This window comes from Pseudomonas sp. NPDC087185, from assembly GCF_044744955.1.
GTDB lineage: Bacteria > Pseudomonadota > Gammaproteobacteria > Pseudomonadales > Pseudomonadaceae > Aquipseudomonas.
In genome coordinates this window covers 115,344-565,060 of sequence record NZ_JBIUZK010000003.1, presented here as the reverse complement: position 1 = coordinate 565,060, position 449,717 = coordinate 115,344, and the positions used below count along the sequence as shown (strand labels likewise).

At 62.8% G+C, this 449,717-nt stretch carries 418 protein-coding genes, 8 pseudogenes and 2 riboswitches (2 of these 428 cut by a window edge); of the genes and pseudogenes, 214 read left to right on the top strand and 212 right to left on the bottom strand.

Annotated features, from left to right (window positions below; translation table 11 throughout):
* The 4 genes from ACIPIJ_RS12865 to mexE form a co-directional block, all read right to left on the bottom strand.
* On the bottom strand, positions 1-768 hold the 5' portion of the coding sequence (locus ACIPIJ_RS12865; protein WP_401077030.1) for a tetratricopeptide repeat protein. It extends 288 nt beyond the left edge of the window; 768 of the gene's 1,056 nt are visible here — the first part of the coding sequence; its start codon is at positions 766-768; its stop codon lies off the left edge, out of view.
* 145 nt (positions 769-913) lie between these two features.
* Positions 914-2,329, bottom strand: a complete 1,416-nt coding sequence (locus ACIPIJ_RS12860; protein WP_401077029.1) for an efflux transporter outer membrane subunit — start codon at positions 2,327-2,329, stop codon at positions 914-916.
* A complete protein-coding gene (locus ACIPIJ_RS12855; RefSeq protein WP_401077028.1) occupies positions 2,326-5,505 on the bottom strand; it encodes an efflux RND transporter permease subunit in 3,180 nt (1,059 codons plus the stop codon). Before ACIPIJ_RS12855 ends, ACIPIJ_RS12860 begins: the two co-directional genes overlap by 4 nt.
* A 12-nt stretch (positions 5,506-5,517) precedes the next feature.
* Positions 5,518-6,759 carry a multidrug efflux RND transporter periplasmic adaptor subunit MexE gene (gene mexE / locus ACIPIJ_RS12850; protein ID WP_401077027.1) on the bottom strand — a complete coding sequence of 414 codons (1,242 nt, stop codon included), beginning with the start codon at positions 6,757-6,759 and terminating at the stop codon, positions 5,518-5,520.
* Positions 6,760-7,024: 265 nt separating this feature from the next.
* Here mexE and ACIPIJ_RS12845 point away from each other — a divergent pair, with 265 nt between their 5' ends.
* On the top strand, positions 7,025-8,197 hold the full coding sequence (locus ACIPIJ_RS12845) for an MFS transporter (protein WP_401077026.1): 1,173 nt from the start codon (positions 7,025-7,027) through the stop codon (positions 8,195-8,197).
* Positions 8,198-8,249: 52 nt separating this feature from the next.
* On the opposite strand, the gene ACIPIJ_RS12840 is transcribed toward ACIPIJ_RS12845, so the two are convergent.
* The gene (locus ACIPIJ_RS12840) at positions 8,250-9,836 is read right to left on the bottom strand and encodes a rhodanese-related sulfurtransferase (protein ID WP_401077024.1); all 1,587 of its coding nucleotides are present in this window, start codon (positions 9,834-9,836) and stop codon (positions 8,250-8,252) included.
* Entirely contained in the window at positions 9,833-10,441 is a 609-nt protein-coding gene (locus tag ACIPIJ_RS12835) for a cysteine dioxygenase (protein ID WP_401077022.1), read from the bottom strand. The genes ACIPIJ_RS12840 and ACIPIJ_RS12835 overlap by 4 nt, the downstream gene beginning before the upstream one ends.
* Before the next feature lie 292 nt (positions 10,442-10,733).
* On the opposite strand from ACIPIJ_RS12835, the gene ACIPIJ_RS12830 reads away from it, so the two are divergent.
* Entirely contained in the window at positions 10,734-11,675 is a 942-nt protein-coding gene (locus tag ACIPIJ_RS12830; protein WP_401077566.1) for an ABC transporter substrate-binding protein, read from the top strand.
* A gap of 39 nt (positions 11,676-11,714) precedes the next feature.
* Positions 11,715-13,022, top strand: a complete 1,308-nt coding sequence (locus ACIPIJ_RS12825) for an LLM class flavin-dependent oxidoreductase (RefSeq protein ID WP_401077020.1) — start codon at positions 11,715-11,717, stop codon at positions 13,020-13,022.
* Between the two features lie 39 nt (positions 13,023-13,061).
* Here the strand turns inward: ACIPIJ_RS12825 and ACIPIJ_RS12820 are convergent, their stop codons facing one another.
* Positions 13,062-13,514 (bottom strand): MarR family winged helix-turn-helix transcriptional regulator, encoded by a 453-nt coding sequence (locus ACIPIJ_RS12820; protein WP_401077018.1) that lies wholly within the window; start codon positions 13,512-13,514, stop codon positions 13,062-13,064.
* An 81-nt stretch (positions 13,515-13,595) separates the two neighbouring features.
* Between ACIPIJ_RS12820 and ACIPIJ_RS12815 the strand changes: the two genes are divergently transcribed.
* The 3 genes from ACIPIJ_RS12815 (at position 13,596) to ACIPIJ_RS12805 (ending at position 15,728) form a co-directional block, all read left to right on the top strand.
* Positions 13,596-14,768 (top strand): PLP-dependent aminotransferase family protein, encoded by a 1,173-nt coding sequence (locus ACIPIJ_RS12815; protein WP_401077016.1) that lies wholly within the window; start codon positions 13,596-13,598, stop codon positions 14,766-14,768.
* Positions 14,769-14,987: 219 nt separating this feature from the next.
* The gene (locus tag ACIPIJ_RS12810) at positions 14,988-15,374 is read left to right on the top strand and encodes a TauD/TfdA family dioxygenase (RefSeq protein WP_401077014.1); all 387 of its coding nucleotides are present in this window, start codon (positions 14,988-14,990) and stop codon (positions 15,372-15,374) included.
* A 9-nt stretch (positions 15,375-15,383) separates the two neighbouring features.
* Complete coding sequence (locus ACIPIJ_RS12805; RefSeq protein WP_401077013.1) at positions 15,384-15,728, top strand: hypothetical protein; 345 nt, start codon at positions 15,384-15,386, stop codon at positions 15,726-15,728.
* 266 nt (positions 15,729-15,994) lie between these two features.
* Here the strand turns inward: ACIPIJ_RS12805 and ACIPIJ_RS12800 are convergent, their stop codons facing one another.
* The 7 genes from ACIPIJ_RS12800 to ACIPIJ_RS12770 all read right to left on the bottom strand — a co-directional run bounded on the left by ACIPIJ_RS12800 (position 15,995) and on the right by ACIPIJ_RS12770 (position 24,779).
* Positions 15,995-18,406, bottom strand: coding sequence for a TonB-dependent receptor plug domain-containing protein (locus ACIPIJ_RS12800; protein ID WP_401077012.1), 2,412 nt, complete (start codon positions 18,404-18,406; stop codon positions 15,995-15,997).
* Between the two features lie 33 nt (positions 18,407-18,439).
* Positions 18,440-18,934, bottom strand: coding sequence for a RidA family protein (locus tag ACIPIJ_RS12795; protein ID WP_401077011.1), 495 nt, complete (start codon positions 18,932-18,934; stop codon positions 18,440-18,442).
* An 18-nt stretch (positions 18,935-18,952) separates the two neighbouring features.
* Positions 18,953-20,515 carry a flavin monoamine oxidase family protein gene (locus ACIPIJ_RS12790; protein ID WP_401077010.1) on the bottom strand — a complete coding sequence of 521 codons (1,563 nt, stop codon included), beginning with the start codon at positions 20,513-20,515 and terminating at the stop codon, positions 18,953-18,955.
* 244 nt (positions 20,516-20,759) lie between these two features.
* On the bottom strand, positions 20,760-21,359 hold the full coding sequence (locus tag ACIPIJ_RS12785; protein ID WP_401077008.1) for an START domain-containing protein: 600 nt from the start codon (positions 21,357-21,359) through the stop codon (positions 20,760-20,762).
* A gap of 89 nt (positions 21,360-21,448) precedes the next feature.
* Positions 21,449-22,285 (bottom strand): bifunctional allantoicase/(S)-ureidoglycine aminohydrolase, encoded by an 837-nt coding sequence (locus ACIPIJ_RS12780; protein WP_401077007.1) that lies wholly within the window; start codon positions 22,283-22,285, stop codon positions 21,449-21,451.
* A 132-nt stretch (positions 22,286-22,417) separates the two neighbouring features.
* On the bottom strand, positions 22,418-23,782 hold the full coding sequence (locus ACIPIJ_RS12775) for an LLM class flavin-dependent oxidoreductase (RefSeq protein WP_401077005.1): 1,365 nt from the start codon (positions 23,780-23,782) through the stop codon (positions 22,418-22,420).
* 16 nt (positions 23,783-23,798) lie between these two features.
* Positions 23,799-24,779 carry an aliphatic sulfonate ABC transporter substrate-binding protein gene (locus ACIPIJ_RS12770; protein WP_401077003.1) on the bottom strand — a complete coding sequence of 327 codons (981 nt, stop codon included), beginning with the start codon at positions 24,777-24,779 and terminating at the stop codon, positions 23,799-23,801.
* Positions 24,780-24,994: 215 nt separating this feature from the next.
* On the opposite strand from ACIPIJ_RS12770, the gene ACIPIJ_RS12765 reads away from it, so the two are divergent.
* Complete coding sequence (locus tag ACIPIJ_RS12765) at positions 24,995-25,873, top strand: hypothetical protein (RefSeq protein WP_401077001.1); 879 nt, start codon at positions 24,995-24,997, stop codon at positions 25,871-25,873.
* A 24-nt stretch (positions 25,874-25,897) separates the two neighbouring features.
* Here the strand turns inward: ACIPIJ_RS12765 and ACIPIJ_RS12760 are convergent, their stop codons facing one another.
* The 4 genes from ACIPIJ_RS12760 to ACIPIJ_RS12745 all read right to left on the bottom strand — a co-directional run bounded on the left by ACIPIJ_RS12760 (position 25,898) and on the right by ACIPIJ_RS12745 (position 32,479).
* Complete coding sequence (locus ACIPIJ_RS12760; protein WP_401076999.1) at positions 25,898-26,560, bottom strand: class I SAM-dependent methyltransferase; 663 nt, start codon at positions 26,558-26,560, stop codon at positions 25,898-25,900.
* A 231-nt stretch (positions 26,561-26,791) separates the two neighbouring features.
* Entirely contained in the window at positions 26,792-28,165 is a 1,374-nt protein-coding gene (locus ACIPIJ_RS12755; protein ID WP_401076997.1) for an efflux transporter outer membrane subunit, read from the bottom strand.
* Positions 28,165-31,296 carry an efflux RND transporter permease subunit gene (locus ACIPIJ_RS12750; protein ID WP_401076996.1) on the bottom strand — a complete coding sequence of 1,044 codons (3,132 nt, stop codon included), beginning with the start codon at positions 31,294-31,296 and terminating at the stop codon, positions 28,165-28,167. The genes ACIPIJ_RS12755 and ACIPIJ_RS12750 overlap by 1 nt, the downstream gene beginning before the upstream one ends.
* 10 nt (positions 31,297-31,306) lie before the next feature.
* Positions 31,307-32,479 carry an efflux RND transporter periplasmic adaptor subunit gene (locus ACIPIJ_RS12745; RefSeq protein ID WP_401077564.1) on the bottom strand — a complete coding sequence of 391 codons (1,173 nt, stop codon included), beginning with the start codon at positions 32,477-32,479 and terminating at the stop codon, positions 31,307-31,309.
* A gap of 164 nt (positions 32,480-32,643) precedes the next feature.
* Between ACIPIJ_RS12745 and ACIPIJ_RS12740 the strand changes: the two genes are divergently transcribed.
* Together ACIPIJ_RS12740 and ACIPIJ_RS12735 are read left to right on the top strand one after the other, a co-directional pair.
* Positions 32,644-34,038, top strand: coding sequence for an ATP-binding protein (locus tag ACIPIJ_RS12740; RefSeq protein ID WP_401076994.1), 1,395 nt, complete (start codon positions 32,644-32,646; stop codon positions 34,036-34,038).
* A complete protein-coding gene (locus tag ACIPIJ_RS12735) occupies positions 34,035-34,697 on the top strand; it encodes a response regulator (RefSeq protein WP_401076993.1) in 663 nt (220 codons plus the stop codon). The genes ACIPIJ_RS12740 and ACIPIJ_RS12735 overlap by 4 nt, the downstream gene beginning before the upstream one ends.
* A 43-nt stretch (positions 34,698-34,740) precedes the next feature.
* Here the strand turns inward: ACIPIJ_RS12735 and ACIPIJ_RS12730 are convergent, their stop codons facing one another.
* Positions 34,741-35,844, bottom strand: coding sequence for an NADH:flavin oxidoreductase (locus tag ACIPIJ_RS12730; protein ID WP_401076991.1), 1,104 nt, complete (start codon positions 35,842-35,844; stop codon positions 34,741-34,743).
* Between the two features lie 114 nt (positions 35,845-35,958).
* Here ACIPIJ_RS12730 and ACIPIJ_RS12725 point away from each other — a divergent pair, with 114 nt between their 5' ends.
* The 6 genes from ACIPIJ_RS12725 to ACIPIJ_RS12700 all read left to right on the top strand — a co-directional run bounded on the left by ACIPIJ_RS12725 (position 35,959) and on the right by ACIPIJ_RS12700 (position 41,438).
* Complete coding sequence (locus ACIPIJ_RS12725; RefSeq protein WP_401076989.1) at positions 35,959-36,843, top strand: LysR family transcriptional regulator; 885 nt, start codon at positions 35,959-35,961, stop codon at positions 36,841-36,843.
* 152 nt (positions 36,844-36,995) lie between these two features.
* A complete protein-coding gene (locus ACIPIJ_RS12720) occupies positions 36,996-37,163 on the top strand; it encodes a hypothetical protein (protein WP_401076988.1) in 168 nt (55 codons plus the stop codon).
* Positions 37,164-37,327: 164 nt separating this feature from the next.
* On the top strand, positions 37,328-39,493 hold the full coding sequence (locus ACIPIJ_RS12715; RefSeq protein ID WP_401076986.1) for a methyl-accepting chemotaxis protein: 2,166 nt from the start codon (positions 37,328-37,330) through the stop codon (positions 39,491-39,493).
* 76 nt (positions 39,494-39,569) lie between these two features.
* Positions 39,570-39,770 (top strand): DUF1289 domain-containing protein, encoded by a 201-nt coding sequence (locus ACIPIJ_RS12710; protein ID WP_401076985.1) that lies wholly within the window; start codon positions 39,570-39,572, stop codon positions 39,768-39,770.
* A gap of 81 nt (positions 39,771-39,851) precedes the next feature.
* Complete coding sequence (locus ACIPIJ_RS12705; protein ID WP_401076984.1) at positions 39,852-40,487, top strand: LysE family translocator; 636 nt, start codon at positions 39,852-39,854, stop codon at positions 40,485-40,487.
* 57 nt (positions 40,488-40,544) lie between these two features.
* The gene (locus ACIPIJ_RS12700; RefSeq protein ID WP_401076981.1) at positions 40,545-41,438 is read left to right on the top strand and encodes a LysR family transcriptional regulator; all 894 of its coding nucleotides are present in this window, start codon (positions 40,545-40,547) and stop codon (positions 41,436-41,438) included.
* Here the strand turns inward: ACIPIJ_RS12700 and ACIPIJ_RS12695 are convergent.
* From ACIPIJ_RS12695 to ACIPIJ_RS12665, 7 genes and pseudogenes are all read right to left on the bottom strand, one after another.
* Positions 41,426-42,568, bottom strand: a complete 1,143-nt coding sequence (locus ACIPIJ_RS12695; protein WP_401076978.1) for a carboxymuconolactone decarboxylase family protein — start codon at positions 42,566-42,568, stop codon at positions 41,426-41,428. The genes ACIPIJ_RS12700 and ACIPIJ_RS12695 overlap by 13 nt on opposite strands.
* Before the next feature lie 19 nt (positions 42,569-42,587).
* A pseudogene (locus ACIPIJ_RS12690) lies at positions 42,588-42,701 on the bottom strand (alpha/beta hydrolase); the annotation flags it as partial.
* 150 nt (positions 42,702-42,851) lie between these two features.
* Positions 42,852-43,553: an arsenical resistance protein ArsH gene (arsH, locus tag ACIPIJ_RS12685; RefSeq protein WP_401076975.1), complete on the bottom strand. Its 702-nt coding sequence runs from the start codon at positions 43,551-43,553 to the stop codon at positions 42,852-42,854.
* Between the two features lie 14 nt (positions 43,554-43,567).
* On the bottom strand, positions 43,568-44,038 hold the full coding sequence (locus ACIPIJ_RS12680) for an arsenate reductase ArsC (protein ID WP_401076972.1): 471 nt from the start codon (positions 44,036-44,038) through the stop codon (positions 43,568-43,570).
* A 42-nt stretch (positions 44,039-44,080) separates the two neighbouring features.
* Complete coding sequence (locus ACIPIJ_RS12675; protein ID WP_401076969.1) at positions 44,081-44,428, bottom strand: metalloregulator ArsR/SmtB family transcription factor; 348 nt, start codon at positions 44,426-44,428, stop codon at positions 44,081-44,083.
* A gap of 79 nt (positions 44,429-44,507) precedes the next feature.
* Complete coding sequence (locus tag ACIPIJ_RS12670) at positions 44,508-45,005, bottom strand: HIT family protein (protein WP_401076966.1); 498 nt, start codon at positions 45,003-45,005, stop codon at positions 44,508-44,510.
* Positions 45,006-45,108: 103 nt separating this feature from the next.
* The gene (locus ACIPIJ_RS12665; RefSeq protein ID WP_401076963.1) at positions 45,109-46,353 is read right to left on the bottom strand and encodes a DUF1835 domain-containing protein; all 1,245 of its coding nucleotides are present in this window, start codon (positions 46,351-46,353) and stop codon (positions 45,109-45,111) included.
* 217 nt (positions 46,354-46,570) lie between these two features.
* Here ACIPIJ_RS12665 and ACIPIJ_RS12660 point away from each other — a divergent pair, with 217 nt between their 5' ends.
* A complete protein-coding gene (locus ACIPIJ_RS12660) occupies positions 46,571-46,732 on the top strand; it encodes a DUF2986 domain-containing protein (RefSeq protein ID WP_401076960.1) in 162 nt (53 codons plus the stop codon).
* A gap of 50 nt (positions 46,733-46,782) precedes the next feature.
* Here ACIPIJ_RS12660 and ACIPIJ_RS12655 read toward each other — a convergent pair whose 3' ends face one another.
* The gene (locus ACIPIJ_RS12655) at positions 46,783-47,217 is read right to left on the bottom strand and encodes a GFA family protein (RefSeq protein WP_401076958.1); all 435 of its coding nucleotides are present in this window, start codon (positions 47,215-47,217) and stop codon (positions 46,783-46,785) included.
* 106 nt (positions 47,218-47,323) lie between these two features.
* On the opposite strand from ACIPIJ_RS12655, the gene ACIPIJ_RS12650 reads away from it, so the two are divergent.
* The 3 genes from ACIPIJ_RS12650 to ACIPIJ_RS12640 all read left to right on the top strand — a co-directional run bounded on the left by ACIPIJ_RS12650 (position 47,324) and on the right by ACIPIJ_RS12640 (position 49,956).
* Complete coding sequence (locus ACIPIJ_RS12650; RefSeq protein WP_401076955.1) at positions 47,324-48,208, top strand: LysR family transcriptional regulator; 885 nt, start codon at positions 47,324-47,326, stop codon at positions 48,206-48,208.
* Positions 48,209-48,289: 81 nt separating this feature from the next.
* Positions 48,290-48,934: a tetratricopeptide repeat protein gene (locus ACIPIJ_RS12645; RefSeq protein ID WP_401076953.1), complete on the top strand. Its 645-nt coding sequence runs from the start codon at positions 48,290-48,292 to the stop codon at positions 48,932-48,934.
* Positions 48,935-49,191: 257 nt separating this feature from the next.
* Entirely contained in the window at positions 49,192-49,956 is a 765-nt protein-coding gene (locus ACIPIJ_RS12640) for a hypothetical protein (RefSeq protein ID WP_401076951.1), read from the top strand.
* Positions 49,957-49,963: 7 nt separating this feature from the next.
* On the opposite strand, the gene ACIPIJ_RS12635 is transcribed toward ACIPIJ_RS12640, so the two are convergent.
* The 3 genes from ACIPIJ_RS12635 to ACIPIJ_RS12625 all read right to left on the bottom strand — a co-directional run bounded on the left by ACIPIJ_RS12635 (position 49,964) and on the right by ACIPIJ_RS12625 (position 54,575).
* Positions 49,964-52,300, bottom strand: coding sequence for a TonB-dependent receptor (locus ACIPIJ_RS12635; RefSeq protein WP_401076948.1), 2,337 nt, complete (start codon positions 52,298-52,300; stop codon positions 49,964-49,966).
* Positions 52,301-52,377: 77 nt separating this feature from the next.
* Complete coding sequence (locus tag ACIPIJ_RS12630; RefSeq protein WP_401076945.1) at positions 52,378-53,496, bottom strand: aryl-sulfate sulfotransferase; 1,119 nt, start codon at positions 53,494-53,496, stop codon at positions 52,378-52,380.
* 59 nt (positions 53,497-53,555) lie between these two features.
* A complete protein-coding gene (locus ACIPIJ_RS12625) occupies positions 53,556-54,575 on the bottom strand; it encodes an ABC transporter substrate-binding protein (protein ID WP_401076943.1) in 1,020 nt (339 codons plus the stop codon).
* A gap of 31 nt (positions 54,576-54,606) precedes the next feature.
* Here ACIPIJ_RS12625 and ACIPIJ_RS12620 point away from each other — a divergent pair, with 31 nt between their 5' ends.
* The 5 genes from ACIPIJ_RS12620 (at position 54,607) to ACIPIJ_RS12600 (ending at position 58,183) form a co-directional block, all read left to right on the top strand.
* The gene (locus tag ACIPIJ_RS12620; protein WP_401076940.1) at positions 54,607-55,743 is read left to right on the top strand and encodes a GlxA family transcriptional regulator; all 1,137 of its coding nucleotides are present in this window, start codon (positions 54,607-54,609) and stop codon (positions 55,741-55,743) included.
* Positions 55,744-55,852: 109 nt separating this feature from the next.
* Positions 55,853-56,125 carry a PepSY domain-containing protein gene (locus ACIPIJ_RS12615; protein ID WP_401076938.1) on the top strand — a complete coding sequence of 91 codons (273 nt, stop codon included), beginning with the start codon at positions 55,853-55,855 and terminating at the stop codon, positions 56,123-56,125.
* A 227-nt stretch (positions 56,126-56,352) separates the two neighbouring features.
* Positions 56,353-56,952 carry a hypothetical protein gene (locus ACIPIJ_RS12610; RefSeq protein ID WP_401076936.1) on the top strand — a complete coding sequence of 200 codons (600 nt, stop codon included), beginning with the start codon at positions 56,353-56,355 and terminating at the stop codon, positions 56,950-56,952.
* Positions 56,952-57,380 (top strand): phage holin family protein, encoded by a 429-nt coding sequence (locus ACIPIJ_RS12605; RefSeq protein WP_401076933.1) that lies wholly within the window; start codon positions 56,952-56,954, stop codon positions 57,378-57,380. Before ACIPIJ_RS12610 ends, ACIPIJ_RS12605 begins: the two co-directional genes overlap by 1 nt.
* Positions 57,377-58,183: a DUF3618 domain-containing protein gene (locus ACIPIJ_RS12600; RefSeq protein WP_401076931.1), complete on the top strand. Its 807-nt coding sequence runs from the start codon at positions 57,377-57,379 to the stop codon at positions 58,181-58,183. Before ACIPIJ_RS12605 ends, ACIPIJ_RS12600 begins: the two co-directional genes overlap by 4 nt.
* Before the next feature lie 24 nt (positions 58,184-58,207).
* Here ACIPIJ_RS12600 and ACIPIJ_RS12595 read toward each other — a convergent pair whose 3' ends face one another.
* The 4 genes from ACIPIJ_RS12595 to galB form a co-directional block, all read right to left on the bottom strand.
* Positions 58,208-59,557 (bottom strand): cation:proton antiporter, encoded by a 1,350-nt coding sequence (locus tag ACIPIJ_RS12595; RefSeq protein ID WP_401076928.1) that lies wholly within the window; start codon positions 59,555-59,557, stop codon positions 58,208-58,210.
* A 157-nt stretch (positions 59,558-59,714) separates the two neighbouring features.
* Positions 59,715-60,803 (bottom strand): 4-oxalomesaconate tautomerase, encoded by a 1,089-nt coding sequence (locus ACIPIJ_RS12590; protein ID WP_401076926.1) that lies wholly within the window; start codon positions 60,801-60,803, stop codon positions 59,715-59,717.
* Between the two features lie 2 nt (positions 60,804-60,805).
* Entirely contained in the window at positions 60,806-61,522 is a 717-nt protein-coding gene (locus tag ACIPIJ_RS12585; RefSeq protein ID WP_401076923.1) for a 4-carboxy-4-hydroxy-2-oxoadipate aldolase/oxaloacetate decarboxylase, read from the bottom strand.
* Positions 61,519-62,253: a 4-oxalmesaconate hydratase gene (gene galB, locus ACIPIJ_RS12580; RefSeq protein ID WP_401076920.1), complete on the bottom strand. Its 735-nt coding sequence runs from the start codon at positions 62,251-62,253 to the stop codon at positions 61,519-61,521. Before galB ends, ACIPIJ_RS12585 begins: the two co-directional genes overlap by 4 nt.
* Positions 62,254-62,405: 152 nt before the next feature.
* On the opposite strand from galB, the gene ACIPIJ_RS12575 reads away from it, so the two are divergent.
* The gene (locus ACIPIJ_RS12575; protein ID WP_401076917.1) at positions 62,406-63,641 is read left to right on the top strand and encodes a LysR family transcriptional regulator; all 1,236 of its coding nucleotides are present in this window, start codon (positions 62,406-62,408) and stop codon (positions 63,639-63,641) included.
* Here the strand turns inward: ACIPIJ_RS12575 and ACIPIJ_RS12570 are convergent.
* From ACIPIJ_RS12570 to ACIPIJ_RS12560, 3 genes are all read right to left on the bottom strand, one after another.
* Positions 63,583-64,845, bottom strand: coding sequence for a gallate dioxygenase (locus ACIPIJ_RS12570; RefSeq protein ID WP_401076914.1), 1,263 nt, complete (start codon positions 64,843-64,845; stop codon positions 63,583-63,585). The two genes, ACIPIJ_RS12575 and ACIPIJ_RS12570, sit on opposite strands and share 59 nt — an antisense overlap.
* Positions 64,846-64,865: 20 nt before the next feature.
* A complete protein-coding gene (locus ACIPIJ_RS12565; RefSeq protein WP_401076911.1) occupies positions 64,866-66,203 on the bottom strand; it encodes an MFS transporter in 1,338 nt (445 codons plus the stop codon).
* Positions 66,204-66,411: 208 nt separating this feature from the next.
* Positions 66,412-67,200: a formate/nitrite transporter family protein gene (locus ACIPIJ_RS12560; RefSeq protein ID WP_401076908.1), complete on the bottom strand. Its 789-nt coding sequence runs from the start codon at positions 67,198-67,200 to the stop codon at positions 66,412-66,414.
* Between the two features lie 459 nt (positions 67,201-67,659).
* Here ACIPIJ_RS12560 and ACIPIJ_RS12555 point away from each other — a divergent pair, with 459 nt between their 5' ends.
* From ACIPIJ_RS12555 to ACIPIJ_RS12545, 3 genes are all read left to right on the top strand, one after another.
* Positions 67,660-68,181: a hypothetical protein gene (locus tag ACIPIJ_RS12555; protein ID WP_401076905.1), complete on the top strand. Its 522-nt coding sequence runs from the start codon at positions 67,660-67,662 to the stop codon at positions 68,179-68,181.
* Positions 68,182-68,244: 63 nt separating this feature from the next.
* Positions 68,245-69,090 (top strand): DUF692 domain-containing protein, encoded by an 846-nt coding sequence (locus ACIPIJ_RS12550; protein WP_401076902.1) that lies wholly within the window; start codon positions 68,245-68,247, stop codon positions 69,088-69,090.
* A complete protein-coding gene (locus tag ACIPIJ_RS12545) occupies positions 69,083-69,838 on the top strand; it encodes a DUF2063 domain-containing protein (RefSeq protein WP_401076900.1) in 756 nt (251 codons plus the stop codon). Before ACIPIJ_RS12550 ends, ACIPIJ_RS12545 begins: the two co-directional genes overlap by 8 nt.
* Before the next feature lie 44 nt (positions 69,839-69,882).
* Here the strand turns inward: ACIPIJ_RS12545 and ACIPIJ_RS12540 are convergent, their stop codons facing one another.
* On the bottom strand, positions 69,883-70,023 hold the full coding sequence (locus ACIPIJ_RS12540) for a hypothetical protein (protein WP_401076898.1): 141 nt from the start codon (positions 70,021-70,023) through the stop codon (positions 69,883-69,885).
* Between the two features lie 220 nt (positions 70,024-70,243).
* The gene (locus ACIPIJ_RS12535) at positions 70,244-71,128 is read right to left on the bottom strand and encodes a LysR family transcriptional regulator (RefSeq protein ID WP_401076895.1); all 885 of its coding nucleotides are present in this window, start codon (positions 71,126-71,128) and stop codon (positions 70,244-70,246) included.
* Between the two features lie 181 nt (positions 71,129-71,309).
* On the opposite strand from ACIPIJ_RS12535, the gene ACIPIJ_RS12530 reads away from it, so the two are divergent.
* From ACIPIJ_RS12530 to ACIPIJ_RS12515, 4 genes are all read left to right on the top strand, one after another.
* Positions 71,310-72,350, top strand: coding sequence for an Ldh family oxidoreductase (locus ACIPIJ_RS12530; RefSeq protein WP_401076892.1), 1,041 nt, complete (start codon positions 71,310-71,312; stop codon positions 72,348-72,350).
* Positions 72,351-72,440: 90 nt separating this feature from the next.
* Positions 72,441-73,742: a CitMHS family transporter gene (locus ACIPIJ_RS12525; protein WP_401076889.1), complete on the top strand. Its 1,302-nt coding sequence runs from the start codon at positions 72,441-72,443 to the stop codon at positions 73,740-73,742.
* 28 nt (positions 73,743-73,770) lie between these two features.
* Positions 73,771-74,745, top strand: a complete 975-nt coding sequence (locus tag ACIPIJ_RS12520) for a hydroxyacid dehydrogenase (RefSeq protein WP_401076886.1) — start codon at positions 73,771-73,773, stop codon at positions 74,743-74,745.
* 13 nt (positions 74,746-74,758) lie between these two features.
* Complete coding sequence (locus tag ACIPIJ_RS12515) at positions 74,759-75,457, top strand: RraA family protein (RefSeq protein WP_401076883.1); 699 nt, start codon at positions 74,759-74,761, stop codon at positions 75,455-75,457.
* 244 nt (positions 75,458-75,701) lie between these two features.
* Here the strand turns inward: ACIPIJ_RS12515 and ACIPIJ_RS12510 are convergent, their stop codons facing one another.
* Positions 75,702-76,100, bottom strand: coding sequence for a hypothetical protein (locus ACIPIJ_RS12510; protein WP_401076880.1), 399 nt, complete (start codon positions 76,098-76,100; stop codon positions 75,702-75,704).
* Between the two features lie 234 nt (positions 76,101-76,334).
* Between ACIPIJ_RS12510 and ACIPIJ_RS12505 the strand changes: the two genes are divergently transcribed.
* On the top strand, positions 76,335-76,814 hold the full coding sequence (locus tag ACIPIJ_RS12505) for an isochorismatase family protein (protein ID WP_401076878.1): 480 nt from the start codon (positions 76,335-76,337) through the stop codon (positions 76,812-76,814).
* Here ACIPIJ_RS12505 and ACIPIJ_RS12500 read toward each other — a convergent pair.
* Both ACIPIJ_RS12500 and bamA read right to left on the bottom strand, forming a co-directional pair.
* The gene (locus ACIPIJ_RS12500) at positions 76,774-77,124 is read right to left on the bottom strand and encodes a hypothetical protein (RefSeq protein WP_401076875.1); all 351 of its coding nucleotides are present in this window, start codon (positions 77,122-77,124) and stop codon (positions 76,774-76,776) included. The two genes, ACIPIJ_RS12505 and ACIPIJ_RS12500, sit on opposite strands and share 41 nt — an antisense overlap.
* A gap of 98 nt (positions 77,125-77,222) precedes the next feature.
* A complete protein-coding gene (gene bamA, locus ACIPIJ_RS12495; RefSeq protein WP_401076872.1) occupies positions 77,223-79,586 on the bottom strand; it encodes an outer membrane protein assembly factor BamA in 2,364 nt (787 codons plus the stop codon).
* 191 nt (positions 79,587-79,777) lie between these two features.
* On the opposite strand from bamA, the gene ACIPIJ_RS12490 reads away from it, so the two are divergent.
* Positions 79,778-80,470, top strand: a complete 693-nt coding sequence (locus tag ACIPIJ_RS12490; RefSeq protein WP_401076870.1) for a response regulator — start codon at positions 79,778-79,780, stop codon at positions 80,468-80,470.
* Entirely contained in the window at positions 80,467-81,726 is a 1,260-nt protein-coding gene (locus tag ACIPIJ_RS12485; protein WP_401076868.1) for an ATP-binding protein, read from the top strand. The genes ACIPIJ_RS12490 and ACIPIJ_RS12485 overlap by 4 nt, the downstream gene beginning before the upstream one ends.
* Before the next feature lie 67 nt (positions 81,727-81,793).
* On the opposite strand, the gene ACIPIJ_RS12480 is transcribed toward ACIPIJ_RS12485, so the two are convergent.
* A complete protein-coding gene (locus ACIPIJ_RS12480) occupies positions 81,794-82,747 on the bottom strand; it encodes a LysR family transcriptional regulator (RefSeq protein WP_401076865.1) in 954 nt (317 codons plus the stop codon).
* Positions 82,748-82,893: 146 nt separating this feature from the next.
* Between ACIPIJ_RS12480 and ACIPIJ_RS12475 the strand changes: the two genes are divergently transcribed.
* From ACIPIJ_RS12475 to ACIPIJ_RS12460, 4 genes are read left to right on the top strand one after another with little or no spacing between them, the layout of a single operon-like run.
* Positions 82,894-83,721 carry an amidohydrolase family protein gene (locus tag ACIPIJ_RS12475; RefSeq protein WP_401076862.1) on the top strand — a complete coding sequence of 276 codons (828 nt, stop codon included), beginning with the start codon at positions 82,894-82,896 and terminating at the stop codon, positions 83,719-83,721.
* 42 nt (positions 83,722-83,763) lie between these two features.
* A complete protein-coding gene (locus ACIPIJ_RS12470) occupies positions 83,764-85,113 on the top strand; it encodes an MFS transporter (RefSeq protein WP_401076859.1) in 1,350 nt (449 codons plus the stop codon).
* A complete protein-coding gene (locus ACIPIJ_RS12465) occupies positions 85,110-85,850 on the top strand; it encodes an SDR family NAD(P)-dependent oxidoreductase (RefSeq protein ID WP_401076857.1) in 741 nt (246 codons plus the stop codon). Before ACIPIJ_RS12470 ends, ACIPIJ_RS12465 begins: the two co-directional genes overlap by 4 nt.
* Positions 85,847-86,638, top strand: coding sequence for a sugar phosphate isomerase/epimerase family protein (locus ACIPIJ_RS12460; RefSeq protein ID WP_401076854.1), 792 nt, complete (start codon positions 85,847-85,849; stop codon positions 86,636-86,638). The genes ACIPIJ_RS12465 and ACIPIJ_RS12460 overlap by 4 nt, the downstream gene beginning before the upstream one ends.
* A 34-nt stretch (positions 86,639-86,672) precedes the next feature.
* Here the strand turns inward: ACIPIJ_RS12460 and ACIPIJ_RS12455 are convergent, their stop codons facing one another.
* From ACIPIJ_RS12455 to ACIPIJ_RS12440, 4 genes are all read right to left on the bottom strand, one after another.
* Positions 86,673-87,422 (bottom strand): ABC transporter ATP-binding protein, encoded by a 750-nt coding sequence (locus tag ACIPIJ_RS12455; protein ID WP_401076852.1) that lies wholly within the window; start codon positions 87,420-87,422, stop codon positions 86,673-86,675.
* Between the two features lie 3 nt (positions 87,423-87,425).
* Positions 87,426-88,244, bottom strand: coding sequence for an ABC transporter permease (locus tag ACIPIJ_RS12450; RefSeq protein ID WP_401076849.1), 819 nt, complete (start codon positions 88,242-88,244; stop codon positions 87,426-87,428).
* Positions 88,244-89,236, bottom strand: coding sequence for an aliphatic sulfonate ABC transporter substrate-binding protein (locus ACIPIJ_RS12445; RefSeq protein WP_401076846.1), 993 nt, complete (start codon positions 89,234-89,236; stop codon positions 88,244-88,246). Before ACIPIJ_RS12445 ends, ACIPIJ_RS12450 begins: the two co-directional genes overlap by 1 nt.
* A gap of 266 nt (positions 89,237-89,502) precedes the next feature.
* Positions 89,503-89,976, bottom strand: a complete 474-nt coding sequence (locus ACIPIJ_RS12440) for a YMGG-like glycine zipper-containing protein (RefSeq protein WP_401076844.1) — start codon at positions 89,974-89,976, stop codon at positions 89,503-89,505.
* Positions 89,977-90,237: 261 nt separating this feature from the next.
* On the opposite strand from ACIPIJ_RS12440, the gene ACIPIJ_RS12435 reads away from it, so the two are divergent.
* The 3 genes from ACIPIJ_RS12435 to ttdB are packed head-to-tail and all read left to right on the top strand — an operon-like array spanning position 90,238 to position 93,149.
* Positions 90,238-91,569 (top strand): dicarboxylate/amino acid:cation symporter, encoded by a 1,332-nt coding sequence (locus ACIPIJ_RS12435; protein ID WP_401076841.1) that lies wholly within the window; start codon positions 90,238-90,240, stop codon positions 91,567-91,569.
* 45 nt (positions 91,570-91,614) lie between these two features.
* Positions 91,615-92,514, top strand: a complete 900-nt coding sequence (gene ttdA / locus ACIPIJ_RS12430; RefSeq protein WP_401076838.1) for a L(+)-tartrate dehydratase subunit alpha — start codon at positions 91,615-91,617, stop codon at positions 92,512-92,514.
* A gap of 11 nt (positions 92,515-92,525) precedes the next feature.
* Positions 92,526-93,149, top strand: coding sequence for a L(+)-tartrate dehydratase subunit beta (gene ttdB, locus ACIPIJ_RS12425; RefSeq protein ID WP_401076835.1), 624 nt, complete (start codon positions 92,526-92,528; stop codon positions 93,147-93,149).
* 51 nt (positions 93,150-93,200) lie between these two features.
* Here ttdB and ACIPIJ_RS12420 read toward each other — a convergent pair whose 3' ends face one another.
* The 5 genes from ACIPIJ_RS12420 to ACIPIJ_RS12400 form a co-directional block, all read right to left on the bottom strand.
* Positions 93,201-94,319, bottom strand: a complete 1,119-nt coding sequence (locus tag ACIPIJ_RS12420; protein WP_401076832.1) for a DUF6708 domain-containing protein — start codon at positions 94,317-94,319, stop codon at positions 93,201-93,203.
* Positions 94,319-95,089 carry a DotU family type IV/VI secretion system protein gene (locus ACIPIJ_RS12415; RefSeq protein ID WP_401076830.1) on the bottom strand — a complete coding sequence of 257 codons (771 nt, stop codon included), beginning with the start codon at positions 95,087-95,089 and terminating at the stop codon, positions 94,319-94,321. Before ACIPIJ_RS12415 ends, ACIPIJ_RS12420 begins: the two co-directional genes overlap by 1 nt.
* Positions 95,086-95,391, bottom strand: coding sequence for a hypothetical protein (locus ACIPIJ_RS12410; RefSeq protein WP_401076827.1), 306 nt, complete (start codon positions 95,389-95,391; stop codon positions 95,086-95,088). The genes ACIPIJ_RS12415 and ACIPIJ_RS12410 overlap by 4 nt, the downstream gene beginning before the upstream one ends.
* 494 nt (positions 95,392-95,885) lie before the next feature.
* On the bottom strand, positions 95,886-97,403 hold the full coding sequence (locus ACIPIJ_RS12405; protein WP_401076824.1) for an MDR family MFS transporter: 1,518 nt from the start codon (positions 97,401-97,403) through the stop codon (positions 95,886-95,888).
* Between the two features lie 50 nt (positions 97,404-97,453).
* Positions 97,454-98,116 (bottom strand): TetR/AcrR family transcriptional regulator, encoded by a 663-nt coding sequence (locus tag ACIPIJ_RS12400; protein WP_401076821.1) that lies wholly within the window; start codon positions 98,114-98,116, stop codon positions 97,454-97,456.
* A gap of 274 nt (positions 98,117-98,390) precedes the next feature.
* Here ACIPIJ_RS12400 and ACIPIJ_RS12395 point away from each other — a divergent pair, with 274 nt between their 5' ends.
* Together ACIPIJ_RS12395 and ACIPIJ_RS12390 are read left to right on the top strand one after the other, a co-directional pair.
* Positions 98,391-98,711, top strand: a complete 321-nt coding sequence (locus tag ACIPIJ_RS12395; RefSeq protein WP_401076819.1) for a hypothetical protein — start codon at positions 98,391-98,393, stop codon at positions 98,709-98,711.
* Between the two features lie 150 nt (positions 98,712-98,861).
* Entirely contained in the window at positions 98,862-99,677 is an 816-nt protein-coding gene (locus ACIPIJ_RS12390) for a substrate-binding periplasmic protein (protein WP_401076816.1), read from the top strand.
* 5 nt (positions 99,678-99,682) lie between these two features.
* Here the strand turns inward: ACIPIJ_RS12390 and ACIPIJ_RS12385 are convergent, their stop codons facing one another.
* From ACIPIJ_RS12385 to ACIPIJ_RS12370, 4 genes are read right to left on the bottom strand one after another with little or no spacing between them, the layout of a single operon-like run.
* Positions 99,683-100,747, bottom strand: coding sequence for an XdhC family protein (locus tag ACIPIJ_RS12385; protein ID WP_401076813.1), 1,065 nt, complete (start codon positions 100,745-100,747; stop codon positions 99,683-99,685).
* A 12-nt stretch (positions 100,748-100,759) separates the two neighbouring features.
* Positions 100,760-102,106 carry a c-type cytochrome gene (locus tag ACIPIJ_RS12380; RefSeq protein ID WP_401076811.1) on the bottom strand — a complete coding sequence of 449 codons (1,347 nt, stop codon included), beginning with the start codon at positions 102,104-102,106 and terminating at the stop codon, positions 100,760-100,762.
* Positions 102,107-102,124: 18 nt separating this feature from the next.
* Positions 102,125-104,374 (bottom strand): molybdopterin cofactor-binding domain-containing protein, encoded by a 2,250-nt coding sequence (locus ACIPIJ_RS12375; RefSeq protein WP_401076808.1) that lies wholly within the window; start codon positions 104,372-104,374, stop codon positions 102,125-102,127.
* A complete protein-coding gene (locus tag ACIPIJ_RS12370) occupies positions 104,374-104,829 on the bottom strand; it encodes a (2Fe-2S)-binding protein (protein ID WP_401076805.1) in 456 nt (151 codons plus the stop codon). The genes ACIPIJ_RS12375 and ACIPIJ_RS12370 overlap by 1 nt, the downstream gene beginning before the upstream one ends.
* Before the next feature lie 246 nt (positions 104,830-105,075).
* Here ACIPIJ_RS12370 and ACIPIJ_RS12365 point away from each other — a divergent pair, with 246 nt between their 5' ends.
* From ACIPIJ_RS12365 to ACIPIJ_RS12355, 3 genes are all read left to right on the top strand, one after another.
* The gene (locus ACIPIJ_RS12365) at positions 105,076-107,262 is read left to right on the top strand and encodes an OsmC domain/YcaO domain-containing protein (protein WP_401076803.1); all 2,187 of its coding nucleotides are present in this window, start codon (positions 105,076-105,078) and stop codon (positions 107,260-107,262) included.
* Between the two features lie 261 nt (positions 107,263-107,523).
* The gene (locus tag ACIPIJ_RS12360; RefSeq protein ID WP_401076800.1) at positions 107,524-108,336 is read left to right on the top strand and encodes a class I SAM-dependent methyltransferase; all 813 of its coding nucleotides are present in this window, start codon (positions 107,524-107,526) and stop codon (positions 108,334-108,336) included.
* A gap of 154 nt (positions 108,337-108,490) precedes the next feature.
* Positions 108,491-109,357, top strand: a complete 867-nt coding sequence (locus tag ACIPIJ_RS12355; RefSeq protein WP_401076797.1) for a hypothetical protein — start codon at positions 108,491-108,493, stop codon at positions 109,355-109,357.
* Here the strand turns inward: ACIPIJ_RS12355 and ACIPIJ_RS12350 are convergent.
* Positions 109,354-109,653, bottom strand: coding sequence for a hypothetical protein (locus ACIPIJ_RS12350; RefSeq protein WP_401076795.1), 300 nt, complete (start codon positions 109,651-109,653; stop codon positions 109,354-109,356). The genes ACIPIJ_RS12355 and ACIPIJ_RS12350 overlap by 4 nt on opposite strands.
* A gap of 184 nt (positions 109,654-109,837) precedes the next feature.
* Here ACIPIJ_RS12350 and ACIPIJ_RS12345 point away from each other — a divergent pair, with 184 nt between their 5' ends.
* The 4 genes from ACIPIJ_RS12345 (at position 109,838) to ACIPIJ_RS12330 (ending at position 112,888) form a co-directional block, all read left to right on the top strand.
* Positions 109,838-110,266, top strand: coding sequence for a DUF2231 domain-containing protein (locus ACIPIJ_RS12345; RefSeq protein ID WP_401076792.1), 429 nt, complete (start codon positions 109,838-109,840; stop codon positions 110,264-110,266).
* The gene (locus ACIPIJ_RS12340) at positions 110,263-111,555 is read left to right on the top strand and encodes a PQQ-dependent sugar dehydrogenase (protein WP_401076789.1); all 1,293 of its coding nucleotides are present in this window, start codon (positions 110,263-110,265) and stop codon (positions 111,553-111,555) included. The genes ACIPIJ_RS12345 and ACIPIJ_RS12340 overlap by 4 nt, the downstream gene beginning before the upstream one ends.
* 75 nt (positions 111,556-111,630) lie before the next feature.
* A complete protein-coding gene (locus tag ACIPIJ_RS12335) occupies positions 111,631-112,209 on the top strand; it encodes a hypothetical protein (RefSeq protein WP_401076786.1) in 579 nt (192 codons plus the stop codon).
* Between the two features lie 160 nt (positions 112,210-112,369).
* Positions 112,370-112,888, top strand: coding sequence for a DMT family transporter (locus ACIPIJ_RS12330; RefSeq protein WP_401076783.1), 519 nt, complete (start codon positions 112,370-112,372; stop codon positions 112,886-112,888).
* Here ACIPIJ_RS12330 and ACIPIJ_RS12325 read toward each other — a convergent pair whose 3' ends face one another.
* Positions 112,889-113,797 (bottom strand): LysR family transcriptional regulator, encoded by a 909-nt coding sequence (locus ACIPIJ_RS12325; RefSeq protein WP_401076780.1) that lies wholly within the window; start codon positions 113,795-113,797, stop codon positions 112,889-112,891.
* Between the two features lie 151 nt (positions 113,798-113,948).
* On the opposite strand from ACIPIJ_RS12325, the gene ACIPIJ_RS12320 reads away from it, so the two are divergent.
* Complete coding sequence (locus ACIPIJ_RS12320; RefSeq protein ID WP_401076777.1) at positions 113,949-115,163, top strand: YeeE/YedE family protein; 1,215 nt, start codon at positions 113,949-113,951, stop codon at positions 115,161-115,163.
* 145 nt (positions 115,164-115,308) lie between these two features.
* Here ACIPIJ_RS12320 and ACIPIJ_RS12315 read toward each other — a convergent pair whose 3' ends face one another.
* From ACIPIJ_RS12315 to ACIPIJ_RS12305, 3 genes are all read right to left on the bottom strand, one after another.
* Positions 115,309-115,638 (bottom strand): hypothetical protein, encoded by a 330-nt coding sequence (locus ACIPIJ_RS12315; protein WP_401076774.1) that lies wholly within the window; start codon positions 115,636-115,638, stop codon positions 115,309-115,311.
* Positions 115,639-115,714: 76 nt separating this feature from the next.
* Positions 115,715-116,365: a DUF998 domain-containing protein gene (locus ACIPIJ_RS12310; protein ID WP_401076771.1), complete on the bottom strand. Its 651-nt coding sequence runs from the start codon at positions 116,363-116,365 to the stop codon at positions 115,715-115,717.
* A gap of 119 nt (positions 116,366-116,484) precedes the next feature.
* Positions 116,485-117,222, bottom strand: coding sequence for a GntR family transcriptional regulator (locus ACIPIJ_RS12305; RefSeq protein ID WP_401076768.1), 738 nt, complete (start codon positions 117,220-117,222; stop codon positions 116,485-116,487).
* Positions 117,223-117,339: 117 nt separating this feature from the next.
* Between ACIPIJ_RS12305 and ACIPIJ_RS12300 the strand changes: the two genes are divergently transcribed.
* The 3 genes from ACIPIJ_RS12300 to ACIPIJ_RS12290 all read left to right on the top strand — a co-directional run bounded on the left by ACIPIJ_RS12300 (position 117,340) and on the right by ACIPIJ_RS12290 (position 120,888).
* Positions 117,340-118,695, top strand: a complete 1,356-nt coding sequence (locus ACIPIJ_RS12300; protein WP_401076765.1) for an adenylosuccinate lyase family protein — start codon at positions 117,340-117,342, stop codon at positions 118,693-118,695.
* 61 nt (positions 118,696-118,756) lie between these two features.
* The gene (locus ACIPIJ_RS12295; RefSeq protein WP_401076762.1) at positions 118,757-120,058 is read left to right on the top strand and encodes a cation:dicarboxylate symporter family transporter; all 1,302 of its coding nucleotides are present in this window, start codon (positions 118,757-118,759) and stop codon (positions 120,056-120,058) included.
* Between the two features lie 80 nt (positions 120,059-120,138).
* Complete coding sequence (locus ACIPIJ_RS12290) at positions 120,139-120,888, top strand: FadR/GntR family transcriptional regulator (protein WP_401076759.1); 750 nt, start codon at positions 120,139-120,141, stop codon at positions 120,886-120,888.
* Between the two features lie 174 nt (positions 120,889-121,062).
* Here the strand turns inward: ACIPIJ_RS12290 and ACIPIJ_RS12285 are convergent, their stop codons facing one another.
* The 11 genes from ACIPIJ_RS12285 to ACIPIJ_RS12235 all read right to left on the bottom strand — a co-directional run bounded on the left by ACIPIJ_RS12285 (position 121,063) and on the right by ACIPIJ_RS12235 (position 133,435).
* On the bottom strand, positions 121,063-122,643 hold the full coding sequence (locus tag ACIPIJ_RS12285; protein ID WP_401076756.1) for an aldehyde dehydrogenase (NADP(+)): 1,581 nt from the start codon (positions 122,641-122,643) through the stop codon (positions 121,063-121,065).
* 102 nt (positions 122,644-122,745) lie between these two features.
* Positions 122,746-124,299 carry a galactarate dehydratase gene (gene garD / locus ACIPIJ_RS12280; RefSeq protein ID WP_401076753.1) on the bottom strand — a complete coding sequence of 518 codons (1,554 nt, stop codon included), beginning with the start codon at positions 124,297-124,299 and terminating at the stop codon, positions 122,746-122,748.
* Between the two features lie 75 nt (positions 124,300-124,374).
* Entirely contained in the window at positions 124,375-125,739 is a 1,365-nt protein-coding gene (locus tag ACIPIJ_RS12275; RefSeq protein WP_401076750.1) for an MFS transporter, read from the bottom strand.
* A 103-nt stretch (positions 125,740-125,842) separates the two neighbouring features.
* Positions 125,843-126,754: a 5-dehydro-4-deoxyglucarate dehydratase gene (kdgD, locus tag ACIPIJ_RS12270; protein ID WP_401076747.1), complete on the bottom strand. Its 912-nt coding sequence runs from the start codon at positions 126,752-126,754 to the stop codon at positions 125,843-125,845.
* 363 nt (positions 126,755-127,117) lie between these two features.
* A complete protein-coding gene (locus ACIPIJ_RS12265) occupies positions 127,118-127,927 on the bottom strand; it encodes a gamma-glutamyl-gamma-aminobutyrate hydrolase family protein (RefSeq protein ID WP_401076744.1) in 810 nt (269 codons plus the stop codon).
* A gap of 313 nt (positions 127,928-128,240) precedes the next feature.
* Positions 128,241-129,023, bottom strand: a complete 783-nt coding sequence (locus ACIPIJ_RS12260) for an amino acid ABC transporter ATP-binding protein (protein WP_401076741.1) — start codon at positions 129,021-129,023, stop codon at positions 128,241-128,243.
* A 22-nt stretch (positions 129,024-129,045) separates the two neighbouring features.
* Positions 129,046-130,290, bottom strand: coding sequence for an NAD(P)/FAD-dependent oxidoreductase (locus ACIPIJ_RS12255; RefSeq protein WP_401076739.1), 1,245 nt, complete (start codon positions 130,288-130,290; stop codon positions 129,046-129,048).
* Between the two features lie 15 nt (positions 130,291-130,305).
* Positions 130,306-131,016: an ABC transporter permease gene (locus ACIPIJ_RS12250; protein ID WP_401076737.1), complete on the bottom strand. Its 711-nt coding sequence runs from the start codon at positions 131,014-131,016 to the stop codon at positions 130,306-130,308.
* Complete coding sequence (locus ACIPIJ_RS12245; protein WP_401076735.1) at positions 131,013-131,732, bottom strand: ABC transporter permease; 720 nt, start codon at positions 131,730-131,732, stop codon at positions 131,013-131,015. The genes ACIPIJ_RS12250 and ACIPIJ_RS12245 overlap by 4 nt, the downstream gene beginning before the upstream one ends.
* Before the next feature lie 65 nt (positions 131,733-131,797).
* A complete protein-coding gene (locus tag ACIPIJ_RS12240; RefSeq protein WP_401076732.1) occupies positions 131,798-132,550 on the bottom strand; it encodes a transporter substrate-binding domain-containing protein in 753 nt (250 codons plus the stop codon).
* A gap of 21 nt (positions 132,551-132,571) precedes the next feature.
* Complete coding sequence (locus ACIPIJ_RS12235; RefSeq protein WP_401076730.1) at positions 132,572-133,435, bottom strand: MurR/RpiR family transcriptional regulator; 864 nt, start codon at positions 133,433-133,435, stop codon at positions 132,572-132,574.
* Between the two features lie 149 nt (positions 133,436-133,584).
* Here ACIPIJ_RS12235 and ACIPIJ_RS12230 point away from each other — a divergent pair, with 149 nt between their 5' ends.
* The 9 genes from ACIPIJ_RS12230 to ACIPIJ_RS12190 all read left to right on the top strand — a co-directional run bounded on the left by ACIPIJ_RS12230 (position 133,585) and on the right by ACIPIJ_RS12190 (position 149,685).
* A complete protein-coding gene (locus ACIPIJ_RS12230) occupies positions 133,585-134,610 on the top strand; it encodes an Ldh family oxidoreductase (protein ID WP_401076727.1) in 1,026 nt (341 codons plus the stop codon).
* Positions 134,611-134,727: 117 nt separating this feature from the next.
* On the top strand, positions 134,728-135,924 hold the full coding sequence (locus tag ACIPIJ_RS12225) for an aromatic amino acid transaminase (protein ID WP_401076725.1): 1,197 nt from the start codon (positions 134,728-134,730) through the stop codon (positions 135,922-135,924).
* A 196-nt stretch (positions 135,925-136,120) separates the two neighbouring features.
* Positions 136,121-137,401: a serine/threonine transporter gene (locus ACIPIJ_RS12220; RefSeq protein ID WP_401076722.1), complete on the top strand. Its 1,281-nt coding sequence runs from the start codon at positions 136,121-136,123 to the stop codon at positions 137,399-137,401.
* Positions 137,402-137,569: 168 nt separating this feature from the next.
* Positions 137,570-138,070, top strand: a complete 501-nt coding sequence (gene tpx / locus ACIPIJ_RS12215; RefSeq protein ID WP_401076719.1) for a thiol peroxidase — start codon at positions 137,570-137,572, stop codon at positions 138,068-138,070.
* 284 nt (positions 138,071-138,354) lie between these two features.
* Positions 138,355-139,647, top strand: coding sequence for an MdtA/MuxA family multidrug efflux RND transporter periplasmic adaptor subunit (locus ACIPIJ_RS12210; protein ID WP_401076716.1), 1,293 nt, complete (start codon positions 138,355-138,357; stop codon positions 139,645-139,647).
* The gene (locus tag ACIPIJ_RS12205) at positions 139,644-142,742 is read left to right on the top strand and encodes an MdtB/MuxB family multidrug efflux RND transporter permease subunit (RefSeq protein ID WP_401076714.1); all 3,099 of its coding nucleotides are present in this window, start codon (positions 139,644-139,646) and stop codon (positions 142,740-142,742) included. The genes ACIPIJ_RS12210 and ACIPIJ_RS12205 overlap by 4 nt, the downstream gene beginning before the upstream one ends.
* Entirely contained in the window at positions 142,739-145,846 is a 3,108-nt protein-coding gene (locus ACIPIJ_RS12200) for an efflux RND transporter permease subunit (protein WP_401076711.1), read from the top strand. The genes ACIPIJ_RS12205 and ACIPIJ_RS12200 overlap by 4 nt, the downstream gene beginning before the upstream one ends.
* On the top strand, positions 145,843-147,330 hold the full coding sequence (locus tag ACIPIJ_RS12195; RefSeq protein WP_401076708.1) for an efflux transporter outer membrane subunit: 1,488 nt from the start codon (positions 145,843-145,845) through the stop codon (positions 147,328-147,330). Before ACIPIJ_RS12200 ends, ACIPIJ_RS12195 begins: the two co-directional genes overlap by 4 nt.
* A gap of 267 nt (positions 147,331-147,597) precedes the next feature.
* Positions 147,598-149,685: a putative bifunctional diguanylate cyclase/phosphodiesterase gene (locus ACIPIJ_RS12190; RefSeq protein WP_401076705.1), complete on the top strand. Its 2,088-nt coding sequence runs from the start codon at positions 147,598-147,600 to the stop codon at positions 149,683-149,685.
* On the opposite strand, the gene ACIPIJ_RS12185 is transcribed toward ACIPIJ_RS12190, so the two are convergent.
* Positions 149,682-149,942: a DUF1652 domain-containing protein gene (locus ACIPIJ_RS12185; protein WP_401076703.1), complete on the bottom strand. Its 261-nt coding sequence runs from the start codon at positions 149,940-149,942 to the stop codon at positions 149,682-149,684. The genes ACIPIJ_RS12190 and ACIPIJ_RS12185 overlap by 4 nt on opposite strands.
* 295 nt (positions 149,943-150,237) lie before the next feature.
* Here ACIPIJ_RS12185 and ACIPIJ_RS12180 point away from each other — a divergent pair, with 295 nt between their 5' ends.
* Positions 150,238-151,467: a pyridoxal phosphate-dependent aminotransferase gene (locus ACIPIJ_RS12180; protein ID WP_401076700.1), complete on the top strand. Its 1,230-nt coding sequence runs from the start codon at positions 150,238-150,240 to the stop codon at positions 151,465-151,467.
* Here ACIPIJ_RS12180 and ACIPIJ_RS12175 read toward each other — a convergent pair.
* Positions 151,393-152,040 carry a DUF1345 domain-containing protein gene (locus ACIPIJ_RS12175; protein ID WP_401076698.1) on the bottom strand — a complete coding sequence of 216 codons (648 nt, stop codon included), beginning with the start codon at positions 152,038-152,040 and terminating at the stop codon, positions 151,393-151,395. The genes ACIPIJ_RS12180 and ACIPIJ_RS12175 overlap by 75 nt on opposite strands.
* A 156-nt stretch (positions 152,041-152,196) precedes the next feature.
* On the opposite strand from ACIPIJ_RS12175, the gene xerC reads away from it, so the two are divergent.
* The gene (gene xerC / locus ACIPIJ_RS12170) at positions 152,197-153,111 is read left to right on the top strand and encodes a tyrosine recombinase XerC (protein ID WP_401076695.1); all 915 of its coding nucleotides are present in this window, start codon (positions 152,197-152,199) and stop codon (positions 153,109-153,111) included.
* A 52-nt stretch (positions 153,112-153,163) separates the two neighbouring features.
* Here the strand turns inward: xerC and ACIPIJ_RS12165 are convergent, their stop codons facing one another.
* Positions 153,164-154,354, bottom strand: coding sequence for a type II secretion system F family protein (locus ACIPIJ_RS12165; RefSeq protein ID WP_401076693.1), 1,191 nt, complete (start codon positions 154,352-154,354; stop codon positions 153,164-153,166).
* Between the two features lie 11 nt (positions 154,355-154,365).
* The gene (gene gspG, locus ACIPIJ_RS12160) at positions 154,366-154,791 is read right to left on the bottom strand and encodes a type II secretion system major pseudopilin GspG (RefSeq protein ID WP_401076690.1); all 426 of its coding nucleotides are present in this window, start codon (positions 154,789-154,791) and stop codon (positions 154,366-154,368) included.
* Between the two features lie 191 nt (positions 154,792-154,982).
* Between gspG and ACIPIJ_RS12155 the strand changes: the two genes are divergently transcribed.
* The 4 genes from ACIPIJ_RS12155 (at position 154,983) to ACIPIJ_RS12140 (ending at position 160,316) form a co-directional block, all read left to right on the top strand.
* On the top strand, positions 154,983-155,576 hold the full coding sequence (locus tag ACIPIJ_RS12155; RefSeq protein WP_401076687.1) for a lytic transglycosylase domain-containing protein: 594 nt from the start codon (positions 154,983-154,985) through the stop codon (positions 155,574-155,576).
* A 98-nt stretch (positions 155,577-155,674) separates the two neighbouring features.
* A complete protein-coding gene (locus ACIPIJ_RS12150) occupies positions 155,675-157,132 on the top strand; it encodes a sensor histidine kinase (RefSeq protein ID WP_401076684.1) in 1,458 nt (485 codons plus the stop codon).
* A gap of 294 nt (positions 157,133-157,426) precedes the next feature.
* Complete coding sequence (locus ACIPIJ_RS12145; protein WP_401076681.1) at positions 157,427-158,923, top strand: sensor histidine kinase; 1,497 nt, start codon at positions 157,427-157,429, stop codon at positions 158,921-158,923.
* Positions 158,892-160,316 carry a sigma-54-dependent transcriptional regulator gene (locus tag ACIPIJ_RS12140; RefSeq protein WP_401076678.1) on the top strand — a complete coding sequence of 475 codons (1,425 nt, stop codon included), beginning with the start codon at positions 158,892-158,894 and terminating at the stop codon, positions 160,314-160,316. The genes ACIPIJ_RS12145 and ACIPIJ_RS12140 overlap by 32 nt, the downstream gene beginning before the upstream one ends.
* 69 nt (positions 160,317-160,385) lie before the next feature.
* Here the strand turns inward: ACIPIJ_RS12140 and ACIPIJ_RS12135 are convergent, their stop codons facing one another.
* The 3 genes from ACIPIJ_RS12135 to ACIPIJ_RS12125 form a co-directional block, all read right to left on the bottom strand.
* Positions 160,386-160,682, bottom strand: a complete 297-nt coding sequence (locus tag ACIPIJ_RS12135) for a hypothetical protein (protein WP_401076676.1) — start codon at positions 160,680-160,682, stop codon at positions 160,386-160,388.
* A gap of 84 nt (positions 160,683-160,766) precedes the next feature.
* Positions 160,767-162,119, bottom strand: a complete 1,353-nt coding sequence (locus ACIPIJ_RS12130; protein WP_401076674.1) for a GntP family permease — start codon at positions 162,117-162,119, stop codon at positions 160,767-160,769.
* 112 nt (positions 162,120-162,231) lie between these two features.
* Positions 162,232-162,771, bottom strand: coding sequence for a gluconokinase (locus tag ACIPIJ_RS12125; RefSeq protein WP_401076671.1), 540 nt, complete (start codon positions 162,769-162,771; stop codon positions 162,232-162,234).
* 208 nt (positions 162,772-162,979) lie between these two features.
* On the opposite strand from ACIPIJ_RS12125, the gene ACIPIJ_RS12120 reads away from it, so the two are divergent.
* From ACIPIJ_RS12120 to ACIPIJ_RS12110, 3 genes and pseudogenes are all read left to right on the top strand, one after another.
* Positions 162,980-163,999: a LacI family DNA-binding transcriptional regulator gene (locus tag ACIPIJ_RS12120; RefSeq protein WP_401076668.1), complete on the top strand. Its 1,020-nt coding sequence runs from the start codon at positions 162,980-162,982 to the stop codon at positions 163,997-163,999.
* Between the two features lie 100 nt (positions 164,000-164,099).
* Positions 164,100-164,882, top strand: a pseudogene (locus ACIPIJ_RS12115) (PAS domain-containing protein); the annotation flags it as partial.
* Between the two features lie 42 nt (positions 164,883-164,924).
* A complete protein-coding gene (locus tag ACIPIJ_RS12110; protein ID WP_387530882.1) occupies positions 164,925-165,419 on the top strand; it encodes a methyl-accepting chemotaxis protein in 495 nt (164 codons plus the stop codon).
* Here the strand turns inward: ACIPIJ_RS12110 and ACIPIJ_RS12105 are convergent.
* The 7 genes from ACIPIJ_RS12105 to ACIPIJ_RS12075 all read right to left on the bottom strand — a co-directional run bounded on the left by ACIPIJ_RS12105 (position 165,394) and on the right by ACIPIJ_RS12075 (position 171,929).
* Positions 165,394-168,669 (bottom strand): transporter substrate-binding domain-containing protein, encoded by a 3,276-nt coding sequence (locus ACIPIJ_RS12105; RefSeq protein ID WP_401076666.1) that lies wholly within the window; start codon positions 168,667-168,669, stop codon positions 165,394-165,396. The two genes, ACIPIJ_RS12110 and ACIPIJ_RS12105, sit on opposite strands and share 26 nt — an antisense overlap.
* Positions 168,670-168,680: 11 nt before the next feature.
* The gene (locus ACIPIJ_RS12100; RefSeq protein ID WP_401076664.1) at positions 168,681-169,295 is read right to left on the bottom strand and encodes a response regulator; all 615 of its coding nucleotides are present in this window, start codon (positions 169,293-169,295) and stop codon (positions 168,681-168,683) included.
* Positions 169,296-169,520: 225 nt separating this feature from the next.
* The gene (locus ACIPIJ_RS12095) at positions 169,521-169,763 is read right to left on the bottom strand and encodes a DUF1272 domain-containing protein (RefSeq protein WP_401076662.1); all 243 of its coding nucleotides are present in this window, start codon (positions 169,761-169,763) and stop codon (positions 169,521-169,523) included.
* Positions 169,764-169,829: 66 nt separating this feature from the next.
* Positions 169,830-170,582 (bottom strand): precorrin-4 C(11)-methyltransferase, encoded by a 753-nt coding sequence (gene cobM, locus ACIPIJ_RS12090; RefSeq protein ID WP_401076659.1) that lies wholly within the window; start codon positions 170,580-170,582, stop codon positions 169,830-169,832.
* 31 nt (positions 170,583-170,613) lie between these two features.
* Positions 170,614-171,024, bottom strand: coding sequence for a cobalamin biosynthesis protein (locus ACIPIJ_RS12085; RefSeq protein WP_401076656.1), 411 nt, complete (start codon positions 171,022-171,024; stop codon positions 170,614-170,616).
* Positions 171,024-171,734, bottom strand: a complete 711-nt coding sequence (locus tag ACIPIJ_RS12080; protein WP_401076653.1) for a CbtA family protein — start codon at positions 171,732-171,734, stop codon at positions 171,024-171,026. The genes ACIPIJ_RS12085 and ACIPIJ_RS12080 overlap by 1 nt, the downstream gene beginning before the upstream one ends.
* A 9-nt stretch (positions 171,735-171,743) precedes the next feature.
* Entirely contained in the window at positions 171,744-171,929 is a 186-nt protein-coding gene (locus tag ACIPIJ_RS12075; protein ID WP_401076651.1) for a CbtB-domain containing protein, read from the bottom strand.
* 98 nt (positions 171,930-172,027) lie between these two features.
* Positions 172,028-172,252, bottom strand: a riboswitch (cobalamin riboswitch).
* Positions 172,253-172,652: 400 nt separating this feature from the next.
* A riboswitch (cobalamin riboswitch) is annotated at positions 172,653-172,861 on the top strand.
* Between the two features lie 99 nt (positions 172,862-172,960).
* On the opposite strand from ACIPIJ_RS12075, the gene cobW reads away from it, so the two are divergent.
* Genes cobW through ACIPIJ_RS12055 form a run of 4 tightly spaced genes read left to right on the top strand, consistent with a single transcriptional unit; the run spans position 172,961 to position 179,464 of the window.
* A complete protein-coding gene (cobW, locus tag ACIPIJ_RS12070) occupies positions 172,961-174,028 on the top strand; it encodes a cobalamin biosynthesis protein CobW (protein WP_401076648.1) in 1,068 nt (355 codons plus the stop codon).
* 3 nt (positions 174,029-174,031) lie between these two features.
* On the top strand, positions 174,032-177,793 hold the full coding sequence (cobN, locus tag ACIPIJ_RS12065) for a cobaltochelatase subunit CobN (RefSeq protein ID WP_401076646.1): 3,762 nt from the start codon (positions 174,032-174,034) through the stop codon (positions 177,791-177,793).
* Position 177,794: 1 nt separating this feature from the next.
* The gene (locus ACIPIJ_RS12060) at positions 177,795-178,796 is read left to right on the top strand and encodes an ATP-binding protein (protein WP_401076643.1); all 1,002 of its coding nucleotides are present in this window, start codon (positions 177,795-177,797) and stop codon (positions 178,794-178,796) included.
* Between the two features lie 35 nt (positions 178,797-178,831).
* The gene (locus ACIPIJ_RS12055) at positions 178,832-179,464 is read left to right on the top strand and encodes a VWA domain-containing protein (RefSeq protein WP_401076640.1); all 633 of its coding nucleotides are present in this window, start codon (positions 178,832-178,834) and stop codon (positions 179,462-179,464) included.
* Positions 179,465-179,579: 115 nt separating this feature from the next.
* On the opposite strand, the gene ACIPIJ_RS12050 is transcribed toward ACIPIJ_RS12055, so the two are convergent.
* Both ACIPIJ_RS12050 and ACIPIJ_RS12045 read right to left on the bottom strand, forming a co-directional pair.
* Positions 179,580-179,846, bottom strand: a complete 267-nt coding sequence (locus tag ACIPIJ_RS12050; protein WP_027919312.1) for a hypothetical protein — start codon at positions 179,844-179,846, stop codon at positions 179,580-179,582.
* An 89-nt stretch (positions 179,847-179,935) separates the two neighbouring features.
* Complete coding sequence (locus ACIPIJ_RS12045; RefSeq protein ID WP_401076637.1) at positions 179,936-180,196, bottom strand: hypothetical protein; 261 nt, start codon at positions 180,194-180,196, stop codon at positions 179,936-179,938.
* On the opposite strand from ACIPIJ_RS12045, the gene ACIPIJ_RS12040 reads away from it, so the two are divergent.
* Positions 180,191-181,516, top strand: a complete 1,326-nt coding sequence (locus ACIPIJ_RS12040) for a sigma 54-interacting transcriptional regulator (protein ID WP_401076634.1) — start codon at positions 180,191-180,193, stop codon at positions 181,514-181,516. The genes ACIPIJ_RS12045 and ACIPIJ_RS12040 overlap by 6 nt on opposite strands.
* Before the next feature lie 35 nt (positions 181,517-181,551).
* Here the strand turns inward: ACIPIJ_RS12040 and ACIPIJ_RS12035 are convergent, their stop codons facing one another.
* From ACIPIJ_RS12035 to ACIPIJ_RS11990, 10 genes are all read right to left on the bottom strand, one after another.
* On the bottom strand, positions 181,552-183,753 hold the full coding sequence (locus ACIPIJ_RS12035; protein WP_401076632.1) for an LTA synthase family protein: 2,202 nt from the start codon (positions 183,751-183,753) through the stop codon (positions 181,552-181,554).
* A 133-nt stretch (positions 183,754-183,886) separates the two neighbouring features.
* Entirely contained in the window at positions 183,887-185,167 is a 1,281-nt protein-coding gene (locus ACIPIJ_RS12030) for a hypothetical protein (RefSeq protein WP_401076629.1), read from the bottom strand.
* A gap of 46 nt (positions 185,168-185,213) precedes the next feature.
* The gene (locus tag ACIPIJ_RS12025; protein ID WP_401076627.1) at positions 185,214-185,960 is read right to left on the bottom strand and encodes a hypothetical protein; all 747 of its coding nucleotides are present in this window, start codon (positions 185,958-185,960) and stop codon (positions 185,214-185,216) included.
* A 32-nt stretch (positions 185,961-185,992) separates the two neighbouring features.
* On the bottom strand, positions 185,993-186,673 hold the full coding sequence (locus ACIPIJ_RS12020) for a C39 family peptidase (protein ID WP_401076624.1): 681 nt from the start codon (positions 186,671-186,673) through the stop codon (positions 185,993-185,995).
* A 67-nt stretch (positions 186,674-186,740) separates the two neighbouring features.
* Positions 186,741-188,231: a heme utilization protein gene (locus ACIPIJ_RS12015; RefSeq protein WP_401076622.1), complete on the bottom strand. Its 1,491-nt coding sequence runs from the start codon at positions 188,229-188,231 to the stop codon at positions 186,741-186,743.
* Positions 188,232-188,281: 50 nt separating this feature from the next.
* Entirely contained in the window at positions 188,282-188,860 is a 579-nt protein-coding gene (locus tag ACIPIJ_RS12010) for an adhesin (RefSeq protein WP_401076620.1), read from the bottom strand.
* Between the two features lies 1 nt (position 188,861).
* On the bottom strand, positions 188,862-189,299 hold the full coding sequence (locus ACIPIJ_RS12005; protein WP_401076617.1) for a hypothetical protein: 438 nt from the start codon (positions 189,297-189,299) through the stop codon (positions 188,862-188,864).
* 297 nt (positions 189,300-189,596) lie between these two features.
* Positions 189,597-190,148: an AAA family ATPase gene (locus ACIPIJ_RS12000; protein ID WP_401076615.1), complete on the bottom strand. Its 552-nt coding sequence runs from the start codon at positions 190,146-190,148 to the stop codon at positions 189,597-189,599.
* Positions 190,145-190,723: a nicotinamide riboside transporter PnuC gene (gene pnuC, locus ACIPIJ_RS11995; protein ID WP_401076612.1), complete on the bottom strand. Its 579-nt coding sequence runs from the start codon at positions 190,721-190,723 to the stop codon at positions 190,145-190,147. Before pnuC ends, ACIPIJ_RS12000 begins: the two co-directional genes overlap by 4 nt.
* Positions 190,724-190,829: 106 nt before the next feature.
* Entirely contained in the window at positions 190,830-192,464 is a 1,635-nt protein-coding gene (locus ACIPIJ_RS11990) for a methyl-accepting chemotaxis protein (protein WP_401076610.1), read from the bottom strand.
* A gap of 299 nt (positions 192,465-192,763) precedes the next feature.
* Here ACIPIJ_RS11990 and ACIPIJ_RS11985 point away from each other — a divergent pair, with 299 nt between their 5' ends.
* A complete protein-coding gene (locus ACIPIJ_RS11985; RefSeq protein ID WP_401076607.1) occupies positions 192,764-193,594 on the top strand; it encodes an undecaprenyl-diphosphate phosphatase in 831 nt (276 codons plus the stop codon).
* A 1-nt stretch (position 193,595) separates the two neighbouring features.
* Positions 193,596-194,024: a DUF1294 domain-containing protein gene (locus ACIPIJ_RS11980; protein ID WP_401076604.1), complete on the top strand. Its 429-nt coding sequence runs from the start codon at positions 193,596-193,598 to the stop codon at positions 194,022-194,024.
* 13 nt (positions 194,025-194,037) lie between these two features.
* Here the strand turns inward: ACIPIJ_RS11980 and ACIPIJ_RS11975 are convergent, their stop codons facing one another.
* The 4 genes from ACIPIJ_RS11975 to ACIPIJ_RS11960 all read right to left on the bottom strand — a co-directional run bounded on the left by ACIPIJ_RS11975 (position 194,038) and on the right by ACIPIJ_RS11960 (position 197,006).
* Positions 194,038-194,397, bottom strand: coding sequence for an MmcQ/YjbR family DNA-binding protein (locus ACIPIJ_RS11975; RefSeq protein ID WP_401076602.1), 360 nt, complete (start codon positions 194,395-194,397; stop codon positions 194,038-194,040).
* Positions 194,390-195,316 carry a LysR substrate-binding domain-containing protein gene (locus ACIPIJ_RS11970; RefSeq protein WP_401076599.1) on the bottom strand — a complete coding sequence of 309 codons (927 nt, stop codon included), beginning with the start codon at positions 195,314-195,316 and terminating at the stop codon, positions 194,390-194,392. Before ACIPIJ_RS11970 ends, ACIPIJ_RS11975 begins: the two co-directional genes overlap by 8 nt.
* A gap of 167 nt (positions 195,317-195,483) precedes the next feature.
* Positions 195,484-196,407 carry a LysR substrate-binding domain-containing protein gene (locus ACIPIJ_RS11965; RefSeq protein ID WP_267302956.1) on the bottom strand — a complete coding sequence of 308 codons (924 nt, stop codon included), beginning with the start codon at positions 196,405-196,407 and terminating at the stop codon, positions 195,484-195,486.
* A 146-nt stretch (positions 196,408-196,553) separates the two neighbouring features.
* Positions 196,554-197,006 carry a helix-turn-helix domain-containing protein gene (locus tag ACIPIJ_RS11960; protein WP_191087620.1) on the bottom strand — a complete coding sequence of 151 codons (453 nt, stop codon included), beginning with the start codon at positions 197,004-197,006 and terminating at the stop codon, positions 196,554-196,556.
* Between the two features lie 219 nt (positions 197,007-197,225).
* Between ACIPIJ_RS11960 and ACIPIJ_RS11955 the strand changes: the two genes are divergently transcribed.
* The 4 genes from ACIPIJ_RS11955 (at position 197,226) to ACIPIJ_RS11940 (ending at position 199,638) form a co-directional block, all read left to right on the top strand.
* The gene (locus tag ACIPIJ_RS11955; RefSeq protein ID WP_401076596.1) at positions 197,226-197,957 is read left to right on the top strand and encodes a metallophosphoesterase; all 732 of its coding nucleotides are present in this window, start codon (positions 197,226-197,228) and stop codon (positions 197,955-197,957) included.
* A gap of 12 nt (positions 197,958-197,969) precedes the next feature.
* Positions 197,970-198,263 carry a hypothetical protein gene (locus ACIPIJ_RS11950; RefSeq protein WP_224372493.1) on the top strand — a complete coding sequence of 98 codons (294 nt, stop codon included), beginning with the start codon at positions 197,970-197,972 and terminating at the stop codon, positions 198,261-198,263.
* A gap of 188 nt (positions 198,264-198,451) precedes the next feature.
* Complete coding sequence (locus tag ACIPIJ_RS11945) at positions 198,452-198,949, top strand: hypothetical protein (RefSeq protein WP_191087622.1); 498 nt, start codon at positions 198,452-198,454, stop codon at positions 198,947-198,949.
* A 47-nt stretch (positions 198,950-198,996) separates the two neighbouring features.
* Positions 198,997-199,638, top strand: coding sequence for an HAD family hydrolase (locus tag ACIPIJ_RS11940; protein WP_191087623.1), 642 nt, complete (start codon positions 198,997-198,999; stop codon positions 199,636-199,638).
* Positions 199,639-199,742: 104 nt separating this feature from the next.
* Here the strand turns inward: ACIPIJ_RS11940 and ACIPIJ_RS11935 are convergent, their stop codons facing one another.
* The gene (locus ACIPIJ_RS11935) at positions 199,743-200,540 is read right to left on the bottom strand and encodes a hypothetical protein (protein WP_401076591.1); all 798 of its coding nucleotides are present in this window, start codon (positions 200,538-200,540) and stop codon (positions 199,743-199,745) included.
* Between the two features lie 228 nt (positions 200,541-200,768).
* On the bottom strand, positions 200,769-201,545 hold the full coding sequence (locus ACIPIJ_RS11930; RefSeq protein ID WP_401076589.1) for a hypothetical protein: 777 nt from the start codon (positions 201,543-201,545) through the stop codon (positions 200,769-200,771).
* 197 nt (positions 201,546-201,742) lie between these two features.
* Here ACIPIJ_RS11930 and ACIPIJ_RS11925 point away from each other — a divergent pair, with 197 nt between their 5' ends.
* The 4 genes from ACIPIJ_RS11925 to ACIPIJ_RS11910 all read left to right on the top strand — a co-directional run bounded on the left by ACIPIJ_RS11925 (position 201,743) and on the right by ACIPIJ_RS11910 (position 207,426).
* Positions 201,743-203,689 carry a PIN-like domain-containing protein gene (locus tag ACIPIJ_RS11925; RefSeq protein ID WP_191087624.1) on the top strand — a complete coding sequence of 649 codons (1,947 nt, stop codon included), beginning with the start codon at positions 201,743-201,745 and terminating at the stop codon, positions 203,687-203,689.
* Between the two features lie 248 nt (positions 203,690-203,937).
* On the top strand, positions 203,938-205,596 hold the full coding sequence (locus ACIPIJ_RS11920) for an ATP-dependent nuclease (RefSeq protein WP_401076586.1): 1,659 nt from the start codon (positions 203,938-203,940) through the stop codon (positions 205,594-205,596).
* A complete protein-coding gene (locus ACIPIJ_RS11915; RefSeq protein WP_401076583.1) occupies positions 205,589-206,767 on the top strand; it encodes a UvrD-helicase domain-containing protein in 1,179 nt (392 codons plus the stop codon). Before ACIPIJ_RS11920 ends, ACIPIJ_RS11915 begins: the two co-directional genes overlap by 8 nt.
* A gap of 92 nt (positions 206,768-206,859) precedes the next feature.
* Complete coding sequence (locus ACIPIJ_RS11910; protein WP_197884329.1) at positions 206,860-207,426, top strand: hypothetical protein; 567 nt, start codon at positions 206,860-206,862, stop codon at positions 207,424-207,426.
* 259 nt (positions 207,427-207,685) lie between these two features.
* On the opposite strand, the gene ACIPIJ_RS11905 is transcribed toward ACIPIJ_RS11910, so the two are convergent.
* Complete coding sequence (locus tag ACIPIJ_RS11905) at positions 207,686-208,048, bottom strand: histone-like nucleoid-structuring protein, MvaT/MvaU family (protein ID WP_401076580.1); 363 nt, start codon at positions 208,046-208,048, stop codon at positions 207,686-207,688.
* 469 nt (positions 208,049-208,517) lie between these two features.
* On the opposite strand from ACIPIJ_RS11905, the gene ACIPIJ_RS11900 reads away from it, so the two are divergent.
* Positions 208,518-209,168: a LysR substrate-binding domain-containing protein gene (locus tag ACIPIJ_RS11900; RefSeq protein ID WP_224372553.1), complete on the top strand. Its 651-nt coding sequence runs from the start codon at positions 208,518-208,520 to the stop codon at positions 209,166-209,168.
* Positions 209,169-209,308: 140 nt separating this feature from the next.
* On the opposite strand, the gene ACIPIJ_RS11895 is transcribed toward ACIPIJ_RS11900, so the two are convergent.
* Entirely contained in the window at positions 209,309-210,265 is a 957-nt protein-coding gene (locus tag ACIPIJ_RS11895) for a hypothetical protein (protein ID WP_191087631.1), read from the bottom strand.
* Positions 210,266-210,550: 285 nt separating this feature from the next.
* Between ACIPIJ_RS11895 and ACIPIJ_RS11890 the strand changes: the two genes are divergently transcribed.
* From ACIPIJ_RS11890 to ACIPIJ_RS11880, 3 genes and pseudogenes are all read left to right on the top strand, one after another.
* Positions 210,551-210,697, top strand: a complete 147-nt coding sequence (locus ACIPIJ_RS11890) for a hypothetical protein (protein WP_401076577.1) — start codon at positions 210,551-210,553, stop codon at positions 210,695-210,697.
* Between the two features lie 18 nt (positions 210,698-210,715).
* Positions 210,716-210,943 (top strand): annotated as a pseudogene (locus ACIPIJ_RS11885) (carboxymuconolactone decarboxylase family protein); the annotation flags it as partial.
* 261 nt (positions 210,944-211,204) lie between these two features.
* A complete protein-coding gene (locus ACIPIJ_RS11880) occupies positions 211,205-212,101 on the top strand; it encodes a hypothetical protein (RefSeq protein ID WP_401076575.1) in 897 nt (298 codons plus the stop codon).
* A gap of 174 nt (positions 212,102-212,275) precedes the next feature.
* On the opposite strand, the pseudogene ACIPIJ_RS11875 reads toward ACIPIJ_RS11880, so the two are convergent.
* Positions 212,276-212,533 (bottom strand): annotated as a pseudogene (locus tag ACIPIJ_RS11875) (carbohydrate porin); the annotation flags it as partial.
* Between the two features lie 7 nt (positions 212,534-212,540).
* Positions 212,541-212,637, bottom strand: a pseudogene (locus tag ACIPIJ_RS11870) (hypothetical protein); the annotation flags it as partial.
* Positions 212,638-212,895: 258 nt separating this feature from the next.
* Here ACIPIJ_RS11870 and ACIPIJ_RS11865 point away from each other — a divergent pair.
* Complete coding sequence (locus ACIPIJ_RS11865) at positions 212,896-214,233, top strand: hypothetical protein (RefSeq protein WP_191087634.1); 1,338 nt, start codon at positions 212,896-212,898, stop codon at positions 214,231-214,233.
* A gap of 48 nt (positions 214,234-214,281) precedes the next feature.
* Here ACIPIJ_RS11865 and ACIPIJ_RS11860 read toward each other — a convergent pair whose 3' ends face one another.
* Positions 214,282-214,677: a helix-turn-helix domain-containing protein gene (locus ACIPIJ_RS11860; RefSeq protein ID WP_191087635.1), complete on the bottom strand. Its 396-nt coding sequence runs from the start codon at positions 214,675-214,677 to the stop codon at positions 214,282-214,284.
* A gap of 229 nt (positions 214,678-214,906) precedes the next feature.
* Between ACIPIJ_RS11860 and ACIPIJ_RS11855 the strand changes: the two genes are divergently transcribed.
* On the top strand, positions 214,907-215,152 hold the full coding sequence (locus ACIPIJ_RS11855) for a hypothetical protein (RefSeq protein ID WP_191087636.1): 246 nt from the start codon (positions 214,907-214,909) through the stop codon (positions 215,150-215,152).
* A 360-nt stretch (positions 215,153-215,512) separates the two neighbouring features.
* Here ACIPIJ_RS11855 and ACIPIJ_RS11850 read toward each other — a convergent pair.
* A pseudogene (locus tag ACIPIJ_RS11850) lies at positions 215,513-216,121 on the bottom strand (UvrD-helicase domain-containing protein); the annotation flags it as partial.
* The gene (locus ACIPIJ_RS11845) at positions 216,111-217,841 is read right to left on the bottom strand and encodes an ATP-dependent endonuclease (protein ID WP_191087638.1); all 1,731 of its coding nucleotides are present in this window, start codon (positions 217,839-217,841) and stop codon (positions 216,111-216,113) included. The gene ACIPIJ_RS11845 and the pseudogene ACIPIJ_RS11850, both read right to left, overlap by 11 nt.
* Before the next feature lie 614 nt (positions 217,842-218,455).
* On the opposite strand from ACIPIJ_RS11845, the gene ACIPIJ_RS11840 reads away from it, so the two are divergent.
* The 3 genes from ACIPIJ_RS11840 to ACIPIJ_RS11830 all read left to right on the top strand — a co-directional run bounded on the left by ACIPIJ_RS11840 (position 218,456) and on the right by ACIPIJ_RS11830 (position 222,055).
* On the top strand, positions 218,456-218,722 hold the full coding sequence (locus tag ACIPIJ_RS11840; RefSeq protein WP_401076571.1) for a hypothetical protein: 267 nt from the start codon (positions 218,456-218,458) through the stop codon (positions 218,720-218,722).
* 367 nt (positions 218,723-219,089) lie between these two features.
* Positions 219,090-221,072, top strand: coding sequence for an ATP-binding protein (locus ACIPIJ_RS11835; protein ID WP_191087641.1), 1,983 nt, complete (start codon positions 219,090-219,092; stop codon positions 221,070-221,072).
* A 137-nt stretch (positions 221,073-221,209) separates the two neighbouring features.
* Positions 221,210-222,055, top strand: a complete 846-nt coding sequence (locus ACIPIJ_RS11830; RefSeq protein WP_401076568.1) for a hypothetical protein — start codon at positions 221,210-221,212, stop codon at positions 222,053-222,055.
* A 265-nt stretch (positions 222,056-222,320) separates the two neighbouring features.
* Here the strand turns inward: ACIPIJ_RS11830 and ACIPIJ_RS11825 are convergent, their stop codons facing one another.
* The 4 genes from ACIPIJ_RS11825 to ACIPIJ_RS11810 form a co-directional block, all read right to left on the bottom strand.
* Positions 222,321-222,770, bottom strand: a complete 450-nt coding sequence (locus ACIPIJ_RS11825) for a hypothetical protein (protein WP_401076565.1) — start codon at positions 222,768-222,770, stop codon at positions 222,321-222,323.
* Between the two features lie 240 nt (positions 222,771-223,010).
* Positions 223,011-225,371 (bottom strand): RNaseH domain-containing protein, encoded by a 2,361-nt coding sequence (locus tag ACIPIJ_RS11820; RefSeq protein WP_197884330.1) that lies wholly within the window; start codon positions 225,369-225,371, stop codon positions 223,011-223,013.
* Positions 225,349-228,489, bottom strand: a complete 3,141-nt coding sequence (locus ACIPIJ_RS11815) for a hypothetical protein (protein WP_401076562.1) — start codon at positions 228,487-228,489, stop codon at positions 225,349-225,351. Before ACIPIJ_RS11815 ends, ACIPIJ_RS11820 begins: the two co-directional genes overlap by 23 nt.
* On the bottom strand, positions 228,477-229,511 hold the full coding sequence (locus ACIPIJ_RS11810) for a hypothetical protein (RefSeq protein WP_191087646.1): 1,035 nt from the start codon (positions 229,509-229,511) through the stop codon (positions 228,477-228,479). The genes ACIPIJ_RS11815 and ACIPIJ_RS11810 overlap by 13 nt, the downstream gene beginning before the upstream one ends.
* 192 nt (positions 229,512-229,703) lie before the next feature.
* On the opposite strand from ACIPIJ_RS11810, the gene ACIPIJ_RS11805 reads away from it, so the two are divergent.
* The 7 genes from ACIPIJ_RS11805 (at position 229,704) to ACIPIJ_RS11775 (ending at position 240,762) form a co-directional block, all read left to right on the top strand.
* A complete protein-coding gene (locus tag ACIPIJ_RS11805; protein WP_401077562.1) occupies positions 229,704-229,949 on the top strand; it encodes an antitoxin Xre/MbcA/ParS toxin-binding domain-containing protein in 246 nt (81 codons plus the stop codon).
* 1,435 nt (positions 229,950-231,384) lie between these two features.
* On the top strand, positions 231,385-233,655 hold the full coding sequence (locus ACIPIJ_RS11800) for a hypothetical protein (RefSeq protein ID WP_401076559.1): 2,271 nt from the start codon (positions 231,385-231,387) through the stop codon (positions 233,653-233,655).
* Positions 233,652-235,931: a hypothetical protein gene (locus tag ACIPIJ_RS11795; RefSeq protein WP_401076557.1), complete on the top strand. Its 2,280-nt coding sequence runs from the start codon at positions 233,652-233,654 to the stop codon at positions 235,929-235,931. Before ACIPIJ_RS11800 ends, ACIPIJ_RS11795 begins: the two co-directional genes overlap by 4 nt.
* Entirely contained in the window at positions 235,931-236,431 is a 501-nt protein-coding gene (locus ACIPIJ_RS11790) for a hypothetical protein (protein WP_191087650.1), read from the top strand. Before ACIPIJ_RS11795 ends, ACIPIJ_RS11790 begins: the two co-directional genes overlap by 1 nt.
* Positions 236,432-237,817 carry a tyrosine-type recombinase/integrase gene (locus ACIPIJ_RS11785; RefSeq protein ID WP_191087651.1) on the top strand — a complete coding sequence of 462 codons (1,386 nt, stop codon included), beginning with the start codon at positions 236,432-236,434 and terminating at the stop codon, positions 237,815-237,817.
* 1,156 nt (positions 237,818-238,973) lie between these two features.
* A complete protein-coding gene (locus tag ACIPIJ_RS11780; protein ID WP_401076554.1) occupies positions 238,974-239,585 on the top strand; it encodes an FMN-dependent NADH-azoreductase in 612 nt (203 codons plus the stop codon).
* A 130-nt stretch (positions 239,586-239,715) separates the two neighbouring features.
* On the top strand, positions 239,716-240,762 hold the full coding sequence (locus ACIPIJ_RS11775; RefSeq protein ID WP_401076551.1) for an alpha/beta hydrolase family protein: 1,047 nt from the start codon (positions 239,716-239,718) through the stop codon (positions 240,760-240,762).
* On the opposite strand, the gene ACIPIJ_RS11770 is transcribed toward ACIPIJ_RS11775, so the two are convergent.
* The 3 genes from ACIPIJ_RS11770 to ACIPIJ_RS11760 all read right to left on the bottom strand — a co-directional run bounded on the left by ACIPIJ_RS11770 (position 240,724) and on the right by ACIPIJ_RS11760 (position 244,006).
* The gene (locus ACIPIJ_RS11770; protein ID WP_401077560.1) at positions 240,724-241,986 is read right to left on the bottom strand and encodes an MFS transporter; all 1,263 of its coding nucleotides are present in this window, start codon (positions 241,984-241,986) and stop codon (positions 240,724-240,726) included. The genes ACIPIJ_RS11775 and ACIPIJ_RS11770 overlap by 39 nt on opposite strands.
* Before the next feature lie 86 nt (positions 241,987-242,072).
* Positions 242,073-243,659 carry an ABC-F family ATPase gene (locus ACIPIJ_RS11765; RefSeq protein WP_401076549.1) on the bottom strand — a complete coding sequence of 529 codons (1,587 nt, stop codon included), beginning with the start codon at positions 243,657-243,659 and terminating at the stop codon, positions 242,073-242,075.
* 32 nt (positions 243,660-243,691) lie between these two features.
* Positions 243,692-244,006, bottom strand: a complete 315-nt coding sequence (locus tag ACIPIJ_RS11760; protein ID WP_401076546.1) for an integrase — start codon at positions 244,004-244,006, stop codon at positions 243,692-243,694.
* A gap of 372 nt (positions 244,007-244,378) precedes the next feature.
* Between ACIPIJ_RS11760 and ACIPIJ_RS11755 the strand changes: the two genes are divergently transcribed.
* On the top strand, positions 244,379-244,681 hold the full coding sequence (locus ACIPIJ_RS11755; RefSeq protein WP_401077559.1) for a hypothetical protein: 303 nt from the start codon (positions 244,379-244,381) through the stop codon (positions 244,679-244,681).
* Positions 244,682-244,984: 303 nt separating this feature from the next.
* Here the strand turns inward: ACIPIJ_RS11755 and ACIPIJ_RS11750 are convergent, their stop codons facing one another.
* Both ACIPIJ_RS11750 and ACIPIJ_RS11745 read right to left on the bottom strand, forming a co-directional pair.
* Positions 244,985-245,305, bottom strand: coding sequence for a hypothetical protein (locus ACIPIJ_RS11750; RefSeq protein ID WP_401076543.1), 321 nt, complete (start codon positions 245,303-245,305; stop codon positions 244,985-244,987).
* A 1,291-nt stretch (positions 245,306-246,596) separates the two neighbouring features.
* The gene (locus tag ACIPIJ_RS11745; RefSeq protein ID WP_401076540.1) at positions 246,597-246,878 is read right to left on the bottom strand and encodes a hypothetical protein; all 282 of its coding nucleotides are present in this window, start codon (positions 246,876-246,878) and stop codon (positions 246,597-246,599) included.
* Positions 246,879-246,967: 89 nt separating this feature from the next.
* Here ACIPIJ_RS11745 and ACIPIJ_RS11740 point away from each other — a divergent pair, with 89 nt between their 5' ends.
* Entirely contained in the window at positions 246,968-247,168 is a 201-nt protein-coding gene (locus tag ACIPIJ_RS11740) for a hypothetical protein (protein WP_401076538.1), read from the top strand.
* Positions 247,169-247,277: 109 nt separating this feature from the next.
* Positions 247,278-247,421, top strand: a pseudogene (locus tag ACIPIJ_RS11735) (IS5/IS1182 family transposase); the annotation flags it as partial.
* An 80-nt stretch (positions 247,422-247,501) separates the two neighbouring features.
* On the opposite strand, the pseudogene ACIPIJ_RS11730 reads toward ACIPIJ_RS11735, so the two are convergent.
* Positions 247,502-247,645: pseudogene (locus tag ACIPIJ_RS11730) on the bottom strand (hypothetical protein); the annotation flags it as partial.
* 103 nt (positions 247,646-247,748) lie between these two features.
* Here ACIPIJ_RS11730 and ACIPIJ_RS11725 point away from each other — a divergent pair.
* Positions 247,749-248,045: a hypothetical protein gene (locus ACIPIJ_RS11725; RefSeq protein ID WP_401076536.1), complete on the top strand. Its 297-nt coding sequence runs from the start codon at positions 247,749-247,751 to the stop codon at positions 248,043-248,045.
* Between the two features lie 89 nt (positions 248,046-248,134).
* Here ACIPIJ_RS11725 and ACIPIJ_RS11720 read toward each other — a convergent pair whose 3' ends face one another.
* Positions 248,135-248,284, bottom strand: a complete 150-nt coding sequence (locus ACIPIJ_RS11720; protein WP_401076534.1) for a hypothetical protein — start codon at positions 248,282-248,284, stop codon at positions 248,135-248,137.
* A gap of 351 nt (positions 248,285-248,635) precedes the next feature.
* Between ACIPIJ_RS11720 and ACIPIJ_RS11715 the strand changes: the two genes are divergently transcribed.
* The gene (locus ACIPIJ_RS11715) at positions 248,636-248,968 is read left to right on the top strand and encodes a hypothetical protein (protein WP_401076532.1); all 333 of its coding nucleotides are present in this window, start codon (positions 248,636-248,638) and stop codon (positions 248,966-248,968) included.
* Positions 248,969-249,136: 168 nt separating this feature from the next.
* The gene (locus tag ACIPIJ_RS11710) at positions 249,137-249,496 is read left to right on the top strand and encodes a hypothetical protein (RefSeq protein ID WP_401077557.1); all 360 of its coding nucleotides are present in this window, start codon (positions 249,137-249,139) and stop codon (positions 249,494-249,496) included.
* Positions 249,497-249,686: 190 nt separating this feature from the next.
* Here the strand turns inward: ACIPIJ_RS11710 and ACIPIJ_RS11705 are convergent, their stop codons facing one another.
* Positions 249,687-250,922 carry an NADH:flavin oxidoreductase/NADH oxidase family protein gene (locus tag ACIPIJ_RS11705; RefSeq protein WP_401076529.1) on the bottom strand — a complete coding sequence of 412 codons (1,236 nt, stop codon included), beginning with the start codon at positions 250,920-250,922 and terminating at the stop codon, positions 249,687-249,689.
* 111 nt (positions 250,923-251,033) lie between these two features.
* Here ACIPIJ_RS11705 and ACIPIJ_RS11700 point away from each other — a divergent pair, with 111 nt between their 5' ends.
* Positions 251,034-251,459: a MerR family transcriptional regulator gene (locus ACIPIJ_RS11700; protein ID WP_401076527.1), complete on the top strand. Its 426-nt coding sequence runs from the start codon at positions 251,034-251,036 to the stop codon at positions 251,457-251,459.
* Between the two features lie 57 nt (positions 251,460-251,516).
* Here the strand turns inward: ACIPIJ_RS11700 and ACIPIJ_RS11695 are convergent, their stop codons facing one another.
* The gene (locus ACIPIJ_RS11695; RefSeq protein ID WP_401076524.1) at positions 251,517-251,723 is read right to left on the bottom strand and encodes a hypothetical protein; all 207 of its coding nucleotides are present in this window, start codon (positions 251,721-251,723) and stop codon (positions 251,517-251,519) included.
* Between the two features lie 201 nt (positions 251,724-251,924).
* On the opposite strand from ACIPIJ_RS11695, the gene ACIPIJ_RS11690 reads away from it, so the two are divergent.
* Together ACIPIJ_RS11690 and ACIPIJ_RS11685 are read left to right on the top strand one after the other, a co-directional pair.
* A complete protein-coding gene (locus ACIPIJ_RS11690) occupies positions 251,925-252,713 on the top strand; it encodes a lipopolysaccharide biosynthesis protein (protein WP_401076522.1) in 789 nt (262 codons plus the stop codon).
* Positions 252,714-252,797: 84 nt separating this feature from the next.
* A complete protein-coding gene (locus ACIPIJ_RS11685) occupies positions 252,798-253,298 on the top strand; it encodes a methylated-DNA--[protein]-cysteine S-methyltransferase (RefSeq protein ID WP_401076519.1) in 501 nt (166 codons plus the stop codon).
* Positions 253,299-253,312: 14 nt separating this feature from the next.
* Here ACIPIJ_RS11685 and ACIPIJ_RS11680 read toward each other — a convergent pair whose 3' ends face one another.
* The 3 genes from ACIPIJ_RS11680 to ACIPIJ_RS11670 all read right to left on the bottom strand — a co-directional run bounded on the left by ACIPIJ_RS11680 (position 253,313) and on the right by ACIPIJ_RS11670 (position 254,890).
* Entirely contained in the window at positions 253,313-253,555 is a 243-nt protein-coding gene (locus tag ACIPIJ_RS11680) for a hypothetical protein (RefSeq protein WP_401076516.1), read from the bottom strand.
* Positions 253,552-254,295 (bottom strand): carbon-nitrogen hydrolase family protein, encoded by a 744-nt coding sequence (locus ACIPIJ_RS11675; RefSeq protein ID WP_401076514.1) that lies wholly within the window; start codon positions 254,293-254,295, stop codon positions 253,552-253,554. The genes ACIPIJ_RS11680 and ACIPIJ_RS11675 overlap by 4 nt, the downstream gene beginning before the upstream one ends.
* Positions 254,296-254,374: 79 nt before the next feature.
* Entirely contained in the window at positions 254,375-254,890 is a 516-nt protein-coding gene (locus tag ACIPIJ_RS11670; RefSeq protein ID WP_401076512.1) for a DUF3016 domain-containing protein, read from the bottom strand.
* Between the two features lie 74 nt (positions 254,891-254,964).
* Between ACIPIJ_RS11670 and ACIPIJ_RS11665 the strand changes: the two genes are divergently transcribed.
* A complete protein-coding gene (locus tag ACIPIJ_RS11665; protein ID WP_401076509.1) occupies positions 254,965-255,690 on the top strand; it encodes a metallophosphoesterase in 726 nt (241 codons plus the stop codon).
* Here the strand turns inward: ACIPIJ_RS11665 and ACIPIJ_RS11660 are convergent.
* Together ACIPIJ_RS11660 and ACIPIJ_RS11655 are read right to left on the bottom strand one after the other, a co-directional pair.
* Positions 255,638-256,252 carry a LysE family translocator gene (locus ACIPIJ_RS11660; RefSeq protein WP_401076507.1) on the bottom strand — a complete coding sequence of 205 codons (615 nt, stop codon included), beginning with the start codon at positions 256,250-256,252 and terminating at the stop codon, positions 255,638-255,640. The genes ACIPIJ_RS11665 and ACIPIJ_RS11660 overlap by 53 nt on opposite strands.
* An 83-nt stretch (positions 256,253-256,335) precedes the next feature.
* Positions 256,336-257,145, bottom strand: a complete 810-nt coding sequence (locus ACIPIJ_RS11655; protein WP_401076505.1) for an AraC family transcriptional regulator — start codon at positions 257,143-257,145, stop codon at positions 256,336-256,338.
* A gap of 131 nt (positions 257,146-257,276) precedes the next feature.
* Between ACIPIJ_RS11655 and ACIPIJ_RS11650 the strand changes: the two genes are divergently transcribed.
* Positions 257,277-257,900, top strand: coding sequence for a LysE family translocator (locus ACIPIJ_RS11650; RefSeq protein ID WP_401076502.1), 624 nt, complete (start codon positions 257,277-257,279; stop codon positions 257,898-257,900).
* Between the two features lie 13 nt (positions 257,901-257,913).
* Here the strand turns inward: ACIPIJ_RS11650 and ACIPIJ_RS11645 are convergent, their stop codons facing one another.
* The 9 genes from ACIPIJ_RS11645 to ACIPIJ_RS11605 all read right to left on the bottom strand — a co-directional run bounded on the left by ACIPIJ_RS11645 (position 257,914) and on the right by ACIPIJ_RS11605 (position 267,040).
* Positions 257,914-258,189: a peptidylprolyl isomerase gene (locus tag ACIPIJ_RS11645; RefSeq protein ID WP_009686637.1), complete on the bottom strand. Its 276-nt coding sequence runs from the start codon at positions 258,187-258,189 to the stop codon at positions 257,914-257,916.
* Between the two features lie 37 nt (positions 258,190-258,226).
* The gene (locus ACIPIJ_RS11640; protein ID WP_401076500.1) at positions 258,227-260,185 is read right to left on the bottom strand and encodes an acetoacetate--CoA ligase; all 1,959 of its coding nucleotides are present in this window, start codon (positions 260,183-260,185) and stop codon (positions 258,227-258,229) included.
* A gap of 71 nt (positions 260,186-260,256) precedes the next feature.
* Positions 260,257-260,736 carry a serine protease inhibitor ecotin gene (gene eco / locus ACIPIJ_RS11635; protein ID WP_401076497.1) on the bottom strand — a complete coding sequence of 160 codons (480 nt, stop codon included), beginning with the start codon at positions 260,734-260,736 and terminating at the stop codon, positions 260,257-260,259.
* A gap of 54 nt (positions 260,737-260,790) precedes the next feature.
* A complete protein-coding gene (hbdH, locus tag ACIPIJ_RS11630) occupies positions 260,791-261,561 on the bottom strand; it encodes a 3-hydroxybutyrate dehydrogenase (RefSeq protein WP_401076494.1) in 771 nt (256 codons plus the stop codon).
* 62 nt (positions 261,562-261,623) lie between these two features.
* Complete coding sequence (locus ACIPIJ_RS11625) at positions 261,624-262,640, bottom strand: ABC transporter permease (protein WP_401076491.1); 1,017 nt, start codon at positions 262,638-262,640, stop codon at positions 261,624-261,626.
* Positions 262,640-263,698: a microcin C ABC transporter permease YejB gene (locus tag ACIPIJ_RS11620; RefSeq protein WP_401076488.1), complete on the bottom strand. Its 1,059-nt coding sequence runs from the start codon at positions 263,696-263,698 to the stop codon at positions 262,640-262,642. The genes ACIPIJ_RS11625 and ACIPIJ_RS11620 overlap by 1 nt, the downstream gene beginning before the upstream one ends.
* Positions 263,695-265,494 carry an extracellular solute-binding protein gene (locus tag ACIPIJ_RS11615; RefSeq protein WP_401076485.1) on the bottom strand — a complete coding sequence of 600 codons (1,800 nt, stop codon included), beginning with the start codon at positions 265,492-265,494 and terminating at the stop codon, positions 263,695-263,697. The genes ACIPIJ_RS11620 and ACIPIJ_RS11615 overlap by 4 nt, the downstream gene beginning before the upstream one ends.
* A gap of 124 nt (positions 265,495-265,618) precedes the next feature.
* The gene (locus ACIPIJ_RS11610) at positions 265,619-265,900 is read right to left on the bottom strand and encodes a peptidylprolyl isomerase (protein WP_401076482.1); all 282 of its coding nucleotides are present in this window, start codon (positions 265,898-265,900) and stop codon (positions 265,619-265,621) included.
* Positions 265,901-265,978: 78 nt separating this feature from the next.
* Positions 265,979-267,040, bottom strand: coding sequence for a 3-deoxy-7-phosphoheptulonate synthase (locus tag ACIPIJ_RS11605; protein ID WP_401076480.1), 1,062 nt, complete (start codon positions 267,038-267,040; stop codon positions 265,979-265,981).
* A gap of 636 nt (positions 267,041-267,676) precedes the next feature.
* On the opposite strand from ACIPIJ_RS11605, the gene benA reads away from it, so the two are divergent.
* The 16 genes from benA to ACIPIJ_RS11525 all read left to right on the top strand — a co-directional run bounded on the left by benA (position 267,677) and on the right by ACIPIJ_RS11525 (position 282,653).
* Complete coding sequence (benA, locus tag ACIPIJ_RS11600) at positions 267,677-269,035, top strand: benzoate 1,2-dioxygenase large subunit (RefSeq protein ID WP_401076478.1); 1,359 nt, start codon at positions 267,677-267,679, stop codon at positions 269,033-269,035.
* Positions 269,032-269,517 (top strand): benzoate 1,2-dioxygenase small subunit, encoded by a 486-nt coding sequence (benB, locus tag ACIPIJ_RS11595; RefSeq protein ID WP_401076475.1) that lies wholly within the window; start codon positions 269,032-269,034, stop codon positions 269,515-269,517. The genes benA and benB overlap by 4 nt, the downstream gene beginning before the upstream one ends.
* 70 nt (positions 269,518-269,587) lie before the next feature.
* Positions 269,588-270,598: a benzoate 1,2-dioxygenase electron transfer component BenC gene (benC, locus tag ACIPIJ_RS11590; protein ID WP_401076472.1), complete on the top strand. Its 1,011-nt coding sequence runs from the start codon at positions 269,588-269,590 to the stop codon at positions 270,596-270,598.
* Positions 270,599-270,783: 185 nt separating this feature from the next.
* A complete protein-coding gene (locus ACIPIJ_RS11585) occupies positions 270,784-271,545 on the top strand; it encodes a 1,6-dihydroxycyclohexa-2,4-diene-1-carboxylate dehydrogenase (RefSeq protein WP_401076469.1) in 762 nt (253 codons plus the stop codon).
* Between the two features lie 52 nt (positions 271,546-271,597).
* Positions 271,598-272,920, top strand: coding sequence for an MFS transporter (locus ACIPIJ_RS11580; RefSeq protein WP_401076466.1), 1,323 nt, complete (start codon positions 271,598-271,600; stop codon positions 272,918-272,920).
* 30 nt (positions 272,921-272,950) lie between these two features.
* Positions 272,951-274,072, top strand: coding sequence for a muconate cycloisomerase family protein (locus tag ACIPIJ_RS11575; protein WP_401076463.1), 1,122 nt, complete (start codon positions 272,951-272,953; stop codon positions 274,070-274,072).
* Positions 274,073-274,090: 18 nt separating this feature from the next.
* Positions 274,091-274,381: a muconolactone Delta-isomerase gene (catC, locus tag ACIPIJ_RS11570; RefSeq protein ID WP_401076460.1), complete on the top strand. Its 291-nt coding sequence runs from the start codon at positions 274,091-274,093 to the stop codon at positions 274,379-274,381.
* Between the two features lie 39 nt (positions 274,382-274,420).
* Complete coding sequence (catA, locus tag ACIPIJ_RS11565; protein ID WP_401076457.1) at positions 274,421-275,335, top strand: catechol 1,2-dioxygenase; 915 nt, start codon at positions 274,421-274,423, stop codon at positions 275,333-275,335.
* A gap of 82 nt (positions 275,336-275,417) precedes the next feature.
* Positions 275,418-276,617, top strand: coding sequence for a benzoate/H(+) symporter BenE family transporter (locus tag ACIPIJ_RS11560; protein ID WP_401076454.1), 1,200 nt, complete (start codon positions 275,418-275,420; stop codon positions 276,615-276,617).
* A gap of 54 nt (positions 276,618-276,671) precedes the next feature.
* Positions 276,672-277,922: an OprD family porin gene (locus ACIPIJ_RS11555; RefSeq protein ID WP_401076451.1), complete on the top strand. Its 1,251-nt coding sequence runs from the start codon at positions 276,672-276,674 to the stop codon at positions 277,920-277,922.
* Positions 277,923-278,035: 113 nt separating this feature from the next.
* Positions 278,036-279,121 carry a metal-dependent hydrolase gene (locus tag ACIPIJ_RS11550; protein ID WP_401076448.1) on the top strand — a complete coding sequence of 362 codons (1,086 nt, stop codon included), beginning with the start codon at positions 278,036-278,038 and terminating at the stop codon, positions 279,119-279,121.
* A gap of 3 nt (positions 279,122-279,124) precedes the next feature.
* On the top strand, positions 279,125-279,826 hold the full coding sequence (locus tag ACIPIJ_RS11545; RefSeq protein ID WP_401076446.1) for a TraX family protein: 702 nt from the start codon (positions 279,125-279,127) through the stop codon (positions 279,824-279,826).
* A gap of 67 nt (positions 279,827-279,893) precedes the next feature.
* A complete protein-coding gene (locus tag ACIPIJ_RS11540) occupies positions 279,894-280,805 on the top strand; it encodes a LysR substrate-binding domain-containing protein (protein ID WP_401076443.1) in 912 nt (303 codons plus the stop codon).
* A gap of 99 nt (positions 280,806-280,904) precedes the next feature.
* Entirely contained in the window at positions 280,905-281,885 is a 981-nt protein-coding gene (locus tag ACIPIJ_RS11535; RefSeq protein ID WP_401076440.1) for an LLM class flavin-dependent oxidoreductase, read from the top strand.
* Positions 281,886-282,044: 159 nt separating this feature from the next.
* Positions 282,045-282,257, top strand: coding sequence for a cold-shock protein (locus ACIPIJ_RS11530; RefSeq protein ID WP_401076437.1), 213 nt, complete (start codon positions 282,045-282,047; stop codon positions 282,255-282,257).
* 186 nt (positions 282,258-282,443) lie between these two features.
* On the top strand, positions 282,444-282,653 hold the full coding sequence (locus ACIPIJ_RS11525; RefSeq protein WP_401076434.1) for a cold-shock protein: 210 nt from the start codon (positions 282,444-282,446) through the stop codon (positions 282,651-282,653).
* 76 nt (positions 282,654-282,729) lie between these two features.
* Here the strand turns inward: ACIPIJ_RS11525 and ACIPIJ_RS11520 are convergent, their stop codons facing one another.
* A complete protein-coding gene (locus tag ACIPIJ_RS11520; RefSeq protein WP_401076431.1) occupies positions 282,730-283,827 on the bottom strand; it encodes an alkene reductase in 1,098 nt (365 codons plus the stop codon).
* Positions 283,828-283,935: 108 nt separating this feature from the next.
* Positions 283,936-284,946, bottom strand: a complete 1,011-nt coding sequence (locus ACIPIJ_RS11515) for an aldo/keto reductase (protein WP_401076428.1) — start codon at positions 284,944-284,946, stop codon at positions 283,936-283,938.
* A 273-nt stretch (positions 284,947-285,219) separates the two neighbouring features.
* Between ACIPIJ_RS11515 and ACIPIJ_RS11510 the strand changes: the two genes are divergently transcribed.
* The gene (locus ACIPIJ_RS11510) at positions 285,220-287,400 is read left to right on the top strand and encodes a PQQ-dependent dehydrogenase, methanol/ethanol family (RefSeq protein ID WP_401076425.1); all 2,181 of its coding nucleotides are present in this window, start codon (positions 285,220-285,222) and stop codon (positions 287,398-287,400) included.
* Between the two features lie 7 nt (positions 287,401-287,407).
* Positions 287,408-288,841, top strand: coding sequence for an aldehyde dehydrogenase (aldA, locus tag ACIPIJ_RS11505; RefSeq protein ID WP_401076422.1), 1,434 nt, complete (start codon positions 287,408-287,410; stop codon positions 288,839-288,841).
* Between the two features lie 53 nt (positions 288,842-288,894).
* Here the strand turns inward: aldA and ACIPIJ_RS11500 are convergent, their stop codons facing one another.
* The 3 genes from ACIPIJ_RS11500 to ACIPIJ_RS11490 form a co-directional block, all read right to left on the bottom strand.
* The gene (locus ACIPIJ_RS11500) at positions 288,895-290,808 is read right to left on the bottom strand and encodes a sigma-54-dependent Fis family transcriptional regulator (protein WP_401076419.1); all 1,914 of its coding nucleotides are present in this window, start codon (positions 290,806-290,808) and stop codon (positions 288,895-288,897) included.
* 68 nt (positions 290,809-290,876) lie between these two features.
* The gene (locus tag ACIPIJ_RS11495; RefSeq protein ID WP_401076416.1) at positions 290,877-292,397 is read right to left on the bottom strand and encodes an FAD-dependent oxidoreductase; all 1,521 of its coding nucleotides are present in this window, start codon (positions 292,395-292,397) and stop codon (positions 290,877-290,879) included.
* Positions 292,398-292,495: 98 nt separating this feature from the next.
* Complete coding sequence (locus tag ACIPIJ_RS11490) at positions 292,496-293,470, bottom strand: LysR family transcriptional regulator (RefSeq protein ID WP_401076413.1); 975 nt, start codon at positions 293,468-293,470, stop codon at positions 292,496-292,498.
* Between the two features lie 357 nt (positions 293,471-293,827).
* Between ACIPIJ_RS11490 and ACIPIJ_RS11485 the strand changes: the two genes are divergently transcribed.
* The 5 genes from ACIPIJ_RS11485 to ACIPIJ_RS11465 all read left to right on the top strand — a co-directional run bounded on the left by ACIPIJ_RS11485 (position 293,828) and on the right by ACIPIJ_RS11465 (position 299,454).
* Entirely contained in the window at positions 293,828-294,988 is a 1,161-nt protein-coding gene (locus ACIPIJ_RS11485; RefSeq protein WP_401076410.1) for a glycine betaine/L-proline ABC transporter ATP-binding protein, read from the top strand.
* Between the two features lie 21 nt (positions 294,989-295,009).
* A complete protein-coding gene (gene proW, locus ACIPIJ_RS11480) occupies positions 295,010-295,963 on the top strand; it encodes a glycine betaine/L-proline ABC transporter permease ProW (protein ID WP_401076407.1) in 954 nt (317 codons plus the stop codon).
* A gap of 55 nt (positions 295,964-296,018) precedes the next feature.
* Positions 296,019-297,047, top strand: coding sequence for a glycine betaine/L-proline ABC transporter substrate-binding protein ProX (proX, locus tag ACIPIJ_RS11475; RefSeq protein ID WP_401076404.1), 1,029 nt, complete (start codon positions 296,019-296,021; stop codon positions 297,045-297,047).
* A 78-nt stretch (positions 297,048-297,125) separates the two neighbouring features.
* Complete coding sequence (locus tag ACIPIJ_RS11470) at positions 297,126-298,181, top strand: GlxA family transcriptional regulator (protein ID WP_401076402.1); 1,056 nt, start codon at positions 297,126-297,128, stop codon at positions 298,179-298,181.
* 316 nt (positions 298,182-298,497) lie between these two features.
* The gene (locus ACIPIJ_RS11465; RefSeq protein ID WP_401076400.1) at positions 298,498-299,454 is read left to right on the top strand and encodes an AraC family transcriptional regulator; all 957 of its coding nucleotides are present in this window, start codon (positions 298,498-298,500) and stop codon (positions 299,452-299,454) included.
* 68 nt (positions 299,455-299,522) lie between these two features.
* Here ACIPIJ_RS11465 and ACIPIJ_RS11460 read toward each other — a convergent pair whose 3' ends face one another.
* A complete protein-coding gene (locus ACIPIJ_RS11460; protein ID WP_401076398.1) occupies positions 299,523-300,674 on the bottom strand; it encodes an acyl-CoA dehydrogenase family protein in 1,152 nt (383 codons plus the stop codon).
* A 16-nt stretch (positions 300,675-300,690) separates the two neighbouring features.
* Complete coding sequence (locus tag ACIPIJ_RS11455) at positions 300,691-301,761, bottom strand: enoyl-CoA hydratase/isomerase family protein (RefSeq protein WP_401076395.1); 1,071 nt, start codon at positions 301,759-301,761, stop codon at positions 300,691-300,693.
* A 286-nt stretch (positions 301,762-302,047) separates the two neighbouring features.
* On the opposite strand from ACIPIJ_RS11455, the gene mdcA reads away from it, so the two are divergent.
* The 9 genes from mdcA to madM are packed head-to-tail and all read left to right on the top strand — an operon-like array spanning position 302,048 to position 309,263.
* A complete protein-coding gene (gene mdcA, locus ACIPIJ_RS11450; RefSeq protein WP_401076393.1) occupies positions 302,048-303,709 on the top strand; it encodes a malonate decarboxylase subunit alpha in 1,662 nt (553 codons plus the stop codon).
* Positions 303,709-304,551, top strand: a complete 843-nt coding sequence (locus ACIPIJ_RS11445) for a triphosphoribosyl-dephospho-CoA synthase (protein ID WP_401076390.1) — start codon at positions 303,709-303,711, stop codon at positions 304,549-304,551. Before mdcA ends, ACIPIJ_RS11445 begins: the two co-directional genes overlap by 1 nt.
* 1 nt (position 304,552) lies before the next feature.
* Positions 304,553-304,852 (top strand): malonate decarboxylase subunit delta, encoded by a 300-nt coding sequence (locus ACIPIJ_RS11440; protein ID WP_401076388.1) that lies wholly within the window; start codon positions 304,553-304,555, stop codon positions 304,850-304,852.
* The gene (locus tag ACIPIJ_RS11435) at positions 304,845-305,693 is read left to right on the top strand and encodes a biotin-independent malonate decarboxylase subunit beta (RefSeq protein ID WP_401076385.1); all 849 of its coding nucleotides are present in this window, start codon (positions 304,845-304,847) and stop codon (positions 305,691-305,693) included. The genes ACIPIJ_RS11440 and ACIPIJ_RS11435 overlap by 8 nt, the downstream gene beginning before the upstream one ends.
* Entirely contained in the window at positions 305,690-306,481 is a 792-nt protein-coding gene (mdcE, locus tag ACIPIJ_RS11430) for a biotin-independent malonate decarboxylase subunit gamma (protein WP_401076382.1), read from the top strand. The genes ACIPIJ_RS11435 and mdcE overlap by 4 nt, the downstream gene beginning before the upstream one ends.
* Position 306,482: 1 nt before the next feature.
* The gene (locus tag ACIPIJ_RS11425) at positions 306,483-307,097 is read left to right on the top strand and encodes a malonate decarboxylase holo-ACP synthase (RefSeq protein WP_401076380.1); all 615 of its coding nucleotides are present in this window, start codon (positions 306,483-306,485) and stop codon (positions 307,095-307,097) included.
* On the top strand, positions 307,094-308,014 hold the full coding sequence (gene mdcH, locus ACIPIJ_RS11420; RefSeq protein WP_401076377.1) for a malonate decarboxylase subunit epsilon: 921 nt from the start codon (positions 307,094-307,096) through the stop codon (positions 308,012-308,014). The genes ACIPIJ_RS11425 and mdcH overlap by 4 nt, the downstream gene beginning before the upstream one ends.
* 60 nt (positions 308,015-308,074) lie before the next feature.
* Complete coding sequence (gene madL, locus ACIPIJ_RS11415) at positions 308,075-308,497, top strand: malonate transporter subunit MadL (protein WP_401076375.1); 423 nt, start codon at positions 308,075-308,077, stop codon at positions 308,495-308,497.
* A 1-nt stretch (position 308,498) separates the two neighbouring features.
* Complete coding sequence (madM, locus tag ACIPIJ_RS11410; RefSeq protein ID WP_401076373.1) at positions 308,499-309,263, top strand: malonate transporter subunit MadM; 765 nt, start codon at positions 308,499-308,501, stop codon at positions 309,261-309,263.
* Between the two features lie 114 nt (positions 309,264-309,377).
* Here madM and ACIPIJ_RS11405 read toward each other — a convergent pair whose 3' ends face one another.
* Positions 309,378-310,289 carry a LysR substrate-binding domain-containing protein gene (locus ACIPIJ_RS11405; RefSeq protein WP_401076371.1) on the bottom strand — a complete coding sequence of 304 codons (912 nt, stop codon included), beginning with the start codon at positions 310,287-310,289 and terminating at the stop codon, positions 309,378-309,380.
* A gap of 123 nt (positions 310,290-310,412) precedes the next feature.
* Here ACIPIJ_RS11405 and ACIPIJ_RS11400 point away from each other — a divergent pair, with 123 nt between their 5' ends.
* The 3 genes from ACIPIJ_RS11400 (at position 310,413) to ACIPIJ_RS11390 (ending at position 314,224) form a co-directional block, all read left to right on the top strand.
* Positions 310,413-311,261, top strand: coding sequence for a helix-turn-helix transcriptional regulator (locus ACIPIJ_RS11400; protein ID WP_119687137.1), 849 nt, complete (start codon positions 310,413-310,415; stop codon positions 311,259-311,261).
* Between the two features lie 67 nt (positions 311,262-311,328).
* Positions 311,329-312,819, top strand: a complete 1,491-nt coding sequence (locus tag ACIPIJ_RS11395) for an aldehyde dehydrogenase (RefSeq protein ID WP_401076369.1) — start codon at positions 311,329-311,331, stop codon at positions 312,817-312,819.
* Between the two features lie 22 nt (positions 312,820-312,841).
* Positions 312,842-314,224: an aspartate aminotransferase family protein gene (locus ACIPIJ_RS11390; protein ID WP_401076367.1), complete on the top strand. Its 1,383-nt coding sequence runs from the start codon at positions 312,842-312,844 to the stop codon at positions 314,222-314,224.
* Between the two features lie 66 nt (positions 314,225-314,290).
* On the opposite strand, the gene ACIPIJ_RS11385 is transcribed toward ACIPIJ_RS11390, so the two are convergent.
* From ACIPIJ_RS11385 to ACIPIJ_RS11375, 3 genes are all read right to left on the bottom strand, one after another.
* Positions 314,291-316,291, bottom strand: coding sequence for a U32 family peptidase (locus ACIPIJ_RS11385; protein WP_401076364.1), 2,001 nt, complete (start codon positions 316,289-316,291; stop codon positions 314,291-314,293).
* 205 nt (positions 316,292-316,496) lie between these two features.
* Positions 316,497-318,596, bottom strand: coding sequence for a TonB-dependent receptor family protein (locus ACIPIJ_RS11380; protein WP_401076361.1), 2,100 nt, complete (start codon positions 318,594-318,596; stop codon positions 316,497-316,499).
* Positions 318,597-318,664: 68 nt separating this feature from the next.
* On the bottom strand, positions 318,665-319,024 hold the full coding sequence (locus tag ACIPIJ_RS11375) for a RidA family protein (RefSeq protein WP_401076358.1): 360 nt from the start codon (positions 319,022-319,024) through the stop codon (positions 318,665-318,667).
* A 150-nt stretch (positions 319,025-319,174) separates the two neighbouring features.
* Here ACIPIJ_RS11375 and ACIPIJ_RS11370 point away from each other — a divergent pair, with 150 nt between their 5' ends.
* A complete protein-coding gene (locus tag ACIPIJ_RS11370) occupies positions 319,175-319,870 on the top strand; it encodes a tRNA (adenine(22)-N(1))-methyltransferase (RefSeq protein ID WP_401076355.1) in 696 nt (231 codons plus the stop codon).
* A 1-nt stretch (position 319,871) separates the two neighbouring features.
* On the opposite strand, the gene ACIPIJ_RS11365 is transcribed toward ACIPIJ_RS11370, so the two are convergent.
* Positions 319,872-320,147, bottom strand: coding sequence for a DUF2790 domain-containing protein (locus ACIPIJ_RS11365; protein WP_401076353.1), 276 nt, complete (start codon positions 320,145-320,147; stop codon positions 319,872-319,874).
* Positions 320,148-320,271: 124 nt separating this feature from the next.
* On the opposite strand from ACIPIJ_RS11365, the gene ACIPIJ_RS11360 reads away from it, so the two are divergent.
* Entirely contained in the window at positions 320,272-321,204 is a 933-nt protein-coding gene (locus tag ACIPIJ_RS11360) for a LysR family transcriptional regulator (RefSeq protein WP_401076350.1), read from the top strand.
* A 119-nt stretch (positions 321,205-321,323) separates the two neighbouring features.
* Here the strand turns inward: ACIPIJ_RS11360 and ACIPIJ_RS11355 are convergent, their stop codons facing one another.
* The 3 genes from ACIPIJ_RS11355 to ACIPIJ_RS11345 form a co-directional block, all read right to left on the bottom strand.
* Positions 321,324-321,875, bottom strand: a complete 552-nt coding sequence (locus ACIPIJ_RS11355) for a YbhB/YbcL family Raf kinase inhibitor-like protein (RefSeq protein WP_401076347.1) — start codon at positions 321,873-321,875, stop codon at positions 321,324-321,326.
* A gap of 48 nt (positions 321,876-321,923) precedes the next feature.
* The gene (locus tag ACIPIJ_RS11350; protein ID WP_401076345.1) at positions 321,924-322,235 is read right to left on the bottom strand and encodes a hypothetical protein; all 312 of its coding nucleotides are present in this window, start codon (positions 322,233-322,235) and stop codon (positions 321,924-321,926) included.
* A 183-nt stretch (positions 322,236-322,418) separates the two neighbouring features.
* The gene (locus ACIPIJ_RS11345; protein WP_401076342.1) at positions 322,419-323,723 is read right to left on the bottom strand and encodes an MFS transporter; all 1,305 of its coding nucleotides are present in this window, start codon (positions 323,721-323,723) and stop codon (positions 322,419-322,421) included.
* Positions 323,724-324,156: 433 nt separating this feature from the next.
* Here ACIPIJ_RS11345 and ACIPIJ_RS11340 point away from each other — a divergent pair, with 433 nt between their 5' ends.
* On the top strand, positions 324,157-325,032 hold the full coding sequence (locus ACIPIJ_RS11340; RefSeq protein ID WP_401076339.1) for an AEC family transporter: 876 nt from the start codon (positions 324,157-324,159) through the stop codon (positions 325,030-325,032).
* Positions 325,033-325,085: 53 nt separating this feature from the next.
* Here ACIPIJ_RS11340 and ACIPIJ_RS11335 read toward each other — a convergent pair whose 3' ends face one another.
* The 5 genes from ACIPIJ_RS11335 to uvrA form a co-directional block, all read right to left on the bottom strand.
* Complete coding sequence (locus ACIPIJ_RS11335) at positions 325,086-325,718, bottom strand: hypothetical protein (RefSeq protein WP_401076336.1); 633 nt, start codon at positions 325,716-325,718, stop codon at positions 325,086-325,088.
* A 132-nt stretch (positions 325,719-325,850) separates the two neighbouring features.
* Positions 325,851-326,987: an HlyD family secretion protein gene (locus tag ACIPIJ_RS11330; RefSeq protein WP_401076333.1), complete on the bottom strand. Its 1,137-nt coding sequence runs from the start codon at positions 326,985-326,987 to the stop codon at positions 325,851-325,853.
* Complete coding sequence (locus ACIPIJ_RS11325; RefSeq protein ID WP_401076330.1) at positions 326,984-328,633, bottom strand: MFS transporter; 1,650 nt, start codon at positions 328,631-328,633, stop codon at positions 326,984-326,986. The genes ACIPIJ_RS11330 and ACIPIJ_RS11325 overlap by 4 nt, the downstream gene beginning before the upstream one ends.
* Before the next feature lie 129 nt (positions 328,634-328,762).
* Positions 328,763-330,517: an L-lactate permease gene (locus ACIPIJ_RS11320; protein ID WP_401076327.1), complete on the bottom strand. Its 1,755-nt coding sequence runs from the start codon at positions 330,515-330,517 to the stop codon at positions 328,763-328,765.
* Positions 330,518-330,735: 218 nt separating this feature from the next.
* Complete coding sequence (uvrA, locus tag ACIPIJ_RS11315; RefSeq protein ID WP_401076324.1) at positions 330,736-333,252, bottom strand: excinuclease ABC subunit UvrA; 2,517 nt, start codon at positions 333,250-333,252, stop codon at positions 330,736-330,738.
* A 241-nt stretch (positions 333,253-333,493) separates the two neighbouring features.
* Between uvrA and ACIPIJ_RS11310 the strand changes: the two genes are divergently transcribed.
* From ACIPIJ_RS11310 to ACIPIJ_RS11280, 7 genes are all read left to right on the top strand, one after another.
* Positions 333,494-334,669 (top strand): M20 aminoacylase family protein, encoded by a 1,176-nt coding sequence (locus tag ACIPIJ_RS11310; protein WP_401076321.1) that lies wholly within the window; start codon positions 333,494-333,496, stop codon positions 334,667-334,669.
* Positions 334,670-334,766: 97 nt separating this feature from the next.
* Entirely contained in the window at positions 334,767-336,077 is a 1,311-nt protein-coding gene (locus ACIPIJ_RS11305; RefSeq protein ID WP_401076319.1) for a citrate-proton symporter, read from the top strand.
* Entirely contained in the window at positions 336,074-337,531 is a 1,458-nt protein-coding gene (locus ACIPIJ_RS11300) for an amidase (RefSeq protein ID WP_401076316.1), read from the top strand. The genes ACIPIJ_RS11305 and ACIPIJ_RS11300 overlap by 4 nt, the downstream gene beginning before the upstream one ends.
* Before the next feature lie 69 nt (positions 337,532-337,600).
* Positions 337,601-338,374, top strand: a complete 774-nt coding sequence (locus ACIPIJ_RS11295; RefSeq protein ID WP_401076313.1) for an IclR family transcriptional regulator — start codon at positions 337,601-337,603, stop codon at positions 338,372-338,374.
* 127 nt (positions 338,375-338,501) lie between these two features.
* Positions 338,502-339,158, top strand: a complete 657-nt coding sequence (locus ACIPIJ_RS11290; RefSeq protein ID WP_401076311.1) for an ABC transporter ATP-binding protein — start codon at positions 338,502-338,504, stop codon at positions 339,156-339,158.
* Positions 339,158-341,617: an ABC transporter permease gene (locus tag ACIPIJ_RS11285; RefSeq protein WP_401076308.1), complete on the top strand. Its 2,460-nt coding sequence runs from the start codon at positions 339,158-339,160 to the stop codon at positions 341,615-341,617. The genes ACIPIJ_RS11290 and ACIPIJ_RS11285 overlap by 1 nt, the downstream gene beginning before the upstream one ends.
* Positions 341,607-342,665: a lipocalin-like domain-containing protein gene (locus tag ACIPIJ_RS11280; protein ID WP_401076305.1), complete on the top strand. Its 1,059-nt coding sequence runs from the start codon at positions 341,607-341,609 to the stop codon at positions 342,663-342,665. The genes ACIPIJ_RS11285 and ACIPIJ_RS11280 overlap by 11 nt, the downstream gene beginning before the upstream one ends.
* A 53-nt stretch (positions 342,666-342,718) precedes the next feature.
* Here ACIPIJ_RS11280 and ACIPIJ_RS11275 read toward each other — a convergent pair whose 3' ends face one another.
* Together ACIPIJ_RS11275 and ACIPIJ_RS11270 are read right to left on the bottom strand one after the other, a co-directional pair.
* Entirely contained in the window at positions 342,719-343,714 is a 996-nt protein-coding gene (locus ACIPIJ_RS11275; protein ID WP_401076302.1) for an aldo/keto reductase, read from the bottom strand.
* Between the two features lie 96 nt (positions 343,715-343,810).
* Entirely contained in the window at positions 343,811-344,662 is an 852-nt protein-coding gene (locus ACIPIJ_RS11270; RefSeq protein WP_401076300.1) for a LysR family transcriptional regulator, read from the bottom strand.
* Positions 344,663-344,885: 223 nt separating this feature from the next.
* Between ACIPIJ_RS11270 and ACIPIJ_RS11265 the strand changes: the two genes are divergently transcribed.
* The 14 genes from ACIPIJ_RS11265 to ACIPIJ_RS11200 all read left to right on the top strand — a co-directional run bounded on the left by ACIPIJ_RS11265 (position 344,886) and on the right by ACIPIJ_RS11200 (position 360,623).
* On the top strand, positions 344,886-345,797 hold the full coding sequence (locus ACIPIJ_RS11265) for a LysR family transcriptional regulator (RefSeq protein ID WP_401077555.1): 912 nt from the start codon (positions 344,886-344,888) through the stop codon (positions 345,795-345,797).
* 99 nt (positions 345,798-345,896) lie between these two features.
* A complete protein-coding gene (locus tag ACIPIJ_RS11260; protein ID WP_401076297.1) occupies positions 345,897-346,805 on the top strand; it encodes a hydroxymethylglutaryl-CoA lyase in 909 nt (302 codons plus the stop codon).
* An 11-nt stretch (positions 346,806-346,816) separates the two neighbouring features.
* Entirely contained in the window at positions 346,817-348,010 is a 1,194-nt protein-coding gene (locus ACIPIJ_RS11255) for a CaiB/BaiF CoA transferase family protein (protein ID WP_401076294.1), read from the top strand.
* Between the two features lie 2 nt (positions 348,011-348,012).
* Positions 348,013-348,537, top strand: coding sequence for a gamma carbonic anhydrase family protein (locus ACIPIJ_RS11250; RefSeq protein WP_401076292.1), 525 nt, complete (start codon positions 348,013-348,015; stop codon positions 348,535-348,537).
* A gap of 67 nt (positions 348,538-348,604) precedes the next feature.
* Entirely contained in the window at positions 348,605-349,921 is a 1,317-nt protein-coding gene (locus tag ACIPIJ_RS11245; RefSeq protein ID WP_401076289.1) for an MFS transporter, read from the top strand.
* A gap of 34 nt (positions 349,922-349,955) precedes the next feature.
* A complete protein-coding gene (locus tag ACIPIJ_RS11240; protein ID WP_401076287.1) occupies positions 349,956-351,239 on the top strand; it encodes an OprD family porin in 1,284 nt (427 codons plus the stop codon).
* 270 nt (positions 351,240-351,509) lie between these two features.
* Entirely contained in the window at positions 351,510-352,244 is a 735-nt protein-coding gene (locus tag ACIPIJ_RS11235) for a gluconate 2-dehydrogenase subunit 3 family protein (protein ID WP_401076284.1), read from the top strand.
* Positions 352,245-352,247: 3 nt separating this feature from the next.
* The gene (locus tag ACIPIJ_RS11230; RefSeq protein WP_401076281.1) at positions 352,248-354,032 is read left to right on the top strand and encodes a GMC family oxidoreductase; all 1,785 of its coding nucleotides are present in this window, start codon (positions 352,248-352,250) and stop codon (positions 354,030-354,032) included.
* Between the two features lie 12 nt (positions 354,033-354,044).
* A complete protein-coding gene (locus tag ACIPIJ_RS11225) occupies positions 354,045-355,283 on the top strand; it encodes a c-type cytochrome (protein ID WP_401076279.1) in 1,239 nt (412 codons plus the stop codon).
* A 171-nt stretch (positions 355,284-355,454) separates the two neighbouring features.
* Entirely contained in the window at positions 355,455-356,477 is a 1,023-nt protein-coding gene (locus ACIPIJ_RS11220) for a LacI family DNA-binding transcriptional regulator (protein WP_401076276.1), read from the top strand.
* A gap of 67 nt (positions 356,478-356,544) precedes the next feature.
* Positions 356,545-357,324 carry an AP endonuclease gene (locus ACIPIJ_RS11215; protein WP_401076273.1) on the top strand — a complete coding sequence of 260 codons (780 nt, stop codon included), beginning with the start codon at positions 356,545-356,547 and terminating at the stop codon, positions 357,322-357,324.
* A complete protein-coding gene (locus ACIPIJ_RS11210) occupies positions 357,317-358,267 on the top strand; it encodes a sugar kinase (protein ID WP_401076270.1) in 951 nt (316 codons plus the stop codon). The genes ACIPIJ_RS11215 and ACIPIJ_RS11210 overlap by 8 nt, the downstream gene beginning before the upstream one ends.
* Positions 358,268-358,330: 63 nt before the next feature.
* Positions 358,331-359,623, top strand: coding sequence for an MFS transporter (locus ACIPIJ_RS11205; protein WP_401076267.1), 1,293 nt, complete (start codon positions 358,331-358,333; stop codon positions 359,621-359,623).
* Between the two features lie 10 nt (positions 359,624-359,633).
* Positions 359,634-360,623 (top strand): 2-hydroxyacid dehydrogenase, encoded by a 990-nt coding sequence (locus tag ACIPIJ_RS11200; protein WP_401076264.1) that lies wholly within the window; start codon positions 359,634-359,636, stop codon positions 360,621-360,623.
* 105 nt (positions 360,624-360,728) lie between these two features.
* Here ACIPIJ_RS11200 and ACIPIJ_RS11195 read toward each other — a convergent pair whose 3' ends face one another.
* The 5 genes from ACIPIJ_RS11195 to ACIPIJ_RS11175 form a co-directional block, all read right to left on the bottom strand.
* Positions 360,729-361,916: an MFS transporter gene (locus ACIPIJ_RS11195; RefSeq protein WP_401076262.1), complete on the bottom strand. Its 1,188-nt coding sequence runs from the start codon at positions 361,914-361,916 to the stop codon at positions 360,729-360,731.
* A gap of 105 nt (positions 361,917-362,021) precedes the next feature.
* Positions 362,022-363,395 (bottom strand): APC family permease, encoded by a 1,374-nt coding sequence (locus ACIPIJ_RS11190; RefSeq protein ID WP_401076259.1) that lies wholly within the window; start codon positions 363,393-363,395, stop codon positions 362,022-362,024.
* 295 nt (positions 363,396-363,690) lie between these two features.
* On the bottom strand, positions 363,691-366,228 hold the full coding sequence (locus ACIPIJ_RS11185; protein ID WP_401076256.1) for an HWE histidine kinase domain-containing protein: 2,538 nt from the start codon (positions 366,226-366,228) through the stop codon (positions 363,691-363,693).
* Between the two features lie 178 nt (positions 366,229-366,406).
* Positions 366,407-367,225, bottom strand: coding sequence for an NAD-dependent epimerase/dehydratase family protein (locus ACIPIJ_RS11180; RefSeq protein ID WP_401076253.1), 819 nt, complete (start codon positions 367,223-367,225; stop codon positions 366,407-366,409).
* Between the two features lie 81 nt (positions 367,226-367,306).
* Positions 367,307-368,032 carry an oligogalacturonate-specific porin KdgM family protein gene (locus ACIPIJ_RS11175; protein WP_401076250.1) on the bottom strand — a complete coding sequence of 242 codons (726 nt, stop codon included), beginning with the start codon at positions 368,030-368,032 and terminating at the stop codon, positions 367,307-367,309.
* A gap of 360 nt (positions 368,033-368,392) precedes the next feature.
* Between ACIPIJ_RS11175 and ACIPIJ_RS11170 the strand changes: the two genes are divergently transcribed.
* The 8 genes from ACIPIJ_RS11170 to ACIPIJ_RS11135 all read left to right on the top strand — a co-directional run bounded on the left by ACIPIJ_RS11170 (position 368,393) and on the right by ACIPIJ_RS11135 (position 378,394).
* Positions 368,393-369,547 carry a mandelate racemase family protein gene (locus tag ACIPIJ_RS11170; protein WP_401076248.1) on the top strand — a complete coding sequence of 385 codons (1,155 nt, stop codon included), beginning with the start codon at positions 368,393-368,395 and terminating at the stop codon, positions 369,545-369,547.
* A 69-nt stretch (positions 369,548-369,616) separates the two neighbouring features.
* A complete protein-coding gene (locus tag ACIPIJ_RS11165) occupies positions 369,617-371,227 on the top strand; it encodes an ABC transporter substrate-binding protein (protein ID WP_401076245.1) in 1,611 nt (536 codons plus the stop codon).
* A 64-nt stretch (positions 371,228-371,291) separates the two neighbouring features.
* Positions 371,292-372,329, top strand: coding sequence for an ABC transporter permease (locus ACIPIJ_RS11160; protein ID WP_401076243.1), 1,038 nt, complete (start codon positions 371,292-371,294; stop codon positions 372,327-372,329).
* Between the two features lie 45 nt (positions 372,330-372,374).
* Positions 372,375-373,985: an ABC transporter substrate-binding protein gene (locus ACIPIJ_RS11155; protein ID WP_401076240.1), complete on the top strand. Its 1,611-nt coding sequence runs from the start codon at positions 372,375-372,377 to the stop codon at positions 373,983-373,985.
* A gap of 24 nt (positions 373,986-374,009) precedes the next feature.
* A complete protein-coding gene (locus tag ACIPIJ_RS11150; RefSeq protein ID WP_401076237.1) occupies positions 374,010-374,927 on the top strand; it encodes an ABC transporter permease in 918 nt (305 codons plus the stop codon).
* 11 nt (positions 374,928-374,938) lie between these two features.
* Positions 374,939-375,778 carry an ABC transporter ATP-binding protein gene (locus ACIPIJ_RS11145; protein WP_401076234.1) on the top strand — a complete coding sequence of 280 codons (840 nt, stop codon included), beginning with the start codon at positions 374,939-374,941 and terminating at the stop codon, positions 375,776-375,778.
* Positions 375,779-375,789: 11 nt separating this feature from the next.
* Positions 375,790-376,557 (top strand): ABC transporter ATP-binding protein, encoded by a 768-nt coding sequence (locus tag ACIPIJ_RS11140; RefSeq protein WP_401076231.1) that lies wholly within the window; start codon positions 375,790-375,792, stop codon positions 376,555-376,557.
* A 55-nt stretch (positions 376,558-376,612) separates the two neighbouring features.
* Positions 376,613-378,394: a glycosyl hydrolase family 28 protein gene (locus tag ACIPIJ_RS11135; RefSeq protein ID WP_401076229.1), complete on the top strand. Its 1,782-nt coding sequence runs from the start codon at positions 376,613-376,615 to the stop codon at positions 378,392-378,394.
* Between the two features lie 6 nt (positions 378,395-378,400).
* Here ACIPIJ_RS11135 and ACIPIJ_RS11130 read toward each other — a convergent pair whose 3' ends face one another.
* Positions 378,401-379,144: a FadR/GntR family transcriptional regulator gene (locus tag ACIPIJ_RS11130; protein WP_401076226.1), complete on the bottom strand. Its 744-nt coding sequence runs from the start codon at positions 379,142-379,144 to the stop codon at positions 378,401-378,403.
* Between the two features lie 96 nt (positions 379,145-379,240).
* Between ACIPIJ_RS11130 and ACIPIJ_RS11125 the strand changes: the two genes are divergently transcribed.
* Complete coding sequence (locus tag ACIPIJ_RS11125; RefSeq protein ID WP_401076223.1) at positions 379,241-379,945, top strand: FadR/GntR family transcriptional regulator; 705 nt, start codon at positions 379,241-379,243, stop codon at positions 379,943-379,945.
* 7 nt (positions 379,946-379,952) lie between these two features.
* Here the strand turns inward: ACIPIJ_RS11125 and ACIPIJ_RS11120 are convergent, their stop codons facing one another.
* The 4 genes from ACIPIJ_RS11120 to ACIPIJ_RS11105 are packed head-to-tail and all read right to left on the bottom strand — an operon-like array spanning position 379,953 to position 383,156.
* On the bottom strand, positions 379,953-381,182 hold the full coding sequence (locus tag ACIPIJ_RS11120) for a pyridoxal phosphate-dependent aminotransferase (protein WP_401076220.1): 1,230 nt from the start codon (positions 381,180-381,182) through the stop codon (positions 379,953-379,955).
* Positions 381,179-381,829: an RraA family protein gene (locus tag ACIPIJ_RS11115; protein ID WP_401076218.1), complete on the bottom strand. Its 651-nt coding sequence runs from the start codon at positions 381,827-381,829 to the stop codon at positions 381,179-381,181. Before ACIPIJ_RS11115 ends, ACIPIJ_RS11120 begins: the two co-directional genes overlap by 4 nt.
* Positions 381,829-382,491 (bottom strand): RraA family protein, encoded by a 663-nt coding sequence (locus ACIPIJ_RS11110; protein WP_401076215.1) that lies wholly within the window; start codon positions 382,489-382,491, stop codon positions 381,829-381,831. Before ACIPIJ_RS11110 ends, ACIPIJ_RS11115 begins: the two co-directional genes overlap by 1 nt.
* Positions 382,491-383,156: an RraA family protein gene (locus ACIPIJ_RS11105; RefSeq protein ID WP_401076213.1), complete on the bottom strand. Its 666-nt coding sequence runs from the start codon at positions 383,154-383,156 to the stop codon at positions 382,491-382,493. Before ACIPIJ_RS11105 ends, ACIPIJ_RS11110 begins: the two co-directional genes overlap by 1 nt.
* Before the next feature lie 104 nt (positions 383,157-383,260).
* Here ACIPIJ_RS11105 and ACIPIJ_RS11100 point away from each other — a divergent pair, with 104 nt between their 5' ends.
* From ACIPIJ_RS11100 to ACIPIJ_RS11085, 4 genes are all read left to right on the top strand, one after another.
* Positions 383,261-384,157 carry a LysR substrate-binding domain-containing protein gene (locus tag ACIPIJ_RS11100; RefSeq protein ID WP_401076210.1) on the top strand — a complete coding sequence of 299 codons (897 nt, stop codon included), beginning with the start codon at positions 383,261-383,263 and terminating at the stop codon, positions 384,155-384,157.
* Positions 384,158-384,248: 91 nt separating this feature from the next.
* A complete protein-coding gene (locus ACIPIJ_RS11095) occupies positions 384,249-385,064 on the top strand; it encodes an alpha/beta fold hydrolase (RefSeq protein ID WP_401076207.1) in 816 nt (271 codons plus the stop codon).
* A 147-nt stretch (positions 385,065-385,211) separates the two neighbouring features.
* Entirely contained in the window at positions 385,212-386,567 is a 1,356-nt protein-coding gene (locus ACIPIJ_RS11090) for an MFS family transporter (RefSeq protein WP_401077554.1), read from the top strand.
* A gap of 36 nt (positions 386,568-386,603) precedes the next feature.
* A complete protein-coding gene (locus ACIPIJ_RS11085) occupies positions 386,604-387,626 on the top strand; it encodes a hydroxyacid dehydrogenase (RefSeq protein ID WP_401076205.1) in 1,023 nt (340 codons plus the stop codon).
* Here the strand turns inward: ACIPIJ_RS11085 and ACIPIJ_RS11080 are convergent.
* The 10 genes from ACIPIJ_RS11080 to ACIPIJ_RS11035 all read right to left on the bottom strand — a co-directional run bounded on the left by ACIPIJ_RS11080 (position 387,615) and on the right by ACIPIJ_RS11035 (position 396,480).
* Entirely contained in the window at positions 387,615-388,754 is a 1,140-nt protein-coding gene (locus ACIPIJ_RS11080; RefSeq protein ID WP_401076202.1) for an FUSC family protein, read from the bottom strand. The genes ACIPIJ_RS11085 and ACIPIJ_RS11080 overlap by 12 nt on opposite strands.
* A gap of 86 nt (positions 388,755-388,840) precedes the next feature.
* Positions 388,841-389,401: a TetR/AcrR family transcriptional regulator gene (locus ACIPIJ_RS11075; protein WP_401076200.1), complete on the bottom strand. Its 561-nt coding sequence runs from the start codon at positions 389,399-389,401 to the stop codon at positions 388,841-388,843.
* Between the two features lie 94 nt (positions 389,402-389,495).
* A complete protein-coding gene (locus tag ACIPIJ_RS11070; protein ID WP_401076197.1) occupies positions 389,496-390,311 on the bottom strand; it encodes an HpcH/HpaI aldolase/citrate lyase family protein in 816 nt (271 codons plus the stop codon).
* Complete coding sequence (locus ACIPIJ_RS11065; protein WP_401076194.1) at positions 390,308-391,150, bottom strand: MaoC family dehydratase N-terminal domain-containing protein; 843 nt, start codon at positions 391,148-391,150, stop codon at positions 390,308-390,310. Before ACIPIJ_RS11065 ends, ACIPIJ_RS11070 begins: the two co-directional genes overlap by 4 nt.
* A gap of 13 nt (positions 391,151-391,163) precedes the next feature.
* On the bottom strand, positions 391,164-392,093 hold the full coding sequence (locus ACIPIJ_RS11060) for an electron transfer flavoprotein subunit alpha/FixB family protein (protein WP_401076192.1): 930 nt from the start codon (positions 392,091-392,093) through the stop codon (positions 391,164-391,166).
* On the bottom strand, positions 392,093-392,842 hold the full coding sequence (locus ACIPIJ_RS11055) for an electron transfer flavoprotein subunit beta/FixA family protein (protein WP_401076189.1): 750 nt from the start codon (positions 392,840-392,842) through the stop codon (positions 392,093-392,095). Before ACIPIJ_RS11055 ends, ACIPIJ_RS11060 begins: the two co-directional genes overlap by 1 nt.
* Positions 392,843-392,871: 29 nt before the next feature.
* The gene (locus ACIPIJ_RS11050; protein WP_401076187.1) at positions 392,872-394,074 is read right to left on the bottom strand and encodes a CaiB/BaiF CoA transferase family protein; all 1,203 of its coding nucleotides are present in this window, start codon (positions 394,072-394,074) and stop codon (positions 392,872-392,874) included.
* A 56-nt stretch (positions 394,075-394,130) separates the two neighbouring features.
* Entirely contained in the window at positions 394,131-395,294 is a 1,164-nt protein-coding gene (locus ACIPIJ_RS11045) for an acyl-CoA dehydrogenase family protein (protein ID WP_401076185.1), read from the bottom strand.
* 71 nt (positions 395,295-395,365) lie between these two features.
* Positions 395,366-395,962, bottom strand: coding sequence for a thiamine pyrophosphate-dependent enzyme (locus ACIPIJ_RS11040; protein WP_401076182.1), 597 nt, complete (start codon positions 395,960-395,962; stop codon positions 395,366-395,368).
* A complete protein-coding gene (locus ACIPIJ_RS11035) occupies positions 395,950-396,480 on the bottom strand; it encodes a thiamine pyrophosphate-binding protein (protein WP_401076179.1) in 531 nt (176 codons plus the stop codon). The genes ACIPIJ_RS11040 and ACIPIJ_RS11035 overlap by 13 nt, the downstream gene beginning before the upstream one ends.
* A gap of 264 nt (positions 396,481-396,744) precedes the next feature.
* Between ACIPIJ_RS11035 and ACIPIJ_RS11030 the strand changes: the two genes are divergently transcribed.
* Both ACIPIJ_RS11030 and ACIPIJ_RS11025 read left to right on the top strand, forming a co-directional pair.
* Positions 396,745-397,668, top strand: coding sequence for a LysR family transcriptional regulator (locus tag ACIPIJ_RS11030; RefSeq protein ID WP_401076176.1), 924 nt, complete (start codon positions 396,745-396,747; stop codon positions 397,666-397,668).
* Positions 397,669-397,806: 138 nt separating this feature from the next.
* Positions 397,807-399,177: an MFS family transporter gene (locus ACIPIJ_RS11025; RefSeq protein WP_401076174.1), complete on the top strand. Its 1,371-nt coding sequence runs from the start codon at positions 397,807-397,809 to the stop codon at positions 399,175-399,177.
* 47 nt (positions 399,178-399,224) lie between these two features.
* Here ACIPIJ_RS11025 and ACIPIJ_RS11020 read toward each other — a convergent pair whose 3' ends face one another.
* Entirely contained in the window at positions 399,225-400,232 is a 1,008-nt protein-coding gene (locus ACIPIJ_RS11020; RefSeq protein WP_401076171.1) for a zinc-binding alcohol dehydrogenase family protein, read from the bottom strand.
* A 136-nt stretch (positions 400,233-400,368) separates the two neighbouring features.
* A complete protein-coding gene (locus tag ACIPIJ_RS11015) occupies positions 400,369-401,163 on the bottom strand; it encodes an SDR family NAD(P)-dependent oxidoreductase (RefSeq protein WP_401076169.1) in 795 nt (264 codons plus the stop codon).
* Between the two features lie 110 nt (positions 401,164-401,273).
* Between ACIPIJ_RS11015 and ACIPIJ_RS11010 the strand changes: the two genes are divergently transcribed.
* The 3 genes from ACIPIJ_RS11010 to ACIPIJ_RS11000 all read left to right on the top strand — a co-directional run bounded on the left by ACIPIJ_RS11010 (position 401,274) and on the right by ACIPIJ_RS11000 (position 403,440).
* Positions 401,274-402,218, top strand: coding sequence for a GlxA family transcriptional regulator (locus ACIPIJ_RS11010; RefSeq protein WP_401076166.1), 945 nt, complete (start codon positions 401,274-401,276; stop codon positions 402,216-402,218).
* Between the two features lie 106 nt (positions 402,219-402,324).
* A complete protein-coding gene (locus ACIPIJ_RS11005) occupies positions 402,325-402,831 on the top strand; it encodes a peroxiredoxin (RefSeq protein ID WP_401076163.1) in 507 nt (168 codons plus the stop codon).
* Positions 402,832-402,834: 3 nt separating this feature from the next.
* Entirely contained in the window at positions 402,835-403,440 is a 606-nt protein-coding gene (locus ACIPIJ_RS11000) for a dTMP kinase (protein ID WP_401076160.1), read from the top strand.
* Between the two features lie 44 nt (positions 403,441-403,484).
* On the opposite strand, the gene ACIPIJ_RS10995 is transcribed toward ACIPIJ_RS11000, so the two are convergent.
* The 6 genes from ACIPIJ_RS10995 to ACIPIJ_RS10970 all read right to left on the bottom strand — a co-directional run bounded on the left by ACIPIJ_RS10995 (position 403,485) and on the right by ACIPIJ_RS10970 (position 409,696).
* The gene (locus tag ACIPIJ_RS10995; RefSeq protein WP_401076157.1) at positions 403,485-404,429 is read right to left on the bottom strand and encodes a PDR/VanB family oxidoreductase; all 945 of its coding nucleotides are present in this window, start codon (positions 404,427-404,429) and stop codon (positions 403,485-403,487) included.
* Positions 404,426-405,856: an amidohydrolase family protein gene (locus ACIPIJ_RS10990; RefSeq protein WP_401076155.1), complete on the bottom strand. Its 1,431-nt coding sequence runs from the start codon at positions 405,854-405,856 to the stop codon at positions 404,426-404,428. The genes ACIPIJ_RS10995 and ACIPIJ_RS10990 overlap by 4 nt, the downstream gene beginning before the upstream one ends.
* A 16-nt stretch (positions 405,857-405,872) precedes the next feature.
* Positions 405,873-406,601, bottom strand: coding sequence for an ABC transporter permease (locus tag ACIPIJ_RS10985; RefSeq protein ID WP_401077552.1), 729 nt, complete (start codon positions 406,599-406,601; stop codon positions 405,873-405,875).
* Positions 406,602-406,686: 85 nt separating this feature from the next.
* Entirely contained in the window at positions 406,687-407,541 is an 855-nt protein-coding gene (locus ACIPIJ_RS10980) for an ABC transporter ATP-binding protein (RefSeq protein WP_401076152.1), read from the bottom strand.
* Positions 407,542-407,607: 66 nt separating this feature from the next.
* Positions 407,608-408,633 (bottom strand): Rieske 2Fe-2S domain-containing protein, encoded by a 1,026-nt coding sequence (locus tag ACIPIJ_RS10975; RefSeq protein WP_401076150.1) that lies wholly within the window; start codon positions 408,631-408,633, stop codon positions 407,608-407,610.
* Positions 408,634-408,670: 37 nt separating this feature from the next.
* Positions 408,671-409,696 carry an ABC transporter substrate-binding protein gene (locus tag ACIPIJ_RS10970; protein ID WP_401076148.1) on the bottom strand — a complete coding sequence of 342 codons (1,026 nt, stop codon included), beginning with the start codon at positions 409,694-409,696 and terminating at the stop codon, positions 408,671-408,673.
* 641 nt (positions 409,697-410,337) lie between these two features.
* On the opposite strand from ACIPIJ_RS10970, the gene ACIPIJ_RS10965 reads away from it, so the two are divergent.
* The 3 genes from ACIPIJ_RS10965 (at position 410,338) to ACIPIJ_RS10955 (ending at position 415,040) form a co-directional block, all read left to right on the top strand.
* Positions 410,338-411,150, top strand: coding sequence for an outer membrane protein OmpK (locus ACIPIJ_RS10965; protein WP_401077551.1), 813 nt, complete (start codon positions 410,338-410,340; stop codon positions 411,148-411,150).
* Positions 411,151-411,256: 106 nt separating this feature from the next.
* Positions 411,257-412,879 (top strand): methyl-accepting chemotaxis protein, encoded by a 1,623-nt coding sequence (locus tag ACIPIJ_RS10960; protein WP_401076146.1) that lies wholly within the window; start codon positions 411,257-411,259, stop codon positions 412,877-412,879.
* Between the two features lie 88 nt (positions 412,880-412,967).
* Positions 412,968-415,040: a PAS domain-containing protein gene (locus ACIPIJ_RS10955; protein WP_401076143.1), complete on the top strand. Its 2,073-nt coding sequence runs from the start codon at positions 412,968-412,970 to the stop codon at positions 415,038-415,040.
* Here ACIPIJ_RS10955 and ACIPIJ_RS10950 read toward each other — a convergent pair.
* The gene (locus ACIPIJ_RS10950; RefSeq protein ID WP_401076140.1) at positions 415,037-415,207 is read right to left on the bottom strand and encodes a hypothetical protein; all 171 of its coding nucleotides are present in this window, start codon (positions 415,205-415,207) and stop codon (positions 415,037-415,039) included. The genes ACIPIJ_RS10955 and ACIPIJ_RS10950 overlap by 4 nt on opposite strands.
* 182 nt (positions 415,208-415,389) lie before the next feature.
* On the opposite strand from ACIPIJ_RS10950, the gene ACIPIJ_RS10945 reads away from it, so the two are divergent.
* A complete protein-coding gene (locus tag ACIPIJ_RS10945) occupies positions 415,390-415,809 on the top strand; it encodes a hypothetical protein (protein WP_401076137.1) in 420 nt (139 codons plus the stop codon).
* A gap of 17 nt (positions 415,810-415,826) precedes the next feature.
* Here the strand turns inward: ACIPIJ_RS10945 and ACIPIJ_RS10940 are convergent, their stop codons facing one another.
* Positions 415,827-415,994, bottom strand: coding sequence for a hypothetical protein (locus tag ACIPIJ_RS10940; RefSeq protein ID WP_401076135.1), 168 nt, complete (start codon positions 415,992-415,994; stop codon positions 415,827-415,829).
* Between the two features lie 53 nt (positions 415,995-416,047).
* The gene (locus ACIPIJ_RS10935) at positions 416,048-416,404 is read right to left on the bottom strand and encodes a hypothetical protein (protein ID WP_401076133.1); all 357 of its coding nucleotides are present in this window, start codon (positions 416,402-416,404) and stop codon (positions 416,048-416,050) included.
* Between the two features lie 69 nt (positions 416,405-416,473).
* Between ACIPIJ_RS10935 and ACIPIJ_RS10930 the strand changes: the two genes are divergently transcribed.
* On the top strand, positions 416,474-416,869 hold the full coding sequence (locus ACIPIJ_RS10930) for a DUF4440 domain-containing protein (RefSeq protein ID WP_401076132.1): 396 nt from the start codon (positions 416,474-416,476) through the stop codon (positions 416,867-416,869).
* On the opposite strand, the gene ACIPIJ_RS10925 is transcribed toward ACIPIJ_RS10930, so the two are convergent.
* Positions 416,830-417,747, bottom strand: a complete 918-nt coding sequence (locus ACIPIJ_RS10925; RefSeq protein WP_401076129.1) for a LysR substrate-binding domain-containing protein — start codon at positions 417,745-417,747, stop codon at positions 416,830-416,832. The genes ACIPIJ_RS10930 and ACIPIJ_RS10925 overlap by 40 nt on opposite strands.
* A 118-nt stretch (positions 417,748-417,865) precedes the next feature.
* On the opposite strand from ACIPIJ_RS10925, the gene ACIPIJ_RS10920 reads away from it, so the two are divergent.
* The 3 genes from ACIPIJ_RS10920 (at position 417,866) to rfaD (ending at position 421,169) form a co-directional block, all read left to right on the top strand.
* The gene (locus ACIPIJ_RS10920; RefSeq protein ID WP_401076127.1) at positions 417,866-418,864 is read left to right on the top strand and encodes a zinc-dependent alcohol dehydrogenase family protein; all 999 of its coding nucleotides are present in this window, start codon (positions 417,866-417,868) and stop codon (positions 418,862-418,864) included.
* Between the two features lie 143 nt (positions 418,865-419,007).
* Entirely contained in the window at positions 419,008-419,910 is a 903-nt protein-coding gene (locus ACIPIJ_RS10915) for a class I SAM-dependent methyltransferase (RefSeq protein WP_401076124.1), read from the top strand.
* A gap of 227 nt (positions 419,911-420,137) precedes the next feature.
* Positions 420,138-421,169: an ADP-glyceromanno-heptose 6-epimerase gene (gene rfaD, locus ACIPIJ_RS10910; protein WP_401076121.1), complete on the top strand. Its 1,032-nt coding sequence runs from the start codon at positions 420,138-420,140 to the stop codon at positions 421,167-421,169.
* A 280-nt stretch (positions 421,170-421,449) separates the two neighbouring features.
* Here the strand turns inward: rfaD and ACIPIJ_RS10905 are convergent, their stop codons facing one another.
* A complete protein-coding gene (locus ACIPIJ_RS10905; protein WP_401076118.1) occupies positions 421,450-422,337 on the bottom strand; it encodes a MerR family transcriptional regulator in 888 nt (295 codons plus the stop codon).
* Between the two features lie 153 nt (positions 422,338-422,490).
* Between ACIPIJ_RS10905 and ACIPIJ_RS10900 the strand changes: the two genes are divergently transcribed.
* Positions 422,491-422,937 carry a PAS domain-containing protein gene (locus ACIPIJ_RS10900; RefSeq protein ID WP_401076115.1) on the top strand — a complete coding sequence of 149 codons (447 nt, stop codon included), beginning with the start codon at positions 422,491-422,493 and terminating at the stop codon, positions 422,935-422,937.
* 150 nt (positions 422,938-423,087) lie between these two features.
* Here ACIPIJ_RS10900 and ACIPIJ_RS10895 read toward each other — a convergent pair whose 3' ends face one another.
* The 6 genes from ACIPIJ_RS10895 to ACIPIJ_RS10870 all read right to left on the bottom strand — a co-directional run bounded on the left by ACIPIJ_RS10895 (position 423,088) and on the right by ACIPIJ_RS10870 (position 426,605).
* Positions 423,088-423,270: a DUF2256 domain-containing protein gene (locus tag ACIPIJ_RS10895; RefSeq protein ID WP_401076113.1), complete on the bottom strand. Its 183-nt coding sequence runs from the start codon at positions 423,268-423,270 to the stop codon at positions 423,088-423,090.
* On the bottom strand, positions 423,267-424,793 hold the full coding sequence (locus ACIPIJ_RS10890; RefSeq protein ID WP_401076110.1) for a cryptochrome/photolyase family protein: 1,527 nt from the start codon (positions 424,791-424,793) through the stop codon (positions 423,267-423,269). The genes ACIPIJ_RS10895 and ACIPIJ_RS10890 overlap by 4 nt, the downstream gene beginning before the upstream one ends.
* A gap of 8 nt (positions 424,794-424,801) precedes the next feature.
* Positions 424,802-425,107, bottom strand: coding sequence for a DUF6482 family protein (locus tag ACIPIJ_RS10885; RefSeq protein WP_016486281.1), 306 nt, complete (start codon positions 425,105-425,107; stop codon positions 424,802-424,804).
* A complete protein-coding gene (locus ACIPIJ_RS10880) occupies positions 425,104-425,640 on the bottom strand; it encodes a DUF3833 domain-containing protein (RefSeq protein ID WP_401077550.1) in 537 nt (178 codons plus the stop codon). Before ACIPIJ_RS10880 ends, ACIPIJ_RS10885 begins: the two co-directional genes overlap by 4 nt.
* A gap of 2 nt (positions 425,641-425,642) precedes the next feature.
* On the bottom strand, positions 425,643-426,179 hold the full coding sequence (locus ACIPIJ_RS10875; protein ID WP_401077548.1) for a chalcone isomerase family protein: 537 nt from the start codon (positions 426,177-426,179) through the stop codon (positions 425,643-425,645).
* 99 nt (positions 426,180-426,278) lie between these two features.
* Positions 426,279-426,605 (bottom strand): hypothetical protein, encoded by a 327-nt coding sequence (locus ACIPIJ_RS10870; RefSeq protein ID WP_401076108.1) that lies wholly within the window; start codon positions 426,603-426,605, stop codon positions 426,279-426,281.
* 255 nt (positions 426,606-426,860) lie between these two features.
* Here ACIPIJ_RS10870 and chrA point away from each other — a divergent pair, with 255 nt between their 5' ends.
* Positions 426,861-428,078 (top strand): chromate efflux transporter, encoded by a 1,218-nt coding sequence (chrA, locus tag ACIPIJ_RS10865; protein ID WP_401076105.1) that lies wholly within the window; start codon positions 426,861-426,863, stop codon positions 428,076-428,078.
* Between the two features lie 272 nt (positions 428,079-428,350).
* Here chrA and ACIPIJ_RS10860 read toward each other — a convergent pair whose 3' ends face one another.
* The 7 genes from ACIPIJ_RS10860 to ACIPIJ_RS10830 are packed head-to-tail and all read right to left on the bottom strand — an operon-like array spanning position 428,351 to position 434,627.
* Entirely contained in the window at positions 428,351-429,715 is a 1,365-nt protein-coding gene (locus tag ACIPIJ_RS10860; RefSeq protein WP_401076102.1) for an ATP-binding protein, read from the bottom strand.
* The gene (locus ACIPIJ_RS10855) at positions 429,712-430,374 is read right to left on the bottom strand and encodes a response regulator (protein ID WP_401076099.1); all 663 of its coding nucleotides are present in this window, start codon (positions 430,372-430,374) and stop codon (positions 429,712-429,714) included. The genes ACIPIJ_RS10860 and ACIPIJ_RS10855 overlap by 4 nt, the downstream gene beginning before the upstream one ends.
* 2 nt (positions 430,375-430,376) lie before the next feature.
* A complete protein-coding gene (locus ACIPIJ_RS10850; protein WP_401076097.1) occupies positions 430,377-431,018 on the bottom strand; it encodes a tetratricopeptide repeat protein in 642 nt (213 codons plus the stop codon).
* On the bottom strand, positions 431,015-431,821 hold the full coding sequence (locus ACIPIJ_RS10845) for an SDR family oxidoreductase (RefSeq protein ID WP_401076094.1): 807 nt from the start codon (positions 431,819-431,821) through the stop codon (positions 431,015-431,017). The genes ACIPIJ_RS10850 and ACIPIJ_RS10845 overlap by 4 nt, the downstream gene beginning before the upstream one ends.
* The gene (locus ACIPIJ_RS10840) at positions 431,808-432,488 is read right to left on the bottom strand and encodes a TenA family transcriptional regulator (protein WP_401076091.1); all 681 of its coding nucleotides are present in this window, start codon (positions 432,486-432,488) and stop codon (positions 431,808-431,810) included. Before ACIPIJ_RS10840 ends, ACIPIJ_RS10845 begins: the two co-directional genes overlap by 14 nt.
* An 8-nt stretch (positions 432,489-432,496) precedes the next feature.
* Positions 432,497-433,960, bottom strand: a complete 1,464-nt coding sequence (locus ACIPIJ_RS10835; protein ID WP_401076088.1) for an AMP-binding protein — start codon at positions 433,958-433,960, stop codon at positions 432,497-432,499.
* The gene (locus ACIPIJ_RS10830; protein WP_401076086.1) at positions 433,950-434,627 is read right to left on the bottom strand and encodes a thermostable hemolysin; all 678 of its coding nucleotides are present in this window, start codon (positions 434,625-434,627) and stop codon (positions 433,950-433,952) included. Before ACIPIJ_RS10830 ends, ACIPIJ_RS10835 begins: the two co-directional genes overlap by 11 nt.
* Positions 434,628-434,864: 237 nt before the next feature.
* Here ACIPIJ_RS10830 and ACIPIJ_RS10825 point away from each other — a divergent pair, with 237 nt between their 5' ends.
* Together ACIPIJ_RS10825 and ACIPIJ_RS10820 are read left to right on the top strand one after the other, a co-directional pair.
* Positions 434,865-435,290, top strand: a complete 426-nt coding sequence (locus ACIPIJ_RS10825; RefSeq protein WP_181106317.1) for a potassium channel family protein — start codon at positions 434,865-434,867, stop codon at positions 435,288-435,290.
* A gap of 108 nt (positions 435,291-435,398) precedes the next feature.
* A complete protein-coding gene (locus ACIPIJ_RS10820; protein WP_401076084.1) occupies positions 435,399-435,968 on the top strand; it encodes a GNAT family N-acetyltransferase in 570 nt (189 codons plus the stop codon).
* Here ACIPIJ_RS10820 and ACIPIJ_RS10815 read toward each other — a convergent pair.
* The 3 genes from ACIPIJ_RS10815 to ACIPIJ_RS10805 all read right to left on the bottom strand — a co-directional run bounded on the left by ACIPIJ_RS10815 (position 435,947) and on the right by ACIPIJ_RS10805 (position 438,913).
* Entirely contained in the window at positions 435,947-436,471 is a 525-nt protein-coding gene (locus tag ACIPIJ_RS10815; protein ID WP_401076081.1) for a hypothetical protein, read from the bottom strand. The genes ACIPIJ_RS10820 and ACIPIJ_RS10815 overlap by 22 nt on opposite strands.
* Before the next feature lie 157 nt (positions 436,472-436,628).
* Positions 436,629-437,996, bottom strand: coding sequence for an MBL fold metallo-hydrolase RNA specificity domain-containing protein (locus tag ACIPIJ_RS10810; RefSeq protein WP_401076079.1), 1,368 nt, complete (start codon positions 437,994-437,996; stop codon positions 436,629-436,631).
* Positions 437,987-438,913 (bottom strand): universal stress protein, encoded by a 927-nt coding sequence (locus ACIPIJ_RS10805; RefSeq protein WP_401076076.1) that lies wholly within the window; start codon positions 438,911-438,913, stop codon positions 437,987-437,989. Before ACIPIJ_RS10805 ends, ACIPIJ_RS10810 begins: the two co-directional genes overlap by 10 nt.
* Positions 438,914-439,097: 184 nt before the next feature.
* On the opposite strand from ACIPIJ_RS10805, the gene ACIPIJ_RS10800 reads away from it, so the two are divergent.
* Positions 439,098-439,646 (top strand): GNAT family N-acetyltransferase, encoded by a 549-nt coding sequence (locus ACIPIJ_RS10800; protein WP_401076073.1) that lies wholly within the window; start codon positions 439,098-439,100, stop codon positions 439,644-439,646.
* A gap of 26 nt (positions 439,647-439,672) precedes the next feature.
* Here ACIPIJ_RS10800 and ACIPIJ_RS10795 read toward each other — a convergent pair whose 3' ends face one another.
* Entirely contained in the window at positions 439,673-440,599 is a 927-nt protein-coding gene (locus tag ACIPIJ_RS10795) for a universal stress protein (RefSeq protein ID WP_401076070.1), read from the bottom strand.
* A 200-nt stretch (positions 440,600-440,799) separates the two neighbouring features.
* Between ACIPIJ_RS10795 and ACIPIJ_RS10790 the strand changes: the two genes are divergently transcribed.
* The 4 genes from ACIPIJ_RS10790 (at position 440,800) to ACIPIJ_RS10775 (ending at position 444,189) form a co-directional block, all read left to right on the top strand.
* A complete protein-coding gene (locus ACIPIJ_RS10790) occupies positions 440,800-441,873 on the top strand; it encodes an NAD(P)-dependent alcohol dehydrogenase (RefSeq protein ID WP_401076068.1) in 1,074 nt (357 codons plus the stop codon).
* An 81-nt stretch (positions 441,874-441,954) separates the two neighbouring features.
* Positions 441,955-442,143, top strand: coding sequence for a hypothetical protein (locus ACIPIJ_RS10785; protein ID WP_401076065.1), 189 nt, complete (start codon positions 441,955-441,957; stop codon positions 442,141-442,143).
* A gap of 1 nt (position 442,144) precedes the next feature.
* Entirely contained in the window at positions 442,145-442,951 is an 807-nt protein-coding gene (locus ACIPIJ_RS10780; protein WP_401076063.1) for a helix-turn-helix domain-containing protein, read from the top strand.
* Positions 442,951-444,189, top strand: coding sequence for an MgtC/SapB family protein (locus ACIPIJ_RS10775; protein ID WP_401076061.1), 1,239 nt, complete (start codon positions 442,951-442,953; stop codon positions 444,187-444,189). The genes ACIPIJ_RS10780 and ACIPIJ_RS10775 overlap by 1 nt, the downstream gene beginning before the upstream one ends.
* Before the next feature lie 47 nt (positions 444,190-444,236).
* On the opposite strand, the gene paaX is transcribed toward ACIPIJ_RS10775, so the two are convergent.
* Positions 444,237-445,166 carry a phenylacetic acid degradation operon negative regulatory protein PaaX gene (gene paaX, locus ACIPIJ_RS10770; RefSeq protein ID WP_401077546.1) on the bottom strand — a complete coding sequence of 310 codons (930 nt, stop codon included), beginning with the start codon at positions 445,164-445,166 and terminating at the stop codon, positions 444,237-444,239.
* 77 nt (positions 445,167-445,243) lie between these two features.
* On the bottom strand, positions 445,244-445,843 hold the full coding sequence (paaY, locus tag ACIPIJ_RS10765; protein ID WP_401076058.1) for a phenylacetic acid degradation protein PaaY: 600 nt from the start codon (positions 445,841-445,843) through the stop codon (positions 445,244-445,246).
* A gap of 281 nt (positions 445,844-446,124) precedes the next feature.
* On the opposite strand from paaY, the gene paaF reads away from it, so the two are divergent.
* The 5 genes in view from paaF to pcaF are tightly spaced (at most 36 nt apart) and all read left to right on the top strand, a layout consistent with a single transcriptional unit that may run on beyond the window.
* Complete coding sequence (gene paaF, locus ACIPIJ_RS10760) at positions 446,125-446,898, top strand: 2,3-dehydroadipyl-CoA hydratase PaaF (RefSeq protein ID WP_401076056.1); 774 nt, start codon at positions 446,125-446,127, stop codon at positions 446,896-446,898.
* Positions 446,899-446,934: 36 nt separating this feature from the next.
* The gene (gene paaG / locus ACIPIJ_RS10755) at positions 446,935-447,726 is read left to right on the top strand and encodes a 2-(1,2-epoxy-1,2-dihydrophenyl)acetyl-CoA isomerase PaaG (protein WP_401076054.1); all 792 of its coding nucleotides are present in this window, start codon (positions 446,935-446,937) and stop codon (positions 447,724-447,726) included.
* Between the two features lie 2 nt (positions 447,727-447,728).
* Positions 447,729-449,246 (top strand): 3-hydroxyacyl-CoA dehydrogenase PaaH, encoded by a 1,518-nt coding sequence (paaH, locus tag ACIPIJ_RS10750; protein ID WP_401076051.1) that lies wholly within the window; start codon positions 447,729-447,731, stop codon positions 449,244-449,246.
* Positions 449,239-449,694, top strand: coding sequence for a hydroxyphenylacetyl-CoA thioesterase PaaI (gene paaI / locus ACIPIJ_RS10745; protein WP_401076048.1), 456 nt, complete (start codon positions 449,239-449,241; stop codon positions 449,692-449,694). Before paaH ends, paaI begins: the two co-directional genes overlap by 8 nt.
* Positions 449,687-449,717 carry the beginning of a 3-oxoadipyl-CoA thiolase gene (gene pcaF, locus ACIPIJ_RS10740; RefSeq protein ID WP_401076045.1) on the top strand. Its footprint extends 1,190 nt past the window's final position, so 31 of the gene's 1,221 nt are visible here — the first part of the coding sequence; its start codon is at positions 449,687-449,689; its stop codon lies off the right edge, out of view. The genes paaI and pcaF overlap by 8 nt, the downstream gene beginning before the upstream one ends.

Below are 449,717 nucleotides of genomic sequence, written 5' to 3'. Positions count from 1 at the left end.
GTGGCGGATCAGCCAGAGCCCCAGTTCGTGTTGCAGGAACGCTGAGTCCGGGCGCAGTGCCAGGGCCTTGGCCAATACGTGCCGGGATTGGTCGTGATGGCCCTGGCGTTCCAGCAGGCGCACCTGGGTCGCCAGGGCGTCAGGGCTTTCGGGGGCCAACGCAAGGCTGCGCTGCAGCGCAGCGGCGGCCTGGGTGTAGTCGTTTTCATGCAGGTAAAGGCGCGCCAGGTGAACCTGTGCCTCGGCGTCTTCAGGTTGTTGCTCCAGCGCCTGTTGATACTGCTCCAGTGCGGCCTGCAGCGGGCCGAAGTACAGGCCGATGGCGTCAGGGTCAAGGCCGAGCAAGGCATCGACGGCGGCGAAGCGAACGCTTTGCTCGTCATCGTCAAGCAGCGGCCCCAGCACCAGGCTGCGTTGCGCGGCGGGTAGCAGACGGCGGATGCTGGCGATGGCGGCGCGGCGCACCAGGGGCTCATCGTTTTCCAGGTCGATCTGGGCCAGTTTCAGTGCTTGCGGTGACGGGTAGTTGGGCAGCTCGGCGTACAGCGCGGCGCGGCGTATCGGCGCCAGGTCGTCGCGTTGCAGTTGTTGGTAGAGCACCCGCGCCGCACCCGGCTGGCCGTCGTGAGCCTGGCGCAAGGCCTTGGCGTAGCTGTGCGGGGGCAGTGTTGGCGCTGTTGGTGGGGTGTCCCGACGCAGGTAGACGATACCGACCGACACCAGGATCAGCAGCAAGACAGCGATCAGGTAGCGGTGACGTGCGGGCATCGGGCGGTCCATGGCGGGGGGAAGGGAGAGCTTGGGGCAGAACGCCCTGGGGTGCAAGCCGCATAAAAAAGCCCCGCAGGCCGAGGCCAGCGGGGCAAACGGTTGGGGGAGGGTCCAACCAAAGGAGTCGGTGCTAAAACGTTGCTCAGTGCGCGCTGGCCACCGTTTCCGGCTGCCAGCCGCCGCCAAGGGCCTTGTAGATCGAGACGATGCCGCGGTACAGATCGACTTCGCCCTGTGCCTGGGCGTCTTCGGCACTCAGGCGCTCACGTTCGGCGTCCAGCAGCACCAGGTAGTCCACCGTGCCTTCGCGGTAGCGTACCGAGGCCAGCTCTGCCGCCTTGCGGCTGGCATCGCTCTGGCGCATCAGCGACAACAGGCGCTGCTGGGTCTTGTCGTAGTCACTGAAGGCGTTGGCCGATTCTTCCAGGGCCAGCAACACCTGCTGCTCGTAGTTGGCCAGGGCACCTTCGGCGTCGGCCTTGGCGCCGCGCAGGCGGGCACGCACGCTGCCCAGGTCGAATGCTGCCCAGGTGATGCTTGGGCCCAGTGCCCAGGCGTTGGCCGCCGACGAGCCGATCTGCGAACCGCGTGCGGCAGTAAAGCCGAGGAAGCCGCTGAGGCTCACCCGTGGGAACAGGTCGGCAGTGGCCACGCCGACATTGGCGGTGGCTGCGGCCAGCTGGCGTTCGGCGCTGCGGATGTCCGGGCGGCGGCGCAGCAGTTCACCCGGGTCGCCCACCGGCAGGGCCTTGGCGATGGCCGGCAAGGCTTTGGGCGAAAGGTCCACGCTCAGTGCGTCCGGGCCTTGGCCGAGCAGGGTGGCGATGCGGTGACGCGCCCGCGCCTGCACGGCCTGCAGCTGCGGCACGGTGGCCTCGACCCCAGCCAGGCGGGCATCGGCGCGCACCACGTCGAGCTCGTTGCCGACCCCGGCGTCACGCAGGGTCACCGTGATGGTGCGTGACGCCTGCTGGGTCTTGAGGTTGGCCACGGCGATGTTCTCGCGCAATTGAGCGCCGCGCAGTTGGCCGTAGGCATCGACCAGCTCGGCGATCAGGCTGACCTGCAGTTGCTGCAGGTCGGCCTGGGCGGCGTCGGCCTGGGCGTCGCTGGCTTCGATCTGGCGCTGGATGCGGCCGAACAGGTCGAGCTCCCAGGCCATGTCCAGGCCCAGGTCGTAACGTTCGCTGTTGACCCGTTGCTCGGTCTGGCCAGGCACCTGGCCCTTGCCGACTTCGCTGCTGGCGCGGCTGGTGACCACCGGTAACTGGTCGTTGGCAGCATCGTCGCGAATCGCCCGCGCCGACTTGAGCCGGGCGAAGGCCACGCGCAAGTCGCGGTTGCCGTCCAGCGAGGCCTGCACCAGTTGGTTCAGCACCGGGTCATCGAACTGTTTCCACCACACGCTCTCGAAGCGGCTGCGGTCGAAGGCCTTGGTCTGCACGGCGCTGTCCAGATGCGCAGGTTCAGTGGCCGGCGCCTTGTAGTCCGGGCCTACCGCACAGGCCGCAAGGGCCAGTGCCAGCAGGCTCGGGGTCAGGGGTTTGAGCAGGTTCATGCATGGCTCTCCAGCGATTGAGCACGTTCGGCCTTGCGGGCCTGGCGACGCTCGACGAAACGGCGGATCAGGAAGAAGAACACCGGGGTCAGGAACAGCCCGAACACGGTCACGCCGATCATCCCGGAGAACACCGCGACACCCATGGCATGGCGCATTTCCGAGCCAGCACCGGAGGAGAACACCAGCGGTACCACGCCCATGATGAAGGCGATCGAGGTCATCAGGATCGGCCGCAGACGCAGGCGGCAGGCTTCCAGTACCGCCGCCAGCGGGTCGAGGCCCTTGGCCTGTTCATCCTTGGCGAACTCGACGATCAGGATCGCGTTCTTGCACGCCAGGCCCACCAGTACGATCAAACCGATCTGGGTGAAGATGTTGTTGTCGCCCCCCGAGACGATTACCCCGGTAATCGCCGACAGCAGGGTCATCGGCACGATCAGGATCACCGCCAACGGCAAGCTCCAGCTTTCGTACTGGGCCGCCAGCACCAGAAACGCCAGCAGCACGCACAGCGGGAACACCAGCAGCGCGGTATTGCCGGAGAGGATCTGCTGGTAGGTCAGGTCGGTCCACTCGAAGGTCATGCCGTTGGGCAGTTCCTCTTTCAGCAGCTTCTCGATGGCCGCCTCGGCCTGCCCGGAGCTGTAGCCCGGAGCGGCCGCGCCGTTGATTTCCGCGGTGATGAAGCCGTTGTAGTGCATCACGCGGTCGGGCCCGGAGGTGTCGCTGACCTTGAGGAAGGTCGCCAGCGGGATCATCTCGCCCAGGTTGTTGCGCACCTTCAGCTGGCCGATCTGTTCGGCATCGAGGCGGAACTGCTGCTCGGCCTGGACGTTGACCTGGTAGGTGCGGCCAAAGCGGTTGAAGTCGTTGGTGTACAGCGAGCCCAGGTAGACCTGCAGGGTGTCGAAGATGTCGGTGATCGCCACGCCGTGGGTCTTGGCCTTTTCCCGGTCGATGGCTGCATCGACCTGCGGTACGTTGACTTGGTAGCTGGTGAACAGGCCCGCCAGTTCCGGCACGTTGTGGCTCTTGGCGATGATGTTCTGGGTTTCCTTGTACAGCGCCTCGTAGCCCAGGTTACCGCGGTCCTCGATCTGCAGGCGGAAGCCGCCAATGGTGCCCAGGCCCTGTACCGGTGGCGGTGGGAAGATCGCGATGTAGGCATCTTGGATATCGGCAAATTGGGCATTCAGCGCGGCGGCGATGGCCGCAGCCGACTGGCTCGGGTCCTTGCGCTCATCGAACGGCTTGAGCGGGGTGAACACGATGCCGCTGTTCGGGCTGTTGGTGAAACCGTTGATCGACAGGCCCGGGAAGGCCACCGAGTCGGCAACGCCTGGTTGCTTCAAGGCAATTTCGCTCATGCGCTTGATCACCGCCTCGGTACGGTCAAGGCTCGCGGCGTCCGGCAGCTGGGCGAAGGCCACCAGGTACTGCTTGTCCTGGGCCGGTACGAAACCGGTCGGCGTTGAAGAAAAGCCCAGGTAGGTCAGGCCCATCAGGCCTGCATAGACGAACAGGGCGATGCCGCTGGAGCGGATGACCCGGCGCACGCCACCGACGTAACTGTGGCTGGCACGGTCGAAGAAGCGGTTGAACGGGGCGAACAGCCAGCTGCCCAGCAGTTTGTCGAGGAACCGCGAGAATCGGTCCCTGGGTGCGTGGTGGTCCTTCAGCAGCACCGCAGCCAGTGCTGGCGACAGGGTCAGTGAGTTGAACGCCGAGATCACGGTGGAGATGGCGATGGTCAGCGCGAACTGCTTGTAGAACTGCCCGGTCAAGCCGGAAATGAACGCGGCAGGTACGAACACGGCGCACAGCACCAGCGCTGTGGCGATGATCGGCCCGGTCACTTCGCTCATGGCCTTTTGCGTGGCTTCCAGCGGTTTCAGGCCCAGCCCGATATTACGCTCGACGTTCTCCACCACGACGATGGCGTCGTCCACCACGATACCGATGGCCAGAACCAGCCCGAACAGTGACAGCGCGTTGAGCGAGAAGCCGAACAGGTGCATCACGGCAAAGGTACCGATCAGCGACACCGGCACAGCCAGCAGCGGGATGATCGAAGCGCGCCAGGTCTGCAGGAACAGGATCACCACCAGCACCACCAGCACCAGCGCTTCGAACAGCGTGTGCACGACAGCTTCGATGGAGCCGCGCACGAAGATGGTTGGGTCGTAGACGATGCTGTAGTCCATCCCTTCCGGGAAGTCCTTCTTCAGCTCGGCCATTTTCGCCCGCACTTCGTCGGAGATCTCGATGGCGTTGGAGCCTGGGCGCTGGAAGATCGGGATGGCCACGGCCGGCTGGTTGTTCAGCAGCGAGCGCAGGGCGTACTGGCTAGAGCCCAACTCGACCCGGGCGATGTCTTTCAGGCGCGTGATTTCGCCATCGGCACCGGCACGGATGATGATGTTCTCGAACTCTTCCTCGTTGACCAGGCGACCCTGGGTATTGATCGACAGCTGGAAGCTGGTCGAGCCGGGGGCGGGCGGGGCGCCCAGCTGGCCGGCGGCCACCTGGCGGTTCTGCTCGCGAATGGCCGCGACCACGTCACTGGCGGTGAGGTTGCGCGAAGCGGTTTTGTTCGGGTCCAGCCACACGCGCAGCGAGTAGTCGCCCATGCCGAACAGCTGCACATCGCCCACGCCGCCCAGGCGCGCCAGCTCATCCTTGATGTTGAGGATGGCGTAGTTGGACAGATAGAGCATGTCGTAGCGGTTGTCCGGCGAGGTCAGGTGCACGACCATGGTCAGGTCGGGCGAGGCTTTGTCGACGGTGATACCGATACGCGTCACTTCTTCCGGCAGCTTGGGCTGGGTACGGGTGACGCGGTTCTGCACCTGCACCTGCGCGTTGTCCAGGTCGGTGCCCAGGGCGAAGGTGATGGTCAGGGTCAGCTTGCCATCGGCGGTGGACTGCGAGGACATGTACAGCATGTTCTCGACACCGGTGATGGCCTGCTCCAGCGGTGCGGCAACGGTTTCACCGATCACCTTGGGGTTGGCGCCGGGGAAGTTGGCGCGCACCACCACGGTGGGCGGTACCACTTCCGGGTATTCGCTGATCGGCAGCTGGAACAGCGAGATGGAACCGGCGATCAGCAGCACCAGCGACAGCACCGCGGCGAAGATCGGCCGGGTAATGAAGAATTTCGAAAAGTTCATCGGTGTGGTCCCTTAACCGCGTGGCGCCTGGGCGCTGGCGACTTTCTCAGTGGAGCCCGCTACCTTCTGCGCCGGGTTGCTGGCCTCGAGGGCCTGGCGCTGCTGGGCGAGGGCGGCGAGGGTCTGTTCGCTGGCCATTGCGGTTTCTTCCGGCGTGACGGGCGAGCCAGGGCGTACGCGCTGCAGGCCCTTGACCACGATGCGGTCGTCCTTGGCCAGGCCGCTGCGCACGATGCGCAGGCCTTCAAGCTTCGGCCCCAGTTCCACGGCGCGGTAGGTGGCCTTGTTGTCCTTGTCCATGACCAGCACGAACTTCTTGCCAAGGTCGGTGCCCACGGCTTCGTCGTTGATCAGCATGGCGTCGTACTGGGCGCTGCCGACCAGCTTCAGGCGCGCATACAGGCCAGGGGTGAACTGGCCGTCGCGGTTGTCGAACACGGCGCGGCCACGGATGGTGCCTGTGCGCGGGTTGACCTGGTTGTCGACGAAGTTCATCTGGCCCAGGTGCGGGTTGCCGGTTTCGTTGGTCAGGCCCAGGTACACCGGGGTGGCTTGGCCGCGCTGGCCTTCACGCGCCAGCTGGGTGTACTTGAGGTACACGCGCTCGTCGGCGTCGAAGTAGGCGTAGACCTTGTCAGTGGAAACCACGCTGGTCAGCGGGGTGACATCGGCGCTGACGATGTTGCCGGCGGTGTACTGGGCGCGGCTGACGCGGCCGCTGATGGGCGCGGTGACGCGGGTGAAGCTGAGGTTCAGGCGGGCCAGGTCGAGCTGGGCCTGGATCGCATCGACCCCGGCGCGGGCTTCGGCGGCGGCGCTGCTGCGCGATTCGGCAAGTTCGGCGGAGATGGCGTTGCTGTCACGCAGGCGTTCGCCGCGGCGGGCTTCGTTGGCGCTGCGGATGGCGGTGGCCTTGGCCTGTTGCAGTTGGGCTTCGAGGCGGCGCACTTCGGCCTGGAATGGGCGCGGGTCGATCTGGAACAGCAGGTCGCCTTTCTTGACCTGGGCACCTTCGGTGAAGCCGACCTGGTCGATCTGGCCGGACACCCGTGGGCGCACTTCGACGGTTTCTGGCGCTTCGAGGCGGCCGGTGAACTCGTCCCATTCGTTGATCGGCTGCTCGATCACCTTGGCCACGGTGACTTTGGGCGCGGCGGGAGCCTGCACGGCGTCTGGGGTTCGACCGCAAGCGCTGAGCACCACCACTGCCAGGGCAGCGAGGGGAAAGCGCAAGGGTTTGAGTGAGTGGTCCATGGAGAACTCCGCCAATGTATTAGTAGTGGGCGGAGTGTGAGTGCCTTGCGCGTGACGCACGAATCGAACGCAGCGAAGGTTATTATCACGCGCAATGATATGTCGGGATATTTCATCGATGATGGGCATGGTAGGGTGCCCGCACCGGCCCCTTCGCGGGCAAGCCCGCACACAGGTCCTATGCTGTTCTCAGCAAGATTCCTGTGGCAGCTTGCCCCGCGAAAGGGCGGTACTGACACTGCGCAATATGACCTAAGGCCCTACCGTGAACAGCACCCACCCACTCCCCAGACCCATTGGCATCGTTTGCCTGGGCGTATTGCAAATCCTGGTCTGGGGCGGTTCGTTCTTCCTCATGGCGGTAATGGCCGACCCGATCAGCCGCGACACCGGCTGGCCCAGCCAATGGGTATACGGCGCGCTATCGTTGAGCTTGATGGTCTCGGCCCTGTTTGCCCCATTGTCCAGCCGCCTGGTCGCCCGCTATGGCGGCCGCCCACAGATGGCGGCCAGTGGCGCGGTGGTGGCGGTGGGCCTGCTGTTCATGGCCGCCAGCCACAGCCTGGCGCTGTTCCTGCTGGCCTGGGCGGTGATTGGGGTGGGCATGGCCATGGGGCTGTACGAGGCCTTGTTCGCCACCCTCGGCGGGCTGTATGGCGAGGGCGCAGGCAAAGCCATTACCGGCATCACCCTGATCGCCGGCTTTGCGTCGACCCTGTCCTGGCCGACCGTGGCGCTGGCCATCGAACACCTGGGTTGGCGCGTGACCTGCGTGTGCTATGCGGTTGTGCTGCTGCTGGTGGTGGCGCCTTTGTATTGGCGGGTTTTACCGCCAGGCGGGCGGCTCGAGGTGCGCAAGGCGCAGGAAACCAACACTGCGCCCGGCGTGGACCGCCAGCTCTACTGGCTGCTGACCAGCATGTTCGCCATTGGTGCAATCATCATGACGGCGATTGCCGTGCAGCTGGTGGCCGTGCTCCAGGGCCTTGGGCATTCGCTGCCGGTGGCGATCGGCCTGGCGGCGATGCTTGGCCCCAGCCAGGTGGCGTCGCGGGTGCTGCAGATTCTGGCGGGCAAGCGCCACCCGATCTGGACGGCGCTGGCCTGGGTGAGCCTGGTGCTGGTCGGCCTGCTGCTGGTGACGCTGGTGCCGGCGGCCACGGCGGTGGGGCTGTTGGTGTTCGGTTGCGGCAATGGCTTGCGGGCGATCGTGCGCGGGCTGTTGCCGCTGGCGATGATGCCGCCGGCGCAATATGTGCTGCTGATGGGGCGCATGTCGCGGCCTTCGCTGATCGGTCAGGCGTTGACGCCGCTGGTGGGGGGCTACCTGTTCGAGCACTTTGGCTCGAGGGGGGTGCTGGTGACGCTGTGCCTGTTGGCGTTGGTCAATGTGGTGCTGGTGGGCGTGGTGATGCGGCGGGTGCGAAGCAGCGCTTGATCTGGGCTGACCCTATCGCCGGCAAGCCGCCGGTAGGGCCAGGCCTTCTAGATCAGTTCAATACCTGGAACCCATGCGTCCCATCGCGCTCCAGCTGTGCAATCAATCCAAACTCCCAGTCCAGATACCCCTGCATCGCCTCGCGGGGGTTATCGGTCCCTTCATAAGGGCGGCGATAGCGATCGGTTCGCGCCACAGCCAGGTGCGTCTCGCCACTCTCCAACGGCTCGCCCGCCGCAATCCATCGCGCCGTACCGCCCTCAAGCAGATACACCGGCGTTTGCGTCAGTGCCTGCAAATCAACGGCCGCAAAGCGCGCCAGCAGGCTGCTGCCACAGGTCAGCACATAGCGCTCGGCCACCGGCAGTTGCTCCAGCACTTGCGGCAGCTGCGCACGAATTGCCCAGTGTGCCCCGGGAATATGGCGTTTGACGTAGTTGGCACTGGCGGTGAAGTCCAGCACCACGGTGCCGGGTTCTTGCAGCCAGATGCGCAGTTGCTCGACGCCGATCTCTGTCGCCTGCGCCAAGGCCGGCAGCGGCGCCTGCCAGTCGCCGGGCTCGTTGAAGTCAGCAGCCGACAGCCCATCCACAACCGCCACTTGCCAGCCCATCTGTGCCAGCCATGAAGCGCTCATGTTGGCCCGCACACCGTCGTCGTCCACCAGTGCAATGCGCGCGCCGCGCACGCTGGCGACATGGTCGGTCTCCTGCACCAGTTGCCCACCGGGTACCGAACGGCTGGCCGGCACGTGGCCCTTGGCGTATTCCTCCGGGGTACGCACATCGAACAGGTAGGTGGTGCGGCCCGTGTCGGCCTGCCAGGCCGCCAGTGCTTCGCGGCTTACACGCAACACGCCGGTCCGGTCGGCCACCTTGCGTGCACGTTCGGCGGCGCTGGCGCGGGTGGTGTCGGTCACGGCCTCGAAGTGCTTGGCCTGCCCGTGGGCCAGTTGCTGGCCCGCCAGGGTCCAGCCGATGGTGCCGTTGCGCAAGGCCGCCACCGGGTTGGGGATACCGGCATTGACCAGCGACTGGGTGCCGATGATGCTGCGGGTGCGCCCAGCGCAGTTGACGATCACCTGGGTGGACGGGTCAGGTGCCAGTTCCGCTACCCGCAACACCAGTTCGGCGCCGGGCACGCTGATGCCACCGGGGATGCTCATGGTCTGGTACTCGTCGAAGCGCCGCGCATCGAGCACCACCACATCAGCCTTGGCATCGAGCAGCGCCTGGACCTGCTCGGCCGCCAGGGATGGCGTGTGGCGCACGCTTTCGACCAGTTCGCCAAACGCCTTGCTCGGCACGTTGACGTCGCGAAACAGCTCGCCGCCCGCGCTGCGCCAGCCGGCCAGGCCACCTTCTAGCAGTGCCACATTGCTGTAGCCCAGGCTTAACAAACGCTCAGCCGCCACCGCCGCCAGGCCTTCGCCATCGTCATACACGGTGATGGCCGTATCGCGCCGTGGCACGCGGGCATACACCTCAAGTTCGAGTTTCGACAGCGGGATGTTGGCGGCGAACAGCGGATGCTCCTGGGCGAACGGGTCCTCTTCGCGGACATCGATCAGGGCCAGCTCCTCGCGGGCCAGCAAGGCCCGGCGAATGTCGTGGAAAGTGCGCGTGATGGCAGTGCTCATGGGGCAGGGTTCTCTTTGGACAGGTCCCAGATGTTGGGCAAACGGGTATTGGAATAACCGGAGATGAACGGCTTCTCGCTGCCATCGGGCAGGTACACCGCCCGGTTGACCGCGCCGATGTTGGCGCCGTAGACATGGATGCTGATCGATACCTGGTCGGCGAAGGCATTGCTGACCTGGTGGATGTCGCCAATGCGCGGCGACACCGCCTCCACATGCCCGGGGTCGATGCGCACGGGAGCGCCAGCGGGTACCAGGACGCCGTGCTCGGTGCGGGCGAAGCCTTGCGAATACTCGGCGCCGCGCAGCATGCCGATCAGGCCCCAGACGCGATGGTCGTGGATCGGCGTCTGTTGCCCAGGCCCCCAGACAAAGCTGACCACCGAAAAACGCTGGCGCGAATCGCAGTGCAGCAGGTACTGCTGGTAGCGGCTCGGGTCCGGTTGGGCCAATTCGTCGGGCAACCAGTCGTCATGGGAGACCAGGCTGCGCAGCAGGCCTTGGCCGTGATCGAGCAGGGTGGCTTCGTCGGCATCCCGGTCAATCAACTCGCAAAGGGCGCCGATGAAGTGGCGCAGGCGCTCATGGCGCAGGGGTTGGCTCATGGTTCGGGCTCGGCTGACGGTTTCAGGTAACCCTAGCAAAGCCTTTGAATATTCTCAAAATTCAAATTATGCATAAGCTAATATGCAAAGAATTTATTTACAGACGAGCCATTATGTTTTGAAATCGGCGCATGTCGAAGGCATTAGGTTATGCCTAAAGCGCATTTCACAGCATCGTATCAAGCCTATAAATTATAAGCATTCGGTTATTTAGACCCAAAAAACATAAACGAGCGACGAGACCGTGCGTGCGGATCGGCCTGTCATGCCCCAAGGGCATCTGGAGATGAACGTGCGATACCTCAAGCAACTGGCGGCCGGCGTGCTGGCCACCTCCCTGAGCCTGGCCGCCGCGGCGCAAACCCTGGTGGTCGGTGACCAGAGCTACAACGCCCGCGCGGTGATGGAGGCGGCCGGCGTGCTCGACGGCCTGCCTTATACCCTGGAATGGAAGCAATTCACCGCAGGCTCGCCGGTGGCCGAAGCGCTGAACGTCGGCAGCCTTGACATCGGCCTGCTGGGCGACGCGCCGCCGCTGTTCCTCGGCGCGCTGGGCGCACCGATCAAGGTGATCGCCGTCAGCCGACAGAACCTCGATGGCGTGGCCATCCTGGCGCGCAAAGATTCCAACATCCACAGCCTGGAAGACCTGCGGGGCAAGCGTGCAGCACTCTGGAAGGGCTCCTGGAGCCAGCAGCTGTTGTTCAGCGCCCTGGACAAAGCGGGCGTGCCCCGCGACGCGCTGGAGCTGCGTTACCTGAGTGCGCTGGACGCCTCGCATGCGCTGGACGGCGGCTCGGTGGACGTGATCGCCACCTGGGAACCCTACGTGACCCAGCAGGAACGCCAGGGCGCACGCGTGCTGGCCACGGCCGAAGGGCTGATCCCGGCGCAGAGCTTCGTGGTCGCCAACGCCCAGTCGGTGGAGGCCAAACGCGCGCAGATCAACGACTTCCTGCAGCGCCTGAAGAAGGCCCGCGACTGGACCCTGAATAACCCCGCCAACACTGAGGCCTACGCTGACGCCTGGGCCAAGCGCACCCGCGCTGACCGTGACATCGCCCGCGTGTGGTTCGCCCGCGCGCGCACCGATGTGGCGCCGCTCAACCCGCAGGTGATCGTCGATGCGCAGAAGACCGTGGACTTTTTCGCCGGGCTCGGGCTGATCAAGGCCTACCCGGCAGCGACCCTGTTCGACACCTCGTTTGCCGCCGCGTTGGCCGGCGAGCACTGATCCTGCCGGCACAGGCCAAGCCTATTCAAGGAGTTCCCCATGACCACCCGCAAGATCAAACTCGGTGCCCTGACCATGGGCTGCGGCGGCCCAGGCCGGCACAACCTGTGGCTGGACCCGGAGCTGCCTGCCGACGCCAGTGTCAATATCGACTGGTACATCGACATCGCCCGCCAGGCCGAGGCCGCGCTGTTCGACCTGATGTTCATCGTCGACAGCCAGTACATCACGCCCGGCTCGCCGTCCCATTACCTCAACCGGCTGGAACCGCTGACGCTGTTGTCGGCGCTGGCAGTTTCCACGCGCCACATCGGCCTGGTCGGCACCCTGACCACGTCCTATAACGAGCCTTACAACGTCGCCCGCCGGCTGGCCTCGCTGGACCTGATCAGCAAAGGCCGCGCCGGCTGGAATGTGGTCACCAGCGGCGATGCCGGTACCGCCGGCAACTATGGTCGCGATGAGCATTACGACTACGACACCCGCTACGCCCGCGCCCAGGAGCATGTGCAGGTGGTGCAAGGCCTGTGGCACTCCTACGAGGACGGTGCATTCCCGCGCGACCGGGCCACCGGGCAGTTCCTCGATGCCTCGAAGCTGCACGCCCTGAACCACAAGGGTGAACACTTCTCGGTGGTGGGGCCGCTGAACATCCAGCGCTCGCCCCAGGGCCAGCCGGTGATCTTCCAGGCAGGGGATTCCCAGCAGGGGCGCGAGCTGGGCGCCGCCACGGCGGACGTGATCTTTACCCATGCCGCGAGCATCGAGCAGGGCCAGGCGTTTTACCGTGACGTCAAGGAACGGGCCCGGCGCCTGGGCCGTGACCCGGAGCAGTTGCTGGTACTGCCGGGGGCGGAGATCTACGTCGGTGACACGGACGCGCATGCCCGGGAGATCGAGCGCCATTACCACCAGCAGGACCATAGCTTCGAACTGGCGCTCAAGGAGTTCGGGCGCAACTTCGGCTGGCATGATTTCAGCCAGTACGAGCTGGATGCACCGTTCCCTCAACAGAGCCTGGAGTATGCGCGCAGCAGCTTCTTCACCAATGCCAAGCGCATTGCCGACCAGGCCCGGGAGAAGGGCTTCACTTTGCGTCAGGCAGTGGAATTCGGCCGGCAGTTGCGGCCGGGGGCATTTGTAGGCTCGGCCGAAACCGTGGCAGCGAAAATGGCCGAATGGTTCGAGGCGCGGGCGTTGGACGGGTACAACATCTACATCGGCCACCCAGGGCAGTTCCGGCGCTTTACCGAAGAAGTCGTGCCGTTGCTGCAGGCGCGCGGGGTGTATCGCACCGAGTACGAAGGGCGCACCTTGCGCGACAGCCTGGGGTTGCGGCTGCCATGAAACGTGCCGCACGGCGGCGGTTCTGGATCAGACAAGGGCCTAATCCTTCTCTGCCAGGCATGCGGTTTTTCCCAGGGCGAGATTGACCGCAAGCCAACCCTCCACGGTGGCCTCTCCGGCCTCGGCGAACACACGTTCCAGCAATTTCACTTGCTCGCGCCGCAGGGACTGCTCGAAGCGGGCCCCCGCATCCGTCAGTTCGAGCAACCGTTTACGCTTGTCGCTCTGCGACTCCACGCTGTTGACCAGGCGCATCTCCACGATCTGGCGCAGCGGCATGCTCAGCGCTTGCTTGGTCACGCCAAGCAAGGCGAGCAATTCCTTGACGCTCAGGTTCGGGTAGCGAGAGATAAAAAACAAAATGCGTTGGTGTACTCGACTCAGTCCGCGGCGCTCAAGCATGGCGTCCGTCTTGGCAGTAAAGGCGCGATAGCCGAAAAAAAACGCTTCCATCGCCTGCTGCTGGGACTCGCGATCTTTAAGGTCAATCATGTTGACATATCCGTTCAAGTCGTCGTAGTTTCGGTCAAGCAGTTTGACTAATTCTAATAATCCTTGCTAGCGGTGACCTCCTTGGCCTTTTCCGAACGTGTGTCGCGCCTCAAAGGTTCCTTGATCCGTGAAATCCTTGCCGCTGCCCAGCGTCCGGAAGTGATGTCGTTCGCTGGCGGCCTCCCGGCCGAGGTCATGCTGCCGGAAGTCGAGTGGGCGCAAATGCCGACCTTGATGGGCCAATACGGCGTAAGTGAGGGTGAACCCGCCTTGCGTGAAGCGCTGGCCGCCGAAGCGCGAGCGCTGGGTGTGCCCTGCGAGGCAAGCCAGGTACTGGTGGTCAGTGGGTCCCAGCAAACGCTGGATCTGGCTGCAAAACTCTATATCGACAAGGGCACTGAGGTGCTGCTGGAAGCGCCAACCTACTTGGCGGCCTTGCAGATTTTCCAGCTGTTTGGCGCTGAGTGCATCACCGTTCCACTGGCCGCCGACGGGCCTGACCTGGAGGCATTGCGCTCCCGGCTGGAAAAACATCGCCCGGCATTCATCTACTTGATCCCGACCTTTCAGAACCCGTCGGCCGTTCGCTACAGCGAGGCCAAACGCAACGCCGTGGCGGATTTGCTGGATGAGTTTGGCGTGACGTTGATCGAGGATGAGCCCTACCGCGACCTGACCTTCGACAGCGGCAGCGCCACGCCGATTGTCAGCCGCTTGAAAAAAGCCAGTTGGATCTACACCGGCACTGTATCGAAAACGCTGTTGCCGGGGTTGCGAGTCGGTTACTTGATTGCCAGCCCCGATCTGTTTCCGCATTTGCTGCGGCTCAAGCAGTCGGCCGACCTGCACACCAATCGCGTGGGGCAGTGGCAAGCGTTGCAATGGATCGGTACTGAGCGGCTTCAACAGCACTTGGCCAAGCTGCGGGATTTCTACCAGAGGCGTCGCAACGCATTTCAGATCGCGTTGGAAACGCATTTTTCTGATCTGGCTGAGTGGAACGTGCCGCAGGGTGGGCTGTTTTTCTGGCTGACACTGAAGCAACCCTTGGATACTCGTACGCTGCTCGAGGCAGCGCTTGCAGCGGACGTGGCGTTCATGCCAGGTGAGCCGTTCTTCCCAGACCCTGACAATCATCCAGGTTACATGCGTCTGAACTTCAGCCACATTGACCCCGCCCGGCTCGACGAAGGCCTGAAGCGGCTCGCAGCGGTAGTGCGCAATGCCCAGCACGGGCTAGCAACGCGTTCGTAACTGCATAAGCTACGCCTTATAAAAATAGGTGATGGGTGGCCCACAGGTAGCTACAAAGCCCTGGCGCTGTGGGCGATACCGTTACTGGAAAGAGAAAAGCGGTTCACGGTTATTCGATGCCTGACGCTCAAGGCGCCCTTTGCCGGGTCCAGCAATTGCTGCCAGCTCTATCAATCCGTCTCGTGTTTTGCGTTGCCGTTTAGTACTGCAAGGAGAGCATTGCGTCAGCCGGCGTATTACTTCCGCATGCCTTCATCCTTTGGTGGCGAGGAACTTCAAGGGCCTTTCCCGGTGCTGGCGCAGCGTGACGGCAGGTATTACAACCGCACGGACATGGACACGGTGATCCCGGTCGACTATCCGGCGTTACTCGCCTTGACGGCCTTCATGAAAGCGACACGCCAGGTCCCCAATTACCATCGCCTGCAATTGGCACCCGGCGAGATGTTGATCTTCAAGAACCAGCGCACCTTGCACTCGCGGCAGAAATTCCTGGCGCGGTACAACGGCCTCGACCGTTGGATGGTTCGACTTTACGGGACCAGCGACCTTTCGCGTCATCACCCTGCCAATGCTGCCGTGCCCTATGTTGGCGTGACCTACTGAGAACTGCCCATGACCCAATTGATTATCACCGCACCCGACATGCCGCTGTCTCGCTACGCCGAGCACATCCGTGAACCGGCTTGCGTGGTGACCCACTTCGCCTCGTCGCAGTTGCTGAAACTCGGCGAGGTGCAGTCATACGATGATTTGAACACTGCGGTTGCTCAATGCGACTCCATCCTGGTGTGCGTCCATCCCGAACAGTGGGATAACTTGCTGCTGGGGGACAAAGGGATCCTGGTCAGCATCAGCGAAGGGGTTGAGATCATCAACGCTGGCGAGCTCGACGATGCCCGCCATAACGTCTACAACCACTTCCTGTCATCCAAGAACCTTAGCTACATCGTTGTCTGAGACGTCGAGCGGAGTTTGCTGTCCAGGTGTGTGCGGGGCAGGATTCAGAATGGGCGATTCGCCCAGCTGGAGAATGGCCCGCCGCACATGGCCTAGGCTCTGTATGAAAAGCCTTGAGACGAAGGTCAGGCAAGGCGAAAACAGCCGAAGAAACGGTCGAAGCCGCGCTCGACTTTACGGGTTGTAAATGAGCATTCCGAGGCTGTTTTCAACGCAGCATCACCGAGTACCAAGGCGTTTCGTACAGAGCCTAAGAACCAGCCCCCTCAGAAGTTGTAGGTCACCCGCCCAAAGTAATACCCGCCGGTAAACCCATACGGCGAATACACCCCATACCCCTTGACCATGGTCTTGCTGCTCGGCGCCTGCCGCTCGGGATACACATCGAACAGATTGCGTGCACCGATCGCCAGCTCCAGGTCCTTGGTCAGCTGATAGCCCACGTCCAGGTCGGTAATCCAGCGCGCCTTGTACTCGCGGTCCAGCGAGCGGTCATTGGCCGCGTTCACCTCACGCCACGAGCCGTAGCGGGTCAGCCCCAGGTTCACCCGGTAACGGTCCAGCCGCCAGTTGGCGCCAAGGATCAGCTTGGTGTGCGGCTGCACATCGGTCAGCAGGTTGCGTGCCTGGCGGTTCATCAGCTCATACGAGGTGCCGAGGATGTTCACGCTCTCTTTGTAATCGAGGATTTCGGTGTCGTTCCAGTTGAACGCCGCCGTCCATTTCACCGCCCCGGCGCCACCCAGGTCCTGGTCATAGCTGCTGACCAGGTCCAGGCCTTTGGTGCGGGTATTCGCACCGTTGGTGAAGTACTGGCCACCGGCGGTGGAGTCGATGCCGTTGGCCAGCAGCGTCTGCGTCACCTCTGGCCCCAGCAGCGTGCCGGTCAGGGTGATGCGGTCGCGCACGTTGATCAGGTAGGCATCGGCGGTGAAGGCCAGGCGTTCGCTGGGTTGCCAGGCCAGGCCAACGCTGTAGTTGGCGGACTTTTCCGGCTTCAGCGCTTCGGCGCCCAGCGCCTGGGCCGCCGCCGAATCGACGGGCAGCACGCCGTAATTGATCGACTGGTACACCCCATTGACCACGCCATAGGTGGTGGAGCGTGCGCTGAACAGGCTGTTGGCCAGCGACGGCGCACGGAACCCGTTGCTGACCGTGGCCCGTACGGCCAGCTCTGGCGTGAGCTCGTAGCGGGTGGTCAGCTTGCCGCTGCGGGTGGCGCCGATGCCGCGGTCGTAATGCTCATAACGCAGCGCCGCGCCCCAGTACCACTGCGGCAACGGGTTGAAACCGACATCCAGGTAACCGGCGTAGCTGTTGCGGCTGGCGCTGGTGGCCTCGGCCGGCGAAATGCCGTTGGTAACCTGGGCGCCGGAGGCGGCGCAGTTGTCGGGGGTGATGCAATAGCCACCGTCGGCCCAGCTGGCCCAGTCGCCGGCCTTGACCTGGTAGGTATCGCGGCGCTGCTCAAGGCCCCAGGACACGTCCAGTGGCTTGGCCAGGCCCACCTCGAAACTGCGCCGCAGGTCGAGGTTGCTGGTCAGTTGCGAGGAAATCCAGGTACCGGATTCGAAATGGTTCGGCGTGGCCTCGCCCAGCGACGGGTTCTGGTTGTTCCAGGTACCTTGTTCGGCCTCGTTGCGCCCGTAGGTGCTGGACACGTCCCAGTCCCACTCACCGACCAGCCCGCGCGCGCCGAAGGCAGCCTGGTAGTCGTGCTCCTCGATGTACCAGGTGGGGGTGTAACCCGACGGGTAGCCATTGGGGCCTGTGGTGATGGTGTTGACGATGGTCGGCAGGCGAAAGTTCTGGCCCTGCTCGGCCTTGCGGTAGGACCAGGTGCTGAACGAGTACAGGGTCAGGTCGTCGCTGACCGGCAGTTCGGCGTTGTAGCCCAGGGTCAGCAGGTTGATCTTCGGCGTGCCATAGCCGCCGTAGGTGACCTTGCCGGCGCGGTCGAGCGCTTCGGCCTGGCTGTAGCCGTTGGCGCTGGCCTTGTTGTCGTCGTTCTGGCTGCGCGCATCCAGTGCGAGCTGCAGGATGCCGTCGCGGCCGATCTCGAAGCCCTTGTTCAGGCTTTGCTGCACGGTCTGTTTCTTGCCGTCGTAGCCTTGCCCGGCCTGGGTCACGGCCGTGCCGCTGGCGTCGGCCTTGAGGATCACGTTGATCACCCCGGCGATGGCGTCGGAGCCATACTGGGCGGCGGCGCCGTCACGCAGCACTTCGACGTGGTCGATGGCGCTGAGGGGGATCAGGTCCAGGTCGCTGGGCGCGGCGCCGGCGTTGATGCCGCTGATGTTCAGGGTGGCACTGGTATGGCGCCGTTTACCATTGACCAGCACCAGCACCTGGGCGGCGTTGAGCCCGCGCAGGTTGGGCGCGCGGGCCATGCCGCTGGCGTCCCAGCCGGTCTTTTCCGGCAGGGTCAGCGACGGCACGCTGGCGCTGAGGGCTTCCATCAGGCCGGGTTTGCCGCTTTCTTGCAGTTGCTTGGCGCTGATCACGTCGATCGGCACGGGGCTGGTGGTGACGGTGCGTTTTTCCGAGCTGCGGTTGCCGGTGACGATCACTGTGCCCAACGCCGAGGCAGCGGGTTGGTCCGCCAGGGCGTTGGGCGTATTGAGCCCGGCGCACAGCGCAACGGGGAGCAGCGAGGCAGAGGTCAAAGCGTGCTTCATGCATGAAATTCCTTGTCAGGCGGTGTGGCGCACTCAGGGCGCCTTCGCCGCGATCGCTTCGATTTCCACCAGGGCGCCGGGCAGTGGCAGGGCCACCACCTGAATGGCTGTGCGGGTCGGTTTGCGCGGTTGTTCGGCGGTGGCGAAGAACTCGGTGTAGGCCGCTTGCAGGCCGGCGAAATCGAGGTGGCCGCCGTTGGCCGGGTCACCGACCAGGAACACCCGCAACTGGACGATATCGCCCAGGTCCAGGCCCTGGCTGCGCAGCGCCGTGCGCAATTTGCCGAGCACCGAACGGGTCTGGGTTTCGGTATTGCCGTAGGCCGCGATGCTGCCTTTGGCCGCCTGGGCGTCGGCGACATCGGGCAGCGTGCCGCTGACGAAGGTCAGGTGGCTGCCGGCCGGCACGGTCACCAGTTGCGAGATGGGGAAGTTCGAGCCTGGTGGGTCGATGCGCTTGATGCTGTCGGCCTGGGCAGTGAGGGTCAGCGACATGAGGGCTCCGGCAATCAGGGAGAGGCGTGGCATGGCGGTTTTCCTTGTGGGTCAGGCGGCCACGCCGCGGGTGGCTTGGCTGGCGTGGCGGGCGATCAGGCCGACCACCCGGCGGGCAGACTCGGCGGCGCTGTTCTGCCAGATGCCAACACCGCCATGGGCGAGGGCGTCGCTGGCCAGCCAGGTGCGGCCCTGGGGTTGGTTGAGGATGTCGTAGCCCGGCTGGGCGACTTCGTCGTGGACGATCCACGGGCTCTCGCTGAACGGGACCTTCGACCAGTTCACCGCCAGTGGCCGGCCCAGCTTGTGGCTGTGGCCCGGGTGCAGCGACTCGACCGCCTGGCGCGAGGAGGCGATCTGCGCGTCGATGGCCTTGTTGGCGAACTGCTGGGCGACATCGCCGGTGTTGTAGGTGGCCACCAGCACACCCTGTTCACTGTTGAGCCGATCGCTGGGGTACCACAGCGTGCGGGCTTCGTGGTTGATGTAGGAGAGCCCGCCGTAGATCTGGAAGTCGGTCTCCCAGAAGCGCGGCGACTGCCAGGCCACCTTGTTGGCCTTGTCGCCCTGGGCCAGGCCGATGGCCTTGCGGTATTCGGCACTGAAGTTGGTGTCCAGCCGCGCCAGCAGCGGCAGGGGCAGGGTGACGATGGCGTAGTCGGCGGTTTCCACGTGCTGCTGGCCGCTGCTGCGGTCGCGCCACACCACCTTGCTGGCGCTGTCGCCGGTCTGCACGCTGAGCACTTCCGCACCTAGCTGCACGCTGTCCTTGACCTGGCGATAGAACGCCTTGGGTATCTGGTCCATGCCGCCGACCGGCTGGAACATGGTCGAGGAAAACTCCGGGATCTCATCGAACACCAGCGGCAGCAGCAGGTTGTTGTCCAGCAGCTGCTCCAGCGGCACTGGCTGGCGCTGGATGGGTGTCTGGTCACCGGCACCGGCAAACCGGGAGTAGCCTGCGCGTACCGAACCGCGGTACTGCTGCTGGGTGTCGAGGTCGCCATAGACCTTGAGGAAGTCCAGCAACGCCTTGCGCTGTGGGGCGCTGAGCTCCTGGTCGAGGCTGTTGCGGCTGACGCTGCGCGCCAGCAGTTCACTGAAATGGCCGCGGGTATCGTTGACCGCCTGGCGCAGCAGCAGCGGTGGCCGGCTCAGATCGGGCTGGGCGAGGGCGTTGCGGCTGCTGTTGACCAGCACCTGCAGCTCGACGCCCAGCTCACGGCAGTAGCCGAGGATGGTCAGGTGGTGGCTGGCCAGGCGCGCGGCGCCAGCATTGAAGAACAGGCCCGGGTCGAACTCGACGGTCTGCCGGCTACCATCGTTGTGTTCGATGCGGTCTCCGTTGCGCAAGGTCCACACCCGGCCGCCGACGCGCTCGCGGGCTTCGAGTACCTTGACGGTGAAACCGGCCTTGCGCAGCTCGTAGGCCGATACCAGGCCGGAAATACCGGCGCCGACGATGACCACACGCTTGCCGTTGCCGCCGTTGGCAGCCAGTTTCAGGGGTTCGAAGGTGGCGGCCAGGGCGTTCTGGCCAAAGGCACCCATGGCGGCGGTGTAGCCACCGAGGGCTGCGAGGCGGGTAATCAGGTCTCTGCGGGACAATCCCATGTTGCGGTCTCCGAGCAGTCAGGTTTCGGATGTGCGCAACAGGGCGAGCGGACGCATGGCGGGCCCGACGGCGGTTGGCACAAATCCATTTGCCTCCGCCATGTCGGGGTCGGTTTACAGAACCTAATGGTCTTTTAACCGGTTGTGAAAGGCTTTTTAGTTCTATGTTAATTATGTTTTACATTCATTGTATTTGTTGAATTAAATGCAAGTAAGTAATTTTATGCTGCTTGCCAGATGACGCTCAAGGCTGCCGCTCGGCCACGGCCCGAAGCGTCCTCAACGTCACCACCGGCGCATCGACCACAAAGCGGTTCGCCAGCCACCCCGGCACATCGCCCGCTGGGTCGGCCTGCAGCTGGTAGGTCACTTCGGTCTCACGCTCGCCCAAGGGTTTCATGATCCACTCGCCACTCAAACGCTGCACACGGATCAGCCCCGGCTGCTCTGGCAGCCTTCCCGGGTCGGCGCTCAAATGCCGCACCAGGGTACCGTCGTCCAGGCGCTCGCTGGTGACCTTGAGGATGATGTCCCGTGGCAATGTCGGCCACGGCAGGTTGGTGGTCAGGTAGACCCACGTGCTGTCGCCGTCGACGTCCAGCAGGCGCATCTGCTCGCAGGCGTACAGCCATTTGCAGGCCACGCGCAGGTTCTCCTGCAGGTCGGTGAGCGTTCGCATGCTGGCGTTCATGGTGCTGACGCCACGGAACTGCTGGTACGGCGAGTCGCCAGCTGCGCGCAGGTACACGCGGATGCCTTCGCGGTCGTAGGCAAGGTTCCAGTCGTCGGCAGCCTGTGCGCAGGTGCAGAGCAGCAGGGCGGCAAGCAAAAGGCTGCGGTTCATGGTGAGCACCGCGCGGGGAGTAGGCCCTTGAGTATGTGCGGCAAACACAAAGCCCGCCAGGCGGCGGGCTGTGTTGAAGCGGTCAGGGCTTAGCGCTGTGGGTTCAGCGTCAGGTGCACGTGACGGTTCACATCTTTGTACAGCAGGTAGCTGAAGTTACCTGGGCCGCCGGCATAGCAAGCTTGCGGGCAGAAGGCGCGCAGCCACATGAAGTCGCCGGCTTCCACTTCGACCCAGTCCTGGTTCAGGCGGTAGACCGCTTTGCCTTCCAGCACGTAGAGGCCGTGTTCCATCACGTGGGTTTCAGCGAACGGGATCACGCCGCCCGGCTGGAAGGTGACGATGTTGACGTGCATGTCGTGGCGCATGTCGGCCATGTCGACGAAGCGGGTGGTTTTCCAGCGGCCTTCGGTGCCCGGCATTTCGATGACGGTGGCGTTGTCGCGGTGGGTGACGAACGACTCAGGAATGTCCAGGCCTTCGACCTTCTGGTAGTGCTTGCGCAGCCAGTGGAAGGTGACGTTGGACTTGCTGTTGTTGCGCAGGCTCCACGCGGCGCCCGGGGCCAGGAAGGCATAGCCGCCCGGTACCAAGGTGTGGTGTTTGCCTTCAACGGTAATGTCCAGCTCGCCTTCGACGATGAACACCACGGCTTCTGCGTTAGGGTCCAGCTCCGGGCGCTCGCTGCCGCCTTCCGGGGCCAGCTCGACGATGTACTGGGAGAAGGTTTCGGCAAAACCGGTCAGCGGGCGGGCGATGACCCACATGCGCATCTTGTCCCAGAACGGCAGGTGGCTGGTGACGATGTCACGCATCACGCCTTTGGGGATGACGGCGTAGGCTTCGGTGAACATGGCACGGTCAGTCAGCAGCTCGGTTTGAGCGGGGTGCCCACCGTGGGGGGCGAAGTAGGAGTGATTCGACATGAACGGTCTCGACTTGTTGTTCTCTCCCCGTGCCTTGGACCACACCGGCCGGTGCGTGCAGGGGATGCACGGACAGCATAGGGGCCAGCCCGTGTCATCCACAAATTAAATGTTGAAATACCCGGTATTTGCTTACTGAATGCGAACCTGCCGGCCTGCATGGGCCTCGGGCAAGCGGTCGCCCTGGCCGAACAGCTTGTGGCGCAGGGTGCCGTCGCGGTAGCTCAGCGGGTAGCGGCCGCGCCGTTGCAGCTCCGGCACCAGCAGCTCGACGACGTTGGCCAAATCGTCTGGTTGCACGGCATAGGTCAGGTTGAAACCATCGATGCCGGTCTGGTCGAGCCAACTTTCCAGTTGGTCGGCAATCGCGCTGGCGCTGCCCACCAGTACCGGGCCGCGGCCACCCAGGCCGATGAACTCGGCGGCTTCGCGCACGGTCCAGCGGCGGTCGGGGTCGGCGGCGGTGAAAGCGGCCAGGGCGGCGCGGCCGGCATCGTTCTCGACGTACTCGATGTGGGTGTCCGGGTCGAGGCCGGCGAAATCGATGCCGGTCCAACCCGAAAGCAGGGCGAGCGCCGCGTCCAAGTCGACGTAGCGGCGGTATTCGGCAAAGCGCGCCTGGGCCTGTTCGGTGGTCGGTGCGACGATCAGCAATGCCTGCGCGTAGATCAGCACTTCATCGCGGCCACGGCCGGCCACTTCGCTGGCCTGGCGAATGCCGTCGGCATAGCGGCGCAGTACCGTAGGCGTAGGCCCGCTGATGAACACGCATTCGGCATGCGTGGCGGCGAACTGCTGGCCGCGCGCCGAAGCGCCGGCCTGGAACAGCACCGGGGTGCGCTGTGGCGACGGCTGGCACAGGTGCATGCCGGGCACCTGGAAGTGCTCGCCGGCATGGCCGATGGCGTGCACTTTCGACGGCTCGATGTAGCGGCCGGTTTCCCGCTCCAGCAACACGGCGTCATCATCCCAGCTTTTTTCCCAGAGCTTGTACAGCACCTCCAGGTATTCCTCGGCCAGGTCATAGCGCTGGTCGTGGCCCAGCTGGCGGGCGAGGCCCAGGTTGCGCGCGGCGCTGTCCAGGTAGCCGGTGACGATGTTCCAGCCGACCCGGCCATTGCTAAGGTGGTCGAGCGTGGACATGCGCCGGGCGAAGGGGTAGGGGTGTTCATAGGTGAGCGAGAAGGTGACGCCAAAGCCCAGGTGCTCGGTGACCCCGGCCATGGCCGGAACCAGCAGCAGCGGGTCGTTGACTGGCACCTGCACGCCACCGCGCAGGGCGGCATCGGGGCCGCCCTGGTAGACGTCGTAGATACCGAGCACGTCGGCGATGAACAGCGCATCGAACAGCCCGCGCTCCAGCAGGCGGGCCAGGTCGGTCCAGTAGTCCAGGCGGTTGAAAGCCACGCTGGTGTTGCGCGGGTGGCGCCACAGGCCAGGCGACTGGTGACTGGCGGCGTTCATGCTGAAGGCGTTGAAACGGATGTGACGGGGCATCGCTGAGGCTCTCCGATCAAGGCAGCACGGAAGCCGGGTAGACCGCATCGGCCACCTGCAGCTTGTGCGGGATCAGGCCCAGGCCCTGGAAGGTGTCGGCCAGCTTCTGCTGTTCGGCGACGATCTGCGGGGTGATGGCCACGGCGTTGTAGTTGCGCCGCTCGCTGGCGACTTCCAGCACGCTGGCGTTGATGCCCAGTTGCGGCGCCAGCAGGGCGGCCACTTCAGCCGGCTTGGCATTGGCCCACTGGCTGACCTTGCCCAGTTCGGCGAAGAACGTCTTGAGCAGGTCACGGTGCTGGTCGGCGAAGGCGGCGGTGGACAGGTAGAAGGTGCGGTTGTTGGACAGCCCGCTGCCATCGCGCAGGCTCTTCAGGCCAGGCTGGCTTTGCGCGGCGGCGAGGAACGGGTCCCACAGGGTCGCGGCCTGCACGCTGCCCGACTGCAGGGCGGCCACGGCATCAGCGGCGTTGTTGACGTAGGCCGGGGTGATGTCCTTGTAGCTCAGGCCGGCCTGCTCCAGGGCGACGGCCAGCAGGTACTGGGCGTTCCAGCCACGCCCGGTGGCCACGCGCTTGCCCTTGAGGTCCTGCACGCTGCTGAGGTGGTCCTGTTCGCGCACCACCAGGCCGATGCCCCGCGGGTAGGGTTGTTCGGCGGCGAGGTAGACCACCGGCTTGCCGGCGGCCTGGGCGAATACAGACGGCGCGTCAGCGGCATGGCCGAGGTCGATGGCACCGGTGCTCAGGGCCTCGAGCAGTTGCGGGCCGGCGGCGAATTCATGCCAGCTGACGTTCACGCCCTGCGGCGCCAGGGCCTTTTCCAGTGCGCCACTGCCTTTGAGGATATTGATGCTGTTGAATTTCTGGTAGCCGATGCGCAAGGTCTTGCCGTCATCGGCACATGCAGTGGACCAAGGCAGCAGGGCGCTGGCGACGGTCGCCAGCAGGCCGCCGACGAGCAGGCGGCGCAGGGGGGAGAAGGCACGGGCGGGCATGGGAGTGCTCCTTGAACGGGGTGGGAAACGGCGTACCCAGCCTAAGGAGGTGGCGTTTGGCTTTCAATTTTTTAATTCCATTTGGTTAGATTGTTTTGTTCTTTTTATATCCTTTTGTCTCTTTGTGCCGGGAGTGTTCGTAGGGTGTTTCGCGATGACATATTTTTCACATCCGCTTGCTAGGATCCTTCGCACATCCCAGGAGCCCCCATTTCATGCCCATCCTGCGCCAGCGCGGCCCGCGCATCGCCCTTGCCTCCACCGCCGCACTGCTCACCGCCACCTTGGGTTTTTTTGCCTGGCAAAGCTTCTACCCGGTCCAGGCCAGCAAGGGGTGGGACGTCGCGGTATTGCACCGTGACGTCGCCAAGGCCGCCTCGCTGCTGCCCCAGGCGGATGGCAGCCTGCTGGTCAGCCGCGAGCTGGATGACGGCCACGGCAGCATCCTCAAGATCACCGCCCAGGGCGAGCGCGTGGTGCTGATCGACAACCTGTCCAAGCCCGACGGCATGGTTGCGGCCCAGGGCGGCTGGGTGTTCAGCCAGGAGGGTGGCCATGCACCGGTCAGCCTGTCGCGCGATGGCCAGGTCACCCACCTGTTCGATGGCGAGAGCGTGCAGGGGCTGTGGAATGACGGCGATTACCTGTATGCCATCGAAGACCGCAAGGGCAATGGCCGGCTGATGCGTTACCAGTGGGCCAGCGGCCAGCTCGACGTACTGCGCTCCGGCCTGACCGAAACCGAGGGCCTGACTCGCTGCGCCGATGGCCGCCTGCTGTACACCGAGAAAGGCACCGGCAAGGTCCGTGCGCTGTCCGACGATGGCCAGGACCCGGTGGTGGTACAAGGCCTGCGCCACCCCACCTTCCTGCTGTGCGACCCGCGCGGCCTGTGGATCAGTGAAGACAACACCCACCGCGCGCGGCTGCTGCGCGTCGATGCCGATGGCACGCAGCACACCGTGCTGACCTTCCTCAAGGCGCCGCAGTCGATCGTGCCGGATGGCAAGGGCGGCTATTTGCTGGCCGAAGGCGGCCGCAACCGCGTGCTGCAACTGACCCCACCGGCCGAGCAGAGCACCGCGCAGCGTTAACTCGGCGGGCAATCCAGTCAAAGGCTACTGAGCGATCAACAGCAATGACTGCGGCACCGCACTCTGTGGATGCTGCGGCTCCTGCAAGCTCAGCAAGCGCAACCCCGCCATGTCCAATGCATTCAACCAGCTGGCCAAGGTGCGGAAGTACCAAGGCATCGGCTGCCACTGGCCGGCAAACCCGGTAAACGATTCTTCGCGCCAGCCATCCTGGTAATCCCCGTTTGCCATGCTCCAGGGGTGCAGGGTCTGGATCACCATCGTGCCGCCTGGGGCCAATAGCGTTCTCATCGCCGCCAACAGCGGGATGATGTCCTGATGCAGCAAGGCGAAATTGGCGCAGATCAAGTCGTAGCCCGCACCAATGTCCACCGCACCAGCGGCCAGCTGCGCGTAACTGGCCTGCTGCACCCGCGCCGTGCCGGCCGCCTGTGCGGCGGCGACCAGCGCAGCATCGCCATCCACGCCGCGCGCGTCGATGCCGCGGTCAGCCAGCGCCCGCAACAGCCAGCCCTCACCGCAGCCGAGGTCGAGCACACGCTCAGGCTGGCGGCCGAGAATGGCCAGGAGGATGGCCTGGTCGGTGACTTGGCGTCGGCTTTCGATCGCGCCGCTGCGCACGGCGTCGATCCAGGCCTGGGCGTTGTGTTGCCAGCTGTGCAACAAGGCGGCTTCGGGGCTGGGCATTGCTCCCTCCAGTGCAAAACTCAAGCATAGGCATCCACGGGGCTGTTGTCTGTGGCCTTTTGCGCAGCGCCGCGCAGGGGGGGCGATCACATGTTCAAGCATGCTGCCACTCCAGGGATCTAGGCTCGGCAGGGGAGCCGAAACAGGCGGCACCTTAGCCCTGGGGTTGTGGCGCTGGAGTGAAGCGGATGTGAACATTTTCTGGAGCGCTTGGCGTACGCGTGCGCGGGCTTATCCCTGCCAGCCACCCCCCAAGGTCTTGTACAACGTCACCCGGTTCACCTGCTCCGCCAGCTCCAGGCTGATCAGCCCCTGCTGCGCCGAATACAGCGAACGCTGCGCGTCGAGCACGTCGAGGAAGCTGCTCGAACCCTGCTTGTACAAGGCCAGTGACAGGTCGTAGCGGGTACGGGTGGCGTCGGTCAGGTTGCGCTGGGCATCGAGCCGCTCGTTGACGTGGGCACGCACCGAGAGCGCATCGGCCACTTCGCTGAAGGCGGTCTGCAGGGTTTTCTCGTAGGTGGCCACTTCGATCTCTCGGCTGACCTTGGCCGCATCGAGGCTGGCGCGGTTGCTGCCGGCATTGAAGATCGGCAGGTTGATCGACGGGGCGAAACTCCAGGCCGCGCTGCCCGACTTGAACAGCCCGGACAGCTCGCTGCTGGCGCTACCGCCGGTGGCCGTCAGGGTCACGCTGGGGAAGAACGCCGCGCGTGCCGCACCGATATCGGCGTTGGCCGCCTTGAGCGTGTGCTCGGCGGCGAGCACATCCGGGCGCCGTTGCAGCAAGGTCGAGGGCAGCCCCGCCGGCACGCTGACCAGCAGCGCCGCATCCAGCGGGGTGGTGCCCGGCAGCTGGGCGTCGCCCAGGCGCTGGCCGACCAGCAGCTCCAGGGCATTGCGGTCCTGTTCGACCTGGCTGGCGTAGTTCGCTGCATCGGCACGGGCCGACTCCACGGTGCTGCGCGCCTCGGCCAGGCTGACCCCGGACGCGCCGCCCAGGCCGTGGCGCTGCTGCACCAGGGCGTAGGTCTTCTGCTGGCTGGCGTAGGTGTCGTTGGCCAATGTGAGCAACTGCTGATCAGCGGCCAAGGTCATCCAGGCGTTGGCTACCTCGGCCACCAGGCTGATCTGCGTACTGCGGCGGGTCTGCTCCAGCGCCAGGTAGTCTTCCAGCGCGGCGTCCTTGAGGTTGCCCAGGCGCCCGAACAGGTCCAGCTCGTAGCTGCTGATGCCAAGGCCGACGCTGTACTGGCTGCTGACGGCCGTGCTGCCATTGGCCAGCGCACGCTGGCGGGTGCCGTCCGCGCTGGCCGACACCGCCGGGAACAGGGCGGCGCGCTGGATGCGGTACTGCGCCTGCAGGTACTCGACATTCAACGCAGCGACCCGCAAGTCGCGGTTGTTGGCCAGGGCGAGGGCGACCGTGTCGCGCAGGCGGCTGTCGACGAACAGCGTTTGCCAGCTGATGTCAGCGCGGGTCGTGCTGGCGCTGGCAGTGCTCGGCCATTGTTCGGCGACCGGTGCCGCCGGGCGCTGGTAGTCGGGGGCGAGGTTGACGCAGCCGGTCAGGGCCAGGGCCAACAACAGGGGGGAAAGACGCATCAGGCTTCTCCTGCAACGGTATCGACGGTGGCCGCGCGACCGCTTGCCAGGCGTTGCACCAGCACATAGAAGAGCGGGATGAAGAACAGGCCGAGCACGGTGGCGGCGAGCATGCCGCCAAGCACGCCGGTGCCGATCGCCTGTCGCCCGCCGGCGCCGGCGCCGCTGCTCAGGGCCAGCGGCAGCACGCCGAGGATGAACGCCAGCGAAGTCATCAGCACCGGGCGCAGGCGGATACGCACCGCTTCCAGGGTGGCGCTCAGCAGGTCCTGGCCACGCGCGTAGCCTTCCTTGGCGAACTCGACGATCAGGATCGCGTTTTTCGCTGCCAGGCCCACGGTGGTCAGCAGGCCGACCTGGAAGTACACGTCGTTGGACAGCCCGCGCAGGCCGGTCAGCAGCAGTGCGCCAAGGATGCCCACCGGCACCACCAGCATCACCGCGAACGGCACCGACCAGCTCTCGTACAGCGCCGCCAGGCACAGGAACACGAACAGGATCGAGATGCCATACAGCAGCGGCGCCTGGTTGCCGGCCAGCCGTTCCTGGTACGACTGCCCGGCCCAGGCATAGCCGATGCCCTCGGGCAGTTGCGCCATGATCTGCTCGACGGCGGCCATGGCCTCGCCGGAGCTGACCCCGGCTGCCGGTTCGCCGACCAGCTCGTACGCGCCGAAGCCGTTGAAGCGCTCCAGCAGTGGCGAGGCGGTGCTCCAGTGCGTGCTGGTGAACGCCGACAGCGGCACCATGGCGTCGCTGTCGTTGCGCACGTACCAGGCGCCGATGTCCTCGGCCTGCATGCGCTGGTCGGCCTCGCCTTGCAGGTAGACCTTCTTCACCCGCCCGGCATCGAGGAAGTCGTTGACGTAACTGCCGCCCATCACCGTGCTCAGGGTGTCGTTGATGTCGCTGGCCGCAACACCCATGGCGCCGGCCTTGCGGTCGTCGATGGCGACGTTCAGTTGCGGGGTGTCTTCCAGGCCTTGCGCGCGGACGTTGGCCAGGCGCGGGTCTTGGGCGGCAAGGGCGATGAACTGGTCACGCGCCTTGAGCAGCTCGGCATGGCCGAGGCCGGCGAGGTCCTGCAGCTGCACGTCGAAACCGGAACTCTGGCCCAGGCCCTGGATGGCCGGCGGGGCGATGACGAACACATTGGCGTCGAGGATCTTCGACAAGGCCATGTTGGCCCGCCGCGCCACGGCAGCGGCGCTGTGCGCTTCACCCTGGCGCTGGCTCCAGTCTTTCAGCTTGACGAAGCCACGCCCGGCATTCTGCGCGTTGCCGCCGTTACCGAGGCCGCGCACGGTCAGCAGCGAGGCCACTTCCGGTTGCTGCAGCATGTACGCCTGCACCTGGCGGCTGACGTCCTGCAGGCGCTCGTCGGTACCGCCCACCGGCAGGGTCATCTGCATCATCAGCATGCCCTGGTCTTCCTCGGGCAGGAATGCGCTGGGCAGCTTCTGAAACATCAGCGCGACACCGGCGAGCACCAGGGCGTACACCAGCAGGCCACGCAGCGGGCGCACCAGCACCTTACCGACGGCCTGCTGGTAGCGCAGCGAGGTGCTCTCGAAGGTGCGGTTGAACCAGCCGAAGAAGCCACCCGCGGACTTGCCGTGGCCCGTCACCGGCTTGAGCAGGGTGGCGCACAGCGCCGGGGTCAGGGTCATCGCAACCAGCACCGAAAGCGCCATGGCCGCGACCATGGTCACCGAGAACTGCCGGTAGATCACCCCGGTGGAGCCGCCGAAGAACGCCATGGGCACGAACACCGCCGACAACACCACGGCGATGCCGACCAGCGCACCGCTGATCTCGCCCATCGACTGGCGGGTGGCCTCGCGCGGTGACAGGCCTTTCTCGGCAATGATGCGCTCGACGTTTTCCACCACCACGATGGCATCGTCGACCAGCAAACCAATGGCCAGCACCATGCCGAACATCGTCAGGGTATTGATTGAGTAACCGAGCAACGCCAGCACACCAAACGTACCCAGCAGTACGACCGGTACGGCAATCGCCGGGATCAGCGTGGCGCGCAGGTTCTGCATGAACAGGTACATGATCAGCACCACCAGCGCGATGGCCTCGAATAGGGTCTTGACCACTTCCTCGATGGAAATCTTCACGAACGGCGCGGTGTTGTAGGCCACTTCGCTGTGCAGTTGCAGCTTGCTGGGGAAGAACTGTTCCAGCTCGCCGAGCTTGGCCTGCACGGCATCGGCCACGTCCAGGGCGTTGGCGCCGGTGGCCAGGCTCACGGCCAAGCCGCCGGAGGGCCGGCCATTGTGCTCGGCGACCACATCGTAGCTTTCGCTGCCCAGCTCCACGCGGGCCACGTCGGCCAGGGTCACCACCGCGCCGGAGCTGGCGTGCTTGAGCACCAGCTGGCGAAACTGCGCGGCCGTCTGCAGCTTGCTGCGGGCACTGATGGTGGCGTTGAGCTGCTGGCCGGCGCGGGCGGGCAGGGCGCCCAGCTGGCCGGCCGAGGTGTCGACGTTCTGCGCCTGCAGCGCGCTGCTCACGTCGGAGGGCATCAGCGCGTACTGCTTGAGCTTGTCGGGGTCGAGCCAGATGCGCATGGCGTAACTCGAGCCCAGGGTGGTCACCTGGCCGACGCCACTGACCCGGCTGATCTGGTCATACAGCGTGCTGGAAATGAAATCGCTGATGTCGGTGGCGCTGACGTCGGGGTTGTCCGACACCAGCGAGAGGATGATCAGGAAGTCGCTGGCCGAGTTGCGGATCTTGATGCCTTGCTGCTGCACCGTGTCCGGCAGGCGTGCCTTGGCCTGCTCCAGCTTGGTCTGCACCAGCATCTGCGCGGTATTGATGTCGGTGCCGGCCTCGAAGGTCAGGGTGATGGTCGCGCTGCCGGCCGAGCTGCTGCTCGACGCCATATAGGTGAGGCCGTCGAGGCCGGTCATCTGCTGCTCGATGACCTGGGTCACCGAGTCTTCCATGGTCTTGGCCGAGGCGCCGGTGTAGGTGGCGCTGAGGGTGATCTGCGGCGGCGCGATGTTGGGGTACTGCGCCAACGGCAGCTGGAAGATGGCCAGGCCGCCACCGAGCATCACCAGAATGGCGATGACCCAGGCGAAGATCGGCCGGTCGATAAAGAAACGTGCCATGTAATACGCCTCAGTGGCTGTCGTTGTGGGCGGTCAGGGCGTTGCCCTGCACCTGGACCTGTTGGCCGACGCGGACCTTCTGCAGGCCCTGCACGATCACCTGGTCGCCGTCGGCCAGGCCCTGGCTGACCCACCAGCGGTTGCCCACCGCCCGGGCCAAGGTCAGTTCGCGCTGCTGTACTTTGCCGTCGACCACCACCAGCGCGGTGGCGCTGCCGCGTTCGTCGCGGCTCACGGCCTGTTGCGGTACGAGGATGGCGTCTGCCTGCACGCCTTCCTGCAGCGTCGCCTTGAGGTACATCCCCGGCAGCAACAGGCCTTCGGGATTGGGCACCAGGGCGCGAAGGGTCACGCTGCCGGTGCTTTCATCCACGCTCACGCCATTGAACGTGAGCGTGCCTGCGTGGGCATAGGTGCTGCCGTCTTCCAGCTCCAGGCTGATGCGCGTGGCGTCCTGCTGCTCGCTGGGCGCCAGCTTGCCTTCGGCCAGTTCGCGCTTGAGGCGCAGCAGGGTGCTGCTGGGCTGGGTGAAGTCGACGTAGATCGGGTCCAGCTGCTGCACCGTGGTCAGGGCGGTGGTCTGCTCGGCAGTCACCAGCGCACCGGGGGTAACCGACGAGGTGGCGGTGCGGCCATCGATTGGGGCGTTGATGCGGGTGTAGTCCAGGTTGATACGTGCGCTGCGCTGTGCGGCCTGGGCCGACTGCAGGCTGGCGCGGGCTTCGAGCAGGGCCGCCTGGGCGCTTTCGTTGTCTTCGGCACTGATGGCATCGATCTTCACCAACTGGGCGTCACGCTTGGCTTTCAGCTGCGCAGCCTTGAGGGTGGCGCGCGCGGAGCTGACCGTGGCATCGGCTTGCGCCAGGGCCGCCTGGTAGGGCTGTGGGTCGATCTGGTAGAGCGCCTGGCCGGCCTTGACCGCGTCGCCTTCCTTGAACAGGCGCTTCTGGATAATACCGCCGACCTGTGGGCGGATCTCGGCGATCAGGTGCGCGTTGGCGCGGCCGGGCAGGGTGGTGCTCAGGGCCTGCGGTGCGTGGGTCACCTGATACACCGCCACCTCTTGCAGCGGCGCGGGTACGGCGGTGGTTTCGCCTTCGCGGCAGCCACCGATCATCAGCAGGCCGGCGCTGAGCAGCAGCGCACGCCCCAAGAGCGAGCGAACAAGGATGAGGGATTGCAACAGAGTAGGCATCGCGGGCTCCGAGCCAAGTGATTTCGATGGCGCCAGCGTGCTCGGCAATTGTGCAGGCAATGTGCAGAAATCTGGGAGATTGCCCGGCGTGCCTTGCGGGGGGCACGGGCGTCGCGCTTCAATGGCGGCAATTCCAGCGTGTCGGCGGTCGCATGAAAGTCAGCCTTTCCAGCAAGTTCTTCTGCGCCATGCTCGCGGTCTGCGCGTTCGCTGTGCTGGGCATGGTGTTCGCTGCCTACCTGAGCCTCAAATACGGCTTTCTCGGCTACCTCAACCAGCAGGCCGAAGCGCGTATGGAACGCATCGTGCCGCGCGTCGAGCAGGCCTATGCGCGCCATGGCAACTGGGACTTCATCCGCCGCGACAAGGACCAGTGGTTCGAGCTGCTGCGCCCGGACGACGCGCAGCCAGACAAGACCTTCGACACGCGCTTGCTGACGGTTTCCGACCTCACCGGTGCCTTCGTGCGCTTTGCCTTGCTGGACGCGCAGCGCCAGCCGATCATCGGCTATCAGCCGGTCGCCAGCGAGATGCTGCTGCGGCCCATTCACCACCAAGGCGCAGTGGTTGGCTGGATGGCGCTGGCACCCCTGCAGTCGGTCACCAGCATCGGCGACCGGCGCTTCCAGCTCAGCCAGCTGCGCTCCAGCCTGGCGATCGGCCTTGCCTGCCTGCTGGCCACGGCGGTGATCGCCTGGTGGCTGAGCCGCGCGTTGCTGCGCCCGATCCGCGAAGTGGCCAGCGCCACCCACCGCCTGGCGGCTGGCGACTACGCGATCCAGTTGCCGGTACGCTCGGCCGACGAAGCCGGGCAACTGGCCGGTGACTTCAACCGCATGGCCGCCACCCTGGCCAGCAACGAGCGCCTGCGCCGCGACTTCATGGCCGATATCTCCCACGAACTGCGCACCCCGCTGGCGGTGATGCGCGCCGAGCTGGAAGCCATGGAAGACGGTATTCGCCCGCTCGACGGCAATGCCTTGCGCTCGTTGCAGGGTGAAGTCGGCGCGCTGAGCAAGCTGGTCGACGACCTGTTCGACTTGTCCCTGGCCGAGGTCGGAGGCCCCACTTATCGGCGCGAGCGCATCGACCTGTGTGTGCTATTGCCGGTAGTGGCCGAGGCGTTTGCTGCAGGCTTCGCCGAACGTGGGCTGGCGCTGCGCCTGGAGTTGCCGGCGCAGCCGCTGTGGGTGTTGGGCGACGAGTCGCGTCTGGGCCAGTTGCTGCACAACCTGCTGGAAAACAGCCGGCGTTACACCGATGCTGGCGGCTACACCGTGTTGCGTGCGTTCCAGCAGGACGGCGAGGTGCTGGTGCAGTGCGAAGACACCGCTCCCGGCGTCGACAGCGCCTCGCTGGCCCGCCTGTTCGAGCGCTTCTACCGTGCCGAGCGCTCGCGCAATCGCGCCAGTGGCGGCACCGGCCTTGGCCTGGCGATTTGCCGGGGTATCGCCGAGGTGCACGGTGGCAAGCTCACGGCCAAGGCGTCGGCCATGGGTGGGTTGCTGCTGGCGTTGGCATTGCCGGTTGCCGGAGCGCAGGCATGAGCCAGATTCTGCTGGTTGAAGATGAGCCCAAGCTCGCCGCCTTGGTGGCGGACTACCTGCGGGTGGGCGGCTACACGGTCGACCACCTGGCCGACGGCCTGGGGGTGATCCCGGCCATCCGCCAGGGCAAATACGACCTGGTCCTGCTCGACCTGATGCTGCCGGGGCGTGACGGCCTGGACATCTGCCGCGAGCTGCGCGGCTTCAGCCATATGCCGCTGATCATGATGACCGCCCGGGTCGACGAGATTGACCGCCTGCTCGGGTTGGAGCTGGGCGCCGACGACTATATCTGCAAACCGTTTTCGCCCCGTGAGCTGGTCGCCCGGGTGAAGGCTGTGCTCCGCCGCAGCGGGGGGCAGGCACCGAGCCTGGGGCTGGAGCTGGACGCGCGGGCGTTCCAGGCGCGGTACAAAGGCGTGGCACTGGAACTGACCCCCGTGGAGTTCCGCATGCTGGCAGCCCTGGCCGCGCGGCCAGGGCAGGTGCTGTCGCGTGACCAGTTGATGAACCACATCTACCAGGACCACCGGGTGGTCGCCGACCGCACGGTGGACAGCCATGTGAAGAACCTGCGGCGCAAGCTGACGGCGATCACGCCGGGGCATGATCCGCTCAGGTCGGTGTATGGCGTGGGGTACAGCCTGGAATTCGAGTGATGGCTTGTGTGATCGGGCCTTTTCGCGGGCAAGCCCGCACAGGCTAAAGCATCAGTTCGCTCGCCTTGATGTCGGCGATCGGCCCAAGGACAACGCCATCGAATTCGGCAATCGCTTGCCCAGCAGCCAGCCGTTGAGGGTAGTCCGGGTTGGCCAATGCAGCCTTGCCAAGGGCGATCATGTCCGCACCATCAATCAATGCGCTATCGGCACGGCTGTCGTCATGCAGGCCACCATTGGCGATGATCGTCACCTGCGGCGCAAAGCGACGTGCCAGCGCGACCAGGCTCGCCTGGCCTTTATCGAACGCCGGCTGCCACGCCTCGAATTCGGTGACATGGATAAAATCCAGGGCTGAGTCGCCCAGTGCGCCGAAAATCACCTCGGCATCCGCTTCACCTTGTGCCCACTTGTGCCCGAAGTCATTGACCTTGCCTTGGGAAATGCGCACGCCAAGGGGGACTGCGCCGCCCACTGCAGCCCTGACCGCCTTGACCACTTCGAGCGTGAGCGCGATTCGGTTCTGTGTACTGCCTCCCCAGCGGTCGGTGCGTTGGTTGGCGTAGTCGGTCAGGAACTGGTCGAGCAGGTAGCCGTTGGCGGCATGGATCTCGATGCCATCGAAGGCAGCCAGGCCGATTGCACGCGTGGCCGCCAGGGCAAAGCCTTCGATGGCCTCGGCGATCTCTTCGTCGCTCATGGCTTTTGGCATGTGGTAATGGCCCTCGCCGTAATAGAAGCGCATCTGCTCGCCCTTTGGTCGAACAGCGGAGGGTGCGACCGATTGCTGGCTGAAGCGATTACCTTGGCTCAGCGCCCCGGCGTGCATCAGTTGAGCAAACATCGCGCCGTCGTGGGCATGAACACGCTCGGTAACCTTACGCCATGCCAGTGCTTGCTGGGTATCGGTGATGCCGGGTTGGAATGCATAGCCCTGCGCATATCGCTGGTCGGTGTAGATCCCTTCGCTGATCACCAGGCCGAAACCGCCTTGGGCAAAGCGCGCGTAGTAGCGTGCCATGTCCGCACTCGCATGCCCGGTTTCGCTGGCGCTGACGCGGGTCATGGGGGCCACCGCCAGGCGGTTGCGCAGGTCAAGGCCTTTGATAGCGTGTGGTGTTAAGATCTTGCGGGCCGAGTGGGTCACTGTGAATCCCCTTGAAGTTTGTTGAATACGGTTCGTGGTCACAGGTTAGGGGTGTGAAAGGCTCGGGCCAATCCGCGGGAACGTGCAGCGGGTTTAACCAATAAGGATGTAATCGTGCTGATAGCCGACCTGCGTATCTTCCTCGCCGTAGCGTCCGTGGGCAGCCTGTCGGCGGCGGGGCGCCAGCTTGATCTTGTGCCCATGCAGGTTTCCAGGCGTATCGCTGCGCTGGAAGAAGAGCTGGGTGTGCGGCTGTTTCATCGCACCACCCGCTCGGTGTCGCTTACCGCTGAAGGTGAAGCCTTCTTGCCTTACGCCCAGACCCTGACCGACACCGAGGACAGTGCCTTGGGCGAGCTACGCCCGGCATCAAGCAAGGTATCCGGCGTATTGCGCATGACGGCGCCGAGTGTGTTCGGCCAGTCGATCGTGCTGGCGATGCTGCCGCGATTGCTGGAGCAACACCCTGACTTGCGCGTCGATCTGGATGTCTCTGACCGGGTGGTCGATATCGTCAGGCAAGGCCTCGACCTGGCCCTGCGTGTTGCGCCGTTGGCCGACTCCGAGCTGGTGGCGCGGCGTGTGGCGCCCAACCCCAGGGTGCTGTGTGCCGCCCCCGCCTACCTGCAGCGCAATGGCGTGCCTGCGTGCCTGGCAGCGTTGGATGCTCACCAGTGCATCCAGCTTCAGGCGGTGCCTCGCTGGCCCTTCATCGTCGGCGGCGCGCTGCAGCGGCGGCGGGTAAACGGGCGAGTGAGCACCAGCAGTGTCGATGCGGTCAGGGCGGCGGCGCTGCAGGGGCTGGGGATTGCCATGCTGGCGTACTGGGATGTGTATCAGCAGCTACGCGACGGTTCGTTGGTCGAGATCGAACTGGCGGATGCCGAGGCAGAGCAGCTGTCGGTGTGGGCGGTGATGCCTACGCGGCGGTTTGTACCCGCGCGGGTGCGAGTCTTTCTGGATTTGCTGGAGGCAGAGCTGGCGGGATTGGCAGGGTAGCGAGGGTTAGTTGCGGCCGCTACCGAGCTGCACGCGGCCAGCACCGCCACATTGACCAGCAGCATCTCGCTGGTGTCCCGGCTCATCACCAGCACGCCGACAACTTGCGCACCGTCCAAGGCCACATACACCTCGTTCAGGGCTGGAGCCTCATGCTCACACACGGAAGGGGCGAGGCGCCATGTCTGGCCGGCAAAGTCATCGTGCAGGCCGGCATGCCTGCACTGCTGCAGTTGTTGCTGGTGATTGCCCTGGCGAACTGGGCCATCAACGCTGGGCGCCTGATGTGGCGCCGCAGACAGGTAACCGGCATGGCGTGACGGAGCGTCGCTCCGCTTTGGCGCACGCCGTGATCGAAGCACGGTAATGGTGCGCGGCGCGCGTGCGTTGACGCAGCGCAACCGACGTAATCGTTAGCATGCATACGAGTTGGCGTACTACTTGCTATCACTTTGCCACTTCGATGTCGCATGTGGTGAAGATAATGTCGCTTACAAGCAGTTCCATGCCGTTGTCCTCAAGCGAGAGGCGTTGGCTCCCCTGGTTGGGGAAAACTGGAAGATTCAGCATGGGCTGGGCCTGCTGGCTTAACCGGGCCAGCTACCCAGTGCTCGAGCAAACCTTTGAAGCCATCGCCCACACCCGCACGCAGTTGCTGCACAGCTGGGCCCGCGAACAGTGGGAGCACTTGAGCGAACTGGCCGACCACCTGACGCCAAGCTTGGCCAATCTCGACAGTACGGCACTGCGCAGCAAGCTGGCGCAGGCTGAAGACTTCTCGGAACTGTTCGTCGTCGACTGCACCGGCACGGTCATCGCCTCAACCTGGCCGCAACGCGCAAAGCAGCGGATCGAGCAGGCAAAAGCCCTGGTCGAAGGGCTCAAGGCACCGTTCCTGCACGGCCCCTACAGGGACCCGCTGACCTTGCAGATTGGCCCCTCGTCGTCGCGCTTTCACGATGAAGTCACGTTGATGTTCTATCAGCCGCTCAAGGCCAACGGCAGTGTGTTCGGCTGCCTTTGCGGCCGAGTGCCCAACGATGTGCTGGGGGACCTTATCCAGCGCGAGGCCGGGCACATCTTTGCCGAGTCGGGCGACAACTACTTGTTCATGGCGCACTCGCGCTTCGACCCTGCGGTCCAGCCGGGCACCGCGTTGTCACGCTCGCGTTTTGAAGACGACACGTTCACCCAGGGTGAAAACCTCAAGAGCGGGGTGCATACGCGCTGGGCCACCGTGCAGGTCCAACGCCACACAGAGCTTGAGCTGCGCTTCACCGACCCGGCCACGCAGCAGCTTCACCCCGGCGTGCGGGAAACCATCCGCCACGGTGCCAACCTGTTCGTCACCTACCCCGGTTACTCGGATTACCGCCATGTACCGGTGGTGGGCAAAGGTGTCACGTTCCAGTTGCCCGGTTCACCGGACCGCTGGGGGATGATGTGTGAAGCCGACCTGGAAGAAGTCTACCGCCGGCGCTCGCTCAGCTACGGGCTGATGAAACCCTATATCGCGATCATGGCCGGGCTGTTCGGTTGCAACTTCCTGGTGCAGCACTATGCCGGCCTGGGCCAGGGGCTGAACGATGCATTGGGTGCCTTGAGCATGCTGGGTGCCACGCTGTTGTTCAGCGTGCTCGGGCCCAGAAGGCTGGCTGCCAGGCTGAACGACATGAGCGGGGTGCTGCGGACCATCGCCGAGGGTGAAGGCAACCTGCGCCAGCGCCTGGACACCACGGCCATGGCCAATGACGAGACTGGCGACATGGCGCGCTGGATCAACAGTTTCATCGACCGCCTGGATTCCGTGGTGGGGCAGGTGGTCAAGGCCAGCCGCACGGTGGGCGCCACCAACCAGATGATGCTGGGGCGCAGCCAGGAGGCGAGCGTCACCTCTGCCGAGGTGGCCGATGCGGTGCACCAGATGATGATCATCATGGAGGAGCAACTGGGCGAACTGCAGCAAGCCTCGGTCAGCGCCGAGCAGATGAAACAGGCCATGGATGAGGTGGTCAGCCGTGCCCATGAGCAATACCTGGCGGTGCAGGAAGGCACCCAGTCGATTCGTGATGTGGTGGCACGTTCTGCCTCCAGCGTGCAGTCGCTCGACAGCAGGATGACGCAGATCGGCAACATCACCGGGCTGATCAGCGACATCACCAACCAGACCAACCTGCTGGCCCTCAATGCCGCCATCGAGGCCGCGCGGGCGGGTGAACATGGCCGCGGGTTCGCGGTGGTGGCCGATGAGGTACGCAGCCTGGCCCTGCGCACTGCGCGCGCCGCCGATGACATCCGCGACAAGGTCGAAGGCCTGCAGAACGAAACCCAGCAAGCCGTGAGCTTCATGGAGGAGGGCGTGCAAAACGTCGATGACAGCTTGCGCCTGGCTGAAGGTGCATCGTCGGAAAACGTGCAGTTGCATCAAGCGGTGGAAGGCATGTTCGCGATCATCCAGCAGCTTCACACGCGCAGCCTCGTGTATGGCAAGACCATCGAGCAGGTCAATCAGTCTTCCAGCGAGATGCGCCAGACGGCGGTGGTGTTGCAGAACAGTGCAGAGACGGTCAAGGTCAACGCCAACAAACTGCAAAAACTGGTGGGGCAGTTCGAGGTCAGCAGCGAAGCAGGGCAGGTGGCTGCGGCGTGATGGCCTGGCGCCCACAGTCAGTCACCTAACCCGGCTGCCTTGCGTTATCATCCGCGCCCCGTAACTGGAGCCCACCATGGCCAAGGACATCGACAACCCCTGCGTCTCGCTCTGCCAGCTCAACAGCGAGCTGTGCGTGAGCTGTGGCCGCACGCGCGACGAAATACGCAAATGGCGCGGCATGAAACGCCCGGAGAAGATGGCCACGGTGCAGCGGGCGGCTACGCGGATGAAGGCCATCGTCAAGAAGAATGCCAAGCGCAAGGGCGGCGATTGATTCATTGTCAGGCACTGCCTGCGCTGATGCCGCTGGATCTCGGGTAAGATGCACGCTTCGCACTGTTCACGAGCCTGCAACATGGACCCGCACTCGCTTCTCGCCTTCACCCTGGTCGCCGCAATCGCCATTGCCAGCCCTGGCCCCGCCACGCTGATGGCCATCAACAACAGCCTGGCCCATGGGCAGCGCAGTGCCATCTGGTCGTCGCTGGGCAATGGCAGTGGACTGTTCTGCCTGTCGGCGGCGGCCATGCTTGGCCTGGGCGCGTTGCTTGCCAGCTCCGAAATGCTGTTCAACGCAGTCAAGATCATCGGTGCCGGCTACCTGTTCTACCTCGGCGCCCGGCAACTGCTGAAGAAAGCCCCGGTACAGGCCGACACGGCCAAGGCCACTGCCAACAAACCGACCCCGCTCAAGTTGTACAAGTCGGCGTTTCTGACCGCTGTGACGAACCCCAAGGCGACGATGTTCTTTACCGCCTTGTTCCCGCAGTTCATCGACCAGGGCGCGGCGCTGTTGCCCCAGTTCCTGACTCTTACCGGTATTTTCGTGGCCCTGTCGCTGGCGTCGTTGAGCCTTTACGCCGCGCTTGCCGCTCGGGCCAAAGGGGTGTTGACCCAGCCAGAGTCGTTGCGCTGGGTAAACCGTGTGGTGGGCACCACGTTCATCGGTTTCGGTGCGGCGATCCTGGCGATGCGCCGTCAGGCGAACTGAACGCAACGCCGCACACAGGTGGCATAATCGCGACCTGTTTATAGCGGGGGCGTATGAATGACTGTCGAGAGCTACGATCAACTGGCGATCTTTTCAGCCGTGGCTCAGGAGCGCAGTTTCACCCGTGCCGCCGCCAGGCTGGGCATGTCGCAACCGGCCTTGAGTCGCGCCATGCGCCAGTTGGAGGAACGGCTGGGGGTCAGGTTGCTGGCCCGCACCACCCGCAGCGTGGCGCCCACCGAGGCCGGTGAGCACCTGCTGCGGGTGATCGCGCCCCGCTTTGAAGAAATCGACAGTGAGCTTGCCTTGCTCAGCGAGTTTCGCGACAAGCCGGCGGGTAAACTGCGCATCACCGCCGGCGAGCATTCGGCGATCACCCTCCTGCACCCGGTACTCGGCAAGCTGCTGCCTGACCATCCCGACCTGAACATCGAAGTCATCGTCGACTACGGCCTGACCGATATCGTCGCGGAGGGCTTCGACGCGGGCGTACGGCTGGGTGAGCAGGTGGCCAAGGACATGATCGCGATGCGCATCGGCCCAGACATGAGCATGGCGGTGGTCGGTTCACCGGCCTACTTCAGCCGCTACCCGAAACCGGTCATTCCCAATGATCTGATGGCGCACAACTGCATCACCCTGCGCATGCCAACGTACGGCGGCCTGTTGCTCTGGGAGTTCGAGAAGGGCGGGCAGGTGCTGAACGTGCGGGTCGAGGGCCAGTTGGTGTTCAACAACATCGCCATGCGCCTGGAGGCGACCCTCCAGGGGCTTGGGCTGGCCTACATGCCGGCGGACCTGGTGCAGGAGCATGTCGCACAGGGTCGTCTGGTGCGGGTGCTCGAAGACTGGTGCGAGCCGTTCTCGGGCTACCACCTGTACTACCCAAGCCGGCGCCAGAGCTCGCCGGCCTTCACCTTGCTGCGTGAAGCCCTGCGTTATCCGGGTTGAATGCTGGCCAGTGCCTCAGCGGCGCGTTTTGCTGCAGCCCTATCGAGCAGTTGCACCAGCTGCTGCAGCTGCCCAACCGTCAAGCCCACGCGTAGGCTCGCAGCCATGTGCGAGCGTAGCTGCGACTCGACACCGGGTGTGGCGGCAAGCGCAGCGACCGTGGCCAACTCGCGGCTCTGCCAATCCAGGTTGTCGCGCTCGAAAATGTCGCCGAACAGGTGGGCCTGCAAGTACTGGTTGATGACCGGTGCGAAGTCGAACAACGGGCCCTCGACAGGCTGGCCGGAAATGCGCGTCTGGTTGGTTTTACCCACCGCCAACAATTGCTCGCCAACGGGGGCCGGCCTGCTTGGCTCGCGCCCGGCCGCATCCTGTACACCGTCACGTTTGCGTTGCTCGACCACATTCATCAGTTCATTGAGCGCATTCAGGCTGCGTGGGAAACCACTGTAGGCGTAGAGCTGCACGAGGATTTCCTTCGCCTCGCTGACGGTCAGCCCCGCATCCAAGCCCTGCCTCAATGCGCTATTGAGCCCAGGCATGTTGCTGCTGGCCATGGCGGCGGCGATCAACGGGATGGCCTGTTGCTTCGCCGAGAGTGTCTGTGAGGTCGCAGGCTCGGCTTTCACCGCCTGCGCAGTGTGCGCGTTGTATTGCTCATCGCTCACCTGCTCCAGCCAATGCACATTCTTGCCATCCACTGAGCCGGTGATCGCCAGATGCGTCATGGTGCTTGCTGCAGCAGCGCCGTGCCAGTGCTTGACGCCTGGCGGGCAGACGATCACGTCACCCGGGTGGATTTCCTGTACCGGCTTGCCCCATTCCTGCACCAGCCCTACGCCGGACGTGACGACCAGCCGCTGCCCGGCAGGGTGGGTATGCCAGGCCGAGCGCGCACCTGCCTCGAAGCTTACATACGCGGCGGAGGCATTGATCTCGTCCGTGGCGGGGAACAACGGGTCGACGCGCACGCGCCCGGTGAAGTAGTCGTCAGGGCCCACCATCGGCGCCTGGCTGCCGGCGCGGCTGATGTGCTGTGCGCTGCGCGTTTCGCTGGCATCGCCTGCGCCCGCGGCGTCGGCAAATGGCGCGGCGGCGCACACCGCGATGCCTATCAAGGTGTTTTTCATGGGTCGTTATCCTTTCAGGTCAGAGCGTTCTGGCGTAAAAATCGGCCAACTGCGCCATGGCGGCGTTCACGTAGGCAGGCACCCAGTAGGTGTCGATATGGCTGGCGCCGACGATCAGGAAGAGTTTTTTATCGTTCGCATCATGGACGTGTCCTGGATTTCAAGTGCTTGAAGAGGGCGATAGCGTCGATGAGCAAATTACCGCTCGCTGATTAATCGATAAACCGCCCTAATCACATAGCACTGATACCAGAATCACATAAGTTGATGGTCGACCCCAGGTTCAGATGGAACGTTGATTGACCCGCGCCGATAGTTGTTCGGCGCTTTCCTTGCGTTCGGAGTAGCGATCCACAAGCATGTCTTGGCGATCACGCAGCAGCAGCGTGAATTTCACCAACTCCTCCATCACATCGACAACCCGGTCGTAGTAGGCCGAGGGCTTCATGCGTCCGGCCTCATCGAACTCCATGTATGCCTTCGGCACCGAGGACTGGTTAGGGATGGTGAACATGCGCATCCAGCGGCCCAACACGCGCAATTGGTTGACCACGTTGAAAGATTGCGAGCCACCGCACACCTGCATCACCGCCAACGTCTTGCCCTGTGTCGGGCGCACGGCACCCAGGGCCAGCGGAACCCAGTCGATCTGTGCCTTGAACACCGCAGACATCGCGCCGTGACGCTCTGGCGAGCACCACACCTGGCCCTCCGACCACAGCACCAGGTCGCGCAGCTCTTGCACTTTCGGATGCTCGACAGGCACATCGTCGGGTAACGGTAAGCCCGAAGGGTTGAAGATGCGCGTTTCAGCACCGAAGTGTTCCAGCAGGCGGGCGGCTTCCTCTACCAACAGACGGCTGAACGAACGCTCACGCGTCGAGCCGTACAGCAGCAGGATGCGCGGCTTGTGGGGGCTGGTGCCGGTGATCGGCGGGGCATCGCCGAACAGCGAAAGGTCGAGGTTGGGCAATTGCTCATGCATGGGGTTGTTCCTGTTCAGAGCGAACCGATGCGGTCCAGCGCGTGCTTGAGTTGTTCGCGGTCGAGTTCATCGAAGGCGAGCGCGAAAAATGCTGTGCAGCGGGCCTCGATGCGCTGCAGCGTGGCGACGAACGCGGCGTTGATCTGTGGATCGTCACCTTTGACGTCCGAGGGGTCTTCCAGGCCCCAGTGCGACTTCAATGCGGGGCCGAAGTAGACCGGGCAGGACTCGCTGGCAGCCTTGTCGCAGACGGTGATGACGATATCGGGAGGGCAGCTTTCGAACGCATCGTTGCCCTTGCTACTCAACCCATCGATCGAGATGCCAGCCTGTTGCAAGGTGGTGAGGCTGCGCGGCAGTACCTGGCCTTTGGGAAAGCTGCCGGAGCTGACGGCTTCAAAGCCTGCCGGCGCCAGGTGGTTGAACAGGGCTTCGGACAGAATGCTGCGGCAACTGTTGGCCGTGCACATGAACAGGACTCGCATCAATGGCTCCTGCCGCGCTGTGGCGGCGTCAGGGGTTCGGGCTCAACAGCAGGTGGCTTCACGGACCGGGCGGCCGTCCATGGTGTTCAAGCGCGCGCAGTCGTGCGCGAGCCAATCGGCATTGGCCTGCAGCGTCACGCGCAGCATTTCGCCCACCCAGGCCGGCAGGGCAGGGTTGAGGCGGTAGTACACCCACTGGCCCTGGCGGCGGTCGAGCAACAGGCCGCTGGTGCGCAGCTGGGCCAGGTGCCGGCTGATTTTCGGCTGGCTGTCGTCCAGCGCGCACATCAACTCGCACACGCACAGCTCGCCCTGGCTCGCGATCAGCAGCGTGGCACGCGCGCGGGTCTCGTCGGCGAGGCTCTTGAAGACTTCTGGAGGGGTGATCATGGGGTGGGCCTAAATATTAATATGCGTATATACGCATATTCATATTTATATGGCAAGCCTGCTATCGAAGGTACGCGGCTCAACCGGGCAGCTTGAAGTCGAAAGCCTTGCGCAGGGTCGCAATCACATTATCGACCGACGGCCCCTGAAACGGCGGCGGGTCGGGCCGTTCACAAAACTCTCGCCAGACGAACAGCGTCAGCTCGGCGCCGTCGGTCTGGGGCAGGGCGCTTTCAAGCGACCCGAAGGCTTGCAGCGACCGGTAGCGCTCATCCTCCCAGAACATGGCTTCAACCCAGGGGTATACCGGGATGAAGTGGAAGTGGATCGAGAAGCCTGCCTCATGCCCGAAACGGCTGATATACAGGCGTTTGGGCTGGAGATGATGTTCGATCGCCTTCTGCACGCTGGCCTGTAGCACACCCAGTTCTACCTGTGCTTCGAGTGGCAGGTCCGCCAGGGCATTGGTCATCTGCTTTGCGCTGAGCATCAGGTAACCAGGCAATGCACTGTCCATGCGATGGTTGAGCATCCAGTACCTGGATTCATGGATGATGAGGTGAGGCGGGATATCCATATCGTGCCTTGAAGGGGAGGGTTGGGGCAGGGTAGCAAGATGACGGGCGGATGTCCGCGTCTGACGCCAGGCAAGAACGCGGACAAGGTTTGCCTGGAGCGGCTTATCGACGCTGCGATACGGCGCCTTGCTCACTGACTACCCAAGGCGTTTGATCGGCATCGATCAGCACCCCTCCCACCCAACGCGGCGCAGGCGCCTGGTCCAGCCAGTTGGCCTGGCCGTCGAGGATGCTCTCGCCAAGCGCTGTCAGCCGCAAGTGCCGTTGCGCCCAAGCCTCTCCCGCGCCTTCCAGCAGCAGTGGGCGTGGCGCATGGATCAAGGGCTTCAGCAGCACATGAAACATCAGGTCGCCCAAGTAAGGCAGCGGCTCATCGTGCATCATCAGTTGCGCAAACACGCGGCCGGCCGGCAATTCGCCCTTTTGCGCGAGGATGCGCAGCACCAGGCGTTCTGTGAGGCCGAGGCCGTCGTTTGCTCCCGGCAGCTCCTGCAGCTGGCGCGCCAACGCTGCCCCCAATAGCGGCAACGGTGGGTGCTCTCGGGCTGCAAGGGCGGCCCAGGCGCGTGGGTCTGGGGCTGTGTAGGCAGCCCACGCCTGCTGCGCCAGGGCCAGGGCGTCTTCACCCAAGGGCCGGCGTTGCGGCCACAGCCAGGCAAGCAGGTCGGGGGCCAGTTGACCGATGCCGATAAAGCGCTCGATGCCCGGCACCTGATCGGTTTCGATCAGTTCGAGCCGTCGTGGCAGGCAGGGGAGGCTGGCCAGAACACGGATCAGAAACAGCTGGTCGTAAGCGTCGCCTTCGCACCACAGCACCACCTCACTGTCGGCGTTCAGTTGTGCCAGTGCCGCGCGCTGTTTTGCCTGTCGTTGCTCGACGTCCTGTTCACCCAGGTTGAATGCCTGCTGCGTGTAGGCGGCGCGCACCTGCCAGTATCGGTCTTCAGGCAGTGCCGGCACCGGCCCCATGACCATTGGGTCGTCGAACATGTGAAACGCGCCCTTGAAGCCCGCGATACGCAAGCTGTGGGCGATGTCGTTGCCACAGCGCCAGTGCTGCACGCCGGCCTCGCCATCGGCGGCAAAGCTTGGGTGGCGCGCGGCAAACGCGACGGCATCGGCATGGGCCTTGAGCTTTGGCCAACTGGCAAAGCCAGCTTCACGGGCCAGCAGCCATTGGGCATCGGCGAGTCGATACGTCGGGCCTGCCAGGCCGAGCAGGCGCAGTTGTTCGCGCGCATCATCGGCCTCGCCCTGGTTGACAGCCTTCAGCAAGCGTTTGGCGCGTTTGCGCAGGTCGGCCAGGTCGAGCAGGCCATGGTGACGGGAAGCATTGAGGGCGGGCATGCCAACTCCTTGTGGGGCTCGGTCCGCCGACAAGCCGGGAGCTGGAATGGAAAATGGATGACGCGTGGCTTGGGCAACCCCTTTGCGCGGACCGCAGGCGCAGCGAACGCCCAACGGCAGACTCTAGCGGCAAGCGCGAGGTGAAGCAATGTGATGTTGCCTGCGAGCACGCGTATGATGTGCGCAACCTGATCACACCTGCACACCGAGTGGCACCATGAACCGTCGCAAGAAAATCAAACAGCTGCTGCAAGCCCACCAGAAGAAGGCCGCGGCCAAACTGGCGCCGAAAAGCAAGCCCAAGTACATCTGCAAGGCTGACCGGTTGAAGATGGAGGCTGAAGCTGCGGGCGAGCAGAATACCGCTTCTGAGGGTTGAAACAGCCAGCAAGCGGAGCCGCTTTTCTGGCGGCTGCCACGCTGGCCGTCTCACCCCATCAATGCCCCCGCGAAGGCTTCTGCGGTTGGCGTTTCCTGCCACTGCGCAACGCCGTCCGGCAGGGTTACCCAAGGCTGCTTGCGCCGGGTCCAGATATGCGCCACGGGGGTGAACTGGTCTGCCCCCTCCAGCACGCCAGCGCGCACCACGCGCATACCGGGCGCTGCCGTGGTTTCGTTGAACAGCCGGGTATGGCACACGCCGCAAGCGTACTGCGTCGACGTCTGGCCCTCATGTTCGTGCACATAGGTGCTGGGCTCCCCCTGCACCTGCACCGCCGTGGCCACGCACAGCAGGTGCAGGCCGAATGCACTGCCGCTCCAGCGCTGGCAGTTGAGGCAGTGGCAGGCATACAGGGGCGGGCGCGCGTCGGCTTCGATTTCGAGCGAGAGTTGCCCGCAGCGGCAATGACCGGTGAATCGCATGGTGTTAATCCTTACAATGGCGTCCGAGACGAATCAGGGGCGCATCATCCGCGTTGGCCGCCCCGGGTAGAAGAGCGAAAATGGAGCAGTCGTTGGTCAAGAATGTATGAGCGGGCTTGAATGGGAAAGCCAGCGGGTGTTTCTGGCGGTGCTGCGCACCGGCAGCCTGAGCGGCGCGGCGAAGCTGCTAGGCATTGCCCAGGCCACGGCGCGGCGGCGATTGGACCACCTGGAGCGGTCGCTGGATTTGAGCCTGTTCACCCGTACGCCTGCGGGCCTCACGCCGACCACAGCAGCGCGCGGGTTGATCGAACATGTCGAGCGCATGGACCTCGCTGCGCAGGCGTTTAGCCGCATGGCCAGCGCCGAAACGGCCACCGACAGCGGCACCGTGCGGGTGACGTGCGGCAACCTGCTTGGCGTGGAGGTGCTGCCTGGCTTGTTACGCGACTTTCATCATCGCCACCCCGGGTTGAAGCTTGAGCTGAGCATCGGCGACTCGCTGGAAGACATCGCCAGGCTGCAGTCGGATATTGCCGTACGCCTGATGCGGCCGGTTGAGTCCGACATTACCGTGAGGCGCGTCGGCAGCTTGCGCGTCGGCGTGCATGCCAGCACCCAGTGCCTGGAACGCTACGGTAGACCGGAAACCCTCGACGCACTGCGCCGCGGCCCGCTGATCGGGCCAGACCGGCGCTCGGCCGATCTGCGGCGGCTGGTCGCAACAGGGCTGTGTGAGCCGGATCAGCATTTTGCAATCGCCTCCGATAATCACCTAGCCCAACTCGCCGCGCTCAAGGCAGGTTTGGGCTTTGGTCTGTGCCCGACGTGCATCGGCAATCAGCAGGGGCTGACTCATGTGCTGGCGGACCGTTTCGGTTTTGACGTCGACGTGTGGATCGCCATGCACAGCGACCTGCGCCGGATCAAGCGTATAGCCCAGGTGTTCGAGGTGCTGGGCGAGGCTTTGCATGACTATCTGAGCGGTTGATCGGGAACTTCAATGCCTGGGCCAGGTCGATAGCCTCTTCTTTCGAGCCTGGCCTGCGTGGCCCCGTCGAGTGCTTTCCTGATGACAAGCAAGCGTATGCTGTCGGCCCTGACCCTGTTGTTCAGCGTCGCCGTGTGCCATTTCACCGTTGCCGCCGAGCGCAGTAACAATGCCTCGACCCTGCTGATCGAAACCGCCTCCAGGCAATATGCGCAAGGCCAGCTGGACCAGGCCGCTGCCACGTTGGAGCGGGCACTGCAAATCCAGCCGAACAACCCCGCCACGCTGCACTACCTTGGCGTGTTGCGCCTGCAGCAAGGGCAATACGATCAGGCGCAAGTGCTGGCGGCGCGGTCCAACCTGCGTGTCGGGCGCAACGTGGCGTTGCGCAATCGCAACCAGCAGTTGATTCAGGCGGCGAACGAAGCGCGCACCTCCGGAACGCCCCCCAATGCCGTAAAGGTGTCGGCAAGCCAGGCAATACAAGCACAGACGGCCCCGGAGCCCGCACGCTCCGTCACCCTTGCGGCTGCCGAGCAGATGCAGGGTGCAGCGGGCCCCCTCGTGGCCGATGCCGCTTTCGAGGTGCCGCGTGGCCAACGACCGCCGCCGGGCAAATGCCGGATCTGGTTCCCCGATCGCCCACCGGGGCACCAACCTGCGCCCGGTAAATGCAAGAAGCTGCAAAAGCACGTGCCTGCTGGCGCCTACCTGTTGCATCACTGAGTTTCAGACGATGCCTGGAGCCAGTCATAGAACAGCTGCGCTGCCGGGTTGAGTTCTCGGTGTCTCGGGCGCAGCAAGTAGTCGTTTTTGCCCGTGAGCAGGTTGTCCGGGAAGCGCTGTTCGGTGTCTGGGCGCCGAAGGCGCCGATGGGCATTGCCGCGATAAAAAAACGTGCGTAAAGCCACCCCGGTTCAATTAGCATGGGCTTCGCCAAGTGCATGGCCCATCCCTTTTTCTTGAACCTGACTTTGCTTTCTATGACTGCCTTTTACCTCAAGTTCCTCATCACCCCGACGCTCATGCTGGCCATCTCGCTGGCGGCCAGGCGCTGGGGTGCCCAGATCGGTGGCTTGCTCTCTGGGCTGCCGGTCACTTCGGCCCTGGTCATGCTGTTTCTCAGCCTGGAACAGGGGCCGGGCTTTGCGTTGCAGGCTGTGCCGGGAGCATTGGCCGGGTTGGCGGCGGTGCAGGCCACCTACCTGTTCTACTTCCTGGTGACTCGGCGGGTATCGGCATTTACCGGCTGCATCGCGGCCCTGGCGGTTTACGCGGCAACCGCCTTCGTCATGAGCCGGGTGGGTGTGGTGGCGCTGTCGGTCGGTGTGACCTTGCTGCTGCTCACGCTGATCATCGTCGTCTCCTCGAACAAGGCAGGCGCCCCCGCTGCGAAGGTCGTGCCGTTGCCGCGCTGGGTGATCCCGATGCGCATGCTGACGGCCACCTTGCTGCTGGTAGCGATCACCGCCAGCGCTGAATGGCTCGGGCCGGTGGCCAGCGGCCTGCTGGCACCGATCCCGGTGATCGCCTGGCCGCTGGCAGTGTTCGCCCACGTTCAGGGCGGGCACCACGAGCTGGGGGCGATCGTGCGGGGCAATGCCATCGGTGCAGTGGGCGTGCTGGGCTTCTACCTGGCGGTGAAAAGCTCAATCGTGGCGCTGGGCACTGTGCCGTCCATCGCTGCCGCGGTGGTGCTGGCGGTGGTGGCAACCTTCGTGTTGGCCAAGGTGCTGGAACGGCGTTGACCGGCCCTCAGAAGTCGTAGCGGGCGGTCACCCCCAGCGTGCGCGGCGTGCCCAGCACGCCGGTGTAGGCGCCATTGGGCGAGTTCCACAAGGTGCTGTAGTAGGTCTTGTCGAAGGCGTTCTTCAGCCACAGCGAAACGTCCCACTGGCCGTCCCCAAGGTCGCCGCGCAGCCCTGCCGCCAGATTGATCAGCGCATAGCTTGGCAGTTGTGCGTAACGTGAGTCATCGACCGTGCCCACGGCATGTGAGCGGAACGCGTAGCTGGCATTCACATAGGGCCGCAGCGCTTGCAGTTGCCCCTCGTAGGTGCCGTTGCCATTGAACATCCACTTCGAGGCGCCGACCACCGCGTGCCCGCCCAGGTCGCACGCGGCGGGCGCGCCCGGCTGCAGCGCCACTTCTGCCGGGCAGGGTGCGTCGGGGTAGGAGAGGTAGCGGACATCGTTGAAGGACCCGTTGACGTTCAGCGTCAGCCCTCGTGCAGGCAGCAGGGTGGCCTCGAACTCGACGCCACGGCTGCGCACGGAGCCTGCGTTGGTCAGGTAGCTGGTCAGGTTGGCGTCATCGTAGGCGTTGGTCTGGTAACCGTGCACCCGCGTCCAGAACAGGTTGGCGTTGAGCAGCAGGCGTTGTTCGAACAGCGAACTCTTGATGCCCAGTTCAGCGTCGTTGGCGCGTTCGCTGCCGATCAGCAGCGAGTCGGCGCCGGCCACCGGGGCGCTGGCCACCGACAGGTTGACCCCGCCAGACTTTTCGCCATGGGACAGCGACACATAGCCCATGACCTGTTCATCGAAGCGATAGCTCATGCTCAGCAGCGCCGAGGGGCTGAAACTGTACAGGTTGAGGTCACCCGAGTCGTAAGCGCCGAGCCGTGCGTTGCGCACACTGGCTGCGCGCCCGCTGACGGCCGCACCACCGACCGGCGCATCGCGGGTGACGCGCGCCTGCTTTGCCTCGTAGGTGCCACGCACGCCGGCGGTGAATTCCAGGCGCGGCGAAAGGTGCCAGGTGCCTTGGGCGAACAGGGCAAAGCTGTCGGTATCGACCTGACCGTGGCCGATGCTGGTGACGTTGTTCAGCGCGCCCTGGGGCGTGCCGTTCCAGGTATCGGCGAGCGGCCCATAGTCAGTGAACACTTTATTGCGCATCGCCTGGTGAAAGTAGAAAGCCCCCAGCACGTAGTCGAATGCGCCGCCGGAGGGCGAGGCCAGGCGAAACTCCTGGGAGTATTGCTCGTCGCGCGCCGACTGGCCGACGTTGTACATAACCGGCACGTTCAGCTCGTCATCGTTGCGCGGGGTGAAGTCCCACCCGCGGTAGGCGCTGATGGAGGTCAGGGTGTAGTCGGCGGGCGTGGTCCAGTTGGCTTCCAGGCTGGTGCCACCCTGGAACACCGTTACGCGCTGGTCGGCGTCCAGGTTGACGTGGCGGCCGCGTGCGAGTGTCGCACCGACGGCTTCGGCACGCTGCTGGTAAAGGTTCACGCCGTTGAGGGTCGGGCCGGTGCTGAACAACGAGCGGGTGCCCGCGCTGGAATGCTCTTCGTTGTAATCGGCGATCCAGCGGGCGTTGAACGCTTCGTTGGGCTCGAACAGGAGCTGGCCGCGCAGGCCCTGGCGGGTACCGCCGCCTAGGGTATGCCCGTCGAAATCGTTGTCCACATAGCCGTTCTCGCGGGTGCGGTAAGCCGAGAGGCGGCCAGCCACTGTGGTGCTCAGCGGGCCGGAAAAGCTTGCCTGGTTCTGCACGTAGCCATCCTCGCCCAGCGAGCTCGACACACGCCCCTCCGGGGTGAAGGTCGGCCTGCGAGTGCTGATGTTCAGTACCCCGGCCGTGGTGTTCTTGCCGAACAGGGTGCCTTGCGGCCCCCGCAGCAGTTCCAGCTGGTCGATGTCCAGCAGGTCGAACACGGCCATGCCCGGGCGGCCCAGATAGACGTTGTCCAGGTAGATGCCGGCACTGCCTTCAAGGCCGTCGCTGGCCGGGTTGTTACCCAGACCGCGAATCGACAGGCTCGACTGGCGCGCATGCATGAACGCGACGTTGACGCTGGGCAGTGCCTGCTGAAGGTCCTGCAGGCGGTACAGGCGCTGGTCATCCAGGGTCTGCGCCGAGAGCACGGTCATGGCGGTGGGCACCGATTGCGCATCCTCGCTGCGCCGGCGGCTGGTGACGGTGACGGTGCGCAGCGTGGTGTCATCGGCCGTTGCGGCGGTGTTTGCCGCCGCCGTGACAGCAGGGGCGGCGAACACGGGTGGCGCGCAGGCCAGGGCGAGAAGTGAAGGGGCCAGCATCCGCAAAGCGGACGCGCAGGCGAGGCGTGGAACGGGCGTGGTCATCATGAACTCCAGGCATGAATGGACCTCGCTGCGCGTGGTTTGCGTAAGCGTGATCGACGAGGGGGGAGGCGGTGGTATCAGTCGCGCAGCCAGGGGATGTCCTGGCGCTGGTAGCGATGCGCGCGGAAGATCGCGTTGTTTTCACCGGGCAGATAGGCCCGTGAGGCCGCGTCCGGGTAGGCAGCAAAATGCGGGTTGATGTATTCCCACACCACGTCGCCGGCGCGGGTCACCTCGAACAGGCGGCCAAAATTGGCCTCGGTAACCAGCACGTTGCCGTTGTGCAGGGCCTGGGCGCCACCCATGAACGGGGTGAAGAAGGCGTAGCCGGGGGTATCGGCATATTGCCAGACGATGCGCTGCGCGATGGGGTCGACCTCGATGATGCGCGAGTGCGGCATCGACACGTGCGGCCGAGAAATGCCGTTGTCGAACACCAGCACGTTGCCGTTATCCAGCTCGCTGGGGCAGTGCTGCTGCGCCACCAGGTCGTGGCCCAGGCGCCACAGCACACGGCCGCTGCCACGCTGCACGCAGATCACCGAGGACACGCTGCGCAGGCTGAGCAAAACCTTGCCATCGCTGGCCGGGGTCACGGCGTTGGTCATCGGCCAGTGATAGCGTTCAAAGCTGTCGTGCAGCGGGTAGTCTTCCGGCGCCAGGTGCTCCCAGCTGCGCCACTCCCACACCAGGTTGCCGGCGCGGTCGACCTCCTTGACCACATCGCCGTAGATTACGCCACCCGGGGCTTCGCTGCCCGGGATGCCACCCAGCACCCGCCGCGCGATCTGCGCCGGCAGCGGTTCGGCGGTGGTGTACAGCAAGTTGCCGTTGGCCAGCCACTGGGCATCGTGGTGGTGTGCCAGGTCGGTGAACTGCCAGACGATCTCGCCCTCGGGTGTCACTTCGCTGAACTGGCCGCCATGCCAGACCGACCAGCCCGGGAAACGGTCCGGTGAATCCGGGTGGTTGCCGTTGTAGCCCAGGTTGCCGTTGGCCAGCAGCACGGCATCGCGGCCGGGGCGCTGGGGCAGCGCCCAGCGATGCACTTCGCGGCCCTGCAGGTCGATCAGGAAGACAGTGCCGCCTGCCGTTTGCGGGGCGAACAGGGTGTAGCCACCGGCGGAGCGTTCTTCGTCCACGGCAATCAGGCCGGTGGCGTGGCGCCGCAGAGTGGTGCTATCAAGTCGTGACATGGCGTTCTCCAGGGTGAGCGCCGCCGTGCCGCGAAAGGCGGCTGGCGGGCGAAACGGGTTCAGTGGGCGGCGGGCAGCAGGGCGTTGTAGCGCGGATCGAAGATCTCGCTGACCTGCATGGGCCGAGGGATCAGGCGGGCCTGGACGAACGCATCGGCGAGCCGCTGCTGCAGCGCGCTGACCCGGGCATCCAGGGGGACGAAACGCAGGTGCTGATGGGCAAGCATGTCCTGTACCAATGGCAGCGGCAGCCGCGTGGCCTGGGCCAGGCGCTCGGCCCAGGGCGCGGGGTTGGCGCTGGCCCACGCCTGTGCCCTGGCCAGGCGCTGGATGAAGTCGCCGATGACTGCACTTTGCAACGGGTCGCCCAGCGCGCCCTCGCTGGCCAACGTGAAATTGAGCCCGGTCTCTGGCCAGCGGCTGCCGTCCAGCAGGCGCCGCGCGCCTTGTGCGGTGGCCTGGCCAACGAAGGGGTACCACACCGCCCAGGCGTCCAGTTGGCCACCGGCGAAGGCATTCTGCGCATCCACCGGGCTTGCATACAGCAGCTCGACATCGCTGCTGCGCAGCCCCGCCTGGGTCAGAGCGGCCAGCAGCAGGTAATGGCCGCTGGTGCCCTTGGCCACGGCGATACGCTTGCCCTTCAAATCGGCCACCTGCCGAACCTGCGAAGTGGCGGGGACGAGCAGGGCGTTGTTGTTCTGCGCGCCTTCTGCCGCCGCAACGATACGCACCTGGGCCTGGCCTGCCTGGGCGAAGACCGGTGGTGCGTTGCCCACCACGCCCACATCGATGGCCCCGGCGTTCAGCGCCTCGAGCAGCGGCGGGCCAGCGACGAAGGGGCGCCAGGCCAGGCGATACGGCATCCCATGATCCTCGCCCGCGGCACTCAAAAGCGCCCGCGTCAGGCCGCTCTGGTCGCCGACCTTCAACTGCGCCTGGGCCAGCGCTTCAGGGGGTTGGCCGCCCAGCGCCGAAGGTTCGGCCTGCACCTGGCCGGCAAGCAGCAGGTGGCTGGCCAGCACGGTGGCGAACAGGGCGCCCAGGCGCTTGGTCAGGGTCGGCTTTGTGTGCATCATGGCGGCTCTCGAATCATCGGACGGCTTGAGTATGTCGAGGCAACCGCTGCGCCACTATGCCAAACACCCCTCCTTTTCTGCCATGGAAAGTCCGCGTACGGTACTGGTGCTGGCATTTCCGGGGGCTTTGCTGCTCAACGCAGCCGGCCCGCTGGAGGTCTTCGCCGCTGCTTCGCGGGTGCTGGGTGACGCGTTTGCCAGGCAGCCGCCGTACCGGGTGGTGCTGGCATCCCCGGGCGGCGGGCCGATCGAGAGCATCTCCGGCATTGTCGTGCAGACGCGCGCGCTGCTCGATATCGGCGACGACGAGGCGCTGGACACACTGATCGTGATCGGCGGCCCTGGGGTGACGGTCGTCGAGAAAAATACCGGAGTGATCGACTGGCTGCGCGCACGCGTGCCGACGCTGAGGCGAGTCTGTTCGGTGGGGACGGGTGCCTTTGCCCTGGCGGCGGCGGGACTGCTGGACGGGCGGCGGGTGGTCACCCACTGGAAGTTCGCCGATGACTTGCAGCGCGATTACCCCACCCTGGATGTCGAACGCAGCGCGCTGTTCCTGCGTGACGAAGGGTTGTGGACCTGTGGCGGCGCCGCGGCGGGCATCGACCTCGGGTTGGCGCTGCTGGAAGAGGACCTTGGCCCCCATGCCGCGCTGGCCCTTGCCCGTTACTTCACGGTGTTCCTGCGCCGCTCGGCCGAGCAGTCTCAACTGAGCGCCACCCTCAAGGCCCAGAGCGACGCGCTGCGCAGCGACCGCGATCAGCGTCTGGTGCGCCTGCATGCCTGGATTGCAGAAAACCTGGACGGGGACCTGCGCGTCGAGCGGCTGGCCGAGCGCTTTGGCATGAGCCCGCGGCATTTCGCCCGCGCCTATGTTTCAGCCACCGGCGGCACACCGGCGCAAACGGTCGAAACGTTGCGCCTGGAAGCGGCCTGCCGGTTGCTCGAAAGCAGCGCCGAGCCGATCAAGCGCATCGCCCTGTCGACCGGCTTTGGCAATGAAGAGCGCATGCGCCGCAGCTTCCAGCGTCAGCTGGGCATCAGCCCGCTGGGCTACCGCTCAGGGGCGCGCACCCGGCAGTTGGAAGGGCAGCCGCCGCTGCAGGGGCAGACCGGCTATCGCCACGATGAAACGGTGCAGGTCGGCTTGTCGCGTATTGCCAATTGATCACGGCTGCAACGCGTCATGCAAAATCGTATGCGGGTGATTTGCAAATGAACTGCATCAGTGTCAGCAGAGTCGCATCCTTCAAACCTGGCAAAAAAGGATGTTGGCAATGAAAGCGATGACTCGACTGTTGACTGGCCTGGCACTGGTCGGTGCATTGGGCGCTTCCTCGGCCTGGGCCGATCAGCCCGGCGCCGACTGGAAGGTCACCAAAGATCAGGCCGAAGTGGCATTGAAAGGTGCCGGCTACACCCAGATCACCAAGATCGAAGCCGATGATGGTCACTGGGAAGGCGAGGGCATGAAGGCGGATGGCAAGCGCTACGAGTTCCAGGTTGACCCGCACAGCGGCAACATCATCAAGGACGAACTGGACAACTGAGCGGATCGCCAAGCGTGCTAGGGCCCGCGCTTTTGCGCGGGCTTTTCATTTGCACCATGTGATCGCCAATAACCCAGGGGCCCCGGTAAACCCTGCACAAGCCCTTGGCGCCGCAGGTAGCGGTTGCTGATCACTCCCACTGAACTCCCTGCGCACGCGCCACGTCACCCGACTGAGAGGCACAGATTCCGGCAGCCGCCGGGTCTTCACTTGCGAGGGACATGACCATGGAACGCGAGCCGAATGCGGCGTCGCCGCCGAGCAGTACCCAGGACCACCTGCATGCCATCAGCGGCGAAGCAGGCGCTTTGCTGAACGAGGCAAAGGTCCAGGGCACTGAGCAATTCGAACATTACCGTGATACCGCAGCCGAGCAGCTCGATTCGCTCAAGCAAGGGGCGCAGTCGGCTGCTTCGGCGTTGGAGGGCAACGACACGTTGGGCCTGTCCCAGTATCTGGGCCAGGCGGCCGAGTACTTGGGTAGTTTCGCCGAGCAGATTCGTCACGAAAGCGCCGAAGACCTGTTGCACAGGGGCTCGCGCCTCGCGCGGGACAACCCTGCGGTGTTCCTGGCGGGCAGCGTGGTCATCGGTTTCGCCATGTCGCGTTTCCTGCGTGCCAGTGCCGGCCATGCACCGGCTGCAGCCACCCCGGCTCCAGTCTACGGCGCCAGCGAGCCCCACCACACCGCGCCGCCCATGCCCGACCGGGCCAGTGACGTGTCCACCCACAAGCCCTATACCCCGGTCGACCCTGTTGGTATGGGCGCCGGTACGCCGGTAAGCGGCGGTCCCCTGGAGCGCGACCCGCTCAAAGGAGGTGAATGATGAACAAGGACCCTGTACATGCTGACCCATCGTTGCACGCGCCAGTGGAGGACAGCGTTGGGGTGGGCGGCCTGCTGCGCCAACTGATGCGTGAAGTTCCCGAGCTGTTCACCCAGGAACTGGCGCTGGCCAAGGCCGAACTGCAGCATAACCTCAATACCCTGAAAGCCGGCACCGCAGCCGTGGCGGCAGGCGCGATCGTGCTGTTGGCTGGGTTCATCATCCTGCTGCTGGCCGCGGTCTATGCCCTGGCCCTGTTCGTCGCGCCATGGTTGGCCGCACTGATTGTCGGGGCCGTGACCATGATGATCGGTTTCATCATGCTGCAGTCGGGCAAAAAACAGTTCGAACCGGGCCAGTTGACCCCGGATCGCACGCTGCATGCCATGCAGCAGGACAAGCATGCGCTGAAGAGGAAACTGCCATGAGTACCTCCTTCGAAACTGAAACGCACAAGGACCCCGACCTGCTCGAACAGGAAATCAACGCCAAGCGCGAGCACATCAGCGACTTGGTGGACGCCTTGGAGCAACGCCTGAGCCCAGGCCAGCTGATGGACCAGATGCTGGCCTACACCAAGGGCAATGGCGGCGAGTTCTTCCACAACCTCGGCACGACCCTGAAGAACAACCCGGTGCCGACCACCCTGACGGTGTTGGGCCTGGCCTGGCTGGGCCTTAACCAGAACCGCCCATTCAACCCCGGCCCAGTGCATTCCGGGCCGGGCATGGGGGCGAAGCTTGGCGAGGCAGTCGATGCTGTGAAAGGCGCCTTCGCCCATGCGGGTGAAGCGCTGCACGATGCCGGCCACAGCGTCAGCGGCAAAGCGCATGATCTTCGTGACCGTGCGCACGAGTTGGGGCGGGGTGCACGGGAATCGGTGCACGGCTCGGCGGACAGCCTGCGTGGGGCAGCCGATCAGGTGAGCGGGCAGGCCAGCGCGTTGAAAGGCCAGTTCGATCACTTGCTCAAGGAGCAACCTTTGGTGCTGGCCGCTCTGGGCATTGCCTTGGGCGCTGCACTGGGGGCGGCCTTGCCCGGCACCCGCAAGGAAGATGAATTGATGGGCGCCAGCAGCGACAAGTTGACCGGCACGCTGAAAGCCCAGGGCGAGCAAGCCAGGCAAGCGGTCACGGAAACGGTCAAGGAAGCAACTGCCAAACCGGCACCCAGCGGCACCCACAGGGCAGGGGACACCGACCTGTCCGAGGGCTTGGGCTTCCCGTCCTGAAGCATCGGGCGCGTGCTCGCCGGTCTACTGACGACGCAGGCGAGCACCGGCCCGTTCATACCAGGTCAGGATAGGCTGCACGCTGAGCCCATGCATCAGCACGCTCAAGGCCACTACCGATAACGTCAAGTCGATGCTCGACGCTGCAACGCTGCTTGGCAGCGGGTGATTCAGTGCGTAGAACAGGTAGTACAGGCTGCCAATCCCGCGTATGCCAAACCACCCGAGCATGAGTCGCTGACGCAGGTCCAGCAGGCCCCCCCAAGGTAGCAGAATGATGCTTAATGGCCGGATGACCACGAACAGCACCCCGGCAACCCACAACGCCCGCCAGTCCCAGTGTTCCAGCAACACCACGCCTAGCAGGGTGAGGAGAAACACCTCCATCGCCCGCTCCACCAGCCCGCCGAACGACAGCATGTCGCCCAGCATGATGCCGGCGGCCACCTGGGTGTCCTCCAGCGCCTCGATATCCCCCTTTACCGCATGCTCGGGGGCCACGTGCTGGTGGCCGACCACCGGCTGCACCAGGTGTTCGGCGGGTGCATGCGGCTCGGCGCTGGAATGGACTTCGGCCTGACGCAAGCCTAGCCCTGCAGCGAACACGGCGAGAAAGCCGTAACCCTGGATGAGGTCGGCGAATACATACGCCATCGCGATCAGGGCAAGTGCCAGGTAATCGTTGGGTGAAACGGTGCTGTCATCGTGGCGAGTGCGCAAATACAGGGTGAAATGCCCCAGCCCACGCCCCATCCAGTAGCCACACAGCAGCCCGGCAGGCACCGCCCACAACAGGTCCTGGACAAACCAGTCAGTGAGCCATTGAGCGTCCTTGCCATCCTGCAACAGGAGCAGGCCGAGAATCACGAACGGGAAGGCAACGCCATCGTTGAGCCCCGCTTCGCCCGACAGGCTGAAGCGCACACGGTCATGGTCCTGCGCGTCGTTGACCTGTACCAGCGTTGCCAGTACAGGGTCGGTCGGGGCGAGCATTGCGCCAATAAGCACCGATACGCCCCAGCTCATGTTCAAGCCGTAGTGCAGGCATGCGCTCACCCCGCCAATGCCTATCAGCATCACCGGTCCCGCCAGCAAGGCCGCTACCCGCCAGTTGCGGTTGCGCAACGGCAGGCGCAGCTTGAGGCCACTGACGAATAGCGAGAACAGCACCGCCACTTCGGTGAGGTGCTCCATCCAGCCGCTGGCATTACCCAGGTCGAGTTGCAGCAGCCCCAACCCGCTCGGGCCCAGGGTAATGCCAAGCGCCAGGCACACCACCGATGTGGTGACAGGGATCCAGCGCAGGTAAGAGGACGTCAGCGCCAGCAGCAACAGCACCACGCCAAGCATGGCGACCCAGACAATGAAGCTCATGTGCAGTTGCCTCCGCGCAATCGGGCGCCGGGACTGAAGTTCAGACTCCTCCCGGCCAATACCCGTTCCGCAGGTTCCGCTGCCGCCGGTCAGCGGCAGGCTTGCAACGCGCAGTCGACTGCGTCGATTTCCTGCGCCTGGAGCTTGTTGCCAACGTTCAGGGTTTATCAGCGGCTGAGCCGATCCGTTGGCCAACGCAAACGTGCCCGTCGAACAGCAAACGCGCGGTGCGTACAAGCCCACAACGGCCAATCGCGCCATCCTGATGGCTGATCTGGACAGTGAACTCGCCGCTGGGGTGCTCGACCGAAAGCCGCTGGTCGTCCGCTGCAGCGACCTGCGCCAGCCCTTGCGCCACCGAGCCTTCGACCAGGCAGGCAGTGGCGACGCTGACCGCGCCGAACACGCCGATGGCGGCGTGGCAGCGGTGGGGGATGAACGAACGCGTGTTGATCGCCCCTCCCTGGCGCGGCGCCGACACCAGGCACAGCTTCGGCACGTTGCGCTGGCGCACGTCACCCAGGTTCATGCGCGGGCCCGCCTGCAGGCGTATCGACTCCAGGCGTGATCTCAGCCCGCTGTCGCCTTCCAGCACCTCAGGGCGCTCATGGCCGGTAAGGCCGAGGTCCGCGGCGCGCACTATCACCACCGGCATGCCGTTGTCGATGCAGGTGACCTGCACACCGTCGATCAGGTCACGGCTGTTGCCGGTGGGCAGCAGCGCGCCGCAGCTGCTGCCTGCGACGTCCTCGAAGCTCACCACCAGCGGTGCCGCCGTCCCAGGTACACCGTCGATGCGTGTCTCCCCGGTGTACTGCACCTGGCCTTCGGCAGTGGGTACCTGGGCCAGGGCCAGTTGCCCGGTGTTCTCCATGAAAATGCGCACCGGCGTCAGCGCGCCGGTGGCCGTCACCAGGCCGCGCTCGATGGCGAAGGGGCCGACGCCGGCCAGTATGTTGCCGCAGTTCTGGCCGTAGTCCACCCGCGCTTCACCCACCACCACTTGCGCGAACAGGTAGTCGACGTCGGCATCTTCGCGGCGCGACGGGCGAATGATCGCCACCTTGCTGGTCAGCGGGTCGGCGCCGCCGATGCCATCGATCTGGCGTGCATCGGGCGAGCCCATCGCGGCCAGCAGTACACGGTCGCGCAACGCGCCCTCAGGCGGCAGGTCGTCAGCCAGGAAGTACGCGCCCTTGGAGGTGCCACCGCGCATGAGCAGGCACGGGATGCGGGTCTGGGTCATGTTCAGCCTTCCAGGTCGGTGAGCTGGTCGACGTAACGCAGGCCCTTGGCCGCCAGGCGCAGGCGCATGTCGTAGATGTCCAGGCCAAGCTCACCGGCGGCCAGCCGCAGGCGCTTGCGCTCTTCCAGTTCGGCGCGCTGGCTGGCGGCGTCCAGCACGGCGCCGGCTTCGCCGTGGCGGACCACGACCACGCCGTCGTCGTCGGCGACGATGACGTCGCCAGCATTGACCAATTGGCCCGCGCACAGCACGGGCAGGTTTACCGACCCGAGCACTTCCTTCACCGTGCCTTGCGCGCTGATGGCCCGGGACCAGACGGCAAAGCCCATCTCGCGCAAGGCCTGGCTGTCGCGCACGCCGGCATCGATGACCAGGCCGCGCACGCCGCGGGCCTTGAGCGAGGTGGCCAGCAGGTCGCCGAAGTAGCCGTCGGTGCAGGGCGAGCTGGGCGCCACCACCAGCACGTCACCGGGCCGGCACTGCTCGACGGCGACGTGAAACATCCAGTTGTCGCCTGGGGCAACCAGCACCGTCACTGCGCTACCCGCCACCCCCACACCCTGCTGGAGGGGGCGCAAGCCTGTGTCGAACAGACCTTTGCGGCGCTGTGCCTCGTGCACGGTGGCAACCCCAAGCTTGGCCAACGCGTCGATCACCTCTGTTTGCACGCGCTCGATGTTACGTACCACGATGCCGGTCTTGCCGATCAGCGCGCTCATGCCAGGTGCTCCGTCACCCGCGGGAAGACGCTCTGGAAGCCCTCGGCGTAGACGATGTTGCGCGCACTGGTGATGCCGACATTACGCTTGGCCTGCACGCCACGCTGCAGGGCGACGCGGGTGTAGTACTCCCACAGGTGTTCCTGGCCCGCCATGCACTGGATGGCGGCGTACTTCTTGTCCCACACCGGGGTGATGTCGAGGAAGGTGTCCGGCCGCCATTCGCACTGCTCCGGCTGGTGCGGCTCGAAGGCGTACACCGGGGGGGCGCCAACGATGGTTTCACCCGGCCGGTAGCCTTCGGCCTGGGCGATGATGCGCGCCTCCTGGGCCAGGTTCATGGCCAGCGGGTGGTCGTAGTTGTACGGGTCTTTCAGCGAGTGGCTGAGCACGAACGCTGGTTGAACCCTACGGAACACGTCGGCCAGGCGGAACAGGGTGTCCTTGTCGGCGCGCATCGGGTAGTCGCCGATGTCGAAGAACTCCACGCTGGCACCGAGGATTTCAGCGGCAGCCAGCGCCTCGTCGCGGCGTGCGGCCTTGACTTTCGGCTCGGTCATCTCGCCTTTGCGCCACAGCTTGGCCGACTCGCCGCGCTCACCGAAGGACAGGCAGACGATATGCACGGCATGACCCTGCTCGGCATGCAGGGCGATGGCGCCGCCGGCTCGCCAGACGAAATCGGCGGAATGGGCACTGACCACGAGGGCTGTTTTCGGTAATGCATTCATCTGGATTGGCTCCTGCGAGGGGGTGTGTGCAGGATGTCATCGGCGCCAGGCGCGGACTAATGCGTTCCAGTAGTGGGGGTATGCTTTTTGTTTATTGTTGGGGTTTTGCGGTGCATAGTCGCACACTGTGACCCGTGCTGGCAGGAGACGCGATGATCGACACCGACCTACCCAACCTCATGCAGGTGCGCGCGTTTGTCCGCGTGGCCGATGTGGGCAGCGTATCCCGGGCCTCGCAGCTGCTGTTCCGCGCGCAGTCGGTGATCACCCGCGCCATCGCCGAGCTGGAAAAGCGCCTGGCGGCGCCGTTGTTCGAGCGCCATGCCAATGGCATGCGCTTGTCCGAATTTGGCGCTTGCGTGTTGCCACGTGCCCGGCGCGTGCTGGCCGAGCTCGATGCCGTGCCGCGCCTGCTCGGTGCGGACATCGCCCTGGAGCCGCTCTACCTGTTTCAGGCGCGGCGCCTGGAAATCTTCGTGAAGCTGTGCCAAACCCTGCACATGCAGACGGTGGCCAGCCACTTTGCACTCAGCCAGCCTGCGGTGAGCTCGGCGCTCAAGGTGTTGGAAGGCGGGTGCGGCAAGCCATTGTTCGAGCGCACCCCGCGCGGGCTTCAGCCGACTCGGGTCAGCCAGGACATCCTGTTTCCGATCCGCCGAGCGCTGAACGAGCTGCGCCATATTGAAAGCGACCTGAGCGCCATGCGCGGTACCGTGCAAGGCGTTGTGCAGGTGGGGGCGCTGCCGTTGGGGCGCTCGCGCATCCTGCCCGAAGCGATTGTTCGTCTGGTCGATAGCCATCCGCAGGTGCGCGTGATCACCAACGAAAGCCCGTTCGACCTGCTCGCGACCGAGCTGCGAGCAGGGGATGTGGATTTCGTGCTGGGGGCGTTGCGGCCGCACGGCTATGCCAGTGACCTGACCGGTGAACCGCTGATCACGGAGGCGCTGGTCGTGTTGGCCCGGCGTGAGCACCCGTTGTTCCAGGCGCCGGTGACGCTGGCCGATGTCGGGCAGGCGCGCTGGGTGCTGCCCCGGGCAGGGTCGCCTGCGCGGCACCTGCTCGACGCCTGTTTTGCCGCCGAGCAACTGCCTGCGCCGCGCCCGGTGGTGGAGAGCGCAGACCTGGCCATCATCCGTGGGTTGTTGCTGCACTCGGATATGCTGGCAGCCGTGTCCGCGCATCAACTGGCCCATGAAATCGCCACCGATGAGTTGCGGCGCCTGCCCTTGTCATTGCCCGGAACCCACCGGGACATCGGGCTGACCTACCGCAATGGCTGCCTGCACGCGCCGGCAGCGGCAGCCCTGATGGCCTGCATCCGCGAGGTTATCGGGCAGCCTTGCCCGCTACCGAATAACGCACCTGCTGGTTGCGGGTCTTCATGAAGTCTTCGGTGCTCTGGCCACGCATGGCGGCGTAGATGTCCAGGTTGGACACCCCAAGCACCGCGCCGAGTTTTTCCAGCACGAAAAAGATCACGCCGTAGTGGATCAGGCCACGCCAATCGCGGCGGCGCAGCAGGTCGCGTTCCTCTTCGGTCAGCCCGGATTGATCGTACAGCGCCTCCGGTTCGGTGAGGAAACGGTGGCGCCACTGCGGCTCGATCAGGCGATGCAGAAACTTGTTCAGGGCGTAACCTTTGGCGCTGCGTTCCAGGGTGTAGGGGTAGGTGCCCTCGAGTTTTTCCACGCCCGCCAGTTGATGGCGCATGTGCTGGCGGTGGCGCTCGTTGACTGGCGCGGGCGCTGCCTGGTCGCGGTTCTCCAGTAGCAGGGTGGCAATACCGGTCATCGACGGCAGGTAGTAGCTTTGGTGCAGCCGCCCGACCGATGATGACAACGCCCCGCGCATGATCAGCCAGGTGATCACCTCGGCCCCTTCCATGCCGCCGAGGGTGGCGTACTCGGCCAGGGTCATTTCAGTCAGGCGTTCGGGGGCATCGACCAGCAGGTCGATGAACTGGGCATCCCATTGCGGGTTGTTGAAGCCACAGCGTTCGCCATGGACCTGGTGTGAAACCCCGCCGGTGGCGACGATCGCCACCTTCAGGTCTTCGGGGTAGCTTTCGATGGCGCGGCGCAGCGCCTGGCCCAGTTTGTAGCAGCGCCGCGCCGTTGGGATCGGCAGCTGTAGGACACCCACTTGCAGCGGCACGATCTGCACCGGCCAGCCTTCATCGCAAGGCAGCAGCGCCGACATCGGAGAAAAGAAGCCATGGTCCAGCGGCTTGTCGCGGAAGAAACTCATGTCGAACTCGTCGGCCATCAGGCTTTCGCCGATGTGCCGGGACAGTGCCGCGTGCCCGCCCACGGCGGGCAGGTCACGTGGGTTGCCGCCCTCGTCGGCCACCGCGTACTGCGTGTCGACACCCAGGGTGAAGGCGCTGTAGTGGTCGAAGAAGAACGAGGTGACGTGGTCGTTGAAGATGTAGAACAGCACATCGGGCTGTTGCGCCTGCAACCAGGCACGGATCGGCTCGAAGCTCTCGAAGATCGGCGCCCAGGCGGCTTCCTGCTGTTTGTCGTGATCCACCGCAAAGCCGATGGTGGGGGTGTGGGAGACGGCAAGGCCACCGATGATACGTGCCATGAAAAGTCCTCTGTTTCAGGTTACCGCACGGCCGCAGCCGGCAGCTCACGGCGCCGGGCGTGGCCGTTGGCCAGGATAGCCAAGGCTGCGACGAATGCCGGCAGGCCAAGGGCGATGAACAACAGCGGCAAGCCCAGGCCCAGGCTGAGCACGGCGCCGCCGATGAGTGAACCGAAGATGGCGCCGAAGCGGCCGATGCCGAGCATCCAGCTTACACCGGTGGCGCGGCACGCCGTGGGGTAGTAGCCCGGCGCGAAGGCGTTGAGCCCGGTTTGTGCGCCGCTCATGCAAAAACCGGCGGCGGCTACGCCGACGGCCAGCAGGCTCGACGCAAGGCCGAACGCGCCAAGCGAAACGATGCACAGCCCGCCCAGGGCATAGGCCGTGGCGATGATGCGGTTAGGGTTGCGCCGGTCCATTGCCCAGCCCACCACCAAGGCACCTGCAGTGCCCGCAATCTGGAACAGGCCGGTGATCGTGGCCGCGCGCTCGATGCTCAGGCCACCATCACGCAGCAGGGTCGGCAACCAGCCCATGGTCAGGTAGATCACCAGCAGGCCCATGAAGTAGGTCGCCCACAGGGTCAGCGTGCCGAGGCGGTAGCGCCCGCTGAACAGCAGGCGTACGGGTGCCTTGATATGGCTGGCCGCCTCGCTGACGACAAAACGGGACGCTTCGGTGAATTGGCCGCCCAGGCGATTGAGTGTGGCGGCAATCTGTATGGACGGTGCACCATGCGCCGCCAGGTAGCGTGGCGACTCAGGCAGCAACCACCACAGTAACGGCAGCAGCGCCAGCGGCATCAGGCCGCCCACCAGCAGCACCGAATGCCAGCCCTGATGCGGGATCAACCAGGCGGCAAGAAAGCCCCCCAGGCCAGAGCCCATGTTGAAGCCGGTGAACATCAGGGTGATCAACAGCGAGCGGCTGCGCTCGGGCAGGAACTCCGAAAGCAATGTCGTACAGTTGGGCATTGCTGCGCCCAGCGCCACGCCGGTCAGCAAGCGCAGCGCCGCCAGTTCATACGGGGTGTGGGCAAAGGCGCAGGCCAGGCTGAGCAGGCTGAAACCGGTCACGGCCAGTAATAGCACCCTCTTGCGGCCAAGACGGTCTGCGTAAGGGCCCGCGGCGATGGCCCCAATGGCCAGGCCCACCATGCCAGCGCTCATCACCGGGCCGAATGCCGTCCGTGACAACCCCCAATCCTGCATCAACGAGGGTGCGATAAAACCCATGACGGCGACATCGAAGCCGTCGAACAGCACGATCAGGAAGCAGAGCACCAATATCAACCGTTGGTAATGAGTGATCGGTTGGCTATCGATCCACTCTTTTACATCGACGCTGGGCGTGTGCATGCGTGTTCACCGTTATTGTTGTAGTGGTGACAATTTCTGCGAGCACAAGATAGGACAGGCCGCTAGAAATCACCCCGCCGGGTTACGACGTGGGGAGACTCTAATCGCTGGAGGGGCGGCAGCGCCGCTGGGAAATCTTTAATGAGGGATCGAATTTGGTTATGAGGCTGTCGCACAAGGGCATTTTGCCGTCCGTGGCAGAGGCCGCTTAACGCACGCTGGCCGGGTCTTCAGCCGGCACACCGAAGGACACGTAATACGCCAGCGCCACGAAGATCGCCCCGCCCACCGCATTACCGAGGAACACCGCCACCAGGTTGTGCACCAACTGCCCCCAGCTGAGGTAGCCGGCAAAGATCGCCGCCGGGATCAGGAACATGTTGGCTACCACGTGCTGGAAGCCGATGGCGACGAAGGCCATGATCGGGAACCAGATACCGAGAATCTTGCCGCTCATTTCCTTGCTGGCATACGCCAACCACACCGCCAGGCACACCAGCCAGTTGCAGCCGATACCGGACACGAAGGCATGCAGGAAGTCGGCGTTGGTCTTGCTGTTTGCCGCCGCCAGCGTCTTGCTCAGGTAGGCGCCTTCGGTCAGTCCCAGCAGGTGGCCGAAGCAATAGGCCACGAACAGGGCGCCGAGCAGGTTTGCCACGGTTACCAGCAGCCAGTTGCGCGCCACGTCGATCAGGCGGATGCGGCGGGCGAACATCGCCAGCGGCAGGCTCATCATGTTGCCGGTCAGCAACTCGCCGCCGGCCAGGATGACCAGGATCAGGCCGATCGGGAACACGGCAGCGCCCAGCAAGTTACCGAACGAGGCCCACGGCGCGGGGATCATCGCGCTGACATGGATGGCCAGCAGGAATCCCATGGAAATGAATGCCCCGGCGAGGAACCCCAGGATAAGGGTGGCGCGGGCGGGCAGGTGGGCTTTCTTGGTGCCGGCTTCGATGACTAGCTCGGTAATGCGGGAGGGCGTGTTGACGGACATTTCAGAAACTCGAACGCAAGGACGACGGCCACGCCTTGAGGCGCGCCGCAGGTCGGGTTAACCAATAGCGGAGGGTTGCTGCGAGGTATTCAGGAGGAGGGCAAAACGGTACATCTCGGGGCAACTTCGTAGGGAAGTCACGTTAGCTGAGGCAATTTGCCGCAGTCAAATCGATAGGCTGGATGGGGTGATAGACAGGGTCGATGATGGGGGTTGGCCAAGCCGAACAAGCCGTCGCCCTCGTGTAAAAAACGCTGGGGCGAGTGTATCACTGTGTATCGCAGCACCTTCCTCGACCACTCGCTTACAAATGCCGTCGTCAGCGGATACGTCACGGATACATGCCTCGGGCCAAATGGGCTAACCCGAACGAACAGACCCGACGGCCTGGCGTTCTGGCTCTTTCGCCCTTGAGGCATGACCGCGCGGCCTGGCCGCGCAACTATTCGGAGAAGCACCATGACCCCATTCCCCAACAAGACCCGCCTTGGCTTGCTGAGCATTGCATTGGTGGGCGGTATCAACCTGGCCTCATCGGCGTTTGCCGTCGAAGCGCTGCCCCAGGGTTACCAGCTGGCCGCTGCCGAAAAGGCCGGCGAAGGCAAATGTGGCGAGGGCAAGTGCGGCGCCAGCGGGGCCAAGGCAAAAGCCAGCCAGGGCGAAGGCAAATGCGGCGAGGGCAAGTGTGGTGCCAGCGGTGCCGAGGGCAAAGCCGCCCAGGCTGAAGGCAAGTGCGGTGAAGGCAAGTGCGGCGATGCCTCGTTCGCCCGTACCGATGCCGACCACGATGGTCGCGTCTCCCGGGCCGAACTGCTGGCGGTGGCCCCCAAGGCCAACGGCGAGTTCGACAAGATCGATGCCAACCATGATGGCTACCTGTCCGAAGGCGAGGTCTACCAGTTCCGCAAGCACCAGTTCGACGCCAACGGCAACCCGTTCCCGTCCGACCTGTACAGCAAACTGAGCCAGGCCAAGAACTGACCGGCATCCGCACCTCCCCGGGCCAGTGGCTCGGGGAAGGCATCTCGCTTCAAGGACCCAACCATGAACACTTCCCTGTCCCTGCAAGGTGCCGGCCTAGGCCTGCGTCGTGCGCTATTGCCTGAATTGCTGACCATGGACGCTGGGGCCGTGGACTTTCTCGAATGCGCCCCGGACAACTGGATCGGCGTAGGCGGTACTTATGGCGAAGGCTTGGCGCGCCTGGCCGAGCGCTTTCCGTTGGCCTGCCACGGTCTGTCGTTGTCGCTTGGCGGCCCCGCACCGCTGGACCACGCCTTTCTGCGTCAGATCCGAGGGTTCCTTGACCGCCATCATGCACCGTTGTTCAGCGAACACCTGAGCTACTGCGCCGACGACGGCCACCTCTACGACCTGATCCCCATGCCCTTCACCGACGAAGCCGTGCGCCACACCGCTGCGCGTATCCGTGACGTGCAGGATGCCCTCGGGCGCCGTATCGCGGTGGAGAACATTTCCTACTATGCCGCGCCCTATCAGGCGATGAGCGAAATCGACTTCCTCCGCGCGGTCCTCGACGAGGCCGACTGCGACCTGCTGCTGGACCTCAACAATGTGGTCGTCAATGCCTGCAATCACCGCTATGACGCTGCCGATTTCCTGGCCCAGGTGCCGGCCGAGCGTGTGGTATGCCTGCACGTGGCCGGGCACTACGACGAAGCGCCAGACCTTAAGATCGACACCCACGGCGCACGCGTCAGCGATGATGTCTGGCGCCTCCTGGCCAGCGCCTATCAGCACCTGGGTCACGTACCGACCCTGCTGGAGCGTGACTTCAATGTGCCGCCGCTGCCCGAGTTGCTGGCTGAAGTGGACCACATCCGTACCCTGCAAACTGCAGCACAAACCCCGGAGGTGCGTCATGGGTGAAACCCTGCGCGAGCAGCAGCTGTGCATGGCGCGTTTTATCCGTGACCCCCTGGCCAACGCACCGCCGCCCGGTATCGAGGTACGGCGTCTGGCGGTGTATCGGCAGCTGTTCTTCGGCAATATGCAGTCGCTGCTGGCCGGCAGCTTCCCGGTGCTGCATGCCAGCCTGGCGAGTGAGCAATGGCAGGCGCTGATTGAAGACTTCTACGCCAGCCACCGCTGCCAGACGCCGTTGTTCACCGAGGTGGCTGGCGAACTGGTTGATTACCTGCAAGCCCGGGACGACCTGCCCGGCTGGGTAGCTGAACTGGCCCACTACGAGTGGATCGAGACCGTGCTGTTGCTCGCCGACGATAGCGAGCCTGCGCATGACCCCGAAGGTGATCTGCTCGATGGCGTGCCGTTGCTGTCCAGCGTGGCGGCGCCGCTAGCCTACATTTGGCCAGTCAGCCATATTGGCCCTGGGAGCATTCCCCTGCAGGCACCTGCTGAGCCGACATTGCTGCTGGCTTGCCGTGGTGCCGACCACAAGGTCCACTTTTCGCGCCTGGCGCCGTTGGCTCATGCGCTGTTGGTGTCGTTGCAAACGCAGCCGCTCAGGGGGCGCGAGCACTTTGCGGCGCTTTCAATGCTCGCCGGTATCGAACTGGAAGTCATCGAATCTCAAGGTGTGGCAGTGTTGCAGGCCCTCAAAGCCCAAGGCGTGGTTCTGGGCACTGGGGAGGCAGAAAACGGCATGGGTCATTGATAGTGCAGGGCTCTGTGGGAGCGGGCCGTGTTACGTCGGCTGTATCAGGCGCTTGCCGGCGCCAGGCCATTGAGCAGCAAGCGCACCGAAGAAGCCGTCGCGGCGTGGTAGTCGATGCGCTGCTTCGAGCCCCCGGCGGCATGCCAGCCCATGTTGATGCACGACTGCGCATTGAGCTCTTCCAACAGCACCTTCGACGCGAAGGGTCGGCCTGCGGCACCTTGGGCGCCGTTGGCGTTTCACGTGGCAGATCGAGCAGCCTGCATCAGGCTGCGCAGCCACCGCGACGGCTGTGACCGATGCTGGCGTGCAGGCCCACAACGGGCAAGCGGGTAAACCCGCTGCCACAGGCAGAGCATTGTGCTTCAAATTCGTGTTTCGGCGACCGGGGCCCCGATCACGCCTTCAGGGATAATCCGTGCGAATGATGTTCAGCAGGCACAATGTTGCGGGCGACAGCCAGGCCTCCTCGCGATAGATCACCCCAAACGTACGCCGCATGCAGGCCCCTGGGATCGGCACCTCGCGCAGGCTGCCACCCGGCCGGTCAGGCCCGAGGTTGCGCCGTGACAGCAGGCTCAACAACCGGTTCTCGGCAATCAGTTGCGGCAGCAGCAAAATGAAGTTGGTCTCCACCTGCACCCGTGGCGGCGGCTGGCCGTGGTCCTTGAGCAAGGCTTCCAGCCAGCGCCGGGTCGATACCTGGTTCGACGCCAGCACCCAGCGATGCCGAGCCAGCGCTTCCAGGGTCATCGGCCCGTCGAAGATCGGGTGATCGGGGCTTGCGACGATTACCACGTCGTCGTCGATGACCGGGTGGTTGGTGAAGCCGGGTTGGCGGTTGTCGAGCGGCGCCAGCATCAGGTCGATGTGCCCGGCCAGCAAGCTATCGCGCAGCATGTCGTTCATGCCGATCTTCACATCCATGGTGACGTCGGGCGCACTGCGCAGGAACCGCGACGTGAGCGACGGCAGCAGCAGTTCGGCCATGGTGGTCGATACGCCCAGCCGCACATGGCCGGTGATGCCCATGCTGAAGTCGATGATCTGGCGTTTCGATTCATCCATGCTGCGCCGCAAAATCTTCGCCCGCTCCAGCAGCAGCGCACCGATTGGCGTCAGGACGATGCGCCGGCCGGTGCGTTCGAACAGCTCGGCGCCCAGTTCGTCCTCGAGCCGGCGGATGCACTTGGACAGCGCCGATTGGGTGCGGCACAGCGCTTCGGACGCACGACCGAGGTGGCCGAGCTCGGCGATGGTTTCAAAGTAGCTGAGGTCGCGGTAGTCCATTGGCCAATCCTCTGCGGCTGCGAGCGAGCGGCCAATGTGCCAGAACCTATTCCCCGGATTCAACGATCGCGGAAAATTAGCACTTGGACCGCGGCCGCGTGGCTGACCAACAATGCCGGCGAGCCAGGTATGCAGTGCATGCCTGAGCCTTTCTGCCATTGTGTTCAGCCAGGTGTAACCGATGTCCGAATCGACTTTAGTTTCCTACCAATCATTGCTTGCGCAGGTGAGCGGAATTTTCGCCGGCTACCTGCCCGCCGACGACGCGCATTACGTCGCCACCTGCCTGGTTGACGCCGATGCACGTGGCGTGGCGTCCCACGGCATCGGCCGCATCCCGGTGTACACCCGGCGCCTGCGCGAAGGCCTGGTCAATCCGCGCCCGCAGTTGCGCGTCGAGCGTGGCGAGCAGGCGACCGCGCACCTGCACGGTGACAATGGCATGGGCTACGTGGTGGCGCGCAGGGCCATGGCCGAAGCCATCGCCCGTGCCCAGCGCTTCGGCATCGGCATGGTGCTGGTGTCGCACAGCAACCACTTCGGCATGGCCGCCAGTTACCTGCAACAGGCGCTGGATGCCGACCTGGCCGCGCTGGTGCTGACCAACGCGCCGCCGTTGATGCCGGTATGGGGCGCACGCCAGGCGTTCCTTGGCACCAGCCCGTTTGCCTACGCCGCACCGGGTGCGACGCCGCTGATGCTGGACATGGCCACCTCGGTGGTGGCGTTCGGCAAGATCCGTCGCGCGGCGCGCCGCGGCGAGCCGATCCCTGCCGACTGGGCGCTGGATGCCCACGGCCAGCCCACCACCGACGCGGCCGCCGCGCTCGACGGCGTGGTGCTGCCCATGGCTGGGCCGAAAGGTTCGGGCCTGGGGCTGATGATGGAGTCGGCGGCGGGGGTGATGTCGGGCTCGGCTTTCGGCGGCCAGGTGCGCAACCAGAACAGCGACTTCACCCAGCCGCAGAACGTCGGCCACAGCTTCATCGTGTTCCGCCCCGACTGCGCCATGGCGTTCGATGCCTACCGCCAGCGCGCCGATGCATTGGTCGAACGCGCCAAGGCGCTGCCGCGCGCGGAGGGCTTCGACGCCATCTACATGCCCGGCGAGCGAGAAACCCTGGCTGCCGCCCAGGCCTGCGCCGAAGGGCTGCAGGTCAGCGCGCAGGACCTCGACATGCTGCAACAGGAGGTTGCCCTGGCCCGCCAGCACGCGGCCTGACGCTGCATCGCTGCACACCGCCAGACCGGCGGTGCCCATAACAACAATAACCGGCATCCGTACCGCGGATGTTTTTGGAGGACGCCTCATATGCTGACCCTTCTGGGTGGTTCGATGGTCGCCACATTCATGGCGCTGATCATGACGCGGCGCATGTCTGCGCTGGTGGCGCTGGTCGTGGTGCCGATTGCCTTCGGCCTGATCGCCAACGGCGGGCACATCGGCCCGATGATGCTCGAAGGCCTGCTCAAACTTGGCCCTACCGCAGCGCTGCTGATGTTCAGCATCGTCTACTTCAGCCTGATGACCGACGCCGGGGTGTTCGATCCAGTGGTGCGCGGGGTGGTCCGCGTGGCCCAGGGCGACCCGTTGAAAATCTACCTGGGCACCGCGGTGATGGGCATCACCGTGGCCTTGGATGGCGATGGCACCACCACCTACATGATCTGCGTGTCAGCGTTGCTGCCGATCTACAAACGCCTGGGGCTGTCGCTGCAGTACATGGCGACGTTGCTGGTGATGTCGATCGGCATCATGAACATCCTGCCTTGGGGCGGCCCGACGGCCCGCGCGGCATCGGCCCTACACCTGGAGGTGGGCGATGTGTTCGTACCGCTGATTCCGGTGATGGCCACAGGTTTTGCCTACAACCTGGTGGTGGCGCTGGTGTTCGGCCTGCGCGAACGGCGCCGGGTCGGTGTACTGTCGGTCGAACAGTTCCAGGCCATGAAGCGCGACATCGCCCAACTGCCGGACTACCGACGCCCGCGCATGCTGTGGCCGAACGTGATCCTCACCGTCGCGCTGCTGGTGGCGCTGACTGTCGGCGTGCTGCCGTTGCCCATCTTGTTCATCACCGCAACCGCGCTGGCCCTGATGATCAACTACCCGAGCCTGGCCGAACAGAAGGAACGTTTGAGTGCGCATGCCTACAACGTGATGTCGGTGGTCGGCCTGATCCTCGCAGCCGGGGTATTCACCGGCATCCTGTTCGGCACCGGCATGGTCGACGCCATGGCCAACGACCTGCTCAAGGTCACCCCCGCATGGCTCGGGCCTTACCTGGCGCCGGCCACGGCGCTGTTCAGCGGTGTGGCGACCTATGCGGTAACCAACGACGCGTTCTATTTCGGCATGCTGCCGATCCTCGCCCAGACCGCCCAGGAATACGGCATCAGCGCTGCTGAAATGGCCCGCGCCTCGGTGCTCGGTCAGCCGATGCACCTGCTCAGTCCATTGGTGGCATCGACCTACGTGCTGGTCGCGCTGCTGGACCTCAACTATGGCGACAACCAGCGACGCTGCATGCCCTGGGTGATAGGGCTGATGGTGGTGATGCTGATCAGCGCCATGGTCTTCGGCGTGCTGCCGCTCAAGGCTGGCGTGGCCTGACTCAACCCTTCGTAAAAAGGAAGTTCTCATGACCTATACCGTTCTGGTCACCGCACCGACGCTTGCCGCCGCAGGCCTGGAGCGGCTCGCCGCGCGCAACTGCCGGGTGCTGTTCATCGAGCAGGGGCAGGGCGCCGGTGAAATCGAAGCCTTGATAGCCCGCGAGCCGGTTGATGCGGTGATCTCTCGCACGCTCGACCTGACCTCGGCGGCGCTCCAGGCCAGCCCGCGCCTCAAGGTGGTGTGCAAGCATGGCGTCGGGGTCGGCAACATCGATGTCGATGCCGCCACCCGTTTGGGCATCCCGGTCTTCGTCACGCCGGGCGCCAATGCCCAGTCGGTTGCGGAGATGACCCTGGCGCTGATGTTCGCCGCGGCCCGCCGCGTGCCGTGGATGGACCGGCAACTGCGCCAGGGGCAGTGGGCCCGTGTGCAGGATGGCTTGCAGTTGAGCGGTCGCACGCTGGGTTTGGTCGGCTTCGGCCAGGTAGCGCGGCGTGTGGCTGCCGCCTGCCAGGCCATCGGCATGTCGGTGGTGGTGTACGACCCGTTTCTGCCTGAAGGCGCCGCGTTGGAAGGTGTCGAACGGGTAGAGCGCCTGGACCAACTGTTGCCGTTGAGCAACGTGCTCAGCCTGCACGTCCCGCTGACCGCGCAGACGCGGCAGTTGATCGGTGCTGCCGAGCTGGCGGCGCTGCCCGTCGATGCGCTGTTGATCAACACCGCACGTGGCGAAGTGGTCGACGAGACCGCCTTGATTGCCGCCCTGCGCGAGCGCCGGCTGTTCGCTGCCGGGCTGGACACCATGGCCGTCGAGCCCTTGCCGGCAGACAGCCCGTTGCTGCAACTGGACAACGTCGTGCTCACCCCCCACGTCGGCGGCTCGACGCCGGCCGCGCTGGCGGCCATGGCCCGCGATGCCGTGCAGCACGTTCTGGCTTACCTGGACGGCGAGCCCGGTGTAGCCGCTTGCTGCGTAAACCCCCTTGTTTTCAACCGTTGAAACGGAGATTCCCATGACTGCATCCACTGCAAGCCAATGGCCTGTCGGCTATCGCATCAACCCACGCGTCGCCCGCCTGGCTGAAGACCTGGTCGAGCAATTTCGCCGTATCCCGGTGGCCGTTGCCGGCGACTGCATGGGCCGCTGCATCGGCGCCCGCGGCTTGCGCGCCTACCATGGCGACTTGTCGCTCAAACTGTGCGGCCCGGCCTTTACCCTGCGCGTGCGCCCGGGCGACAACCTGATGGTGCACAAGGCATTGATGATGGTGCAGCCCGGTGACGTGTTGGTGATCGATGGCGGCGGCGATGTCAGCCAGGCGGTGATCGGCGGCCTGGTGCGTACCACTGCGCTGCGGGTGCAACTGGGCGGGATCGTCATCGACGGCGCCGTACGTGACCTCGAAGAGTTGGCCGAGGGCGTGGTACCGGTGTTCGCCGCCGGCCATACCCACCGTGGCCCGAGCAAGGACGGCCCGGGTGAAATCAACGTGCCGATCGCTTGTGCCGGCCTGTGCGTGATGCCCGGGGACCTGGTGCTGGGGGACGGCGATGGCGTGATTGCCATCCCGGCCGAAGAGGCCGCGGCCTTGCTGCCCAGGGCCCTGGCTCACTTGGACCGGGAGGAGGGCATCCGCGCAACCAACCGCCTCGGCACTGCAGACCCTGAACGCTTCGATGCCTTGCTGAGGGCCAAGGGGTTGCCGGTTTGAAGGCGGGAGCGGGCTTGCCCGCGAAGAGTCCACTGCGGTGAGTGGCACAAGTTTCGCCCGTGCTCGCGGGTAAACCCGCTTCTACAAGGCCTGCGCACGCCTCAAGACGTTGAGCAAGACACTGGCCCGCGTAGGGACCGTGTTGCATCCGACATTGGTAAGTGCATTTTCGCACCACGCACGCTGGGTTATCCTGCGGGCCTTCCGTCGTTGCCGGTTGTGGCTGGGCCGGCCGCGGGGTTGTTCAGCGGCGATAGTAGTGGTGGTCGGCCTCGTAGCGGTGGTGCGCGGCCCGGTCATGGTGGCGCTGCCATTCGCGGCGGCGTTCGGCGTCGCGGCGCGCCTGCTCGCGGCGCCATTGCTCACGCCGCCAGTTTTCGCGGCGCCAATCGTCGCGACGGTCATGCCGGTAGCCGTCGCGGTAGTAACGGTCATCGTGGGCCAGCAGTGTGGCGGGCTGCTGTGCAGCCACACTCGCCAGGCTTGGCCAGGGGTTGTTGGCGTCCTCGTCTGGGGCCTGCACGGGCATGGCTTGGGGTGTGTGAACAGGCGCTGAAACCTTCATCGGTGTTGCGGAAGCCGAGCCCATTGCCGCGAACGCGAACAGGCCGAGGAGCACTATCCGTGGGACATGGATTTTCATGAGCGAAGACAACCTCTGCTGGAAATCGGGACGTTGGGCCATGCAGTAGCGGGCCAGCCTGAGGGCTGCCTGGCGAACCGTATGTGCCTGATCACATAGACCAGCAAACAGGAAAAAGTTCGGGAAAACCGCTACTTAAAAGCCAACGTCACACGGGCGGCGACAGCCGGAACGGGCTCAAGGCCTGCCGGGAGCGGTATACTGCGCGCCTTTGCCAGTGCCTCGGAGAACGTCATGCGGCAGGTTTTACTCATCGTCGATGTCCAGTCCACCTTCAGCCCGCCGGAGTGGCTGGTCGATGGCGTGCGTGCGTTGTCGGCGACGATCCCGACCATCGCCTCGGTCGAGCTGCATGACGAGCAGGTGACCCCGTTCCAGCGCCAGCTCGGCTGGCACCCCGCAGCCGAAGACGAAAGCCTGGTCGAAGCGGACAAGGTGTTCATCAAGCACGGTTATGGGCAGACCGCCGAAACCCTCGATCACATCAGGCAGCTGGGCGTCGAGCGGGTGCTGGTGTGCGGGTTGCAGACCGAGACGTGCGTGCTGGCCGCAGGCTTCGCGCTGTTCGATGCGGGGTTGATGCCGACGCTGATCACCGACCTGACGGTGGGGTCTTCCCTGGATCGCTCAGGCAAGATGGGCATCGAACTGTGGAAGCACCATTTCGGCAATGTCACCACCCGGGCCGAGGTGCTGGCCGAACTCGACCCCTGAGCCCGCGGCAGGCTGGATCGCTTATCCAGACCAGCGGGCGCGACGGGTCGTTGCTGGCCATGCGCTTGAAGGTGTCCGATTCGAGCATGGCCTTGAGCTGCCTGCCCAGGGCCAGCAGGCGCTCGGCGAAGCCTGGGCTGAGGCTGCCGCTGTCTTCCAGCGACAGGCCGCTGCCGTCCGGCTGGATCGCCAGGTGGTACTGGCCGTCGCCACTGCCGCAGAGGGCAACCGTGTAGCGTGGGCCGAGCAGGGCGGCCAGGCGTTGCTGTACCAGGGCGAGCAACGCAGTGGGGACTTCTTCTTGCAGCATGGAGGGGTACCTGCCAGGCGAATTCTAAGGGAAGCCAGCTTAGGCAAGTGGACTGTCAACTTGGGTTAAGCCGGGGTAAAAGCGGGTAATACCTGCAGTCAGAAGGTCTGCCCCAACGAGAACTGGAAGATCTGCGTTTCGGCGTTATCCGGTTTTTTCAGCGGGGTGGCCAGGCTGAAGGTCAGCGGCCCCATCGGGCTGTACCAGGTCACCCCAACCCCCAGTGACACCGCCAGCTGGTCCAGGCCCACGCTGCCGCAACCTTGCGTGGTAGACAGGTAGCAGGTGTCGGAATAGACGTTGCCGGCGTCGACGAACACCGAGCTGCGCAGCTGGCGCTGGTCCTTGATGAAGGGCATCGGGAAGATGTATTCGGCGCCGCCGGTGATCAAAATATTGCCCCCCAGCGCATCGGTGTCGCGGTCGGAATAATAGGCCTGGCCGGCGCTGGCATAGGTGCCGGTTGCCGGCGTGTTGCGTGGCCCCAGCGATCCATCCTTGAAGCCGCGTACCGAGCCCTGGCCGCCCGCCGTGTAGTTCTCGTAGAACGGCAGGCCGTCGGTGGCGCCGTAGCCATTGCCGTAACCCAAGCTGGTATGCAGGCGCAGGGTGCTGCGCTCGCTCAGCGGCAGGTAGGTCTGGCCGTTGTAGTCGAGTTTGTAGAACGACAGGTCGCTGCCGGGCGTGGTGGCCATCAGCGTCAAGCTCTGCGAGTGGCCACGGGTCGCCAGCACCCCTTTGTTCAAGGTCGACTCGGACCAGCCGATCGAGGCCTTGAGGTTATTGAAGCTCTCGCCCTCGCGCTGGATGAAGTCGTAGATCTCGTCGGCGCTATAGGTGCCGGGGGAGATGTCGTCGTGCTGCAAGGTCAGGCCATAGGTCAGGCGCGAAGTTTCGCTGATCGGGTAACCGAGGCTGACGCCTGCGCCATAGCTGTTGATGGCGTAGTACGAGACGCCGTCATCGTAGTAATCGCTGTAGTCGGTGCTGCTGTAGAACAGGTTGTAGCCCAGGCTGACGCCATCTTCGGTGAAGTAGGGGTTGGTGAAGCCGAAGTTGTACTTGGTCTGGTATTCCGAACGGGTCAGGCCGATCGACACCTTGTTACCGGTACCGAGGAAGTTGCTCTGGCTGATCGTACCACCCAGGATCAGGCCCGCGCTCTGGGCGAAGCCGACGCTGGCGGTGATCGAGCCGGAGGCTTGCTCTTCGACGCTGTAGTTGACGTCGACCTGGTCGTCGGTGCCCGGCACAGGCGGGGTCTCGACGTTGACTTCCTTGAAGAAGCCCAGGCGCTCCAGGCGTGTCTTGGACTGGTCGATCAGGTAGGTCGACGCCCAGCCGCCTTCCATCTGGCGCATTTCGCGGCGCAGCACTTCGTCTTCGGTCTTGGTGTTGCCGCGGTAGTTGATGCGGTTGACGTAGGCACGCTTGCCCGGGTCGACCACGAACATGATGTCGACGGTGTGGTCTTCATCGTTCGGCTGTGGCACGCCGTTGACGTTGGCGAAGGTGTAGCCTTCGTTACCCAGGCGACGGGTGATCAGCTCGGACGTGGTGGTCATCACCTTGCGCGAGAACACCTGGCCTGGCTGCACCAGCAGCAGCGACTTGACCTGGTCTTCCGGCACCTTGAGGTCACCGGACAGCTTCACGTCGCGAACGGTGTACTTCTCGCCTTCATTGACGTTGACGGTGATGTAGACGTGCTTCTTGTCCGGGGTGATCGACACCTGGGTCGAGGCGATGTCCATGTTGATGTAGCCGCGGTCCAGGTAGTAGGAGCGCAGGCGCTCCAGGTCACCGGAGAGTTTCTCGCGGGCATACTTGTCGTCGTTCTTGAAGAACGACAGCCAGTTGGTGGTCTTCAGCTCGAACAGCTGCGACAGCTCCTCATCGTCGAACACGGTATTGCCGACGATGTTGATGTGCTGGATGGCAGCGACGGTGCCTTCGTTGATCTTGATTTTCAGCGCGACGCGGTTGCGCGGCTGCGGCACTACCTCGGCGTCGACCTCGGCCGAATAGCGGCCCTGGGCCACGTACTGGCGCTGCAGCTCGTTACGCACACCTTCGAGGGTGGCGCGCTGGAAGATCTCGCCTTCGGCCAGGCCCGACTGTTTCAGGCCCTTCATCAGGTCTTCGGTGCTGATCGCCTTGTTGCCTTCGATCTCGATGCTCGACACCGACGGGCGCTCGACCACGTTGATGATCAGGACATTGCCGTCACGGTTCAGCTGGATGTCCTGGAAGAAGCCCGTCTTGAACAGCGAACGGGTCGAATCCACCAGGCGCCGGTCATCGGCCTGATCACCGACGTTCAGTGGCAAGGCGCCGAACACGCTGCCGGCGGATACCCGCTGCAGGCCGTTGACCCGGATGTCGGCGATCCTGAACGGCGCCGCCTGGGCCACGGAGGCTTGCAGCAGCAGGAGGGAGAGCAACAGTCGCGGGTAGTTCATCGGGGGATCCAGGCAGGCATAGAGGAGCAGCGCGGTGGCTGCCGGGCAGCGGGCGATGAGGATAAGGGCGGCCTGTGTTTGGCGCGGTTAACCCAGGGTAAAGATGTGTAAAGTTCGCCCGGCCTGCGGTGACAGGTTGTCGCTGCGCGGCGATCATGGGCGCTTTGAAGCCCTGCCAAAGCGTGCCCACCATGATTCCCGTGCTGCTGGTCGATGACGACCGCGAACTCACCGAAATGCTTGCCCTGTACCTCGCCCGCGAAGGCTTCCAGGCGACCGCCGTGGCCACTGGCGAGGAAGGCGAGGCCCAGGCGCTGAGCGGGATCTACCGCATGGTGGTGCTGGATGTGATGTTGCCGGGCATCACCGGGATCGAAGTGCTGCGGCGCATTCGTGCGCGCAGCCAGGTACCGGTGCTGTTGCTGACTGCCCGCGGTGACAACATCGACCGCATAGCCGGCCTGGAACTGGGGGCCGATGATTACGTGCCCAAGCCCAGCTCGCCCGGTGAACTGGTGGCGCGGCTGCGCGCGATCCTGCGCCGGGTACAGCCACAGGCGTTGGCCGACAGCCTGGCTGCCGAGTCCATCGGCAGAGGCTCGTTGACCCTGTGGCCAGGCAGCCGCAAGGCGCAGTGGGGGGTGGCCCCGCTGGAGCTGACCGGAACCGAGTTCAGCCTCCTCGAAGCGTTGACCCGCCAGGCCGGGCAACTGGTGAGCAAGCAGGACCTGTCGCTCAATGCCTTGGGGCGCCCGCTGACCCGTTACGACCGCCGTATCGATGTGCACATCAGCAGCATTCGCCAGAAACTCGGCCCGCGCGCCGACGGCAGCAGCTGGCTCCAGAGCGTGCGCGGCATGGGCTACATGTTGATCGTCGAATGATGCGCCGGCGTTTGTTCTGGAAGCTGTTCCTGGCGTTCTGGCTGGCCAACTGCCTGACGTTCCTGGTCGGCGCAGGGGCCTTCATGCTCGATGAACTGCGCGGCGACACCCCGGCCCTGCGCTCGCTGCTGGCCACCGAGCTGAACATGCTGCACCGCTATGGCGAACAGGCCGGCCGCCAGCTGTTGCAGGTTTCGCCACAGCCCCAAGGTGTGCAGGTCGGGCTGTACGACGGCGCCGGCCACTTGCTGGCCGGCAGGGCCGTGGTTGAGCCGCGCTTCGAGCGGGCGCTGCTTGACCAAGGCGGCCAGGCCCTGGTGCTTCGGTCCTCGGTGGCGACCACCCTCGATGAGGCACCGCGCCCGCGCGGCATGGGCCCGCTGGTGACCGGCACGCTGATGAGCGCACTGTTTGCCTTGCTTTGCAGCTTGTACCTGACCCGCCCGCTGGCCTGGCTGCGCGAAGCCATGGGCCAGGTCGCCGTGGGCCGTTTCGAGGTGCGCGTCAAGCCCCGCCTTGGCAGGCGCCGCGATGAGATCGTCGACCTCGCCGAAGACTGCGACCGCATGGCCGGCCAGCTCAAGGCGCTGGTCGAGGCGCAGCAGCAGCTGCTGCATGATATTTCCCATGAGTTGCGCTCGCCGCTGACCCGGCTGCACGCGGCCATCGGCCTGATACGCCAACAGCCGGAGCGGGGTGAGATGCTTGAACGCATCGAGCGGGAGTCGCGGCGCATGGATGACCTGATCGAACAGCTGCTGACCCTGGCGCGTGTGCAGTCACAGACGGCGGATGGCGCCAGCGAGCCGCTGGATGTGGTCGAGCTGCTGGCACAGATTGTCGAGGATGCACGGTTCGAGGCGGGCATGAAGCGGTGCCAGGTGTCGTTGAGCGCGGACGCTGCGTTCGTCACCCGTGGCCATGAAGAGCTGTTGTATCGCGCGTTCGAAAACGTGGTGCGCAATGCCGTGCGCTATACCGAAACCGGTACCGAGGTACGCGTCGAAGCGCGGCTGGCGAACGCTGGCGAGCAGTTGCAAGTGAGCATCATCGACCAAGGGCCGGGCGTTGACCCGGCGCGCCTGCAGAGCATCTTCGAGCCGTTTGATCGCGGCGTCGACAGCGGCAACGATGGCTTCGGCCTGGGCCTTGCGATCGCCCGTCGGGCCATCGGTTTGCATCAGGGCAGTATCACCGCCCAGGCGGCCGAGCAGTGCGGCCTGCGGGTGAGTATCCTGCTGCCGTGCCTGAGCTGACCTGGCACATTCCCTGTGGGGGCCACTGTCTTCTTGTGGAAGCTGGCCTTGCCGGCTCAAGGCGTTGTCAGATCAATGGCAGCTCGAACCCCTCGATCCCCCGCCCAAGCTTGAGCGCCTGCGCGTGCAGCACGCGCATCAGGTGCAGCGCCGCCTGCGACGGTGGCTCGAAGCGCGAATAGACGAAGCTGATGTCGAAGTGAATCTCTTCAGCCAGTGGCACCACCTGCAGGCCGCTGTCCTGCGCGACGAATTCGTCGATCAGGGTGATGCCCATGCCTTGCTTGACCAGCGCCACGGCTTCGTTGGCATTGGTGAACGACAGCAATGAGTCCAGTTGCAGCCCACGTCGCGCGATTTCGTCCGCCAGCAGCTTGCCGAACGGCATGTCCGGGCGGAACAGCAGCAAGGCGTGGCCTTCCAGTTGCTGCAGGGTCAGTGCGCGTTGCGGTGCCAGCACATGGTCGGCGGGCATCACGGCCACCATGCGCCCGCGCATGAAGGCCTGCGAATGCAGGTGGTCATGGACCACCGGCAGGGCGGCAATCGACAGGTCGACTTTTTTCGACAGGATCTGGTTGGGCATCTCGCCCATCAGCGACGTCTGCCATTCGATCTGCAGCGCCGGCGCCTCGCGCTTGAGCTGGGCAAGGGCTATCGGGATGACCACCGTCGACAGCGATGCGCTGCAGGAGATGCGCAGCTTGCGGTGCGTGCCTGAGGCCAGCGAGAGCGCGGTTTCATTGACCTGCAGCGCCGCCTGGTACACCCGCTCGACCTCACGGAACAGGATCTGTGCTTCAGCTGTGGGCACCAGGCGATTGTTGATGCGCTCGAACAGGCGATACGCCAGGCGCCCCTCTATGTAGCCGATCAGCTTGCTCACTGCCGGCTGCGAAACGTAGAGCATTTTAGCCGCAGCGCTGATCGAGCCGGTCAGCATGACTGCCCGGAACACTTCCATATGCCGCAGTTTGAACAGCATGGCGCTGGTATCGGCGCCGTCTTGCCCGGGGAGCATGAGCATTACCTTCGGTTATGGTCTTGGCCATCTGTGTATGAGCGTGGTGGCGGCGCCCGCAGTATCGTGAGCCCAGGCCAATCGCCCTGGTGGCGAACAATAACAAGATCTGCAGGCAAGCGCAGTGGCGCTTGAAGGAACCGCCTTTGAACATCTTTGACGAACCGAAGATCGATTGCCATAACCATTTGTTTGATCCCGCACGCTTCGCTTATCACCCCGATGCGCCTTACGCACCGTCCGGCCAGGAGGTCGCGCCGCTGGAACAGTTCAACCAGGTGATGGACGCCTACGGCGTGCGTCATGCCTTGCTGGTCGGGCCGAACAGCGGCTACCACACCGACAACCGCTGCCTGTTGCATGCGCTGGCCAGCGGCCAGGGGCGCTTCAAGGGTGTGGCGGTGGTCGAGCGGCAGATAAGCCTTGAGCAACTGGCTGCGCTGCGTGAGCAGGGCGTGGTTGGCGTGGCGCTCAACCCCGCGCTGTATGGCGTAGCCAGCCTGCATGACGTCGAGCCGCTGTTCGGCAAGCTCGCCGAGCTTGGGTTGTTCGCCCAGATACAGGTGTGTGAAGACCAGTTGCTCGAACTGCTGGGCCTTATCGACCGCAGTTCGGTGCGTGTGCTGATCGACCATTGCGGGCGCCCCGATGCCGCCGCCGGTATCCAGCAGGCTGGCTTTCAGGCGTTGCTCAGGCTGGCCCGGCATGGGCGGGTCTGCGTGAAGCTCTCGGGCATGCAGAAGTTTGCCGCTGCCGATGCCCTGCTCGGGCAGAGCAGCGCCTACGTGCATGAATTGATCAACGCCTTCGGCCCGCAGGCCTGTGTGTGGGGCTCCGATTGGCCGTTCATTCGCCAGCGCACGCGGGTGGATTACGGCCCCTTACTGAAGCTGGCCGAGCGTTTGATGCCCGACCCGCAGCTGCGCCGCACCATCATGTGGGACACCCCTAGGCGCCTGTTCGGCTTTGCCTGACGCCTGCGCATTTGCCATTCCAATAACAAGAGAGCAATTGTCATGAACGCTGATCAGCACATCGGCGCCGGAGTGTTCGACACGCCCGCGCGCCTGCAGCAACGCACCCGCACCCGCTTCATGATCCTGGCGCTGATCTCGGGCGGCACCATGATCAACTACCTTGACCGCAGCGTCATGGGCATTGCAGCGCCGAGTATCAGCGCCGACCTGGGCCTGAATGCCGCGATGATGGGCCTGATTTTCTCGGCCTTCTCGTGGACCTACGCCGCCGCGCAGATCCCCGGCGGCATCCTCATCGACCGGCTCGGCACCAAGCTCACCTACTGGCTGGCGCTGACCCTGTGGTCGCTGTTCACCGGCCTGCAGGGCCTGGCCCAGGGCTTTTTGTCCCTGCTGGGCATGCGCTTTCTGGTCGGTGTGACCGAAGCACCGTGCTTCCCCACCAACAGCCGCGTGGTGGCGACCTGGTTCCCGCAAAGCGAGCGGGCCCGGGCGACCGGCATCTACACCTTTGCCGAGTACACGGGCCTGGCGTTCCTCACGCCGCTGCTGTTCTGGGTGCTGCACGCCTATGGCTGGCGTTTTCTGCTGATGGCGGTCGGCCTGATGGGCGTGCTGTACGGCCTGGTGTGGTGGCGCAAGTACCATGAGCCGCACCAGTCCAAGACGGCCAACCAGGCCGAGCTGGACTATATCGCCGCGGGGGGTGGTGTGGTCGATGGCGGCCAGAAAGCCACGGTGTTCCGCTGGTCGCAGATCCCGGCGCTGCTCAAGCACCGCAACATGCTGGGTATTTGCCTGGGGCAGTTCGCCTGCAACTCGACCAACGTGTTCTTCCTCACCTGGTTCCCGACCTACCTGGTCACCGAACGGCACATGCCTTGGCTGAAGGTCGGCTGGGTCGCGGTGCTGCCGTTCATTGCCGCCTCGCTGGGCACGCTGGTCGGCGGTTGGCTGTCCGATGCACTGCTGCGCCGCGGCTACTCGCTGAACGTGGCGCGCAAGCTGCCGGTGATCGCCGGGCTGCTCACGGCGTCGGTGATCGTGCTGGCCAACTATGTCGAATCCGACGTGCTGGTGATCGCCATCCTCTGCGTTGCCTACTTCGCCCAGGGCATGTCGGCGCTGGCCTGGATGATCGTCTCTGACATCGCGCCAAAAGGCCTGCTGGGCCTGAGTGGCGGGTTGTTCAACCTGTTCGCCAATGCCGCCGGCATCGTCACACCGCTGACCATTGGCCTGATCGTCACGGCCACCGGGTCGTTCGTCTGGGCACTGGTTTTTGTTTCCTCGATCACCGCGCTTGGTGCGCTGTGCTACCTGTTCATGGTGCGCGACCTGCGTCGCCTGCCGGATATTCCCTGTGTCGAAAAAGGAGCTGAACAATGAGCCAATCCCTGCAAGGGCAAACTGCAATCGTCACCGGCGGCATGCGTGGCATCGGCCTGGCCATCGCCCAACGCTTGCATGCCGCAGGTGCCCAGGTGGTGATCTGGGACCTTGCGGTCGAGGGATGGGACAGTGTGGGCAATGGCTTCGAGCCGGTGTTGCGCCAGGCCGTGGATGTCGCCTCGCTGGCCTCGGTCGAGGCAGCGTTCACTGAGGTGCTGACCCGCGTGGGGCCGGTGGAGATCCTGGTCAACAACGCCGGTATCAACGGCCCGGTAGTGCCGTCCTGGGAGTACCCGCCAGAGGCGTGGGACAAGGTCATCGCCATCGACCTGAACGGCGTTTTCTACTGCTGTCGCACGGCCATCCCGCACATGCGTGAACGTGGCCATGGGCGTATCGTCAACATCGCCTCGATGGCGGGCAAGGATGGCGTGCAGTACATCTCGGGGTACTCCGCGGCCAAGGCCGGGGTCATTGCCTTCACCAAGGCTGCGGCCAAGGAGCTGGCGCAGGATGGCGTGCTGCTCAACTGCATCGCGCCGGCCATGGTCGAGACGCCGCTGATGGCCGAGATGACCGCCGAGCATATTGCCGCGAGCAAGGCCAAGATCCCCATGGGGCGCTTTCTCAAGGCCGAGGAGATCGCCAACATGGTGGCCTGGATCGCCGGGCCTGAATGCAGCTTCACCACCGGCTTCGTGTTCGACTTGAGTGGCGGGAGGGCGACCTATTGAGGCCGTTGGGGGTTGCCCACCTAACGGCATTGGACCTCGCCCCTGAGGCGCTGGTGCGCGAGGCCGGCCGGGCCGGCTTTACCTCGGTGGGGCTGCGCTTGCACCCGGTGATGACGGGTGGGCAGGCCTATCCGTTGGCGGCGGGTGGCCAAGAGCTGCGCGAGCTGAAGGCGGTGATGGCGGGTGAGGGGGTTGGCGTTGCCGATATCGAATTCGTCTCGCTGACGCCGCAGCTGCTCGTTGCCGATTGCGAAGCCTTACTGGCGGCCGGTGCCGAGTTGGGGGCGGCGAGCCTTACGGTTTCCGGCGATGACGAGGATGGCGTGCGGCTGGCGCACAACTTCGCGGCGCTGTGTGAACTGGCCAACGTTTACGGCCTACGCGTGGACCTGGAGTTCATGCGCTGGCGGCCGGTGGCGACACTGCAGCAGGCGCTGGCCGTGCTGACGGCGGCCGGGCAGGGCAACAGCGCGGTACTGGTGGATGCCCTGCACCTGTTCCGATCGGGTGGCGACGTGGCGGCGATTGCCCAGGTGCACCCGCACTACCTGCGCGCCGTTCAGCTGTGCGATGCGCCGTTGCAGGCACCCGCTGAAGCGCTGATCATCCAGGAAGCGCGGGAAGGGCGGTTGTTGCCGGGGCAGGGGCAGTTGCCGTTGGTGGCGTTGCTGGATGCATTGCCAGCGGATGTGCAACTGAGTGTGGAGACGCCTTCTTCGGCACTGCAAGGTGAGCGCAGATTGAAAGCGGCACGTGATGTTACCCGCGCCTGGCTTGATCAAGGTTGATTATCGGGGCCGCGCGGTGGCCCCTGCAGCTGGGTCAGATCACCCGAGCACTGTGCAGCGCCTCCAGCGCTTCGCTGCGCAACCGCGCCAGCCGGTCATCACGCCGCTCGCGCGGATACTCCAGGCCAACCTGCAACTCCCGGCACACGGTGCCGGGGCGGTTGCCGATCACCAGCACCCGATCACTCAGGTACAGTGCCTCATCCACATCATGGGTCACCACCAGCAAGGCAATCCCGTGCCGCTTGGCCAGTTCCAGCAACAAGTCCTGCAGCTTGAAGCGGGTGAACGCATCCACCGCGCTGAACGGCTCATCCAGCAACAGCAGCTGCGGCTGACCATACAGCCCGCGCGCGATGGCGACGCGCTGGGCCATGCCGCCTGACAAGGCTTTGGGCAGCGCATCGGCAAAACCGCCAAGGCCCACTTCGTCGATCAGCGCGGCAACCCTTGCACGGTCATAGGCGTTGTCCTCGCTGAAACCAATGTTGTCAGCCACGCTCAGCCAGGGCATCAGCCTGGGCTCCTGGAACACGAAGCCGACTTGCTCAGGGCGGCGCTGCAAGCGGCCGACAAAGCGTTGGTCCAACTGCGCCACCAGACGCAGCAGTGTGCTCTTGCCGCAACCACTCGGGCCGAGCAGGCTGACGATTTCGCCGGGTTGCAGTTGCAGGTCGATCTGGCCGAGGACCTGCGTGTCGCCGAACGCTTTGCTTTTAACCTGCAGCGCCAGCAAGGGTTCTGTTGCCCGCGGGGGCTGATGAATACGTAACGGTTGATTCATGGGTCAGGCCTTTGTGTCGGTGCCATCGAAGGTGTCGCGCCAGGTCAGCCAGCGTTTCTCCAACCCCGCCAGCAACCCGTCGCTGAGCTTGCCAAGCAGCGCCAGGACGATGATCGCTGCCAGCACCAGGTCGGGCCGCGAGGTTTCTCGACCGTCGCTGAGCAGGTAGCCCAGCCCGCGGGTGGCCGCGATCAGCTCGGCCGCGACCAGGAACATCCAGCTCAGGCTCAGCGCACTGCGCAGCCCGGTGAACACCCCGGGGATGGCCGCCGGCAGCAGTACCCGGCGCGCCAGGCGCAGGGGGCCGAAGCCATACATGCGCGCCACCTCCACCAGTTTGCGGTCGATGTTGCGGATTGCCGCCACGCCATTGAGGTACACCGGGAAGAACGCGCCGATGGCAATCAGCGTGACCTTGGACGTTTCGCCGATGCCCAGCCACAGCAGCAACAGCGGTACCCAGGCCAGGCTGGGGATTGCCCGCAGGCTGGCGAAGGTGGGCTCCAGCCAGGCTTCGGCTTCGCGGCTCAGGCCCACCCAGGCAGCGAACAGCAGGCCGAGCAGGGCACCGATGGCAAAACCGGCCAGCACCCGCGACAGGCTGGCGCCGATGTGTTTCCACAGCGCACCGTCGGCAAGCTGCAGCAGGGTTTGCGCGACCTCGCTGGGCGCGGGCATCTGGTAGGAAGCGATCCAGCCCAGGCGCACCACGGCTTCCAGCAGCAGGATGATCGCCACCGGCAGCGCCAGGCCCTTGAGCCGGCGCGGCCATTGCCGTGGGCGGGTGGGGCTTGCGGCCAGAAGGTTGCTGTGGGTGCTCATCACTCGATACTGGCCTTGCCGAAGGAAGGGTCGATCAACTGATCGACAACGGTATTGACGTCGACGCCACGCTTGACCAGCTCTTCAGAAACCAGGATAGGCGCCGCAGCCTTGGAGGCGGTGACGTCCTGGGCGTTCAGTTGCGGGGTGGAAAGGTCGGTGCGCGACAGCTGCAGCTTGGCCACATCCAGTGGCAGCCTGGATTCGTCAGCCAGCAGTTTGGCGAACGCCTCCGGGTGGGCGACTGCCCAGTGGCGGGCCTGCTCGTAGGCCTTGATCACCGTGGCGACGGTCTGCGGGTGCTGTTTGGCGAACGTCTCGGTCACGCTGACCACGCCATAGCTGTTGAAGTCCTTATTGCGGTACAGCAGTCGCGAGCCGGCTTGCAGTTCACTGGCGGCCATGTGCGGGTCGAGGCCGGCCCAGGCGTCGACGTCGCCTTTTTCCAGCGCGGTGCGACCGTCAGGGTGCTGCAGGTGCAGCAGTTCCACGTCGTCTTTTTTCAGCCCGGCCTTTTCCAGCGCGCGCAAGGTGAACAGGTAGGGATCGGTCCCTTTTGTAGCCGCGATCTTCTTGCCCTTGAGATCTTCGATGCTTTTGAGCGGTGAATCCTTGGCCACCACCAACGCGGTCCATTCGGCGCGGCTGTATACATACACCGACTTGATCGGGCTGCCGTTGGCGCGGGCCAGCACGGCCGAGAGGCTGGCGGATGAGCCGAAGTCGGCGCCGCCGCTGTTGAGGTATTCCAGCGAGCGGTTGCTGCCCTGGCTGAACACCCAGCTGACCTTGGAATCAGGCAGGGCTTTTTCCACCCAGCCGAAATGCTTGAGCACCAGGCTGACGGGGGAGTAGTAGGCGTAGTCCAGGCGCACGTCCTTGGGCGAGGTTTCGGCCTGGGCCGTGGGGGTGAGAATGAGCGCGACCAGGCCGGCGGCGGTCAGGGTCTTGAGGCTACGAGGGAGGGCGAAGGCCAGGTCGGTCAGGCGCATTGCAAGGTCCAGTCGAATGGGGGTGTGCCCATTCGATTGCAGAGTGCATGCCATATAGCCACCGTCGTGCTCGGCAAACATCATCGACCGGTTTGCCAAGCACCTGTGGCCACGCCTTTACCTGCGAATACGGACCAAGCGCGAGGCGTACGCCGCCATGGCTCGGTTGCGAAGAGATCGCTGGCAAGGCAGATGCAGCGGGTAGCGGTCTGTACGCAGTGGGACATTCTGCTGATGTGCTGTTGCCAGGCAGACAGCGTGCGGTTTCATGGGGTGACCTGGTAACCGCGCCCCTGCAGGCAACCGCTGTAGGCGTTGGCCTGCGCCGAGCTTTGTGCCTGGCTTTGGCTACGTCGGTCCTGCCGGCGCTCCTGACGTTGTCGCGCTCCGCCGACTACCGCACCGGCGGCGGCAACTTCGCCTGCACGGTTTTGCCGGTATTGCTGCTTGGTGTCGTCGCTGGCCCGGTCGTACAGCTCATCGTGCTGGTTGCCCCGCACCTGCGCACCCACCGCTCCGGCGGTGGCGCCCACGGCTGCACCTTTCACCCGGCCACCCACATGCGGGCTGGACGGGGTGGCGGCGCTGTTGGCCGCGTTGGCGGCCACGCTATTGCAGTCGTTGATGTCCAGTTGCATTTGCTGGCTGCTCTGGCCTTTGAGGGGAACTACCGATTGGGCCTGGAGGGTTGGGGCTGCGCACAGCAGCACTATCAGACAACTCCATGTGAATGGACGCATGGCACACCTCCATGGGATGGGAATTGCACCAGAGAGGATAGCTCGGATTGGCAACGTCACCGCAAAGGTGCCTAGCGCCAGTATTAACTGCAGGTAAATAATGACGTGAATTCAACTGTATTACCGCACTTGTGAAAACGCCTTACCTTAAGCCCACGTGACCAACCACACGTAATCTGGGCTAACGCGCGTCCTGCCTGCACGCACCTGCTAGCCCAGCCGCCACATTCATCCGACCACAACAATAATTCGGAGACGGCAATGGCCAAGCGATTGATAGGCAAGCTGTACGTACAAGTGCTGATAGGTGTGACACTGGGCATCCTGGTCGGCGTATGCTGGCCGCAGGTCGGCACCGATATGAAACCGCTGGGTGACGCCTTCATCAAGCTGATCAAGATGGTCTTCGCACCGATCATCTTCGCCACGGTGGTGCTGGGCATCGCCAAGATGGAGAACATGAAGGAACTCGGCCGTGTCGGCGTGCGGTCGTTAATCTATTTTGAAGTGCTGTCGACCTTCGCCCTGGTACTGGGCCTTGTGGTGGTCAACCTGGTGCAGCCGGGGCAGGGCATGAACGTCGACCCTGCCACCCTCGATGCCCAGGCCATCTCCAGCTACACCGCAGCGGCCGCCAGCGGCTCGGGTGGGTTCATCGATTTCCTTCTGCACGTCATCCCCGGCAGCGTGATCGACGCGTTCGCCAAAAACGAGATCCTGCCCATCCTGCTGTTCTCGACCTTGCTGGGCATTGCCTTGGCCAACCTGGGTGAGCGCGGCAAGCCAGTGGTCGATGTGCTTGAGGCGTTTTCCCACGGCATGTTCTACATCGTCGGCATGGTCATGCGGGTTGCACCCTTGGCGGCCTGTGGCGCCATGGCCTTTACCGTCGGCAAGTATGGCCTGGGCTCGATCGTGTCACTGGGCAAGCTGATGGCGACCATGTACCTGACCTGCTTCCTGTTCGTGGTGATCATCCTCGGTGCCATCGCGCGCCTGTCGGGTTTCAGTCTGTGGAAGTTTCTCAAGTACCTGCGCGAAGAGCTGTTCACCGTGCTGGGCACCAGTTCGTCCGAGTCGGTGGTGCCGCAGCTGATGAACAAGCTGGAGAACGTGGGGGTATCCAAGCCGGTGGTGGGGCTGGTGATCCCGTCGGGCCTGACCTTCAACCCCGATGGCCAGTGCATCTACTACACCATGGCGGCCATTTTCATTGCCCAGGCCACCAACACCCCACTCACCTTGATGGACCAGCTGATCGTGCTTGGTGTGCTGCTGCTCACCTCCAAAGGTTCGGCGGGCGTCACTGGCTCCGGCTTCATCACCTTGGCCGCGACCCTGGCGACCATGGACAACATTCCGGTGGCCGGCATGGTCCTGCTGCTGGGCGTTGACCGCTTCATGTCCGAGGCCCGCGCCATCACCAACACCATCGGCAATGCGGTCGGCACCCTGGCGATCGCCAAGTGGGTCGGTGCGCTGGACAGCACCCGCATGGCCCAGGTGCTCGACGGCCAGGTAGAGCCGGAGCCCGATAAAAGCCAATCACCTACCCCTGTAGTGCAGGCCGCGACAACCCCCACCAGCGCCTGAACCGACAAGCAATACCTGCCTTGTGATGCCCTGAGGAGATAACCCGTGGATAAAGAAACAGCCGTGTCATCACTGACCGACGTGATGGCCAAGTTCACCGCCTACATCGGCAAGCGCCTGCCCAAGGACGTGAAGGAAAAGACCGCCAAGCTGCGCGCCGCCGAAACCAATCCGCTGGCCATCGCGGTGTACGACTCGATGGCCGACAACCAGGAATACGCCGACAAGCTGGACCGCCCCAGCTGCCAGGACACTGGCGTCATTCAGTACTTCATTTCGGCGGGTGCACGCTTCCCGTTGCTGGGCGAACTTGAAGCCATCCTGGAAAACGCCACGCGTGAGGCGACCATCAAGGGCCCGCTGCGCCACAACGCGGTGGAAACCTTCATCGAGAAGAACACCGGCACCAACACTGGCTCGAAGATCCCGTGGCTGGACTGGGAAATCATCCCCGACGCCGACCACGCCATCGTCGATGTGTACATGGCCGGTGGCGGCTGCACCTTGCCCGGTTCGGCCAAGGTGCTGATGCCGGGGCAGGGCTATGAAGGGGTGACTGAATTCGTCTTCGATGTGATCACCTCACGCGGGGTGAATGCCTGCCCGCCGTTGCTGGTTGGGGTCGGCGTATCGACCTCGGTGGAGACGGCGGCGCGCCTGTCCAAGCGCGCCATCCTGCGCCCGGTGGACTCCAGCCACCCCAACGAAAGCGCGGCGATGATGGAAAAGCTGCTGGAGGACGGCCTCAACGAAATCGGCATTGGCCCGCAAGGCCTGACCGGCAACAGCAGCGTCATGGGCGTGAACATCGAGTCCTCGGCACGCCACCCCTCGACCATCGGTGTCGCCGTGTCGACCGGCTGCTGGGCGCACCGCCGCGGCAAGATCCGCATCAACGCCGATTTGTCCTATGACATCCTTTCGCACGAGGGCGTAGTCCTGTGAGCCAGAGCACCGTGAACAAAAACACCGTGAAAAAGATTCTCAGCACACCCATCAGGGACGAAGACCTGGCCGACCTCAACGTTGGTGACGTGGTCTACCTGACCGGCCAGCTGGTCACCTGCCGCGACGTCGCCCATCGCCGCCTGATCGAACTGAAACGCGAACTGCCGGTGGACCTGCGCGGCGGCGCGATCTTCCATGCCGGGCCGATTGTGCGCAAGAAGGACGATGGTAGCTTCGAGATGGTCTCCATCGGGCCGACCACCAGCATGCGCATGGAAAAGTTCGAGAAGCAGTTCATCGAGGAAACCGGCGTGAAACTGATCGTCGGCAAAGGCGGCATGGGCCCGGAGACCACCACCGGCTGCCTGGAGAACAAGGCCGTGCATGCAGTGTTCCCCGGGGGCTGCGCGGTGCTCGCTGCGACCCAGGTCGAAGAGATCGAACGCGCTGAATGGCAGGACCTGGGCATGCCGGAAACCCTGTGGGTCAACCGCGTACGGGAGTTCGGGCCGTTGATCATCTCCATCGACACCAAGGGCAATAACCTGTTCGAGCAGAACAAGGCGCGGTTCAATGAGCGCAAGGGGGCGGTCATCGAGAAGATCAATAGCCAGGTGCGGTTCATCAAGTGACCTTAACGATGCCCGCTTCCTTTTGCAGAAGCGGGTTTATCGAGATGCCGATTACGCCTTGCGCGTACGCGGTTTACGCGGCTTTTTCTCCGGGCGTTTACCCGGCTTGAGTTGCCAACGGTCAGCATTGGCGAGCAGGCGTTCTTGCACCTCTGGTGGATAGTCAGCCAGGGTGGTCAACGGCGGAACAGGCTTGCCAGGCATGCCTGCTTCACGGATGACCTTGGGCCAGCGGGGCCTCCAGCACAGCATGAGGCTGACCCAGTGCGCGGTCCCAAGGATGACGAAAGCAGGCCAGACCAGCAGCAAGATGACTTTGAACTGCCAGCTGCTGTTGCGGAAAAATCGCCCCATCCCTTCGAATTGAGCGCTGAATGCCTGGATCGGAGAAGGGAGTTGCGTGCTCAAGCGGGGGCGGGGGATGGAGTCTGGGCCTTCTTCCATGTAGCGGCGGATGAATTCCCACTGGTCGCGCAGTTCACTACCGCCCTGACCTTGTGTACCTATCATCGCCATCTCTAGATGAGGTAACCCGGTCAGTGCGGGTTGCCAATGAAGAATTTGGCACATGCCAAGGCTTGTATGATCGTCTCTGGGGTTCACTGCACTGCTACCGGTGGTTCGCCATGGCAGGGTGACGATGCCTCCGCAATATTTTGGGCGATGAAGATGCACCTGTTGCGTAATTCGATTGAAACGGATTATTAGGTGGCGGCTGGTGAAGGCTTCCAGTCGAGTGATCTGGAAACCGTATTTGAAATATAGGTAGATAATAGTTGAGCTTAATGCGGTCATGAACAGTGTCAGCAATATTGTCACAATTGAGCTGAGGTGCGGCTCGGTAATATCTAAGTAGGCGAATCCAATAGCCGAAAATGTTGTTACATAGATCGCTGGGAGTATGCCTCCTATTGTCATGAGTGTGATGAGTCCGCGCTTTTCTTCAGAGCCTCCGCAGCGAATATCCATGTATTTTTCATTAAAACTATATAGAGGGGTCGGCTGTTTGGGGGTGTTGCTTGCACTCCGAAAATGGACTTCATCTAAGTCGCTCTCGTAAATATCTTTTTCAATTTTTTTACGGGTGTGTGATTTTGAAAGATCAGTCTCTCTCCGCTTGTCGGCAGATATCTTTTGCAATCCCCACCAGCTCCACTCGATCAGATACATCAGATTACCCCTCGTACAGCCGAGAAGAGCGCCTTGAGCTCAATTTTCTCTGCAAGAACCTTATTGTGAGCTCGATTGCTGCGATATATTGATTGCTTGCACCATTTTTCCAGGGCGTCATCATCAAATATAATAATCAATACCGTGATGGCTAACCCTATCCAAAATGCCCCTAAAACCAAGCGTGCGAGGAGAAGGCGTGCGGTTTGCGAACCAAGGCTTGCCGATAGCTCGCTCATCGTGCTGCCAAGAATGCGAATAAGTTTGTTCTCTGAAGTAAGCGTCAGATAGTCAAAGAAGGGCTTGGCAATCGCGATAGCGGTCCCAAGCTCTGCCAATGATAATGAAATGGTTGCCACGCCCCGTGCAGCGTAAGCGATCGCGATAACACTTGATCTTCTTCTACTCTGCGGAGTGGGCCCATGCCGGTTTTCCGTGTAATGGTCCTTCCAATCGGCAAAGTCCCACCAAGACAATACCAAGCCTCCAATACCCGCAAGGCTGGCTCCCCAAAGCTTCAATCGTCCCAAGGTTGCTGCTGCACCTTTTCCAGTTACGCTGTTCCCGCCATACCGTGCCACCACCTGATCCACATAACTGGCCCCCACGGGGCCGCGAAGTTCGCGGATGATCGCGTACAAGTCCATGATCAGGCATTGCAGGCTTTCTTCACCTCTGGGCTCGATGGCGTATTTGCCCTTCAGGCCAAGGCACACACAGTAATACATGAACTCAAGCACGTCCTTGAAACGCTTCGGTTCCTGCATCATCCCTTGCAGTACGCTGAATACCTTTCCTGCACAATCGCCGTGATCTGGATGTGCACCAGCTTGCGCACCTCGACGATGTTGGGCAAGGCATCGAGCTTGCGCACGCGCATCACCATGCCGAACAAGGGCATCGCGGCGTCGACCATGGGGTTCTTGAAACCGCCGCGCATCTGGAATTGCGGGTCGGCCATGCAGGTGAATGGTATCTGGCCGATCACTGACTCGGGTTCAGAATGTGTGACAACTGCCCCTTTCGCCTCCACTTTCGTTTCAAGCTGCGCCAGCAATTTGTTTTTGCTCATGTGTGGGCATCCTGATGTTCTTGCCGCCTCGCACATTCCTGAATGCTTGGGGAAACATTCAGGTCAGAAAGGCTCTGATCACGGTTGTGTAAAGGATTTAGATGTTTCTGTAGGAAAATTCTTTCTTAATGGTGTTATCTGGATAATATGTAGGAGTGTTCCTACAGGTGGTCGTCTTATATCGGCGCTGAAAGATTTTTGTTTGTGCTGTCGCTTTAGAAAGATGCTCTTATGAAAGGGCATTGGTCGAGCCTGAAAGTGTAAATTTATATTTGTTTGTTGAGATTATGAGCGGGCTCTATGCTGGCTCGCTGTTGTTATTCAACCCATGGAGTTCTGAAAACGATGTGCTCAGTCACGAGTTGACGTGAAAATCAACCCAACTGCAGCGGGGGTTACAACACAGGGTAGGATTCGGCTTATGCTGCAGAGCACGGGTGAACCCTGTGCTCTGCAGCATGCTGTTTTTTTGAGGGCATGCCACTGCGGGCAGATTACTCGGCGTGCGCTGTACGCAACGGCACCTCCTGCAACCACCACGACAACCCGAACGCCACGCAAGTCACCACCGCCGCCAGCAGAAACACCCCGTGCATGGCCTCGGAGAACGCCGCGAGGTAAGCCTGCTGCAGGGGCGCCGCCAAGGCATGTACCGCCGTCGGCGACAGGCTCGCGGCCCCGCCGGCGCTGGCGGCGAAGTCGGCGGGCAGCCCATCGAGCAAGGCATGCGAGAACAGCGCGCCGAACACCGACACGCCAACCGAGCCGCCAATGGAGCGGAACAGCGTGGCCCCTGACGTCGCCACGCCCATGTGGCGGCGTTCGACGCTGTTTTGCACGGCCAGGATCAACACCTGCATCACCATGCCCAGCCCGGCGCCCAGCAGGCCCATGTACAGGTTCATCTGCCACATCGGCGTATCCAGCTCCAGCCGGCTCAACAGCCCAAGGGCGATCACCTGCAGCAGCGTGCCGACGATCGGGAACACGCGGTAGCGCCCCCAGCGGCTGATCAGCCGCCCGGTAATCGCCGACACCACCAGCAGGCCGCCCATCAGCGGCAGCATCTGCAGGCCGGCGCTGGTCGGCGAGGCCTCCTTGACCACCTGCATGTACAGCGGCAGGAAGGTCACCGAGCCAAACAGCGACACGCCGACGATGAGGCCGATCAGCCCGGCCAGCACGAACGTGCGGTGGCGAAACAGGTGCAGGGGCATGATCGGTTCGGCGGCCCGGCGCTGCTCGCAAACGAAGCCGACCAGGCCGATCACGGCGAACAGTGCCAGGCACAGCAGATCGAGCGAGGCCCATGGCAACAGGCTGCCGCCCAGGCTGGTGATCAGCACCAGCGAGCCCAGCATCACCGTCAGGAAGAACGCGCCGATGTAGTCGACCACGTGCTTCACGGGGGCCACATGCGGTCGGAACACACTGCCGATCACCACCACCGCCAGCAGCCCCAGCGGCAGGTTGATGAAGAAGATCCAGTGCCAGGACAGGTGCTCGACCAGAAAACCGCCGATCAGCGGGCCAACTACCGTCGCCAGGCCGAACACGCCGCCGAACAGGCCTTGGTAGCGCCCGCGCTCGGCGGGCGGGATGACGTCGCCGATGGCCGCCATGGCCACCACCATCAGGCCGCCGCCGCCCAGGCCTTGCAAGGCGCGGAACACAACGAGCTGGGTCATGTCCTGCGCCACACCGCACAGCGCCGAGCCCAGCAGGAACAAGGCAATCGCGATCTGCAGCACGCGTTTGCGGCCATACAGGTCGCCGAACTTGCCATACAGCGGCACCACCACGGTGGACGCCAGCAGGTAGGCCGTCACGACCCACGACAGCCAGCGCAGCCCGCCAAGGTCGCTGACGATGGTTGGCAGCGCCGTGGAGACGATGGTCTGGTCGAGCGCGGCGAGGAACATCACTAGCATCAATGCGCCGAGCAGCAAAGGGATGGAGGCCTGCGCCTGCGGCACGGCCAGTGCGGGTAGGTTGTCGGGTGTCGTTTGCATGGGGCCGCCTTGCAATGAAGGGTGCGTTTGAGGGCTGCGTTGGGGGGCGGTCACTGGCCTTTGCCCTGGGCATACTGACGGCTGCTTTCCTGCAGGCCGGCCAGTGCGAAGCTGTAAAGGTGGGCGGCAACCTCGTCGGCGGGCATGCCGAGCATCTCGTGCAGGGCGCCGGATGTACCGCGTGGCCCGATCAGCAGCATCGCCCAGGGGGCAGTGACGCAGAGGATGCAGCGGGTGAGGGCCGGGTGCTCCGGCGGGATCGCGGTTATTTCGCTGAACAGCCCCTTGAGCAGCGCCAGCTTCAACGGCGCGCCGGTTTGCAGGTGCGCCTGGCCGTGCGGGCTGGGGGCAAGGATCTCGGCCGCCAGCACGCGCAGGTGCCAATTGTTGCGCCCCTGCGATGCCTTGCGCACCACCAGCTCGACCAGGGCGCGCAGTTTTTCGCTCGCCGGTTGCTCGCCCAAGGTGATCCGCTGCAGGTCGGTAATGTCCAGAAAGCGCCGCCGGGCTTCGTCCAGCACGGCCAGGTACAGGCCGTTACGGCTGCCGAAGTGGTAGTTGATCGAAGCCAGGTCGACCTCGGCCCTGGCGGCGACCGCCTTGTTGCTGGCTTCGGCGTAACCTACTGCGGCGAACAGCTCGCCGGCGGCCTGGAGGATGCGGGTACGGGTGGCTTCGCCATCCTTGCGTGGTTCGCGCGGCGTTGTCGCCATGGCTTCGGCTCCTCAATAAAAATACGTGAGCTTAGGCTGGGTCACTTTTAACTTAAATTCAATTTAAATTTAAGCTGTGCGACAAAAGGGATGCCGGTAATCGACCGCCAACCCTGCAGGCAACCGGACGGCGCACACCGCTAGGGCGACAGGCCTCACCTATGGTATACAAGCCCCATAACGACACCACCAACGCCTGGCACCCGGATGCGTCCACCCTTGGTCGGTGATTTTCATGCAACTGCTCCTTTTATAGAGAAACGGAGATTCGAAGATGACCGCCACCGACCGTCTGAGCCTGCTTCAGTATGAGCACCTGGGCCTGGACGATGTTGCCGCTGCAGAATTCAAGGTCGCGCTGGGTGAACTGCGCACGTTGGCGCTGGGCGACCGTTATGAACATCATGCCGCGCTCCACCTGGGCGATATCGCTGAAGCCGAAAACCGTCAGCAGCTGGATCAGACCAAGAACTGGGGTATTGGCTTCTTGCAGGGGCTGACGTGCGCCCAAACCCTTACAGAAGCGCAGATCAAGGCGTTGCGCGGTGTGTTCCAGGCGGCCGCAAGGCGGTCTATGGCGCGTATGCCCGCTTGATCTGAGCAGGGTGAAAAGTGCTGGCGGCCGGCTGATTCTGGTCCAGACTGTGTAATACATGCGGACAGCCGTACAGCAGACGTCCACAGGATGTGGCAGCCTTTCGCGACCACGCCTGGCCGCCGAAGGCCGCATGTTCCGAGGGTGGCGATGGTCGAGCGTGGGTCTGGCCGGTCCTTGTTGTTAACGCTGTGCCTGTTGCTGCTGCCTCAGCTGTCGGCGGCGGACGATGCATGTCAGCAATTGACGGCCACCGGCAACCCTGAATACCCCCCTTACTTGTGGCGTGACCCTCACAACCCCCAACAATTGATCGGCGCTAATGCCGACCTGCTCAAGTACCTGGGCGAGGCGCTGGGGCTGAAGATACAGGTGCTTTACGGTGGCCCCTGGTCGCGGGCGCAGGAAGAAGTGCGCACCGGCCGTATCGACCTGCTGGCCGGCTACTTTCTGACCCAGGCGCGTCAGCAGGAGATGCACTTCGTCAAACCGCCGTTCCTGCATACGCCGAGCGTTGTCTGGGTTCGCCAGGACGCGGCTTTTGCCTACCGCAGTTGGCACGACCTGCGGGGGCACACGGGCGGTACCCTGGTCAGCAACAGCCACGGCCAGCAGTTCGACGACTACGCCACGGCCAACCTCACGCTCGAAGCGGTGCCCAGCGCCAGGCAGGCGTTCGAGAAGCTGCTGCACAAACGCAACGACTATGTGATCTACGAACAGTACCCCGGCATGGCGCTGGCGCGCACGCTGCGTATGGAAAAGCAGCTGAAGTTCCTCGAACCGCCGGTGTCCAGTGAAGGCTTGTACCTGGCGCTGTCCCGCGAGTCGCGGTGCAATCAGCCTGCGCTGCGTGAACGGTTGGCGCAAAAGATGAAGGAAATCGTCTCCGGCCCGTTACCGGGGCAATTGCTGGAGAAAAACCTTGAGCGCTGGAGGCAGGAGCAGGCGAACGTGCAGCATTGAACCGGTTAGAGGTGCGCAGCATCCGGACTGGCATGCACGGCTCTGGCAGTTGGCAATTCAGCCCTGGTTTCTTCAGCTCCCTTGGCCACGGTCACACTGACCTCGCCGGGTAGCGCCACGCCATTTTTGATCGCGAGAATCTCGGCCATGACGCTGACCGCGATTTCCGCCGGTGTCTTGCTGCCGATGTAGATGCCGATGGGCCCATGCAGGCGCTTGAGCGAGTGTTCGCTTTCGCCGAAATGCTCGATCAGTCGCGCACGGCGCAGTGCATTGTTGCGCCGTGAACCAATCACGCCGATATAGAACGCCGGGCTGTGCAAGGCTTCGAGCAGGGCCAGGTCGTCCAGTTTGGGGTCGTGGCTGAGGCCGACGATGCAGCTGCGCAGGTCGGGGGTGAAGGCCTTGACCACGTCGTCCGGCATGCCGACGATCTTCTCCACGCCCGCGACGTTCCAGCCGTCCATGTATTCCGGGCGAGGGTCGCAGACGGCCACTTTGAAACCGTTGAACAGTGCCATGGTCGCCAGGTATTCGGCCAGCACCCCGGCACCGATCAGCAGCATGCGGTAGCCGGGGCCCAGGGTGTTGACCATGCGCTGGCCATCGAAGCTGAATTGCTCGGGCGCGCGGGTGGTGGTCAGTTGTACGTCACCGCTGCCAAGGTCCAGCTCGCGACGCACCAGGTTACCGGCGTCCAGGCGTGGCAGAAGCTGCTGCAGGCTCGGCAAGGAGGGGCCGAACTCGAGGATCAGTTCCAGGGTGCCGCCGCAGGGCAGGCCGAAGCGGTGAGCCTCGTCGGCACTGACGCCATAACGGACCACGCGGGGCGGTCCCGCCGGCATGCCATCGCCGTGGTAGGCAGTGGTATAGCGGTGCACGAGATCATCCTCGATACAGCCGCCGGACACGCTGCCAATCACCCGGCCATCACCGCGCAGGGCCATCATCGACCCGACTGGCCTTGGCGATGAGCCCCAGGTGCGGGCCACAGTGGCCAGCAGCACCCGGTCGCCGGCCTGGAGCCAGTCGCGGGCGGTACGTAGCACCAACAGGTCGATACTTTCCATGGGCAGGGCTCCTCAGCGCATGTGCAAGATGATCGGGCTGCTGCTGGCCGGGTCGGTATCCCCGCGCAGCTTGCCGACGGCCTGGGCATCCACCGCACCGCCCTGGTTGCCCCAGGTACTGCGCACGAAACTCAGCACATCGGCGATCTCCTGGTCCGACAGCTGCTCACGGAACGCTGGCATGCGGTAGGCATCCGGCAGGCCGGCGGCGACGATGCGTTGCGAGCCATTGAGGGTGATGTTGATCGCCGAGGCATTCTCCTTCGCCAGAGCCGAGGTGGCCCCCGCCAGTGGCGGCATCCATTCGGCCTGGCCTTTGCCGTCCAGGCCGTGGCACGTTGCACAGCGGGTCACGTAGGTGTGGGCACCTGGGGCATCCAGGCGTGTGGCCGCGGAGACCGCCTGGTACTGCCAGGGTGCGCCGTCGCGTTGCGGGTCGCCCGGCAGTGATTTCAGGTAGTGGGCAATCGCCGCCAGGTCGTCATCACTCATGAACTGGGTGGAGTTGTTGAACGCCTCGGTCATCGAGCCGTAGACCACCGCGTGCTGGTTGCGCCCGGTCTTGAGGAACTGCACGATCTCGGCCTCGCTCCAGCGGCCCAGGCCGGTGTTGTGGTCGTCGCGCAGGCTTGGCGCGTACCAGCCATCGAGCAGTGCGCCCGCCAGGAACGGCTTGCCACTGTCGTCCAGGGCTTTTTCGTTGAACGCCAGCCCCCGTGGGGTGTGGCAGCTGCCGCAGTGGCCGGGGCCCTGGACGATGTAGGCGCCGCGGTTCCACAACGCGTCCTGCCCGTCCTTGGCCGCATAAGGTGTGGTGGCGGCGAATACCCCGTTCCACAGGGCAATCGGCCAGCGCATGTTCAGTGGCCAGGGGATGTCGCTGGGGATATTCGCTTGTTGCGCAGGCTGCACGCCTTTCATGAAGAAGGCATACAGCGCCCGCACATCGTCATCGCTAAGCTTGGCGTATGAAGGGTAGGGCATGGCCGGGTACAGCCGTCGGCCACCTGGCGCGACGCCATGGCGCACGGCACGGTCGAAGTCGGCGAGGCTGTAGGTGCCGATGCCGGTTGCAGCGTCTGGCGTCACGTTGGTGGCGTGGATCGCCCCCAGCGGTGTGGCCATTTCCAGCCCGCCGGCGAAGGGCTTGCCGTCGGGCAGGCTGTGGCAGGCGACACAATCGCTGAGCCTGGCCACGTACTCACCGCGGCTGACCAGCGCCGGGTCGAGGCTGGCGTTCTGTTCGTTGCCGAACGGCGAGGCAGGCTCGCGGGTGACGTACCAGGCCAGCAGGCCTGCCGCGACCAGGCACGGCAGCGCCAGCCAGGTTGCGGTTCTTGCGAAGCGACTCTGGGTCATGGGGCGGTCCTTGTCCGGTCAGCTGAAGGTATGGCGGCTCAATGGCAGGCTGCGCACGCGCTGGCCCGTGAGCTGCGCCACGGCGTTCGCCACGGCAGGTGCCACGGCTGGCAACGGCGGCTCGCCAATGCCCCCCATCTTCGCGCCGCTTTCAACGATGCGCACATGCACCCGGGCCATGCGCGAGGCCGGCAGAATCGGGTACAGGTCGTAGTTGCGCGCGCGTGGCTTGCCATCGATGAACACCGCTTCCTCGACCAGCGTCTGCGACAGGCCAAGCGCCACGGCACCATTGACCTGGGCTTCGATGATCGCCGGGTTGACGATGCTGCCGGGGTCGATCGCCTGCCAGATGTCGTGCACCTTGACCTGGCCGCCTTCCAACGACACTTCGGCAATGACCGCCGCTTCCGAGCCGAACGGCGAGGCCATGGCGATGCCACGTGCCCGTTTGCTGCCGTCTTCGGCAGTAAACGGCCCACGCTTCCAGCCGCCGGACAGCTCACCCACTGCCTGCAGCAGGGTGGTCAGGCGCGGGTTGTCGCGCAGCAGGTGCAGGCGCAGCTCGAACGGGTCCTTGCCACCTTTGTCGGCCAGTTCGTCGAGGAACGATTCATAGAAGAAGTCGTTCAGCGAGTTGCCCACCGAGCGCCAGTAGCCCAGCATGGCTGGGCCTTTGACGTAGATCTGGGCGATGCGCTTGTTGGCGATGGCGTACGATTTGCCTGACAGCCCTTCGAGCGCGGTCGGGTCGATCTTCTCGCCTTGCTTGCCGGCCAAGGCTTCGGTCGGGCCTTCAGTGGCGCTGACCGCTTCGATGGCTACAGGCAAACCGTCGGCATCGAGCCCGGCGCGGAACTTGACCACGGCGACGGGCCGCAGTACATCACGCAGGAATTCTTCTTCGCGGCTCCAGATCAGCTTGACCGGCCGGCCGACGGCCTTGGCCAGCAAGATCGCCTGCGGGTAAGGGTTGGCCGAGTCATACAGGAAGTGGCGGCCGAAGAAGCCGCCCAGCAGCGGCGAATGCAGGGTGATCCGGTCTGCCGCGAGGCCAGTGCGCTTGGCGATGTCATCGCGGAACATGTCCGGCGCCTGGTTGGGTAGCCATACCTCAAGCGAGCCGTCCGGGTTGAAACGCGCGATGGCTGAAGGCGGTTCCAGCTGAGCGTGGTTGAGGTATTGGTTGTGGTAGGTGGCCTCGACCTGGGTCTTGGCGTTGGCCAGGGCACCGGCGATATCGCCTTCGTTCTCATCGTCGCGGGCCGGGCCCTGCTGGGCGGCCAGGTGGTCGCGCCAGGCGTCACTTGAGAAGTCGGCAGGCATTGGCCGCACCTTGCTGTCGGCACCCGGTTCCTGCCAGTCCACCTGGATGGCTTCGACCGCGCGCTTGGCGTGCCACCAGCGTTCGGCCACCACCGCTACGGCGCCGGGCAGCGAGTGCACCGAGTGCACGCCTTTCATGGCTTTGACCTGTGCTTCGTTACGCAGGCCACCTACGGTCATGCCCAGCCGCGGCGCATGCTGCACGGCGGCGTGGAGCATGCCGTCGACCTTGATATCGATGGTGTACAGCGCCTTGCCGGTGGATTTGTCGTAGGCATCGACGCGGCGCACCGGCTTGCCGATCCAGCGGAACTGGCTGGGGTCGCGCAACGGCACGCTGGCCGGGTCCGGCACCGGCAGGTCCATGGCGCGTTCGGCCAGCTCGCCATAGGCCAGCGAACGGCCGGAGGCGGCATGCAGCACCTTGCCAGGTTCGGTGGTCAGTTCGGCCACCGGCACGCCCCACTGGTCGGCCGCCGCCTGCAACAGCATGGCCCGGGCCAGGGCACCGAGGCGGCGCATGGTGGGGTAGCTCATGCGCACCGACATGCTCCCGCCGGTAATGCGCATGCCGTTTTCCATCACCACATAGGCTTCGCCGGGTGGGGCACTGTCGACGACAAAGGTCGCCGGGTCGGCGTCCAGTTCTTCACCGACGATCTGCGCCATGGCGGTGTAGGTGCCCTGGCCGCCTTCCATGAACGGGCACAGCAGGCGCACGGTGCTGTCGGGGCGGATCTCCAGGAATGCAGGCACCTGGGTGCCGCGTTCCTGGGCGGCAGCCGTGGCTGCCTGAACCCGGGCGGAACCCAGCGGCAGGCCGAAACCGAGGACCAGGGCGCCGACTGCCGTCCCGGCCAGGAAGCGCCGACGCGACAGGTTGACCGTTTCGCCCAGGGGCAGGTCGCGCAGTGCTGCAGGGATATCGACAGGCGTGTTCATCAGGCCTTCTCCCCTTGGGCAAGTTCGTGCACGGCGGCATGGATGGCGTTGTAGGTGCCGCAGCGGCACAGGTTGACCATGGCCGCATCGATTTGCGCATCGCTGGGTTTGGGGGTGTGCTTGAGCAGCGCGGTGGCCGCCATCACCTGGCCGGACTGGCAGTAGCCACACTGGGCCACCTGGTGTTCGACCCAGGCGGCGACCACGCGCTTGCCCACATCATCGGCCTCTATGGCTTCGATGGTGGTCACGTCACGCCCGACCACCCCGGCCACCGGCGTGACACAGGCACGCACCACATTGCCGTCCACCAGCACTGAGCAGGCGCCGCACTGGGCCAGGCCGCAGCCGTATTTGGTACCGGTCAGGCCCAGATCGTCGCGGATCACCCACAGCAGCGGCGTGTCGGCGTCGGCCTCGACCTGGTAGGTCTTCTGGTTGATTCGAAGTTCCATGGCTCACCTGCTGATCATCGGTTGTCGTCGTTTGCGGTCCGGTGGGGAATACGTTGTTCCCCAATCCAGAAACGCTAGCACAGGGCTGTGACCGGCGGTCTGGCAGGCACTGCAGGTTCAGAGGATCAGGCAAGCAATCCGGTGGAATGCGCAATTGGGCAAGGGCAGGGCGGCGCCCCAAGACTTCCCGGTAAAAAAACCGGATAATGCCCGCCATTCGTTCCGCACGCTTTCTGGTACCCCCGCATGGAAATCAAGGTCAACTTTCTCGACAACCTTCGTCTTGAAGCCAAATTCGACGACTTCACGGTAATCGCCGACCAGCCGATCCGCTACAAGGGCGATGGCTCGGCCCCGGGGCCGTTCGACTATTTCCTTGCCTCGTCGGCCCTGTGCGCTGCTTATTTCGTCAAGCTGTACTGCCAGACGCGCGATATCCCCACCGAAAACATCCGCCTGTCGCAGAACAACATCGTCGACCCCGAGAACCGCTACAACCAGATCTTCAAGATCCAGGTCGAGCTGCCGGAAGACATCTCCGAGAAAGACCGTCAGGGCATCCTGCGCTCTATCGACCGCTGCACGGTCAAGAAAGTGGTGCAGACCGGCCCGGAGTTCATCATCGAAGAGGTGGACAACCTCGACGCCGATGCCCAGGGCCTGCTGATGCCGGTGGCTGACACCACCACCTACATCGCCGGCAAGGACCTGCCGCTGGAGCAGACCATCGCCAACATGTCCGCCCTGCTGGCCGGGCTGGGCATGAAGATCGAGATCGCCTCGTGGCGCAACATCGTCCCCAACGTGTGGTCGCTGCACGTGCGTGACGCGCAGTCGCCGATGTGCTTCACCAACGGCAAAGGCTCGACCAAGGAGGCCGCGCTGGCCTCGGCGCTGGGCGAGTTCATCGAGCGACTGAACTGCAACTTCTTCTATAACGACCAGTTCTGGGGCGAGGAAATCGCCAACGCGCCGTTCGTGCATTACCCCAACGAGCAGTGGTTCAAGCCAGGGCCGAAGGACGCGCTGCCGGCCGAAATCCTCGACGAACATTGCCTCGAGATCTACAACCCGGACGGCGAGCTGCGAGGTTCGCACCTGTACGACACCAACTCGGGCAATACCGAGCGCGGCATCTGTTCGCTGCCCTTCGTGCGCCAGTCGGACGAGCAGGTGGTGTACTTCCCGTCCAACCTGATCGAAAACCTGTTCCTCAGCAACGGCATGAGCGCCGGCAACACCCTGGCCGAAGCACAGGTGCAGTGCCTGTCGGAGATTTTCGAGCGGGCGGTCAAGCGCGAGATCCTCGAAGGCGAGCTGTGCCTGCCGGACGTACCGCAGGAGGTGCTGGCCAAGTACCCGGGCATCGTCGCCGGTATCCAGGGCCTGGAAGAGCAGGGCTTCCCGGTGCTGGTCAAGGACGCATCGCTGGGCGGCGAATTCCCGGTAATGTGCGTAACCTTGATGAACCCGCGCACCGGCGGTGTGTTCGCCTCGTTCGGCGCACACCCAAGCTTCGAAGTGGCGCTGGAGCGCAGCCTGACCGAACTGCTGCAGGGCCGCAGCTTCGAGGGCCTCAACGACCTGCCACAGCCGACGTTCGAAAGCCATGCGCTGACCGAGCCTAACAACTTCGTCGAACACTTCATCGACTCCAGCGGCGTGGTGTCGTGGCGCTTCTTCAGCGCCAAGGCCGACTTCGAGTTCGTCGAGTGGGACTTCAGTGGCCATGGCGAGGACTCCAACATCCAGGAAGCCGCCACCCTGTTCGGCATCCTCGAAGACCTGGGCAAAGAGGTGTACATGGCCGTGTACGACAACCTCGGCGCCAACGCCTGCCGCATCCTGGTGCCGGGTTACTCGGAGATCTACCCGGTCGAGGACCTGATCTGGGACAACACCAACCGCGCCCTGGGCTTCCGTGCCGATATCCTCAACCTGCACAGCCTCGACAACCGCGCCTTGCGCGCGTTGCGCAAGCGCCTGGACAACTGCGAGGTGGACGATTACACCACCATCACCACGCTCATCGGTGTCGAGTTCGACGACAACACGGTGTGGGGCCAGCTGACCATCCTCGAGCTGAAACTGCTGATCTGCCTGGCGCTGCAGCGTTTCGAGGACGCCAAGGAACTGGTCGAGGCGTTCCTGCAGTTCAACGACAACACGGTTGAGCGTGGCTTGTTCTACCAGGCGTTGAACGTGGTGCTGGAAGTGGTGCTGGACGACGAGCTGGAAATCGAAGACTACGAGGCCAACTTCCGCCGCATGTTCGGTAACCCGCGAATGGATGCGGTGCTGGGCTCGGTGGACGGCAGCGTGCGTTTCTACGGGCTGACCCCGACCAGCATGAAGCTTGAAGGGTTGGACCGACACCTGCGCCTGATCGACAGCTACAAGAAGCTGCATGCCGCACGGGCCAAAGCGGTCTGAATGGCCCCCAGGGGCGCTTTGCGCCCCATTCGCTGCGGTTCGTCGCCACGAATAGACTACAAAGCAGCCCCTCTTATATAGCTCAACGGGATGACGACTATCGCCAATCTGTATGGCTATGCAGTCGCTTTTACTTGCCCAGCTGTCCAACGCGCGCTTAGCTATTGGCCGGCCTGAACAAGCCATCACACTTCCCACATTCCATGGCGCGCAGACCGCCAGAAGGACCTCGGCCGCGCACAGATCAAGAGGGCGCAGACCATGAGCACTCCTTTGGATACCAACGCACTGAAGGCCCGCCAGCAGGCGGCATGGGCCAGCGGTGATTACGCGGTGATTGGCACTACCTTGCAACTGGTGGGTGAGCGGCTTGCCGAAGCCTGCGACCTGCGCTGGGACGAGCAGGTGCTGGATGTGGCGGCGGGCAACGGCAATGCCACCCTCGCCGCTGCCCGGCGGGGTTGCCGGGTCACTTCCACCGATTATGTGCCCGAACTGCTCAAGCGCGGGGAAGAGCGCGCCCGTGCCGAACACCTCAACGTCGACTTCCAGGTGGCCGATGCCGAGGACTTGCCGTTCCGCGACGGGAGTTTCGATGCCGTCGTTTCGACCTTTGGCGTGATGTTCGCCCCCGATCAGGCGCAGGCCGCCCGTGAGCTTGCCCGCGTTTGCCGGGCCGGTGGCAGGGTGGGCCTTGCCAACTGGACCCCACAGGGCTTCGTCGGGCAGATGTTCAAGACCCTAGGCCGCCATGTGCCACCGCCTGCCGGTGCGTTGCCGCCGTCGCGCTGGGGCGATGAAGAGCAACTGCGCGCGATGTTCGAGGGCACCATCGGTGCCATGGACGTCACCCGCCAGCACTTCAACTTCCGCTACCGCTCGGCGGCGCATTTCATTGACGTGTTCCGCACTTGGTATGGGCCAGTGCACAAGGCGTTTGCGGCGTTGCCAGCGGAGGCAGGCGGGGCACTGGAGCGTGACCTGACGGCATTGCTGAATGAGCATAACCAAGGCGGGGCATCGTCGCTCGTGGTGCCCAGTGAATACTTGGAAGTGGTGATCATGAAGCGTTGAAGGCAGTTGATTTCACCGGCCTGTTCGCGGCGTCCGTTGTCCCGTGACAGGCCTAGGGATACCTGCAGGAGCGGGTTAACCGCGAAGAGGCCGGTACAGTCAATTCAGGGTTCAAGGTAACATTCAATGCTCAAACACCTTCAAGGATGGCCTGGTGAACAAGCTCTTCAACCGCCTGAAAGGCTGCCTCATGGCTACGGCAGGCAATCAAAAAGCAGTGGAACCGACTTTTGCGCCCTCCCGCACGGAGCAGAACCTGGCTTGGCTGCCCCATAACGGGGTGTTGGAGCCACTCGACCTGCCGCCCCCTGATTGCCCGCTGCTTGGTCTGGTTGGCGCGCCTTTGCAACAGCGCTATTCGGCATTCATGGCGCAGGTGGCGAAGACCCCAGCGCCAGTAGCTGATGCCACCCTGGGCGAAGCAGGACGACACCTGGCCAGTGATCTGCTGAGCCAGGCAATCACCCTGGGCAGCAACAAGGCTCACGAAACTTCGGACGAGATCTACTGGCTGGTGCAGAGCGCCGCGACCGTCTCCATGTTTACCGATGGCGCGCAGTCCGTCGAGTTCGCGCGGTATCACCCGCATGTCCGGTACTACGAAGCGGCTCCCCGAATGGCGGCTCAGGTGCAGGCATTCGACCGTTACGTGGCCGCCTGTGGCCTGCCCGTGGCAGACAGCGAAATACAGTCCCGCTCAGCGGATGGCGGCTACCGGGTGATGGTCAGGCCATGGGAGGCGGCAAATTCGCATTGGGTCTATTCGCCGAGGATTGTCGATACCCGCCAAGGCACTTGCCTGCTGCGTTTCGAGGATGCGCGATGGTCAGCGCAAATCAGCACCTGGCGTACCCCGTCGACTGTCGAACTGGTGCTGCGCAAGTACCCGGGCAATCAGCCTCGCAGCGAATTGAGGGTCATCATCGATTGTGCGAACCGCTGCGCACGGCTGGAGGAGGGGGGCGAAGTCGAGCTGACGAAACTGGAAGGGGAGCTCGACGCTCGTCTGGATAACGGCTAGTTCTTGCACTTCGCCATGACCACCTGGCACGTATTCGGCGTACCTCCGGAGCGGCCGGCATAACGAATGCAGTTGTTCATTGATTTCTGCCGGGCAATGCTCAGCGTATTACCCCAGGCCAAGCCCCCTTCGCCCAGGCTGGGCACTGCCTTGGCAAAACAGTTGGAGCCAGGCGCCGCCGCAGAGTAGCGCGCCTGCTTGTGCTTGCTCGAACACCCTGCAGCCAACGCCAGGCAGAGGGCAAGCAGGGCATGCCCGGCCCAGCGTGCGTAAGGTGCTGCGGTGTGAAGGTTCATGCCAATGCCTCTGCAGGGGATGTTTCGGGGGGGTTAATGCTTTCAGGATATGTCAATCAAGCCAAACGGTGAACTTATCGGACGACACAGCGATCCTTTGCAGTGCGCACCCCGCGCACGCCTGATGGACCGGGCACCCGCGCCAGGTCATCAGTTCCGGGTCACTGACTGATAAGGAGGCGCCGTGACCGCTACTGAGCAAACCCTCTACCGATGCACGCCCAGCCCGTTGCATGCGATTCTGCTGGCTGGCACGGTGCCGCTGTTCCTCGGCGCCCTGCTGAGCGACATCGCCTACTTCAAGAGCTACCAGATCCAGTGGAGCAACTTCGCCGCCTGGCTGATCGCCGGTGGGCTGCTGTTCTGCGGGCTGGCACTCTTGTTCGCACTGGCCAACCTGGTGCGCGCCGAGCGCAAGGGAGGCCGGCCGAGGCTGTATTTCCTGTTGCTCCTGGTAACCTGGGTGCTGGGCCTGGTGAATGCGTTCGAGCATGCCAAGGACGCTTGGGCGGTGATGCCGGCAGGCCTGGTGCTGTCGCTGGTGGTGACGGTGCTGGCCTGCGTGGCAGCTTGGCTGGGCATGTGCAACCTGCGTTCGGGAGGTGCAGCATGAAGCCTTTGCATGCATTGCCCGTCGTGAGTATGGCGCTGCTGTTGAGCGCCTGTGGCGGTGAGGGCGAGGCCACCCAGGCGCTCGGCCCTGACCCAAAATTGCCAGCCCCCGAGCGAGGCCTGCTGCCAAGCATGAAGATTGCCCAGCCGGCGCAATGGGGCGAGCAGAAGCCGACGGTGCCCGAGGGCTACAGCATCAGCGCTATCGCCACCGACCTGAATATCCCGCGCCAGAGCCTGGTACTGCCCAACGGCGATATCCTGGTGGCCGAGGGCCGTGGCGGCAGCGCGGCCAAGCTCAAGCCCAAGGACGTCATCGCCAGCCAGATCAAGGCCAAAGGCAATACCCAGGTCAAGGGCGGCAACCGCCTGACCTTGCTGCGTGACGCCGACGGCGATGGCACCTACGAGGTGCAGACGGTGTTCGCCGAAAACCTCAACGCCCCGTATGGCCTGGCCTTTGCCGATGGCAAGCTGTACGTGGCCAACCAGGATGCGCTGGTGCGTTTCGACTACCAGGACGGCCAAACCCAGGCGTCCGGCGCGCCAACCAAGCTCACCGACCTGCCAGGCGAAATCAACCATCACTGGACCAAGGCGCTGACCATCAGCCCTGATGGTCGCTATTTGTACGTGGGGATTGGCTCGAACAGCAACATCACCGAGCGCGGCATGGAGGCCGAGGTCGACCGCGCCATGGTCTGGCAGATCGACGCCGCCACCGGCGCGCACAAGCCCTACGCCACCGGCCTGCGCAACCCGACCGCGCTGGCCATCCAGCCCGGCAACGGGCAGCTGTGGACCGTAGTCAACGAGCGCGATGAACTGGGCCCGGACCTGGTGCCGGACTACCTCACCTCGGTGCGTGAAGGGGGGTTCTATGGCTGGCCCTACAGTTATTGGGGGCAGAACGTCGATGAGCGGGTGAAACCGCAGAACCCGGAGAAGGTGGCCGCTGCGATCAAACCCGATTACAGCCTGGGTTCGCACGTTGCCGCGTTGGGTGTGGACTTCTCCATCCCTGCCATGGGCGAGCGGTTTGCCGACGGTGTGTTCGTGGGTGAGCACGGCAGCTGGAACCGGCCAAATCCGGTGGGTTACAAGGTGATCTTCGTGCCGTTCAGCAATGGCAAGCCTGCGGGTGAACCCATCGACTTTGCCACGGGCTTCAGAGGTGACGATGGCAAGACCCGGGGGAGGCCGGTGGGGGTGACGGTCGATCCGAAGGGCGCCCTGATCATTGCCGACGACCTGGCTAACACGGTGTGGCGGGTCACGCGCAATCAGTAAGTCCAGCTATGGTGTAGGAGCGGCGCGTGAACAGATCACGCGCCAATCCGGACTTGATGACAGGGAAGCAAGCCTATGAATGCTCTGTGCGCACGTGCTCGTGCTGTTGCTCTTGCCTCGCTGGTTGGCACTGCCAGCTTTGCGGTGCAAGCGGCTGATATACCGATTGCCAGCGAAGCGCTGGAAAGCCATGTCACCACACAGGTCACGGCCATCGACCAAGCCAACCGCCAGGTCACGGTCAAAGGCCCGCATGACAAGGATGTGACGTTCCAGCTTACGGAAAAGGCCAAGGCGCTGCCCAACCTCAAGGTGGGAGACAAGGTCGACATCTACGTGACCCGCGCGGTGGCCTATGTGCTCAACACCGATGTGGGTGGGGCACCGAAGGCCAGCGAGGAGTCCGGCACCATCCGCGCCACCAAGGACAACCCCAGCCCGGGCGGTGAAGCGTTCCGTCAGGTCAGGGTGACTTCGCAGATCAAGAAGATCGACCTCAAGACCCATGAGGTGAGCTTGTTGCCGCCGGAGGGCAAGCTGCAGGTGGTCAAGGTCGAAGACCCCGAACTGCAGGCGCGAATGAAAAACCTCAAGGTCGACCAGACGGTCGATGCGATTTATACCGAGGTGCTTCGGGTCGAGACATCGCGCTAAGTCAGTAACGGCCTCTTCGCGGGCTTGTTCCGCGAAGAGACCAATACATACAGTCGAAGCATATCCATGAGACGAATGTACGGAGTGCATATTTTCGATTTCCATAAGCCATGTCGATTAAAGCACTGTCGGTTCATCCTCTTTCCCGATGAGTGCATACATGGTTAACAAGGCGCTGATTATTGCTTTTCTTCCTCTGGTATTGGCCCTGTTGGCGGGTGTCGTGCTGCCGTACCAGGCCGCCAGCAACGCGGCGGTCGGCCGTGCGCTCGGGCATTGGCTGTGGGGCGCTTTCACTTCGTTGACGGTCAGCTCGGTGGTGGTCATCGCCGCGCTGCTCATCCTGCGCGTCCCCATGCCTGACCTGGGCAAGGCGTTGCAAGGCCCGTGGTGGCTGTGGATTGGCGGGGTGCTGGGTGCGTTGTATGTGGCGGCAGCAGCGGCTTTGACGCCCAAACTTGGCACGGCGGGCTTTCTGGTGCTGGTGGTGGCGGGGCAGATCCTGACCTCGGTGATCGTCGACCACTTCGGCCTGATGGGGTTTTCCGCCAAACCGGTGAGCCTGCCCAGAATCGCCGGGGTGATACTGATTCTGGCCGGGGTCTTTCTGGTCCAGAGTACTTGGGCGGCGAGCCCGTCGGTTGATCGGGCGGCCAGCGCCAAACAGTCGGAAGGCTGATCAATGCCCAGGTTGGCAGCTGGCCCAGACCGCCTCGCGCAGCCAGCGATGGCCGGGGTCGCTGTCTTTCCTCGCATGCCAGGCTTGTTGGTAGGCCAGGGGAGGGATGGGCAAAGGCGGTGCGAACTGGCGCAGACGCGTGTGCTGCCGCATGGGGCCCACCGCGCGTTTGGCCACGGTGAGGACCAGGTCGGTACCCGCGAGCACCTCAACCGCTGCGCTCCAATGCGGCAATGCCAGGGTGATGCGCCGGCGCAAACCGTGCGCAGCCAATGCCCGTTCGATCTCGTCATGGGCATCTGGGCGCATGGCCATCAGCACATGCGGCCGCGCCAGCCAGTCGTCCAGCGCCAGGCCACCTTTGGCCGGTAGCACTTGGCGGTCGGCGATGCTGACGAAGCTGTCCTCGAACAGGGTCTGGGCAGTGATGCCATGTGGTAGCTCGGGGAAGATGCCCAAGGCCAGGTCGAGTTCGCCATCGAGCAACTGCGCCATCATCGCCTCGCGGCTGGCCTGGCTGATCGCCAAGTCGATGCCGGGAGCGGCCTGGCGCAAGTAGCGGACCAGGGGCGGCAGGATGATCCGCGAGGCGTAATCGGACAACGACAGGCGGAAACGGCGTTGCGCTTGGGCGGGGTCGAAGCGCGGAGCCGCCAGCAGGCCGTTGAGGCTGCCCAGGGCGTCTTGCAGGGGCTTGAGCAGGGACTGGGCGCGTGCGCTCAGGGTCATCTGGCCGTTCTGGCGGATCAACAGCGGGTCGTTGAAATGCGTGCGCAGTTGCGCCAGGGCGTGGCTGACCGCGGGCTGGCTGCGGTGCAGGCGCAAGGCGGCGCGGGTGACGTGCTTTTCGCTCAAGAGTGCGTGCAGGGCCAGCAGCAAGTTGAGGTCGATCTTGCGCAGTTCATCCATGGGGCGAATAGTCTGGTTGTCTTCTGAGGCTTTGTATCAGCCTAACAGATGTATTGGCCCATTCGCGGGCCAGTACCGGCAGTACAAAACTGCAGGGTTCAATGCGCGGCGCTATAATCGCCGCCCGTTTTACTGTAATCCGAGCACTCCAATGGGTCTTTCCACCACCGCCACACCCGAACCGCGCCGCCTGGGCGCCCCCGTGATCGCCTTGGTCCTGCTGCTGGCCGGCGCCTGGTTTCTCAACCTGAACGCAGGCTTCAAGCAGGTGCTGCTGCTGATTGTCGGCGCGGCCCTTGGCCTGACGCTGTACCACGCCGCCTTCGGCTTCACCTCCGCCTGGCGAGTGTTCATCAACGAACGCCGCGGCGCGGGGTTGCGCGCCCAGATGGTCATGCTGACCCTGGCTGTGCTGTTGTTCTTCCCGGCACTCTCGGCCGGCAGCCTGTTCGGCAACCCGGTGTCCGGGCTGGTGGCGCCGGCGGGTGTTTCGGTGGTGTTCGGCGCCTTCATCTTTGGCATCGGCATGCAGCTGGGCGGCGGCTGCGCCTCGGGCACGCTGTTCACGGTAGGTGGCGGCAACGCGAGGATGCTGGTAACCCTGCTGTTCTTCATCATCGGTTCGGTGACAGCCACGCACCATGCCGACTGGTGGTTCGCGTTGCCGTCGTTCCCGGCAACTTCGATCGTCCAGGCCTGGGGCGTGGGGCCGGCGCTGGTGGTGAGCGTGGCAGTGTTCGCGCTGATCGCCTGGGCCACCGTGCTCCTGGAAAAGCGCCGACACGGTGCCCTGCAAGCGCCGGTCAGCAGCGAATATCAGGGCCTGCGCCGCGTCCTGCGTGGCCCGTGGCCGTTGCTGTGGGGCGCCATCGCCTTGGCCTTGCTGAACTACGCCACCCTGGCCCTGGCCGGGCGCCCTTGGGGCATCACTTCGGCCTTTGCGCTGTGGGGCGCCAAGACCCTTTCCAGCTTTGGTGTTGACGTCGGCAGCTGGGTGTTCTGGCAGGCGCCCGCCAATGCCAAGGCACTGGCCGCACCCGTGTGGCAGGACGTCACCACGGTGATGGACCTCGGCATCGTGCTCGGCGCGCTGCTGGCAGCAGGCCTGGCGGGGCGTTTTGCGCCAAGCCTGAAGATCCCGCTGCCGTCGCTGATCGCGGCGGTCATCGGTGGCCTGCTGCTGGGCTACGGTTCGCGCCTGGCCTACGGCTGCAACATCGGCGCCTACTTCAGCGGCATTGCCTCGGGCAGCGTGCACGGCTGGCTGTGGCTGATTGCCGCCTACACCGGCAACCTGATCGGTGTGCGCCTGCGTCCCTTGTTCTTTGCCGGCGAGCGCCGGCCGCTGGCGTTGACCGGCTGCTGAGCACATTGCTTCATCAGGTGCAGAAATCCTCTGCACCTGCCCTGATGGGCGCGTTCAGGGCGGGCTCACCCTGGCGGCGTTCAACGGCTGAAACATCAAATAAATTAAATTAAGAATATTCGATAAAGCACTGATATTTATAGCTTTATCTCTTCGCTACGACATGCTGAACGCATTGTTCGTAATACGTTTGCTTGATCGCTGGCGGCTTGAGCTGCGAGCGGCTGTTGTAGGTCTGTTCGGTGATGCCGAGGGCGGTCATGCGCATCCATGGCTTGGCGAACCGGCGCACCTGCAGCTTTTTGCGCGTGGCATACAGGGTGACGCCGGAGAGCTTGGCCTGCTGGGCCTCAGCGGCAATCTGTGCACCCCAGCCACAGGTATGGCGATCGTTCTGGCTCAGCGCTTTGGCGTGGGCGCCGAAGGCAGTCGTGGCCAACATGCAGCCGGCCACTGTTGCTAGAAATACTCGCATATTGCTGTCCTAAGCATCTGATGGAGAAGGGAAGTTTGCCTTCGCTTCAGAGGCCTGGGGGCCAGTATATAGCGGGTCAGGTAGTGGCGATGCAAAGGCGATTTGCCAGTGCTGGGCGCAAGCTCCACAGCGCAAGGCCCGCCACCCAGGTGACCGACACTGCGTAGTTCAGGCGTTGGTACAGGCCGAACAGTTGGCCGCTTCGTGCCGCTTGCGCCATCAGAACGACGGTCACTGTCGCTGCGACCACGCAGGCAAGGGAAAACAGCCCGAGTGCGCGCGAGCCGGCCACACGTTTGCCGGCCCAGATCCAGAGTGCGCTGGCCAAGGTCAACGAAAGGAACATCAACAAGCCAGACAGGTTATGCAGGTGTTGCGACGGCGAAGGCTGAGCAGGCGCACAACCCTCGTCACAGGGAAACCAGCCGGTGCCCAGGCTGCCCACGCCATGCAGCACTACGAGCGCTGCGCTCAGTAGCGCTAGCCTGGATCCACGCCAGCGCCGCGCCAGGCCCCAGGCAAACAGGGCGAACAACACAGCGAGGGGGAAGTTGTTGAGCAGTGGCGACCACTGCTGGGTCGGGGCACCCACGGCACCGAGCTGGCTCATGGCCTGTTGCAAATGGTCGTAGCCGGGGTAAGCCCGGGCAGTCAACCAGACGCCCAGCAGCAGCCAGAACGGGATGAGCAGGCCGCAGCAGAGCAGCAAGCGGTCGAGTGTTTTCATCAGTGGGTTCCCTCCATGGAATGCCAGTTCAAACGTGACAGTACCGAGATCGTTGCAGTCTGTCTCGGCCTCATAGCGCCGAACCGCCGCGAAGAGGCCTGGACAGACAACCCAGGCGCTCAGCCAGTCGCCTTATCCCGGCGCATCTGCGTCACCAAGGTAAAACGGTCATCCGGGTGCACGGTCTCGGACACGGCCATCAGCTCCCCGTCGTCATCCCGGTAATGCCGCAGGATTTTCAGCCCCGGCGCCCCGGGTTGTGCCTTCAAGGCGTGCGCCAGTTCCGCCGTCAGCAACACCGCACGCACCTGCTGGTCGACCACCGCGATGGCGCGCCCGTAGTGCTGCTCGATCAAGCTGGCGATCAGTTGGTCGGGGTGTTCGCGGGCCAGTTCGATAACGTCGGCATAGTCACGCTGGGCGTAGACATCGGTCCAGCACAGCGGCGCAGCATTGTGCTGGCGGTCGACACGAATGCTCGACACGCAGAAGTAATGCTCGCCCGGCACCAACCCCAGCCGCGCCGCTTCGCCAAGGTCGGCGACGAAGTGGCGCACGTCCTGGATCTCGCGCTGCTGGGTTTCCGCCAGGTGCGCAAGGTCGGCCACGGTGGCCAGCGACTGCGAGTAGCCGCCGCGCGGGCTGCTGGCCTCGACCCGCGTACCGACGCGCTTGCGACGTGATACCAGGCCCTGGTTGAGCAGCTGGTTGATCGCTGCACGCACCGTGTGCCGGCTCACTTCATACAGGTCACACAGCTCGAATTCGGTCGGCAACAGGCTGCCGACCGGGTAGCGGCCGTTGGCGATGCCTTCCATCAAGTCCCTGGCCACCACGGCGTAGCGCGCTTCGTTCATACCTTCGGTCAGTCCCTTCAATTTCTTCGGTTGACAGTGTAACAGTGGCAGGGCAAGAATTATGTACGGACATATTTAATATGTACGCTCAATAACAACATTTCAGGATCCCTGCCCATGTCCACCACCGTTTTCGACTCCACCCTGTTTCGCGACATGTTCGGCACCGCCGAAATGCGCGGGGTGTTTTCCGACCAGGCGCTGATCGAGCGCTACATCGAAGTTGAAGTGGCCTTGGCCAAGGCCGAGGCACGCTGTGGCGTGATTCCGCAGGAGGCCGCCGAGCAGATCGCCGAGCTGTCGCGCTACGCCTCCCTCGACCTTGCGCTGATGCAGCACGAAACCGAAATCGTCGGCTACCCGATCCTGCCGCTGGTGGAGCAGTTGTCGACGCTGTGCGGTGACGCGGGCCGTTATGTGCACTGGGGTGCCACCACTCAGGACATCATGGACACCGCAGTGGTGCTGCAGGTACGCGCCGCGCTGGCCATCGTCGAACGTGACGTGCAGGCCGTGCGTGGCCTGTTGGCGGAGCTGGCGCAGCGCTACCGTACTACGCCGATGGCCGGGCGTACCCACCTGCAGCACGCGCTGCCGATCACCTTCGGCTACAAGTGCGCGGTGTGGCTGAGCATGTTCGACCGCCACGCCGAGCGCCTGGTCGAGCTGCGCCCACGCGTTGAAGTAGGGCAGTTCGCCGGTGCTGCCGGTACCCTGGCCTCGTTGGGCGACAAGGGCCTGGAGGTGCAGGCTGCGCTGATGGACGAACTGGGCCTGGGCGTGCCGCAGGCGACCTGGCACGTGGCCCGAGATGGCCTGGCCGAGACCCTGAACTTCCTCGGCCTGGTCACCGCCTCGCTGGGCAAGGTGGCGCTGGACGTGATGATGATGATGACCAGCGAGCTGGGCGAGGTGTACGAGCCGTTCGTCAAGGGCCGTGGCGCCAGCAGCACCATGCCGCAGAAGCGCAACCCGATTTCCTGCGAGCTGATGTACGCCGCCGCCAAGGGCGTGCGCCAGCAAGCCGGGCTGATGCTCGATGCGATGATCCAGGACTTCGAGCGCTCCACCGGCCCGTGGCAGGCCGAGTGGATCGCCATCCCCGAGGCGTTCGCCCTGACTGCCGCCTCGCTGGGCCAGGCGCGCTTCATGCTGGCCGGCCTGGAAGTGCGCACCGAGCGCATGCGCAAGAACCTCGACATGACCCAGGGCCTGATCGTCGCCGAGGCGGTGATGATGGGCCTGGCGCCGGCGCTGGGCCGCCAGGTGGCGCATGACGTGGTGTATGCCGCCTGCCGCATGGCCAACGACCAGGGCATCAGCCTGCTGGAAGCGTTGCAGGCCCAGGGGGAGGCCACCGCGCGCCTGGACCTGGCGACCCTGGAGCGCCTGTGCGACCCGACCCACTACCTGGGCCTGGCGCCACAGATGGTCGACCTGGCACTGTCGCGCCCCGGTGCCGTCGCCCGCTGATGCTGCACGGGCCTGGCTGCGGCCAGGCCCCTCCGACTACAAGAACAATGAGAACACAATCATGTCTTGCGCCACCCCAAAACCGCTGTACAAGGACCTGACGTTCCAGGTCATCGCGGCGATGCTGCTAGGCATCGCCTTCGGTTTCCTCGCCCCTGAGCTCGCTGCCCAGTTCAAGATCCTCGGGGACATCTTTCTCAAGCTGATCAAGACCGCTGTGGCACCGCTGGTGTTCTTCACCGTGGTTCATGGCATCGCTTCGGCTGGCGACATCAAGCGTGTCGGCAAGGTCGGCTGGCGGGCGCTGGTGTATTTCGAGCTGTTGTCGACCCTGGCGCTGGCCATCGGCCTGCTGTGGGGCAACCTGATCGGCATCGGCTCAGGGATGCACGGCGCTCATGCCAGCAGCGCGGCCTCCGCCGCTGCCAGCGCCGCCGTTGCCAAGGGGCATGCACCGACCTCGACCATGGACTTCATCTACGCCATCTTCCCGGACAACTTCGTGGGTGCCTTCGCCGGCGGCCAATTGTTGCAGGTGCTGGTGATCGCAGTGCTGTTCGGGTTCGCGCTGCTGGCCCTCAAACATGAGCGCCGCGCGGTGATCGAAGACGGCCTGAACCGTGTTTCGGAATGCTTCTTCGAGTTCATCAACCTGATCATGAAGTTCGCCCCGCTGGGCGCGTTCGGTTCGGTGGCCTACGCCGTGGGCAGCAATGGCTCGGCGGTGCTGATGTCGCTGGCCAACCTGGTGCTGATGTTCTACCTGGCCGTGGCGTTCTTCCTGTTCGTGGTGTTGGGCGCGGTGTGCCGGTTGTCCGGTTTCAGCCTGTGGCGCTTCCTGACCTACATCAAGGACGAGATCTTCATCGTGCTGGGTACCGCCTCGTCGGAAAGCGCCTTGCCGCGCCTGCTGCAGAAGCTCGAGCGGTTTGGCTGCTCGAAGCAGAGCGTCGGCCTGGTGCTGCCCACCGGTTATGCCTTCAACCTTGATGGCACCTCGATCTACATGTCGATGTGCGTGCTGTTCATCGCCAACGCCTACGGTGTGCCACTGGGTTGGGAGCAGCAACTGGGCATCTTGGCGATCATGCTGGTGACCTCCAAAGGCGCGGCGGCAGTCTCCGGTGGCAGCTTCGTGGTGTTCGCCGCCACGGTGACCGCCATCGGCGTGTTGCCGGTGGAAGGCCTGGCATTGCTGTTTGGCGTGTACCGCTTCATGTCCATGGCCATTGCCACCTGCAACACCATCGGCAACAGCGTGGCGACCGTGGTGGTGGCCAAGTGGGCGGGCGAGTTCACCGAGCAGGCGGCACGCGAGGAGTACACGCGAGTGCTGGGCCGTGCGCCGGGCGCAGCGCTGTAACAAATACCCTGTCGGGTGTATGTGATCGTACAACTGCATGCGCTATCATGACGGCTGTCTTTCTAGGTGAAATACAGGGCATGACAGAGCAGCAGGTACAGGCAAGGACCCGGCGCAAGCCGCGCAGTCTGGCCCAGGAACTGGTCACGGTGCTGACCGAACGCATCCGCAGCGGCCAGCTCAAGCGCGGCGACAAGCTGCCGACCGAATCGCAGATCATGGCCGAGGAGGGCGTCAGCCGCACCGTGGTGCGTGAGGCGATCTCGCGGCTGCAGGCCGCCGGGCAGGTCGAGACGCGCCATGGCATCGGCACATTCGTGCTGGATACGCCAGCCACGGGCGGTTTTCGCATCGACCCGGCCACCGTGGTCACGCTGCGTGAGGTGCTGGCGGTACTCGAATTGCGCATCGCCCTGGAGATCGAGTCGGCGGGCCTGGCTGCGCAGCGGCGCAGCGACGAGGAACTGGCCGGCATGCGCGCGGCGCTGGATGAACTGAACGAGGGCGCCGCCCATGCCACCGATGCGGTGTCGGCGGACTTCCAGTTCCACCTGCGCATCGCCCAGGCCAGTGGCAACCACTACTTCGCCGACATCATCAACCACCTCGGCACCAGCATCATCCCGCGCACCCGGCTCAATTCCGCGCGCCTGGCGCATGATGACCAGGCGCACTACATGAGCCGGTTGATGCATGAGCACGAGGCAATCTACGAAGCCATTGCCCGCGCTGACAGCGAAGGGGCGAAGATGGCCATGCGCATGCACCTGAGCAACAGCCGCGAACGCTTGCGCCAGGCGCATGCGGAGGCTGAGGCGCAAGGGGTTTGAGAGGCGAGGGCTGTTGGCCCCTTCCTTGAGATTTAGGGCGATGCGCAAATCGAGCGCCGCCGGCGCGGCGCTCGAGCTCAATGGCGCTACAAGGCTCACCTCTGGCAACTCGCGCCCACACCATAACCAATAAAAAGCCCCGCACATGCGGGGCTTTCTATTGCATCAGGGCATTCAGACCGCCCCGTCACTCCACTGCCCATTCACCAAGCGGCGCAGCCCCAGCGGGTTGCTGTCGCGCAGGGCCTCAGGCAGCAGCGCCTGCGGATAGTTCTGGTAGCACACCGGGCGCAGGAAGCGATCGATGGCCAGGGTACCGACCGATGTACCACGGGCATCGGAGGTGGCCGGGTACGGCCCGCCGTGGACCATGGCATCGCACACTTCCACGCCGGTCGGATAGCCGTTGACCAGGATGCGGCCAACCTTTTCTTCAAGCAGCGGCACCAGCCAGGCAAAGGCTTCGAAGTCTTCCGGCTCGCCGATCAATGTGGCCGTCAGCTGGCCACGCAGGCCGAGCAGGGCGGCGCGCAGTTGCGCGGTGTCCTGGGCTTCAACGGCAACGGTGGTTGGGCCGAACACTTCCTCTTGCAGCAGCGGGTCGGCTTCCACCAGCAAGCGGGCATCGGCCTTGAACAGCTGGGCGCGCGCCTGGCTGCCTTCCTGAGGTTGGCCGGCCAGGTGCTCGATACCGGCGTGCGCCTGCAGGTGCTCCAAGCCGCCGACATAGCTGCGCAGGCCGCCGGCGTTGAGCAGGGTCTGGCCGGCTTGCTGGTCCAGGTGCTGGCCGAGGTCGGTGAGCAGCTGGTTGAATTGCGGCGATTGCAGGCCGATCACCAGGCCCGGGTTGGTGCAGAACTGCCCGGCGCCCAGGCACACGGAACCGGCCAGCTCGCGGGCGATGGCTTCGCCACGCTTGGCCAGCGCGCCCGGTAGGATGATCACCGGGTTGATGCTGGACATCTCGGCGAACACCGGGATCGGCTGCGCACGCTCGGCGGCCATGCGGCACAGGGCGTCACCGCCCTTCAGCGAGCCGGTGAAGCCGACGGCCTGGATGGCCGGGTGCTTGACCAGCCATTCACCGACACCACCGCCGAAGACCATGTTGAACACGCCCTTGGGCATGCCGGTGCGCTCGGCGGCGCGCACGATGGCAGCGCCGACCAGGTCGGCAGTGGCCATGTGGCCGCTGTGCGCTTTGAACACCACTGGGCAGCCGGCGGCGAACGCCGCAGCGGTGTCACCGCCGGCGGTGGAGAAGGCCAGCGGGAAGTTACTGGCGCCGAACACGGCGACCGGGCCGACGCCAATACGCATCTGGCGCAGGTCTACGCGCGGCAGCGGCTGGCGATCTGGCAGGGCCAGGTCGATGCGTGCGCCCAGGTAGTCGCCACGGCGCAGCACTTGGGCGAACAGGCGCATCTGGCCGCTGGTGCGGCCACGCTCACCTTGGATGCGCCCGGCGGGCAGGGCGGTTTCACGGCAGACAATGGCGACGAAGGCGTCGTCCAGTTCGTCCAGTTCCGCGGCGATGGCGTCGAGGAACTCGGCACGCCGCGCCGGGGCCAGCTGGCGGAACTCGGCGAAGGCGGCGGCGGCAGCTTGGGCCGCCTGGTCCACTTCGGCCTCGGTGGCCTGGGCGAAGCTGTAGGGCAGGGCCTCGCCGGTGGTGGCGTCCAGGCTCTGCAGGCGTTGCGCGCCAGCGGCGCTGCGCTGGCCGGCGATGAAGTTGTGGCCGAGGATCTCAGGCATGGGGTGCTCCTGTCGATGTAGGTAAAGGAAGAATGCAGGTGCGACGGGCGTGCTCGGACCCTGTGGGAGCGATACACCAGGATATCGTGCAGGGCCGCGCCATCAGGTAATAGGCGCCGGGTTGAACAGGGTGATGTCGTTGTGCAGGCGGTGCTGTTCGGCCCAGGTCTGCTTGCGGCCGCTGGCCACGTCCAGGTAGTAGTGGAACAGCTCCCAGCCCAGCTCTTCGATACTGGAACGGCCACTGGCGATGCGCCCGGCGTCGATGTCGATCAGGTCCGGCCAGCGCTGGGCCAGCTCGGTACGGGTGCAAACCTTGACCACCGGGGCCATGGCCAGGCCATACGGGGTGCCGCGGCCGGTGGTGAACACGTGCAGGTTCATGCCAGCCGCCAGTTGCAGGGTGCCGCAGACAAAGTCGCTGGCGGGCGTTGCGCAGAAGATCAGGCCTTTGCGCGCGACCCGCTCGCCAGGGCCGAGCACGCCCTGGATGGCGCCGCTGCCGGACTTGACGATCGAGCCGAGGGATTTCTCGACGATATTCGACAGGCCGCCTTTCTTGTTGCCCGGCGTGGTGTTGGCGCTGCGGTCGGCCGCCCCTTGCTGCAGGTAGCGGTCGTACCAGTCCATTTCGCGCACCAGGGCCTCGGCGACGTCCTGGTTTTCGGCGCGCGAGGTGAGCATGTAGATGGCGTCGCGCACTTCGGTCACTTCCGAGAACAGCACGGTGGCGCCGGCCCGTACCAGCAGGTCGGCGGCATAGCCCAGTGCTGGGTTGGCGGTGATGCCGGAGAACGCATCGCTGCCGCCGCACTGCATACCGAGGATCAACTCGCTGGCCGGTACGGTTTCGCGGCGGCGCTTGTCGAGCTTTTGCAGGCGGGTTTCGGCCAGGCCCATGATCTGCTCGATCATTTCGGTAAAGCCGAGGCTGGCGTCCTGCAGGCGATACAGCCACGGCTCGCTGAGGTCGACCGACGGGTCGTTGTCGTGCATGACCTGGCCGGCCTGCAGCTTCTCGCAGCCCAGGCTGATGACCAGCGCTTCGCCGCCCAGGTTGGGGTTGCGCGCAAGGTTGCGCACGGTGCGGATCGGGATATAGGCATCGCGGGCGTTGATCGCCACGCCGCAGCCGTAGCTGTGGGTGAGGGCGACCACGTCGTCGACGTTGGGGTATTGCGGCAGCAACTCGGCGCGGATGCGCTTGACCGCGTGTTCCAGCACGCCGGTCACGCACTGCACGGTGGTGGTGATGCCGAGGATGTTGCGGGTACCGACAGTGCCGTCGGCGTTGCGGTAGCCTTCGAAGGTGAAGCCCTCGAGCGGTGGCAGGGGGGCTGGGACAGCATCGCAGCGCGGCAGGCTGTCCAGCTCCGGTGCCGACGGCATGGCCAGTTGGCTTTCCTGTACCCAACTGCCCTGGCGCAGGTCCTCCAGGGCGTAACCGATGATCTGACCGTAGCGGCGCACCGGCTCGCCTTTGGCGATCAGCACGGTGGCCACCTTGTGGCTTTGCGGTACGGCCTCGACCAAAGTCAGGCCGTCGGGGAAGCGGGCACCTTCGCCCAGGCCGCCATCGTTGACCACCACCACGACGTTATCGTCGTCGTGCAGGCGGACGTAGCGGGGCGAGTCGGAGTGTTCGATCAACTGCATGTTCAGGCCCTACTTTTAGGTTCTCAGGCTTTTGTACATCCGCCCGCTCCGGCATGCCGGCGCGGGCGTGTCCACTCAGTGACGCGAGCTGGCCAGTTCGCCATTGGCGCCGGGCTCAGCCTGTGGCTTGGGGGCGTCTTCGCGCAGCTCGATACGCTTGATCGGGCCGACGATCACCAGGTAGCTGAACACCGCCACCAGGGCATTGGCACCCACATACACCAGGGCCCACTTGAACGAGCCGGTGGCGCTGATGATGTAGCCGATGACAATCGGGGTGGTGATCGAGGCAATGTTGCCGAAGGTGTTGAACAGGCCACCGGACAGCCCGGCGATCTGCTTGGGCGAAGTATCGGCGACCACGGCCCAGCCCAGTGCACCAATGCCTTTGCCGAAGAAGGCCAGGGTCATGAAGCCGACCACCATCCATTCGGCGTCTACATAGTTGCAGAAGACCATGGTGGTCGACAGCAACAGGCCGCAGACGATCGGCAGCTTGCGCGAGAAGGTCAGCGAATTGCCACGGCGCAGCAGCCAGTCCGACAGTACGCCGCCCAGCACACCGCCAATGAAACCGCAGATGGCCGGCAGCGAGGCGATGAAGCCTGCCTTGAGGATGGTCATGCCGCGTTCCTGCACCAGGTACACCGGGAACCAGGTCAGGAAGAAGTAGGTGATGGCGTTGATGCAGTACTGGCCCAGGTACACGCCCAGCAGCATGCGGCTGGTCAGCAACTGTTTGATGTAGCCCCATTTCGGGCCGTCATTGCTGCGCTTCTGGTCCATGTCTACCAACCCGCCGTTCTGCTCGATGTACTCAAGCTCCTGCGGGCTGATGCGCGGGTGTTGGCGTGGGTTGTAGATGGTCCTCAGCCACACTGCGGAGAACACGATACCCAGTGCGCCCATCACCACGAACACGTGCTCCCAGCCGAAGCTGAACACGATCCAGCCCATGATCGGGGCGAACAGGGCCGTGGCGAAGTACTGCGCCGAGTTGAAGATCGCCGACGCCGTGCCGCGTTCCGCGGTAGGGAACCAGGCCGCGACGATACGGGCGTTGCCCGGGAACGACGGGGCTTCGGCAAAACCGACCAGAAAGCGCAGGGTGAACAACGTCACCACTGCCCAGGCGACCGGCAGGCCACCGACAAAACCCTGCAACAGGGTGAACAGCGACCAGGTGAAGATGCTGAAGGCATAGACATTCTTGGAGCCGAAGCGGTCCAGCAGCCAGCCACCAGGGATCTGGCCAGCAACGTAAGCCCATCCAAAGGCGGAGAAGATATAACCGAGGGTTACGGCGTCAATGCCGAGGTCTTTCTGCAGGCTGGAGCCTGCGATGGCGATGGTGGCGCGGTCGGCATAGTTGATCGTGGTCACCAGGAACAGCATGAACAGGATCAGGTAGCGCACATGCGTCTTTTTAGTCGCTTGCATGCTGGTAATACTCCCACTAGTTATTTTTGTGCGGGCTCACGAGTTGTAGCCGGAGTGGGGGCTTCCCACTCCGGTTGCGGCAAGGGCAGGCCGCAGGGTGCGCTTATTGCGGACCCATCTTGTCCATCAGGGCTGCGAGCATTTCGTATTCTTCAGCGGTCAGGTCGGTCAGCGGGGTGCGCACCGGGCCTGCGTCGTAACCGGCGATCTTGGCGCCTGCCTTGACGATGCTCACGGCGTAACCGGCCTTGCGGTTGCGGATGTCCAGGTACGGCAGGAAGAAGTCGTCGATCAGCTTGCCAACGGTGGCGTGATCTTCACGGGCGATGGCGTGGTAGAAGTCCATCGCGGTCTTCGGCACGAAGTTGAACACCGCCGACGAATACACCGGCACACCCAGGGCCTTGTAGGCCGCAGCATACACCTCGGCGGTCGGCAGGCCACCCAGGTAGCTGAAACGGTCACCCAGGCGGCGACGGATCGACACCATCAGCTCGATATCACCCAGACCGTCCTTGTAGCCGATGAGGTTCGGGCAGCGTTCGGCGAGTTTTTCCAGCAGGTCGGCGTTCAGGCGGCAGACGTTGCGGTTGTACACCACAACACCGATGTTCACCGATTTGCACACGGCTTCGACGTGGGCAGCAACACCATCCTGGCTGGCTTCGGTCAGGTAGTGCGGCAGCAGCAGCAGGCCCTTGGCACCCAGGCGCTCGGCTTCTTGCGCGTATTCGATGGCCTGGCGGGTGGAGCCGCCGACGCCGGCGAGGATTGGTACCGACTTGGCGCAGGTGTCGACCGCGGTCTTGATCACCTGGCTGTACTCGCTGGCGGCCAGGGAGAAGAACTCACCGGTGCCGCCGGCGGCGAACAGGGCGCTGGCGCCGTACGGGGCCAGCCATTCCAGGCGTTTGATGTAGCCCGCCTGGTTGAAGTCGCCCTGGGCATTGAAGTCGGTGACCGGGAAAGACAGCAGGCCGTGGGAGAGGATGGATTTCAGTTCTTGTGGATTCATTGTTGTTGGCATCCTGTGGCGCTTGGGTGAAGGGTGATGTGCTGCGATGGAGGTAAGTTATCGTACAACTTGTACGATGACTAGTCCCTCTGCGCAGATTTTTTCAGCGTCGCCAAGAAATAGGCAGGATGTCGCCCGATAAAAGGCCATCACCGATGACCAGACGGTTGAAACCGTATCCGCAGCGCTGGCTACGGCAATCAGTCATCATATCTCTTGAGGGGGAGGGAAAAAACGATCGCGGAGACAGGCACAAGCCCGCCGCCCGCTTCCACGGGAAGTGTTCTGGGACCAGCAGAGGGTGACCGGGGAAGCGGGGGCGACCTTGCGCCGCCCCGCGATCAAAACTAACGAAGCTGAGTGTCAGGCGGCCTGTTGGCGCTTGATCTGGGACTTGCGCACCTGGGCGCGGCAGGCATCGCCGAAGGCCTGGAAGATCTTGATCGAGTCAGGGTTCTTCGCCGCTTGCCACTCCGGGTGCCACTGAACGGCGAACAGGAACGGCGAGATGCTTGGGCCGTGGATCGCTTCGACCAGGCCGTCTTCGGCGTGGGCTATCGGCTCGATGCCGGCACCCAGGTTGCGCAGGCCCTGGCCATGCAGCGAGTTGACGCGGATCTCGTCGGTGCCGAGGGTGTCGCGCAGCCAACTGCCCGGTTTGATCTTCACGCCATGCACCTGGGCGTACTGCACCTCGACCGGGTCTTCCGGGTTTTCCCGGTGGTCGTTGAAGCCTGGCTCTGCGTAGACCTTCTGGTAGATATCGCCGCCCAGGGCCACGTTGATTTCCTGCATGCCACGGCAGATACCAAAGATCGGCAGGCCGCGCTTGAGCGCAGCTTTTACCAGCGGGATATCGAACAGGTCGCGGTTGACGTCCTGGCCTTTACCTGGGGTCTGGTTTTCCTGGCCATACAGGCTTGGCTCGATGTTGCTGCCGGCGCCGGTCAGGTACACGCCGTCGGCCATGTCCAGATAGGTCTCGAGGTCGTCGATGCCACAGCAGGTGGGCACCAGGACCGGGACGCAATCGGCGAAATCGACCAGCGGAGTGATGTATTTGTGGGTCATGACCTGGTAGTCATGGCCTTTGCGCTCTTGGCTGCCCATGGTCATCAGGACGACGGGTTTGCGCAGGGAAGGTTGCTTGTTGCCAATGTTGCTGTTGGACATATGTCACCTTATGACAGGTTCGACCTGTCGTTGTTGTGCAGGTGCACGGCCCGGGGCCTGATGTGCTACCTGAAGCCCCGAGCACTGCCGGCTCGTCAGAGGCGACGATTCCGGTCGGGGCTTGTAGATAGCTTGCCAGAGCCGTTCGATATGTCAAACGACTGACAGGGGTGTGGGAGGGCGTAAGGCGCCGAAATTCGGGGGGTGAAACCCTTGCGAGCCTCAGGCGGCAAGGGTTTGGCAGCGGCGGAGGTCAATAATATTTAACGATGCAGTTGGGTCATTGCAGCGGTGCAATGAAGTGGGGCTTTCTTCAATGCAGGATCTGCGACAGGAAGGCCGTGGCCCGCACCGTGCGTGGCTGGTTGAAGAACACCTGCGGCGGGCTGTCTTCGATAATCTGCCCGCCCTCAAGAAACAGCACCCGCTCTGCCACCTGCCGGGCAAAACCCATCTCATGGGTGACGCAAAGCATGGTCATGCCGGTGCCGGCCAGTTGGACCAGCACATCCAGTACTTCGGCGACCATTTCCGGGTCGAGTGCCGAGGTCGGCTCGTCGAACAGCATGATGCGCGGCTTCATGCACAGTGCGCGGGCGATTGCCACGCGTTGCTGCTGGCCACCGGACAACTGGCTGGGGTATTTGTGCGCCTGGCTTTCTATGCCCACCTTGCTCAGGTACATCCGCGCACGCTCCTCGGCGTCCTTGCGCGACAGCCCGCGCACGGTGGTGGGGGCCAGCAGGCAGTTGTCGAGCACGCTCATGTGCGCAAACAGGTTGAAGTGCTGGAACACCATGCCGATCTCGCTGCGCACCTGGGCCGCTTGCCGGGTGGTGGCTGCCAGGTCGGTGCCCGCTACGTGGACGCTGCCTTGTTCGGCGACTTCCAGGCGGTTGATGCAGCGGATCAGGGTGGATTTGCCCGAGCCGGACGGGCCGCACAGCACGATGCGTTCACCTTCGCGCACCTGCAGGTCGATGTCGCGCAGCACATGGAAGGCGCCATAGTGCTTGTTCAGGCCCTCGATGCGGATCAGCACCGGGCGCGTGTCGGTTTCAAGGGCAAGGCTGGCAACGCTCAAAGGGGCGGTCATGTTCTTGTTCTCCCGCGTGGTTTCAGTCGAAACGTGCCGCGCTGTAAGGCGCAGGGTCGGTGAAGGGGGGCTCGCCGGTGAGCAGTTCGGCCACCAGCCGGCCGCTGACCGGGCCAAGGGTCAGGCCGTGGTGCGCGTGGCCGAAGTTGAACCACAGGCCTTTGTGCCGCGGCGCCGGGCCGATCACCGGGCGCATGTCCGGCAGGCACGGGCGGCGGCCCAGCCACGGTTTGTCGTCCAGGCGCTCGCCCAGCGCCGGGAACAGCTTGCGCGCCAGCGCTTCGCAGCGTTTGAGCTGGATGTCATTGCCCGGCGCGCCGCTGGCGGCGAACTCGATGCCGGTGGTCAAGCGCACGCCGCGCGCCATCGGCGCCAGCACGTAGCCGCCCTGGGTATCGCAGATCGAATGCTGTAATTGGGCGCCGTTGCGGGTGCCGTAATGCATGTGGTAACCGCGCTTGATACCCAGCGGGATCTGATAGCCCAGGCGCTCATACAGCTCGGCCGACTGCGGGCCCAGGCAGGCCACCACCTCGTCGGCGGTGACCGGCCCACGTTGGCTGTCGACCCGCCATTGGCTGCCGACCTGGCGCAGGCTGCGCGCATCGCCATGCAGGAACTGCCCGCCACGCTGGACGAACAGCGCGGCATAGCCACGGGTGAGGGCGCCGGGGTCATTCACGGTTTTCGGGTCCAGCCAGTGGATGCCGCCGACCACGGCGCTGTCGAGCTGGTGTTCGCGGGCCTGCAGCTGCCCGCGCTCAAGAATTTCGTACTGCAGGCCATAACGCGCCAGGCCTTTGAGCTCGGCCTTGGCCTGCTGGAACAGCGCAGGGTCGCGGTACACCTCGATCCAGCCCTTGGCCTGCACCAGCCCTTCAAGGCCGGCGGCGGCGATCAGCAGGTCATGCTCCTCAACGCAGCGTTGCACCAACGGCAGCATGTCGGCGGCAGCACCGGCCAACCGCCCGGGCGCCGATTGCCGCCAGTAGCGCAGCAGCCAGGGCGCGGCCTTGGGCAGGTGCAGCAGGCTGTAGCGCACGTCGGGTTGGCGGTTCAGGCCATAGCGCAGCAGCGCGCCGAATTGCCGGGGGAAGGCATAGGGGATAACGCTGGAGCGCTCGATCAGCCCGGCATTGCCATGGCTGGTGCCGCTGCCGGGGGCGTCGCGGTCGATCAGGGTCACCTGGCGCCCGCGAGCCTGCAGGTGCAGCGCGGTACTGACGCCGACGATACCGGCGCCAAGGACAAGGGTCTGGCAATGCATGAATGTATCCTTCGGTCAGTTCAAGTGGCGGCCCAGGCGGGCTTCCAGGTGTTTCAGCAGGCGCCGTACCAGCTCGACGATCACCAGGTACAGCACGGCGGCCCACAAGTAGATCTGGAAGTCGAAGCTGCGCGAAAAGGCCAGTTTGGTCACCCCCATCAGATCGTAGATCGTCACCAGCGAGGCGATGGCGCTGGCCTTGATCATCAGGATCAGTTCGTTGCCCAGGGGGCCGATGGCCACCAGCAAGGATTGCGGCAAGATCACTTTGAAGAAGGTGGTCGAGCGTTTCAGGTTCAGCGCCCGTGCGGCTTCGTGCTGCCCCGGCGCAACCGCCATCAGGCTGCCGCGGAAGATTTCGGCTTGGTAGGCAGCGGTGTTCAGGGTGAAGGCCAGCAAAGTGCACAACCAGGCTTCGCGGAAGAACCACCAGAGGCCGACGTCTTGCCAGAAGCCTTTGAGCGAACCCAGGCCGTAATACAGCAGAAACAACTGCGCCAGCAGGGGCGAGCCGCGGAAGAAGTAGACGTAGCCGGCGGCCAGGCGTTGCAGCACCCGGTGGCGTGACATCCGCGCCAGCGCCAGCGCCAGCCCAAGTACAGCGCCAAGGCTGAAGGAAATCGCCACCAGCTTGGCAGTTACCAGCAGACCGTCGACAAAACGCGGCCCGTAACGCTCCAGCAGGTCGGGGTCGAGCACCAGGGCCAGCAGTTGTTCGGCACTCATGCGCGTGCTCCTTGCAGATGGCGGTTGCTACGCCGTTCTATGTAGGCAAACACCTGCCCCGACAGCGCCGAGAACAGCAGGTAGCCCAGGCAGGCCACGCCATAGAAGAACATCGGCTCTTTGGTCACGCTGACGGCGAGGTTGGTCTGGCGCATCAGGTCGACCAACGAGATGGTCGATACCAACGAGGTGTCCTTGAGCAGTGATAGCCAGTTGTTGGAAAGCCCTGGCAGTGCAATGCGCGTCAGCTGTGGCAGCACCACCTTGAAGAATGCTTTGCGCTTGCCCAGGCCCAGTGCCGAGCAGGCTTCCAGCTGGCCTTTGGGCAAGGTCTTGAAGGCGGCGAGCCAGATCTCGCTTGAAAACGCGGCGAATACCAGGCTGAAGGCGATCATCGCGGCGAGGAAAGTGTTGATCAGGAACTCGCCCTGATAGCCCATTGCGGCCAGCAGCTTCTGGGCGGCGATCTGGCAGCCGTAATAAATGATCAGCAGGGTCAGCAGCTCGGGCAAGCCACGGAACACGGTGGAAAAGCAGGTCGCCCAGGCGCGCGGCAGGCGTTTGCGTGAGCGCGCCGCCAGGGCTACCGCCAAGCCCAGCGGCAGGCCGATGGGCAGGCAGGCGAGGGCCAGCGACACGGTGACCAGCGCGCCGGCCACGAGCGCCTGGCCCCAGCCGCCACTGGCGAAGGACAGCAAGGACAATTGATCGAGCATGACATATCCCTTGTATTGGCTGGCCCGGCCTCAATCGCCGGCAAGCCGGCGATAGGGGCCGAAAGTCAGTTATAAATGTCGAAGTCGAAGTACTTGCTGGCGATTTTCTGGTAGGTGCCGTTGGCGACGATTGCCCTCAACGCGGCATTCAAGCGCTGGCGCAGCGCCTCATCGTCCTTGCGCACGGCAATGGCGGCATCGGCTTTGGTCCCGGCCACGTCGCCGAGCACCTTGCAGCAGTCCTGGCCGTTCTTGTTCATCCACTCGTGCAGCGGGAATTTATCGGCGATCACCCCGTCCAGGCGGCCAGCGGCGAGGTCGGCGTTGGCCTCGTCCATGGTCGGGTACAGCTTCACGTCGGCGCCGGCCTTGGCATACACGTCCTCGGCATAGATGGCCTGGGTGGAGGACGACTGGGCGCCCACGGTGTAGCCGTCGAACGTGTTCTGGGCGTCGCTGATCTTGCTGTCCTTGGCCACGGCGACGGTCAGCGGGGTGCGGTAGTAGTGGTCGGTGAAGGCGATTTTCTTGCGCCGCTCCTCGGTGTCGATCATCGAGGCCACGACGGCATCGTACTTGCGCGCCATCAACGCGGGGATGATGCCTTCCCAATCCTGGGCGACCAGGGTGCACTCGACTTTCATCTGTTCGCACAGGGCGTGGGTGATGTCGATGTCGAAGCCATGCAGTTTGTTATCGGCATCTACATAGTTGAAGGGCGGGTAGGCGCCCTCGGTGGCGAAGCGCAGGGTTTCGGCACTGGCGGCACCCGCCAGCAGCAGGGCACACGCACCCACCATAGCCATGGTCTTGTTCATCTCGCACCTCTTGCACTCTTGCTATTGTTGTTTGCCCGCCGTGTAGCCGACGAACTCGTTATGTAGAGCGGCAGTCGCTTCCAAGCGTTTTTCAACATCAGGCCCGAGCTTCTTGCAGACCTCGTTGACCATCAGGTGCACCCACGACAGCATCGCCGAGGTGGATTCCCAGAACAGATTGAACTCGGTGGGGATGCGGAACACTTCGTCGGCATTGGCATCGCCCCAGTCGCAGAACGTGTCGGTCACCAGCGTGACCGGGATGCCGGCCTGGCGTGCCTTCTGACACAGCAGCAGGGCATGGCGGGAATAACGGCGTGCCTCGAACACCACCAGGGCGCTGTTTTCCGGGCGTCCCAGCAGCACCTCGCCGAAGTGCCCGGCGCTGCCATCGACCCCCTGTACGCCATCGCGCAGGTAATGCAGCAGGTGGGCCATGCATTGGGCGACGCCGCGCTCGGTCTGAAAACCTGCGATGAATACCCGTGGCCTGTCTGCCAGGCGCTGGGCAGCCTGGTGCCAGGCATCGCTGCGGCTGTATTCATGCACCCGCACCAGCGCGGCGATCTCCAGCTCCAGGCTGCCCGCGCGGCGGCTGTCGTCGTGCTGCTGGCGGTATTCTTGCAGGCGGTCGCCCACCAGCCACGGGCCATCGCCCAGGTCGCTCTGCAGGTCTTGCTTGAGCGCCTTGAGATGGGCATAACCGAGGGATCGGCAGAAACGCCCGACGCTGGATTCGCTGACACCCAGCTTGTCGGCAATGCTGGCCGAGGTCTGGAACGGCAGTTCGTGAAGGTTGGCGAGCATGTAGCTGGCGATCTTGTGGCCCGAAGCCGTGGCCCCTTGCAGGCTGTTTTCCAGGCGTTGCTTGATCGGTTGGCTCATGCCACTGCTCCAGGTGAGGCGTGAAATAGAAAATGAATGTTTTCTGTCACTGCGTCAATATTTGACAGATAGCTGTCACATGCAGGACAGTTTTTGTCGCTGCCAATGCTGTTGCCATTCCAATTCCAATTCCAAGAAAGGAGCTTCAGATGTCTGCACCCTCCACCCACCCCATCGTGCGCGTGCCTCTTGCCGAACTGCAGGGCCTGCTGCATGGGATCTTCCAGCGTCATGGCTGCAGCGAGGCGGTGGCCGGCGTGCTTGCCCACAATTGCGCCAGTGCCCAGCGTGATGGTGCCCACAGCCACGGCGTGTTTCGTATTCCCGGGTATGTCTCAACCCTGGCCAGCGGCTGGGTCAATGGCCAGGCCACGCCGCAGGTGACCGATGTGGCGTCGGGTTATGTCAGGGTCGACGCGGGCGGTGGCTTTGCCCAGCCGGCGTTGGCAGCGGCACGTACGCTGCTGGTCGAAAAGGCCCGTAGCGCAGGCATCGCTGTGCTGGCGATCCACAACTCACACCATTTCGCCGCGCTGTGGCCAGATGTCGAGCCGTTCGCCGATGAAGGCCTGGTGGCGTTGAGCGTGGTCAACAGCATGACTTGCGTGGTGCCGCACGGTGCGCGCAAGCCCTTGTTCGGCACCAACCCGATCGCCTTCGCCGCGCCGTGTGCGGGGCATGACCCGATTGTCTTCGACATGGCCACCAGCGCCATGGCCCATGGCGACGTGCAGATCGCCGCGCGTGCCGGCCAGCCATTGCCCAAAGGCATGGGCGTGGATGCCGGCGGCCAGCCGACCACCGACCCCCAGGCGATTCTTGAAGGTGGCGCCCTGCTGCCGTTTGGCGGGCACAAGGGTTCGGCGCTGTCGATGATGGTCGAATTGCTAGCGGCGGCGTTAACCGGTGGGCATTTCTCCTGGGAGTTCGATTGGTCGGGCCATCCGGGGGCGAAGACGCCGTGGACCGGGCAGCTGATCATCGTCATCGACCCGAGCAAGGCCGAAGGCGATCGCTTTGCCCAGCGCAGCCGCGAGCTGGTCGAGCAGATGCAGGGCGTGGGGTTGACGCGGATGCCGGGCGAGCGCCGTTATCGGGAGCGGGAAGTCGCCGAACGCGAAGGGGTGGCCCTGACCGAGCAGGAGCTGCAGGGGCTCAAGGCGCTGCTGGGCTGATCGGCCGTGCATTCATGCATAGACGACCTTGCACATTAGGTGATGTTCCTAGCCGCCGACTCCGGGTATCCTCAGGTCAGCCTTTCCGAACTGTCCTGATCCAAGGAGCTGCACGCTGTGTTCAAACATGTCGATGCCTATGCCGGCGACCCGATTCTCTCGTTGATGGAAACCTTCAAGGCCGACCCGCGCGCCGACAAGGTCAACCTGAGTATCGGCCTGTACTACGATGAGGCTGGCGTGGTGCCGCAGCTGGCGGCCGTGGATGCGGTGGAAAAACGCATTGCCGGCGTTGATCACGAAGCCTCGCTGTACCTGCCGATGGAAGGCCTGGCCAGCTACCGCCAGGCTATCCAGGCGCTGCTGTTCGGTGCCGACCACCCGGCCGTGACCGGCAAGCGCGTGGCCACCGTGCAGACCGTAGGCGGCTCCGGCGCGCTCAAGGTCGGTGCCGACTTCCTCAAGCGCTACTTCCCGCAGTCCGAAGTCTGGGTCAGCAACCCGACCTGGGACAACCACCGTGCGATCTTCGAAGGGGCCGGGTTCAAGGTGAACACCTACCCGTACTTCGACCAGACCACCCGTGGCGTCGACTTCGACGGCATGTTGGCCGCCCTGCAGGCCCTGCCGGCCAACAGCGTGGTGCTGCTGCACCCGTGCTGCCACAACCCGACCGGTGCCGACCTGACCCAGAACCAGTGGCAGCAGGTGGTGGAAGCGGTCAAGGCGCGCCAGTTGATCCCGTTCCTCGACATCGCCTACCAGGGCTTCGCCGAAGGGCTGGTGGAAGACGCCTACGCCATCCGCGAAATGGCCCGTGCCGGCGTACCATGCCTGGTCAGCAACTCGTTCTCGAAAATCTTCTCGCTGTATGGCGAGCGGGTAGGGGGCCTGTCGGTGGTCTGCGACGACGAAGCCACCACCCAAAGCGTGTTGGGCCAGCTCAAGGCCACCGTGCGCCGCAACTACTCCAGCCCGCCCAACTTTGGCGCCCAGCTGGTGGCCGGCGTGCTCGGCGATGCTGCCCTGAATGCCCAGTGGGAAGCTGAAGTGGAAGTGATGCGCAAGCGTATCCTCGACATGCGTCAGGCGTTGGTCGATGCACTGGCCGTGTTGCTGCCAGGCCAGGACTTCCAGTTCTTCCTGCGCCAACGTGGCATGTTCAGCTACACCGGTTTCAGCGTCGAGCAGGTCCGCCGCCTGCGTGACGAGTTCGGTGTCTACCTGATCGACAGCGGCCGCGTGTGCATGTCCGGCCTGCGCCCGGCCAACCTGCAACGGGTTGCCGAAGCGTTCGCCGCCGTTCAGAAGTAATACCGCCTGGGGCCGCCCTGCGGCCCCCTTGGTTACACCTTGTTGTCATGACAAGTGCAACCGTCCCTCGGACGGGGCTTCGCAACCGCCCACTTTCAGTGCACAATCGCGCCCCTCTTTTTGGTTGGGTTGCGCGAAGCGTCTGTTTCGCCATTCCCAGCCCTGTTGCAGTCTTGCGAGTGGAGCTACACCCGGAATGAATGAGCAGGCCCCAAGCGTCGAACGGCGCTATGAAGAATCGACCCCGGCAGCCCTGGGCAGCTGGGCACGTCACGACACCACCTGGATGCTGGGCCTGTTTGGCACCGCCATCGGTGCAGGTACCTTGTTCCTGCCGATCAACGCCGGCCTCGGCGGCTTCTGGCCATTGCTGATCCTCGCCGCACTGGCGTTCCCGATGACCTACTTCGCCCACCGTGGCCTGACCCGCTTCGTCCTGTCCGGCCGCAGCGGCGGCGACATCACCGAAGTGGTCGAAGAGCATTTCGGCATCAAGGCCGGCGCACTCATTACCGTGCTCTACTTCTTCGCCATCTTCCCGATCCTGCTTATCTATAGCGTGGCGCTGACCAACACGGTTACCAGCTTCATGGAGCACCAACTGCACATGGTGCCGCCGCCGCGGGCGCTGCTGTCGTTCGTGCTGATCCTCGGCCTGCTGGCCATCGTCCGTTGCGGTGAGCAGGCCACGGTCAAGGTCATGAGCCTGCTGGTCTACCCGTTCATCGTCGCCCTGGCGATGCTGGGCCTGTACCTGGTCCCGCACTGGACCGGCGGTATCCTCGACAGCGCCACCCAGCTGCCGACGGGCTCGGCATTCCTGCACACCGTGTGGCTGGCGATCCCGGTGATGGTCTTCTCGTTCAACCATTCGCCGATCATCTCGGCCTTTGCCGTTGACCAGAAGCGCCGTTACGGCGAGCACGCCGACGAGCGCAGCGGCCAGATCCTGGCCCGCGCCCACCTGCTGATGGTGGCGATGGTGCTGTTCTTCGTATTCAGCTGCGTGCTCACGCTCGACAGCGCGCAACTGGCCGAAGCCAAGGCGCAGAACCTGTCGATCTTGTCGTACCTGGCCAACCACTTCAGCAACCCGACCATCGCCTTTGCCGCGCCGCTGATCGCCTTCATCGCCATCGCCAAGTCGTTCCTGGGCCACTACATCGGTGCCAGCGAAGGGCTCAAGGGCATCATCGCCAAGACCGGCGCACGCCCGGGTGCCAAGGCGCTGGACCGTATGGTTGCCGCGTTGATGCTGGTGGTGTGCTGGATCGTCGCCACCCTCAACCCGAGCATCCTTGGCATGATCGAATCGCTCGGCGGCCCGATCATCGCGGTGCTGCTGTTCCTGATGCCGATGTACGCCATCCGCCGTGTGCCATCGATGCGCAAGTACAGCGGTGCGCTGTCCAACGTGTTCGTGGTGGTGGTAGGCCTGGTCGCGCTGACTTCCGTGGTGTACGGCCTGCTGGCCTGATTCACGGCTTGCTCTAGGAAGTGTCCGGGTCGCTTGTCGCCACCCGGACATTTTTTTGTCCACAGGAATTGTCCGGCAATAGAACAATTTCATCATCCCCCATAGGCACCCGCCCGCCTTCATGCTTAACTCAGGGTCCTTTTCAAACCCCGCATAAGGATTTCGTCCATGGCTCAAGTGACTCTCAAAGGCAACCCGGTTCAGGTCAAAGGCGAGCTGCCGAAAGCCGGTGCCCAGGCGCCTGCCTTCTCCCTGGTCGCTGGTAACCTGGCTGATACTTCGCTGAAAGACTTCGCCGGCAAGCGCAAGGTGCTGAACATCTTCCCGAGCGTCGACACCCCAACCTGCGCCACCTCCGTGCGTAAGTTCAACGCCCAGGCCAACGAAGTGGCCAACACCGTGGTGCTGTGCATCTCTGCCGACCTGCCATTCGCCCAGGCACGCTTCTGCGGCGCCGAAGGCCTGGAGAACGTGCAGAACCTGTCGACCCTGCGTGGTCGCGAGTTCCTCGAGAGCTACGGCGTTGCCATCGCCGACGGCCCGCTGGCCGGCCTGGCTGCCCGCGCCGTGGTGGTGCTGGACGAGAACGACAAGGTGCTGCACAGCGAGCTGGTTGGCGAAATCGCCGACGAGCCGAACTATGACGCGGCGCTGGCGGTACTGAAGTAAGGATTGCGTGGGGGCAGGGCAGGTTTTTGTTGCCTGTTCCGGCCCTATCGCGGGCAAGCCCGCGATAGGGTGGTGCTGACAGCGGAACTCTCCACCCCTCAACCTCTCCAAGCAACACCCTGTAACGGCCCGGAACGCTTTCCGGGCCGTTTTCATTTAAAGTTCAGCCTCTTGGCTACGTCAGGCAAAGGTAAACCTCTGGTAAAGGGCCTTTGCTAAAACGATGCCAGTGCTTATCGTTCACCCTCCCCAAGCCGTCATTCCGAACAAGGTTCGTTCAACCCATGCAAGCTTCTGTCTCCCGATCCCCCCGTCGCTGGCTCGTTGGCCTGCTGATCCTGCTGCTGGTGGCCCTGCTGGCCTGGTGGCTGTGGCCCGCTGCAACGCCTGCCCACAAAGAGGCTGGCGGGGGGCGCCCAGGCAAAGGCATGGGCATGGGCATGGGGCGCCCAGGCTTCGGCGGTTCGACCGAGGCGGTGCCGGTGCGTGTCGAACCGGTGCGGGTAGGTGACTTCCCGCTCTACTACAAGGCGTTGGGCACGGTCACCGCGACCAACACGGTCAACGTGCGTAGCCGGGTGGCCGGTGAGCTGGTGAAAATCCACTTCAAGGAAGGCCAGCAGGTCAAGGCCGGCGATTTGCTCGCCGAGATCGACCCACGTTCCTATCGCATCGCCCTGCAACAGGCCGAAGGTACGCTGGCGCAGAACCAGGCGCAGCTGAAAAACGCCCAGGTAGACCTGGCACGCTATAAAGGGCTGTACGCCGAAGACAGCATCGCCAAGCAGACCCTCGACACCTCCGAAGCCCAGGTGGCGCAGTTCCAGGGGCTGGTGAAAACCAACCAGGCCCAAGTCGCCGATGCCCGCCTGAACCTCGACTTCACCCAGATCCGCGCACCGATCAATGGCCGCGTGGGCCTGCGCCAGCTGGACCTGGGCAACCTGGTGGCGGCCAACGACACCACCGCACTCGTGGTCATCACCCAGACCGAGCCAATCAGCGTCGCCTTCACCCTGCCGGAAACCGAGCTGAGCACCGTGCTCGAGCGCTACCGCAGCGGCGCCAGCCTGCCGGTCGAGTCCTGGGACCGCAGCGACAGCAAACTCCAGTCCACGGGCGTGCTGGGGAGCATCGACAACCAGATCGACACCACCACCGGCACCCTGAAGTTCAAGGGCCGCTTCGAGAACAAGGACCTGGCCCTGTTCCCCAACCAGTTCGTCAACGTGCGCCTGCTGGCCGATACGCTCAAGCAGGTGGTGATGGCCCCGGCAGCGGCCATCCAGTTCGGTAACGACGGCACCTTCGCCTATGTGGTCAATGCCGAAAACACCGTCAATGTGCGCAAGCTCAAGGTGGGCGCCAGCGACGGTGAGAACAGCGTGATCCTCGAAGGCCTGAAGGCGGGTGACCGGCTGGTCCTTGAAGGCACCGACCGCCTGCGCGAAGGCACCAAGGTGGAAGTGGTCGAAGACAGCTCGCAAGTGCCGACCACCCCCGGGCAGCACCTGCAGGGCCAGGACGCCAAAGGCTCGGCGCAGTCCGGTGAAGCGGCAGGCAAGGCGGGCGCATGAACCTGTCGCGCCTGTTCATCCTCCGCCCGGTCGCCACCACGCTGAGCATGCTGGCCATCGTCCTGGCCGGCCTGATCGCCTACAAGTTGCTTCCGGTGTCGGCCTTGCCGCAGGTCGATTACCCGACCATCCGTGTCATGACCCTGTACCCGGGCGCGAGCCCGCAGGTAATGACCAGCGCCGTGACCGCGCCGCTGGAACGCCAGTTCGGCCAGATGCCGGGCCTGACCCAGATGGCATCGACCAGCTCCGGCGGCGCCTCGGTGCTGACCCTGCGCTTCAGCCTGGACATGAACATGGACGTTGCCGAGCAACAGGTGCAGGCGGCCATCAACGCTGCCAGCAACCTGCTGCCCAGCGACCTGCCGGCGCCGCCGGTGTACAACAAGGTCAACCCGGCCGATACGCCGGTGCTGACCCTGGCCATTTCCAGCAAGACCATGCCGCTGCCCAAGCTCAACGACCTGGTCGACACCCGCGTGGCGCAGAAGCTCGCGCAGATCAGCGGCGTGGGCATGGTCAGCATCGCCGGCGGCCAGCGCCAGGCCGTGCGCATCAAGGTCAATGTCGATGCATTGGCCGCCAACGGCCTCAACCTGGATGACGTGCGCACCCTCATCGGCGCCTCCAACGTCAACCAGCCCAAGGGCAACTTCGACGGCCCGACCCGGGTGTCGATGCTCGATGCGAACGACCAGCTGCGCTCCCCCGAGGAGTACGCCAACCTGATCCTGGCCTATAACAACGGTGCGCCGCTGCGCCTGAAGGACGTCGCCGAAATCGTCGACGGCGCCGAAAACGAACGCCTGGCGGCCTGGGCCAACCAGAATCAGGCGGTATTGCTGAACATCCAGCGCCAGCCAGGCGCCAACGTCATCGAAGTGGTCGACAGCATCAAGCAGCTGCTGCCGTCGATCACCGACAACCTGCCTGCTGGCCTGGACGTGTCGGTGCTGACCGACCGCACCCAGACCATCCGCGCCGCGGTCAAGGACGTGCAGCACGAGCTGCTGATCGCCATCGTCCTGGTGGTGATGGTCACTTTCGTCTTCCTGCGCCGGTTCAGTGCCACCATCATTCCGTCAATTGCCGTGCCGCTGTCGCTGATCGGCACCTTCGGCGTGATGTACCTGGCGGGTTTCTCGATCAACAACCTCACGTTGATGGCCCTGACCATCGCCACCGGTTTTGTGGTCGACGACGCCATCGTCATGCTGGAGAACATTTCGCGGCACATCGAAGAGGGTGAAACCCCGATGCAGGCTGCGCTCAAGGGCGCCCGGCAGATCGGCTTCACCCTGATCTCGCTGACGTTCTCGCTGATCGCCGTACTGATCCCGCTGCTGTTCATGGCCGATGTGGTCGGCCGCCTGTTCCGCGAGTTCGCTATCACCCTGGCGGTGGCGATCCTGATTTCCCTGGTGGTCTCGCTGACCCTGACGCCGATGATGTGCGCGCGGTTGCTCAAGCGTGAACCCAAAGAGGAGGAGCAAGGGCGCTTCTACCGGGCCAGCGGCGCCTGGATCGACTGGCTGATCGAACACTACGGCCGTGGCCTGCAGTGGGTGCTGCGGCACCAGCCGCTGACCTTGCTGGTGGCCGTGGCTAGCCTGGGCTTGACCGTGGTGCTGTACATGGCGGTGCCCAAGGGCTTCTTCCCGGTGCAGGACACGGGGGTGATCCAAGGTATTTCCGAGGCACCGCAATCGACCTCGTTCGCTGCCATGAGCGAACGCCAGCAGGCCCTGAGCAAGGTGATCCTGCAGGACCCGGCGGTGCAGAGCCTATCGTCCTACATTGGTGTGGACGGTGACAACGCCACGCTCAACAGCGGCCGCCTGCTGATCAACCTGAAGTCCCACGGCGAGCGCGACGTGACCGCCGGGGAAGTGATCAGCCGCCTGCAACCACAGCTCGACAAGCTGGTCGGTATCCGCCTGTTCATGCAGCCGGTGCAAGACCTCAGCATCGAGGACCGGGTCAGCCGCACGCAGTACCAGTTCAGCCTGTCGTCGCCCGACGCCGACCTGCTCGCGCAGTGGAGCGGCAAGCTGGTCAACGCCCTGCAGCAGCGCCCGGAGCTGCAGGATGTGGCCAGCGACCTGCAGGACAAGGGCCTGCAGGTGTACCTGGTGATCGACCGCGACATGGCCAGCCGCCTGGGAATCAACGTTTCGCAGATCACCAACGCCCTGTACGACGCTTTCGGCCAGCGGCAGATTTCGACCATCTACACCCAGGCCAGCCAGTACCGCGTGGTGCTGCAGTCGCGCGATGCCGCGACCATCGGCCCGCAGGCGCTGGAGTCGATCCACGTCAAGGCCAGCGATGGTGGGCAGGTACGCCTGTCGGCATTGGCGCGCATCGAGCAGCGCCAGGCGCAGCTGGCCATTTCGCACATCGGCCAGTTCCCGGCGGTGATGATGTCGTTCAACCTGGCCCACGGCGCGTCCCTGGGCGAAGCGGTCAAGGTCATCGAGCAGGTGCAGCAGGAAATCGGCATGCCGATCGGCGTGCAGACCAAGTTCCAGGGCGCTGCCGAGGCCTTCCAGGCGTCGCTGTCGAGCACCTTGCTGCTGATCCTCGCCGCCGTGGTGACCATGTACATCGTGCTCGGCGTGCTGTACGAAAGCTACATCCACCCAGTGACCATCCTCTCGACCCTGCCGTCGGCAGCGGTCGGCGCCTTGCTGGCGTTGCTCATCAGCGGCAACGACCTGGGCATGATCGCTATCATCGGCATCATCCTGCTGATCGGTATCGTCAAGAAGAACGCGATCATGATGATCGACTTCGCCCTCGAGGCCGAGCGCCACCAGGGCATGAGCCCGCACGATGCGATCTACCAGGCCGCGCTGCTGCGCTTCCGGCCGATCCTGATGACCACCCTCGCGGCACTGTTTGGCGCCGTACCGCTGATGCTCGCCACGGGTTCCGGCGCAGAACTGCGCCAGCCGCTGGGCCTGGTGATGGTCGGCGGCCTGCTGGTAAGCCAGGTACTGACGCTGTTCACCACCCCGGTCATCTACCTGTACTTCGACCGCCTGGCACGCCGCTGGCGCCCAGCCACTGACGTGAAGCAGGCCGAGGCATGAACCTGTCCGGCCCATTCATTCGCAGGCCCGTGGCGACCATGCTGCTGAGCCTGGCGATCATGTTGCTCGGTGGTGTGAGCTTCGGCTTGCTGCCGGTGGCGCCTTTGCCGCAGATGGACTTCCCGGTCATCGTGGTGCAGGCCAACCTGGCAGGTGCCAGCCCCGAGGTGATGGCCTCCACGGTGGCCACGCCGCTGGAGCGCAAGCTCGGCAGCATCGCCGGCGTCACGACCCTGACCAGTAGCTCCAACCAGGGCTCGACGCGGGTCATCATCGGTTTCGAGCAAGGCCGCGACATCGACGGCGCCGCGCGTGAGGTGCAGGCGGCCATCAACGCCACCCGCAACCTGTTGCCCAGCGGTATGCGCAGCATGCCCACTTACAAGAAGATCAACCCGGCGCAAGCACCGATCATGGTGCTGTCGCTGACCTCGGACGTGCTGCAGAAGGGCCAACTGTACGACCTGGCCGACACCATCCTGTCGCAGAGCCTGGCCCAGGTCAGCGGCGTAGGGGAGGTGCAGATCGGTGGCAGTTCGCTGCCGGCAGTGCGCATTGCCGTCGAGCCGCAACTGCTCAACCAGTACAACCTGTCGCTGGACGAGGTGCGCACCGCAGTGGCCAATGCCAACCAGCGCCGGCCCATGGGCTTTGTCGAGGACAGCGAGCGCAACTGGCAGGTGCGCGCCAACGACCAGCTGGAAAAAGCCAAGGACTACGCGCCGATCGTGATCCGCCAGCAGAATGGCACGATCCTGCGTTTGTCCGACGTGGCGACCATCACCGACAGCGTCGAGAACCGCTACAACAGCGGCTTCTTCAACGACCAGAGTGCAGTGCTGCTGGTGGTCAACCGCCAGACTGGCGCCAATATCATCGAAACCGTCGACCAGATCCACGCGCAACTCCCGGCGCTGCAGTCGCTGCTGCCTGCCAGCGTCCAGCTGAACGTGGCCATGGACCGCTCGCCGGTGATCAAGGCCACCCTGAAAGAGGCCGAGCACACTCTGCTGATCGCCGTGGTGCTGGTAATCCTGGTGGTCTACCTGTTCCTCGGCAGCTTCCGCGCCTCCTTGATCCCGAGCCTGGCGGTGCCGGTATCGCTGGTTGGCACCTTCGCGGTGATGTACCTGTGCGGCTTCTCGCTGAACAACCTGTCGCTGATGGCGCTGATCCTTGCCACCGGCCTGGTGGTGGACGATGCCATCGTGGTGCTGGAGAACATCTCGCGGCACATCGAGGACGGCCAGCCGCCGATGCGCGCGGCGTTTCTCGGCGCCAAGGAGGTTGGCTTCACCTTGCTGTCGATGAACGTCTCGCTGGTGGCGGTGTTCGTCTCGATCCTGTTCATGGGCGGCATCGTGCGCAACCTGTTCCAGGAGTTCTCGATCACCCTGGCGGCGGCGATCATCGTGTCGCTGGTAGTGTCCCTGACCCTGACGCCGATGCTGTGTGCCCGCTGGCTCAAGCCACACCGAGCCGAACCGTCGCGCCTGCAGCGCTGGAGCGACAAGGTGCACAAACGCATGGTCGATGGCTACGACCGCAGCCTGGGCTGGGCCCTGCGCCACAAGCGCCTGACGCTGCTCAGTCTGCTGGCGACCATCGGTATCAACATCGCCCTGTACGTGGTGGTGCCGAAAACGCTGATCCCGCAGCAGGACACCGGCCAGTTGATGGGCTTCATTCGCGGCGACGACGGCCTGTCGTTCAGCGTGATGCAGCCGAAGATGGAGATCTACCGCCGCGCCTTGCTGGCCGACCCGGCGGTGCAGAGCGTTGCCGGCTTCATCGGCGGCAACAGCGGCACCAACAACGCCATGGTGCTGGTGCGCCTGAAACCGATCAGCGAGCGCAAGATCGACGCGCAGAAGGTCATCGAGCGCTTGCGCAAGGAAATGCCCAAGGTTCCCGGCGGGCGGTTGTTCCTGATGGCCGACCAGGACCTGCAGCTTGGCGGTGGCGGCCGTGACCAGACCTCGTCGCAGTACCTGTACACCCTGCAGAGCGGCGACCTGGCCGCCTTGCGCCAGTGGTTCCCCAAGGTGGTCGCGGCGCTGCGTGCACTGCCCGAGCTGACCGCCATCGACGCCCGCGACGGCTCCGGCACCCAGCAGGTCACCCTGGTGGTCGACCGTGACCAGGCCAAGCGCCTGGGCATCGACATGAGCATGGTCACCACGGTGCTGAACAATGCCTACAGTCAGCGGCAGATCTCGACCATCTACGACAGCCTCAATCAGTACCAGGTGGTGCTGGAGATCAACCCCAAGTACGCCTGGGACCCGAGCACCCTGGAACAGGTGCAGGTGATCACCAGTGACGGTGCACGTGTGCCGCTGTCGACCATCGCCCACTACGAAAACAGCCTGGCCAACGACCGGGTCAGCCACGAGGGCCAGTTCGCCTCCGAAGACATCGCCTTCGACGTCGCCGAAGGCTACAGCCCGGATCAGGCCATGGTGGCGGTGGAGCGGGCGGTGGCCAGGCTCGGCCTGCCCGAGGACGTGATCGCCAAGCTTGGCGGCACTGCCGACGCCTTCGCCAAGACCCAGCAAGGCCAGCCGTTCATGATCCTTGGCGCATTGGTGCTGGTGTACCTGGTGCTGGGCATTCTTTACGAAAGCTACATCCACCCGCTGACCATTCTCTCGACCTTGCCTTCGGCAGGGGTCGGTGCCTTGCTTGCGCTTTACGTGACGGGCGGGGAGTTCAGCCTGATCTCGCTGCTGGGCCTGTTCCTGCTGATCGGGGTGGTGAAGAAGAACGCCATCCTGATGATCGACCTGGCCCTGCAACTGGAACGCCACCAGGGCCTGACGCCGGAGGAATCGATCCGCCGCGCCTGCCTGCTGCGCCTGCGGCCGATCCTGATGACCACGCTGGCGGCCATGCTGGGTGCCTTGCCGCTGTTGCTGAGCCGCGCGGAGGGCGCGGAAATGCGCCAGCCGCTGGGCCTGACCATCATTGGCGGCCTGGTGTTCAGCCAGGTGCTGACCCTATATACGACGCCGGTGGTGTACCTGTACCTGGACCGCCTGCGCCACCGATTCAACCATTGGCGCGGCGTGCGCACCGATGCCGCTCTGGAAACTCCGCTATGAACTTTGCCCAGACTCCACTCCACCACGCCCTGCAGCTGCTGACCCGCGGGCGTGGCTCGCGCCTGGTCGGCGCCGGGCTGTGCGCGGTGCTGCTCAGCGCCTGTACCCTGAGCCCCGACTATCACCGCCCTGAACTGAGCACACCTGCGCAGTTCAAGCAGGCCGAAGGCTGGACCCAGGCCAAGCCGTCCGATGCCATCGCCCGAGGCGCCTGGTGGGAGGTTTACGGCGATGCGGGCCTCAACGCGCTGGTCGAAGAGCTCAACCGTAGCAACCAGACCGTTGCGCAATCGGCAGCCCAGTACCGCCAGGCTCAGGCGCTGGTGCGCAGCAGCCGCGCCTCCCTGTTCCCAAGCTTGGACCTGACCACCGGGAAGAACCGCTCGGCGCAAGGCACCGGCAGTTCCAGCTCAAGTTTGTCCAACAACAGCAGCGGCATCCGCAACACCTACAACGCGCAACTCGGCGTGAGCTGGGAAATCGACCTGTGGGGCAAGCTGCGCGAGACCATGAACGCCAACGAGGCCAGTGCCGAAGCCAGCTTCGCCGACCTCGCCGCGATCCGCCTCAGCCAGCAGTCCGAGCTGGTGCAGAACTACCTGCAACTGCGCGTCATCGACGAGCAGAAACGCCTGCTGGAAGCCACTGTCGCAACGTATGAACGTTCGTTGCGCATGACTGAAAACCAATACCGCGCCGGCGTCTCGGGCCCTGACGCAGTGGCCCAGGCGCGCACCCAGCTCAAGAGCACCCAGGCCGACCTGATCGACCTGATCTGGCAACGCGCGCAGTTCGAGAACGCCATCGCGGTGTTGCTGGGCAAGGCGCCTGCAGCGTTTGCCCTCGCCGACAGCAAGACTATCCCGGCCTTGCCGCAGATTCCGGTCAGCCTGCCGTCGCAGCTGCTTGAGCGGCGCCCGGACATCGCTTCGGCCGAGCGCAACGTGATGGCGGCCAATGCCAACATCGGCGTGGCCCGCGCGGCGTATTTCCCGGACTTGAGCCTGAGTATGAGCGGTGGCTATTCCAGCAGTACGTTCAACAACTGGATACAGCTGCCCAACCGCTACTGGTCGGTGGGCCCGCAACTGGCGTTGACCCTGTTCGATGCCGGCAAGCGCAGCGCGGAAGTGGACCGTACCGTCGCGGTGTATGACCAGACCGTGGCGCAGTACCGCCAGACCGTGCTCGACGGTTTCAAGGAAGTCGAGAACTATCTGGTGCAGCTCAAGGTGTATGCCGACGAAGCGGTCGTGCGCCAGGAAGCGCTGGATGCCGCGCGCGAATCGCTGCGCCTGACCGAGAACCAGTACCGCGCCGGGTTGATCGGCTACCTGGATGTGGTGAACGTGCAGGCCACGGCGCTCAGCAACGAGCGCAGTGCCCTGAACCTGCTGCAGGGGCGCCTGGTGGCCAGCGTGCAGCTGATTGCCGCACTGGGTGGTGGTTGGGATGCCGAGCAGGCGTTTGCCGAACAGGAGTGATTGGACCTGCATCGAACCTGGTGGACTGGGCTTGCCGGTTTTCCAGGGCCACGTAAGTCTTTGATTACCAGGAACGATAGTGCAGATGAACCGACAAGTGGCTATTTGATGTCACTTGTCGCCGGAAGCGCTCTAGCTCGGGCTTTAAGCTGTATTTTGATTATTTTTGGATCCATTCCCATTCGCAAAAACCCCGTGCGTTTCGCCAAAGCTTGAGTACAATCGTCAGTTTTTTCGGGCCCCTCTGTCCCGTTGCTGGAACTCCCCATGCTGACCGGTAGTTACTCCTCTTCGCTGGTGTTGATTTCGCTGTGCGTGGCCATCCTCGCGTCTTACACCGCGCTCGACCTGACCGGTCGCATCGCCACGGCCAAAGGCCAGGCCGTGTACCTGTGGATGGGCGGGGGAGCGTTGGCGATGGGCATCGGCGTCTGGTCGATGCACTTCATTGGCATGCTCGCCTTCAGCCTGCCGATCGACCTCGGCTACGACATTGGCCTGACGGCTTTGTCGCTACTGATCGCCGTGCTGTCGTCGGGTTTCGCCCTGTGGTTGGTGAGCCAGCCGCGCCTGCCCTTGCTGCAGTTGGCGTTTGGCGCGCTGATCATGGGGGCGGGCATCAGTTGCATGCATTACACCGGTATGGCGGCGCTGCGCATGTTGCCCGGGATCGACTACGACCCGACGCTGTTCGGCGCCTCGCTGGCCATAGCGGTGGGGGCTTCGGCGGCGGCGCTGTGGATCGCCTTCCGCCTGCGCAGGCATACCCCGTATGTGCGACAGATCCGTGGCCTGGCGGCTGTGCTGATGGGGGTTGCCATCGTCGGCATGCACTACACCGGGATGGCGGCGGCGAACTTCCCGGCGGGGAGTTTCTGCGGTGCTCTGGCCGGTGGATTGCAGGGCGAAGGGCTGGTCTATCTGGTATTGATCACCACCTTGGCGGTACTCGCGGTGGCCTTGCTGACCTCGGTGCTGGATGCGCGCCTGGAGGCGCGTACCGCCGAGCTTGCCCGTTCGCTGACCCTGGCCAACCAGGAACTGACCCAACTGGCGCTGCACGACACGCTGACCGGCCTGCCCAACCGTACACTGCTGTCTGACCGTATCGAGCAGGCGATTGGCAAGGTGGCGGAGCAGGGCGGGTGTTTCGCGCTGATGTTCATCGACCTGGACGGTTTCAAACCCGTCAACGATGCGTTCGGTCACCATGTGGGCGACCTGCTGCTCAAGGCGGTGGCTGCGCGCCTGCGTGGCCACCTGCACAGCCAGGACACCCTGGCGCGGATCGGTGGCGATGAGTTCGTGCTGCTGGTGGAACTGCAGGAGCCGACAGACGCCATGGACGTGGCGGTCAAGCAGGTCAACCTGGTGTCGCGGCCGTTCCGCGTGGCCGAGCATGACCTGCAATTGACGGCGAGCCTGGGCATTGTCCTGTACCCGGGCAACGGCCAGGACCAGCTTGAGCTGCTGCGCAACGCCGATGCGGCCATGTACCACGCCAAGAGCGCCGGCAAGAACGGCTACAGCTTCTTCGACGTGTCGATGAACAGCAATGCCCGCCAGCAATTGCAACTGTTGCAAGACCTGCGCCTGGCCCTGGAGCAGCGCCAGTTCTGCCTGCACTACCAACCCAAGTTCGATGCCCAGGCGTGCCAGCCGATCGGCGCCGAGGCCCTGCTGCGTTGGCAGCACCCGCAGCACGGGTTGTTGCTGCCGGACCGTTTCATCGGCCTGGCAGAGAAAACAGGCCTGATCATCCCGATCGGCGAGTGGGTGCTGGACGAAGCGTGCCGGCAGATGCGCCAGTGGCTTGACCAGGGGCGCACGGGCTGGCGCATGGCGGTGAATCTGTCAGCCATCCAGTTCTGCCATGCCGGCCTGGTCGACAGCGTCGCCCGCGCCTTGCGCGACAATAGCCTGCCGGCCAACTGCCTGACCCTGGAAATCACCGAAACCACCGCGATGCATGATGCCGATGCCAGCCTGACGGTGCTGCAGCGCTTGTCCGACATGGGCGTGGACTTGTCGATCGACGACTTTGGTACCGGCTATTCGAGCCTGATGTACCTCAAACGCCTGCCCGCCAACGAGCTGAAGATCGACCGCGGCTTCGTGCGCGACCTGGAGCAGGACAGCGATGACGCGGCCATCGTTTCGGCCATTGTCGCGCTGGGCCAGGCGCTTGGCCTGCGCATCGTTGCCGAGGGCGTGGAGACGGGCGGGCAGCAGGATTTCCTGACGCGTCTGGGCTGTGATTCGTTGCAGGGTTATCTGTTGGGCCAGCCGGTGCCGGCCGAGCAGTTCATGGGCAACTTGCAGGCATTGCAGCAGAGCCCGGAAGCGGTCGCCTAGCCCGCGTCTCGCAAGCCGAAGACCGGTACGAAAGCCTCCATCTCGGCCTCCACTGCCTCGATGATGCGTTCGACATCGGCCGCCGCCATGATGGCGGTGCAGGGGATGCCGGCAATTGCCAGCAAGGTTTCGCCCGTGGCTCGGTCGAACAGCCGCGCGATCATGCTGCGTGGCGCATCCATGCTGGCCTCGAAGCCGAGCGGGTGAAAATGCCAGCGCATCACCTGGCAGGCGTTGGGGAACGTCATCTTGTTCATGCCAGCCTCCTTGTCCTTGCCTGGACGCGGTGATCGAGGGGCCGTGAGCACGGCTGCCGGGAACCTAAAGATAGCACCGGCCACGCCGTTGTTCTGCGTAAAGCGCGATAAAAGAATCCATGCATGAACCCGGTCACAAAGAGGCCATGCTCACCGTCTGGCGGCAAATGGCCAGGCAAACGTTTTCGCTCCCTGAGAGCAGCAGAAGCCCGGGTGGGTTCTGCTATTTTTAACCCCAATCGGCGCACGACGTTTTCGGACGAGCGGTGCGAGCTGGGCAGACAGGGAGACAGTCATGCGCTATTCCACGCTCACTCAACGCATCGCCGGCGAAGCCGCTGCTGCCTGGGATATCCATTATCAAGCCCAGACGCTGCGCCGCGAAGGGCGTGAAATTTTCCTGTTGTCGGTCGGTGACCCCGACTTCGATACGCCGCCTGCCGTCGTCGAAGCTGCGGTCAGCAGCCTGCGCCGCGGCGACACGCATTACAGCGATGTGCGTGGCAACCTGGCCCTGCGCCAGGCCATCGCTCGGCGCAGCGGTGCGCAGGTCAGCGTAGAGCAAGTGATGGTGCTCGCCGGCGCCCAGTGCGCGCTGTATGCCGTTTGCCAATGCCTGTTTGAAGCGGGCGACGAGGTGATCGTTGCGCAGCCCATGTACGTCACCTACCACGGCGTGCTCGGCGCCTGTGGGGCGCAGCCGGTGCAGGTGCCGGTCAGCCCCGAGCAGGGCTTTCGCCTCGACCCGCAGGCCGTGGCGCAGGCCATCACCTCACGTACCCGTGGGCTGCTGCTCAACACACCGCACAACCCGACCGGTGCGGCGATCTCCCCACAGGACATGGCGCAACTGGCACAGCTTTGCCTTGAACATGACCTGTGGTTGATCTGTGACCAGGTCTACAGTGGCTTGCTCTACGAGGGTGAACCGGCAAACCCGGCCAGCCTGCCGGGGATGAGCGAGCGTTGCGTGATCATCGACAGCGTGTCCAAGTCGCATGCCATGAGTGGCTGGCGCGTGGGCTGGGTGGTCGGCCCTCCGGCACTGATTGCGCACCTGGCCAACCTGGCCATGGCCATGTTGTTTGGTTTGCCCGAGTTCGTCATGCAGGGCGCCCGGGTGGCGCTGGAGCAGGACCTGGTTGCCGTGCGGACGATGCGCGAGGCCTACCGGCAACGGCGCGATTGTGTGTGCGCTGCCCTGGCCGATTGCCCTGGGGTACGCGCCCATCGCCCGGCTGGCGGCATGTTCGTGATGCTGGATATCCGCGCCACCGGGCTCAGCGCCCAGGCCTTCGCCCAGCGGCTGCTGATGGAGGAGGGCGTAGCGCTGCTGCCAGGGGATGCCTTTGGGCCCAGCGCAGCGGGGCATGTACGCATGGCGTTGGTGCTTGCAGGCGTACAACTGGAAGAGGTGTGCCGGCGCATCGGCGCCTGCGCGCGGCGCGTGCTAGCCGAGCAGGCCGGCGGCAATGTTGATGGTGAAGCCGAGGATTGCCGTGTTGAACACGAAGCCTACCAGTGAGTGGGCCAATACCACCCGGCGCATGCCGCGCCCGCCCACGCCGATGTCAGAGGTTTGCACGGCGACGCTGATGGTGTACGAAAAGTAGTGGAAGTCCCAATAATCCGGGTTGCGCTCCCCATCGGCAAAGCGCAGCGCCGGTTCGTGACGGTCGCCGGTGTAGAACAGCCGGGCATAGTGCAGGCTGAAGATGCAACCGATCAGCAGCCACGAGCCCGCCACGGTCAATCCGGTGTAGAGGTAGTGCAGGGCCAGGGCAGTGCCTTGCAGGCCGCGGCTGGACACCAGTTGCAGGGTAACGGCAGCGAGGCTGGCGATGGCCGCGATGCACACGGTGAACAGCACCAGGCCGGCGTTTTCATCCTCGACACGGGCCACGGTGCGCACTTGCTCGGGGGTAGCCCGGCAGGTCAGCCACAGCACCAGCAGCAAATACAGCCAGACCCCGAGGTTCCAGCCGGCGAGGATACGCTGGACGGTGTCGGCGGCAGGCATGAACCAGGCACTGGCAAAACCGACCAAGGCCGCGAAGCTCAGGCGGGGGTGGCTGCGGGTCAAGCGGTGAAGGGCCATGGGGCCTCAGCGGCAGTGAGTCATGGCTACCACGATAGCCTATGGGATACCATTTCAGCTCATGCTCGTGCCGAAGCCCCTGAAATTCAAGGTAATGGCACGGGCCGCTTTACGCCGGGTGGCCTGCCCGCCAGGCATCGCTACAGGATTCACGTTTTGTCCGACCTCTCGCAAAACCCGTTGTTGCAGTACCTTGCCCGGCTGGCACCGTCCAGCCAGCAGACCATGCGCTATATCCTCCAGGACGCCGCCGACCGGCTGGGTTTCGTCGACTGCAACCTTGCCGAGGTGCCCTGGCACAGGCTCGAGCCTGGCCATGTGATCGGCCTGGTGGCGGCATTGCGCACCGATGGCTACGCGCCCAACAGTTCGTCGTTGTACGTCAACGCCATACGCGGGGTGATGAACGAAGCCTGGCGCCAGGGCCTGATCGACCACGAGCAGTTGCTGCGTATCCGCGAGGTCAAGCCGGCGACCGGCAGCCGCCTGCCACCCGGACGCAACCTTCGTCGCAGCCTGATTCGCGAATTGATGGACGTATGCGCCGCCGACCCCCGCCCGCAGGGTGTGCGTGATGCGGCGATCATTGCGCTGCTGTACGGCACCGGCATGCGCAAGTCGGAGTCGGTGGACATCGACCTTGACCAGGTGGACTTCGAAGCCCGTAGCCTGCAGGTGTTGGGCAAGGGCAACCGGCAACTGATCAAGTATGCCCCGGTGTGGGCGTTCGAAAAGCTTCAGGCGTGGCTTGAATTGCGCCGCCAGGACTTGCCCGAAGGGGCGTCGGACGACCCGTTCCTGTTCAACCGCATCCGCCGCGGCAACCACATTACCCGCGCGCGCATCACCAAGCACGCGATCTACTACATCGCCCGCCAGCGGGGGGCGCAGGTTGGGGTGAAGATCATGCCGCATGATTTTCGCCGGGCATTCATCACCCGGGTGATCGAAGAGCACGACCTGTCGATTGCACAGAAGCTGGCGCACCATGCCAACATCCAGACCACGGCCAGCTATGATCGGCGCGATGACAATGAGCGGCGGCGGGCCGTGGACCGGTTCGACTACTGAGCTGCCTGCGCGGGCCTCTGGGCGGGCATACCCGCGAAGGGGCCCGCGCAGGTTAGTGAATACTCGATGCCAGCTCGAAGATCGGCATGTACATCAAGATCACGATCACCCCGATCAGCAAGCCGATGAAGGTCATCAGCAGCGGCTCGAACAGCTTCACGAACCACTCCACCCAACGGCCGATCTCCTGGTCATGAAAATCCGCGCAGCGTTCGAGCATCTCACCCAGGTTGCCCGATTGCTCCCCCGCCCGCAGCAGCCGCAGTGACACCGGTGTCACCAACTGCCCGGCCTCCAACGCCTCCGACAGCGGCAAGCCTTCACCCACCCGCCGGCTGGCCTGTTCCAGGCCCTGTCCCGCAGCGCTGCCCAAAAGCCCGCGGGCCATGCCCATGGCCGTGAGGATGGGGATGCCGCCTTGCAGCAGAATCCCCAGCGAACGATAGAAACGTGCCAGTTCGTACATCATCAACCGTTGGTGCAAGGCCGGCATGCGCCTTACCTGGCGTGACAGCCAGCGCCGCAGCACAGGGTTGCGGCGCAGCAGCACCAGCGCGCCAATGCTGCCCGCCGTGGCCAGGGCCAAGGGCAGTTGATGGGCATGCAGGAACAGGCCGACTTGCATCAGCACCCGCGACATCAACGGCAGTTCGCTGCCCATGCCCTCGAACACCAGGCTGAAGCGCGGCACCACGTAGCCGAGCAGAAACAGCACCACGCCACCGCCCACCAGCAGCAGCAGCAGCGGGTACACCGAAGCGCCCACCAGCTTTTGCCGGACCAGGTCCAGGCGCTGGCGATAACCGATGTAGCGGTGCAGGGCGTCGCCCAGGGCACCGGTGCGTTCGCTGGACTGCACCAGTGCCACGTACAGCGGCGGGAATATCCGCGGCTGCTGGGCCAGTGCCTGGGACAGCGAGCGGCCCTCGTAGAGCTGGCGTACCAGGGCTGACAAGACTTTGCGCGCCGCCCCGGCAGGGGCTTTTTCCGCCAGGCTTTCCAGGGCATCGATCAACGGCAGGCCGGCATGCAGCAGCGTGGTCAATTCCTGGCTGAACAACACAAGGTCGAACGCGGCCTGGCGGCGCCAGGCCACATTGCGCAAGGTACCGCCCTGGCCGCGTACGCTGACCACCCGCAAACCTTGACCCTCGGCCTGGCGGCGCGCCTGGTCGGCGTCCTCGGCATCGATCTGCAATTGCACCACGCCCTGTCTGCCCAGGGCCTTGAGGCTAAAGCGCATGGTCTTGCTCCTCATTGCCAGCTGGTGACTTCGGCGTTTTCACCGTCACCGCCGGGTTGGCCGTCCTTGCCCATCGACAGCAGGTCGTACTCGCCGCCGTTTTCGCCCGGCTGCCGGTAGATATAGGCGCGGCCCCACGGGTCCTGTGGCACGGCTTTCTGCAGGTAGGGGCCAGACCAGCGGGCCTCGCCGCTGGGCGCGGCCACCAGAGCCTGCAGGCCCTGTTCACTGTTGGGGTAGTGGCCGACCTCCAGGCGGTACAGGTCCAGGGCCTTGCCCAGGCCTTCGATCTGCGCCCGGGCCACCTTCGCTTCCGAACGGCCGAGCTGGCTGAAGTACTTGGGTGCGACGATGCCGGCCAACAAGCCGAGCACCACCAGCACCACCAGGAGTTCGAGCAGAGTGAAGCCTTTTTGGCGATTGGGTTTGCGCTGCATGGTGAAGCCCTCCTGCATGGGGACATGCTTGCTCAGGGTTTTGCTGCTCCATGCAACAGCCGTGCACGTCTGCCTCGGGGCCTTGCGCCATGCGCCATGGCAAGCGGCACAGTGCTTGCGTCATCAGCGTAAAGCCCGGGTTTTCCGGGGCATTTCCCCCACATCGGGGGCACGGCGGGGAGGCGACCGACATGCGTGGGATTATCCTGGGAATGATCTGGCTGGCAGGGGCTACCGCCCAGGCCGACGTGTATATCTCCATCGATGCCAAGGGCGGCTATGTACTGACCAACGTCCATCGGCCCGGGCGCCACTATGAACGGGTGATCAGCGAACCCATTGCCCAGGCTGGCCCGGCCAACGCGCAGCTGATCACCGGGCGGCCGTACGCTGAACTGGTGGCCACTGCAGCGCGCCGGCACAACGTGCCGCAGGCACTGCTGCATGCGCTGATCAAGGCCGAGTCCGGCTACAACCCCAAGGCCCGTTCGGCGGCCGGGGCGGTCGGGCTGATGCAGTTGATGCCGGGCACGGCGAAAGAAATGGGTGTGGAAGATGCCCTGGACCCGGAAGACAACGTGCTGGGCGGTGCGCGCTACCTCAAGCGCATGCTGACCCTGTTCGACAACGACATCACCCTGGCGGTAGCTGCCTACAACGCTGGCCCCGATGCCGTGCTACGCCGCGGGGCGGTGCCGCCGTTCGCCGAAACCCGGCGCTATGTGCCCAATGTGCTGCGCGAATACCGCAAGCTGCAGGGGCTGGCGGCGGATTCGCCGCTGTAACTGCCGCCCACCTTGCATCGGCATGATGAAAATCAGTGCCATGGATTCCCCAACTCTGGGCTATAACCTTTCACAGGTGCTCAGCAGTGGAAGCCGCCATGGACATCGCTCCCCGTTCCGAGACGCCAGAGGCACCTGCCGGCGCTGAAACCGGCACCCCGCGCAAACCGTTCAACCTGTTGCGCTGGTACGCCTGGGTCAGCCTGGCCATCATCCTCTCGGTGGCCGCCGGGCTGGGGTTGATTTCCAGCCGCTTCATCATCAATGAAAGCGTCGAGCGGGACGCGTTGCTGACCGCCCAGTTCATTACCTCCATTGCCGACGCCGAAGTGCGCCATGTGGCAATCCCCAATGTACGCACCATGGGCGAGCTGCTCGACCCGCGCACCGACCCTACCGCCTTGCCAGGCGTGGCGCCCGAGGCCCGGCGCAAGGCCCGTGGGGAGTTTCTCGACCACATCGCCCACCTGCCGGACATGCTCCTGGCCAATATCTACGCCCCTGACCGCACGGTGATCTGGTCGAGCAACCCGGCGCTAATGGGCAAACTGATCGAAGGCGATGAAGACCTGGACCGGGCCTTCGAATACAAGATGCGGGTCTCGGCCAGCTATCACCATTTTGAACAGGCCCGCGCCGAGCGGAAGTTCGTGACCCCACCCGAGCAACTGTTCATCGAGAACTACATCCCGCTGTTTGACGCCGATGGTGAACGGGTCACGGCGATGGTGGAGATCTACAAGGAGCCCCACGACCTGATCGTGCGCATCGAGCATGGCCTGATCCGAATTTGGTTGGCCATGGCCCTGGGCGCCGGGCTGGTCTATATCGGCCTGTACGGCATCATGCGCCGCGCTTCACGGCTGATGGCGGTACAGCAGAAGCGTCTGATCAGCAACGAAACCTATGTCGCGCTGGGCGAGGTGTCCTCAGCCGTGGCGCACAGTCTGCGCAACCCATTGGCGAGCATCCGCTCCAGTGCCGAACTGGCCCAGGTGTTCGACGAGGGCCCGGCGCAGCGCAACATCGATGAAATCATCAACCAGGTCGACCGTATGTCGCACTGGATCCGCCAGTTGCTGCAGTCGCTGCGGCCGTTGAACGACGAAGCGGTCGCCGTGGACCTGCTCCAGACTCTGCAGGAAAGCCTGCAGACCTTTGCCGTGCCGCTGGCCCGCAGCGGCGTGACCCTGGACCTGCAACCGTTACCGGCTGTGCAGGTGCTTGGCCAGCCGGTATTGCTCGGGCAGATTTTCAACAGCCTGATCGACAATGCGCTGGAGTCCATGGAGCAGGGTGGCCGGTTGCGGGTCGAGGTGGTCAAGCAGGATCGGCGCAGCGTTACCTTGCGCATGTCCGACACCGGCAAAGGCATGAATGAGCGGCAGCAGCGCATGGCGTTCAGGCCCTTCTTTTCCACCAAGCAAGGCGGGCTTGGGGTGGGGCTGGTCCTGGTGAAACGCATCATGGAACGCTTTGGCGGGTCGGTGAGGTTGAGCAGCAGCGAGGGACATGGCACCCGAGTCTCACTCAATTTTCGGCTGGCTCAATCTTGATATATCGCTTCAAGAAAGATCTTCAACGTACTGATTTTAAAGTAATTATTTGATATTGGGTAATACCCACCCAAATGTGGGGGTTGCTTCTCGATTCATTATCAATAAAGCAGTGTATGTCTCTAATAAATAAGGTTTTATTGTTTTTTTGGTGGCAATGGCTGGCTTTTTGCAATGTGAAATCTACGACGACTGGCAGCTGCAGTCGCAGTGGCGCAGTGACATCAAGTTGCTACTGACGGTAGCATCCGGTTGGTGGCCTCCTGACTACAAGCCTTGGGCGGGAACGAAGCGATGCAGACGCTGGAAACCGATGCTCCCGGCAAGACTTCCGCACAGCCCGGCAGTGGCTTCGCTGCCCCCCTTCGCGAGTTCAATCTGCTGCGCTGGTTTTCCGTGATCAGCCTGCTCATCATTGCTTCGGTCGCCGGCAGCCTGGGCTATGTGTCGACCCGCTTCGTGGTGCGTGACAGTGTCGAGCGCGACGCCATGCTCACCGCCCAGTTCATTCAGGCGATGGCCCAGGCCGAGGTGCGCCATTCGCAGCTGCCGCCCGGCACCACCATGGGGGAGCTGCTCGACCCGCGCCTGGACCAGCAGCACTTGCAGTTCAGCCCGCAACTGGCCGAGTCGACCCGGGTCGAGTTCCTCGACCATGTCGAGCACCTGCCCGACACGTTGCTGGCCAACGTCTATGCCCGCGACCGTACCATCGTCTGGTCCACCAACCCGGTACTGGTGGGCAAGCGTATCGAGGCCGATGGCGACCTGGACCGCGCGTTCCGCTCGCGCAAGGCGGTTTCGGCCAGCTACCACAAAGCCGAAGAGGACCGCGAAGAACAGAAGTTCGAGCGCGCCCCCCAATACCTGTTCATCGAGAACTACATCCCATTGTTCGACAGCCAGGGCGAGCAGGTGATGGCCATGGTCGAAATCTATAAAGAGCCTCAGGACCTGATCCGGCGTATCCAGCGCGGTTATGTGCTGATCTGGGCCTCGACCCTGCTGGGTGGGGCGCTGATCTATTTCGGCCTGTTCTGGATCGTGCGGCGCGCGGCGTCCATGTTGCAGCACCAGCAGGACCGCCTGGTGGCCAGCGAAACCTATGTGGCACTGGGCGAGATGTCTTCGGCGGTGGCGCACAGCATGCGTAACCCGCTGGCCAACATCCGCTCCAGTGCCGAGCTGGCCCAGGAGATCGCCAACCCGCAGGCGCAGCAGAACATCGTCGACATCATCGGCCAGGTCGACCGCATGTCGCGCTGGGTGCGCGAACTGCTGGTGTCGTTGCGCCCGACCAGCGATATCGCCGAGGCGGTCGACCTGGTGGCCGCCATTGAAGACACCCGCGTGGCGTTCGTGCAGCAGATCGAGCGTAACGGCGTACGGTTTGCTTTCGACGGCCCGCAGGTGCAGTGGGTGGCCAGCCAGCCGCTACAGTTGACGCAGATCCTCAACAGCCTGTTTTCCAATGCCATCGAAGCCATGCCTGCAGGCGGCGAGTTGCGTGCCCAAGTGAGTGTGCAGGGCGGCCAACGGGTCGAGTTGCTGCTCAGCGACACCGGCAAGGGCATGACCAAGCAGCAGGAGCGGATGGTCTTCAAACCGTTTTTCACCACCAAGCAGGGCGGCCTCGGTGTAGGCCTGGCGCTGGCCAAGCGCATCATGGAACGTTTTGGCGGCTCGGTCAGCCTGAGCAGCCGTGAAGAGGAAGGAACCCGCGTCAGCCTCACTTTCAACATTGCAGCGGGAGGGGAACATGGAGCACAACATCCTGGTAGTCGAGGATGATGAAATCCTTGCCAACAACATTCGCACCTACCTGAGCCTGAAGGGTTTCGAGGTGACCCTCTGCAACAGCGCTGAGTTGGCGTTGGAGCAGATCAAGCGCTGTCAGCCCGACGCGGTGCTGACCGACAATTCGCTGCCCGGCATGAACGGGCACGACCTGTTGCGCACCTTGGTCGCGCAGGCACCGGAGCTCAAGGTGATCATGATGACCGGCTACGGCAACGTCGAAGATGCCGTGCAGGCGATGAAGGAGGGTGCTTTCCATTACTTGACCAAACCGGTAGTGCTGGCCGAGCTCAAGCTGACGCTGGAGAAGGCGCTGGCCACCGAGCGCATGGAGCGCACGCTGTCGTTCTACCAGGAGCGCGAGGCGCAGAAGTCCGGGCTGCAGGCGCTGATTGGCGAATCACCGGTCATGCTCACCCTCAAGCACACGCTGCGCCAGGTGCTCGATGCCGAGCGGCGCATGGCCAGTGACGACCTGCCGCCGGTGCTGGTCGAGGGCGAGACCGGCACCGGCAAGGAGCTGGTAGCCCGCGCCTTGCATTTCGATGGCTCACGCAGCAAGGGGCCGTTCATCGAGTTCAACTGCGCATCGATCCCTGCCAACCTTCTCGAGGCGGAGCTGTTCGGCCATGAGAAGGGCGCGTTCACCGACGCCAAGGAGCGCCGCGTTGGGCTGGTCGAGGCCGCCGATGGCGGTACGCTGTTCCTCGATGAGATCGGTGAGATGGACCTGGTGCTGCAGGCCAAGCTGCTGAAGCTGCTGGAAGACCGTAGCATCCGTCGCATCGGCGCGGTCAAGGAACGCAAGGTCGACCTGCGGGTGATCAGCGCCACCAACTGCAACCTCGAGCAGATGGTGCAGCAAGGCAAGTTTCGCCGTGACCTGTTCTTCCGCCTGCGCATCATCGCCCTGAAAGTGCCGCGACTGTTTGCGCGGGGGCAGGACATCCTGCTATTGGCGCGGCATTTCCTGGCCCATCACGGGCGCCGCTATGGCAAGCCCAACTTGCGCTTTAGCGCCGAGGCCGAAGCCCTGATGCTGAGCTACAGCTGGCCGGGCAATGTGCGCGAGTTGCGCAACATGCTGGAACAGACGGTGTTGCTGGCGCCCAACCAAGTGGTTCAGGCGCATCAGCTCAACCTGTGCATGTCCCTGGTTGACGAGCCGCTGACGCAGCCGACCGCCACGGTCTACGAAATGCCGCGGCATGAGCCGGAGCCTGGGACCAGCCTGCCGGACATGGAGCGGGACCTGGTATGCAAGACGCTGGACCGCACTGACTGGAATGTGACCAAGTCGGCACGGATGCTCGGCCTGTCTCGGGACATGTTGCGTTACCGGATCGAGAAGCTGGGGCTGACCCGGCCTGACAAGCGGCAGTGGTAAGGCGGGGCGCATTGCGCCCCAAGCACTGGCTTGCCAGCGATTGGGCTGCAAAGCAGCCCTTGAGCAGGATCAACGCTGGCTACCCTCACTACCGCCTTGGGCTCCATTGCCCTCCGACCCACTACCATCCATCCCCGGCAGGTCGCGGTTGTCATTCTGCTTGGCCGGCGGGCTTTGCGGGTCGTTGCCCTGAATGCGCGGGTCGGTATCGCGCGGCATGGGCTTTTCTATGGGGTTGAGCGTGCTGTCGACACCCGGCTTGGGTGCCGGGTTGTGCGGGTCGTCGGGGTAGGTCGTACCGGTGCCGACCGCCATGGCCAGCGGGGCGGCGAGCAGGGTGGCGAGCAATAAGCTTGAACGGATCATGGGCAGGCTCCTTTGCGAGGGTAGGGCGTGTATGTCCGTTCGGCCCTACCCGCAGCGCCAAGGTGCCATTACCCCGATCAGCGGTCACACCACCGTCGACAACGCCATGATGAAGATGATGCCGACCACCGAAAGGATGGTCTCCATCATGCTCCAGGTCTTGAAGGTCTCGGCCACGGTCATGTTGAAGTACTGCTTGACCAGCCAGAAACCGGCATCGTTGACGTGGGACAGGATCAGCGAGCCTGCGCCGGTGGCCAGCACCAGCAGTTCACGGTTGACTCCAGGCACCAGGTCGATCACCGGGGCGACGATGCCTGCACCGGTAATGGTGGCCACCGTCGCCGAACCGGTGGCGATACGAATTACCGCCGCCACCAGCCAGGCCAGCATGATCGGCGAAATTTCCGCCTGCACGGCCATCTGCCCGATCACGTTGCCGACACCGGTGTCCACCAGCATCTGCTTGAAACCGCCGCCTGCACCGACGATCAGCACGATGGCCGCAGTCGGTGCCAGGCTCTGGTCGAGCATCTTCATGATCTGCTGGCGGCTGAAGCCGCGCGCCGAGCCGAAGGTGTAGAAGGCCAGCAGCAGCGCGGCGAGCAGCGCGGTGATCGGGTGGCCGATCAGGTCCATCCACTGGCGCACGATGTGTTCGGCCGGCAACACCACGTCGGCGAAGGTCTTGAGCAGCATCAGCACCACCGGCAGCAGCACGGTGACCAGGGTGATGGTGAAGCTTGGCAGGTTGCTCTGGTCGGACTCCTTGGCGATCTGGTCCATCAGCTCCTGCGACGGGTTACCCGGGATGTAGCGGGAGATGAAGTTGCCGAACAGGGGGCCGGCGATGATCGCCGTGGGCAGCGCCACCAGCAAGCCATAGAAGATGGTCTTGCCGATGTCGGCCTTGAAGATGCCAATCGCCAGTAGCGGGCCCGGGTGCGGCGGCACCAGGCCGTGCACGACGGAGAGGCCTGCCAGCAGTGGAATGCCGATCTTGATCAGCGACACGCCCGAGCGCCGGGCGACGATGAACACCAGCGGAATCAGCAGCACGAAGCCGATTTCGAAGAACAGCGGGATGCCCACCAGGAACGCGGCGAACATCATGGCCCAGTGCACATTCTTTTTGCCGAACGCGCGAATCAAGGTTTGCGCGATCTGGTCGGCGCCACCGGAATCGGCCATCAGCTTGCCGAGCATGGTGCCCAGGGCAAGGACGATGCCGACGAAGCCGAGCACGCCGCCGAAACCGTCCTGGAACGACTTCATGACCTTGGCCACCGGCATGCCGGAGGTCAGGCCGAGGAAGCCCGCAGCGATGGTGAGGGCGACGAAGGGGTGCACTTTGAAATGGGTGATCAGCAGGATCAGCCCGACGATGGTTACCAGGGCGTCGAGCAGCAGGTAGGTATCTGTAGCCAGTCCGAACATGGTTTTAAGGCCTCGGTCTTATCGTTGTTTTTGGCGTTGCATTGATTGAACTTTCGCCGCCTTGAGGCGTCGAGACAGCGCTGTCTTTGGTGGGCCGGAAGAACCGCCAGGGTCAGGCAGTCCGCGCCAGGTTCCGCTCACCGCAGGGCTTTAGCCAGGCGTCCACCGACTCGGCCAATGCCTCGATCGGCAGCGTGGCATCCAGGGGCAGGGTCAAGGGCTCGCCATGTGGCGGTTCAAGGGCAGCGAACTGGCTATCAATCAGGCTCGCTGGCATGAAATGGCCAGGGCGCGCGAGCACGCGCTTTTCGGCTTCGGCGGGGGTAAGTTCGAGGAATACGAACACCAGTTCCGGCATCGCCTCGCGCAAGGTGTCGCGATAACGGCGCTTGAGGGCCGAACACGTGAGGATCGGGCGTTCACCCGCATTGACCGTGGCTTGCAACTCCTGCCCCAGGCGCACCAGCCAGCCGGCCCGGTCGTCGTCGTTCAGGGGCGTGCCAGCGCTCATCTTCTGGATATTTTCGGCAGGGTGGAACGCGTCGCCTTCGATCAGGCGGCCGCCGCTTCTGGCGGCAATGGCAGCGCCGACGCAGCTTTTGCCGCAACCGGCCACGCCCATCACCACGATGGCGGACAGGGAAGAATTCATCAGTACCTCCTGCGGGGTGAGATAGCGCTGTCTCGTCGCGGACGAAACGCCACCTCCCCGGTGTTATTGATCTTGTCGTTACGCAGTATGGACGCTTGGTAGCGGGCGTGTAGTGGCCACTGCCAAAGATTACATTGCCTGCGTCCTGAGACAGCGCTACCTTAGTGGCCGTTCCCCTCCCTTGGCAAGTAGTAAAATTACAACACCCATGTCCCGTTCAGGCTCCCGAACCACCGGCCGTCCCACTCTGGCAGAAGTCGCCAGGCATTCCGGGGTTTCCCCGATTACCGCCTCCCGCGCGTTGCGCGGTATCAGCACGGTTGCGCCAGAGCTGGTGGAAAAAGTGCTGGCTGCGGCTGCCAGCCTGGGTTATGTCGCCAACCCGGCGGCACGGGCCTTGGCTTCGGCGCGCAGCCAGTCGGTGGTGGTGCTGATTCCGTCGCTGTCCAACCAGTTGTTCATCGACACCCTGGAGGCCATCCACGAGGTGATGCGCCCCCGCGGGCTTGAGGTGCTGATCGGCAACTATCACTACGACATCGATGAAGAAGAAAACCTGATCCGCAATTACCTGGCCTACCAGCCCTGCGGCATGCTGCTCACCGGCTTCGACCGCAGCGATGCTTCGCGGCAGATGCTGGCGGCCAGTGGCGTGCCCTGTGTACACATGATGGAGCTGGGCGGTGAGGCAGGCGCGTTGTCAGTCGGCTTTTCCCAGCATCAGGCTGGGCGCGCTGCGGCGCGGCATCTGATTGAACGGGGCCGGCAGCGCCTGGCGTTCATTGCCGCGCAACTCGACCCACGGGTGATGCAGCGCGCCGAAGGTTTCCGCCAGGCCCTGGCTGAAGCAGGCATGCCTGCGACCGAACTGGAGATCCTGTCGCCGCAGCCGTCCTCCATCGCATTGGGTAGCGAGCTGTTCAGCCAGTTGCTGGCGCAAGCGCCGGACGTCGATGGCATTTTCTTCTGTAACGACGACCTCGCCCAGGGGGCGGTATTGCAGGCATTGCGCCAGGGCATCGAGGTGCCACGCCAGGTGGCCATGGTCGGCTTCAATGACTTGCCGGCTTCGGCGCACATGGTCCCGCGCCTGACCTCCATCCGTACGCCAAGGGCCGCCGTGGGGCGCGGCGCGGCACAAGCCTTGCTGGCCTTGCTCGATGGCAAGCGGGTGCCGACCGGGCAGCAGGACTTGGGGTTCGAATTGATGGTGCGCGAGAGCTCCTGACGTTTCTTTATCATTAATGACTAAGTGATAGCAGTTTGCTTGCACGCTTTCTGCGCCGATCTATGCTCAGGAAACCCCGCGCATAAAGGACCCCGGCGCCATGTTCGATTTTCATCGCAAGTCAGATTTGATCGAAATTCAGCGCACTCGCCAAACCCTTGCCGAAACTCAGGCCAAGCTCGCCGCGATCAGCCGTTCCATGGCGATGATCGAGTTCGCCCCTGACGGCACCATCCTTGATGCCAATGCGCAGTTCTGCCAAGCGATGGGCTATACCGCCGAAGAGCTGCGCGGCAAGCACCACCGGCTATTCTGCGATCCGGGCTTTGCCAAGACCGCCGAATACCAGCAACTGTGGCGTGACCTGGGCCAGGGCAAGGCGATCAGCGGCACCTTCGAGCGTATCGACAAGGCGGGCCGTGAGGTCTGGCTGGAGGCCAGCTACATGCCAGTGCTCGACGAGCGTCAGCAGGTCACCCGGGTGATCAAGGTGGCCTCCGACATCAGCCAGCGGGTAACGGACGAGCACGAAAGCCAGAGCCTGCTCAACGCCATCGGGCGCTCCATGGCGGTGGTCGAGTTCAACCCCCAGGGGCGCGTGATCAAGGCCAACCAGAACTTCCTCGATACCATGGGCTACCGCCTGGAAGAGGTGGTTGGCCGCCATCATGGGCTGTTCTGCCTGGCGCACGAGCGCGAGTCGGCCGGCTACCGCGAGTTCTGGGCTTCGCTGAACCGGGGCGAATACCACTCGCATCGTTTCGAGCGGGTCGACAAGCAAGGCCGGACGGTGTACCTGGAGGCTTCTTACAATCCGATCTTCGACAGCAAGGGCCGGCTGTACAAGGTGGTCAAGTTCGCCAGCGACATCACCGCGCAGGTCAGCACCCAGCAAAGCGCTGCCGACGCGGCCCATGCCAGCTCGGTGCAAACCGATGCCTGTGCCCGCAAAGGGACCGAGGTGGTGCAGCAGACCGTGCAGGTCATCGAACAGATCTCTCAGGAACTCAACGATGCCGCGCGTAGCATCGATGCAGTCAGCAAGCAGTCGGATGTGATCGGGCAGATCGTCCTGACTATCCGCGGCATCGCCGACCAGACCAACCTGCTGGCGCTGAATGCTGCCATCGAGGCTGCACGCGCCGGTGAACATGGCCGCGGCTTTGCCGTGGTTGCCGACGAGGTGCGCAGCCTGGCGGCACGGACCAGCAAGGCCACCTTGGAAATCGTCGATGTGGTGCGGCAGAACCATGACCTGTCGCTGACAGCCGTGGCCAGCATGCAATCGAGCCTGACCCGCACCGGGCGGGGGGTGGCCCTGGCCAACGAGGCCGGCACGGTGATCATGGAAATCCAGCAGGGCTCACGCCACGTGGTCGATGCAATCAGCCAGATCAACTCGACGCTGCAATTGCACTGAGGGCATCAGCCAGCTCGCGCTGCAAGGCCTGCAGGCTGGTCTGCAACTGCAGCTGCAGCGCAGCGGTCGGCAAGCCCTTAGCCTGCGCCTGTTCGATGGCTTCACAATCGCGGACCACGCTGCGCACCTTGAGCATCTTGGCGCCGCCCTTGATGCGATGGGCGACGGCACGCACCGCATCGGCGTCCGGGTCAGTGCCCAGACCCTTCAGCGCGTCAAGGTCCTCACTGGCACTGTGCGACAGTTGCTCCAGCAGGCGGCGCACCAGTTGTTCATCGTCCTGGGTCAGGTGGCGCAGTTCGCTCAAGTTGAAGCCGCTCGCCGTTGGCGCTGGTGCATTCAGCTCGGCACGCGCCTGCGGCACGTGAGCTTTGAGCGTGCGCAGGCCGATCGGCTTGAACAGGCAGTCATCCATGCCACTGGCAAGGCATCGAGCGCGTTCCTCGGCCTGGGCGTTGGCGGTAACACCGAGAATCCTGCACGCGGGCAGCGCGAGCTCCTGCTCCTGTTGGCGAATCCTGCGGCTCAACTCATGGCCATCCATGACGGGCATGCTGCAGTCGGTGATGACCATGTCGAAGGTCTCAGCTTGCCAATGGGACAGGGCCGTCTGGCCATTTTCAGCCAGGGTCACCTTGTGGCCCAAGGTGTTCAGCTGTTTTTCCAGAAGCAGCAGATTGGCCGGGTAATCGTCGACCGCCAGGATGTTCAGCGGTCTGCTTACCGTGGCCTGGGCTGGGGTGTCTTGCTCGATGGGCGCGGCGGCTGCGCTGGCTGGCAGTCGCAGCAGAACCTGCACCCGGGTGCCCACGCCCTCGACGCTTTGCAGGTTCAAGGTGCCGCCCATCAGCTCGGTCAGGGTACGGCTGATCACCAACCCCAGGCCGGCGCCTTGGTGCGCCCGCGGGCCGTCGGCCTGGGCGAAGGCACTGAACAGCCGGGCTTGGTCGGCAAGGCCGATGCCGATGCCCGTGTCGCGTACGCTCAGCTCCACCAGCAGGTGGTCGCCGAGGCTTGCCGGCTTGATGGCGAGGCAGGTGTGCACGTCGCCGCGTTCGGTGAACTTGATGGCGTTGCTCAGCAGGTTGGAGAGGATCTGCTTGAGCCTCAGGGCGTCCGCCAGCACCCAGGCCTGGCCCTCTGGCAACTCGCTCTGCAGGTGCAGGCCTTTGATGCGTGCATTACCCTCGAACACCCGCAAGGTGCTGCGCACCAGTTCGACCAGGTCGGTGGCCACCGGTTGCAGGGTCATGTGCCCGGATTCCACGCGCGAGATATCGAGTATGTCGCCGATCAGCCCCAGCAGCCCGATGGCCGAATCGTGCGCGGTCTGCAGGGCCAGGGTATCGCAGCGGCCGCTGCGGCTATCCTCCAGGGCCAGTTCGAGCAGGCCGATCACCGCATTCATGGGGGTGCGGATTTCGTGGCTCATGGTCGCCAGGAAGGTGCTCTTGGTCTGGCTGGCCTGTTCGGCATCATCTTTTGCCTGGCGCAATTGTTCGAGCAGCCCGCGGCTGAGCGCCAGTTGCGCTTGCAGCGCGCGCTGGGCCTCGGTGCGCTGGTGGATCAGCTTGCGCAGGTAGCTGTTCCAGAACACCACGCCGGCCAGCAGCAGCGCCGACAGCACCAGCACCTGCAGCGCCAGCGTGCGGTAGTTGCGCCAGGGGCTGTCACTGACCAGGGTGCTGGTGCGCCAGCGATTGATCAGCTGGTCCAGTTCTTCGGGTGGCATGCTTAGCAGCGCTTTGTCGAGAATCGCCTGCAGCTGTGGCTGGTCGGGAGCGACGGCGAACGCCGCGACGGCCGGGTCTTCCCCCAGCACGCTGGCGATGCGCAACTGACCTTTGAATACATGGTTGATGTAGTAGGTGGCATTGATGTGGTTGCTGTAGGCGACGTCCGCTTCACCGTTGGCCACGGCTTCCATCAGCGCCAGCGGGTTGTCCACTTCGACGACCTTGGCCTCTGGGTACTGGCGCTGCACGTCAGCGCGCAAGGGCGAGCCACGCAACAGGGCAATGCGCTGCCCGTCCAGGCCTCTGGCCTGCAATGGCCAGGGCGCCTGGCTGCGCGTGACCAGGACCCTGGGGCTGACCAGATAGGGGCGGGTGTAGCGCAGTTGCGTCGCGCGCTCTGCGCCGTAACCCAGGGCGCCGATCATCTGCGCCTCGCTGCGCGCCACTTGCTCGACCATGGTCTGCACGGCGCGGCGTTCGATCAGCTTGAACTGCAGGCCGGTGCGCAAGGTGATCTGCTTGAGCAGGTCGATGGTAATGCCACTGGAGCGCTGCTGGGTATCGTTGAAGGTCAATGGCGCGAGCGCCGTGTCGACCAGTACGCTGACGGTGGGGTTGTGGTCTATCCAGGCCTGTTCTTCAGCGGTCAGCGCGGACAGGTGGCGCTCGAGCAGCAGGCTGGTGTTGCCGCTGGTCCAGCGGCGCAGGATGCTCAGCCGCTCGCTTTCGGTAATCCTCGCCAGGGCCGTGTCGACCAGGCGCCGCAGGCGTGGGTTGTCGCTGGCCAGGGCAAAGGAAAAGGTTGCGGCAGGCACCTGGCAGAAATGGTCGATCTTGATCATGCCCTGGTAACTCTTGCCGATCAGAAAGTCGGTACTGATGGCGTCGCCCAGGTAAGCGTCCGCCTCGCCCAGTTCAACGGCCGCCAGGCCCGCCAGGGTAGAACGATAGAAGCTCAACTGCGCGTTGGGGTAGAGCGTGCGGACCGTCTCGCCCGGCAGGTAGTGGTCGACCATGGCCAGGCGCAGGCCTGCGAGATCCTTGTTGTTTTTCAGCGTGCGCCCTTCGCGTGTAACGATGACCGGCAAGTCGTCGGCATAGGGCAGGCTGAGGCTGAGCTGGGCATCGGCTGCCTCAAAGGCGTTGGAGCTGCCCAGCAAGTCGATTGCGCCATCGCGCAGGGCGGCAATTGCTTCGTGGCGGCTGGAAAAACGTTTGACTTCGATCGGTACCCCCAATTGCTCGGCGATCAGCCCGGCGTAATCGGCGCTGAGGCCTTCGTAATCGGCCGGGCTGATGTTGATCTCGAAGGGCGGATAGTCGGGGCGCGAACTGCCCAGCAGAAGGGCCTTGCGCTGTTGCAGCCACTGGCGGTCCTGAGAGTCCAGTTGCAAGGGGGGGGCGGCACTGACGGCGCGCGCCAGCAACTGCCGTGGCTCGGCATCGGCTAGCGTTACCCGCGGGCAGCATGCAAGGCCGATGACCACGAACAAGCCAGCCAGCGTGCGCTTCATGTCGATTGCGCTCAGTTGACGCTGTTGCGCTTGGCCAGGTCCACCATTTCTACCAACGATTCCGTTTTGAGCTTGTCCATGATACGGCCCCGGTAGGTGCTGATGGTCTTGGCGCTCAGGTTCATCTGAGTGCCGATGTGCTTGTTATTTTCGCCATTGGACAGGCGCCGCAGCACTTCCATCTCGCGGTTGGACAGGCTGCCCAGGCGGGTCGGCTCGCTGTCCAGGGTATTGCTGTTGACCGCCATCTGCGGGAACGTCGAATAACCTTTGACCAAGGCTTTGAGCGCAAACACGACGGCGTCGAGGTCTTCACTTTTGGTCACGAAAGCACCAATGCCGGCATCCAGGCAGCGGCGTACGTACAGGTCGGTGGCCTGGCCGGTCAGCACCATGATCCGGGGGGCATGCTCGAGCTGCTGCAGCCGTTTGATCACTTCCATGCCGTCCAGGCCAGGAAGCCCGATGTCCAGGACCACGACATCGGGTTGCAGCTTGCGTGCTACCTGCGCCACTTCGCTGCCGTTGTCTACTTCACCTATGACGTGAAAGCGCTCGCGCTCAAGCAACATGCGTATCGCGAATCGAACGGTAGAGTGATCGTCGACGATCAGTACAGTTGTCATGAAGAAAACTCCTGTCGGAATGTGGTCCGTTTCCTGAGGATAATCAGGAATACGTCTGCAAGGTGTTTCTGCAGCGCAGCACGATACGTCCATTCCGACCCCTTGGTAATGGCGAGTATAGATGTGTTGACTAAGGAGGCTGACTTTGTTGAAAAGTCCTACAAAATCACATGAAGACAGGCATCGCCGATGCTGATTTCGACGATGCCAGCAAAAGAAAGTTACTTATGCGCAGGCAGCGTGGGGCTTGAGTACGCGTTGGGTCGAAGCGGGGTTGTTGCTCAACGCCTGGCCCACCCGAGTGGGGCGGGCCAGCAGTTGGCCTGAGCAGTTGGGGCAGCGGCCATGGAAACGGGTTTCGGCACAGCTGCGGCAAAAGGTGCATTCGAACGAGCAGATCAACGCATCGGGGCTATCGCCTGGGAGGTCTGCATCACAACATTCGCAATTGGGGCGTAGCGCCAGCATGGGTGTCACTCCGGTCCGCGGGTAGGAGCCTGGAGTCTGCTACGGCCTTTGGCCGGTTGGCAATGCTCAATCGCCAGGGCGGTAGAGGTGCGCGTGCCCGGCGTGATACAGCGCGGATGAGGCGAACGGCGCGTCCCCCAGCACGTGGCCGACGAGGATCAGCGCGGTGCGGCGAAAGCCCTTGGCGGCGACCTGCCCGACGATATCGCCAAGCGTGCCGCAGACCCAGTCCTGGTCCGGCCAGGTGGCGCGGTGCACGACGGCCACGGGGCAATCGGCCCCGTAGTGGGGCTGCAGCTCGTCGACGATGCGAGCCAGATGCTTGACCCCAAGGTGGATGGCCATGGTGCTGCCATGGCGGGCCAAATCGCCCAGTTGCTCCCCGGCAGGCATCGGGGAGCTGTTACCGAAGCGGGTGAGAATGAGCGTCTGTGCCACGTCCGGCAGGGTCAGTTCACAACCCAGCAGTGCGGCGCTGGCAGCAGTGGCGGTAACCCCGGGGATGATCTGGTAGTCGATACCCAGTTCCCGCAGGTGGCGGATCTGTTCGCCGATGGCGCCATACAGGCTGGGGTCGCCGCTGTGAACGCGGGCCACGTCCAGGCCTTTTTCATGCGCCTTGCGCATGGCCTGGATGATTTGTTCCAGGTGCAGCTCAGCACTGTTGATGACCGTCTCGGCCTGGTGGCCTTCGAGTACCGCCGCAGGCACCAGGGAGCCGGCGTATATGATGACCGGGCACTGGCGGATCAGGCGTTGTCCCTTGACCGTTATCAGCTCCGGGTCACCGGGGCCGGCGCCAATGAAGTAGACCGTCATGAAAAATCCTTGCAGGTAAAAGAGGTATCGATTATCCGCCGCAGGCGAGGGCGAGGGTAGCGGGGCCAAGTGATTGCCGTGTCACTCGGAGGGTGGCTTTGCCGACATCGCGGTGCGCCAGGGCCAGCGCCGCGCTCTCTGCAACGCCCCAGCAGCCGCTGTGGGCGAAGGCTTGCGCAGAACGGTGGCTGAGCAGGGGCTCGAAGGCCTGCAGCTGGCTGGCCTCGAACACCACCAGCGACAAGTTGTAACGTTTGGCAAGTTGTTGAAGGCCTGGCTCGTCAGCTTTCAAGGCGATGCTAGCGATGCCCTGCAGCGCAGTCAGTGCTAGGCCATGCCGGTCCAGCGCCTGGCGCAGCAGCGCGTCGAGCACTTCCACCGGGCAGCCCCGGCGGCAACCGAAGCCGGCGTACAGCGCCAGCTGCAGCTTTTTGCTGGTCATCAAGCCTGGCTGGAACGGCGATACAGCCAGGCGCTGAGCAGGCCCAATGCCACCCAGAAGGCGGCGTTGGTTGCCCACGAAGCGACCTTGAACTGGGTTTCCAGGGCTTCGGGGGCCAGGCTTTGATGAACGTCGGGTTGCGGTGCACCGATCACGTGGGGCACCACCAGCAAAACCATGCCGAGTGCCTTGAACAGCCAGTGCCGCGCGAACACCACCAGGGCCAGGCCCACTGCAGTGGCAGCAGCGGTACCGATCCACCAGTTCTGGCGCTGGCCGAGGTCTGCGGCGGCGGTGCCCGGTAGCTCAGGCGGCAAGCCCAGGGTGGGCGCCAGGCAGAACACGGCGAACCCGGCCAGGCCCCACAGCGCACCAGTGGCGACGCGGTTGGGCTCACGCAGGCTGTACAGCGCGGCGAGGATTAGGGCGAAACCGACCGCTACCACCAGGTTGCCCCCGGTGGTCGACAGGATGCGCTGCCAGCCGTCTTCCGGCGACCAGGCCTCGTCGCTGTGCTCATGGCCGGCCGCATGTTCATGGGCAACAGCCGCTTCGCCGTCATGGTTGTGGTGCTCGGCGGCAGGGGCGGCCGACTCATAGGTTTCCGCCTGCAGGATCAGCGGGGCGACCCAGAAGCTCTGCAGCAGGGTCAGCAGCAGGGCTGCGAGCAGGCCGCTGAACCCGGCGGTGCGGGCAATACGCTTGATCATCGGGCGGTCTCAGTGGCAGGGGAAGGCGGCGCTGTGGCGGGTGTCGTGGGCGGCGTTGTGCACGGCCTCGATGTGCGAGAAGCCGGCGAAGTAGATCAGGCACAGGCCCAGCAGGCTGGCACCGGCGGCGATTACCACGCGCTGGCTGAGGGTGACGGGGGTGCTGATGCTGTGTTTGGCGCTGGTGATGGGCATGACGCATTCCTCTGCTTTGCTTTTATAGGGGCATAGGCGAGCGCGACAGCCCCGGGCTTGGATGGCCCAGGGGAATGCGACAGCGCCCGCCCACCGCGGGGTGTTCATGAACGTCAGGCCGGTCTCCGGGCTTGCGAGGAGGAGCAGGGCTCCTGGTAAAGCGTCACCTTCCCATGCCGTACTGCGTGGCACAGTGGTCTCGACGCTTCACTCGCTTACCGTTGCGGGGGCAGCACCGGAGTTGTCGGGCCCTTATCGGGGGCCTGCGACGCACCGGTTTCCCGTTTCACCCCCTTGGGGGCACCTGAACGCAGGGTGTAAGGAGAGCACGGGGCAATGTTTCCGTCAATCGCAGCGCGTGTTGCAGGTTTGCTCTTGCTCTTGCTTCTAAGTGCGCGGTAGTTCAGGCGATGCAGATTGCGACTTCAGGAGGCCGGAGCGCAGCGTAGGGGCCGGATGATGGGAGCGGGCCCACCCAAAAAGGCTGGCTCCTGTCATCCGGCCCCTGCGCTGCGCTTCGGGGTTCCCTCGCTCCGGCCTTGCTCCCGGGAGGACCGCGCTCGCAAGACCTGCGCTCGGCCTCCTGAAGTCGCATTCGGTGGCGCCTGAACTACCGCGCGCTTAAAAGCAAAAGCAAAAGCAAAAGCAAAAGCGAAAAGCAGTTTGCGTTGGGATTTGTGGGGGGTGGCTCGCGGCAACTGTTGACCATCCCCCACCCCCCGCGTAGCCTTGCCGCTTCGAGGTTCTTCGGCCAGGCCGAAGCTAAGACGGGAACGCGGTACAAGCCGCGGCTGCCCCCGCAACTGTAAGCACCGAAACGGATCGACACAGCCACTGCGCCTCGGCGCGGGAAGGCGTCATCCCGCCATCTCCGTTCGATCGGGGCCGGAACGGTGCAAGCCAGGAGACCTGCCTCGCAACGTTTTCGACTTTCAACCGGGCGGGGTGATCCGGTGGCGAACGAGCCCGGCCGGTCTGGCCCGCGGCTTTCGTCCCGCATGCCCGCGCCATCCTGCCAAGGGCAACGCGACATGAAAACACTGGCCAAGCTCCCCGTCACCATCGTCACCGGCTTCCTCGGCTCGGGCAAGACCACCTTGCTCCGGCACATGCTCGACAACGCCCAGGGCCGCCGCATCGCGGTAATCGTCAACGAGTTTGGCGAGCTCGGCATCGACGGCGAAATCCTCAAGCAGTGCAGCATCGGCTGCACCGAGGAAGAGGCCAGCGGCCGCGTCTACGAACTGGCGAACGGCTGCCTGTGCTGCACCGTGCAGGAAGAATTCTTCCCGGTGATGCGTGAGCTGGTGGCGCGCCGCGGCGACCTCGACCACATCCTCATCGAAACCAGCGGCCTGGCCCTGCCCAAGCCCCTGGTGCAAGCCTTCCAGTGGCCGGAAATCCGTAACGCCTGCACCGTCGACGCAGTGATCACCGTGGTCGACAGCCCGGCCGTGGCCGCCGGCACCTTCGCCGCCTACCCGGACCAGGTCGACGCCCAGCGCAAGCTCGACCCCAACTTGGACCACGAATCGCCGCTGCACGAACTGTTCGCCGACCAGTTGGCCAGTGCCGACCTGGTGGTGCTGAACAAAGCTGACCTGATCGACGCCGAAGGCTTGGCCAAGGTCCGCGCCGAAGTCGCCGAAGAATTGCCGCCTGCGGTCAAGGTGATCGAAGCCAGCAGCGGCCGCCTGCCGCTGGACGTGCTGCTGGGTGTGGGCGCGCAATCCGAAGCACACATCGATGGCCGCCGTACGCACCACGATTCGCACCATGACGGCGACGACCATGACGACCACGATCATGACGCCTTCGACTCCATTTCCATCGACCTGCCCGAAGCCGATGAAGCCCTGCTGCTCGACGCGCTGACTCAGCTGGTGGTGGAATTCGGCATCCTGCGCGCCAAGGGCTTCGCGGCGATTCCTGGCAAACCGATGCGCCTGCTGGTACAAGGCGTGGGCACCCGTTTTGACAAGCACTTCGACCGCGCCTGGCGCGCCGACGAGCCGCGCATCACCCGCCTGGTGCTGATTGGCCAGGACCTCGATGCCGCGCAATTGGAAGCGCGCCTGCGCCAAGCCCTGGGCGCCTGACCCATGCACCTGCTGCGGACCCAGCCCGGCGGCTTCGTGCCGGACGACAGCATTGCCGACCTCGGCCAGACGTCCGCCGAACTGGTGATCCTCTGCAGCGGCGACTCGCACCTGGCCTTGCTCGCCGAAACCGCCGAGCAACTGCCGGATGACTTCCCCAGCTTGCGCCTGGCCAACCCCATGCAGGTGCAGAACCACGCTTCGGTCGATTTGTATGTCGATGAGGTGTTGCGCCATGCCAAGGTCATTTTGGTGTCGTTGCACGGCGGCGTCGGCTATTGGCGGTATGGTGTCGAGCAGCTGGTCGAACTGTCCTCGCGCGGTGTCCAGCTGATACTGGTGCCGGGCGACGACCGCCCGGACCCGGAGCTGACCGGCCTTGGCACGGTCACTGGCGAGTCGGCCGAGCGCCTTTGGCACTACCTGCGCCAAGGCGGCAAGGCCAATGCCGTCAACCTGTTCAAGTGCCTGGCCAACCAGTGGCTGGGCTGTGATTACACCTGGGATGCGCCGCAGCCGTTGCCACGCACCTCGGTCTATCACCCGAGCAAACCGGCAGCGGTCCTTGAAGATTGGTACGGCCAGTGGCTCCCGGAGCACCCGGTGGCGCCGCTGCTGTTCTACCGCTCGCACCTGCAGGCCGCCAATACGGCCTTCATCGACGTATTCTGCGAACGCCTGCTGGCAGCCGGCCTCAACCCGCTGCCGATTGCCGTCGCCAGCCTCAAGGAAAGTGCCTGCCTGGAACAGGTGGAAGCCTGGCTGGACGAAGTCGGCGCCGACGTATTGATCAACACCACAGGCTTCGCCTTGTCCAGCCCGGAGCGCCCCAACCTGCGGCCGTTTCGACGTGATATCCCGGTGCTGCAGGCGATCTGCGCGCAGGACAACCAACCCGGCTGGGAAGCCAGCGAGCAGGGCCTTGGCGCCCGCGACCTGGCCATGCACATTGCCTTGCCTGAACTGGACGGGCGCATCATCACCCGCCCGGTGAGTTTCAAGGACATGGCCTGGCGCAGCGAGCGCAGCCAGTCAGACGTAGTCTGCTACCGCGCCCACCCCGAACGCATGGATTTCGTCGCCGAACTGGCAAGGCGCTGGGTGGAGCTGGCGCGACTGCCCAACGGGCAGAAGCGCGTGGCGCTGGTGCTGGCCAACTATCCGACCCGTGATGGGCGTATCGGCAACGGCGTCGGGCTGGACACGCCCGCAGCGGCCTTGAATATTCTCAAGGCCCTGCAAGCCGAAGGCTATCCGTTGGCCGAGCTGCCGGGCAGCGGCACGCAACTGATCCACCAGTTGCTCGGCGGCGTGACCAACGACCTCGACCACCTCGACCAGCGTCCCTGTGCCCAGAGCCTGAGTCTCACGGATTATCAGGCGGCCTTCGAGCGCCTGCCTGAAGCCAACCGCCAGGCCGTACTGGAGCATTGGGGGCCACCCGAGCAAGACCCGATGTACCGCAGCGGCCGCTTGATGGTCGCCGGCCTGCGTTTTGGCCTGACGTTCGTCGGCATCCAGCCGGCGCGTGGTTATCAGGTCGACCCCAGCGCCGTCTACCACGACCCGGATCTGGTGCCGCCACATGGCTATCTGGCGTTCCATTTCTGGCTGCGCCATGCCTTTGCCGCCGACGCGGTCATCCATGTCGGCAAGCACGGCAACCTGGAGTGGCTGCCCGGCAAAGGCGTCGGCCTGTCTGCCCAGTGCTGGCCGGATGCGCTGCTGGGCCCACTGCCGAACATCTACCCATTCATCGTCAACGACCCAGGCGAGGGCGCCCAGGCCAAGCGCCGCACCCAGGCGGTGATCATCGACCACCTGATGCCGCCGCTGACCCGCGCCGAAACCTACGGGCCGTTGCGCCATCTGGAGCAACTGGCCGACGAGTTCTACGAAGCGCAGATGCTCGACCCGCGGCGCGCCCGTGAACTGCAGCGCGATATTCTCGAACTGGTCAAGGCCAACCATATTGATCGCGAACTGCAGCTGGAAGGCCAGTTGGACGATGCTGCCGTGTGGTTGCCGCGCCTGGACACTTACCTGTGCGACCTCAAGGAATCGCAGATTCGCGATGGCCTGCATGTGTTCGGCGAATCCCCGCAGGCCCGCCTGCGGATCGACACCTTGCTGGCCCTGCTGCGGGTCGAGCGCGGTGATGGCCGGGGGGGCAATGCCAGCTTGCTGCGCACGCTCGCCAAAGCACTGGTGCTGGGCTTCGACCCTTTGGATTGCGACCTTGGCCAAGCGTGGTCGGGGCCGCGCCCGATGCTTTTGCAAGCCATCAGCGAAGCGCCGTGGCGCACCTTCGGCGACACCCGCGAACGCCTTGAGCTGTTGGCGTTGCAGGTCATCGAGCAAGCGTTGGACGGTACGCTACAGTTGCCCGCCGAGGTGCAATGGCAGCCGCTGCAGGAGGTGGTGCAGGCCCTGCTGGAGCAGGTAGCACCCAACCTGGACGCCTGCGGGGCAGCGGAAATCAACGGCCTGCTTGCGGCCCTGGCCGGGCGCTTTGTGCCGGCCGGCCCCAGCGGCGCACCCAGCCGTGGGCGCCTGGATGTGCTACCCACCGGCCGCAACTTCTATACCGTGGACGTGCGCAACTTGCCCACCACCACCGCCTGGCGCCTGGGTTTCGCCTCGGCCAGCCTGGTCCTCGAACGCCATCTGCAGGACCACGGTGATCACCTGCGCCAGCTGGGCCTGTCGGTGTGGGGCACGGCGACCATGCGCACCGGCGGCGATGACATCGCCCAGGCCATGGCGCTGATGGGCGTGCGGCCGGTGTGGGCCACCGGTAGCCAACGCGTCGACGATTTCGAGATTCTGCCGCTGAGCCTGCTCGATCGCCCGCGGGTGGATGTGACCTTGCGCGTCTCGGGCTTTTTCCGCGATGCCTTCGGCAACCTGATCCGCCTGTTCGATGCGGCGGTGCAGGCGGTAGCGGCGCTGGACGAGCCGGATGACTACAACCCCCTGGCCGCGCGCGTGCGCAGCGAGCGTGAAGCGCTGCAGGCGCAGGGTGTGGCCGCCGAGCAGGCGGCACGCCAGGCCGGCTGGCGCGTGTTCGGCGCCAAGCCCGGCGCTTATGGTGCCGGTGTGCAGAATGCCATCGATGGCCGCTTGTGGCACAGCCGCGACGACCTTGCCGAGGTGTACCTCAACCATGGTGGCTATGCCTATGGCGCCAGTGACGAAGGCACCCCGGCGCGGGCCCAGTTCGCCCGGCGTCTGGGCCAGGTGCAGGCGGTTCTGCAAAATCAGGACAACCATGAGCACGACCTGCTCGATTCCAATGACTACTATCAGTTCCAAGGGGGCATGCTGGCGGCATCCGAGACCTTGTCCGGCAGCGCGGTGGCCAGTTACCACGGCGATCACAGCCAGGTCGACCGGCCGCGTATCCGCACCCTCAAAGAGGAGCTGAACCGCGTCATCCGCGCCCGCGCGCTCAATCCCAAGTGGATCGACGGCGCCAAGCGGCATGGCTACAAAGGTGCCTTCGAGCTGGCGGCGACAGTCGACAACCTGTTCGCCTTCGATGCCACCACGCACCTGATCGATGACCATCATTATCAGTCGCTGGCCGATGCCTATGTGCTCGACCCGGCGACCCGCGACTTCATGCGCGAGCACAACCCCGAGGCGCTGCGTGACCTCACCGAGCGTTTGCTGGAAGCCCAGCAGCGCGGGCTCTGGGAAGCCCCCGGTGACTATCGCGAAGCGCTGGAGGAGCAACTGCTCGACGGCGAGGAACAGGCTTGAAATGAGTGAACCCGTGCAATTCCCCCTGGCGGCCGTGGTCGGTGCCGACGATCTCAAGCTGGCGCTGTGCCTGACGGCCATCGACCCGAAGATTGGCGGCGTGCTGATCGAGGGGCCGCGCGGGATGGCCAAGAGTACCCTGGCCCGTGGCCTGGCCGACCTGCTCGGTGAGGGGCCGTTCGTAACCTTGCCGCTGGGTGCCAGCGAGGAACGGCTGGTCGGTACGCTGGACCTCGATGCCGCGCTGGGGCAGGGCAAGGCGCAGTTTTCGCCGGGTGTGTTGGCCCAGGCTGATGGCGGCGTGTTGTACGTCGATGAGGTCAACCTGCTGCCCGACACATTGGTCGATCTTTTGCTGGACGTGGCCGCCAGTGGCACTAACCGCATCGAGCGCGACGGGATTTCCCACCGGCACAGTGCCCGTTTCGTCTTGATCGGCACCATGAACCCCGAAGAAGGCGAATTGCGCCCGCAATTGCTCGACCGCTTTGGCCTGAATGTGATGCTCGAAGGGTTGCCGGCGCCCGCAGCGCGCCAGCAGATCATTCGTCGCCGGCTGGCCTTCGACAGCGACCCGCAGGCCTTCTGCGAGCAGTGGGCAGCCGACCAGGCGCAATTGCGCGAGCGCTGTCAGGCGGCGCGTCAGGCCCTGGCAGCCATTGCCCTGGACGACCAGGCCCTGGCCTGGATCACCGAGCGCTGCTTTGCCGCCGGAGTCGATGGCTTGCGTGCCGACCTGGTCTGGTTGCGTGCTGCCCGCGCGCATTGTGCCTGGCGCGGGGGCGAGGCGATCGAGGAGGCCGATGTCGATGCCGTGGCGGAGTTCGCCCTGCGCCATCGGCGTCGGGTGTCGCCTGAAAGCGAGCCGCCATCTGCGCCACCCCCTGCAGGTGGACGTGATGCGCCCAATCCAGGCGGGCAGGGCGATTGGGGGGCATTGCCAGCACAGCCGGTGGCCAGCGGTGCCCGACGCGAGGTGCCGAACTGGGCAAAAAAGCCCTGAGCATCCGCCCACCCGGCAGCCAGGTGGCGGATGCCATGCCCCGTGTCGGCAGACTGGACGGTGCCAGCCGTGGCCGTGTGGTTGCGGCGGCAAAAGGCCGGGTGGCCTGGCTCGCGACCCTGCTCAAAGGGCGCCCACGCCTGCGCCAGGACCTTTGCTGGCAACAGCGCCGGGGCCAAGCCGTTGAGCTCTGGCTGGTCATCGTCGATGCATCGGCCTCTACACGCCGCCACCAGGCGTTAGCGCTGAGTAAAGGGCTGTTGGCGGAGTTGTTCGACCAGGCGTATCGCCAGCGTGCCCGCTTGGCGCTGCTGACCGCCAGTGGCGGTGCGCCGCAGTGGCAACGGCAGGGCCTGAAAGCCTCGGCTGCACTGCAACCGTGGCTGCAAGCCTTGGGGGCAGGCGGCGGTACACCGTTGATCGCAGCGCTGGACCAAGCCCGCCACTGGTTGCAGGCAAGGCAAAAGGCCCACCCTCAGGAACTGCAGCGCTGCTTGGTTTTTACTGACGGGCGCCTGCAACGTTGGAATGCCTTGCAGCCCATGCCGTGTGCCACTTTAGTGGTGGACATGGAATTGGCGCCCGTTCGGCTGGGTCGGGCGCGGCAGTTGGCCATGCATTTACTGGCCGACTATCAGCATCTTGAGCAATTCAAGGTGAAACAATGAATTATTACGGCAGGGCGTGCCGCGACACTATGTCGCAAGGGCAGAAGTTGCCTGAGCGCTAATAGCAAAGTTGCACAAGTGCGTGCCGGGCACGCACTTGCTGGCAGCACGGCTATTACTTTGGCATCGACCAGGGTTGCAGGTCATAGCCTTTCTGGCACAGTTCGGCGCGCACTTCCTCGATCAGGCTGGCCCATTGAGCTGGGTCGGAATAGATACGCGAGGACACTTGCTTGCTGCCGATACGGGTGCTGGTCCGGTCGATCACTGCCAGGCTCAACTCACCGGTACCATTGGGCGCATCCCAGGCGACGCACTGGAAGGGTTCGAAGGCGTGGTCGGCAATCAGCAATGCTTCGTTGACACGGAGCGGGGCATTCATGGTTCGGTCTCTCTATGGTCCCAAACATCGAAATTCAAGTCCGCGTAACTGCAACGTCGCTTCAGGTTATCGCGATCTGCAGTGCGGGGTTATTTGTACTGATGCTCCAAGTTGGGGGTGAAGTCACACCGTGGCTGTAAATTTTTCACGGTGGAACAATTTTTTAATTGTCCTGCGCCGCCTGTGACGCTGATAAATTTGAAAAATTCCCGTTTGCTCTGAAACCGGCCGAGCTCGGCAGACAGACGGTAGTGGGCGCCATCATGTTCGTTGCTACTGTTAAACAGGCGCCGCAACTTACTGTTTTCATGTAAAAAACCACAATTTGGCGCCAAGGAACGGTCATGCACGAAACCGCCTCCCTTCGCCGTCTGCTCATTGTCGACCCCTGCGACGACTGCCACCGCCTGCTTCCGGGCCTTGAACATGCCGGCTGGGATGTTCACAGCTGTAGCCTTGACCTTGCCCTGGAGCATCGCTGCGATATCGGCCTGCTGCGCCTGCAGGAATCGCACCTGCGCCACCCGGATGCGGTCAAGGACATGATCAAGCGCAGCAATACCGAGTGGATCGCCGTGCTCAATGCCGAGCAATTGCGCATGCAGAATGTCGGCGACTTCGTCTGCGAATGGTTCTTCGATTTCCATACCTTGCCGTTTGACGTCTCTCGCGTGCTGGTGACCCTGGGCCGGGCCTTCGGCATGGCGCGCCTGCGGGGCAAGGGGGCGGTGCCAATCGATGGCCTGGAAGACGAACTGCTGGGTGACAGCAGGCCGATTCTCGAGCTGCGCAAACTGCTGGGCAAACTGGCACCTACCGAGTCGCCGGTATTGATCCGCGGCGAAAGCGGTACCGGCAAAGAGCTGGTCGCACGCACCCTGCATCGTCAATCGCAACGGTGCGAGATGCCGTTCATTGCCATCAATTGCGGGGCGATCCCCGAGCACTTGATCCAGTCCGAGTTGTTCGGGCACGAGAAGGGCGCCTTTACCGGTGCCCACCAGCGCAAGGTGGGGCGTATCGAGGCCGCACACGGCGGCACGCTGTTTCTCGATGAAATTGGCGACCTGCCGCTGGAGTTGCAGGCAAACTTGTTGCGCTTTTTGCAGGAAAAGCACATCGAGCGGGTCGGCGGTAGCCAGCCGATACCGGTGGACGTGCGGGTGCTGGCGGCGACGCATGTGGACCTGGAGCGCGCCATCGAGCAAGGGCGTTTTCGCGAGGACCTGTATTACCGGCTCAACGTCCTGCAAGTGGTCACGGCGCCGCTGCGCGACCGGCATGGCGACCTGTCGATGCTGGCCAATCATTTTTCGCACTTCTACAGCTTGGAGACAGGCCGCAGGCCACGCACGTTCAGTGACCATGCCTTGGCGGCGATGGGCCGGCATCACTGGCCCGGTAATGTGCGGGAGCTGGCCAACCGGGTGCGACGCGGGTTAGTGCTGGCCGAAGGGCGGCAGATCGAGGCCCAGGACCTCGGCCTGCACGTGCTGGAGCAGGAGGACCAGCCTTTGGGCACCTTGGAAGACTACAAGCATCGGGCCGAACGCCAGGCGCTGTGCGACGTGCTGGACCGGCACAGCAATAACATGAGCATTGCCGCGAAGGTGCTTGGGGTATCCCGGCCGACCTTCTATCGGCTGCTGCACAAGCACCAGATTCGCTGAAAACGCCCCGGGCAGGGGCGTGAGCGGCCTAGCGGTCAGCTCGATTGGGCAATATGCCCATCCGACAATTCCTCGACCGTCTCTTCCTCATCCGGCAACGCCGTGATCACGCTGAAGTCGCTGACCTCGACCTCACCGCCACCATAGCCCAGCAAGTGGAAGGAAAACGCCTTGCGTACCGTCGGGTTATCGAAGCCGAACTCCATTTCCAGCGGCTCATCGGCCGTCACCCGGATCTCGTCGGGCAGCCCCAGCGGCACATCCTGTTCCAGCTCCTTCGCCTTGAGTTGAATGTAGGCTGCGTGCTGCGGATCAAGTGCGCGCACCTTGACCCGCACCCGTGTCCGCGAGCCTTCGGGCATCTCCAGGTACTGCGCGCCAATCAGGTTGTCGGCCCAGTCATCGCGTATCTGCGCCTGCAGCTGGATGGCCGAGGGGCCACCAAACTGGTAGCGCAGGTTGAGCGGGGTTTGCAGTAGGGACTGGTCGAGCACCCCGGCCAGGGCGCCGAGTTGCGGGCCAACACTGCTGTCACCGGGGCCGAGGTACTTGGCCTGGTCGGCGATGAACCCCTCGCTGGCATAGCGACGGCAGCGCTGCTGGAAGTCGCATTCGGTAAATACCCCCTGGCCGTCGTGGTAGCGCAGCATGCCGTTGGTGTAGGAAATCATCTCCCGGCCAGTGTCGTAATCGCGAAACAGCGAGCGACCGGCCAGCGCCACCGGTATCGGCAGGGCAAAGTAGTCGAGCAGGGAGTTGGCCAGGTCCACATGGCCGTAGGTGCCCAGCTTGATGTGCGGCAGTTGTGCCTGCTCCGGTGCCAGGGTCAGGTTTAAGCCCCAGGAGGACGCCAGGCGCACGCCGTCGATCCCGTGGGACTCGTCCGAAGTCACGACCACCAGGGTGTCCTTGAGCACACCCTGGCGCTCGAGTTTGTCGAGGAACGCGCCTATTGCGTCATCCAGGTAGGCCACCGCTGCCTGCTTGGCGGTGTCATAGCGTTCGAGGTACTCGGCGGGCGCAGAGTACGGCTGGTGAGTACCCACGGTCAGCAGGGTCAGCATCCACGGGCGCTCCTGCTGGCGGAGCTGGCCGACGTAATCCAGGGCGCCTTCGAAGAACGCCCGGTCATCCTTGCCCCAGGGGAACTCCAGGTAGTTCTCGTTGCTGAACCACTCCAGGCCATGCACCGAATCGAAGCCGATGTGCGGCATGATCCGGTCCTTGGCCATGAAGCGCAGACCCGCACCTTGCAGGTAGTGTGTGGTGAAGCCGGCCTGGCGCAGCTGGGCCGGCAGGCAGGCCTCGTTACGTTGATGCTGGGTGAGCAGTTCCATGCCCTTGGGTGTGCCGTTGGCCAGCTTGTCGTAATCGCCGCAGAGCATGGCGTACAGGCCGCGGATGGTCTGGTGGGTATGCAGCACGTAGTCCGGGGTGTTCATGCCGCGCTCGGCCCAGCGGCTGAGGTTGGGCATCAGGTCTTCGTCAAAGCGGCTGTGCATCGCCTGGCGGTTAGGCCGCACATAGGCCCCAGGAATGCCTTCGACGGTGATCACCAGCAGGTTGCGCGCGCTGCCGGGTGCGCTCAGCAGTTTCTGGCCATGCAGGTCGGACTGGGTCAGCCCGGCGCTGGGCAGCGGCGTGACCGGTTGCGTCTGACCGGCCCAGCCCAGTGCCCGCTGCTGGAAGTCGGCGACCCCAGCCGAAAGCAGCTGATGAGGGAGGTTGTACTGCCGCCACTGGTCGGCGTCGGACGGTGCCAGGTGCTGGCTGCCCCAGTGCACGCCGAACAGCGCAAGCGGCAAGGCCAGGGCCTTGAACCCCAGTGGGGTGCCCCGCTGGCCGCGGCTGCGCCAGGCTGACAGTGCCCACACCAGCACGCCAGCACCCATGGCCCAGGGCAACCAGGCGTGAGCCAGGCCACCACCGGTGGAGTTTTCCATGAATTGTGGATCGAAAAGGTAAGCCAGGTCGGCGCTGTTCGGCAGCCGCCCGACGGCACTGACCAGCTCGGCCGAGGCGACCCACAGTACCGCCCAGGCCAGCAGCACGGGCAGGGCCAGCCACCCGGGCCGACGGTGGAGAAGCAGCACGAGCAAGCTGCCAAGCGCAAGGTCCGAGACATAGCCCAGTGGGTTGGACCAGCCCAGCAGGGCGCGCGCAGCCAGAGGAATCACCAGCACCAGGGTTGCCAGGGCAACGAGCCGGGTCTGCGGGTGGCCGAGCAGGTTTTTCACGAAAACTTTCCTTAATTGCCGTTAAAACGTCACATATCTGTGCGCGATGATAACAGGCTGGGGTCAGGAAAGCGGTTGGCTACAAGCTTGGTTACCAAAAGCCGGGCCCGCTGTGGGCCCGGTAATCCTGGCGTCAGAAGTAGTAAGGGAATTTCAGGCTGAAGGAAAAGTCTGGCGCATCGTCGGTCAGGCCGATGGAGAGGTTCGGCACGATGGTCAGGTTGTTGGAGGCCGCGAAGGTCATCCCAATGTTGAAGTTGGCTGCGTTGTAATCACTGTTGGTGATCGACTGCCAGTCGCCGCCATCGGGTTTGATCTTGCTCTTGCGCGAAAACTGGTCGGTGACCGAGAACGACATGCTCATTTTTTCGTTCAGGGCAAAGGCGATACCGCCACCGATCTGCCAGGAGTCCCCCAGTTTCACGTCGCCAGGTACTTTGGTGTTGACCGTGGGGCTGATGTCGCTGAACGAGTCTTGCATGTTGTAGGTGTAGGACAGGCTGCCAAACAGCACGGCCGGGTCGAAGGTCTTGACCAGCGAGATACCGGGCGTGATCGCCCACACACCGTTACCCGTCGGCAGGTCTTCTGGGATGGCCAGGTTGTCGTTGCCGGCCACCGGGATGAGCTTGATGCCATAGGGGTCATCGCCGGTGGGCGCCTTGACCCGCAAGGTGGCGACGGCATCAGGCCAGTTCTCCGATTCGTCGATGAACTTGTACGCCACGCCGACGTTGACGTCGCCGATGGTCGGGTCGCGGGTCACTGTGCCGTCGGAACTTACACCGGCTGCACCGCCTGCGCCGCCGGAGGAGTAGGTCGATTCGCGGTAGACGATGGGTACGTTAATGTCGAATTGCCAGCGCTGGTCGACGTTGTAGCGGGCGGTGAGGTCCAGCGTCCAGTTATCGGCCTTGATGCGGTCGATATTGATGTTGCCGAGGAAAATCGAGTCCAGTGCCAGGAACCCGTTGAGGGTCAGGGCACGGGTATCGTAGTGGGTGTAGGTCAGGCCGGTTTCGACACTGAACTTGCCGCCGCCGAAGAAGCCGCTGGCTTCGTCGTACAGGTTGGACACGCTTTGCGCGGGCTCGGAATTGTCCTGCAGCGACTGGCCGTAGGAGCTGCCAGTGGTGCCCGGCGCGCCCGAGGCCACCGTCTGCGCACCCTTGACACCCTCGGCGGGGGACTTGGTCAGGCGCTTGGGTGCGGGGGCCGGCGGGGCTTCCTCTACCTGCCGCAGGCGCTGTTCCAGCACCATCAGTGCATTTTGCTGGGCTTCGTAGCGCTCCTTCAGCGCGATGAGTTCCTGTTTGAGTGCTTCGACCTGAGGGTCGGTTGCCGCCTGTAGCAGAGTGGCCGGGGCCAGGGTTGTCAAACAAACGATAGCTCTGAACGTCAACAAACGGTGCATGGATTAGCCGTCCCTTCTGACTACATACGATGAGACTGAGCGTAGATCAGTATCCGAGATTGCGAAGGCCTTTGAGCTGGTCCAGGTTTGTGCCCATCGAGCCCGCCGTAGGCGCGTTGTCACGCAGCACCACGTTGAGCGACGTCAGGTTGCTGACGCGGTTGCTGGCCCCGAGCAGGGTGGTGTTCTGCATCAGCCCACCCTGGCCCAGACGCTGCACGGTGCTGCCCTGGTTGTCATTGGCGACGATACTCAGTTGTACCCCCGTGCCGCTGGAGGAAACGCTCAGCGAGCCTGCGCCATTGGCGCCGACCAGCGTGGAACCGGCAGCCAGGGCCTGGCCCTGGGGTTGTGATGCCGGCGCTTCGTTGGCCTTGGTAACGTTGATGTCGACATTGTTGTGGGCGGTGTTGTAATCGCCGGCAGCACGCACGACCTGGGTCACGCCTTCGGTGGTGTTGAGGCCACTGCCGCCGGTGACGCTACCGGTGCCGGCGCTGTTGGCGCGCGAGCTGCCAGTGCCTTTCTCATCGATCATCGACACGTAGAATTGCGGCTTGATGGTCGATTGCTGGACCTGCATGGCGGAGGTTGCGCCAATCACCTCACCATTGGCGTTCTGCCAGGTGCTGGTCATGACGATGCCGAAGCTGACGATCCGCCCAGGCATCACGTAGCGCCCGCGCAGGTTGGCCAGCTCCTGATCCTTGAGTTCGATCGGTTTGAACGTTTCTGCCTGGGTCGGCAGGCTGGCGGCCAGGCAAAGGGCGGCCAGCCAGATTGAAGTCTTCATGGGGAGCTCCCGGAGCGTCTGGCCCATCGTGGTTAGAAGAAGTCGCTTTGGATGAAACCGAAGTCCATCAACTCGGCGTCCTGCACCGGGGTGAAGTTGCTGATGCGGTTTTTGGCGCTCAGCGGCAGTGGCGGGTCGAGCAGGGCATTGGCCTTGTCGTACCCCTGGCCGATGACGGCAAAGATGATGCCGTTCCAGCCTTTTACGAAATCATCGAGCTTGAAGCGTTTGTGGCCGAGCACCGGGTCGCCGATGTACACCCAGCCTTTGTCGACCTTTTGCATGACCACGAAATGCTTGTAGCCGCGGATGTCCATCAGCACCACCACCGGGATTCGGATGCTGTGCAGCGTGTCGGGGGCTACCTTGTAGCCGCGTGCGCGCATGCCCAGGCTTTCCACGTAATGCTTCATGTCGAGCATCGAGAAGCCTTGAGTGCGGACCAAGTCCTGGTTGGCGTGGGCCAGCATGCCTTCGATCACCTGATGTTCGTCCACATCCAGCCAGTAGGCCTGGCGCAGGATGGTTGCCAGAGAGGCTGCGCCACAACTGAAGTCGGTTTTCTGCTGTACCAGATCAGCGAACTTGCGCTCGCGGATGCTTTGGATGGGCTTGTAGATCACCGCGCCACCCGGCAGGACGGACAACGGCATCTGGGCTGCTTCGCTCACACTGGCCATGCACAGCAAAAACGCCAAGGCGATAATGCGCATGTTCGACGCCCCCTGCTTTTTCTTGTTAGTAAGAGGCCCCCCGAGGGGGGCCTCCAGGCCGCAGTTGTTACATGGAGGTGTTGGAGATGGCCAGCGAGTTGCTTTGCTGGTTGCCCACACCGGCTGCCACGTTGACGCCCAGGTTGCCGCTGCCACCATTCACCGAGCCACTCAGGGTAGCGGTGTTGGTCACAGGGTTGGCCCAGCCGGTCGGGGTCAGTACTTGGAACGACACGGTGTTGCTCAGCGCGAACTCACTAGACTCGCTGAAGCTCTTCGAGATGCTGTCCGAAGATTGCGAGGCTTTTTCGCCGGCTTTCTCGTAAGCCGAAGCACTCGCTTTTTCCCACGCCGAGGCGTTTGCCTTCTCGTACGAAGTATCGCGAGACTTGTCATAGGACGAGTCGCGGGTACGGTCATACGAAGAGTCATACGCCTTGTCGAAGGACGAGTTGTAGGACTTGTCGAAGGACGAGTTGCTGGCCGACTCGTGCGACCTGTCGATCGATGCGTCAAGCGAAGCACTGAGCGATGCATCGAAGTCGGAGCTGCGCGAACGGGTGAAGTTGCCGAAGGTTTGCGACGAGGATGCACTGCCGTTGGCACTAGCATCGAGCGACGCGTTCAGCGAAGCGCTGGACGAAGAGCTGTGGTCGCGGCTGGACGAACCACTGGCATCCCAGCTGTTGGAGCCGCTGGCGGTCATGCTGTTGGTGCCACTGGCGCTGCTGCTGTTGGAGCCGCTGGCGGTCATGCTGCTAGACCCGCTGGCGCTGCTGCTCTTCGAACCGCTGGCGCTGCTGCTGTTGGAGCCAGACGCGCTGAAGCTCGAACTGGAGCTCTTGTCCACGCTTGCATCATACGCACCGCTACGCGAGGCCGAGCCACTCGAAGACGTGGTGAAGGTCAGCGTATCGATGGTGTAGGTGCGATCGGCGCGGTTGTTCACTTCCAGGCCAGGACCGTTCTGATCGGCCGAAGCGGTGGCGCTCGAGTTACCGATAGCCGCGGCATTGTTGGCAATCGCCATGGTATTTTTCTGCTGGTTCAGGTCGCCGCCAGCAATGTTGATACCGATGTTGCCGCTGCTGCCATCAGCCGAGCCGCTCATGACCGCAGAACTTTGCGTCGACCAGTTGTTGACGACGTTGTTGTTGCTGCGCTGAACAACATCGGCACTGGCGGTGGCGGTGCCGAAGACGAAGCTGTTGTCGATGTCGGCGTTATCGGACGAAGTGTTGGCGATGGCCGCAGCGTTGTCCTGCTGGTTGCCGTTACCGGCCGCCACGTTGACGCCGACGTTGCCACTGGCACCCGCGCCAGAGCTGCTCATTTCGGCTTCGTTGATGGTGCCTTCGTTGCGGATGCTATTGCCAGTGCTCCGTTGGGAGTCAGTGGCTGTGGCATCGGCGTTGGTATAAACCGCCCTGTCCATCTGCCGGGGGTTGTTATTGTGGCCGTGGCCACCGCGTCTATCGTTCTGATCCGCTTGTGCAGCAACAGCCATGACCGCAGCAATTGCGAAAACCAGAGGCTTGATTGCCATCGAGGGTTTCATGGTGTTTCTCCGTCTTCTTTAGGTTAAGTGTTGTTCTTACCTGTTTTGGGTCAATTGGCGACCCGTACGCTCAGGGTGTTTGCCGTCTGGTTACCCACCCCGGCGCTCTGATTCAACTGGATTACCCCGCGGCTACCGGTGAATGCCTGGTCACCGGTGGTGACCTGGCGATAGCCGGGAGAGGTATCCGCTGGATCGGAGCTATTGATCAGCGCCACGTTCTGCTGCAACAGGACGCTGTCATCGATACTTTGCGGTTGTGTACTGAGGCTGATGCGCAGGGCGTTGGCCTGCTGTGTGCTCGCGCCGGCGCTCTGGTTGACGCCCAGTGCACCGCTGCCATGGCTGAAAGCGTCGCCCTGGATACTGGCGCTGGCGCCCATGTTGGGGTCAACGATGGAAAGCTGGCGTTGGCGGATCTGCGTGGTTGCGGCCGCCTCGCGGCCGGTGGCGATGGCGCGGGCATTGGCCTGCTGTTGCTGGTCGCCCGCCGCCTGGTTGACGCTGAAATTGCCCTGGTATTGCGCGCCAGAACTGTCGATATTGGCGCTGTTGATCACGGGAACGGGTGATTGGGCGAGAGCCGGTGCGCTGCACAAGGCAGCCAGGATGAACAGCGTCTGCCTCATCTCACTTGCCTCCGGTCAGGATCTGCAGAGGGGCAAGGCCGCGTTGGACGCTGGAGTTGACCATGTTGGAAATCCCGTTGCCGGAACTTGTACTTCGGCCCGCGGCCATGTTCGGTAACTGGTTCTGGTTGCTGATGCTACCGCCGAGGTTGTCGGTCTGCTGGGTGATCAGCGAGGAAATCCCGGTACCGCTGGTGATGCTCGCAAAGTCGCCATCGCTCAGTTCGGTGCTCTGCTTGAGCACGTAGGCGGACGGGTTGGCGTTGGCGGTAGTCGGGTAGGGATCGGGCGCCAGTGGCGCGCGGATGGCCATGCGTGGCTGTACATCGCGGGTAATCACGATGATGCCGTTGTCAGCCTGGGCCGGCAGGCTCAAACCGGTGCTCAATACACAACCGGCCAGCAGCAGGTGAGCGATGCCTTTGTCCAGTTTCCTCATGACGGCAATTCCTTCTTCGAGCGCTGGCCGGGTGCAGCGTTGCGAGGAGGAGAGCAGGAGGCGTGCCGCTTTTGGATAATGCTTTGCATTCAGCAGCTTGCAGTGCCTGGCTGAACGCGACATGACGTTGTTGTATCAGCGCTGAGACAGATGCCGCGCGATTTGCCGTTTTGCCCGGTGTAGACGTTGCCCGAAGGGCTTTTCCCGGCGCTGTATCACCGGCTTGACACTGGCCCCGGAATCGGTAGCAGAACGCGCAAATACGGGGTGCGAAGCCCTGCGAGGTGTGTCACCTGCTTAACACTCGGTGGGGCATTCTGGCGTTTTCCCCTGCAGCAGGCGCTGTACCGCGCGCAATGCCGCCGCGCTGCGAAGGGGCCAGTCACCGTCAATGATCTGCAGAGGCTGCTGATGGCGTTTTAGCCATTGCAGGCTGTCATCAAAAAATGCCTGGCGGTCAGCCAGGTCAGGTTGGCAGCGCTGGGGGTCGGCCACCCAGTTCACACCGTGCGGGCTGAGCAGCAGGTGCAGGTCGTAGTGCCGTGTTAGCAAGGCCTGCTCCAGCCACGGGGGGCAACCCTGGAACAGCGCATGGCTCCACAGCATGTTGCTGAGCAGGTGGGTGTCGAGAATCAGCAACTCCGGGGCTTGCGCCCGGGCGTGGTCTTCCCAGGCCAGTTGGCCCTGGGCGATGGGGGTGATGTCGGCGTAGCAGGTGTCGCGGCATTGCTGGTCGATGAAATGGCGCACGTACTCGCTCACTACCACGCCACCGAAATGCGCCTGGATCTCGCCGCTGAGCCAGCTTTTACCGCTGGACTCAGGGCCGCACAGCACCAACACCTTCATGCCTGCACCTTCGCGACCTTCAGGGCCGGGTCGCGGCGCCATTCTAGCCAGCCACGCACGGCAATCAGGGTAAGCACGGCAAAGAAGCCTGCTGTGAAATAGAGTTGCTGGTGCAGGTATTGCCCGACATAGACCACGTCCACCACTACCCAAAGTGGCCAGCATTGCACGCGTTTCTGCGCCATCCACAGTTGCGCGACCAGGCTGAAGCCGGTCAGCGTGGCGTCGAGCCAGGGCAGGGCGGCATCGGTCCAGTGAGCCATGCCAGCGCCGAGTGCGACACTCAGCACCAGGCCCGCCATCAGCCCGCCGAACACTGCCGGGGAGGGCAGCCGGGACACGACGCGCGCATCCTCCGTGCGGTCGGGGCGCTTCCATTGCCACCAGCCGTAGAGTTGCAGCACGGCGTAGGCCACTTGCAGCAGCATCCCCGAATACAGCTTCACCTCGTAGAACAGCCAGCCATAAATAAGCACCATCACCAAGCCGATCGGCCAGCACCAGGCGTTCTGTTTGACGGTGAGCCACACGGCGGTGACGCCAAGTACGGCAGCGATGAGTTCGAGGCCGGACATCGGCGCTCCTTGGCGAGGGGAAGGGGCGCGATTGTAGCGTGTGAGCGCGGGGAGGTGTAGTTGGGGCCTCGGGCTGCCCATACCGGCCGGTACGGGCGGCCGGTGCCTATACGCGGAATTGGCGTAGCAGTTGCTCCAGTTCCTCACTCAAACGGCCCAGCGCCACGCCAGCATCGCTGGATTGACGCGCCGCATCGGCGGTCTGCTGCGACAACCCGGCGGTGTCCAGCACATTGCGGTTGATCTCCTCGACCACATGCGACTGCTGCAGCGTGGCGCTGGCGATGGTGGCATTGAGCACAGTGAGGTTGTGCAGTGCCTGGCTGATGGCATCCAGGCTGGAGCCGGCCTCACGGGCCTGCTCGACGGTCTGGCGCGAGGCTTCACTGCTGGTGTCGATGGCCTTGACCGCCGCGTCCGATTGCCCTTGCAGGTGTTCGATCATGGTGTGGATCTCGGCGGTGGACTGCGCGCTGCGCTGGGCCAGCAGGCGCACCTCATCCGCCACCACTGCGAAGCCGCGGCCTTGCTCCCCAGCGCGGGCGGCTTCGATGGCGGCGTTGAGTGCGAGCAGGTTGGTCTGCTCGGCAATGGAGCGGATTACCTCCAGCACGCCGCCGATTTTCGTGCTGTGCCCGGCCAGGTTGCGGATCACCTGCACGGCCTGGTCGATGGTCGCCGAAAGCCGGTCGATCTGCTGCAGGCTGCCGTGGATGGCCTGCTGGCCATGTTCTACCTGCTGTTGTGCGGCGCGCATTTCGCCGGCGGCCTGTTCGGCCGTCTTGGCCACGTCCTGCACCGCATAGGTCACTTCGTTGACAGCGGTTGCCACCTGGTCCATCTGCATCGACTGCTGCGCGCTGTGTTGCTGCGCGGCACCGGCGTTGTCACCGACACGCCCGGCGGACTGCGCCAGCGAATGCGCGGCACCCTGCAGCTGGCTGACCACATCCTGCAGCTTGCCGTTGAAGCGGTTGAAGTGTTCGCCCAGGTGGGTGATCTCGTCGCGGCCGTGGGTATCCAGGCGCCGCGTCAGGTCGCTTTCGCCGCTGGCGATGTTGCCCATGGCCTGCACGGCCTCCTGCAAGGGCTGGGCGATGCTGCGGGCGATCAGCATGACCACCAGGGCCATCAGCAGGGCAATGCCCAGGCCGAGCAGCGAGGCATCGCGCAGTTGGCGAGCGAACTCGGCCTGGACGTCATCGATGTACACGCCAGAGCCGATGATCCAGCCCCAGGGTTTGAACAGTTGGATGTACGAGGTCTTGGCCACCGGGTCGCTGGCGCCGGGCTTGGGCCAACGATAATTGACCGGGCCTGCGCCCTGGCTGCGGGCGAGGGCGGCCATTTCGTTGAACACGGCAAAGCCGTCGGGGTCGCGAATGGCCGAGAGGTCCTGGCCGTCGAGCTTGGGGTTGGCCGGGTGCATGATCATCTTCGGCCCGAGGTCGTTGATCCAGAAGTAGTCGTTCTGATCGTAACGCAGCGCCCGCACCACCTGCAGGGCCTGTTGCTGGGCGGCCTCGCGGCTGAGGGTGCCGGCGCTTTCCAGGCCCTGATAGTAGGCCAGCACGCCAGCGGCAGTCTGTACCACATGACGGGTTTTCTCGGCCTTGGCCTGGTACAGGTCGCCATGGATCTGGCGCAACATCAGCAGGCCGAGCATCACCAGCATTGCCACAGCCACCAGCAGAATCAGCCACAACCGGCGGCTGATGGACATTGACCTCAAGGTCTTCATGAACGGCACTCCCGCATTGTTCTTTTTATTAGGTGCATCCAAGCATGCATTGGCACTGGCCCCAACACGACTAATAGCTAAGTGCCATTTATCGCCTAGTCTGCAACAGCCCGCGCAAGCGATTGCAACGCCGCTCTGCTAGGATTTCGGCCGCGCAAGATGAAACCTTTAGGCTGGCTGAACTTTTCTGCTGGCATTGGTCCCAGCAGTCACTGTAAAAATGCCGCGCCGCGTGCGGCAATCACAAGCAAATCAAGAACAAGGGGCCTGCAAGCAGCAGCGCTCCATCCGGGGGAATGATGGATTTTTGGACTGCCTTCCAGGCAATCATCTTGGGCGTGGTAGAAGGGCTGACAGAGTTCTTGCCAATCTCCAGTACCGGCCACCAGATCATCGTGGCCGACCTGATCGGTTTTGGCGGTGAACGGGCGATAGCCTTCAACATCATCATCCAACTGGCGGCGATCCTGGCGGTGGTGTGGGAGTTCCGGCGCAAGATCCTCGACGTGGTGTTCGGCCTGACCAGTCAGCCCACGGCGCGGCGTTTCACCGGCAACCTGCTGCTGGCGTTCATGCCCGCCGTGGTGCTGGGCGTGCTGTTCGCCGACCTGATTCACGAGTACCTGTTCAACCCGATCACCGTGGCGACGGCGCTGGTGATCGGAGGCGTGATCATGCTCTGGGCCGAGCGCCGCACACACCGTGTGGAGGTCGATCATGTGGACGACATGCGTTGGTCGCATGCCCTGAAGATCGGTTTCATCCAGTGCCTGGCGATGATCCCGGGCACCTCGCGCTCCGGCTCGACCATCATCGGCGGCCTGCTGTTTGGCCTGTCGCGCAAGGCGGCCACGGAGTTCTCGTTCTTCCTGGCAATGCCAACCATGGTCGGTGCGGCGGTGTACTCGGGGTACAAATACCGTCATCTGTTCGAGCCGAGCGACTTGCCGGTGTTCGCCCTCGGCTTCGTGACGTCGTTCATCTTCGCGATGATCGCCGTGCGCGCGCTGCTCAAGTTCATCGCCAACCACAGTTACGCCGCGTTCGCTTGGTACCGCATCGTCTTCGGCCTATTGATTCTTGCGACCTGGCAGTTCGGCTGGGTCGATTGGTCGACGGCGCACGGCTGACATGGCGCGCACGCAAACGGCTGAGCGACGTGTGGCTCGCAAGGAAGATGGCGTACGCAATGTGGGCCTGAAGCTGCTGGTGCTGGGTGTATTGTGCCAGCTGCCGCTGGCAGGCGCCGCCAAGATGGCTTGGAGCGGGCTGTCGTGGCTGCCACTGGCGGTCTACCCGGTGATGAGCCTCCTGACGGCCCTGTTGTATTGGCACGACAAGCGCCAGGCCCGCGCCCAGGCGTGGCGTACACCCGAAAAACTGCTGCATGCCGGCGAGTTGGTCGGCGGTTGGCCGGGGGCGTTGGTCGCCCAGCAGCTGTTCAGGCACAAGACCCGCAAGCTTTCGTACCAGTTGGTGTTCTGGGGCATTGTGTTGCTGCATCAGCTGTTCTGGTTTGACCGCCTCTTTCTGGGTGGGCGGCTCCTGCCTCTGGGCTGATGGCCCAGGCCACTCACATCAGCAAACCTGCCTGCAAGCGCTTGGCCAGCCGCCTTACCACCAACTGGTGCGAGCGCTGCAGCACATCGCACAGTTCCTCGCGGCCCATGGGATAGGGCGGCGCCATGCTGATCCAGCGCGCTCGCGCCAGGTACGGCGCCGGGCGCACGCCCGGCCGGTCGCAATAGCCGAGGAACAGCTCATCGGCCACCTTGAACGACAACCCCGCCCCGGCCAGATCGAGCACCGCGAACATCTTGTTGCCGGCCACCGAGAACACCCGGATGCCGCCCCATTTGTAGTCTTCCCGCGCCCCTGGCAGGCTCAGGCAGAACGCCGCCACCTGCTCCTCGGTCATTTTCTGCTTAGACATAACGCTCTCCACACGCTTCGAACGATGCAGCCAAATGGTCGATCCACACCCGTACCGCCGGCAACAAACCCCGCCGATGCGGGTAGACCGCTTGCAGGTAGCCGCCCGGCAACGACCAGTCCGGCAGCAGCCGCACCAGATCGCCGCGTTCCAGTTCTTCCTCGCAGAACATGCTCGGCAATGCCGTAAAGCCCAGCCCGACCTTCACCGCGGCGTTGCGCACGACGAAATCATCAATAGCCAGGCGCGGCTCCAGGGCGATTTCCTGCTGCCGGCCGTCGGGCCCGTGCAGGCGGAAATGCACCAGCCGGTCGGCTTCGGCGGCACCCAGCACCGGCAGGGATGCAAGCTCGGACGGCTCGCGAACATGGTCGGCAAAGCCAGGTGCGGCGACCAGCTGCATCTGCGCCTGGCGCAGCCGGCGGGTGACCAGTGCCGGGTCTTCGTCGCCGAGGTCGCGAACGCGCAAGGCAACGTCGATACCTTCGGAAATCAAGTCGACACGGCGGTTGAGCAGCACCATGTCCAGTTGCACCTGCGGGTACTGGGCCAGAAAACGGCTGATCACATCTGGCAGAAACGCATGGGCCAACGCCACCGGGCACGACACCCGTAAACGCCCGCGCGGCTCGCTGCTCATGCTTGCCACGGCTTCGTCGGCGGCCTCGGCTTCCGACAGCATGGCCTGGCAGTGGTGCAGGTAGCGTTCGCCCACTGCGGTCAGCTTGAGCTGGCGCGTGGTGCGCTGGAGCAGCCGTGTACCCAGGCGCTCTTCCAGCTCGGCGATGCGCCGCGACAGGCGCGACTTGGGGATGCCCAATTGGCGCCCAGCGGCGGCGAAACCGCCGGCTTCGACCACCCGGGCAAAGTAGAAGAGGTGACCTGTTTTCCTAGAGAAACCATTGATCAAAACCGACATTTCCTTTATCGATCAACGGGCTAGAAAGGTTTTGCTTTTGACGAATGATCAAAATCAAGGCTTTGATCAGGCTCATTGATTGAAACTAGGATAGCCCACGAGGAGAGCCTGGTGGAGCTCTCCATATGCTGAAATCAACGTATTGGCTACGGACGCAACATCACCTTTTACAGGGGCCGGTCACCACAGCGATCGAACGCATGTGCCAGGTGATCCAACCAAGCCCTGACAGCCGGCAACACTCCACGCCTGTGCGGGTAGACCGCCTGGAGCCACGCAGGGGCGCAATGCCAATCAGGGAGCATGCGAACAAGCTCTCCGCTGGCTAGCTCGCTCTCACAGTGCATTAACGGCAAAACCGTGAAGCCCAGGCCACCCAGCGCTGCTTCCTTACGCATGATGAAGTCTTCGACACCCAAACGGGCAGGCATGGCTATCTCGAAACGCTCGCCGGCCTGATTGAACAAGCGCATTCTGGCCAGGCGATCAGAGTCTAGAGCCCCCAGGAAGGGCAGAGCCATGAGTTCTTTGGGGTGAGAAACAGGGTGGGCGGCCAGGAAGTCTGGAGAAGCCACAACCTCCGTACGAGCCTCACGCAAGCGCTTGGTGACGAGATTTGGCTCCTCATCTTCGGCTTCGCGAACGCGCAGGGCGACATCAATACCTTCATTGATCAAATCGACTCGGCGATTGACCAACAGCAGATCGAGCTGTACTTGTGGGTACCGGGTGAGGAAATCACGAACCAGTGGATTTAAGAATTGATTTGCCAAACCGACCGGGCTGCTCACCCGTAGCGGGCCCCGTGGCTCACTGGTTGCGCTGGCAACCACCTCATCGGCTTGCTCTGCTTCCAAGAGCATTGCCTGGCAGTGGCGCAGGTACCGTTCACCTAAAGCAGTGAGCTGCAATTTACGTGTTGTGCGTTGAAGGAGGCGAGCGTTGAGCCGCTCCTCTAATTCCGCAATACGGCGGGATAACCTTGACTTTGGAATGCCCAGTAGGCGGCCTGCCGCAGCGAAACCACCGGCCTCCACGACCTTCGCGAAATAGAAGAGGTCATTCAAATTTCGGGGTTCACCAATAGCCACTTTCGGACGACCTTAGGACATAGGGAGCGAGGCATGCAGGGCATGCATTATGCCTGAGTCGTCCTAGGCCTGTACCCGTTCACAATCAAGGTATGAAGGTCAGCTACGCCGCTGGGCTGTGAGTCATGACGCTTGTACGCTGAGCTTCACGACTTCTTCAGGCGATTGCTGACGGTTTGCCTTGAAATCCCCAGCCTCCTAGCCACCTCGGCCTGACTATGACCCTGATCGGTCAGCTCCTTGATTCGCACTCTCAGCTCCAATGACGCTGCCACCACCGGATGAGTTTTTTTTGGAAGCAAGGCCGGTATCTCGCTGCTGAGAAAGCCTGTGGACTCAAGGTCTTTTGCAAGGTGATCCAGAACCTGTTTGGGCGTTTGCCCGCGATGTGCAGCGTAAGCGAGCGTCAACAAGGTCAATGGATCCACCCCCAGCGCCTTCGCGATGTCTTGGCTAACGTCTAGCGTCACAGATCGAGCACCCGATTCGAGACGACTGATGTAGCTAGGGTCGACGGCCTCTGCCAAATCCTGCTGCGATGACTCGCGGCGGGTACGAAGCAATTGCAAGGCTGCGGCAAAGGCTGTGCGAAGCGACATGAGCGTTTCCGGCAAACGCAACGATATGCGGAATTTGCCTTGTCATATGCAAATGACTATAGTCATGGCAAGTGACATTGAGGCACTCTTCGCCAGCGGGCCCCTCTGCCAAGCGGGTTTATCAATATACGTTTAAACCGAATTTCAGCTCCGGCGTGCAACGAATCGGGTCTCGACCCAGCGAGCGCATTCCAGCAGCCAGGCCAAAATCACCAGCCCATGAAAGTACTGATCTACTCCGACCTCCACATCGAGTTCAAGCCTTTTGACCCCCCTGATGTCGAGGCAGACCTAGTTGTGCTCGCTGGCGATATCAGCATTCAAAAAAGAGGCGTTTTGTGGGCAAACGAGACCTTCACGACTCCAGTCGTCTACTGCGTTGGGAACCATGAGCGTTACAAAGGTCATCTCGATCGAACCGTCGAAAAGATGAAAGCCGTTGCCGCTCCCCACGTGCACGTGATGGAGAACGAGTCGCTGATCCTGGGCAAGGTGCGGTTCTTGATTGCCACCGGCTGGACAGATTTCGGAAGCACTGGTGATTGGGTTGCCGCGTCAAAGACCTGTGCGCGGGAGATGAATGACTTTCGAATGATCAGAGCTGACTCGAACTACCGTCGACTGCGGCCTCACGATTTGATGGCTAAGAACGAGGCCACCAGGGCGTTTCTCGATCGCGAATTGAGCCATCAATTTAATGGCAAGACGTTTGTCATCACTCATCACTGTCCAATTCCAGAAGTCGCCGGGGATGAACAAGATGGGCATCTCAGCGCGGCTTATTTCAACAGGTGGCACGCTTTAGTGGAGCGGGCAGACTATTGGATGTTCGGCCACACCCATCATTCCGTCGACACTGTATTGAGTGGCTGCCGCTTGCTCTCAAATCAACGCGGATATCCCGGCGAAGATTGCGGGTTCGATCCAAAAAAGTTAATTGAAATTTTATGAGGGATGGAGAGCGTGAGTGCTTGTGAATTGATCGAACTTCCACCGAAGGTTGTACAGGCAGCCGGTGTTGGCTGGGGAGTTACGGTTGACGCCTATCTGCTAAACGCGGCGCGAGTGGGTGATCGCTTCACTGCGCTGGTCTATTGCGATCTGTCAGGTATCAGTAGCAATGGCATGACCGTCGTGACACCGGAGGTTCATGTGGTGGAGCAGAAGGGCGGTTTTACATTGGTACGAAGCCTGTCGGGAATGGATCACTACGTGATTGTGTCTGCGATGCCTGACAACGCAGGTGCTCCTGTATGACCTCTGTTTCCTAGGGCTTTGAACAATTGATTTTCTGAACGGTTGCGACTCATCACTCTGTGAACCGCAGTCAACCTAACAACCTGATTTGAAAAAGCTGGCCTTGACCACCAGAGCATGGATCTGGCGAGTCCACGTGCCTGTTTTTCTGGCAAATATCCTCTTTACACCTCTTACTAAGGAACGGTATGTCCGAGCTCAAGAAGATTGAACTAACAGTCAAGAACTATAATATTAAAAATTCTGCTGACATTGACACGCTCTATGACCAGGTTCGATGTGAAGACAGTGAAGGGAAGACCTTTCATTTTAAAGAAGTTTGCATGCTAGATTACTTGAAGAGGCACGGTGCAATTGTTACGGATAAGCCTAGGACTTGGTATTACAAGCATTTGAATAAGAAAAGCATCGTTCTAGTGGCGTTCCAAAAGTCGGATGGCAAGGTCGAGTATGACCTTGATCACCTGCGTCTGGTTGCCAGATCGAGTATTCTCAAAGGGATCGTCTTCGCCGTAGCGGCAATTCCAGCGGGAGTGATCATCGGGACGGCCACATTTGGCATCGGGCTTCTGTTTACACCTTTCTGTCTCTTCTATGCGTACAGAAGTCTCTTTAAAATCCCCCGCATGCTGCGCCGGGACACGTTGATAAATGAGCTCGCCACCCATGGAGTGATTGTGCGATAGCGGCGAGTTTGGACAGTGAGGCTTGCGTGCCGATAAGGAGAAAATAAATGACCGTAGCAGTGATTTTTGATCTATTTGGTACGCTCCTCGAAATCCGGAACCGCCAGAACCCCTATAGGCAACTGCTGCGTATCGGGGCGAAGCAGGGCCGCGCTGCATCCTCGAAAGACATGCGTGCGATCATGGCTTTCAATGGTGGGATCAGCGAAGCCGCTGAGGCATTTGGAATCTGTCTGTCCTCTGCTGAGCTGGCCAATCTGGAGTGCATGCTTGAGCTGGAGCTCGAATCCATCGCGCCCTTCGATGACGCCATGATCGCGATCGAGTTGCTGCGAGAGCATGGGGTAAAAATCGGAGCGTGTTCAAACCTTGCCGGGCCGTATTGCTCGAAAGCACGGAGCCTGCTCCCTGGCCTTGATGGGTACGCACTGAGTGCTGAGTTAGGCATGCTCAAACCTGACCCTGGTATGTACCGCAGCATCTGCAACATGCTCGGCGTTCTGCCGGAGCAGGTGGAATCTATGCAGGTGCTGATGATCGGGGATTCAAGGCGGTGTGACGAGCACGGGCCGCGTGCCTTTGGGATCCCGGGTTATCACCTGGATCGTAACGGAGCGGGGCCCTACAGGGATTTGATCTCGTTTGTTCAGACCGTCACCGCTGATGAGCATCGAGGATTGCACAAATAAGACACTTGAGATTTTGGTGAACAATTTGTCCTATCTGATACTAAAGTCTCATTTATGATGACTCACCCATTAAAACCTCATGATGCCCTGATGTACCTCTTATGCTACTCTGCCTCAAATAGCTTCAATAGAAAATCTACAGTCATCATTTGCCCCGTCCCACCGCCGGCGGTGACGAACATCCCTACTAGGGCGTATGAAGGCTCGTTGTTTTTTTTAAAGTGGATGAAAACAGGCGATCCGCTTAGTCCGTTGGTAGTCCCTGACCATGTGACATTATTAAGCTTTACTCTGTCATCATATGCACCTGGCCCTACCTCGCCTTTAAAGCCTACAGGCGTTGCTCGCATCACGGCTAATTCATTGTCGTTATCTGAGTATTCTGCTACTGTAAATTCATCATCAAGTGGAAAGCCAGCGCCTGTAAGTTTTATTCCGGCACCACTTTCAAAACATGCTTTGGCCTGAACGCTATTCAGAAATTTGCGAAACCACTCACCACTTGGAGGAAGCTTTACTGCTCGCTTCATCAATAGCTCTCTCTTTTCAGGTGATATCCAGTTGGCCACCCTAAATGCTACCGCATCCAAATATACCCCTGGCAAATCTTCAGAGTTATGAATAACTGAGTAGGCGCAATCAAATGGTACAGTGCTGCGATCTAAATCTGTTGAGGAGGAAAACGGAATTCTCAAGAATTTAGCCAGATTGGAAATGTCTACGGAATTATCTTTGGTCAGGCAGTGGCGTGCAGTCAAATAAAATAATGAATTATTTTTTACGCAGAAAAATCCTGTGCCCTGAAAGCCCGGATACTGCTCCAGCCCTTCACTCACCAGTATATTTGGTAAAATTGATTCCGCTGGAAATGCTGGATGTACAAAGGAAATATCAAAATCCACAGGTCACCTTTAATAATTGCAAGGATTTAGAATCCATAAGTCACAAAGCTGGCAGCCTACAAATTAATCGCTAGTGGTTTGCTTCAAAAATACAATGCTCTCTTTTGGCTGTGCTTCTAAAATTTTTGGGAGCATGGGGCTCGATACTAACAAAGCCCCGTACAAATCCTGAAGAGCGCCAGCGTTAATTGGTAGTGTGACTGCTCTTCCTTTCCGCAGTAGAGGTAATCATGCTTCTGCAGTTTCAGTCCAACGCTGATAGCTGCGCTCGGCATGCTCCGGATTTTCGAGCTTCGGCTTCGTACGCAAGGCGAATGCTTTCTCGGCCAAGACCTCTAGCCGCTCAGCTGCTTTGGGCAGCCAGCCATTCTTGATTGCCCAGAGTTTGATGTTCTGCGCAGGCTCCTGGTGATCACGTGCGCGCAGGATCCGCAGAATGCGTTTGGCCTGATCCTCGTCAGAGGGATGCAGGGTGTTGTGGGCCCGGTTGACCATGGCGGTGAGCGACTTCATGGCCTGCTCAACAATTGGGTCGGCGATCAGCTTGGTAGGTTTGGCAGTTTTTCCCGCTTTTGCCGGCTTACCCAGCATCTTGGGTGACCAGGTTTTTGTCCAGTTGTCGACTGCATCTGGTGTCCATGGGACAGCCACAATTGCTGCCAGGTTTTGCAGTGCATCGACCTTGTCCATCATATTCTGGTTGGCAAACACGGCAATCAAGACGGCTGGCTTGGTGACCCATTGCAAGGTTTTCATGGTTTCGCAGCGCATCTGTGCGCCGCAAGGAAGCTTCACGGGCTTTCCTTTGACCAGCGCGTCATACACGCCCGCACCCAGTACCTTAGGGAGGTCACCGGTGACGAGAGATGGTTTGGCCGGCACCAGGAAGATGGCGTCGAGAGCGCCCGATGTCTCGCAGAGATGATTCGCAACGCTGACCCCTGTCAGGATGTGCTCGAAGCTTAGGCTGGTGTCGGGCAGAAGTACCCTTTGTACGACAGGCATGCGTTCGTCCTTGTAAGAAGCGGTGTACGAGAATGTGAACCCGTTCAGGTTTTTCGAAGCTTCACCCGCTTCGCTCAAGAGATCAAGCGATGGGCTGCCCGCCCTTTGTTTGTGCGTGCAGAGGCGGGTGCAACACCGATGGCGAGACGCCGCGAGGATGGTTATGATCTGCCGATCCCAATGCCAAGGACTCTGCAATGTTGCTCGGGTTGAACCAGCTGAAAAAGACCAAGGACGAATTCCTCACAGAGCTGGCGGATCTGGCGAAGGCGCCCACCACGCTCATCTTCATTGACACCAATATTCTGTCCTACCTGTTCAAGCTTCATGCGGCAGCTCGGCAGGAGTTCTTTGATTGGGCCGCCGTGGCGATTAGTGAAAACCGCTTCTACCTCCCTGCGTGGTGCGCAGGCGAGTACCTGGCGCGCGTCAGAGAAAACCAGCTGAGCTCCTATACCCCTAAGGGTAAGGGTGATCAGCAGGCTAAGGCCCTAGAGGCGATGCTCGATACTGCGTCGCTTTTTGTCGATGATGCGGTGTTACGATCCACGTCCTTCACAGGCTCCCGTGCTGAGTATCTGGCAGGATTTCGAGCGGCTATCAACGAGCTCAGTACGTTCACTCAAGCCTTCAAGCACCAATTTGATCCCGACAAAATCCATGCTGAGATTGAAACCTTTCTAGGCCCGGTTGTCTTGGACTCCCCGATTGCCCAGATCTGTGATCGCGCTGCGAAGGAAGGCCCTTCGCGGATTGAGCACCGCCTACCGCCCGGATTCAGGGACGAGGCGAAGCCGGAAAATCGCTTGGGCGACTTGATTATCTGGTTGGAAATTCTTGGCTACAGCAAAACTCGAAGGGAAGACTTCACCCACGTTCTGTTTTTGACGAATGACGAGAAGTCCGACTGGGTGTATGCGCCGGCCAAGCGTCTTGACGAAGGGCGAAAAGGGAGGCGACCGGTTCCCAACACAGCGCCAGTCCTGAAGATCATTGACCCCCGACTGGTATCGGAGTTTAAGCAGGAGGTAGGTCGGGAACATGTTGAGATTTGTACCCTCTCGACACTGGTTCAAGGCCTGTCAAAAACTGATCCAACTGTAGTTGGACAGCTCGCTGCCGCGATCCAGATCGAGTTGGTCGCGAGTGACGGTCTTGCGGCAGAGGTCACCATAGCCGGTTCGGAAGAGCCAATTGCCGAAGCTGTCGAAGAGCAGGCCGCTGTCGCAGAGCCGGAGGCACCAGAGGTGGCTGCTGAAGCACCTGCGCAGGCTGAGCCGGAACAACCTCGTGCTCCTGTTCAGGCAGCGCCTGAGGCCAATGAAGTTCTCGCTAACGCATTAAGCCTTGCCATTCAAATGACTGGTTTGCGCGATGCTGAGTATCAGTCGGATGGGCCTGATGAGCTCAGCGAGATCATCAGCTCGCTTCGATCGCACAACTGGTACATTCAGAACCCCGCCATCACTAAGCTTGCATCGATATCAGAGAAAGAATTTCCGGCGACCTCGTGGTTTGTCCTAGGGCGCAACATTTACCAAGCGGCTTGTGGAAACGCACAGAAGGCCATGGATTTCATTGCCAACCTTGATAACAGCTTGAGGCGTTTTCCAGAGCCGGTTTCGAAGTACATTCTTGCAGGCATTCTTTACGAAATTTACTTCGATAGTCAGGGCGCGCTGCGGCAAACGGCTAAGGCCGGATCCATTGTGAAGCCGTTATCACTTGTTGCAAAAGAAGGATATGAGGATGTTCGTGCCTTCATTCGCTTGAAGCTGGACGAGGCGAATGCAAATCTCTTCTTCTATCCTGGCGATGACCAAAAGCGAATGATCATTGTGCAATCGGAACCTGAGGAGGGGGCAGGGGACGAGTCCGATAAGAAGCGGGTTTTGACTTCGGTCACACTGCAAGGGCGTGAGATCTTGGTGGACGTTGTACCTGAGAACCATGACTGGTATAGCCGCTATCGAGCGGCTTATCGAACTAAAGACCTCTTGGACGACATTTCCACCAGTCTTACAACGCCGCTTTGGGCGCTAGAGATGACGGTCGAACCACTGGTCAGTGTTAACGCCCGATTTGCTGTACCTGCGGGCCGTGTGCTGTATCCAACCGCTGTTCTAACGCCTGTTGAGGAATAATCGGCTCAGCATAGAGCCTAGGCAGGCTAGCGCCCCCATCCGCTATCCTGCATACCCATAGTCGACTTTGGCATTAGAGCCTAGGGGCATAGAGCAGTATGGTGTAGGAGCGCACTGCGCGAAGGATGCCTTGCATCAACGCTGGGGGACGAGTCCTAGTCTCGGATAGACACTGTCAGAACGGCAATGTAATGTCTTTGCGACGATGGCGTTGGGCCATTACTTGGCGGTGCCTAGAGGGACTTAGAGTGCGCGTTAAATCGATTAAGCTGACCAATTTCAAGAAATTCAAAGATGATCATCTTGAATTCAACGATGACGTGAATATCTTTGTCGGCGATAACAATGCTGGTAAGAGTACGATTCTAGAGGCGTTGGAAATCGTTCTTAACTACAGTTACCGTGGCCGTGCCTTCGGCACCGAGTTCACACCAGACATTTTTAATACGGACTCTGTCCAGCAGTTCTTGGCTTCCGACAAATCGGCCAAGCACCTGCCTAGTTTGGTCATCGAGGCGTTCATCGAGGGCGTGCCTGACTATCGTGGCGCGAACAACTTCTTGAAGGTGGATGCTCAGGGCGTCACGGTGCAGGCTTGCTTCGATGCCTCCCTTGAGGATGCTTATGCCGAACACCTGAAGACGAAGCCGAACTTCACGAGCATTCCGGTCGAGTTCTACAAGCTGGAGTGGCTGGATTTCGGGTGGAACCCCATCAAAGCGGTGGCCAAGAAATTCAGGGCGTTGTACATCGATCCAACCCGCATCCATCCCACTCTGGGGAAAAACCAATACATCTCGACCATCCTAAACACCGCGCTGGACAAGGAAGAGCTAATCAAGCTGACCCTTAATTACCGCGAGAACCAGCAGGTGTTCAACGAATCGGGTGAGGTCAAAGCGGTCAATGCGGGTCTAGATGCAGAGCACCTGATCACTGACAAGAAGCTCTCCATTGCAGCGAGCACCTTGCCAGCTGGGTCTATCCAGACCGGGCTGCAGCTTGAGGTGGATGATGTGCCATTCCAGTTTATCGGGAAAGGTGAGCAGAGCAATGTGCAGATCAAACTCGCCATTCAGAACAAGTCGAAGGACATCGACCTCGTGATGATGGAGGAGCCGGAAAACCATCTCTCGCACACCAACCTCAACAAGCTGGTGCATTACATCGAGACGCAGCGTGGCACCAAACAGCTGTTCCTGACGACTCACAGCTCATACGTGCTCAACAAGCTGAGCATCGACAAGATCTGCCTTGTGCAATCGGGCTACCAGCGTCTTCACAAGCTGGATCCCGATGTTGTCAAAACCCTCAAGCGGTTGCCAGGCTATGACACGTTGCGCGTGGCCTTGTCGCGTAAGGTCATCCTGGTTGAGGGGCCCTCCGACGAGTTGGTGCTCAAGAAGATTTATTACCGCAAGCATGATCGCCTGCCAGAACAGGACGGCATCGACATCATTGTGGTACGCGGGGTCGGATTCGATACCTTCATATCTGTAGGCAAGGAGATTGGCACCCGGATTAACGTGCTCAGGGATAACGATGGTGATTACCAGGGCAACGTCGTGAAGGCCCGTGAAGTCTACAGGCCCTACCCAAATATCAAGCTCGTCTCCTCAGGCAAAGATGAGGAATTCTCGCTTGAGCCCGCGATGATCCATGCCAACTCGACTGACTTGAAAACGCTGAATGCCTTCGCTAAGGCGGTGCTCTCGAAGCAAACCTATAACCTCTGCATGGAGGTGGACGGCCTAGATAAGCGGCGGGAATTTCTGATCGACTGGTTCCGAAGTGTGAAGGGTAATGGCAAGGGTGCGCGCAAGGTCGATTCGGCAATCAAGCTGTTTGATGGGAGCCTAGACTTCAAGTATCCGGCATTTCTGGATGAGGTGTTCGACTTTGGCTAATGAATTCTGGATCGCCGGAGCCGGGTCGGGCAAAACCCACAAAATCATTGAAGACGCTATCGAAGTGATCAAGGCGGGTGGGCGCGTCTTGGTCGTCACTTACACGACGAGCAACCAAGCGGAGCTGCGTTCTCGCTTCGTGGCGGTGTATGGCAGTAGCAGTGATGACTTTGTCGTCAAAGGCCTGTTCACGTTCTACTTGGAAGATCTGGTGAGGCCTTATCAAAACGTTGTGTTCTCTGAGCGTATCGCTACCACAATGTTCACGGAGCAGAACCCTCACCTGAGGCCGGGTACGAAGAATTGGTATCCGAATAGAGGAGAGAAGATCGGTAGCGACCTCAACCCGCTTCATTACCTGACCTCTTGTAAGACGAAAGCCTACACAGGCCTACTCGCGAAACTAGCGTCGAGAATTGCGACTGCGTCGAAGAACTCCCCGGCCAAGCGGTTGAAGGACATCTATCAGCGAGTCTTTTTTGACGAGGTTCAGGACTTGGTGGGGTGGGATTACGACGTCATCAAAGCGCTGAGTAAGGTGATGCCGGATTCAATTTGCTGCGTTGGCGATTTCCGTCAAACGATTTACACGACCACGTTCGGCCAAAAAGCGCCTCAGACGCCGCTGGAGAAGATCAAGTATTTCCAGAGTTTGAAGTTCGAACCACGTTCGTTGCCAAAGAATCGACGATGCATTCAGGAGATCTGCGACCTATCCGATACGATCCATCCTGGCCTCTATGAGAAGACGAAGTCAGAGGTAGAGAAAGTTCCTGATGAGGTCTCGCATCACTACGGTGCTTTTGTTATCAAGCCATCGCAGGTGAGCGATTATCTCGCTACGTTTAAGCCCCAAGTGTTGCGGTGGTCATCGTTGATGGGCAAGGGCTACCTGCCGCCGAATCTGTCCTGTCACACCTTTGGTTCAAGCAAAGGGCTTGGTTTCGACCGTGTACTGATTGTCTCACCGGAGAAACATCTCAAGTACCTGGGCGGTGATGATACGGCGTTCGACAAGGACAAAACGGAAGAGTCGAGAAACAAGCTGTACGTGGCGATCACCCGTGCACGCTATAGCTTGGCGTTTGTGGTTGATGATGCATTGATAGATAAGATGCAGATGCCTGTTTGGGATGGAATTCCACCAGTCGGTTGCGGGGCGGCTGTCTAAATAGGCTGTTGCTGAAAAGTCATTGGTACAGCCTCTACGGGTTAGACGTTAACCTGGTGCTCTGAAACTCTGATCATGGTGAAGGAAATCGTATGGAAATGATCTATTTGGGGCGGTACACGCTTGAATTTGATGCGACGACATTTAAAGTTCTGTGCCCCCTCAAGAAAGAGAAATTTTCTGGCCTGGCCACATCTGCATTACCAAAGCTCTACGTGATCAGTGCAGAGGGATATCAGTATCCTGTGTACGTGGGAATGACCAAACAGTCGATGGGAAACCGTCTACGTATGGGGTGGAAGGCTGACGGTAAAAATGGCTACCACGGTTACGCATGGCGTAGGCATTTTGCCACGGCAGCCATGGATATCTGGTGTCATACCGATTCCATTGAGGGCAATTGCATCGACGTCGAAACAGTAGAAGCCGAAATGGTTCATTTGATCCGCCAGGCCGGTCAGTGGCCGGCCTTCCAAACTGAGATCCATTTTCACGAGTCCACGGCAGAGCACCGCAGGGTAGCCGGGGAGATTGGAGCTCGTTATGGCCTCGGCCCTGAGGTGAATCAGGAGAAATCTGAGTCGTCCGAGGCGATCCAGTCGGTCGAGACCGTTGAGACCCAGAGCAACCATCCAGAGCAGGAATTTCCCTACGATTGATAAATCCGGAAACGCTTTAGGTGGTTGGAGCGCTAGGACGTATTGCTACCACCAAGGGTGGGCTATCGGTGCTGGCGATTTCGCAAGTGGAGACTATGAAGGCAGGCGAGGGCAGCGCACCTCCTTCTAGCAATAATCAAACCGCTCACTAGCTGAAGTGTGGCGCGTGGGTGCCTCTTAGGTTGATCATTTGAAAGTCCAGAGGCAGCCCAAGTGCTGCCCCTGCTGTGCCGCGCGGCAAGAGTGCCTGTGCTGGCGATCAGTGGGAGACCCAAGATTCCACAGTTTCTGAGCCGTGCTTGGCTTTCCACTCTTTGAGGGTTTTATGATTGCCACCCTTGGTCTCGACGCGCTCGCCAGTGTGCGGATTTTTGTAGATTTTAACCTGCCGTGGTTTGCGGGAGGTCTTCTCTACACCGGGGGCAGCGCGACGCGAGGCCGATGGATCCAGCAGGTCAATGACATTGCGAAGGCTAAAGCCATACTCGGCGAGTAGCGCTCGCAATTTCTTTTCAAACTCAATTTCTTTCTTAAGACCTTCGTCATTTTTGAGGCTTTCAAGCTCGGCGAGCTGCTGAGCGAGTTGCTGTTCGAGTTTTCTAAATTCCACGAGACGGGACATATAGCACCTCTAGTGATTGATCACTGAGTATACATCGACTGCTCTGCTGAGCCATGATCAGTGCGTCAACTGGAGTGCATGCCACTGCAACAGGTTGTGGGAATCGGAAAGGGCCGGATCACATGTCTAAAGTCTAGGGAACTGCTCGACGAGGAGCATGAGCTGTCTTTTCCGTACTGGGCAGGACGTATTGAGCTCTAGGAAACTCACAAGTGATCCGCTCCATGCGAAGCGTTATCCAGCGTATCCCAGAGGCTTCTCATCGTAGGGTTCTGGTTCAAGAGCGAGCAGTACGAGCGGATCTCCAGTTGAGTGCTCCATTCGATGCCGCCAGCTTGTACGAGCAACCCTCTTTCCAACTCATCGCTCACAGCGCTGTAATCGAACTGTTTCACCGACGGCAGCAGGCACAACCCTGGCGAAACGTCTGGCCATTGGCTTTCAGGAGATAGGAGGTGCATTGGCAGAAGTGGATCAGCATCGTGATCGACCATCTGGACGTTTACGCATTAACGTTCTGAGCGATGGCGCCAGGTTGCTATTCACCAAGCACCTCCCGGCTTACCTGGATGCTTATCCTGACGTGTCCGTTGAAATTGCGATTGATGACCGAATGGTGGACATCGTCGCTGCAGGATTCGATGCAGGTGTGCGGTACGGGGAAACCATTCCGGAAGACTTCATCGCGGTAGCGATCAGTGACCGTATCCGATGGGTTGCCGCCGCGTCACCACGGTACATCAATCAGAGCCCTCGGCTGGAAACCCCGGAAGACCTCCTCAATCACAAGTGCATCCAGATCCGAACAGGGCAGGGCACCATCTACCGGTGGGATTTTGAGAAAGAGGGTGATCACCGGGTGATCGATGTGCCAGGCCAGTTGTGTGTCAATGAAACCGAATTTGGGATACAGATGGCACTGGCCGATCGAGGCATCACCTATTGCCCCGAGGAGCGCATCCGAGCGTATCTCGATACCGGGCGCTTGCAGGTAGTGCTTGCGGATTGGGCGCCGATAGAGCCGCCTTACTACCTGTATTACCCTGGGAGGCGTCAAATGCCGCCGGGCCTGCGTGAGCTCATCAACATGATGCGTGCCAGGATAGTTGCGCAGGCGTGAGCGGCTTGCCCTTAGGACATCAGGACGGTGTAGATATTCTCACTGGGTTCGACTGCGCCAGGTGTAGGCCCAATCGACGGCAATCATGCACTCGGTCGCTGTGCTACAGCGCTTGTCAATAGATGTCCTGCCAGCCGGAACTACTTCGTGTAGTCCCAGAATTTGTGGTTCATCGTGTTTTCAATCTCGCGGATGGATTTGATCAGTTCCTTCGCCTTTTCTTTGGAAATTGCGTTTTTGCTGGCCGCCAGTTGAATTTGCTTAATCTGAGCTTTTCTTTCTTCGAAGCGCTTCCGGTTTAGCTTGAGGCCTTCGGTCATGAGTCGAGTGGTCATGCCCATCAACTTGGGGTATTTCATACAGAATTCGATCGCAGGCTTGGCCTGTTCGGTGACATCTTCCCATTGGGGATGATTGTCAGCTAATTCATCAAATTTCCCCGGGCTCAACACGCGGTCGTTAGGAATGCCAATACCCGTGATGCCGGTGTGGAGAAAGACCTTCCGCGCTAGCTCCGAGCAATATGCAGCAGCTTTCATCGGCTTCTTAGACGGCAGGATTTTGTAGGGTTGTGCCAAGTAGAATGCACAGGCCTGATAGACTCTGTCCATGTGCTCTGAGCCCAGTTTCCTGCACCGGATTACACGCCAACCGGGCTTCACATCAGTCAACACCTCCGACACTAGCCTATTGGAAACTCCCAGGCTGGGCATCGCATCGACGCATACGAACTCTGCGTGCATTAGCGCGACATGGCTTGATCTCGCATGCTCATAGCCGAATTTTTGCCCCTTGGTAATGACTTTAGCTCCGAAGGTGTCTCCCGTGCTGAGAATCACATCACCAGGTTGCAGCAGATTGTGGACAAGGCTGAGCTCTTGGTTGAACGCGTTGTCTTGGCCTCTGACCATGGCACGATAGATTTCCAGTTGGTCAGCTGGCACTCCCTCATAGCGTGCACCGAAATCGATTTGGGCATCGGATTGTCCTTGGATTCGAGCGAGCAACTGCTCGCTTTTTTCCTCTGAAGACATAGCAGCAAAAATACGCGCTGCAGCAGCATGCCGAGCGTTCTGTCGCATCTGATCCAGATCCATGTGAGTCACCCATCCAGTCAAAAATTGAGCAACCAGCGTCCATTCGCCGGGTTTGGTAACCCCTGTTGTTCACTACAAGCCTTGGCCTGTGGTGGCCCGCCAACAGGGGGGCGTAATGTACACGGCGCCACCGAACCTGCGCTAAGGACTTTTATGCGCCTACCTGAATAGTTCACAGCAGCGCGTTCTACGTATGGCGGGTATTGGATGCTCTAGCCGGGCTACATACACCCAAACACAGTCGCATCAGGCGCTTCAAAGCGTTGCATTTACAGAGGAAATACCATGAGCAGCGAACTGTTCGAAAAAGGCTTCAACAACCGTAAAGCTGTACTGGGCGCTGCCCACTTAGAGCGTTCCTGGTCAGCCGCCGACGATTTCAACAAACCGATGCAAGCGCTCGTCACCGAGTACTGCTGGGGCGCCATCTAGGGTGATGACACGCTCCCCTTCAAGACCCGCAGCCTCCTGAACATCGGGATGCTGACCGCCATGAGCCAACACCATGAGCTCAGTGTTCACGTCAAAGGTGCTCTCACCAATGGCGTAACGAAGGACGAAATTCGTGCCGTCCTGATGCAAGCGGGTATCTACGCTGGCGTGCCGCTGGCCTTGGCTGCCTTCCGCGTTGCTGGTGATGCAATCAAAGCTTGGGAAGAAGAGCACGGCGCTCGATAACACTTCCATAGGCTGGAGTCGATATCGTCGGCTCCAGGCTCTTAGCCTTTCTGTAGCCCCTCGAAGTATTCCCTTCCTGCAAAAGCCGCTTGCTCCCTCGGTTTCCTAGCCTCCAAGATGGCTAGCTGATATCGTCATGTCTCTTCAGCTACTTTCGGCAACTAGGTATAGACGTCTCATGCCACCAGTGCTTGCTTTAGCAACGCAGATGTCTGGCTTTAGCGAACCTCAACAGATAGGACTCAAGGGAAAATTTCGCCAATGGAAAGTAACACCACTGAGAAAGAGTTGGATATGGCAGCAGAGGGCGGTGTCCTAGGAGACTGCGCGCTGTGTGATGGCAAAAATGTTCTACTGAAAGAATCTCACAGCATTCCTAAATTTGCTTATGACTGGCTCAAGCAGACGTCAAGTACAAATTTCATAAGGGACACAAGGGACGTCAATGTCCGACACCAGGATGGGCCAAAAAAACATCTTTTGTGCGGGGGCTGCGAAGGGAAGCTTTCCGCCTGGGAGAAAAAACTTGCCGAGGGTCTGTTCAAAAAAATTGCAAACTACCGAAAGCAAAATTCAGTAGTGGTAATTAGCGAAGAAATAAAACTGGCTGTATTGTCTGTTTTTTGGCGGGCTTTGCTCACTACCAAGGACGATGGGAACAATCGAACAGATGAAGATAAGGCAGTTGTAGACGCTTTCTTAGAAGCGTCCAAACAAGATATTTTGAACAATCGATGTGGTTCTACCATTTGTTTTGCTCCTTTCTACGGGGAGCCACCACTTTATGGGCTTCCCATAGCGCACACGTATGGGATAGAACGCTCTGTTGGATCTCAAGACATAAGATTCTTTGATCACCCCCATCGGTATTTTGCGGTTTTTAAGCTGCCTTTCATTTACTTCTATATTCTGAGTCCTGGCTGGGGCTTCGAAGAAACCAACAAGGCGACGAAGCTTGAGGTCGGCGATCTTGATGTGAGCAAAATTCAAGATATTCCGCAGGTCTTAAAGGACTACATAGAGTGGGAGTATGAGGGGTTTTTGAAATCAAAAGCCGCTATGGACGAGGTTAATCAGGAGCAAATACGTAGGGAAGTCCAAAAGAATTCCGGCAAAGTTACTGGGTCGGATAAATCGCTGCGCCGATCAGGTCAGTAACATGCGGATCTGGAGAGATAGCTGATCCTATTCAGGACTGCCCACATGGGCTTTCTGAGTAACAATTTCCTTTAGAAATAATATGCCTGGAAATCCACCACAAAAATCAATGGCGTTTCCAGGCCTATTTTGCTGGTCACCTGGTGGTGACTTTTCACGGCTCAGTCTTAGGGATCACTTCCACCAGTATTCGATTTGTACGCCGAAATTGGAGCCATGCCTATCTGTGCCGAAGGCACCAGTGTTCGACAAGGCCGATCCAGCTACCAGCTCGGACGCGGCGGCTTGAGCTTCTTTGTTCCACAGCGCGTAGGTGTAGTACAGACGGATTTCCGGACGAGCCCAGAAGTCTGGCCCGGCGGGTGACCAGGTCGGCGCGAAGGTGAATTTGTCGAGCTTGCGTGTTCCACCCGGGGCCGAGACCTGGTCATGGCGAACCCAGCCACCAGCTTGAACAGTGGCTTCCAGATGTGGGTGAGGTTGGCGTCTACGAGCGTGATTTGTGCCCGTCCTGTGCGCCCCAGCCGCCCCCTACGATAACAATGTGATGATTCATTTCCGCTGCCACTTAATGTTTGTGGTTAAGCATGCCCGTATGAGGAGCAGTGAGAAATTGAGCATTTAAAAAGGGAGGCTTCGCTAAATACGAAGCTAATTTCAGCAACGAGCCAAGACCGGGGCCTACCAAGGCCGTGAGCGCGCTGACGCTCGCATGACTTGGCTGTTTAGACCTAGCTTGAATCCATTGAAGAGGTGAGTGGTAACATCTAGCGCGAAGTCAATGGAGGACTGAAATGGCAGAGGTTGATGACAGGCTTTTTCAAGCCATGTGTGATCTGTGGAGCATACGCAGCTCTCAGAATGGAGTTTTTGCAGAACCTGAATTCAAGCGGCTTGAGCAGGTTTGCGCTGATCTGTACGAGGGAGGAGATCGTAATCTTGGGCGTACTTTCGCACTCAATCATGCATTGAGGTCTCTTGGCGCCCCGTGCTTACAGGCTCAAGGGGGCCAGGGAAACATTGGCGATGTAGTGGTATCTGCAAAGGCAATCGATAAAGCCTTCAGGCAGACGCACGCGGGCTACACGCACATCTGTCCGCTTGATTACGCAGAGGATTTGCCATCCCTCGAATTCGGCCCGATCAAGCTTGAGCGATTCAGTAAAGCGGATCTCGAAGCGCTTTTCGATCTGCCTAGGCTCGCCAGGCACTATCCAGAACGCTCGCTCGAAGCTGCTCGGCTGTCGCAATTTCACTGGCTTGTGGTCAAGGAAAACCGGCCTGTCGCGGAAAGCGCCGGGAGGCGCGCATTACCGGATTTTTTCGGGTTCATGGATAGGGACAATGGTGCTATCGACCCCCACGAAGGCCGCTTTCCCCAAGCGGTTGAGACAGCTTTGTTTTTCCTACTGCTAGCTCCCTGGGAACGATGGTCAACGATGAACGAGATAGATTGGCGTGGCTTCCGAGTGCCTTGGATTTACACCCGGAACGATGACTTGTTCGTCCCGCCGGCGCCGCCTCCTGACGCAGATTCCCTTGCATGGCAGCCGCATATCTACACAAATGAATACGGAGAGTGTGTTGAAACAGAGCGTCCTATCGAGTTCCCGCTGACAGCTTCTGCGGAGCGCGAGATGTCTCAGTTTTGTCAGGAGCGATGGAACAGGTTCCAAACCGCCCTCAGATCCGATCTGCTGAAACCACCGATCATGCATTTTTTGGTGAGGGCATTTCTATCCGACGGCATTGATGAGTTCATGGCTCATATGACGACGATTGAGGCTGCTCTGGGGCTTCATGCTGATCACGATCGTAGGGCCCGGAATCTTCACCACCCGGGATGGTGGGCCACCAGACGAGTGGGGGCACGAGTGGCATCGATCCTGGACGATGCTTCAGCTGCTGGCCTTTATACCGAGCTGTTCGATTTGCGTAGCGCCTTCATCCATGGACGCGAGAGCATGGAAAAAATCTCAACGTTCAAGCGTGTTGAAGCACGACGTTTGGCGGCAGCAATCGCGGCAGCGGTCGTTCACTACGCGAGCCAGGCTACACAACCCAGAGATAGCTTTCTGCGGGAACTGTTGGATAACGGGGTAGAACTGATCACTCAGAATCAACCAAGCTGATCGATATGAGCGTCAACAGAAGGGGCCTGGCATCTTCAAGGCATCAGCCTAGAAGGGAAGCTCTGTTTGCCCGGCAGCCGGTCTGGAAGGTCGGCGCTGCATCCTGGTTGGAGATGTAGTTACCTCGGGGACGGGTACCAATGCCTTAAGGCCAGGCACGCCTCCATCACGGGCCAGTTCGCGCAGCTCGACCCTTAACTTGTCGAGTAAAGCTGCCGCTGGCTCACCGGTCTCCTCACTAACCGTCAAAACGAGCAACGCCAGCGGCGAAAGATCAAGCCGTTCGCTCAGTTGCTCCAGCTTGTCCAAGGTGATGCTGGATTTTCCGCTCTCTAGCTTCGACAGGTATGTCCTGCTCGTTGTATCCGCGAATTCACGTTGGGTGATATTCCGCTTGCTGCGCAGCGCACGCAGCACGACAGCAAATGACGACTTCAGTGCCATGAGGCCTTCCTCGCATCGAGATGATCATCACGCATGATTCTGGATCTTCCTTGGTGCCCGTATCCCAGCATTTGATGCCTACGTCCTCCAGCGGAGTCGGTTTTCAGCATACCAGCACGGTCGATCAAACCGCTCAGTGGTTGAGTAGGTACTGTTGAAATATACAGTGGTCGCCTTTATTCTTCCAGGAGAACATTTGTACTCCTATCGCATTTAGGGCTCATAGCGTATGCACGACCACGCCAGTGACAGACTCATCGAACCATTTTTCAGCCGCGAAGAACTCCTTGAGCAACGCTGCGACCTGCTCGAAAGCGAGCTTGCGGAACTGGGGGATGAGCTGCAGGCGAGCCGTGAAAAGATCTCGACCCTAGTGGTGATGTGGTCTGGCGTCACAGCAAAGCTACGAGCAGCGGAGGCGAAGCTCATCAAAATGAGCTCTCTGAATCATCATGATCAATCCGGCCTAGGCTGAATGCAGGTAGGCCATCGAGTACTTATGCTCATGCGAATTAATCACGACGTCTGCATTTAATTCCTACAGTCTCTCGTGGTGAGGGCTTGGTACACCCCCCTTACAGGCATCTGTGGCCAACGCGCTTTGGAAGTGGCCAATTAAGTTATTGAACAACCTCGTTGTCTAACCTCGCCAGACTGGCGCTAGGCATAAATGGAGCCCCCTTATGAGTAAGCTGACCCAGCACAGAGATGTCACCGTGACCTTCGAGGTCGAGGGCCGTCAGGCGGATGCCGAAATGAGCCACGAGGAAACTGTGGCATTAGCCCAGTTCTTCAAACGGCTCAGTTGGAGTGAGGTGCGTGAGTGCGCAATGAAATTCTCCGCGCCTGCGAGTCGCCATCGCCATGGTGTGGTCAACGCTCCTATAGCGGGAAACTCCGGAAGAACCTCGGTATTCCAGTCGACCAACCTGTTCTGGGCAAAGTCGAAAATCGACTGCATTGGGTCGCCCAAGACATACGTCGGCAACGTGCCGGCCAAGCAGGTGATGATGGCGTGCTGCACCTGGTTGCAATCTTGGTACTCGTCGACCAGCACATGTGAATAGGTCGACCGCAATACCTGATCAAGATGTCTCGCCCTCAGTAGTCCGAGGGCAGCTGCGCGGATGGCCGGGTAGTCAGTGGCTCGATTAGCCAGTTGCATGATTGCAGGATTGTGCCCACTTCTGCCTGGAAACCTGCTGATAAGTTTCATGGTGAAGCCATCAAGCGTGGCAATTCGAAATGAGGTCGGTGCTACTCTGGCCCGAGCCATCCGTGCGCGGAGGGCTGCAACTCCGGCGTTGGTATGTGTGAGGATCAGAATGGGTTTGGGGCCACTGTGCTGAGCCAAGGTATCTGTGATCAGCTGGGTCTTGCCGCAGCCCGCCGGCGCGGTGACTGATCCCCTAGGAAAATCGAACAGTGTGATCTCAGGCGGCATGTATCCAGCCCCTGATCAAATTGATGGTCGTTTGAAGGCTTTGGTGAGAAGCGTTCAGTTCAGGGCCGATGATGTTCTTGGCAATGAACTCGTACGTTGTCACTGACTTGAACCAACCATTATTGCGAATGCGAGACGCCTGGCCCAGTGAGGTTAGCGTAGGTGGAGCATAGGGAACACCTCGCTCCCGAAACCCTTGGATCGCCTCAAGATTCAATGCATTCTGAGAGCGATCGCGTATGTGGCTATCCACCAGGTCACGATCCCGCACTTCTATCGCCAGGGTAATCAGCCGATCAACTGCATGATGCGGCAAGCTTGCGAACAGCTCATCTTCTAGAGCTCTCTGCTGTCCCCAAGTCGCAGACTGCCCACCTGCAGCCAGGAAAGCGTTCCGGACTTCAGGGGTCACGGGCTTGTCTGCGTCGATAATGACGAGCACTTGATAGCCAAGGCTTAGCAGTGCGGAGCCGCGCTGGTAGGCCCTGTCGGGACTGCCCCCATTGACGTTGACATATGCTCCACCGAGGGCCAGGAAAGAGGGATAACCCAAGGTGCCCCAGTACTGATCCAGGCCACGCATCAGCCCCACCTCGCTGGCTCCCTCGCACACCACCACGCGCCTGGCCAGAAATGCCTCAGGATCTGCTCGAAGTGTGCTTTGCACGTCATCGGTGACGCCGGCCTGGAGTACCTCATGGTGATTGGCGAGAGAGCGAACGACGAAGAGTTGATGGCCTGAGAGTTCTCGCAGGGCTACTGGGGAGTGGGTAGTCAGGAACACCTGCAGCGGTTCAGGATTGTTTTTGGCACCAAGAGAATCCATGAAGCGGATCAACCGGTGCGGTTCCAGACCGAACTCCACCTCGTCAACCAAAGCGATAGACGCTGCCTGGGCTGCTTGGCGCTGCAGCCCAGCGACGAGTAGACGAGATGATCCCGTGCCCAACGATCGCAGGGGAATACCTTGCTCATTGTGCAAGGCAATGGCGCCATCACCAATTGAGACAGAATGCGCATCCAGTAGGGCCTGGGTGAATGCGCCCACTGGAACCCCAAGCTGTATGGCGGTCTGCGTGACGATTTGAAGTGGTTGTTCAAGCTGCGCGCCGGCTTGTACGCCGAAGCTGTTGCGGGCATCCCGCGCCGCCGCTGCCAACGCACCGCCCAGAGCAGGCCGATCATCAGTGAGGCGATTGAGAATGGAGTTGCGACTCCATGACAAATTGGTATTGGCGTAGCTGCCGATACGAGCTGGTGAGATTCGAGCGCGATCCTTCCAGGCAAGGTTGCGCTCAATCTCCTGTTGGTGTGCACGCTCAGAATAGAGCCGCCAGAGTGGCTCCAGGTCACTCTCTACCTTAAGCTGTAGCGTCAGGACGGTCTCAATACCGAAGCGCGGTTCGTCTTCCAGGGTTCGATTGACAGGGTCGAAGCCCCGTAGGAAATCTCCGTAGCTATCCAGATTGATCAGGTCATCGGGCAGGTCGCCTATGGTCGCCGTGATCAGGATCGGGCGGGTAACATCCAACCGGTAGAAATCAGTGTCGCCGAAGGGGGCGTTGCGGCGGGCGCCCAAGCAGAGGTCGATAGCATCGAGAATGCTGGACTTCCCACTGTCGCCAGGGCCAACCAGGCAATTGAATCCCGGGGCAGGAGTCCAATCCAGGCGTTGGATTGAACGGAAATTCTCGATCTGAAGTCGACGAATCCTTGCCATACGCTGCGTTCCTGAATGCTGAGCAGCCCGATGCCGCTCCGCTCTGAATCATAGCCATATTTTGGATGACGGCATGGTGGTGCCACGGCCCGATTGCATGCTCGTGCAATCCCTTTCCCGGCACTGAGTGATACCGGTTTTGCCTTTCGGTTTTCGCCTTTAGGTTGCCTTGCCGCATGGAGCGGGGGGCGTTCAGGGAGATCGGTTTTTAGGGCCGTAGGCCCTGCTTACGCTTTGAATACAAACGACCGCGATTCCCACATTTTTTTTGAGTGAATCGCTCCGCCTGGAATTGCACCCGTCTCATCAATTCCGGCTATGTTGGCTGAGCTCACCCCGGCATGTTCAGCCAGTGGGATGGGCACCGTTAGCCCTGGTTATCGATAAATTGATCTCCAGTGCCAGCCCGGTGCATTATCGTGATGCATTAGCATCCCTCAGGGCTTCCTCCAGAGCCTCTAGCGCGTCTGCCAAACGCTGATCCTCCCGAGGGTCGCCGCTGTCAGGTCTAAACGCTTCACAGTGCCTTAGAAGGGCTTCTAGATCGTTTCCGTTGAGATCGAATTCTACATGCATGATTGATCGTCCTTGGACTGGGTAAATGGTTGGCTCGTTTGAAAACCGCCCGATGCGGTGACGAAGTAGACGCGAGGTTTGAGTTGGACGGTGATGTAGAGAAGCTGATGTGGGAGATGGCTTGGAAGGTCTACGGGGATTCCCTAAGCGGAATTCTGAGGGAGGCGTTATCAGGCTACAAGCGCAGTGCCGGCTTCGATGAATTGACCCGTCTGTATTGCAGCACTGCCGGGCAAGAAGCGCTTCCGATTTTGCGGGAGGCGCTGCTGGAATGCTGGCCTGACGGCGACTATGGCACTGAGTGATGATGAGTTCACGGCCATGATGAGAGAATTCGATTCTGCAGGCGGGTGGATGCGTAAGGCCTTGGCGGTGAAAAGTGCAGCTTCGACCCCCGACGCTTTGAAGCAGTCCAGCGCGGATGCGACAGGGCAGCAGGTCGAACAGAATCGTAACGAGCATTTCGCCGCCGATTTGGGGCTCTAGCTCAGTGTTTTTTCCCTGGCCTAAACAAAGGCTAAGTGGTGAGTGCGGCACCGCGTGATCGCTGATTTCGGGGTATTCGGAAAGTGATCTTCCCGGATTTAGCTCAGCAAGCCAATCAGGTAGGATTGCTCGCATCTGCTACTGTCTGGCAATTGGCCAGCGCGCACCCATCCATGGAGGGAATCGATGTCCGACCAAACCCGTCATCTGTCGTTGTTTGAGGAGGACTATCTTCTCCGAGAGTTGGGCCCCGTCGCACACGTACCGCAGGTGGCTCTCACTGAGCTTGTGGCCAATGCCTGGGATGCCGGTGCGAGCAGTGTCGACCTGATTTTACCCACTGAGCCAGGCGGGACGCTGACCGTGGTTGATGACGGTCACGGAATGACAGCTCAGCAGTTCAGCAAACGCTGGATGACGCTTCGGTACGACCGTCTCAAGCATCAGAGCTCCAAGGTTGAGTTTCCCAAGGGCAAGAACGGCAAATCCAGGAAGGCCTATGGTCGCAACGGGGTTGGTCGGCATGGCCTTCTTTGCTTCGGTGACCAGTACCAGGTAGAAACCTGGCGCGATGGCAAGCTCAGCACCTTCATCGTGGGTACCGAATCCGGGCCCAGTCCTTTTGTGGTGCGCTCCGAGGAGTTTGGTGAGCGAGAGGGTTCGGGCACACGGTTGTCCGTGTCGGTTACCCGCAAGATGCCGGATGTGGATGAAATCATCACGGTGCTGGCCGCAAGGTTCATTCATGACCCGAGTTTCCAAATTCGAGTCAATGGCACACCGCTGACCCTCGCCAAGCTTGAGCAGCATGCTCGCTCGCATACTTTGAAGCTGAGTGATGGGCGCACAGCAAAAGTCATCGTCATCGACTCCACGCAGCAGAACCATGCCTCCATCCACCAAGGTGTGGCGTTCTGGGTTGAGCACCGACTCGTCGGTAATCCCTCGTGGGTTATCGGCCAGGTAGCGAACTTCGATGGCCGCACAAGGTTCGCCAAACGCTATAAGGTCATCGTAGACACCCAGGGCTTTGAGGGGCATGTGATTCAGGACTGGACAGGATTTCAGTCAACGCCCGCTGTCGAAGAGCTGTACAAGGCCGCCGCAGAATGCATCGGCCAGGTGGCGGATGAGTTGGCGGCTGAGGTTGTGGAAGCCACTTCAGAAGATGCGTTGGTACAGAATCGGTCAGAGCTCAAATCGCTGGGGCACGGCGCCCAACTCGAAGTCACTGCCTTCACGAAAGCAGTTGCCCAGGCTCACCCCATGGTGTCCCCGGAGTTTCTCGCCACGGCGGTGAAAGCCGTGATCAACCTTGAGAAATCCAAGAGCGGGGCATCGCTGCTTCACAAGCTGGCCAACCTTCCTGCGACGGACATTGAGGGCTTGGACTCTCTTTTAGCCGATTGGTCAGTCAAGGACGCCTTGCGTGTGCTGGATGAGATTGATGGCCGGCTCAGCGTCATCGAGGCGATCACCAGGCTGGCGGAGGATCCTGAGACGGATGAACTCCACACGCTGCATCCGTTGATACTGCGGTCTCGTTGGTTGTTCGGGCCAGAGTTCGAGTCAGTGGAGTACTGCTCGAACATGACCCTGAAAAGTGTGGCGAAGCAGCTCTGGGGGGATGGGGAAGCTTCGTTCATCAACGATCGGAAACGGCCTGACATCGTGGTGCTGCCAGACCGGGCTACTGCCCAACTGGTAGGTATCGAACAGTTCGATCCGCAGGATGCGTCAGTCGCCCAGATGCAAAACATCCTGCTGATCGAGCTCAAGAAAGGCGGCTTCAAACTCAATCGTAATGAGGTTAACCAGGCCGACGGGTATGTCCAGGACATCGCCGCATCAGGCTACGTCAATGGCTCTCCGTTCATCACGGCTTGGGTAGTTGGTCAGTCGATCGCCGCCGGGGTGAGTACGTCCAAAACAGTGGGTGATGAATCTCGTAGCTACGGCCAGGTGAGGGCTACCACCTACGGCACTCTGGTGAGCACTGCCAACCTTCGCCTGATGCGCTTACGGAAAACCCTTGAGGACAGGTACGACAATCTCACGACGGACACGCTTCTGGCCAAGGTACTGTCTACACAGGAGCAGGGCAGTCTTGACCTGGTCACACCCAGTGCTGCAGAGCCGGCAGAAGCGGAGATCAACGAAGTCGTCTGATCAGCAGCTACCGGGCGGAGCTTGTAGTCTTGTGTTCACCTACGTGGTTCATACTGAAGCAAAAATATAAAACTTGGGCGAATTTGTAGACTGACAATTAGCGGAATACTGGAAGTTAACAAAAAAGGGAGCTGTGAGTGGGCGGAATAATTTACATGATTGATAGAAATATCATCGGAAAAATCAAGGATAATTTTAAGGATCTGAAGCCGGAGCAAATTTCAAGGATTAAGTCCTTGGATCGCAAAGGGGTAACTATAAGCTTGATGTTTGCTATGCTTGAGGGAAATAAAGGGTTGCCTCAGACAACGGAAGAGGCTTTTGAGGGTATAAATAAAGAGCTCGATTATTTTCCAGACTTTTTCAAGAATGCAAAGGTTGATAAGGACTTCTTTAAAAATGAAACGCTTCTTAGCGCAATTGCTGCTTCAGATCAGCAGCCTCGCGACTTTAAAAGGTACGCGCCATTAGTCCAGTATATGCAAGAAAACCTATTTCAAAGACTGAAGAAAGAAAAAAGGCGTCCTATACTGGAAAAAATTGGAGAGATTGCGGATCGATCGCAAGTTGAGAGAGGTAATTTAATAACTCTTTGCGGAATTGCAGCTCTTTATGGTAATCGTAATGCATTCGACGTTTTGAAGCCCAAGCCTCCTTCAAACGATAAAGTGGTAACTGAGAAAAGAGTGTACAATGCTATCGCGGACTTAATGACAATCCCGAGAGTAGCTAGATTGATGCAAGGGGGGTACGGCGTAAATTCTCGCGGCAGAATATTTTTTAAGACTCTAGATGCAGGGCTTGAAGAGTTTTCTAAAGAGATAGTTACCCTCTCTAGTGGGGGTGAAAAATTTCCTGGTTATACGATCCAAGAAACCACAATTGGCATCAACAAAACACTGTTCCCAGATCTAAATTCTGCGGAATTTGAGGAGCTAAAAGCCTGGATAAAAAAAGGCCCAGAGCCTCTCATCGTGCCGTAATAAGTCTCCAGCGCTCGGATAGTCATATCATAAGCGCTGGCTTTAAATAGATACTCTAGGGCGAGATTCTTGTTTCTCACACGTCTGCATTGCGTTGATGTCAGCGTTGGCCAGGGTGGTTAACTAGATAGATAGTGCGTCTGAATCGAATGGGAAAGCTGTATAGCATGCGCCACTCCTTCGCCCAAACGTTATTGTAACTGGCAAGAGCCCTGTTACCCTGTGATCGCCGCAATTGCAGTTGCGCAATTCTTACATAATTTGGCTATGTGGATTTCAGCCACCCATTTGGTTTGAGTTTGATTGCCACTTTGTAGTATGTAATGAGCGCCTCTTCCATCGACACGAAAAGTCGTATTCTTCCAGTGGGCAATCTTATTAAGGGCATTGCGGAGACTGATAGTTGTAGACCTAGTGCGGTCAATTTTTTCTGCTCCATCATGGCAAGCTGTTCATCTATGGAGTCGCAAATAACCAAGTATCCGGTTCCTGCTTCCATCGGCTCAGATGCCAAGTTCCCTAGATCCTGTTCCCCGCGAAGTATCTCAAATAACTTTACCATGGTTTCCCAGGCAGCAATAGATTCTTTGCTTTGCTTTTCAATGTTTTCTTCTGCTAAGGCAAGTTTAAATCTCGTGGAGTGCAATTTTAATTTAGATGTCAAGCCTCTGGCCCGATTTCGTCTTGGAATATGTCTGAAATGCGAAGTTCTCATGTTTGTTAGTCATCACCAAAGCGGGCAGTATAGCACGTGATTGATAGTAAATAATGCTTTTTAGTAGGCGGTCAGTGGGGAAGTAATCACAGAGTTAATTTATTGAGAGATAAACAGGCCATTTTGTATGACGCGGCGATCAGTAAGGAGATAATCATTTGGGATTAGTCTTGTCTCAATTATTCCACTGGTAAAGTTGTTTATGGTCGCGTGGCAATGGCATGTACCAACTGCGCGCATTCAGAACTGCCCCTTCCTCAGCTTCTCAGACACAGGGTGATCTGCTGCGATCTGCCGGGCCGCATGCAGCGGGGAGGGGAGCCGTAGGAATCCATCCCAGAGAGGTGCGTTCTTGCACCAATACCCAGCCTGCAGTGCCAGCTGGTCTCTGGTTCCGAAATTCCCTTCCTGGATCATTACGAACTCCGTCACGCCGAGCTGCTGCCACGCGTCTTTGAGCTCCGACTGCGTGACGTCGTAGCGCGTATGGTGGCGATGGGAGCGCACTTTGTTGAAGGTTCTGGAGTAGGACGTGAAGTAGTACACCAACTCCTGATGCTCGGCCTGGTGTACGCCGATCCGATTGCCTATGAACATCGGTGCCAAGGGCGAGAGAGAGTGCACACCGGTCATCTGAGCTGTTTGATTATCGGCGCGAGTGCGTATCAACCAGGCGTGTTGGGGAGTGGGCGGCAAGCCGTGACCTTCGCCATCGTTCATTCCTGGGTACAAGCGCTTTGCGCCGGCGTTGATGAAGATAATCAACGGGCTGTCCGCCACCGCAGTGGGTGCCAGCAATGCACGCGCGACTGTCAATTTGGCAGCCGCTTCATCGAGCAACGTAGGCGCTGCATGGATGGCGCAGAGCCCTTCACGGTAACTTTTCCATTCGCCTGGTTGACCTTCCGATCCATGAACATAGACCTGCAGCTCACGGGTATTGACCTGGGTTCGCGTGATGACGGGGAGGTACATGCCAAGCCGCGAGATGTAGTCGACAAATATGGATACAACGGTCGTTCCGGCAGGTATGCCTGAAGTGCGACCCAGCGGCAGCGGCAGATACCCGGTTCCTCGAACGGCATCGATGAGACTGTTGACCGCAGGGTAATCCTCGGGCTCCTTTGGCGTTGGAGACTTCGATTTACGTAGGCGACTTTTCAGCCCTGGAGCCATGCCCTTGGGCGAAGAAGCACCTTCACCTTCGGATTGGATGTGGAAGATGAACTGCGTCGCGATGCCATGTTTGGCACAGAGCGCCCGCAGAATATGCTTCGGATCGTTATCGTCCTTCGTGGCTACCTCGGGTGCCGTCTCGATGATCGCAGCGTCTGGTGCCATGGCAACCAGGCGTGGCAGCAATTCTTGGGTAAACCAGCGCTGAATCTCAATCGACTCAGCTCTGGTCGTCAGAATTCGCTGAGCATCTTTGCACTGGACTTGCTGCAGGATGACCTGGGGTTTTGGCTTCACTTTGAACACGGGCGACAGAGAGGGCAGGTTCTCGTAGGCCGTGTTGATGCGCATCATGATGTCCGTATGCGCGGTGACCACCGCGATTCGAATCGGGCGGGCAGCCTCAGCCGGAGGCTCGACTCGCTGAGCGATGAGCCGGCCCACGTACCGTGTCAGCATGGGCTTGGCTGAGGTCAGCATCTTCTGCATGTGAAAGCTTGCCTGGTCGAGAATGACCGTGCCAACGCCACTACCGATAGGTGATCCTACTGGGGCGCGAGTGTGGATAGGGCGGATCGCCCCTGCGAGCGAGATCTCATTGCCACCCAGTGCGGGCAGAACGCCTTCCCCCATGTGCTGGATGAACTCAGCGGCAGGGCTGGAATAGACGGTTTGAAACTGCCCCTCATCCGTTCGCAACGTCCGGATCTGGAACTTTGAAATCCCCCGATCGGTTTTGACCCAGGCCGAATGCGTGGTATGGCGCCACTCGGGCAGGATATGGCTCAGGTGAACCGTGACAGAGGCATATTTGCTGGGCACTTTATGCAGCAACAACAAGCCGGGAGAAATGGAGTGCATGGCCACTGCCCGGCGTTCACCACGGTTGTACAGCAGCGGGCTGTCCCACGCGAGCAATGAGCCGTCACTACAAACAGACAGGTTGAGCGGGACAGAAGAGTCCATGGGTTTGCTCGATAGCTGCTGCGCGAGCATCCAGGGGACGACCTTGTAAGCCACCGTCGCTTGCCGAGGGTCGTGCATGACCTCGGAGGCGTGGATCGAAACCGCACGGTCGGGTACCAGCAGATCGATGAAGTCCTTTTGCCCGGGCTCTGTCTTGCGCAGTATGTACTGGGCCCATATGTTGATTGCCCGGTTGAGCTTGTCTTGGTCGATGAGCTTGAGTGAGGCGATGGCTGGCACTGCTTTGGTCTTGAGCAACTGCGCGTTTACCCAGACTGGCCCACCTGACAGGTAGCAAAGGAACTCCTCCAGCCATTCAGTAGGTAGGTAAGGTTTCCCGAAATGATTGGTCAGTAGCTGCCATCCATTCATGAAATCCCGGGACGCATGGTATAGCTGGGCGGGTGGCAGCTCAGCCGGGTCGAACCGGAACAGGTTAGTCCTCAGGGAAATATTCATCGTCTAGCCCCTCAAGTTCTTGAGTGCCTGGCGCTTTCTGGGGGCCGGAAGCTTCGATGTACAGCATCATGGCTTCCACCAGGCCCGCATGATGGGTTGCAAACTCGCCCCAATGGCCATCCTCCTTGAGCTTTTCAATCGTGCGGCTCAGAAGCGTTGCCCAAGTGTAGCGGCTGTCAAAAAACGCAGCGTCAGCGAGGTAGCAGGTGACCGGCGTTCCACCGCGCCTGGCGCGGCCCACAAGCTGAGTCAGGGTCACCAGCACGTTCATGATGGTGTAGAACCGAATCGCCTTTGGCTGGCTGTAGAAGTAGGGAGGAGCGAGCCGTATTCCATTGAGTATGCGGTTCGCCATGGCGCGTTCCTCCAGCAGGGCAAGTCCGGGGCTGGCAGAGGGCAGAACACTTTCGCCGACGCGATAGCAAAGGTGCGCAAGATTGTTTGCCGCCTGGTCAGAGGAGGGCAAAGGCCTCACACAGACGACCACGCCACCTAGTGCCGACTTCGCCTCCTTGGTCACGATGTTGTGACCCCGCGCCATTGGGTAGATAGAGCTGACCAGCAACTGGACATCAGCATTGGGGCCACTAGCAAACTCGACGAGATCGTCGTATGTCAGCCTGTTGGCCAGCGGTAACCGCTCCTGTCGATCCGCTTTCTTACCGCCCCGTATCCAGGCGACCTTGTACAGGCCTGCAGAGATTTCATGCAGCGTGGAGGCGAGTTGTTCTGCCTCGGCATCACTCCCGGTGACCAGCAACAAACGAGCTCGGGCGCGGGTGTTGTCATCGGCTTCTAAAGCCTCCAGGCGGCTGGTGAGCCAGCCCCACAGTTCACTGGCCAGATCCCTGACATTCAGCAGCCGCGATTCGAGCCCCGCCCCGGATACGTGGACGGAGACGGGGACGTTTTCAAAGCGGATATTTCCCTTAGCATCTGGCACGTCAATAAGGGTCTTGGCGCTCAGGTCGAAACAACTGGCACCAGGAAAGAACGCGGTGGCACTGAAACCGATGAAGGTTCGATTCACGCCGGCATGGATCTTCGACGTGAGGTTGGGCAGATACTGAAGTGTCCGATGGGGATCGCCGGACAAGGCCACCACCTGGAGCGACCATGTATCACGACCGGACAACTTGCGCTTGAAGCCATAAACCACGCGCTGCAGCGGGCCCAGGGGCGTAGGGCTGAAAGGTGCTGACCCTGAAAGATCCTGCTGCACTCTCAGCGCTGCGGCCACCTTGGCGCGCGCCAGGACGGGAACGTCTGAATACAGGGTGCGCAAACTGTCCTCAATAAAATGTAGGCTCGTTCTGATGACCAGCGCCGACTTGAGCTTTTCGAGCTTCGCTTCGTTCAGCTTCTGCCCCAGCTTCTTCTGCCTGGCCAAGTCCGCCAGCTGCTTACCGATGTTGACGACCACCTCGATCGGGCTTGGCTGCGCCTCGTTGTGAGAAAAGGTTTGCAAGAGCTCCTGCAGGGGTTTTAGGTGTTGCGGGATGCTTTGCTCCACATAGCCACAGACGCCATCAAGTAGTGAACGGTCGACGCCCAGGTAGTCGCTGATCATCTGGTCTTCGGCACGTTCCCATACAGTTTCTCGGTCAGGCCACTTGATGTGCTTCAACGCCAACTGCAATAGCCGCGTCGTATGCAGGATCACCGCATTGCAGCCCCTCTGAGCGCGGTAGTGGGTGGTGGCATCGACATCTGGAATGCTGTCTCGCCCAAAGATCTCCATATGCAGCTCAGCAAGGCTGCTGTGCTCAATGTGGTTGCTGAGCGGCAACTCGAACACGCTGGTGTCGATAGCGCTCAGCAAAAGGCCGTCAATTTCGTCGACCATGAACAACGAGGCTGATCGAAGCAACAGCTCAAGCAGACTTCGCGACTCGGAACCACTGCCTTCAACCGCTATGCGAGTTGTTCCAGAAATCAGTGCATGGTGATTCACAACCACGATGTCGGCTGCCAATGCCTGTTCGAGCATGGTGCGTTTGCCGCACTGGTTCAGAAACGGACAGCTGCGAATGCGTTTGAAGGTCTCTCGTCCTCGGCGCTCACCAGGCAATTGCAGATTGAAGCAGGGTTCCTCATCGCTACGACTCACGCTTCCGTCGGTCGCGCAGGCGTCCAGCAGGCAGCGATAGTCGTACGGGTGATCCTCTCGGCCCCGTGCGAGGTAAAAGTCGGCTGCACTGGCTATGCGGCGCTGTGAATGCAAAGGTGCGACTTTGAGGTGAGGTGCCACGACACTCACCGACCGTTTCAAGGTTTCAACCATGTTGCGCACGTCAGTCAGATTGGGAACTGCGATGACAACCCGGTGCCCCTGCAAGGCGCTGTCGATACCCATCAATCCCATGACCACGGTTTTGCCTGTGCCCGTGGGTGCGTTTACACGGTAGAAGTTCCCCGCGTCCGCCTTGACGTCCTCGTCGCTGCGCACGATCAAATCCAGCGACGCCTGATGGCTCTTGTGCAGGGGACTCAGCGGATCACTCCCAGCTTGATCCAGCGCGACAGCCAGCTTGCGCAACGAAGCTTTTTCCCAGCGGAAGGTTGCTACAGCAGGAGCGTCGACCAAGGGTAAGGCTGCATTCTCCAGCTTCAAGCGAGGACGCTGCTCTTCAGAGATGACGAAGGTGCGATAACCATCGGGTTGTGTTTCGCGCAGAACGATAGGGCCCTCAGTCGGCCACTTCGTGCACGTCGCGCCGGCGGATTCAGTCTGGAGGGTACGAAGCTTTTCCTCGATGAGCCCCTCAAGGTCAAAACCCTCTTTGAAACAGTAGACGTCGGTTTCCTTGAGGCGCGGCAGGATCACCTGGTCGTCATGGCTTTCAATGCCGGCCACTCGAAACGGCGCACCTGGGGCAAACATCACCCGTCCAACCTCTTCGAGAAATCGTCCGGTTTGATTGAGGTCTATGGGGCGGTACTTGATGAGGGTGATGATCTGGTCACGGGCTACCCCAGACGCGCTGGCCCAGCCGCTCCAAAGGTGAGGGCGGCCCACCAAGAAGACCTCGGCGTCGGCAAGTATCGGCTCTTTGCTTATATGCTTCACGGCCAAGGCGAGCGCCACGGTTGCGGCATTTTCTGTCAGTGTCGGCATAGTTTTTTCACCCAGCGCAGACACTGAGACTCAGACATGATCTGCCTGGGATCGAACTGCTCTTTCAGCGAGGGCACATACTGCGCCTGGTAATCAGGAATCACGATCACGGCCTTTGTCGGCGCGCTGCCGGACAGATGCTGGCCAAGATTCTTGGTCGAATGCCACACCTTGGCATCCAGCGAGTAGGTGCGTTCGTCAATCGTGAAGCGCAGATCGGCCTGGTCTACGTCTGGCCACAGCTCAGCGGTTAGCCCGAGTCGGGTGATGCGGTCACGCAGGCGCAGCTCTAGCAACCCCGGAATCAGCGTGAACGTCCACAATGCCGGGGTCAGCCTGTACTTGTTTTTTGCTGAGCACCCCTGGAGCACTTTTGAGGTTTTAACGCTCACCAGCTTCTCGCCCACCCACTGTGCAATCCCTACCGTTTGCTCGCACCAGTAAGCCCCGCAAGACACCGCACGGCGGCTAATTTCCATCGGCCAGCCACAGCTTGGACACAGGTAGACCTGGCCGGCTCGGATGAAATGCTCTGGTATCGGTTCGTACAGCGAGTTGAAGCTCACCTGCAGCGGGATCAGAAAGTCCAGGCTCCGATCAGCGTCAACGACGCCGTGATCGATCAGGAACATGCGGAACATTCGATATTCATCGTCGCCGTGAGGGCGTGTTCTGCAAAGGTCGCGAACATTCTTGACGGTCTGCTGGACGAGCTCCCAGCCTTGGCGGGGATTGTTCTCCATGGCTATGGCGTGACAAAGCATGGTGGGTTCGTCTGCAAACTGCAGGGCGCCCCGGTACCCTTGCGTAAAGCTGCTGTCCAGCCACTGCTCAAGGGGCAAGCTAAGGCAGGCAAGCAAGCTGGCGATCGTGCGGGGAGGGCATTCAGGCTCCAGCCACCATAGCAGGGCGCTGACCTGGCGCAGAAGATGGTGCCGCTCGGCGTGTTGGCGGGCATTAAGCTGCGCCGCCTTCACGATCAGGCCAAGCAAGCGTTGGGCTTCGCGATCCACCGAGTCCATAGGCCCCCCTTCACTGGAAGCATGTCTCTGCGGAGCATCGTGCTCTGCACGTTTCATTGCCTGATCAAGCAGGCTGGATCAAGATGGCTAAACCTGCAAGGTCACTCGGCAGGCGGGCCCTTTGGCGACACACGAAACGACGCCGGTTGCCTAGGCTTGCCATAGGTTAGAAAATGCTGAGCCGGCGCTGCGATACAGCGAACCCAGAAGGAGTTGCCCATGAGCACGTTGCCCCCTGACCAACAGATTCGTTATTTGGAAGTGCTCGATGCAGCAACGCGCCTGTTCGGCGGAGATCTTGATTCAGCCCTGAATTGGATGTCACGTCCCATTGACGCGCTGGGTGGTAAAACACCGGCTAGCATGATCACGACAAAACTGGAAACTCGCACCATCATCGATTTCATCTGGCGCCTGGAGCATGGTTTCGTAGCCTGAGTGCCCTTGAAAGCCTCCATCGAGTTTGGGTTGCCTTTGCGCCGGGAGTCGCCGACCACGTGGGACTCGCTCCAATACCCGAGGCTCAGACAGCCTTGCCTCCGGGGACTCACTTAGATGCCACACAACACTCCCTCGATCCTCACTGACGAGGAGTTCGAGACCATGATGGGTTAACGTCGACACGGCAGAGGGCTAGATGCTTGAGCGATTGTTGCTGAACCGTACCCAAAGCAGCTCAGTGTCGTTCAGTCGGAACAGCAATGGTCGACTGATCGTCGTCAACCAATCGACGATGGCAGTCACTGAGCCACAAGCATGTGGCGGCTCAGCAACCGACGCCCACGACCAGCCCTTTAAGAGTAATAGACGCATCTGCTTGATACGGTTTGTCTGGGCCTGTCCTACTTAGAGGCTGTAGATCTCTGCATTTATCCAGGTAGTGAGGATGCGGCCTCCATCAGTTTCTGAGTCATCACTGACCGTCTGTACGCATGCAACGTAACACCCTGCCCCCCGAGGCCAGCACGAAGTACCCACTGGTGGAATATTCGAGCAATTTTCACCCTGTGCAAAGGCCCAGGCCCGGTGCGACTTGGGAAAAGTAATTCGCCCGGAATAGCGTTCGAAAATTCCACGCTCCGCAAAACTACAGATTCTGTAGGGAAGTGAACGTCTTGACGATGAGAAGATTTGGATGCACGCAGAATTACGGAGTTACCAACTCCATGTTTTGCTCCAGCAACATCGAACGCTCGAAATCCTAATGAAAGCAGTTCGTGCAGTGCCATCTCCATTTTATTGCCAGAGTCGCGCGCTGCAATTGCGATCTGATTTAACTCGTCAGCAGTTAAGGCCCGTACTACAAGAGTGCGAGCCTGGGATTTGTCACGGTTGGAAGGTTTTGTAGCCATCTTGACTCCAAAAAGCTTGTGAACTGCCGTTAGGGAGGATTCTGTAAGGGGCGATTACTTATCTAAGTGCTGGTGCGCAAAGTTGTCAATATTTGATTTTCGTTAAGTTGAGCGTCTTTCTTGCCCAACCCCTTTGGCGACGGGGGCAGGCAGGGCACTGCAGCTCGACCGAGTGTGCTGACAGAGCCAACCTAGAGAATCGTGAAGCAATAATATCTATATATATCAATAGGTTAGTTTATTTTTGAATTTGCTCTGACTCCAGCAGATAGCCCTCTCGTTGGGTTTTGCCCAAATTGGGCAAAACCCATCACCTGTGGTTGAGCCCACCGTAGCAGGTGCTTAATCAGCGCCATAAAAACATGCTCAGCAGATGCCTAGGCGTGAACGGATAATCAATATTTCTCAAATTTAAATCGCTGGCCTTTATGATGCTGGTCAATATATATGCACGATAAAAAATAGTTGCCATCCCGGATAATAAATGTTAGGTGTAATATAAAGAATTAATGTTGCTAGTCATGATAAACACAGCCGCCTATTCATACTTTCCAAGTGTTAATTTTTCAGCAAGCGAGTTGGCGCAGGCTCGCAACTTCTTTCCTGACCCTAAAGTCAGAACCACCTTGGATCAAGGGTTAAGGTTGTTTGACATGTTTATGGTCGTTACTAATTTGAAGCGAGAAAACTTAGATGACGAGCTAATAATGTCTAAATTTTGGGGCTTTCTATTGGTGGAGACCGATGTTGTTTATACACATGCTTGGTTGCTATTGACTAAGGTCAGACATGTTGCACACCTGTTGGGCATCAATGTTGATAGATTTCGTGATACTTGTGGTGCGAAAAAAGAGAAGGAATGTCGGCTTGCATATTCCAGGGTGCCAAAAAATTACATCAAACTTAAATACTATAAGGGTTGGTGGGTAAAATATCACGATGACAAGCCTATATTTATAAATCTGGTGGCAGTGCACCATCAATATGGTGAGGGCTTGTGTGAGAAGATATATCGGAGATGTAGAGACTACATACAAAAATTCCCGAGAACTACTGGGGTCTCAAAAAATAGAAGTATCTCGATATTAATGAGGATTGTAACTGAGCACTTCTGGAATGTCGAAGAATTGCGCCTCCTTGAAAATCCTTTAGAAATGCACGAATTTTTTTCCACGACTTTTGACATCGAATATGATCGCTGGCTAGATCAAGGATTTAAGTCCAAGGTTTTCTTGAGTGATTGGCGTGCAATGATGCTAGTTGTTGAAGAGGTTTTTATTACGCATGGCTTCTTGCCGAAAAAGTTATTTGACTTCACGTTTCATGGACGTGTGGAGCTGGCAGGGAATAATCCGTTTCAATCTCAAGGAGAAGACAAAGGAATTGTCAGTGCGATTACTGCTATTCCTTTGCATATTGAGAATGAGGACGCTGCGCAAAAGTTATATCATCAAATAAATAATGACGCCGCGAAGCTGAGAGCTGCTTGTGAGAAAGCTAGAGAAGCCACGCTTGCCAACCACAGGCGCCGGATCGAAGCGAGCAAGGTTGACGTAGACTCGCCTGGTTTTTGTGATACTTACAGTAAGGAAGAGCAGTCGTACATTATTCTTTGCAGGAAATGGGCGCAGCGACCCTATTTTACTGACGATGATCGGGAATTCGAAAATTACTTTGGTGCAAGTAAAACTTATGTGAGAAATGCGCTAGGCCTGCTGGATAGCACAACGTTGCTACCCTTTATTTATCTTCTAATTCTTGAGTGCCCTAGCATTACGGGCTCTTGGTTGAATAACCATCGTATCACAGATAAATTCGGACAGAGATTTGGCTTTGATGATGAACTCAACAGTGCTGTGAGTTCTAAGCCCAGGAGAGGGGCGAAACTAGCGCGTCAGGTGGTCAGGTCAACACCGAAGGCACGAGAGTTGTTTCCTGAAATATATGAGCTGACTGCTGAAGCACGGGAGTATTTGAAGCGCGAGAACGATCCGGCTTACCACTACACTTTTCTAAGCACTGCAACAGGTATAACACGGCCTAAAAGGATTCCAAAAATCAGAGGAATGGCTGTTCAAGGAAATGGGCAATCATTGCTGGCCATGCGTATTTTGGATCAATTTGGTGATCAAGGGTCAGTGATGCTTAAACGGATTTCCTTGAAAAGAGTAAGGGTCACCGCAGCCGTAATCGTTTATTTTCAAACAAACAGCGTGCAAGCCATGTCAGAGGCTTTGGGGCATGCAGATTATAACGTCAAGCTCATTGACAAGTATCTGCCAAAAGCGATACGTAAGTTCTATCTCGGGAGATGGATCCGGCTCTTCCAGAATGGGATGATTCTTGAGGCATTCCAAGGAACTCGATACTTGATGGAAGTAATGGACGTGAATTCACTCGATGAGATGAACGAGTTTATTCGCCTTCATAAATTGAAACCATTGCCCCCTCAACTTACCTTGGAGAACTGGCTTCCTGCAGATCAGCGAAATCCCTCCCAAACACAGGCTGAAGGCGTCCTGCCGGTAGATTACGGTATATCGACTTTTATGATCTGCATTGATCACGTAATAGTTCAACTGCAGAACGCAGGGCGTGAGGTGCCGCAGGTGCTTGAATCATGGCAGCTACATGCGGCGTTCACACGGCATGCTGTGGAGCTTTACAAAACAGGTGAACTGGAAATGATTTCTGATGAGGTTGCCACCATCTTGTCCAGCATCGAACTATCAATTCCTCTTGTGGCAAATATTTACCAATGGATTGGTTTGGAATATTTGGAGGAAGCATGAAGGGTTCTAAAGAAACCAAGGATTATAAAAATGAAGATGTTCTTGAAGAAGATCAAGCCGATCTTGGCTCAATGCGCTATTACGAACGAAGGCTGTACCTTAAGCAGTTAAGAGATCAAGGAGGATTTGGCGATCTGGAAATGGACTTCCCCAGTTGGCTGGTTGAAGGTACGTCATTCGAATCCAATGTGTGGGAATGCCGATTCGGAAGTGAAGGCAATTATGTAAGAATGTCTGTGGATTTTAACGTAAGCTTAGAAGATGGTAGTTTTCTTACGGACGTTGCCAATGCTCAGTTGCTGAGAGGGTTCAAGGCCTTCTTGGCTGTGCAGTTGCATCCCAGGTACAACAATAACCAAAGGCGGCAAGGTGAAACAGAGGCCGAAATATTTAAATGCGGCCTTAAATTTGTCGATCATATACTGATGAATGGTGAGCGATTTCAGCTATCGAAGCTGGGGCTTAACTTGATGAGGAAGGTAGACTTTACGGACTACCTGATAAATCATACGAAATATCCCGCATCCACCTACCTTTACAGTTATCCAGCCAGGCTTGCAGTACTTCTCAGGAAAGTGTCTTCCGGTATCATGCCTAGTGATATTGAGTTGATCGCTGAAAGTTTTCCCTTCCTAGATGAGGTTTCACCGGAGTGGGAGCGTGAACTAGATTTAGATGATGACGAGTTATTGCGCGCGCGTGCTTATATTTATGAAAATGCCTTGTACAAAAATGTACTTGGAATAAAGCAGTACAATTCAGCCACCTTTACACAAATATTGTACAGAAATACGCTAGCTGGTAAAAGCCTGGTGCCGAAGACCTTTCCTGAATTAAATGAAGGTTTTACGTGGAAGACCGAGTTTCCGCCTGTCCCTGTTCGTAACGAGAGCACAGTTCCGGTTTCCAGAAAAATGCTGAGTAGGCATTTTAACGCTGTGCGACTAATGGGCTTGGCGCAACAGTTGGTACCCGGATTGAATTTTAATCTAAAGGTGCTAACCAAATTAACTTACCGCTCGGTATATAAAAGGATTCCCAAAAAGGTTGAGGGGAATTTTCGCTCCTTGCCAGGAGAGGTTGTATATAAGTTGATTCGCGACTCGCACGTGTATATTAGAAACAATGCGAGGGCAATATTCTGGAATGTTATTGCTCGCGCCATTGATAATAAGGTGCATGGCAGATATGTCAAGGCGAATCACCGATCAGCTTGTAATGACAAAATTCGGCGCGGAATGATGTCGAATGCTAATAAGTACGAGTGTTGGCTCACGCCGTTCTCAGAGCGAGATGAGGAGTACTATGAATATTTCAGGTCTGATAAAAGTCTGCATGACTCATTTGTAACGCTGATGGGGGCGTATTTAATAATACTCGGCGCGCTAACTGCAAGAAGGCAAAGGGAGTTGCTGGGAATGGTGGAGGGCAATTGTTTAAAGCCAAACAAAAATCCTAACCTTCCCGAAAACAAATGCGTACAGTACGAAATCGGCTTCATGGCCGGAAAAACAGGTGATCGTCATACAAAGGAGTTTCTGACTGTACCCATCCCTAGGTTGGTAGCGAAGTTGTTGTGGACGCTTAAGGAAGTACATCAGGATTGTGTTCGGCTGGATTTGATTCCAAAAAATACTCCGCTACTTATTTTTATTCGGCCTGATAACTTAAGCTTTAGGCAGATGTGCCCCACAACTTACAATGCATGTTTGAGTACTATTTGTGATTTCACTCAAACACCCACGGTCGTATTGGAAAGCGGGCAAGTAGCACGCTTCTATGTCAGGCAGCATCAGTTGAGGCGCTTCTTTGCTATGGCTTTCTTTGCGGCTGCTGGCTTCAAAGACCTCGATGCTCTCCGTGCATTTTTGGGGCACAGTGATATTCAGCATCTTTACACATATATAGTGGAGATTACGCCAGGTGCTATGCTTCAAAGTGTGAAGACGGAAGCCCTTGCGAAAGCCGTGCTAGCTAAGGATTCGAGTATTGAACACCTTAACACTGTCAAGTATGCATTGTGTAAGATGCATGAGCTTCACGATCTGAGTATTAAGACCATCCCTGAATTGCGCATGATTTTGGAGAAAGCTGCTGCATGTGAGGATGCACCCAGTGCCGAGGAGTTGGCCAAGTTATCTGATTCCGAAATTTACTCAAACCTTAAGCATCTTGTAGCTTCGAAACTGATTGACCTTGTTCCTACACGTGCATGCCTGATGACCAGCAATGGTGTGCAGGCCGATATCCATCTGATGGTGAGGGTAAATCATTGATGGATGGCAAGCGTAGGGCCACCAAAGCCTCAGTTGTTCAGCTAATTGAACTGCTGACCCAAGCAGCAAATATACCTTCCGAATTTTCACAAGATGACCCTCTGCGGGAAGCTGTCAAAACTCAAGTGAAACTGGCTGCATATTGCAACGAGGAGCGAGGTATTGTCGGATGTAGCCTTAATACTTTCAAGGCACTGGCTTGCACTCTAGGGGAGGGCTTTACAGGGGTTGAAGCCTTAAGGATTAAGGCCGAAAAAGCCCTCAGTCGACGTCCTAGGCCACGTGTCGCTAACTCTCGCAGGGATTTGCAGGAGAAGAAGGCTAGCCTTCAAAAAATTATAGCGTCTCAAGATCGAGATTTGCAGCAATTGAGTCTTGTGATCAGCGAAATGAAAAGTCTCTGCAATCACTTGGTTGATCTGGACTTGATTGATAGGAAAGCCTATTACGAACTTGAAATAAGCAGAATCAATCAGATGCTGCAGAAAAGGAGGAAATAAATGACTGACTCACAGTTGCATCGCCCACTTCCTCCCGGAGCCAAGCTGAACGCCGGATTGACTTATGACGCCGATATAGGGGAGGATGCTGAGGGCATTCCATGTTTTTATTGGACTAACGGACAATATTGCTTTGAGGTGAACTCGTACATTCTACATATGTGGGTCAATGAGAAAAAGTCCCTGACCAATAAAGGTGGCTCACTCAGGCAAGATTGCATGCTGCTCAGCCATTTGATTAGGTTTGTAGAGAAAAACCGACTTAGTTTCCTGCGGCTGACTGATACTTATTTTACGATGTTTATAAAGGGATTAAGCGCAGATGTCGATGAGCACGGTGAATTAGCTCGTCAACCCAGTATGGTACGATCTATTGGCTCGCGCTGCTTAGATTTCTTATCTTACTGCGGTGAATTTTTTGACTTGCCGGATTTTGTGGCACTTGGCGGAGTCATTCGTGGAGTTAAAGTAGATGCCGCCATGCGAAGTAAGCACAAATCGACCTGTCGTCGAATCGCTTGGTATCATCACTCTTTTCCTGTTTCCTCAGAAGACGGGCGCAGAGAGCCTGTTACTGACAGTTCAATAAAAGCGTTGAGGGTCGCTGCCAGGAAGCAGCCATTAAAGAAAGGCGCGAGATCCAAGATAATTATTTCGGTGCTGATAAATACTGGGTGCAGGCGTATAGAGGCCGCTCGCATCACTGTGCCGGATATTATGGAGGCATACCGATCAGGTTTGAGTCATCCATTACTGCGTGTGCCGTCCGCTAAAGGGCATAATGAGTATCGATTTGTGCCTGTACCGCACGTAGTTCTTAAGTCCTGGGTCGACTACATAACAGACTTTCGGATACCTATGGTTGACGATTGGTGTGCTAGGCATAAGAAAAAATTTGATGATCATGGCTTTCTTTTTATTTGTATAAAAAGTTGTCAGCCGCTCTCCATAAATACACTGACGAATGAAATTGGCGACCTTAAAAAGCTTGCCGGTCTTGAGGTGCGTTCTCACCCCCATATGTTTCGTCATCGTTTCATTACGGACAAATTTAAAGAACTCATTATTCAGTACGATCTTCAAAATACTGATGTGATGCGCCGGGCTCTTGCCAATTCTGAAGTAATCAAAAGGGTGCTTCAGCAATGGTCAGGGCACAAGCTTACGGAGAGCCTGGATCGCTACATTCATCTTGCGTTCAACGAATTGGCCCGGATGGAGAAGGTAGTAGAAGGGGTGTTCGTTGAGGCCTCTGTGAAAGCCCTGGATGCATTGCTTGAAGAGTATTACGAGGACTGGCAAGCGGGGCTGATCTCTGCGCAAGAACAAGCGGAGCGGACGAACAAGGCCGTGAAGGACTTCCTTCGCACCCGGGGTAAGCATTGACCAAGCTGGTGGGCTGCTCGCCTGTAAAAGATCTCCGGAGAAGATCAGACTCACGCCTTGGAGGCGAATGCTGCACCAATGGCTGTCAGGGCCCACCGGGAGCTAAGTCTGTACTCAGGGCGCGCTCCTGGCCCCTTTGTACCGCGCTCAGCCGTCATGGCATTATCGAGCCAGACGAGAAGCCTGACGAAGGAAAGAACGATGAACCTCAAGGGAAGAGATGGAGTAGAAGTCACGATCCCAGATGGATGCCATGGACTGGAAGGTCGCGACGGGAGAATGGTGGCTATCCCCAAAGGTGGCCATGGTCTCCAAGGGCGCGATGGACGCATGGTTGGGATCAGGCCGGGCGGTCATGGCCTTGAGGGTCGAGATGGAAGGATGGTTGCGATTCCCAAGGGTGGTCACGGCCTTCAAGGGAGAGATGGACGCATGGTCGGCATACCTCCAGGTGGACATGGCCTTCAGGGGAGGGATGGGCGTATGGTCGCCATCCCGAAAGGTAAGCACGGCGTGGAAAATGAGAAGGGCAGGATGCAGGCGAAGGGCTAGCCGCTCCGGAGACCCAGCCTCCATTCCCTCAGCTATGACCACAATCAGCAAGCGAAGCTGGTTCGCATGGTGAGCATCAACGCACGGGGTCGGGCCCAGCGATCAATGGTTCAGATGCAGCTCCGGCAGGCTTATCCTCTAAAGCTCGAAATACGGCGCCGCAGATCTTTGGTTTACAAAGCCCGGGGTCAGAAGCCTCGTGCCGGTAGGTTGGCTGGTCTGAATGCGGTGGAGAGTATTGATGGATAAGTGGCAGGGAGGGGATTGGGGTAGGGCGATTTTGAGAGAGGTTCAGGAGCAGTGAGTTAGGTCGATTATCTCGGTTATTGCGTTATCTACCCCCTGAGTAGGCTGCGAGATTGATGTCAGTTACGCGCTCAAAGCACTGGAGCTCAATGTTGAAGAGGGTAGGGTTTTGATCAAAATCGGGGGGTTAAGTGGTTCGTCTAGGAAAACGTTGAGGTCTTGCATGGCGCGGTCTCACTGTTCTATCTGTGGGACAAACTAACGCATTTTTGCTGGCTTATCAGCTATTCGACGCTTCGGTAGGATTCTCCCCATCGTGATCGCCCACCGCTGCGGTCTTCATTCACAGGAGAGTCCCATGAAACTGTTGCACATCGATTCGAGCATCCTGGGCGACAATTCCGCCTCCCGCCAACTGAGCCGCGAAGTGGTCGAAGCCTGGCAAGCCGCTGAGCCTGGCATCGAAGTGGTCTACCGCGACCTGGCCGCTGACGGCATCGCCCACTTCTCGGCAGCCACCCTGGTAGCGGCCGGCACCCCGGAAGACGTACGCGATGCAGCCCAGGCCTTCGAAGCCAAGCTGAGCGCCGAAACCCTGGAAGAATTCCTCGCCGCCGACGCCGTGGTGATTGGCGCGCCGATGTACAACTTCACCGTGCCGACCCAACTCAAGGCCTGGATCGACCGCGTTGCAGTGGCCGGCAAGACCTTCCGCTACACCGAAGCCGGCCCTGAAGGCCTGTGCGGTAACAAGAAAGTGGTGTTGGTATCGACGGCTGGAGGTCTGCATGCTGGCCAGCCGTCTGGCGCCGGCCATGAAGATTTCCTCAAGGTGTTCCTCGGTTTCATCGGTATCACCGAGCTGGAAATTGTCCGTGCCCACGGCCTGGCCTACGGCCCTGAGCACCGCAGCAAGGCTATCGACGCCGCCCAGGCGCAGATTGCCAACGAGCTGTTCGCTGCGGCCTGATCGTCAGGCGTGGAAAACCCGGTTGTCGCCTGCGCGTCAGCCGGTTTTTTTCATCCAGTTTTCATCTGCCGCCCGGCAACACCGGCCTATTCTGACGCTATCCCCTCGCTCCATGCGGAATAGCCGGCCGATGAACACCGCGCGTTGGTTGCTGGCACTGCTTCTGTTCGGTGGCCTGTTGGCCCAGGCCGAGGCTGCACCTTGGGTGGCCGGCCTGCACCATATGACCTTGACCGACCCGGTCGACGCCCGCCCGATGCAGGCATTGGCGTTCTACCCGGCCCAGGGTACGCCCCACAGCAGCCGGATCGACGGCTACCCCGTCGATGTCGCTGATGAAGCCCCGGTGGCCCTCGGGCAATTTCCGCTGCTGGTGCTGTCGCACGGCAACACCGGCAGCCCGCTGGCCTTGCACTACCTGGCCACGTCGCTGGCACGCCAGGGGTTTGTCGTCGTCGCAGTTGTGCACCCCGGCGACAATGCCCGTGATCACAGCCGCCAGGGCACCCTGAGCAACCTTTACGGGCGCCCATTGCAGGTCAGTGCCGCGATCACCGCCGCCCGTGACGACACACTGCTCGGGCCTTACCTGAATGACGGTAAGGTCGGCGTGATCGGCTATTCGGCCGGCGGTGAAACCGCATTGATCCTTTCAGGCGCCCAGCCTGACCTCGACCGCCTGCGCCAGTACTGCCTGGAACGTCCCACCGACGGCGATGCGTGCAAGACCCACGGCGTGCTGATCGCCGACCGCAGTGAATTGGCCCCGAAGGCGGATGCAAGGGTGGGCGCGGTGATGCTGATGGCCCCGTTGAGCTTGATGTTTGGGCGCCATGCCCTGTCTAGCGTCAACGTGCCGGCCCTGATCTACAGCGGCGACAATGACCAACTGTTGGCCGTGGACCGCAATGCCGAAGCGCTGGCGCGCAAGTTACCGGTAACGCCGGACTACCGGCTGTTGGCCGGCGCTGGGCATTTCGTGTTCATGGCCCGCTGTGATGATGAGCAATGGCTCCGCATGGCAGCGCTGTGCAAGGACGCAGCCGGCGTCGACCGCCGCCATATCCACCACTCTTTGCAGCGCGACACCGCGGCCTTCTTCAGCCAGGCCCTGGGCGCGCCTGAACACGCCGAACGTTCAGCCGCGACGGCTGCGCCGCGCCAGCAGCAACGTTAGGCCAACCCCAGCCAAGGCCAGCAGGGCTGCGACGCAGAAGATCGAGGCATACCCCAGGTGCACCGCCACGGCGCCCATCACCGGCCCGGCGACTGCCAACGCCATGTCGAAGAACACCGCATAGGCGCCCAACCCCGCGCCGCGGCTGCTGCTGGGCACCTGCTTGATCGCCTCGACGCCCAGCGCCGGGTACACCAGCGACAGGCCAAAACCGGTGAGGCCGGCACCGACCAAGGCCCACAGCGGCGAGGGCGCGAGCCACAGCAGGGTCAAGCCGACCACCTCGGTGGCCATGCAGGCGATTGCCACGTTGTAGCCGCCAAAGCGGTTGACGGCGTTGACGAACAACAGCCGCGAAATGATGAAACACACGCCGAAGGCACTCAGGCACCAGGCTGCGCCTAGCCAGCCGCGCTCCAGGTAATAAAGGGTGACGAACGTGGTCAGGGTCCCGTAGCCGATCGATGCCAGGGTAAGCCCCAGGCCACACGGCGCAACACGGCCGAACGCCGACCAGAACGGCAGCCGCTCACCCCGCACCACCACCACGTCCGGCCTTTTGCGCAGCACCAGCAACCCCAGCACGGCAAGCACCAGCAAGGTGGGCCCGAGTACGCTGAAATCCAGGCCATCAACCGCCAGCACGCCAACCGGTGCGCCGATGGCGATGGCGCCGTACGAAGCAATGCCGTTCCAGGAGATCACCCTCGCCGTATGCTCAGGCCCTACCTGGCTGATGCCCCAGCTTAGCGTCGCAACGCCGATCAGGCCCTGGGCAAGCCCCAGCAGCAAGCGCCCGCCCAGCAACAGCAACAGGCTCAGCAGTGGTGCGCTCAGCGTCCAGGCCGAGGCGAACGTCAACACCCCGCAAGCAGCAATGCCCATCAGGCCGTAACGGATCGCCTGCTTGCCGCCCAGTGTATCCGCCACGCGTCCGGCAAAAGGCCGGCTGAGCAGGGTGGCCAGGTACTGCAGGCCGATGGTCACCCCGGCAATCACCGCACCAAAGCCCAACTGGTCGTGCACATAGCTGGGCAACACCGCGATCGGCAGGCCGATGCAGAGAAACGCGATGAAGGTGTAGAAGACGATCGACAAGATCTGCAGGGTGATACTGAAAGTGCTGCTGGCGGGGGCGGGCTGTTGCGCGGTCATGGGCTCGTTCGCGGGCGGGCGGTTGGGCGTGGCTTCATCATGGCCGTTGCGCGAAGGAAATGAAAGCAGGCTAACGAATTATTCCTCGGGGAATCTCAGAAGGCGGGATAGCGATGGCCTGGCCATCCATAGATGGCCAGGCCCGCTCAGTTACTTCAGACCACTACGCCCTGGCTGCGCAGGTAGTCGTCATAGGTACCGCTGAAGTCCACCACACCGTCCGGCGACAGTTCGATGATGCGGGTTGCCAGCGACGACACGAACTCACGGTCGTGGCTGACGAACAGCAGTGTCCCCGGGTAGTTCTCCAGCGCCAGGTTCAGCGCCTCGATCGATTCCATGTCCAGGTGGTTGGTCGGTTCGTCCATCACCAGCACGTTCGGCTTCTGCAGGATCAGCTTGCCGAACAGCATGCGGCCTTGCTCACCACCGGAAATCACCTTCACCGACTTCAGGATCTCGTCGTTGGAGAACAGCATGCGCCCCAGGGTGCCGCGGATCACCTGCTCACCGGAGGTCCACTGGCCCATCCAGTCGAACAGGGTCAGGTCGTCTTCGAAGTCGTGTGCGTGGTCCTGGGCGTAGTAACCCACCTCGGCGCTGTCGGTCCACTTCACCGAACCCGCATCAGGCTTCATCTCGCCGACCAGGGTGCGCAGCAGGGTCGTCTTGCCGATACCGTTGGGGCCGATGATTGCTACGCGCTCGCCGGCTTCGACGGTGATATCGAAGTTCTTGAACAGCACCTTGTCGTCGAAGGCCTTGGCCATCTTCTCGACGACCACCGCCTGGCGGTGCAGCTTCTTGGTCTGCTCGAAGCGGATGAACGGGCTGACCCGGCTCGAAGGCTTGACCTCGGCCAGCTGGATCTTGTCGATCTGCTTGGCGCGCGAGGTGGCCTGCTTGGCCTTGGAAGCGTTGGCCGAGAAGCGGCTGACGAAGGTCTGCAGCTCGGCGATCTGGGCTTTTTTCTTGGCGTTGTCCGACAGCAGTTGCTCGCGCGACTGGGTGGCCGCGGTCATGTACTCGTCGTAGTTGCCCGGGAACAGGCGCAGCTCACCGTAGTCCAGATCAGCCATGTGCGTGCACACGCTGTTGAGGAAGTGCCGGTCGTGGGAAATGATGATCATGGTGCTGTTACGCGCCGTCAGAATCGTTTCCAGCCAACGGATGGTGTTGATGTCCAGGTGGTTGGTCGGTTCGTCGAGCAGCAGCACGTCCGGGTCCGAGAACAGCGCCTGGGCCAGCAGCACACGCAGCTTCCAGCCTGGCGCCACTTCGCTCATCGGGCCAAAGTGCTGTTCCAGCGGAATACCCAGGCCCAGCAGCAGCTCACCGGCGCGCGATTCGGCAGTGTAGCCGTCCATTTCGGCAAATTCGGTTTCCAGCTCGGCGACAGCCATGCCGTCTTCTTCGGTCATTTCCGGCAGCGAGTAGATGCGGTCACGCTCGGCCTTGACCTTCCACAGCTGGCCGTGGCCCATGATCACCGTGTCGATCACGGTGAATTCCTCATAGGCGAACTGGTCCTGGCGCAGCTTGCCCAGGCGGGTGTTCGGCTCGAGCATGACCTGGCCACCGGACGGCTCCAGATCGCCGCCGAGGATCTTCATGAAGGTCGACTTTCCGCAACCGTTGGCGCCGATCAGGCCGTAGCGGTTGCCGTTGTTGAATTTGACCGAGACGTTTTCGAACAGCGGCTTGGAGCCGAACTGCATGGTGATGTTAGCGGTAGAAATCAAGTGCTTGTCCTGCGGGGGTTCCAGAGGTGTATTTAGGCCCTCTCGTCATTTTTGGGCCAATTTTGGGCCAATTCGACGCGGGGCGGCAGCTTCTCCAGCTCCCTCCAGTCCGAGGAGGAGCTGATCCATTTCGCGTAGGTAGAAAGCAACATCTCGACGCTGTGGCCAAGCCGATTTGCAATGAACGCAGGGTTCATCCCAGGCATCAGGCACATGGTTGCGTAGGTGTGGCGGGTGTCGTACTGACGGCGTTCACGGATGTCCAGCGCCTTGAGCGCTGATTTGAAGTGGCGGATTGTAACACTTGGCTCGTTGATCCACAGCCCACCTTTACGAGGGTGGAACACGAACGGACTGACGGGGCGAGCAGATTAGAGGCCATGCGCTTCAGGTTGGCCATTCGCCGTGCCTAGCTGATGGCGTTGCGCCCGCTCATTGAGCAGGATTATCCGGTGATGCGTGGTCTTCGTCCGCTCTTGCGGCGCTCGTTCTACGAGGCTCAATGGCTAGCGGCTGAATCAGTTACTTTCTCCAGGCATGACGTCGTGCTTGGCCGCTATATCACGGCAAAAGTTGTACAAGTTATTGGTGGTGTAGAAGTTTTTGGGCCGGCGGTCCGATTCAGTTCGCAGTTCGGCCTTTTCCAGTTGTGCAGCGGCTGCGCTTCGCTATCGTGGTTTTTGGCCATACACGAAATGACTTCAGTCGTAGGAGGCGGCATGCGAATTCGCGGAGACGTTTATTGGCAGTGGGCGGATCCCACACTCCACCACCGAGAGCACGACGAAACGCTCGATGACGGCACGTTTATCGATGTTCAGGTGAGGCTGGCGCGGACGGGCAACACACAGATGTTCATCGGCGTCTATGCGCCCGCTGGCGCTGCGCTTCACGAAGAGGTCATCGACTCCCGCCCAGGCGAGTCGATGACCAGGGCACTGGCTTGGGGCGTGGGACGTGCGCGCCGAATCGCCACCGAGGGCCTGGTTGCAACAGAACATCTCGCGGCCTGCTCGAAATAGAGCGGAGAGTAGTCACAGCTGGCTGGAGTACACATGTGCTCCAGTCAGCATCTTCGCTACAGGATGGCTTTCGGCGCAAGAGCGAACCCCTTCACGGCCTCACTATAAATGAAGTGATCAGATACTCGGGCTGGCGCCTGATCTCAACTTCATTCAGCAGCGGCACCCACTTTGCTTGAGGCGCCTCAGGCACGGTGAAGCGATACGTCAAAGCTCACTGCGACGGAACAGGTGCACAGGGTTCAGCCGGGACCGATCGCGCCAGCTCGGGTAGGATGGCCGGCAAACTACCCTGCTGACGTTTTAAAGTTTGTACTGAATGGTGTAGGACGCATCAGTTCTTGGTTCTATCGTAATGGGAATGCCGAATAGCTTTCCTTGACACTCACTGACGATACAGCGATACACGGCCCCCTGCCGGAGCTGGTTCCACAAGCCTTCGTCATGTATCGATATACGCAATACGCGGTTGTTCGGATCCTCTCTGACCTGAGCAACGTGGTGATCCAGGTCGCAGCCGAAATCCGCAGGCGTCAGTTCTGGATCGTAGCCGATGAGCACGCCGTGCCTTTTCAGATCGTCCCTGATACGCTCAATTACGTCATCTGCTTCTTGTTTTAGCATGATCGTTATCTCGCGGTGCTTTCACTCATCAAAACTCTAGCTGACCCTGATGGTTTTCGCTGTCTATCGGCGTAACCAACGATTCTCCCTCATTCCTGACCTCACTCACCGGCTTATCTACTGGATACCAACGGAAATCCGCTGCCGGCCTGAACCCCTGTTTCAGGATTGACGAAGCCCGCTCCGGTGATGCACTCGGGTCGAGCCATTCCCGGGCAAGCCCAAGGTCAACGCCGAGGGGTTCCTGTCGTTTATATCGACCGGACCCTGGTCGCTTTCAGAGCAGACTGCGGCGTTCGGCTTCTCGTTTCGCTACAAGGGGCAGTGGAGCCCGTTCGCCCATCTCTACAGTTATCACTGAAGGTGCTCCGCAGCCATATCAACTACCACCGCTGCCGGAACCACCGCTGGACCCGCCACTGTCTCCTGTGCCGCCTCCTGCCCCACTACTACCGGTTCCGCTTCCACCGGTGCTACTACCTGGGCCAGGCTTGCCATCCGACCCGCTGGATTGACCGTTCTTGTTGGTGCCATCTCCCCCAGTATTGTCAGTGCCGTTGCTCCCGGTACTATTTCCTGTGCCAAGGCTGTCCCCGGGCGTTCCAGAGCCGCTTGCTCCGCCGCCCTTGGGGCTGCTCCCACTATCAGCGCCCGGCGTTCCTGGTGAGCCCACGCTGTTGTTGTCGTTCATGCTGCTTGCCGCTAACGCGAGTGGGGACCCAATGCCGACGCACATGGCTATCAGCAAGGTTTGGAGTCGAATCAGTTTCATAAGGACTCTCCCGTTATAGGGGTACATCCATTAGGGCGCTGGCGAGGGTACAGAGTGCCAACGGGGTGATAGGCGGTGGTGACATCGATTTATTCGGGTGGGGCAGGTAGATCGACGCAGGTCGTATGCCGGATCGGCATGAGTGGTCGATGTCGGGTGCCGGACCCATTGCCATTCCCACGATGCCGTTTGACTCAAGGTCGCGTTTTCCTTTTTGAAGGTAAGGCGCTGGCGGGCAGCGCCGTAGGGTTTATCCAGCGTCCGCTGACGCAGCCCATGTCTCGCGTCTTATCGAGCGGTGTTGCGCATCTCCTTTAGGGTCGCCCAAGAGGAGTTTAGATGGTAAGACAGATTTGCTGGTTGCAACTGGTTACAGCGGTTATCGAACTGATGACCGAAATGCTTCGGTACTTGAATACTTAATCGTCAAGCAAACAGGAGGCCGAAGCCGAGGTGGCACCAATAGGTGCTGCCTCGCAAGCGCGGGCAGCGACCATGCGGCAGGGCAAATCTTGAAGATCAGCATGGCTGTCGCATCGTTGTTGAAGCACGTGGCCAGTTCTTCGTAGGCCCGGTACTTTGCCTGGCTGTGTGTGGCTGCCCAGCACGCTGCACGTAATGGCGCGCATCGCCCAGCATGTACTGAACTTCATCCCTGTCGTACGTGCCGTTGGTGAGGACTTCCCACTGCTTGAGCGGGAGCATCTCAGCCACCTCGCCGCACTGCACATTCCTGGTGGGGTCGCTGTGAATACGCCGATGCGGGTCGCTGTCGAGGATGACGCCGATGTAGTTGCTCATGATCTTTTCCATGTATGCGCGCGCTCCGTGACCCGAGTGAAAGCGCGGGGTATCTTGGGTCCAAGGATGAATCATGAAAGGAGGATTGCATGCTGTGGTTCGGAACTGAAAAGGCCAGGTTTAAGGTTCAGCGGCGCATCACAGGCGTGGCTCTGTTGATCGCGATCTTCTTTTTGGCTGTTCAGGTCGAAGCGTACTTGTCAGGTAACGCTACTTGCGGCGATATATGGGACGGCGTTTTCATCACCGGCGTTGCTGGAGGTATGTTCTTCCTCGCAGGAAGATGGTGACCTAGTGCTGCCCTCCGCGGCCGGATGCGGCAGGGGGATTATCTGGCTTGGGAGGGGGTAGTGGCAGGAGTTCGAGTCGGAACTTCAGCCCATCTCAGGCTCATTCAGACGACAGCGCAACATCATCGAGTGCATGTTTGGGTGGCTGAAAGAAAAACGCCGGATCGTGACACGTTTCAACGAGCTCGCGAAAGGCTATGCCGCTCGGGGCTCGCTGATTTGTTCAATGCGGCGTTTGCGACATCTCTTTTCCATAGATCGCTCAATTCACGCCGGCCCACTGCACGGTTTTATGGCTGGGAAACGCTTAACGATCCTGTGCGCAGATGCTCATCATGACGCCCACCATTCATCCAGAGCAACCAGCCGCTGAATCGCCATACGATACCGACACTCAGCGGCAACAGTTCCCCTGATGGTTCCGCCGATGCTCTGCTCATAGAGCCCGTTGCACTCCGCTTGGGCGTACTGTTCCCAAAGCCCCTGGGACCGTCATCGCGATGCGGCCTTGGGCCGCACTGGAAAGATGGTTGAGCTTCGGCTATTGCTGGAACAGCGGCCATTGAATCTGGAGGTTTGAATGAAGCGCTTTGTGTTGGGTGCAATGGTGTTTTCTGTAGCCGGTATGGCCAACGCCGAGATTCCCTTGGTAAACGCGACCTGCCCGGGCGGAATCGAAGTGCACGCGGATGAGGGCGGCCCCGTGTACATCGATGGCAAGGAAGCAAAGCTGAAGAAGTTCAGTGACGCGTACTTCGAGGCCAAGGGCAGTGGGGTGACCGTGTCGCTGATGATCAACCCGGATGGCTCCCTGGGTGTTTCCTACACCGGCAAGGGAGGCGCCAATGGCGTGTGCGAGTTGACGGAGCAAGACTGAGCGTAACGCCATTTCAAGGTGATGGGTTGTTACCAGCGCCCTGTGCTGCCAACCACACGGCGCTGGTTTGTCTCATGGCTTCGGGCTCCTCACCATTGGCCCGAGAAGAGGCAGGTCAACGCTTCGATCCCGCTGAACTTCCACCAGGAATCGCTACAGCTCTCGGCGAACGCATAGGCGTTGGAGGTGGACAGCGCGAAGGCGATCGCCGAGGCGTAGAGGATTTTCTTTACTGACATGGCCAATATCCTTTTGGAGTGGTGCTTGAGGTGGAGCCACCCTGGTAATGGATGGCTCAGACACTGTAAGCCCTGGCGCTGTCGCCGACGATTAGGCCTGTTGTGCTAATGGCAAAGGGGCAGCAGTTACCCGTTCAGCAAAAATGTTGGAACTGTCTTCACCGGTAGGAAGCCAAGTTTGTCGATATAGCAAACGAGAATATTGGCTTGATACGGGGGCGGAGTAACATGGACCGGTCATAAAACTAAAACAGGGGCTTTTCTCGGTCGCTACTTTTTGCAGAATGCTTGAAGGGGGCAGCTGGAGTGTGTCGCGTGAAAAGTTCACTATCATTCGCAGGCGCAATACTGATGTCAGCGTTGGCTACAACTTTTATATCGGGGTGTGCACAAAACCCTGATGTACGTGATGGCCACGATTATACGTCCGGCATAACCGAGAAAAGCCCGCCGGACTACCTGGGCTGTGTCAAGGAAGAGTTGCACGGCAGCGCCATGACGTATGAAGTCGGCAGTGGCGACTCGGTGAAGCTGTTCGTCGACAGCACCGACCCCAACATAGCCAACGGCCTGGTCGAGTTGCGCAACACCGGCACGCATCATCAATTCACCGCTTACCAACGTGATGCCTGGTACGACCATGGTCGGCTGCTGGATGCAGCCCTCATGTGTTCAAAAGCCTAGACAGCAGCCACAGGAACAAAAAGCCCGCACCCGTGAGCGCGGGCTTTTTGTGATGGGTGCTGATCCCTCAGCGCGATTGATTGTAAGTTAATCATTCGCATTTGGAATGCGACAGAAGTCTGGAGTGCTACGTTGGTGGATTAGTGCTTTGGCAAAAGCATGGCTAAAATGCACCCTGTTCATTGGGGTCAATTGCAAATGCCTATTTTTCGTATCCTGTTCAGTGCTGCGCTGGTCGTTTCCCTCGCCGGTTGCGCAAACCCGGGTAAGCCCACCGCCAGTAAGCTGACCCACAAATCGCCCCAGGATTATGCCGCTTGTGTATTGCCCAAGTGGCAAGCGCTGGCGCCGCTCACCACGCAAAAGTCCATCAGCCACGGTTATCGGCTGACTGCACCCAGTGCAGTTACCTCCGACGAAATTCTGGAAGTGGTGGAGAACCGCGAAGGCAGCCGGGCGACCTTCTACAAAGGCAGTTTTCTTTCCGGTGACAAGCTGCGCCAGGCGGCCAGGGAATGCCTGGATTGAACACTCGGTAACCCGAACCGCCCATCCCCCCAGGCTGGGTGGAGGCCGCCTGGTTTTGCGCTGCGCTGACGGGGCCAGCGTGTAGTCAAAGCAAGTGCCCGGCACCACGGTGCGGTCCGACTCGGCGTGTGTTTTGCCACCGATTTGCAGGACTTGCTTCTTGGTCAGAGCGCGCGGGCGTGCAGTCGCATTATTGCAGTCGGCTATTCATCATGCGCTTGTACTGTTTTACTCGGCGCAGCGTGCAGTATTGCTCCAACAACAACGCGCGCAGCGGCGACGCATGGGCTGTTGGCCTGTTCCCGGCTGCCAGCCGACGCATCTGCAACTTCACCAAAGCCATGTAAGCCAGTGCGGCGAACGCCTTGCGCTTCCAGCGAATGGGCGGCAAAGCTGCCGTGGCGCTGGCCTCGCCATTTTTCCAGCGCCGGGGCAGGGCCGGGTCAACCGCCAGCGCTGTGGCGATGCCGGCCATGGCCACCCCTTTTTCCAGCACCTGTTCGACCACCGGCAGGCGGCGAATGCCGCCTGTAACCATCACCGGCATCGTTGCGATGGCGGCAATTTCCTCGGCGAATTCCAGGAAGTAGGCCTCGCGCGCCAAGGTGCGGCCGTCGCGGGCATCGCCTTGCATGGCCGGTGCCTCGTAACTGCCGCCAGACAGTTCCACCAGGTCTACCGGCAGTTCGTTAAGCCACAGTACCACCTGGCGGGCATCCGCCGGCTCAAAGCCACCACGCTGGAAGTCTGCCGAGTTGAGTTTCACCGCCACGCTGAAACCGGTTGAGACCACGGCCCGTATGGCCTTGATCACCTCCAGTAACAAGCGTGCGCGGTTTTCCAGGCTGCCGCCCCAACGGTCCTGGCGCTGGTTGCTCAGCGGTGAAAGAAACTGGCTCAGCAGGTAGCCGTGCGCGGCATGAACCTGCACGCCGCTAAAACCGGCTGTTTCGGCGAGCGCGGCAGTACGGGCGAAGCGTTCGATCAGCGCGGCAATTTCCGAGTCGTCCAGTGCCTTGGGCAGCGCGAACAGCTTGGACAAGCCGCCCATCTCCAGGGCTATCGCCGAGGGAGCCACAGTGGCCTGGCCGAGGTTGGCCTGCATCTGCCGGCCTGGGTGGTTGATCTGCATCCAGAACTGCGCGCCGTGGGCCCTGCCGATTTCGGCCCATTGGCGAAAGCGCAGCAATTGCTGGCTGTCATCCAGCATCACACCACCGGGGCCAGTCATGGCGCTGGGGTCGATCATGACGTTGCCGGTCAATAGCAGCCCGGCACCGCCCTCGGCCCAGGCCTGGTAAAGGCGCAGCAGCTGGTCTGACGGGGCCTGGTCGGGGCTGGCGAGGTTTTCTTCCATCGCCGCTTTGGCGATGCGGTTGGGGATAACGCTGCCATTGGGCAAGAGCAGTGGCTGGAAGGGCGTCATGACGTTCTCCGAAATGCTGCGCCGTGCACCTTCAGGTGCCAGGCGGTCGTGGGTTTCGAAGAAGGCTAAGGTTAAAGTAAACCTTAAGGTCAAGAGAGAAATCACCCCATCATGAAAATCGGCGAACTGGCGCGGCGCACCGGCCTCAGCGCATCGCGCATACGTTTCTACGAAGCCAGCGGCCTGATAGCGGCCCGGCGCCTGGGCAATGGCTATCGGGATTACCCCGAGCAGGCGGTGAGAGCGCTGGAAATCATTACCTGCGGGCAGCAAGCCGGGTTCAGCCTGGAGGAAATGGGCAGGCTTACCGGCGCATCGGCCATGGGCGCGGAGCGTCATGAGCGTCTGTTGGCCAGCCTCAAGGGCAAGGTAGCCGAGATCGAAGCGATGCAGCAGCGCCTGGCTCAAAACCGCGCGCAATTGTTGGCGATTATTTCGGGTATCGAAGGCAAGCCCCAGGGGATGGACTGTGATGAAAATGCACAACGGTTGATCGCCGACTGGCAGCGCGGTGAGGGGGGCGTTTCAAAGGCTTGATAGGGGCCCGCTCCCCGGACGCTCAGCTGATTCCTTAAGGCGCGGGCATGGCTGTACTTATCGCTTTTCAACCTTCTGGTTCAACTGGCGACATTGTACCTCTGCATCCACCTTGCTCGGGTAGCTGGGCGTGAGCCGCTCCTTGGCCTGGTTGTCATAGATGTCGAACCCACCGCACACGGTAGCTGCGTAGTACCTGGCACCAACGCGGAAGGCGTCCCGTTCGATGGGCACAGCTGGAACGATAACGAATCGTGGTTGCATGGTTCGTGCCTCCCCAGGCTGAGACTTAAGTATTAGTTCCTTGAGGGATAACCAGCAAGGAAACTAATGAATAAAAGACGGTTGCGCACGAGAACGAAACGTGACCCGTTCGTCGGATTTTGTAAGGGTTATGTAAAACTGACTGCATGTTGGGCAAGGGTAGGTATTCTTTCTGCATAGTCCAAACCGATGATGTACGTGATGAACACACTTCCGTCGCAGCTCAATGCTGAACGCGGGGCGTTCTCCAGTTTCGAGGCGTGTCGCAATACCCAGAAGGGCCCCGTGGTGATTCTCGCCTCGGGCGCCTCGGCCAAGCAGTTCCCCATGCGTGAATTCGCGCACCTTCCGGTCATCGCCATGAATGGCTCCGTCGCGCTCACCGCCGAGTGCGCCGTGAAGCCCTTCTTCTACCTCTGCACCGACAAGAGCTTTCGTGATCAACAGCCCGAGCTGTTTGCCCTGGCGCTGCGTGACAGCCAACGCCTGGCGTTGTGGCCCGAACAATTCGTCGGCGCCGATATCCCGGCTGGCACCGAATGTTATCCGCTGCACAAAGCCGAACCCCCGGGCCTGATCGATGGCTTGCGTGGGCACGGCGGCAGCCATGTGTGCAGCCGGGCGCTGTGGAGCAAACGGGCGCGCTCGATCGCCTTCAGCAAGGACCTTTCAACCGGTTACTACGATGCCCGCACGGTGGCTTACGTGGCCTTGCAACTGGCGTATCACCTGGGGTTCGAGCAGGTACTGATGGTTGGCGTGGACCTTGATCAGTCGCTTGGGCGCTTTTACGAGGGTGATGAAGGCGAACATTCGCCCTGTGGTCTGGATCAGCACTGGGACAGCAGAATTTTGCCCTCGCTGACCCTGATGGCCGAGCAGGTGGTGAATGAACATTTTCAGGTATACAACCTGTCTGCCGTCTCGCGCATTCCTGGGGCACTGATCCCGAAAATCGACTTGACGGAGGCAAGGCGTATCGCTTTTTAAAGATTACCTGCGCAAGAAAGCGGGTGCGTTGGCCTGGGGGCAGCGTTAGAGTGCGCGGACTTTGCCACGCAGTGAGTGCCTCTCATGTCCAGCGCCTTCACCCTCATGCAATCCCCGGTCGGTACTTTGACCCTGGTCGCCCGTGGCGGGTGCCTGGCCGCCGTGTTGTGGGAAGAAGAGCGGGAAAACCGCGTACGTCTGGGCGAGCTGCACCGGGATGATCACCTGCCGATCCTGCGTGAAACTGCGTGCCAGTTGGGTGAGTACTTTGCCGGCAAACGCCAGTGCTTCGAACTGGCACTGGACTTTGTCGGCACCGAGTTCCAGCGGCAGGTGTGGGCGGCCTTGTTGACCATTCCTTTTGGCGAGACCCGCAGCTACAGCGATATCGCCCGGCAGATCGGCAACCCCAGTGCGGTGCGGGCGGTAGGCGCGGCCAATGGGCGTAATCCGATCTCGATCATCGCCCCGTGCCACCGGGTGATTGGTGCGTCTGGTGGTTTGACCGGCTTTGCTGGTGGGTTGCCGGCCAAGCAGTACCTCTTGGCGCTTGAAGGGCGTCAGAGCCTGGCTCTGGATTTTTAGCCAAGGCTGCATGTTCAGCTGAACCAGAACGCCAGCAGGCAGAGCACCACTGCCAGCACCGCCCCCGCCATCAGCGTGTAGTGCCGATGCGCCCGCCGCGCATGCGGCCGCACTTCCCGCAGGTATTGCCCGGGCGATGGCGCGTCTGGGCGGTGGCGCAACCCCTCGGCGATGTCGGCCAATTGGCCCTGAATCAACAGCCCCACCAGGTAATAGGTACTGGCAAAACTGGCCAGGATCAAAAGCAGGTATTTCATCCGGCAAGCGCATCCAGCGGCACGCCAATGGCGCTGCAGGTAACGGTGTCCAGCACGATCATGCCTTCATGTCGGTCGTCCAGAACCGCCAGCAGATTGCCTTGGCTATCCCAGGCCGCCGAGCCGCCGGCACCGATGAAGTTGTCGGCTGGGCCTACGCAGTTGGCCATCAACAGGGGGATGCCCAGGGTACGCGCCACCTCCGGGTAGTGTTCATGGCCTTCGCGGATGCCCTTGGCGGTTTTCGCAACGCTCACCAGGTACAGTTGCGCGCCCATTGAGCGCGCCTGCTCGGCATGTTCAATGAACATTGATTCATAACAGATAGCGGGTGCCACCTGCAGTTGCCCAACCGTAAAAATCAGTGGTTGGCCACCGGCTTTGAAAAACGCCAGCTCATCGTCGTGCAGGCGCTGTTTGGCATACGCCAGGCGCGCATGGCCTGGGCGCAGAATGGGCATGCCGATCTGGATGCCATCCGCCGTGCTCAGCGGCAGGCCCACAGCCATGCAAATATTCAGTCGATCACAGATTGCCTGCAGTGGCTCAAGGTGGGCGCAGGAAACAGGTAAGGCCAGTTGCTGGGCAAGAGTGGGCTCATAGCCGGTCAGTGACAGCTCGGGGAACACCACCAGTTCAGCGCCCAGCGCCGCAGCCTGCTCGATGCAGTGCAGGTGCCGGTTGAGGTTGCCCTGCAAGTCGCCTTTGCGTGATGCCAGTTGTACGGCGCACAGTTTCATGGATTGAATACCTTCCTTGGTGCAGGTCGAAGGGCCGAGCATACTACCGGCGCGATCGCTTGTTCCAGTGAAGGGTATTTCAGGATGCGGGGTGCGGCGCGAAACGTTGGCGGAACCACTCGTTCAACATGGCCTTTTCCGCATACAGGCGGTCACTGCTGCTGGCCGCGCGGCCCGGGCGGCTGAGGTACATCTTGTCGCTTACCCGTTCCTTGGCCTGCTGGCTGGGCATGCCGGGCTGGCTCAGGGTGTAGCTCAGGTCGATGGTCGGCCAGGTAATCTCGCGCATGAAGCGCACATCGTAGGCCCGGCTGTGCCAAGGTTCGAAACGGCCGGCCAGGTCGATGTCACGGATGTCGATGACCAGTTGCTGGCCTGGCTGCAGGTAGCGTTGGCCAAGCTTCTGCAGGTATTGGGTGAGGGTTTTCATGACGTATTCGTCGGCCCCGCGTTCGTAGCCTGGGCTGTCCAGGCTGGCGTCGCGGAATTTTTCGGGATGGTCGAAGCGCACCTCGACCTGCGCAGGTGGGGTGGCTTGTGCCATGCTGTTGGTTGACAGCGCCATGAGCACGGCGCAGACGAGAGCGGTACGCATGATGCACCTCCAGGGCGTGCTGCGTGTTCGTCCATTTTACGCCTGCCAGGGTGCGGCAGCAGAGGAACATTGTAATGAGCCGGTTTCGGCGGGTAGCCACCAACAGCCAGGGGCGTGACTTGGCCGTTGGCGATATTCACGGGCATTTTCGGCGCCTTGAGCAGTGCCTGGGTGCGGTGGGCTTCAACCCCGAGCTCGATCGGCTGTTCAGCGTCGGCGACCTGGTCGACCGCGGCCCGCACAGCGAACAAGCCCTGGCGTGGCTCGACAAACCCTGGTTTCACGCTGTGCAGGGCAACCATGAGTCATTGGCCATCACCCACTTCAATGGCGGATGGCTCGACCTGGACATGTACCGGGCAGCGGGGGGTGGCTGGTTCATCGACCTGCCGAAGGACGTACAGGCGCTCTTTGTCGAACAATTCCTGCGGTTGCCGATTGCCATGGAAGTGCCGACGCGCGACGGGTTGATCGGCCTGTTGCATGCCGATAGCCCATTCAATGACTGGGCCATCCTGCGCGACAGCTTGCTGTTCGACGATGACGCACAGGTGCGCGAGGTCTGCCAATGGTCGCGACAGCGCCTGAAAGACGGTGATACCGCAGCCGTCGAAGGCGTGCGGGCCATGTTGGTCGGGCATACCCCGGTGCTGCAGGCCAAACGGTTGGGCAACGTCTGGCACCTGGACACCGGCGGTTGGGCCAATGGCCATTTCAGCCTGATGGACCTGAGCACCCTGCAATTGCTCAGCCCTGCGCCAGGTGAACCAGCAGCACCCCGGCCAGCACCACCAGCATGATCCCCGAGGCCCGCTCCAGCCAGGGCAGGGCATGCGAGAAGCGCCGCAACAGGCGTTGATTGCCGACGGCCATGGCCACCAACAGGTCCCACAGCAGCACGATGCTGAACATCCACGTGCCATAGGCCCACTTCCAGCCTGGGCTGCTGCTGGCGACCATGCTGGCGAGGCTGGCATAGAACAGCGCGTTCTTGGGGTTGAGTATGCCGGATACAACGCCCATGCCCAGCCCCCGCCACCAACCGTCAGCTGCCGCTCGCGTGCCGACAGCTGCCAGCTCGGATTGCCCGGCATGGCGCAGGAACAGCACGCCGATATACAGCAGATAACCCGCACCGGCCAGTTGCAGGGTGATGAACAGCGCGCTGCCCTCGCGCAGCACCGCCAGGCCAGCAAAGGCCACGCCGATGAACACGCCATTGGCCAGGGCAATGCCCAGGCAGGCACCGCTGGCGACCCGCCAACCGGCATTGACCGAAGCCCGGGCGACCAGGAAAAAGTCCGGCCCAGGCGAGAGCAGGGCGAGAAAGTGGGCGAGGGCGACGATCAGGAACTGCTCCATGGGGCGGTTTTCTCAGAATGGAAAGCCGCAGTGTGGAGGCAGGTCGGGCACGGGTATTGAAGAATATTGCAGGCCGCCGAGGCCTATCGATACTGCCCGGGCGTTACACCCACATGCGCCTTGAACACTCGCTGAAAATGGCTTTGATCGGCGAACCCCAAGCGGTAGGCCACCTCGGCCAGCGCCTGGCCGTCGCGCAGCAGCTGCCGGCCACGGTTGACCCGGGCGTTGATCAGGTAGGCATGCGGCGTCAGCCCGGTGGCGGCGCGGAAGGCCCGAATCAACTGGTAACGGCCAAGGCCTGCTTGCCGCGCCAGCGCCTCCAGGCTCAACGGTGCCGGGTCGTCGGCTTCGATGCGCGCGATCAAACCACGCAGGGCCGGCAAGGCCAGCCTGGGCGCAGGTGCAGGCGCCAGCGGCGGATGCTCGGAAAAATCATGATCGCCCATGAAGGCGATCAGTGCGGCTTCCTTCTCGGTAACGCCCGCGCCTGAAAACAGCAATTCGTTCAACGCGCAGAACGCGCGATACAGCGCGGGTTGCCGGCTGATACGCGCTGGCGCCCCAGGCTCGGCCGCGCGCAGCCCCGACTCCAGGCGCAGTTGCGCCAGCCAGTCGGCCGCCACGTGCAGCATCTGGTAGCTCCATGCCTGGCCGGGCTCGGGGTTGCACGCGTGGACCCGCTGTGCGGGCACCAGCACCAGGGTGCCGGGTGTCAGGCGCTGCTGCCCATCGGCTGCGCCGCTGAAGTGGCTGAAGCCCGCGTCCACGGCACCGATCGAAAACGTCGGATGGCTGTGGGCCTTGTAGCAGGCACGGCTGTGGCAGGCGCGGCGGCTTTCCACCCAGGGCAGGGCCGGGTCACGCCAGAGCAAGGAGCGGGTACGGGGCATGCAGGAATCCTCGGTCAGCTCGGCAGCTTAGCAGCGCCGCGGGCACGGTCGTACAGTTTTTGCCAATGGCTGTACCTTGACCGCCCACCGCTCAGGCACCGACATTAGCGGCAGATTTCCAGGAGAACAAAATGGACCTGTCGAGCCTGCTGCTATTCATCCCTGCCTGCTTCGCCCTGAACATGGCGCCGGGGCCGAACAACCTGCTGTCGCTGCACAATGCCAGCCGCTACGGCCTGCGTACCGCGTGCGTGGCCGGTGGCGGGCGCATCGTCGCCTTCAGCGGCATGATCGGCCTGGCGGCCATGGGCCTGGCGGTGGTGCTGCACACCAGCGAATACCTGTTTCTGGTGATCAAGGTGGTCGGCGCCGCCTACCTGTTCTACATCGCCTGGCAGCTGTGGCGCGCACCGGTGGGCGAGGCGCTGATGACGAACGATCAGCCCCGTGGCAGCTGGCGCCTGGCGCGCCAGGAGTTCTGGGTGGCGGCGGGCAACCCGAAGGCGATCCTGATCTTCACGGCCTTCCTGCCACAGTTCGTTTCGGTTGGCAGCGCCACGCCGGTCAGCGAGCAGTTCCTCTGGCTGGGCCTGCTGTTCCTGTTGCTGGAGTGGGCGGCGATTGCCATCTACGCAGGGTTGGGCGCCTACCTGCAGCGTTGGTTCAGCCAGCCGGGGCCACGCCGTCTGTTCAACCGGGTCAGTGCCACCCTGCTGGGCTGCGCCGGCCTTGGATTGCTGGCGGCGCGGCGCTAGCCCCTGCGGGGGCTCAGTCGCGGTAGAACGTCTGCACCAGGTGATAACCGAACTTGCTCTTGATCGGGCCGTGTACCACACGCAGGGGCTTCTTGAAGATCACCTGGTCGATTGCACCCACCATTTGGCCTGGGCGTACCTCGCCCAGGTCGCCACCGCGCTTGCCCGAAGGGCAGGTGGAAAACTTCTTGGCCAGCACGTCGAAAGCCTCGCCGTTGGCGATGCGCTGCTTGAGCTTTTCGGCTTCGTCAGCGGTCTTGACCAGGATGTGGCGGGCTTGAGCTTTCATCGGACACCTGTGTTTCGGGGTAAAAAAAAGGGCGCCATTATGCCTGATCGCGCAGCTCCGCGCGGTCGCGAAATTGCTCGAGCGCCTCAGGGTTGGCCAAGGCGTCGGTATTTTTCACCGGCAGCCCGTGCACCACGTTGCGGATCGCCAGTTCCACCAGCTTGCCGCTGATGGTGCGCGGCATGTCGCTGACCTGGGCGATCACCGCAGGCACATGGCGTGGTGTGGCGTACTGGCGGATCACCTGGCGGATGCGCTGGCGCAAAGCCTCATCGAGCTCAAGGTTATCTCGCAGGCGTACGAACAGCACCACCCGCACATCGCCTTGCCAGTCCTGGCCGATGGCGACGCTTTCCAGCACCTGCTCGACCTTTTCCACCTGGCGGTAGATTTCTGCGGTGCCGATGCGCACGCCGCCCGGGTTGAGCACGGCATCGGAGCGGCCGTGAATCACCATGCCGCCGGTGACGCCTTGTTCGGCATAGTCACCTTGTGCCCAGGTGCCTGGAAATTGGCTGAAATAGGCATCGTGGTAGCGGCTGCCATCGGCGTCGTTCCAAAAGCCCAAGGGCATCGACGGGAAGTGGCGGGTGCACACCAGCTCGCCTTTTTCACCCGTTACCGGCTGGCCATACTCGTTCCAGACTTCCACTGCCATGCCCAGGCCCTTGCAGGCGATTTCGCCGCGGCGTACCGGCAGGGTCGGGTTGCCCAGTACGAAGCAGGACACGATATCGGTACCGCCGGACATCGATGCCAGGCATACGTCCGCCTTGATCTTGCCGTATACGTAGTCGTAGCTGTGCGGCGACAGTGGGGAGCCGGTTGAGAGGATCAGCCGCAGGCTGTCCAGGCGATGGCTGCGGGCCGGCACCAGGCCTTCCTGCTCAAGCGCCGCCAGGTACTTGGCACTGGTGCCGAAGGCCTGGATGCGCTCGGCATCGATCAGGTCGAGCAGGCGCTCGGGCCCGGGGTGGAAGGGCGAGCCGTCGTACAGTACCAGCGTGGCGCCAGCCGCCAGGCCGCTGGCCAGCCAGTTCCACATCATCCAGCCGCAGGTGGTGTAGTAGAACAGCACGTCATCGGCCTTGAGGTCGTTGTGCAGGCCGTGTTCCTTGAGGTGTTGCAGCAGCACCCCACCGGCGCGGTGGACGATGCACTTCGGCACACCGGTGGTGCCGCTGGAATAGAGGATATACAGCGGGTGATCGAATGGCAGCGGGGTGAAACTGGGTTCACCACCCGCCTGGTAGAAGTCGTCCCACAGGCTGACCTCGGCGGCGCTGAATGCGTCGGCACGCGTCTGCTCACGGGTATAGGGCACCACGACCAGTTGCTCAAGCGTGGGTAACTGGGCGCACACCTGGTTGATCTTTTCGACCTGATCGATCGGCTTGCCGGCGTACGCGTAACCTGCGCAGACGATCAGCAATTTCGGTTCGATCTGGCCGAAACGGTCGATGATGCCGTGCAGGCCGAACTCAGGCGAGGAGGTCGACCACACCGCGCCGAGGCTGGTGCAGGCCAGCATCGCTACCAAGGTTTCCCAGCAGTTGGGCATGACGGCGGCGATACGGTCACCCGGCACGATACCGACGGCTTTGAAGGCTTTCTGCAGCCCGGCCACCTCGGCGGCCAGTTGCGCATGGCTGAACGACCGGCGCCTGCCATCTTCACGCACCGATACCACGGCCGGGCGATCGTCGCGGCGGCGTAGCAGGTGTTCGGCGAAATTCAGCGTGGCGCCGCTGAACCAGCGGGCGTCGGGCATCTGCGTGCCCTCGCTGAGTACCTGAACCGGTGGAGTGTGCCATAGGACCTGGAAGTAGTCGGCAAGGGTTTGCCAGAAGGCCGGCCGCTGCTCGATGCTCCAGCGGTGCAGTGCCGCGTAGTCATTGAGCTGCAGGTTGTAGCGCAGGTTGACCCTGCGGCGGAAGGCGTCCATCCGGCTGGCTTCGATCTGCGCCGTGGAGGGGCGCCAGAGCACATCGTTCATGCCGTACCTCCGGGATTCAATGGCCCCCTGCAGAAGCCATTAAAGCCGCTTCTACAGGGGCGTGGTGATACTTACTCCACTTTAGCCTTCTGCACGTCCTTCGACGCCGACCACACGCGGTAACGCACCTCGATACCTTCCGGCACATACACCACCACCGGCAGCTTGCTGTTGTAGCGCAGCATGAAGCCTTCACCGACCACCGGCACGAAGGCTTCGGTCTTCTTGCCATCCGGGCAGGCCATCAAGGTGCTGGCCGGGCCGCTGACTTTTTCCAAGCGATAGTAGTTGTAGCCCCAGCCTTCGAGGGTGCGCTGTTCCAGGCTGCCGCCCAGGCGCTGGCGGTTGCAGTCCACTTGCAGTGTCTTGCCGGCAAGAATTTCAAGCTTGTACCCGTATTCATCGGTTTGTGCTGGCAGGTGGATGACCTGCCGGGTGAAGCCTTTTTCGGCTTCCGGGTAGGGGGCGACATCCTTGAGGCTGGCGGCCATCACCGGGGCGGCGGCCGCCAGGGTCAGGGCCAGGATCGCGGACAGAGGGGTTGGGCGCATAGGGCCTCCTTGCAATTGACGGGTGCAAGACCAGCGCCAGGCCCAGGCCGCCCTTCACTGGGCCAACCAGCCACCGTCGACGTTCCAGGCGGCGCCGCGGACCTGGCTTGCGGCCTCGCTGCACAAGAATAGTACCAGCTCGCCCAGGTGCTCAGGGGTGACGAAGGCCAATGAAGGTTGCTTCTCTGCCAGCAGGTCCGCCTGCGCCTGCTGTGGGTCGACACCCTTGGCGGCACGCTCGTCGATCTGTTTCTGCACCAGCGGGGTCAGCACCCAGCCTGGGCAGATGGCGTTGCAGGTGACGTTGCTGCTGGCGGTTTCCAGCCCCACCACCTTGGTCAGGCCGACCACGCCATGCTTGGCCGCCACGTACGCCGCCTTGCCGGTCGAGCCGACCAGCCCGTGCACCGAGGCAATGTTGATGATCCGCCCCCAGTTGCGCGCGCGCATGCCCGGCAGGGCCAGGCGCGTGCCATGGAACACCGCCGACAGGTTCAGCGCGATGATCTTGTCCCAGCTTTCGACAGGGAACTGTTCAACGGGCGCGACGTGCTGGATGCCGGCGTTGTTGACGAGGATATCGACACCGCCGAACTCGCCTTCGGCGAAGGCGAACAGCGCTTCGATCTGCGCCACATCCGACAGGTCGGCGGGGTGGTGCGCGGTCTTGACGCCATGGCGCGCTACCTCGGCCCGCGCCGCTGTGGGGTCGCCGAAACCATTGAGCAGAATGTTAGCGCCAGCGCGCGCCAGCACCTGGGCGACACCCAGGCCAATACCACTGGTGGAACCGGTGACGAGTGCAGTCTTGCCTTTGAGGGTCATGCAAATGCTCCTTGTCATGCTCGAAAAGATGAAGTCAACGTTGGCCCTGAGGGGGCAGGCACCTACCGCCGTGGGTCGAACGCCTCACGCAGGGCATCGCCGATAAACACCAGCAGCGACAGGATCACCGCCAGCGCGAAGAATGCCGTGAACCCCAGCCACGGTGCTTCCAGATGCTGCTTGCCCTGGGTCACCAGTTCACCCAGCGAAGCACTGCCGGCCGGCATGCCGAAGCCCAGGAAGTCCAGCGCGGTCAGCGTGGTGATCGCCCCGGTGAGCATGAACGGTACATAGGTCAGCGTGGCGTTCATCGCATTGGGCAAAATGTGCCGGAACATCACCTGGCTGTCCGGCAAACCCAGGGCGCGGGCGGCCTTCACGTACTCTAGGTTGCGCCCCCGGAGAAATTCGGCGCGTACCACATCGACCAGCGCCAACCACGAAAACAGCGCCATGATCCCCAGCAGCCACCAGAAGTCCGGCTCGACGAAGCCGCTGAGAATGATCAACAGATACAGCACCGGCAACCCCGACCACACCTCCAGCACGCGTTGCCCGAGCAGGTCGACCCAGCCACCGTGATAGCCCTGCAAGGCCCCGGCAAGTACGCCGATCAGCACGCTGATCACGGTCAGGGCAAAGGCGAACAGCAGTGATACCCGGGAGCCGTACAGCACCCGCGCCAGCACGTCGCGGCCCTGGTCGTCGGTGCCCAGCCAGTTGCTGCTGCTCGGCGGGCTGGGTGTGGGCACCTGCAAGTCGTAGTTGGGGGTATCGGCACTGAACGAGATGGGGGCGAACAGCATCCAGCCGCCCTGGCCCTCGATCAGTTGGCGTACATAGGCGCTGCGGTAATCCGGCTGGAACGGCAGCTGGCCGCCGAACTGCTGTTCGCTGTAGCGTTTAAGCGCCGGTACGTACAGCTCGCCCTTGTAGCCCAGCAGCAGGGGTTTGTCATTGGCCACCAGTTCGGCGCCGAGGCTGAGCAGCAACAGGCCGGCGAACAGCCACAGCGACACCCAACCCAGGCGGTTGCGGCGAAAACGCTGCAGGCGGCGACGCGAGACGGGCGAGAGCATCAGTGGGCCCTCGCGTCGAAATCGATGCGGGGGTCGAGCAAGGTATACGAGAGGTCACCGATCAGGCGGATCAGCAGGCCCGCCAGGGTGAAGATGAACAGCGTGCCGAACACCACCGGGTAGTCACGCGACACCGCCGCCTCGTAGCTCATGCGGCCCAGGCCATCAAGCGAGAAGATCACCTCGATCAGCAACGAGCCTGCGAAGAACACCGTGATCAGCGCTTGAGGCAACCCCGCCAGCACCAGCAGCATGGCGTTGCGCAGCACGTGCCCGTAAAGCACCCGGCGCTCGCTCAGGCCTTTGGCCCGTGCGGTGACCACGTACTGCCGGGAAATTTCATCGAGGAAGGCGTTCTTGGTCAGCAGGGTCAGCGTGGCGAAGCCGCCGATCACCAGCGCACCGACCGGCAGCACCAGGTGCCAGAAATAGTCGGCGACCTTGCCCAGCAGGCTGAGCTGGTCGAAGTCGTCCGACACCAGCCCGCGCACCGGGAACCAGTTCAGCGACGTGCCGCCGGCGAACAGCACGATCAGCAACAACGCGAACAGGAACGAGGGCAGGGCATAGCCGACCACGATCAGCGCGCTGCTCCAGGCGTCGAAGCGGCTGCCGTGGCGCACTGCCTTGCGGATGCCCAGCGGGATCGACACCAGGTAGGTGATCAGCGTGGCCCAGAAGCCCAGTGACAAGGTCACCGGCAGCTTGTCTAGGATCAGGTCGGTGACCTTGGCGCCGCGGAAAAAGCTCTGGCCGAAGTCCAGCCGCGCGTACTGGCCGAGCATCAGCCACAGGCGTTCGGGTGCCGACTTGTCGAAACCGTACTGGCGCTTGATCTCTTCGATCAGCTTCGGGTCCAGGCCGCGGGTGGCGCGGGACTCGCCGTGCATCACCTCGGCTCGCCCGCCCGGTGCGCCGCCGCCGATGCCCTGAAGCCTGGCCACCGCTTGTTCCACCGGCCCACCGGGCGCGGCCTGGACGATGGCGAAGTTGACCAGCAGGATCGCCAGCAGTGTGGGGATGATCAGCAGCAAGCGCCGCAGAATATAGGACGTCATGGCTTGGCCTTCTGGCGCTCGGCCATCTGTGCGTTGGTCAGCGCGCTGGGGCTGATTTCCCACCAGCTGTCCAGGCCTTCGTCATAGGCGGCCTGCACCTTGGGCAGGCCAAAGCGGTTCCACCACACCGTCGAGCTGCCGGGCGGGTAATAGTTGGGGATCCAGTAGTAGTTCCACTGCAGCACCCGGTCCAGCGCGTGGGCGTGGCGCAGCATGTCGGCCTGGGTGTCGGCGCGCACCAGCCCGTCGATCAGGCTGTCCACCGCCGGGTCCTTGAGCACCATCAGGTTGTTCGAGCCCGGATCGTTGGCTGCCGCAGACCCGAAGTAGTTGTACAGCTCGGCCCCAGGCGAAAGGGTGGTGGTGTAGCCGGTGACGATCATGTCGTAATCGCGGGCCATCACGCGGTTGATGTACTGGGCCGAGTCGACGTTGCGAATGTTCAGGGTGATGCCGATCTGTGCCAGGTTGCGCTTCCACGGCAGAAGCAGGCGCTCGACGCCGGCCTGGCCGTTGAGGAAAGTGAACGTCAGCGGCTCACCGGCAGCGTTCACCAGCCGATCGTTCTGCGGGTGCCAACCCGCGTGTTCGAGCAAGGCCAATGCCTGCAGCTGTTGCGTGCGGATTATCCCCGATCCATCGGTCACCGGCGCCGTGAACACTTGGCTGAATACCTCATCGGGCACCTTGCCGCGCAGCGGTTCGAGCAGCTTCAGCTCGCTGGCATCCGGCAGCGCGCGCGCGGCCAGCGGCGTGTTGGAGAATACGCTCTGCTGGCGGATGTACATATTGCGCATCATCTGCCGGTTGCTCCATTCGAAGTCCCAGAGCATCGCCAGAGCCTGGCGCACGCGGCGGTCCTGGAACTGTGGCCGGTCGAGGTTGAACACGAAGCCCTGGGCGGTTTGCGGCTTGGCCGGGCCGAGGTGGGCACGCTGCAGGCGGCCGTCGTCCAGTTGCGCGCCGTTATAGCCGAGGGTGTAGGCGGTGGCGGAAAACTCGCGGTTGTAATCGTAGCCGCCACCTTTGAGCACCTGGCGCGCCACCTCGGTGTCGCCGAAGAACTCGATGCGCATGCGCTCGAAGTTGAAGCGCCCGCGGCTCACCGGCAGGTCCTTGGCCCACCAGTGCGGGTCGCGTTCAAAGGTGATGCTGCGGCCGTTGTCGATCTGCCTGATACGGTACGGGCCGCTGCCGACCGGCGTGTCGAAGCCGGCGCCGTTGGCAAAGTCGCGGTGTTGCCAATCGTGTTCGGGCAACACCGGCAGGCTGGCGAGGTCCAGAGGCAGGGTGCGGCCGTGCGGCTGTTTGAAGTCGAAGCGCACGTGGTGCGGGCCCTCCACGGTAACGCCGGCGACCTCGGCGAACAGCGTGCGGTACTTGAGGCTGCCCTGGCTCATCAGCTTCTCGAAACTGAAGCGCACATCTTCGGCGCGCACGGGTTTGCCGTCGGCGAAGGTGGCCTTGGGGTCAATGTCGAAGCGCAGCCAGGCGTCTTGCGGGCCGCGCTCCATGCGCCGGGCGATCAGGCCGTAGACGGTGTAGGGTTCATCGAACGAGCGCACGGCAAGAGGGGCGTACAACCAGCCATCGACCTCGCTGACACCGGTGCCTTTGTCGATGTACGGCAGGATGTGGTCGAACTGGCCGATCTCGGTGGCCGAGCGGCGCAGGGTGCCGCCCTTGGGGGCGTCAGGGTTGACGTAGTCGAAGTGGCGGAAGCTTTCAGCGTAGCGGGGCGCTTCGCCGTAGACGGTGAGGGCGTGGGTGGGTGCAGCCAGGCCCGCAAGGCTCATGCATGACAGCACGAACCCCAGAAAAACCTGTGGGAGCGGGCTTGCCCGCGAATGCGTCGGTGGATTCACCCTTGCATTCGCGGGCAAGCCCGCTCCCACGCGTAACACTACCGGGGACCTTGGCTTAGTCCTGACGGCTGGTCACTTCCAGCAGGTGGTACCCGAACTGGGTCTTCACCGGGCCTTGCACAGTGTTGATCGGGGCGCTGAACACCACGGTGTCGAATTCCTTGACCATCTGGCCTGGGCCGAACGAGCCCAGGTCACCGCCTTGGCGGCTGGACGGGCAGGTGGAGTTGGCTTTGGCAATTTCAGCGAAGTCGGCACCGGCTTCGATCTGGGTTTTGAGCTCGTTGCATTTTTCTTCGCTGCTGACGAGGATGTGGCGGGCGGTGGCGCGTGCCATGGGGACTACTCCTTGGGTGAAAAGGGCAAGCCTAGCGCACTTGCTTGGGTCATGTCTCGCCAGGCTTGCCTTGCGCGCTCACAGACGGGCCGCGGCCTCGCGCAGCAGGGTTTGCGTTGCCGCCCAGCCCAGGCAGCCATCGGTAATCGAAACGCCGTACTTCAGCGCGCCCTTGCCCAATGCCTGGCAGCCATCGAACAGGTGGCCTTCGAGCATCACCCCGACAATCGAGCTATCACCGGCCAGGCGCTGGGCCAGCACGTCCTCGAACACTGCCGGCTGGCGCGCCGGGTCCTTGCCGCTGTTGGCATGGCTGCAATCGACCATGATCCGCGCCTGCAGGCCAGCCTTGGCCAGCCCTTGGCGGGCCTGGGCGATGCTGGTGGCATCGTAGTTCGGGCCTGCGTGGCCGCCGCGCAATACCAGGTGGGTGTCCGGGTTGCCCAGGGTCTCGATGATCGCCGGGTAGCCTTGCGCATCCATGCCGAAGTGGCGGTGCGCGGCGGCGGCGCTGCGCATGGCGTCACAGGCGATGGCCACACCACCGTCGGTACCGTTCTTGAAGCCGACCGGCAGCTCCAGGCCGCTGACCATCTCGCGGTGCACCTGTGACTCAGTGGTGCGCGCGCCAATCGCGGCCCAGCCCAGCAGGTCGTCGAAGTAGCCGGCGGCCATTGGCTGCAGCAGTTCGGTGGCGATCGGCAGGCCGCGCTCGATCATGTTCAGCATCAAGCCACGGGACAGGGCGATGCCGGCATGCATGTCGTCGCTGCCATCGAGGTGCGGGTCGTAGGCCAGGCCTTTCCAGCCCACCGTGGTGCGCGGTTTCTCCACGTAGGCGCGCATCACCAGCAGCAGCTTGTCATCGACTTCGCGGCTGAGGGCGGCCAGGCGGTCGGCGTATTCCAGGGCCGAGCGCGGGTCGTGGATCGAGCAGGGGCCGACGACCACCAGCAGGCGTGGGTCGCGGCCTTCGAGGATGGCGCGGATGGCCTGGCGCTGGGCCTGGACCTGCTGGGCGTGTTCGAGGCTGAGCGGCATCTGCTGCTTGAGCAGGTGCGGGCTGGGTAGGCGGCGGCTGACGGTGGTGTTGGCAGCGTGCGGCTGGGTCAGGGGCAGAGCGAGGTTAGAAGCTGGCATGGCGTGGATTCCCTGGGCGGACGGCGGGTTCTGGCCCGCGCGGTCGGCCCCTATCGAGGTGTTCGACTGATCGTTGAATTCAAATTGGCTGCAGCATTGCCACCACTGATGGACCGATCGGAGGCGGCAGGCTGGCCCGAACGGGATTGGCTAAATCGCCAGGCGTAGGTGCTTGCGTAGTAATAAGTGGCGTAGTTCATGAAAGTGTCCTCAACGTGATTCGGTAATGTTCAAAAGGCCTGAAAAGCAAAACCCCCGGTCGGGGAGCCGACCGGGGGTTTGAGTGTTCTCATGTTCGGCGGCCCCTCGAAGGTGGGCGCCGTGTGGGTATCGGCGCCTAGTGGCTAAACCAATACCCAAAATAAAAGCGCGCAGCAGCCTTGCAGCCGGCAACGGCCAGCACAGGGCGCAGGGTGCGACCGGTGTGGTTGGCGTGGTTGCGGGTGTGTTTCGGCATGTTGCTCTCCAGTGAATGAGCCCGAGCTTACTTCAGGTGGTACGCGCCGTTCAATGAATAAATGCTATCGCGCCGATTTCTGCACGAAGTGGATAGCGCTGTGCAGCAGGCGGATATTGCCGGTGTGGTGCAACCCCTAACCTGACCCGGTCTGAACAATAACAATGGAGACCCTGGCCATGTCCCTGGGATTCGACTACCTCAATGCCATGCTCGAGGACGACCGTGAACAGGGCATCTACCGCTGCAAGCGCGAGATGTTCACCGACCCACGGCTGTTCGACCTGGAGATGAAGCACATCTTCGAGGGCAACTGGATCTACCTGGCCCACGAAAGCCAGATCCCCGAAAAAAACGACTTCCTCACCCTGACCATGGGGCGCCAGCCGGTGTTCATCGCGCGCAACAAGGACGGTGAACTCAATGCCTTCCTCAATGCCTGCAGCCATCGCGGCGCCATGCTCTGCCGGCACAAGCGCGGCAACCGTTCCAGCTACACCTGCCCGTTCCATGGCTGGACCTTCAACAACAGCGGCAAGCTGCTCAAGGTCAAGGACCCAAGCAACGCCGGCTACCCCGACAGCTTCAACTGCGACGGCTCCCACGACCTGACCAAGGTCGCCCGCTTCGAGTCGTATCGGGGCTTTTTGTTCGGCAGCCTCAACGCCGACGTCAAGCCGCTGGTCGAGCACCTGGGCGAGTCGGCCAAGATCATCGACATGATCGTCGACCAGTCGCCCCAAGGCCTGGAAGTGCTGCGCGGTGCCAGCTCGTACATCTACGAAGGTAACTGGAAACTCACCGCCGAAAACGGTGCCGATGGTTACCACGTAAGCTCCGTGCACTGGAACTACGCCGCCACTCAGAACCAGCGCAAACAGCGCGAGTCGGGTGACGAAATCAAGACCATGAGCGCCGGCTCCTGGGCCAAGCAGGGCGGTGGCTTCTACTCCTTCGACCACGGCCACCTGCTGCTGTGGACCCGCTGGGCCAACCCCGAAGACCGCCCGGCCTACGAGCGCCGCGACCAGTTGGCCGCCGACTTTGGCCAGGCGCGCGCCGACTGGATGATCGAGAACTCGCGAAACCTGTGCCTGTACCCGAACGTGTACCTGATGGACCAATTCAGCTCGCAGATCCGCGTTGCCCGGCCGATCTCGGTGAACAAGACCGAAATCACCATCTACTGCATTGCGCCCAAAGGCGAGAGCGCTGATGCCCGCGCCAAGCGTATCCGTCAGTACGAAGACTTCTTCAATGTCAGCGGCATGGCCACCCCGGACGACTTGGAAGAGTTCCGCTCGTGCCAGACCGGCTACGGCGGTGGTACGGGCTGGAACGACATGTCCCGCGGCGCGAAACATTGGGTCGAAGGCGCTGATGAGGCGGCCAGGGAGATTGAGCTTCAACCGCTGCTCTCTGGCGTGCGCACCGAAGATGAAGGCCTGTTCGTGCTGCAGCACAAGTATTGGCAGGACACCATGATCCAGGCCCTCAGGGAAGAACAGCAACTGATCCCCGTGGAGGCCGTGCAATGAGCCTGCATGACACCGTGCGCGACTTCCTCTACCGCGAAGCGCGCTACTTGGACGACGCCCAGTGGGACCAGTGGCTGGAGCTGTACGCCAGCGACGTGACCTTCTGGATGCCCGCGTGGGATGACGACGACCGCCTTACCGAAGACCCACAAAGCGAGATTTCGCTGATCTGGTACGGCAACCGTGGTGGCCTGGAGGACCGGGTGTTCCGCATCAAGACCGAGCGCTCCAGCGCGACCGTGCCGGACACCCGTACCTCGCACAACCTCAGCAACATCGAGGTTGTCGAGCAGGGCGAGGGCTACTGCCAGGTGCGCTTCAACTGGCACACGCTGAGCTTTCGCTACAAGACCACCGACAGTTACTTCGGCAGCAGTTTCTACACCCTCGACCTGCGCGGCGAACAACCGCTGATCAAGGCCAAGAAGGTGGTGCTGAAAAACGACTACGTGCGTCAGGTCATCGACATCTACCACATCTGATCCGAGGTAACGCGAACTGCCCGGTGTGCCCCATGGCGCGCCGCGGCCAGGTTCGCCTGCGAGGTGCAACATGAGCTTCCAGATCGCGCTTAATTTCGAAGACGGGGTCACCCGCTTCATCGAGGCCAGCGGCCATGAAACCGTGGCCGACGCCGCCTACCGCCAAGGCATCAATATCCCGCTGGACTGCCGCGACGGCGCCTGCGGCACCTGCAAGTGCAAGGCCGAGTCCGGCCGTTACGACCTGGGCGACAACTTCATCGAAGACGCCTTGAGCGACGACGAAATCGCCGAGGGCTACGTGCTGACCTGCCAGATGCGCGCCGAAAGCGACTGCGTGGTGCGCATCCCGGCATCTTCGCAAGTGTGCAAGACCGAACAGGCCAGCTTCCAGGCCGCTATCAGCGATGTGCGCCAGTTGTCGGCCAGCACCATCGCCTTGTCGATCAAGGGCGAGTCACTGAGCCGCCTGGCCTTCCTGCCGGGGCAGTACGTCAACCTCAGCGTGCCGGGCAGCGACCAGAGCCGCGCCTACTCCTTCAGCTCGCTGCAGAAGGATGGCGAGGTCAGCTTCCTGATCCGCAACGTGCCGGGCGGGCTGATGAGCAGCTTTCTCACCAGCCTGGCCAAGGCCGGCGACAACATGAGCCTGGCAGGCCCCTTGGGCAGCTTCTACCTGCGGCCGATCCAGCGCCCCCTGTTGTTGCTGGCTGGCGGCACCGGCCTGGCACCCTTCACCGCGATGCTGGAAAAGGTCGCCGAGCAGGGCAGCGAGCACCCGCTGCACCTGATCTACGGCGTGACCAACGATTTCGACCTGGTCGAACTGGACCGCCTGCAGGCCCTGGCTACGCGCATCCCCAACTTCACCTTCAGCGCCTGCGTCGCCAACCCCGACAGCCAGTACCCGCAGAAGGGCTACGTGACCCAGCACATAGAACCTCGCCACCTCAATGACGGGGATGTGGATGTGTACCTGTGCGGGCCACCACCGATGGTCGAGGCGGTCAGCCAGTACATCCGCGAGCAGGGCATCACCCCGGCCAATTTCTACTACGAAAAGTTCGCCGCGGCGGCCTGAGTTGCCTTGGGGCCGCCCGCATCGTGCGGGTGAGGGTGGCCTCCTTTTATTTCGAAAACGCCGCCGCCCACTGTGGGAGCGGGCTTGCCCGCGAATAGGCCAGCAGGGGCAACGCGGGTGACTGCTCGGGCCTCTTCGCGGGCAAGCCCGCTCCCACAGGGATGGCGGGTAATGGAGGGACAATGATGAACAACAGATTCCAAGGCAAAGTCGCCCTGGTCACCGGTGCCGCCCAAGGCATCGGCCGGGGCGTGTGCTGGCGGCTCAAGGCCGAAGGCGCGCAGGTGGTGGCGGTGGACCGCTCCGAGCTGGTTCACGAACTGGCTGGGGAGGGCATGCTGACCCTCATTGCCGACCTCGAGCAGCACACCGACTGCGCCCGCGTCATGGCCACTGCAGTAGAAACCTTCGGCCGTCTCGACATTCTGGTCAACAACGTCGGCGGCACCATTTGGGCCAAGCCGTTCGAACACTATGAAGTGGCGCAGATCGAGGCTGAAGTGCGCCGCTCGTTGTTCCCCACCCTGTGGTGCTGCCACGCGGCGCTGCCGTACATGCTCGAACGCGGCAGCGGCGCCATCGTCAACGTCTCGTCAATCGCCACCCGTGGCGTCAACCGGGTGCCTTACGGTGCCGCCAAGGGCGGGGTCAATGCGCTGACCGCCTGCCTGGCCTTCGAAACCGCCGGCCGTGGCATCCGCGTCAACGCTACCGCGCCCGGTGGCACCGAAGCACCGCCCCGGCGCGTCCCCCGCAACGAAGCCGAGCAAAGCGAGCAGGACAAGCGCTGGTACCAGCAGATCGTCGACCAGACACTCGACAGCAGCCTGATGCACCGCTACGGCAGCATCGACGAGCAGGTCGGCGCAATCCTCTTCCTGGCCTCCGACGAGGCCTCGTACATCACCGGCGTGACCCTGCCGGTTGGCGGCGGTGACCTCGGCTGAGCACCTCCCCGGGCAGTTTTCCTCCACAAGAACAACAAGAGAGACAGATGCCATGCGAACCCTTGACGTGCACCCGATCATCGACAACGCCCGTTTCACCGCCTTCCATTGGCGGGTCATGGCCTTGTGCGGCCTACTGCTGATCTTCGACGGCTATGACCTGTTCATCTACGGTGTGGTCTTGCCGGTGATCATGAAAGAGTGGGGCTTGACGCCCTTGCAGGCCGGCGCCCTGGGCAGCTACGCGCTGTTCGGCATGATGTTCGGAGCGTTGGCTTTCGGCAGCCTGGCCGACCGCATCGGGCGCAAGAAAGGTATCGCCATCTGTTTCGCATTGTTTTCGGGGGCGACCATCCTCAACGGCTTTGCCAGCAGCCCGAGTGAGTTCGGCATCTACCGCTTCATCGCCGGCCTTGGCTGCGGCGGGCTGATGCCCAATGCCGTGGCGCTGATGAACGAGTACGCACCCAAGCGCCTGCGCAGCACGCTGGTGGCGATCATGTTCAGTGGCTATTCGCTGGGCGGCATGCTGTCAGCGGGTGTGGGCATCTTCATGCTGCCGCGCTTTGGCTGGGAGTCGATGTTCTTCGCGGCCGCCGTGCCGCTGCTGCTGTTGCCGGTGATTCTCTGCTACCTGCCCGAATCCATCGGCTTCCTGGTGCGCCAGGGGCGTATTGATGAGGCGCGTACGCTGCTTAGCCGTCTCGACCCGCATTGCGATGTGCAGCCTGACGATCAGTTGCAGGCGAGCGACCGCAAAGGCAAGGGCGGCTCGTTGATGGACCTGTTCCGCAACGGCCTGGCCACCCGCACCCTGGCCCTGTGGCTGGCGTTTTTCTGCTGCCTGTTGATGGTGTACGCGCTCAGCAGTTGGCTGCCGAAACTGATGGCCAACGCCGGCTACAGCCTGGGTTCGAGCCTGTCGTTCCTGCTGGCGCTGAACTTTGGCGGCATGGCCGGGGCGATCCTCGGTGGCTGGCTGGGTGACCGCTACAACCTGGTCAAGGTCAAGGTGGCGTTCTTCCTGGCGGCGGCGCTGTCGATCAGCCTGCTCGGCGTCAACAGCCCGATGCCGTTGCTGTACCTGCTGATCTTCATTGCCGGCGCCACCACCATCGGCACGCAGATCCTGCTGTATGCCGGCGCTGCCCAGCTGTACGGCCTGTCGGTGCGCTCCACCGGCCTTGGCTGGGCCTCGGGCATTGGCCGCAATGGCGCCATCGTCGGGCCGCTGCTGGGCGGCGCGCTGATGGGCATCAACCTGCCGCTGCAACTCAATTTCATCGCCTTCGCCATCCCCGGCGCGATTGCCGCGCTGGCCATGGCCGTGCACCTGGCCAGCGGCCGGCGTCACGCCCTGGCGGCGACGGCCTGACCTTCCTACTGACTGAACTGGAGCTCTTGCATGACAAGCCCGACCATTGAACGGCTGGAGGCATTGATCGTCGACCTGCCGACCATCCGCCCGCACAAGCTGGCCATGCACACGATGCAGCAGCAAACGCTGGTGGTGCTGCGCCTGCGTTGTAGCGATGGCGTCGAAGGCATCGGCGAGGCCACCACCATTGGCGGCCTGGCTTACGGCTACGAAAGCCCTGAGGGCATCAAGGCCAATATCGACGCGCACCTGGCACCGGCACTGATCGGCCTGCCGGCAGGCAACATCAATGCCGCCATGCTCAAACTCGACAAACTGGCCAAGGGCAACACCTTTGCCAAGTCCGGCATCGAGAGCGCTTTGCTCGATGCCCAGGGCAAGCGCCTGGGCCTGCCGGTCAGCGAGCTGCTCGGCGGGCGCGTGCGCGACAGCCTGGAAGTGGCCTGGACCCTGGCCAGCGGTGACACCGCCCGCGACATCGCCGAGGCCGAGCACATGCTGGAGATCCGCCGCCACCGGGTGTTCAAGCTAAAGATCGGTGCCCACCCGCTGCAGCAGGACCTGAACCACGTGGTGGCGATCAAGCGCGCGCTGGGTGAGCGCGCCAGCGTGCGCGTCGACGTCAACCAGTACTGGGACGAATCCCAGGCCATCCGCGCCTGCCAGGTGCTGGGCGACAACGGCATCGACCTGATCGAGCAGCCGATCTCGCGCATCAACCGTGGCGGTCAGGTGCGCCTTAACCAGCGCAGCCCGGCACCGATCATGGCCGACGAGTCCATCGAAAGTGTCGAGGATGCCTTCAGCCTGGCCGCGGACGGTGCCGCCAGCATCTTTGCCCTGAAGATCGCCAAGAACGGCGGCCCGCGTGCCGTGCTGCGTACCGCGCAGATTGCCGAGGCTGCAGGCATCGCCTTGTACGGCGGGACCATGCTCGAAGGCACGATCGGCACCCTGGCCTCGGCCCATGCCTTCCTTACCCTGCGCCAGCTGACCTGGGGTACCGAGCTGTTTGGCCCGCTGCTACTGACCGAAGAGATCGTCAACGAGCCGCCGCAGTACCACGACTTCCAGCTGCACGTACCGCGCACCCCCGGCCTTGGCCTGACCTTGAACGAGGCGCAGCTAGCACGCTTCGCCCGCCGCTAACCGAAAGGAGACGTCCCCATGCTGTTCCACGTGAAGATGACCGTGAAACTCCCGGTCGACATGGACCCTGCCAAGGCCACGCAACTCAAGGCCGACGAAAAGGAACTGGCGCAGCGCCTGCAGCGCGACGGCACCTGGCGCCACCTGTGGCGCATTGCCGGGTACTACGCCAACTACAGCGTGTTCGATGTGCCCAGCGTCGAGGTGCTGCACGACACGCTGATGCAGCTGCCGCTGTTCCCGTACATGGACATCGAGGTCGACGGCCTGTGCCGTCACCCGTCGTCGATCCACGCCGACGACCGCTAAGCCCAACCTTTTGCACAAGAACAAGACGAGGTAACCCCCATGACCGTGAAAATTTCCCACACCGCCGAAGCCCAGCAGTTTTTCCAGGAAGCCGCAGGCTTCGGTAACGACGAGGGCAGCCCGCGCCTCAAGCGCATCATTCAGCGCGTGCTGCAGGACACCGCCCGCCTGATCGAAGACCTGGACATCAGCGAAGACGAGTTCTGGCACGCCGTCGACTACCTCAACCGCCTGGGCGGGCGCGGCGAGGCCGGGCTGCTGGTGGCGGGCCTGGGCATCGAGCACTTCCTCGACCTGCTGCAGGATGCCAAGGACGCCGAGGCCGGCCGCGTCGGTGGCACCCCGCGCACCATCGAAGGCCCGCTGTACGTCGCCGGTGCGCCCATTGCCCAGGGCGAGGTGCGCATGGATGACGGTAGCGAGGAGGGCGTGGCCACGGTCATGTTCCTTGAGGGCCAGGTGTTCGACCCACAGGGCCAGCCGTTGGCCGGTGCCACCGTCGACCTGTGGCACGCCAACACCCGTGGGACCTATTCGTTCTTCGACCAGAGCCACTCCGAATACAACCTGCGCCGGCGCATCGTCACCGATGCCGAAGGCCGTTACCGCGCACGCTCGATTGTGCCGTCGGGCTACGGCTGCGACCCGCAGGGGCCGACCCAGGAATGCCTGGACCTGCTCGGCCGCCACGGCCAGCGCCCGGCGCATGTGCACTTCTTCATCTCGGCGCCGGGGCATCGGCACCTGACCACGCAGATCAACCTGTCCGGGGACAAATACCTGTGGGACGACTTCGCCTACGCCACGCGTGATGGGTTGGTGGGGGAGGTGGTGTTCCATGAGGGTGCCGAGGGGCGGTACGCCGAGCTGAAGTTCGACTTCCAGCTGCAGAAGGCGCAGGAAAACACCGACGAGCAGCGCAGCGGACGGCCTCGGGCCCTGCAGCAGGCCTGAGAATTTGGGGCCGCTTTGCGGCCCTTTCGCGACACGAGGGCGCAGCCCTCGCTATCCCGCCAACACCTTCGCGAGAGGTGCCATGAAAAACCTGATCAAGGACTGCTCCCTGTCCGCCCTCATCGCCGGCTGCATCGCGACGATGATTTCCTACGCCGGCCCTCTGGTCATCATTTTCCACGCCGCCGAAGCCGCCGGCCTGTCCCACGGCCAGCTGTCCTCCTGGGTCTGGGCGATCTCCTTGGGCAGCGCTGTGCTCGGCGCGCTGCTCAGCCTGCACTACCGGGTACCGGTGGTCATCGCCTGGTCCATCCCAGGCTCGGCGCTGCTGGTCACGGCCTTGCCCCAGCTTGGTTTGGAGCAGGCAGTAGGCGCGTACCTGGTGGCGAACGTTGTCCTGCTACTGATCGGCATCAGCGGCGCCTTCGACCGCCTCATCGCGCGTCTGCCAGGCTCGATTGCCGCCGGCATGCAGGCGGGCATCCTGTTCAGTTTCGGTATCGAGGTCTTTCGCGCATTGCCGGTGCAACCGGGGCTGGTGCTGGCGATGTTCGTCACCTACGTGCTGATGCGCCGGGTGCAACCGCGCTACGCGGTAGCCGCGGTGTTGTGTGTCGGCGCGCTGGTGACTGTCGCCAGCGGGGCGTTGCGCAGTGAGGCGCTGGTACTGGAACTGGCCTCGCCGCAGTGGATTACCCCGCAGTTCAGCCTGGCGGCGATTTTCAGCCTGGCGCTGCCGATGGTACTGGTGGCCCTCACCGGGCAGTTCATGCCGGGCATGGCGGTGCTGCGCAATGCAGGGTTCGCCACGCCGGCCAGCCCGTTGATCAGTGCCAGCGCCCTCGGCGGTGCCTTGCTGGCGCCTTTCGGTTGCCACGGCCTGAACCTCGCAGCCGTCACCGCCAGCCTCTGCACGGGCCCTGAGGCCCATGAAAACCCGCGCAGGCGCTATGTCGCAGCGGTCGCTGGCAGTGCGCTGTACCTGCTGCTGGGCGTTGCCGGGGCAACGCTGATGTCGCTGTTCGCGGCCTTTCCCGCCGCGTTGATCGCCGCCCTGGCCGGGCTGGCCCTGTATGGGGCGATCAGCGAAGCCCTGGCCCGCAGCCTGGCCGAACCGACCGAGCGTGATGCCGGGCTGTTCACGTTCCTGGTTACCGCGTCCGGGGTGTCCTTTCTTGGCCTGTCGGCGGCGTTCTGGGGGCTGCTGTTCGGCCTGCTGGCCCATGCGCTGCTGAGCCTGCGCCGGCCGCACTCCCCGCAGGCCCTGCGTCGCGCCCCCTGAAAACCCATGTTCCCCGCGCTTTATCCATAACAACAAGATCAAGAGAGCTTCGGAATGAACCACACACCCTGCGTCGCTATCGGGCTGACTCTGTTCAGCCAACCGCTCCTCGCTGCCGAAGGCGGCTTCTTCGAGGATGCCAAGGCAAGCCTCAGCGCCCGCAACTACTACTTCAGCCGCGACTATTCCGACATCGTCGGTGCCAACTCGCAATCCAAGGCCGAGGAGTGGGCCCAGGGTTTCATCCTCGATTTCAAGTCCGGGTATACGCCCGGTACCGTCGGCTTTGGTGTGGACGCACTGGGCTTGCTGGGTATCCAGCTCGACAGCAGCCCTGACCGGGTCAACACCGGCCTGCTGCCGGTGCATGGCGATGGCCGCGCGGCCGGCGAATACAGCCGCCTGGCACCGACCTTCAAGGCCCGGCTGTCGAAGACCGAACTGCGCGTCGGCGAATTGCAACCCAATCTGCCGGTGCTGACCTTCAGCGACATCCGCCTGCTGCCGCCGACTTACCAAGGAGTCAGCCTGAACACGGCCGAGCTGGACGGCCTGACCCTGCAGGCCGGGCACCTCAGGTCCACGCACCTGCGCAACGAAGGTGGCGACGGCAAGATGAACGCCATGCTTGGCCATGTGCCGCAGCGCCAGGCCGAGAGCGATGGCTTCAACTATGTGGGGGGCGACTACGCGTTCAATGCCAACCAGAGCAGTGTCAGCCTCTGGTACGGGCAATTGGAGGACATCTACGCGCAAGGCTTTGTCGGGTTCAAACACAGCAAGCCGCTAGGGGATTGGGTACTCAGTGCCAACCTCGGCTACTTCACCGCCCGTGAGGACGGCGATGCGCTGCTGGGCAACATCGACAACCAGGCGTTCTTCTCGCTGCTCACGGCCAGGCGCGGTGGCCACAGCTTCCACCTCGGCTACCAGGGTATCTACGGCGACAGCCCGTTCCCCCGCGTATTCGCCAACATCTCGCCGCTGGGCAACGAGGTGCCGACCTATGAATTTGCCTACACCGACGAGCGCTCGTATCAGCTGCGCTACGACTACAACTTCGCGGCCATGGGCATTCCGGGGCTGACGGCGACGGTGCGCTACATCACCGGTAACAACGTCGATACCGGCCTGGGATTCGAAGGCAAGGATCGTGAGCGGGACATCGACCTGGGGTACGCGGTGCAGAGCGGGGTGCTCAAGGGGCTGGGGATCAGGGTTCGCAATGCCATGGCGCGGTCCAATTACCGCACTGATATCGATGAGAACCGGCTGATCCTGGTGTACACCTGGCAGCTGTTCTGAGCCTGTACCGGTCTCCGCGCGGGGCACACTGCCACGCGTTGTGACACAGCAGCATTTGCACCCGCAGCCGTCCGGGGGTTAGGTTTCCCTATTGCCCACTCAGGAATCTGCCCTTGGACTCCATCACCCAAGCCGTACTCGGCGCCGCCCTGCAGGGCACGGTGCTCGGCCGCATTCAGGGCCGTCGCTCGCTCATCTACGGGGCGCTGCTTGGCACCGTGCCGGACCTCGACGTGGTCATTCGCTACGCCGACCCAGTGTCGCAGATGACTTACCACCGAGGGTTCTCTCACTCCATTTTCGTCCTGACAGGGCTGGCCCTGTTGCTCGCCTGGCTGGTGACATGGCTAGGGCGCAGGCGCTGGCCCGACAAGGGCTACACGTGGCCCAGGTTATTTCTGGCATTCTGGCTGGTGCTGGTCACGCACCCGATCCTCGATTCCTTCACGGTGTATGGCACGCAACTGTTCTGGCCCCTGCAGTTCACCCCGCAAAGCTGGGCCGCAGTGTTCATCATCGACCCGGTCTATACCGTGCCGCTGCTGGCAGCCGTGTTCTACGCCGCTTACAAGGGCGTGAGCGGCAGGGCGGTGCGGCTGTTGAGCCTGGCGCTGATGTTCAGCACGGCGTACCTGGGCTTTGGCCTGGCCGGTCGCATGGCCGCCGAGCAGCGCTTCCAAGCCGCACTCGATCAGCAGGGCATTGTCGTCAGTAGCGTGCGTGCGGTACCCATTGCGTTCAATAGCCTGGTCTGGCGGGTACTGGCCAAGACCCCCGAGGGTGACTATTACGAAGGCGTCAGCAGCGCCTTCGACCGCGAGCCACCGGAGATGCAGCGCCTGCCGCTGAACCTGCCGCTCGCCAATGCCCTGGTGGATGCGCCCCTGCTGCAGCGCCTGCGCTGGTTTACCGATGACTGGTTGCGCTATGACGAGGTGGAGGGCGCGCTGGTGGTCACTGACCTGCGCATGGGTATACCGGGTAACTACACCTTCCGTTTCAACCTGGCTCAGCGTGATGCGCAGGGCCATTGGATTGCCCACACCCCCACGGTTTGGCGGGGCGCCGGGGTCGGCTCGATGTTCGACCGCCACGACCTGGCGTTGATCTGGCGGCGCATCCTCGACCAGCAACCGCCGCTGCCGCTGGCGGCCTGGACCACCAAGTACCTGGGCCAGGCCGCCGGGGCCGGGCCCTGAGGCGTGCGTTCGGCGGGGCTGGACCTGGTCAAGTGGACGGCGATCGTGACCATGGTCGCCGACCATCTTCGTTATCTCTGGCCGGCGGCCGAGGGGTTGTTCGTTGTCGGGCGGCTGGCGTTCCCGCTGTTCTGTCTGGCCATTGCGGTCAATGCCCAGCGCAACCCGGACGGGCACCTGTTCACCCATGGCAACCTGCGCTACCTGGGGTGGCTGACGGCCTTCGCGGTACTCTCTGAAGGGCCTTATCGTTGGCTGGACCCGGCCACGCAAACGTTAAACGTGATCCCCACGCTGACCTTGGGGCTGCTGCTTGCCTGGGGCGTGCGCCACCCGCCACTGCACGCGCGGTTGATCGGCCTTGGTGCGGTACTGGTCGCAACGGTATTCAGTGCGCAGCTGATGTATGGCCTGCCCGGGGTATTGCTGCCCGCGGCCTGGTTGATGGCGGGCAGCCGCGGCGGTGCGGCTTGGCTATTGCCGTGCCTGATGGCCGTGGCCGGTAACCTGACCAACAGTTGGCTGTTCGGGCACCTGATGGCACCGATTACCTTGCTGACGCTGGTCGCCGCCACGCTGGCCATTCCCCTCGGTTGCCTGCTGCTGCGTTGCAATGGTCGGCCGATACCGCCAGTGGGCCGTTGGGGGTATCTGTTCTACCCATTGCACCTGCTGATCATCAAAGGGCTGCACTGGCTCTTGTAGCCATGCCCTTGCAATACGGCCAAACGCACCCATCTAAGCGGGTCTTCAGTATCCGCAGGAGCCTGCCATGGAACCCAACCGCTTCGGCGACATCGCTGCCTTCGTCAGTGCCGCGAAGGCCGGCAGTTTCACCGCTGCAGCGGCAAGCCTGGGGCTGACCCGCTCGGCCGTGGGCAAGAGCATTGCCCGCCTGGAAGCACGCATGGCGGTGCGCCTGCTCAACCGCACCACACGCAAGCTGAGCCTGACCGATGAGGGGCTTGTTGCCTTTGAGCGCTGGCGGCAGATCCTCGATGACCTGGACGAGGTCGAAAGCACCATGGCCCAGCGGCGTGGCAAGCCCACCGGCACCTTGCGCCTGACCGCGCCGCTTTCGTTGGGCCAGCGCCACGTGCTGCCGATTCTCGATGCTTACCTCAAGCAGTGGCCGGAGCTGCGCGCCGACATTCGCTTCACCGACCGTTTTGTCGACCTGGTCGAGGAGGGCGTGGACGTTGCCGTGCGCATCGGTGCGCCTAAGGAGGACTCTCAGTTGCTGACCCGCACGGTGGCCTGGCAGCAGTTCGTCACCTGCGCCTCGCCCGATTACCTGCGCCAACACGGGGTGCCGCAGGTGCCGGCAGACCTCTACGGGCATGACAAGATCGCTTTCCTGGCTGGCGAAAAATCCATGCCCTGGCGCTTCCATACGGACCAGGGACTGCACCTGTGCGAGGAGCCTGGCCGGCTCAACATCGACAGTTCAGAAGCGATGCTCGACGGCGCGCGGGGAGGTTTTGGGCTGATTCATCTGCCGACCTACATCACCGGCGATGATTTGCGTGCAGGTACGCTGGTGGAGGTGCTGCATGCCTATAGGCCACCGGCGGACCCGATCCGCGTGGTGTACCCGAGCAAACGCCACCTGTCCCCGCGGGTGCGGGGTTTCATCGATCTGCTGGTGGCAAGTTGGGAGCAGGGTGTACCTTGGGGCCAGTGATTGGGGAATATCAGGCCCGAATGTAGGGCCTGAGCCCGGGTTTATCCCTGGCGTGACAGGCCGGACACTGGCGTCACTGATAATCCCTCTGGAGACCCCATGACTGCCCTGTCCGTACTGGATCTGGTCATGATCGGCGAAGGCAAGACCTTCGCCGACGCGATCGAAGAATCCCGCCAGCTGGCGCGCCATGTCGAGCAACACGGCTACAGCCGTTACTGGATTGCCGAACACCACGACATGCCGGGCATCGGTTCGGCCGCCACCTCGCTGGTGATCAACGAAATCGCCAACGCCACCCGGCATATCCGCGTTGGCGCTGGCGGCATTATGCTGCCCAACCATGCGCCACTGGTGGTCGCCGAGCAGTTCGGCACCCTCGACACCCTCCACCCGGGCCGTATCGACCTCGGCCTGGGCCGTGCGCCCGGAACCTCCGGGCCGACCGTACGCGCCTTGCGTGGTGCCGCCCCCGAGCGCGACTTTGCCCAGGATATCACCGAGCTGCGCGACTACCTGGCCGACAACGGCAAACGCCAGGTGCGTGGCGTGCCTGGCAACCATGATGTGCCGGTGTGGATCCTCGGCTCCAGCCTGTTCGGCGCCGACCTCGCGGCCAGGCTGGGCTTGCCCTATGCCTTCGCCTCGCACTTCGCCCCGCGTTACCTGCTGCAGGCCATCGCCCATTATCGGGCGAACTTCCAGCCGTCGGCACAGCTGGCCAGACCTTATGTGATGGTAGGGGTGAACCTGTTTGCCGCCGCCAGCGATGCTGAAGCCGATTACCACGCAAGCTCCCATCGCAAGTGGATGCTGGACCTGCACGTCGGGCGTTTCGGCCTGTTGCCCAAGCCGCAAGAGGGGTATGTCGAAGGCCTGCCAGCCCACGAACGTGCGGTACTTGAGCAGGTGATGGCCTGCACCATCGCGGGTGGGCCTGAGCGGGTTCGGGAAGGGCTGCGTTCGCTGATCGGTCAAACCCATGCCGATGAACTGATGATCGATTGCCGGATTCACGACCCGCTGGCGCGTATGCGTTCGCATACATACGCGGCGCAGGCGTTGGAATCACTGGGTTAAAAGGGCCGGTGGCTATTGGTGGCGAGGGCTGGGTGAATTGCCAGTGGCGCCTTTTAACTTAATGGTCGACACTGATACGGAGCGGGGTCTTGTCAACCTATCAGGTTCCCGTCAGGTTCCCCCAATGCAACACGCAGATAGAGATCGAGGATTCAACGCATGGCCGACAGACAGAGCGGAACTGTTAAATGGTTCAACGATGAAAAAGGCTTTGGTTTCATTACCCCGGACAGCGGTGGTGATGACCTGTTCGTACACTTCAAGGCAATCGAATCGGATGGCTTCAAATCCCTGAAAGAAGGCCAAAAGGTCAGCTTTGTTGCCGAGAAAGGGCAAAAGGGTATGCAAGCTGCCCAAGTGCGCGCCGAGTAATCGGATGCGTACCTGAAAGGGGGCCTTCTAGGCCCCTTTTTTCATGTTTACCGCGTTTGCAACTAGTAAAAATGCCAGTAGTCACGCGCCGTTCAAACCCAGAAGATCAGAAGTACCAGCCCGTTCTTGCGAAGTGGGTTTGTCCTGACCCGCACAAGCGTGCTGCAACGATCGAGGGTAAAGAACATGTCGCAGCGACAATCCGGTACGGTGAAGTGGTTCAACAACGCGAAAGGCATCGGTTTTATAAAGCCAGCGTCAGGGGCTGATGTGTTCGTGCATTATTCAGCCATCACTGGAGAGGGCTTCAAAAGGCTCAAACAAGGGCGGCCAGTGACCTATATCCACGGTGATGGCGAGAAAGGGCCGCTCGCCTTTGACGTGACGCAGGAGTGACAGGGAAGCCGACATTTGGGTGAACAAACCTCTTGCCTGCCCCCTCCACGGGTTGCTGCCCGATCCAGGCCGTTGCTCAGGCCTGCTGCAGGAACGGGTAATCGGTATAGCCTTCAGGGCCGTTGGCGTAATCGAACTGCGCCCGGTGCTCATTCAAAGGGGCTTGCGCCTGCAGACGCGCCACCAGGTCGGGGTTGGCAATGTAGCTGCGGCCGAACGCGGCGGCATCGATCAGCCCCCGCTGTATCAGATCTTCTGCTTTCTCGGCGGTGTAGGCACCTGCCGCCACGATCACACCGGGATAGGCCGCCCGGATCGCTTCACGGAACGTCTCACGCAGCGGCTTGCCGCCCGCCCAGTCGGGCTCGGACAGGTGCAGGTAGGCGAGGTTGCGCTTGGCCAGTTGCCGAATCAGGTACAAGCCTGCCGCTTCCTGGTCCTCGCCATTGTCCACGCCATTGAAGCCACCCAACGGGAAGATGCGGATCGCGACGCGTTCAGCGCTCCAGGCGGCAATTGCCGCATCCACGGCTTCCAGCACGATGCGCGCACGGTTTTCGACACTGCCGCCGTAGCGGTCTTCACGCTGGTTGGCACTTGGGGTCAGGAACTGGTGCAGCAGGTAGCCATGGGCGGCGTGCAGTTCGATGAAGTCGAAACCGGCCTCACGGGCATTCACGGCTGCCTGGCCAAAATCGGCGACAATGCCCGCGATTTCGTCTTCGCTCAATGCTCGCGGGGCAGAGGTCTCGACACGCATCAAGTTGCCTTGCTCATCACGCAAGGTGGTACGGGCTTCGGCGGGCAGGGCAGAGGGTGCAACTGGCGCATCGCCACCCGGTTGCAGTGACGTGTGCGACACGCGACCGGTGTGCCAGACCTGCACGGCGCTGTGGCCGCCTGCGGCGTGGATGCCTTCGTTGACCAAGCGCCAGGCGGCAATCTGCTCCGCGCTGTGGATGCCTGGCGAGCCCGAATAACCCTTGGCCTGGAAGGAAATCTGCGTAGCCTCGGTGATGATCAGCCCGGCGCTGGCACGTTGGGCATAGTATTCGGCCATCATCGGCGTCGGCACGTCGCCGGGTTCGCGGCTGCGCAGGCGGGTGAGGGGGGCCATGAACACGCGGTTGGGCAGTGTCAGTGGGCCGATTTGCAAAGGCTGGAAGAGTTTCATTAGCACTCCAAAGGTGAAAAACCGATGGTGCGCACGATACCGGGATGATTGGGGAATGGGGGGACCGGCACCCCGGCGGCGTGGTCCCCAGTGCAGCCAGTGAATCCTTCAGCTTCGGGCCAACCGCCCAGTGACAAAATGCGCCACATCATTGAACCCAGGCGTGGACGCATGCCCAGGCGTCACCAGCGAGTCGATGAACGCTTCATCCTCGGCCGTGATCTTCACTGCCAGCCCCCCGGCATAGGTATCCCACTGCGCCTCGGTACGCGGCCCGACGATCGCCGAGCTGACCAGCCGGTTGTTGAGTACCCAGGCAATGGCGAATTCGACCATGCCCACGCCTTTGGCGTCGACATACGCCTGGATCTGCCGGGCGATGGCCAGCGACTCCTGGCGCCATTCCACCTCGAGGATGCGCTTGTCCTGGCGCGCGGCGCGGCTGCCAGCTTCAGGCTCCGCGCCCGGCGCATACTTGCCGCTGAGCACGCCACGGGCCAGCGGGCTGAACGGCACCACCCCGAGCCCATGATAGGCCGCAGCGGTCAGTTGCTCGGGTTCGGCCTGGCGGTTGACGATGTTATACAGCGGCTGGCTGACCACAGGTTTGGCCACTCCCAGACGCTCGGCCAAGTTGCAGATCTCGGCGATGCGCCAGCCGCGGTAGTTGGACACGCCCCAGTAGCGGATCTTGCCCTGCTGCAGCAGGTCGCCGATGGCCCGTACCGTCTCTTCCAGCGGCGCCTTGTGGTCCTCGCGGTGCAGGTAATAGATGTCCAGGTAGTCCAGGCCCATGCGCGTCAGCGTGGCCTCGATGCCGTTGAAGATGTGCTTGCGCGAGAGGCCGCTGCGGTTGGGCAGGCCATCGGCCGGGCCCATGCCGACTTTCGAGGCGACGATCCAGTCCTGGCGTTGGCGCGCCACCGCTTCGCCGACGATCTCCTCGGAGCGGCCGGCGTTGTAGACGTCGGCAGTGTCGATGAAGTTGATGCCCTGGTCCCAGGCCTTGTCGATGATCCGCAGCGCATCCTCTGTGCTGGTCTGCTCGCCGAACATCATGCTGCCCAGGGTGAGCGCGGAGACTTGCAGGCCGCTGTGGCCGAGGGGGCGGTAGATCATGCCGGGTGTCCTTGATGGGAGTGATCTGCCTGTTTTACACAGAACCGCCCGGCATTGAAAGGCCGCGAACCCAGGTGGCACACCTGTGTCACGGCTGCGGCAATTGTTTCAGCGTTGCGCCACTGCTTGCAGCCCAGGGGCTCTCCGTTCTTTGAGCTCGAGCCCCTCTAAAACGCGCTTTTTGGCGGTGCAGCGCGGCAATGGCACAGCCGTTGCTCTCTGTGTTGTCGACGCCTGACGCGGTGTCGCCATAACAAGAACGGAGAACCCAGCATGAACCGAACTGGCCCGCACCGCCGGCCCCTGCCGCATATCCTGAGCTGCCTGGCCCTGAGCCTGGCGTGCAGCACACCTGCCTTCGCTGCCGAGGTCGATGGCCAGCGCATCATCGACGCCGACAAGGAACCCGGCAACTGGATGAGCCACGGCCGCACTTACGATGAGCAGCGTTTCAGCCCGCTCAAGGCGATCAACCAAGGCAACGTCAACCAGCTGGGCCTTGCCTGGAGCTACAAGCTCGACCTGGACCGCGGCGTTGAAGCCACGCCAATCGTGGTCGATGGGGTGATGTACACCACCGGGCCGTTCTCGGTGGTGTATGCCCTGGACGCACGCGACGGCAAGCTGCTGTGGAAGTACGATCCGCAATCCGACCGCCACCGCGCAGGGGAAGCCTGTTGCGACGCGGTCAACCGCGGTGTGGCGGTATGGCAGGGCAAGGTCTACGTCGGTGTGCTCGATGGCCGCCTGGAGGCGATCGACGCCAAGACCGGCAAACGCGTGTGGTCGGTGGACACCCGCGACGACCACACACGCAGCTACACCATCACGGGCGCGCCACGCGTGGTCAACGGCAAGGTGATCATCGGCAACGGTGGCGCCGAGTTCGGGGTGCGCGGCTATGTGACCGCCTACGACGCCGAAACCGGCAAACAGGCCTGGCGCTTCTTTACCGTGCCCGGCGACCCGAAGCTGCCGCCCGAGGACAAGGCGATGGCGATCGCCAGCAAGACCTGGCACGGCGACGCCTATGTGGCGTGGGGCGGGGGTGGCACGGCCTGGGACTCGTTCGCCTACGACCCCGAACTCAACCTGCTCTACATCGGCGTGGGCAACGGCTCGATGTGGGACCCGAAATGGCGCAGCCAGGCCAAGGGCGACAACCTGTTCCTGTCGTCGATCGTCGCAGTCAATGCCGACACCGGCGAATACGCCTGGCACTACCAGACCACCCCGGGCGACGCCTGGGACTTCACGGCCACCCAGCACATGATCCTCGCCGAGCTGCCCATTGAAGGCAAGCAACGCAAAGTGCTGATGCAGGCCCCCAAGAACGGCTTCTTCTACGTGCTCGACCGCGCCACTGGCGAGCTGTTGTCGGCAAAGAACATCGTGCCGGTGAACTGGGCCAAGGGCATCGACATGAAGACCGGGCGGCCGATCCTCGACGACGAGGCGGCGGCCTACTGGAAGGATGGCAAACGCAAGCTGGTGACCCCGGCATTCTGGGGCGCGCACGATTGGCACCCGATGTCCTACAACCCCGACACGGGCCTTGTGTACATCCCGGCGCACATCATGTCGGCCTACTACGAACACATCCCCGAAGCGCCCACCCGCAACCCGTTCAAGAGCGTGTACCAGCTGGGCCTGCGCACCGGCATGATGCCCGAAGGCGCCGATGGCCTGCTGGAAATGGCCAAGAGCTGGTCTGGCAAGCTGATCGCCTGGGACCCGGTCAAGCAGGCCCCGGCCTGGGAAGTGCCCTACATCACCATTTTCAATGGCGGCACGTTGAGCACCGCCGGCAACCTGGTGTTCGAAGGCAGCGCCGATGGCCGGGTGATCGCCTATGCCGCCGATTCGGGCAAGAAACTCTGGGAGTCGCCCGCGGCCAGCGGGGTGATGGCGGCGCCGATCACCTATTCCGTGGATGGCGAGCAGTACGTGACCTTCATGGCCGGTTGGGGAGGGGCGTTCTCGACCTTTGCCGGGGCGCTGTCGTTGCGCGCCGGGGTACAGCCGTTCGCCCAGGTACTGACCTACAAGATCGGCGGTACCGCCAAGCTGCGTGAGCCTGCACCGCCGGCCGATGCGCCGGAGCCGCCAGCCTTGACCGCCGATGCGCAGACGGTTGCCGCAGGTGCTGCCCTGTACGACGGCAACTGCTCGCAATGCCACGGCATCCATGCGGTCAGCGGCGGTGTGTTGCCCGATCTGCGCAAGCTCACGGCGGAAAAACACCACATGTTCCTCGGCATCCTCTATGGCGGCCGAGTACCCGATGGCATGCCCTCGTTTGCCGACAATCTCAAGCCCGAGCAGGTCGAGCAGGTGCACCAGTACCTGATCAAGCGCGCCCATGACCTCAAGGCCGAAGGCAATGCGTGGCAGCAGTTCAGCGCCAAGCCCGCTGCCCATGCGCCATTGGCCGATAACCACCCACAGGAGTGAAACGAGCATGACGCCAACCACGTACCAGAACTTCATCGACAACGCCTTTGTGCCCAGCGAAGCGCTGATCGAAGTCTATAACCCGGCCGACGCCCAGTTGCTGGGGCGGGTGCCGGAGTCATCCGCCGAGCACGTCGAGCGCGCCATCGCCGCGGCGCGCACGGCGCAAAAGGGTTGGGCCGCGAAGACTGCCAGCGAGCGGGCAGGCTACCTGCGCCAGATCGCCAACAAAGTGCGGGCCAATGCTGACCGTCTGGCACGCATCATCACCCTGGAGGGTGGCAAGGTGCCAAGCCTCGCCCAGGTCGAAGTCAACTTTACCGCCGATTACCTGGACTACATGGCCGAATGGGCGCGACGCCTGGAAGGCGAAGTGCTGACCAGCGACCGTGCCAACGAGCACATCTTCCTGATGCGCAAACCGCTGGGCGTGGTGGCCGGCATCCTGCCGTGGAATTTCCCGTTCTTCCTGATCGCCCGCAAGATGGCGCCGGCGCTGCTCACCGGTAATACCATCGTGATCAAGCCCAGCGAGGAGACTCCGATCAACTGCTACGCGTTCGCCCAGCTGGTGGCCGAAACCGACCTGCCGGCGGGCGTGTTCAACGTGGTCGGTGGCAAGGGCGCAAGCGTCGGCCACGGGCTGTCCAGCCACGCCGGTATCGACCTGGTCAGTTTTACCGGCAGTGTGGGCACGGGGGCGCGAATCATGGCGGCGGCGGCGCCGAACATCACCAAGCTCAACCTGGAACTGGGCGGCAAGGCACCGGCGATCGTGCTGGCCGACGCCGACCTGGACCTGGCGGTGAAAGCCATCGTCGCCTCGCGGGTGATCAACACCGGCCAGGTGTGCAACTGCGCCGAGCGGGTGTACGTGGCGCGCCAGGTGGCCGACGCCTTCGTCGACAAGGTGGCCCAGGCCATGGCTGCCACGCGTTATGGCGACCCGTCGCGCCAGGCCGACCTGGACATGGGGCCGCTGATCAACCAGGCCGGGCTCGACAAGGTGGCGCAGATGGTCCGCACGGCGGTCGGGCAGGGCGCCCAGCTGGTGACCGGCGGACAGGTGGCCGACCTCGGTGCCGGCTTCCATTATCAGCCGACCGTGCTGGCGGGCTGTGCGGCGGGCATGGAGATCATGCGCAAGGAGATCTTCGGGCCGGTCCTGCCGATTCAGGTGGTGGATGACCTGGACGAAGCGATCGCCCTGGCCAATGACAGCGAGTACGGGCTGACCTCGTCGCTCTACACCCGTGACCTGAACGCAGCGCTGAAGGCTTGTCGCGAGATCGATTTTGGCGAGACCTACATCAACCGCGAGAACTTCGAGGCCATGCAGGGCTTCCACGCCGGGGCGCGCAAGTCCGGAATAGGCGGGGCGGATGGCAAGCATGGGCTGTACGAGTACACGCGGACCCAAGTGGTGTACATCCAGGGTTAGTCGATGTTTTCACTGGCCTCTTCGCGGGCGTGCCCGCGAAGAGGCCAGAACTGTCAGCCCAACTGGTTCGGCGGTACGATCCCGTAACGTTTCATCTTTCGATATAACGTCGACCGCGAGACCCCCGCCGCCTGCGCCGCCGCACTCATGTTCCAACGCTCACGCTTCAAACACTCAAGCAAATGCCGCCCTTCGACCGCTTCGATCTGCTGCTCCAACCTCACTGGCCTCGCAGGCACTGCCTGGTCCAGCAACGCCTCCGGTAAATCGGTCAGCTCGATCACCGCACCTTCAGCCAGCGCCACCGCCTGACGCAGAGCGTTGAGCAACTGCCGCACGTTCCCCGGCCAGGCATGCCCCAGCAGGCAGCGGCGCGCCTCATCGCTCAACTGCAAACCCGCACCCCCCGGCACGCTCGCCAGCAAGCCCTCGATCAATTCGCGCCGGTCCGTTCGTTCCCGTAGTGCCGGCAACCTCACGCGCATGCCGCACAAGCGGTAGTAGAGGTCTTCGCGAAAGCGCTTGTCGCTGATCATTGCCTGCAAGTCCTGGTGCGTCGCCGAGATCACCTGGATATCCAGCGGCACGGGTACTTCAGCCCCCAATGGCACCAGCTCGCGCTCGGCCAGCACCCGCAGCAGGCGGGTTTGCAAATGCGCCGGCATGTCGCCGATTTCGTCCAGCAACAGCGTGCCGCCGTTGGCTTGCTCCAGCTTGCCTTTCATGCCCTTGCGGCTGGCGCCGGTGAAGCTGCCGGCGCGGTAGCCGAACAGTTCGCTCTCGATCAGCGACTCAGGTATCGCCGCACAGTTGAGCGCCACGAATGGCTTGGCACGGCGCTGACTGGCCTGGTGCAAGGCGCGCGCGAAGGCTTCCTTGCCGGTGCCGGTTTCGCCGTTGAGGAGGATCGCGATGTCCTTGTCGAGGACTTTGCGCAGGCGCCGCACGCCGTGTTGCAGCTGTGCGTCCTGGCCCGCCAGTTGTTCGAGCGTGGGGTGGGCACCTTGTACGGGCATTGGCCGTGATGGCACCGATTGGCGGTAGCCGGCGGGTACACGCAGGCCAACGTCCAGCAGGTGCGCCTGCGCCTGGCCGCGCAGTTGCGTGCCACGGGCACCGCCGCGTGTCAGGTCGAGTAACTGGTCGATGTTGGCAGGCAGCAGTTGGTCGATATGCACGCCCAACAGCGTGCCGGTATGCGCTAGAAAGGCGGCCCGATTGGCGCCGACCACCCGGCCGGTTTCATCCAGTGCCAGCAACTGCTCGGCGGCCAGGTCGCTAAAATCGTCACGGGGCTTCAAGGCCAGGGTCAGGCGGTCGCGGTAGCACTGGCGGAAGTGGCTGTTCTCGATCAGCCGAGCGTACAGGGTCACCAATTGCAAGGTCAGGTGCTGGGCTTGCTTGGGACCGTCGTTGGACAGGCAGGTGGCGTTAAGGCAACCGAGCAGGTGATTGTGGGCATCGAAAATCGGTGCCACCGAGCAACTGAGCCGTGCGTTGGCCGCCAGAAAATGCTCCTGGCGGTGGATGGTCAGCGCCTGTTGCGAGGCCAGGGCGGTGCCGATGCCGTTGGTGCCGGCGATCGACTCGTCCCAGCGTGCGCCGACGATCAGCCCCGAGCGGGTATAACGCTGGTGGTCGGCGGGCAGGCGGGCGTCGAGGGTGATGCCGTCGGCGTCGCTGAGCAGCACGGCGAAACCGGCGTCCAGCACACGCCGCGCCAGGCCGCTGACGCCCTGGCTGGCAACCGCCAGGTAGGCCTCGTGCCGAGCCTGATGCTGGCGGATCTCGCCAGCGCTGAGGATGTTGTCGACGTGGCGCAACGCGGGGTCCAGACGGTGCTGTTTGATGCTGCGGTACCAGGACTCGGCGATCACCGGTTCCGGCATCAAGCCGCGTTCGGCGAAGTGGCAGTCGACGAAGGCGGCCAGTTCGGTGGCGCGAGGTGAAGCGGTGTGCGCGGCCATGGGCGCTCCACGGGATTCTTGTTATTCGAGGAGGGAAACCATAGCCGATTTTCTCAGGGGCAGTGAATTCAGCCAATCAGCTTGAGCGCCTCATCCAGGTTCAACGGCCGCTTCATCCGCTGCGACAACTGCGCCATGGCATCCGAATACCCCTTGGCGATCACCGCCTCGACCTGTTCACCCGCGCACTGCAAGGCCACGAAATCGCCTTGCTCCGGCTCGCCGACAAACTCGATGCGGTCCCAGTCCCGGGCATGCCCCAGCACTTCGTAGGTGCGCCCATGCTGGTAGGTCCAGAAAAACGGCACGTCGGCGTAGCGGCGCTGCTCGCCGAGCATGTTGGCCGCGGCAATCACCCCGTGCTGCTGAGCCAGGCGCCAGTGCTCGATGCGCACCGGGCGGCCGCTGAGGGGGAATGTGGCGATGTCGCCAGCGGCCCATAACCGCTCGCCGGCATGCAGCGCTGTGTCGACCCGCAGCGAACGGTCCTCGGCCAACGGCAGGCCCTGCACGAAGGCAGTGGCCGGGGTGACTCCGGTGCCGAGCAGCACCAGCGCCGTCGTCAGCCGCTCGCCATTCGCCAGCAGCACGGCTTCGACCTGATTCTCGCCGATGAAGCGCTCGACTTCGGTCGGGCCATGGAATACCACACCCTTGCGTTCATGCAATTCACGGATGCTGCGCCCGATACGCTCACCCAGCTGTTTGCTCAACGGCACTTCATGGCGCGTGACCACGTGCACCTGGGCGCCGTATTTGCGCAATGCCGACGCCGCCTCAAGGCCGATGAAACTGTCACCGACGATCACCACGGGTTGCCCCGGTTCGGCAGCATCGAGCAGGCGCGCCGCGTCCTCGCGCGAACGCAGCGTGACGATGCCCGCCAGGTCGACGCCGGGCAGGTCAGGGCGCTGCGGCTTGCCGCCGGTGGCCAGCAGCGCTGCGTCGTAGTCGATGCGCTTGCCATCGGCGAGGGTGATCTGGCGCTTTTTCACATCCAGCGCGCGCACCTTGCCAAAGCACCGTTCCAGCTGGCCCTTGCGCAACTGGCAAGCCTCCAGCAGCGCGGGTACCTCGTCCGGTGGCATCTGCCCGGCGATGACGAATTTGCTCAGCGCGGTACGGTCGTAGGCCGGCTGGCGTTCCTGGTCGACCCACACAAGGCGCCCGCCAAACCCATGCGCCAGCAGTGTCGCAACCGCCGCCGTGCCTGCCGCACCCGCTCCGATCACGACGAAGCAACGGGCATCGCTGTGGCGCGGTGGTTCGGGCTGTGGCAATGGCTGGTCATCGACCCAGATTTCCCCGTCTTTGACCCACGCCGGGTAGCGGCGCAGGTCCGCCAGTGCCGGCGGCTCGCAGACCGCGCCCTCGTCGACGGCAAAGGCCGCCTTGTGCCAGGGGCAGACCAGCAGGCCGCCGCAGATCACGCCTTCGTCCAGCGGTGCACCGGCATGCGGGCAATTGCCCTGGTAGGCGTGCACCCGGTCGCCCTGGCGGATCAGGATCACTTCTTCGCTGCCGGCCTGCACGCGCAAGGGGCGCTTGGGGTCGAGCTGTTCGAGGCGGGCCAAGGCGTGCTGGGTCATGGGGCTTCTCCAAAGGGGCCTTTGGAACCATTTGACGCCCGTGCTGCAAGGGTGATGCGTCGAGCTGACGACCGGAGGGATGAACGGCCTGGCAACCGTTACAGGCTGGCGTCCAGCATTGGCTGGAACTCCTGCAGCAGCCAGTCGCGCAAGCGCCGGCAACTGGCGTCATGGTCCTTGTCGTCATTGAAGGCCAGGAAGTGGAACGTGTCCTTGAGCACCAACTGCTGCTCCACGGGCCGCACCAGCAAGCCCCGGGCAACCAAAGGTGCCACCAGGTGGTGCCAGCCCAGCGCCACGCCCTGGCTGCTCAGGGCCAACTGCACCAGCAGGTTGTAGTCATTGGCATTGAAGAAGTGCGGTGCGGTGTTGGCCCGGGTTTTCAGGTCGACATCGTGAAACGCCAGCCAGACATTCCAGTCCACGTGTTCGGCGACCTGCGAGCGTCCGTAGGGGCTGAGGTTGAGCAGCGAGCCATCGCGGATGCCCTGCAGGGTGGCCAGTTCCGGGTGCTGCGCCAGGTATTGCGGGCTGCACACCGGGTAGATCACGTCATGGTTCAGCGGGTGGCAGCTGTAACCCGCCTGGATCTTGCCCAGTTTGGTGATGTAGATGTCCGGGCGAACGCCAGGCTCCATCGCCAGGAAGTTCTGCGTGGTCACCAGGTTGATGTCGATATCCGGGTTTTCTTCGAAGAACTTCGGCATCCGTGGCCCCAGCCACAGGGCGGCGAAGGCCGGCGAGCAGCATAAGGTGACCACATGCTTGGAGTTGGTGTTGCTGCGGATGCGTTCGGCTGCCTGGGAGATGTTGACGAACGATAACTGCACCGCATCGAAGAAAATCGAACCGGCCACGGTCAGCTCTACTGCGCGGCCGACCCGGTTGAACAGCTCGGCGCCCAAGTAGGTTTCCAGCTCGCGGATCTGCCGGCTGACGGCGGCCTGGGTGACGCACAGCGCTTCGGCGGCGCGGGTGAAGTTCTGGTATTTGGCGGCGGCGACGAACACTTTCACGGCGCGCAGCGAAGGCATCTTGATCAGCGTCTGATCGGGTTCGGAATGTCTGACCATGGGGGTAGGGTGAGGTCCTTCGTCTCGCCAGGTTGGCCCACTCTAGCCTGTTGCACGGCGGGCGGTAAATGCGCAGGCCGCATGGGGCAACGGCTGCAGTGCGATTGATAACTTCAGGTAATGGTTAGCGCCCTGCAAATGTCGTTGGACCCTGTCTGGGTCAAGGCCTAACGTTGAAGCTACGGCGCGGCATTGGGACATCGATGTCGATAATTTTGAAGCAGGATTTTCTGCGTGCCGGTTTTGACTCTCGTTCGAATTTGAACGGACTGCCAAGCGTACTCGCACTGATCACTACCGCCTTATTGAAAGTGCGACGTTGATTGATTGGTTAATAAGCATAATAAAGAGGGTCGTATGAGCCATGCCGATGAGATTCTTTCGGTAAACAACATCTTCAAAGTGTTCGGTCCCAACCCGGACATGGCCATGGAGATGCTCCGCAAGGGCGCCGACAAGGACGAAATCTTCAGCAAGACCGGCCACGTCGTCGGCGTGTTCGATGCAAGTTTTTCCGTCAAGCGGGGCGAGATCTTCGTCATCATGGGGTTGTCCGGCTCGGGCAAATCGACCATGGTGCGGCTGTTCAACCGCCTGATCGAGCCCACCTCCGGCAGCATCCACCTCAACGGCCGTGAGATCACCGGCCTCTCCGATAAAGATCTGCTCGATGTGCGCCGCAAGGAAATGGGCATGGTGTTCCAGTCCTTTGCTCTGATGCCGCACATGAGCGTGCTGCAGAACACCGCCTTTGGCCTTGAGATTGCCGGCGTGTCCGAAGCCGAGCGCCACAGCCGCGCCCGCGAGGCGCTGAGCCAGGTGGGCCTGGCCGGCCACGAGCACAGCTACCCGCACCAGCTGTCCGGCGGCATGCAACAGCGCGTGGGCCTGGCCCGGGCACTGGCCAACGACCCGACCATCCTGCTGATGGACGAAGCCTTCTCGGCGCTCGACCCGCTGATCCGCAGCGAGATGCAAGGCGAGCTGATGCGCCTGCAGGCCGAGCAGCAGCGCACCATCATCTTCATTTCCCACGACATCGAGGAGGCCATCCGTATCGGCCACCGCATCGCGATCATGGAGGGCGGCCGGGTGGTGCAGATTGGCACACCGCAGGAGCTGATCAACCAGCCGGCCAACGACTATGTGCGCACCTTCTTCAAGCGCTTCGACAGCTCGCGGGTGCTCAAGGCCGGCGATGTGGCGAAGTTCGACCCGGCGGTGGTGTGCAAAGTCAACGGCAAGGCGCCGAGCTTCCAGGCCGGTGTGCCGTTCGGCTACCTGGTCGATGACCGTGGCCAACTGCTGGGGGTGGTCGACACCGACGCTTACGGCGCCACCGCCAGTGACCGCTACAGCCTGCACGAGCGCCAGCCGGTGTACACCGACACGCCGCTGCATGAAGTGCTGGGGATCGCGGCCGACCTGCCGTACCCGGTGCCGGTGCTCGACCGTCAAGGCGCCTTCAAGGGCACCTTGTCGAAGAACGAGCTGCTGCAGACCCTGAGCCGCCACTAATACACGAAGAGGTAAGCCCTCATGTCCGAATTCAGTCTGCTCGACCCGTTCCAGGCGGCCACCATTCCCTTGGGCGACTGGGTCACTGCCACGCTCAACTTCCTGGTGCAGAACTTCCGCGAGGTGTTCCGCGCGATCCGCTGGCCGATCGACCAGGTGCTCAACGGCATCGAATTCACCCTGCAGAGCATTCCGCCAACCATCGGCATCTTGCTGTCGTCACTGCTCGGCTGGCAGTTGGCAGGCAAGCGCATGGCGCTGCTGTGCTTCGTCACCCTGACCTTGCTCGGGCTGATCGGCGTGTGGTCGGAGTCGATGACCACCCTGGCGCTGGTGCTCACCTCGGTGTTCTTCTGTGCGGTGCTCGGCATCCCGCTGGGCATTGTCTGCGCCCGCAGCAACCGCCTGGAAAGCATCATCCGCCCGGTACTCGATGCCATGCAGACGCTGCCGGCGTTCGTCTACCTGGTGCCGGTGGTGATGCTGTTCGGCATCGGCAACGTGCCCGGTGTGCTGGTGACCATCGTGTTCGCCTTGCCGCCGCTGGTACGGCTGACCAACCTGGGCATCCGCCAGGTGCCGGAAGACAAGATCGAAGCTGCCCGCGCCTTTGGCTGCACGCCGCGGCAGATGCTGACCCGCGTGCAGTTGCCGCTGGCCACCTCGACCATCATGGCGGGCCTCAACCAGACCCTGATGCTGTCGCTGTCGATGGTGGTGATCGCCTCGATGATTTCGGTGGGAGGGCTCGGCCAGATGGTGCTGCGCGGCATCGGCCGGCTGGACATGGGCCTGGCCACCGTCGGCGGCGTGGGGCTGGTGCTGCTGGCGATCTTCCTCGACCGCCTGACCCAGGCCATGGGCGCGCGCAGCAGCGCCGACCCGAGCCTGCGCTGGTACCACACCGGCCCCGTGGGCGCCGTGCTGCGCCTGTGCGGTGCCGGGCACTCTGCAGGGCGGCGCAAGACCGCCTGATACACATATTCGAACTGCCGCTCACGCTATAAAAACGAGAAGAAGGTACGCGACGATGTTGGAATCCATGTTCTCCCGCAGCATCCTGCAAGGCGCCAGCGCACTGGCCCTGGCGATCGCTTCGCTGTGCGCCCACGCCTCGGCCGACAAGCCGGGCGAGGGCGTCAAGGTGACGCCGATCTTCCCCTCCATCGCCGAAGAGCGCTTCCGTGGCGAGGTCGCCATGGAGGGCCTGCGCGAGCTGGGCTACAAGGTCCAGGAACCGAAGGAAACCGAGTACGGTGTGATGATGGTGGCGCTCGCCAACGGCGATGCCGACTTTACCGTACACCTGTGGGACAAACTGCACGACAAGTTCTACCAGCAGGCCGGTGGCAATGACGTGATGGTCAAGGCCGGCGACATCATGCCCGGCGTATTGCAGGGCTACCTGATCGACAAGAAGACTGCCGAGCAGTACCACATCAAGTACATCACCGATCTGAAGAAGCCGGAAATCGCCAAGCTGTTCGACACCGATGGCGACGGCAAGGCCAACCTGACCGGCTGCAACCCCGGCTGGGGCTGTGAGCTGGTCATTTCGCACCACATGAAGGCCTACGACCTGAGCGACAGCGTGCACGTCGACCAGGGCTCGTACTTTGCGCTGATGGCCGACACCATCACCCGCTACAAGGAAGGCAAGCCGATCCTGTACTTCACCTGGGTCCCGCAGTGGATCTCCACCGTCCTGGTCGAGGACAAGGACGTGGTCTGGCTGGAAGTGCCGAAAACCGACCTGCCCGACGGCAACAACGATGTCGACACGATGTACAAGGGCAAGAACCTGGGCTTTGCGGTCGACAAGGTCGAGGCCGTGCTGAACAAGGCGTTTGCCGAAGAAAACCCCGCGGCCACCAAATTCCTGTCGCTGATGCAGATCACCACCGCTGACGAGAGTGCGCAAAACCTGAAGATGCAGCAGGGTGAGAAAAAGCCTGCCGACATCACTCGCCACGCCAAGGAGTGGGTCGTGGCGCACCGCCAGCAGTTCGATCAGTGGCTGCAGGCGTCGCGTGCGGCGGCTACCCAGGCCAGCAAGTAATCTGTTCCATCTGCAGTGGCTTCATCGCGGATAAATCCGCGATGAGGCTACCGCAGCATCCGTGTAGTGAGTTGAACCATGAGCCACTTCGAAAGCATCCTCAAGAACACCAACCTGGCCCACCTCGACCCGGCGGGCCGCACCGCACTGGCCATGCCATGCCGGCGGGTGGCCTTTGTCCTGCGCGAACACTTCTCGATGATGGCCTTCACCGCCGCCATGGACACCCTGGTCACTGCCAACCTGATGAGCGCCACGCCGTTGTTCCAGATTCAAGTGGTGGGCGAGGGGGGGCAGGTAATGAGCGACCTGGGGATCGCTTTGCCCGTCCACACGGCATTGGCCGACCTGGACGTGCAGGGCCTGGACAGCCTGCTGGTGTGCGGCGGCTTCCGGGTGCGCCTGGACGCCGCAGCGCTGCTGCGGGCAAAGCTGCGCCAGGCAGACCAGTTCGGTTGCCAGTTGGGCGGCTTGTGGAATGGCGCGTACTTCCTCGCCGAGGCGGGCTTGCTCAATGACCATGACTGCGCGTTCCACCCCGATGGCCGGGCGATGATGAGCGAACTGTTCCCCAAGGTGCGCATCAGCCGCCAGGCGCATGTTCTGGACCGTCGGCGCATGAGTTGCGCCGGTGCCAGCAGTGCCTTGGACATGATGTTGGCGCTGCTCGAACACCACGGTGGCGACGACCTGCGCCGGGCGGTAGAGCAGATGTTGGCGTGCGACCGTTCGCGGATCCTCAGTGATGTACCGGCCAGCGCCCCGGAGGCCGACCCCAGCTTGCCGCGCGGCGTGCGCCTGGCGCTGGAGCTGATGCACGCGAACATCGAAGACCCGATCGGCATCGACGAGATCGCCGAGCACGCCGGTTTGTCCCGCCGCCACTTGGAGCGCCTGTTCCGTCGCCATGTGCAAGCCACGCCGCCACGCTACTACCTGGAGTTGCGCCTGACCCATGCCCGGCAATTGCTGCAGCACACCAGCAAGTCGCTGACTGAAGTGGCGGTGGCCAGCGGGTTCGTCAGCTTCCCGCATTTCTACCGGCGCTTTCGCGAACTGTTCGCCATCGCGCCGAGGCAGTTTCGGGCAAGGAGCCAGGGGTGGGCGGGGCGGCCGGAAGCAGCGGTGCACTGATTGTTTTTTGCTGCTGTTGCCGGCCTCTTCGCGGGTTTGCCCCGCGAAGAGGCCATCACTGACGAGATACTGCAATAACTGCGTTCGATAATCGGCCAACTCGCGTTACGCATTGTCCGCTATCCGCACACCCAATCCGAAGATCTGATTGCCCAACCCCCACCTTTTGCTTAGTGTGTCTTTAGCCACCGGCGGTCAGCTGCCCCCATGAACCTGGCCCCGGCCCGATAGAATCACCGTGAACGACCGTAACCACAGGCCCTGAGGCCAGTAGGAAGCGGCGCCCAGAACAATAACGATACCGAGTGCCTTGCCTATGGAAAGCCGCCTGCTGAGCGAGCGCAGTAGCGTGTTCCATCACGCCGACCCCTATGCCGTGTCCGACTACGTCAACCGGCACGTGGGCCAGCACTGCATCGGCCTGTCGCGTACCACCCATCCGCAGGCCAGCCTCAGCCACCGCAAGTTCGCCGAACTCGACCTGTGCCGTATCAGCTACGGTGGCAGCGTGCGGGTGACTTCACCCGCCCTGGAAACCATCTACCACCTGCAGGTGCTGCTCAATGGCAACTGCCTGTGGCGTGGGCACCAGCGCGAACATCACCTGGTGCCGGGCGAGTTGCTGCTGATCAACCCCGATGATCCGGTCGACCTGACCTACTCGGAAGATTGCGAGAAATTCATCCTCAAGGTGCCAACGCACCTGCTCGACTCGATCTGCGAAGAGCAGCGATGGCAGCGGCCCGACGGGGGAGTGCGGTTTTTGCGCAACCACTATCGGCTGGAGGAGCTGGACGGCTTCGTCAACTTGCTGGGCATGGTTTGTCACGAGGCGGAGGTTAGCGATTCACTGCCGCGTGTACAGGGGCACTACAGCCAGATTGTAGCGAGCAAGCTGTTGACCCTGATGAGCACCAACATCCGCCGCGAAAGCCTGGGTACGCCAGGCGCGAGCCTGGAGCGGATCCTCGACTACATCGACCGCAACCTGAAGCTGGAGCTCGCCGCCGAGACGCTGGCGGAGCAGGCGTGCATGAGTGTGCGTTCGCTGTATGCACTGTTCGACCGCCACCTGGGCACCACGCCCAAGCAGTACGTGCGCCAGCGCAAGCTGGAACGTGTGCATGCGTGCCTCTGCGATGGCAGCTGCGCGGTGCGCAGTGTGACCGAGTTGGCGATGGATTATGGTTTTCTGCACCTGGGGCGGTTTTCCGAAATCTACCGGCAGCGCTTTGGCCAGCTGCCTTCGGAAACCTTCAAACAGCGGCGCTGACTGTACTGGCCTCAGCGCCGGCAAGCCGGCGATGAGGTCAGCCCCCCCCTCAGCACCCACCAGCAGCATCACAACGGGTAATGCTTCAACTCCCGCGCAATCAGCATCCGCTGGATCTCGCTCGACCCCTCATAGATCTGCGTAATCCGCGCATCGCGGTAGTATCGCTCCACCGGGTAATCCTCCAGGTAGCCATACCCGCCATGCACCTGAATGGCCATCGAACACACCCGTTCAGCCATCTCCGAGGCAAACAGCTTGGCCTGTGAGGCCTCCGACAAACACGGCTTGCCGGCACTGCGCAGGCGCGCGGCATGCAGGATCAGCAGGCGTGCGGCATTGACCTGCACCTGCATGTCGGCCAGCAGGTTGGCGATGCTCTGGTGTTCGTTGATCGGCTTGCCAAACTGAATCCGCTCACGGGAATAGATGAGCGCCGCTTCGAACGCCGCCCGGGCGATACCCAGCGCCTGGGCGGCAATACCGATGCGCCCGCCTTCGAGGTTGGACAGGGCAATGGCCAGGCCCTTGCCACGCTCACCGAGCAGGTTTGCAGCGGGGATGCGGCAGCTGTCGAAGGTGACGGCGCAGGTGTCGGACGCACGGATGCCCATCTTGTGCTCGCTGCGATCGACCTTGAACCCTGGGTTGTCGGTCGGCACCAGAAACGCGGACAGGCCTTTTTTGCCCAGCGCCGGGTCGGTCACCGCAAAGACGATCGCCAGGCCCGCGCGGCGGGCGTTACTGACGAACTGCTTGGAACCATTGATGACCCATTCACCGTCAACTAGCTCGGCACGCGTGCGCAGGTTATGCGCCTCAGAACCGGCTTGTGGCTCGGTCAGGCAGAAGCAGCCAATCACCTCGCCGCTGGCCAGGCGCGGCAGCCAGGCCTGTTGTTGCTCGGGCGTGCCATAGGCCAGCAGGGGCCCGCAGCCCACCGAATTGTGGATGCTCATCATCGCGCCGGTGGCACCGCAACCTGCGGCGATTTCCTCGACCGCCAAGGCGTAGGCCACGTAGTCGGTATAGCTGCCGCCGAAATCCTCGGGCACCACCATGCCCAACAGGCCCAGCTCACCCATCTTGCGCACCACGCCGTCGTCGATCCAGCCGGCCTTTTCCCAGGCCTGGGCATGCGGGGCGATCTCGCCACGGGCAAAGTCCCGGGCCATGTCGCGGATCATGATCTGCTCTTCGCTCAGTTCCAGGTCTTGCATCTGTGTACTCCCCGGCTCACAGGCCTTCGAAGAATTGGTCGACTCGCTGGGGCTGCAGGCCGGCCAGGGTCGGCGGGTTCCAGCGCGGCTGTTTGTCCTTGTCGATGATCAGGGCGCGCACGCCCTCGATGATGTCGCCGTGCTGGAACCACTGGCGGTCCAGGTGCAGCTCCATGGCGAAGCAGTCTTCCAGCGCCAGGTGGCGGCCCCGGCGCAGCATCTCCAGGGTAACCGCCATGGCCAGCGGCGAGCGGCTTTCCAGCTGGTCGGCGGTGGCCATGGCCCACGGGTGGCTGTCGCCGATGGTGACGGCGCGCAGTTGTTCGATGATCGCCGCCAGGTCGGGCAGGGCGAAGAAGTGGTCGATGACCGGGCGCAGCTTCTCCAGCGGCGCGTCGTCCAGCACTTGGCTGCCGAGCGTGGCCAGCAGGTTTTGCAGGGCTTTGAGCGGATTGTCGCCGAAGCTCAGGCGATCCAGGTGGTCATCCAGCGTGGCGAGCTTCTCGCTCGGCAGGTACCAGTCGGCCAGCCCGCAATACAGGGCATCGGCAGCCTGGATCTGGGCGCCGCTGACGCCCAGATAGGTGCCCAGTTCGCCTGGGATGCGCGACAGGAAGTAACTGCCGCCGACGTCTGGGAAGTAGCCGATACCGACCTCGGGCATGCCCAGGCGGCTGCGTTCGGTAACCACGCGCAGGTCGCAGCCCTGGGCCAGGCCCATGCCGCCACCGAGGGTGAAGCCGTCCATCAGCACCAGCACCGGCTTGCGGTAGCGGTGGATGACCAGGTCGAGGGCATATTCCTCGACGAAGAAGTCTTCGTGCAGGCTTTCACCGGCCTTGTGGCTGTCGTACAGCGAGCGGATATCGCCACCAGCGCAGAAGCCCTTGGGCCCTTCGCCGCGCAGCACCACGGCCAGCACCTGCGGGTCTGCGGCCCAGCGGTCGAAGTGCTGGTGCAGGCTGCGCACCATGTCCAGGGTCAGGGCATTGAGGCCGGCGGGGCGGTTGAGGGTGAGGTGGCCAATCTGGTTACGAACCTCGGCCAAGACATGATCCGTTGCCGAGATGTGAGCATGCGCGGTCATCGCGTTCTCCCTGCTTTGTTATTGATTTTCCAAGTGAAGTCTGGAGTGCGCTGGAGTATTGCAGGATCCTGTCATGCAAATTTGCCCTGCACAATCGGTAAATCTGCAGGGGTGTCGTGCACATTTGCCTTGCAGCACACTTCCAGACTCGATGCCACCACTCTAGCAAGCTCTGCCGATCCAAAATCATTACCTTAACCGTAACGATCACGCTTCCAGCTTGATTGATCCATGAACTGCCCCAGCCCTACTGTGCCCCCACGACAGCGAACCCGTGGAGTCACCCATGACCATAACGAAGAATCCACCGCCGCAATGGTCCAGGCGGCGCGCCGAGAAGCAGCGCCGCCTGGACCGCGTCAAACACCTGGCAGACGGTGTGGTGCTGCCCACCGAGCGCATCGTCGAAGCACTGGAGCTGTTGATCGCCCCCGGCGACCGTGTGGTGCTCGAAGGCAACAACCAGAAACAGGCCGACTTCCTCTCGCGCTCGCTGGCCAAGGCCGACCCCGAGCGCCTGCACGACCTGCACATGATCATGCCCAGCGTCAGCCGCGCCGAGCACCTGGACCTGTTCGAACGCGGCATCGCCCGCAAGCTCGACTTTTCCTTCGCCGGCCCGCAGAGCCTGCGCATCGGCCAATTGCTGGAAGACGGCCTGCTCGAAGTCGGCGCGATCCACACTTACATCGAGCTGTACTCGCGCCTGCTGGTGGACCTGATCCCCAACGTCACCCTGGTGGCCGGCTTCATGGCCGACCGTGACGGCAACCTGTACACCGGCCCCAGCACCGAGGACACCCCGGCGCTGGTGGAGCCGGCGGCCTTCAGCGATGGCCTGGTCATTGCCCAGGTCAACCAGCTGGTGGACCGCGTCGACGACCTGCCGCGGGTGGACATCCCGGCGTCCTGGGTGGACTTCGTGGTGGTCGCCGACCAGCCGTTCTACATCGAGCCGCTGTTCACCCGCGACCCGCGCCATATCAAGCCTGTACATGTGCTGATGGCGATGATGGCGATCCGTGGCATCTATGAAAAACACCAGGTGCAGTCGCTCAACCACGGCATCGGCTTCAATACCGCTGCCATCGAGCTGATCCTGCCGACTTACGGCGAGTCGCTGGGGCTCAAAGGCAAGATCTGCCGCAACTGGACGCTCAACCCGCACCCGACACTGATCCCCGCCATCGAAACCGGCTGGGTCGAGAGCGTGCACTGCTTCGGCACAGAACTGGGCATGGAGGACTACATCGCGCAACGCCCGGACGTGTTCTTCACTGGCCGCGACGGCTCGCTGCGCTCCAACCGCATGATGTGCCAGCTGGCCGGGCAATACGCGGTCGACCTGTTCATCGGCGCTACCTTGCAGGTCGATGGCGATGGCCATTCCTCGACCGTCACCCGTGGCCGCCTGGCCGGCTTCGGCGGCGCGCCGAACATGGGCCACGACCCCCGTGGCCGGCGCCATGCCACCCCGGCCTGGCTCGACATGACGGTGCCCGACACAATGCTGGAGCGTGGCCGCAAGCTGGTGGTACAGATGGTCGAGACCTATCAGGAGGGCGGCAAACCCACCTTCGTCGAAACCCTGGATGCGGTGGAGGTGGCAAAAAAGGCCGGCATGCCGCTGGCGCCGGTGATGATCTACGGCGATGACGTTACCCACCTGCTCACCGAAGAGGGCATCGCTTACCTGTACAAGGCCCGCAGCCTGGAGGAGCGCCAGCAGATGATCGCCGCCGTGGCAGGGGTCACCGCCATCGGTTTGCGCCATGACCCCAAGGACACCCTGCGCCTGCGCCAGCAAGGCCTGGTGGCTTTGCCCGAGGACCTCGGCATCCGCCGCACCGACGCCAGCCGCGAATTACTCGCCGCGCGCAGCATCGCCGACCTGGTCGAGTGGTCCGGTGGCCTGTACAACCCGCCCGCACGGTTCAGGAGCTGGTAATGAAAGCACTCAACCTGCAACCCTTGCCGCTGGCCGATCACCTTGCAGACCTGGCGGTGGAAGCGCTGATCGACGAAGCCGACCTGTCGCCCAAGCCCGGCCTGGTAGACCGCCGAAGCAGTGGCGCCCACAGCGACATGAGCCTGGCCCTGATGCATGCCTCGGCGCTGGCCCTGTGGCCCTGCCTGCGGCAGATGGCCGAGGCCGCCCACGCCCACGGCGAGATCGGCGTGCCACTGCGTGCAGCCCTGGGCCGTATCGGCCGCGAAGGCGAGGCGGCGATGCTGGCTGCCACCGCCGGCGTGAATACCCACCGCGGTGCGATCTGGGCGCTTGGCCTGCTGGTCGCCGCCCGAGCCCTGGATGCGCAGGCCGGCGCGAATACCCTCGCGGCACGCGCCGGGCGCATCGCCCTGATCGATGACCCGGCCGCCACCGCGCAAGACAGCCACGGCACCCAGATGCGCCGCCGCTACGCTGCCAGCGGTGCCCGCGAGCAAGCCCAGCAAGGCTTCCCAGCGGTGATCGATCACGGCTTGCCACAACTGCACCGCAGCCGCGCCAACGGCGCCAGCGAAAATCACGCACGCCTGGATGCCTTGCTGGCGATCATGGCCGCGCTCAGCGACACCTGCGTGCTCTGGCGCGCCGGCCCCGAGGGCCTGCAAGCGCTCCAGCAGGGGGCCCGCGCGGTGCTCGCCGTCGGTGGCAGCGCCACGCTCGCTGGCCGGCGCCAATTGCGCCTGCTGGACACCCAGCTGCTGCAACTCAACGCCTCACCGGGCGGCGCCGCCGATCTGCTGGCCGCTTGCCTGTTCCTCGACAAAGCCGGGAGCCTGTGACATGGAAACCCTGACCTTTCAATACCCCGCAGCCGAGCCTGGCCGTGGCCGCACCCTGGTGGGCTGCGTGAGCTCCGGTGACCTGGAAGTTCTGATAGAGCCCGGCACCGCCGGCTGCCTGGAAATCCAGGTGGTGACCTCGGTCAACGGCAGCGGCGCGCGCTGGGGCCAGCTGTTCCAACGCCTGTTCGAAGGCCGCCAGTGGCCGGCTGTGAAGATCGACATCCATGATTTCGGCGCCACCCCTGGCGTGGTACGCCTGCGCCTGGAACAAGGCTTCGAGGAGATCGCCCATGACTGACACCGAACGCCTGCTGCGCAGCCGCAGCTTCGTCGAACTGGGTGCGCGCCAGCGTGCCCGCGCCTTACTCGACCCGGGCAGTTTCCGCGAGCTGCTTGGCCCATTCGACCGGCTGATGTCGCCGTGGCTGCCGCGTCAGGGCATCGTGCCCCAGGCCGACGACGGTGTGGTCATCGCCAAGGGCCTGCTCGACGGCCGCCGCACCGTCATCGCCGCCATCGAAGGGGCCTTCCAGGGCGGCAGCATGGGCGAAGTGGGCGGCGCCAAGATTGCCGGCGCACTGGAGCTGGCCATCGAAGACAACCGCAACGGCATCCCGACCTGCGCCGTGCTGCTGCTGGAAACCGGCGGCGTGCGCCTGCAGGAAGCCAACCTTGGCCTGGCAGCGATTGCCGAAATCCAGGCGGCCATCGTCGAGCTGCGTACCCATCAGCCAGTCATTGGCCTGATTGCCGGGGCGGTCGGCTGCTTCGGCGGCATGTCCATCGCTGCCGGCCTGTGCAGCCACCTGCTGGCCACCCGCGAAGCGCGCCTGGGCCTCAACGGCCCCCAGGTGATCGAGCAGGAGGCCGGGATCGCCGAGTACGACGCCAAGGACCGCCCGTTCATCTGGAGCCTGACCGGTGGCGAGCAGCGCCACGCCAGCGGGCTGGTGGATGGCTATGTGGCCGATGACGTCGACAGCATTCGCCAGCAGTTGCTGCAGGTGCTCGATGCACCCAGTGCCAACCGTGCAGGCCGCCACGCCGGGTACCTCGAACGGCTCGCCAGCCTTGGCGATGACTGCCCGCAACTGGACGCCGCCGCCGTGCGCGCCCTCTACCAAGGAGATGCCTCATGAACCGTGCCCTTAATTGGCTGCCGGGCCTGGCCGGTGGTGAAGCACTGCCAGGCCACCCCGCGTCGCTGCGGGTGATCGACGGCGAACTGGACAATCGCCTGGCACGTTTCATCGCCGTGGTACCGGACGTGCACAACCCATTCCCCCGCGCGCGCGCCGGCGAGGTCGGCCTGCTCGAAGGCTGGGGCCTGGCCAAAGCGGTGAGCGAGGTGGTCGAACTGGACCGCGACGGTGAAAAGCGCGCCATTGTCGCGGTCATCGATGTACCCAGCCAGGCCTACGGCCGCCGGGAGGAGGCCTTGGGCATTCACCAGGCCCTGGCCGGGGCGGTACAAGCCTATGCCGAGGCGCGCCTGGCCGGGCACCCGGTGATCGGCCTGCTGGTGGGCAAGGCCATGTCCGGCGCTTTTTTGGCCCACGGCTACCAGGCCCAGCGGCTGATCGCCCTGGATGACAGCGGAGTGATGGTGCACGCAATGGGCAAGGCCGCAGCAGCGCGTATCACCTTGCGCAGTGTCGAGCAGTTGGAGGCCCTGGCCGCTGAAGTGCCGCCGATGGCCTACGACCTGGCCAGCTATGCCTCGTTGGGGCTGCTGTGGCGCAGGCTTGGCGTCGATAACGCCAATACCCCGAGCTCCGCCGACCTGGCGCAGGTACGTGCCTGCCTGGCCGAGGCCGTGCGCGATATCGGCAGCTCTACCGACCTGTCATCGCGCCTGGCCGGCGAACACCGCAGCGCGTCCCGCGAAGTGCGTGCACGCTTGCGCAGCCAATGGCAGGAGGCCTGAGATGAACGCCCCGCAGCCACATGACCTGCTTTGGGGGATGACCCCGGCCGCATTGCCTGCAGAGGCCCCTGGCTGGGCCGCTCAGGGGGTGGCGGCCGGGCACCCTGTTGTGGTGCGGCGTGCCGCTTGCGCCGCTGGCTGGGTGGCCGTAGGCGTGCGCGGGGAAGGCAGGGCGCTGCGCCTGGCGGCGCAGATGCGGCTGGCCGATGTGAGCCGCCAGACGAGCCCCGAGGCGCTGCGCTGGCAGGGCGAAAGCCCCTGGGCTGCGCTGCAGGCACTGGCCTCGGTGGCCCCGGTACTCGACGCCAGCGGGCTGGCATGGGGCCCGACCGGTGGCGTGGGTTACCAGTTGGCCAGCGGGGTCAATGTGCTGCATGCGGGCAGCGACCTCGACTTGGTGCTGCGCACACCACAGCCACTGGCACGGACCCAGGCACGCGAACTGTTGGACATCCTCGACTGCGGCCCTTGTCGCATCGATGTGCAGTTGGAAACACCCGCAGGCGCCATCGCCCTGCGCGAATGGGCCGGGATATCGCGGCGGGTGCTGCTCAAGTCGGTGCAGGGTGCCCGGCTGGTGGCCGACCCCTGGCACCTGCTGGAGTGCGCAGCGTGAGCAGCCTGTTTGCCTTCCCTGGCCAGGGCGCGCAGCAGGCGGGCATGCTGCACCGGCTGCCCGAGGGCTCGGCAGCGTTGCTGGAGGAGGCCAGCGACACCCTTGATGAGCAGGTGCTGGCGCTGGACAGCCCGCAAGCGCTGCAATCTACCCGCGCCGTGCAGTTGTGCCTGCTGCTGACGGGGGTGGCCTGGGCGCGGTGGTTGATGCAGCGCAGCCCGGCGCCGGACTGCGTGGCGGGCCTGTCGATCGGCGCCTATCCCGCCGCCGTCGCAGCGGATGCGCTGGCGTTTGCCGATGCCGTGCGGCTGGTGGCCTTGCGCGGTGAGCTGATGCAGCGCGCCTACCCGCAGGGCTACGGCATGACGGCCTTGAGCGGCCTGGACCTGGCCACTGTCGAGCACTTGCTGGCGGAGGTGGACGGCGAGGTGTACCTGGCCAACCTCAACAGCGACAACCAGATCGTCATCGCCGGCAGCGACACCGCCATGGCAGAAGTAGCGGCCAAGGCGCGCAGCCGTGGCCAGGGTGTGGCGCGGCGCCTGGCCGTCAGCGTGCCGTCCCATTGCCGCTTGCTCGACGGCCCGGCGGCCGAGCTCGCTGAAGCGTTTGCCAACGTGCCCCTGCGCCGCCCTCGCATCACCTACCTCAGCGGCAGTAGCGCACGCCCGGTCTTCGACCCGCAACGCCTGCGTGACGATCTGGCCGGCAACATGGCCAGGTCGGTGGACTGGCGTGCTACGTTGCGCAATGCCTATGAACGCGGCGTGCGCCTGCACCTGGAGATGCCGCCTGGCAGCGTGCTCAGCGGCCTTGCCCGCCCGGTGTTCGAACAGGGCAGGGTGCTGGCCATCGAAGCCACCCGGCCGGACACCGTCGACGCGCTGTTGCGCCAGGAGGTGGCCGACAACCGATGACGGCGCTGTAACTCGAAGGACAACAACAAACAACTTCGATTCAAGCTGAGGACAACAACAATGATCATCTATGGTGTGGCTCTGCTGGCCGTGTGCACGCTTGCCGGCGTCATCGTCGGCGACTTCCTGGGCGTGCTGCTGGGCGTGAAATCCAATGTGGGCGGGGTCGGCATCGCCATGATCCTGCTGATCTGCGCAAGGCTGTACATGCACCGGCATGGCGGCATGAGCAAGGAGTGCGAATTCGGTGTCGGCTTCTGGGGCGCAATGTACATCCCGGTGGTGGTGGCCATGGCCGCCCAGCAGAACGTGGTCACCGCCCTGCACGGCGGGCCTGTGGCGCTGCTGGGCGCCGTCGGTGCAGTGCTGGTGTGCGGGCTGACCATCGCCCTGATCAGCCGCAGCCACCGCGGCGAACCGCTGCCCGCGCTCGATGAACCCCCCGCCAACACTGCGCAGGTAGCCCCTGCAGGAGGTCGCTGACATGTGGCCACTGATTGACAATGCCCTGGAACACAACGGCCTGATCACCGCCTTCGCGGTGGTGGGCGGGATCATGTGGTTGTCGGTGCTGCTGTCGAAGTACCTGACCTTCGGCCGGGTGCACGGCTCGGCCATCGCCATCGTCATCGGCCTGGTGCTGGCCTGGGTCGGCGGCACCGTGACCGGCGGGCAGAAGGGCCTGGCCGACATGGCGCTGTTCTCGGGCATAGGCCTGATGGGCGGGGCCATGCTGCGCGATTTCGCCATCGTCGCCACGGCGTTCGAGGTGCAGGCCACCGAAGCGCGCAAGGCCGGCATGATCGGCGCGATCGCGTTGCTGCTGGGGACTGTGCTGCCGTTCATTGTCGGTGCGGCCGTGGCCTACGCCTTCGGTTACCGTGATGCGGTGAGCATGACCACCATTGGCGCCGGTGCGGTGACCTACATCGTCGGGCCGGTGACGGGGGCGGCGCTGGGTGCGAGTTCGGATGTGATGGCGCTGTCGATTGCCACCGGGCTGATCAAGGCGATCCTGGTCATGGTGTTCACGCCGGTGTCGGCACGCTTGCTGGCGCTGGACAACCCGCGCTCGGCGATGGTCTTCGGTGGCTTGGCCGGGACGGTGTCGGGGGTGACGGCGGGGCTGGCGGCGACGGATAGGCGGTTGGTGCCGTATGGGGCGCTGACGGCGACCTTCCATACTGGGTTGGGGTGCTTGATGGGGCCTTCGATTCTGTATTTCTGTGTTCGAGGGCTGGTGGGCTGACCTCCTGGGCTGCTGTGCAGCCCATCGCCGGCAAGCCGGCTCCCACACGTACAGCACCGTCTTCAAGGCTGTGATGATACCTGTGGGAGCCGGCTTGCCGGCGATAGGGGCACCTCAATTCTCCCGACTGTACATCCGACATTCAGCCAGCAACGCCAATAGATTCGGCTCCCGCTCCCGAGCCTTGAGAAACACCACCCCGATATGCTGCTGCAACCGGTACCGCGCCTGCAGCGCAATCAGCTTCACGCGGTTTTCGTACACCGCCGCAATACGCCCCGGCAGCAGGGCAAAGCCCACCCCCGAGCTGACCATGCTCAGCAGCGTGAAGATGTCGTTCACCTGCATCGCCACCTTCGGCTCGAACCCCGCCTGCTGGAATACCCGTGCGCCATCGCGGTGGGTGGCAAAGCCTTGGGTCAGGGTGATGAAGGTGGAGTCGGCCAGGTCCGCCAGGTCGACTTCCTGCTGCTCGGCGAACGGTGAGTCGGTGGGTACGGCCAGGAAGATGTCATCCGAGAATAACGGCAACTGCTCGCAGGCAGGATCTGCCACGCTCTCGTCCAGCGACACCAGCACCGCTTCAAGTTCATGGTTTTTCAGGCGCTGCAGCAAGTCGACGTTCGAACCCAGGGTCAGGTCGATGTTCAGCTCGCTGCGCCGCAGCTTCAAGCCCATCACCAACTTCGGCACGGTTTTCACGGTCAGCGAATACAGCGCCCCCAGGCGGAAACGCTCGGCGTAAAAGCCCGCCGCTTCGCGCGTCTGGCGCACCATCTGCTCGGCATCCTGGATCAGCTGGCGGGCCTTCTTTTCCAGCACATAGGCGCTTTCCAGCGGAATCAGCTGGCGGCCCTCGTGCTTGAACAACGGGCAGCGCAGGGCGCTTTCCAGTGAATGGATGGCCCGGTGCACACTGACCGCGCTGGTGGACAGCTCGGCGGCGGCGCGACCAAGGTTGCCGCTGCGCATGAAGGCGAGGAAAGTCTCGAGCTTTTTCAGGGTCAATTCTTCGTCGATCAGCATGGCAGGGCCCTGAAATGAAGGTGCTGCAGAGCATGCCACAACCTCACCCCGAAGGGTGATGGCCGGCCCCGGCAACCCATGCAAGAATCCCAGCCATGACCACCCTGGCATGGGACCACGACAATGAGCAAAGACCGGCTGAAATCGCCCGACTGGTACGCGCAGATGGCCCGTGTCATCGACGCCCAGGGCACGCCCGGCTTTGTCGAGGCGCTGTTCGCCGCGCTCAAGTTGCTTGCACCGTGCCAGGCCATCACCGTGTTCCTCTATCCGCGCAAGGGCCTGCCCTCGGCGCTGTTCGTCAAGGACGAGGAGGGCCCGTGGTTGCCGGAAGGCAACGTGCAGCGCTACCTCGAAGGCTATTACCTGCTGTGCCCGTTCTACCGGGCCTGCATGGACGGCGTGGCGGCCGGTTGCTTTCGCCTCAGCGACGTCGCCCCCGACCATTTCAAGCGCAGCGAGTATTACCTGTCGTTCTACCAGCACGCGCACCTGGAGGACGAGCTGAACTTCATCGTCCCGCTGGACGAGCACCTGACCATCGCTGTGGCGTTGGCCAGCACCCGCCGGCTGGACCGCCAGCAGGTCAGCGACCTCAAGTGCGTGGCGCCCTGGGTGGTGGCCGTGGTGCGCCGGCAGTGGAGCCACCTGGATGTCGACGCGGTAGGTGGGCGCTTCGAGAGTGCCCTGGGTAGGCAGATCAACGCCGCGTTGAACAACTTCGGCTCGTCGCTGCTTACCGAGCGCGAATGCCGCATCGCCCAGTACCTGCTGCGCGGCCACTCGACGCGTTCGCTGGCCGAGCGCCTGGGCATCAGCGAAGACACGGTCAAGACCCACCGCAAGAACCTCTACACCAAGCTCGACATCGCCAAGCAGTCCGAGCTGTTCTCGCTGTTCATCGATTCCCTGGCTCAGGCCCAGGAAGGCTTGAGCAAGGACCCGCTGGAAAGCTACCTGCGAAGGCGCTGATTCCGCCCGCGCGACACCTCATTCGAACAACAATCCGGCCGCCCGCGCGGCCGCAAGGGAGACCTGCGTGCATACGAAAAGCGATTGGCAGCAGCGCGCTGCACGGCAAAGCTTCATCACTACCGCAGTAGTCGACGGCCGCCCGCTGGCGGCGCAGTCCGGGGCGACCTTCGAGGCCATCAACCCGGCGACCCACCAACGGCTGGCCCAGGTTGCCGCTTGCGGCGATGCCGAAGTCGACCAGGCCGTACGCTCGGCGCGCCGCGCTTTCGAGCAAGGCCCTTGGGCGCGCATGGCACCTGCGGCACGCAAGCGTGTGCTGCTGCGCCTGGCCGAATTGATGATGGCCCACCGCGAAGAGTTGGCGCTGCTCGATTCGTTGAACATGGGCAAGCCGGTGATGGACGCCTACACCCTCGATGTGCCGGGCGCCGCGCACGTGTTCGCCTGGTACGGCGAAGCGCTGGACAAGGTCTACGACCAGGTCGCGCCAACCGCCGACAATGCCCTGGCCACGGTCACCCGTGAAGCGCTGGGCGTAGTCGGCGCGGTGGTGCCGTGGAACTTCCCGCTGGACATGGCCGCCTGGAAGGTCGCCCCGGCCCTGGCCGCCGGCAACAGCGTGGTGCTCAAGCCCGCCGAGCAATCGCCGTTCTCGGCCCTGCGCCTGGCCGAGCTGGCCTTGGAAGCGGGCGTACCGGAAGGCGTGCTCAACGTGGTACCGGGCCTGGGCGAAAGCGCCGGCCGTGCTCTGGGCCTGCACCCTGATGTCGACTGCCTGGTGTTCACCGGCTCCACCCAGGTGGGCAAGTACTTCATGCAGTACTCGGCGCAGTCCAACCTCAAGCAGGTGTGGCTGGAATGTGGCGGCAAAAGCCCGAACCTGGTGTTCGACGATTGCCAGGACCTCGACCTGGCCGCTGAAAAAGCCGCGTTCGGCATCTTCTTCAACCAGGGCGAAGTGTGCTCGGCCAACTCGCGGCTGTATGTGCAGCGCTCGATCCACGACGCATTCGTCGAGCGCCTGCTGGCCAAGGCCCGCGACTGGCTGCCCGGCGACCCGCTGGACCCGGCCAGCCGCGCCGGCGCGATCGTCGACGGTGCGCAGAGCGCGCGCATCATGGCCGCCATCGAGCAAGCCCAAGGCGACGGCGCGCGCCTGCTGTGCGGTGGCCAACGCCTGAGCTTCAACGGCTCGAACAACTTCATCGCCCCGACCGTGTTCGCCGACGTGCACCCTGGCTCGGCCCTGGCCCGCGAAGAAGTGTTCGGTCCGGTGCTGGCGATCACCGCCTTCGACGACGAAGAGCACGCTGTGCGCCTGGCCAACGACAGCGTCTACGGCCTGGCCGCTTCGCTGTGGAGCGACGACCTCAACCGCGCCCACCGCGTCGCCCGGCGCCTGAAGGCCGGCACGGTCTCGGTCAACACGGTCGATGCCCTGGATGTGGTGGTGCCGTTTGGCGGCGGCCGCCAGTCGGGTTTTGGCCGCGACCTCTCGCTGCACGCCTTCGACAAGTACACCCAGCTCAAGACCACCTGGTTCCAGCTGCGCTGACCCTCAATCCCGGAGAACAACCATGAACGCTCCTTTCCAGCCGCAACGCGACACCCGCGACTACCAGGCCAGCGACGCGGCCCACCACATCCACGCGTTCCTCGACCAGAAGGCGCTCAACGCCGAAGGCCCGCGGGTGATCACCCGGGGTGAGCGCCTGTGCCTGTGGGACAACGACGGCCGCCGCTACCTGGACGGCATGTCCGGCCTGTGGTGCACCCAGCTGGGTTATGGCCGCAAGGACCTGACCGCCGCCGCCGCCGCGCAGATGGACCAGCTGGCGTACTACAACATGTTCTTCCACACCACCCACCCGGCGGTGATCGAGCTGTCCGAATTGCTGTTCAGCCTGCTGCCCGGGCACTACAGCCACGCGATCTACACCAACTCCGGCTCCGAGGCCAACGAGGTGCTGATCCGCACCGTGCGCCGCTATTGGCAGGTGGTCGGCCAGCCGAACAAGAAGATCATGATCGGCCGCTGGAACGGTTACCACGGCTCGACCCTGGCGGCCACGGCGCTGGGCGGCATGAAATTCATGCACGAGATGGGTGGGTTGATCCCCGATGTGGCGCACATCGATGAGCCGTACTGGTACGCCGAAGGCGGCGAACTGTCGCCGGCCGAGTTCGGCCGCCGCTGCGCCTTGCAGCTGGAGCAAAAAATCCTCGAACTGGGTGCCGTGAACGTCGCAGGCTTTGTCGCCGAGCCATTCCAGGGCGCGGGCGGGATGATCTTCCCGCCAGAAAGCTACTGGCCGGAAATCCAGCGCATCTGCCGCCAGTACGACGTGCTGCTATGCGCCGACGAAGTGATCGGTGGCTTTGGCCGTACCGGCGAATGGTTTGCCCATGAATACTTCGGCTTCGAGCCCGACACGCTGTCCATCGCCAAGGGCCTGACATCGGGCTATGTGCCCATGGGCGGCCTGGTGCTGAGCAAGCGTATCGCCGAAGCATTGGTGGAACGCGGCGGGGTGTTCGCCCACGGCCTGACCTATTCCGGCCACCCGGTGGCGGCGGCGGTGGCCATCGCCAACCTCAAGGCCCTGCGCGACGAAGGCATCGTGCGCCAGGTCAAGGACGATACCGGGCCTTACCTGCAGCGCATCCTGCGCGAGACGTTCGCCAACCACCCGTTGATCGGCCAGGTGCAGGGCACGGGGCTGGTGGCGGCGCTGCAGTTTGCCGAGGACAAAGGTAGCCGCAGGCGCTACGCCAACGAGAATGACCTGGCCTGGCAGTGCCGCACGTATGGCTTCGAGGAAGGGGTGATCATTCGCTCAACACTGGGGCGGATGATCATGGCGCCGGCGCTGGTGGCCACGCATGCTGAGCTGGATGAGCTGGTGGAGAAAACGCGGATTGCCGTGGACCGCACGGCGCGGGGGTTGGGGATTCTCTGAGGCGTAAAGGGGCCGCTTCGCGGCCCTATCGCCGGCAAGCCGGCGATTGGCCTTACAGACAAACCCTCAATGCGGTGCGCGCGGGATGGTCTTGAGCAGGTCTTCCGGGCTGATGTGCCCGACCACCTGGGCCACCGCGCTGCCGGGTGTCGGCAGGTCGATGATGTGGCCCTTCATCTTGCCGATCACATGCATCTCGCACGGCTTGCAGTCAAACTTCAGGGTCAGCACTTCATCGCCCTGAATCAGCTGCATCGGCGCTACCTTGGTGCGCACGCCGGTCACGCCCTTGGCCTGCTTGGGGCACAGGTTGAACGAGAAGCGCAGGCAGTGCTTGGTGATCATCACCGGCACTTCGCCGTGCTCCTCGTGCGCTTCATACGCCGCGTCGATCAGTTGCACGCCGTGGCGGTGGTAGAAGTCGCGGGCCTTCTGGTTGTACACGTTGGCCAGGAACGACAGGTGCGACTCGGGGTACACCGGCGGCGGCGTGGTTTCGGCCTTGCGCCCGCCACGCGGGTGGGCCTTGATGCGTGCCTCGGTCAACGCCTCGATCGCTTCGCGGCGCAGCGCCTTGAGCTGCGAGTTGGGGATGAAATACGCCTGCGGTGCGTCCAGCTCGATGCGGTTGGCGTGGTACATCGTGGTGCCCAGCTGACCGAGCAGGTCGTGCAACTGGTCCAGCGCCTGCTGCGGTTTGTTGGCGGCGCCGAACGGGCCGTCCAGCGCTACCTGCACGCTGATGCCTTCTTCGCTGCTGACGCTGAGCATCAGGCGCTGCTCGGTGAGCACGGCGTGCCATTCCACACCGATGCGGCGTTCTGCCGACGTACGTTGCAGTGCCTGCTGCCAGTTGTGGTCCAGGTTGCGCGACAGCGGATGGTTCGGGCGCAGCTTGTGCAGGCCCTCGGGCATCTCGTTGGGCTCGACCCGGTAGCGGTAGCGCTTCTGGCCGTCCTCTTCGAACTCGCCGCGCGGCTCGGCGATGTTGGCACGGAAGCCCACCACCTCACGTTTGACCAGCACGTTGAGGCCGTCGCCGTTGGTCAGCGGCACTTCGGTGACCACCTGCATGTCGCGCTTGCCGACTTTCTCCACCACACCCACCGGCAGGCCGGTGAAGGTTGGCGAGTCGAAGGCGCCGATATCGACCTTGCGGTCGGTGACGAAGTAGTCGGTGCTGCCACGGTGGAAGGTCTTGTCCGGGTCGGGCAGGAAGAAGTGCTCGGTGCGGCCGCTGGAGGCGCGGGCGAGGGCCGGGCGGTCTTCCAGAATGGCGTCGAGCTCTTTGCGGTAGTGGGCGGTGATGTTCTTCACATAACCCATGTCCTTGTAGCGGCCCTCGATCTTGAACGAGCGCACGCCAGCGTCGACCAGGTCACGCAGGTTGGCGGTCTGGTTGTTGTCCTTCATCGACAGCAGGTGCTTCTCGAACGCCACCACACGGCCCTGGTCGTCCTTGAGCGTGTACGGCAGGCGGCAGGCCTGCGAGCAGTCGCCCCGGTTGGCGCTGCGGCCAGTCTGTGCATGGGAGATGTTGCACTGGCCGGAGAAGGCCACGCACAACGCACCGTGAATGAAGAACTCGATGGCCGCGTCGGTTTCGGCGGCGATCGCGCGAATCTGCTGCAGGTTCAGCTCACGGGCCAACACCAGCTGCGAGAAACCGGCCTGGTCGAGAAACTTGGCCCGCTCCAGGGTCCGGATGTCGGTCTGCGTGCTGGCGTGCAGCTCGATCGGTGGGATATCCAGCTCCATCACGCCCAGGTCCTGCACGATCAGCGCGTCGACGCCGGCGTCGTACAGCTGGTGAATCAGCTTGCGCGCCGGTTCCAGCTCGTTGTCATGGAGGATGGTGTTGATGGTGGTGAACACGCGCGCATGGTAGCGCCGGGCGAACTCGACCAGCTCGGCGATTTCGCCCACTTCGTTGCAGGCGTTGTGGCGCGCGCCGAAGCTCGGGCCACCGATGTAGATGGCATCAGCGCCGTGCAGGATCGCTTCGCGGGCGATGGCCACGTCACGGGCAGGGCTGAGCAGTTCCAGATGATTTTTTGGAAGGGACATGTCGTTATTAGGTTCGGGCTGTCACGGTAGGGCGGCATTGTACCGGGGAAATGGGTGGGTGGCATGCTTTGGGTGCCCGGAGGTGTGTTGCAAGCATCGGCCTCTTCGCGGGTAAACCCGCTCCCACAGGATTAACGCATGCCGCAGGCCTGCGGGGTATCAGTGGGAGCCGGCTTGCCGGCGATTGGGGCGCAAGGCGCCCCGGTCAGAACTGATACTCCATCCCGGCACCCGCATACCACGACCGCCCCGGTGCGGCTTCGTAGTAACGACCATTACCGTCACCCACGATCACCGACCCCACATACTGCCGGTCCAGCAGGTTGTCCAACCGCACCAGCTGGTGGAACGTCCACGGCCCTACGTGCTGCTCGAAGCGTGTTCGCCAGTTGAACACCGCATAGCTCGGTGCGGCGTGCTGGTCGTTGGTGTCTTCGACATACACCTTGCTGCGGTACTGCCCCTCGACGCCCATGCTGATGCCGTCACGCGGCTTCCACACCAGTTCGCCGAACAGGCTGCTGCGCGGTACGCCCGGCAGCTGGTTGCCCTTATCGATGGTGGTGCTGCCCTGGCTGAAGGCTTCGTCGTAGCTGGCATCGAGCAGGGTATAGGCCAGGTTGGCCTGCCACTGTTCGTTCAGCTCGCGCTGCACGCTCAGCTCGAAGCCGCGGCGCAGGGTCTTGCCGGCGTTGCGGTAGCTGGTACGACCACCTTCCGACGCCGCCACGACAATCTCGTCCTCGGTGCGGATCTCGAAGATCGCCGCATTGATCCGCGTGCGTTCGTCCGGGCGGGCCTTGATGCCCAGCTCGTACTGGGTGCTGGTGGCCGGTTCCAGGCCGAAGTTGAAGCCTTCCAGGGCGCCCGGCGCGTAGGCCATTTCGGCCTGGGTCGGAGTCTCGAAGGCCTTGCCGGCGCTGATGTAGCCGTGCAGGTCAGGGGTGAAGGCGTACATCACCGACAAGGTTGGCGTAGTGCGCTGGTATTTCTTCGAGCCGCTGGCATCGCCGTTGGACAGGAAGCGGTCGTCCACCTGCATTTCCATGCTGCTATGGCGCAGGCCGGCGTCGACGGTCCAGCGGCCCAGTTCCCAATGCGCCTGCACGTATGGGTCAAGGCTGGTGGCGGTGTCTTTTTCGTCGCGGCGCAGTTCGCCTTTCACCCCCAGCGTGTCGCCGCTGAAGTTCTGGAAGCCACGGCGGTCATCGCGGCTGCGGTCGTAGTCGGCGCCGAAGGTCAGCGTCAGGTTGCCGGGGGCGGCGCTGATCGGCTGGATCCAGCGCAGGGTGCCGCCGTGGAATTCGCGGTCGAAATCGACCACGCCGCCGCCCCGGTTGTTCGCGGGCGTGCCCTTGGGGATCGACAGGTACTGGATCACGCTGCGCTTGCCGGCATACAGGTTGAACTGCAGGGTTGCCTCGCCGAAGTAACGCTCGTAGTTCATGCCCACCTGCTGGTGGTGGATGCTCTTGCGGGTGTTGTATTCCTCGGCGCGTGACGACACCGAGCGCGGGTCATGCTTGTAGGCGTCCCAGGTCTGGCCGAGCGGGTCTTCAGTGCCGTTCTGCTCAAGGGTACTGAAAATCAGTGCCAGGCGGCTGTCTTCATCGGGCTTGACGTGCACTTTGGCGAAGGTCTGGTCGCGGCGCGCGGAACTGTGGTCGCGGTAGCCGTCGGTGTCCATGCGCGAGGCATCGACCAGGAAACCGGCCTGTTCGCTGCCGCCCTCGCTGTACACGTGATTCTTGTTGAAGCCGTCGCTGCCGAAGGTGGTTTCGGCGCCGACCTTGGGCGGCCCGGCGCCATCGCGGGAAAACATCTGGATCACGCCACCGGCATTACTGCCGTAGATCGATGACGCGGGGCCGCGCAACACTTCGATGCGCTCGGCCACATCGAGGTTGAGCGATGCCGCCTGGCCCTGGCCATCCGGGGTGCTGGCCGGGATGCCGTCGCTGAGCAGCTTGATGCCACGGATGCCAAAGGCCGAACGGGCGCCATAGCCCCGCGAGGAAATTTGCAGGTCCTGGGCGTAGTTCTGGCGGTTCTGTACCACCAGGCCGGGGACGCGGTTGAGCGCTTCGGACAGGTTCACACCCAGCTGGCCATCGGCGATCTGGCTGCGCTCGACGGTGTCGATGGAATAGGGCAGGTCGAAGCTGGTGTTGGGGGCGTAGGTGCCCGTGACCACCACCGGTTCAAGCAGGTTGAAGGGGGTGGCGGGTTCGGCGTGGGCGGCTGAGCACAGGCCAAGCGTGGGCACCAGGGCGCGGACTGCCTTGTGGCAAAAACGGTGAGACATCGGGGGCAGCATTCCTGCTTGGGTTGGGGCCGCTTCGCGCCCCCAAAGATCTTAAGGCAACGGCGTTATCAGCCCTTGGCCGCCATCGCGGTCACTTCCACGCGCATTTGCGGGTAAGCCAGTGCAGCCACGCCTACCGCAGCACGTACCGGCCAAGGCTTGCTGAAAAAGCGCTGGTACACCTCGTTGAACGCTGCGCGGTCGGCCATGTCGGTCAGGTAGATGGTCAGGTGCATGACACGGTCCATGCCGCTGCCGGCCTTTTCCAGTGCCTCTTTCAGCGCCTGCAGGGTACTTTCGCTCTGCTGGACGATGTCGCCGTCGAGGTCGGCAGGGATCTGCGTGGTGACCAGGATGCCGTTGTACTCGGCGACGTCGGATGAAATGGACTCGGCATCGGAATCCGGGGTGAAGATGAGGTTTGCCATGGGAGGTTTGCCTTGCAACGGAAGGAAAGGCGCAAGCCTACGCGAGCGCGGCGCAGGGGTCGAGCCGCAGGGCACCGTCTGGCCTGCGCGCATTGTAATGGCGCGTCATGGCGGTCAAAATCGCGCCGATAGTAGAGCAAGGGGTGTGAGTTGAACGAACAGACATTGTCGATGCGCCTGGAACGTGTGGCGGCGCATGTGCCGCAGGGCGCGCGCCTGGCCGATATCGGCTCGGACCACGGTTACCTGCCGGTGGCCCTGGCGCTGCGTGGCTTGATCGAAGCGGGGGTGGCCGGGGAAGTGGCGCAGACGCCTTATGCGTCAGCCCAGCGCAACGTGCGCAGGAACGGCCTGCAGGAGCGCATCACCGTTCGCCTGGCCGATGGCCTGGCGGCGATCGACGCGCAGGACCGCATCACGGCGGTCAGTATCTGCGGTATGGGCGGCAAGACCATGTGCGCAATCCTCGAACAAGGCAAGGCACGCCTTAGCGGCCGCGAGCGCTTGATCCTGCAACCCAATGGCGAAGAGCGAGCGCTGCGAGGCTGGCTCATGGAGAACGGCTACCGGATCGTGAACGAAGAGCTGTTGCGCGAAAATCGCTTCGACTACGAGATCATCGTGGCCGAGCCGGACGGCGCGGTGGCCTACAGTGAAGAAGAGCTGTATTTCGGCCCGCTGCTGATGCGTGAGAAAAGCCCGGCATTCCTCATCAAGTGGCAACGCATGTTGCGCCAGAAGCAACAGAGCCTGGTCAACTTCGAACGTGCCCGGGACACGGTCCCGGAGGAAAAGCAGCGCGTATTTGCCAAACAGGTCGGGTGGATCACCCAGGTGCTGGCCTGAATCACATCTGCGAGCAGTTACCCATCTCGCGGTAGTTGACCTCACGGGTCTGGCCTTGGTGGTCGACGTAGACCATGTGCGCGGTGCCGATCTGGCAGTCGGCAATGTTGCTGGCCGGGGTGATCGAGATGACCTTGGCCACGTCCAGTGGCATGCCGTATTCGTAGTTCGCGCTGCTGTTGGCAACTGGCTGGCTGACGGCCTGGTCGGCGAAGGCACCGAACGAAGCGAAGGTGGCAGACAGTGCGAGCAGGGCGATCGAGCGTTTGAGGTTCATGGCAGGCTCCTTTTTCGATGTTTAACCAATGATGTATTCATTGGCTATGCACAATAAAGGGGCTAAGCCGTGATAGATTCCTGCCTGGAACGCACGAATAAGAACGCACAAGGAGCTCATCCCCATGGACATGCTGCATGCCATGCGTACCTTTGCCAGGGTGGTGGAGTGCGGCAGCTTTGCCGCCGCTGCCAATGCCCTGGACATCTCTGCCGCGCAGGTGTCGCGGATCGTCGCCGAGCTTGAAAACCAGCTGCAGACCCGCTTGCTGCACCGCACCACGCGGCGCCTGCGCATGAGCGAGGCGGGCGAGCGCTTCCTTGAGCGTGCGCGGCAGATCATGCTGCTGACCGAAGAGGCCGTGGGCGAGGCCCGTGGCGCCCACCTTACGCCGCGGGGCCGGCTGCGCCTGCATTGCCCGCATGGGTTGGGCATGCTGCTGATGCCACTGGTGGCCGGCTACAACGCGCTGTGCCCGGAGGTGGTGATCGAGCTGACCCTGTCCCAGCGCAACCCCGACCCGCTGGCCGAGGGGCACGACGTGGTGATCACCGTGGACGAAGCCTTGCCCGACTCTCAATTGATCGCCGTGCCACTGGGCAAGATCTTCAGCATCCCCTGCGCGGCGCCCAGTTACCTGCAAGCCAATGGCGTGCCCCAGCGCCCGCAAGAACTGCATGAACACCGCTGCCTGCGCATGGCCTACCCGATGTACGAGGGCGACTGGGTATTCCCGGAAGGTCTGGACCATTGCGTGATAGCGCCGCGCGACAGCTTCCTGACCAATGTCGCCGATGCGATGCTGGTGGCCAGCGAGCTGGGCATGGGGATTGGTTTGCTGCCCTTCTACACGGCCAGCCAAGCGATCGAGCAGGGGCGCTTGCGACGGTTGTTGGCCCCTTACCGGTTACGGGATAGCGCGTTGTATGCGATCTATCCGTCACGGCATTATCTGGATGCCAAGGTGCGGACCTGGATCGACTACCTCAAGGAGCAGCTACCAGCATTGTTTGCGGGCCATGAGCGGATTGTCGATGATCCGCAGTATTGGCGGTGAGTCGGTAACGGCCCTTTCGTGGTGCAAGACCGCTCCCACAGGCTCTGCGCCGGGTTCATAAAGGCGCACAACCTGTGGAGGGTATGGCTCGTCCCGCGAAAGGGCCAGCGGAGCCAACTTCAATGCCCATACCTGCCCACCAGGCTCTGCGCCCCCAGCGCATGCCCTTGCAGTAATTCCATCAACCCATTGCGATCCAGCCCTTCGGGCAATGTTCCGATGGGTATATCCGTGGCGATCAAGGTCAACGCGTAGTGATGCGGATTGTCACCCGCCGGTGGGCAAGGCCCCCGGTAGGTGAGGGTGCCACGCGAATTGCGTCCTACGGTCACGGCTTGAGTGGTCAAGGCGAACTTGCCTTCTTCCAACCCATCGATTGCAGGGTCGATGTTGTAGGCAAGCCAATGCACCACGCCAGTGCCTTTGCCACCGTCCGGGTCGAACATCACCAGGGCCAGTGAGCGCGTGCCTGCCGGCAGGTTCTTCCAGCTCAACTGCGGCGTACGCTCTTCACCCGCACCGCAGGCCGGGTCGGGCCCGACCTGTTGCAAGGCGATCACGCCGCCATCGGTGAAGGAAGACGAGCTGATCGACAACGCACCGGAGCCGTTACCGGCCGCCAATGCGGCAGTCGGCAGCAGGGCGGCAAACAGCAAGGGCTTGAGGTTCATGGCGATTCCTTGGCGGGGCGATTGGCCGCAGTGTAGTCCAGGCTGCCGTCAGCGGCTGTCCTGGTCCTCAGCGGTGCCACCGCTCTGTCCCGCGCCGGAGCCTGTCGCTTCACCGGTGCTGTTTGAACCGCCCGCAGCACCGTCGGCAGCATCGCTGCCGGTGTCGGCGCTGTCGTTGTCCTGGCCACTGCCGGGGCTGTTGACGCTGCTGCCTTCACCGGCGGTCTTGCCGCCTTGCTGGTCGGTTTTCGGGTAGGCGTCGGTGTTGGTATCGGAAGTGTCGGAGGCGGCGAAGCTGGTGGCCGAGCCGAGGCCCAGGGCGAGGGTGAGCAGCAGCGGTAGTGGGCGAATGCGGATCATGGCGAATCTCCTGAGCGGATGATCTGTCATTCGTTTGGCTGGTGTCGGGTGGCAGGGTGCCCTTTGGGCGACGGGCGGTTAGATAAAAGCGGGGCCGCTGTGCGGCCCAATCGCCGGCAAGCCAGCTCCCACAGATAAGGGCGCCGGCTTGCCGGCGATTGGGCTGCGCAGCAGCCCCGATTTTCAATGCGCTTCTGCGCGGGGTGCGGGCGCTTCGGCAGGCTGCAGCGGTGGATGCTCCTGCGGATGTTCCTGTGCGGCATGCATCAGGTCTTCGGTCACCCGCAACTCGGCGCCGGTTGGCGAGAAGGTGGTCGAAGCGGTGAACGGCGCCGGGTGCTCCGCTGCCGGGCGTTTGCCGCGGCGCCACAGGAAGAAGCACACCATGCCCAGGTTGACCACGGCAAAGGCCCAAAACAGACCGGCTTCGCCAAACTCGGTCATCGCCGGGGAAATGGCCAGCGGCGCCATGGCCGAGCCCAGCGAGTTGATCAGCAGCAGGCCCTGGATCATCGGTACCAGCGCATCCGACGGCGCGCGGTCGGCGGCATGGCTGACCGCTACCGGGTACAGCGTGAACACGCCGCCACCGAGCAGGAACAGCATCGCCGGCAGCAACGCAGACTGCGAAGGCAGGAACACAGTGACCAGCGACAGCAGCACGCACAGCGCGGCCAGGGCGATCAGCACGTCCTGGCGGTCCTTGCGGTCGGACCAGCGCCCCACCGGGTACTGCAGCAGCATGGCGCCGAGGATCACCCAGGCCATCATGTTGCCGACCTCACCCACGTCCAGGCCGATACGCTGCAGGTACAGCGGCAGCAGGGCATAAATGCCGGCGATGGCCACGCCCGAGCCGAAGCACCCGACCAGGCCCGACGGTGCAACGCCCAGCAATTGACGTGGCTTGAGCGGCTCGACTTGCTCCAGCAGCGGCGACACCCGCGGCAAGATGACAATCGGCAGCACCGACAGCGCAGCCAGCATGCCGGCCAGCATGAACGGTGCGCTGTCGCCCAGGTGGGTGATTTCGCCCAAACAGGCCTGGGCGATCACGCCGGCGCCGTAGAAGGCGATCATGTACAGCGCCAGCAGGCGCCCACGGATCTTCGCGTCGCCGGCCAGCAGCAGCCAGCTCTCGATGACGAGGAACACGCCGACTGCGGCCCAGCCGTTGATCAGGCGCAGGATCGACCACCAGGTAGTGTCGTAGAACACCCCTTGCAGCAGGATGGTGGCGGCAATCAGCGACGCGAAACTGGTGTAGGCGCGGATATGGCCGATGCGCAGGATCAGGCGGTCGTTGAAGATCGCGCCGAGGGTCAGGCCAAGGAAGTAGCTGGACGAGACGATACCGATCATCGTCGCCGATTCACCGGCAGCGCCCAGGCGCAGGGTGGTCAGGGAAGACATGAAACCATTGCCCAGGGCGATGATGAACAGCCCGAGCAGGGGCGCCAGCGCCATGGCCAGCAAACGCGCAGACATACATACCTCAAGTTGGAGTGGCGGTTGGGAACGCCTCTTCGAACGCGCACGCCAAACAGGCCCGAAGAGGGCCAAAGGCTGCACGGGTGTGCCTGGGCTGGATGCGACCTGGGCAAGACTCAACCGCTGGACCCTGTAAAAGCGGGCCGCGCGGGTCGGTTGAGCCTATTTCACATGGATGGGCATGTGGTCAGGCACGGACTCTGTCGTTGCTGCCGGTTGCCACCGTTCAAGGCGACGGGCGAAAAGGAGGCGCGATTCTACGGCCTTCGCGGGGTTTGCCCAAGGGGGTGTTGAGTGCGACGGGACGCCGCAGGTCGGAATAAGACGGCTTTGTCCCTGGAGCCGATATCGAGCAGGGCTGCAAAGCAGCCCCGGACTGTTGAAGCCTGCGGCATACTGTCGCCCAACGCTCCAAGGAAGGCCCATCCCCATGCTCGCCTCACTGTTCGCCATCCTGGCCCCGGTCTTCATCGTCGCCGGCATCGGTTACGCCTGGGCACGCAAAGGCCTGGACTATCCCACCGCATTCGTCGCCAGGATGGTCATGACCGTCGGTACGCCCTCGCTGGTGCTGTCGACCCTCAGCCGCACCGAGCTCGACCCGGCGGCGTTCACCAGCATGGCCATAGCCTGCCTGCTGTGCACGCTGGGCATGGCGCTGGCCGGGTGGCTGGTGTGTCGCGCCTCGGGCCAGCACTGGCGCGTGTTGTTGCCGGCCTTCATGTTCCCCAATACCGGCAACATGGGCCTGCCGATCAGCCTGTATGCCTTCGGTGAACACGGCCTGGCGCTGGCCGTGGCGTTCTTCCTGACCCTGTCGATCGTGCAGTTCACGATCGGCATGGCCATTTCCGGGACAGCGGCTTCATTCAAGGCGCTGCTGCGCAACCCCATCGTCATTAGCCTGGCTGGCGCCATGCCGATCATCTTTCTCGACTTCGAGTTGCCGCGCTGGTTGGCCAACACGGCAGACCTGCTGGGCGGCATGTCGATCCCACTGATGCTGCTGACACTCGGTGTGTCGCTGGCGAGCATTCGCCCGCAGCACATTGGCAGTGGCCTGCTGTTGGGCGGCCTGCGCATTGTGCTGGGGGCAGCGGTGGGGTGGGCGGTGGGTGCCGCGCTGGGGCTTGAGCAGATGGAGCGGGCGGTGCTGGTGCTGCAGTCGGCAATGCCGGTGGCGGTGTTCAATTACCTGATGGCGGTGCGGGCCAACCGCGAGCCGGAACAGGTGGCGAACCTGGTGATGTGCTCCACCGTGCTGTCGTTTGCCTGGTTGCCGCTGGTATTAGCCTTGTGGATGTGACTGCCCCGGCCGCTTCGCGCCGAACCGCCGCAAAGAGGCCGGGACAGACAACATCATTTATCGAACAAGCGCTCGTGCACCCAACCCTTGTTGGTCAGCACCATCACCCGCGTTTCTTTGGCCGGCGTGTCGTTGGTGGCCACGGCCTCGCCTAGCTTGCGAATGTTGGCCTTCACTTCCTGGCTAGCCGCCCAGTCCGGCAATCCTGTGATCTTGTAGGCATAGGTCACGTCGGAAATGGTCTGCCCCATCGTCTCGCCTGGCTCGGTGAAGCGCTCGATCGCCGTCACCTGCGCCTTGCCGAAGCACAGCCCGCCACGGGTGGTGCCGTTGAGCATCTTCTGTGCGTCGGCCTTGTAGTATTTGCGGCCTTCGTCGGTCAGGTCGTAGGCGTAGTAGATGTCCGTGCGGGCCTTTTGCCACAGGCGTTCCGGCACTTCGGTGCGGGAGATTTCCTTTTCACTCACCACCCCGACCTGGGCCAGGGCATGCAGCGCCTTGTTGGTGCCGTTGGTGTCGAAGTCCTGGGTCTGGGTGGGAAAAGAACTGACCACGAAGCATTGCGGGTACTGGGTGTCGAGGTAGGCTTGCGCGGCCTTCTTGAAACTGGCTTCGCTGGTGTCCACGGTGTCCGAGCAGCCTGCCACGGTGGCCAGCAGCGCCAGCGGTACGATCTTCCTGTACATGATCAAGCGTCCTTGGATTGCGAAGATAAAACCGGTGGGTCGGAATTAGAACCCACGGGTTAGAGCGGCGCAATCGTGGCAGGACGGCATCTCGACACGGTTCTCAAAAACGCATCGCCGTGAATGCAAGCCTTATTGGGGCTCAGCACGGGTATCGATGCTGACCACCACCGACATCCCGGGCCGCAAACGCTTGGCTTGCGGCTGGTCGGCATCCACGGTGATCCGCACCGGTATGCGCTGGGCGATCTTGACGAAGTTGCCGGTGGCGTTGTCGGCCTGCAGCAAGGCGAATTCGGAGCCGGTGGCCGGCGAAATCTGCTGCACATGGCCGCGCAACTTCAGGTGGTTGAGCGCATCGACGGTGAAGGTTGCCTGCTGGCCGATGCGCACATCGGCCATCTGGGTTTCCTTCATGTTGGCGATCACCCACAGGGTGTCCGGTACCAGTGCCATCAGTTGCGCCCCGGAGTTGACGTAGGCGCCCAGACGCGTGCCGATCTGCCCCAGCTGGCCATCGCGTGGCGCCGTCACCCGGGTGTTGTCCAGGTCGATGCGGGCCAGCTCTACCGCCGCCTTGGCGTTTTCCACCGCCGCCTCCAGCGCCGCGCGGTTGACGATCACCGTCTCGCGGTCCTGGCGGGCGATGGCCAGCGCGGCCTTGGCCTGGGCCAGGGTGGCGATGGCGGCAGCCTGGCTGGCGCGCGCCAGGTCAAAATCGCTGCGGGACACCGAACCATCACTGACCAACGCCTGGCTACGGCGCAAGTCGGCGCGGGCTTTGTCGGCCTGGGCCGCGGCATCGCCAATGGCCGCCTGGCGTTGGGCGATGGTGGCCTCGGCGCTGTTGCGCTGCTGCAGGTTGTTGGCCAGCGCCGCCTGCTGCTGCTGCAGCTGGGCGATGGCCTGGGCCAGGCGCTGCTTGTAGATGCGGTCGTCAAGCTGCACCAAGAGGTCGCCGGCCTTGACGAACTGGAAGTCATGCACCGGCACATCAACGATATAGCCGCTCAGTTGCGGCCCGATGATCGTCACCTGGCCGCGTACCAGGGCGTTCTCGGTGCTCTCGATGGCACTGCTGAACGGCGGCAGGCGCCAGGCATAGAGCACCAGCAGGATGCCGGCCAGGGCAACGCTGGCGAACATGACCGATGACAGGATGCGCACCCGCCGCGAGCGCACCGGGCTGGTCGGCTCGCTGGGTGGGGTGGCGCCTTCCGGGGTTTCGGCAATGGCGGTGGTGGTCGTGGTGCGGGTTTCGTCGGTCATCGGCTGGCAGTACCGCGGGTGGCGTCAGGTGAAGCGGCCTGGCGGGCGGTGTACCACAGCCAGGAACCGCGTATGCAAATCCAGATCATGGTGAGCACGGCAATGCTGCCGATCAGCACGAACACATCGTTGTAGGCCATCACGTTGGCCTCGCGTGTGGCCGCGCTGGCCAGCACACGCATGCCGGCCTCGCTGCGAAGGGCCGGGTCGGCAAGAATGCCGGCGTAACTACCGCCGCCGCTTTGCACGCGGGCGTTGACCAACGGTTCAAGGAAGCTCAGGCGGTCCATCAGGTGGCTGGAATGAAACTTTTCGCGCCAGGTCTGGAAGGTGCCCAGTAGCGCGGCGCCAATCAGCCCGCCGAGGTTGTTGCAGATGCCGAACAGCACCGAAAAGCTCACCAGGTTGCGCGGGTTGGCACGCACGTGGCTGATTCCCAGGGCCATGGACGGGCCGAGGAAGAAGGTGCTGCCGAAGGCCAGCAGAAACTGGCTGAGGTACATCTGCGCCGGGCGGGTCAGGTTGCTCGAGCTGCTGTCCATGAACGCCCCGGTGGCCATGGCCAACAGCGAGATGAACAGCGGGATCACCAGGTGGTTGGGGTTGATGGTCAGGGCGCTGCTGGCCAGGCCCGCCACCGAGCCCAGCAGCATGATCCAATACAACGTGCGCATCTGCTCGCTGCCCATGTTCAGCACTTGCAGAAAACCCACGGCGCCGGTGGATTGCTCGGAGGTGACCATGCGGATGAGGATCACGCACAGGCCCAGGCGGATGATCGCGCCGCTGCCCAGCCAGCGCGTCATCAGCAGCGGGTTCTGGCGGTTGTGCTCGATGGCCAAGCCACTGAACACCAGGGCGATGGAGGCCGCCAGGGCAATGCCGATCCACGGCGCTTCCAGCCACCAGTCGATGCGCCCCAGCGACAGCGCGGCGCAGAGCAGGGCGGTGCCGCTGGCCATCAGGGTAAAGGTCAGAAAGTCCAGCGGCTCGAAGGTTTTGAAGCGATCGCCCGGGGGCAGCTTGAGCATCAATACGCAGCCCAGCGCGGCCAGCGCCAGGCCCAGTTCGAACAGGTACAAGCCGCGCCACTCGGCGATCTGCAGCAGGTCTTCAGAGAAGATCCGCGCCAGTGGCAAGGCCAACTGCGAGGCGCCCAGCCCGAGCACCATGGCCTTTAGCCGCCACTGTGCCGGGAATGCCTGGATCATGTAGTACAAGCCCAGCGAACTCAGCGCCGCGCCTACCATGCCGTGGGCTGCCCTTACAGCGATGGCCGAGTTGAGGTCGTTGACGAACAGGTGGGCAAAGGTGACCAGCGCGTAGAGCACCAGGAACACCTCGGTGAACGCGCGCAGGCCGAACTGCTGGCGGAATTTGACCAGCAGCAGGTTGATCGACACGTTGGTCATCACGTAGGCGGCGGGCAGCCAGGCCATTTCTGCGGTGGTCGCGCCAAGGGCACCCTGCAGGAACACCAGGTTGGCGGTGACCAGCGCGTTGCCCAAGCCGCCAGTGATCGCCACCAGCAGGCCGACCACGCCGAACGCCAGGCGCTTGGCCGGGGCGTGCAGGGGCGTGGAAGGGGAGCCGGGCAGGCTGGGCTGTTCGTGCGGGAGCCACTGGCGGGGGGCGTATTTGTCCATGGGGCAGACTGTACGTGGCAGCCCTATCGCCGGCAAGCCGGCTCGCACAGGTACTGCGCAGGTTCAAGAACCAAGGCGTGCCTGTGGGAGCCGGCGTGCCGGCAAAGGGGCCAGTGTTGGCTCAGCGAATCAACCACCCACCACCATCGACGTGAACGGCGCCACATAAGCCTGCAAGGTCACCAGGCAACCTACCAGAATCGCCAGAATGATCGAGTGGAAGAACACATAGCGCAGGATTTCCCCCTCATGCCCGTACCAGCGAGTGGCCGTCGAGGCCACGACGATGGACTGCGCATCGACCATCTTGCCCATCACCCCGCCCGAGCTGTTGGCCGCCGCCATCAGTACCGGGCTCAGCCCCAGTTGCTCGGCGGTAACGCGCTGCAAACCGCCGAACAGTACGTTGGAGGCCGTGTCCGAGCCGGTCAGCGCCACGCCCAGCCAGCCGAGCAGGGTGCCGAACATCGGGTAGAAGATGCCGGTGGCAGCGAATGCCAGCCCCATGGTCGCGTCCAGGCCCGAATAACGCGTGAGGAACCCCAGCGCGAGCATGGCGACGATGGTGATCAGCGAGTAACGCACCACCCACAACGTGCGCAGGTACTGGCGGGCCAGCTCCAGCGGCGAGTAGCCCATCAACAGGCCGCCGAGGATCGCGGCCAGGAAGATGCCACTGCCGGTGGCGGTGAACCAGGTGAACTTGTACTGGGCGTCCTCTTTTTTTGGCGTGGCCACCACCGGCGGAACTTTTTCGATCTGCTGGTGGATGGCGTCGAAGGTGAACACCGGCGCGAACACCGGGTTGGCCTCGCGCAGCGGCTTGCCCTGCGGGTCGAGCATGGCTACACCGCTGGCCGGGTCGAGTGCCGCGCGGGTGTCGAAGAGGTTCTTGAAGCTCGCGGTGCCCCAGGCGAACACGAACACCGTCAGGATGATCCACGGCATCCAGGCCTTGAGCACGCTGCGTTGGTCGGCCTGGGAAAAGGTGGTACTGGCGCCTGGCCGGTCGTCCGGCTCGACCTTGGAGTTGTCGACACGCCCGGTCAGCGCCGCCGAGGTGTGCACGGTGGCTGGCTTCCATACCCGCAGGAAGCCGGTCAGGCAGGCCATGGAAATCAGCGCGGCGATCACGTCCACCAGCATCGGCCCGTGGTAGTTGGAGACCACGAATTGCGGCACCGCAAAGCTCACACCGGCCACCAGAATCGCCGGCCACACTTCGAGCATCTTGCGCCAGCCGGCGAAGGCCCAGATCAACCAGAACGGTACGATCACCGAGAAGAACGGCAGTTGTCGGCCGACCATGGCTGACAGCTCCATTTCATCCAGCCCGGTGACCTTGGCCAGGGTGATGATCGGTGTGCCCAGCGCGCCGAAGGCCACCGGCGCGGTGTTGGCGATCAGTGCCAGGCCCGAAGCCGCCAGCGGCGAGAAACCCAGGCCGATCAGGATCGCCCCGGTCACCGCCACCGGCGTGCCGAAGCCCGCCGCGCCCTCGAAGAAGGCGCCGAAGCAGAAGGCGATCAGCAGCAGTTGCAGGCGGCGGTCGTCGGTGATGCGTGCCAGCGAGTCCTGCAGCACCTTGAACGAGCCGTTCTCGGTGGTGAGCCGGTGCAGGAAGATGATGTTGAGGACAATCCAACCGATCGGTAGCAGCCCGTTGGCCGCGCCGTACAGCGCCGCAGAACCCGCCATGCTGGCGGGCATGCCGAAGGCGACGATCGAGATCAACAGCGCCGACCCCAGGGCGAGCAGGGCGGCGATGTGGGCTTTTATATGGAAGAAGGCCAGTGCTGCCAACATGACCACTACCGGGACAGCGGCCATGAGGGTGGAGAGCACGGGGCTAGAGAACGGATCGTAGATTTGCTGCCAGACCATTTGCCACCTCGGTTGTTGTTTTGTGAGGTTTTGCTAGCTATTGGGCAGGTGGCATTTGGGGATGCCTTTGGCAGTATAGAAAGGATTTTGCCTGCAGCAGGTGTTGTGCTATCACCGGCCCTATCGTCGGCAAGCCGGCTCCGATAGAGACGGCACAGGTTTGAAGTTTTGCGCAGTACCTGTGGGAGCCGGCTTGCCGGCGAGGGCCGCTGCAGGCGCTAAAGGGCCCGGGCCAGAAACTCGGCGGTTCGGCTGTCACTGCACTGGGCAACCACCTCGGGCGTACCACTCACCACCACCGTTCCCCCCGCATCGCCAGCCCCCGGCCCGATGTCGATCACCCAGTCGCTCTGCGCCACCACACGCATGTCATGCTCGACCACCACTACGCTGTGCCCGCCCTCGACCAGGCGGTTCAGCTGCACCAGCAACCGGTCAATGTCTTGCGGGTGCAGCCCATTGGTAGGCTCATCCAGCACATACAGCGTGGCGCCACGGGCCATGCGTTGCAGCTCGGTGGCCAGCTTGATGCGCTGCGCCTCGCCGCCAGACAGCTCGGTGGCGGGCTGGCCCAGGCGCAGGTAACCCAGGCCGATGTCCTGCAGCACCTGCAGGCAGCGCCGCACCGGTGGCTGTTCGGTAAACACTTCAAGCGCCTGGTCGACGGTCAGCTGCAGCACCTGGGCGATGGTCATGCCTTGCCAGGTAACAGCCAGCGTCTCGGGGTTGTAGCGCGCACCGTGGCAGGTCGGGCAGGGCGCATAGACGCTGGGCATGAACAGCAATTCGACACTGACGAACCCTTCGCCCTCGCAGTTTTCGCAGCGCCCCTTTGCAACGTTGAACGAGAACCACCCGGCATCGAAGCCCAAGGCCTTGGCCTGTTCGGTAGCGGCGAACAGTTTGCGTACAGGGTCGAACAAACCGGTGTAGGTCGCCAGGTTGGAGCGTGGCGTGCGGCCGATGGGTTTCTGGTCGACCTGCACCAGCCGCGTGATGTGCTCCAAACCTGCGCTCACACGCCCGCTGCTGGCCTGCTCGGGTTCATCCTCAAGGCTCTGCGCCTCGGGCTCGGCCCGCTGTTCGGCATGGCCCAGGTGAGCGCCCACCAGCTCCAGCAAGGCCTGGCTGACCAGGCTCGACTTGCCCGAGCCAGAAACGCCGGTCACTGAGGTGAAGCAGCCAAGCGGGAATTGTGTACTGAGGTTATCGAGGTTGTTGCGCGTGATGCCCTCAAGCTTCAGCCATTGCTTTGCCGGGCGTGCTACCCGTGCGGCCGTCACCTGCGCGGCGAACAGGTAGGCGCGGGTGCGTGACGCTTCTACTTGCGCCAGGCCTGCGGGCGGGCCGCTGTACAGCACCTGCCCGCCATGCTCGCCCGCCGCTGGGCCGACATCCACCAGCCAGTCGGCACGGCGCATGGTGTCCATGTCGTGCTCCACCACATACACCGAGTTGCCGGCCTGCTTGAGCCGTTGCAGCGCCACAAACAGCGCTTCGCTGTCGGCAGGGTGCAGGCCGGCGGAAGGTTCGTCGAGCACGTAGATCACGCCGAACAACTGCGAGTTGAGCTGGGTGGCCAGGCGCAGACGCTGCAGCTCGCCCGAAGACAGCGTCGGGGTGCTGCGCTCCAGGGCCAAGTAACCGAGCCCCAGGTCGATCAGCGGCGCGATGCGTTCTAGCAGCTCGTGGGCAATGCGCTGGGCGGCCAGGCGCTTTTCCAGGGTCAGGGTGTCTTCGTGTTGCTCCAGGTAACCGGGCGCCGCCACCGTGCGCAACACCTCGGCCAGCGATTGCAAAGGCAGGCGTGACAGCTCGCCGATGTCGCGGCCGGCGAACGTTACCGCCAGCGCCTCGCGCTTCAGGCGCTTGCCCTGGCACAGCGGGCAAGGGCTGGGGCGCATGAACTGGGACACGCGTTTGCGCATCTGCGCGCTCTGCGAATGCATGAAGGTGTGCATCACGTAGCGCCGGGCACCGCTGAAGGTGCCCTGGTAGCTGGGTTCGAGCTTGCGCTTGAGCGCGGCGCGGGTCTGCGCCGGGGTAAGGCCAGCGTACACCGGCACGGTAGGGGTTTCTTCGGTGTAGAGGATCCAGTCTCGTTGATCTTGCGGCAGGTCACGCCAGGGCACATCGACGTCATAGCCCATCGTCACCAGGATGTCGCGCAGGTTCTGGCCCTGCCAGGCCATCGGCCAGGCCGCCACCGCCCGCTCGCGGATGGTCAGCGACGGATCGGGGACCAGGGTCGCCTCGGTCACTTCGTACACCCGGCCCAAGCCGTGGCATTCGGGGCAGGCGCCCTGCGGCGTGTTGGGTGAAAAGTCCTCGGCATACAGCATCGTTTGCCCGGCCGGGTAGCTGCCGGCGCGGGAATACAGCATGCGGATCGAACTGGACAGCGTGGTAACGCTGCCCACCGACGAGCGCGCGCTGGGCGTACCGCGTTGCTGTTGCAAAGCGACGGCCGGTGGCAGGCCTTCGATGGCATCCACGTCGGGGACGCCGACCTGGTCGATCAGGCGCCGGGCATAGGGTGCGACGGATTCGAAGTAACGGCGCTGAGCTTCGGCGTAGAGCGTGGAAAAGGCCAGCGAGGATTTGCCCGACCCGGAGACCCCGGTGAACACCACCAGCGCGTCGCGAGGGATGTCGACGTCGATGTTCTTGAGGTTGTGCTCGCGGGCGCCACGGACGCGGATGAAGCCGTTAAGGGTTGGGGATCGTGGCGACATGGGGCGTTCCTTGGCAGTGAGAATCTTAAGGTATCAGCATTTATGTTGGCCGTGCCGGGCTCCTCGCGGGCTTGCCCGCGAAAAAGGCTGCACTGTCCAGCAGGTTCCACCCTACGGAACCACATTCAATTGTGCTCCCAACCCACTCGCGCTTATCTGTCCTCAAGCACGACCTGCCTTCCCCGTCGTGATCTCAAAGCGAACAACAAGAACGGGACCCACCCGCGCGAGGAGATTCCCCATGCAGCAACACCAGCACATCCTGGCCTGGCTCAATGACGTGGCCAGCGACCTGCACGCCATCCGCCACGATATCCACGCCCACCCCGAACTCGGCTTCGAAGAAAGCCGCACCTCGGCCCTGGTCGCCCAGTTGCTCAAGGACTGGGGCTATGAGGTGCACACCGGCATCGGCAAGACCGGTGTGGTTGGTGTGCTGCGCAACGGCAGCAGCCCGCGCAGGCTTGGCCTGCGTGCCGACATGGACGCGCTGCCGATCCATGAGGCCACCGGCGCTGCGTACAGCAGCCGCCACCAGGGCTGCATGCACGCCTGCGGCCACGACGGGCACACCACCATGTTGCTGGGCGCGGCGCGTTATCTGGCGGCGACCCGGCAGTTCGATGGCACGTTGACACTGATCTTCCAGCCGGCCGAGGAGGGCCAGGGCGGGGCCGAGGCGATGCTGGCCGATGGGCTGCTGGAGCGCTTCCCGTGTGATGCGCTGTTCGGCATGCACAACATGCCGGGGCTGCCGGCGGGGCACCTGGGGTTTCGTGAGGGGCCGATGATGGCCTCGCAGGATTTGCTCACGGTCACCCTCGAGGGTGTCGGTGGCCATGGGTCGATGCCGCACCTGACCGTCGACCCGTTGGTGGCGGCGGCCAGTGTGGTGATGGCGCTGCAAACGGTGGTGGCGCGCAATATCGATGCACAGGAGGCGGCCGTGGTGACCGTCGGCGCGCTGCAGGCGGGCGAGGCGGCCAACGTGATCCCGCAGCAGGCGTTGCTGCGTTTGAGCCTGCGTGCGCTCAACGCCGAGGTGCGGGCGCAGACCCTGGAGCGTGTGCAGGCGATCATCACCCACCAGGCCGAAAGCTACGGCTGCAGCGCCAGCATCGAGCATCGCCCGGCGTACCCGGTGCTGGTCAACCATACCGCAGAAAACGCCTTCGCCCACCAGGTCGGGGTCGAGCTGCTGGGGGCTGAGGCGGTGGACGGCAACACCCGCAAGCTGATGGGCAGCGAGGACTTCGCTTGGATGCTGCAGCGGTGCCCGGGCGCTTACCTGTTCATCGGCAATGGCGAGAAGCGGCCGATGGTGCATAACCCGGCCTACGACTTCAACGACGACATCCTGCTGACCGGCGCCGCCTACTGGGGTGCGCTGACCGAGCGCTGGCTCAAGCCTGCCTGACTGCCTTCATTGACAACTGCCGCTGGAACCTGGGCGCGACCGCGCCTGGGCGATCACTTGAACCGTTTCTGGCCAACAGATTGATGGAGTGTTCCGCATGCAGACTTCAAACACAGGCGCGTCGCGTACCCGGCAAGTGGTCGCGGCGGTCATCGGTAACGCCCTGGAGTGGTATGACTTTATCGTGTACGGCTTTCTGGCGAGCATCATTGCCCGCCAGTTCTTCCCCTCCGACGACGAGTACGCCTCGCTGCTGATGGCCCTGGCCACCTTCGGCGTGGGCTTTTTCATGCGCCCGGTGGGGGGCGTGCTGCTGGGTATCTATTCCGACCGCAAGGGGCGCAAGGCGGCGATGCAGCTGATCATCCGCCTGATGACCGTGTCGATCGCGATGATCGCCTTTGCCCCCAGCTACCTGGCCATCGGCATGGGCGCGCCGCTGCTGATCGTGGTCGCGCGCATGCTGCAGGGCTTTGCCACAGGCGGTGAGTACGCCAGCGCCACGGCGTTTCTGGTGGAGAGTGCGCCGGCGCATCGCAAGGGGCTGTATGGCTCGTGGCAGCTGGTGGGGCAGTGCCTGGCGGTGTTTTCGGGGGCGGCGATGGTCGCGCTGGTGACTCACCTGTGCACGCCTGAGCAACTGGACAGCTGGGGCTGGCGGATCCCGTTCGTGCTGGGCCTGCTGATTGGCCCGGTGGGCTTGTGGATTCGCAAGCACATGGAAGAACCCGAAGAATTCCTCGAAGCCCGCAAGCAGGCCAAGGGCCAGGCGCCGAGCCTGTGGCAGGTGCTGCGTGAGCATCGGCGCAGTTTGCTGGTGTCGATGGGGCTGGCCTGTGGGGCGACGGTGTCGTTCTACGTCGTGCTGGTGAACATGCCCACCTTCGCCCACAAGAACCTGGGCCTGCCACTGGACCAGGTGCTGCTGGTGCAGATGCTTGCCGTCGGCCTGATGACGGTGGTCATTCCGCTGGCCGGCGCGCTGTCGGACCGGCTCGGTCGCCGGCCGGTGTTGATGGCCTTCACCCTGGCGTTTTTCGTGATGGTCTACCCGCTGTACGTGTGGGTGGCCGCGGCGCCGTCGATCGAGCGCCTGCTGGTGATGCAGCTGCTGCTGTGCACCGCCATCGGCGGCTTCTTCGGCCCGGCGCCGACTGCCCTGGCCGAGCAGTTCCCGATCGAAGTGCGCTCCACTGGCGTGTCGGTGGCCTACAACGTGGCGGTGATGGTATTCGGCGGCTTTGCTCCGCTGATCGTCACTTGGCTGAGCAAGGTGCTCGGCACCCCGGTGGCGCCGTCGTTCTACGTGCTGTTCGCCTGCCTGCTGACGTTGCTGGGCACCTACTGCCTGAAAGAGGCGCCGCGCGCCGGCAAGCCTGTCGCCTTCAACCTTGGAGTGAAACCGTGAACCTGTTAGCCATCGACCCGATCGTCGCCCTCGATGCCGAGGCGCTGTCCCAGGCGATCCACACCCGCCAGCTGTCGTGCCGTGAGGTGATGTGGGCGTACCTGGGCCATATCGAGCGCTTCAACCCGCAGGTGAACGCGCTGGTGTCGCTGCGTGAGGGCGAGGCGCTGCTGGCTGAGGCGGATGAACGCGACCGCGAGTTGGCGTGCGGCCAGTCGCGCGGCTGGATGCATGGCATGCCGCAGGCAATCAAGGACCTGGCGGCCACCGCGGGGTTGCGCACCACGCTGGGCTCGCCGCTGTTCGCCGAGCAGGTGCCGGCGCACGATGCCGTCAGCGTGGCGCGGGTGCGGGCAAGCGGGGCGATCATCGTCGGCAAGAGCAACGTGCCGGAGTTCGGCCTGGGCTCGCAGAGCTACAACACGTTGTTCGGCACCACCACCAATGCCTACGACCACCGCCGTGTGGCGGGCGGCAGCAGCGGGGGCGCGGCGGCGGCGCTGGCCATGCGGCTGCTGCCGGTGGCCGATGGCAGCGACATGATGGGCTCGCTGCGCAACCCGGCGGCGTTCAACAACGTGTTCGGCCTGCGCCCCTCGCAAGGGCGGGTGCCCTATGGGCCAACGCCGGAGCTGTTCATGCAGCAGCTGGCCACCGAGGGGCCGATGGGGCGCACGGTGAAGGACGTGGCGCGGTTGCTGTCGGTGCAGGCGGGGCGTGACCCTTGCGCACCGTTGTCGCTGAGTGACGGCCCGCGCGACTTTGCGGCCGGGCTGCAGCGCGATTTCGAGGGTGTGCGGGTCGGATGGCTGGGCAACTTCGATGGCTACCTGCCGATGGATGACGGTGTGCTGAGCCTGTGCGAGGCGGCGCTGGCCGACTTTGCCGAGCTGGGCTGCGAAGTCGAGGCGTGCCAGCCAGGCTTCGACCTCGCGCGTTTGTGGCAATGCTGGCTCACCCATCGCCACTTCCTGGTGCACGGCAACCTGGGCGCGGCCTACGCCGACCCCAGCAAGCGCGCACTGCTCAAGCCTGAGGCGCAGTGGGAAGTGGAAGGGGGCCTGGGCCTGACTGCGGCGCAGGTCTACAAGGCCTCGATCGACCGCAGCGCCTGGTACCAGGCGTTGCACGCACTGTTCGAGCGTTACGATTTCCTGCTGTTGCCGTCTGCCCAGGTGTTCCCTTTCGACGCAGCCGAGCCATGGCCGAAGGTGGTCGGCGGGCAGGTCATGGACACGTACCACCGTTGGATGGAGGTCGTCATCGGGCCGACCCTGGCCGGCCTGCCGAGCATGAGCGTACCGGTGGGATTCAATGCTGCCGGGCTGCCGATGGGCCTACAGATCATAGGCCCGGCGCAGGCCGACCAGGCGGTGTTGCAGCTGGCCTTTGCCCACGAACAGCTGACCCGCTGGGTCGAGCGGCGGCCGCCGGTGTGCCTGCAGTCGCGCTGAAAGCCCTGGGCAGGCCCGTATCTTGCTGTGCATGATGACCATCCACGCACAGACAGGGAGGTCGAACCCATGGGTACTACGGCAGAAAGCGGTGGCGTGCGCTCAGTGGAGCGTGCGCTGGCCATCGTCGACTTGCTCGGAGAACACCAGGCGCTGGGGCTGGAACAACTGCACTACCTGACCGCACTGCCCAAGGCCACGGTGTCGCGCATGCTGGCCACCTTGCAGGAACAGGGCTGGGTCTACCGCGGCCTGAGCGACCGGCGTTATCGCCTGTGTGCCCGGCGCCTGTTCGGCGACCGCCAGCAGCGCTTCAAGCGCCAGTTGGTGGAAAGCGCCGCGCCGCTGCTGCTGGAGCTGAGCGAGCGCACCGGCCTGGTGGCGGACCTTTCGTGTTTCGACGGCGAGTGCCTGGAGGTGATGGAAAGCGCCATCCCGCAGGTGCTGCGCAAGCGTTATCCGGTCAACTGCCAGATTGTCGGGCACCATGCCAGCCTGTTTCATTCGGCGATGGGCCGGGCGTGTTTGAAAGAGCTGGCAGCAGATGAGGTGCAGCGCCTGGCGGCGCATGAGCGGGTGGGTGGTGAGGCGTTGTTGCGCGATCTCGAGGCGGATGTGCACAAAGGCTTTGGCCAGCGTACTGAAGGTTATTGGGAATATCCGGTGCGCTTGCCGTTTCTGATCCGGGCGATTGCCCTGCCGTTGCGTGTGCAGGGGCGGCTGGCGGGGAGCATTGCGTTGCATTGGCCGCTGGACCAGGCACCGGTGGAGCGGGTGTTGAGTTTGCACCTGAACAGCTTGGCGGCGACGGTGGGTGAGGTGCAGCACGCCTTGGTGAACTGAGGCGCCGGTCCCGGCCTTATCGCCGGCTTGCCGGCGATAAGGCCCGTGAAAACAGCACAAGAGAGTTGCCCCAAAGCGGCGATTGCAGCTATGCCTACTGTCTGACCCGCAAGAAAAGGTACCTCCCATGCTGGTCGTCGAACACCTGCGCAAGTCGTTCGCCACCGCCCAAGGCCCGCTGGAAGTGCTGCGTGGGGTCGACCTGACCCTGGCTCGCGGCAGCAGCCTGGCCCTGATGGGCGAGTCCGGCAGCGGCAAGAGCACCTTGCTGCACCTGCTGGCCGGCCTCGACCGCGCCGACGGGGGGCGCATCCTGATCGATGGCGAGCCACTCGACAGCCGTGGCGAAGGCGCCCTGGCACGCTGGCGGCGCGAGGGCATCGGCCTGGTGTTCCAGCAATACAACTTGATCAGCAGCCTGGATGTCGCTGCCAACCTGGCCTTCCAGGCGCGCCTGGCAGGGCGCCATGACCCGAAGTGGGTCACGCACCTGGCCTCGCGCCTGGGGTTGACGGCACTGCTGCAGCGCTACCCGGAACAATTGTCTGGCGGCCAGCAGCAGCGGGTCGCCATTGGCCGGGCGCTGGCGAGCAGGCCGCTATTGCTGCTCGCCGACGAGCCCACCGGCAGCCTGGACGAGGCGAGCAGTGACGAGGTCCTGGCGCTGTTGCTGCAACTGGTGGACGAGGCCGGCAGCAGCGTGCTGATGGTGACCCACAGCCAGCGCCTGGCCGCCCGCCTGCAACGCCGCTGTGTCCTGCAGATGGGCCGGGTACGAGCCTGATGAACAACCTGCTGATCACCTTGCAGGCGCTGTGCAGCCATTGGTGGCGCCACCGCCTGCAGTGCATCAGCGTTTTTACCGGTTTGTGGCTGGCCACTGCGTTGTGGACTGGCGTGCAAGCACTCAATACTCAGGCGCGCAACGACTACGCACTGGCCAGTGCCGTGCTTGCCGGGCCCGCGCGCGCGCAGTTGGTGGCGCGGAGCGGGGAACGTTTCGACCAGGCGCTGTATGTGCAGTTGCGCAAGCTGGGCTGGCAGGTAACCCCGGTACTGGAAGGGCGTTTACGGCTGGCGGGCGAGCCCCAGGTCGCGTTGCGGCTGATCGGCATCGAGCCTCTGAGCCTGTTACCCGGCATGGCGGTCGCCGGTGCCGATGTGCAAGGTTTCGACCTGCAGGCATTCATCGGCACACCTGGGCAGGCCTGGATCGGCCCGGACACGCTGCGCCAACTGGGCCGGCAGCCCGGCGAGCAGGTCAGCACCGCAGACGGGCAGTTGCTGGCACCGCTGACGTTGCATGCGCAGTTGGCGCCCGGCGTTATCGTGGTCGATATCGGCCAGGCGCAGGCGTTGCTCAAGGCGCCAGGGCAACTGTCGCGGCTGTTCAGCGACAGTGACCGACCCCTGCCTGGCGATATCGCGGCAAGCCTGATACCACAGCCAGCGGGCGATGACGCCGACCTGCAACGCCTGACGATGAGCTTCCATCTCAACCTCACCGCGCTGGGCCTGCTGGCTTTCGTGGTCGGGCTGTTCATCGCCCATGCGGCCATCGGCCTGGCGTTGGAACAGCGGCGCGGGCTGATCCGCACCTTGCGTGCGTGCGGCGTGAGCGTGCGGGTGATGCTTGCGGCCCTTGCAGTGGAGCTGGGCGTTTTTGCCGTGGTGGGCGGCGTGGCGGGCGTGGCCGCAGGTTACCTGCTGGCGGCACTGATGCTGCCCGACTTCGCCTCAAGCCTGCGTGGGTTGTATGGGGCGCAAGTGGCAGGGCACCTGCACTTGCCGTTGCAGTGGTGGTTGCTGGGCATTGCTGTCAGCCTGCTGGGCGCGCTGCTGGCCGGGCTCGACAGCCTGCTGCGTGCAGCCCGATTACCGTTGCTGGCACTGGCGCAGCCTCAGGCCTGGCGCCTGGCGCAAGTGCCATGGTTACGGCGCCAGGCGGCGATCGCTGTGGTGCTACTGATGGTTGCTGTGGGGTGCGGTTATTTCGGCCGCGGGCTGCCCAGTGCGTTCGGCATGTTGGCGGCGTTGCTGCTGGCGGCGGCACTGCTGCTGCCGGGGTTGCTGGCGAGCTTGCTCAGCGGCCTGGCACGTTACAGCCAGCGCCCGCTGGCGCAATGGTTCATTGCCGACAGCCGTCAGCAATTGCCGGCCTTGAGCCTGGCGTTGATGGCACTGCTGCTGGCGTTGGCCGCCAGTGTTGGCGTCGGTGGCATGACCGAGGGTTTTCGCCGCACCTTCATCGGCTGGCTCGATCAGCGCCTGGCTGCGGACCTGTATGTCACACCGCGTGACAGCGCCCAGGCGCAGCAGATATACCAGCGGATGGTCTCAGAACCTGCGGTCCATGCGGTGCTGCCGAGTTGGCGGGTGGACTGGCGCTTGCAGCAATGGCCCGTGCAGGTACAGGGTGTGATCGACCACCGCTTCTACCGTCAGCATTGGCCTTTGCTTGAGCAGGCACCGGGGGCCTGGCAGACGCTGGCCGCTGGCAATGGCGCCATGCTAAGCGAGCAGCTGGCCCGCCGCCTGGGGCTGGGCCTGGGCGATACCGTGCAGCTGCCTGGCGAGCCGGCGCAGGCGATGACGGTGGTGGGCATCCATGCCGACTACGGCAACCCCAAGGGCCATGTGCTGGTCAACGCCGACTGGCTGCGCCGCCACGCCCCAGGCGCCAGTTTGTCCGGCCTTGGCCTGTTGGTACGGCCAGGCCAAGTCGCCGCACTCAAGGGCGATGTGCAGCGACGCTTTGCCCTGGATGACAACCAGGTCGTCGAGCAAACCCGCCTGAAAGCCTGGTCGACCGACGTATTCAGCCGCACCTTCGCGGTCACAGCCGCATTGAACAGCCTGACTCTTGGGGTGGCCGGCGTGGCGCTGTTCATCAGCCAGCTGACCCTGGGCCAGCGCCGATTGGGGCAATTGGCACCGCTGTGGGCGCTGGGCGTGCCGCGTCGCTGGCTGGCCTGGCTTAGCCTGGGGCAAACGCTGATGCTCAGTTGCTTCACCGTGCTGCTGGCGATCCCATTGGGGCTGCTGCTGGCGTGGTGCCTGGTGGCGGTGGTGAACGTGCAGGCCTTCGGCTGGCGCCTGCCGTGGCACGTGTTTCCCGGGCAACTGGTGCAACTGGCCGTACTGGGCCTGTTGACCAGCCTGCTGGCCAGCGCCTGGCCGCTGTGGCAACTGGCGCGCAGCCAGCCAAGCGCGTTGTTGAGGCAGTTCGCCGATGAAAACTGAAGCCTGCGTGTTGATCGCCTGCCTGTTGTTGACCGGGTGCGACTCGCCTGCGCCTGAGCCAAAAAGCTTTGCCGGCCTGGGCGCCGATGCGGCTGATTTCAAGCAGGTGGTGCCGGGCGTGTCGCTGGTCTTTCCCCGTGACCATGGTGCGCATGAGGGCTTTCGTATCGAATGGTGGTATATCACCGCCAACCTCAAGGATGAACAGGGCCGCGACTGGGGCGTGCAGTGGACGCTGTTCCGCTCGGCGCTGCGGCCAGGGCCGGAGACAATGAACTGGAACAGCCCCAACCTGTGGATGGGGCACGCCGCCTTGACCGGCCCGGGCGGCCATCAGGCCAGTGAGACCCTGGCACGCGGTGGCATCGGCCAGGCCGGTGTCGAGGCGCAACCGTTTCGTGCGTGGATCAATGACTGGTCGCTGCAAGGCAATCCAGGTGTCGACCGGATACAGATGCGTGCCAATGGCCAAGGGTTTGGCTACGACCTGGCCCTCACCAGCGATCAGCCAGTAGTGCTGCACGGGTTGCACGGCTACAGCGAGAAATCAGGCAAGGGCCAGGCGTCGTACTATTACAGCCAGCCGTTTTACAAGGTCAGTGGTGAGGTCGAGCGGGAAGGACAGCGCGTTGCCGTGACAGGACAGGCGTGGCTGGACCGCGAATGGAGCAGCCAACCCTTGGCGGCCGGGCAGAGCGGGTGGGACTGGTTCTCGCTGCATCTGCGCAGCGGTGCGAAGTTGATGCTGTTTCAGGTGCGTGAAGCACGGGGGGCCCCTTACCGGGCGGGCACCTGGGTCGATGCACAGGGGCAGGCGCAGGCCTTGCAGGGTGAGCAGATCGAATTGACGCCGTTAGCCTGGACGAAGCTGGACAATGGCAAGCAGCTGCCGACGCGCTGGCGGGTGCAGGTGCCTTCTTTGCAAGTGGATGTCGAGGTTGAAGCGCTGGAGCCCAAGGCCTGGATGGGGACGCGGTTTCCGTACTGGGAAGGGCCGGTGCGAGTCGGTGGGGATGGACGGGGGTACCTGGAGTTGACCGGTTATTGAAACAGCCTTGTGTCGCTGCTGGCCCGCGAACGGGCCAGTGCGGTCACCGCAGGTTACTTGAACCCTGTCACTGCATGCGGCACATACGGCGCCTCCAGCCGTGCAAGCTCATCGGCACTAAGCTGCAGCTCCAGCGCCGCAATCGCATCATCCAGCTGCGCCACCTTCGAAGCCCCCACAATCGGCGCCGAAACCGCACGCTTGCCCAGCACCCAGGCCAGCGCCACCTGCGCCATCGGCACACCGCGTTCGCCGGCAATCTGCTCGACCACGTCGATCACGCGGCCGTCTTCCACCTCCGTGTTGGCATAGAACGACTGCCCGGAAATATCAGTACGCGTACGCGCGGTCTGCTGCCCATGCGGGCGGGTCAGGCGGCCGCGGGCCATCGGGCTCCAGGGCATCAGGCCGACGCCCTGATCGAGGCACAGCGGGATCATCTCGCGCTCTTCTTCGCGGTAAATCAGGTTGAGGTAGTTCTGCATCGAGACGAAGCGGCTCCAGCCGTTGCCCGCGGCTACCTGCTGGGCCTTGGCGAACTGCCAGGCGTACATCGACGACGCGCCGATGTAACGGGCCTTGCCGGCCTTGACCACGTCGTGCAGGGCTTCCATGGTTTCTTCGATGGGGGTGTGGTAGTCCCAGCGGTGGATCTGGTACAGGTCGACGTAGTCGGTGCCCAGGCGGCTGAGGCTGGCGTCGATGTTGGCCATGATCGCCTTGCGTGACAGGCCTTGCTCGTTGGGGCGGGTGCTGCCTTCCCACATGTTGGCCGGGAAGAACACCTTGGTGGCGATGACGGTTTCGTCACGGCGGGTGAATTCCTTCAGCAGTTTGCCGAGGATGAGCTCCGAAGTGCCAGCGGAGTAGCTGTTGGCGGTGTCGAAGAAATTGATGCCTTGCTCGACGGCGTGGCGGATGATCGGGCGGCTGTCGGCTTCGCCGAGGGTCCAGGGGTGGGTGCCGGCGTCGGGTTCGCCGAAGGTCATGCAGCCCAGGCACAGTTTGGAAATATCCAGGCCGGTGTTGCCCAACTTGACGTACTGCATCCGCTTCTCCTGAGTGATCGTTTGCGATGGGGGAAGCTTAGCGGGGCTGTAGGGTTGCGGAAATTCCGCATGGGTGCAGGCGACCTCTGCAAAAATTCACAAGCGCAGCAGCGGTTTGACCTGTTGCTGCAGGAAGTCGGTAACCGCTTTGATGCGCGGCGTGTTGCGCACGTCCTCGTGCACTGCCAGCCAGATCTCGATGCTCAGGGTCTGTTCATCATTCCCGGCGGCTTGCAGGCCATGCTCTTCGGCCATGAACGCCGGCAGGCAGGCGATGCCGATGCCGCCTGCTGCCGCCTGGGCCTGGATGCGCAGGTCGTTGCTTTGCAGCACGAAGGGTTGGTGGTGGGTCTGCTCAAGCAACCATTGCTGCTGCGGCGTCTTGGCCTGGGACTGGTCGTAGCCGATGTAGCGCGGCGTGCGGGGGCTTTGCAGGTACTCGGCGGCGGCGTACAGGCGGTAATCCAGGTAGCCGAGCAGGCTGGCCACCAGCGTTGGCTCGGTGGGCCTTGCCAGGGCGATGCTGATATCGGCCTCGCGGCGCGCGAGCGAGGCGCGGGACTTGCTGCCGACCAGCTTCAGGCGCAGCTGCGGGTAGCGGCTGCACAACGCGCCCAGGCGTCGCGCGACGATGCTGCCGAGCAATGCAGGCGGTGCGGCCAGCACCACTTCACCTTCGACCTGTTGCTGGCCCGCGCTGGCGAAGTGTTCGAGCGCAAAGGAGGACTGGGTCATCTGCTCGGCATACTGGCCGACCCGGCGGCCTTCTTCGGTCAGTACGTAGGCCCGGGGCCGGCGGTCGACCAGCTTGAGGTTGAGCGCAGCCTCCAGCGCGGCGATGCGCCGGGCAACCGTGGCATGGTCGACGCCCAGCTGCTTGGCCGCAGCCGAGAGCGAGCCGGCACTGATGAAGGCGTAGAAATGGCGCAGATCTTCCCAATCGAACATGGCGGGCCTCTGGTAGGGATCACCATGATAAGGCCGACGGGTCCTCCTGTGGGAGCGGGGCTTGTCTGGCGAAGTAGGCGAGGTGTTGAATGACACCGGCTTCGCCAGTGTTCGCGCGACACGCCCGCGCATCCGTTTTTACAAAGGGAGCGAGACAGTTGATCCCACAAAGTGCGCTTGAATCGATGCTAGCATGGCGGCCATTTCCAGCCCGGACACCGCCATGCAACCGCTCGATCACCTGTCCCTGCACCTGTTCATCGTGGTCTGCGAAGAGGGCACCATCGCCCGCGCCGGTGAGCGGGCATTCATGGCGCCGTCGGCAGTCAGCAAGCGTATTTCGGACATCGAGGCGCGCTTCGGCACCGCGTTGTTCAAACGCAGCAAACGTGGGGTCGAGCCCACACCGGCAGGGCTTGCGCTGTTGCGCCATGCACGCGGCCTGACCCGGGCCATGGAGCGCCTCGACAGCGAGCTGAGCGAGTACGCCGAGGGCGCGCGCGGGCATGTGCGGGTGTTGGCCAATGTGTCGGCGATCATGGAGTTTCTGCCCGAGGAGTTGTCGGCGTTCATGCTGGACAACCCGCTGATCCAGGCTGACATCGAAGAGCGCTTCAGCCCCGACGTGGTCCGTGGCGTGGCGGAGGGCAATGCCGACCTGGGTATCTGCAGGCAGTCCGCCGCCGTCGGCGACCTGGAGTTCGTGCCGTATCGGCAGGACCACCTGGCCGTGGTGGTCAGCGCCAATCACCCGCTTGCCGGGCGCAGCAGCATCGCCTTTGCCGAAACGCTGGGCTACGAGCACCTGGGCCTGTCGGCGTTCGCCACCCTGAACAATTTCATGCGCAAGAGCGCCGAGACGGCCGGCAAGGAGCTGCGGTTTCGCTCCTATGTGTCGTCGTTTGACGCCGCCTACCGGCTGGTGCAGTTCGGCCTGGGCCTGGCAGTGTTCCCGCAGGAGGCGGTGGCGCGCTATGCGCCATTGTTCGATTTGCGGGTGATCCCGCTGACCGACGCCTGGGCGCTAGGCGAATTCGTCATCTGCATGCGTGACCGGCACTCGCTGTCGCTGTCGGCACGGCGCCTGCTGGACCACCTGTTGCTGCGTGCCCCCGCCTGGCAACGCACGCACTGACATCCATCGTGGCTGACGATGGATCAGCCCGTGAAAGACGTCTTTTCTGCCTGTCGTGCTGCTTTTAGTCTGGCCGCACGCTCAGACAGAGAGACCCTGATGACGACAATAACAATCAACGAAGTCGGCCTGCGCGATGGCTTGCAAAGCCTGCAAACGGTCATGCCGACCGCCGCCAAGTTGCGCTGGATCGACAGCGCCTACGCTGCAGGCGTGCGCCATATGGAAGTCGCCTCGTTCGTGCCGGCGAGGCTGCTGCCGCAGATGGCCGACGCCAGGCAGGTGGTCGCCCACGCCCTGACCTACCCGGATATGCGGGTCACGGTACTGGCCCCCAACCTGCGCGGTGCCCAGGATGCGCTTGAGTCCGGCGCGCATCGCATTGTTGCGCCGGTGTCGGTGAGCACCGCCCACAGCCTGGCCAACGTGCGCCGCACGCCGCTGGACATGGTCGAAGAGCTGGGGCGCATGTGCCAGCTGCGCAACGAGATGGGCCGGCATGAGGTGCAGATGATTGCCGGCATGTCGGTTGCCTTCGGCTGCACCCGCCAGGGTGATGTGCCGCTGAGCGACCTGTGCGCATTGACCCGCCAGGTGATCGAGGCCGGTTGCGACCTGGTTTCGCTGGGCGATACCACCGGCTACGCCAACCCCGGCCAGGTGGCCACGGTGATCCAGGCCGTGCGCGGCATCGCCGGCGAGCGGCTTTGCGCCGCGCACTTCCATGACACCCGTGGCCTGGCCCTGGCCAACAGCCTGGTCGCCGTGCAGCAGGGCATCCGCGAGCTGGATGCTTCGCTGGCGGGGCTTGGCGGTTGCCCATTCGCACCGGGCGCCTCCGGCAATACCGTGACCGAGGACCTGGTGTTCATGCTGCAAAGCATGGGCCTGGACACTGGCATCGACCTGCAGGCGCTGATCGCATCGCGCCAGGTGCTGCGTGACGCCTTGCCCGATGAACCGCTGTACGGCGCCATCGCCCGTGCCGGCCTGCCGCTCAACTATTAAGGGATAGAACGATGTCCAGACTCCCCTTGGACGGCATCCGTGTCGTCGAGATTTCGCACATGGTCATGGGCCCCACCTGCGGCATGATCCTCGGTGACCTGGGTGCCGAAGTGATCAAGATCGAGCCCACGCGCGGTGACGGCACGCGCCGCTTGTTGGGCGCAGGGGCAGGGTTCTTCCGCACCTTCAACCGCAACAAGCAATGCATCGCCGTCGACGTCGAAACGCCCCAGGGCCGCCAGGCAGTGCTTGAACTGATCGACACGGCCGACGTATTCATCGAGAACTTCAAACCCGGGCGCATGCATAAACTCGGTTTCGACTACCCCGCGCTGCGCCAGCGCAACCCGCGGCTCATCTACGCCTCGCACAAGGGGTTCCTCAGTGGCCCCTATGACAACCGCCTGGCGCTGGACGAAGTGGTGCAGATGATGGCCGGCCTGGCCTACATGACCGGCCCGGTTGGCAGGCCGTTGCGCGCGGGCAGTTCGGTGAACGACATCATGGGCGGCATGTTCGGTGCCATCGGCGTGCTCGCCGCGCTCAACGAACGCAACAGCACCGGCTGTGGCCGCGAGGTGCAAAGCGCGCTGTACGAAAACTGCGTACTGCTGGCCGCCCAGCACATGCAGCAGTATGTGGTGACCGGTGAGGCCGCAGCGCCAATGCCCAACCGCATCAGTGCCTGGGCCATCTACGACGTGTTCACCTTTGCCGGGGGCGAGCAGATGTTTGTGGCCGCCACGGGTGAGGGCCAGTGGAACGCGCTATGCCACGTGCTGGGCCAGGCGGCCTTGCTGGATGACCCAGCGCTGGCCACCAACAATGACCGGGTGCTGCAGCGCCCGCGTTTACTGGCGCACCTGGCTGAAGTGTTCGCCTATCTCGACGCTCAACAACTGGCAGTCGAGCTTGAAGCCAATGGCATCCCGTTCGCGCCGATCCGGCGCCCCGAAGAACTGTTCGAGGACCCCCACCTGGTGCAGAGCGGCGGCATGGCCGACCTCACCCTGGAAGACGGCAGCAGCACACCGATGCCATTGCTGCCGCTGTCGCTGGATGGCCAGCGCCTGCAACCGCGACGGCCGATCCCACGCATTGGCGAGCACACCCACAAGGTCATGCGCGCGCTTGGCTACAGCGACGCACACATCGCCGAGCTGTGCGCGGCGGGCGTGCTCAAGACCGACGAGCAGGGGCGCTGAACATGGCTATCTATCGCTACGACACACTTACCCCCACCCTGCACCCTGAAACCTTCGTCGCCGAGCAAGCCACCGTGATTGGCAACGTTACCCTGGAGCAGGGCGTCAGCGTCTGGCCGCAGGCGGTGCTGCGCGGCGACAACGCAGCGATCCGCGTCGGCCAGCACAGCAATGTTCAGGAGGGCGCGGTGCTGCATGCCGACCCTGGTTTTGCGCTGACCGTGGGCAGCGGTGTGACCATTGGCCACCAGGCCATGCTGCACGGCTGCACGGTCGGTGACGGTGCGCTGATCGGCATCCAGGCTGTGGTGCTCAATGGCGCGGTCATTGGCCGCAACTGCCTGGTGGGCGCGGGCGCCATCGTCACCGAAGGCAAGGTGTACCCCGACAATTCCCTGATCCTCGGCGCGCCGGCCAAGGTGGTGCGAGAGCTGACACCTGAAGCCATCGCACACATGCACGCCAATGCCGCCGACTATGTACGCAAAGGTCAGGCCTACCAGGAGAAGCTCGTGCGTATTGCCTAATAGCCCATTAACGGTGCCCACAACGGGCGCCGCCGCTCTCCAATAATTACAAGAACGGAGATCTACCATGGTTGCCTTGACCGGTGTACTGGCGCGTGAGCGCAACGACAGCCACATCAATGAACTGCTGCTGTACCGCCGTGTGGCCTGGCGCATCATGCCGCTGGCCATCATCTGCTTCCTGTTCTCCTATTTCGACCGCATCAACATCAGCTTCGCCAAGACCCAGATGCAGGCCGAGCTTGGCCTGAGCGACGCGGCCTACGGCCTGGCCGCGAGCATGTTCTTCATCGGCTACGTGCTGTTCGAGGTGCCGAGCAGCCTGGGGCTCAAACGCTATGGGGCGCCGGCGTGGATCTGCCGGATCATGGTGTCGTGGGGGCTGGCCACGGCGGCGCTGGTATTTGCCTATACCCAGTACACGCTGTACTTCCTGCGTTTTCTGATCGGGGTGATGGAGGCCGGTTTCGGGCCTGCAATCCTGTTCTACCTGGCATGCTGGTTCCCACGTAAACACCTGGCGAAAATGAATGGCCTGTGGTTCCTCGCCGTGCCTTTGGCCGGTGCGCTCGGTGGGCCGGCGGCGGGCTTCCTGCTGGGGACCATGGACGGGGTGCTGGGCCTGGCCGGCTGGCACTGGCTGTTCCTGATGTCGGGGCTGCCCTGCGTGGTGCTGGGCGTGCTGGTGCTGTGGAAGCTCGACCGTGACATCGAGTCGGCCAAGTGGCTCAGCCGCGAGGAAAAAGACCTGCTGGTGGAGAACCTGGCGCAGGACAAACGCGCCGAGAAACCGGTGCTGGGGTCGTTGTGGCGGGTGTTGCTGACCCGTGAAGTGGCGATCATGGCGTTCATTTATTACGTGGTGAAAACCGCGTCCTACGGCCTGAATTTCTGGATGCCGCACCTGATCAAGTCGTCGGGCGTGCAGGACATGCTGTGGGTGGGGGTGCTGTCGGCACTGCCTTACGCGGTGGCCTGCGTCGGCATGGTGCTGCTGACCCGGCGCTCGGACCGCACCGGTGAGCGCAAGCGCTACCTGGTGTATTGCCTGCTGGCCGCAGCGGTCGGCTACTTGCTGGCGTGCCTGTTCTCGGATTCGTCCTGGGCGATGATGGCAGCCTTGGTGCTGGCAACGGCGGGTACCTTCATTGCCATCCCGATCTTCTGGACCATTCCGCAGTCCACGTTCTCTGGCCTGGCGATTGCCACCGGCACGGCAGCGATCAACTCGGTGGGCCAGCTCAGCGGCATCGTGGCGCCGGTGATGGTAGGGCAGATCAATGACCTCACGGGCAGTAGCTACATGGGCATGCTATCGATTGCGCCGCTGATCCTGCTCGCTTGCCTGGTGGTGATGCGCTACGTCAAAAACCCCAAGGCCTGAAGCCGCCTGACAACAACAATAACAAGGCATACCCATGACCACTTCCACCTCCCGGCGGGCATCGCTGATGCTCGCGGCGTTCTGCTGCACGTGGCAATCGGCGCAGGCAGCTTTTGTCGAAGACAGCAAAGGCAGCTTGGCGCTGCGCAACTTCTACTTCGACCGCGACTTTCACGGTGATGCCGTTAGCCAGTCCAGGCGCGGCGAATGGGCCCAGGGCTTCATGCTCAAATGGCAGTCCGGCTACACCGGCGGGGTGCTGGGGGTTGGCCTGGACGCGACCGGCATGCTTGGCTTGAAGCTCGATTCATCGCCTGACCGTAGCGGCACCGGTCTGTTGCCACGGGGCGGCGACAAGCGCGCGGCGGATGACTACGGCAAGGCGGTCGCCACGTTCAAGGCAAAGCTGTCGCAAACCGAATTGCGGGTGGGTGGGCTGAGCCCGCAGTTGCCGTTGCTTGCGTCGAACTACAGCCGGCTGTTCCCACAGTGGTTCAACGGCGCGCAAGTGGTGAGCAAGGAAATCGACAACCTGACCTTGACCCTGCTGCAGGTGGATGCCACCAAGCTGCGCGACTCCACCGATTTCGAAGACCTGACGGCGATGGCGCAGCAGGGCGCCTATAGCGCAACGGTGACCAGCGACCGGCTGTATTACCTGGGGGCGGATTACCAGCCCGTGAATAACCTGACCCTGAGCGTGCATGGCAGCCGCCTGGAAGGCTTGTTCCGCCGCGATTTTGTCGGGTTCAAGTACAGGGCCGGCCTGGGGCCAGGCGAGGCCTTCACCGAGTGGCGCTGGTTCAACGCGCAGGAACAGGGCAGGGCGCTGCTGGGTGAGGTGGATAACCGGACCCTGAGCAGTAACTTCGGTTACAGCCTCAAGGGCCACACATTCAGCGGTGGTTATCAGAAAGTCAGTGGCGATACGGCCTACGCGTATGTGGGCGGGACTGACACCTACCTGTTCAGCGAACAACAGGTGAGCACCTTCGCCCTGGCCAACGAACGCGCCTGGATGCTGCGCTATGACTACAACTTTGCGGCGCTGGGCATCCCCGGGCTTACGTTCAATGTGCGCTATGTGAAGGGTGACCAGGTCGACCCGCAGCGGATCGCCAGCGTCAAGGGCAGGGCATTGGCAGCGCACGGCGGTGAGGGCGAGGAGTGGGAGCGGACCACGGACATCACCTATGTGGTGCAGTCAGGGGCATTGAAGAACCTGTCGCTGCGTTGGCGCAACGCGAGCCTGCGCTCGAATTTTGCCGATGCGGCGGATGAAAACCGGGTGATTGTGGGGTATGAGGTCGAATTCTGAGGGTGGAGTACAAATGTACTCATGACGACGCGCCCCTTGTGGCAGCAAGCTTGCCTGCGAAAAAACCACCACCGTTCATGGCCAAGGCTGCGCCCTGGTTCGCGGGCTGGCCGCCGCCCACAGGTTCATCGGTGCTGTTGCCAATAGCAATGAAACCGGTTTCAAAAGATTTCCGAACCAGCTAGATTACGCGGCTTTCTCAGGGGCCAGTCCCTGATCGAAACCCAGATGGCGCAACCCAAGGCCGCCCTATGCTGATGAGGACTCGATATGCCTGAGCATGCCCCCGATAACCCGCGCCGGGAGTTCCTGCGCAAAACCCTGACGCTGATCCCCGTCGTCACCGTGGCCAGCACCGGCCTTGGCGCTGGGCAGTTGCTGGCCGAGCCGGTACGTGAACCCAAGGTGCCGGCCACACCACCCGCCGGCGATTACCAGCCGACGTTCTTCACCGCTGAAGAGTGGGCCTTCGTGCAAGCGGCCGTGTCGCGCATCATCCCCGCCGACGAACTCGGGCCGGGTGCGCTGGAAGCGGGCGCCGCAGAGTTCATCGATCGCCAGATGAATACCCCCTATGCCACAGGCGCGCAGTGGTACATGCAAGGCCCCTTCAAGGCCGACGCCGCCCCGGAGCTTGGTTACCAGCTGCAACTCAGCCCGCAACAGATCTACCGCCTGGGCATTGCTGCCGCGGACGCGTGGTGCAAAAACGCCAGCGGTAAAACCTTTGCCGAGCAAGACAGCGCTACCCGAGACAAGGTTCTCGGCAAGATCGAAGCCGGGGAGATCATTTTCGAGCAGCTGCCCGCCAAGGTGTTCTTCAGCCTGCTGGTGCAAAACACCCGCGAAGGGTTCTTCTGCGACCCGATCCACGGCGGCAACAAAGGCATGGTCGGCTGGACGCAAATCGGCTTCCCAGGTGCCCGGGCAGATTTCATGGACTGGGTCGAGCGCAACGAGCCGTACCCGTTCCCGGCAGTTTCGATTCGCGGCGAGAGGGCGTAAGGCATGGCCAATGCAATGAAGAAGGTCGATGCAGTCATCGTCGGTTTCGGCTGGGCGGGCGCCATCATGGCCAAGGAACTCACCGAAGCCGGGCTGCAGGTGGTCGCGCTCGAGCGTGGGCCGATGCAGGACACCTACCCCGAGGGCAGCTACCCACAGGTGATCGACGAGCTGACCTACAGCGTGCGCAAGAAGCTGTTCGTCGACGTGTCGAAAGAAACCGTCACCATCCGCCACAGTGGCAACGACGTGGCACTGCCCAACCGCCAGTTGGGCGCCTTCTTGCCCGGCAAGGGCGTCGGCGGCGCCGGCCTGCACTGGTCTGGCGTGCACTTTCGCGTGGACCCGATGGAGCTGCGCATGCGCAGCCACTACGAGGAACGCTACGGCAAGCGCTTCATCCCTGAAGACATGACCATCCAGGACTTCGGCGTCAGCTACGAAGAGCTGGAGCCGCATTTCGATTTCGCCGAGAAAGTGTTCGGAACCTCCGGCCAGGCGTGGACCGTGAATGGCAAGGTGGTCGGTGAAGGGAAGGGTGGTAACCCCTACGCGCCGGACCGTTCCAACCCGTTCCCGCTGGTGTCGCAGAAGAACGTGGTCTCGGCCAAGCTGTTCGAGAAAGCCACTGCCAGCCTGGGCTACAAGCCCTACAACCTGCCATCGGCGAACACTTCCGGGCCGTACACCAACCCCTATGGTGCGCAAATGGGGCCGTGCAACTTCTGCGGTTTCTGCAGTGGGTACGTGTGCTACATGTACTCCAAGGCATCGCCCAACGTGAACATCTTGCCGGCGCTGCGCCAGGTGCCCAACTTCGAGCTGCGCGCCAACGCCCATGTGCTGCGGGTCAACCTCGACGACAGCAAGCGCAAGGCCACCGGCGTGACCTACATCGATGCCCAAGGGCGGGAAGTCGAGCAGCCGGCGGACATCGTCATCCTCGCCGCCTTCCAGTTCAACAACGTGCGCCTGATGCTGCTGTCCGGCATCGGCAAACCCTACGACCCGATCAACAACGAAGGGGTGGTGGGGCGCAACTTCGCCTACCAGAACATGGGCACGGTGAAAGCGTTCTTCGACAAGGACACCTACACCAACAACTTCATCGGCGCCGGCGGCAATGGCGTGGCGATCGACGACTTCAACGCCGACAACTTCGACCACGGGCCGCACGGCTTTGTCGGCGGCTCGCCGATGTGGGTCAACCAGGCCGGCAGCCGGCCGATCGCCGGTGTCGCCAACCCGCCAGGCACCCCCGCCTGGGGTAGCGCCTGGAAAAAGGCCACCGCCGATTACTACACCCACCAGCTGTCGATGGACGCACACGGCGCGCACCAGTCGTACCGGGGCAACTACCTCGACCTCGACCCGACCTACCGCGATGCCTACGGCCAGCCGCTGCTGCGCATGACCTTCGACTGGCAGGAAAACGACATCAAAATGAACCAGTTCATGGTCGACAAGCTCAGCAAGATCGCCCAGGCGATGAACCCCAAGGCCATTGCCGTGCTCGGCAAGAAGGTCAAGGAGCACTTCAACACCGCCAGCTACCAGACCACCCACCTCAATGGCGGCGCGATCATGGGCACCGACCCCAAGACCAGTGCCCTGAACCGCTACCTGCAGTGCTGGGACGTGCACAACGTGTTTGTCCCAGGTGCCTCGGCGTTCCCGCAGGGGCTGGGCTACAACCCGACCGGCTTGGTGGCGGCACTGACCTACTGGTCGGCCAAGGCCATCCGCGAGCAGTACCTGAAAAGCCCCGGCCCGCTGGTACAGGTTTAAGGAGCGATAGACATGAAGACACTGTTGATCGCAACCCTGGTGCTGAGCACAAGCCTCGTAGCCCAGGCTGATGACGCGTTGGTGAAGAAAGGCGAATACCTGGCCCGTGCCGGCGACTGCGTGGCCTGCCACACCGCCAAAGGTGGCAAGCCGTTCGCCGGCGGGCTGCCGATGGAAACCCCCATCGGCACCGTGTACTCCACCAACATCACGCCCGACGCCACGGGCATCGGCCAGTACAGTTTCGAAGACTTCGACCTGGCTGTGCGCAAAGGCGTGGGCAAGGACGGCAGCACGCTGTATCCCGCCATGCCGTACCCCTCCTATGCGCGGGTCAATGACGATGACATGCGCTCGCTGTACGCCTACTTCATGCAGGGCGTGCAGCCCGTGGCACAGGCGAACAAGGCTACCGATATCCCCTGGCCTTTGAGCATGCGTTGGCCGCTGGCGATCTGGCGTGGCTTGTTCGCGCCTGACGTGAAAGCCTGGCAAGCACCGACTGAAGCCGACCCAGTGGTAACCCGTGGCGCCTACCTGGTCGAGGGGCTGGGCCACTGTGGTGCCTGCCATACCCCGCGTGCGCTGACCATGCAGGAACAGGCGCTGAGCCCGGCGGACGGCGCGCAGTTCCTGGCCGGCAGTGCGCCGCTGGAAGGTTGGATCGCCAAGAACCTGCGCGGTGATCACAAGGATGGCCTTGGCAGCTGGAGCGAGGAACAGCTGGTGCAGTTCCTCAAGACCGGGCGCAGTGACCGCAGTGCCGTATTCGGCGGCATGAGCGATGTGGTCGAGCACAGCATGCAGCACCTGAGCGATGCCGACCTGACCGCCATTGCCCGTTACCTGAAGACGCTGCCACCGAGCAATCCGGATGACCAGCCGCATGTCTACGACAAGCAGGTGGCAGAGGCGCTATGGAAGGGTGACGACAGCAAGCCGGGCGCGGCGGTGTACATCGACAATTGCGCGGCCTGCCACCGTACCGATGGCCAGGGTTATACCCGGGTGTTTCCGGCGCTTGCCGGCAACCCGGTGGTGCAGACGGCCGATGCCACCTCGCTGATCCACGTGGTGCTGGCCGGCGGCACGGTGCCGGCGACCCATGCCGCGCCGTCGAAGCTCACCATGCCGGCGTTTGGCTGGCGCTTGAGCGACCAGGAGGTGGCTGAAGTGGTGAATTTCATTCGCAGCAGCTGGGGCAACCAGGGCGACACGGTTTCGGCCAATGATGTGAAAGCCCTGCGTTGATGCTTGTGGGAGCGGCTTGTCCTGCGAAGTGGCAAGCCCCTCCCACAAAGCAGGGCTAATGGCTGCTATCTGGTAGAATCCCGACGAACGGTAGATGACGAGAAGCCTTGGTTTTGATGTATTGAAACCGGTTTCATTCACCGTCACCGACAATAATCACAAGGGACCTCAATGACCGACCTGCCTGCCCATAGCCGCGAGCGCGTGACCATCAGCGAGGTCGCGCGTGTTGCGGGCGTCTCCAAGGCCACCGTGTCGCGCTACATCGGCGGTGACCGCCAGTTGCTCGCCGAGGCCACCGCCAAGCGCCTGGCAGAGGTCATCGAGCGCCTGGGGTACCGGCCCAACCAGATGGCCCGGGGCCTCAAGCGCGGCCAGACGCGGCTGATCGGCATGCTGGTGGCAGATATCCTCAACCCTTATTCGGTCGCGGTAATGCACGGTGTAGAAACCGCCTGCCGTCAGCACGGCTACAGCCTGGTGGTGTGCAACACCAACCGCGACGACGAGCAGGAGCGCCATCACCTGGTGGCCCTGCAGTCCTATAACGTCGAGGGCCTGATCGTGAACACCCTCGGGCGTCACCCTGGCGAACTGCTCAACCTGCAGCGCGACATCCCCATGGTGCTGGTCGACCGGCAATGCCCGGAACTTGAGGTCGACCTGGTCGGCCTGGACAACGCCGATGCCATCGAACAGGCGCTCGACCACCTGCAAGCACGTGGCTACCGCGATATCCTGGCGGTCACCGAACCGCTGGATGGCACCAGCTCCCGGCTTGAGCGGGTGCAGGCATTCAGCGCCTCGATCAGCCGCCGTGCCGGCATGCGCCAGCAGCTGCTGGAAATCGACGCGACCCTGCAGGCCCGGCTCGGCACCTTCCTTGACAGCAAGGGGCATGGCCCACAAGCCATCTTCACCTTCAACGGCGTGGCCACCCTGGCGGTGACCCGCGTGCTCCACGACGCCGGCTGCAAGCTGTTCCAGGACGTTGGCCTGATCGCCCTGGATGAGCTGGACTGGTACCCCTTGGTCGGCAGCGGCATCACCGCGCTGGCTCAACCGACCGAACGCATCGGCGTGGCTGCCTTCGAGTGCCTGCTCGACCGCCTGCGCGGCGAGAGCGGGGCGCCGAGGCGTATCGACTTCAAACCCGACCTGATCATCCGAGGTTCCACCCACCCACGCGAATAACCCGCGGGCAGCCACGCTGCCCATGGCTGAACCTAAAAATGAAACCGGTTTCATAAGGACAACAACAATGCACGCGAACCCCGTTTCCATCAGCCTCTCCAGTTACGGTGCCAGCTTGGTTCGGCAGCAAGGCCAGGAGAGCTTCCTTGAACTGCTGGCGGCTGCCGGCGTAATGCGAGTCGAACTGCGTGAAGAGCTGTTCGACGAAGCCCCGGACGCTGCCGCGCTGTCTGCGGCAATCGAAGCCCTGCGCCTGGAGTGCCTGTATTCCTCGCCGCTTGAACTGTGGACGCCCGATGGCCAGCTCGACCCGCGCCTGCCGGCCAAACTGGCATTGGCGCGTGAGCTCGGCGCGGTGGCACTGAAGGTGTCCTTGGGCCACTGCCCTCCTCAGCGCGACCTGACTGCGTTACAGGCACTGTTGCACCCGGGAGGGCCTCTATTGCTGGTGGAAAACGACCAGACCGCGCAAGGCGGGCGTATCGAGCCGCTGCTGCAATTCTTCGAGCGCAGCGAGGCAATGGGGCTGGCGCTGGGTATGACCTTCGACATCGGCAACTGGCAGTGGCAGGGCGAATCCGCCGCGCAGGCAGCGCAGCAACTCGGGCGCTGGGTGCGTTATGTGCACTGCAAGGCGGTGCAGCGCGACGCCAACGGCCGCCTGGTCGCAGTGGTGCCGCAGGCGGCCGACCTGGTGGCCTGGGAAGCCCTGTTCGATGAGTTCACCCCCGGCCTGGTGCGCGCCGTGGAATACCCGCTGGCCGGCGATGACCTGCTGGCGCTGACCCGCGCCCAGGTGAACAACCTGGCGCGCATCGGCCTGGGCGCGGAGGTGAGCCATGCCTGAGCATGACGTGCTGTGTTTTGGCGAAACCATGGCGATGTTCGTTGCCGAGCACGCCGGCGACCTGGCCAGTGTGGGTGTGTTTACCAAGCGCATCGCCGGTGCCGACAGCAACGTGGCTATCGGCCTTGCCCGGCTGGGCTTCCGGGTGCGCTGGCTGAGCCGGGTTGGCGATGACTCGCTGGGCCGCTTCGTGCTCGACAGCCTGGCCAGGGAAGGGCTCGATTGCCGCAGTGTCGAGGTCGATGCCAGCCACCCCACGGGTTTCCAGCTCAAGGGGCGTTGTGACGATGGCAGTGACCCGGTGGTGGAGTATTTTCGTCGCAACTCCGCTGCCAGTCACCTGTCGCCCGCGCAGCTCAACCCGGCGCTGCTGCAGGCCCGCCACCTGCACGCCACCGGCATTCCGCTGGCGCTGTCAGCCGGCTGCAGGGCGCTGGCCCATGAACTGGTGGAGCGCATGCGCGCGGAGGGCCGCAGCATTTCGTTCGACCCCAACCTGCGCCCGTCGCTGTGGCCCGACCGCGCGACCATGGTGCGTGAAGTCAACGCGTTGGCGGTGAAGGCGCATTGGCTGCTGCCGGGGCTTGAAGAAGGGCGTCTGCTGACCGGCCTGGAAACACCGGCAGACATCGCCGCGTTTTACCTCGACCGCGGCGTCGAGCAGGTGGTGATCAAGCTGGGCGGTGAGGGTGCCTACTACCGCAACGCCCAGTGCGAGGGGCGCGTAGCCCCGGTGCCGGTGGCCAACGTGGTGGACACCGTCGGTGCCGGCGATGCCTTCGCCGTTGGCGTGGTCAGCGGCTTGCTCGAAGGCCGCCCAGTGGCCGAAGCCGTGGCGCGCGGCAACTGGTGCGGCAGCCGCGCCGTGCAATCGCGCGGCGACATGGAAGGGTTGCCATTGCGCCGCGAACTGGAGGCGTACACGTTAGCCAAGAGTGCCTGAAACTATGATCGCCGGTACGCCGGCCCTGTTGCGACAAAAACAACAAGCTCAGGAGCAAGCATCATGCAATCGACAAGCCTCGCCCCACGCCGTTGGTGGTACATCATCCCGATCGTGTTCATCACCTACAGCCTGGCCTACCTGGACCGCGCCAACTACGGTTTTGCCGCGGCCTCCGGCATGGCCGACGACCTGAAAATCACCCCGGTGCTGTCGTCCTTGCTGGGCGCGCTGTTCTTCCTCGGTTACTTCTTCTTCCAAGTGCCCGGCGCCATCTACGCCGAAAAACGCAGCGTGAAGAAACTGATCTTCGTCAGCCTGATCCTCTGGGGCAGCCTGGCGACCCTGACCGGGATGATCAGCAACGTCTACCTGCTGATCGGCATCCGCTTCCTGCTCGGCGTGGTCGAGGCGGCCGTGATGCCGGCAATGCTGGTGTACCTGTGCCACTGGTTCACCCGCGCCGAGCGCTCGCGCGCCAACACCTTCCTGATGCTCGGCAACCCGGTGACCATCCTGTGGATGTCGGTGGTGTCGGGGTACCTGATCAAGCATTTCGACTGGCGTTGGATGTTCATCATCGAGGGCTTGCCAGCGGTGCTGTGGGCGTTCATCTGGTGGCGCCTGGCGGCCGACCGGCCGGCCCAGGTGGGCTGGCTGAGCGAGCAGGAAAAAGCCGTACTGCAACAGGCGCTGGCCGCTGAACAGCAAGGCATAAAACCGGTGAAAAACTACCGCGAGGCGTTTCGCTCGCCGCAGGTGATCGTGCTGTCGCTGCAGTATTTCTGCTGGAGCATCGGCGTGTACGGTTTCGTGCTGTGGCTGCCGTCGATCCTCAAGCAAGCGGCCAACGTCGATATCGTCGAGGCCGGGTGGCTGGCGTCGGTGCCTTACATGGCGGCGGTGTTGGCGATGATCGCGGTGTCCTGGGCCTCGGACCGCCTGCAGAAACGCAAGCGTTTCGTCTGGCCGCCGCTGCTGGTGGCCGCGCTGGCCTTTTATGGCTCGTATGCGCTGGGCAGCGAGCACTTCTGGGTGTCCTATGCGCTGCTGGTGGTGGCCGGGGCTTGCATGTACGCACCCTATGGCCCGTTCTTCGCCATCGTCCCGGAAATCCTGCCCAGCAACGTGGCCGGCGGGGCCATGGCGCTGATCAACAGCATGGGCGCACTGGGCTCGTTCGGTGGCTCGTGGCTGGTCGGCTACCTCAATGGCGCGACCGGTGGGCCGGGCGCCTCGTACCTGTTCATGTCCGGTGCGCTGCTCACAGCGGTGGCGCTCACGGCCGTGCTGAAAACCTCACAGACCTCTGGCCAGGCCAAGCCCCGTGGCCAGCGCCTGGCAATGAGCCAATAGGAAAACGACCATGAAAAAGCGAATCGTCCTTTACAAGCGCCTGCCCGATGCCTTGCTGGAGCGGCTGCAACAACAGGTCGAGGTGACCTGGGTGGATGCCACTGGCAAAGACGGCCTGGCGCGGCTGCGTGATGCCTTGCCCGGCGCCCATGGCCTGTTGGGTGCCAGCCTGCGGCTGGACAGCAGCCTGTTGGACCTGGCGCCGCAGTTGCAAGTGGTTGCCAGCGTGTCGGTCGGGGTGGACAACTACGATATTGCCGACTTGACCCGCCGTGGCGTCATGCTGACCAACACGCCGGATGTGCTGACCGAGACCACCGCCGATACCGGTTTCGCCTTGATCCTGGCCAGCGCCCGGCGTGTGGTGGAGCTGGCCGGCTGGGTGCGTGACGGCCATTGGCAGGCCAACCTGGGGCCTGCGCACTTTGGCACTGACGTGCACGGCAAGACCCTGGGCATCGTCGGCATGGGGCGCATTGGCGAGGCGTTGGCCCGCCGCGGCGCGGCAGGCTTCGGCATGCGTGTGCTTTACCACAGCTCGCGGCCCAAGCCCGAAGTCGAGGCCCGTTATGCTGCCCATTATCGCAGCCTCGACGCGCTGTTGGGCGAGGCGGATTTCGTCTGTTTGACGGTGCCGCTCAGCACCAGCACCGAAAACTTGATTGGGGCGCGCGAATTGGCACTGATGAAGGCCGAGGCGATCCTGATCAATATTGCCCGCGGGCGTGTGGTGGATGAAGCGGCGCTGATTGAAGCGTTGCAGCAAAAGCGCATCCGCGCTGCCGGGCTGGATGTGTTCGTGCAGGAGCCATTGCCGGCCAGCTCGCCGCTGCTGCAGCTCGATAACGTGGTGGCGACTCCGCATATCGGTTCGGCAACCCAAGAGACGCGTGAGGCCATGGCGCGTTGTGCGGTGGAGAACCTGCTGAGCGCGCTGGCCGGCCAGCGGCCGGCGAACCTGGTGAATGAGGGTGCCTGGAATGCCTTGAACCCTCGTTGAATGGCCTGCCATGTGGCCGTGTGGGAGCGGCTTTGCCCCGCGAACCAGGGCAAAGCCCGGCCCACACCCGGACATGGCCTTGCCGATGGGTAGGGGCTGTGCGCCTTAGTGGCCGCCTTTCATGCGCCGAGCCACCAGGTAGATACCCAGGCCGGCCAACGCGGTAGCGGCGCCGATGTAGCCGGTGCTGGTCCAGCCCAGCCCGGCGCTGATCGCCATGCCGCCAAACCAGGGGCCAAGGGCGTTGGCGAGGTTGAACGCGGCATGGTTGGAGGCTGCGGCGAGGCTCGGGGCCTTGTGGGCGATGTCCATCAGGCGGATCTGCAGCGGTGCGGCCAGGGCGATCATGGTGCCGACCAGGCCGATGCCCAGCAGCAGCGTCCACAGTGAATGCGCGGCAAAGGTAAAGAACAGCAGCACGGCGGTCGACCACAGCAGCACGATACCGACGGCGCGGAATTGCAACCGGTCGAACAGTTTGCCGCCGGCAATGTTGCCGATGATGCCGCCAGCGCCGAACGCGGCCAGGCCGAAGGGGATCCACTCCGGCGACACCTGGGTCACGTGCAGCATGGTCGGTGCCAGGTAGCTGAACACACAGAACATGCCGGCAAAACCGATCGAGGCGATGGCCAGCGCCATCCACACCTGGGGCAGGGTGAAGGCTTGCAGCTCTTTGCGCGGGTCGCTGCGCACCTCATCGTGCGGTTGGGGCACATAGCGCCAGACCAGCGCGAGGGTGCACAACGCGATCGCCCCCACCAGAATGAATGCCGAGCGCCAGCCGAAGAACTGGCCAAGGAAGGTCGCCACCGGGTTGCCCAGCAGCATGGCCAGGGTCAGGCCCATCATCACCCTGGCCACGGCCCCTGCACGTTGATGGGTGGGCACCATGCTCGACGCCACCACGGCGGCAATGCCGAAATACGCGCCATGGGGCAGGCCGCTGATGAAGCGAAAGGCGACCATGCTGGTGAACGAGGGGGCGAACGCGGTGGCCAGGTTGCCGATGGCGTACAGGGCCATCAACAGCAGCAGCATGTGCTTGCGCAGCAGCTTGGCACCCAGAATCGCCAGCGCCGGTGCACCGACCACCACGCCCAGCGCATAGGCGCTGATGGCGTGGCCCACCTGCGGCTCGCTCAATTGCAGGTTGCTGGCGATGTCCGGCATCAGCCCCATGATCGCAAATTCGCCGGTACCAATGGCAAAGCTGCCCAATGCCATGGCGGCTTCCATCTTGCCTACGGTGCTTTTCGAATAGGCCTGCGGGGGTACTTCATGAACAGACATTAGGATCCTTATTGAAACATGCTGAAACGTTCAACGCGGGATCATAGACAATCGAGGTGTGGCTCGTCGAGGTTGCGCGCCGCACGGAATGCGGCGCGCACCTGCTCATTCGGCCATTTGAAGCTCGGGTAACTTCACCCGAAACGCGCGCGTCAGCCCAAGCAGGCAGACGAAGCCTGCGCCCATCCAGCACAGGCCGATGGTGAACGACAGGCTCGACAGGCTGCTCCACAGCCACAGCGTGCTGAGAAAGCCCAGCGCCGGTATGGCGCCATACAGCAGGTAGTTGCGGGCGCCGTTGAGCTTGCTGTCGACCAGGTAATGCTTGACCACCGCCAAGTTGACCGCCGAGAAGGCGAACAGCGCGCCAAAGCTGATCATGTTGGCGACCGTGTCGAGGGTGATGAACAGGGCGACCAGCGACAGGGTGCTGACCAGCATGATCGCCGTGGCCGGCACGCGCTTGTTCGTCACCAGGCGGCCAAACACCCGCGGCAATGCGCCGTCGCGGCCCATGGCGAACAGCACCCGCGACACGCTGGCCTGGGACACCATGGCCGAAGCGAAGCAGCCGGCTACATAGGTGGCGGTAAAACCGGTCACCAGCAGCTCGCCACCTACCCGGCGCATCACATCCACGGAGGCCGAATCCGGGTCGGCGAACGTGGCCCACTCCGGGAAGACCCTCTGGGCGAAGTACGACACCAGCAGGAACAGCAAGCCACCGATCACCGACACCGCCATGATCGCCTGCGGAATGCGCCGTTGCGGGTTGCTGGTTTCCTCGGCCATGGTCGACACCGCATCAAAGCCCAGGAACGACAGGCACAGCACCGCGGCACCGGTCATGATCAGCGGCACGCTGAAACCTTCATGGTAGAACGGCGCCAGCAACGACACCGGCGCGGCCTGATCGGCCAGGTTGCGCACCGACAACGCGACGAAGACAACGATGAACACCAGCTGCGCCACCACCAGGATCCAATTGACCCGGGTGATCGACTCGATGCCGATCAGGTTGAGGAAGGTAACCAGTGCAATGGAGCCCAACACCCACACCCAGGCGTGCACCGCCGGGAAGTATTCCGACATGTAGATGCCGATCAACAGGTAGCTGAGCAGCGGCAGGAAAATGTAGTCCAGCAGCAGGGTCCAGCCGGCAATGAAGCCGAAGTGGCTGCCAAAGGCCTTGCGCGTGTAGGTATAGACCGAGCCCGAGTAGGGGTGGGCCTGGACCATGCGGCCATAACTGTAGGCGGTGAGCAGCATGGCGGCGAGGGTCAGCAGGTAGGCGGTGGGCAGGTGGCCTTTGGTCATCTGGGTGACCAGCCCGTAAGTGGTGAAGACGGCGAGGGGGACCATGTAGGCGAGGCCGAACAGCACCAGTGCGCTCATGCCCATGGATTTTCTGAAACGGCCGGAGGTGTTGGGTGGCGACGCAGGGTGGGGTGGATGGGCTGTCGTTGTTGTTGTATGCATTGCTGACTCCTGGTTTTGGATGCAGGACGCCGCACTATGCGAGCAGGCTCGATACTGTGGGGGGCGTTCGATCAGGGGCAAAGCTTGGGGGTGGGGCTGGGGAATGCTCCCACACTCGCGGTACAGCCGAAATCACCCTTTGGGGGGAGTGCGCCGGCCTTGAAGGCGGGCCATGAGGCCCCAGCCACTGAAGTCGCATGGCCAGGGCTTTGCCCTGGTTCGCGGGGCAACCGCTCCCACAGGCCCCTGCTAACCCACTGGCAGTGGGACAGGCCAGCAGGCCCGGTTCTTCACGCTAGGCGATCAGCTTTTCCAGGTTGACCAGGATCGAAACCGCATCGTAAGGCTTGCGTACCACCGGTACGTGCTTCAAATGCCCAGGGATGCTGACGCTGTCGCCGTAGCCGGTGGCGAACAGGAACGGGATGTCCAGGCGCGTGAGTTCTTCGGCCACGGCGATGGATGTGCCGGTGCCCAGGTTGATGTCCAGCACCGCCACATCCGGTTTACGGCCAAGCAGCAGTTTCATCGTCTCGGCCTCGGAGCTTGCCGTGATGACATCCTCGACCTGCGCATCGGCCAGGATCTGCTCAAGGCCGACGGCAATGACCAGCTGATCTTCAAGTATCAGCACACAGGCGTCGACCAGGCGCGCGCAGTCCACTGGCGCCGGCGCCGGCGTCGTCGATGGCGCGTCGGTATCGGGATCCTCGATCAAGGTCAGGTGTTTGGCGGGGATTCTGAACAACCCCAGCAGCCCCTCTGGCCGGTATTCGAGGGCGCTGGTGCCGCCGAGGTCGAACGGGATGCTGCGCTCGATCAGCACCGAGCCGAAGCCGCTGCGCGTTGGCGGGCACACCGCTGGCCCACCGTGTTCGCACCAGCTGATGTCGCAGGCCCCGCCAGCATCGACGGCCCACGTGACCGAGAGCTTGCCGCCTGCCCGCGACAGTGCGCCGTACTTGGCGGCGTTGGTCGCCAGTTCGTGCAGCACCAACGCCAGCACGGAAAAGGCCCGGGCATCGAGGAGCAGGTTGGGGCCCCGCAGTTCGAGCGCCTCGGCCGAGGTACGGTAAGGCGACAGCTCGGCCTCAAGCAGCGCAGAGAAGCGCCCGCCACCGTCACCGCGCACGACCTGATCGTGCGCCAGCGCCAATGCCTGGATGCGCCCTTTGAGTGTGGCCACGTAGCCGTAGAGGGTCTGGTTCTCCGAAGTGGGGTGGGCCACCAGCGCACCGATCAGCGAAAGGATGTTCTTCACCCGGTGGTTGAGCTCTTCGTTGAGCATCCGCTGACGCACGTCCGACCTGGAGCGCTCATCGGCCAGCAGCTCGCTGTTGTGCAGGGCCACTTCGACGATCGCGGCGCGGATGGCCTCGCCAAACTGGCGATCCTGTTCGGACCAGGGCAAGCAGTGCTGGTGCACCGTCTGCTTCCACACGGCGAAACTCTTGCGTGGGGTCAGGCGTTCGCCCAGCGGGCCGCTTTGGTAGGTCTTGTTGGGGTCGCCGGCCCAATCCAGGGTTTCGATCACCTCCTTGCGGAACAGCATGAGGTAGTCCCGCGGGTGTTGCGACATCGGGATGATCAGAGCGCCAGAGACGTCGGTGGCGTAGTCCTGGGCGGCGGGGTGGGCCATCGACAGGCAGTTCGACGCCCAGGTGCGGCCTTCGGCGACGCTCTCGGCGAAGCTCAGCAGCCCGGGCACGGCTGCTTTTGGCGGCGTCAGCCCGTCGGTGGTCCAGCGCCCCTGCAGCGACATGCCGATGCCGTCGCAGGGGATGAGCGCCTGGAAGTCGGCCATGCGCGCGCGCAGCAGCGCTTCGAAGTCGTCGGTGCGGTGCGCCTCGCGCAGCAGGTTGTCGAGTACCCGGCGGGCATGCGCGGCGGCTTCCAGGGTTTGCCGGGCGCGCAGGGTCTGGATATGCAGCGAGAAAAACTCGCCGAACATCTCCGCCGCGACCCTCTGGCCCATGGATAACGTGCGCGGCGCGTAGTGGTGGCAGGCAATCAGCCCCCACAGGGCACCGTCGACGATCACCGAGATCGACATCGAGGCGCCCACGCCCATGTTGCTCAGGTATTCGCAGTGGATCGGCGAGACACTGCGCAGGTGGGCGTAGGACAGGTCGAGGGGTTCTCCCGACAGGTCCAGCACCGGCTCGATGGGCACCGTGCGGAATTTTGCGTCGGAGATGATCCGTACCGGGTTGCGCAGGTACAGCGCACGGGCTTGTTGAGGGATATCCGATGCCGGGAAGTACTGCCCGAGGAAGCTTTCCAGGCCGCTGCGCTTGGCTTCGGCAATGACCTTGCCGGCGCCATCGGTGCCCAGTTGATAGATCATCACCCGGTCGTAACCGAGCAGCGCGCGTACCCGCCGTGCGGTGTCGGGGAACAGCTTGTCAGACCGGTCGATCTCACGCAGTTGGGCGATGACCGTACGCACCAGTTCGATCGGCTCGGCGATGCTGGCACCGGATGGCTCGAACTCGATGATCACCGTGCCTTTGAAAATATGCGCGGAGACATCGAAGGTCTCACCGGACGCCACACGCACGGCAAAGGACAGCGCTGGCCGCGACGCCTCCTTGACCCGTGCCAGCGAGTTGCGCAGGGTGTGGGCCGCCTCGGCGCCGATGATCGCTTCGAGACGCTGCCCGTTGATCTCGCCCGATACCCCCAGCATGCCAGGGGTGTTGGCCGAGTGGCGCAGGACGATGGCGGCCGAGGCATTGCAGGCGAGCAGGCACCCGTGGGGCTGGATGCTGCCGGGGATCTGAATCGGTTCGCGATCACAGTTGGTCAAGTTGACGCGCGGTTGCAAAGTCATGGGCACCTGCCGGTATAGCGAATACCGGCTGCGCTGTGGCCGCCGAATATTGTCAAGTAAACGAAGTGGTTACAGCCATATTCATGCTCCGAGTCTAGCTGGCGGATTTCGCTTAGTCATCCGGGGGCAAGGTGATAGGGCGCGTGCTTGCACTTATGGCAAACCCTGCGCCTCGGGTTCAATCGCCAAAAGGGCCTGCTGCGGTGAAGGCACCCCCTTGGAAACGGGCATTGGGGTCGTCTGCCGCAGGCTTGGGCAGTTGCTCCATCTGCGCGCGAAAACGCTCGGAGCTGTCTTGCGGGTTGAAGCCCAGGTGGGCGGCATGGCGGTTGCTCCACCACAGCTCGCGGTTGGCCGAGACGCCGTACACCACGGTGTGGCCAACGTTCTCGGCGAGCAACGCGCGCTCCAGCAGGTGCACCAGGTCGGGGTAGCTCAGCCAGGTCGAGAGCATGCGCAGGTTGCGCGGCTCGGGGAATGATGAGCCGATGCGCAGGCTGACGGTTTCTATGCCATAGCGGTGGTAGTAGAAGGTCGCCAGGTCTTCACCGTACGACTTGGACAGCCCGTAGTAGCAGTCGGGGCGGCGCGGTGTATGGGCATCGAGCTGTTGCGCCTGCGGGTAGAAGCCGGTGACATGGTTGGAACTGGCGAACACCACTCGCTTGATTCCGTGTTTGCGCGCCGCCTCATAGATATGAAAGGTGCCGCAGATGTTGGCTTCCAGAATCTCCTCGAATGCCCGCTCGGTCGAAATTCCGCCCATGTGCACGATCGCATCCACGTCCTGGGCCAGCGCCAGGACGGCGGCCTTGTCGGCAAGGTTGCAGCTGGTCACTTCTTCATGCTCGCCGGCGGCCGGCGCCATTGCGCTGATGTCCGAAGCGCGTACGACCTGGGCGTGGGCTTGCAAGGCTTCGCGCAAGATTTGCCCGAGGCCGCCGGCGGCACCGGTCAGCAGGATGCGATTGAAGGGTTTGCTCAAAGGTGTGGTCATGGCGGGCGCCTGTTGTTGAGGGATGGGTGAATGACGTCGTCCTGCCGCCAGGCAAGCCGGTAACTGCCCGGCGGCAGGGCATTACAGGAAGTTGTACTGGACCCCCACACGCCAGCGGGCCTGGCGGTCGTCGGTATAGGAATTGACCTTGATGTCCCCAACCTCCATGAACGGCGCCCACTGCTTGTCGATCTTGTACTTGATGATCATGTTCTGTTCGTAGTCGCTCTTTTTGTTGTCGTAGCGGATGTAGTCGGTCTGGAAGTGGATGTACTGGTACTCGAATGCCCAAGGGCCTTTGGGGGTATAGCCGAGCCAGCCTTCAAGGCGGGTGGTGTTCTGGTTGTCCTTGGCGCGGTCGGGCCAGTCATGGTCGACCTGGTCGCGGTCCAGGCTGCGCGCATCCTGGCGCACGCGGCCGGCCACGTACCAGGTGTCCGAGATTTTGTAGCTGTACTTGAGGCCGAACTTGTAGGTGGTGGAGTCCTTGGAACTGTCCATCTGGAACGCCGGCGTCAGGGTCGACTTGGCGCTGAGCTTGTAGTTGTAGTCGACGGTGAACTCATGGCCGTTGTTGACCATGTTGTCGTAGGCGACGTCTTCGCGATCGCCAGCGGTCTTGTATTTGATCTCGGCGGCGAAACCCAGGCCGCTGTCCTTCCTGTAACTGAGCTTGATCCGGTCGGAGTGGATGCTGTCGTCTTCGGTGTAGCCGTGGCGGTAATTGATGCTGGCCGAGTCTGCGCAGGCATGGAACGACAGGCCGAGGGTACTGACAGCAACGAGCAGGCGGAGTGTGGTGTTCATGCGATCTTCTTTTTTTGTTTTTGTTGAGGTCGGTATGAGGTGGATCGTCAGCGTCGGGGTCGGTAGTGGGGCGGGCTCCAATGTGAATTTTTTCGTAAGTTATCGTACGACTTTGTGGTTGTCTACGATTTATTTAGATGTTGTCTGATGACGATCATGGGTAGCTACAAAGCCCTGATATAGAGCTTTATAAGCCGTATGAATAGCCTTGCTACGTCAGTTTTTTGCCAGGAATGTGAGCTGGTCTGGCGCTTTTTGAAAGTTTGCGAGGGATGCTTTTCAAAAGTTGTATGATGACGTAGGATCGCTGCCAGAGCGTGACTCACCCGCCACAAATCCAATAAGAAGGCTCAGACGTCCATGATCATCACCGCCGTAAACGTCCAGGTTTTTTCCTACCCCACACGCCGCGCCGTCGACAGCGCGGGCCATGCCCACCCGGGCGACGTCACCCAGGCCCAGATGGCCTTGCTGCGCATTCGCACCGAATGCGGCAACGAAGGTTATGCGCTGGGCGCTCCTGAACTGATCCGCCCGTATGTGCTCGACGGTTTCGTGCGCAAGGTGCTGGTAGGCGCCAACGCCTTCGACCGCGAAAAGATCTGGCACGACCTCGCGCACTGGCAGCGCGGCAGTGCCAGCCAGCTGACCGACCGGGCCCTGGCGCTGGTCGAGCAGGCCCTGTGGGACTGGGCCGGGCGCAAGCTGAACCTGCCGGTGCACAAGCTGATTGGTGGCTACCGCGACAAGGTGCCGGCGTACGGCTCGACCATGTGTGGCGATGAGCTCGCGGGCGGGTTGTCGACCCCTGAAGAGTACGGGCGCTTTGCCGAGACCCTGGTCAAGCGTGGCTACAAGGCCATCAAGTTGCACACCTGGATGCCGCCGGTCTCGTTTGCACCCAGCGTGAGCATGGACATCAAGGCCTGCGCCGCGGTGCGCGAGGCCGTCGGGCCCGATATCGCGCTGATGATCGACGGCTATCACTGGTACAGCCGCACCGAAGCCCTGACCATCGGCCGTGCCCTTGAAAAGCTCGATTTCGCCTGGTTCGAGGAGCCGATGATGGAGGACTCTGCCGAGTCCTACGCCTGGCTGGCCGGCCAGCTGGACATCCCGGTGCTGGGCCCGGAGAGCCTGGGGGGCAAGCACCTCAGCCGGGCCAGCTGGGTGAAGAACGGTGTCTGTGACATCCTGCGCGCCGGTGTCGCGGGCGTGGGCGGCATTGCACCGTGCTTGAAGGTGGCGCACATGGCCGAGTCATTCGGTATGGATTGCGAAATCCATGGCAACGGCGCAGCCAACCTGACGGTGGTCGGCGCGATCAAGAACTGCACTTGGTACGAACGCGGCCTGCTGCACCCGTTCCTCAACTATGACGAGGTGCCGGCCTATCTCAAGCGCCTGGTCGACCCGATGGACGAGGACGGCTTCGTGCACCTGTCCGACCTGCCCGGCCTGGGCGAGGAGATCGACTTCGACTACGTCGAAACCAACACGCTGCACAGCTTCTGATTCGTGCATGGCGGCACGCGCCACCGCGTGCCGCCCGAGAGTCCAATAACTATAAAAAGGCAATCTCACATGAGCGTTCTCCCCAAATTCTGGGCGGGGGTCCTGGCAGCGTCGCTGGCGATGACCTCAGTGCCTGCTGCTTTCGCCAAAACCCCTGCCGACCAGTTGATCGTCGGCATGAGCATGATCAACCTGCTGTCGCTCGACCCGGCTGCTGCAACCGGGCTGGATGTTTCGGAGGTCAATGCCAACCTCTATGACATGCTGCTGGTCCAGGATGCGCACAACCCCGACCAACTGGTGCCGGCGCTGGCCGAGCGCTGGCAGGTCAGCGACGACCGCAAGACCCTCACGTTCAACCTGCGCCAGGGCGTCAAGTTCCAGTCCGGCAACGCGCTGAGCGCCGAGGATGTCGCCTGGTCGCTGCAACGCGTGCTCAAGCTCAACCTGGCCCTGGCCTCGACCTGGAAGGCATACGGTTTCACTGCCGGCAATGTCGACCAGCACATGCGCGCGGTCGATGAGCACACCTTCGTGGTCGAACTGCCGCGCCCAACCGACCCGATGCTGGTGCTCAATACCCTGGCAACCTCGCCAAGCGCCTTCATTCTCGACCGCAAAGTGGTCCAGCAGCACCAGAAGGGCAATGACATGGGGGGCGCCTGGCTGACCACCCACGCGGCAGGCAGTGGCCCGTACATCCTCAATAACTGGCGCGCCAACGACGTGATCCTGATGAGCCGCTTCGACGGCTACTGGGGTGGCCCGGCCAAGCTGAAGCGGGTGGTCATGCGCAACATGACCGAGTCGCAGTCGTTGCGCCTGATGGTCGAGCGCGGCGACCTGGACCTGGCCAAGGGCATGTCCGCCCCCGACATCGAGGCGCTGGAAAAGTCTGACCAGGTGCGTACCCAGACGGTGCAGCGCGGGACCCTCTACTACGTGGCGCTGAGCGTCAAAAACAAGCCTTACGACGACGCCCGCGTGCGCCAGGCCGTACGGTCACTGATCGATTATCAAGGCATCAACCAGACCGTCATGCCGCACTACGGCCAGCTTAATCAGCGCCCGCTGCCGCTGGGCTTGCCGGCGCGCCTGGATGACCCGGGCTACACGCTGAACGTGGCGCAGGCGAAACAGCTGCTGGCCGAAGCGGGTTACCCCGACGGCTTCAAGACCACCATCCGCGTGCTCACCGAGCCGCCGTTCATCAACATCGCTTCGAGCTTGCAGGCGACACTGGCCCAAGCTGGCATCCAGGCCACCATCGTCACTGGCACCGGCAACCAGATTTACGGCGCCATGCGTGAACGCAGCTTCGACATCCTGGTTGGCCGCGGTGGTGGCGGTGCCGAGCGCCACCCGCATTCAAGCCTGCGCACCCTGGTGTACAACCCCGACAACCGCGACGAAGCCAAGCTCAGCAACTTCCAGGGCTGGCGCACGTCGTTCTACAGCCCGGAGCTCAACAGCCTGATCGAGCAGGCCGAAGTCGAACCCGACAAGGCTCGCCAGCAAGCCCAGTACCAGCAAATCCAGCAAACCCTGGATGCGCAGGTGGGGGCGATCCTGCCGATTTCGCAGATGACCGACACCGTGGTGCTGTACCACGATGTGCAGAACTATCAGGCCCACAGCGCGGCCACCACCCGTTACAAAGACGTCTACAAGTCGCGATGAGCGGGACCGCGGCGCGCGCCGCGCACGCCTCGGTGTTTGCTGAATGCTTTTTCAGGAGCCTGTTATGTTGCTTTCGACTGCCTCTGTGATGGGCACCCGTGTGTCCGCCACTGCCCGCCGCGCCAGCACGGTGCTGGTGACCTTGCTTGGCCTGCTGGCGCTGACCTTCTTCATTGGCCGGGTGATGCCGCTGGACCCGGTACTGGCCGTGGTCGGGCCGGATGCCGACAGCTCTACCTACGACCAGGTGTACCGGGCCATGGGCCTGGACCAACCGATCTGGACCCAGTTCGGGCTTTACCTGAACGACCTGCTGCACGGTGATTTCGGCAATGCGCTGCTCACCGGCCACCCGGTGCTGGAAGACATCAAGCGGGTGTTCCCGGCAACCATCGAACTGGCCACCCTGGCGATCCTGTTCGGCATCCTCATCGGCTTGCCGCTGGGGGTGGTCGCAGCCAGCAACCAGGGCCGGGTGGGCGACCATGTGGCGCGGGTCATCACCTTGTTCGGCTATTCCACGCCGATTTTCTGGGTTGGCATGATGGGCCTGCTGGTGTTCTACGCCTGGCTCGGCTGGGCTGGCGGGGCAGGGCGGATCGACCTGGCCTACGACGGCATGGTGCCGGATGTCACCGGCCTGTTGCTGATCGACACCGCCTTGGCCGGCGACTGGGAAGCCTTCAGCAGCGCTGTGCGGCACATCGTCCTGCCGGGGCTGATTCTTGGCCTCAACTCGGTGGCCTACATCAGCCGCATGACCCGCAGCTTCATGCTCGAACAGCTGTCCCAGGAATACATCATCACCGCGCGGGTCAAGGGCCTGTCGCGGCGCCAGGTGGTCTGGGGCCACGCGTTTCGCAACATCCTCGTGCAATTGCTGACGGTAGTGGCCCTGGCCTACGGCTCGCTGCTCGAAGGTGCGGTACTGATTGAAACCGTGTTCGCCTGGCCCGGTTTCGGCCAGTACCTCACCAGCAGCCTGATGCTCGGCGACATGAACGCGGTGATGGGCTGCGTGCTGGTGATCGGCCTGATCTTCGTCGCCCTCAACCTGATCAGTGATGCTCTCTACAAGGTGTTCGACCCAAGGACCCGCTAAGCCCTGCGGGGTTGGCGTGAACAACTATAAAAAGAAGGACGCTCAATGAACACTCTACGTTCCCCACTGCACATGAGCCTGCTGGCTGTGGCCTTGGCGCTGGCGCCTATGGCTGCGGTGCAGGCAAAGACCCCGGCCGACCAGCTGATCGTCGGCATGAGCATGGTCAACCTGTTTTCCATCGACCCGGCCAACGCCCCGGGCCTGGACGCCTCGGGGGTCAATGCCAACCTCTACGACACGCTGGTCAAGCGCGACCAGGGCAATCCGGAGCAACACCTGCCGCAACTGGCTGAACGCTGGGATATCAGCGATGACGGCAGGCAGATCACTTTCTACTTGCGCAGCGACGTCAAGTTCCACTCCGGTAACCCGCTGACGGCAGAGGACGTGGCCTGGTCGCTGTACCGCGTGATGAAACTCAACTATGGCCTGGCCACCACCTGGAAGGCCTATGGGTACAACGCCGATAACATGCAGGGGCTGATCCGCGCCACCGACGCGCACACCCTGGTGGTCGACCTGCCGCAGCCGGCAGACCCGCTGCTGCTGATCGACTCGCTGGCGACTTCGCCCAGTGCGGTCGTCGTCGACCGCCTGGCCGTATTGAAGCACGAGAAAAATGGCGACCTCGGCGCTGCCTGGCTGGTGACCAACGAAGCGGGCAGCGGGCCTTTCAGCCTGACCAAATGGACCGCCAACGATACGTTGGTGATGACCCGCTTCGATGGCTATTGGGGCGGGCCGGCAAAAATGAAACGGGTGCTGGTGCGGCACATGACCGAGTCGCAATCACTGCGCCTGATGCTCGAACGCGGTGACCTCGACCTGGCGTACGGCATGGCTGCGCCCGACATCAAGGCCATCGAGAGCGCCGCCACGCTGCAGGTGCAGCCACTGCAACGCGGCACGATGTATTACGTGGCGTTGAGCATGAAGCAGCCCGAGTTCGCCAACCTCAAAGTCCGCGAAGCGGTGCGCAACCTGATCGACTACCAGGGCATCGACCAGCAGGTGATGCCGCATTACGGCACGCTCAACCAGCAGCCGATGCAACTGGGCCTGCAAGCCCGCCTGCCGGACCCAGGCTACAAACTCGACGTGGCCAAGGCCAAGGCGCTACTGACCGAAGCCGGCTACCCGCAAGGTTTCAGCACCACCATTCGCACGCTCTCCGAGCCACCCTTCATTGACATTGCCGCGCGCATGCAGGCCACCCTGGCCGAAGGCGGCATCACCGCCAACATCGTCACCGGCACCGGCAACCAGGTGTACGGCGCCATGCGCGCACGCAACTTCGAGATGATCGTGGCCCGCGGCGCCGAACGTTACCCGCACCCGTACTTCAGCCTGCGCACCTTTGCCTACAACCCGGACAACAGCGACAGCGCCGGCCTGCCCAACTTCCAGGGCTGGCGAGCATCGTTCTTCGATCAGCAGCTCAACACGCTGATTGAGCGGGCAGGGGTCGAGCGCGACGCAGGCAAGCGTCTGAGCCTGTACCACCAGGCGCAGCAGCGTTACGACGAAGAGGCAGGGCCGATCATGATGATCTCGCAGATGACCGACACCGCCGTCAGCGCACTGGATGTCCGCGGTTTTACCGGTGATGACGCCGAAGCGACCCGCTACCTGGGCGTCTACAAGCAACGTTGAACCTTTCACATCGAGAGCATGCCGATGATTGCCAATATTTCTTCTTCCGGTTCAAGCGCCAAGCCGCAGGCCGACCATTCGCCTGCTTCAAGCGTCGATGCGCTGTACAAGAGCAGCCTGCGGGTGCTGCGCCACCTGCTGCGCAACCCGATGACCCTGGCCGGCCTACTGGTGGCCTTGCTGCTGGTGGTGGTAGCCGCCTTTGCACCCTGGATCGCCACTCACGACCCGGTCGTGCAGAACCTTGCCAATGCCCTGCAGGCCCCCAGCGCCGCGCACTGGTTCGGCACCGACGAGTACGGCCGCGATATCTTCAGCCGGTTGGTCTACGGCTCACGCATCACCCTCTACATCATTACCCTGGTGACCGTCATCGTCGGCCCCATCGGGTTGTTCATCGGCACAGTGTCGGGCTACTTCGGCGGCCTCGTCGACACGGTGTTCATGCGCATCACCGACATCTTCATCTCGTTCCCCAGCCTGGTCCTGGCGCTGGCCTTCATCGCAGCACTCGGCCCTGGCCTTGAGCATGCGGTGGTCGCCATCGCGCTGACCTCGTGGCCACCGATCGCACGCCTGGCGCGGGCCGAAACACTGTCGCTGCGCAAGGCTGACTTCGTGGTAGCGGTAGAGCTGCAGGGGGCGTCGTCGACGCGGATCATCCTGCGCCACATCGTGCCGATGTGCCTGTCGTCGGTGATCATCCGCCTGACCATGAACATGGCCGGGATCATCCTTACCGCCGCAGCCCTGGGCTTTCTTGGCCTGGGCGCGCAGGCGCCGCTGCCGGAGTGGGGCGCGATGATCTCCACCGGCCGGCGCTACATGCTCGAATGCTGGTGGCTGGTCGCAGTACCGGGCGCGGCAATCATGCTGGTGAGCCTGGCGTTCAACCTGCTGGGCGATGGCCTGCGGGACATTCTCGACCCGCGTAGCGAATAACTGGAGGTTTCATGTCGACGCTCAAACTCAATGTCGATTCGCTCAACGTGCGCTTCGTCAATGGCAAGAAGGTCATGCACGCGGTACGCGATGTGTCGTTCACCCTGGGCCGCGAGAAGCTGGCCATCGTCGGTGAGTCCGGATCAGGCAAGTCCACGGTCGGGCGCAGTTTGCTCAAGCTGCACCCGGCCAGCACGCAGATTTCCGCCAAGGCCCTGCAGTTCGGCGATGTCGACCTGCTCGGTGCCAGCGAAAAGGCCATGCAGAAGATCCGCGGCCAGCGCATCTCGATGATCATGCAAGACCCCAAGTACTCGCTCAACCCGGTGGTCAAGGTTGGCGAGCAGATCGCCGAAGCCTACCTTGCGCACCACAAGGCCAGCCGCAGCGAGGCCCGCGAGCGGGTGCTGCTGATGCTGGAAAAGGTGCATATCCGCGACCCGCAGCGGGTCTACAACCTGTACCCGCATGAAGTCAGCGGCGGCATGGGCCAGCGCATCATGATCGCCATGATGGTGATCACCAACCCGGAGGTGATCATCGCCGACGAGCCGACCTCGGCGCTGGATGTGTCAGTGCGCCAGCAGGTGCTCAACGTGCTCGAAGAGCTGGTGGTCGAACAGCAGATGGGGCTGATCTTCGTCAGCCACGACCTCAACCTGGTGCGCAACTACTGTGACCGGGTGCTGGTGATGTATGCCGGGCGCGTGGTCGAGTCGCTTGCTGCCTGCGACCTGCAATACGCCGAACACCCTTATACCCGTGGCCTGCTGGCGGCCTTGCCGAGCATGGACAACCGCCGCCCGCGCTTGCCGGTGTTGCAACGCGACCCGCTCTGGCTCACCTGCTGAGGTAACTGACGATGTCCATGATCCAAGCACAAGCGCTGAACCTGAGTTTCGGCGTCGGCCCGGCGCTCAACCAGGTGCTGCACGATGTCGACCTGACGGTCGAAGACGGCGAGTCGTTCGGCCTGGTGGGGGAGTCGGGGTCTGGCAAGACTACCGTGTTGCGCTGCCTGGCCGGGCAATACCGGCACTGGACCGGCACGCTGAGCATTGCTGGCGCGGCGCTGCAGCACAAACCGCCCAAGGAGCACTTTCGCAAGGTGCAGATGGTCTTCCAGGACCCGTATGGCTCGTTGCACCCGCGCCATACCATCGATACCGCCTTGCGTGAGCCGCTGACCATCCACGCCATGGACGAGCGCGATGACCGGATCAACGACATCCTGGTCAAGGTCGGCCTCAACGAGAGTTTCCGCTACCGCTACCCCCACCAGTTGTCTGGCGGCCAGCGCCAGCGCGTGGCGATTGCCCGGGCGCTGATTCTGCAGCCCCGTGTGTTGCTGCTCGACGAACCGACATCGGCGCTGGACGTGTCGGTGCAGGCAGAGATTCTCAACCTGCTGGCGGACCTGCGCCAGCGCGAGAAGCTGACCTACCTGATGGTGACCCACGATCTGGGGGTGGTCAGCCACCTGTGCGACAAGGTCGCGGTGATGCAGCAGGGCCAGATCGTCGAGCGCCTGGATAGCCAGGCGTTGAGCCAGGACCTGGCCAGCCACGAGTACACCCGCATGCTGGTGCAGGCCAGCCGCGATTTCAGTGCTCAGGCTGCTTCGGCCTGAGTGAACGGGGGCCGCTTTGCGGCCCGCCCCTGGTGAAAACAAGGAAGATAAAGACATGCACAGAACACTGCTGGCCACCCTGGCCATGAGCGTCTGCCTTCCGCTGTGGGCACTCGAAGCCCCCAGCAAAGTATTAGTCCCGACCTTGGCCTACGACGACCAACAGATCATCCTGGCCTGGCAAAAGCCTGCCCACCACGCTGACATCACCGATTACCACGTCTACGCCAACGGCCAGTTGCTCGGTTCCAGCAATGCCAACAATGGCCAGGTATCCCCAGCCAAGCCGTACATCGACCACTTCTACCAGCAGGACACGCGTAATTTTCATCACCGCATCGCCATTCACAGCTTCACTGCACTGGGCCTCAAGCCCGACAACGAATACCGCTTCACCGTGCGTTCGGTGGGCCGAGACGGCAAGGAATCAGCCGACAGCCCGGTAGTGGTGCAGCGTACCACCGCCGTACCGGCGCTGTTCGATGTCCGCAAGTTTGGCGCCAAGGGCGACGGCCGTACCCTGGACACCGCCGCGATTCAACGTGCCATCGACGCCTGTACCACCGGCTGCAAGGTGCTGCTGCCCAAGGGCATCTACAAAAGCGGCGCGCTCTACCTCAAGAGCAACATGACCCTGGAAATCGCCGAAGGCTCGACCCTGCTGGGCTCCGAGCGTGCCGAGGACTACCCGCGCGACGGCTATATCCAGTACCCGTACTCGACCACCTTGCGCCCGGCCTCGCTGATCAATGCCTTGCCACGCGACCCGCGCAAACACCAGGCGTTCGAGAACATCCGCATCGTCGGCAAGGGCACAATCGACGGCAATGGCTGGAGGCGTAACCCCGATGCGATCGATGAGCGCGGGAATGCACTGCCGGTCTACCTGGCCAGCGATAACACGCGGTACATGCACGACGGCGTGCTGGCCAAAGCCCAGGTCGAGCGCGCGGTGGCCGAGGGCATGAACGTCAAGGACGCCTACGGGCAGATGCGTTCGTCGCTGATTACCCTGCGTGAGGTGAAGAACGTCTTCTACGGTGGCTTCACCGTGCTCAACCCGGCGTATCACGGCATCATGAACCTGGAAACCGAGAACGTGGTGCTGGCCAATACCACGCACAAGAGCTACGACGCCAACAACGGTGACGGCATCGAGTTCGCCAACAGCCGCGGCGCGATGGTGTTCAACAACTTTTTCGACACCGGCGACGACTGCGTCAATTTCGCTGCCGGCACCGGTGCGCAGGCCGTGAAGCAGAAGCCCCAGGAAGACGCCTGGATCTTCAACAACTACTTCCGCAAAGGGCATGGCATGGTGGTCGCGGGCAGCCACACCGGGGCGTGGATCCAGAACATCCTGGCTGAAGACAATGTCTCCGATGGCACCGATGCCGGCCTGCGCATGAAGAGCACCCATTTCATGGGTGGCGGGGCGCGCAACGTGATTTTCCGCGATTCGGCCTTGCGCAACACCGTCAAGCAGGCATTTATCTTTACCCTGGATTACAGCGATCCCAACGCCATTCTGGATTATGAAAAGTCGACCATCGCTGGGCAGTTCCGGGATGTGCGAGTCAGCGACGTGACGGTGGAAAACGCCCAGATGGCTGCCATCGAGGTCAAGGGCGACAGCCAGCATGGCGCTTATCACCACCAGCTGGCGTTCGAGCGCGTGCGGTTCAGCGGGCCGGCCAGGGCGCGCATCGATGGGCTGAAGGATTCGCGCTTCGACGCTGTCCAGTTCACCGATACCGGTGACAGCAACCCTTGGCAGGTCCGCGACAGTGCCGGCTTGGCGTTCCACGCAGTGGTGCCGGCACCCCAGGCTGAGTAAGGGCCGTTATTCGCTATAGAAGGCCTGGCGTTGCTGCGTCTCACGCAGGCGCATGCGGCTGTTGCTCAAATGCAGGTACATGGCCGCGCGTGCTGCATCGACTTGCCGGCTGACGATCGCGTCGAAGATCTGCTGATGTTCGGCGTTGATCCCCGCGAGGTAGGTGCTGCGGTTGCTTTGCCCCGTGTAGGCGGAGTTCATGCGCGTACGCGGGATCAGCTTGGTGCCCAGGTGTTTCATGATGTCGATCAGGTAGGGGTTGCCGGCCGCCTTGGCGATTTTCAGGTGGAACTGAAAGTCGGCATTGATGGTGCTGCCGGACTTTTCCGGGCCTTGCAGCAGCTCTTGCAGGGCTTGCTCGAGCTCTGCAAGCGCCTGCGGGGTGGCCCGTTCGGCAGCCATGCCTGCGGCCTGTACTTCCAGGCTGAGGCGAAAATCCAGCAGGTCGAGGACATCGGACAGCAACGCAATGGTCGCCGGCCCTACATTGAAGCCTTCAGGCGCCGGCATATCGAGCACGAAGGTACCGACACCGTGCTGGGTCTCGACCAGGCCCGCCGCCTGCATCCGCGACATGGCTTCGCGCACCACGGCACGGCTGACGCGCTCGGCGTCCATGATCTGCGCTTCGGTGGGGAGCTTATCGCCACGCTTGAGGGTGCCTTCGCGGATGCGCTGGGCAAAGCGCTCCACCAGCGCTTCGGCGAGGCGGCGAGGTTTGATTGGGGCAGTAGAGGTAACGTCGGACATCGTCTTGCTCTAGTGTGATCAGCGGGCATTATAGTGCTTTAACGCGCAAGTCTGCGGGTATAATCCCGCATCGTTTGGTTTGAAAGGATCAATTGAATGGAGCGGGATACCCCCGACCGACGCCTGAGCCTGGCCCAGCAACTGGTGCTCGACTTGTCGCGCAAAATTCTGGCCGGCGAGTTGCCCGCCGGCAGCAAGCTGCCCACCGAACAGGCGTTGACCGAAGCACGCGGCGTCAGCCGTACCGTGGTGCGCGAAGCCATGTCGCGGCTGCAGGCGGAGGGCCTGGTAGAGACGCGCCGTGGCATTGGTACTTTCGTGGTGGACACCACCCGGCCAGGTGACTTTCAAGACGGCCAAGGCGAGAAGGGCACCGCCCAGGACGCAGTGGCACGCATCGAGCTGCGCCTGAGCCTGGAAGTGGAGGGTGCCGCCCTTGCCGCACGACGCGCGACCCCAAGCCAGCTGCTGGCTTTGCGCAAAGCGCTGGATGCGGCCAACGCGGTGGGGCCGTTGCACAGGGACAGCAGCTACATCGAGTTCGCGTTCCATCTGCAGATTGCCCTGTGCACGGGCAACAGCTTCTTCATCGATGCCATGACGCATGTGGGCAATACGCTGATCAAAGACTTGCAACCCACTGTCGACCCGCACCAGCGCCTGATGCAGGCGCGTGAGCGCGAGCAGATCTACGCCGCGCTCGAGCGTGGCGACGCCGAGGTGGCGCGTGCGGCAATGCGGCTGCACCTGACCAATTGCCTGCACGGCGCGCAACGCGCGGCGCAAGCAACGGTTGGGTGAGGTTGCCTCAGGCCTGCGGCGTGACGGCCCGGCAGAACCGGCCGATGGCCGCACAGGCGCTTGACAGCGAATCATCGTCCAGCGCATAGGCAATGCGCAGGTACGGGCCGAGCCCGAAGGCACTGCCATGAACCACCGCCACATCGGCTTCGTCCAGCAGCGCCAGGGCCACATCCTCATCGGTAGCCAGGTAGCGGCCGCCGGGTGAGGATTTGCCGATGAGCCCGGCACAATCGGCAAACACATAGAACGCACCGGCCGGTGGTTCGCAGTGCAGCCCGGGGATTGCGGCGAGGGCTTCGACCATCAGGTTGCGCCGCCGCTGAAATACCGCGCGCGAAGTGTGAAGGAAATCCTTGGGGCCTTGCAGCGCTGCCAGCGCCGCCTGCTGTGAAACCGAACAGGCGCCCGAGGTCTGTTGCCCCTGCAGTTTTTCCATGGCTGCCAGCAGCCAGCGCGGGCCTGTCGCGAAGCCGATGCGCCACCCCGTCATGGCATAGGCCTTGGATACCCCGTTCATGGTCAGGGTACGGCCTGCAAGGCGCGGCTCTACCTGGGCCAAGGTGTGAAAGCGTTGATCATCGAAGATCAGGTGCTCATAAATGTCGTCGGCCAGCACCAGCACATCGGGGTTCGCCAGCAACACCTCTGCCAGTGCCTGTAGCTCACCACGGCTGTACACCGCGCCGGTCGGGTTGGATGGCGAGTTGAGGATCAGCCAGCGGGTGCGCGGGGTGATCGCCTCGGCAAGCGCCTGGGCGGTGAGCTTGAAGCCGCTGTGGGCACCGCATGGGACGATTACGCTGCGTGCACCGCACAGCTGGACCATCTCCGGGTAGCTGACCCAGAACGGCGCCGGTACGATCACCTCGTCACCCTCATTGAGGGTCGCTGCCAGGGCGTTGTAGATCACCTGCTTGCCGCCGCTGCACACCAGGGTGTCCTGCCACCCTACCGGCAAGCCGTTCTCCTCACGAAATTTCGCCGCCACCGCTTCGCGCAAGGCACGGCTGCCGGCGACCTGCGTGTAGCGGGTATGGCCTTGGTCGATGGCCTGCCTGGCCGCCTCACGGATCGGCGCGGGGGTGTCGAAGTCCGGCTCGCCCGCGCACAGGGAGATGATCTTCGCCCCTTCGGCGCGGCGCTGGGCGACGCGGTCGATGATCGCGTAGGTGGCGGAGGGGCGGGCGCTGGCCAGGCGAGTGTTCAGGCGCTGAAGGTTGCCATTGCCGGTCATTGCGCTTCTCGCCACTGGGTCAGCTGCATGAGCTCCAGCGTGGTCGTGCCTTGTTCGATGGCCTGCATCATCAATGCCTCCTTGTCAGCACGCGCCTGCCCCTCGGCGAGGGTGCGCGCGGCATCGGCTTTGGGCACGATGACCACCCCATCGTCATCGGCCACCACCAGGTCGCCCTGGGCAACCACTGCGCCGGCGAAATTGAACGGTTTGCCCAGCGAGCCCAGGCTGGCCTTGACCGTGCCCTTGACCGAGATGGCACGGGCGAATACCGGGAAGCCGCGACGCCGCAGCGCGGCGATATCGCGCACACCGCCATCGATGACCAGGCCAATGACACCGGCGGCCTCGGCGGCAACGGTAAGCACCTCTCCCCAGTAACCGGCAATGAAGTTGCCGGTGCCGACCACCAGCACACTGCCGCGTGGGACGCGCTCCAGGGCCAGGTGTAGCGCGAGGTTGTCACCTGGCGAGCACTGCAGGGGGTACGCGGGGCCCGCGATGAAGGCGCCTGCCCACACCGGGCGGATGTCGTTGTCTACCGCACAGGGTAGGTGCGAGGCCTCGAACAGGGTAGACGTGCCCAGCAGGCGGGCACGCTCGGCGAAGTCGGCGGGAAATGGCAGGTCGGAATGGTTCATGCTCATCAGGCTTTACTCTGCAGTGTGTGGTAACCCAGGGCTTCACGCGCTTGCCTGAGCGATTTGCCCTGGCTGATCTGCGTACGGATCTGCGCCTCCACCGCTTCGATACGGCGCGCAGTTGCGGCGACTTCGCGGGCGCGCTCCCGCGGCACTACCACCACGCCATTGGCGTCGGCCACGATGATGTCGCGGGCGCACACGCGGGCAGTGCCGATTGACACCGGCTGGTTGATCGCCTGCACCTGCACACGGTCTTTGCCGGTGCGCATGAAGCGGCCCTTGCTGAAGATCGGGTAGCCGTCGCCCAGGGCCTTGGTTACATCGCGGCACACACCGTCGATCACCGTCGCGGCAATACCCTGTTGCCCGGCGTACTGGGTCATGATGTCGCCCCATACCGTGCAGTCGGTACGGCCCTGGTTGTCGATCACCACCACATCGCCTGGGGCGACATCATCGATGAAGTCGCCAACGGTGCCAGGCGGGGTGCTCGCCGACACGTATTGCACGGTGTAGGCCGGGCCGACCAGCACCGTGCCGTAGTTGGCCAGTGGCATCACGCCCAGGCACTGGCCGGGCAGGCCCAGCTTGTCCAGGGCGTCCGAAACACCGGGCGTGTCCAGGCCTGCGAACAACGCCACCAGGTCTTTATCGAGGTCGCTCATCAAGGCTGCTCCGTGTTGATGGCTTCGAACTGGCTGTCGTGCATCACCTCAGCGACCGAGCGGCCGGCGCGTACGGCGTCGACCATGCCAGCCTGGCGGCGATCGATGCGCTCGGCCAGGTCCAGCACCTTGGCGATCTGCGCCTGGGGAATGAACACGGTGCCGCAACTGTCGGCGATCACGTAGTCATCCTGCGCGACCGCTACACCGGCCACCTGCACGGTGCAGGCGGCAGCGACCTGCACCACGCGGTTACGCGCGCTGATCATGGTCACACCGCGGCCATACAGCGGGTAGCCGATCGCCGCGCTGCCGTCGATATCGCGGCTGCAACCATCGATGATGCTGCCGCGCACGTTTTTTGCGCGGGCCGCATTGGCCAGTATGTCGCCCCAGCACGAAACACCTTCAAGCCCGCCGGCGATCACCAGCACACGGTCAGCCGTGGAGATGGCTTCGACCACTGGGGTGATCAAGTGCACGGTGGGGGCGCTGTCGGTCTTGGCCGCCAGCTGCACGGTGCTGGCGCGGCCAACCACCTGGGGGCACGGCCACAACGGGCGCAGGCCGAAGGTGGCGCCGGGCAGCCCGAGAAAATCGAGGGCGTCGGACACGGTATTGGTGTCCAGTGCGGCCAAGCGGTCGAGCACGCTGTCTTGGCTCATGGGTGAACCTCTGTGGTGAAGGAGGCCTGAGTGTCCGACAGCGCATATGATAGGTATATTCCTTATCAAGGATACTTAACATATGCCCAACCTATGGAACCGCCATGATCAATTTCCGCCTTATCCGCCACCTCTGGCTGTTTCTTGCGGTGGCCGAGGAACGCAACTTCGGCCGCGCAGCCAAGCGCCTGGGCATGACCCAGCCACCGTTGACCGAGCAGATCCAGATTCTCGAGCAGGCGCTCAAGGTCAAGCTGTTCGAGCGCTCCCGGCGCGGCGCGAGCCTGACCCCGGTAGGCGCGGCAATTCTGCCCGCAGTGCGCAAATTCGCCGACCAGCTCGAACGGCTGGAGTTGGCGGTGGAGGAGGCGGTGGCGGGGCACCAAGGCATGCTCACCATCGGCGCCATCTCGTCGGCCATGTTCGATGTACTGCCCGGGGTGATCGAGCGGTTCAAGCACGATCATCCGCAGGTGACGGTGTCGGTGCGTGAAATCGACAGCGTCGAGGCGGTACCCGCGCTGGAGGCAGGCGATATCGACCTGGCGTTTGCCCGGCTCGATGGCGACCTGGGCAAAGGCCTGGAGTGGCGCCCGCTGACCGAAGAGCGGCTGATGGTCGCCTTGCCGACCGAGCACCCCCTCGCCAAGCGCAGCCGCATCGACCTGGCGAGCCTGGCCAGTGAGCCACTGGTGATGTTCGCCCGCAAGGTCAGCCCGCTGTACTTCGACAACCTGATCGCGACCTGCCGTGCGCATGGTTATTCGCCCCGGGTACTGCACGAAGTGCGCTCGGTGGCTTCGCAAATCGCCTTCGTCAGTTGCGGGCAGGGTATTGCCCTGGTGCCCGCTGCCATGAAAAAGCTTGCGCCGGCCAATGTGGTAATGCGGCCGCTGTCGCAGAAGGTCAGCGTGGTGACCACCACCTATGCCTGGAATACCGCACGGGGCAACCCGTTGGTGGAGGCGTTGGTGGCGCAGTTGGGGGCGGGCAGTCGATAGGTTTGGCGTATGGAAAAGATTGTCGATGAGGAATTTACAGATGGCCGATGACCGTCGAGAGTGAGCGCCCCAACCCAGCAGGAGCTCACCCGTGCCCGACTCGCAATCTTATCGCCAGTGCGTGCTGCCTTTGACGATCGAAGGGGTCAATCTTGAGCTGGCCACTGCGTATCGCCAAGGGCAGGGCGCGCCGATCCTGTTCCTGCATGGTTTCGGCTCGACCAAGGAAGATTACGCCGGCCTGACGCGACAGCCAGCATTCGCTGGCCGTGGGTTCATTGCGTATGACGCGCCGGGGTGCGGTGAAAGCCGTTGCAGTGACCTGACGCGTATCGACGTCCCGCTGTTGCTGGCGACCGCGCTCAAGGTACTCGACCACTTTGCCGTCGAGCGCTTTCACGTGGTGGGGCACTCGATGGGCGGCCTGACAGCGCTGCTGCTCGCCGACCACTGCCCCGAGCGCGTGATCAGCTTCGTCGACATCGAAGGCAACATCGCCCCGGAGGATTGCTTCCTCAGCCGCCAGATCTTCGACTACCCGGCTGAGCAACCCGGGGCATTCTTCGATGCCTTCATCGAGCGCACCCGCCACAGCAGCGACCCGGCCAGTGCGCTGTACGCTGCCAGCCTGCCGTACAAGGTGCGGGCCGAGGCGGTAAGGGGCATTTTCACCTCGATGGTGCAGCTGTCCGACCAGGGCGAGCTGATGACCCGGTTTCTCGGCCTGCCGTGCCCGCGCCTGTTCATGTACGGCGAGCAGAACAGCCACCTGTCCTACCTGGCAGATATCCGGGCCAAGGGCGTGGAACTGGCCAGCATCCCTGAGTGTGGGCACTTCCCGATGTATTCCAACCCCATCGAAATGTGGCGCCGGATCGCGGATTTCCAGGCCCGGCATGGCGGCTGAAGTGTCATCGGCGTCAGGGCAACTTAGCCATGCCGGGCAGGCATAACTGATAGACGCCCGGCAGGCCTTCCGCGAAAACGGCGCTGTGCAAAGCTGTACCCGAGTCGGTAAAACAATAACAACAAGGGTACTAACATGAATGCAGACATGGGCATGGCCCGTCCGTTGACGCGCAAAGAGCGCACCACCGCCATCGTCGGCGTGTGTTCCGGCAACCTGGTGGAGTGGTACGACTTCTTCATCTACGCCTACACCTCGATCTACTTCGCTTCGCTGTTCTTCCCGGCAGGTGACCAGACCAGCCAGCTGCTGGCCACGGCGGGCATCTTTGCGGTGGGCTTTTTCATGCGCCCGCTGGGCGGCTGGATCTTTGGCTACATCGCCGATACCCGCGGGCGCAAGATTTCCATGATCATCTCGGTGTTCATGATGTGCGGCGGCTCGCTGATGATCGCGATCATGCCCACTTACGCATCCATCGGCGTCGCCGCACCGGTGTTGCTGGTGGTGGCACGGCTGATGCAGGGGCTGTCGGTCGGTGCCGAGTATGGCACCGGGGCCACCTACATCAGTGAGGTGTCGAGGGCAGGGCGGCGTTCGTTCTATGGCTCCTTCCAGTACATGACCATCATTGCCGGCCAACTGCTAGCCTTGCTCACCGTGGCCGTGCTGCAGCTGGTGCTTTCCGAGCAGGACCTCAAGGCCTGGGGCTGGCGGGTGCCCTTCCTGATCGGTGCATTGGCCTCTATCGTGGTGGTGTACCTGCGCCGGACCATGCGTGAGACGGCCACCGAGCAGGACATGAAGCGCAAGGAGGCCGGCTCGATCAAGGCGTTGCTGCAACACAAGCGCGCCGTGTTGCTGACCTTCACCATTACCATCGGTTGCTCGTTGTACTTCTATACCTTTACCGCCTACATGCAGAAGTTTCTGGTAGTCAGCGTCGGCATGCCTGCGCCGACGGTAAGCATCATCATGGCAGCGGCGCTGGTGATCTTCATGCTCTGCCAGCCGGTCTTCGGCCTGCTCGCCGACAAGATTGGCGTGCGCCGCAACATGATCATCTTCGGCGTGCTGTCGACGTGCCTGGTCATCCCGCTGCTGACCGCCATCAAGTCGGTGCACAGCCCGCTGGGCGCTTTCGCGCTGGTGGTAGGCGGGCTGCTCATCGCAGCGTTCTATACCCCGGTGACCGGCGTGCTCAAGGCCGACTTCTACCCGCCGACCGTTCGCGCACTGGGGGTAGGCCTGCCTTATGCCGTGGGCGCGGCGATGTTCGGTGGCTCGGCCGAGTACGTGGCACTGACCTTCCGCTCACTGGGCGTGGAGGAGTACTTCTACCTGTACGTGGCCGCTATCGGCGCCATTACCCTGGTTTCCGCACTGCTGATGCCCGACTTGCGCCAGCACGGTTACCTGGATGGCGACGGCAAGGTCGAGGAAAACATCGGTGTGCGCAAGTTCACGGGGCGCAAGCCGTTGCCTACCCACGTCAGCCACTGAGGCGCCGGCAAGATGAGCTTGAATTCAAAGAAGGTCATGCGTTTCGACGTTTGGTACCACCCGGTAATGGCGCAGACCTTGGCCATGACGCCAGGGGTCGAATTGACGACTGTGGCACGCGCCGAGCGCCCCGAGGTGATCTTGCGGGCACTGCGCAGCAGCCATGTGTATCAGGTCCCCTCGGCCCGCGATGAGCTGCCCCAGGCCTGGCACGTGACTGCACCCCTGTTGAGGCAGTTGCCGAGCCTCTTGTGCGTATCCACCAACGGCGCCGGCTATGACACGGTCGACATCGCCGCGTGCAGCCGGGCCGGCGTGCTGGTGGTCAACCAGTCTGGTGCCAATGCCCAGTCGGTGGCAGAGGCGGCCATCGGCCTTATGCTCGATTGCGCCCGGCGTATCAGCGAGTCTGACCGGCGCTTGCGCTCGACCAGGGGCTTCGCCCGTGAAGATTTGATGGGCGCAGAACTGTACGAGAAAACGCTGGGCATCGTGGGCCTGGGCGAAATCGGCACCCGGGTAGCGCGTATTGCGCAGGCACTGGGGATGCAGGTGATTGCCCATGATCCGCTGCTGGACACCGAACAGATCACTGGCAGGGGAGCCCGGCCGTGTTCGCTGGATGAACTGCTGGAGCAAAGCCATGTGGTTTCGCTGCATTGCCCGAGAACTCCGGTGACCCTGAACGTGATGGACGCGGCTGCCTTTGCACGGATGCGTCAAGGCGCCATCTTCATCAACACGGCCCGCGGGGGGCTGCACGATGAAGCCGCCCTGTATGGCGCGCTCGCCAGCGGCCATCTTGGCGGCGCCGGCCTCGACGTCTGGGACGAAGAACCGCCTGCACTCGATCACCCGCTGCTGGGGTTGAAGAATGTTGTCGGCCTTTACCACACCGCTGGGGTCACCGCCGAGGCCCGGTGGCGGATGGGGCACTGGGCAGCGCAGCAGATCCTCCAGGTACTGAACGCTGAACCCGGGCCACGCATGGTCAACCCTGAGGTGTTCCCGGTGTATCTGGAGCGGTTACGGGCTAGCGCCGCCCCCTCAATCGCCTGACGGTGTGTGCTGATCGACCGGCGTGCGCTGGCGGACGAACAGGTTCGCCAGGCGCACGACGCCGATCAGGACAAAACCTGCAACGACACCTTCCAGGCGTATCCAGCCGGGTTCCGGGCTGGCATGCGTGTAGGTGTCGGGCACCATCACCACCAGGTACACCAGCGCGAACTGGGTGCCGGCATAGGCAAAGGCGCGGTTGCTGTTTTCGATATGCCGGCCCAGCAGGACCCCGATGCACATCATCAAGGTCATGGCGAGCCAGTTCGAACCCAGCAATGCCAGCGCCAGCCCCGCGCACGCGGCACCCGCCGCACAGCCGACCAGGCGGTGGATATTGCGCAGCGCTACGGTTCTGCTACCCGGCACCAATGCCGCCGGCGGCACCATCATCACCGCCATGACGGTGATGGCGGCCTGGCTCAGCCCCTCGACAGCCAGCCAGTGGCCGAGCAAGGGTATCAGTGCCAGGGCGAGGCCGGCCTGCAGCACGTGCACCAGCATGCGGCGGGTTATCTGCGCCGGCACAGCGCCCTGGGCCAGGCTGGCGTGCGCACCCACAGCCGGCAAGGCACGCCTCACTGTGCGGCCCGAAAGCATGGCCACGAACCAGCAGGCCAGCGTCCCGCAGGCGACTTCCTCGACCCGCGTGCGGGCGAAATACAGCACGCCGTCGGCGCTGTCTGCCTGCAGGCTGGCGAGGGCGACCATGGCGAAGGTCAGCCCGGCGAACAGCCAGGCATAGCCATGCGCGTAGCGGATGGCACACAGCAGCGTGGCAGCGCCGACCAGGCCGATCACCGGCCCAAGCCAATGCCCGGGCAAACCTGTACGGGTCGCCAGCACCGCAGCGGCCATGGCGCCGGCAGCGGTGCCGATGATTCTCAGCCCACCGCGGTAGACGCTGTCGTGCAGGCTCGAGCGCATCACCATGTAGCCGCTGAACGCCGCCCAGCCGACGTTGGCTACGCCCAGGTAATGCGCCATGGCGATGGCCAGTAGCACCGAGAGCAGCGTTTCGACCTCGTCCAACAGGCGCTGGGGCAAACGTTCCGGGGCAAGGAATTCCGCGCGGATGCCCTGGCAGAAGGCTGCAAGGCTACGCCAGGGGGAGCTGTGATCGGACATTGTGTGACGTGAACCTGTTCGACGGCATGGCAAGGCGCGCCATAGGCCCCTGAGCACAGGATAGGCCAGCCTGGGCAATCACAGGTTTAAACGGGGCAGGGTTGCAGCAGGGCGCGACACATGGCCAGCACACGTTCTTCGACCCAGGTTTCATCGCAGTGGCCCCGTTCATCGCGCATCCCGTCGGCTGCATCGATGACGGTCAGCATCGCCAGGCAGGTGCGCTGGGTATCAGGCAGGCGCGGTTGTGCGGCCTGGATGATGTGCGTCAGCGGCAGGCTCAACCGCCCCAGCGCCTGTTGCAGCCAACGGCGCTGCCGGCCGTCGAGGTGACGTGCCTCGTGACGCAGCAGCAATGGCTCATGAGGGTGGCTGCGCTGGCGCCTGAGCATGAAGCGCACGAACCCGTTCAGGTCGTTGGCGTGCGCGCCGTTGTGCCAGGCTTCTATACGCCGCTCGACCACATCGAGCAGCACGTTCAGCAACAGGTCCTGCTTGCAGGCGACATGGTGGTAAAGGCTGCCGGGCAGCAACCCGACCCGGCTGGCCAGCTGGCGCATGCTCATGGCGGCGTAGCCGGACTCAGCCATCAATTGTGCTGCCGCCTGCAAGAGGGATGCAGGGCAGGGTCTCAATGCTTCAGCCATCGATGGGGCCTCCCCAGGGTGCCCCCGGTACAGGCCGCCACTGCGCGTCAGAACAGTGAGACGAGCCTGTACCGTGGGCATGTACGCGTGTCAGTCAATCTGCGTGCAGCAGCAGCGCGCGGGCGCGCAGGATCACCGGGGCATCGACCATCTGCCCGTCCAGGGTAAACACGCCGGCGCCGATTTCGGCCTGGGCAACCACACGCCGCGCCCAGTCCAACTCGGCGTCGGCAGGCTTGAGCGCCGTATGTATGATCGCCACCTGGCTCGGGTGGATGCACAAGGCGCCGCCAAAGCCCATGTCGCGGGCGAACTGCACGTGGCGCTGCAGCCCGGCGGTGTCCTGGATGGCGGGGTATACACCGTCCAGCGGTGCGGCCAGCCCGGCAACGCGGCTATGCAGCAGCACGGCATAGCGGGCATGCCCCAGCACCTGTCCTGCCGCTTCGCTGCCTGTGGCCAGGCCCAGGTCCAGCCCCAGGTCGAGGCTGCCGAACGACAGGCGATCAACACCTGGTGCGCTGGCCAGCGAGGGCAGGGCAGCAAGGCCTTTGGCGCTTTCGATGATCGGCCATACCGGCTTGCCGGTGGCATGGGCCCGTGCGATCTGCTCGCAGGTTTCGGCCTTGGGCAACAGTATCCCGACAACCCCAGGCTGGCGCTGGCACAGCGCAAGGTCCGCTTCATGCGCCCAGTGCCCCGGTGCGTTTACCCGCACCAGTACGCGGGCGCCCGGTTGCGCGCTGAGAAACTGCTCCAGGTTATCGCGTGACTGCTCCTTGAGCGCCTCTTCGACCGCATCTTCCAGGTCGACGATGACCCGGTCGGCGCCACTGGCCAGCGCCTTGGGTATGCGCTCTGGACGGCTGGCCGGAACGAACAGTGCACTGCGAACGGTTGCCGGGTTCATGCTTGTACCCCTTGCGTGAATTCGACTTCGCCCACCTGCGCCTGGCCCGCGGCATTGCCAGCCCAGACCTGCGCCGTGCCATCGCCCAGCAGGCGGCCGCCGACTTCGAAGGCGTCGGGGCAGATCAACGGCCGCACCCCGCGGAAGCTGAAGCGGCGCACCTGCGCGTGCGGGTGCGCCTGGACGAACGCGCGCAGGTTCAAGGTCGCGATCAAGGGGCCATGCACGACCAGGCCTGGGTAGCCCTCTGTTTCGGTGACATAGGGCCAGTCATAGTGGATACGGTGGCCGTTGAAGGTCACTGCCGAATAGCGGAACAGCAGCGTCGGGGTCGGTTGCACAGCGTGCTGCCACTCACCTTGCGGCAGTGGGTCGGTGCCGCTCAACTTGGGCGGCGTGGGCTCGCGGTAGACGATGTCCTGCTCTTCGACCAGTGCGCATTGGCCGTCCTGCACGTACTCATGCTGCACCGTGACGAACAGCAACGAGCCGGTGCGGCCGTGCTTTTCCTGCACATCCAGAATGGTCGAACGGCGCGTCACCTGGGCGTCGACGCGCAGCGGCTGGTTGAACGTCAGGCGGCCGCCGGCCCACATCCGGTTGCGGTTGTCGGCGGGCGGCAGGAAGCCGCCACGGGCGGGGTGGCCGTCGGCCCCAAGCCCCGGCTCCTCGACCGGTTCCTGAAAGAACGCCCAATGCCACAGCAGGGGCAAGGCGTCGCCGGGGGCTGGCGCGGGCTCGTTGAGCGTGGCGGCCAGGCGCTTCACCAGGTTATGGCTGATGTGGTCGTGGCTGGTCTCGCTGCGGCCGACCCAGTTCTGCAAAGCATGTGTCGTCATGATCGTTGTCCTTTTACAGGGAAGCGGTGAGTTCCGGCACGCGTTCGAACAAGTCACCCACCAGGCCGTAATCAGCTACCTGGAAGATGGGCGCTTCTTCATCCTTGTTGATCGCAACGATCACCTTGGAGTCTTTCATGCCGGCCAGGTGCTGGATGGCGCCGGAAATACCCACGGCGATGTACAGCTGCGGCGCAACGATTTTGCCGGTCTGGCCCACTTGCATGTCGTTGGGCACGAAGCCTGCGTCCACCGCTGCGCGCGAAGCACCGACCGCCGCGCCGAGCTTGTCGGCCAGGCTGTACAGGTGCTTGAAGTTGTCACCGTTGCCCAGGCCACGGCCGCCGGACACCACAACCTTGGCTGCGGTCAGCTCCGGGCGCTCTGAAGTGGCCAGTTGCTCGCCGACAACGCGTGACAGCAGGGTATCCGTGGCGCCCGCCAGTGCTTCGATCACTGCACCGCCGCCGCTGACCGGGACGGCATCGAAGCCGGTGCTGCGCACCGTGATGACCTTGACGGCCGCGCTCGATTGCACGGTGGCGATGGCATTACCGGCATAGATCGGGCGCTTGAAGGTGTCGCTGGACTCGACCGCAATGATCTCGGAAATCTGGTCGACATCCAGCAGGGCGGCAACCCGCGGCAAGGTGTTTTTGCCATTGCTGGTGGCGGGCGCCAGTATGTGACTGAAGTCGCGGCCAAGGGCTGCGACCAGGGGCGCGAGGTTTTCCGGTAATTGATGCGCGTAGGCGGCATCGTCGGCGACCAGCACTTTGCTGACACAGGCAACCTCGGCAGCGGCGAACGCCACCCCTGCAACATCATGGCCGGCCACCAGCACGACAATTTCACCGCCGATCTGCTGCGCCGCAGCCAGGGTGTTGAGCGTGGCGGCCGCCAGCGTCTGGTTGTCGTGGTCTGCTACTACCAAAATAGCCATTATATTACCTTCGCCTCGTGTTTCAGTTTCTCGACCAGTTCGGCCACTGACTTGACCCTGATGCCCGCGCTACGGGCCGCAGGCGCTTCGACTTTCAGGGTCTTGTGGGTGGAGGCGAGCGATACGCCCAGCGCATCTGGCGTCACAGTCTCCAGCGGCTTCTTCTTGGCCTTCATGATGTTGGGCAGCGACGCGTAGCGCGGTTCATTCAGGCGCAGGTCGGTGGTGACGATGGCCGGCAGGTTCAGGGCAACGGTCTGCAGGCCGCCATCGATTTCACGGGTGACGTTCAGCGTGTCGCCAGCGACTTCGACCTTGGAGGCGAAGGTGCCTTGGGCGTAGCGGGTCAGCGCGGCCAGCATCTGGCCGGTCTGGTTGTTATCACTGTCGATGGCCTGCTTGCCGAGGATGACCAGCTGCGGCTGCTCTTTGTCGACAACGGCTTTCAGCGCCTTGGCCACGGCCAGCGAATTCAGCTCATCGGCGGCTTCGACCAGGATCGCCCGGTCGGCACCCAGCGCCAGCGCGGTACGCAGCTGCTCCTGGGCAGTGGTCGGGCCGACGGAGACAACCACGATCTCGCTCGCCACGCCTTTCTCTTTCAGGCGTACGGCTTCTTCGACGGCGATTTCGCAGAAGGGGTTCATGGACATCTTGACGTTTGTCAGGTCGACGCCGGACTGATCCGCCTTGACGCGAACCTTGACGTTGTAATCGACCACACGTTTGATAGCGACCAGCACTTTCATAAGCAGTAGTTCTCTTTGAAAAAGAGGGGTCAGATCACCCCTGAAACGCGCAGCTGTTGAATGCGTTGGCCAGGCAGGCCCAGTTCGGCCAGGATGGCTTCGCTGTGTTCGCCCAGGGCAGGCACCGGGTCCATGCGCGGGCTGTAGGCATTGCTGGTGGCGGGCGGTAGCAGGCTGGGTACGCTGCCGGCGGCGGTGTCGACCTGCCGCCAGCGCTCGCGCGCTTTCAGTTGCGGGTGCTGCCACACGCCTTGCATGTCGTTGACTTTGGCGTTGGCGATGCTTGCCTGGTCCAGGCGCTGGATCACGGTACCGAAGTCCAGCGCAGCGAATGCCTGCACAATCAGTGCACGCAAGGCATCCCGGTTGGCCACACGCTTGAAATTGGCGGCGAAGCGGTCATCGCTGGCCAGGTCCGGCTGCAGCAATACCTGCTCGCAAAACAGCTGCCACTCGCGTTCGTTCTGCAACCCGAGCATGACAGTGCTGCCATCGCCGATCGGGAACGGCCCATAGGGGTAGATCGTGGCGTGGGCGGCGCCGGCGCGTGGTGGCGGCGGGGCGCCTTGATAGGCGTAGTACAGCGGATAGTTCATCCACTCGACCAGGGCTTCGAGCATGGACACCTCGACTTGGCTGCCCACCCCGGTCTTCTCGCGCAGTAATACCGCCGAGAGGATACCGGTGTAGGCATACATGCCCGCAGCAATGTCTGCGATGGAATTGCCCGCCTTGGCCATGTGCTCATCGCCTGGGCCGCCGGTCACCGACAGGAACCCGCCCTCACTCTGGATCAGCAGGTCATAGGCCTTTTTCTGCTCGTAAGGCCCACCGCTGCCGTAACCGGAGATATCGCACACGATCAGCCTGGGGAAGCGCGCATGCAGCGCCTCGAAACTCAAGCCCAGGCGCGCCGCGGCGCCCGGCGCCAGGTTTTGTACCAGTACATCGGCCTGTTCGAGCAATTGCTCGAGGATGTCGCCGGCGATGTCCTGCTTCAGGTCCAGCGCCAGGCTTTCTTTCGAGCGGTTGGTCCAGACGAAGTGCGAGGCGAGGCCGTTGACCCGTTGGTCGTAGCCGCGGGCGAAGTCACCGCTGCCAGGGCGTTCGACTTTGATCACCCGCGCGCCGAGGTCGGCTAGTTGGCGGGTGCAGAACGGCGCGGCGATGGCGTGTTCGAGGCTGATGACGGTGATGCCGTCGAGTGGGCGGATGGCCGTGGGCTGGCTCATGATTATTATCTCTCCTGGCAAAGACACCCCTCACCGTGGGCGAGGGGAATTGCGGATCAGAACGAGCGTGGCAGCTCCAGCAGGTGTTCGGCCACGTACGACAGGATCAGGTTGGTGGAGATCGGCGCCACCTGGTACAGGCGGGTTTCGCGGAACTTGCGCTCGACGTCGTATTCGTTGGCGAAGCCGAAGCCACCATGGGTCTGCAGGCAGGCGTTGGCGGCTTCCCAGCTGGCCTTGGCCGCCAGGTACTTGGCCATGTTCGCAGCGGCACCGGCATTGCGGCCGCTGTCGTATTCCACGCAGGCACGCCAGCGCATCAGGTCGGCTGCCTCGATCTCGATGTGGGCTTCGGCGATGGGGAACTGCACGCCTTGGTTCTGGCCGATCGGGCGACCGAACACCACGCGGTCGCGGGCGTATTGGCTGGCTTTTTCGACGAACCAGCGGCCGTCTCCTATGCACTCGGCGGCGATCAGCGTGCGTTCGGCATTGAGCCCGTCGAGGATGTAGCGGAAGCCTTTGCCTTCTTCGCCGATCAGGCTGCTGGCAGGGATCTCGAGGTTGTCGAAGAACAGTTCGTTGGTTTCGTGGTTGACCAGGTTGGCAATCGGTTGCACGGTCATGCCGTTGCCGATGGCCTCGCGCAGGTCGACCAGGAAGATCGACATGCCTTCGGACTTTTTCTTCACCTCGGCCAGCGGCGTGGTGCGCGCCAGCAGGATCATCAGGTCGGAGTGCTGAACGCGGGAGATCCACACCTTCTGCCCATTGATCACATACTTGTCGCCCTTGCGCACGGCGGTGGTCTTGATCTTGGTGGTGTCGGTTCCGGTGGTCGGCTCGGTCACGCCCATCGACTGCAGGCGCAGTTCGCCACTGGCGAGCTTGGGCAGGTAGTAGCCTTTCTGTTCTTCGCTGCCGTTACGCAGCAGGGTGAACATGTTGTACATCTGGCCATGGATGGTGCCGGAGTTGCCACCACAGGCGTTCACTTCCTCCAGAATCACCGACGCTTCGGCCAGGCCCAGGCCCGAGCCGCCGAATTGCTCGGGGATCATCGCCGACAGCCAACCTGCGTCAGTCATGGCTTTGACGAAGGCTTCAGGGAAGCCTTTCTGTTCGTCGATCTTGCGCCAGTATTCGGCGGGGAAATCCGCGCACAGGGCGCGCACGCCCTCACGGATGGCCGTCAGTTCTTCGTGGTTGGTTGCAGTCATAACGTTCTCCAGGGTGGGCAGGGCCGGCTGCCTCGGCGTGGTTCGGCAACCGACCCCACCCGCAAGCGTGGTCAAAGAGGCTGGAAACCCAGCGCCGCACGGAAGCGGTTCTTGATGGAGTGGCCGTCGCGTGGCGGCAACACCCGGGGCGGGTTTTCGGCCTTGATCTTGACGGTCGCGAGCTTCACGCCTTCGCGGCTGGCAAAGCGCTCGCGCAGGTCATTCACACCTTGCAGATCGCGTATTTCACTGGTCCAGCTGAAGCCGCAGGTCTGCGCCACCTGGTCAAGCTTGAGGCCGAAGCCGGCATGGCTGACCTGCATGCCGGTTTCGCCGAAGTGGCCGTTGTCCAGCACCACGACGGTGAGGTTGGCGGGCTTCTGCAAAGCGACCGTAGCCAGGGCCCCAAAGCCCATCAGCAACTCGCCGTCACCGGTGATAACCACCACCGATTTGTCGGGCTGGGCGTTGGCCAGCCCAAGGCCAACGGTAATCGCACTGCCCATGGCAGCCCACAAGTAGTAGTTGCCGTCATGGTCACCGGCGGCCATCACGTCATAGGAGGCCGAGCCGAGGCCGGTCACCACCAGCAGGTCCTTGCGATCGGCGAGCAGGGTGCGTACCACTTCGCGGCGGCACAGGGTGTGATTGGCACTTACTTGACCCATTTCTTTTCTCCGATCAGGCGCTGGCCGAGCAGCAGGGCAGTGGCGGAATCACCGTTGAAGGCCATGGTGGCAGCGCCATGCAGCAGCGGTGCGACGTCGTCCGGCACGTCGGCGCGCCAGGTCATCACCTTCATCAATTGCAGCGAGGCTTCAGTGGCCTGGCCCATTGGGTTCTGCCAGGCATTGAACTCTGCCCAGTCACCGCGCATGGTCACCACCATCAGCAGCGGGAAGCCCGCGCAGTTCTGCAGCGCCAGCGTGTTGATGCAGTTGCCCACGCCGCTGGACTGCATCAGCAGGGCGCCGCGCTCACCGCCAAGCCAGGCGCCTGCCAGGTAGCCGATGCCTTCTTCCTCGGTGGTCAGGACTACCGCTTTGATATCGGGGTCTGCATAGGACATGCGAATGGCCGCCGAGTGGCCGGCATCCGGCACGAACACGACGTGTTTGACGTTGTGGGCCTTGAGCACGCGGAACACGTCCTCTTGCCAGTTTTGTTCAGCTTCTTGCGATGACATGGGTATCTCCCGGGCATGCTGCTTTTGTTTTCCCACATCATGGGGTGAGACAGCCCCGAGGACGACTACCGATTTTTTCTTTGAGATATGCCGATTGGGCATAGCTATGGGGCGTTACTTGCATGCATAAACCGCTATCGCTTGTCACGGCGTGCAACCCTCTAGCTGATATGCCCAAATGCTATAGCTGTTGCATGAGTCGATGTTTAGACTGGGGCGTAACCTTAGGCTCAGGCCCTTTCCTGCCGTTTGTGGTGATCATCGATGGACGTCGTGCAACTCAAGACCCTGATCCATGTGGCCGAGCTGGGCAGCCTGAGCAAGGCGTCCGACCGCTTGCACGTGGCGCAGCCTGCGCTCAGCCGGCAGATACGCCAGCTGGAGAAAGAACTGGGCGTCTACTTGTTCGAGCGCCATGGCCGCGGCATGGAAATCACCGAAGCCGGCCTGGAGGTGCTCGAACACGCCACGCGCATCATGGATGAGCTCGAGGCCATTCGTGCGTCGGTGGCGGGCGGGCGCGCGGCGTTCCGCGGTTTGGTGGCCGTGGGTACTACGCCGACCATTGCCGAAATCGTCACCGTGCCCCTGGTGAAACGGATCCGCGATACCCACCCCGACTTGTCCATCAGGTTCTCTTCTGCCTTCAGTGGCTATCTTCTGGATTGGCTGCAACGCGGTGAACTGGAGCTGGCGATCTCATACGACCCGCAACCGCTGCACACCTTGCGGATCGAGCCGGTGATGATGGAGAACCTGGTGCTGGTGGGCCCACCGGAGGCTGGCCTCGACTGGAACAGCGCCGTGCCATTTGCCGTGCTGGCCGATGAGCAACTGGTGCTGCCCAGCCCGCGCCACGGCTTGCGCAAGATCATGGACCAGTGTGCCCTGGAGCGGGGCTTCAAGATCACCACCAGCGTGGAAGCCGACTCGTTTGGCGCGATGATCGACCTGGTACGCAATGGCTTCGGGTTTACCGCGCTGCCGCTGGCGTCTATCTATGCACATCTGAAGGAGGGCACGCTGTGTGCTGCCCCGTTGACCGACCCCACACCCATGCGCAAGCTGGTGCTGGTTTCGCCGGCGGACCGCCACGTCAGCCCGGCCACGCGGTATGTAGGGCAGACCTTCGTCGACATCGCCTCCGAGCTGGTCGAGCAAGGCATCTGGGCGGGGTACATGCTTTGAATCCAGCTATTCAATCACGGCATAACTGCTAGAGGGATGGTGGTCTGGCAGCCGTGTGGTAGAGCGCGTAGCGTGGTTTGGGACTAAAAGCCAGCGCCCTTGGCTGGCTTGAAAATAATAAATCCCCAAAGGTGCCTCATGCACATCCACAACAATAATGCTGCTGTCTCGCCTGATATCCGCAACCTGTCCAACCGCCAACGTATCCGCGCCATACTGGGTGCCTGCTCGGGCAACCTGGTGGAGTGGTACGACTTCTTTATCTACGCCTATACCTCCATTTACTTCGCCGCCCTGTTCTTCCCCCAGGGCGATCAGACCACGCAACTGCTGGCGACTGCCGGCATCTTCGCCGTCGGCTTCTTCATGCGCCCGCTGGGCGGGTGGATCTTCGGTTACCTCGCCGACACCCGTGGCCGCCGTTTCTCGATGATCATCTCGGTGTTCCTGATGTGTGGCGGGTCGTTGATGATCGCGGTGCTGCCGACCTATGAAAGCGTCGGCATGGCAGCGCCTGTGCTGCTGCTGATTGCCCGCCTGATGCAGGGGCTCTCGGTGGGTGCCGAATATGGAACCGGCGCCACCTACATCAGTGAGGTGTCTCGGCCAGGCAAGCGCTGCTTCTTTGGCTCGTTTCAGTACTTCACGATCATTGCCGGCCAGTTGCTGGCCTTGTTGACGGTGGTGGTGTTGCAGAACGTGCTGGCACTGGAGGACTTGAAAGCCTGGGGCTGGCGAATCCCGTTCCTGATCGGTGCGGTGAGCGCGCTGGTGGTCGTCTACCTGCGCCGCTCGATGCTCGAAACCGCCCATGTGCAGGGCGAGAAGCATAAAGAAGCGGGCTCGATCAAAGCCTTGATGCAGCACAAGAAGGCCATTGTACTGACCCTGGCGATCACCGCCGGTTGCTCGCTGCACTTCTATACCTTCTCGACCTACATGCAGAAGTACCTGGTGGTATCCGCAGGGTTCGAGCCTTCCACCGTGAGCTTCATCATGACGGCGGCGCTGGTCGTGTTCATGTGCCTGCAACCGGTATTCGGCATGCTTGCCGACAAGATCGGCTCAAGGAACAGCATGATCGCCTTCGGTTTGCTTTCCAGTATTTTCATCGTGCCTTTGCTGTCCGGGTTGAAGAGCGTCAGCAACCCGTATGAAGCCTTTGCGCTGGTGATGGGCGGTTTGCTGATCGCGGCGTTCTACACCCCGGTGACCGGCGTACTAAAGGCGGACCTGTACCCGGCGACTGTCCGCGCCTTGGGTGTGGGCTTGCCGTATGCCTTGGGCAATGCGCTGTGTGGCGGTACCGCCGAGTATGTGGCGTTGATGCTGCGTGGGGCAGGGGTAGAGTCGGTCTTCTATTACTACGTGGCGGCGATGAGTGCGATCACGCTGTTGGCAGCAGTGCTCATGCCGGATCTGCGCAAGCACGGCTATCTGGATGGTACGGGCACGGTTGAGGGGAACACCGGATGGCGTGGTGGCCACACGTATTCGAACGCACGCTGAGTGAAGGCGGAGCGGCCCGGCGAGGCCGCTCTGCAAGCACTGGGTGATCAGAACCCTTCGAGGACAATCTTGCCGCGCGCCTTGCCGCTCTCGATCAGCGCATGGGCGCGCTTGAGGTTGCCCGCGTTGATCGCGCCGAAGTGCTCGCCGACCGTGGTCTTGATCACCCCTTCGTCGACCAGCGCCGAGACGCGCTCCAGCAGCTGATGCTGCTGGATCATGTCGTCGGTCTTGTACAGCGAGCGGGTGAACATCAACTCCCAGTGCAAGGACAGCGACTTGCGCTTGAGTGGCATCACATCCAGCTGCACCGGGTCATCGATCAATGCCAGCTTGCCTTGTGGGCGCAGCACTTCCACCAGTTGTGCAAGGTAAGTGTCGGTGTGCGTGAGGCTAATCACGTAATCCACCGGAGCCTGGTTGAGCTGTGCGAGCTGCAGCGGGATCGACACAGCGTGGTCGATTACATGGTGTGCACCCCGCTCGCTGACCCACTGCTGCGTTTCAGGGCGCGAGGCGGTGCCGATCACTGTCAACTGGGTGAGCTGCCGGGCCAGTTGCACCAGGATCGAGCCCACGCCACCGCCGGCACCGACAACCAGCAGGCTTTGCCCTTTGCCACCGTTCTGCTCGACGCCCAACCGGTCGAACAGCAGCTCCCAGGCAGTAATGGACGTCAGGGGCAAGGCGGCGGCGCTGGCGTAGTCCAGGCTGCGGGGCTTGTGGCCGACAATGCGCTCGTCGACCAACTGAAACTGGCTGTAGCTGCCAGGGCGGTCGATGGCGCCGGCATAGAACACTTCGTCGCCCGGTTGGAACAGCGACACCTCACTGCCCACCTCACGCACCACACCTGCGGCATCCCAGCCCAGCACCTGCGGCTGGTCGGCGTTGCGGCTGGCGCGGACTTTGGTATCGACGGGGTTGACGGCGATGGCCCTGACCTCGACCAGCAGGTCTCGAGGGCCTGGCGTGGGTTGCGGCAGGTCGGTGTCGAACAGGGAGTGGGGATCCTGAATGGGCAAACCGGCTTGGGTGTAGACAATGGCCTTCATTGGCGTGACCTCGATCAAGTGAAAGTGCTGTCAGGCTATCCGTATCGGAGGCGTACAAAAACCGGCGAGGCGAGGTAAGACTTTCACTGTTGCGATGAAAATCCAGGCGAATACCTGCGCCTGCCGGCAAAACCGATCAGCGGTTGTAGCGTGGCGCGAGCTGGCTGTTCGACAGCGTGCCGAGCAGCGCCTGCCGATTGGCCTCGTACGCCTGGTACGAGTTCAGGTCGTGCATCGACGGGATGGAAATCAGCACACCTTGGTCGAAGTCCTGAAGGGCGCCATCGACCAGATCGGCTGCCGACATGACGATCCCCGGGTCCAGGTTCTCCACCGGCAGGCCGCCGATCTGCCAGAAGTCGGTGGCGGTGGCGCCGGGTAATACCGCTTGAGCCTTGATCCCTTCGCCGGCCAGCTCTTTGTGCAGCGACTGGGTGAACGCGGTGACATAGGCCTTGCTGGCGCCATACACGCCGTTGAGCAGCTCCGGTGCCAGGCTGACCACGGACGAGATGTTGATCACCGCACCTTGCTTGCGCTCGACAAAGCCCGGCACGGCCGCATAGGTCAGGCGAGTGAGGGCGGTGACGTTGAGGCTGATCATCTCGGCCATGCGCTCCACGTCGCTGTCCAGCAGGCCGGTGTGGGTGCCGATGCCGGCGTTGTTCACCAGCAGGCTGATGCTGGCGTCCTCGCGCAGTTTGCGCTCGACCCGCGCCAGGTCAGCCGCGTTGGCCAGGTCTGCCGGGAACACTTCGACGCTCTGCTGGGTTGCACGGGAAAGCTGGCTGGCAAGTGCATCGAGACGCTCACGGTTGCGCGCTACCAGCACCAGGTCATAACCGCGGCGCGCCAGGCGCTCTGCGAAGATTGCGCCGATACCGGTGGATGCGCCGGTGATCAGTGCAGTGCCTTTGTATTGCTGAGTCATGGCCGAGTTCCATTGGGTGGGTTGTGTTGCAGCCATCATGGGTGAAGTTGCGCATGTCTTAAATGACATATAGGGTATGGTTTCAAGACATCCACAAACGGAACCCAACCATGCACCGCGTCGGCTACCTGCTCACCGAGGGCTTCCAGGTCATGTCCCTGGCGACACAGACCGTGTTCGAGTTCGCCAATATCGTGGCAGGCGAGGAGCTCTACAGGATTCAGAATTTCTCCATGGCCGGAGGGACAATCCGCTCTTCACTGGGCATGCATATCGATACCCTGCCGTTGGGGGTGCCTGGGCTGGCGGACAGCTGGATGGTCACCGGCACGCTGACGCCGTTGACGCCGCCTGGCGATGACGTACTGCGCAGCGTAAGCGGTTTTGTCGATGCTGCGCGGCGTACAACTGGCCTGTGCACCGGGTCCTTCGTGCTGGCCCAGGCGGGCGTGCTCGATGGCCGACGCGCGACGACGCACTGGGCTTATGCCAATGCGCTCAAACGCATGCACCCCGAGGTCAAGGTCGAAGATGACCGGATCTTCATTGTCGATGGCCCGGTGTGGACATCGGCGGGCATGACCGCCGCCCTGGACATGGCCCTGGCGATGGTGGAGAAGGACCTGGGGGCCGGGCTTGCACGCTCCATCGCGCACAAGATGGTGATGCACCAGCGTCGCTCCGGCGGGCAGTCGCAGCATTCGGAACTGCTTGCGCTGGCGCCCAAATCGGACCGCATCCAGAACACCCTCGATTACGCCCGCCAGCATTTGAACCGCCCGCTGGCCGTGGAAGAGCTGGCGCAGGTCGCCCACCTGAGCCCCCGGCAATTCACGCGGGTATTCACCGCGGAAACAGGACAGTCGCCGGCCAAGGCTGTCGAGAGCCTGCGCCTGGAAGCAGCACGATTGATGATCGAGCAGAGCCGGCACAACCTGGATACGGTGGCCAGGGAAACCGGGTTCAGAGACCGTCGGCATATGCGCGAGGTGTTCATGCGCGGGTTTGGCGTACCGCCGCAGGCCGTGCGCCGTGATGCGAGGCGTGTGGAATGAGTACCCGATTGGCTGCGTGGAGTACAAATGTGCTCCTGTCGTGCAAGCGTGATGTTGATAGACTGCAGACCACTTGAACAGGGCCATGGCGCCTGCGGAGACAGCGATGATTGAAACCGGCGACGTACTGCCTGATGCAACGCTTCACGAATACAGCAATGGAGAGGGGGAGTGCCCGATCGGCCCGAATGCGTTTTCGGTCCACGCGCGGTGCAAGGGTAAAAAGGTGGTGATCTTCGGTCTGCCGGGAGCATTCACGCCCACCTGTTCGCAGCGACATGTGCCGGGTTATGTGGCGGCGGCTCAAGACCTGTTCGAGGCAGGCATCGAGGAGATTCTCTGCCTCTCGGTCAACGATGCTTTCGTGATGAATGCCTGGGGCAATGCCCTGCAGGTGGCAGGGGCGGTCAGCATGATCGGCGACGGCAACGCTACCTTCACCCAGGCACTGGGCCTGGCCCAGGACTTGTCGGCGCGGGGTATGGGGCTGCGTTCACAGCGCTATGCCTTGCTGGTCGATGACTTGGTGGTCAGGCGTGTGGTGGTCGACGCCCCTGGGAAGTTCGAGGTGACGGATGCCCAGGCCATGCTTGCCTTCCTGCGCCAGGCTTGAAGCATGTTCGTTTCTTTCGATGGGCCCAAGGGCACCGGCAAAACCACACTGTTGGAGGCCGTTACCAAAGCCCTGAGGGCAGACAAGCACAAGGTGGTCCGGCTGTGCGAGCGAAACAACGACCCCGGCCGGGCCGAGACGATGGTGCTGGTCAACAAACTCGTCAGAAACCCTTCCCGAGCGCTTGAACTGGAGGTGTGTGAACGCCTGGCCCACAGCCGTGGCTGGATTTCCCGGAACGTGCTGCCCAAGCAGCCTGCGGGCTGCATCATGCTGATCGATCGCTGGTACCCGTCTGATGCCGCGTTTCGCCGGTTGGTCCCGTTTGCCGAGATTCTACGGTTGAACAAGGCGCGCAACGTGCGCGTGCCAGACCTGCACGTAGGGGTGGTCACCGACCCTGAAATTTCATGGGCGAGGGCAGCGGCACGGACGGCCGGGCTGCGCAGTACGGTGCTGTTCAACCTCTCGGAGCAGGTCGCCAGTACCGAGGCGTTCGAGCGGGCAATTGCCGAAAACGGCTGGGTGTTGTGCCGTAATGAAGGCACGGTCGAAGCGGCGACGCTGCAGGTGGTTCAAGAGATCAATAAAGTGCTTGAAGGCCTTTAGACCAAGCCGGGGCAGCGCTGCGGCGTGCCCCTTATCGCGGGGTGTCAGGCGTCCAGCACCAGGCGTGCCCCGCGCGCGCCCGAGACACACGGGGTGATCCATTCCCCGCTGCTGCGCTGGGCCTCACTCAGGCACTCGTCACGGTGCTGCGGCTCGCCCTCGATGACCCGGCACAGGCACGCACCGCAAATCCCCATGCCGCACGAGACAGGTAACGCCACCCCAACCCGCGCGGCGGCCTGCACCAGGCTTTCGCCCGGTTGCACCTGCACCTCGCGACCGCTGCGTTGCAACACCAGCGCACAGTTGCTGTCAGCATTGGCTGGTGGTTCGGCAGGCTTGAAGTGCTCGCGGTACAACGCCGAAGCCGGCCAGCCCCGGGCGAGCGCGGCCTGCTCCGCGCACGCCATGAACCCCGCTGGCCCGCAACAATACAGGCTGGCCTGGTCCTGCCAGGCGGGCAGCAGGTCAGCCAGGCATGCGCTGATCTGGGCTGCACGCAGGCCGCTGAACACGTCGATGTGCGGGTGCTGGCGCTGGATCAGTGGCACCTGCCGCGCGTCGCGGGTGAAATACAGCAGGCGTACCGCGCGCCCCTGTGCCAGGCACTGGCGGTACATGGGTAACAGTGGCGTGATGCCGATACCGGCCGCCAGCAGCGTCACTGGGCCAGTGCCAGGTTGCACGGCGAACAGGTTGCGCGGCGCACCAACGTCAACCCGTGCTCCCAGCCGCAGGTGCTCGTGCAGCCAACGCGAACCCCCACGCGACGCCGGCTCGCGCTTGATGCCCAAGTACAGGTGGCCCTCCTCGGGCAGGCTGGCCAGCGAGTATTGGCGCACCATGCCGTTGCCCAGGCGCAGGTCGACATGGGCACCGGCGGCCCAGCTGAAGGGCAGGTCGCCGCCGTCCGGTACGCCGAGCTCGACACCCAGCACGTCATCGGCTTCCAGGCGCAAGGCGCGTACTTGCAAGGGAGTCCAACTCATGCGCGCACCCCCGCTGCCCTTTGCAAACGCATCACGGCCTCACGGGCCTGGCTGCCCAGTTCGGCGAGGTCCAGGCCAGGTATTGCGTCGTTGTCCACGCTCAGGCGTCCGCCTACGAGCAATGCGCGCAATGTCGGCCGGCCACCGCCCACCACGGGCCCAATGCCCAGGTCATGCAGCCCGAAGTAGCGCGGCTGGTCGAGCCGATAGAGCGCCAGGTCCGCGGCCTTGCCTACTTCGAGCGTGCCCAGTGCGTCCAACCCCAGCACCTGGGCGCCACCGGCAGTGCCCCAGCGCACCACGTCTTCCACGCTCGCGACATGGGCACCGCCCTCGAACCTGCCGCCGGCATGGCCCGGCAAGGCCCGCTCGCCGGCCTTGGCCCGCTGCATCAACCAGGCGGCGTGGGTTTCGCTGATCATGTCGCAGGCTTCATTGGACGCTGCCCCGTCCACGCCGATCGAAATCGGCATGCCGGCCGCTTCCATGGCAATGATGTCGGCGATGCCGCTGCCCAGCCGGCCGTTGCTCTGCGGGCAGTGGGCAATGCCGGTGCCGGTAGCACCTAACAGCTGGATTTCCTCGGGGCAGAGTTTGACCAGGTGGGCGAACCACACGTCCGCGCCAACCCACTCGTGCTCCGCGCAGAAGGCCACGGGGGAGAGGTTGTGGCGACGCTGGACCTCGTTCTGGTACTCCACCGTTTCACTCAGGTGGCTGTGCAGGCGGATACCCAGCCTGCGCGCGGCCCGGGCGGTTTCGCGCAGGTGCTCGGGGGGCATCGAGTAAGGCGGGCTGGTCGGCGCCATGACCACCCGGCGCCAGGCGTCGGCGGCGGGGTCATGGTAGGTGCGCACCAGCCGCTCGACGTCACTCAGGTACTGATCGAGGGTTTCTGGCCCTGCGCTTGTGGCGCCTTCGGCCTGGCGCACCTGGGTCGCGCCGCCTCGGCACAGGACAAAGCGCAGGCCTAGCCGCTCAGCCTCCTCGAACAGGATCTGCGCACTGTCGAAGGCCATGCCTGGCAGGTACAGGTAATGATGGTCGGCGACCGTGCTGCAGCCGGAGCGGGCCAGCTCCACGAGGCCGATACGCGCAGCCAGGCGGAAGCTGTGTTCATCGAACAGGCCGCGGTAGCGGTAGGGCACTGCGCCCAGCCAAGCCCCCAGGCTCTGGTCGATCCCTGCCGGGATACCCTTGAGCAGTGACTGGAACAGGTGATGGTGGGTGTTCACCCAACCCGGGTAGACCACGCAATCGGTGGCGTCGAGTACCTGCTCGCCTGGCAGCGGTTGCAGGGCGCCGAGTGCCGCGATGCGCCCCTGGCTGATACGGATGTCCGGCCCGGCATGGCGCGCTGTCTCGCCACGGAGCCCGGTAAGAATGGCGCTGGCGTTGCGGACCAGCCAACTGTCGGCATGCTTCATGTGCGGCTCCCAGGGCTTAGCCCAATTCACTTTCGTGCCAGTGGCGCAGGCTGATACGTGCCAGCAGGGCCATCAGGCTGAACAACATGACGCCGGTCAGGGCAATCAGCACCAAGGCGGCGAACAGCCGGGGGATATTGAGTTGAAAGCCCGCTTGCAGGATCTGGTACGCCAGCCCCGCACCGGTGCCGCCGGTGCCGGCCACGAACTCCGCCACCACGGCGCCGATCAACGCCAGCCCGCTGGCAATCCGCAGGCCCGCGAAGAAGCACGGCAAGGCACTGGGGATGCGCAGGCGCAACAGCACCTGCCAGCGGCTGGCGCGGTTGAGGCGGAACAAGTTGAGCAGGCCGGGGTTGACGCTACGCAGGCCCAGCACCGTGTTGGCGATGATCGGGAACACCGCGACCAGCGTGGCGCAGATCACCAGCGCCAAGGTGGTGTCGCTGCACCAGATGATGATCAGCGGAGCGATCGCCACCACCGGCGTCACCTGAAGCAGAATCGCGTAGGGGAACAGGCTGGCTTCGACCACCCGGCTCTGCACGAACACGAATGCCGCCAGCGTGCCGATGACCACCGCCAGGGCGAACGACAGGAAGGTGATCTTCAAGGTCATCCACAGCGCGCCAAGCAGCATCGGGCCGTCGCTGATCAGCGTGCGGCCGATGTCGGCCGGGGATGGCACCAAGTAGGCCGGTACCTGCCAGGCGCTGCACGCCAGTTGCCAGAGGCCCAGCAGCACGGTGCCGACCAGCAAGGGCGAGGCGATGCGCAGCACGGCGGGGTTGCGTAACCAAGGAGCAGAGGTTCGGCTCATTCAGGGGCCCTCAAGCAGGTTCGCCGTTGGCTTTGGCCAGCAGCTGGGACAGGTAAGCGCATTGCGCAATGAACGCCGGGGAGGTGCGGTAGGCCTCGTCGCGTACCAGGGGGCCGTCGATGGCGACATCGGCCATCACCCGGCCGGGGCGCGCGCCCATCACCACCACCCGTGACGACAGGTACACCGCCTCGAAAATGCTATGGGTGACGAACACCACCGTCAGGTCGCGCTCGGCCCAGAGCTGGCGCAGGTCGCTATCGAGCTTGTTGCGGGTGAACTCATCCAGCGCGCCGAAGGGTTCGTCCATCAGCAGCAGGTTGGGTTCGGTGGCCAACGCCCGGGCAATCGATGCGCGCATCTGCATGCCGCCAGACAATTCGCGCGGGTAGACCTCGCCGAACGCACCCAGGCCGACCTGCTCCAGTGCGGCCTGTACCTTGGCCTGGCTCTGAGCTTTGGGCACTCCCGCCAGGTCCAGCGGCAGGCGCACGTTGTCCTGCACCTTGGCCCAGGGCATCAGTGTGGCTTCCTGGAACACCATTGCCAGGCTGCGGCCAGCGCTGGCCGCGCGACGGTCGCTGCCTGGGGCGTCCTTGCCCCACCAGCGCACATGGCCGGCGGTGGGTTGTTCGAGGCCGGCGAACATTTTCAACAAAGTGCTTTTGCCGCAGCCAGAGGGGCCCAGCAACGAAACGAACTCGCCGCGCTGGACCGCCAGCTTGACGCGGCTCAGGGCTTGGGTGCCGTTGTTGTAGGTCTTTTCGACCTGGTTGGCGAACAACGGCGTATCGGCACCCACGGCGTCGGCATTGGGTGGTGGTTGTAGCTGGGCGCGGGCTTTGGACAGGGTCTGCATCAACATGGCGCTCTCCCCAAGGGCAATGAGCGGTTGTGTATGCCCCGGCGCACCGGGGCGCTGAACAGGCGGTCAGTGGCTGGCGAACACTTCGCTTTCGCCATGGGCTTCGAGCAAACCCAGCAATTGCCGGCGGATCACCAGGCCGGGCTTGTCCGAGGGCATGTGCATCTCGACGCGCCGGCGGGTGTCGACGCAGGCGTCGGGGTCGGTGGCCTCGAGGATGTCACGGTCTTCGGCGGTGATTGCGGCGTCCCAGTCGATCAGCGCCTGGGCCGAGCACTGTGCTTCGCTGTCATTGCGGTACAGCCACTGCACCAGCATCAGCCGGCCGTCATCGATCGGCGTGGCGCAGTTGTAGATGATGTGGTGGATGCCGCTGTCGGGGTACATACAGCCAAAACGCCGGGAGAACGGCAGGTAATAGCGGTTGACCAGGTGGCGCTCGGTGATCGGTGCGCGGGTACCGGTGATGGCGAAGCTTGCTTCGGGGTTGCGGATGGGCACGCGGGTTTCGGCCTCGAAGCCGTAATCGGTTTCGCGAAATTCGTAGCTGGCCGGTTGCGGCTGGTCGAACAGGCCGAAGTTGGCCTTGTGCACAAAAGAAAAATGCGAGTTGTCGAACGAATTTTCCATGACCCGCAGCGGGCTGGTTTTCCACTCTTCGTAGAACTGGAAGATGCGCCGGTAACCGGGGGCGTCGTCTTCCGGGAAGTCGGGGATCGGCTGCAGCGGGTCGTCCAGCGCGACCCAGGCGTAGCCGTAGCGCGCCTGGCAGTGATAGGCCTTGACCGCGGCGCCCGGCGGGATGGCACCGGTCGGGTTCTGCGGGATTTTCACGCAGGTGCCGCTGCAGTCGTATTCCCAGCCGTGGTAGCCACAAGCGATGTTACCGTCTTCGCTGACAAAGCCTTTGGACAGTCTTGCGGTGCGGTGGCAGCAGCGGTCGCGCATTGCAACCGGGGTGCCGTCGGGGCGTTTCCACAGTACCAGGGCTTCACCGAGCAACGTGAATGGCTTGGGCCCATCGTCCAGCGCGGTCATGGGCAGCAGGGCGTACCAGAAGCGGCGCAATACAGGTTGTTTGGTGACCAACATGTGCAGTTTCCTCACGGCTAGAAGCGGTTTTATAGGGTCAGCGGCTGGCGGCCTGGGCAGTGCCGGGCAGTACACTCAGGCCCTGCACGAACCGGGTGGTGTAGGCTTTTTGCCAGGGAGCGTCGGCACCCAGCAGGCCAGCCTGAACCATGAAATCGCGCGTCGCTTGCCAGCGGGCGTCGTTCATCGTGCCGATGCCTCGGGTGGCTGCATCGCCGCCGGTCACCAGCTGGTACTGCTTGAGGGTGGAGACGCCCCAGGCCAGCAGTTCATCGCTCATGGTGGGGTTGTCGCGCTTGATCAGCGCGTTGCCTGCGGCCGGGTTGTCCAGGTAGCGCTTCCAGCCCTCCAGCGAAGCGCGGACGAACCTTGCAACACGCTCGGGATGTTGCTCGATGACATCCTGGCGGGTGACCACGGTAGAGCCGTAGGGCGGGTAGCCGGCATCGGCGAACAGGAAGAAGTTGGGCTTCTGGCCGGCCTTGATGGCCTGGAACAGTTCCGAACTGGCGTAGGCCTGTTGGGTGGTGTCGGCGCCCGCGAGGAACGGCTGCAGGTTGAAGGTATACGGCCGCGCCTGGTTGTCCTCGAGCTGGTACTTGCCCTTGAGCCACGGCCACCAGGTTTGTTGGCCGGAGGTGGACACCAGCACCTGCTTGTTTTTCAGGCCGTCCAGGCCGTTGACATCGGCGTGCGTCATCAAGCCCTGCGGGTCACCCTGGAACGGCGCGGCCACTGCGACCACCGGCAGCCCTTGCTCCACACTCTTGAGGATCTGCAGGTCGTAGTTGACGATGAAGTCGGCCTGCTTGCTGACCAACAGCTGCATGCCATTGACCTGCGGGCCGCCCATGCGGATGGTGACCTCCAGGCCTTCCTTTTCGTACAAACCCTCGGCCACGGCCTGGTAGAAGCCGCCTTGTTCGGCCTGGGCGTACCAGGAGGTCAGCAACACGACCTTGTCGTTCGCCTGCGCTACAGGGGCGCTGCCGAGCATTGCGGGGAGCACCGCTGCCGCCAACAGCGAGCGAAGTGGGTAACTCAAAGCAAAGCGGTTTTTCATGATTGTTCTCCACCTCGATTCGAAATCCGCTGGGTGCGTTTGAGCACGTCAGCGACAGGACCGAGCGGTGAGAGAACGGGGCAGGAGAAAGGGCGCACAACCCGCGAGGATCACGGCTGCCACTGCTCTCTTGCCCAGGGCCGACAGGCCGCGTGCAAACATCCGCTCGGATGTACGCCCGATCAAAGGCGCAAGAGCAATGCCCCATGCCATGTCTGGCACTGACCGCTTCTACTCGGTGGTGGACAAAGCCAGAAGCGTGCCAATTTCACAATTGCCCCAACGCCGGCACGGCGAGGCCTGTGTGGGGCGAGCAAGGGCAGGACAGTGAACCGGGAAGGTGCAAAGGTGCGATGGCTGGCGCTAATTGAGTGCGCAATATGGTTGCAGCATGGTGTTCATTTACTGTTTTGATTGGCCACAATCTATGCGAAGTAATGTATTCGATCAGTTGGCACGCGCCCTGCTAGGGCTTAGCCGAGTAGAAGCGGTCAGTGCCAGACATGGCATGGGACATTGCTCTGGCGGCATCACGCCGCACACCCGGCAAGGGTGGCGCCATGATTTGCATCGTGGCCAGAGGAGAGGTCTGTCCGCTGGATCCCTTGCTGGTGAATTTCACCGACCTCGACCCACAAGGGATGCACATGAAACTCGACCCATTCGCCTGGCTGTGCCACAGCCTCCTGCCACTCTGTGCCCTGGCCAGCGCCGGTGCGCAGGCCGGCCCACTGATGTGGAGCGACAACAGCCTCAGCTACCTGTACGGCCACAACTACAAAGTCGACGGTACCGGCAACGATATCCAGCAGACCGTGACTTTCGAACACGCCAGCGGATGGACCTGGGGCGATGTGTTTCTGTTCGTCGACAACAAATGGTCGAACGGGTTGTCCGGCAATGACGGGCATACCTACTACGGTGAGTTCTCCCCACGCTTGTCGCTGGGCAAGATCAGCGGGCAGAACATGCGCTTTGGCATCGTCAAGGATGTGTTGATCGCAGCCACCTACGAGCGCGGGGAGGGGCGCAACCGCAAATACCTGTTGGGGCCTGCTGTGGACCTCGTGATCCCCGGCTTCGATCGCTTCTCGCTCAATACCTACTACCGCAAGCCCGACGGGATTACCGGAAAAGCCTCGGGGCAATGGCAGATCAACCCGACCTGGGCCATGACCTTCCCGCTGGGGCGTTCGGACATCCTGTTTGACGGCTACCTGGAGTGGTATGTCAATGATGTAGGCCGCAAGGGCACGTCGAACTACGTGGCCAAGAGTTTCCACTTCAACCCACAGGTCAAGTACGACGTGGGCAAGGCATTGGGGCACTCACCCAAGCGGTTTTACGCCGGGATCGAGTGGGATTACTGGTCGGACAAGTATGGGATCGAAGACAGCCATGGCTTCCCGACCGATCAGAATGCGGTGAGCGTGTTGCTCAAGGCGCATTTTTGAGAAGTGTTCGATTATCGAGCAAAACCCCACCATGAGCATTAAACCTTCTGCCGTCGGTGCCGAACGTAATGGGTAGTACATTCCACTGCCACCCGGATGCGTCGCCATGTCTCTGCGCCACCTCAACATCGCCACCCGCTCATACCTGAGCTTCAGCCTGATCGCCGCCCTGGTGGTGGTGCTCGGGCTGTTTTCCATCGACAAGATCTCCAGCATGCGCGAAGCCGTGGTGTACACCGAGCAGGTGACCAACGTCGGCACGCGCTACCTGGGCGAGGTGCGCAGCCACATGCTTGGGCTGCGCATCATCACCCTGCGCATGGCCATTGCCCGCGACCCTGCGCAGCTGGCACCCACCCTGGCCCGCCTGGAAGTGCTCAAGGGCCTGCTGGACAAGGGTGTCGAGGGCTATGGCGCGGTAGTACCGACAGCGGGCAAGCCGATTTTTGCCGAAATGCAGCAGCTGATCGGCGAGTACCGCGTGCTGCTCGATCAATACAAGGGGCTGTCTGATCGAAACCAGGTCGCGCAGATGCAGGCGATGCTCAGCGGCGCAATGCAGGATATCTCCAACCGTATCGGCGAGCTCTACGACAACCTGGTCAAGTTCAGCAGCGACACTGCCGAACAGCACACCGCCCAGGCCCGTGCCGACTACCAGCGTGCGCTGTACCTCACCTTCAGCGTCATCGGCCTGGTGCTGGTACTGACGATCGGCCTTGCTTGGCTGCTGACCCGCAGTATCGTCAGCCCGCTGCGCGAAGCCATTGGCGTGGCGCAGAACATTGCCGACGGCGATCTTTCCCACACCGTGCATGCCACCGGCCGTGACGAGGCGACCCAACTGATGCATGCCCTGGCGGCGATGCAGGCAAGCCTCAAGGACGCCCTACGGCTGATCGGCGATTCTTCCCACCAGCTGGCAGCCGCCAGCGAACAGATGTCGGCGATTACCCAGCAGACCTCCCGCGACCTCAACCGGCAAAGCGACGAGATCCAGCAGGCCGCCACGGCCGTGACTGAGATGAGCGTCGCGGTGGAGGAGGTGGCGCGCAACACCGTCAGCACCTCGGAAGTTTCCCGCCAGTCGGAGGACGCCGCACGTCGCGGGCGTGAGCGAGTGGGTGAGGCAATCGGCTCGATCAGCAAGATGAGTGACGATGTGCATGAAGCGTCGCGGCAGATCGAAGCGTTGTCGGTGCAATCCCAGCAGGTTGGCAAGGTGCTCGACGTGATTGGCGCAATTGCCGGGCAGACCAACCTACTGGCACTCAATGCCGCGATCGAGGCGGCGAGGGCGGGTGAGGCGGGGCGTGGCTTTGCCGTGGTGGCGGATGAAGTCCGGGCACTGGCGGCGCGTACCCAGAGCTCGACGCTGGAGATTGAGGAGATGGTCAATGCCATCCGTAGCGGCACCGCGCGGGTGGTGGAATCGATGCAGAGCAATAGCCAGCAGGTGGGCCATACCTTGAAGGTGGCCGAACTGGCGGGGCAGGCCCTGGATGAAATCAGCAGCGGCGCGACCACGATCCACGAGCGCAACCTGGTGGTGGCCAGTGCCACCGAAGAGCAGGCCCAGGTGGCGCGGGAAGTCGACCGCAACCTGCTGAACATCCGCGACCTGGCGGTGCAGACATCTGACGGCGCGGACCAGATCAGCGCGGCCAGCCAGGAGCTGGCCAGCTTGTCGATTGGCTTGAACGGGATGATGAAGCGGTTTCGGCTTTGAGCCACCGTTACCGGCGGTGGCCCCGGTAACCTGCCCGTATGGCCTGTCATATGCGAATATACGGGCAGGTGCAATGACGAGATAGATCATGGATCGCGAGAGCCTGGGTACTTCCAGCCATACCGGCGAGTCTGCGGCGCAGCCCGAAGACAGGGCGTTCCCCGCCAATGCCGCCGAGCGATTGCAGCTGGCCCTCGATGCCGGCGCCATCATCGGCACCTGGGTATGGGACATTCCCAATGACCAGGTCACGGCGGACGAGCGCTTTGCGCGGTCCTTCGGCCTGCCAGCGGACAAGTGCCTGGCAGGGATAGCGATCGAGGAAGCGTTTTCATCGATTCACGAGGACGACCGCGAGCGTGTCTGGTCGGACATTCAGCAGGCCATGGGCCGCGGTGGTGCCTTCCGCTGCGAGTATCGGGTCCGCCAGCATGATGGCTGCTACCGATGGGTCGAGGCCAATGGCCGCGCGGAGCTGAACGGCGAAGGGGTGGCGGTGCGCTTCCCGGGGGTACTCATGGACATCGAGTCGCGGCGCTCGGCCGAGGCCGAGCGCGACCGCATGTCTGCCTTGCTGCGCACCTTCACTGCGGCGGTTCCCGGCGTCGTCTACGCCAAGGACCTTGAAGGGCGGATGCTGGTGGCCAACGACGGTGCCACTCGGCTGATCGGCAAGCCGCCGCATTTCTATCTCGGTAAAACCGATGTGGAATTCCTCGAAGACAAGGCACAGGCTCGCCAGGTGATGGCGACGGACCGGCGCATCATGCGCGGCGGCCAGGCGGTACAGATCGAAGAACGCGTGGACATGCCGGACGGCTCGGCGACCTACTGGCTCTCCATCAAGGCACCGCTGCTCAGCGATACGGGCGAAGTGGTCGGGCTGATCGGCTCATCGATCGACGTGACGGCCCGTAAAGATGCCGAAACGCAGCTGCTTGAGTTGAACCGCACCCTGGAGGCCCGGATCGAAGAGGCGGTCGCCGAGCGCGAAGCCGCCCAGGCGGCACTGCGGCAGGCGCAAAAAATGGAGGCCGTGGGCCAGTTGACCGGTGGCATTGCACACGATTTCAACAACCTGTTGGCGGGCATTACCGGCAGCCTGGACTTGATCAAGCTGCGCCTGAAGCAAGGCCGCGTCGCGGATGTGGAGCGCTACCTGTCGGTGGCGCAGGGTGCCGCGCAGCGGGCGGCATCTTTGACCCACAGACTGCTGGCGTTTTCACGGCGCCAGACATTGTTGCCAGAGCACACGGACGTAAACCGTCTGATCAGCGACATGGAAGAGCTGATCCGCCGTACCGTCGGCCCCTCCATCAACTTGCGGGTGGCGTTGAATGCGCAGTCCAGTACCTGCCTGGTCGACCCTGCGCAGGTGGAGAATGCATTGCTCAACCTGTGTATCAATGCGCGCGATGCCGCTGGCAGCGACATCACCATCAGTACGTGCAATGAGGTACTTCAGCTGGGGCCGGAGCTGGATGCCGAGCTGACACCCGGAACATTCCTCACCATCTGCGTGGCCGACAATGGTATCGGCATGAGCGCCGACACGCTGTCCAGGGCGTTCGAGCCCTTCTTCACGACAAAACCGGTGGGAGCAGGAACCGGCCTGGGCTTGTCGATGATCTACGGGTTTGCCAAACAGTCCGGCGGGCAGGTAAAGATCAGGTCGCAGGAGGGGGCGGGCACTCGCGTTTATCTCCAGCTACCCGGCCACACGGCCCAGGCCGAGGGTGCGCAACGTATCGAAACCCCAGCCAAGGCACCTGCAGCGTTGGCGGGAGAAACGGTGCTGGTTGTCGATGACGAGCCGTCCGTGCGCATGTTCGTCAGCGAAACACTGGGGAGCTGCGGGTATGTCGTCATTGAGGCTGCTGACAGCCTCGCCGGCCTGCAGCTATTGCGTTCAGATACCCGCATCGACCTGCTGGTAACGGACATCGGCCTGCCTGGTGGCATCGACGGCCGGCAGATGGCACAGGCTGCGCGTATATCCAGGCCAGGCTTGCCGGTGCTGTTCATGACCGGCTACGTGCAGCCGCATGTGCTGGGCGAGGCGCCCCTGGACGCCGACACTGCCGTGCTCACCAAGCCGTTCGCGCTCGAAGCACTGACGTTGAATGTCAGTACATTGCTTGGGCAATGCAAGCACAGCTAGGCAAGAAACGCCGACAAGGGTGGGCGATCAGCGTGCTTGTCCTGCTGGATGTCGTTGTAGACAGCCAGGCTGCACACCGCGACCAGGCCGGCACTGGCGAGCAGGATGTCGCCCAGTAGCATGCCTGCGACCAGGACCAGCGCGCTGATGCGAAAGAGGGTGGTCATGACTGCCTCCGATGCAGATTGGGTTCCCAGCCGTGACCATAACCCGCCCAGTGGAATTGCGCAGCCACGTGCACGTCTGCTGGCAGGGTTTGCCTGTGAAATGGCAGAACGGGCCTCTGTAACAGGCGCCAACGGGGCGAGTTGGCGGTATCCTGAAGTCACGCTCACTCGGGACCCAGATCATGCGCAGGTCGATGCTGTTGCTCGCATTTACGGCCGTTGCCGGTTGTCAGGCGCCCCTGCCAACCGCCAACCCACAGATGGCTTGGGTCGATCTCTCGGTGCCATTCCCCAATGACAGAGTATTGATGGCCGAACGCCTGGATCAGGAACGTTTGCGGGACGGGCGCTTTTTCCAGGTCAGCCCGGGTAGCCATGTATTGCTCGTGCGCTTCGACTATGAAGTAGGCGGTGGCGCAGGCACGAGCTTGATGGGCGGCACCACGGTTCGCCAGTGCTATCTGAGCGTTCCCTACGCGCATTTCAAGGCGGGCGAGCGTTACTTGCTGGAGGCGCGGTCGATGGCGCTGACACCCGAAGCGCGCTTGTACGATGCCAAGCGCGAGGTGGTGGCAGAGGTCAGCGAATTCTATTGCCTGTGATCATCGCTGCCGGCGCGTCAGCGTCGAGCTTTGCGCTGGTAGCGCGACACGGCGATCTGCACGGCGGCTGCCACCAGGCAAAGCAAGCCGATCTTCCAGCTGCCTTGCAGCCCGAAGTGCTCGGCTGCTTTTCCGGCGAGGATCACGCTGATGAAGATGGCGAAAGGCAGGATCAATTTGTTCATTGGGGCTTCCAGCGGTCAACGATAAAGGGCGTGAGGGGCTGTCCAAGACAGGGCTAGGTTGCTGCCAGCAGCCTTTCCAGTTGCCTGAGCTCCCAGGTACTCATCAGCTCGATCGGGTCGGTACCGAAGCGCTGGCCCGAGTCCAGGACGTAGGCCCGGCCATCCGGCGCGTAGCAACTGGCGCAGTAATCCAGGGCGTCGCAAGCCTTGCAGAAGGTCAGCACCCAACCGTCAACCTCCACAGTCATTTGCCCGGCATTTAGCTGCGCCCAGCTGTGTTCGCTCAGGCGGCGCATCGTGCGGGTGCCCAGGGCGATATCGCGCAGGACCTGGTAGGTTTCACGTGGGGGCAAGCGATTGAGGGACAAATTTGATTTCCGCGGTATGGTACGGCGCCCGGCAGGGTACATGACTATGATCCCGACAGCTACGCAGGCTATCACGCGATGCTCGGGCCAAATGCCACAAAAAGGAATGCCATGAATCCCTATCTAGAAGAAGTCGTCGAGCTGCATGTGTTGATCGAGGCGTTGTTCGCCAGAGGCGAGGGCACCGTTGCTGCGATGGTTGAACGGTTTCATCCCGATTTCTCGATGGTGACGCCCACCGGCATTCAGGTGGGCCTGACGGAAGTGGGAACACTGTTCACTCAACGATCGGGGGCGCAGCCAGGGTTGAAAATCGAGCTTGCCGAGCTGGAAACGCTCGCCCAGTGGCCAGAGGGGGCATTGGTGCGTTATCACGAAATACATCGAACTCCGGGCCAGGCTGCAAAGACGCGCATTTCGACTGCATTGTTCAGCCATCTGGATGACCGCGTTGTATGGCGCCATCTTCACGAAACCTGGGCTGCCGACTTGGCCAATCGTTCATGAATAAACTCGACGGCTGCTCGAATCTTGGGGATCGCGTACCGGGCCTGCAGGTAGAGCATGTAGATGCCGATCTGATCGCTTCGTGAAATGGAAAGAGGCTGCTCAAGCGTCACGGCTACCAACTCACCCCGTTCCAGGTACTGCCGCAGGCTCCATTCCGGTAGCAGCACCATCCCGCGATGCCGGCAGGCAAGCATGAGAAGGCTGGCGCCGTCATTACTGATAAACGCCGGCTTTACATCGGGGCTTATCCAGTTTTTGCCATCGAAACCAAGCCACTTGAGCACGTTGCTCGGGCCGCGGTACAAGAGCGCCGAATGGCCGGTCAAATCAGTCAGTGATCTTGGGGTTCCATGGTTCGCCAGATAGAGGGGGGATGCAGCCAGGATGAACCGATTCGGATCGAGCCGACGCGCTACAACGCGGTTTTCAGGCTGGGCACCGCCACGGATGGTGATATCGAACTGATCACCGCCCAGGTCGACCAATTCGTCGCTCAAGTGCACATCGAGGAGGATGTCCGGGTATTGCTCGCTGAAGGCTTGCATCACTGGCATCAGCATTATCCGGCCGTAACCTGCCATGCAGCTGATCCGAAGCGTGCCGCTTGGTTTGTTGCCACGGGCCGTCAAAAGCGCTTCCGCAGCGTTAAGCTGAGCCATGCCGACTCGAACCTGTTGCAGGTACAGTTCACCTGCTTCGGTGAGCCTGACCGTTCGGGTGGTTCTATGGAGCAGCTGCGCCCCAAGTGACGCCTCGAGCTCGGACACCCGCCTGGAAATGGACGAGGCGGGCACGTCAAAAGCTTTCGCCGCCTCGGTAAAACTCAGCGTCTCGGCGACCTTGAGGAAGTAATTCAGGGCACGCAGTTTGTCCATCGAATAGTCCTCGCGACCACTATTGCCATAAAGACAAAACATTTTACCTATTACGATGATTTCTGGTTTCAGGATTTCTTCTTAGCCTTTACCCACCATGAATGCGAGGAACTGACCCATGCAAACCAAGCTACAGGCCCGATACGATCATCGTGGGGCTGTCCCAGAAGCCGTGATTGAAGCTGTACCGTTCGAGGTCCCTGCACTCCAGCCGGGGCAGGTCCTGATCGAAGTGATGGCAGCGCCCATCAATCCCAGCGATGTGCTCACGCTCACGGGCCAGTACGGTTCGTTGCCGCCACTGCCTGCTGTCGGGGGCAATGAAGGTGTCGGCCGTGTAATTGCACTGGGGCCGGATACCAACAGCATCGCGGTCGGCCAGGTGGTGCTTTTGCCCGTGGGCTCGGGCACCTGGACCACGCACATGGTCGCCGAGGCTGCGCGGCTGATCTCGTTACCAGATGTCGCCGATTACGCCCAGCTTTCAATGCTCGCCGTCAATCCGCCGACCGCTGCGCTGTTGTTGAGTGATTTCGTGCAGCTGCAGGCAGGCGACTGGATCATCCAGAACGCCGCAAACTCAGCTGTCGGCAGCTATGTGATCCAGCTAGCGGCATTGCGCGGGATCCGTACCATCAACGTGGTACGGCGCGAGTCCGCAGTGGCTGGCGTCGCCACGCTGGGGGGTGAGGTTGTGCTGGTTGACGGCGATGACCTGGCCGCCCGGGTCAAAGCGGCGACCGAAGGCGCTCCCATCAAACTGGCGATAGATGCCGTGGGTGGAGCCTCAACCCGGCGCCTGGCGTCGACGCTGGCTGAAAGCGCCATGGTGGTGACGTACGGCGCGTTGAGTGGGGCGCCGTCCGAACTTTCCGCGAGAGACCTGGTGTTCAATGACATCACCGCCAAAGGGTTCTGGCTCGCTCGCTGGTTCCGCACCACCAGCCCAGCCAGACAGCTCAAGCTGTTTGCAGAGTTGGCAGGCTTGGTAGCCGAAGGGAAACTCAGTGCTCCCATCGAGGCCACTTACGATCTCTCGCGTATCAAAGATGCTGTTGCAGCCGCTGCAAAAGGCGAGCGGGGCGGCAAGATTCTGCTCGTGCCGAATCATTCCTGAAGGCATCAGCAAACACCGGAACGCAGGGCAGGGGGCTGGTATTCGAAAAGGGTATCGCTGCTGACCGGTGTTTTGCCGTACTCCGGGCGCGAAATGAGCTATGCCTAAATCGTTAGTCCCAATGTGCAATGCGGAGGTCAACGATGAAAAGCCTTCCAGAAGAGCTCGACGCCTATCAGTACGAAATCCAGCAGGACAATCACTTTCATGCAATCAGCTGCATGACAGAACTGCTCACAGAGTGCAGGCAAGGATTGCCCGATTCGCTGTGGCAGGCCCTCATAGTGGCCAATTGCCGACAGCATCCGATTTTCCAGACGTTGCAAGAGGATCCCTACACGCGGCGTGCTTTCGAAAAGCCTCGTGGGTACGCCGGCGATGCCGAGATGCTCGACTATGCCTATTACCTCTGCGCACCCTCAGGCACGACACAACTCGGAAAGCAGATTTTCGACGTCGTGACGGGAAGCCCTAATGCGCTTAGCGTGCGCTGGCGTCGCGAGCACATTGCGAAGCTCATGGACGAACTGGCGGATGACAGGCCTTCACTGGATGTTCTCAGCGTCGCATGCGGGCATTGCAGGGAGTTGGAGTTACTGGCGCCGTCCACGCGCAGCAAGATAAAGCGCTACGTAGCGCTGGACCACGATGAAAGAACATTGCAGCAGGCAAGTGCTGTAAACGAAGCGCTGGCTTTGACCTCATGGCAATGCAACGTCAAAAGCCTGCCGGCTAAGGACGAGCATACCGGGTTCGACTTTATCTACAGCATGGGCATCTACGATTACCTGCAAAGCTACCAAGCCGAAACGCTGACTCAATGGCTTTGGGCGAAACTCAAGCCTGGTGGGGAACTGTTGATCGCAAATTTCACCCCTGACAACTGGGGGCGTGGATACATGGAGGCCTTTATGGACTGGAACCTGACTTTGCGCACCCGTGAGCAGATGAGGCGCCTGATCCCATCCGACTCGACGAACCATTCCTGCCTGTACTTTGATCCGTATCGGAACATCAGCTTCATACGTGCACACAAGCCAGTGTAATCGCCGAAGCGAAGGTGGTGACGTTTGTAGGCTTGGGAGCTATGGGTGAGTGCTAACGTAATACGTGATTTAACATAATATGCATTATGCGAATATTCGTATTTCAGCGCAGGGCCGTGGGTGGTCAGATTCGAAGGCAGCCCAAGGCCTTTCCTTGACCCAGGTTAACGTTGCCCCAGGTTCCCAGATTTAAAATGCGGTCTCCGCACCCTCACGGGGAATCTGGCATGACCATCATCGTAACCGGCGCCGCGGGATTTATCGGTAGCAACCTCGTTCAGGCGCTCAACCAACGCAACGAGACTGAGATCATCGCCGTCGACGACTTGAGCGACGGCGACAAATTCCGCAACCTGGCCGACAGCGACATTGCCGACTACCTGGACAAGGACGACTTTCTCGATCGCTTCAGCCGTGGCCAGTTTGGCAAGGTGCGCGCCGTGCTGCACCAAGGCGCGTGTTCAAGCACCGTCGAAGCTGACGGCCGTTACATGATGGATAACAACTACCGGTACAGCCGTGAATTGCTGCGGGCTGCACAGGACCAGCAGATACCACTGTTATATGCTTCATCGGCGGCCGTCTACGGCGCCGGCCAGGATTTTCGAGAACAACGCGATTGTGAGCGCCCGCTGAATGTTTATGGCTATTCCAAGTTCCTGTTCGATCAACAGGTGCGCCGGCAGTTGCCGGTTGCACGCAGCCAGGTCGTTGGTTTGCGCTATTTCAATGTCTACGGGCCCCACGAACAGCACAAAGGCGCGATGGCGTCCGTGGCCCTGCACTGCTTCAACCAGTATCAGGCCCATGGCAAAGTCTGCCTGTTTGGTCGCTATGGCGATTACCCAAGCGGTGGCCATCTGCGTGATTTCGTTTCGGTGCATGATGTGCTCGAGGTCAATATGTTCTTCCTTGATCGCCCACATCTGAGCGGCATTTTCAACGTCGGCAGCGGCCGCGCCCAACCGTTCAATGACGTTGCGCTGGCAGTCATCAATCGACTGCGTGAGCAGCAAGATCAAACCCCGATGTCTCTGGATATGGCTCTGCGTGAAGGCGTCCTGGAGTACAGCGAATTTCCTGAACATTTGCGTGGCAAATACCAGTGCTACACCTGTGCCGACCTAGGGCGTTTGAGCGCTGCAGGATACAAGGCACACACATTGACAGTAGAGCAAGGCGTGGCCCACTACTGCGACTGGTTGCAAGGTGTCGAAAGCCCGCCGCCCGCTCCTTTCAAACCAACGGCCTTCGCTTGACAGTGCACATCCATGCGCCAAGCCGGTGCTTGAATTTACCAATTTGGCGTATTTTCGCCGATCTTCTACGATAACTACGCTAAATAGTCATTTAGTCGAGTTATAAACGATTCTTTCCCCTGCTGCACTCATGCTCCCACCTCAATCTTTGGCAGCTAACTTGAGTGAGGATCAGTCACTGCAAATCGCGTCGATAGCCAGGTCGCTGTACATCTTTGCGGTAGCTGTATACACCTCCGCTTTCCAGCCAAGCGTAAGTGTCTACGAAACCAGAGGCGATTCAAACGTCAAGAGCACCGCGGTGCAAGGCGTTCAGCATGCGCGCGGCGTCAGCGCCTCCCTCGTCCAGCAGGCATAGCGGGATTCCGTTCAAGGCGGGTTGCGAATCGGCCAGCCCCTCGCCTATCAAGGCCAGCGGGCACACAATTTCCATCTGCAACGACCGCAAGCGCTTGGCCAAGTTGGGGCTCACCGGCGCCTGGACTTTTATCACCAGTGCCGCAGGCTGCATGGCCGCACACACGATGGGGAGTTCTTCAAGTGGCTGACCGCAGCCGAGCACGTCGATACGCTGTAGCTCACTGCTCAGCAGTAGCCCGGCGCACAACACACTGAGTTCGGCTTGCCCCTCGCTTCCGGCTAGCAGAACCTGCGGCGCATCGACCTGGTTCACCTGCAGACGCAGCAGCAAGCGGGCGCGCAAGAACGTGTCGAGAAATAACCATTGGCTACGTTGGCCTGGCGCTGTGCCTGAAGCCAGGTCATGCCAAACCGGCATCAGCACTTCACGCAGCACGGTGGCCTTGGGCAAGAGTGTGAACAACTGACCATGGATCCCTTCCAGTGCCGGCCCATCGAATGCCTTGGTTGCGCGCGCCACGGCCGCGCGCCAATCGTCAAAGGCCGATTGTTGCTGCACAGACGCCTCAGGCTGGGACGCGAGCAGATCGCCGACTTTGCTGACGGACAGGCCGTTTGCCGTCCAGCGCAAGATGTCGCGTATGCGCTGGACATCCCGCGCCGTGTACAGGCGATGGCCGCCCTCGGTGCGCTGCGGACGTATCAACCCATGGCGCCGCTCCCAGGCACGCAAGGTCACCGGATTGATGCCGGTCAAGCTGACAACATCGCGCATAGGTAGCAAATCGGGTGGGGTAGCGTCAGTCATTACGAAGGAATATCCGAGTGATAGAGCATTCTAAACCCATATGCAGCTTCTGCGGCGAGCCTCCTTCGTTCATCATGCAACAAACGGCGCCGAAACCTTCTGCACAGAAGCTACGCTGCGCATATCGCATACGAAACGCTGTAGGTGGGCCCTATGATCAACGCGAAACTCCTGCAACTGATGGTCGAGCATTCGAACGATGGCATCGTCGTCGCCGAGCAGGAAGGCAATGACAGCATCCTTATCTACGTCAACCCCGCCTTCGAGCGCCTGACCGGCTACTGCGCCGACGATATCCTCTATCAGGACTGTCGTTTTCTTCAGGGCGAGGCTAATGACCAGGAGGGCCTGGCAAAGATCCGCGAGGCGATCCGCGAAGGCCGCCCCTGCCGCCAGGTGCTGCGCAACTACCGCAAGGACGGGAGCCTGTTCTGGAATGAGTTGTCCATCACGCCCGTGTACAACGAAGCGGACCAGCTGACGTACTACATCGGTATTCAGCGCGACGTCACTGCGCAGATATTCGCCGAGGAGAAGGTACGCGAGCTGGAGACTGAAGTGGCTGAATTGCGCTCGCAACTGGGACAGACCGAGCAATGACCAAAACCTATACAAGATCGTCTTCCTGTATAGATTAATGTTTCGAGGAGCGCACGATCGGCGTCGCGCACCTGCTGTGGGCAGCGCCACTGGCACGGCGCGCCCCTTTGCCTGACGGTGCATGATGCCCGTGCGCTGCAAACCGGCCTGCTACTGATGCCGATCTGGGCCTTGGCCCTGCCACTGCTGGCGCGCCTCGCGGCGCGGCGCTGACCTGCGGCACCGCTCGGAGCAGTAGCGCACCTGCTCCCAACAGCGAGCCCAGCGCTTACGCCAGTTGAACGGCCGACCACACACCACGCAGACCTTGCTGGGCAAAAGGCTCTTTTTCATAGCGCCTGCTGCGCATCGAGCTGCGCCAACAATGCCTGGCCACGCTGCCACACGGCGTCGCGCCGGCTAGCCGTCATGCCATCGAGGCTGCGATAGACCAGAGCCAAACGCGGGTTCGTCGACAGCAGGGGGCGATGGCGGATGAGAAAATGCCAGTACAGGGCATTGAATGGGCAGCCATCGTCCTCGATCACATGATCGACCTTGTAACTGCAAGCCTTGCAATGATCGGACATGCGCTGGATGTAACGACCACTGGCGCAGTACGGCTTGGACCCCAGGTAGCCGCCGTCGGCGTGCATCACCATGCCAAGCGTGTTGGGCAGCTCGACCCAGTCGAAGGCATCCATATAGACCGCCAGGTACCACTCGCAAATCGCGGTGGGCACGATACCGGCCAGCAACGCGAAGTTGCCCGTCACCATCAGCCGCTGGATATGGTGCGCGTAGCCCAACCGCAGGGTCTGCCCGATGGCTTGCTCCATGCAGCGCATGCGGGTGCGCCCGGTCCAATAGAATTCAGGTAACGCTCGGTCGTTGCCCAGGTGATTGAGCCCGGCATACTCCGGCATGCGCAGCCAGTAGATACCGCGCACATACTCGCGCCAGCCGATCAACTGGCGAATAAAGCCTTCAGCAGCATTGAGCGGCACCCGCCCCTCGCGCCAGGCCTTGTCGACCTCCTCACACAGACATCGCACATCCAGAAGCCCGATATTGAGCGCCGCACTGATGCGCGCATGGAACAGATACGGCTCGCCCTCGGCCATCGCGTCCTGGTAGTCGCCGAAAGCCGCCAGGCCAAAATCCAGAAAATGCTGCCACAGCTGCTGTGCCTCGGCATGGGTCACGGGGTAGTCGAAGCCGTCGATGTCCCCGTAGTGGTCGCTGAAGCGCCGACGTACCAGGGCGACCACCGCTGCCGTGATCCCGTCCTGCGTGAAATGCGCAGCGAACGGCCCACGCAACTGGCGAGGTAATGACTTGCGGTTGTCACCATCAAAATTCCAGGCCCCACCTGCCGGACTGCCGTCCGGCTCCATAAGCAGACCGGTTCGCTTTCGCATGCCACGGTAGAAGTGCTCCATACGCAGCTGGCGACGCTCATGGGTCCAGCGCGCGAAGGCTTCGCGGGAGCACAGAAAACGTGTGTCGCGATGCCACACGAGGGGCAATGCGGCATCTCGCAAAGCCTGTTCCAGGCGCCACTCCCCGCACTCGGTGAGGTGAATGTGCGTGGCGCCCAGAGCGTGTTGCCAGCGATGCAACTCGCCAACGATGCTGCCGCTGTTGCCGTCAGCATCGAGCTCGACATAATGCACCTGCCAACCCCGCTCACGCAGGGCCTGGGCAAAGTGCCGCATGGCGCTGAAGATGAGAGCGATCTTGAGCGGATGATGCGGCACGTAGCGGGCCTCACCCTCCACTTCCGCCATCAGAACAGCGTCGCGGGCGGGGTCAAGGGCAGTCAGGCTCGCCAGGTCGAACGACAGCTGGTCACCCAGCACAAGGCCCAGGCGCATCGCTCAGGCTACCACTGGCTGGTGAGCGTTACGGGCACGCGCAGCGGCGCAATGGGGCCGTCACGTTGCCCGCACATCTCATCATGCACCACCTGCTGTACCAGCATGCAGGGCACGGGTGGCAGGTCAGCCAACAGCTGCCGCAGCTCGGTAGTGGAGCGCACGCGAACGGGCTGCCCATGGGCATCGCTCAATGTCACGGGGCCGGCGTCGGTCAAGGCGCGCAGGAGGTAGAAGCCACCCTCCAGCGACAGCAGTTCAAGTTCCTTTGCTTCGCCGGTCGAGACCAGCTGGGTAAGCGCGATCAGGTTCATGGTGTGCCCTCTGGCAGGCGGCGGAAGAACAGGGTGACCTGGCCGATCTCAACGCCTAGCTTGCTCATGCTCGAACGGTTGATCAGGGTGTCGTCATCCATGAGGTACATCCAGTCGTCCAGGTCTACCTGCCAGTGCCGCCCGTCAACCGGCAGGTCCAGCTGGTAACGCCATCGCAGCGCGTTACCCGCCACTTCGCCGCGCGCCTCGCCGATCACGTCCCCCGCGGTACCGCGCCAGCGGCCAGGGCCGTCCGGCACCAGAGTCCAGGTGCGCTGCTGGCGAGTGCCATCGCTGTAGAGAAAATGTTCGTCGAGGATCAACCGCTCACCTTCGCGGCGGCTGTCGATACGCACGTGGAAGCGCTTGACCACTTCCCCTGAACGCTTCTGGAACATCCCCCAGGCCTGCACCGGTCGCGAGAAAAAAGCAGCCAGGTCCAGTTTCGGTTGCTCCTGGGCATAGTGCTCGACACCGACATTGCCACAGCTGCCCAGAAGCAGGCAGGAAACCAGCAACAACACTCTGTACATGTTCATGTTCCTCGGTCGTTGCCCGCCAGCCCAAGCAGGCGCTGACGCAGTTGTGTATCCCTGGCTCGGGGGGCGAGCCAGATGGCAAAGAACGCCTTGGCAAAGACCGGGTCGGCGATTTCGCGGCTGAGGTTACCGTCGACGTAAAAGCGGCAGCCCTGCCCTGGCAGGTACAAGCCAGTAATGCGCATGCCGGGGCGCACGTCCACGAATGCCTGTTCAATCGCCTGGGTCCACGTCGTGCGTTGTTGCGGCGTTATGCTGCCGGCGTTGAGGCGGCGCATTTCCTCAAGGCTGGCCTGTACCAAAGTGTCCCTGGACAACGAACGGTGGTAGAGGAGCTCAAGGGCGAAAGGCTGGTTCCAGTCATGAACTGGCCCTGCTGTCCATAATTGGGCTGTGTAGAGACGCAGGCCAAACCAGGTGAACTCACCACTCCCCAGCCGTTGCGCCCCAGGCAGCTCCGCTCGCCAGTCCGCCACCGCCGAAAAGGCAGCCAGTAGCAGACAAAGGCAAGTCCAACGGGCACAGAGCGCCATACTGACCTCGAGCACGCCTAAATACTGTACAACAATAGCATTTTGTACAGATATTGTATCGTCCTTGCATAGATTTTAATGCGCAGCGTCAGACCTCGGTCACGTCACCAGCGATATCACCTGGTCCGCAATATTGAGAGGTACGAATGCCACGGTCAGCAGCGCATAGGCCTTGCGCGAGCTGGCTGCAAACACACACAGCGTGATCATGATCATGATCACGTCAAAGGCGCCCCATAGCGCCATGGGCGAAACGCCGAACAACAGCATGTTGACGATGAACCCCAGCAGGTAATAGCCCGAGAGGAACAGCAGCGCGTAGCGGCCATCCTGCTCGAAGTACACGCAAAGGCCTTCGCGCTCGTCCTCGCTGCGGCTGGGCAATATCAGCGCCGAGGAAACGAACAGCGCAAGTGCCAGCAGCACCAACAGCAAAAAATCCTGGAACGAGAAGGTCGCCCTTGCTCATGGTGCCTCCTGCTGACCAAGACTCTGGACAGCGTAGGCGGCGAACCGCAAACTTTGCACAAATGCGTACGGGTTCTGGGGGCTTGTCGCAGGATTTTCAGTGCCTGTGAAACCGAGCGCCGCGCGGGCGGCGCTCGGTCTACTCGCCACAACAAGCTTCAAGGCTGGCTGTTTCCCAGCAAACTGCAGCGTCACTAAGCAAAGGAGCCTGCCTTGTCAGAACGCACTCACTGCGGCGTGAAGCCCAGCGACTCTGCCTGGTCGGTGTTTCTGGTGTTCTTGCGCCTGGGGTTGACGTCTTTCGGTGGCCCCATTGCGCACCTGGGTTACTTTCGCGAAGCATTTGTAGCGCGCCGCCAATGGCTCAGTGAGCGCAGTTATGCCGAGCTGGTCGCCGTGTGCCAACTGCTTCCCGGCCCCGCCAGTAGCCAGGTTGGCATCGCTCTGGGCCTGTCACGGGCAGGGTTGCCGGGCGCTGTCGCTGCGTGGGCAGGGTTCACATTGCCATCGGCCCTCCTGCTGACGCTTTGTGCCCAGGGCCTGGGTGCATGGGGAGGTGGCGCCCCAGGTGGACTGTTGCACGGCCTGAAAATCGTCGCAGTCGCCGTGGTGGCCCAGGCGGTGTGGGGCATGGCACGTAGCCTTTGCACCGATGTTGCGCGGGTAACCATCGCCCTGTTCGCTGCCTGTACCGCGCTGCTGTGGCCCAACGCAATCGGGCAGATAGCCGTGATCACAGGCTCGGCCATTACAGGCTTGATCCTGCTCAAGCCTTCGGGCTCGCCGGCAGGGGAAGAGCTGCCGTTTTCACTCAGCCGAAAGGCCGGGCTGGCTGCGCTGGTGCTGTTCTTTGCCTTGTTGGTCGGCTTGCCGCTATTGACCCGTGTCTGGCCCTCGCAAGCACTGGCAATGATCAACGCCTTTTATAGCGCAGGCTCGCTGGTATTCGGCGGTGGCCATGTCGTACTACCGTTGCTGGAGTCGGCCACAGTGGCCAATGGCTGGGTCGCAAATGACACCTTTCTCGCAGGTTATGGCCTGGCGCAGGCCATACCGGGCCCACTCTTCACGTTTGCAGCCTTCCTGGGCGCATCCATGAGCGTGCAGCCGTCCGGCTGGGTGGGCGCGACCATTGGCATTCTCGCCATTTTCACCCCCTCCTTCCTGTTGGTGATCGGTGTATTGCCCTTCTGGGAAACACTGCGGCGCAGCGCCCGCAGCCAGTCAGCGCTTGCCGGTGTAAACGCCGGCGTGGTTGGGCTTCTGCTGGCTGCCTTGTACCAACCGGTGTGGACGAGCGCCATAGCCAAGCCAGCAGACTTTGCATGGGCGCTGATCGCCTTGATGGCCCTGATGTTGTGGAAGTGGCCTGCTTGGTTGGTTGTCCTGGGCTGCGGCGTGGTCGGTTGGCTGCTGAGCAGCACCTTCTAGTCGCGCTACGAAGACAACCAAGCTTGAGGGCTCATTCGCCCTGGGCTTGGAACTGGAAATAGGGTAACGGCTTGCCAGCGGCCGCGAGCATCAGCCAAGCCAGCAGAGGTGTGAGGTCTCTTGTTACAAGGGAAGTATTCGCTGCCCATCGGCGCTGAAGGCAAACCGGGGCAACGCACACCAGCACGTTGTCAGCCCAAGCTTAACGAAGCCTGAAGTGCCGATACGTGATGGGAAACAGGTGAGACCGTGCAGTGATTTGCTCGGGCAGCTCACTGCACGGGAAGCGACACGATGGCAGCCAGCCCACCAGTGGCCCTGTTTTCCAGGCGCACCTGCCCACCCAGCCGCTCGACAATGGTGGCCACGATGGATAACCCCAGCCCTGCGCCATTGGGGCTATTGCGGCTATAGAAGCGCTCGAATACCCGCACAAGATTCGCCTCGTCTATCCCTGGCCCTTCATCTTCGACAACCAGTTCGAAGCGAGTGGCCAGGCGCCTGAGTGATACCGTGATGCGCCCGCCAGGCGGTGAATGCTCCACCGCATTGGAAACCAGGTTTTGCAAGGCGATGCCCAGCGCTCCGGCATCGATCATCAGGCCATGGTCGCCTTCGCTCAGCTCCAGCGAGGGCTCCAGGCCACGATCCAGTATCCAGGGCGTGAGATCCGCCAGCACATCGGTGACCACTTCGCCCAGGTCGACACGGGTGGTGGCGCGCTGACCAATGCGCGGCTCGACACGGGCGAGGGTCAGCAACTGGTTGACCACCCGGGTCAGACGGTCCACGCCGCCAATCAGAAAGCCCAGGGCTTTCTGGCGCTCGGCATCGGTACTGGCGGCTTGTGCGTTTTGCGCATGCAGGCGCAGGATCGCCAGCGGCGTGCGCATCTCATGGGCGGCGTCGGCAATGAACCGATGCTCGCGCCGCAGCAGGTCATCGATCTGCGCAAGCAGGCGATTGATGGCCGCCTGCATGGGCTCAAGCTCGGTCGGCAACGGCACCAATTGCAACGGCTCAAGGGAGTCGGCATGGCGCGCACGAATCACATCGGCCATGTTCTGCAACGGTCGCAACCCCCAGCCGATGGCCGCCCAAACCAACAGCGCCAGGCCCAGGCTGCCGAGCAGGAACGGGAACAGGGTATGGCGTACGATGCGGTCGATCAGGTCGTAACGCACATCGTCGCGCTCACCCACCCAGATTACCCACTGTTTTTCGGGCACCGGTAATACAAAGCCGCGCCACTGTTCGCCACCACTGGCAAAATCGTAGAAGCCCGCCGCCGTGGGCGGTGCGTCGAGCGTCGGTGCACTGGGGGTGTGCACCAGCATCCGTGCTCCCTCCCCCCACACCTGGAACGCCAGCTTGCTCTCATAGGGGTGGCCCACACGGTGGCGCCCTGCCTTGCCCAATGCCTCGTTGAATGCCTGATACAGCTTTTCACGGTTGCCATCCTGCACCGGCAGGTTCATCACTCCCTGCAACAGCCGGGCGTTCTGAGCCATGTGAGCATCGTAGACTTCGTTGATCTCGCGTCGGCTGTCGTGATAGTTGTACAACGCCAACAAGCCGGTGCCGAGCAGCATCAGCAGCATCACCCGCCACAGCGTGCGCTGGCGCAACGAGCTCACAGCTTGGCCTCGACCAAATAACCGATACCGCGCACCGTGCGGATCAGGCCGTTGAACAGTTTCTTGCGCAGGTGATAGATGTTCACTTCCAGCGTGTTGCTCTCAGGCTCCTCGTCCCAGCCATACAGCAGTTGGGTCAGTCGCTCACGGGTGAACACCTTGCCCGGTTGCGCGAGCAACTCGTGCAGCAGACGATACTCTTTGGGCGTCAGTATCACCGGCACACCGTTGTAGTGCACCTGCTGCGTGGCAGGGTCCAGGCTTACACCTGCGTGCTCGATGAGCACCTTGGCCCGCCCGGCGCTGCGCCTGAGCAAGGCGCGTAGGCGGGCCTTGAGCTCGTTGAGGTCGAAGGGCTTGACCAGGTAGTCGTCCGCACCGGCATCCAGGCCAGAGATACGGTCCTCGGTAGCATCGCGCGCGGTGAGGATCAGCACCGGCAGGCTGTTGCCCCCTGCCCTCACCCGTCGCAGCAGCTCGATGCCGCCCAGCCGCGGCAGCCCGAGGTCGAGTATCACCAGGTCGAACACCTCGTGTTGCAGGGCATGCAGCCCGCTCAGGCCATCGCGCAACCAGTCGAGGGTGTAGCCCTCTTGGCGCAACCCGTCACAGATCCCCTCGCCCAAGGCGGTATCATCCTCAACCAGCAGCAGCCGCATGTTCAGTCCTGTTTGTCCTTGATGGCCTTGAGTAAAACATCGATATCGCCACGCCGGCCCTGGTCGGCCAGCTCGCGGCCTGGCCGTGGTGACGCCTGGCGTGCTTTTTCCAGGGCGGCAGTGGCTTCAGCGTAGCGTTTTTGCCGGAACAGATGATCGGCCCAGAAGTAATTGCTGTCGATTCCATTGGGGTTTATTTGCAGCGCCTTGCGCAACAAGGTGTCAGCCTTGTCGCTGTCACCGAACCCGATGGGCCAGCCCGGCACCTGGTCGTACAAGGTGCCTAGGCTGGTATAAGCCGAGCCCTGCAGGGCATTGGGGTCGAGTTTCATCGCCTGTTCGAGGCTGGCCTTGGCCGACTTGACCTTGCCCAGCGCCCCCAGGCCGCCGGTGGCACCCGCCCAACTGCTGTTGATGATGCCTTCCCAGATCAAGGGTTCGGCCGAGCCCGGGTGCTGATGAACCAGCGTGGAGGCGTCGATTGCCAGTTTCTCGAACGCCTCGGCGCGCTTGTCTTTAGGTGTCTGGTACTGGATCTGCGCCCAGCGCTGCTGCAAGTTAGCCAATTGTTGGCTGCCGGCCTGGTCCAGCGCCCAGGTGTGCGGTGCAAACGCCAGCAGGCTAGCGATGAACAGACGTTTCATTTGATCGACTCCTTGGAATGGCTAGCGAGGTAACGACGGATCATCGGCAGTTGCTTGCGCAGTGCACGGTCGACCACGCCGGGCAACATACCGTTGATACGCACGAAGAGCTTTTCCGGCCAGCCCAGGTAAAGCTCGCTGCGTTCTGACTGCACGGCCTTGAGCACAGCGCGGGCAACATCTGCCGGGTCATCCATGCCGACTTTCAGCGCCTTGTTGAGCGCCGTGGCAGCGGTGCTGTTCATCGCGGTGCGGGTTGCCCGGGGGGCGGCGTACATGACATTCACCGAGGTATCGGCCAGCTCGCGGCGCAGCGCCTCCGAGAAACCACGTAGGGCAAACTTGCTGGCGCAGTAGGTGGCATAGCCGGGGTAGCCGATCGAGCCGTAGGTGGAACCGACGTTGACCAATAGTGCCCTGGGTTGTGCGCGCAGCAGCGGTAGGCACACACGCGTCAGTTGCAGGGCGGCTTTGAGGTTGATGTCCAGTAGCTCGTCCAGCGCCTGTTCGTCGATCTGGTCGAACAGGGCAAAACGGTTCACGCCCGCGGCATTGATCAGGACGTTGACCCCGCCCATCTCCCTGGCACGGGCAAGCACCTGCTCACGTCCGTGATAGCTGCGCAGATCGGCCGACTGCCAGAGCAGCCTGTCGTGATAATGGTTCATCAAACTGGCGAGGTTGCCTATCTGCCGGCTCACCGCCAGTACCCGGGCGCCCGCTGCGCACAGCTGTTCTGCCAGTTCCAGGCCGATGCCTCCGCTGGCACCGGTGAGTATCACCACACACTCAGGCAAGCGCATGACGCACCTCGTGCAGGCCCGCACGCGGCAGCCCCTGGAACATGTCGGTATACAGGCGATAAACCACTTTGGCCGCATGGATCACAGCCCGCTGGTCGTCAGCATCTTCAAGGCGGTCCATCAATTGCCGGTATGTGACCATGTGGTCCTGATCCAGCGCGCCATGAGAGCTGAGGTAGCTGAAGGCGCTATCGGGCAACGCCAGCGTGCTCTGGATCGCGCCTGCGGCCTGGGTAGCCAGGGCAATGCTGGTACCTTCGAGCACGTTGACCATGCCAAACAGCCCAACCGGGTTGCCACGGGCGATCATGTCGTAAAGGTAGGCGATCATCAGCTCGATGGGCAGCGCCGGCCGACCGTCACGGGCCGCTTCCCAGTCGCCACCGCAGGCATTGATGTCATTGAGGACCCACTGTTCGTGGCCGTACTCCTCCTCGATGTATTCGCACACGGCGCCGCGCAGCCATTCCAGGCGCGAAGGCAGGCGCGCCCCGCACGCCATCATCAGCGGCACGGTATGGCGTACATGGTGGTATGCCTGGGTCAGGAAGGCCACATAGCTGTCGAGGCTGACGTGCCCCGCCAACGCATCGCGTATGACCGGCACGGCGAACAGGGCCTGACGCTCCTGGCTAGTATGCATTTGCAGGGTATCGAAAAAGGACATGGCAGACCTCACAACGGGATATCGGATAACAGGGAGTGGTAACGCCGCAGGATGGCCTCGCGTCGCGGGCGGCCATTGGCGGTCAGTGTGTCGTCGCTACTGGACAGTGGGCACGGCAGGCGGCGCCAGGCATGTACCCTGGCGTAGTCCGGCAGCAAGGCATTGCACTGCTGCACGGCCTGGTGGATGAGTGCGTCGGGGGTAGCGGGGTCCAACGGCCAGAGTAAAGCCAGGTTCTTTGGCAGAACCTCGCCATGCACAAACGCCTGGGCGATCACACCGCTCTGGGTCAGTTCGGCCTCCACCCATTCCGGATTGACGTTGCGCCCGAAGCTGGTGATGAACTGGTTTTTCTTGCGGCCATCGAGGTACAGGTAGCCCTCCTCGTCGAAGTGGCCGAGGTCGCCTGTGGCCCACCAGCTATCGCAGACAGGTGGTTCCTCCAGATAGCCGAGCAACACCGAGCCCGCCACCAGTACCTCCCCGTCCTCGGCTATACGCACCTGCACATGGGGCAGCGGTTTGCCGACACTGCCCGGGCGGGTTGCGCCAGGCCGGTTCAAGGCCACCACCGAAGCGCACTCGGACAAGCCATAGCCCTCGAATACCGGCAAGCCGATCGCTTCGGCGCGGGCCAGCAGGCTGGGCGCCAACCGGGCACCGCCGACCGCAACGAAGCGCAGCGCCCCCACCCGCATCAGCCCGCGCTCGATGGCAGTGATCAGCCCCATCAACAGCTGTGGCACCAGAATCAGGCTCTGCGCGCCGCTTAGGGCGATGGCCCCCAGCAAGCGCTTGAAATCGACCTGGCTTGCACCGCCCATGCCCAGTTGCGCCTGGGGGTACAGCAGTACATTCGCCCCGGCCATCAATGCGGCGTAGACACCGAGGTTTTCCAGCAGCACACCGAGCGGCAGTACCGCCAGATAACGCTGAGTTTCACTGGGCCGGCTGGCCACCTCCAGTTCCCGGGCGACACGCAACAGGGCTTGGACAGACAAACACACGCCTTTGGGCTTGCCCGTGCTGCCGGAGGTGTAGGTGATCTTGGCGGTACCGGCAGGCAGCGCTGCAGCGGGCTCTGCCTCGCGAACCCAGAACACGTCCTGTTGAGCGAAACCCAGCTCGGCGAGCGTCCCGTGCCATTGCGGGTCGCACAGCACATTGCTGGCACCACTCTGCTCGATGCAATGGCTGAACTGGGCAGTACTGAAGAAAGACGGCACGATCACACAGGGACGTTCGGCAAACAGCGCCGCCAGGTCCCAGAACAGCAACTGCGGGCCATTATCCAAGGCCAGTACCAGCGGGCCTGGCGAACGCTTGCGCAAGCTATGGATGCGCAACCCCACCTCTGCCAGCAACTGCCTGTAGGTGAAGCGCTCGGTCGCCCCTTGCACGGCAATGGCGTTACCGTGATCGCGGGCAAACTTGACCAGCAGTTGATGAAAGCCCTCCAGCTCATGCGGCATGGCCAGTCTCCTGAAAGGCTGTTGGCAACCCCAGGCGCTGGAACACCCCAGCCTTGCTCAAGGCATCGATGCCATGACCGATACTGCCGGCAAAGACTTGCGGATGCTGAATGTAGTAGGTACCCCATTGGTCCACCTGCCCATTCAGCCGAGCCGGGTCGGCCGACGCCAATACCGATGGCACCAACCCCAGGCGCTGGAAACTGTTGATCAGTGTCCTCGCGCCGGTGAACGCCACCCACTTAAGGCCCCGTGTAGCCAGCAGCCAGGTCACCGCTATGATCATGATTCGCGCGCTACCGGCACTGAGCGAGGCCAGGTTGCCGACTTCGACCATGCACTCACGCTCAAGGGTGCAGCCCGCTATGCGTGAAACTGCAGCTTCCACCGGCTCATCCAGGTAGTGCTCGAGAAACAGCGGCCCGCTGCTGGCCAGGCGCAAGCCTGCGGCAGCAACCAGCCGACCATGGCTGTCGTGCAGCGCCAGCAGTTCTGGCAGGTAATGGTGCACATCAGCGTGATGCACGCTGGCAAAACACTGATGAATGAAGTGCTCAATCTCATCGCGTACAGGGTCGTTGTGCAGATGAAGCGATAAGTGGGCGTGATGCTCGATGTGGCTGCCGATAGGCAATGGGAGCAGGCTACTCCACTGAGACTGGGCCATGAAACTTCCCCCGTTTGGGCTTGATGGGGTGAGTATCTGTGGTCAGTCTGAAGGGAATCTGAAGTCACGGATTCGACCTTGGTCGCAGTCCGCGTACTGACCGTTGTAGACAGAACCCGGCACGATAAAAGCGGCTGCAGACCGACCTTTATCAATCACCCAGTGATGTTCAAGCGAAGAACCGGCACGATGGCCTTTATCGGCCAAACTTCTGTCAGGGCCACAGGGGAGCCGTCGATGTTTACCGTCACGCTGATCAACGCGCTGGTAGTGATGCTGGTGGTGGTGATTCATTACGAATGCCTGCTACGCCTGAACGACTGGCTACCGCGGCTCAAGCTCTGGAGCCGGTTTCGCATCGTCATCGGGGTGTTCGGCGCGTTGGCGGCCCACGCACTGGAAGTCTGGTGCTTTGCCCTAGCCTATTACCTGATGGCCAATGCCAAAGGCTGGGGCACGCTGAGCGGCAACTTCGATGGCACCTTCATGGACTGCGTGTACTTCTCATTCACCACCTACACCACCATAGGCTTTGGCGATATCGCGCCAAGTGGCGACCTCAAATACCTCACAGGCCTGCAGGCGCTGACGGGCCTGGTGATGATCACCTGGACGGCCTCCTTTCTGTTTCTGGAAATGCAGAAGTACTGGAAAACCAAGTAGCGAGGCGTGGGTCTATCAGCCCGGCAATTGACAACTATCAAGCGCGCAAACAGCGTCGCGTTGAAACTGTACCTCCTTTGTACACCCCAACATGTAAGGAGGCTTGCCATGGCATCCGCCGAAATACCCCGTCCCCCCGCCGCAGCGTCATTTCCTGCCACCACCGGCGAACACTGGATCGAAGCGCTCGACAACGGCACCCATGTGCTGATCAGGCCTTTGCAGCCCAAAGACCGCCAGCGCGAGAAGAACTTTATTGAACGCCTGTCGCCACAGTCGCGCCACTTCCGCTTCCTGTGCCAGCTCAAGGAGCCTGGCGAAGCCATGTTGGATCAACTGATGGTCGTTGACCAGGCCCAGCAAATGGCCTACGTGGCCCTCGCCCATGTCGACGGTGAGCTGCAGGAGGTGGGTATTTCCCGTTACGCCACCGGTTCGGATGTTGAAGATTGCGAGTGCGCCGTCACCGTCCTCGATAGCTGGCAGCGTCACGGTTTGGGCACATTGCTGCTCCGGCACCTGATCGACCACGCCCGCGCCCAGGGCCTGCGGCACATGTATTCCATGGACGCTGCGGCCAATGTGGCGATGCGCGACCTGGCACAGGCAGCAGGGTTTACCAGCGCCAGAGATCCGGATGACCCGAGCCAGCTGATTCACCGGCTTTCGCTGGGCTGATGCGGTGCCGCGGCGGTGGCCTCTGGCAGCAGGTCCAGTTGCTCCAGGCACTGCCGCTCATCGGCCGCGGTCACCCCCTCGAACGCCCTGACTTCAAGCAACGGCGTATTGAACAGGGCCAGCCGGATGACGCCGTTGCGATCCAGAAAACTTTGCGCCAGGCACTGGCAGACCGATTTGGCCACCAGTGCGGCGAACGCTCGATCCTCTGGCAGATCAATCTGTGCCTGCAAGTTGGTCTCGCACCCGCTCACAATGCCTTGTACGGAACGGCTGGCGAGCACGAGTGTGCTTATGCCCAGCACGGCCAACAGTAGCAGCATGCCCAGCATAATGTTCGACTCTCTGGCCACACCCCGGACCAAGGCAAGCCTCGCTTGCCAACCTGTCCCCTGCCCGGAAAAAATGGTCTCGCCCACAGCGCCCTTGAAACAGCGGTGCACGGCCAACCCGACCGCTGCGCTCAGCGCCAGCACTGCCAGCACAATGACCGGGGCACGCATGGGCAGCCGCCAGGCCGGGCCCAGCACCTGATACACCGAGGCGGCAACCACCAGCGTGGCAATTGCCGCGATCCATCCAAGGCTGCCCCTGGGCCGTGTTACCCAGGCCCTGAGCTTTGCCCTTGCTTGCATATTCATGAGAACCTCCAGCACCGTGCTAGCGCACAGGGTCTATGGCAACCGTTTCCAGGTGCTCGGGCACGCACACCTGCCAGCCGAGCTCAAGGCTTATCCGTCGACGCAAGGTGTCCGCAGCATGCGGTTCGCCATGAATGACGTAGGTTTGCCGCGGTGGCCGGGTGAAACCGCGCAACCACTCCATGATTTCGTCGGCATCCGCATGCGCCGACAGGTTGTCCATAGCAAACACCTGTGCCCGAATCGGCACGTCTTCGCCATGCAGGCGCACGCTGCGCGCCCCGGCGACAATATCGGCCCCCCGGGTACCGCCTGCCTGAAAGCCAGAGAACAGGATGCTGTTGTGCGGATTGGGCGCCAGCGCCTTCAGGTGGTGCAACACCCGCCCCCCGGTCGCCATACCGCTGGCGGCGATGATGACCGCAGGTTCGCGCAGCTGATCCAGGCGCCTGGACTCATCGACTGTGCGGATGAAATGCGTGCCTTTGCACATCTGCGCACACTCCAGCGCCGTCAGGCGGTGCTCAACCCTGAACTGCCGGTACAGGGCCGTGGCATCCGTCGCCATCGGGCTGTTGAGGTACACCGGTAGATCCGGTATCAGCCCGTCGCGCTTGAGCGTGTACAGGTAGTACATCAACAACTGTGCACGGCCAACGGCGAACGAAGGCACCAACGTGATGCCATGGCGCAGCAGGGTCTGGTTGATCACATCGGCCAGGTAACGTTCCGCGGGCTGGGCAGGGTGCGAACGGTCACCATAGGTCGACTCCACCAGCAGCACATCCGCTGCCTCGATCAGTTCGGGCGCACGCATGACAGGGTCCCGGGGCCGCCCCAGATCGCCGGATGACACTACCGTCTGGCCATCCACCTTCAGCTCCACGGTCGCCGCGCCCAGAATGTGCCCAGCCGTGCGCAGCAACAGCTCGACACCGGGCGCGATCTGAGTGCGATGGTGCAACGCGACGGGCCTGAACAGCTGCAATGCGCGCTTAGCGTCCTGCTCGGTGTACAAGGGGCGGGCCGGCGAATGCTTGGAATAGCCATGACGATTGGCATGTTCGGCCTGCTCCTCCTGCAGCCGGGCGCTGTCGAGCAACAGGATTTCAGCCAGGGCACAGGTCGCAGGGGTGGCATATACAGGCCCGCTGAAGCCCTCGCGCGCCAACACCGGCAGGTATCCGCTGTGGTCCAAGTGCGCATGCGTAAGCACTACCGCATCGACCGCACGCAGTGCCGCCGGCAGTGGCTCCCAATTACGCAAGCGCAGTTGCTTGTAGCCCTGGAAAAGCCCGCAGTCGATCAGCACCCGTGTCGAATCACGCGTCAGCAGGAACTTGCTGCCCGTCACCGTGCCCGTACCGCCGAAAAAGGTCAGTTGCATGGCGTTGGCTCCCAGGTGTCGATCACGCAGGGATGAACGGACAGTACGCTGCACGGTGGATCGCTCACCATACGTTCGGTGGTGTCGCCCAGAAGCTTGCTCAAACCCTTGGGCTGTACTACCCCCAGGACCACCACGTCGATATCCAGGGCCGCCACCTGCTCCCGGATCACGTGCACTGCCCCGCCTTCCTTGAAATGCCGGCAATCGAGGGGCACACCTTCGGCATCGGCCAATGCATCGAAGGACTCCTGCAAGGCATCACGCATCTCCTCGACCCAGGTCTGCGCAACCAGCATGTCCGGGGCAAACACACCAACCAGGTCATATGCCGAGAGCAGGTGCAACTGCGCATCGCATTGCAGCGCCAGGGCATCGGCTGCCCGGATGAGGGCGCGGTTGAATAGCATCTGGGCATCGGGTTCATCGTGCAAGGCGGTGTCCACGGCTACCAGTATGCGTTTGGGCAAGGGCGCGGCTGCCCGGGGCACGAAATGCATCAAGCCTTGGCACGACCGCATCAGCGCGCAATCCAGCGGCGTGCCGAAAAACCGGGCCAGTGCCGGTGTTGTTTCGGTGTCCTTGATGACCATATCGGGCTTGAGCTCGCGGATGTAGTCGGCTGCCTGGTCGCGCAGGTCTTCTGCCTTGACGGTATCGAGCGTCAGATAGGCATTACTGGACCGGTGACGTTCGACCAGTTCCTCAAGCTGCTTGCGATAGAGCCCGTATTGGCGCTGCATCTCGGCTTCGTTCAGCCGTTCCTGACGCAACGGATGCGCCTCGTATGGCTCGAACAGCCCAACGATATGCACCGCTGCGCCGCTGACATGCGCCAGGGCAAGTGCCCGGTGCAGTGCCGCCGAGTGCGGGTCTATGTCTGTAAGCAGCACCAGCAGTTGTCGATACTGATCCATGGGAAACCTCCGGCCGCACGCGGCGATGGCAAGTAGCATTGATCTTCGAGCGCCCTACCCTTCAGCGCTTGATGCAAATCAGAAAATCATCACCTGCGCACCCACTTGATCAATGTCAGAACCGTACCGACGCCTCACGGTACAACCAGTACAGCCCACGTTGATCAGGCCCTCTGGAGGCCCTATGAACAATCAGTTGCTGGAAACCGAAGACATGAGGGAGCACTGGGTAGACACCCTTGCTGACGGCACAGCCGTGCTGATTCGCCCGCTGCGCGATGATGATCACGAACGGGACAGACGCTTTATGAGCACGATCAGCCATGAGGCCCGGCGCTTTCGTTTTCTCGCCGGACTCAGCGGTGGCTTGCCCGGCCTTGACGCGCAGTTGATGCCGGTCGACGGTCACCAGCGCATGGCCTACGTAGCGCTGGCCCATGCGAATGGCCAGCTGCATCAGCTTGGCGTAAGCCGCTATGCCGCAACCCCGGGTAGCCACAATTGCGAATGTGCCGTCGCTGTCGGTGAACAATGGCAACGCAAAGGGCTGGGTAAGCTGTTGCTGCAGCACCTGATCGAAGCGGCTCGGCGCAATGGCTACCAGTGCATGGTGTCCAGGGACCTGTCGAGCAACTACGCCATGCACCGGCTGACCAAGGCGCTGGGCTTCAGTTCGCGCTACCTGGGCGGCGATGTCAGCGAAATCCTCCATGAGCTTAATCTGCGCGCCTGAAACAAGGCCCTTGCGGGCCTTGCACTTCAACCTTGCGAATGCTCGGGCGAGATCACCAGAACACTGCTGCTGAGCCGATGCAGGATCCGCTCGGCCGTACTGCCGATAAACCAGTCGATACCCTGATGGTGGTAGCTCCCCATCACCAGCACATCGATATCGTTGGTGTCCATGAACAGCGCCAGCACCTTGGTCGGGTCCCCCAACCGCATGTGGCGGTGCTCGGCGGGAATCCCGTTGCGTTCGGCCAATACCTGAAAGGCATCGGCCTGAGCCTCGTGAAGTGTCCGTGACAGGTTCGAATCGAACAGGAATGAATGTTCCCGACTGCCTTCGCTGTCCAGGTACATGGAACCCATATCGTAGGCATACAGCAGTTCGATCTGGGCGTTGCATTGCAAGGCCAGCTTGAGAGCTTCGCTAATGATATGGTCGTTGAAGCCTTCGAACTGATCCTCAAGGCGCGAAAGGTCAACCGCTGCAAGTATCCGACGCGGCAGGGCATTGCTGGCGTTGTGTACCAGGTGTAGAGGAATTCGGGTGTCGCGCAGCAACTGCACGTCGAGCGAGGTGAACATGGCTCGCATCCACCACGGCTCATGCTCCAGCCCCTTGATCAGCAAGGCGAACGGCTGCTCACGCAGATGCACTTGGATCTCGTCCAGCGGATGCTGCACCCACAAAACCTCCGTGGTTACCGTCACGCCGTTGCGGCGCATCGACAGTGCCTGGGCTTCCAGCCATGCACGGTGTTGCTGAACATAGCCCTCGCGCATGACCGCCAACGCCTGGTCGTTGACCAGCCCGGCAGTGGCCAGACCCTCAAGGTAGTCAAAGGCGACGATGTGCAGTGGCATGCCCTTGGCTTTGGCCAGCGCCGCCGCACGGTCATAGACCGGTGTACGGCGCATCAAGGGCGATGCGATCAGAAGAAGCCGTTGCGGGTTGGTCATGGCACACCTCTGCGGGCTTGATGAGTACCTTGATGATCTGCCAGCGGCGCCTGTGCGGTTTGATGTTTATCAAAAGGCAGAGGGCACTGATCAGCGGCTGCCGCCGCTCGACGCAAAATTGATACGGATCAAGACTTACACGCTTTTTAAGCGCACGCTGTAGTTGCCAACAAAAATCAGTGATGCCCCGGAGGCATGCCATGGCACTCATGAAAGCGGCCATTTACGTCGAAAAGAACCGCATCGTGCTGGAGGACAAGCCCATCCCTGAAATCGGCCCGCTAGATGCGCTGATGCGCATCAGCACCACGACGATCTGTGGCACCGATGTGCATATCCTGCGTGGCGAGTATCCAGTGGCCAAGGGGCTGACCGTCGGCCACGAGCCAGTGGGTGTCATCGAAAAACTGGGCTCAGAGGTGCGCGGCTTCCACGAAGGGCAGCGCGTCATCGCTGGCGCCATCACCCCGAGCGGCCACAGCAATGCCTGCCTGTGTGGCTGTGGCGCCCAGGACGGCGCCGGTACGGCGCATGGATTCAAGGCCATCGGTGGCTGGAAGTTCGGCAATGTCATCGACGGCTGCCAAGCTGAATACGTGCGGGTGCCGGACGCGATGGCCAACCTCTCCCCCATTCCTGACAGCCTCAACGACGAACACGTGCTGATGTGCCCCGATATCATGTCCACCGGCTTTTCCGGTGCAGAACGCGGGGGCGTGACAATCGGCGATACCGTCGCCGTGTTCGCCCTGGGCCCGATCGGCCTGTGCGCGGTCGCCGGCGCCAAGATGCTGGGCGCCACCACCATCATCGGCGTGGACACCGTGGCGGCGCGCATCAGCGTGGCACGCCAAATGGGTGCTTCACACGTAGTCGATTTCAAGCAAGGCAACGTGGTGGCGCAGATCATGGCACTGACCGATGGCCGTGGCGTGGATGTAGCCATCGAAGCGCTGGGTACCCAGGCCACCTTCGAATGGGCACTGCGGGTGCTGCGCCCCGGCGGCACATTGTCCAGCCTAGGCGTGTACAGCGCCGACCTGCGCATCCCCGTGGATGCATACGCTGCCGGCCTTGGCGATTACCGCATTGTGAGCACACTGTGCCCCGGCGGCAAAGAGCGGATGCGCCGGTTGATGGCGGTGGTCGCCAGTGGCCGCGTAGACGTTTCGCCCTTGGTTACCCACCGTTTCCGGCTCGATGATATCGAAGCTGCCTACGAATTGTTCGCCAACCAGCGCGACGGCGTAATGAAAGTGGCGATCACGCCCTGATCCTCGCCACGCCGTTGGCAAGGACGCCATTGTCCCCTATCGATATGCAGTCCGTTTCTCATGCATGCACTGGAGGTTCCAATGAACGTCTACGTTGAGAAAAGCGCCAACGACAATCGCTGGTGGGTACACATGGACGAGTGGCGGGTGAGTTTCAGAACACCCATAGAAGCCGAACAGTTTGTGGGCGTGCTGACCGCCCGCCTCAACGCGCCTCACTCACTGAACAAGATCGCCACCGTCGCTCTCAGACCTGCGAAGGAGGCATGAAATGTCGGGCCTGACCGACTTTCAGCTGCTCGGGCAGCCTGCGCCAAAGTGCAAACCACCGCCCATTCATTTCAAACCACTGTCATGCCGGTGCAGTGAGTGCCGGGTCAACGGCTTGTGTTTGCCTACGGGTTTGCCCATGCACTGCAACAGTTATTTCGGCGCACTGATCGGCCCTCGTATCCGGGTCAGGAAGGGGGCTGCGGTGTTCAACGCAAATATGCCCTTGAGTAGCCTGTATGCGGTGCACTCAGGCAGCTTCAAGACGAACCTGAACAACGCCGAAGGCCAGGGTGTGATCATCAACTTCTGGATGCCAGGGGACGTACTGGGGCTCGATGCCATAGCCACCGAGCGTCATGTCTGTGATGCCATCGCCCTGGAAGACAGCGAAGTGTGCCCGGTGCCCTATCATCGCCTGCAAGCCCTGGCGCGTGATTTCCCAACGCTGCAACAGAGCTTGAACCGCCTGATGAGCAGGGAGATTATCCGCGAGCATGAGCGCGTGCTGATGCTCTGCAACCTCTCTGCCGAGCAGCGGCTTGCCAGTTTCCTGCTGAGCCTTTCCCGGCGCTTCGTCAGCCGCGGCTATTCATCCCACGGTTTCATGTTGCGCATGTCTCGCGAAGACATCGCCTCCTACCTCGGGCTGCGCCTGGAAACCATATGCCGCTCGGTCGCTCACTTACGCGGTTTGGGTATCGTCAACCTGCACGGCCGGCTGGTGGATATCCTCGACATGCCAGCGCTGATCGCGCTCGAACGGGGTTCCCCGGGCAGCTTTGCCATCGCCCCGGTGCAGACCTGATGCTCGACCTGGTGAACTTGGCTCACGGGGCGGTGGCATTGGGCATCGGCATGCTGGTTGGCCTTGAACGGGAGCGCAAGAAGGTCAACGGTGAGGCTCCGGCAGCAGCGGGTTTGAGAACCTTTACAATCACCGCCCTGCTGGGGTATGTCTGCCATGTAATGGCTGGCCCGGTTCTGGTCGGCGTCGCATTGGTGGGCATAGCGCTGCTGTTGGCCATTTACCACCGCACAAAACCCGACGAAGATTCGGACATTACCAGCGCAATTGCCTTGCTGCTGGTGTTGGTGTTGGGAGGTCTGACAGTCGAACACCCCGAGCTGGCAACCGCCATCGGTATCGTACTCACCCTACTGCTGGCCCTGAGGCGTGAGCTTCATCGTTTCGTGCTGCAGCAACTAAGCGAGGCCGAACTGCGCGATGGCTTGTTGCTCCTCACCGTATCGCTGGTTGTGCTGCCGTTGACGCCGGACCGGTTCATTGGCCCCTACGGGGTACTGAACCCGCGGGTGGTCTGCACGCTGGTCGTGTTACTGATGGCAGTCGGTGCGCTAGGGCATATCGCCATGCGCCTGCTGGGGCCGCGCTATGGCTTGGCCCTGAGTGCGATCGCATCCGGGTTTGCCTCTGGCTCAGCGACCATTGCCGTGCTTGGCCATCAAGCACGAAAGCAGGACTCGTTCATGCGCGCGTTCGCCGCTGCGGCGGTGCTGTCCAACCTCGCCACCCTTGTCCAGTTTGGTTTGGTACTTGGCGTTGTCGACGTGCGCCTGCTGCGCCCGTTCTGGCCATCTATAGGTCTCGGTATGCTGGTCACGCTCATTTACGGCGTGCTGTTGCTGGCGCCTTGGCGCCCTGTGCCAGTCTGCCCCGCGACCAAGCCTGGCAGCGGTGCTTTCAGCCTGTTCACAGCACTGCTCATCACGCTAGCAATTACCTGCATTGCATTGTTCTCGGCGTTTCTGCTCGAGCAACTTGGTCACAAAGGGGTCAGCATTGCAGCGTTTATCAGTGGCTTGGGCGATGCGCATGCCGCAACTGCTTCGATCGCCTCGCTCGTTACTGCAGGCCAGCTGAACAGTGCTGACCTGACGTTACCGGCAATGATGGCGCTCACAGGGAATACCGTGACCAAATGCGCACTGGCTTGGAGCAGCGGCGGATCTCCGTTCGCTCGCCACCTCATTCCGGCTCAGCTCATCATTCTTGGCACGCTATGGCTTGCATTGTTGATCTGATACTTCAGCCTCTGACACCAAGGTAACCGCTTCATCCTGCAAACGTTTCACTGATAAGCCAGCCCACCAAATCGTTTGTAGAAACTCTCGTTGACGTCCGGCAACGGCCCGTCGGCGGTTTCCAGCGCACTGTTCAGCCACGCCTCCGCCTTGGCAACCACCAGCCGGTACAGGTTACGACACAACTGTCGCGCCGCCCTGCCTTCCCAATCACCCGGCAATAATTCATCGGGCAATTGCGGGTCACGCAGCAGCAACCTGCGGTATTCGTGAATCAGCAAGGTACGGGCCAGGAAGCAGTCTTCGGGGTTGAGCTCGTCCAGCTCTTTCAAGCCCTGCCACAATGGCCGGAACAACTGGATGAACTCGCTGTACTGTTGCCCAAGCTCATCAATCCGCCAGCTTTCCCGAACCTGAGCGCGCATGGCCTTGGAGGCCAGCACTTCCTGAGCATGGGTCTCGAACACGATGCTGTCGTCGCTCGCCTCCAGCTCGCGCAGGGTCGCGGCCAGGTCGGTGCGGTCCGCGCGTGGGCAGCCCAGTACATTCGGCGCCATCGCACCGAAACCCTGCCATTCCAGCTCTTCGCGCACGGCCTTGCGTTTGCCGGCGTCGAGTTGCGACAGCAAAACCAGGGTCCAGGCGCCGTCCCAGGCCGGCTGGCTGGGGCTGTAGACACGCTTGAAGGCTTTCTCGAAGCGCCTGCGACCGGTGCCGGTGAGGCTGTAATAGCTGCGCCGGCCGACCTTTTCTGCGGTGAGCCAGCCTTCCTTGGTCAGGCGAAAGATCGAGGTGCGGATCAACCGTTCGTTGATGCCGATCGGTTCCAGCAGGTTGATCAGGCTACCGAGCCAGACCGTGCCGCCATGGGGCTCGATGGCATCGCCGTAGAGGGTGATGATCAGCGAACTGGCGCGGATTGGGGTCTGCTCCTGGAAACGGGTGATCAGGTGGTTCAGCGGGGCGAGGTTGCTCATGGAGGAACTGTGCGCGGAGAAAGCACCGACTATACCTGTGCGGCGGCCTCCCTGGCCATTACGCGCTGCAGTCAGGTTCATGCGCCCTCCTCGCCTTTGGGCCGCAAGCCGCAGTCGCCCATGCGCGGGCGCTCAACCTCCACCTCAGACAGTGGTGGGCACTCCACCAGGCTGGCCATGCAGCGTTGGCTGAGGTGTTGATATTCGGCCGTGCCGCGCTGCTTCCAGCTGAGCTCCTGGTCGGTCAGCGGGCGTTTGGCCTGGGCAGGTGAGCCGATCACCAGGCTCTGTTCATCGCACTCGAAGCCCGCCTTGACGAAGGATGTTGCACCGACGATGCAACGGGGCGCGATATGAGCACCGTCCATGACCACCGCATTCATGCCGATCAGCGCGTCGGCGCCGACGCGGCAGCCATGCAGCACCGCGCCATGGCCGACATGGCCGTTGCGCTCGACCACGGTGTCGCCGCCCGGGAAGCCATGCATCACACAGGTGTCCTGCAGGTTGGCACCCTCCTCCAGGACGATGCGGCCGAAATCCCCGCGCAGCGAGGCCAGCGGCCCTACGTAGCAGCGCGGGCCGACGATGACATCACCGATCAGTACGGCGCTTGGGTGTACGTAGGCCGTGGGGTCGACGACGGGAGTCAGGCCATCGAGTCGGTAGCAAGGCATGCTTTTACCCTCATATCATTTTAAGAATTCAGCAATCGCGTATCACAAAAACCCAGGGGGCGAATCGTCGTCAATATGCTGATACATATACATAATTTCTATCCAGGCAAATTTTTTTGCGATCAATTGAGATACACGATACGACATTACATGTTGATTGTCTGTATCACATGATGGTTATATTGATCCCACCTGGGCACGCTTCCCCGTTGCCCCTGCAGACAATTCCAATAAACGCCGGCCATGCGATGCGCCGTGCGAAGCAGCCTGAGGACCCCCACATGCCGCGCTATCTCGATGTGCAGGCGCCTGAACATGGCGTTCGCCTCGTCATCCTGCACCGCCCAGAGGCCCTCAATGCCCTGTGCACCGAACTGTTGGCAGAGCTGGCCGCAGAACTGGACGCTGCCCAAGCCGATGAGCAAACCCGCGCAGTCGTCATCACCGGCAGCCGCAAGGCCTTCGCGGCCGGTGCCGATATTTGCGAAATGGCCGAGCGCGACCTGATCGGCATTCTCAATGACCCGCGTGTTGCCCACTGGCAACGCATCGCCGCCTTCTCCAAGCCCCTGATCGCCGCCGTGAACGGCTACGCCCTGGGCGGTGGCTGCGAACTGGTGATGTGCGCCGACATCGTGATCGCTGGCAGCGATGCCCGCTTTGGCCAGCCGGAAATCAACCTCGGCATCATCCCGGGCGCCGGCGGCACTCAGCGTTTACTGCGCGCCGTCGGCAAGCCCTTGGCGATGCAAATGGTGCTCACCGGCGAAGCGATCGATGCTCGGCATGCCTTGCAGGCCGGCCTGGTCAGCGAAATCACCCAGCCTGAACTGACGGTGGAACGCGCCACGCAGGTCGCCCGCAGCATCGCCGCCAAAGCGCCGCTGGCGGTACGCCTGGCCAAGGAGGCATTGCTCAAGGCCGGCGACACCGACCTTGCCAGCGGCCTGCGCTTCGAGCGTCACGCCTTCACCTTGCTGGCCGGCACCGCCGACCGCGACGAAGGCATCCGCGCCTTCCAGGAAAAACGCCCGGCCCAGTTCAAAGGCCGTTGACCAGCCCTTCCCATCGTTTGACGGAGCGAGCCTTCCATGACGTTCGAGCACATTCTGTTTTCCATCGAGGGTGGTGTTGCCCAGCTCATCCTGAACCGGCCCGAGCAACTCAACAGCTTCAACACGCAGATGCACCTGGAAGTGCGCGAGGCACTCAAACAGGTGCGCCAGAGCAGCGAAGCCCGTGTGCTGCTGCTGACCGGCGAAGGCCGTGGTTTCTGCGCAGGCCAGGACCTGTCCGACCGCAATGTCGCCCCTGGGGCGGCGATGCCTGACCTGGGTGAGTCCATCGACAGGTTCTACAACCCGCTGGTGCGTACCCTGCGCGACCTGCCGCTGCCGGTCATCTGCGCGGTCAATGGCGTTGCGGCGGGCGCTGGGGCGAACATTCCGTTAGCGTGCGATCTGGTGCTTGCCGCCCGTTCGGCCAGTTTCATCCAGGCCTTCTGCAAGATCGGCCTGGTACCTGACTCAGGTGGCACCTGGCTGCTCCCACGCCTGGTCGGCATGGCCCGGGCCAAGGCGCTGGCCATGCTCGGTGAGCGCCTGAGTGCCGAGCAGGCACAGCAATGGGGCTTGATCCACCGCGTGGTCGATGATGCCGCGCTACGCGACGAGGCCATCGCCCTCGCCCGTCATCTGGCCAGCCAGCCGACCTACGGCCTGGCGCTGATCAAGCGCAGCCTCAATGCCAGCTTCGACAATGGCTTAGACCAGCAACTGGAGCTTGAGCGCGACCTGCAGCGCCTGGCCGGGCGCAGTGAGGATTATCGTGAAGGTGTCAGCGCCTTCATGAACAAACGCACACCCGAATTCAAAGGGCGTTGAGCATGAACGCACTGAACAGCGATGCCCTGGTGGCAGTCATCGGTGCCGGCGCCATGGGGGCCGGCATTGCCCAGGTGGCCGCCCAGGCAGGCCACCCGGTAAAACTCTACGACAACCGCCCTGGAGCAGCGGCGCAGGCCGTGGCCGGCATCGACCGCCAGCTCGGGCGCCTGGTGGAAAAAGGCAAGCTGCAGCCTGATGCGCGCGCAGCCATCACTGCGCGGCTGCAGCCTGTGGAGGTGATCGAAGCCCTGGCCGATGCCCGGCTGGTGATCGAGGCCATCGTCGAGCACCTGCAGGTCAAGCAAAGCTTGCTGCGCGAGCTTGAAGCGCTGTGTGCACCAGACTGCATCCTCGCCAGCAATACCTCGTCCTTGTCGATCACCAGCCTCGCGGCAGGCCTTGACCGGCCGCAGAACGTGGTCGGCATGCACTTCTTCAACCCGGCGCCAGTGATGGCACTGGTCGAAATCGTGTCGGGCCTGGCCACCGAGCCGGGCGTTGCGGCGATGCTTTATGGCACGGCAAAGGCCTGGGGTAAAAAGCCGGTCCATACCCGCTCCACGCCCGGTTTCATCGTTAATCGCGTTGCGCGGCCCTTCTATGCCGAAAGCCTGCGCCTGCTACAGGAAGGCGCGGCCGATTGCGCAACGCTGGATGCCTTGCTGCGCGACGCCGGTGGTTTCCGCATGGGCGCGTTCGAGCTCACCGACCTGATCGGGCATGACGTCAACTACGCCGTCACCTGTTCGGTGTTCGATGCCTTCTATGGTGATTTCCGCTTCCAGCCCTCGCTGGTGCAAAAGGAACTGGTCGACGCTGGGCGCCTGGGACGCAAGAGCGGGCACGGCTTCTATAGCTACGTCGAGGGCGGCGAGCGTCCGCCTGCGGCTGAACTGGCCAGCGCACTGACGGTTGAGGGCTGTGTGATCGAAGGCAATCTCGGCGCGCTTCAGCCGTTGGTCGAGCGCTTGCGCGACAGTGGGCTGGCCATTACCGAACGCGCAGGCAATGGCGTGATCCACGTCGGCGACGCGACCCTTGCGCTTTGTGATGGGCGCCTGGCTAGCCAGCGTGCTCGGGAAGATGGCCTGCGCAACCTGGTGCTGATCGACCTGGCCCTGGATTACCGCACGGCCTCGCGCATCGCCATCAGCTGGTCGGCCGCCACCACCGCCACCGCTCGTGACCAGGTCGTTGCACTGCTGCAACGTGCAGGTATCACGGTGACTGCGGTTGCCGACCTGCCTGGCTTGGTGGTGCTGCGTACCGTCGCCATGCTTGCCAACGAAGCTGCCGACGCCGTACTGCAGGGCGTCGGCAGCGCCGCCGACATCGACCTGGCCCTGTGTGCCGGCGTCAATTACCCGCGTGGCCCATTGGCCTGGGCCGAGCAGATCGGCCTAGGTTACACACTGCGCGTACTGGAGAACCTGCAATTCAGCTACGGCGAAAGCCGCTACCGCCCTTCCCTGCTGCTACGCCGCAGCCACGCCCAAGGAGCCCGCCTGCATGACTGACCTGCAACGCACCCCGGACGAACTGGCCCAGGCCTGCGCCGATGCGATGTTCTCCCGCGACCAGGCCAGCCAGGCCCTGGGCATCAGCCTGCTGGCTGCCGGCGCCGGCCACGCGCGCCTGGGCATGGCGGTGCGGCCCGATATGGTCCAGGGCCACGGCACCTGCCACGGCGGCTTCCTGTTCGCCCTCGCCGACTCGGCCTTTGCCTTTGCCTGCAACAGTTACGACGAAGCGACGGTAGCCTTGGGCTGCAGCATCGACTATGTCGCCCCGGCACTGTGCGGCGATGTGCTCACTGCCAGCGCGACCGAACTGAGCCGCAAGGGCCGCACCGGGTTGTACGACGTGCGCATCGAAAACCAGCGCGGCGAACTGGTCGCCCTGTTCCACGGCAAATCCTACAAAGTGCGCGGCACCGTGCTCGCGCAGGAGACCGCAAATGACTGAACACACTCCTTTCGATGCGCTGA

Excerpts from the sequence above, each read along its gene's own strand:
- ACIPIJ_RS12860 (WP_401077029.1), bottom strand. The coding sequence starts at position 2,329 with ATGAACCTGCTCAAACCCCTGACCCCGAGCCTGCTGGCACTGGCCCTT.
- ACIPIJ_RS12855 (WP_401077028.1), bottom strand. The coding sequence starts at position 5,505 with ATGAACTTTTCGAAATTCTTCATTACCCGGCCGATCTTCGCCGCGGTG.
- mexE (WP_401077027.1), bottom strand. The coding sequence starts at position 6,759 with ATGGACCACTCACTCAAACCCTTGCGCTTTCCCCTCGCTGCCCTGGCA.
- ACIPIJ_RS12840 (WP_401077024.1), bottom strand. The coding sequence starts at position 9,836 with ATGAGCACTGCCATCACGCGCACTTTCCACGACATTCGCCGGGCCTTG.
- ACIPIJ_RS12835 (WP_401077022.1), bottom strand. The coding sequence starts at position 10,441 with ATGAGCCAACCCCTGCGCCATGAGCGCCTGCGCCACTTCATCGGCGCC.
- ACIPIJ_RS12825 (WP_401077020.1), top strand. The coding sequence starts at position 11,715 with ATGACCACCCGCAAGATCAAACTCGGTGCCCTGACCATGGGCTGCGGC.
- ACIPIJ_RS12820 (WP_401077018.1), bottom strand. The coding sequence starts at position 13,514 with ATGATTGACCTTAAAGATCGCGAGTCCCAGCAGCAGGCGATGGAAGCG.
- ACIPIJ_RS12805 (WP_401077013.1), top strand. The coding sequence starts at position 15,384 with ATGACCCAATTGATTATCACCGCACCCGACATGCCGCTGTCTCGCTAC.
- ACIPIJ_RS12800 (WP_401077012.1), bottom strand. The coding sequence starts at position 18,406 with ATGAAGCACGCTTTGACCTCTGCCTCGCTGCTCCCCGTTGCGCTGTGC.
- ACIPIJ_RS12795 (WP_401077011.1), bottom strand. The coding sequence starts at position 18,934 with ATGCCACGCCTCTCCCTGATTGCCGGAGCCCTCATGTCGCTGACCCTC.
- ACIPIJ_RS12790 (WP_401077010.1), bottom strand. The coding sequence starts at position 20,515 with ATGGGATTGTCCCGCAGAGACCTGATTACCCGCCTCGCAGCCCTCGGT.
- ACIPIJ_RS12785 (WP_401077008.1), bottom strand. The coding sequence starts at position 21,359 with ATGAACCGCAGCCTTTTGCTTGCCGCCCTGCTGCTCTGCACCTGCGCA.
- ACIPIJ_RS12780 (WP_401077007.1), bottom strand. The coding sequence starts at position 22,285 with ATGTCGAATCACTCCTACTTCGCCCCCCACGGTGGGCACCCCGCTCAA.
- ACIPIJ_RS12775 (WP_401077005.1), bottom strand. The coding sequence starts at position 23,782 with ATGCCCCGTCACATCCGTTTCAACGCCTTCAGCATGAACGCCGCCAGT.
- ACIPIJ_RS12770 (WP_401077003.1), bottom strand. The coding sequence starts at position 24,779 with ATGCCCGCCCGTGCCTTCTCCCCCCTGCGCCGCCTGCTCGTCGGCGGC.
- ACIPIJ_RS12765 (WP_401077001.1), top strand. The coding sequence starts at position 24,995 with ATGCCCATCCTGCGCCAGCGCGGCCCGCGCATCGCCCTTGCCTCCACC.
- ACIPIJ_RS12760 (WP_401076999.1), bottom strand. The coding sequence starts at position 26,560 with ATGCCCAGCCCCGAAGCCGCCTTGTTGCACAGCTGGCAACACAACGCC.
- ACIPIJ_RS12755 (WP_401076997.1), bottom strand. The coding sequence starts at position 28,165 with ATGCGTCTTTCCCCCCTGTTGTTGGCCCTGGCCCTGACCGGCTGCGTC.
- ACIPIJ_RS12750 (WP_401076996.1), bottom strand. The coding sequence starts at position 31,296 with ATGGCACGTTTCTTTATCGACCGGCCGATCTTCGCCTGGGTCATCGCC.
- ACIPIJ_RS12740 (WP_401076994.1), top strand. The coding sequence starts at position 32,644 with ATGAAAGTCAGCCTTTCCAGCAAGTTCTTCTGCGCCATGCTCGCGGTC.
- ACIPIJ_RS12735 (WP_401076993.1), top strand. The coding sequence starts at position 34,035 with ATGAGCCAGATTCTGCTGGTTGAAGATGAGCCCAAGCTCGCCGCCTTG.
- ACIPIJ_RS12720 (WP_401076988.1), top strand. The coding sequence starts at position 36,996 with ATGCTCACACACGGAAGGGGCGAGGCGCCATGTCTGGCCGGCAAAGTC.
- ACIPIJ_RS12715 (WP_401076986.1), top strand. The coding sequence starts at position 37,328 with ATGTCGCTTACAAGCAGTTCCATGCCGTTGTCCTCAAGCGAGAGGCGT.
- ACIPIJ_RS12710 (WP_401076985.1), top strand. The coding sequence starts at position 39,570 with ATGGCCAAGGACATCGACAACCCCTGCGTCTCGCTCTGCCAGCTCAAC.
- ACIPIJ_RS12705 (WP_401076984.1), top strand. The coding sequence starts at position 39,852 with ATGGACCCGCACTCGCTTCTCGCCTTCACCCTGGTCGCCGCAATCGCC.
- ACIPIJ_RS12700 (WP_401076981.1), top strand. The coding sequence starts at position 40,545 with ATGACTGTCGAGAGCTACGATCAACTGGCGATCTTTTCAGCCGTGGCT.
- ACIPIJ_RS12695 (WP_401076978.1), bottom strand. The coding sequence starts at position 42,568 with ATGAAAAACACCTTGATAGGCATCGCGGTGTGCGCCGCCGCGCCATTT.
- arsH (WP_401076975.1), bottom strand. The coding sequence starts at position 43,553 with ATGCATGAGCAATTGCCCAACCTCGACCTTTCGCTGTTCGGCGATGCC.
- ACIPIJ_RS12680 (WP_401076972.1), bottom strand. The coding sequence starts at position 44,038 with ATGCGAGTCCTGTTCATGTGCACGGCCAACAGTTGCCGCAGCATTCTG.
- ACIPIJ_RS12675 (WP_401076969.1), bottom strand. The coding sequence starts at position 44,428 with ATGATCACCCCTCCAGAAGTCTTCAAGAGCCTCGCCGACGAGACCCGC.
- ACIPIJ_RS12670 (WP_401076966.1), bottom strand. The coding sequence starts at position 45,005 with ATGGATATCCCGCCTCACCTCATCATCCATGAATCCAGGTACTGGATG.
- ACIPIJ_RS12665 (WP_401076963.1), bottom strand. The coding sequence starts at position 46,353 with ATGCCCGCCCTCAATGCTTCCCGTCACCATGGCCTGCTCGACCTGGCC.
- ACIPIJ_RS12660 (WP_401076960.1), top strand. The coding sequence starts at position 46,571 with ATGAACCGTCGCAAGAAAATCAAACAGCTGCTGCAAGCCCACCAGAAG.
- ACIPIJ_RS12655 (WP_401076958.1), bottom strand. The coding sequence starts at position 47,217 with ATGCGATTCACCGGTCATTGCCGCTGCGGGCAACTCTCGCTCGAAATC.
- ACIPIJ_RS12650 (WP_401076955.1), top strand. The coding sequence starts at position 47,324 with ATGAGCGGGCTTGAATGGGAAAGCCAGCGGGTGTTTCTGGCGGTGCTG.
- ACIPIJ_RS12645 (WP_401076953.1), top strand. The coding sequence starts at position 48,290 with ATGACAAGCAAGCGTATGCTGTCGGCCCTGACCCTGTTGTTCAGCGTC.
- ACIPIJ_RS12640 (WP_401076951.1), top strand. The coding sequence starts at position 49,192 with ATGACTGCCTTTTACCTCAAGTTCCTCATCACCCCGACGCTCATGCTG.
- ACIPIJ_RS12635 (WP_401076948.1), bottom strand. The coding sequence starts at position 52,300 with ATGACCACGCCCGTTCCACGCCTCGCCTGCGCGTCCGCTTTGCGGATG.
- ACIPIJ_RS12630 (WP_401076945.1), bottom strand. The coding sequence starts at position 53,496 with ATGTCACGACTTGATAGCACCACTCTGCGGCGCCACGCCACCGGCCTG.
- ACIPIJ_RS12625 (WP_401076943.1), bottom strand. The coding sequence starts at position 54,575 with ATGATGCACACAAAGCCGACCCTGACCAAGCGCCTGGGCGCCCTGTTC.
- ACIPIJ_RS12620 (WP_401076940.1), top strand. The coding sequence starts at position 54,607 with ATGTCGAGGCAACCGCTGCGCCACTATGCCAAACACCCCTCCTTTTCT.
- ACIPIJ_RS12615 (WP_401076938.1), top strand. The coding sequence starts at position 55,853 with ATGAAAGCGATGACTCGACTGTTGACTGGCCTGGCACTGGTCGGTGCA.
- ACIPIJ_RS12610 (WP_401076936.1), top strand. The coding sequence starts at position 56,353 with ATGGAACGCGAGCCGAATGCGGCGTCGCCGCCGAGCAGTACCCAGGAC.
- ACIPIJ_RS12605 (WP_401076933.1), top strand. The coding sequence starts at position 56,952 with ATGAACAAGGACCCTGTACATGCTGACCCATCGTTGCACGCGCCAGTG.
- ACIPIJ_RS12600 (WP_401076931.1), top strand. The coding sequence starts at position 57,377 with ATGAGTACCTCCTTCGAAACTGAAACGCACAAGGACCCCGACCTGCTC.
- ACIPIJ_RS12595 (WP_401076928.1), bottom strand. The coding sequence starts at position 59,557 with ATGAGCTTCATTGTCTGGGTCGCCATGCTTGGCGTGGTGCTGTTGCTG.
- ACIPIJ_RS12590 (WP_401076926.1), bottom strand. The coding sequence starts at position 60,803 with ATGACCCAGACCCGCATCCCGTGCCTGCTCATGCGCGGTGGCACCTCC.
- ACIPIJ_RS12585 (WP_401076923.1), bottom strand. The coding sequence starts at position 61,522 with ATGAGCGCGCTGATCGGCAAGACCGGCATCGTGGTACGTAACATCGAG.
- galB (WP_401076920.1), bottom strand. The coding sequence starts at position 62,253 with ATGAATGCATTACCGAAAACAGCCCTCGTGGTCAGTGCCCATTCCGCC.
- ACIPIJ_RS12575 (WP_401076917.1), top strand. The coding sequence starts at position 62,406 with ATGATCGACACCGACCTACCCAACCTCATGCAGGTGCGCGCGTTTGTC.
- ACIPIJ_RS12570 (WP_401076914.1), bottom strand. The coding sequence starts at position 64,845 with ATGGCACGTATCATCGGTGGCCTTGCCGTCTCCCACACCCCCACCATC.
- ACIPIJ_RS12565 (WP_401076911.1), bottom strand. The coding sequence starts at position 66,203 with ATGCACACGCCCAGCGTCGATGTAAAAGAGTGGATCGATAGCCAACCG.
- ACIPIJ_RS12560 (WP_401076908.1), bottom strand. The coding sequence starts at position 67,200 with ATGTCCGTCAACACGCCCTCCCGCATTACCGAGCTAGTCATCGAAGCC.
- ACIPIJ_RS12555 (WP_401076905.1), top strand. The coding sequence starts at position 67,660 with ATGACCCCATTCCCCAACAAGACCCGCCTTGGCTTGCTGAGCATTGCA.
- ACIPIJ_RS12550 (WP_401076902.1), top strand. The coding sequence starts at position 68,245 with ATGAACACTTCCCTGTCCCTGCAAGGTGCCGGCCTAGGCCTGCGTCGT.
- ACIPIJ_RS12545 (WP_401076900.1), top strand. The coding sequence starts at position 69,083 with ATGGGTGAAACCCTGCGCGAGCAGCAGCTGTGCATGGCGCGTTTTATC.
- ACIPIJ_RS12535 (WP_401076895.1), bottom strand. The coding sequence starts at position 71,128 with ATGGACTACCGCGACCTCAGCTACTTTGAAACCATCGCCGAGCTCGGC.
- ACIPIJ_RS12530 (WP_401076892.1), top strand. The coding sequence starts at position 71,310 with ATGTCCGAATCGACTTTAGTTTCCTACCAATCATTGCTTGCGCAGGTG.
- ACIPIJ_RS12525 (WP_401076889.1), top strand. The coding sequence starts at position 72,441 with ATGCTGACCCTTCTGGGTGGTTCGATGGTCGCCACATTCATGGCGCTG.
- ACIPIJ_RS12520 (WP_401076886.1), top strand. The coding sequence starts at position 73,771 with ATGACCTATACCGTTCTGGTCACCGCACCGACGCTTGCCGCCGCAGGC.
- ACIPIJ_RS12515 (WP_401076883.1), top strand. The coding sequence starts at position 74,759 with ATGACTGCATCCACTGCAAGCCAATGGCCTGTCGGCTATCGCATCAAC.
- ACIPIJ_RS12510 (WP_401076880.1), bottom strand. The coding sequence starts at position 76,100 with ATGAAAATCCATGTCCCACGGATAGTGCTCCTCGGCCTGTTCGCGTTC.
- ACIPIJ_RS12505 (WP_401076878.1), top strand. The coding sequence starts at position 76,335 with ATGCGGCAGGTTTTACTCATCGTCGATGTCCAGTCCACCTTCAGCCCG.
- ACIPIJ_RS12500 (WP_401076875.1), bottom strand. The coding sequence starts at position 77,124 with ATGCTGCAAGAAGAAGTCCCCACTGCGTTGCTCGCCCTGGTACAGCAA.
- bamA (WP_401076872.1), bottom strand. The coding sequence starts at position 79,586 with ATGAACTACCCGCGACTGTTGCTCTCCCTCCTGCTGCTGCAAGCCTCC.
- ACIPIJ_RS12490 (WP_401076870.1), top strand. The coding sequence starts at position 79,778 with ATGATTCCCGTGCTGCTGGTCGATGACGACCGCGAACTCACCGAAATG.
- ACIPIJ_RS12485 (WP_401076868.1), top strand. The coding sequence starts at position 80,467 with ATGATGCGCCGGCGTTTGTTCTGGAAGCTGTTCCTGGCGTTCTGGCTG.
- ACIPIJ_RS12480 (WP_401076865.1), bottom strand. The coding sequence starts at position 82,747 with ATGCTCCCCGGGCAAGACGGCGCCGATACCAGCGCCATGCTGTTCAAA.
- ACIPIJ_RS12470 (WP_401076859.1), top strand. The coding sequence starts at position 83,764 with ATGAACGCTGATCAGCACATCGGCGCCGGAGTGTTCGACACGCCCGCG.
- ACIPIJ_RS12465 (WP_401076857.1), top strand. The coding sequence starts at position 85,110 with ATGAGCCAATCCCTGCAAGGGCAAACTGCAATCGTCACCGGCGGCATG.
- ACIPIJ_RS12455 (WP_401076852.1), bottom strand. The coding sequence starts at position 87,422 with ATGAATCAACCGTTACGTATTCATCAGCCCCCGCGGGCAACAGAACCC.
- ACIPIJ_RS12450 (WP_401076849.1), bottom strand. The coding sequence starts at position 88,244 with ATGAGCACCCACAGCAACCTTCTGGCCGCAAGCCCCACCCGCCCACGG.
- ACIPIJ_RS12445 (WP_401076846.1), bottom strand. The coding sequence starts at position 89,236 with ATGCGCCTGACCGACCTGGCCTTCGCCCTCCCTCGTAGCCTCAAGACC.
- ACIPIJ_RS12440 (WP_401076844.1), bottom strand. The coding sequence starts at position 89,976 with ATGCGTCCATTCACATGGAGTTGTCTGATAGTGCTGCTGTGCGCAGCC.
- ACIPIJ_RS12435 (WP_401076841.1), top strand. The coding sequence starts at position 90,238 with ATGGCCAAGCGATTGATAGGCAAGCTGTACGTACAAGTGCTGATAGGT.
- ACIPIJ_RS12420 (WP_401076832.1), bottom strand. The coding sequence starts at position 94,319 with ATGTATCTGATCGAGTGGAGCTGGTGGGGATTGCAAAAGATATCTGCC.
- ACIPIJ_RS12415 (WP_401076830.1), bottom strand. The coding sequence starts at position 95,089 with ATGATGCAGGAACCGAAGCGTTTCAAGGACGTGCTTGAGTTCATGTAT.
- ACIPIJ_RS12410 (WP_401076827.1), bottom strand. The coding sequence starts at position 95,391 with ATGAGCAAAAACAAATTGCTGGCGCAGCTTGAAACGAAAGTGGAGGCG.
- ACIPIJ_RS12405 (WP_401076824.1), bottom strand. The coding sequence starts at position 97,403 with ATGCAAACGACACCCGACAACCTACCCGCACTGGCCGTGCCGCAGGCG.
- ACIPIJ_RS12400 (WP_401076821.1), bottom strand. The coding sequence starts at position 98,116 with ATGGCGACAACGCCGCGCGAACCACGCAAGGATGGCGAAGCCACCCGT.
- ACIPIJ_RS12395 (WP_401076819.1), top strand. The coding sequence starts at position 98,391 with ATGACCGCCACCGACCGTCTGAGCCTGCTTCAGTATGAGCACCTGGGC.
- ACIPIJ_RS12390 (WP_401076816.1), top strand. The coding sequence starts at position 98,862 with ATGGTCGAGCGTGGGTCTGGCCGGTCCTTGTTGTTAACGCTGTGCCTG.
- ACIPIJ_RS12385 (WP_401076813.1), bottom strand. The coding sequence starts at position 100,747 with ATGGAAAGTATCGACCTGTTGGTGCTACGTACCGCCCGCGACTGGCTC.
- ACIPIJ_RS12380 (WP_401076811.1), bottom strand. The coding sequence starts at position 102,106 with ATGACCCAGAGTCGCTTCGCAAGAACCGCAACCTGGCTGGCGCTGCCG.
- ACIPIJ_RS12375 (WP_401076808.1), bottom strand. The coding sequence starts at position 104,374 with ATGAACACGCCTGTCGATATCCCTGCAGCACTGCGCGACCTGCCCCTG.
- ACIPIJ_RS12370 (WP_401076805.1), bottom strand. The coding sequence starts at position 104,829 with ATGGAACTTCGAATCAACCAGAAGACCTACCAGGTCGAGGCCGACGCC.
- ACIPIJ_RS12365 (WP_401076803.1), top strand. The coding sequence starts at position 105,076 with ATGGAAATCAAGGTCAACTTTCTCGACAACCTTCGTCTTGAAGCCAAA.
- ACIPIJ_RS12360 (WP_401076800.1), top strand. The coding sequence starts at position 107,524 with ATGAGCACTCCTTTGGATACCAACGCACTGAAGGCCCGCCAGCAGGCG.
- ACIPIJ_RS12350 (WP_401076795.1), bottom strand. The coding sequence starts at position 109,653 with ATGAACCTTCACACCGCAGCACCTTACGCACGCTGGGCCGGGCATGCC.
- ACIPIJ_RS12340 (WP_401076789.1), top strand. The coding sequence starts at position 110,263 with ATGAAGCCTTTGCATGCATTGCCCGTCGTGAGTATGGCGCTGCTGTTG.
- ACIPIJ_RS12335 (WP_401076786.1), top strand. The coding sequence starts at position 111,631 with ATGAATGCTCTGTGCGCACGTGCTCGTGCTGTTGCTCTTGCCTCGCTG.
- ACIPIJ_RS12330 (WP_401076783.1), top strand. The coding sequence starts at position 112,370 with ATGGTTAACAAGGCGCTGATTATTGCTTTTCTTCCTCTGGTATTGGCC.
- ACIPIJ_RS12325 (WP_401076780.1), bottom strand. The coding sequence starts at position 113,797 with ATGGATGAACTGCGCAAGATCGACCTCAACTTGCTGCTGGCCCTGCAC.
- ACIPIJ_RS12320 (WP_401076777.1), top strand. The coding sequence starts at position 113,949 with ATGGGTCTTTCCACCACCGCCACACCCGAACCGCGCCGCCTGGGCGCC.
- ACIPIJ_RS12315 (WP_401076774.1), bottom strand. The coding sequence starts at position 115,638 with ATGCGAGTATTTCTAGCAACAGTGGCCGGCTGCATGTTGGCCACGACT.
- ACIPIJ_RS12310 (WP_401076771.1), bottom strand. The coding sequence starts at position 116,365 with ATGAAAACACTCGACCGCTTGCTGCTCTGCTGCGGCCTGCTCATCCCG.
- ACIPIJ_RS12305 (WP_401076768.1), bottom strand. The coding sequence starts at position 117,222 with ATGAACGAAGCGCGCTACGCCGTGGTGGCCAGGGACTTGATGGAAGGC.
- ACIPIJ_RS12300 (WP_401076765.1), top strand. The coding sequence starts at position 117,340 with ATGTCCACCACCGTTTTCGACTCCACCCTGTTTCGCGACATGTTCGGC.
- ACIPIJ_RS12295 (WP_401076762.1), top strand. The coding sequence starts at position 118,757 with ATGTCTTGCGCCACCCCAAAACCGCTGTACAAGGACCTGACGTTCCAG.
- ACIPIJ_RS12290 (WP_401076759.1), top strand. The coding sequence starts at position 120,139 with ATGACAGAGCAGCAGGTACAGGCAAGGACCCGGCGCAAGCCGCGCAGT.
- ACIPIJ_RS12285 (WP_401076756.1), bottom strand. The coding sequence starts at position 122,643 with ATGCCTGAGATCCTCGGCCACAACTTCATCGCCGGCCAGCGCAGCGCC.
- garD (WP_401076753.1), bottom strand. The coding sequence starts at position 124,299 with ATGCAGTTGATCGAACACTCCGACTCGCCCCGCTACGTCCGCCTGCAC.
- ACIPIJ_RS12275 (WP_401076750.1), bottom strand. The coding sequence starts at position 125,739 with ATGCAAGCGACTAAAAAGACGCATGTGCGCTACCTGATCCTGTTCATG.
- kdgD (WP_401076747.1), bottom strand. The coding sequence starts at position 126,754 with ATGAATCCACAAGAACTGAAATCCATCCTCTCCCACGGCCTGCTGTCT.
- ACIPIJ_RS12265 (WP_401076744.1), bottom strand. The coding sequence starts at position 127,927 with ATGTCCAACAGCAACATTGGCAACAAGCAACCTTCCCTGCGCAAACCC.
- ACIPIJ_RS12260 (WP_401076741.1), bottom strand. The coding sequence starts at position 129,023 with ATGACCGCCCCTTTGAGCGTTGCCAGCCTTGCCCTTGAAACCGACACG.
- ACIPIJ_RS12255 (WP_401076739.1), bottom strand. The coding sequence starts at position 130,290 with ATGCATTGCCAGACCCTTGTCCTTGGCGCCGGTATCGTCGGCGTCAGT.
- ACIPIJ_RS12250 (WP_401076737.1), bottom strand. The coding sequence starts at position 131,016 with ATGAGTGCCGAACAACTGCTGGCCCTGGTGCTCGACCCCGACCTGCTG.
- ACIPIJ_RS12245 (WP_401076735.1), bottom strand. The coding sequence starts at position 131,732 with ATGCTCGATCAATTGTCCTTGCTGTCCTTCGCCAGTGGCGGCTGGGGC.
- ACIPIJ_RS12240 (WP_401076732.1), bottom strand. The coding sequence starts at position 132,550 with ATGAACAAGACCATGGCTATGGTGGGTGCGTGTGCCCTGCTGCTGGCG.
- ACIPIJ_RS12235 (WP_401076730.1), bottom strand. The coding sequence starts at position 133,435 with ATGAGCCAACCGATCAAGCAACGCCTGGAAAACAGCCTGCAAGGGGCC.
- ACIPIJ_RS12230 (WP_401076727.1), top strand. The coding sequence starts at position 133,585 with ATGTCTGCACCCTCCACCCACCCCATCGTGCGCGTGCCTCTTGCCGAA.
- ACIPIJ_RS12220 (WP_401076722.1), top strand. The coding sequence starts at position 136,121 with ATGAATGAGCAGGCCCCAAGCGTCGAACGGCGCTATGAAGAATCGACC.
- tpx (WP_401076719.1), top strand. The coding sequence starts at position 137,570 with ATGGCTCAAGTGACTCTCAAAGGCAACCCGGTTCAGGTCAAAGGCGAG.
- ACIPIJ_RS12210 (WP_401076716.1), top strand. The coding sequence starts at position 138,355 with ATGCAAGCTTCTGTCTCCCGATCCCCCCGTCGCTGGCTCGTTGGCCTG.
- ACIPIJ_RS12205 (WP_401076714.1), top strand. The coding sequence starts at position 139,644 with ATGAACCTGTCGCGCCTGTTCATCCTCCGCCCGGTCGCCACCACGCTG.
- ACIPIJ_RS12200 (WP_401076711.1), top strand. The coding sequence starts at position 142,739 with ATGAACCTGTCCGGCCCATTCATTCGCAGGCCCGTGGCGACCATGCTG.
- ACIPIJ_RS12195 (WP_401076708.1), top strand. The coding sequence starts at position 145,843 with ATGAACTTTGCCCAGACTCCACTCCACCACGCCCTGCAGCTGCTGACC.
- ACIPIJ_RS12190 (WP_401076705.1), top strand. The coding sequence starts at position 147,598 with ATGCTGACCGGTAGTTACTCCTCTTCGCTGGTGTTGATTTCGCTGTGC.
- ACIPIJ_RS12185 (WP_401076703.1), bottom strand. The coding sequence starts at position 149,942 with ATGAACAAGATGACGTTCCCCAACGCCTGCCAGGTGATGCGCTGGCAT.
- ACIPIJ_RS12180 (WP_401076700.1), top strand. The coding sequence starts at position 150,238 with ATGCGCTATTCCACGCTCACTCAACGCATCGCCGGCGAAGCCGCTGCT.
- ACIPIJ_RS12175 (WP_401076698.1), bottom strand. The coding sequence starts at position 152,040 with ATGGCCCTTCACCGCTTGACCCGCAGCCACCCCCGCCTGAGCTTCGCG.
- ACIPIJ_RS12165 (WP_401076693.1), bottom strand. The coding sequence starts at position 154,354 with ATGCGCTTTAGCCTCAAGGCCCTGGGCAGACAGGGCGTGGTGCAATTG.
- gspG (WP_401076690.1), bottom strand. The coding sequence starts at position 154,791 with ATGCAGCGCAAACCCAATCGCCAAAAAGGCTTCACTCTGCTCGAACTC.
- ACIPIJ_RS12155 (WP_401076687.1), top strand. The coding sequence starts at position 154,983 with ATGCGTGGGATTATCCTGGGAATGATCTGGCTGGCAGGGGCTACCGCC.
- ACIPIJ_RS12150 (WP_401076684.1), top strand. The coding sequence starts at position 155,675 with ATGGACATCGCTCCCCGTTCCGAGACGCCAGAGGCACCTGCCGGCGCT.
- ACIPIJ_RS12145 (WP_401076681.1), top strand. The coding sequence starts at position 157,427 with ATGCAGACGCTGGAAACCGATGCTCCCGGCAAGACTTCCGCACAGCCC.
- ACIPIJ_RS12140 (WP_401076678.1), top strand. The coding sequence starts at position 158,892 with ATGGAGCACAACATCCTGGTAGTCGAGGATGATGAAATCCTTGCCAAC.
- ACIPIJ_RS12135 (WP_401076676.1), bottom strand. The coding sequence starts at position 160,682 with ATGATCCGTTCAAGCTTATTGCTCGCCACCCTGCTCGCCGCCCCGCTG.
- ACIPIJ_RS12130 (WP_401076674.1), bottom strand. The coding sequence starts at position 162,119 with ATGTTCGGACTGGCTACAGATACCTACCTGCTGCTCGACGCCCTGGTA.
- ACIPIJ_RS12125 (WP_401076671.1), bottom strand. The coding sequence starts at position 162,771 with ATGAATTCTTCCCTGTCCGCCATCGTGGTGATGGGCGTGGCCGGTTGC.
- ACIPIJ_RS12120 (WP_401076668.1), top strand. The coding sequence starts at position 162,980 with ATGTCCCGTTCAGGCTCCCGAACCACCGGCCGTCCCACTCTGGCAGAA.
- ACIPIJ_RS12105 (WP_401076666.1), bottom strand. The coding sequence starts at position 168,669 with ATGAAGCGCACGCTGGCTGGCTTGTTCGTGGTCATCGGCCTTGCATGC.
- ACIPIJ_RS12100 (WP_401076664.1), bottom strand. The coding sequence starts at position 169,295 with ATGACAACTGTACTGATCGTCGACGATCACTCTACCGTTCGATTCGCG.
- ACIPIJ_RS12095 (WP_401076662.1), bottom strand. The coding sequence starts at position 169,763 with ATGCTGGCGCTACGCCCCAATTGCGAATGTTGTGATGCAGACCTCCCA.
- cobM (WP_401076659.1), bottom strand. The coding sequence starts at position 170,582 with ATGACGGTCTACTTCATTGGCGCCGGCCCCGGTGACCCGGAGCTGATA.
- ACIPIJ_RS12085 (WP_401076656.1), bottom strand. The coding sequence starts at position 171,024 with ATGACCAGCAAAAAGCTGCAGCTGGCGCTGTACGCCGGCTTCGGTTGC.
- ACIPIJ_RS12080 (WP_401076653.1), bottom strand. The coding sequence starts at position 171,734 with ATGATCAAGCGTATTGCCCGCACCGCCGGGTTCAGCGGCCTGCTCGCA.
- ACIPIJ_RS12075 (WP_401076651.1), bottom strand. The coding sequence starts at position 171,929 with ATGCCCATCACCAGCGCCAAACACAGCATCAGCACCCCCGTCACCCTC.
- cobW (WP_401076648.1), top strand. The coding sequence starts at position 172,961 with ATGAAAACACTGGCCAAGCTCCCCGTCACCATCGTCACCGGCTTCCTC.
- cobN (WP_401076646.1), top strand. The coding sequence starts at position 174,032 with ATGCACCTGCTGCGGACCCAGCCCGGCGGCTTCGTGCCGGACGACAGC.
- ACIPIJ_RS12060 (WP_401076643.1), top strand. The coding sequence starts at position 177,795 with ATGAGTGAACCCGTGCAATTCCCCCTGGCGGCCGTGGTCGGTGCCGAC.
- ACIPIJ_RS12055 (WP_401076640.1), top strand. The coding sequence starts at position 178,832 with ATGCCCCGTGTCGGCAGACTGGACGGTGCCAGCCGTGGCCGTGTGGTT.
- ACIPIJ_RS12050 (WP_027919312.1), bottom strand. The coding sequence starts at position 179,846 with ATGAATGCCCCGCTCCGTGTCAACGAAGCATTGCTGATTGCCGACCAC.
- ACIPIJ_RS12040 (WP_401076634.1), top strand. The coding sequence starts at position 180,191 with ATGCACGAAACCGCCTCCCTTCGCCGTCTGCTCATTGTCGACCCCTGC.
- ACIPIJ_RS12030 (WP_401076629.1), bottom strand. The coding sequence starts at position 185,167 with ATGCACCGTTTGTTGACGTTCAGAGCTATCGTTTGTTTGACAACCCTG.
- ACIPIJ_RS12025 (WP_401076627.1), bottom strand. The coding sequence starts at position 185,960 with ATGAAGACTTCAATCTGGCTGGCCGCCCTTTGCCTGGCCGCCAGCCTG.
- ACIPIJ_RS12020 (WP_401076624.1), bottom strand. The coding sequence starts at position 186,673 with ATGCGCATTATCGCCTTGGCGTTTTTGCTGTGCATGGCCAGTGTGAGC.
- ACIPIJ_RS12015 (WP_401076622.1), bottom strand. The coding sequence starts at position 188,231 with ATGAAACCCTCGATGGCAATCAAGCCTCTGGTTTTCGCAATTGCTGCG.
- ACIPIJ_RS12010 (WP_401076620.1), bottom strand. The coding sequence starts at position 188,860 with ATGAGGCAGACGCTGTTCATCCTGGCTGCCTTGTGCAGCGCACCGGCT.
- ACIPIJ_RS12005 (WP_401076617.1), bottom strand. The coding sequence starts at position 189,299 with ATGAGGAAACTGGACAAAGGCATCGCTCACCTGCTGCTGGCCGGTTGT.
- ACIPIJ_RS12000 (WP_401076615.1), bottom strand. The coding sequence starts at position 190,148 with ATGAAGGTGTTGGTGCTGTGCGGCCCTGAGTCCAGCGGTAAAAGCTGG.
- pnuC (WP_401076612.1), bottom strand. The coding sequence starts at position 190,723 with ATGTCCGGCCTCGAACTCATCGCTGCCGTACTTGGCGTCACCGCCGTG.
- ACIPIJ_RS11990 (WP_401076610.1), bottom strand. The coding sequence starts at position 192,464 with ATGAAGACCTTGAGGTCAATGTCCATCAGCCGCCGGTTGTGGCTGATT.
- ACIPIJ_RS11985 (WP_401076607.1), top strand. The coding sequence starts at position 192,764 with ATGGATTTTTGGACTGCCTTCCAGGCAATCATCTTGGGCGTGGTAGAA.
- ACIPIJ_RS11980 (WP_401076604.1), top strand. The coding sequence starts at position 193,596 with ATGGCGCGCACGCAAACGGCTGAGCGACGTGTGGCTCGCAAGGAAGAT.
- ACIPIJ_RS11975 (WP_401076602.1), bottom strand. The coding sequence starts at position 194,397 with ATGTCTAAGCAGAAAATGACCGAGGAGCAGGTGGCGGCGTTCTGCCTG.
- ACIPIJ_RS11970 (WP_401076599.1), bottom strand. The coding sequence starts at position 195,316 with ATGTCGGTTTTGATCAATGGTTTCTCTAGGAAAACAGGTCACCTCTTC.
- ACIPIJ_RS11960 (WP_191087620.1), bottom strand. The coding sequence starts at position 197,006 with ATGTCGCTTCGCACAGCCTTTGCCGCAGCCTTGCAATTGCTTCGTACC.
- ACIPIJ_RS11955 (WP_401076596.1), top strand. The coding sequence starts at position 197,226 with ATGAAAGTACTGATCTACTCCGACCTCCACATCGAGTTCAAGCCTTTT.
- ACIPIJ_RS11945 (WP_191087622.1), top strand. The coding sequence starts at position 198,452 with ATGTCCGAGCTCAAGAAGATTGAACTAACAGTCAAGAACTATAATATT.
- ACIPIJ_RS11940 (WP_191087623.1), top strand. The coding sequence starts at position 198,997 with ATGACCGTAGCAGTGATTTTTGATCTATTTGGTACGCTCCTCGAAATC.
- ACIPIJ_RS11930 (WP_401076589.1), bottom strand. The coding sequence starts at position 201,545 with ATGCCTGTCGTACAAAGGGTACTTCTGCCCGACACCAGCCTAAGCTTC.
- ACIPIJ_RS11925 (WP_191087624.1), top strand. The coding sequence starts at position 201,743 with ATGTTGCTCGGGTTGAACCAGCTGAAAAAGACCAAGGACGAATTCCTC.
- ACIPIJ_RS11910 (WP_197884329.1), top strand. The coding sequence starts at position 206,860 with ATGGAAATGATCTATTTGGGGCGGTACACGCTTGAATTTGATGCGACG.
- ACIPIJ_RS11905 (WP_401076580.1), bottom strand. The coding sequence starts at position 208,048 with ATGTCCCGTCTCGTGGAATTTAGAAAACTCGAACAGCAACTCGCTCAG.
- ACIPIJ_RS11895 (WP_191087631.1), bottom strand. The coding sequence starts at position 210,265 with ATGGATCTGGATCAGATGCGACAGAACGCTCGGCATGCTGCTGCAGCG.
- ACIPIJ_RS11890 (WP_401076577.1), top strand. The coding sequence starts at position 210,551 with ATGAGCAGCGAACTGTTCGAAAAAGGCTTCAACAACCGTAAAGCTGTA.
- ACIPIJ_RS11880 (WP_401076575.1), top strand. The coding sequence starts at position 211,205 with ATGGAAAGTAACACCACTGAGAAAGAGTTGGATATGGCAGCAGAGGGC.
- ACIPIJ_RS11865 (WP_191087634.1), top strand. The coding sequence starts at position 212,896 with ATGGCAGAGGTTGATGACAGGCTTTTTCAAGCCATGTGTGATCTGTGG.
- ACIPIJ_RS11860 (WP_191087635.1), bottom strand. The coding sequence starts at position 214,677 with ATGGCACTGAAGTCGTCATTTGCTGTCGTGCTGCGTGCGCTGCGCAGC.
- ACIPIJ_RS11855 (WP_191087636.1), top strand. The coding sequence starts at position 214,907 with ATGCACGACCACGCCAGTGACAGACTCATCGAACCATTTTTCAGCCGC.
- ACIPIJ_RS11845 (WP_191087638.1), bottom strand. The coding sequence starts at position 217,841 with ATGGCAAGGATTCGTCGACTTCAGATCGAGAATTTCCGTTCAATCCAA.
- ACIPIJ_RS11835 (WP_191087641.1), top strand. The coding sequence starts at position 219,090 with ATGTCCGACCAAACCCGTCATCTGTCGTTGTTTGAGGAGGACTATCTT.
- ACIPIJ_RS11825 (WP_401076565.1), bottom strand. The coding sequence starts at position 222,770 with ATGAGAACTTCGCATTTCAGACATATTCCAAGACGAAATCGGGCCAGA.
- ACIPIJ_RS11820 (WP_197884330.1), bottom strand. The coding sequence starts at position 225,371 with ATGAATATTTCCCTGAGGACTAACCTGTTCCGGTTCGACCCGGCTGAG.
- ACIPIJ_RS11815 (WP_401076562.1), bottom strand. The coding sequence starts at position 228,489 with ATGCCGACACTGACAGAAAATGCCGCAACCGTGGCGCTCGCCTTGGCC.
- ACIPIJ_RS11810 (WP_191087646.1), bottom strand. The coding sequence starts at position 229,511 with ATGGACTCGGTGGATCGCGAAGCCCAACGCTTGCTTGGCCTGATCGTG.
- ACIPIJ_RS11800 (WP_401076559.1), top strand. The coding sequence starts at position 231,385 with ATGATAAACACAGCCGCCTATTCATACTTTCCAAGTGTTAATTTTTCA.
- ACIPIJ_RS11795 (WP_401076557.1), top strand. The coding sequence starts at position 233,652 with ATGAAGGGTTCTAAAGAAACCAAGGATTATAAAAATGAAGATGTTCTT.
- ACIPIJ_RS11790 (WP_191087650.1), top strand. The coding sequence starts at position 235,931 with ATGGATGGCAAGCGTAGGGCCACCAAAGCCTCAGTTGTTCAGCTAATT.
- ACIPIJ_RS11785 (WP_191087651.1), top strand. The coding sequence starts at position 236,432 with ATGACTGACTCACAGTTGCATCGCCCACTTCCTCCCGGAGCCAAGCTG.
- ACIPIJ_RS11780 (WP_401076554.1), top strand. The coding sequence starts at position 238,974 with ATGAAACTGTTGCACATCGATTCGAGCATCCTGGGCGACAATTCCGCC.
- ACIPIJ_RS11775 (WP_401076551.1), top strand. The coding sequence starts at position 239,716 with ATGAACACCGCGCGTTGGTTGCTGGCACTGCTTCTGTTCGGTGGCCTG.
- ACIPIJ_RS11755 (WP_401077559.1), top strand. The coding sequence starts at position 244,379 with ATGCGAATTCGCGGAGACGTTTATTGGCAGTGGGCGGATCCCACACTC.
- ACIPIJ_RS11750 (WP_401076543.1), bottom strand. The coding sequence starts at position 245,305 with ATGCTAAAACAAGAAGCAGATGACGTAATTGAGCGTATCAGGGACGAT.
- ACIPIJ_RS11745 (WP_401076540.1), bottom strand. The coding sequence starts at position 246,878 with ATGAGCAACTACATCGGCGTCATCCTCGACAGCGACCCGCATCGGCGT.
- ACIPIJ_RS11740 (WP_401076538.1), top strand. The coding sequence starts at position 246,968 with ATGCTGTGGTTCGGAACTGAAAAGGCCAGGTTTAAGGTTCAGCGGCGC.
- ACIPIJ_RS11725 (WP_401076536.1), top strand. The coding sequence starts at position 247,749 with ATGAAGCGCTTTGTGTTGGGTGCAATGGTGTTTTCTGTAGCCGGTATG.
- ACIPIJ_RS11720 (WP_401076534.1), bottom strand. The coding sequence starts at position 248,284 with ATGTCAGTAAAGAAAATCCTCTACGCCTCGGCGATCGCCTTCGCGCTG.
- ACIPIJ_RS11715 (WP_401076532.1), top strand. The coding sequence starts at position 248,636 with ATGTCAGCGTTGGCTACAACTTTTATATCGGGGTGTGCACAAAACCCT.
- ACIPIJ_RS11710 (WP_401077557.1), top strand. The coding sequence starts at position 249,137 with ATGCACCCTGTTCATTGGGGTCAATTGCAAATGCCTATTTTTCGTATC.
- ACIPIJ_RS11705 (WP_401076529.1), bottom strand. The coding sequence starts at position 250,922 with ATGACGCCCTTCCAGCCACTGCTCTTGCCCAATGGCAGCGTTATCCCC.
- ACIPIJ_RS11700 (WP_401076527.1), top strand. The coding sequence starts at position 251,034 with ATGAAAATCGGCGAACTGGCGCGGCGCACCGGCCTCAGCGCATCGCGC.
- ACIPIJ_RS11695 (WP_401076524.1), bottom strand. The coding sequence starts at position 251,723 with ATGCAACCACGATTCGTTATCGTTCCAGCTGTGCCCATCGAACGGGAC.
- ACIPIJ_RS11690 (WP_401076522.1), top strand. The coding sequence starts at position 251,925 with ATGAACACACTTCCGTCGCAGCTCAATGCTGAACGCGGGGCGTTCTCC.
- ACIPIJ_RS11685 (WP_401076519.1), top strand. The coding sequence starts at position 252,798 with ATGTCCAGCGCCTTCACCCTCATGCAATCCCCGGTCGGTACTTTGACC.
- ACIPIJ_RS11680 (WP_401076516.1), bottom strand. The coding sequence starts at position 253,555 with ATGAAATACCTGCTTTTGATCCTGGCCAGTTTTGCCAGTACCTATTAC.
- ACIPIJ_RS11675 (WP_401076514.1), bottom strand. The coding sequence starts at position 254,295 with ATGAAACTGTGCGCCGTACAACTGGCATCACGCAAAGGCGACTTGCAG.
- ACIPIJ_RS11670 (WP_401076512.1), bottom strand. The coding sequence starts at position 254,890 with ATGCGTACCGCTCTCGTCTGCGCCGTGCTCATGGCGCTGTCAACCAAC.
- ACIPIJ_RS11665 (WP_401076509.1), top strand. The coding sequence starts at position 254,965 with ATGAGCCGGTTTCGGCGGGTAGCCACCAACAGCCAGGGGCGTGACTTG.
- ACIPIJ_RS11660 (WP_401076507.1), bottom strand. The coding sequence starts at position 256,252 with ATGGAGCAGTTCCTGATCGTCGCCCTCGCCCACTTTCTCGCCCTGCTC.
- ACIPIJ_RS11655 (WP_401076505.1), bottom strand. The coding sequence starts at position 257,145 with ATGCCCCGTACCCGCTCCTTGCTCTGGCGTGACCCGGCCCTGCCCTGG.
- ACIPIJ_RS11650 (WP_401076502.1), top strand. The coding sequence starts at position 257,277 with ATGGACCTGTCGAGCCTGCTGCTATTCATCCCTGCCTGCTTCGCCCTG.
- ACIPIJ_RS11645 (WP_009686637.1), bottom strand. The coding sequence starts at position 258,189 with ATGAAAGCTCAAGCCCGCCACATCCTGGTCAAGACCGCTGACGAAGCC.
- ACIPIJ_RS11640 (WP_401076500.1), bottom strand. The coding sequence starts at position 260,185 with ATGAACGATGTGCTCTGGCGCCCCTCCACGGCGCAGATCGAAGCCAGC.
- eco (WP_401076497.1), bottom strand. The coding sequence starts at position 260,736 with ATGCGCCCAACCCCTCTGTCCGCGATCCTGGCCCTGACCCTGGCGGCC.
- hbdH (WP_401076494.1), bottom strand. The coding sequence starts at position 261,561 with ATGACCCTCAAAGGCAAGACTGCACTCGTCACCGGTTCCACCAGTGGT.
- ACIPIJ_RS11625 (WP_401076491.1), bottom strand. The coding sequence starts at position 262,640 with ATGCTCTCGCCCGTCTCGCGTCGCCGCCTGCAGCGTTTTCGCCGCAAC.
- ACIPIJ_RS11620 (WP_401076488.1), bottom strand. The coding sequence starts at position 263,698 with ATGACGTCCTATATTCTGCGGCGCTTGCTGCTGATCATCCCCACACTG.
- ACIPIJ_RS11615 (WP_401076485.1), bottom strand. The coding sequence starts at position 265,494 with ATGAGCCTTGCGGGCCTGGCTGCACCCACCCACGCCCTCACCGTCTAC.
- ACIPIJ_RS11610 (WP_401076482.1), bottom strand. The coding sequence starts at position 265,900 with ATGGCACGCGCCACCGCCCGCCACATCCTCGTCAGCAGCGAAGAAAAA.
- ACIPIJ_RS11605 (WP_401076480.1), bottom strand. The coding sequence starts at position 267,040 with ATGCCAGCTTCTAACCTCGCTCTGCCCCTGACCCAGCCGCACGCTGCC.
- benA (WP_401076478.1), top strand. The coding sequence starts at position 267,677 with ATGTCCCTGGGATTCGACTACCTCAATGCCATGCTCGAGGACGACCGT.
- benB (WP_401076475.1), top strand. The coding sequence starts at position 269,032 with ATGAGCCTGCATGACACCGTGCGCGACTTCCTCTACCGCGAAGCGCGC.
- benC (WP_401076472.1), top strand. The coding sequence starts at position 269,588 with ATGAGCTTCCAGATCGCGCTTAATTTCGAAGACGGGGTCACCCGCTTC.
- ACIPIJ_RS11585 (WP_401076469.1), top strand. The coding sequence starts at position 270,784 with ATGAACAACAGATTCCAAGGCAAAGTCGCCCTGGTCACCGGTGCCGCC.
- ACIPIJ_RS11580 (WP_401076466.1), top strand. The coding sequence starts at position 271,598 with ATGCGAACCCTTGACGTGCACCCGATCATCGACAACGCCCGTTTCACC.
- ACIPIJ_RS11575 (WP_401076463.1), top strand. The coding sequence starts at position 272,951 with ATGACAAGCCCGACCATTGAACGGCTGGAGGCATTGATCGTCGACCTG.
- catC (WP_401076460.1), top strand. The coding sequence starts at position 274,091 with ATGCTGTTCCACGTGAAGATGACCGTGAAACTCCCGGTCGACATGGAC.
- catA (WP_401076457.1), top strand. The coding sequence starts at position 274,421 with ATGACCGTGAAAATTTCCCACACCGCCGAAGCCCAGCAGTTTTTCCAG.
- ACIPIJ_RS11560 (WP_401076454.1), top strand. The coding sequence starts at position 275,418 with ATGAAAAACCTGATCAAGGACTGCTCCCTGTCCGCCCTCATCGCCGGC.
- ACIPIJ_RS11555 (WP_401076451.1), top strand. The coding sequence starts at position 276,672 with ATGAACCACACACCCTGCGTCGCTATCGGGCTGACTCTGTTCAGCCAA.
- ACIPIJ_RS11540 (WP_401076443.1), top strand. The coding sequence starts at position 279,894 with ATGGAACCCAACCGCTTCGGCGACATCGCTGCCTTCGTCAGTGCCGCG.
- ACIPIJ_RS11535 (WP_401076440.1), top strand. The coding sequence starts at position 280,905 with ATGACTGCCCTGTCCGTACTGGATCTGGTCATGATCGGCGAAGGCAAG.
- ACIPIJ_RS11530 (WP_401076437.1), top strand. The coding sequence starts at position 282,045 with ATGGCCGACAGACAGAGCGGAACTGTTAAATGGTTCAACGATGAAAAA.
- ACIPIJ_RS11525 (WP_401076434.1), top strand. The coding sequence starts at position 282,444 with ATGTCGCAGCGACAATCCGGTACGGTGAAGTGGTTCAACAACGCGAAA.
- ACIPIJ_RS11520 (WP_401076431.1), bottom strand. The coding sequence starts at position 283,827 with ATGAAACTCTTCCAGCCTTTGCAAATCGGCCCACTGACACTGCCCAAC.
- ACIPIJ_RS11515 (WP_401076428.1), bottom strand. The coding sequence starts at position 284,946 with ATGATCTACCGCCCCCTCGGCCACAGCGGCCTGCAAGTCTCCGCGCTC.
- ACIPIJ_RS11510 (WP_401076425.1), top strand. The coding sequence starts at position 285,220 with ATGAACCGAACTGGCCCGCACCGCCGGCCCCTGCCGCATATCCTGAGC.
- aldA (WP_401076422.1), top strand. The coding sequence starts at position 287,408 with ATGACGCCAACCACGTACCAGAACTTCATCGACAACGCCTTTGTGCCC.
- ACIPIJ_RS11500 (WP_401076419.1), bottom strand. The coding sequence starts at position 290,808 with ATGGCCGCGCACACCGCTTCACCTCGCGCCACCGAACTGGCCGCCTTC.
- ACIPIJ_RS11495 (WP_401076416.1), bottom strand. The coding sequence starts at position 292,397 with ATGACCCAGCACGCCTTGGCCCGCCTCGAACAGCTCGACCCCAAGCGC.
- ACIPIJ_RS11490 (WP_401076413.1), bottom strand. The coding sequence starts at position 293,470 with ATGGTCAGACATTCCGAACCCGATCAGACGCTGATCAAGATGCCTTCG.
- ACIPIJ_RS11485 (WP_401076410.1), top strand. The coding sequence starts at position 293,828 with ATGAGCCATGCCGATGAGATTCTTTCGGTAAACAACATCTTCAAAGTG.
- proW (WP_401076407.1), top strand. The coding sequence starts at position 295,010 with ATGTCCGAATTCAGTCTGCTCGACCCGTTCCAGGCGGCCACCATTCCC.
- proX (WP_401076404.1), top strand. The coding sequence starts at position 296,019 with ATGTTGGAATCCATGTTCTCCCGCAGCATCCTGCAAGGCGCCAGCGCA.
- ACIPIJ_RS11470 (WP_401076402.1), top strand. The coding sequence starts at position 297,126 with ATGAGCCACTTCGAAAGCATCCTCAAGAACACCAACCTGGCCCACCTC.
- ACIPIJ_RS11465 (WP_401076400.1), top strand. The coding sequence starts at position 298,498 with ATGGAAAGCCGCCTGCTGAGCGAGCGCAGTAGCGTGTTCCATCACGCC.
- ACIPIJ_RS11460 (WP_401076398.1), bottom strand. The coding sequence starts at position 300,674 with ATGCAAGACCTGGAACTGAGCGAAGAGCAGATCATGATCCGCGACATG.
- ACIPIJ_RS11455 (WP_401076395.1), bottom strand. The coding sequence starts at position 301,761 with ATGACCGCGCATGCTCACATCTCGGCAACGGATCATGTCTTGGCCGAG.
- mdcA (WP_401076393.1), top strand. The coding sequence starts at position 302,048 with ATGACCATAACGAAGAATCCACCGCCGCAATGGTCCAGGCGGCGCGCC.
- ACIPIJ_RS11445 (WP_401076390.1), top strand. The coding sequence starts at position 303,709 with ATGAAAGCACTCAACCTGCAACCCTTGCCGCTGGCCGATCACCTTGCA.
- ACIPIJ_RS11440 (WP_401076388.1), top strand. The coding sequence starts at position 304,553 with ATGGAAACCCTGACCTTTCAATACCCCGCAGCCGAGCCTGGCCGTGGC.
- ACIPIJ_RS11435 (WP_401076385.1), top strand. The coding sequence starts at position 304,845 with ATGACTGACACCGAACGCCTGCTGCGCAGCCGCAGCTTCGTCGAACTG.
- mdcE (WP_401076382.1), top strand. The coding sequence starts at position 305,690 with ATGAACCGTGCCCTTAATTGGCTGCCGGGCCTGGCCGGTGGTGAAGCA.
- ACIPIJ_RS11425 (WP_401076380.1), top strand. The coding sequence starts at position 306,483 with ATGAACGCCCCGCAGCCACATGACCTGCTTTGGGGGATGACCCCGGCC.
- madL (WP_401076375.1), top strand. The coding sequence starts at position 308,075 with ATGATCATCTATGGTGTGGCTCTGCTGGCCGTGTGCACGCTTGCCGGC.
- madM (WP_401076373.1), top strand. The coding sequence starts at position 308,499 with ATGTGGCCACTGATTGACAATGCCCTGGAACACAACGGCCTGATCACC.
- ACIPIJ_RS11405 (WP_401076371.1), bottom strand. The coding sequence starts at position 310,289 with ATGCTGATCGACGAAGAATTGACCCTGAAAAAGCTCGAGACTTTCCTC.
- ACIPIJ_RS11400 (WP_119687137.1), top strand. The coding sequence starts at position 310,413 with ATGAGCAAAGACCGGCTGAAATCGCCCGACTGGTACGCGCAGATGGCC.
- ACIPIJ_RS11390 (WP_401076367.1), top strand. The coding sequence starts at position 312,842 with ATGAACGCTCCTTTCCAGCCGCAACGCGACACCCGCGACTACCAGGCC.
- ACIPIJ_RS11385 (WP_401076364.1), bottom strand. The coding sequence starts at position 316,291 with ATGTCCCTTCCAAAAAATCATCTGGAACTGCTCAGCCCTGCCCGTGAC.
- ACIPIJ_RS11380 (WP_401076361.1), bottom strand. The coding sequence starts at position 318,596 with ATGTCTCACCGTTTTTGCCACAAGGCAGTCCGCGCCCTGGTGCCCACG.
- ACIPIJ_RS11375 (WP_401076358.1), bottom strand. The coding sequence starts at position 319,024 with ATGGCAAACCTCATCTTCACCCCGGATTCCGATGCCGAGTCCATTTCA.
- ACIPIJ_RS11365 (WP_401076353.1), bottom strand. The coding sequence starts at position 320,147 with ATGAACCTCAAACGCTCGATCGCCCTGCTCGCACTGTCTGCCACCTTC.
- ACIPIJ_RS11360 (WP_401076350.1), top strand. The coding sequence starts at position 320,272 with ATGGACATGCTGCATGCCATGCGTACCTTTGCCAGGGTGGTGGAGTGC.
- ACIPIJ_RS11355 (WP_401076347.1), bottom strand. The coding sequence starts at position 321,875 with ATGAACCTCAAGCCCTTGCTGTTTGCCGCCCTGCTGCCGACTGCCGCA.
- ACIPIJ_RS11350 (WP_401076345.1), bottom strand. The coding sequence starts at position 322,235 with ATGATCCGCATTCGCCCACTACCGCTGCTGCTCACCCTCGCCCTGGGC.
- ACIPIJ_RS11345 (WP_401076342.1), bottom strand. The coding sequence starts at position 323,723 with ATGTCTGCGCGTTTGCTGGCCATGGCGCTGGCGCCCCTGCTCGGGCTG.
- ACIPIJ_RS11340 (WP_401076339.1), top strand. The coding sequence starts at position 324,157 with ATGCTCGCCTCACTGTTCGCCATCCTGGCCCCGGTCTTCATCGTCGCC.
- ACIPIJ_RS11335 (WP_401076336.1), bottom strand. The coding sequence starts at position 325,718 with ATGTACAGGAAGATCGTACCGCTGGCGCTGCTGGCCACCGTGGCAGGC.
- ACIPIJ_RS11330 (WP_401076333.1), bottom strand. The coding sequence starts at position 326,987 with ATGACCGACGAAACCCGCACCACGACCACCACCGCCATTGCCGAAACC.
- ACIPIJ_RS11325 (WP_401076330.1), bottom strand. The coding sequence starts at position 328,633 with ATGGACAAATACGCCCCCCGCCAGTGGCTCCCGCACGAACAGCCCAGC.
- ACIPIJ_RS11320 (WP_401076327.1), bottom strand. The coding sequence starts at position 330,517 with ATGGTCTGGCAGCAAATCTACGATCCGTTCTCTAGCCCCGTGCTCTCC.
- uvrA (WP_401076324.1), bottom strand. The coding sequence starts at position 333,252 with ATGTCGCCACGATCCCCAACCCTTAACGGCTTCATCCGCGTCCGTGGC.
- ACIPIJ_RS11310 (WP_401076321.1), top strand. The coding sequence starts at position 333,494 with ATGCAGCAACACCAGCACATCCTGGCCTGGCTCAATGACGTGGCCAGC.
- ACIPIJ_RS11305 (WP_401076319.1), top strand. The coding sequence starts at position 334,767 with ATGCAGACTTCAAACACAGGCGCGTCGCGTACCCGGCAAGTGGTCGCG.
- ACIPIJ_RS11295 (WP_401076313.1), top strand. The coding sequence starts at position 337,601 with ATGGGTACTACGGCAGAAAGCGGTGGCGTGCGCTCAGTGGAGCGTGCG.
- ACIPIJ_RS11290 (WP_401076311.1), top strand. The coding sequence starts at position 338,502 with ATGCTGGTCGTCGAACACCTGCGCAAGTCGTTCGCCACCGCCCAAGGC.
- ACIPIJ_RS11285 (WP_401076308.1), top strand. The coding sequence starts at position 339,158 with ATGAACAACCTGCTGATCACCTTGCAGGCGCTGTGCAGCCATTGGTGG.
- ACIPIJ_RS11280 (WP_401076305.1), top strand. The coding sequence starts at position 341,607 with ATGAAAACTGAAGCCTGCGTGTTGATCGCCTGCCTGTTGTTGACCGGG.
- ACIPIJ_RS11275 (WP_401076302.1), bottom strand. The coding sequence starts at position 343,714 with ATGCAGTACGTCAAGTTGGGCAACACCGGCCTGGATATTTCCAAACTG.
- ACIPIJ_RS11270 (WP_401076300.1), bottom strand. The coding sequence starts at position 344,662 with ATGTTCGATTGGGAAGATCTGCGCCATTTCTACGCCTTCATCAGTGCC.
- ACIPIJ_RS11265 (WP_401077555.1), top strand. The coding sequence starts at position 344,886 with ATGCAACCGCTCGATCACCTGTCCCTGCACCTGTTCATCGTGGTCTGC.
- ACIPIJ_RS11260 (WP_401076297.1), top strand. The coding sequence starts at position 345,897 with ATGACGACAATAACAATCAACGAAGTCGGCCTGCGCGATGGCTTGCAA.
- ACIPIJ_RS11255 (WP_401076294.1), top strand. The coding sequence starts at position 346,817 with ATGTCCAGACTCCCCTTGGACGGCATCCGTGTCGTCGAGATTTCGCAC.
- ACIPIJ_RS11250 (WP_401076292.1), top strand. The coding sequence starts at position 348,013 with ATGGCTATCTATCGCTACGACACACTTACCCCCACCCTGCACCCTGAA.
- ACIPIJ_RS11245 (WP_401076289.1), top strand. The coding sequence starts at position 348,605 with ATGGTTGCCTTGACCGGTGTACTGGCGCGTGAGCGCAACGACAGCCAC.
- ACIPIJ_RS11240 (WP_401076287.1), top strand. The coding sequence starts at position 349,956 with ATGACCACTTCCACCTCCCGGCGGGCATCGCTGATGCTCGCGGCGTTC.
- ACIPIJ_RS11235 (WP_401076284.1), top strand. The coding sequence starts at position 351,510 with ATGCCTGAGCATGCCCCCGATAACCCGCGCCGGGAGTTCCTGCGCAAA.
- ACIPIJ_RS11230 (WP_401076281.1), top strand. The coding sequence starts at position 352,248 with ATGGCCAATGCAATGAAGAAGGTCGATGCAGTCATCGTCGGTTTCGGC.
- ACIPIJ_RS11225 (WP_401076279.1), top strand. The coding sequence starts at position 354,045 with ATGAAGACACTGTTGATCGCAACCCTGGTGCTGAGCACAAGCCTCGTA.
- ACIPIJ_RS11220 (WP_401076276.1), top strand. The coding sequence starts at position 355,455 with ATGACCGACCTGCCTGCCCATAGCCGCGAGCGCGTGACCATCAGCGAG.
- ACIPIJ_RS11215 (WP_401076273.1), top strand. The coding sequence starts at position 356,545 with ATGCACGCGAACCCCGTTTCCATCAGCCTCTCCAGTTACGGTGCCAGC.
- ACIPIJ_RS11210 (WP_401076270.1), top strand. The coding sequence starts at position 357,317 with ATGCCTGAGCATGACGTGCTGTGTTTTGGCGAAACCATGGCGATGTTC.
- ACIPIJ_RS11205 (WP_401076267.1), top strand. The coding sequence starts at position 358,331 with ATGCAATCGACAAGCCTCGCCCCACGCCGTTGGTGGTACATCATCCCG.
- ACIPIJ_RS11200 (WP_401076264.1), top strand. The coding sequence starts at position 359,634 with ATGAAAAAGCGAATCGTCCTTTACAAGCGCCTGCCCGATGCCTTGCTG.
- ACIPIJ_RS11195 (WP_401076262.1), bottom strand. The coding sequence starts at position 361,916 with ATGTCTGTTCATGAAGTACCCCCGCAGGCCTATTCGAAAAGCACCGTA.
- ACIPIJ_RS11190 (WP_401076259.1), bottom strand. The coding sequence starts at position 363,395 with ATGCATACAACAACAACGACAGCCCATCCACCCCACCCTGCGTCGCCA.
- ACIPIJ_RS11185 (WP_401076256.1), bottom strand. The coding sequence starts at position 366,228 with ATGACTTTGCAACCGCGCGTCAACTTGACCAACTGTGATCGCGAACCG.
- ACIPIJ_RS11180 (WP_401076253.1), bottom strand. The coding sequence starts at position 367,225 with ATGACCACACCTTTGAGCAAACCCTTCAATCGCATCCTGCTGACCGGT.
- ACIPIJ_RS11175 (WP_401076250.1), bottom strand. The coding sequence starts at position 368,032 with ATGAACACCACACTCCGCCTGCTCGTTGCTGTCAGTACCCTCGGCCTG.
- ACIPIJ_RS11170 (WP_401076248.1), top strand. The coding sequence starts at position 368,393 with ATGATCATCACCGCCGTAAACGTCCAGGTTTTTTCCTACCCCACACGC.
- ACIPIJ_RS11165 (WP_401076245.1), top strand. The coding sequence starts at position 369,617 with ATGAGCGTTCTCCCCAAATTCTGGGCGGGGGTCCTGGCAGCGTCGCTG.
- ACIPIJ_RS11160 (WP_401076243.1), top strand. The coding sequence starts at position 371,292 with ATGTTGCTTTCGACTGCCTCTGTGATGGGCACCCGTGTGTCCGCCACT.
- ACIPIJ_RS11155 (WP_401076240.1), top strand. The coding sequence starts at position 372,375 with ATGAACACTCTACGTTCCCCACTGCACATGAGCCTGCTGGCTGTGGCC.
- ACIPIJ_RS11150 (WP_401076237.1), top strand. The coding sequence starts at position 374,010 with ATGATTGCCAATATTTCTTCTTCCGGTTCAAGCGCCAAGCCGCAGGCC.
- ACIPIJ_RS11145 (WP_401076234.1), top strand. The coding sequence starts at position 374,939 with ATGTCGACGCTCAAACTCAATGTCGATTCGCTCAACGTGCGCTTCGTC.
- ACIPIJ_RS11140 (WP_401076231.1), top strand. The coding sequence starts at position 375,790 with ATGTCCATGATCCAAGCACAAGCGCTGAACCTGAGTTTCGGCGTCGGC.
- ACIPIJ_RS11135 (WP_401076229.1), top strand. The coding sequence starts at position 376,613 with ATGCACAGAACACTGCTGGCCACCCTGGCCATGAGCGTCTGCCTTCCG.
- ACIPIJ_RS11130 (WP_401076226.1), bottom strand. The coding sequence starts at position 379,144 with ATGTCCGACGTTACCTCTACTGCCCCAATCAAACCTCGCCGCCTCGCC.
- ACIPIJ_RS11125 (WP_401076223.1), top strand. The coding sequence starts at position 379,241 with ATGGAGCGGGATACCCCCGACCGACGCCTGAGCCTGGCCCAGCAACTG.
- ACIPIJ_RS11120 (WP_401076220.1), bottom strand. The coding sequence starts at position 381,182 with ATGACCGGCAATGGCAACCTTCAGCGCCTGAACACTCGCCTGGCCAGC.
- ACIPIJ_RS11115 (WP_401076218.1), bottom strand. The coding sequence starts at position 381,829 with ATGAGCATGAACCATTCCGACCTGCCATTTCCCGCCGACTTCGCCGAG.
- ACIPIJ_RS11110 (WP_401076215.1), bottom strand. The coding sequence starts at position 382,491 with ATGAGCGACCTCGATAAAGACCTGGTGGCGTTGTTCGCAGGCCTGGAC.
- ACIPIJ_RS11105 (WP_401076213.1), bottom strand. The coding sequence starts at position 383,156 with ATGAGCCAAGACAGCGTGCTCGACCGCTTGGCCGCACTGGACACCAAT.
- ACIPIJ_RS11100 (WP_401076210.1), top strand. The coding sequence starts at position 383,261 with ATGATCAATTTCCGCCTTATCCGCCACCTCTGGCTGTTTCTTGCGGTG.
- ACIPIJ_RS11090 (WP_401077554.1), top strand. The coding sequence starts at position 385,212 with ATGGGCATGGCCCGTCCGTTGACGCGCAAAGAGCGCACCACCGCCATC.
- ACIPIJ_RS11085 (WP_401076205.1), top strand. The coding sequence starts at position 386,604 with ATGCGTTTCGACGTTTGGTACCACCCGGTAATGGCGCAGACCTTGGCC.
- ACIPIJ_RS11080 (WP_401076202.1), bottom strand. The coding sequence starts at position 388,754 with ATGTCCGATCACAGCTCCCCCTGGCGTAGCCTTGCAGCCTTCTGCCAG.
- ACIPIJ_RS11075 (WP_401076200.1), bottom strand. The coding sequence starts at position 389,401 with ATGGCTGAAGCATTGAGACCCTGCCCTGCATCCCTCTTGCAGGCGGCA.
- ACIPIJ_RS11070 (WP_401076197.1), bottom strand. The coding sequence starts at position 390,311 with ATGAACCCGGCAACCGTTCGCAGTGCACTGTTCGTTCCGGCCAGCCGT.
- ACIPIJ_RS11065 (WP_401076194.1), bottom strand. The coding sequence starts at position 391,150 with ATGACGACACATGCTTTGCAGAACTGGGTCGGCCGCAGCGAGACCAGC.
- ACIPIJ_RS11060 (WP_401076192.1), bottom strand. The coding sequence starts at position 392,093 with ATGGCTATTTTGGTAGTAGCAGACCACGACAACCAGACGCTGGCGGCC.
- ACIPIJ_RS11055 (WP_401076189.1), bottom strand. The coding sequence starts at position 392,842 with ATGAAAGTGCTGGTCGCTATCAAACGTGTGGTCGATTACAACGTCAAG.
- ACIPIJ_RS11050 (WP_401076187.1), bottom strand. The coding sequence starts at position 394,074 with ATGAGCCAGCCCACGGCCATCCGCCCACTCGACGGCATCACCGTCATC.
- ACIPIJ_RS11045 (WP_401076185.1), bottom strand. The coding sequence starts at position 395,294 with ATGACTGCAACCAACCACGAAGAACTGACGGCCATCCGTGAGGGCGTG.
- ACIPIJ_RS11040 (WP_401076182.1), bottom strand. The coding sequence starts at position 395,962 with ATGGGTCAAGTAAGTGCCAATCACACCCTGTGCCGCCGCGAAGTGGTA.
- ACIPIJ_RS11035 (WP_401076179.1), bottom strand. The coding sequence starts at position 396,480 with ATGTCATCGCAAGAAGCTGAACAAAACTGGCAAGAGGACGTGTTCCGC.
- ACIPIJ_RS11030 (WP_401076176.1), top strand. The coding sequence starts at position 396,745 with ATGGACGTCGTGCAACTCAAGACCCTGATCCATGTGGCCGAGCTGGGC.
- ACIPIJ_RS11025 (WP_401076174.1), top strand. The coding sequence starts at position 397,807 with ATGCACATCCACAACAATAATGCTGCTGTCTCGCCTGATATCCGCAAC.
- ACIPIJ_RS11020 (WP_401076171.1), bottom strand. The coding sequence starts at position 400,232 with ATGAAGGCCATTGTCTACACCCAAGCCGGTTTGCCCATTCAGGATCCC.
- ACIPIJ_RS11015 (WP_401076169.1), bottom strand. The coding sequence starts at position 401,163 with ATGACTCAGCAATACAAAGGCACTGCACTGATCACCGGCGCATCCACC.
- ACIPIJ_RS11010 (WP_401076166.1), top strand. The coding sequence starts at position 401,274 with ATGCACCGCGTCGGCTACCTGCTCACCGAGGGCTTCCAGGTCATGTCC.
- ACIPIJ_RS11005 (WP_401076163.1), top strand. The coding sequence starts at position 402,325 with ATGATTGAAACCGGCGACGTACTGCCTGATGCAACGCTTCACGAATAC.
- ACIPIJ_RS11000 (WP_401076160.1), top strand. The coding sequence starts at position 402,835 with ATGTTCGTTTCTTTCGATGGGCCCAAGGGCACCGGCAAAACCACACTG.
- ACIPIJ_RS10995 (WP_401076157.1), bottom strand. The coding sequence starts at position 404,429 with ATGAGTTGGACTCCCTTGCAAGTACGCGCCTTGCGCCTGGAAGCCGAT.
- ACIPIJ_RS10990 (WP_401076155.1), bottom strand. The coding sequence starts at position 405,856 with ATGAAGCATGCCGACAGTTGGCTGGTCCGCAACGCCAGCGCCATTCTT.
- ACIPIJ_RS10980 (WP_401076152.1), bottom strand. The coding sequence starts at position 407,541 with ATGTTGATGCAGACCCTGTCCAAAGCCCGCGCCCAGCTACAACCACCA.
- ACIPIJ_RS10975 (WP_401076150.1), bottom strand. The coding sequence starts at position 408,633 with ATGTTGGTCACCAAACAACCTGTATTGCGCCGCTTCTGGTACGCCCTG.
- ACIPIJ_RS10970 (WP_401076148.1), bottom strand. The coding sequence starts at position 409,696 with ATGAAAAACCGCTTTGCTTTGAGTTACCCACTTCGCTCGCTGTTGGCG.
- ACIPIJ_RS10965 (WP_401077551.1), top strand. The coding sequence starts at position 410,338 with ATGCACATGAAACTCGACCCATTCGCCTGGCTGTGCCACAGCCTCCTG.
- ACIPIJ_RS10960 (WP_401076146.1), top strand. The coding sequence starts at position 411,257 with ATGTCTCTGCGCCACCTCAACATCGCCACCCGCTCATACCTGAGCTTC.
- ACIPIJ_RS10955 (WP_401076143.1), top strand. The coding sequence starts at position 412,968 with ATGGATCGCGAGAGCCTGGGTACTTCCAGCCATACCGGCGAGTCTGCG.
- ACIPIJ_RS10950 (WP_401076140.1), bottom strand. The coding sequence starts at position 415,207 with ATGACCACCCTCTTTCGCATCAGCGCGCTGGTCCTGGTCGCAGGCATG.
- ACIPIJ_RS10945 (WP_401076137.1), top strand. The coding sequence starts at position 415,390 with ATGCGCAGGTCGATGCTGTTGCTCGCATTTACGGCCGTTGCCGGTTGT.
- ACIPIJ_RS10940 (WP_401076135.1), bottom strand. The coding sequence starts at position 415,994 with ATGAACAAATTGATCCTGCCTTTCGCCATCTTCATCAGCGTGATCCTC.
- ACIPIJ_RS10935 (WP_401076133.1), bottom strand. The coding sequence starts at position 416,404 with ATGTACCCTGCCGGGCGCCGTACCATACCGCGGAAATCAAATTTGTCC.
- ACIPIJ_RS10930 (WP_401076132.1), top strand. The coding sequence starts at position 416,474 with ATGAATCCCTATCTAGAAGAAGTCGTCGAGCTGCATGTGTTGATCGAG.
- ACIPIJ_RS10925 (WP_401076129.1), bottom strand. The coding sequence starts at position 417,747 with ATGGACAAACTGCGTGCCCTGAATTACTTCCTCAAGGTCGCCGAGACG.
- ACIPIJ_RS10920 (WP_401076127.1), top strand. The coding sequence starts at position 417,866 with ATGCAAACCAAGCTACAGGCCCGATACGATCATCGTGGGGCTGTCCCA.
- ACIPIJ_RS10915 (WP_401076124.1), top strand. The coding sequence starts at position 419,008 with ATGAAAAGCCTTCCAGAAGAGCTCGACGCCTATCAGTACGAAATCCAG.
- rfaD (WP_401076121.1), top strand. The coding sequence starts at position 420,138 with ATGACCATCATCGTAACCGGCGCCGCGGGATTTATCGGTAGCAACCTC.
- ACIPIJ_RS10905 (WP_401076118.1), bottom strand. The coding sequence starts at position 422,337 with ATGACTGACGCTACCCCACCCGATTTGCTACCTATGCGCGATGTTGTC.
- ACIPIJ_RS10900 (WP_401076115.1), top strand. The coding sequence starts at position 422,491 with ATGATCAACGCGAAACTCCTGCAACTGATGGTCGAGCATTCGAACGAT.
- ACIPIJ_RS10895 (WP_401076113.1), bottom strand. The coding sequence starts at position 423,270 with ATGAAAAAGAGCCTTTTGCCCAGCAAGGTCTGCGTGGTGTGTGGTCGG.
- ACIPIJ_RS10890 (WP_401076110.1), bottom strand. The coding sequence starts at position 424,793 with ATGCGCCTGGGCCTTGTGCTGGGTGACCAGCTGTCGTTCGACCTGGCG.
- ACIPIJ_RS10885 (WP_016486281.1), bottom strand. The coding sequence starts at position 425,107 with ATGAACCTGATCGCGCTTACCCAGCTGGTCTCGACCGGCGAAGCAAAG.
- ACIPIJ_RS10880 (WP_401077550.1), bottom strand. The coding sequence starts at position 425,640 with ATGTACAGAGTGTTGTTGCTGGTTTCCTGCCTGCTTCTGGGCAGCTGT.
- ACIPIJ_RS10875 (WP_401077548.1), bottom strand. The coding sequence starts at position 426,179 with ATGGCGCTCTGTGCCCGTTGGACTTGCCTTTGTCTGCTACTGGCTGCC.
- ACIPIJ_RS10855 (WP_401076099.1), bottom strand. The coding sequence starts at position 430,374 with ATGCGGCTGCTGCTGGTTGAGGATGATACCGCCTTGGGCGAGGGGATC.
- ACIPIJ_RS10850 (WP_401076097.1), bottom strand. The coding sequence starts at position 431,018 with ATGAAACGTCTGTTCATCGCTAGCCTGCTGGCGTTTGCACCGCACACC.
- ACIPIJ_RS10845 (WP_401076094.1), bottom strand. The coding sequence starts at position 431,821 with ATGCGCTTGCCTGAGTGTGTGGTGATACTCACCGGTGCCAGCGGAGGC.
- ACIPIJ_RS10840 (WP_401076091.1), bottom strand. The coding sequence starts at position 432,488 with ATGTCCTTTTTCGATACCCTGCAAATGCATACTAGCCAGGAGCGTCAG.
- ACIPIJ_RS10835 (WP_401076088.1), bottom strand. The coding sequence starts at position 433,960 with ATGCCGCATGAGCTGGAGGGCTTTCATCAACTGCTGGTCAAGTTTGCC.
- ACIPIJ_RS10830 (WP_401076086.1), bottom strand. The coding sequence starts at position 434,627 with ATGGCCCAGTCTCAGTGGAGTAGCCTGCTCCCATTGCCTATCGGCAGC.
- ACIPIJ_RS10825 (WP_181106317.1), top strand. The coding sequence starts at position 434,865 with ATGTTTACCGTCACGCTGATCAACGCGCTGGTAGTGATGCTGGTGGTG.
- ACIPIJ_RS10820 (WP_401076084.1), top strand. The coding sequence starts at position 435,399 with ATGGCATCCGCCGAAATACCCCGTCCCCCCGCCGCAGCGTCATTTCCT.
- ACIPIJ_RS10815 (WP_401076081.1), bottom strand. The coding sequence starts at position 436,471 with ATGCGTGCCCCGGTCATTGTGCTGGCAGTGCTGGCGCTGAGCGCAGCG.
- ACIPIJ_RS10810 (WP_401076079.1), bottom strand. The coding sequence starts at position 437,996 with ATGCAACTGACCTTTTTCGGCGGTACGGGCACGGTGACGGGCAGCAAG.
- ACIPIJ_RS10805 (WP_401076076.1), bottom strand. The coding sequence starts at position 438,913 with ATGGATCAGTATCGACAACTGCTGGTGCTGCTTACAGACATAGACCCG.
- ACIPIJ_RS10800 (WP_401076073.1), top strand. The coding sequence starts at position 439,098 with ATGAACAATCAGTTGCTGGAAACCGAAGACATGAGGGAGCACTGGGTA.
- ACIPIJ_RS10795 (WP_401076070.1), bottom strand. The coding sequence starts at position 440,599 with ATGACCAACCCGCAACGGCTTCTTCTGATCGCATCGCCCTTGATGCGC.
- ACIPIJ_RS10790 (WP_401076068.1), top strand. The coding sequence starts at position 440,800 with ATGGCACTCATGAAAGCGGCCATTTACGTCGAAAAGAACCGCATCGTG.
- ACIPIJ_RS10785 (WP_401076065.1), top strand. The coding sequence starts at position 441,955 with ATGAACGTCTACGTTGAGAAAAGCGCCAACGACAATCGCTGGTGGGTA.
- ACIPIJ_RS10780 (WP_401076063.1), top strand. The coding sequence starts at position 442,145 with ATGTCGGGCCTGACCGACTTTCAGCTGCTCGGGCAGCCTGCGCCAAAG.
- ACIPIJ_RS10775 (WP_401076061.1), top strand. The coding sequence starts at position 442,951 with ATGCTCGACCTGGTGAACTTGGCTCACGGGGCGGTGGCATTGGGCATC.
- paaX (WP_401077546.1), bottom strand. The coding sequence starts at position 445,166 with ATGAGCAACCTCGCCCCGCTGAACCACCTGATCACCCGTTTCCAGGAG.
- paaY (WP_401076058.1), bottom strand. The coding sequence starts at position 445,843 with ATGCCTTGCTACCGACTCGATGGCCTGACTCCCGTCGTCGACCCCACG.
- paaF (WP_401076056.1), top strand. The coding sequence starts at position 446,125 with ATGCCGCGCTATCTCGATGTGCAGGCGCCTGAACATGGCGTTCGCCTC.
- paaG (WP_401076054.1), top strand. The coding sequence starts at position 446,935 with ATGACGTTCGAGCACATTCTGTTTTCCATCGAGGGTGGTGTTGCCCAG.
- paaH (WP_401076051.1), top strand. The coding sequence starts at position 447,729 with ATGAACGCACTGAACAGCGATGCCCTGGTGGCAGTCATCGGTGCCGGC.
- paaI (WP_401076048.1), top strand. The coding sequence starts at position 449,239 with ATGACTGACCTGCAACGCACCCCGGACGAACTGGCCCAGGCCTGCGCC.